A 461,373-nucleotide genomic window follows, 5' to 3' on the forward strand; every position below is an offset into this window, starting at 1 on the left:
TGGGCCTCCTGCAACATCTTATATGTTTTACCAACACCGGCTATCATTCCGATATATATTTTAAAAACGCCTCTTTGTGAGCGCTTAATAAGATTCAAGAAATGACGTACACTTTCTTCTTTATTTGCCATTATTCTTATACATTTATATTCTGTATTAAGTTTGTAAGCTCAAAATGATTTTAATATTTTATATTAATAATCAGTCCAATCTACAAACAATAGTCCTAAGTTTAAGCTGGAGATAGCAATATCCTACACTCTCTCCCATTACTGCAATTAATGTTTTTATAATCAATTCTGCTATTTATCCATAGTTGGATTAGCATTTTCCATTGCTACATTAAGTTTTAAGACATTAATTTTAGCAGGACCGAATATTCCTAATAATGGCTTTTCTATCATACTGTCAACGATAGCTTTAACATTTGCCTCTTTCATTCCTCTAGCTTTTGCAACTCGCTTTATCTGTACATACGCACATTCAGGAGTTATATCAGGATCAAGACCTGAAGCACTTGCTGTTACCATTTCAGCAGGAACATCTTCTCGTTTCAAATAGGGGTGATAAAACAGAAATGTATCAATACTTGCTTCCACCTCTGCAAGATATTCCTCATTGGTAACACCCTTGTTGCTGCCTGCGGAGCTTGTACCATCGTATCCGTCGCCCGCACATGAAGGTCTGCCCCAGAAAAATATATCTTTAGTAAAGACTTGCCCTACATTTGCTACTCCAACAACTTTACCATTGAGCTTTACCGTTTCTGCATTGCCACCTTCACCGGGTGCTGCGAACTGTGCGAAAATCCATAATACCAATATATAACATACCGAAAAAAATACACAGAATACCAATGTGATTCGAATTGATTTCATTAAATTTTTCATAACTGTTTCTTGATTTTATTAGAAGAATAATCCAACAAATAAGTCTATTAATTTAATACCAACAAATGGAGCTATAATACCACCTACACCGTAAATGAGCAGGTTACGACGAAGTAATGCGCTTGCACCTATAGGTTTGTATTCAACACCTTTAAGAGCCAAAGGTATCAAAATAGGTATTATGATAGCATTGAATATGATAGCGGAAAGAATTGCACTTTCAGGACTATGTAACCCCATAATATTTAGTGCTTCCAACTGTGGTACGGAAACCATAAATAATGCAGGTATTATAGCGAAGTACTTAGCAACATCGTTTGCAATAGAGAATGTAGTAAGTGTTCCACGAGTCATAAGCAGCTGTTTACCGATCTCAACAATTTCAATAAGTTTTGTCGGATCATTGTCCAGGTCAACCATATTGCCGGCTTCCTTTGCAGCCTGAGTACCACTGTTCATTGCCACACCAACATTAGCCTGTGCTAGAGCCGGTGCATCGTTTGTTCCGTCACCCATCATAGCAACCAGTTTACCTGCAGCCTGTTCCTTTCTGATATAATTCATCTTATCTTCCGGTTTGGCTTCCGCAATAAAATCATCGACACCAGCTTTTTCAGCAATATACTTTGCTGTAAGTGGATTATCACCTGTTACCATAACTGTTTTAACTCCCATCTTACGTAAGCGCTCAAAACGTTCCCTGATACCAGGTTTAATAATATCTTGCAACTCTATTACTCCAGCTATTTCCTTATTGATACATACAACCAACGGAGTACCGCCATTGCTGGTAATTCGCTTTATAATTTCCTCTGTTTCTTTAGGAAATTCATGTCCAGCTTCGTTCACAATATTTCGAATTGCATCAAATGCCCCTTTTCTGATCTGAGTACCATCCTTTAAGTTTATTCCTGAACATTTTGTCTCAGCCGTAAACTTGATCATATGAGCTCCTTCTGTGTTCAAATTACGCATACGTAACCCTTGTTCACGTCCTAACTCTATAATAGATTTTCCTTCCGGTGTATCATCAGAAGCAGAAGACAACATGCAAGCCTCTATAAAACTACGTTTGTCGAGACCTGTAACAGGATAAAAATCTGTAGCTTTACGGTTACCAATAGTTATGGTTCCAGTCTTGTCCAAAAGGAGTGTATCTACATCACCAGCCGTTTCAACAGCTTTACCTGATTTAGTGATTACATTTGCCCGTAATGCACGATCCATTCCGGCAATACCAATTGCAGAAAGTAAACCGCCAATTGTTGTAGGTATCAAACAAACGAAAAGTGAAAGGAATGCAGCAATAGTAATAACAGTGTTGGAATAGTCTGCCATAGGTTTAAGAGTGATGCAAACAACAAGAAATACCAAAGTAAAAACTGCTAAAAGAATAGTAAGAGCTATCTCATTCGGAGTTTTCTGACGACTTGCTCCTTCAACTAATGAAATCATTTTATCCAGGAAACTTTCGCCAGGTTGAGTTGTTACAACTACCTTAATATGGTCTGAAAGAACTTTAGTTCCACCTGTTACAGAACTCTTGTCTCCACCAGACTCACGAATTACAGGAGCTGATTCACCAGTGATGGCACTTTCATCTATTGAAGCAAGCCCCTCTATTATTTCACCATCAGCTGGAATAACATCACCTGCTTCACATACAAATATATCTCCTTTTTTAAGTTGCGAGCTATTTACAATTTTTATCTTGTCATTGACAATAAGTTTAGCAGGTGTTTCTTCTCGGGTTTTACGCAAGCTGTCAGCCTGAGCCTTACCGCGAGCTTCAGCTATAGCCTCAGCAAAGTTGGCGAACAATAATGTCAGAAAAAGTATTATAAATACCCATAGGTTATAGACAAATGAACCTTGTGATGTGCTGAATGCAGAATATACAGTTACGAACAACATAATCAATGTTGAAACTTCGACAGTGAACATGATAGGGTTCTTAATCATTATTTTCGGATTCAGTTTTACAAATGACTGTTTCAGACTTTCTATAACCTGATCCTTTTGAAACAGTGATGTATTTTGACTTTTTGAATTCATATCATAAAATTTTAGTATTTAGATTGATTAAAGAACAAACTCCTTTTTGTAATACACTTATACTGCCAGTCTACTACAATATTATTTTTTATTTACAATGAAAAATGTTCAGCAATTGTACTTAAAGCCTGTGCAGGGAAGAATGACAATGCTGCAACTATTAATATAACCGCAAATGTCATCACTCCAAAAGTTACTGTATCTGTTTTAAGAGTTCCGGCACTTTCCGGTATATACTTTTTTTGTGCCAACATACCTGCTATAGCTACCTGACCGATAATAGGTATAAACCGACTCAATATTAATACAATACCACACGACACATTCCAAAACCAAGTATTATCACCAAGTCCCTCAAAACCTGAACCATTATTTGCAGCACAAGAAGTAAACTCATATAACATTTCTCCAAGTCCGTGAAAACCAGGATTATTCAACCATCCTCCTTCTCTTTCCACAAATACAGGAGCATGAACATAAAGATATGCAGCAAGAGCAGTTCCTACAAGTATCACAAAAGGGTGAAGAAGTGCTACTATCGAAGCTATCTTCATTTCTTTTGCCTCGACTTTGTGACACATAAATTCCGGAGTACGTCCTACCATCAATCCACTTATGAATACTGCTATAATAATGAATGTAAAGTAGTTCATCCAACCTACTCCAACACCACCAAACCATGCATTAATCTGCATATTTAGCATTTCAATCATACCGGATAACGGCATTGTAGAATCATGCATACCATTTACAGAGCCATTAGATGTAACAGTTGTAACAACACTCCAAAGTCCTGTTGCACCGGCACCGAAACGAACCTCCTTACCTTCCATAGCTCCACCGTCCTGTGCTATGCCCATTGAATCAATTCTAGGGTTACCACTCATTTCCTGAGATACATTAACACATACACCTACAAGAAATGCAACAAACATTACGCCAAATATGCTATAACCTAACCTTTTACGGTTTACATAGAAACCAAAAGCAAAGACCATAGCCATTGGAATAATAAGAATGGAGCAACATTCTGTTATGTTAGACAAATAAGTAGGATTTTCAAGTGGATGTGAAGAGTTTACACCATAATAACCACCCCCATTAGTACCTAACTGCTTAATAGGAACAATTGCTGCAACAGGACCTTGTGATATACTTTGTACATTTCCTTCTAGTGTGTTTATCTCCATCTTTCCATCAAATCCCATTGGAATACCTTGTGAGATAAGTATAAAGCCAACCACAAGCGATAAAGGAAGAAGAATTCGGGTACAGCTCAATACGAGATACTTCCAAAAGTTTCCGATAGTTTGAGTTGTTTTTTCGCCAAGTGCTTTCATTACACCAGCCATTGCGGCCATACCTGTAGCTGCAGTTATAAACTGGAACAACATAATAACAAACAATTGTGTGAAATATGTAAGATTGGTTTCACCACTATAGTGTTGTTCATTACAGTTTACCATAAAAGAAATACAAGTATTGAATGCCTGATCTACTGTCTGACCGATGTTTCCATCAGGATTCAGAGGCAAATAACCTTGTACAACAAGAAGAATTATTCCCCATACAAACCAAAATGCATTTACAACAAGCAAAGCTCTCAAAAACTGTTTCCAGTTCATTTCTTCTTCCGGGTTAATTCCAGAAAGCCGGAAGATTAAACTTTCTATCGGCTTCATGAAGTCACTCCAAACCTTTTTACCTTTATAAACTTTTGCTATATATTTTCCTAATGGATAACTCAACACTACCATTAGAACTATTTGCGCTATGACACCTAATATTTCTGTATTCATACTTTAATACTTTTTAGCAGACAGTCTTAATACATTGTCAACTCATTTATTCAAAACTTTTCCGGTTTAACCAAAACATACAATAAATAGCCAAACATTATAAGGCTTACAATAAACAATACTGTATACATACTTTTCACCCTTTCATTTTAAATGTTTTCAAACCAATCAATACACTTCTCAAATAACACAAAGCAGCTCATACCCATCAGTACGCAGACTGCAAAACCAATTGTAAATAGTTCCATAATTTTTATATTTAAAATTCATTCTTATTTATACAACTGGTATGCCAAATTTAAGGTTACAGACATACAAGACTGAATTCCAGCCCAATATCAACTACTTTCATTTTATATATATAAATACGACCTTATCATTTTGAAAATGTTTACTTCTATTTTGATATACTTTTTATTTCTCATTACTAAATATGTATGTACTGTTTTATTGTTTTTCAAATAATTATTTCTCGGAATAATAAAATGGTTGGATCAAATAAAGATGGATATTAGCTTATAACTGAAAGAAATAATTCAAATACTTATAAAGACCGTAATGAAACAAGGTAATTAAGTGTTTTTCTTATAATATTTTAGGAATAAGAAGTAACTACTATATTCTTGAGGCTTATTTTCAAAATAACTGATTAGTCCAGAGTATTTTATTAAAATAATTCTAATGATAAATAATGATTTAATATAGATTCCTTACGCTATTAATAGCGTTTAATTTTTATGTGTAGGAGAATAACAAAAAATCCCGACTTCAAATTGAAATCGGGATTTTTAAGTGGTGCCACCAGGAATCGTAATATAACGATAAGTGGCTGAATATCTTTGATGTATATCTTAGCTAAAGACGTAATCTCCCGCTATTGTTCCACCAGAGGCTTGCTATATTTTGCTGTGTCTTGCGGAGTCGATTTCCTATTATACGGCAAAGGTAACGCTTTATTTTGAAATACAAGCAGATGCCTTGTGTTTTTGCTCCACCTCGGTGTGGAATTCCAACCGATTTATTTTTTATTCAAATTACCAAGCATATCAATAAGCAAAGATATACCATCTACCATAGTCATTGTTTCATGTTTGGCTATTTGTTTGTTGCATTCTTCAATTTGCCGTTGGCATTCCAAAGCTAAATTATATTCTCCCTGCGTGTATCCTCCTGTGATTCTAGCTTTGTACACAATATAACTGCATATTTGTGATAATTCCACAATCATAGATCGGAAACGGGCAACTTGAATTATGTTATATGCTAAAGAAGCACCTTCAACAATCATTTTTGCTTTCTCATCTTTTAGTGTAGCTACTTTTGCCGTAAGAAAGGCTAAATCAATTGCATTATTCATATCAATAGTATCACTTTATTTCTTGTTTAATTTTTTAACCTCTTTGTCGAAATCACTTTCAAGCATATCCATTTCTCGCTTGCGGTATATCTCAAATTCCTTTTCAGCTTTTTCTATGGCTTGTTTATGTGAAATATTACCTTTACCAATCAGGATTTTTCGTTTGTGAGCTATAATCTGATTGTCAAGAGCTTCTATCCAGTCTTTCATAGACATAGGATTCATCTCCAATGCCTGGAATTCTGCAAAATCGAGAAATCCTGAAACTAACAGATTCAGTCGTTGCAATTCTATTTCTGACAAATAGTTTTTCGCAATTTTTACATCATCTTTGGTTACGTAATTACCTTTGAAATTAGTCATTCCGACAAACGGTTTTTCATTGTCCACACGGTTGTATATTACCTCAGCAGCTGTATTCTCATGAACTGCATAATGCAGTTTGTTTTGCACGGTGGCGAAAAAAGTTTTAGTCATTTCACTACGAGGATCATAGTCCGTAGCTGTAGCATATATGTCCGTAACCTGCTGGTAAAAATTTCGTTCGCTACTACGAATATCTCTGATGCGCTGTAATAATTCTCGGAAATAGCGGTTTCCTCCCTGTTTCAGCCGTTCATCGTCCATCGCAAAACCTTTCTGAATATATTCATGTAAACGTTGTGTCGCCCAACGCCGGAAGCGTGTTGCTATTTGAGACTGGACACGATATCCCAAAGCTATGACCATATCGAGATTATAATGGTCTATATTACGCCTTACTTGACGATTGCCTTCCTGACGAACTAACAAGAATTTCTTGTTAGTTGCTTCTGCTATAAGTTCTCCATCCTTGTAGATATTGTCTATATGCTGACTAATATTCTGTTGTGATGTGTCATATATCTCTGCTAACTGACTCTGTGTCAACCATAAGTCTTCATCGGCAAAGCGTACCGATACACGAGTTATTTCGTTATCGTCCTGATATAGGATTATTTTATTTTCTTCGTTCATGTTTATTATCTAAATTATTGCCATTTGCTATTCCTCAAACTTACTTTCAATGCTGAACCTTTTGCCGTAAGGCGATATTATTGCAACCAACTTTGCTTGTCGTTAGGAAAAATAAACTCTATGTAGCTCACGTATTTGTTAGGAAAACCTTCCACTATTTTCTTGTTATCTGGATACCATATATTTCACCATTGTCTTTTATACCAATGTAAAGTACACCGCCTTGTGTGTTAGCAAAACCGCATATCCATTTTAGATATTCGTTGCGCCAAGATTCTTTGAACTCTATGTTTGGGGATTCAGTTTGCATATTATAGATTCATATTGTAAAAAAAGTTCCAAATAACAAGACTTATTATTAAGCATATAAAAAATATGATTATTCCTTTTACAATAGAAAGATTAAATCCGCATTCACGTTTAAATGTTTCTGAAATCTTTTCTTCATTATAAATCTGAATATCAGGTCTTCTTTTTAAAAAGTCCAATCTAATATACTGATACATATGGCAAATTGCATAAAAACATATGATAAAGAAATCTATTAAAAAATAGACAATACAAAATCTTATTAGAAATACCAATACCAAATTTAAAGTTGTAATAAGAGTTTCATTATTCCACTGTTTATAAGGGATAATATGGTATTGCGAAAAATCTACTTTTACGTTAAAACTTAATGTAAGAAGTATTAATATAATAACAAAGACAGATAGTAAGATTGCATAAGATGTTAATGCATTAAATTGATAAAAAAAATTCCATAAATGGAAATCTGTTACAGAGGCTTCTGTTTTATTGGAAGTCTCATCTTCTCGCTTTTTTATATTTAAAGACTCAATATGTTTGGATTTATCAAAGACGACAATTATTAAACTTAAAAATAGAGCAACCATGATGGATAGACAAGTCAAAATATGATCTGTTGCATCTGTCGTTAATCCTTGAGGAACAGAGATACAGAATAAAACGCTGATACATAATGCAATAATTTGCAAAAATGAAAAATATAATTTAGGCTTGCTCCCTTTTCCGTTAATATTTTTATATTGCCATTCATGTCCATCTTTAATGAGTTTAAATAAATAATATATAAGAATGTTACTATTCATTTGTGTTCAAAACCATATATTTCTAATTTTATTTTCTCTAAAAAGTTATCGCATAGTGATTTTAAATCATTTCTCTTAAAATCTCCATTTTCATCAGCAGAGATATACTCATCAATTGGTATGATAGGATGAATTTCATCTTCCTTATCTATTATAAAGGGTAATGATTTTTTTAAATCTTCATTTCTCATTACTCCTTTCTTTTTGCTAAAAGATGAAAGTGAATGTGTATTTCCCCCAATTCTTATACCAAAAAAATTTCCTATTTTATTTATTACAGTATCAGAATTGGACATATTCTCTCTACCTGTTTTGGGAATAATAGTTACTTTAATATCAAATTCTTCTGATTTTATCAAAGTTTCTTGTTCAGTCTGAATTTGTGTAACAAATTCTTGCTCATACGACAAACTACATAAATTTGCACCATCTATAAAATGCTCTTTTAACCATTTGGGATAGTATGTATTGACTCTGCATCCTTTTATAGTGTCAATTTTAAATAAATTCTCCATAAATGGTTTTATAGCTCTACGAATAGATGAATTTTCTTTAGATTGAACCATTAATATACCAATACTCGAATCCCAAGGAAAATATAAATAGAAGTAATATCTGTCTGTTATAATATCACTTTTATTAATTGTACGTCTTTTTGATAAATCTGATAACTTAGCAAGTTTACGAATAGAATTATAAGGACCGGCATCTATAAACCCTTCAATAACAAAAGATGAAGAATGAGATGTTAAGATTGTATTTATTTTCTCACCCTTCCCTTTGAATATTGTTAGTCCCATTTTTTTAGAATCAATACAAAAGACACTACTCCCTATTAATTCTAATAAGTTCCTATAAAAGAGATTAAATATCTTTGCTTTTGTTATAGATGAATCTGTAATTTTATTTTTCTTAATTATAACATTTTTGAGTGTCCCTGAACGTTTGGGAAGACATATCTGATATATATCGAGTTTATTAGCCATAATAAATATTATTTCCCTCCTTTTATTCTATTACAATTTTTACAAAGCATTTGGCAATTCTCAGCCACAGTAGTACCACCTTCTTTCCATGGCGTAATATGATCTGCTTCCATTTCCTCCAGTTCAAAGTGTTTGCCGCAATGTACACAAATACCTTTCTGGCGTTCGTAGGCTTCACGTTTCTGTTTTTTATCAAACGTACGGAAACTTAAATCACGTAAATCACCACTCAGGACATAACGGTAAATACCAGATTTTTTCATGATTTCATCATCTTCCATCAAATCATGAATTTGTTTTTCCAACGCAGCGGTATCATAGACACCGTCACCATATTTGTCGAACATTTCGCCCCAGTCCAAACCTTTCATTTCACGGCGGTACTTAACGAATGTAGAACGTATCCATGTGATGATTGATACGAAATAAGCCCAAAGTTTATTGGCATTTGGATCAAACTGGTGCAAAGCCATATACTTATCAACACTCTCTACACCGTCATGACGAGCTGCCCATTTTAAGATTGTAGATAAATATGCTTGTTCTATTGCATTACCATTCAGAAAATCTGCCCCCATTTTATATGCCGGGCAACCATTCTTTGAGAAGTGTCTGCGTGCGTCAGTTACAAAAGGTCCAGAATAAACTGCATTTAATAATTCTTGGTCAAGAAGTTTTTCTCCAGCAATGTTGATTACACGGAACCAATCCAGTTTTTCTTTATCTGTACCTTCACAAAAATAGACCGTTAACTCATAATTGAGGAATTTTTCTTTTTCCTCAGCTGTAAGTGTTGAAAAATAAAGTGTACCTCGATCATGGTCAACTATATTGAAGTCATGGGTATAGAATCCGCAGATTGAAAGAGTACGTTGCTGTCCGTCAATCATTTCAAAATTGCCATTATCATCCACACTCCAATACATGATATTGAGAGGAAACCCTTTAAGTATAGTGTCTATTACAGCCTGTTGTTGCTTTTCATCATAACGGAACTCACGCTGATAAGGTGGGCGTATATCCAACTTTCCATGGTAGCCTTTAACACCTGTATCTGGATCATTGACATAACCGTCAATAAGATCTGCAATTTTTATTGATTTCAATTCTATCTGCATATCTTACTCCTTTCCTTTTTTTGAAGTTTTGTTTGTGCTTTGTTTCTTGGTCAAGGATTTTTCCTCAGATTTTAATCGCCGTTCTACCTTTTTTACGTCCTCTCCCGGTGGCAACTGTTCCGGAACAATTCCACGTTGAAGCAGCATATTCCTTACAGCAGCATTGTTGTCTACATGCTCACGGGTTATTTGTTCTTGGCCATGCAAATCTTTCTGTTGTACATTCACAGAGGTCATTTCTGCAGCGAAATCTTTTGCTTTGATACTGATTGTTGGGAGAAAGTCTGCTAAAGGTCGATTGTCAGGAGCGCCTAACCTACGCTTTAATAATGCTGTGTCTAAATGAAATAATGCCTTGTCGCCTTTAGAACGGATAATGCCGAATCCTTTGTTATCCACGCCACGCTCATAAAGAATGCCAGACAGACGATTTTCCGTTTCAGCTAATTTGTTGCGTGCCACAACACGCTCATGTTCCAATATCCTCTTTTGTACCAATTCTGCTCGGCGTGTCTGTACAGCAAAGTAGTTTTGTGCAAATGCTACTTGTGCTTTGCGGGGGTCTCCATTTTGTGCTATAAGATAGCAGGCATAGCGCGTCAGCATGTAGTCATTTACCTCACGTACAGAGCCTGAACCAAGCGTAACCATTTTGCTGACGTCAGCAAAATGGTATGTTGTTTCTTGACCTGCATTTTCACATGCTGTCTTTGCTTTCTCTATGATATTCTCAAAGTTACGCCATTGAGCATAACCCAATAAGGTAGAGAGTTCTCTTGCACTCCAGCATTCCACCCCTTCGTATTCATTGGCGATGGATTCAAATTGCTGGAATAGTTCTATTATTTCTTCGGCTTTCATGGCTTTTATTTTTTTCTTCTTATTAAAATGCGAGCATATGGAACAACAACTTCATCACCATTCATCATATATAAATCTCCATCTACTGCTCCTCGTTTTTGAATTTCTTTACGATATTTTTTATGTTCAGGCTTATATGGTTGTACACCTATAGATAATCCTAAATTTGCAATACCTAAACCAATTATTTCAAACTGATCAGGATTATATTTATCCATAAATGTAATAGGTACTCCCATTATTCCTTCATAATCACATGGTATATCTTCAGTTTTATTGACATTTATAGCATCATAGTTTTCATATTTAGGATATAAATCTGGAGTATAATTTTTATATAGAATCAAATCTTCATGTCTTTCTTTATAATCTAAATTAGTAAACCATCTAACACCTTTCACCCTTATGAATTTTCTACCAGTAGCATCGATACCACAACCTGCAGCCTTAAGTTCATAATCTTCAGGTACCCAGAATTTTCTATCTCCACTATGAATGCTTGCTCCAAGCCACATTTTATTATCTCGTATAAGAGGAAATATTTCTTTATATGATAAAGCATTCTGATTCCCAATAATCAAGAATTCTTTATCATACTCCATCAGTTGAGCAACATATTCGCGGAATAGAGAAAATGGTGGATTTGTTACTATAATATCTGCTTCTTTAAGAAGCTCGATACATTCTTTACTTCGAAAGTCACCATCTCCTTTCAGTGGCATTACCCCTATTTCATTTGCATCCGGAGTATGATTTCCATTCTTATCTCCTTCATAAATTAGATATATAGCTTGCTCACTTTGATTTTGGCTGAATAAATCCACATTCTGGTTCTTATAGCATGTAGTAATTAGCTTTTTCAAACCAAGAAACTCAAAGTTATATGCGAAATAGGTAAAGAAGTTACTTATTCGCGGGTCGTCACAGTTGCATAATACTGTTTTACCACGAAAATGTTCGCGATAATGTTTCAGCTCATTATTGATATCGTCAAGTTGAGTATAAAATTCATCCTTTTTCGCTTCTTTAGCCTTATCTATATTTCTTTTTGCCATACTTTTACATGCTTTTATTTAATAATTCTCTGATATCCACATTTAGCAATCCTGCAATTTTAGACAAGGTTGCTAAATCTGGTTGAATCTTATTGGAGCACCATTTAGAAACGGTGGAACGATCTTTTCCAAGTTGTTCAGCTAACCACTTTCCCGTTTTGTTTTGTTCTACTAATACGACTTTTATTCTATTCAAATTTTCCATTATAGACCACATTGTTGGTATATAATACAAATATAGTGTTTATATATGAAACAACATATATAGCTGAAATATTTTTCCATACTTTACCATCTTATTTTACGTTGTTTTTTCTTTTTCTTCTTTCTCAAATAATCGTCCGGATAACCTTCAGGTTGTTCCGGTTGCGGGTTCGGTGTGAACAGACCTAAAGAACCGCTGTATAATTCATAGCCATGAGGTTCCTGTTGATATGCCGGTTCACTCTGAACAGCTACCTGTCTTTGGGTTTCCGAATATGACGGTGTCTTTAACGCGGCATCTATCTTGGAATAGCTGAACTGCCTGTCAATCTTGGAACCGCTGAAGGAATAGCCGTTCATGATGAACACGACACCCTGTACTTCATCGGATTTTCCCTTGTATTTGAACCGTACATCCACTCCCTTTTCGCTTAATCCGGCAATCAGCTCCTTCCAGTTTCCGGCCTTTCCGACCTCCGTTTTAAGCAGACTGTAAAGTGCATATTTTGTCTTGTCCGGTTCTCTTAAGCGTTCAGTCTTGACATGATCCTTGCCTTTGGCCATGTGCAGACCATATTTCAAAGTCAGTTCCTTGCAGATGCGTGCACTCCGTAACCGCTCGTTTTTGTCGGATATGGTCCTGCCATCATTGTCTATCCGGTTGTAGGCAATATGTATATGGGGATGCTCCTTGTCGAAATGTCTGGCTATAAAGAACTGTGTGTTCCTTATGCCCATCCGTCCCATGTATTCCAAAGCTATTTCTGCCATAATCCGGCTGGTCAGCCTGCTTTCATCCTCTTTGGAAAATCCCAGTGCAATGTGTCCGACCGGCCTGGATACTTTCGGATTCATGCCGGCCTGTGCTTCGAAAGCCTTTGTTATTGTGGCAACATCCTCAATAAACAAGCCGGCATGTGCGATAATCCTGGCATTCTTTTTACTGTCAATGATATAACCGGTAACCTCACGGAATCCGCTTCCCTTTACAATCTTCGCAATCATAGCAGGATATGGTTCAGCAGTTCTTCGATTCTTGCCACCTGTATACGGCATTCCAGCTTTTCCGTATCGAATCCTCCGGCATTTGCCTTATGAGCCAGCTGGTTCAGATTGTTCGCCATACCGCATAGTTTACGGATATAGTCGGAATGTTCCGCTGTAAGTCTTTGCCGGACATATCCCTTACGGAAACATTCCCTCAGGTATTCACTTGCCGATATGCCTGCGCTTCTTGCCCTGCTTTTCAGCGTGTAGTAATCCGGTGTCGCCAGTTTCACGGTAACACGGTATTTCAGTTTGTCAGTCGTACTCTTGGGAGGACGGCCACCCTTGTTGTTTCTTTCTGTATTCTGTTTCTTTTCCATCTGTTGACTATTGTATAAAATGAATGTACTGATTAGACCAGCGGGATGAACCTCTCACTGCGTCCAGTAGTGGGAGCAAGCGGTTTCGGTCTGCCCGAAACACAAACTTGCTCCACTAAAAATCTGAGTCCTGCTATTTTGAGCGTCTCTGAATATACTCCCTATAAATGGGGGAGAAATAATACCGTTGTCGGTATCATCTTATGGAGGGGACAGGCCTGTTTTTCCGTTTCTGTTCATCATTTGTTTTCTCATTTTGTTTGCCATGTTCCGATATATCTCGGAATGAATTGTCTGGCAAAAAAAGAATATAAGTTTCCAATAGTCAAACAGTTGGTCGGGATGTGGCAACAATGTGGCCTATTGCACTTTGCATATAGGGCAATCGGTGTGGAATGCAGTACTTTTCCTGTTTGATGAAACAATGAACTGGGGATTCAAACAGTTACTGATTTATTGACTTGAATATTTACTGACTTAATGTCGTATTGTCGTACTGTAGTAAATATTCATGTCTGTGAATTATTGAAGGAACACTTCTTTGCTTCCTTATCTAATCAATGGTTTGGAAAAGTGATGAAGTAAGGTTACATGGAAATAACCCATTCCTTATCCATTGCTATGGACATTTATTGAATCAGGTTCATAGATATTTTATTCTGTAAATCGTTATTGGATGGAGTCACTGAATATAGGGATATTTGCAGAAAATGATATGAATGTGGCCTCATAACTAAGATAATCAGCGCCACATACTGCCAGTTAGGCGGAAACCATTGCCTTTCAGAATATATGGCTTTTCTTTGTCGCAAACAACGAAAAAAGAATAAACATCAATCAACAAAAAAGGAAACGATATGGAATTTGTAGGAATAGAAAAACAACTGTTTGAGGAATTGGTGCGTAAGTTTGAATACTTTGAGCATCGGGTCATGGAAATTTGCAACCGGGAAAACGACAGGACGCTACACAAGTGGATGGACAATCAGGACGTATGCCGGTATCTGAACATCTCGCCCCGTACCCTGCAGACACTCCGTGATAACGGTACCTTGCCTTTTTCTCAAATCAATCACAAGATATTCTATAAGCCGGAAGATGTGCAGGGTATCGCCAAGAAAGTTGAGGACAGAAGAAAAGAGGCTCTTTACAGAGGACGTAACATATAACAGTTAAACAATAACCACTAAATCCATAATAACATGAGTGAACTGAGAACAGACAGCAGAGAATGGGTACACCGTATCATGGGAAGTCTTGACCGTATGCTGGTCGGGATTGAGAATCTGGCGGTCGGAAACCGTCCCGTACTGGGCGGTGAACGCTATCTGACCGACAAGGAAGTGTCGGCACAGTTGAAACTGAGCAGACGCACGCTTCAGGATTATCGTAATGAAGGGAGAATATCCTATTACCAGTTGGGAGGTAAGATACTTTACCGGGAGAGTGATATTGAGAAAATGCTTCAGGAGAATTATCGGGAAGCATATATGAGTAGTAAATAAAAGAAAGAAATAAAGGCTGTGTGACATTGGTTTATCCAAACCGGCACACAGCCTTTATGCTTGTATGATGAACAATTATACATCTTCCGGCATGGGGATGACAAGGATAGACTCACTGCACCGGATTCCGTAGAATACGTCACGAACCCGCCCCTGCTGAGGTATCAGAATACCCTTTTCTACCAGATCTTTTATATCGCGTGCTGCTGTATCTGGTGATACCTTTACACGTTTTGCCCAGTTCTTAGCCGTCAGTTTGCCGGGATAACCGTCCAAATATAAATTCAAGACTTCACGTTGTCGTTCGGACAGGACTGTTTCGGCATGTGTTTGCCAGAATATAGCCTTGTTAAGAACCTTCGACAATGTTTCGTCGGATTGCTCGACGGAACGGAGCAGGCAGTCAAGATACCAGATGATCCATTCAGTAATCTCGCAATCTCCCTTCTGTGTTTTCTCCAATATGTCGTAATACTGTTTTTTATCCTTGTTTATCTGATGTGAGATACTGAAAAAACGCATCTTTGAGTTTTCGGCCTGTGAAAGTGCCATATCAGCAATGGCTCGTCCGATTCGTCCGTTTCCGTCATCGAAAGGATGGATGCAGACAAACCACAAATGGGCTATCGCCGATTTTACATAGCCGTTATGTGAATCTGAATTGAACCAGTCCAAAAACCGATTCATTTCTTCGTCTATTCTTTCAGGAGCAGGCGCTACATAATGTATCTTTTCCCGACCGAACATTCCAGAAATAACTTTCATCTCTCCACTGCGGTATCGGGCTACATCTATTTTCGTTGGACCGCTCCATCCGGTAGGAAACAGGCAGTTGTGCCAGCCGAAGAGTCTTTTATGGGTAAGCGGACTGTTGAAATTGACGGTTGCGTCAAGTGCCATTTCCACTACTCTGTCTATATATCGTGAGGATTCGGTCGGATTCGGTAGTTGTACTCCGAGTTTGCGGGCTACAGATGAACGTACCTGCTCATTGTTCAATTCCACTCCTTCAATTTCTGATGATGCAATGATGTCATGAGAGATGGATTCAACTACGGCAGACATCTTGTCGTTAAAACCTATTACACTAAGGCGTCCCATCAGATAACCGACAGCTTTGTTTACCTTGTTCAGCTTCTCACCGACAAGTTCCTTGTTCCACGAAAAGGAAGGCCATTCTTTGTGTTCATGTATATACATAGGCATCACTGTTTTCTGCAAATATACGGTTTTGCGGATAATTAACCGCAAATTTTGCGGCTTATTATCCGCATGAAATAGTGAAATCAATATTTATCAGCATTTTAGATATGATTTATGATGACCATTCATCATGCAGATAATCATTGACTTTTCAGATTGGAACAGTCTGCTGATTATATACTCACGTAATTGTTGGGCCGGAGAAGTATTAATCTGAAAGGCAAGCGCAAATATCATTTCCAGGTTATAGACTACCTGATACCCCTCTTTTAACGGAATACGTTGTTCTGCGGTGAATGATTGCAATATCCCCAGCTTATATATTCTTCTTTTCGCTGCTCGTAAGGTCGGTGCAACTACATTGAACAAGCCGACAAGTTCGGCTTCGTCCATACGAATCTTATCAGGATGGACAGCAGGAATAACAATCCTGCCGTCCTCCATTATATGGATAATGTCTCTTTTCATAAGCTATAGGCAATTTGAAAGTATATCCCTTACATTATTCATATCTTTCAGAATGGAACTGTCGAGTACCCTTGCATAGTGTTGCGTCATCTTGATATTGGAGTGACCGAGCATTTTGGCTACATTCTCAATGCTTACCCCATTGGCCAAACAGACAGATGTGGCGTACGAGTGGCGGGCGGTGTGTGTAGTCAGGTTCTTCTTTATCAGACACAGGTCGGCAATCTCTTTCAGGTAACTGTTCATCTTCTGATTGCAGGGAACAGGCAGTAATACTCCTTTCTTTTTGCAGGCAGGATAATCTGCATATTTTCTCAGGATTTCCAAAGGAATATCCAGTAGCGGAATGTTACACATGTTCTTTGTTTTCTGACGTGGCTTCCTGATCCACAGGTTTCCGTTATTGTCTTTTACGATATGCTCAGGGGAAAGCTGTTGTACGTCAATGAAAGCCAGGCCGGTAAAGGCAGCAAAAATAAAAACATCACGGACTACGGTGATTCGCTCCAAAGGAAACTCCTTGTGGTAGATAGTCAGCAGTTCGTCCATGGTAAGAAACTCACGGATTACTTCTTTTTCGTGGAACTTGATACCGATAAACGGGTCTTTGGCTATCCATTCATTGGCCAGTGCCAGATTGGTAATTTTCTTCAGACATTTCATATAACGGATAACAGTATTCTGCTGACATTCCTTTTCAGTCTTCAAATAAAATTCAAAGGCACGTACCAACTCACCGTTGACTTCCACCAGCGGCAGATCATCCTTTCCGTATTTCTGTCTGATAAGTTCGGCAAGATAGCGCTTGCAGCTTTCATAACGGCGAACGGTAATCAGGGCGTAGTCTTTACCGACCAAGGCACGGCATTGATCATTGTGCTCCTGCATGGTACCGATGAGAGTGCGTACCGCTTCCGGTTCTTTGTCCTGTCCGAAAAATATTTCCTGCAACAGACGCGCTGTTATAGGCTGGTTCTGTTCTTCCAGCTCACAAAAAATCTGATGTAATTTAATTCTCGCATTTTCGATATAGGCATTCAGATCACATGATTTGCGGCTTTTGCCTCTGGCAGATTCCTTAGCCTGACTCCAGAGAGACGGGTCAATGCTTTTGCGGATGTTGTTTTCAACTCGCGTACCATCTACAGTGATACGCATACAAACGGATGCTTCTCCGTTTTTCAGCAGCTTGGTCTTCTTCAAGAAGAAAAGCACATTGAATGAACTTCTTTTCATTTTTCCTACAGTTTTTAGTTTAGACAAAAGTAGGAAACCGACCACGTTATCTTGATACGCAAAACATTGCAAATCAGCGAGAAAGGCTCTAATTCGGTGGAGATTTTTGCTCCACCTTTTATCTCCACCTTTTGCTCCACCTCAAACGGTAATATTTTGCCGTTTTTTGCGTACTTGGGGAAAACAAAAAATCCCGATTTCGCTTGGAAATCAGGATTTTACTGTCTTTTGCTTTTCTTCAAAGTGGTGCCACCAGGAATCGAACCGGGGACACAAGGATTTTCAGTCCTTTGCTCTACCAACTGAGCTATGGCACCATCATTTTTTGTTTTTGTAACCGTTATTGTTTCGATTACGGGTGCAAAGGTAATGACTTTTTTTTAACCTGCAAACTTTTCGGTCGTTTTTTTCAAAAAAAATATCACTATACGAAGATAGTGATATTCCTTAGTTGATATAATATTCTATTAAAACTTTGTTTAACAAGATATTATATCCTACATTTATTATATCAAAAAAATCATACAAAATAATCAAAATCCATTCATTGGAATAAGTACTGTTGGTATTAGAAGTATAAATCCTAAAATTATCAATCCAACAATAAACTTCCATACCCATTTGAACCAAATATCATATGGAATACGGCTTACTCCCAATACTGCAATAAGAACTCCGGATGTAGGTGTTATCATATTTGTGAAACCATCGCCGAACTGGAATGCCATGACTGTGGCTTGTTTTGAAAGACCTATCAAATCTGAAAAAGGAGCCATAATAGGCATTGTTAACGCGGCTTTTGCACTTCCTGAAGGTATTACCAAATTGATAAGATTTTGTATGAGATACATCATTCCGACTGTTGCTACTTTTCCCATTCCTTCCATTCCTTTGGCAAGATTGAATAATATTGTATCTATCACTTTTCCGTCCTGCAATATAACAATAATACCGCCGGCAAGTCCAACTACGAGTGCTGCACTCATTATATCTTTACAGCCATCAAGGAACAGCTTGACCAATTCATTCGGAGTTTTTCCATTTGCTACGCCTGCCAATATTCCCAAAGCAAAGAATAATGTAGCTATTTCCATTATATACCATCCGTAGCCCATAACTCCGGCAACAAGATAAAATATAGTAAAAAACAGAAGGTTCAATATATATAATTGTACTGTCTTCTTAAGTGCAAACACTGAAGTAACTGCAAAAGCCAATGATATTACAGGTATAAGCGGCAAACCTTCAACCACCTTGTTCCCGATTTTCAAATCAGTCATAGGATAATTTATACTGAACAATAACAATACAATCATCAGTAAAATAAAACTATACCATGCTGACCGTGGTGTTTTATATTCAAATTCTGTAGTTTGAGAAGCATGTAAATCCCGCCAATATTTATCAACTTCATAAACGGGAGATAATCGTGGATTCTTTTTAATTTTATGAGCATACCTAAGAATCCATGTAAATCCGAATACATTTATAATAAACCAGCAGAATATACGATATTCAATGCCTGAAAACAAAGGAATACCAGCCAAGCCTTGAGCAATACCTATTGTAAACGGATTTAATATAGCTCCAGCGAAACCTAGTCCGGCTGCAACAAAAACCATACATACACCTGTTATGGAGTCATATCCCATCGAAACAGCCAGAGGTACAAGTACCAGGCAAAAAGCAATAGTTTCTTCACTCATTCCGAAAACAGCTCCGAAAATACTGAACAGAAGCATGATTGCCGTCAACAGGAAATTTTCGACACCAATTTTACGTATCAAAGGATTGTTCTCCATTTTCCGCGCCTTTTGTAGAAATGCGGCTGTTCCCATATCAAAAGCCTTGCTGTCATTTACTATCCAAAAGGCTCCGCCTATTACCAATATAAATACTATAATATCTGCCTTATCTACAAAACCCTTATAAAAGGCTGAGAATATCTGCCAACTCTGCGGAGTGTTAGACACCGGTTCATAAACAAGAGTCTTTACACCTTGCTCTGTTATTTGCTCGACATACTGTCCTCCCGGTAAAATCCATGTCAATGCCGCACAAAACAATATTATATAAAAAACTATTACGTACGTATGGGGAATCTGTCTCTTTTTCATAAGTTTTCTTCTTCATTATTTTCCAAAACACCAATTTCAGGGATTATAGCACGAGCTTCTGCAGAACTTAAAGTGTCAACATCTTTCAGACGACGTTGAATAGCTCTGGTTCTGACACCTAAAACCTCATCTATCTGACCGCTGGCTGTCTGCAAGTTTTTTTGGGCTTTCTCAAGCATTCCTCCCATTTTCTCAAACTCTTTTTTCACGGCTCCAAGTATTGTCCATACTTCGCCGGAATGTTTCTGTATTGCCAATGTTCGGAATCCTATCTGCAAACTGTTCAAAATAGCGGCTAATGTTGTCGGTCCTGTCACTACAACTTTATAGTTTCGCTGTAAATCCTCAAGCAATGCTGAACGGCGCACGACTTCTGCATATATTCCTTCAAATGGCAAAAACATAATACCAAAATCTGTTGTAGCCGGAGGTGCGAGATATTTTGTAGAAATATCTTTTGCCATTTTACGGATAGTTGCTTCCAGCATTCTTCCAGCTGCATCTATAGCCTGTGGGTCTGCTTTGTCGTATGCATCTATAAGTTGTTCATATACATCTTTGGGGAATTTAGCATCAATAGGCAAATAGACAAAATCAGTATTGTCATCCTTTCCAGGCAATTTAACAGCAAACTCAACCAAAGCATCCGAACCTTTTTTGGTTTTCACGTTCGCTTCATATTGTTCAGGAGCCAGTATTTGCTCAAGCAACATACTAAGTTGTATTTCTCCGATATTACCTCGAGTTTTCACATTACTCAACACACGCTTCAATCCTCCAACATCTTGAGCAAGGCTTTGCATCTCACCTAACCCTTTCTGCACGTTTTCCAGTTGAGTATTTACCAGATTAAATGATTGAGTTATTCTATCGTTTAATGTTTTCTGAAGCTTTTCATCAACCGTAACTCTTATTTCGTCCAGTCTTTTTTCCGTATTTTGGATCAATTGCTGTTGCCTTTCATTTAATTCAGAAAACTTTTCACGCTGAAGTAAATTAAATGAGCTTATTCCTCTTTCAAATGCTTGACGGAATTCGCTCAAAGAATTTATCAGCTCCTCACGATTTTCCTTTGCAACGTAACGGCTCTCTTCCCTATTCAACTTAAAATCTTCTCTGAAGTTTTTCTCAAGTCTTTCGGATAAAGATTGGATATTATTCAATATATTCTCAAAATCCTTAGAGTTATCTTGCCCTTTTTTCAACATCAACATAAGTTGAAGAGCAATCACCAATACAATTCCACACAAAATAACTATTTCCATATCTACAACCTATATATTTTTACATTTCGTTTATACACAACAAATTACGTAATTTAGACTACTTTTTCCCTATCATTTCGCAAAGATAAAGTTTTTTATCAACCTCTACAATATTGTTAAAACATATTAATTACGCATTTTTTTCGCAATAAGATTTGTTTTTCTCGAATAAAGAACCTTATTTTGTAAACGTAGAAAGTCAAGAACAACTTCTCAAACAATTATGAAGAATGTTTATGACTAAAGAACAAAAAGTCGTTCACTATTTTTCAGCGAACAACTTACACAAGATTGATAGAAACTGTGTTTACAGTAATTAAAGAATATTGTTTTTCATTGGTTAAAGTTAAGGGTTAGTGTAGGATGCTATTGGATGTGAATCCGGTAGCATTCGTTTTTTTATTAATGTTTGTAATTTAAATTACATTTCGCAGTATATAAAATATGCAACAAATAAATTAACTCTTTTTCTTCCGAATGTAATCCATTTTTCTTCCTGAACTAATTTCAATTTGAGAAGTTTCACAATTTTCACACCTCTCTGAAAATCAAAGGAATCATGTGAACTATGAACATTTCTTAACGATAACACAAAATTTAAAGAAAACCTACTAATCAAAATCTTACAAACTACATATTAAATGCACAGTATTTTAGTCATATTGTTATAAAATGCTATCATTTTCTGAAAAGTATTTTTATTCTGTTAAAGTATTTGTATTTTTCATTTCAATAGTCTAATTATATAATGAAAACCTCCTATCTTTGCATATTGAAAAATTAGGTTATTTAAGAAGATGGAAACATTAAAGCACGAATGTGGTGTAGCCATGGTTCGATTGCTGAAACCGTTGGAGTATTATCATCAGAAGTATGGAACTTGGATGTATGGGTTGAACAAACTCTATCTCCTTATGGAAAAGCAGCACAACCGTGGACAGGAAGGAGCTGGACTTGCCAGTGTAAAATTAGAGTCTAAAGTCGGTGATGAGTATATGTTTCGTGAACGAGCTGTTGGAACAGGTGCGATAACAGAAATTTTCTCATCAGTCCATAATCATTATAAAGATTTTTCAAACGAAGAACTGAATGACCCTTATTTTGCCAAAAACAACTTACCCTTTGCCGGAGAACTTTATATGGGGCATCTCCGATACAGTACAACCGGAAAATCCGGTATTTCTTATATCCATCCATTCCTACGCCGCAACAATTGGCGTGCTAAAAACCTTGCCTTATGCGGGAATTTTAATTTGACTAATGTTGATGAAGTTTTTCAGGAAATAACCGCAATAGGACAACATCCTAGAAAATATGCAGATACATATATAATGCTTGAACAGCTTGGCCACAGACTTGACCGTGAAGTTGAGAAGCTATATGTTCAATGCGAATCTGAAGGATTAAAAGGCACAGATATTACTAAAGCTATCGAAGATAGAATCGACCTATCGAATGTTCTCAAGCGCTGTACGCATACATGGGACGGTGGTTTCGTAATCTGTGGTATTACAGGAAGTGGTGAAATGTTCAGCGTAAGAGACCCATGGGGTATAAGACCTGCCTTTTACTACATTGATGATGAAATAATTGTTCTTGCATCTGAAAGACCAGTCATACAAACTGTAATGAATGTGCATTCATGGGATGTAAAAGAACTGAACCGCGGAGAAGCTTTATTTGTAAATAAAAAAGGACAGTGGCATACTTCGCAAATTGTAGAGCCAAAGGATAACAAAGCTTGCTCGTTTGAAAGAATTTATTTCTCCAGAGGCAGTGATGTTGATATTTATCGTGAGAGAAAAACTCTCGGTGAAAATCTTGTTCCGGCTGTTCTCAAATCAATAGACAATGATTTGAATCATACTGTTTTTTCATTCATTCCAAACACTGCTGAAGTTGCATATTTTGGATTGAAAGAAGGTTTGGACTGCTATCTGAACAGTCTGAAAAAGGCATTGATTACAGACAGAAGCCACAAATTGTCGGAAGAAGAACTTGAGGATATTCTGGCAATGCGTGTGCGTACTGAAAAAGTTGCCATAAAAGATATTAAACTAAGAACATTCATTGCTGAGGGAAACAGCAGAAATGACTTGGCAGCGCACGTCTATGATATAACATATGGAAGCATAAATGCTTTCGAAGACAATCTGGTGGTAATCGACGACAGTATCGTCCGCGGAACTACTCTGAAACAAAGTATAATCAGCATTCTTGACAGATTACATCCTAAAAAGATTGTAATTGTTTCATCGTCACCACAGGTCCGTTATCCGGACTATTATGGTATTGATATGTCAAGCATGAGTGAATTTATTGCATTCAAAGCTGCGGTTGCTTTGCTAAAAGAAACAGGGAAAGAAGATATCCTTATAGAAGCTTATCAAAAAGCAAAGAAACTGCAGGCCGAAGGACGTGATTCTGAAGAAAACTGTGTAAAGGCTGTATATGCACCTTTTAGCGATGAAGAAATTTCTGCAAAAATTGTTGAACTGCTAACACCCGCAGAAACTAGAGCTAAAGTGGAAATAGTTTACCAGACTTTAGAAGGCTTGCACAGTTCATGTCCAAACCATCCAGGAGACTGGTATTTCTCAGGAGATTATCCAACTCCGGGTGGAGTAAAACTTGTCAATAAAGCATTCATTTCCTATATGGAAAAAGAATATTGGACAAAATAACTTATAAAGGAAACAAGGCTTTATAGGCAAAACTAAAGATTAATAATATTTTGACAAATTCATAAACAAGAGATAATATATGCAAACAGACAAAATCGCTACGTTAATCCTTGATGATGGAACTAAATTCCAAGGTTTTTCATTCGGTTATGAAAAGCCAGTTGCCGGAGAGGTTGTGTTTAATACAGCTATGACCGGTTACCCGGAAAGTTTAACTGATCCATCTTACGCAGGACAGCTAATGGTTCTAACCTATCCTTTGGTAGGTAACTATGGTGTACCTCCACGTACTTTCCGTCCGGATGGTATATCTACATTTATGGAAAGTGAAAAGATTCATGCTGATGCTATCATTATCAGTGACTACAGTCATGAATACAGCCATTGGAATGCTGAATGTAGTTTGGGTGATTGGTTGAAAGAAGAACATATTCCAGGCATCTATGGTATTGACACCAGAGCTCTGACAAAGAAACTGCGTGAGCACGGTGTTATGATGGGACGAATTGTCATAGGTGACGAAGGTAACGATTTGCAGATGCCGGATTATGGCCATGTAAATTATGTAGATATTGTTTCTTGTAAAGAAGTAATTACATATCAGCCTGAAAATGCAGAAGGAAAAACAACTAAGAAAGTTGTTTTGCTGGACTGTGGTGTAAAGCATAACATTATCCGCAGCTTGCTGAAAAGAAATCTGACTGTTGTCCGTGTTCCATGGAATTATGATTTCACGAATATGGAATACGATGGCTTGTTCATCAGCAATGGTCCTGGCGACCCTGACAACTGTGATGCGGCTGTACAGAACATTCGCAAAGCTTTAAATGGCGACAAGCCTATTTGTGGTATTTGTATGGGTAACCAGTTATTGGCAAAAGCTGGTGGTGCTTCTATCTATAAATTGAAATATGGACACAGAAGTCACAACCAGCCGGTACGTATGGTTGGTACAGAAAAGTGCTTCATCACTTCTCAGAACCACGGTTACGCAGTTGACAATGACACTTTAGGAGCAGACTGGGAGCCATTGTTCGTAAACATGAATGATGGAACTAACGAAGGTATTCGTCATAAGACAAAGCCATTCTTCTCATCTCAGTTCCACCCGGAAGCTTGCAGTGGTCCGACAGATACAGATTTCATCTTTGACAAATTCGCAGAAATGCTTTAATCCATTCTCTAAAAACAGACAGATATGACAATAAACAATGATATTAAGAAAGTCCTAATATTAGGTTCAGGTGCTTTGAAGATTGGAGAAGCCGGAGAGTTCGACTATTCTGGTTCTCAAGCTTTGAAAGCTATCAAGGAAGAAGGTATCGAAACAGTCCTTATCAATCCGAATATTGCTACGGTGCAAACGTCTGAAGGTGTTGCCGATACTGTATATTTCCTTCCGGTCACTCCGTTCTTTGTTGAGAAAGTTATTGAAAAGGAACGTCCGGACGGAATCCTGTTGGCATTTGGTGGACAGACTGCATTGAACTGTGGTGTTGCATTGTATCAGAGCGGTGTGTTGGAAAAATACCAGGTTAAAGTTCTTGGTACACCGGTACAAGCTATTATGGACACTGAAGACCGTGAGTTGTTCGTAAAGAAACTGGATGAAATCAATGTCAAAACTATCAAGAGTGAAGCTGTAGATAATATTGCAGATGCTCGCCGTGCTGCTGCAGAATTAGGTTATCCTGTAATTATCCGTGCAGCATATGCTTTGGGTGGTTTGGGTTCCGGTTTCTGCGACAACGAAGAAGAACTTAATGTTTTGGCAGAAAAAGCATTTTCTTTCTCTCCACAGGTATTGGTTGAAAAGAGTTTGAAAGGCTGGAAAGAAGTTGAATATGAAGTAGTGAGAGACCGTTTCGACAACTGTATTACTGTATGTAATATGGAAAACTTCGACCCACTTGGTATTCACACTGGCGAAAGTATCGTAATTGCTCCTTCACAGACACTTTCAAACACAGACTATCATAAATTGCGTGAACTTGCAATCCGCATTATCCGCCACATCGGTATTGTCGGTGAATGTAACGTGCAATATGCATACGACCCGGAAAGCGAAGACTACCGAGTAATTGAAGTTAACGCCCGCTTGAGCCGTTCATCTGCATTAGCTTCAAAAGCTACAGGTTATCCATTGGCTTTTGTTGCTGCTAAATTAGGTTTGGGTTATGGTTTGTTTGATTTGAACAATTCCGTAACAAAAACAACAAGTGCTTTCTTTGAACCGGCATTGGACTATGTTGTATGTAAAATTCCACGCTGGGACTTGGGTAAATTCCAAGGCGTAGCCCGCGAGTTGGGCTCAAGCATGAAGTCTGTTGGTGAAGTAATGGCAATCGGACGTACATTTGAAGAAGCTATTCAGAAAGGTTTGCGTATGATTGGACAGGGAATGCACGGATTCGTTGAAAATAAAGAATTGGTTATTCCTGATATTGACAAGGCATTGAATGAACCGACTGACAGACGTATTTTCGTTATCAGCAAAGCTTTCCGTGCTGGTTATACAATCGACCAGATTCATGACTTGACTAAGATTGACAAATGGTTCCTACAGAAACTATATAAAATTATATGTACAGCTAACGAATTGGAGGCTTGCAGCAAAATCAGTGAAATTCCTACAGAATTGATGCGTCGTGCTAAAGTTCAGGGATTCTCAGACTTCCAGATTGCCCGTGCAATTTACAAGGAAAACATGGAAGATACTGAAAAGGCACTGCTTCAGGTTCGTCAGGAACGTAAGTACAGAGGCATTTTGCCAGTTGTAAAACAGATTGATACTCTTGCTGCTGAATATCCTGCTCAAACAAACTATTTGTATCTGACATATAGCGGAACAGAAAATGATGTTACATATCTTGGCGACAAACGTTCAATTGTTGTTTTAGGTTCTGGTGCTTACCGTATTGGTAGCTCAGTAGAATTTGACTGGTGCGGTGTTCAGGCATTGAATACTATCCGTAAGGAAGGTTATCGCAGTGTAATGATCAACTACAACCCAGAAACAGTATCTACAGACTACGATATGTGCGACCGTCTGTATTTCGACGAATTGACATTCGAACGCGTAATGGATATTCTTGAACTTGAAAATCCTCACGGTGTTATTGTTTCTACAGGTGGTCAGATTCCTAACAACCTGGCTATGCGTCTTGACGAACAGCGTGTAAATATCCTTGGTACGTCTGCCAAGAGCATTGACAACGCTGAAGACCGCGAAAAATTCTCTGCAATGCTTGACCGTATCGGAGTTGACCAGCCTCGCTGGAAAGAGCTTTCATCAATGGACGACATCAAAGCTTTCGTTGATGAAGTTGGCTTCCCTGTTCTGGTTCGTCCAAGTTATGTGTTGAGTGGTGCTGCAATGAATGTTTGCTCAAATGATGAAGAGCTTGAAAGATTCCTTAAACTTGCAGCTAATGTTTCCAAGAAACACCCGGTTGTAGTAAGCCAGTTCATCGAACAGTGTAAAGAAATAGAATTGGATGCAGTTGCCGACAAGGGCGAAATCATCATGTACGCCATAAGTGAGCATATTGAATTTGCTGGTGTTCACTCAGGTGATGCTACAATTCAGTTCCCAGCACAGAAACTATACGTTGAAACAGTAAGACGAATCAAACGTATCAGTAAGCAAATTGCTAAAGAATTGAATATTTCAGGACCATTCAATATCCAGTATCTTGCAAAAGGAAATGAAATCAAGGTAATTGAATGTAACTTGCGTGCTTCACGTAGTTTCCCATTCGTAAGTAAGGTTTTGAAGATTAACTTTATCGAATTGGCAACACGCATCATGCTTGGATTGCCGGTTGAAAAACCTCATAAGAACGAATTCGATTTGGATTATGTAGGTATCAAGGCTTCACAGTTCTCATTCAACCGTTTGCAGAAAGCAGACCCAGTGTTGGGCGTGGATATGACATCTACCGGCGAAGTCGGCTGTATCGGTGATGACGTTTCTGAAGCAATCCTTAAGAGTATGCTTTCTGTTGGTTTGCGTATTCCTCAGAAAAATATCTTGCTTTCAACAGGTACAGCTAAACAGAAAGTTGATATGCTTGATGCAGCCAAGATGTTGGCAAGTAAAGGATACAATTTGTTTGCCACAGGAGGAACACACCGCTTCCTACAGGAAAACGGAGTTCCAAGCACATTGGTATATTGGCCAAGCGAAACAGGCATGCAACCTCAGGCTTTGGATATGCTCCATGAAAAGAAAATCGATATGGTTGTAAATATTCCACGCGATTTGTCTGTTGGAGAATTGGACAATGGTTACAGAATCCGCCGTGCTGCAACCGACTTGAATATTCCTCTGATAACAAATGCTCGCCTTGCAAGTGCATTCATAAAAGCATTCTGCACATTATCTGTTGATGATATACAGATTAAGAGCTGGCAAGAATATAAGTAATTGAAGTTTTGCTAATTGCAAGACTTAAAAACTATGATATCCTGTGTTTACCGAAAGCAATGTTTGTTTTCGGTAAAACACAGGATTTTTTATTTTATCAGCCATACACGCCAAAGCATTTTTTTGATTTATGTCAGAAAAAATCTTATTTTTGCATTAAGAAGAGAAAATAGAATAGTTAAGGTATGGATTTAAGTAAGCACATTGCACAAAGAATTTCCGAGCTTTCATCACCGTTAAGCGAGGAATCATTGCAGAAAGTTGCCTCCATTTTAGTTAAGACTGAATTGAAAAAGAATTCGATGTATTTAAAAGAAGGAGAAGTAAGTAAGCACATAGGGTACGTTCATAAAGGAATGTTGCGTTTATATTATTACAAAAACAAACGTGACCTGACAGAGCATTTCGCCTGCGAAGGAACAAACTTTTTCTGTATAGAAAGTTTTTTCAGACAGAAACCAACTCGACTTATGATTGAAGCACTGGAAAACAGTATTGTTTACGGTCTGCCATACGACGAGCTTATGGAACTGATAAAAGAGAATTATGAAATAGAGGTAATGTATCGTACAATGATTGAAAATTCACTGATTCTTTCACAGCAAAAAGCTGATATGCTAAGATTTGAATCAGCAAATGAAAGATACTGCCGCTTGCTTAAGGAGCATCCGGAAATTATCCAAAGAGCTCCGCTTTCACATATAGCATCATATCTTCTTATGACACCGGAAACATTAAGCCGTGTCAGAGCAAGCCTACTTTAAATTTTGACAAATATCAATAAACGTTGATACATTAGTAAAATTGATATACATCAAACGACATTTGAAATAAAAGAATTTACTTTGCAGTCGAAAACAGAACTATGAAAAAGTATTATTAAAAAGTTATATTGTTTGAGACAATATATTTTTATAGGTGTTGGTAAAAAGGTAAAATGATTTAGGTTGTTTTTTATGATAACAAAGGACAATGATTACAAACTTTGTCCTTTGTTATTTTTTTATGCCTAATCCTAAGTTTCGCAATCTAAACTTTAAGTGGAAAAGGAAACAAATTGACAAGATAAAAGAACTGTTCAAAATATATCCGGCCCCACACATCCGTCGGTCCGGATATATTTCGAAATTAATACGGCCCGGCGAAAGCGTGGGTTCGGATATATTTTATTTTGCTCTGCGAACGCCTTTTATTATATTTGTGCATTATAAATCAAAAACAATACCGTGATGAAAACAAAACAAGAATTATTGAATATCCTTTCACATTTTGAATTGACAGAAAAGGTTGTTGATGCAGAACCTTTTGGCAACGGACATATCAATGACACTCTGAAAGTCACAAACGAAAAAGGAGAAATCAAATATGTTTTGCAGCGTATCAATCATTTGATATTTACTAATGTTGAAATGCTTCAGAACAATGTGCAAACTGTTACTACACATATCAGAAAGAAATTAGAAGCTAAAGGCGTTGATGATATTAACCGTAAAGTCCTTACTTTCATACCTTCAAAAGATGGTAAATCTTATTATTTTGACGGCGACAGTTATTGGAGAGTTTGTCTTTTCATTCCAAGAAGTGTAAGCTACGAAGAAGTTACTCCGGAATTATCATACGAAGCAGGAAAAGCTTTCGGTGAATTCCAGGCAATGCTTGCAGACCTTCCGGAAGGAGCACTAGGCGAAACTATTCCAAACTTCCATAATATGGAGTTCCGTCTTCAGCAATTCCGTGAAGCAATAGCTGAAAATAAGGCTGGACGATTGGATGAAGTAAAGGAGCTTGTTGATGAAATTGAAAAGCGCGCCGAAGCAATGTGCATTCAGGAACGCCTTTATCGTGAAGGAAAACTTAAGAAACGTACTAATCACTGCGATACTAAAGTCAACAATATATTATTCGACGCAGACGAGAAAAAAGTATTGTGCGTAATCGACCTTGATACTGTTATGCCTGGTTTCGTTCTGTCTGACATCGGAGACTTTATAAGAACTGCAGGAAATACTGGTGCAGAAGATGACAAGAACCTTGATAATGTAGGATTGAATATGCCTATTTTTGAAGCATATACAAAAGGATATATGGAAACAGCGAAGGCATTCCTTACTCCTGAAGAAATCAAGTTATTGCCTTATGGCGGACGACTTCTGACTTATATGCAAACTGTTCGCTTCCTTACTGATTATATCAACGGCGATACTTATTATAAAATCCATTACCCGGAGCATAATCTGGTAAGAACACGCGCTCAGTTCAAACATTTACAGAGTTTGGAAGAAAATGCTGCGGCAATGGATGAATTCATGAAACAGTGGCTATAACTCCACAAGTTATAGCACTGGCAAAACTTTAGTTATTAACTATCTAAAATCATTACTAGTATGAAGCACGAACTTATAAAGCTTCCTTATGAAGCTAACGCTCTTGAGCCTGTCATTTCCCAAAAGACAATAGAGTTTCATCACGGGAAGCATCTCCAGGCTTATGTGAACAATCTGAATAATCTGATTGCTGGAACGAAATATGAAAATATGAGCCTTGAGGATATTGTAAAAGATTCGGAAGGCGGTATTTTCAACAATGCGGGACAAATTCTGAATCATAATATGTATTTCCAGCAATTCTCGCCGGACGCAAACGGCAGACCTGACGAAATCCTTTTGGAAGCCATTCAGGCAGAATGGCAAACATTTGAAAACTTCCAGAAAGAATTCAATGCTGCAGCTGCAAGTCTGTTTGGTTCCGGTTGGGTGTGGCTCGCTGCTGATAAAGACAAAAAACTTAGCATACAAAAAGAAAGCAATGCAGGAAATCCTTTGACTAAAGGATTACAGCCAATCCTCTGTTTCGATGTTTGGGAACATGCATATTATCTCGACTACCAGAACAGACGAGCTGACCATATTTCCGCTCTTTGGAATATTATTGACTGGAATGTAATAGAAGAAAGATACAGAAGCTAATAATCTACTTCAGTTTATTCAGGAAATCTTCCATATATGTTCGTCCAATCGGAACACAAACTCCTTTCCAAGAGAGTTGTATCTGGTTGGACGAATAACTTAATATAGCTTTCTTTGCCACTATATATGATTTATGAACCCGTATGAAAAGTCCTTTCGGAAGCATATTAAATATAGACTTCATACTGGTTCTCGACAAAACATAACTGCCACTGCTACGCCTGTAAATCTTAGTGTAGTTTTCCATTGCTTCAATATAAATAATATCATCAACCGGAATAACAACATTATTATACTCCTGCTTGACTACTATTGTTTCCTGAGGCTGGGTTTTCTGAACTTTGCTTTCCATCGCCTCTATCCTTCTCAAAGCCTTATCCACAGCCTTTTCAAAACGCTCATAAGCAAATGGCTTATGCAGAAAGTCAACAGCGTCAAGATTGAATCCTTCGAGAGCAAATGAAGCATGTGCTGTTGTGAATATAAACACACATTCTTTTGGAAGAATATTTGCAATTTCCAATCCGCTGATACTGTTCATCTGAATATCCAGAAAAACCAAATTGGGTTTCTGACGGATAATTTCCTCCAGACCAATGCGAGGCTCACAATACGTCTGCAGCTCCATTCCGCCTTTACGGTTGCAGAAACTGCGTATAATGGTGAGAGCTAAAGGCTCGTCATCAATAGCTATACAGGAAATATTTCTCATAATATTCTTCTATATTCTGTTTTTACATTATAATAGGTTTATAACCAATCTTGTCTCATACAATTCTCCATTATATCCGGCAGATAATTTAAACTTACCCGGATAAAGAAGTTCCAGGCGTTTACGGCAATTCTCAATTCCTACAGCAGATACAATATCATTTCTGTCACGCATAATCTTGTTTTTGGTTTCAAAATCCAAAACGCCATTACTAACTTTTATTCTTATGGTGATACAGCAATCCTCATCTGACGATGCTCCATATTTGAAAGCATTTTCCACAAATGTTATCAGAATCATCGGCGGAATCATCATTTTGTCGTTATCTATTTCAGAAACAAAGTCTATTATTGTATGATGATTAAGGCGAAGCTTCTGCAAATCCACATATTGCCTGATATAATTTATCTCACTGCCAATATCTATGTAATCCGAAGTTGCCTGAGAATACATATACTTTAGAATATTGGAGAATTTAATGAAAGCAGTTTCCGTATGTTCCGATTGTGATATTACCAAAGCATAAAGCGAATTCAGAGTATTAAAAAGGAAATGAGGATTAATCTGGGATTTATATAACGACAATTCCGCCTTGTCTTTCTCTGCTTCAATTTCGTGTTTGGAAATTATCTGCCTGAACAGTTCGAACAACAGTTCGATTGCCAAGGAAAAGCCTGTTACAACCCAAAAGAAAAACCAGACCGTTTGTGAACGCAAGTGCTGCCTGGTTGTTTGTGGTAAAGGCGAGCGTGATGAATTTTCGGTAAAAGGAACTAGACTGACAAGTTCCGTTGCGAGTAAAAGAACAATTATTATCGCACAAACCTGCCAATATTTCTTCTGCATAACCAAAGATGGAATCTTCACTTTTCTATATACAAAATACAATATATAAAGATATGCGATAAGTATGAGTAGGAATGTTGTCTGATAAACAATCCATTTGTCAACCGGCAAAATCATTATCAGCATTGGCAGGAACACCAAGCAAAATAACAAGTCAATATATAGAGTTATCTTATTCTGTTTCATATCACAAAAATACAGTAATACCAGCATTTTGACAAACTTATGTTATTCCGGATATCATCACTTTCACGTCGTTTGTCAACACTAATTTCATACTAAACATTTAGTCTGTATAGATTTGTAGAAAACACTCGATAAACATGAAATATCTAACTTTTTTATGCATTCTTTCTTTGGCTCTTGCCGGTTGTAAACAAAACAAGGGAAACACGCAAGATGCACAATACCAGACAATGACTGTTGAAGCAAGTGACCGTTTGCTGAACTCAGAATTTGCAGCAGCAATAAGTGGAAAACAGTATGTTGAAATACGTCCTCAGGTTAGCGGAACGATAACCAGGATTTGTATAAACGAAGGTGATTTAGTGAAAAAAGGACAACTTCTGTTTGTAATAGATCAGGTTCCGTATAAAGCAGCCCTTGAAACTGCCATTGCCAATGTGAAAATGGCTGAAGCCAAACTGGAAACAGCAAAGCTCACAGCAGACAGTAAAAAAGAACTTTTCAATGAAAATGTGGTTTCTGAATTTGACTTGAAAACAGCGCAAAACGCATATCTGGAAGCTAAAGCTTACTTGGCACAGACAAAAGCAGAAGAAGTAAATGCAAGAAACAATCTTTCTTATACCGAAGTTAAAAGTCCTGTTGACGGATTTGCCAGTATGATTCCTTATCGTGTAGGCGCACTTGTGAGCAGCAGTATTGCAGAACCGCTGGTTACAGTTTCAGACGACAGCAACGTGAATGTTTATTTTTCCATGGCAGAGAATCAGATTCTGGACATTTTGCAACAATATGGCTCTTTGCATAAAGCTATAGAAAATCTACCGGAAGTAAGTCTCAAGCTTAGCAACGGAAAAGAATATAATCAGAAAGGACGCATCGACGCTATCAGCGGAACAATAGATGAATCAACAGGAGCAGTAAGCTTGAGAGCCACTTTCCCTAATCCCGACGGCTTGCTAAGAAACGGTGGTAGCGGAACTGTGTTGCTTCCATATGAACGTAAAGGTTGTATTGTTATTCCTCAAACAGCAACATATGAAATACAAAACAAGACATTTGTATTCAAAGTTGTTGACGGTTATGCAAAATCAACTGACATTGAAGTATTCCACCTCAACAATGGCACAGAATATATCGTTGAATCCGGACTGCAGCCTGGAGAAGAAATCATTTCAGAAGGCGCAGGTCTGATAAGTGATGGAACAAAGGTTAAATAACAGAAAAAACATCTTATATGAAAATACAGACATTTATTGATCGTCCTATTTTTGCCGGAGTAATTTCTGTTACAATTATAATAATTGGTTTGATAGGGCTTTCACAGCTTCCTATCGAACAATTCCCAGAAATTGCTCCGCCTACAGTAAAAGTTTCAGCAACATACACAGGAGCAAATGCTGAAACAGTAATGAAGAGTGTCAATGTTCCTTTGGAAGAAGCTATAAACGGTGTTGAAAATATGTCGTATATGGTTTCAACTGCCGCCAACACAGGAACTGCTAGTATAACTGTTTATTTCAGACAGGGAACTGATGCCGATATGGCTTTGGTTAACGTGCAGAACAGAATTGCTACGGCACAAGGACTTCTTCCTGCCGAAGTAACAAAAACAGGTATTACCGTCAGAAAAAGACAGACAAGTAATATCAAATCACTTGCTCTTTATAGTCCGGACGGCTCGTTCGACGAAAGTTTCCTGAACAATTACCTTAAGATAAACATCGAACCTAGATTGTCCAGAATTCCAGGTGTCGGTGAAGTAAACGTAATGGGTTCCGACTATTCTCTCCGAATTTGGCTGAATCCGCTTAAAATGGCAAGATATGGTTTGGTGCCTAGTGACATAACACAAGTTCTGGACGAACAGAACGTGGAAGCTCCAACAGGAACATTCGGGGCTGACTCAGAAAATACATTCCAATATGTACTGAAATACCGCGGCCGCTATGAAGAAGAAAAGGACTACGAAAACCTTGTTGTCCGCTCATTGCCGAATGGCGAAATCCTAAGACTTAAAGATATTGCACGAATAGAGTTAGGCTCAATGAGCTACACATATATCGGCGAAGTAAACGGTCTTCCTGGCGCAAACTGTATGATAGCACAGACATCAGGCTCAAATGCCAATGAAATTATCAAGCAGATTGACAGCGAAGCAGAGAAAATCAGAGAAACTCTTCCAAAAGGAATGGAGTTGGTGGACTTGATGAGTTCGAAAGACTTCCTGGATGCTTCTATCAAGAGTGTGGTAAAGACTTTGATTGAGGCTATTATCCTCGTTGTTCTTGTTGTTTATGTTTTCTTGCAGAGTCTGCGCTCAAGTATTATACCGACTATTGCAATTATCGTAAGTCTTATCGGAACATTCGCCTTCCTTTATGCTGCCGGCTTCAGTCTGAATATGCTGACGCTCTTCGCTCTTGTTCTTGTAATCGGAACGGTGGTTGACGATGCCATCGTTGTGGTGGAAGCCGTTCAGGCTAAGTTCGACGAAGGATATGTTTCCTCTTATCATGCCACAATTGATGCTATGGACAATATTACCTCAGCATTGATTACAACTACATTCGTTTTCATGGCGGTGTTTATTCCGGTATGTTTCATTGGAGGAACAACAGGTACATTCTACACGCAATTCGGTCTGACAATGGCTATTGCCGTTGCCATATCGGCACTCAACGCTCTTACGTTCTCTCCTGCCCTATGTGCTTTGATTATGACTCCACACACAACCGGTGAGAATGGAGAAAAGATGAGTTTCTCTTCACGGTTCCACGTTGCATTTGACGCATCATTCCAGAGAATGGTGAATAAATACAAATTCGGCGTTTTCTTCTTCCTGAAAAGAAAATGGCTTGCCGGTGCATTGCTTGTTGTTGCATTCTCAGGTTTGTTTATTCTGATGAAAACTACTAAGACTGGTCTTGTTCCTCAGGAAGATATGGGAACTATATTCATGAACGTACAAACACCTCCGGGAAGTAACCTTAGCGAAACAAAGCGTGTAATGGATATGGTTGAAAAACGTATCAAAGACATAGAGGAAATAAAAATGTATTCCAAAGTAACCGGTAACAGTATTATTAACGGACAAGGTGCATCAAACGGACAGTTTATCATAAGACTGAAAGACTGGTCGGAACGTGAAGGAAAAGAACACGACATAAATGCCGTCATAAATAAAATCTACAGTCTGACCGACGATATCAAAGGCGCCACAATCCGAGCATTCGGCCAGCCGATGATTTCCGGTTATGGTGTAAGTAACGGTTTCGAATTATACGTTCAGGACCAGAAAGGCGGAAGCATAGAAGATTTGCTGAAATACACCAGAAATATGATTGACGCAATGAACAAACGTCCGGAAATATCCAAAGCTTATACATCATTCGACACTAAATACCCTCAATATATGGTGGAAGTAGATGCTGCTCTATGTAAAAGGAACAACGTCTCTCCATCGGATGTTTTATCAACTCTTTCCGGATATATTGGCGGAAACTATGCGTCCAACATGAACCGATTCTCAAAGCTGTATCGTGTGATGATTCAGGCTTCGCCGGAATTCCGCCTCGACAAGGAATCATTGAACAATATCTTTGTCAGAACATCAGACGGCGAAATGTCACCAATCGGACAATACCTGAAACTAACCAGAGTTTATGGTTCCGAAATCCTTACACGATTCAACCTGTTCTCCGCAATATCAGTCAACGGAGTGCCGGCAGATGGATACAGTTCCGGTCAGGCTATTCAGGCAATCCGTGAAGTTGCAAAACAAACCTTGCCGGCAGGCTATGGATATGAATTCGGCGGTATGTCGCGCGAGGAAGCATCAACAGGAAATATGGCAGCATTGGTGTTCTTCGTTTGTGTTGTTTTCATTTACCTTATCCTTTGTGCGCTCTACGAAAGTATGTTCATTCCAATGGCTGTGATTCTTTCCGTTCCTTTCGGATTGGCAGGAAGTTTCTTATTTGCCAAGGTATTCGGATTGGAAAACAACATTTACATGCAGACAGGTTTGATTATGCTGATAGGTTTGCTTTCAAAAACTGCAATTCTTCTGACCGAATATGCCTCTGAAAGAAGAAAGCACGGAATGAGTATTTCGCAAGCCGCCCTTTCTGCTGCTAAGGTTCGTCTTCGTCCGATTCTTATGACTTCATTGACTATGATTTTCGGCCTTCTGCCAATGATGTTTGCAACCGGTGTCGGCGCAAACGGTAACATATCGCTCGGTGTCGGAACTGTTGGAGGTATGCTTATCGGAACTATTGCCCTGCTGTTCATCGTTCCGGTTCTTTTCACCATTTTCCAATATTTGCAGGAAAAGCTGATGCCGGAAAGGAATACACAACAACCAATAAAAAAGTAATGAATATGAAAAACGTAATCAGTTCCATCATAATCCTTGCGTTTGCAATGTCTGCCGGAAGTTGCCATATTTACCAGTCATACAAACGTCCGGAAATGTCCGTGGATAACGGACTTTTCCGCCAGGGCGAGGCAAGCGCTGACACTGTTTCAATAGCTACAGTATCGTGGAAAGAGTTTTTCTCCGACGAAAAACTCAAAACTCTGATCGAAACCGGGCTTGAAAACAACACAGACCTGCAAATAGCTCATCTCAGAGTGAATGAGGCTGAAGCTGTGTTGATGGCAGCAAATCTGTCTTTTCTCCCGTCAGTTTTCTTCAATCCAGACGCGTCGATAACTCATTCGAAAGCTAGCGGGACAGAAAAATCATACACCTTGGCAGGTTCTGCCAGTTGGGAAATTGATTTGTTCGGAAAATTGAGAAATGCACGAAAAGGTTCCGAAGCCGCTCTTTATCAAAGCAAGGCATACAGTCAGGCTGTGCGCGCACAATTAATTGCTACAATTGCCAACAGCTATTACACACTTCTTATGCTTGACGAGCAATTAAGTATCAGCCAGCGTACTTCCGAAAACTGGGGCAGCTATTTGCACACATTGAATGCATTGAAGAAAAACGGAACTGTCAACCAGGCTGAGATTTCGCAAGCCGAAGCCAGCAAACTGCAAACCGATGCTTCAGTTCTGAGTATCCGACAGCAAATACAATCGGTAGAAAACAGTCTGTCCGTTTTATTGGGAAATTCTCCGGGAGAGATTGACCGCAATACTTTGTCGGAACAGAAATTCCCTGTAGAAATGTCAACAGGCGTTCCTTTGGACTTGCTCAGGAATCGTCCGGACATAATCGAGGCTGAATGGGCTTTGGCTCAAGCTTATTACACTACAAATGAAGCTAGAGCTGCTTTTTATCCGTCCATTACGCTAAGCGGTTCTGCCGGATGGACCGACGGAAGCGGGTTGGCAATAGCAAATCCAAGCGGATGGTTGTTCAGTGCTGTTGGCTCACTCCTTCAACCTTTATTTAACAAAGGCCAGAACATTGCCCAGCTGAAAATAAGCAAAGCTCAGCAGGAAGAAGCTCTGCTGGCATTCAAACAAAGTATCCTGAATGCCGGAGCTGAAGTAAACGATGCTCTTACGCAGTGGCAAACTGCACAGAAAAGGTTTGAACTTGACTGTCAGCAAATCAAATCATTGCAGACAGCCGAGAAAAGTACAAAACTGCTTATGGAGCACGGAACTACTAATTATCTGGAAGTCCTCATCGCACAGCAAAGTCTGTTACAGGCTGAACTGACAAGAGTCGAAGATAAGTTTAATGAAATCCAAGGAATTACCAATCTCTATCACGCTTTGGGAGGTGGGAATTCCTGAAAATATTTTTGAGATTGCAGCAGCGGCTGCTTGCTCAGATTTTCTCTCTCTCTAAATTAAATTCTGAAGCTGTCGGTCTCTCCATTCTAAGCTATTACCAACATAAGTGTTTATCATAATAACGTTTCATACCTGAGAACCGGCAGCTTCTTCTTTTTCTTTCCTGAATGTTCCCACCTGACGCAAAACTTTTCCAGCAATATATCAATTGCTGAAAATATTTTTCCAAACAAAAACATGCGGCTGGAAAAATATTTTCATAGGCATGAAAATAAATTTTCTCCCCGATGAAAAATTTTTTTCATCCGAATGAAAAAATATTTTCTTTCAAGTCCAAAATATTCCTTTTTCAGACTAAAAAATATTATTGCTTTTCAAATTAAAAGACTTAATTTTGAAGCTTACTACAACAATCCTACATATAAGGAAAAAACGTTGCATACACATTAATTCTACGGGATAAAAACATAAATCTTGAAAAATACTACAAACATAACTTTGAGAAATGGAACAACAGATTTATAATACATTAATAATTGCCATGCCAATATTGGCAGTGATAGTTTTCATTGCCTTGTTTTTCATCAAAGCAGGATATGGAATTTTCCAGAACAAAAGTTGGGGAATAAGCATAAACAACCGTTTGGGATGGATTATCATGGAATGTCCGGTGTTTGTTGTAATGCTTTATCTTTGGATTACAGGAAACGAACCATTCAACCCTATATTGCTGACTTTCTTTTTACTTTTTGAGCTCCACTATTTCCAGCGTACATTCATATTCCCATTCCTTATGAACGGGAAAAGCCGTATGCCGCTCAGCATAATAGGATGCGGAGTCCTGTTCAACGTAATCAACGGATATATGCAGGGAGAATGGTTGTTCCATCTCGCTCCCGAAGGATATTACACAGATGAATGGTTTGCTTCGCCGGCTTTCATTTGTGGAGTTATTGTTTTCTTTGCCGGTATGTCCATAAATCTACATTCGGACCATGTTATCAGACATTTGCGTCCTAAAGGCGACACCAAACATTATCTTCCGCAAAAAGGATTCTACAAATACGTGACATCGGCTAATTATTTCGGCGAACTGGTTGAATGGACAGGATTCGCCATCCTGACACAGTCAACTGCAGCATGGATTTTCGTCTTATGGACATTTGCAAATCTTGCTCCACGAGCTTATAAAATAAAAGAAAAATATATAAAGGAATTTGGAGCTGATGCTGTTGGAAAAAGAAAATGTCTTATTCCTTTTATATACTGAAAACAAATAAAATATTATACTCGATATGAAACAGTCTGTTCTTTTTACGCCGGCTAGCATCGGACCTGTCACACTGCGCAACAGGACAATCCGTTCTGCAGCCTTCGAAAGTATGTGTCCGGGAAATTCTCCTTCAGAGGAGTTATTGAACTATCACCATTCTGTTGCTGCCGGAGGAATAGGGATGACAACAGTAGCTTATGCTGCCGTTACCAGAAGCGGTCTTTCATTCGACAAGCAGCTTTGGATGAGAAAAGAAATTGTTCCAGGACTGAGAAAAGTTACAGATGCCATACATAAGGAAGGAGCTGCTGCCAGCATTCAGTTGGGGCACTGCGGGAACATGTCTCACAAAAGTATCTGTGGCGAAACGCCTGTTGGAGCTTGCACGGGATTCAACCTCTACTCTCCTACCTTCGTAAGAGGATTGAGAAGAGAAGAACTTCCGGAATTAGCCAAAGCATACGGCGACTCTGTCAGACTGGCTAGAGAATCCGGATTCGACGCTGTTGAAATCCATGCCGGACATGGTTATCTGATAAGCCAGTTCCTGTCACCATATACAAATCACAGAAAAGACGAATATGGCGGCAGCCTCAGCAACAGAATGAGATTCATGGACCAGGTAATGGACGAAGTGATGAAAGCTGCCGGCAACGACATGGCTGTTCTGGTGAAAATGAATATGCGTGACGGATTCAAAGGCGGAATGGAAATTGACGAAAGTATTGAAGTGGCAAAACGTCTGAAAGAAGACGGCGCGCAAGCTTTGGTGCTGAGTGGAGGATTTGTGAGCAAAGCACCGATGTATGTAATGCGCGGAGCTATGCCAATACGTACGCTCACTCATTATATGGATTGCTGGTGGCTCAAGTTGGGAGTTCGCCTTGCCGGAAGGATGATGATTCCTACTGTTCCGTTCAAAGAAGCATATTTCCTCGAAGATGCTCTGAAATTCAGAGAAGTTATCAAAGATATTCCACTTGTTTATGTTGGTGGTTTGGTGTCAAGAAGCAAAATTGACGAAGTTCTTGACAAAGGCTTTGAATTTGTGCAAATGGGACGTGCGGTGCTGAACGAACCGGGATTCGTGAACCGTATGATGAAGGAAGAGAATGCACGTTGCAACTGCAAACACAGCAACTATTGCATAGGCAGAATGTATTCCTTGAATATGGCTTGTCATCAGCATTTGAACGAGCCTTTACCTAAGTTTATTGAAAAGGAAATTGAGGAATTGGAGAAAAAATAATACAGGAAAGAAAATGAATAAAATTGCTGTCATAACCGGCGCTGACGGAGGAATGGGTTCTGAAATAACCCGTGAAGTCGCAGCTGCCGGATATAAAACCATAATGCTCTGCCAGACAAAGGGAAAAGGAGAAGAAAGGAAAAGACAAATAATAGAAAAAACTGGTAATAACGACATTGAAGTAAAGCAAATTGACCTTTCGTCGATGAGCAGTATCTCAAAACTATGTGACGAATTGCTCAAGGAATTGCCGTCAATTGATTTGCTTATGAACAATGCCGGAACAATGTGTACTCATTTCAAACAAACCGAAGAGGGATTTGAATATACTGTTGCGGTAAATTATCTTGCTCCGTTCCTTCTTTCAAACAAGCTTGTTCCTCTGATGCACAAAGGAAGTCGCATTGTGAATATGGTTTCATGTACTTACAAAATCGGAAAAGTAGGTGAAAAATTCTTTACTCACGGACGTGACAGCAAAAGTTTTTGGAGAATTCCTATTTACAGCAACACTAAATATGCCTTGTGGATGTTCACCTATGAGCTTTCGCAAAGACTGAAAGACAGAGGAATCTCAGTTAATGCTGCCGACCCGGGAATCGTTTCCACAAATATTATAAGAATGGATATGTGGTTTGATTTCCTGACAGACATTATTTATCGTCCGCTGATAAGAACTCCTCGCCAAGGAGCAGACACGGCAATTCATCTTTTGTTGGACAAATGTTACGAAGGTACAACAGGAGAAATGTTTGCTTCAAACAAACAGAAAACTTTGAAATCTTGTTTCAAGAACAGAGATATAAGTTCTAAATTATGGAGCAAAACAGAAGAAATGCTGAGTAAATTCCTAAAATAATTCTATTAAAGGACATTTATTATCATTGGCCATATAAGACAAAGCAAATCTCTAATATTCAAATTCTAAACCAACAAAATGCGTAGTCAAATGGTAATATTTAAGCATTTTCACAGTAACAATATTTCAAAAAAACTATTGTCAGCTATTGCATATTAAAAAATATTGCCTACCTTTGCACCCGCAATCGAGAGAGAGATTGCTAATAAATAAAAAACAATGCCTCTTTAGCTCAGTTGGCCAGAGCACGTGATTTGTAATCTCGGGGTCGTTGGTTCGAATCCGACAAGAGGCTCAAAAGGTTTTAAGTTTATTAGTTTATAAGTTAATTAGTTTTTTAGTTTAAAACTTAGAAACTCAAAAACTGAAAAACTCAAAAACTTAAATTAGGGCAGTTACCAGAGTGGCCAAATGGGGCTGACTGTAACTCAGCTGGCTTACGCCTTCGGTGGTTCGAATCCATCACTGCCCACAACATTTTTTTCATAACGTATTGATTTTGCCTCTTTAGCTCAGTTGGCCAGAGCACGTGATTTGTAATCTCGGGGTCGTTGGTTCGAATCCGACAAGAGGCTCAAAGGTTTTAAGTTTATTAGTTTATAAGTTAATTAGTTTTTTAGTTTAAAACTTAGAAACTCAAAAACTGAAAAACTCAAAAACTTAAATTAGGGCAGTTACCAGAGTGGCCAAATGGGGCTGACTGTAACTCAGCTGGCTTACGCCTTCGGTGGTTCGAATCCATCACTGCCCACACATTTTTCATAACGTATAAATATTGCCTCTTTAGCTCAGTTGGCCAGAGCACGTGATTTGTAATCTCGGGGTCGTTGGTTCGAATCCGACAAGAGGCTCAAAAGAGAATCTGCTGTGAAGCAGGTTCTCTTTTTGTTTATATAAATACCAAAATCCATCAACCGTTTTATCTATATTTCAATCATAATAATATTTCGTTACATCATTCAAAAATATTTCCAAACAATAAAGCAAGCGCATAATTATCCTTATCTTTACGGCAACAAAAAAGAAAAGCGAACAGAAGATGATAAACGAAAGTTTAATTGATGACTTCCGAATTAAATGGAATAGAATACAAACAGCTCTGAAAGAAATAAATGCAGACGGATGCTTATTGTCTGCCGGTGTCAATTTATTCTACGTAACCGGACAAATGTATAATGGTTACTTCTATCTTCCTGTAGAAGGAGAACCATGGTTATTTATTAAACGTCCGAATGACCTTAAAGGAAATAATTTAGTTTATATCCGCAAGCCAGAACAACTTCCGGAAATGTTTGAGAAATATGGAATAAAACTACCGGAAAAACTTCTTCTTGAAGCTGATGAACTGACTTACTCAGAATATACTAGGTTGCAAAATATCTTCAATCCTAGAGAAACAGGAAACGCAACAAGCCTGATGCGAAATATCCGAAGAGTTAAAACCCCATATGAAATTTCCCAAACAAGAATATCTGCCGCAAAACATGCTGCAACTTACAGAGAAATCCCTAACTGCTTCAAGCCTGGAATGACTGACCTGGAATTCCAGTTTGAGATAGAACATTGCATGAGAAAGAATGGTTCTATTGGATTATTCCGTGCTTTCGGTGCAAATATGGATATATTTATGGGAAGCCTTCTTGCCGGAGAAAACGCGGAAGCTCCTTCCCCATTCGACTTTGCTCTTGGTGGAGCCGGAGTTGACATTTCATGTCCATTGGGCGCAAACGGAACACTGCTTAAGGAAGGAACAGCCATAATGGTGGATATGGCAGGAAACTATACTGCATATATGACTGATATGACTCGAGTTTTTTCTGTTGGAAAACTTACTGAACTGGCATATAAAGCTCATCAGGTTGCATTGGAAATTCAGGAAGAAATAGCATCAGCAACTCGTCCGGGCGCCCTTTGTTCCGAATTATACAATATTGCGGCAAGAATAGTAGAGAAAGAGAAACTTGAAGCTTATTTCATGGGCACCAAACAGCAGGCTAAATTCGTAGGCCACGGAATAGGATTACAAATCAATGAGCTTCCTGTTCTTACACCTCGCTCAAAGGAAATCCTTGAAAAAAATATGATTTTCGCCTTGGAACCTAAGTTTGTTATTCCCGGAGTCGGTGCCGTAGGAATAGAAAACAGTTTTCTTGTTACAGCTAACGGCTCGGAAAAGCTGACTGTTTTCCCTGAAGAAATCCATATGTTATAAGACAAATAAGTATTCTAAACATTAAACAATAATATAACGATTAATTGGGTATGAAAAGAATTCTTCTTCTATTAGCATTATTGGCTATTGTGTCAATGCCATCAAATGCTATCAAGCCGGAAGATGTAAAGCCGGTAAAGAATGTAATAGTATTAATTCCGGATGGAACTTCTCTGTCATCTGTTTCTTTGGCGAGATGGATTCAGTGGTATGAAAATCCGGACAAGCCAAATCTGAATATCGACCCTTATATTTGCGGTACAGTAAGAACTCATTCATCCAATGCTCCTATTGGTGATTCTGCTCCTACAACATCTTGCTATATGAGCGGTTATCCAAGCAGAACCGGTTATGTTTCAACTTATCCGGTAGCAGACCCAGGAAATGATATTTATCCTATGGATTCAAGCAGAGCTTATCAGCCGTTGACTACTGTATTGGAAGCAGCAAAAATACTGAAAGGAAAATCAACAGGACTTGTGTTTACATGTGAGTTCCCGCATGCAACTCCTGCCGATTGCTCCGCTCACAGCTACAACCGCGGACGTTACGACTGGATTTCACGCCAAATGGCTCACAATGACTTAAACGTGGTTATCGGTGGAGGAACCAGTTTGTTGCCTGAAGAATGCGAATCTTATCTAAAATCAAACGGATATTCCGTATATAAAGATGATCTTAAAGGTATGCGTTCTGACAAAAACGACAAAATGTGGGCTTTGTTCTGTGAAAGAGAAATGAACTATGACATTGACCGTAATCCAGAAGAACAACCTTCAATTGAGGAAATGACAAAAACAGCTATTGAAAAGTTGTCAAAGAACGAGAACGGTTTCTTCCTGATGGTTGAAGGAAGTAAAGTTGACTGGGCTGCACATGCCAACGACCCGGTTGGTATTGTTTCTGACCTGTTAGCTTTCGACCGTGCTTGCGGAGTTGCTCTCGAATTTGCTCGCCAGAATAAAGAAACAGCTGTAGTAATTATGCCTGACCACGGAAACAGCGGTTTGAGCATCGGACGTAGTAGCTGTAAAGGATATGACAAACTAACAAAAGACCAGCTGTTCCACCAACTATCTTTATTCAAACTTACTGCTGATGGCTTGGCAAAGAAAGTAAACAGTGTGCCAAACTCAGAAGTTCAGGAAGTTTTCAGAGAATATGCAGGTTTTGAATTGACAGAACAGGAACTGAACGCATTGAACCATTGCAAAGACTATAAAAACAGTCCTATTCCAGAAAATGAAAGAGGCAATGAATCATTATCTTCTTTGTATAGCGATGCTTTGAATGGTTTTATGGCTAAATTAATCACAGAACGTTCATGCATCGGATTTACAACAGGCGGACACACTGGTGAAGAAGTTTTCCTGGCCGCTTATCATCCGGAGAATACTCTACCAATTGGTATGAACACAAATATCGAAATGAATGCTTATTTATGCGCATTATTCGGATTTGACAGAAACAAACTGGACGAACTTAGCAACAAGAATTTTGCTAAACATAGCGAAGTGTTCAAAGATTTCAAATATGAAATTGTTCCTGCTAAAGACGAAAAGTCTTTCCCTACTCTTGTTGTAAAGAACAAGAAAAAACAGCTTACTATTAACCCTTTCACTAACATTGTGAAAGTTGGCAAGAAAGGTAATGAAGAAATTCGTCTTAATTCTGTCATTGTTTATGTTGACAAGAACAACACATTCTATTTACCACAGGAACTTAGTTCTTATTTGAATAAATAATTGATTATTCATACATAATATATAAGGTTCATGGATTTTTAAATAAAAACTCCATGAACCTTTGGTTTATAATCTAACATAACAATTACTGCTATATGAATAAAATAGTCATAGCCATTGATTCTTTCAAAGGTTCATTGTCTTCAGCAGAACTTGGGAAAGCAGTGGAAAAAGGTATTCATAATATATATCCTGAATGTAACACTGTTGTTCTACCTGTTGCAGATGGCGGCGAAGGCACAGTTGAATCACTGATGACACACAACGACGGACATATTGTTGATGTGAAAGTTCACAATCCTTTGGGAGAAATAATCAATGCCCAATATGGAATAAGTAACGATACGGCATTCATGGAAATGGCTGCTGCGAGCGGTCTGTCTCTGATTCCATATAAACCGGGAAATGTTATGTTGACCAACACCTATGGAACAGGAGAAATGATTCTTGATGCCATAAAAAAAGGTTGTAAGAATTTCATTATAGGAATTGGAGGAAGTGCAACAAATGATGCAGGATTGGGAATGCTGCAAGCTCTAGGATTCAGTATCATTGATAAGAAAGGTAACAATATCAATATTTCCGGTAATAATCTAACTGCAGTACATCATATTGATTCTTCAAATATTGATGAAGCTATTAAAGAATGCTCATTCAATATTATTACTGACGTTAAGAATCCATTTTATGGAGAAAACGGAGCTGCATATATTTTCGCGCCGCAAAAAGGAGCAGATCCGGAAATGGTAAAACATTTGGATGACGGACTGCAAAACATAGCTTACATTATCAAGAAAGAAAAAGGAATAGACATACAGAAAGTTGAAGGAAGCGGTGCTGCCGGCGGTTTGGGAGGAATTTTCCATTCTTACCTTAATGCAACTCTTACATCCGGCATAGAATTCATTCTGCAATTCATGAATTTTGATTCCATTATCCAAAATGCAGATTTGATTATAACCGGAGAAGGAAAACTTGACAAACAAACAAAATCAGGAAAAGCCATCAGCGGAATAATAAACCATGCCAACAAATTCAATATTCCTGTTATAGCTTTATCCGGGAACACAGAAGAAGCAGATCAACAAATATTGGAACAAGGCCTGACTGCATATTGGAGTATACATAAATCACCCATAGAAATTGAAAAAGCTATGGATTGTGAATATACTGCTAAACATATACAAGATACAACAGAGCAAATTATGAGATTCCATAAAGCTTTTGTTAAACAAACAGAGTAAAAACATTTCTAAACTAATGAGGAACTAGATATAATTATTTGTTACAAAAAGCCTATAAAATGCGGGAAACACATTAAATATATATCCTATATAATATAAATAACAAAAAAACTCGCCATAAGGTTTTGGGAATAAAATATAATTTCTAACTTTATGGACACATAACAAATATCAATTTATAAAACCATGAAAAAAATAGTATTATTAGTGGCATTCTGCCTTGGAATTGGAAGTGCATTTGCACAAGATATTGAGAAGTTGAAAGCAGACGGTGACGCTGCATTGAATGCAAAAAACTACACAGAAGCTTTAGCCAAGTATGGGGAATACTTGAAACTAACCGAATACAAAGACACAGTCCGTATCTTTAATTGCGGTTTTTGCGCAAATCAAGCAAAGAATTATGCTGAAGCAGCAAAATATTTCGATATGGCTGTTAAATTCAATTACAATCTGGACGATTCATATACAGGAGAAGCAATGGCTTACCGCAATCTGAATAAGACAGAAGAATTTTTTGACACTGTTGAAGCCGGATTAAAAGCTTTGCCAGGAAATGCAAATCTTGAAAAAATGTTATATGCCTACGGTATAAAACAAGGACAGGCTGCACAGAAAAAAGGTGATATTGAAACTGCAACAAGAATGTATAAAGCAGTTCTGAACTCTTCAAACAAAAAACATCAGGAAGGAGCTTATCAAAGTTTAGGTGGTATGCTTTATAATGCTGGAGCAACAAAATTAAACGAAATCCATCCTCTTGCAACTTCAGATCCTGATAAATATAATACAGAAAAAGCAAAAGCTGATGCACAATTGAAAGAAGCTAAGGGATATTTGGATAAAGCATTGGAACTTAATCCAAACAATGCAAATGCTAAAAAATTAGTTGATGCTATTGCTGCAACTCTTAAATAAAACTGTTTTAATATAGGTTTGAACATACGTTTTATTACGTTCGACCTTAGACAAAAATAGGTCCGGTTCTACATATTCGTGGGTTCGGACCTATTTTTATATTTTGTTTCTTAAATCTCTTATTACAATTTTATCTTATTTTATCTATCCTAATCTATATATCCAAAAAGATAAAAAACAGCCCACCTTAATAACACTTAATTAGTATTCAATCTAAAATCCGAACAAAACACAACAAAATAAACGAATATTATTACAAAGTAAAACCAAGCAAGTTTTTAAATAACGATTAACAGAAAAAAAGTATTTTATATTCCAAAACGTAATATATTTGCGAAAAACTAAAAGCAAAAAGATAGCTTTATAGCCAAATACATTATAATATGACAAATAAAATAAGGTTTAGCAAAATGCATGGTGCAGGAAACGATTATATTTACGTTGACACCACCAAACAGACAATCAGCAACCCAACTGAATTGGCTATCAAATGGAGTAAATTCCATACAGGTATTGGATCTGACGGATTAGTCCTGATAGGTAAATCTAATATAGCAGATTTCAGTATGCGCATATTTAATTCGGACGGCTCAGAAGCAAAAATGTGTGGAAACGCATCCAGATGTATTGGTAAATTTGTTTATGAAAATGGATTGACAAATAAACAAAACATTTCTTTAGACACTAATTCAGGAATCAAATATCTGAAACTTATTATTGAAGATAAAGTTGTAAAAAAGGTTTCAGTTGATATGGGCAATCCTGAAATAAAATCAGACATACTGAAAATACGCTTAGACAATGGTATGGAATTTTCCGGTTCCAGTATTTCTATGGGTAATCCGCATTATGTAGTTTTTACTAATAATATTGAAGAAGTAAATTTGTCAGAAATCGGACCAATGATAGAAAACCATAAATTCTTCCCGGACAGAACGAATGTTGAATTTGCTCAAATAACAGGCAATAACACAATAAGAATGAGAGTTTGGGAAAGAGGTTCCGGAATTACATTTGCATGTGGCACCGGAGCATGCGCAACAGCTGTTGCAGCAATCAACAAAGGATTGGTATCAAAAGACAGTCCGGTTATAATAAACATGGATGGAGGAAGCCTTAGCATAGAATGGAAAAACAAAACAAATCAGGTTATAATGACAGGCGAAGCTACTCATGTATTTGATGGAGAAATAAATTTATAAAATTATTAATGGATTAAACAAAACAATAAATATTATGGCTTTAGCAAATGAACATTATTTGAAACTACAAAACAATTATCTGTTTTCGGATATTGCAAAGAAAGTTAACTCTTTCAAAATTACTCATCCTAAAAGCAAAATAATCAGAATGGGAATTGGTGACGTAACCCAACCTCTTGCTCCGGCAGTAATTGAAGCTATGCATAAAGCTGTAGACGAGATGAGTAAAAAAGACACATTCCACGGATATGGCCCAGAGCAAGGTTATTCATTCCTTTTTGACGCAATAATCAAAAATGATTATGAAAGCCGCGGAATATTTATCGAACCGGGAGAAGTTTTCATTAGCGACGGAGCAAAAAGTGATTGTGGTAATATTGGTGATATTTTCCGTCATGACAACAGCATTGGTGTAACAGACCCGGTGTATCCGGTTTATATTGACTCAAACGTGATGAGCGGACGTACAGGTGTTCTGACTGATGGAAAATGGAGTGATGTCGTTTATATTCCATGTACGGAAGAGAATAATTTCATTCCTAGCCTTCCATCCAGAAGAGTTGATATAATATATCTATGCTATCCGAACAACCCAACAGGGACAACTCTCACTAAAGAAGAATTGAAAAAATGGGTCAATTATGCTTTGGCAAATGATGCTATAATTATGTTCGACTCTGCTTATGAAGCATACATACAAGATCCTAGTATACCACACTCAATCTATGAAATAAAAGGAGCCAAAAAGGTTGCTATCGAGTTCAGAAGTTTTTCAAAGACAGCAGGTTTCACAGGAGTCAGATGCGGATATACTATTGTTCCTAAAGAACTAAGAGCTACAACTTTGAATGGGGAAATCGTCTCTCCAAACAAATTGTGGAACAGACGACAGTGCACAAAATTCAATGGAACAAGCTATATAACTCAACGTGGAGCCGAAGCAGTATATTCTCCTGAGGGAAAAGTCCAGGTAAAAAACACTATCAACTATTATATGACTAACGCAAAAATAATGCGTGAAGGACTGACAGAATGCGGACTGAAAGTTTATGGTGGAGAGAATGCGCCATATTTGTGGGTTAAAGCTCCGGACGGATTGACTTCATGGAAATTCTTCGAAAAACTACTTTATGAAGTACATATTGTAAGTACTCCGGGCGTAGGTTTCGGGCCATGTGGCGAAGGCTATCTAAGACTTACTGCATTTGGCGACAGAGACGAAACCATTGAAGCTATTGAAAGATTGAGAAAATGGTCTAGATAACTCTTTATAATAATTAAAGTATATTACATTCAAATACTACAATTTATTTGAATTGTTTTGTTTTTCCACGAAAGCAGTTCGCTGTGAAGCGAGCTGCTTTCTCTTTATATACAAACAAGCATAGCTGCAGACATGATATATAAATTAGTAAACGTGCTTTAAATAATCGATATTTTTATGTAATTTTGGCGAACAAAAGAAATATTAGAAACTACCAAAAATGATCGAACGCATTTATATTCTTGAAAATGTAGATCCTATTATTTTTTACGGGGTAAACAACAGCAACATGCAACTGATAAAAACCCTGTTTCCTAAGTTGCGTATTGTTGCAAGAGGGAATGTAATGAAAGTTATCGGTGAAGAAGAAGAATCAGAACTCTTCCTGAGAAAAATAAGAGAAATCGAGAAATTCTGCGAAGAGTATAATTCTCTTAGCGACGAAATAATAATCGATATAATAAAAGGTAAAGCCCCAACCGTTGTAAAGCACGAAAATCTTATCATACACGGAATGAACGGCAAACCTATCACTGCCCGTACAGAAAACCAACAAAAACTGGTCAATGCTTTTGAGAACAACGATTTGGTTTTCGCCACAGGTCCTGCAGGTTCCGGAAAGACATTCGTTGCCATTGCCTTGGCTGTCAAAGCTCTCAAAAACAAAGAAGTCCGTAAAATCATATTAAGCCGTCCGGCTGTTGAAGCCGGAGAAAAGCTGGGATTCCTTCCTGGTGAGATGAAAGACAAGCTGGATCCATATTTACAACCGCTCTACGATGCGCTGCAGGATATGATTCCGGTTGCAAAGCTCAAAGAATATATGGAAAATAATGTCATTCAAATTGCTCCATTGGCTTTTATGCGAGGCAGAACTCTGAATGACGCAGTTATTATCCTTGACGAAGCACAAAACACAACAACTCATCAGATAAAAATGTTCCTTACACGTCTAGGAACAAACGCTAAGATGATTATTACTGGTGACGTAACACAGATTGACCTTCCTCCAACCGCTACTTCTGGTCTGATTCAGGCAATGCAGATTCTGAAGAACGTAAACGGAATCGGAAAAGTCGAGTTCACCAAAAAAGATATTGTCCGTCATAAGTTAGTTCAGCGCATTGTTGAGGCTTATGACAAATTCGATAAAAACAAAAAGAAAGAAGCCGAAGAGGCGAAAAAGTCAAAAGAAAACAAAACAACAACAAATCCATAATAAATTAAAGTTATGAAAAAGGCTTTAGTAAAAACAGATTTTAATTTCCCGGGACAGAAAAGTGTATATCACGGAAAAGTTCGTGATGTATATAGTGTAAATGAAAACTTGCTGGTAATGGTTGCAACAGACAGAATCTCAGCATTCGACGTTGTATTGCCAGAAGGTATTCCTTATAAAGGTCAGATGTTGAACCAGATTGCAGCAAAATTCCTTGATGCTACAACTGACATTTGTCCAAACTGGAAACTTGCTTCTCCGGACCCAATGGTTACAGTTGGTGTGCGTTGCGAAGGTTTCCCTGTTGAAATGATTGTTCGTGGCTATTTGTGCGGAAGCGCTTGGCGTGCATACAAGAGCGGTGTTCGCGAAATTTGCGGCGTGAAACTTCCTGAAGGAATGCGCGAAAACGAACGTTTCCCTGAACCAATCATCACACCGACTACTAAGGCTGAAATTGGCGAACACGACCAGGATATCTCTAAGGAAGAAATATTGGCTAAAGGCCTTGCAACTCCTGAAGAATACGAATTGCTTGAGAAATATACTTTGGCATTGTTCAAACGTGGAACTGAAATAGCTGAAAAACGTGGTCTTATCCTTGTTGACACTAAATACGAATTCGGTAAGCACAACGGTCAGATTTATTTGATGGACGAAATCCACACTCCGGACTCTTCACGTTATTTCTATCTTGAAGGTTATCAGGAACGCTTCGAAAAAGGTGAAGCTCAGAAACAGCTTTCAAAAGAATTCGTTCGTGAATGGTTGATGGAAAACAACTTCCAGGGTAAAGCAGGTCAGGTTGTTCCTGAAATGACTCCGGAAATCGTTGAAAGCATCAGCAACCGTTACATCGAACTTTACGAGCACATCACTGGTGAAACTTTCGTTAAGGAAGAAACTGACAACATCCACGATCGTATCGAAAAGAACGTAACTGAATATTTACAGAACAAATAAATCAGACGAAGAATGACGAAGTACGGTTCAGAAAAAATACTTCCCTACAATCAAGAGGAGCATAAAGGTATTCAGGTCAGACGTATGTTTGATGCCATTGCCGGCAAATACGACTTGCTGAACCATACGCTCTCGTTCGGTTTTGATAAAGGATGGCGCAGGAAAGGAATAAATTTCCTGCGTCCTTTCTCCCCTAATAAAATTCTGGATATCGCAACCGGAACAGGCGACCTTGCGATATCCATGTATAAAACACTGAAGTCGGACACTATCATCGGAGCTGACATATCTGAAGGAATGATGCAGGTCGGAAGAGAAAAAGTGGCAAAAGCAGGATTCCAGGACCATATTTCATTTGAACAACAGGACTGCACAGCTCTCACCTACGAAGACAACAGTTTCGATGCCGTAACAGCAGCTTTCGGTGTCCGTAATTTTGAAAACATCAGGCAAGGACTTGCCGAAATGTATCGTGTTCTGAAACCTGGAGGACATATTATGATTCTCGAACTCTCAACACCTGAGAAGTTCCCGATGAAACAGCTCTATGGTTTGTACTCAAAACTCGTCATACCAAATATCGGACGATTGATTTCCAAAGAAAAAGCCGCCTACAGTTATCTTCCGGAATCCATCAAAGTCGTACCACAAGGCAAAGTAATGGAAGATTTGCTTACGGATGTAGGTTTTAAAGATGCCAAAGCCAAAACTTTGACATTTGGGATATGTTCATTATATACAGGAACAAAATAAATTGTAAAGCTTATGCAAAAATATGGTTTATTAGGATATCCACTGGGACATTCTTTTTCGAAAAATTATTTCAACCAGAAGTTTGAATCGGAAAAAATAGATGCCCAATATGTTAACTTTGAAATCTCCGACATTAAGTATATCAAAAATGTCTTGAAAGAAAATCCCAATCTTAACGGATTGAATGTAACTATTCCCTACAAGGAACAGGTTATCCCTTATCTGGATGATTTGGATGAAGACGCAAGACTGATTGGTGCAGTTAACGTAATAAAATTCACAAAAGGATTTTTGGGTAAAACAAAACTAATAGGATATAATTCAGATATTATTGGCTTCAAACGCTCTATTGAACCGTTGCTGGACTCTTCACACCGCAAGGCTCTGATTCTTGGCACCGGAGGAGCTTCAAAAGCGGTTATGCATGGTCTGAAGCAATTGGGCGTTGGAACTACTTTCGTTTCCAGAACTCCCAAAGAACATTGCATCACCTATCAGGATGTCACACCAGAGTTGCTTGAAAGCTACACTGTGATAGTCAACACCACTCCACTTGGTATGTTCCCAAATGTTGACGCCTGTCCTGACATTCCATATGATGCTCTCACCCCAAAGCATCTTCTTTATGATTTGCTATATAATCCGGACGAAACTCTCTTTATGAAAAAAGGAAAAGAACACGGAGCTGTAGTCAAAAACGGTTTGGAAATGCTGCTTCTTCAAGCATTTGCTGCTTGGGAAATCTGGCAGAAATAAAAGATATTACATCATAAGCCTGAAAATCACGCAATTGCATTTTCAGGCTTTTTTGTGTTTATGATGCAATTCAATATACAGACCTTCATTTGCTGAAAAACAAAACACTTCATAAATTTGCCTCATAAAAGTATTAATATATGAACAACGGCAAACCATATAAAGATTTTGGTGATTTTCTGAAAAGTATTTTCCCTTATAAGGTGCAGAAAATATCCATAAACGCAGGATTCACCTGCCCAAACCGCGACGGAAGCAAAGGCTGGGGCGGATGCACATACTGCAACAATCAGACATTCAGCCCGGAATATTGCAAAACAGACAAGTCGATAACACAGCAGCTCGAAGAAGGAGTTCATTTCTTTAAGAGGAAATATCCGGAAATGAAATATCTGGCATATTTCCAGGCATATACAAATACCTATGACAGTATAGACAAACTTATCGAAAAATATGAGGAAGCTATTTCTTTCAAGGATGTTTCCGGACTTATCATTGGAACCAGACCAGACTGTATGCCTGAACCTTTGCTGGATTATTTTGAGGATTTGTCAAAAAGAACTTTCGTAATGGTAGAATATGGCGTTGAAAGTACGAACGACAAAACATTAGTCCGCATAAACCGTGGGCATACTTTTGCTGAAGCAGAAGAAGCTATCAGAAAAACAGCAGGCAGAAATATTCATACCGGTGTACATTTGATACTTGGTTTGCCTGGAGAGTCAAAAGAAGATATTCTGCATCATGCAGATGTTATCTCGCAACTCCCGATTACGACTCTTAAGCTTCATCAGCTACAATTAATAAAAAACACACGAATGGCTAACGAGTTCTATAACGACAGCTCGGATTTCCATCTTTATACAGCTGACGAATATATTGACCTGGTCATTGACTTTATTGAAAGATTGAATCCGGAAATCGTAGTTGAAAGGTTTGTATCACAATCACCCAAACAATTGCTTATCGCGCCGGACTGGGGATTGAAAAACTATGAATTCACGGCTAAAGTGATGAAAAGAATTGCAGAAAGAGACACTTGGCAAGGAAAACTTTACCATAAATAAAAAACAAAAACGGGCTTGATTCTTAACAATAGAACAAGCCCGATGTAACAAAGAATAAAACAACCTTAAACATTATATCTCAAAATTAAACACCATATTCACTGAGACTTCACTATTATAACACTGACAGGATACATTTGGTTCATCATTTCCCGAAAAAAATATTCACTTTCTATGTTACAAAATTTCCTCACCTACGTTTTATTTAATAAAAGAAAATCAATCGGAATTTTAAATGGCAAATAACAATGACAAAAACGTGCTGGTTGATACATTCTCAAACTTAAGATATCGCTTCAAGCGCATCGCGCTTAAGATTCTTAACGGAGAAGAAGATGCTGAAGATGCCCTTCAGGATGCTTTCTGCAAACTCTGGACGCACTGCGACAAAATCAAGTCGGCAAGCGAAGCCGAGGCTCTAATAACAGTGGCTGTAAGAAACGCATCAATTGATTCCTGGCGAAAACAACAACACTATCAAAGTGTGGAGCTGAACCAAGAAATTAAATCTGAAACAACTGATTCAACATACAACAGCATTGAGACTAAAGAAAAATATCATCTGATTGAAATGATTATTGAGCAAAAGCTAACTCCTTTACAACAGGAAATCCTGAAACGCAGAGATTTTGAAGGAGAAGAATACGAGCAAATTGCCGAATCGCTGAATATGCAGCAATCGGCAGTTAGAGTTCAACTCAGCAGAGCCCGCAAAACAATCAGAGAAATTTATCAAAAAATGGAGAAGTAACATTATGGACAACAAAAACAAAATATCAGACAGAAGCCGGGAAGAATGGCTGAACCTCATCGAAAGATATTTTGAGGCTGAGACTTCCGAAGAAGAAGAGTTAGCTTTAAAGCTTTTCCTTGCCTCACCTGAATCTGCAGATGAATGTTTCAATGAAATAAAGGCGGTGCTAGGATATGTTTCGGTTGGAAAGAAACTAAACAAAGAGAAAAAAGCCAGGAAAATATATCTGACTCCTTCAGCTTACAAAATTGCTGCCGCAATAGTATTATGCTGCATTGTTTCTGTTTCGTTGCTGATTTCTAATTATAAAGCAAAAAACGAATGTTTGGTTTATATAAACGGTGAGATGTATACGGATTCAGAAATGGTATTTTCGGAAATACAAAATTCAATAGAACGCATAAAATCCGAAACAGAAGATTTAAGGATGGAAAATCAAATCAAAGATTTGATAGAGTCTGCAAATGATTACAACGAAAACGATGATAACGAACAATAAAAAACAGTATTTCAATGAAAAGTTTACATATAATATTCATAATTATGCTTATGTGTTGCAATGATATTATAGCACAAGAGCCGCTAAGCTCACTGTCACTTTTCGACGGACGTTATAACAACAGAAAAGGTGCAGTTGAAGTGCTTGTAAAAGGGAAAAAACTCAAGCCTTATAATCTGACTTTATTCAGAAGTCTGACGTTGAAGACTGACTCCACAGAAATACAGAAAATAAGCGAAATGGTCGAATCCGACGCCAAAAAGGCGACAGAAAAAGAAACTGGAAATATCGGAGGCAAACTTTACTACGGTTTCTTCTGTTTCGGAGGGAATAAAGAAACCAATCAATATCTATTTTTCCGCAACGCATATCTGAGAGATAAGGATGACCCGGAAATAATAGTAATATACATGGAAGGATATGCAAAACTGGATGAGATAAAAAGAATGTTCGAATAAAAGTTCACGACTTGACAAGAATTTTTCCTTGTCAACTTGTCTCTGAAGCCTTGTCAACTTTTAAGTTTGGCAAGTTGCCAAACTTAAATAAATAAGATTATAAACCAATTTAATTACAGTATATATATGAAAACTTTAATTGTATGCGCTCTATGCATGTTTTTACCAATGTGCATCAAAGCTCAAAGCTCAAAAAACGACACACTGATAATAAACAAACCTCAGAAAGTGACAATTGTTTCAGGTGAAAACACACATGAAATCAAGATTGAAGGCAGCGAGGAAAATCCGAACTTTTCTTTTTCCAAAAGAATAGATGTTGACGACGACACATATTCAGTAACACATGAAAAATCAGACGAATGGAATTTTGATATTCCTTTCAGCAAACAAAAAGCAAAGCGTTACAGTAGTAAGGAAAGTTTCTTCGGCGGCATTTATTGGGGATTTGTCAATTCTGTTGACGGACCTAAAAATATGAATATCAACATGAGCAGCTCCTACGAAATTGGCGGAAACATAATAAACTTCGGTGTCCGCCCATGGAAAGACGCTAACCGTTTCTCCTTCGGTTTCGGTTTGAGATGGAGAAATTACAGAATGAACGGTCACAATTGTTTCACCAAAGACGACAAGTATAACATCGTTATAGCTCCTTATCCTAAAGGCTCTGATATTGATTTCTCACGATTGAAGATATTCAGTCTTACTGTTCCGTTTATGTATTCACTGGATTTCGGCAAAGATTTCACATTTAGCTTAGGACCGGTTCTTTGCATCAACACATACGGAAGCATGAAAACTCATTATACAGATGCTGAAGGCAACAAAATAAAATTACTGGATAAAAAGATAAACCAGCAAAAAGTAAGTGTTGACCTGGAAGCCAATATTTCTTTCCATTCAATAGGTGTTTATGCGAGATATTCACCATGCAATGTTCTCAACACAGACTTCGGTCCGGAATTTCAGACATTCACCACAGGTATCTGCATATTTATGTAAAAAAAGAGGATTCCCACAAAATGGGAATCCTCCGTTATTAATAATAGTAGTGTAACTGTATGTTTTTATAAAAACATCTTTATGTGCAAAGATAGTTCTATATTTTAAATCGCACCACTATAAATTCCTTTTTCTTACGAAAGGCATTAGTTTCTGGACGAATTTCAGCTTACGGTGTACGAAAATCAATCTTTCGCCTGGTGAACCGTCAGCTGAGGGAAAGGGAAACCAATTCCTACATTGTTGAAAGTTGCATATACCTCTTTATTAATATCGAAATAAACACCCCAATAATCTTCTTTCTTCACCCAGACACGGACCACTATATTAACACTGCTGTCAGCCAATTCCTTCAATCCGATGAATGGAGCATCCGGTTCCATCAAAATACGCGATTCCTTGCTTATAATTTCCTGTAATACAGACTTAACCTGTTCGAAATCACTTCCATATTCTACACCAAAGACCCAATCAACACGACGAAACTCCTGACGGCTATAATTAACAACAGTGCCACTGCTCAAAGAACCGTTCGGAATATAGATTACTTTATTGTCAGGCGTAGCCATAACAGTATGGAAAATCTGTATTTCCTTTACAGTACCGCCAATTGTTCCTGTTTCAATATAATCCCCGACTTTATAAGGTTTTAATAACAAGATAATCAAACCACCGGCAAAGTTCGAAAGGTTTCCGCTCAATGCCATACCGATAGCAACACCGGCAGAAGCCAACAGAGCAGCAAATGAAGTTGTCTGAACACCCAATGCGCCAACAACAGATATTATCAACAAAATAATAAGAACAACATTAATCAAACTGCCGATAAATGTTTTCACTGAAGGGTCAATAGCACGTTTGTCAAGAATTTTCCTGATAACCATATTTATGGAACTAACCAGAACACGTCCCACAATGAACACCAAAGCAGCTTTCAACAATATCCAACCTAGCTGGACTCCATGCTCAAACAACGAATCAAGAATAGCCGGGATTCTCTCCTCCCATTTTAGTATACTCAATAACAACATATATAATAAAATTTAAAGTTTATACGTTTTAATATTTTCTATTTCAAACTATACGGCGCTTTATTTAGTTTTGTGCCGTTATTCATAAAAACATAAAAAATGAGGATATTGTTTACACTTTTCTGTTTTTTTTCAGGATTGATTCTTAAAGTAAATGCCCAAACATATCAGGAATGGGTCGAGAAGAGCTGCGATTATATAGAAAAAAACGATTTAGTTTCGGCTGAAGAAAGTCTGAAATCAGCAATGCGCCTCGAACCGGGAAACGCTGCCAATTTCGCCCTGCTCAGTAATCTTGGAACAATACAACGACGACAAGGGAAAAAGGATGAAGCTCTTATATCTTATACCGCCGCGTTGAGCAGACATCCAAGAAGTATAACTATTCTTGAAAATAGAGCTTCTCTTTATTCCGAAATGGGAGAAATAGAAAAATCGCTCAGTGATTATAACACTTTATTGAGCATTGACCCTGAACACCAGGAAGCTCTTTATTGCCGTGGTATGATTTATATTCAACTGAAGAACTATCTTTGGGCAGAACAGGATTTTGACAAAATACTTGAGGTTAATGAAAAATCCGTTCGAGGCAGACTCGGACACGCAATCCTGGAAAAACTAAGAGGCAATTATGATTATAGCGAGCGTATCTTCAATTATCTGATAAAAGAACTTCCCAGAGAATGGCTGCTTTACGAAGAAAGAGCAGATTTGTATTTCCTGATGGGTAAAAACGCCAGGGCTATGAGCGACATAAGCAAAGTATTTGCAGAATCAGAACCAACAGCAAGCCTTTATGTACTGAGAGGTAAAGTTAAAGTTGCCCAATATGAAAGAAAATCGGCAGCAGAAGATTTTCTGAAAGCAAAAGAAATGGGATATGACCCGGAAGTGATTGATGAACTGATGAAATTCACAGAATAAAAAAAGTGTGACAAAACTGAGATATAACCAATCTTGTTTTGTCACACTTTTTTTATTTCAAGGATTTATTCTTACTTGATATAAGTTTCCATGAACTTAGCATTAGGTGCAGGAATCAAAGAAACTGATTTTGTATCAGCAGGAATAAGAACTGTCTGTCCCTGGTGAACATTCACTTCATTACCCTTGTCGTCCTTGATAACAGCAGAACCGCCCATACAGATGTAAACAACAAATGAATCAAGCTCAGAGAAATCGCGAGTCATTGTAGCATCAATTTCAATCAAATTTGTTGTGAAATATTTGCAGTCAGCCAACTCAACTGTTGCATTTGTGTGAGCTTTATAGTGTGTGCGGTAATCAGGATACAAAGTATAATCGATAGCATCCTTAGCCAATTCTGTATGAAGTTCACGTCCATTACCGTTAGCATCCTTACGGTTGTAATCGTAGATACGATAAGTAATGTTACTAGTCTGCTGGATTTCCGCAATAAAACATCCGGCGCCAATAGCATGAACACGGCCTGCTGGCAAGAAGAATACATCACCTTCATTCACATCATAACGCTGAAGAACATCCATGATAGTATTGTCTTCCACACGTTTTACATATTCTTCAGCATCAATCTGCTTTGAGAAACCAGAATACAAAGATGCATTCTTAGCAGCCTTTACAACATACCACATTTCTGTTTTTCCAAATGAATTGTGGCGTGCTTTTGCCAATTCATCATTCGGATGAACCTGAATTGACAAATTGTCGCGTGCATCAATAAACTTAATCAAAAGAGGGAAAGTTGTGCCGAAACGCTCCATAACCTTTCCGCCCAGCAATTGTTTGCCATATGTTTTAATAAGCTCGTCCAATGATTTTCCAGCCAATTCACCTTCAGCAACAACAGAATAGTTACCTTCAACATGAGAAAGCTCCCAGCTTTCACCTATTCCGTCCTGTACAGGAGAGATACCCTTGAAAGGGCAAATATCAGAACCGCCCCAAATAATATTCTTCAGGATCGGTTGAAATGTAAATGGATACAACATAATTATTAAAGTGTTTTTTATTTTGTAGTTCGTTTAACTTTTACTTTTCTCAAAACCACCGCACTGCGTGCCGGTATATATATTTTCAGCCATTCTTTTCTTTCCTTCTTATACAAAGGATCAGGCATTGTAAAATGATGCACTGTATCATCAGCCAGACCAAATCCGCCAAATTCCACGGAGTCAGTGTTCAACACAACTTCATATTCTCCTTTAGGAACAAGGAAACCATAGTCGGTAAACGACTTGTTAGGACTGAAATTGAATACAAAGATAAGGTCCTTTCTCATATATGCCAAAATCTGGTCGCCATCATTATCCCAGATTTTCTGTATAGGAGTTTCCTGGAACTTCTTCACACTGCAGATAACCTCCAGCATATCCTTGTCAAATTTGCTGAGATACTGATATTTCAGATTCTCGTCATCCACAAGATTCCACTGGCGGCGAGCATATTTATAAGACCATCCGTTTCCTTCGCGCGGGAAATCAATCCATTCCGGATGACCAAACTCATTGCCCATAAAGTTCAGATAACCGCCGTTGATGGTAGAAGCCGTCACAAGGCGAATCATCTTGTGCAAAGCAATTCCACGGTCAACCATAAAGTTATGATCATCCTTCTGCATATGCCAGTACATATCAGCATCAATCAGACGGAATATGATAGTCTTGTCGCCCACCAAAGCCTGGTCGTGACTCTCAGCATAACTGATAGTCTTTTCGTCAGCACGGCGATTTGTTGTTTCCCACCATATTGACGACGGATGCCAATCCTCATCCTTCTTTTCCTTGATCATCTTAATCCAATAATCAGGAATATTCATAGCCATGCGATAATCGAAGCCATATCCGCCGTCCTCGATTTTCGCAGCAAGACCGGGCATACCACTCACCTCTTCAGCAATCGTAATGGCATTCTTGTTCACCTCATGTATAAGCTTGTTTGCAAGAGTAAGATAAACTATAGCATCGCCATCCTGATGGCCGTTAAAATAATCACCATAATTACAGAACGCCTCTCCCAGTCCGTGGCTGTAATAAAGCATAGAAGTCACACCATCAAAACGGAATCCGTCAAACTTATATTCATCCAGCCAGAATTTGCAGTTTGAAAGAAGGAAGTGCAACACCTCATTTTTTCCATAATCAAAGCAAAGAGAATCCCAAGCCGGATGCTCACGTCTGCTGTCACCATGGAAATACAAGTCGTATGAGCCGTCAAATCGTCCAAGTCCTTCAACCTCATTCTTTACGGCATGGCTGTGAACAATATCCATAATCACAGCAAGTCCCAATCTGTGAGCCTCATCGATAAGCGCTTTCAACTCATCCGGAGTACCGAAACGTGAAGAAGCAGCAAAGAAACTGCTTACGTGATAACCAAACGAACCATAATACGGATGCTCCTGAATTGCCATTATCTGAATAGCATTATATCCTTCCTTTACAATGCGAGGCAAAATATTCTCACGGAACTCATTATATGTACCGACCTTCTCCTCATTAGTAGCCATACCAATATGGCATTCGTAAATCAAAAGAGGAGACGTATTCGGTTTGAACTTCTTAATCTTGAATTTATACGGATTTTCAGGATCCCAAACCTGAGCACTGAATATTTTTGTTTCCGGATCTTGCACAACACGTCTGATCCATGCAGGAATACGCTCGCCTGAGCCACCTTCCCACTCTACCAATAGTTTAAATAAATCCTCATGATGCAACAAATCCTTATCCAATGAAATTTCCCAAATTCCATTGTGCAGACGCTTCATCTTATAGCGTTTATCTTTTGTCCAGTTATTAAACGTACCGATAAGATAAATTGCAGTAGCGTGAGGAGCCCATTCCCTGAAAATCCATCCTTTAGTGGTCTTATGCAACCCAAAATAAAGATATCCCGAAGCAAAGTCAGAAAGAGTCATCTTTCCTTTATTGGTCAGACTTCTTTCCCTATCAATAACATATTGATATCTTCCCTGGATAGCTTCTTCGTATGGTGCTAACCAAGGGTCATTTTTTATTAGATTCAAAGACTCCATTTTACTATATAAATTGGTTATTAGGCAAAGATAAAGGAAAAAAATGAGGTTTAAGATATTTATACGGAAAAACCTGTGAAAACAAGCCCTATATGCATCGTTTTTGGAACTACGGCTTAATTTTTGTCGATTTTTTATATTATATTTGCAAAAATCACCTTGAAACACAATTTTAACAAATGAGTAAAGGAACAAAAAATATAATATTTTATTTTGCTATGATTCTCATTTTCGGAGCTTTGATGTATTTCATAGTGAAAGAAGGTGAGAGTCATGAAGTGTCGAATCTTATAACAACCTCAAAAAACGCCCCAACAAATCTTAGTGAAGGCTTTGATGTCTTCCGATCATTGGTGTTTCATCATGTAAGGTCGCATATAGGAATACTGCTTCTACAGATTATAACAATCCTGCTGACTTGCCGACTGTTTGGTTGGATATTCATAAGAATAGGACAACCTACGGTGATTGGGGAAATTGTTGCCGGTATTGTTCTTGGTCCTTCAGTGTTGGGAAATTTGTTTCCGGAAGCTTCGGCTTTTATATTTCCTCCAGAATCATTGGCAAATATTTCCATCCTAAGCCAGTTCGGTCTTATACTGTTTATGTTTGCAATCGGTATGGAGTTGGATTTAGGTGAAGTGAAGAAAAAACTGAAAGAAACTATTCTGATAAGCCATACAAGTACTGTTGTTCCTTTTTTCTGCGGTATGCTTACTGCGTTCTTCACATATGATACTTATGCCGACAAAACAACTCCTTTCCTTTCGTTTGCATTGTTCATAAGTATTTCGATGAGTATCACCGCATTCCCGGTACTTGCCAGAATTATTCAGGAGAAAGGTCTTACAAAGTCTCATCTTGGAACAATTTCTCTTGCCAGCGCGGCAAATGGAGATATAACAGCGTGGTGTCTGCTTGCTGTAGTCATAGCAATTGCACAGGCCGGTACAATGCTTAGTGCTGTATACAATATTTTCTTCTCGATTCTGTATATAACTTTCATGTTCTTTGCTGTGCGTCCTTTCCTAAGGATGATTGGTAATATTTATCACAACAAGGAAGTTATAAACAAAAGTCTTGTAGGTTTCATGTTCCTTATTCTGATTACATCATCCTACCTGACCGAAATTCTTGGACTTCATGCTTTGTTTGGAGCATTCATAGCCGGAGTTGTTATGCCTAGCAATATAAAATTCCGTAAAATCATGACTGAGAAGGTCGAAGATGTTTCACTGTCGCTGTTCTTGCCGCTATTCTTCGTATCTACAGGTTTACGCACGGAAATAGGCCTGCTAAACACTCCGGAACTTTGGACAATGTGCGTTATAATAACTCTGGTTGCCATAGCCGGAAAATTCGGTGGGGCTATGATTTCGGCACGTTTCGTCGGCGAGTCATGGAAAGACAGTCTTTACATAGGTGCTTTGATGAATACTCGCGGACTTATGGAACTTGTTGTCCTGACAATCGGTTATGAGATGAAAATTCTTACTCCTCCGGTTTTCGTAATGTTGGTGCTTATGACTCTTGTCACTACTTTCATGACTACTCCTCTTATTTCATTTATTGATTTATTCTTCTCTTCCGAAAAGAAAAAGAAAGAGCCTGTTTTGGCTCAGCCATTGAGCGGAGTTTTCAAAGTGATGATTTCATTCGGACGTGCCAGCAACGGACAGGTCATGCTTGACGTGGCTCACCAGATGTTTGCGCAGAAGAAAAACAAACTTGAGATTACGGCTCTTCACCTGACTGTTGGTCCTGATGTAAATCCTCTACATACTGAAAATTTTGAGGAAGTCAGCTTCGGCCCTATTCTTTATGGGGCGCAAAAGCTTAATATTCCTATCGAAACCAGATATGAAATATCTACAAATGCCGGACAGGATATTTGCGACATCGTTAACAAAGAGGGATTTGACTTCCTTCTTGTTGGCGCAGGTATTTCAATGAGTGATATTCCAACTGATATGGATGCCAACAGACTGAAGAATTCTATTTATAACAGATTCATCAAACATCTGAAAGCTCCGGAATCATGGTTCCTTCCTGGTGAATTGCTGAAAGACAAGACTAAAATGTTCATACAACAGGCAAAATGTGCTGTCGGTGTGTTCATCAATCGTCAGTTTGTGAAAGCTACTGATACAATTATTATTATAAACTCCGAAAAAGATTTATTCTTGCTTAATTATGCGAATACGCTGCAAAGGGCTACAAATACCAACGTCACTGTATTGAACAGAGTGGAAGCTAACCATCCTGAATATCAGAATATAGTGAAAGAGCTTTATGCTTACAGCGAATTGCAGCAGCACGGAGTGATTTCGGACGAAAAAGACCTTACACAGGCTCTTCTGCGTGAGTTCAATTTCATGCTTATAAGCTATGAAACCTGGAATATTGTTTCTGAGGATTCGAAGAAAGCTTTGCAGAAGATGCCGTCAACTTTGATTTTGAGCAAATGAGGGAGAAGGGGACAAGTTTTTAAACCCACATATTTGCTTATCTCATATATCTTTCCGTAATTTGCGAATCAAACTCAAACTGCAATTAACTAATATGGAAACAAAACAGTTGCATGGGCTAACCCAACAACAAGTAGAAGAAAGCCGTCGTCTGCACGGAGAAAACGTACTAACTCCTCCGGAAAAGACATCTCTTTGGAAACAATTCCTTGAAAAATTCGAAGACCCGATTATCCAGATTCTTCTGGTTGCATGGGTTTTGTCAATGGTAATCGCCGGGGTTCACTGCTGGGGTCCGGAAGCAAAAGGTTTCTCAGCTTTCCTTGAACCGCTGGGAATTCTGTTTGCCATACTTCTTGCCAGCTGCGTAGGCTTTGCTTTTGAGGTAAAGGCAAACAAGGCATTTGAAGTTCTGAACACAGTGAACGATGACATTCTGGTAAAGGTTATCCGTGACGGAAACATCAGCCAGGTGCCACGAAAAGATGTAGTAGTCGGTGATATAGTGGTTCTGGAAACCGGCGAGGAAGTTCCTGCCGACGGTGTTCTGCTGGAAGCTATCTCTCTTCAGATAAACGAATCTACTCTTACCGGTGAGCCTATTATCAGCAAAACAACAAATGAAGCGGAATTCGACAGCGAGGCTACTTATCCTTCAAATGTGGTGATGCGTGGAACAACGGTTGTTGACGGCCACGGTATAATGAAGGTGGAAAAAGTTGGCGACGCCACAGGATACGGAAAGGTTTACGAAGGTTCGCAAATCGACAACAATATCGACACTCCGCTGCAAATTCAGCTCAAAGGTCTTGCCAATGTTATCAGCAAAGCCGGATATACAATCGCTACAGTTACATTCGTTGCCCTGGCAGGAAAGCTTTTCCTTTCGGGACAGGAATACACTGTTATGGAATATATCTCACATTTGCTGAACTATTTCATGGTTGCCGTGACTCTTATCGTTGTTTCGGTGCCTGAAGGTTTGCCGATGAGTGTGACATTGAGCCTTGCCCTTAGCATGAACCGAATGCTCAAGACAAACAACCTTGTCCGCAAGATGCATGCCTGCGAAACTATGGGTGCGACAACTGTTATCTGTACGGATAAGACAGGAACTCTGACTCAAAACCAGATGCAGGTTTTCGAAACCCGTTTCTATAATCTGGAAGGCCAGAAACTTGCCGGTGATGAATTGAGCAATCTGATTAAAGAAGGTATTTCGGTGAACTCAACTGCTCATCTTGATTTCACTGATCCTGCAAAGGTGAAGACTTTGGGAAATCCGACGGAAGCGGCATTGCTTTTGTGGCTTAATTCACAGAACGAGAATTATCTTGAAATAAGAGAATCTGCTCCGATTGTAAGCCAGCTTACATTCTCGACTGAGCGTAAATATATGGCTACAGTTGTAAAATCTCCGCTTTTGAGCAAGAAGGTTCTGTATGTTAAAGGTGCTCCGGAAATTGTTCTGGCAAACAGTAACCGTGTTGCAACAGGCGGCGGATACAAATCTGTTGAAGAATGCAAGGCTGACATTGAAAAGCAATTGCTGGATTATCAGAATCAGGCAAAACGTACACTTGGCTTTGCTTACCAGATTCTTGACGACAACGACAATGATTCGCCTTATGCTGATGGCAAATTGCACAATGTGGATCTTACTTATCTTGGTATCGTTGCTATCTCCGACCCTGTTCGTGCTGATGTTCCTGCCGCAGTGCAAAGCTGTATCAATGCCGGAATCAATGTCAAGATTGTAACCGGTGATACTCCGGGAACTGCAAAAGAAATCGGCCGCCAGATTGGAACATGGACAGATAAAGATACTGACCGCAATATAATAACCGGTCCGGCTTTCGAAGCATTGAGCGACGAAGAAGCTTTGGACAGAGTTCTTGACCTTAAGATTATGTGCCGCGCACGTCCGACAGACAAGCAGCGACTTGTTCAGCTTCTTCAACAGAAAGGTGCGGTTGTGGCTGTTACCGGCGACGGAACAAATGATGCTCCGGCATTGAAGGCTGCTCAGGTTGGTCTTTCTATGGGCGACGGAACTTCTGTGGCTAAAGAGGCAAGTGATATCACTATCATCGACAACTCATTCAGCAGTATAACACGTGCCGTTATGTGGGGACGCTCATTGTATCGCAATATTCAGAAGTTCCTTTTGTTCCAGCTTACTATCAACGTGGCTGCATGTCTGATTGTGCTGCTGGGCTCACTTATCGGAACCGAATCACCGCTTACCATCACACAGATGCTTTGGGTGAACCTTATCATGGATACATTTGCTGCCGGTGCATTAGCTTCATTGCCACCTAACGAAAGAGTGATGAAAGACAAGCCAAGAAAGAGCGGACCGGACGGCGATTTCATTATCTCACGCCCGATGACTTACCGCATTTTCGGTGTCGGTATTGCTTTCGTTGCCGTGTTGATGGGATTGCTGCTTCACTTCCATGCAAGTGAGGGATTGACACCTCGTGACCTTTCGAGGTTCTTCAGCTTCTTTGTTATGTTGCAATTCTGGAATATGTTCAACGCTAAAGCATTTATGGAAGGACGTTCTGCATTTGCTGACCTGAAGGGAAGCAAGAGTTTCTTATTTGTTGCTGCGCTTATCATCGTAGGTCAGATATTGATTGTTACATTCGGAGGTGAAATGTTCAATGTTGTTCCTCTTCCTTTGAAAGATTGGGCAATAATAATTGCTTCTTCATCCGTTGTGCTTTGGATTGGCGAAATTGCAAGACTTTTCCAGAAAGCGAAGTAATCGGTTGACAGAATCATATAGATTATATAGATTAAACTCATAATTATCCTCTTATCCTTTGGTTCATAGAAAGAATCAGGGATAAGAGGATTTCTTTTTTGGAATAAATTGTTTCCTTTGTAAAAAAACAAATATTATGAAACATCAGATAACACTCATCGGCAAAGATATTTCTTCCGTATATCACGGGATAAAGGAATTCGGACCCGACGTAATACATATTATATATACTGAAGAAACCGAAGATTTCGTGGAACAGATGCTTCCGATGCTTCCGAAAAGTATAAGCAGAACGATGCATATTGTAGATCCTTATGATGCTGCCGGAGTTATGGCTGTTTGCCGTGAAATACACCGGAATAATCAGGGCGAATTTGCCTATAATGTTTCAGAAGGCACAAAGGTTATGGCTTTTGCCGCCTATAAGGTTGCCGAAGAGATGAATGCCGACGTGTTTTATCTAACCCAGCAGGGAGAAATAATTCATCTGAAAGATTTCAGCAAATCACTGATACGTTCTTCCCTGACCAATGAAGAGATAATCCGCCTAAGCGGCAACAAAGTTATTGCCTATGACGACGCAAAAACTCTTCTGGAAGAAAACATAACGATGTCCAGACAAATAAAGCTGTTCATCGAAAAATACAAACAGGAACATTCAAGGTTGCAGAAATATTACAGCGTATATTGCAACCGTAAAATCGAACTTCTTCCGGCAAGTTATGAATTTTCCGACAAACTTTCGTTCAAACACAGCAATGGGAGATTGCAAATTATGCGAGGGAGGAAAACTCTCCTTAAGCTGAACGGGAAAGACGGATGTTTCCTTTATTTTGAAGGCAGATGGTGGGAAACTTTGGTTGCCGAGCAAACAAGTATTTGGAGCAGTAAACAGCCAAATCCTCCCCAGACATGGCAGAGTGTTGTTTTCCAGCTTACGGAAAATGGTGAGAAAGGTATAAAAAACGAGGTTGACGTTTTGCTGAACAGTAATCAGGAGCTTATTTTTATCGAATGTAAGTCGGGAAACGTAACACAAAACGATATTTACAAAATTGATGCCGTAAGGGAAACATACGGAGGTGATATTTCGCACGCCGTTCTGGCAAGTTATTATCCTCTGGACAATGATATTATCGAGAAATGTGAGGATTTGCAAATCAACATATTTGCTCCACGACGATTTGCAGACAGAATAGATTTTATATACACTTTGCCTCAGTGGCTGGATAAGATGAATGAGCAGTTGGTTCTGTAATTATATATACGGTAAGCTCTGAAGGGGCGGAACTGAGGGAAGTTATGCCCTTCCAGGGCGTATATATGTGAGGGAAATACCTGAAACGTAGGCGTTGCCCTACGCTGTAAAGTTTAAGGCTTTCAGCCAATATTCAGATAGAAATATTGTTTTCTCTGCTCCAAAGGATATCATATTTACATATACAATTTGTAAGCAAAATCCACTACATATACCCTATTCCACTATATAAAACAATAAAAATACTATTTAACACAATAATATTTGCTTACATAATGTTAGTTTATATCTTTGCGATATAATAATGACAACTAAATATTAATGCCTTATGGAAAATATCAAAAATACAAGAACAGAACATGATTTGCTGGGAACAAGAGAACTTCCGGCAGACGCACTATATGGAATACAGACACTGAGAGGTATTGAAAATTTCTCAATAAGTAAGTTCAAATTGCAGGATTATCCTCTTTTCATTCACGGACTGGCATATACAAAACTAGCTGCTGCAAAAGCTAACAACGCTTTAGGTTTGGTTAGCGACGAACAACTGAAAGCCATCGAAGCTGCATGTAAAGATATTCTCGACGGGAAATATCACGACCAGTTCCAGGTGGATATGATTCAGGGTGGAGCCGGAACAAGCACCAATATGAATGCCAACGAAGTAATTGCCAACATAGCATTATTGCATCTTGGAAAGAAAGCCGGAGAATATGAATTCTGCTCACCTCACGACACAATAAACCGCTCGCAGTCAACCAACGATGCTTATCCAACAGCTATCCACATGGGACTTTACGCAAGCCATCTTAAATTCTTACCGCATCTTGAAGCTCTGATTGAAGCTTTACAGAAAAAAGGTGATGAATTTGCTCACATTATAAAGATGGGACGCACTCAGCTGGAAGATGCAGTGCCGATGACACTCGGACAAACTTTCTACGGTTTTGCAAGTATCCTGAGAAATGAAATAAAACATCTTAACGAAGCTGCGGCAGATTTCCTTGTTGTGAACATGGGTTCAACAGCCATTGGTACAGGAATATGTTCCGAACCGGGTTATGCAGAAAAGACTATCGAAGCATTGAAGGAAATAACAGGTTGGGAAGTAAGTCTTGCCGATGATTGGGTTGGCGCGACTTCCGACACTTCATGTATGGTGGGTTATATGTCTGCACTGAAAAGAGTAGCTGTTAAAATCAATAAGATATGTAATGACTTGAGATTGCTTGCCAGCGGTCCGCGTTGCGGATTCGGAGAGATAAATCTTCCTGCACGCCAGCCGGGTTCATCAATCATGCCGGGAAAAGTTAATCCGGTAATTCCTGAAGTTATGAGCCAGATTGCTTTCAAAGTTATGGGAAATGAACTTTGTGTAACTATGGCAGGTGAAGCATCACAAATGGAGCTCAACGCAATGGAGCCGGTAATGGCACAATGCTGTTTTGAATCTATTGATTTGTTGATAAACGGTTTTGACACTTTGCGTACATTGTGTATCGACGGAATCACTGCAAATGAAGAGGCTTGCCGCAATGAAGTTAAGCGCAGTATAGGTGTTGTAACAGCTCTGAATCCGTATATTGGTTATGATCACTCAACTTATATTGCAAAGAAAGCAATGGAAACAGGACGAAGCGTTTACGACCTTGTTCTTGAAGAAGGAATTCTTACTCAGGAAGATTTGGATACAATCCTTGATCCGAAGAATATGATTAAGCCGGTGAAGCTGGATATAAAGGCTAGAAAATAAAAGGTAAGATTTGATAATAACAAAGAGGCACAAAGAACACAGAGATAATCGTTCATAGAATGCAAACTCTGCGCACTTTGTGCCTCATTTATTTATAAAGAAATATAACTTATATTACAACCATGCTGTCATAAAGAAGGAATCTTCTCCAGCCTGAAATGCCTGTCCACACATTCAGGAAGTTCATTAGGATAATGCGTAACATATATCAATGTCTTTCCCGGACGGGAGCAGAAACTTTCTATCACCGAAGCTGCCAGTTTCTTATTGCTTATGTCCAGACCATGAAGAGGTTCGTCCAATATGATAAGGTCCGGGTCTTTAACGAAGGCTCTGGCAAGAAGAGCCAAACGCTGCTCACCGGACGAAAGAGTCATAAACGAACGGTCTTTCAGATTATCAATACCAAAAATCTTCATCCACTTCAACGCGCCTTCCTCCTGCTCCGCATTGCATTTGCGGAAAAGACCGACTGAATCAAAATATCCCGAACCTACAATCTGAATCGCAGGCACATTCTCCATATAATAAAGATGCATTTCGGGAGAAACATATCCTATACGTTTCTTTATTTCCCAAATGCTTTCACCGCTTCCGCGTTTTCTGTCGAACAAATATAATGTATTGGCATACGACTGAGGATTGTCGGCATAAACAAGACTGAGAAGAGTTGACTTTCCTGCGCCATTAGGACCGGAAAGCGACCATTTCTCTCCGCACTTGACTTCCCAATCCAAATCTTTCAGAATTGTTCTGGAGCCATATTTTATGCACACTTTCTCCATTCGGAAGGCAACGTCATATGCTGAAGTTTCTTTTTCCTTGACTGCCGGCAAATCAATTGCTCCGGAAACTCTGTCCGGGAACAGTCCTTCCAAAAGCTCTTTATTCTCAAGGAACTCTTCCCGTTTCATCGGACTCAGACATTTACGGTTGAGAACGGGGAGAACATCAGTTATCATATCCGGCAAATCAGCTGGATTTGACAAGAGCAATATTACTTGCGTGCCGTGCAATTCAGTCATTTTCTCCAGCATATCCACAAGCAAATCTCTCGAAGGTGCGTCCAATCCAATAAATGGATTGTCCAGGATAAGTATTTCGGGACGGGAAAGAAGAGTTCGCACCACAAGGAATTTTCTCAGCTCGCCACTTGACAGGAATATCAGTTTCTTAGGCAACAAATCAGATATTCCGAACAGCGACAGCAATTCATTCAGGTTCTCCGTGTCCTTATATTCAGACAGAACTTCCGACACTGTCGGCATATCTTCTGTTTCCGTTGAATGCCATCTTTGCTGATAATAACTGTTACGGCAATCAGCCAAGGAATAGATATCCTTGAAAGCAATACTTTTCACTACTTCACTGACGGGTTTTCCAGACACAAAAATATGCTCCCCGGAACGGAAAGCATATTTTTTCTGAAGAACTCCGGCAAGCAATGTTTTTCCGGCTCCGTTCGGTCCGACAACAGCCCATTGCTCGCCCTCGCAAATTGTCCAGTCTATCGGCTCGGCAAACTGCAGTTCCGGCAATCGAAGGACAATATCCTTCAATCTGATTATTTCTTTTTTCATCAATAAACCTTTGTTCCGCTGTTTTTATGTATTTCAGAAGCCTGAGTAATTATGACTTCCTTTACTCCCGCATCAATAGCCTGATATGCATTCTCTAGTTTAGGAATCATACCGCCCTGGATAATTCCGGCTTCGACATATTCCTTGAAAGCTTCACGGTTAATTTCAGGAATAACGCTGTCGTCGTCGTTTTCATCACGCAAAACGCCTTTCTTTTCGAAACAGAACATCAATGTCACGTCGAAATATTTTGCAAGAGCTTTTGCTGCTTCTCCGGCAATAGTGTCGGCATTTGTGTTGAGCATATGTCCTTGCTTGTCGTGAGTAAGCGGAGCAAGCACCGGAACAATGCCTTGACGAATCAGGGCAGAAAGCAAATCTGCATTCACTTCTTTTACATCACCAACGAAACCATAGTCAACGTCTTTCACCGGACGTTTGTCCGAACGCATGATGTTCATATCAGCACCGGTCAGACCAAGAGCATTAATGCCTAGAGACTGCAAACCGGCAACAATATTCTTATTGACCAATCCGCCATAAACCATTGTTACGACGTTAAGCATATCTGCGTCGGTGATTCGTCTGCCATTCACCATCTTGCTTTCAATACCCAATTGCGCAGCTACTTTTGTAGCAGAGCGTCCGCCACCATGCACCAGCACTTTATATCCTTCGATGGAAGAAAAATCACGAAGCAACTGCTGTAATGTTTCCGGTTCTTCAACTATTTTTCCTCCAACTTTTATCAATGTCAATTTTTCCATATTCAAAAACTTCTCTGTTTTAAATCAATAATGCAACATATATCAGGTATATGACAAGATGCAAAAGTATATAAATAATTGAAGTTTCGCAAACAGGACAACACGCAGGATTACACGGCATCAAGGCTTTAATAACCTCCACCGCCCAATGCGTGGTAAAGGCTTATGACACTCTGAATCTCTTCATTGCGGTCTGCAACTAATGTCAGTCGTGAAGACAGTAACGATTGTCTGCAGGTGAGAACTTCAAGATAGTTCACTGTGCCATGCTTCATAAGGAGTTGGGTATCATTCAAAGCCGTAGTAAGATGTTCGACCTGTTCTTTGTCAAGTGTAATTTTGTTGCGTGCGTTCTGCCATTTATATAAGGCATTGTTCACCTCCTCGCCGGCATCAAGCAATGTCTGCTGAAACTGAAGAAGAGCTTCTTCCTGTTGCGCCTTGCTTATTTTCAGGTTTGCTATATTCTGCCCTTTATTGAATAAAGGTTGCACAAGCGAACCTACAGCCTGAAATAACCATACTCCAGGATTTGACACAGCTACGCCAACACTATTAGTCCAACCGGCAGAACCGGAAAGCGTTATACTTGGATAGAAATTTGAACGAGCCAGATTTGTTGAGTAGAAAGATTGTTTGAGCAAAGCCTCTGCCTGCAAGACATCAGGTCTGCGAGCCAGAAGTTCCAATGGAACACCAACTGATAATTGTTGTGGGAATGTCTGGTTTTCAAGTGTTCCCCGTTCCACATATCCGGGTTGCATAAATAACAGTGAGCAAAGAGAGTTTTCCATTTCTATTGTTTGCTGTTTCAATGCAATCAATGACACTTCGGCACTTATGCGGGAAGCCTCAGCCTGGCTAACTGCCGCCCTGTCTGCCGCACCGGATTTCATCAATGCTTTCAAAGCCCTGATATATTCGTTCCAGCTGTCAACGGTTTCTGTAGTTATAGCTACCTGCTCGTCCAGCATCAACAACGTGTAATAGCTCTCTGCAATGGTTGCTATAAGTTGAGTCTGAACAGCCAATTTATATGCTTCGCTTTCTTCAAGGGCTGCAAGTTCCCTGCGTTTGGCATTAGTAAGTTTACCAAAAAGGTCAATCTCCCAAGAAGCGGAAATTCCAAGATTATAAGTTTTGGATGTGTTTCCACCATCATAACTGCTTATTGCTCCTTCGGGCGCAAGCTGAACAGAAGGCAGATAAGCCAATTTGGCTGAAGTCAATGAGGCTCTCGCCTCATCGACTTTCAGTCTTGCTACATTCAAGTCGGTATTCATTTCAATACCACGCGCAATCAACTTCTGGAGAGATGTATCAGTAAACAACTCAAACCATTTCATATCCGACAATGAAGATAGCGTATCAGTTTCTTCGGTAATTTCTCCATATAAATTTTCTGTTTCTATTTCAGGTCTTTCGTATTTACTGTAAATACCACAACCGGCAAACAGAAATATCAGAGTCATTATACTTATATAATTATATAACCTAGTCATAACATATTAATTATTATACTGTTTTATCTATATCACGTTTAGGCATAACACGTTCTTCCAAATACTGGAATATCGTAAACAATACAGGTACGACAAAAAGCAAAGCCAATGTTCCAATAAACATTCCACCAACTGCACCAACACCAAGCGAACGGTTTCCATTGGCGCCGGCTCCGGTTGCTACAACCAACGGCAATAATCCTATAATCATAGTCAGAGCTGTCATCAAAATAGGACGTAAACGAACTCCGGCTGCGGAAATAGCTGCCTGTGCAATACTCATACCCTGCTTTCGGCGTGTAGCCGCATATTCAGTCAATAAAATTGCAGTCTTGGAAAGCAAACCAATCAACATAATCAGACCAGTTTGCATATATATATTATTTTCCAAACCAAAACATTTGGCAAACAGGAAACTGCCCAACAATCCGAACGGAACGGAAAGGATAACTGCCAGCGGGACAAACAAACTTTCGTAAAGTGCGCAAAGTATCAGATAAACAAAAGCTATACATATTATAAAGATTATAACAGTGTTGCTGGAGCTGTTACTTTCCTCTCTTGTTATTCCACTAAACTCATATCCATATCCGACTGGCAATGTTTGTGCGGCAACTTCCTCAATTGCTTTAATTGCTTCACCGGAACTATATCCGTCGGCAGGCATTCCGTTAATTGGAATAGATGTATACATATTGAATCGGGTTAGTGTTTCTGCGCCATATACTTTGGTGAGGGTTATAAATTGACCAATCGGAGCCATTTCACCGGAACTAGTGCGCACAAACATATTATTCAATGACTCTTTATCAATTCTGTAGTCTTTATTTGCCTGAACATAAACACGGTACAATTTAGTGAAACGATTCAGATTGGAAGCATAATTACCTCCGATGAAACCGGAAAGAACATCAAGGACATCTGAAGTTGAAATTCCGGCACGTTTACATTTGGCAGCATCAACTTCCACCTTATACTGCGGGAACTTAGTATCGAATGTTGTATATGCCATAGAAATTTCAGGACGTTTGTTCAATTCTGCGATGAAATTCTGAGTATATTTCTGCAAATCGGAAATATCACCGCCACTACGGTCCTGCACATACATTTCAAAGCCGCTACCCATGCCATAACCCATAATCGTAGGTTGAGCAAAAACGAATATATTCGCAGACTTGATATCTGATGTTTGCGCATATATCTGACTTATCACAGCATTGATTTTATCTTCTTCATTTTCTCTTTCATCCCAATGTTTCAGTTTGATAATCATCATACCTCCTGATGCAGCCTGACCGCCCATCATGCTATATCCACATACTTTGGAATAAAGATTTATCTGTGGAATCTTTTTTATCCTTTCATCTATATTCTCCATTGTACGTTTTGTCTGAGCCAAACTGCTTCCCGGAGGAGTTGTTACGTTGACAAATATTGTACCCATATCTTCATCAGGCACAAGTCCGGTCTTTGTGTTACGGACAAAAAACACAAGCAACACACAGACTAAAGCCAAGCCAGTCACAGCTATCCATTTCCTCTTAAGGAAAAAAGAAACTCCATTTTTATATTTTAGAACCAATCTGTTGAATGATGCTTCAAAAGCATAATGGAAGCGGCTGGAAAAACTTAATGCTTTTCCTGATGCATCATCTATATGAGGAGTCATAATCAAGGCACACAATGCCGGACTCAAGGTCAAGGCGTTTACAGCAGAAATACCGACAGCAACTGCCATCGTCAGACCGAACTGAGTATAAAAGACACCACTCGTTCCGCCCATAAATGATGTAGGAATAAATACAGCCATAAATACTAGAGAAGTGGTAATGATTGCCGCAGAAATACCATCCATCGCAGCAATTGTAGCTTTATATGGAGATTCATATCCTTCATCAAATTTCGCCTGAACCGCCTCAACCACAACGATGGCGTCATCGACCACTGTTCCGATAACCAGCACCAAGGCAAACAATGTCAGCAAATTCAAGCTAAATCCGGCAACATACAGAAAGGCGAAAGTTCCCACAAGTGAAACTATAATTGAAACAGATGGAATAATCGTTGAACGAATACTTTGCAAGAAGAAATAAACAACCAGAACGACCAGAATAATAGCTTCAACCAAAGTTTTAACAACCTCATTGACAGAAGCATCAAGGAAGTCTTTTGTACTCATCAAGTCTGTCAGTATCAATCCTTTTGGCAAGTCTTTGGAAACTTCTGCCATAAGTTTGTCTATTTCCTCGATAATTTCATTAGCATTTGAACCTGCTGTCTGTGAAATCATACAAGTAGCACCCGGATGACCAACTATTTCACTACTATAGGCATAACTCTGAGAGCCTAATTCCACTTCTGCAATATCTTTAAGTCTGAGAACTTCTCCAGAAGACATAGCCTTTATGACTATATTCCCAAACTCTTCAGAAGTTTCATATCTTCCTCTATATTTCAATGTATATTGGAATGTATTATCCGAATCTTCACCTAATGTACCAGTTGGAGCCTCAATATTCTGCTCACCCAATACAGAAACGACATCAGCAGGAACAAGTCCGTATTGCGCCATAAGTTTCGGATTAAGCCAGATTCTCATAGCATAATCACCACCCATAACCATCACATTTCCTACTCCGGAAATACGTGACAATCTAGGCTCGACATTAATCTTGAAATAGTTGTTTATAAAATTCTGGTCATAACTGTCATCCTCACTGTATAATGCAAGAATCTTAACCATACTGTTCTGGCGTTTCTCCACAGTCACACCAATCTTTGTAACTTCGGCAGGTAATAAACCTTCTGCTTCACTGATTTTGTTTTTTGTATTGATTGTCGCCATATCAGGATCTGTGCCCTGCTTAAAATAAACCATAATTGAAGCAGAACCAGTGTTTGTAGCAGTTGAAACCATATATGTCATATTTTCAACACCATTAATGGCTTCTTCCAGTGGCGCGATAACACTTTTCTGAACAGTTTCCGCATTTGCACCCGTATATGTTGCCGAAACGGAAATAGTTGGAGGTGCAATATCGGGATATTGTTCCATTGGCAAGTTGTAAAGTCCTATGAATCCAAGCATCAATATAATAATTGATATTACACAAGACAAAATAGGACGATCTATAAATGTTCTTAATTTCATAACAGAATCTCCTTATTCATTATTTATCATTCGGTGAAACAATTTGTGTATTTTCCTGAATTAATCCGGCTCCTTCAGCCACAATAACATCATTTACCGACAAACCATTTTCTACTATATATTCCCGTCCGTTATTCAAAGGAAAAACTGATATTTGAACTGATTCAGCTTTTCCTTCCTCATTCACTTTATATACATATATTTTATCCTGTATCTCAAATGTCGCATCCTGAGGTATGATTATAACATCATCTTTTACATAAGGATAAACCACTGTTCCCGTACTTCCGTTACGCAACATTTTTTCTTTATTCGGGAAAGTTGCTCTGAGAGTTATAGCTCCGGTTTCAGTGTTTGTTGTTCCGCTAATAGCAGTAACTTTTCCTTTATGCATATACATTTCTCCATCGCTTAGCAGCAACTCTACATCAGGCATTTTATCCAAGGCATTGTCTAATGTTCCATATTGGCGAATCAACGAAAGGACCTGATTTTCTGTCATTGAAAAATAAACATAAACTTCCTCATCATCAGACACTGTAAGCAAGGGTGTAGTAATAGAAGAATTGACCAAAGCACCAACACGATACGAAGACATTCCGGCAACACCGTCAACCGGACTCTTTATTACAGTATATGAAAGATTGTTTCTGGCATTTACCTCATCTGCCTTTGCAAGGGATAAAGCAGCTTCGGCTTCCATCAACGAATTCTGCGCAGTTTGTCTGTCAAAATCCGAAACAACTTTTTCTGCAAATAATTCTTCCTTGCTGTTTGCTGTAAGTCTTGCTGTCGCTACTTTTGCCTCTGCGCTTTTCACATTAGCCAAAGCTGTTTGCAATGCTGCCTCATACGGAACTTGGTCTATTACGAACAAAACCTGGCCTTTTGAAACTTTGGCACCTTCTTCAACACATATTTCTGTAATCAGTCCACTTACTTGCGGACGAATTTCAACACTTTGACGTCCATTTATAACTGCAGTATAATTACTGTATAAAGTGCGGCTTTCTTTTTCCACAGTCATTGTTTTATAATTACTAAAACTGTTTTGATTCTCTTGTTTCTTACAAGACAACAATGTTCCTATAAAACAAATGGACATAATAAAAAACAATTTCTTCATTTCTTCTCTATTTTTATAATACTTCTTATATTTTCCCCGCAAAAATATTACAGCATATAAGCATCATAATTGTTCCAATCCGAAAAGAAGTTTGCAAAAACCGATACTTAATCTTTTTTCTGTTTATAAATTCTAAAACATTGAAAATGTCTTTTTGCTATAGATTTATATCCATATTTTTATAGCAAAATGGTAGTTATATGAAAGATATTATATTAAATAATTGGATTAACCCTGAAGCTATATCCAACAGACAAGTATGCATAAAAGCTAATAACTCCAAAATGAGTATTATTGAACTTAATGGGGAAAATGTTTTCTACAAGAACAAGCCTAAAGGTTTTTATGCAATCTCATTACTTATTACCGAGGGAGAAATAAGTTTTGTAATTCAAAACGAAAAAACGACCATAATCGCTCCTGCTTATATTGAATTCGTTTTCATTACAGAAATAAACGAAATAACAACAACTGGTAATTTTAAAGGCACATTAATCTATATTGATGAGTTCTTCTTTAAAATGACAACTGAAAATATACGTTTTACTCTTTCAAAAGTTATATACTACTATTCTAAAAAACCGTTCGTATTGCTGAATCCTGAAGAAGAAAATCTCCTTGTAAAATATATTGACTTCCTATCTGAGTCTATCAATCAAAACAATAACATTTTTTCTCTGGATATTTCCAAAAACATCATTAAAGCTCTTTTGTATGAAGTTTGGAACATTATATTACAATCTTTCGGCAACAATATGAAAAAGAATAATGTCGGACATGCCGATGATGATATTATCGGAAGTTTTATTTATCTGGTAAATACTCATTGTCGGGAACAACATTTGGTGAAATGGTATGCTGAACAACTTATTATATCACCTGATGCTCTTTCCGCAAAACTTAGAAAGATTTATGGAAAAAGTGCAAGCCAGTTAATAAATGAAATACTTATTACAGATGCAAAAATATGTCTTTCTGACAAACAGAACTCTGTTCAAGATGTTGCAGAAATGCTTAATTTTTCCGACCAAGCTTCATTCTGCCGATTCTTTAAAAGATACACCGGATTATCTCCAAGGGAATTTAAGAAAAATGGTAATGTTTAAGAATAAAGAGGGGTGGAAAATATAAAGTCACTTGACCCACTATTATACTCTAAATTGACCCATCAAAAAAATATTAGAATTAAGTAGAGAAAAATGCATTTTAACCCGGGTCAGTTTCAATTATAATTCTTTATAGCAGATACTACTTCTTTTTAGCATTAATCTTTCTTACAGAATCTCCCGTTAGTTCAATTTTGTGTGCCGTATGTACAATTCTGTCCAGGATTGCATCAGCTAAAGTAGGATCTCCAATTGCATCATACCAGCTTTCAACTGGAAGTTGTGATGTTATTATGATTGATTTTATTCCGTGTCTGTCTTCTATTATTTCCATAAGTATTGACCTTTCCCTGGCATCCAGTCCTATAAGAAAGAGATCGTCTAAAATAAGCAGTGAACACTTTTCAATTTTTTTCATCTCAGATTCTATAGTTCCCTTGTTTTTGGCCATTTTAAGCTGTCCCATAAGCTTTGACGCATTGGAGTATAAAGTTCTGACTCCATTTTTGCATGCTTCATATCCTATTGCTGAAGCTATATAGCTTTTACCTGTTCCGGAGCTTCCTGTGATAAAAATATTCTGTCCGTCTCTTATAAAATCAAGAGAAGCAAGTCTCTCGAGCTGGTTCCGGTCAAGGTTCCGTTTTATTGTATAGTCTATTTTTTCCATATATGCCTTATATCTGAAGTTTGCAGATCTTATCAGTCGCTCAATGCTTACATTGCGTCTGTAATCATACTCGCTTTCAAGAAGCCATTTCAGGAACTCATCGTTTGTCATACCATCAGAGGATGTTGTCCTGCAGTCATTCCTGTATGTTTCAAGCATACCGTAAAAACGTAATTTGGAGAGTAACTCCATTATTCTGTCCATATTTTTTCCGACAGTTCTGTTTGTTTTATTATTACTTGTCATTTTTATCCATATTTTTAGAGTTAAAATAATCCTTACCTCTGAGATTTCTGTGTTTAGGGGTAAGTTCAGGAGCAAGCCCCTCCATTTGTATATGATACTTTTCATCTTCCCTGTTTACCAGAAGGCTTTCAAGTTCGTTGAACCCGAACATGCAGGATTCCATTGCTATCTGGCATGCAAGAACCACTCTGTCGTGTCCGAAACATTCCACAAGACATAATATACCATCAGCTGAACGTATAGCCTGAACAGGATATTTTTTGGCAACAGCCACCAACTTTATATACTCTTCCACTACCGGGTCTATTTCACGTGCCTTGCGGTATATATCATCCATTCTGATTCTGTATTCATGTAGTACTCCGGGAAGTTTATGGGAAGGTTTTTCTGAATAAGTGAAAGGTGTATCATCCCTGCGATGTGTCGTTATGTGTCTGAATTTATGATATATCTCCACTGTGTCCCCATCATACAGTAATTCTACAGCATCGCCTATATACTCTTTAGGAACACTGTAATAGTGATTGTTAAGCGATACATAACTGTTTTTCATGACAGTTGCCGTTTTCCGGTTTTTTGATATAAATCTTGTTGCCGGCAATATATGTAGCCTGTCTTTCTCGACCTCGAGGAAACGCTCCCTACGGCTGTAGCTGCGGTTGTACATCTTTCGGCTGTTCAATGCGTCAGTATGTTTCATTATTTCTATGTTCAAGGCTTCAATATCATTGAATTTCAATCCTGTCATCTTTGAATATACCTCCCTGTAAAGCAGTCTTACAGCATTTTCAACCAAAGCCTTGTCTTTGGGTTTGCGCACTCTTGCCGGAAAGACAACACAACCATAATGGTCTGCAAATGCCGCAAAGTCATCATTTATTACAGGCTCTATTCCACCGGGCCTTGTTACGGCAGATTTGAGGTTGTCGGGAACTATGGCATTTGGTACACCTCCAAAATAATGGAAAGCATTTTCACATGCCTGGATAAGATATTCTTTCTTTTGCGATGGTACAGCCTCGTAATAAGTAATCTGACTGCATGGAAGTATCGCAGCAAAGACTTCTACGGGAACCTTATCACCCGTATTCCTGTCTGAAATATAAAGTTTGTCACCGGCAAAATCCACATACATCTGATCACCAGCTATATGATCTATGCGTCCAACCGGTATTTTTACCTCCCTTTCACGTCTGAGATACAGGCAGAATGAACAATAACTGTAACCTTGGGGACGGTTTCTCAGATACTCCTCATACAAGGACCTTCTTGTTGTTCCACGGGATTTAAGTCGTTTAATGTACTCAGGTATATGTTCTTGAAGATACTTATACTCTGCAGATCCTGTTGATTCGTTGTCAGTCTCCGTACCGAAAAGTTCATGCAGATGATGCTCGTCCATTTTCAACAGGCGTTCCAGCTCTATACCCATATCCTCGTATATTCGGATATACCGTTTACTGTATTACGTGAAATCAGAAGAGAAGAACTGATACTACGGATACTCATTCCTGACTGGTAGCACCGCAGTATGTGCTTGATTCTTATTTTCATTCTTTAAAATTTTTATTCGGTTAATGATACCGGGTTAAAATGCTTTTTAAAGTACAAAAACAAGACTGAAATGTGGTAATTCTATAGGGTCAATTTTTATTATAATCTAAGTGGGTCAGTTTCGGTTATAAAGGTGGGTCAGGTGATTTTTATAATAGTGGGTCAAGTGACTTTATATTTTCCAACATCCTCTGCTGTTACATCCTCACGGATTGCAGATTGTTCCGCAAAGATGCCGAGCGCGGCAGCACGTATTTCATCCAGTCTGTTGTTTATGTCTCTTGCCGCAACACTTTTTCCACACGCCCGTCCGGATGACCACAATGACTGTGGCACACGAAACTTGACACTGAATGCTGTTTCAGAGTGCTTGCCGACAATAAGCCGTGCCATCACGGGACAGTTTCCCCTGGCATCCGCCTCGCTCTTTTTAAGGTAGAACGAAACCTTTACATCTGTCTGATTCATAATCTGTTCCATTGTTTGCAAAATTAACAGAGACAGAGTTAATCATCGGCATGTAAAATATCGTCAGACATCGACAAAGCTATCACCATTGACTTCCGGAACCTATATTTTTCATATCTCAAAAAAAATAAGTACCTTCGCTAAGCCAAAATGATGAAACTGCGTTCTTTACGGTCGGAGCAGAAAGGATTTTCAAATAACTCCATACAACTGGAATGGGCAACGGATAGGTAGCAATTTTTTCGCTTAACTATTCAAAAAACGGCTTCAAAGCACACATTTACAAATGCGGAATAATGCTGCGTATCTCCCTGAAAGCCCAATAGTTTACATTATTCTTCCTAAATCCATCCGAAATCGGGCGAGTTTTAGTATATTTGTGTATTCTTTAGAAAAACGTAAACGACCATGAAAAAAATACTTGTGACCTATGATATGTTCCGCGAAGGATTCACTGAATTGGAAAAGCTTTATGACGTGACCTTTCCTGATGGACGTGATTTCACTTATGAAGAAGTGTTTGAAATGATTCCGGAATATGATGTATTGTGTTCTATGTTCGACTTTCCGGTAAATAAGGAATTAGTGGACCATGCTCCAAATCTGAAACTTGTATCCAACTATGCTGTCGGGTATAACAATATAGATGTAGCTTATTGCCTGGAAAAAGGTATAACAGTAACCAACACTCCAGGTCCTGTTACTGCCCCGACTGCCAATATTGCTTTGGGATTAATGCTCGACACTGCGCGCCGCATAACAGAATGTGACCGTAAACTCCGCCGATTAGGAAAACAGATGAAAGTGGGTGTACTGGAGAATTTAGGTCTTCCTATTGATGGTAAGACATTGGGTATAATCGGAATGGGACGTATCGGACAGGCTTTGGCGAAACGTGCCGTTGCATGCAATATGAATATAATTTATCACAATCGTCATCGTTTATCTCCTGAAGAAGAAGCAGCGATTCCAGCTCGTTATGTTTCTAAAGAAGAACTGCTGGCACAATCTGATTTTGTTTCAATCAATGCGCCTTATACTCCTGAAACATATCACATCATCGGAGAAAAAGAATTGAAACAAATGAAATCTTCTGCTGTGCTGATTAATACGGCACGAGGTCCTCTTGTCGACGAGCATGCACTGGTTAAGGCTCTGCAGGACGGAACTATCCACGGCGCAGGATTGGATGTTTTTGAATTCGGAGACCATCCGCTACCTGAATTATTAGAACTTGAAAATGTTGTTCTTTGTCCGCATATCGGAACACAAACATACGAAACCCGAGTTATCATGGCTCAAACTGTTTGTGACAACGTGATTGGATTTCTGGAAGGTGACCGTCCTATTACGCGGGTGTTGCATCCGTAAAAACTCTTTCTACTAATAAATTACAATGGATACAAAATACAACTACATAATCCGTCCAATAAAAAAAGAGGAAATTTATTTGCTCAGGGATTTTCTATATGAAGCTATATTTATACCAGAAGGCATCAAACCTCCGGCAAAAGAAGTTGTAGATTTGCCCGAACTGAAAGTTTACATAGAAGGTTTTGGAGAAAATAAAGACGATTATTGCCTGATTGCAGAAACTAATGGCAATATAATCGGTGCTGTTTGGTGTAGGATTATGAACGATTATGGACATGTAGATAATAGTACACCATCTCTTTCCATTTCCTTATATAAGGAATATAGGAATAAAGGAATTGGGAACCAGCTAATGATTGAAATGATAATGTTACTTAGAAATAAAGGGTATAAACAAGTATCACTGTCTGTTCAAAAAGCCAATTATGCTGTTAAAATGTACCTGAAACTTGGTTTTAAAACTATAAAGGAAACAGAAGACGAATTTGTTATGGTGAAAAATATTATCTAAGACAAAAAGTTTATTACAAACAAAAAGGGTTAATTCCATTTGTTAGTAATAAGCTTTTTCTATAAATATCACATATTTTCCTGCATTATCGGTCCTATCAACTCCCACAACCCCATATAACGCAACATAAACTCAACTCCACCCAACACATGGCTCGGCATCGAAAGGTCAACCAGTGTTGATGACTGCCAAAGCTTATGTGCATTCACGGCATTGGAATATGGCACAAAATCGTCTTTCGGTGAATGATAAAGCATTATCAGAGTCTGTGGTTGAAATGAAGTATTCACCAATGAATTTTTCCGCAAGGCTTCTATAACTGCCAGAACATCTTTATTATTGTTATAATCAGGTGCAGCAAAAAAATCGGGATGCAGCACTTTGGTTATATCATTTCCCAAGGCATTGTGCCATTCTGAAAGTGGTCGTGTAGAAAACATTTCATTCAGTCCTTCATCAATAACCTCTGGAGCATACAGATTCTCATCGCTCACAGTCAATTGTTCTCCATAAACCATGCCACGTATCAGATAAGGAGCATACCCCGTATGCATATAAGACATAGAACCAATTGTTGGAGAAGTGAATACTTCCAAAGTATTTATAAGGTCATACACACCACCTCCGGCATATACACCACGAATAGATTCAGCTTGCCCACGTTCTTCCAGTTCCAACAAAGTCGCAATTGTAGCCTGTCCACCTTGGGAATAACCTAAGAGTTCAATATCATCATCATTTTCCGTAATGGATTTGTATTTCAAATATTCCCGTGCAGCCTCAATCATATCGGCACAAGCTGTTCCTGTCAGCTTATTATGCAAATATGGGTGCTGACGGTCGGGAGTCTGGCTGGAACCATAGCCCAAATAATCTGCCATTACTACGATATGTCCGCTCACAACAGGCAGCATCTCGTAATAGAAAAGCTGCTTCGACGGAGCATCTTCCATATCCAACGTGCCGTGCTGGATGCTCAGCAAATGCTCATATGAAATCGTTCCCTCAGGAATTGCAATCACTCCAGAAGCAGTAACTTGTTTTCCATCTACTCCAGTTGTATTATATTCGATAGCAGCCACATCAATACTGCATATCAAGGAACTAAGCAGTTCTTCAGGAATATTGATTCCTTGTGAAGATGCAAAATCTGCAACCTGAGATGCTATTTCTGTTTTATCAATATGTTTCTCAGCAATAATGCCACTGAGGAATTTATTAGATTCACCAGGTTCTTCAAAAGGGGCTTCATCTTTGTTACATGCTGCCATAAATAACAGCAGAAACAATACCAGAAGTTTGTTTGTGATTATATGATTATTCATTATCTAGTATTTTTATTGGTTAGTCTGATTTCTGTAAAATTAGTTATTTATAGATAAACAAAAAAAACTTTATTATTATCTTTAATGCATTGTTGTTCTTTTATCCAAATTGACAACAGACGTTATGTAATCGTTTGCGGCTGACTAATTTCTATATGAAGTAAAATTTAAATCATGAAAATAAATAAACTAAATAAACGACTCCGAGCATGGCAAATATCTGACATTCCATCTTTGGCTAAATATTTGAATAACAAAAAGATTTGGAACAACTGTCGGGACCGCCTTCCTTTTCCTTATACGGAAGAAGACGCACGTTCTTTTATCGAATATGCAATGAGCCAGCAAGAACAATGCGAATTCTGCATCGAAATAAATAACGAAGCTGTTGGCAATATCAGTTTTATGCGAGGGAATGATGTTGAACGTTTCAATGCAGAAACTGGTTATTGGCTTGCTGAACCATTCTGGAACCAAGGTATTGCAAGTGAAGCACTTCAAGAAGCGCTGCGGCGTTATTTTGCTACAACGAATGTCATCCGTATAGTCGCCAATGTTTTTGAGAACAATATAGCTTCAATGCGAGTGCTTGAAAAAGTTGGATTCCGAAAAGTCGGCATCCATCATAAAGCATGTTTCAAAAACAATTGTTTTTTGGATATTCATTGTTTTGAGTTGTTGAAAGAAGAATTTCAGAAAGATTATAACAAACTCTTCCTAAAATAAATCATATCCTTCAGCACCTTTCCATCCTCTATAATAGGATGGTCATAATTATCAGTGAAAAAGTTCGGGACAATATGGGAATAAACAAATCCGCATTTCTGATAAAATGAAATTGTCTGCCGGCTATCTCCTGTTCCTACAATCATTAAATCAAAACTATCCTTATAATAATGGCATAAGTATTCAATCATCATCCTTCCTAACCCTTGCCTCTGACATTCCGGAGCAACAGCCAGATTTTTAAGTTCGCATACGCCGTTTGTTTCATCGGTAACGACAGCAGAACAGACAGGTTCATTATCTGAATTATACATAACAAACATATCTCCCCTGTCCAGATATTTATCTATCATTGACTCCTGTTCATCAGCAAGAAACAAAAGCGGCATAAAACGTTTCTTATTATTTATAATTTTTTCAATTTGCATAAATCAACCCGTTTTACAACAAAATTAATAAATCTTATCATCATTATCCATCACCTGCTTCTCCTCTTATAATCCCGAGGAGAACATTTCGTTATTTTCTGAAAAGCAGTATTGAAACAGCTAATGGAATTAAAACCACAATCATAGCATATTTCAGTAATATTCATATCCGTGGTGAGAAGCAATCTTTGGGCATGAGTTGTTCTTTCGTCGATTAAATATTCATAAATGCTTCTCCCGAAAGTTTTCTTGAAAATAGAATTTGCATAGTCAGGATGCAAACCGACAGACTTGCTTATGTCCGACACTTTTATAGGATTCTGATAATTCTGAGCAATATAAACAGCGATTTTTTCAACTACACTTGTATCATTGTTCCTTATTCCAATAAAAGAATCCGCTTTATCAACATTCATAGCCATCCGGCTTAGTCTGGCTTGCATTTCAAGTTTGATAATATTATTCATAAAATCTGTTCCACATTCATCTATCCATTTTCTGATAATAAATTTGTCGTACATTGAATATGAATTATCATTCTCCATAAGAATATTTCCCTTGACTATCATTTCCACAAATTGAGCCGGCAATTTCCAGCTTAAAAACAAAGAAAAAGGAATTGTGCAGACATAATACTGACTGTTATTTTCAAACCCAACAATCTGATGCGGTATAAGTCCCCAGAAAACAATCAGCCTGTTTGAAGGAATCGTTATCTTCCTGTCATGAAAAAGATAAGTCAGATTTCCTTCAGGCAAGAAATTTATCTCTATTTCGTTATGCCTGTCACGATTATACATCAACCGAGGTTTCCACAATTCACAGGACAACCCATATTCGCTGAATACATTTTCCGCGGAGTTAATATTACTAAAAATCTCGGTTTTCATTATGTTTGAATATAAATATTGACAGAATTACTAAAATATAGAGTGTAAATTTGATGTATTAATTTTAATTATTCAAATTATGAAGAAACTAAATTTCAGTTTATTGCTTATTTTTCTTTCTCTGTTTATTTCAGATTATAATGTTTTCGCAGAGAAAACAAATACTAATGTCAAAACACTAAAACCGAGAATCGTTGTCCTGACAGACATTGCACCTGTTGATATCGAACCGGACGATATGGAATCAATGATAAGACTCTTGTCACATGCAGATTTGTATGAAATTGAAGCATTGATTACAACAAGCGGATGGAACAGCAGCGGAAAGAAATATCCGCACAGTTGGAACGATAGTTTGCAAAGCGTGATTAATGCCTACGAAAAAGATTTGCCAAATTTGATGAAGCGCTCGGCTCAGAATTCATTCATGCCATTGAAAAAAGAAGCCGGAAAACAATATATCGGATACTGGCCAAGTCCGGGATACTTGAGAAGCGTAACAATGATGGGCAGCCTGGATTTCGGTCATGAATCTCTCGGTGAGGACAACAACTCTGAAGGAAGTGATTTCATAATAAAACTTGTGGACCAGAAAGACAGCCGCCCGATATGGTTCACTCTATGGGGCGGAGGCAACACTCTCTCACAAGCTATATGGAAGGTTATGCAGGAAAGAAGCCCAAGCGAAGTGGAAAAGTTCCTAAGCAAAATATATATCTATGCCATAACAGACCAGGATGTTCCATGGGATAAAAGAGGAAAATATAAACTCAGCTCTCACTACTGGCTAAGAGAGAAATTTGGCGATAAAATTAAATTTATTTGGGACGAAAGCGCATGGCTTTCCCAAAACGGTATTGGTGCAAAAAACTGGAATGAATATGCAAAACATATTCAGAAACACGGAAACATGGGGAAAATATATCCCAAAAACAAATATGGTGTTGAAGGCGATACACCTTCGTTTCTGCATATTCTGCCAAACGGACTGAACGACCCTACAGAACTTGACCAAACCGGCTGGGGCGGATATTTTGTTTTTGGAAAATCCTTAGACAAAGAAACTTCATGTTTCACCAATTCTTCTCCGGAAATAAAAAAGATTTCACAGAAATATGAGAAATATTTCTATCAGGCAGCTTTCAACAATTTTGCTGCACGAATGGATTGGGCAAAGGATGGAAAAGGAAACAGAAACCCTGTTGTCATTGTTAACGGGAAGAAAGGACTTGGAATAATCAATGTCAAAGCAAAAGCAGGAAAAGAACTCAAACTGGATGCCAAAGGCACATTTGACCCCGATAATGACAAATTATCATATAAATGGTGGTGCCTGAAGGAAGCCGGAAATTATGAAGGAGATATAAAGATCAGCAACAACGACAAAATCAGCTCATCCGTTATCATTCCTTCTGAAGCAAAAGGGAAAACAATACATATCATCTGCGAAGTGACAGATAACGGTACGCATCAGCTGAAAGGATACAGAAGAGTTATCGTCCATGTCAGATAAATCATGATTTTATTCGCGTATTCCGCCGAATTTATGTAAGTTTGCAGATTGATTGTAAAAAGCAATAAAGTAACACAAAATAAAGAGTAAAATCATGTACAGAACAAGAACATGTGGAAACTTGCGTCTGGCTGACGAAGGACTGATAGTTACTTTGGCCGGATGGGTTCAGAAGACTCGTAAAATGGGTGGTATGACATTCGTGGACTTGCGCGACCGTTATGGAATCACTCAGTTGGTTTTCAACCATGAAGTTGATGCTGAGCTTTGCGAAAAGGCAAACAAACTTGGCCGTGAATATGTAATTCAGGTAACAGGAACAGTTCGCGAACGTTCAAGCAAGAATCCTAATATCCCGACAGGTGAAATCGAACTTGTTGTTTCAAAGCTGAATATATTGAATTCGGCTGTAACTCCTCCTTTCACTATCGAAGATGATACAGACGGTGGCGACGATTTGAGAATGAAATATCGTTATCTGGATTTGCGCCGTAACGCTGTTCGCAAAAACTTGGAATTGCGTCATAAAATGGCTTTCGAAGTGCGCAGCTATCTTGATAAGGAAGGTTTCCTTGAAGTTGAAACTCCAGTATTGATCAAATCAACTCCGGAAGGTGCACGCGACTTCGTTGTTCCTTCACGTATGAATCCGGGACAGTTCTATGCTTTGCCTCAGTCTCCTCAGACTTTCAAGCAGCTGTTGATGGTTTCAGGTTTCGACCGTTATTTCCAGATTGTAAAATGTTTCCGCGACGAGGACTTGCGTGCTGACCGTCAGCCTGAGTTTACTCAGATTGACTGCGAAATGAGCTTCGTTGAACAGGAAGATGTTATCCAGACATTCGAAGGAATGGCTAAGCACTTGTTCAAGACTATCCGCGGAATTGAGATAAAAGAACCATTCCAGCGTATCTCATGGCAAGACGCTATGAAATACTACGGAAGCGACAAACCGGATTTGCGTTTCGGCATGAAATTCGTGGAATTGATGGATATCATGAAAGGCCACGGTTTCTCAGTGTTCGACAACGCTGCTTATATCGGTGGTATTTGCGCTGAAGGTGCTGCAACTTACACTCGCAAGCAGTTGGATGCTTTGACAGACTTCGTTAAACGTCCGCAAATCGGTGCTAAAGGTATGGTTTATGCTCGTGTTGAAGCTGACGGAAATGTAAAATCTAGCGTTGACAAATTCTACTCTCAGGAAGTTCTTCAGCAGATGAAGGAAGCATTCGGTGCAAAACCGGGCGACTTGATTCTTATCCTTTCAGGAGATGATGCTATGAAGACTCGCAAGCAATTGTGTGAATTGCGTCTTGAAGTTGCTGAACAGCTTGGTTTGCGCGACAAGAATAAATTCGCTTGCCTTTGGGTTGTTGATTTCCCATTGTTCGAGTGGAGCGAAGAAGACCAGCGCTTCTATGCAATGCACCATCCGTTCACTTCTCCAAAACCGGAAGATGTTCCTTTGTTGGACACTGATCCGGGTGCTGTACGTGCTAATGCATACGATATGGTTATCAACGGTGTTGAAGTTGGTGGCGGTTCAATCCGTATCCACGACAGCCAGTTGCAGGACAAGATGTTCAAGCTGTTAGGCTTCACTGAAGAAAAGGCTCACGAACAGTTCGGCTTCCTGATGGATGCATTCAAATATGGTGCGCCTCCTCACGGTGGTTTGGCTTATGGTCTTGACCGCTGGGTTTCATTGTTCGCAGGTTTGGATTCAATCCGTGACTGTATCGCATTCCCTAAGAACAATTCAGGACGTGACGTAATGATTGATGCTCCTTCAGCAATTGACGATGTTCAGCTTGACGAACTTAATCTTAAGATTGACCTTAAGGAGAAATAAATTATAGATGGCGAGTTAACAAGATTACAAGTTGACGAGTCGAACAAAAGCCGATAGAAATCTGATAAAAATTTCTATCGGCTTTTTGTATAAAGTATATTCAATTTTATTATGCGATAAATATAGCAATAATGGTGTATATATAAACAAAAACGAGTTGACAACCTGATGCCTTGTCAACTCGTCTCTCTTTAACCTGATATATTATTTACCGCCTAAAAGCTTCTCCAATGTCTCATGCAAAACTTCCTCACGCAAGTCACGTCCGATAATCTTTCCATCCGGATCAAGGAGAACATTTGATGGAATGCCGCGAACTGCATATAAGCCCGGAACTTCAGAATCCCAATACTTAAGGTCTGAAACATGAGTCCAAGTCAGCTTATCATCAGCAATCGCCTTCAACCAGCGTTTCTTGTCCTTATCCAGTGAAATACCGATTATTGTAAAGTTCTTGTCCTTATACTTATTGTATGCTGCCACCACATTAGGATTTTCCTTGCGGCATGGAGGACACCATGAAGCCCAGAAATCAAGCAACACATATTTTCCTCTGAAATCAGACAACGACACTTTCACTCCTGCTGTATCAGGCAATGAAAACTCAGGAGCAATCTGGCCAATCTGAACTTTCTCCAACTTGGCAATAATACCATCCAAATCTGTCACATAAGGGCAAGACGACAAAGAAGCGTCAATCTTTGCTCTCGTAGCCTTCAAATCATCAAGAGGCAACTGATATGTGAAATAGCGATACAAATAAAACGCAGCAGCAGACGAAGTCGGATATTTTGTAATCAAGCTGTCAATATTGAATCCATCGGCAAACACCTTTTCCGCATTGCTTTGGAATATAGCATTTTCCTGAGAATTAAGCACCTCAGTAATCTTTCCTTCTTTATCCATTGTCACAGTCATTTCACTGTTCTCAACGAATAGCTGTGAAGGATAATCCATTTCCTCAGTCTGCAAACCATAAAGAAGCGGCTGAGCCACTTTTCCCTCAAAGCGGAAACTTCCGTCCTTTATTTCAGCCGAATCCTCAACAAAGAACATCTTGTTTCTGAATGATTTCAGATATATCTTTCCGGAAGACACACCATCCATCTTTCCTTCTATAACATAGCCTTCAGGCTTCTGCTGACAGCCGGCAAACAAAGCCGATGCCAGAATAAATAAACCTACTTTCTTTATCATTTCCTTTTGTTTTTATATCTTCCTTTTTTCTTTGTTTCGTTTCCGTATTCTATAGCTCTCACCGGACAATTATGAATACATGCAAGACATTGTGTGCAAGTGCCTTTCCAAACAGGTCTTTTGTCTTTGCCAATCTCTATAACCGACGAAGGGCAAACATCGGCACACAACCCGCAGCCAATGCAGTTTTCCGTTGCATAAAACTTTTTCCTGTCTGCCATAAATTTACAGAATAAAGGATAAACCATCTTCGTCTTCAATCCTGGCATAGAGCCTTTTGTATATAAATCACCCGAATTGCTTTCCTCGCCCTTTATCACCTTTACTATCTGTGCAATCCTGGCAGGAACTGCATCCAGCTTCTTTTCCTCCAAATCCTTGGAATCCACATCAAAGCCGGGCAGCAGAATATAATTGTTCGGCATCTGCACAGAGAAATATCCAGTAAGAGAAATTCCTTTCTTTGCCAGCGCCTTGCCGAAAACCTCGGCAGCCAGACCGCAATCATCACCGCACGAGCAAACTGCCCACACTGGCTGACCTGCATAACCCGCTGCTTCCCAGATTTTCAGAAATTCCATAATCGAAACAGCCGGTCCCCAGCTATGAACCGGAAACACAAATATAATCTTCTCCTCCGGCTTCAATTCCGGAAGAGAATTATGCGACACCGGCCTATAATCTTTCACCGGAAACACCTGTTCTCCGGTTTCCTCGCTCAAAAGGCGTGCCGCATAGGCTGAATTCCCGGTTGCAGAGAAATATAGAATCATAGCAACATTATTTTCCCATTTCCAAATTCTTCACCAGAAGTCCGCGAACCTCATCTTCCGACATATTTCTCCTTCCGGCATAGTCTTTCATCTGCTCTTCCGAAACTGTTCCAATCATAAAATAAGAACTTTCAGGATGAGCAATATACAAACCGCTCACAGCTGCAGTAGGCAACATCGCCCCGTTCTCAGTCAGAGAAATGCCGATACGAGAGAAATCAAGAAGCTCGTCAAGAACGAAATTCAGTTTCTGGTCCGGCAGCGAAGGATAGCCCACAGCCGGACGTATTCCCTTATATTTCACCTTGAACATTTCATCAACAGTCAAATCCTCGTCCGGAGCATAACCCCAGTACTGCTTGCGTACCTTCTCATGCAAATACTCAGCCGTTGCCTCAGCCAATCGGTCAGTAAGAGTTTGCAGAAGCACTGTATTATATGTGTCGCCCTCAGCCTCAAATTCCTCCTTCAGCTTGTCGGAACCAAAACCACCGGTCACGGCAAAAGCACCCACATAATCCGTCTTGCCCGCAGTTTCCGGCATCACATAATCCGCCAGAGATTTATATACGTCATCTTCCCTCTTCGCCTGCTGGCGCAATGTCGGGATACGAACCGATGAATTTATCACCAAATCATCACCTTCGCTATGTGCCGGGAAGAATCCGTAAAGCGCACGGCAATAATCAGCCTTCATAGCGGACAATCTGTTCAGCAATCGCAAAGCATCCTTGTGCAGCTGCATAGCTTCCGAAGCCTTCGCACGCTCTTCTTCAGGGAAAGAAGTCAGCCACATAGCACGGCACGAGTCGCAACCGTGGATATTGGCAATACCGGCAAACTTGCCTCCCAGTTTCCAGGCATGGAAAAAGAATGTCCAATTTATATATGGTATAACATCGTCAATCGAAACAGACATTGAATGTACTCCCTGCTGAGCCGGAACACACGGACTATAACCATCCCAGTCAAGCTCAACTTTCTTCGAGCGAGCCTCAGAAAGAGAAACAAGCTCAACAGACTTAGCCCCAACCGAAGCCCTCAACGCCTCATATTCACGCTTCAGTTCTTCGATATAAGCATCCCTTGTGTCCTTATTAAGCAGCTTAGCAGCAATAATCGGATTCTGCGACGCATCCAAAACATGGATAACAGGATAATCATAATGCGGAGCAATTTTCACCGCAGTATGCAATTTTGAGGTAGTTGCGCCGCCAACCATAATAGGAATATTCAGCCCTGCCTTCTGCATCTCCTTGGTCACATTCACCATCTCCTCAAGCGAAGGAGTAATCAGACCTGAAAGACACACCAAATCCGGCTTCTCCTCAATTGCCGTACGGACAATCTTCTCGGCAGGCACCATCACACCAAGGTCGATAACCTCATAATTGTTGCAAGCCAGAACTATTGAAACAATATTCTTTCCAATATCGTGAACATCGCCTTTCACTGTGGCAAACACCACCTTTCCTGCCTTAGTAGAACCTGCACTGCTATTCTCTGCCTCAATTGCCGGCTGGAGAATTGCCACAGCCTTCTTCATTGTGCGGGCAGTTTTCACCACCTGCGGCAGAAACATCTTTCCTGCGCCAAACAAGTCGCCCACCTTGTTCATTCCGCTCATCAGCGGACCTTCAATTATATTCACAGCCTTAGGATAAACACCCAAAGCCTCCTTCAAATCTTCCTCAAGATGCTCGCCCACTCCTTTAATCAAGGCATATTCCAGACGCTCCTGAAGCGAAGCCTCGCGCCAAACCTCATGCTTTTCCTCATGGCCGCCTTTGTCCACAGCCTGCATCTTCTGGGCATAGGCAATCAGGTCTTCCGCAGCATCCGCACGGCGAGCCAGGATAACATCCTCAAGCAAATCTCTCAGCTCCGGCTCAATGTCCTCATACAACACCGATGATGAAGGATTCACAATACCCATATCCATACCTTTGGCAATAGCATGATAAAGGAACACCGCATGCATAGCCTCACGCAGATAATTATTTCCGCGGAACGAGAATGAAAGGTTGCTCACACCACCGCTCACCTTCGCTCCCGGCAAATTATTCTTTATCCATTCAACGGCACGGATAAAATCAAGCCCATAATTGTTATGCTCCTCAATACCCGTCGCAATCGCAAGGATATTAGGGTCGAATATTATATCATTAGGATTGAATCCCACTTCATCGCAAAGCAGTCTGTATGCACGACCGCAAATCTCCACCTTTCTCTCAAACGTATCAGCCTGTCCTTTTTCGTCGAATGCCATCACCACAACCGCAGCCCCAAGCTGCTTGATGCGGCGCGCATGTTTCAGGAATTCCTCCTCACCGCCTTTCAGCGAAATAGAGTTCACAATACTCTTTCCCTGAACGCACATCAGTCCTTCCTCTATAACTTCCCATTTCGACGAGTCAATCATCACCGGCACACGGGCAATATCAGGCTCAGCAGCAATAAGATTCAGGAATGTTTTCATCTCCTTCACAGTTTCCAGCATTCCGTCGTCCATATTTATATCCAGAATCTGCGCCCCATCTTCCACCTGCTTGCGGGCAATGAGAAGAGCCTCTTCATAGTTTCCTTCCTTAATCAGACGGAGGAACTTTCTCGAACCGGCAACATTACATCTCTCGCCCACATTCACGAAGTTATTCTCCGGCTTCACCTCAAGCAGCTCCAGACCGGACAGCCACAGGCAATCCGCCTTCTTCACCGGCACATGAGGCTTAGCCCCTTTCACAAGTTTCGGGAACTGAGCAATATGAGCAGGAGTTGTCCCGCAGCATCCGCCCAGGATATTCACCAGACCTTCGTCGATGAAAGGCTTCACGTGCACCGCCATTTTCTCCGGAGTCTCGTCATAAGCGCCGAAGCTGTTAGGCAATCCCGCATTAGGATAAGCACTTATATAATAAGGAGCATTATTCGCCAGTTCAGCAAGATAAGGCTTCATATCAGCCGCGCCGAATGAGCAGTTCAGCCCCACACTCACAATATTGGTATGCTGCACCGAAGCCAGAAAAGCCATCAGCGTCTGTCCCGAGAAAGTGCGTCCGCCCTGCGCCGACAATGTCAGCGACAACATAATAGGCAAATCCTTGCCCATCTCCTTCAGCACCGTATCGGCAGCTTCAAGTCCGGCCTTCACATTGAGAGTATCGAAAGTAGTTTCAAACAGGATAATATCCACACCGCCCTCAACAAGTCCCTCAACCTGTTCCTTATAGGCAGCATACAAATCCCTGTATGTCACGGCGCGGAAAGCAGGGTCGTTCACATCCGGGCTCATCGAAGCCGTCTTGTTGGTCGGACCGATTGAGCCCGCCACAAAAACAGTACGTTCCGGAAACTCCTGCATAAAACCGTCGGCAACCTCGCGCGCCAGCTTTCCCGCAGCCACGTTAATCTCCTTCACATACGCCTGCATGCCATAGTCCTCCATCGACACGGCATTGGCATTGAAAGTGTTCGTAGCAAAAATATCAGCACCTGCATCCAGATACTGACGGTGAATGGATTTTATCACATCCGGACGAGTCAGGCAAAGCAAATCATTGTTGCCCTTCAGCTGTCCGGGGAAATCGGCAAAACGCTCGCCACGATAGTCCTCTTCCTTCAGCCCGAAAGTCTGGACCATCGTTCCCATACCTCCATCCAATATCAAAATACGCTCACCAAGGAGCGACAAAAATTTTTCCTTATTCATTCAAGCAGTTTTGTGAAGTTTGTTATCTTTTGAACGCACGGTCCATCTCACGTCTGTCGTCACGCTCACGAATTGAATCGCGCTTGTCATATTCCTTCTTACCTCTGGCAATCGCAATCACCACCTTTGCCAGACCTTTTTCATTGATGAACAGACGGGTAGGGACAACAGTGAATCCCGAAGTATGCACCGATGCCGCAATCTTCCTCAGCTCCTTCTTTGTCAGTAGCAGCTTGCGGTCGCGGCGTGCCGTATGATTGTTGTATGTTCCGTAGAAATACTCTGCGATATACATATTCTTAACCCAAAGCTCGCCTTTCTCCACGATGCAGAAAGTATCCACCAGACTAGCCTTGCCCAAGCGCAATGATTTTATCTCAGTTCCTGTCAGCACAATACCGGCAGTAAACGTGTCCAGCAATTCATAATCAAACGTGGCTCTCTTGTTCTTAATCACCACGTCTTTCTTTATTTTCTCTTTCATTTTCTCAGCCTTTTAAATTAATCAGACATGCAAACCCGGCATCATAACCTCAACCAGCAGTTCCACCAAAATCGGGAATCCGATAATAAAGATAGTCGAAACAACTGTCACCTTCAGCCTGTCCTTAGTTTCAACCTTCATAAAAGCAGGAAGTCCTTCCCACACTATACGAAGCGTATAAATCACAAATACATACAAAAAGAACAAGTCCGGGATAAGCATCCTTATAATAGTCAGAGCATACATATATGCCGATGCATACCCGATAAAATGCTGCCAGCGGCGAAGCCTGCGATGCATATCCACAAACTTCGAACAGAATTTCTTTATATAATACGAAGCCAGATAGAAGCCTCCTATATATGCCACCACTGTCCTGATTGAATTCTTCAAAGCCAACTCAAGCACAAATTCCTTGTGAGTGAAAACACTCAGAAACGAAGCCAAAGTCACAAGCCCAATCAACGGATAAAGATAATTGGCAAAAAAAGGATCATCCTTATAATCCACTCCTTTTTCTTCAGCCCTATCCTCCTTGTTCGCTATTATATTCCAGGCACGGTTAGGCTGAAAAGTTACGGCTAGCACCCAGCTAAATATTTTCTTGTACATAAAATGTATATTATATTGTTATTAAATGCTTTGTTAGTTGACGAGTTGACGAGTTAACAAGTTGACAAGTTGACGAGTTGACAAGGCTACAGAAAATAAGACTATTCTACTTGACTACTTGACTACTTAACTACTTAACTCCTTAACTACTTGACTCCTTACTCCTTAACTTCCTCCCCATTCTCCAACACCGAATAAACCTCCGACGCATTCCACACAAACCCCGGATAATTCGAATTGAACTGTTTCGGATAAACCACCTGAAACCTTATAGTATCGTCCGTTCTTTCAGGAGAAGTCTTTGCCCATTCCACAAAATCAGTCAGGTCGAATGCCTGAGGCAGCACCTTCTGCTCCGTAACCGAATCTTTCTCAGCAATCGAGCCAAACGAGCGCAGATAAAGACGATAAACCTTCCGGCTGCTGTCGGCAGTATATACAAGCCCTTCGGCAGGAAGGAAACTCATCCGGAACGAATCCACCTGAGTCTGATAATGACTGCCATACTCCATATACAGAAACAGATGATTGCTCACGAATCCACCCTTTGGAATATCGAAGTCCAGGAAATGCTCATCAGCCCTTATCATCGTGTCCGGCTCAGTCAGCATCAGCTGTTTCCATTTCGGTACCGGCTTATAAATCAGCCAGTCCGTATGCCAGATACCTTGCAGCGTGTCAGTCTGCGTGTCATAGTTTATCTGAAAATCCACCAGGCAGCAGTCTGCATCTTTCACTGCCAGAGTGTCCAGCTCCTGCGCTTCCAGCGTCATCCCGTTCCTCAGATGTATCTGCTTTCCGTCAGCCAGGCGCACCACTCCCGCCTGTGAGCCGAATTTCACTATTGTCCCGGATTCTCCCATGCACGAAAACATCGCCACGCATAATATCAAACAAATTATATGCTGGTTTATCCGACTGAAATATTTGTCCATAATTCTTTCATTTGTTTTATTTTCAAGGGCATATATCTGACCGCTTACAAACTAGACGTTTAAGCCAGGTATATTTTTATTCAAAGGAACAAAGGTAATAAAAATAATTAAGTATAAATAAGCTTGTAATATTCATTAAGAACTTTGTTTTTTATATTATCATTCAATGTTACTACCACTAATAATAAATTAATCAGGTAGTATTATAATCTTAAAACTAAGACTTAGTTTTTATAATCTAAAGCTCAGTTTTAAAAAACTAAAGCTTAATTTTTAGAAACTGAAGCTTAGTTTTCAAAACATAATAGACATTTATAAGTTTCAAATACTTGATACAGAAATATTGAAAGGCAAAATGGATAAAAATGAAGAACTACTATTATATTATGTATTTTGCGACTGTATAATATTTTTCTTACCTTTGTCTTCAATAATTCAAAACAGTTTGTCGGCTTGTCGCTCACTTTTCGGAGTGTGAGGAAAGTCTGGGCAACACAGAGCACCATACTTCTTAACGGGAAGCAGTCCGCGAGGGTTGAGTAATGTAACAGAGAATAACCGCCATGGCTGATGCTGTGGTAAGGGTGAAAAGGTGAGGTAAGAGCTCACCGGGTCTTTTGGCAACAAAGGATGCCGTACAACTTATGGGTTGAAAGGTCATGTATACCGGCGCATGTAGGGCTGCTCGTCCGATGCCGGGGGGTGGACCGATAAAGCTCATCGGCGACGGTGAGATCAGATAAATGGCAGGCACTTTTTCCGGTAATGCGGAAGAAGCACAGGACCCGGCTTACAGACAAACTGTTTTTTTAAAATAAAGACAAGGCAACAAGGTTTCAGATACAAGAAAAAACCTCGTAAACTCGTCAACTTGTTTTCTTGTCAATGTCAACTCCATAAAACGCGCGCTATGACTCCACAGGATAAAGAGAAATCATTAATGAAACGTATCAGTGACTTCCTTTCGTGGGCCATACACTTTGTCACTTATGATATATGGCGAATAACCGAAAATGAAGTTTCCGGGCTGAAAATCATTTATCTCAATATTATAAAAACGATAATTCTTGCAGTACGGGGATTTATCAATGATAATTTGCAGACGAAGGCTTCGGCTCTCACCTACAACACGCTGCTTGCCATTGTTCCGCTGCTTGCCGTATTGCTGGGTATTGCAAAGGGGTTCGGATTTCAGGGAACTGTGAGAGATGAGCTTCTGGATTATTTCCCAGGGCACGAGGTGGAACTGACCAAGGCTTTTGAGTTTGTTGACAGTTATCTGGTGCAGGCTCAGGGCGGAGTTATTATCGGGATTGGTCTTATTTTGCTGTTCTATACGGTTATCAGCCTTTTGTCGTCGATCGAAGATACTTTCAATGATATATGGCAAATACAGAAATCCAGACCTTGGTACAGGAAGATTTCCGATTATCTTGCTTTGTTTATTATTCTCCCTGTGCTGATGACGGCTTCGAGCGGTATATCTATTTTTCTGTCCACTTTGCAGAATTCGTTCCTGAGCCATTATCTTTTCCTCACTCCGGTGCTGGAACTTATCCTGAATATCCTGCCTTATGTGATTACTTCGCTTGCCTTTGCAGGACTTTATATTTCGCTGCCTAATACGAAGGTGAAATTTTCGAACGGGATAATTGCGGGAACTATTGCGGGATGTGCTTTTCAGTTTTTCCAGTTTCTTTATATCAGCGGACAGATTTGGGTGAGTAAATATAATGCCATTTACGGTAGTTTTGCTGCCTTGCCGCTTTTGTTGCTGTGGCTTCAGCTGTCGTGGCTGATTTGTCTGTTTGGCGCTCAGCTGTCGTATGCATCGCAGAACGTAAGAAAATTCAGCTTTGAGCGTGACAGCAAAAATATCAGCCGACGGTATAAGGATTTTCTTACGCTGCTGATTGCTACTCTTATCGTGAAGAGATTTGAAAAGGGGGAAAAACCTTATACGGCTGACGAGTTGTCGAATTCATACCAGATTCCGTTCCGACTGACAACGCAAATCCTGTATCTGCTGATGGAATTGGAAATAATAATTGAGGTGAATGTTGGCGAGGATGACCGCATTGCTTATTATCAGCCGGCAATAGATATCAACAAGATTTCGGTGGGTTATCTGTTTTCGAAAATCGACCGTGCCGGGTCGGAAAAGTTCAAGATTGATACTATTAATCTTTTCAACAGGGAATGGCACACTCTTCTGCAGACAAGAAAGGATATGCTGCAGGCAAGCGACAAAATTTTGCTTAAGGATTTATGATGAAAAAGGAAAAGCGTGATTTGACAGTTGGACCGGTTGGCAAAACTATATTGGGATTTGCTTTGCCGCTTCTGATAGGTAATCTCCTGCAACAGTTGTATAATCTTGCCGACAGCATTATTGTGGGGCGTTTCCTGGGGAAAGAGGCGCTGGCGGCGGTTTCGGCGTCTTTCTTCATATATTATTTTATTATTTCGTTTGTGATTGGCATCGGTAGCGGAACGTCTATCGTTGTGTCGCAGTATTTCGGCGCCAAAAAGCTTGAGAAGGTGCAGCAGGCGTTTTCGAGTTTCTTCATTTTCATGTTTATTGTCGGTATTTTGCTTTCTATCGGCGGTATTATTTTTGCTGAGCAGATTTTCCGAATCACACAGACTCCGGAGGAGGTTATTCCGGAAGCTGTGAAATATTTCCGTATTTATATTGGCGGGACGTTTTTGTTTATGACGTTCAACAGTGTGATTTCCATTCTGAGAGGACTGGGCGAATCTGTGCGTCCGATGCTGTTCATATTTATGTCGAGCGTGCTGAATATTGTGCTTGATTTGCTTTTCATTGTTGTTTTCGACTGGGGAATCGAAGGGGCGGCACGTGCTACGGTTGTGGCTCAGGGAATCGGGATGTTTGTTGCCTTGTGTTATGTAAATGAGAAACATCCTATTCTTTCCATCAAGCGGAAGGATTTGCTGTTCGACAAGGAAGTTTTCCTACAAAGCCTGAGAATCGGGTTGCCGACAAGCGTGCAGCAGTGCGCCATTGCGCTGGGGCTTATGACTTTGCTGGGAATTGTGAACCAATTCGGCACCAATACGCTGACGGCATACGGAGCGGCAGGAAAAATTGATACGCTTATCACCCAGGCGATACTTACTCTTTCCGGGGCGCTGTCGACTTTCTGCGGGCAGAATGTTGGAGCCGGGAAAATGGAGCGTGTTCACGAGGGTGTACGCTTTTCGATGATGATAAATATTGCTTTCGGGATTGTGATGTTTGCCGCGGTTTATTTTGCGGGCGACTATATGATGATGATTTTCACCAACGATAAGGATGTGGTTGAGATTGGACACAGTTATCTGACGATTACGGGATTTTTCTTTTGTATTCACGGAGCACTGAATGTGTTCAACGGGGCACTGCGTGGAGCGGGCGATACTTTCTTCACCATGATTGTGAGCCTTCTGTGTTTGTGGCTTGTGAGAATTCCTCTGGCTTACTGGTTCAGTGAGTTCCTTCAGCAAGATGGTATTTGGTGGGCGATAAACGGTAGTATCGGTATCGGCTTTGTTATTACTTTGGGATATTATCGTAGAGGGAAATGGAAGGAGAAAAGAGTTGTAGGGAAGTAAGGAGTTAAGGAGTTAAGGAGTTAAGGAGTTAAGGAGTTAAGGAGTTAAGGAGTTAAGGAGTTAAGGAGTTAAGGAGTTAAGGAGTTAAGGAGTCAAGGAGAATACTCTTGTTTTCTGTAGCCTTGTCAACTCGTCAACTTGTCCCCTTGTCAACTGTACAAACCTATATAAAAAAGAAAAGGTTGTCTCACGACAACCAATCTCCATTGTTAACCTTAAATCTAATACCATGAAAAACACATTGCAAATATAGAGAGTTTATGTTATACAACACAAACTTTTGCTTGGAAAATTCAATATTTTAAATCTGTTTAACAAAAACATGCTTTACAACATAGTTTTATAAACAGATTTTTGCTATAAAACATATTTTTCGTGGCTTAAATATTAGTTTCAACACTGAGTTCACAGAGAAATTGAGCCAATTAAATTGGCTCGTTTTCCTCATTTTATTCTTGCATCAGCTCCCCACATCAGTTTTTCTCGCAATGTTTTATAGAATGTATGATTATATCTTTTGAGAACCTTTGCCGTATAGTCCGCCTTGCAGATTGACAGTTTGATGTCGGCAGGGAAAATCTCAGAACGGCCGTCAAGCGAAACAAGGAATGTTTTATTACGGCTTTCGATATGCAAATCTATCTTGCAATTATCCGGAATGACCAGCGGACGCACATTAAGGGAATGTGGCGCAACCGGGCTCAGGACAAGACTGTTGTTCTGAGGCACGATAATCGGTCCGTTTACACTCATGGAGTATGCTGTGGAGCCGGTCGGTGTTGCTATTACAAGTCCGTCTGCCTGATATGATGTGAGATATTCATCGTCGAGCATTGTGTGGATTGTTATCATTGATGATGTGTCGCGCTTCAGCACTGCAACTTCGTTGAGGGCACAGTTGTAGCCTCTATATCTCCTTTCCTCAGTCTTGAGGCAGAGCAATGTTCTTTCTTCAATCCGATAGTAGTTCTTGAAGATTTCTTCGAGCGTTTCCTCTATCTCGTTGCTGCTGATATCGGCAAGGAAACCAAGGCGGCCGGTGTTTATTCCTAATATTGGAATATTCCTGCTGCCTATGACTGCTGCCGTGCGAAGGAATGTTCCGTCGCCACCGATGCTCAAAGCCAAATCTATATGGTCCACCGAATATGTTATTACGTCATTGATGTCCGGATGATAGTCGAATTCCTCACATATATATTTATAGAAAGCTGAATCAGGATATATTTCTGCTCCGAGAGACTTCAGTTTTTCGAACACGCGACGTATTACGCTTTGCTTTTCTTTTTGATATTTGCTTCCGAATATGCCTATTTTCATTTTTAGTTTTTGAGTTTTTAAGTTTATTAGTTTATTAGGGGACGAGTTGACAAGTTGACAAGGCTACAGAAAACAAGAGTATTCTCCTTAACTCCTTGCCTCCTCTACAAAAAACACCTCAACACCTCATCCACCCTTTGCTGAAGTGAATCATTCACCGCTCCTGCTTTCATTGAATAATAAATCACGGAATAATTGAAGCGCTCCAAACTGCGGATTACGGCTGTGGCATCTTCGAGATTTATTTTCAACAGCAGTTGCATACGGTCGGTCAATGGGATATAACGTGTCAGAAGGGCTTCAATCCGGGCATCGTTGGATTCGGCGATGCGGGAAATTTCGGAAAGAGCATAGTCTCTGTCATACATTTCAAGGATGATAAGACTTCCGGGCTTGTCCATGCAGGTCATATTCACCAAAGCATTGACAATATCCTTTCTGTCCAATATTCCGATAATATTCCCGTCGGAATCTTCTACTTTTACAAATTCCAAATCCTTGTCGGCAACAACGGACAATGCATTCAATATGGAATCATCTGCCCTAAGCGACGGAACGGAGTCGGAAAATGAATCAGTGGAATAGCCTTTTAAGGACGATATATCTTTTGTTATGAAATCTTTCACCAACATTTTTTCCTTTATTTTCTAAATCATATTAAATTTGCACGATAGTATATATCAGAAAGAGACCAGAGAACAAGGATGCAGACACAAGGTTATGAAATGACCTTGTCAACCCGTCAACTTGTTAACTCGTCTTCTATGAAAACATATACAAAAGTAGTCAAAGATAAAAGATAATAATAGAAGATGACAAATTTAAGTGTAAACATTAACAAAGTGGCAACTATCCGCAATGCCCGCGGAGGTAATATGCCTGACGTGTTAAAAGTAGCACATGATGCTGAAGTTTTCGGTGCACAAGGAATCACAGTTCACCCTCGTCCGGACGAAAGACATATCAGATACAGTGATGTGTATGGTCTGAAACCTATTGTCCGCACTGAGTTTAATATAGAAGGTTATCCTTGCGACAAGTTCATTGACCTTGTGATGAAAATCCGCCCGACACAGGTGACGCTGGTGCCGGATGCTCCGGATGCGATAACATCAAATGCTGGATGGGATGTAAAAGAGAATTTTGATTTCCTTTCAGACCTTGTGGAAAGATTCAGTAGCAATGGAATCAGAACTTCTATCTTTGTCGGTACTGATATAGAAAATATCGAATGGGCGGCAAAAACAAGAACCGACCGTGTTGAGTTATATACAGAGCCTTATGCTACTATGTATCCTAAAGACAGAGAGGCGGCTGTTGCTCCGTTTATCGAAGCGGCTAAGGCTGCTAAGAATCTTGGTCTTGGTGTGAATGCCGGTCACGATTTGAGTCTGGAGAATCTTGCCTTTTTCAGCCAGAATATTCCTTGGCTTGAGGAAGTGTCAATTGGTCATGCCTTGATTTGCGATGCTTTGTATCTTGGGCTGGAAGAGACTATCAAGCAGTATAAGAATTGCCTTGTGAAATAAGATACAAGATACAAGGGGACGAGGCCACAGATACAAGGATTATAAACCTCGTCAACTTGTCAACTCGTCAAATATAAAAAACAATAAATATACAGAAAAATGAATTTCCTACTATCAATTATGGCAGCCGCACAACAGAATGCAGCTGACCAAATGCCGGATTTGACATCTGCAGTTACAACAACTCCGTTGGCAACGGAAGCAGAACTTAACATCATCGACCTTGCGTTCAAAGGCGGATGGATTATGATTGTTCTTTTACTTCTGTCGCTGATGGCTATCTACATTTTCATTCAGCGCCTGATGGTTATCCGCCGTGCCGGACGTGAAGATGAGAATTTCATGAACAGAATCAAAGATTATATACATGACGGAAAAGTTGATTCGGCTCTTAATCTTTGCCGTACAACAAACACTCCGTCTGCAAGAATGATTGAGAAAGGTATTACTCGCCTGGGCAGACCGATGAACGATGTGTTGGTTGCCATCGAAAACGTGGGTAACCTTGAAATTGCGAAACTGGAAAAAGGTTTCCCATTGATTGCTACAACTGCTGCAGGTGCGCCTATGCTTGGTTTCCTTGGAACTGTTACAGGTATGGTGCGTGCGTTCTTCGACATGGCTAATGCTGGTACAAATGTTGACGTGTCATTGCTTTCAGGCGGTATCTATGAAGCGCTGGTTACTACTGTTGGTGGTCTGGTGGTTGGTATCATCGCATTGTTTGCTTACAACTATCTGGTATCACAGGTGGACAACGTGGTGAACAAGATGGAAGCTCGCACTATGGAGTTCATGGACTTGTTAAATGAACCTGCTAATTAATTCAAGGGGACAAGGATACAGATACAAGTGAACAAGGTTACAGAAACAAGTATATATTCCTTGTCAACTTATGACTTATCAACTGGTCACCTAAAAAACTAAAATTATGGCTTTAAAAAGAAGAACAAAAGTAAACGAATCGTTCAGCATGGCTTCCATGACTGACGTTATATTCCTGTTGCTTATCTTCTTTATGGTTACCTCAACAGTTGTTATCCCGAATGCTATCAAAGTGACTCTTCCTCAGGCAAAGCAGCAGACAGCAGCAAAGCCTCTGACAAGAGTAACTATCGATGCTTCGCTTAACTATTATGTTGCATTCGGTAAGCAAAAAGAGATACAGGTCACTTATGAGGAAATAACACCGTTCCTGCAGGACTGCTACAATAAGGAACCGGAAATGTTCGTTGCTTTATATGCAGACGAAACTGTTCCATATAAGGAAATCGTTAAGATTCTGAACATAGCAAACGAGAATAAATTCAAAATGGTGCTGGCAACAAGACCACAGAGGAATTAAGATAAACACAGTGTCCAATTATGAAATTAAATAAAGATGACATATATGGCTTGACTGGTTCGCTGATTTTTCATGCTATTATATTCCTTGTCCTTTGGATGACAGTGCTGAAAGCGGAAATTCCGGAAGATGATGGAGGTATTTTGGTGAACTTCGGAAACGTGGATGCTTCGGCAGGCACTTTCGAACCGAAATATACCGGTCAGGAATTGCCTCAGGAAACTACTACCACTCCTCCACCTGCTGCAAAGCCGGTTGAGGAAGTGAAGGAAGAACTTGTCACTCAAGACCTGGAAGAAAGCGTTTCTCTGAATGAGGAGAAAAAGAAGAAAGAAGAAAAGAAAAAGAAAGAAGAGGAAGAGAAACGCAGAATAGAAGAAGAAAAAGAACGCCAGCGCCAGATTGAAGCCGAGAAAAAGCGCAAAGCTGAAGAGCAGCGCAAGAAGGAACAGGCAATCAAAGACAAGATTGCAGGTGCTTTCGGTATCGGTTCGGCTGAAGGCAACAACCAGGGCGACGCTGGTGAAGGCAGCGGAAACCAGGGCAGTCCGTTCGGCAACAGCGACCATGGAGCAAATGAAGGTGTGGGCGGTTATGGCTCATTCAACCTTAACGGACGTTCCATCGGTGCCGGTGGTCTTCCTCGTCCGGCATATACTATTCAGGAAGAAGGACGCATCGTCATAGATATTACTGTCAACCCGAAAGGTGATGTCATCTCGGCAAGCATCGGACGTGGAACAAATATCGACAACGCATCCATGAGAAAAAGCGCGCTCGACGCCGCACGCCGTGCTAAGTTCAACAGCATCAGCGGTGCGAATAATCAGAGCGGAACTATTACTTACTTATACAAATTGAAATAACATGAAAAAAGCATTCGTATTCTTGGCAGAGGGTTTCGAGGAAACTGAAGCCTTGGGAACAGTGGATGTATTGCGCCGCGCAGGCATCGAAGCTACAACTGTATCCATTAACAATGAGAAATGTGTGAAAGGTGCGCATAATATTCCAGTTATGGCTGATATTTGCTTTAATGAAGCTAGCTTTGACGGAGCTGATGCTCTGATATTACCTGGAGGTATGCCGGGTTCTAAGAACCTTAACGAATGCGAACCTCTTAAAGAAGCATTGTTGCAGCAATTTCGAGAGAACCGCATTGTTGCGGCTATATGCGCTGCTCCGCTGGTTTTGGGTGGTCTTGGATTGCTTAAAGGAAAGAAGGCTACATGTTATCCTAGCTTTGAACCTACATTGATTGGTGCGGAGGTTACAGGCGAACCAGCTGTTACAGACGGAAATGTGATAACAGGAAAAGGTCCGGGCTTCGTATTCAACTTTGCTCTGGCTCTGGTAGCTGCAATCAAAGGCGAAGCTGTTGCAGAAGAAGTGGCAGCAGGATTGCTTATTTAAGAGATAAATTATCAGATAAACAATATTGAATAAAGAGAATTCAAGTTTCGCAAGTTACTCAACTTAAAAGTTAACAAGGCTTCAGATACAAGTTGACAAGGTCAGAACACCTGTAATTTCACGAATAAAAATTTGAATACCTTGTCAACTCGTCACCTGTAAGTTGAGCTTGCGAAACTTAAATTATTAACGGCAGACTAATAATCAGACAGAGATAAAACTTAAAAACATATAAACTTTAACACACACAGGCACAAAATATTAAAAAATCTAATCTAAATCACTATATTTGCCTAGGCAAAAAGAATAAACAAATAATCATTCTTAAAATAAATCTATTTCATGAATAAAAAAAGTTTATGGGCATTAGCTTTAGCTGCAACCATGAGCTTCTCTGCTCAGACGTTTTCAGCAAGTGCTAACGAAGCTTTTGACCCGGTTAATTATGTTAACCCATTAGTGGGTACAGAATCAACGTTCGAACTATCTACGGGAAACACTTATCCTGCAATTGCCCGTCCTTGGGGTATGAACTTCTGGTCACCTCAGACAGGAAAAATGGGCGACGGATGGATGTATCAGTACACAGCAACAAAAATCAACGGTTTCAAACAGACTCACCAGCCAAGCCCGTGGATTAATGACTACGGTCAGTTCTCAATTATGCCAATTGTTGGTAAACCTGAGTTTGACATGCAGAAGCGTGCAAGCTGGTTCTCACACAAAGGTGAAGAGGCTAAACCATACTACTATAAGGTTTATCTTGCAGAGCACGACATTGTTACAGAATTCACACCGACTGAACGTGCCGTAATGTTCCGCTTCACTTTCCCGGAAAACGACAATTCATATGTTGTTGTTGACCCGTTTGACAAAGGTTCATATGTAAAAATTGTTCCGGAAGAAAATAAAATCATCGGTTATACTACAAAGAACAGCGGTGGCGTTCCTGATAATTTCAAGAACTATTTCGTTATTAAATTTGACAAACCTTTCACTTATAAGGCAACTGTTGACAACGGAAAAGTTACTGAGAACAAGAATGAACAGGAAGCTAACCATGCCGGTGCTATCATTGGTTTCAAAACTAAGAAAGGCGAATTGGTTCATGCTAGAATCGCTTCTTCATTCATCAGCTATGAACAGGCAGAACTGAACCTTAAGGAACTTGGCAATGATAGTTTTGAAACTATCAAGCAGAAAGGTAAAGAGGCTTGGAACAAAGTATTAAGCAAAATAGAAGTTGATGGCGGAAATCTTGACCAGTATCGTACATTCTACTCTTGTATGTACCGCTCATTGCTTTTCCCACGCAAATTCTATGAAATTGATGCTAACGGAAATCCGGTTCACTACAGCCCGTACAACGGACAGGTTCTTCCTGGCTTTATGTACACTGATACTGGTTTCTGGGATACATTCCGTTGTTTGTTCCCATTCCTGAATATGATGTATCCTTCTGTCAACAAGGAAATCCAGGAAGGTCTTATCAACACATATAAAGAAAGCGGATTCTTCCCAGAATGGGCAAGTCCGGGCCACAGAGGTTGTATGATTGGTAACAACTCTGCTTCTGTTTTGGTTGATGCTTATATGAAAGGTGTAAAGGTTGACGACCTGAAAACTCTTTACGAAGGATTGATTCATGGTACAGAGAATGTTCATCCTAAAGTTTCTTCAACAGGCCGCCTTGGACACGAATATTACAACAAACTTGGCTATGTGCCTTATGATGTTAAAATCAACGAAAATGCGGCACGTACTTTGGAATATGCTTACGACGACTGGTGTATCTACAAGATTGCTAAAGAATTGAAACGTCCGAAAAAGGAAATCAATCTTTATGCAAAACGCGCGATGAACTATAAGAACCTGTTCGACAAGGAAACAAATCTTATGAGAGGCAAGAACGAGAACGGTGAATTTATGGCTCCATTCTCTCCTCTTAAATGGGGTGACGCTTTCACTGAAGGTAACAGCTGGCACTATTCTTGGTCAGTATTCCACGATCCTCAGGGATTGATTGATTTGATGGGCGGTAGAGAAAACTTCGTCACTATGCTTGACTCAGTATTTGCTGTTCCACCAATCTTCGATGAAAGCTACTATGGACAGGTGATCCACGAAATCCGTGAGATGACGGTTATGAACATGGGTAACTATGCACACGGTAACCAGCCAATCCAGCATATGATTTACATGTATAACTATGCAGGAGAACCTTGGAAAGCTCAGTACTGGTTGCGTCAGGTTATGAACCGTATGTACACTCCGGGTCCTGACGGATATTGCGGTGACGAGGACAATGGTCAGACATCTGCTTGGTATGTATTCTCAGCATTGGGATTCTATCCTGTTTGTCCTGGAACAACTCAGTATGTTCTTGGTGCTCCATTGTTCAAAAAAGCAACTATTCATTTCGAAAACGGAAAGAATCTTGTTATCAACGCTCCTGAAAACAGCGACGAAAACATCTATATCCAGTCTATGACATTCAATGGTCAGAACTATACTAAGAATTATCTTGACCACAATGAAATGATGAAGGGTGGAGTTATCAATATCAAAATGGGTAGCGAACCTAACAAACAGAGAGGAACTCAGGAATCTGATTACCCTTACTCATTCTCAAAAGACGAGAAAAAATAAAAAGTGAAGTTTTGATTATATAACTTCCAGTGAGTTATAGGAGTTACAGGTTGTTAAATGTCCGGATTTAGTCACAGTTTGGCATTTAACTCCTATGACTCCTATAATTCGTAAACTTGCAAAAGTTGACAAAAACGAAGAACACATAAATATAAATATCATGAATTTTGTACAGAAAATTATGATGTCAGGCGCAGCTGGTCTGGCATTTTTTGCATTTTCTTGTGCTCCTACAAACAAGGCAGAAGAGAAAAAGGTTATTGATTACGTTTCTTATGTTGACCCATACATTGGTACTGGCGATCATGGCCATGTATTCGTGGGTGCAAGCGTTCCTTTTGGTATGATTCAGGCTGGTCCGCAGAACATACATAAAGGTTGGGACTGGTGTTCCGGTTACCATTACACTGACAGTGTAATCATTGGTTTCAGCCACACACACTTGAGTGGAACTGGTTGTGCTGATTTGGGTGATATCCTGATGATGCCATATACAGGTGAAGTTCGTACTGCACGCGGTGAACAGGACAACATTGAAGGTGCTGCATCTTCATACTACAGCCACAAGAATGAATCTGTTTCCCCAGGATATTATTCATTGTTGATGGATAATGGTGTGAAAGTGGAACTTACTGCAACAGAACGTGCTGCTATCCACAGATATACTTATCCTCAAGGCGAAAAAAGACTTCTTATCAATTTGAAAGAAGGGAATGGCGACAAAGCTTACGAAACTTATCTGAAGAAAGTTGACGATAATACAGTTGAAGGTTATCGTTTCTCAAAAGGATGGAGTCCGCAGCATAAGGTTTATTTCGTTATGAAATCAGAACAGCCAATCGCTTCTGTTCAGGTTTTCAATGATGACACTGCTGCTGGCGAAAATGAATTGAAAGGCGAATCTGTAAAAGCAGTCATTACATTCAAGGAAGATGCTCCGGAAAAAGTACAGGTGAAACTTGCTATTTCTTCTGTTAGCTGCGAAAATGCTTTGGCAAACTTGAATGCTGAACTTGCAGACTGGGATTTCGAAAAAGTTCATCAGGCTGCTGTTGATAAATGGAATGACCGTCTTGCTGTTATTAATGTTGAATCAAATGACGAACGTGCAAAGAAGATTTTCTATACTTCAATGTATCACATGTTCATCGCTCCTACTCTTTATTGTGATGTCAACGGTGAATTCCGCGGTCATGACGATAAAGTTTACAGCAACAACAATTGGACAAATTATTCTACTTTCTCATTGTGGGATACTTACCGCACATTGAATCCTTTGTTTACTATCATCGAGCCTGAAATGGTGCCTGATATGGTAAATTCTTACTTGAGCATTTTCGACCAGCAGGGCAAATTGCCAATCTGGCCATTGGTTGGTGGCGAAACTGAATGTATGCCTGGATATAGTGCAATTCCTATTATTGCTGATGCTTATATGAAAGGCTTCACTGGTTTTGATGCAGAAAGAGCATACAAAGCTATGACTAGCTCTGCAACATATGAAAAGCAGAAAGGTGTTCCTTATGTATTGGAGAAAGGTTATATCCCTTGCGACAAGGTTCACGAAGCAACTTCTATTGCTATGGAATATGCAGTTGGTGACTGGGGAATTGCAAGAGTTGCCAAGAAAATGGGTAAAGAAGACGACTATAAGGAATATAGCAAACGTGGCCATTATTACGAACAGTATTTTGACAAAGACATTAACTTCATCCGTCCTAAAATGAATGACGGTTCATGGAGAACTCCTTATGACCCATTCCGTTCAATCCACGGAGTTGGTGATTTCTGCGAAGGAAACGGTTGGCATTATACATTCTTTGTTCCTCAGAATCCTGAAGGACTTATCGAGCTGATGGGTGGCGATGCTGCTTTCATTGCTAAAATGGACTCTTTGTTCGTTGCTGAAGGTGATATGGGTGAAGGTGCATCAAGCGATATCAGTGGTTTGATTGGTATGTACGCTCACGGAAACGAACCTAGCCACCATGTAGCTTATATGTATCCGTATGCCGGAGAACAGTGGAAAACAGCTGAGAAAGTTCGCTGGATTCAGTCTAATTTCTATACAGACAAACCGGAAGGTGTAATCGGCAACGAAGACTGCGGTCAGATGTCTGCTTGGCATGTTATGTCTGCTTTAGGTTTCTATCAGGTGAATCCTTCAAATGGAGTTTTGGTATTCGGTAGTCCTTCATTCGAAAAAGTAAGCATCAATTTGCCTGGTGGAAAGACTTTCGAAGTTGTGGCACAGAACAACAGCAACGAAAACATCTATATCCAGTCTGCTACATTGAACGGACAGCCTTATACAAAATCATATATCACATACGAAGATGTGATGAAAGGCGGTAATCTGACATTTGTAATGGGCAACACTCCAAACAAAGAATTTGGTGCTGCTCCGGAAGACCGTCCAAAGAGTGAATAATAACCGTATAAACTAATTATTATGCATAAAACAGTAAAATCGGCTTTGGCTCTGATGGCTTCTGCGTTCTTGCTTGCCTCTTGCTCTCAGACAAGTGTGAACAATGAGCAAAGCCTGTCGCCTGTCGAATATGTAAATCCATATATGGGAAATATCAGCCACTTGCTGGTTCCGACTTTCCCAACAGTTCATCTGCCTAACAGTATGCTGCGTGCATATCCTGAAAGAGCAGACTTCACAGCAGACCGCCTCGGTGGCCTGCCTGTGATTGTTACGAACCATCGTGAACGCTCGGCATTCAACATCTCACCTTTCCAGGGAGACGAAAAAGGATTGCAGCCTGTTGTTGCTCTGAGCTACGACAGAGAAAGCATCAAACCTTATCACTATCAGGTTTATCTTGACGAGTTGGAAGCTAACGTGGAATATGCACCGTCACATCAGAGTGCAATCTACAACCTTTCGTTCGACGAACAGAAGCCTACTTATCTTATATTCAACAGCCGTAAAGGTGAAATGAATGTAAACGGCAACACTGTGCAAGGTTTCCAATATATCGACAAGAATACTAAAATCTATTTCTTCGCTGAAGTAGATAAAACTCCGGAGAAATCAGGAATACTCAGTGCTTCGGCTGTTGACTATAACAGCCAGAAAGCTGAAGGCGAGAATGCAGCTGTTGTGATGTCGTTCGGCAATATGAACGGTAGTGTTCATGTAAGATATGGTATTTCTTTCATTGACACAGACCAGGCTAAAAAGAATCTTGAACGTGAAATCAAGACTTATGATGTAAATGCCGTTGCAGAAGCCGGAAAGGCTGTATGGAATGAAACTCTTGGTAAAATCAAGATTCAAGGTGGCAGCGAGGACGACAAAACTGTGTTCTATACTTCATTATACAGATGTTATGAACGTCCTATCTGTATGAGCGAGGATGGAAGATATTATAGTGCTTTCGACGGTAAAATCCACGAAGACGGCGGCCGTGCTTTCTATACTGACGACTGGATTTGGGATACATACCGTGCCACTCACCCACTTCGCGTTCTTATCGAAAACGAAGTTGAAGGAAACATTATCAACTCATATCTGCTGATGGCAGAGCAAATGGGTAACAACTGGATGCCTACATTCCCTGAAGTGACAGGCGACACAAGACGTATGAACTCCAACCACGGTGTAGCAACAGTAATCGATGCATACAAGAAGGGATTGCGTTCATTTGACTTGGAAAAAGCTTATGCTGCTTGTAAAGCTGCAATTGAGGAAAAGACTCTTATTCCTTGGTCTGCAAAACCTGCCGGATGGTTGGACAACTTCTATAAAGAACACGGATATATTCCGGCTCTTCGTCCGGGTGAAAAGGAAACAGTAGAGAATGTTTCTATGTGGGAAAAACGTCAGCCGATTGCTGTTACTTTGGGTACTTCATACGACCAGTGGTGTCTGTCTCAAATTGCCAAAGAATTGAACAAGGAAGACGAGGCTGCTCATTATCTGAAATGCTCATATAATTACAGAAACGTATTCAACCCTGAAACTGGATTCTTCCATCCGAAAGATAAAGACGGAAAATTCATCACTCCGCTTGATTACCGTTATGACGGAGGATTGGGAGCACGCGACTATTACGGTGAGAACAACGGATATATCTATCGTTGGGATGTTCAGCACAACATTGCTGACTTGATTCAGTTGGTTGGTGGAAACGACAAGTTCACTTCTGCATTGGACGAAATGTTCAACACTCCGCTTGGTATGTCGAAGTGGCAGTTCTATTCATTCTTGCCTGACCATACAGGAAATGTTGGTATGTTCTCAATGGCTAACGAGCCAAGTTTGCATATTCCATATCTTTACAATTATGCTGGCAAACCTTGGATGACACAGAAAAGAATCAGAACATTGCTTGATATGTGGTTCCGTAACGACTTGATGGGCGTTCCGGGTGATGAAGATGGCGGTGGTATGTCTGCTTTCGTTGCATTCAGCCAGATGGGATTCTATCCTGTAACTCCAGGTTCACCGACATACAATATCGGTAGTCCGGTATTTACTGACGTGAAGATGGATTTGGGCAATGGCAAAATCTTTGAGATTAAGGCTAACAATGCTTCCAAAGAAAACAAATATATCCAGTCTGCCCGCCTGAATGGAAAAGAATTGAACCAGCCTTGGTTCAACCACTCAGATATCGCCAATGGTGGTGTTTTGGAACTGGAAATGGGACCGAAGGCAAACAAGGCTTGGGGAACTGCAACTCCTCCACCTTCTGCCGGTGTTCTTAAGTAATATCAGATAAATCTAAAATATCAAACCCCGACAATTCTACATAATGAATTGCCGGGGTTTATTTTATCCAAATAATTATTACAATTATAGAACCTTATTCCTCCAGTTTCCTTTAAGCAAATATATAATACTGAACAGGAATAATCCCACATAATATATTGTCTCAGTAAGGAAACATAATGAAACCGGAAGTTTCATCCTGAATGCTGCAACGAAAATAAACAAGGTATAGAAAACCAATGTCACCACTTCAATAATAAATGCGACCTGAGTGTTTCCCGTTCCAATCAATCCATTGAATACGATATTAGCCATTGCAGCTATTGGCATAGCCAGCGCCACTATAAAGAAAGTGGAAACCGATGCTTCGATTAGCTCCATATCATTGGTGTATATGGACAGAACTGCCTTTGGGAACAAACACAAAACTCCAACGAAAACAACCGTGACACCGACAGACAAATATGTTATATGCTTGATTACCGGAAGAACATTGTCAGCACGGTTAGCACCCAGACAATTACTTACCAATGTATTGGTTGTCATTGCTAAAGCATTTATAGGAATAAGCATCATAACATAAAGACTTCTCACAATATTTGCCACCGCAAGCGACCTTTGTCCCAAATGTTCCACTGCAATAAACAGGATGAAATATGTTGACAATGATATGAAATATTGCAACATTGTGAAAATAGAAATATTGAGCACTCGTTTCAGCAAGTCTACATCAAAAGAGCGGAAACGCGTCAGACCATATTTTTCGGAATCAACTGTCAAGCGCGTGTAAATGAAATAGAACAATATAGATACAGCCTCAGCAATGACAGATGCGATTGCTGCTCCTTCCAGCCCTAATTTTGGGAATCCGAATTTTCCGAATATCAACAGATAATCCAGCACTATGTTTGTTATTGCCATGACAATTGCGTTCAGTGTCAGGACTTTGGTTCGTGTTATACCAACAAAGAATGCTCTGAACATCACTCCAAGGAAAACAAAGAAAAATCCAATTACACGCCAGTTCAAGAATCTTACTGTGGCATTCCATATATCATCAGAAGAAATCAACATTCGCATTATATCTCCCGCAAACAGCAAAGATAAACCAAACAGGAGAGCTGCCATAACAAGCAAAAAAGCACAGCCCTGATTCATGACAGGACCGACTTCTGCATAATTCTTCTCCCCGTTCCTTCGTGCTATAAGGATTTGCGAACCTGTGCTGAAACCAAAAGCTATGGTGAAAATACAAATATAATACAAGCCGCCCATGGCTGAGGCTCCAAGTTCAACCTCGCCCACTCTGCCCAGGAATGCAGTATCAGTAACATTGATAATATTCTGGGCAAGCAAGCCGAAAAAAATAGGATAACTGATATTCCAAATCTGTCTGTTTGTTATTACTCCACTATCTGAAACCATATAATCATTCTATTTAATTTGTCGATGCAATATAAGAGTGACGGAGTCCATATTTTATCCATAAAACATGAATATAAAACCTTATCTTTTCCACTTGAAAATATATACGGACGTACGTCAATTTGGGGCCGGACCTAAATCAAAATATATACGGACCGACGTGAACGTGGGTTCGGATGTATTTTTCGCAGAAAACATATACACCCAATTTTCATTAAATATATAAATATCGCTAATAACAGCAAAGAGCAGGATAGCTTGATACGGAAAACAAGTCTATCCTGCTCTTTGGGAAACTATCTGCAAAAAATAGTTTACTTAACTAATTTATTAGTAGCAGTATCAGGAAATACAACCGCAGGCTTGAATGTTTTGGCTTCTTCAAAATCCATCATTGCATATGACATGATAATTATGATATCGCCAGGCTGAGCTTTTCGGGCAGCCGCACCGTTCAGACAAATCACTCCTGAACCCGGTTCACCTTTGATAATATAAGTTTCAAAGCGTTCACCATTATTATTGTTTACAATTGAAACCTTTTCATTAGGAATAAGATTTGCCGCTTCCAATAAATCGGCATCAATAGTTATACTGCCGATATAATTCAGATTAGCTTCAGTAACCGTTACACGGTGAATTTTTGATTTAACTACTTCAATAAACATGCTATATTATTATTTTAATTCGCAGATTTTATATATAACCGCAATGTCCTTGTTCAGATTACAGACACAACAGCTATTGATGTGAAACCATCATCAATATTTAATATTATCAATCAGACGAACCTCTCCACAATACACTGTTATGCAGCCAACAGGATAGTCAGTATCTTTCCAGTCCTTTATTGACTCCAATGTATTTCCATCTACAATTTCGAAATACTCAACTTCCATATCCGGTTCTTGATTGATGGTGTTAACTACATAATCAATTACCTCCTGAACACCTTTTGCGGGTGCAAAGTTAGTACTTTCTTTTAATGTACGGGCAATAAGTGGAGCTTTTTGACGCAGTTCAGGTGTCAATCTTGTATTTCTGCTACTCATTGCCAATCCATCAGCCTCACGGAGGATAGGACAATCATTGATTTTAACAGACAATCCAAGTTGCTTAACCATCGCACGGATAACAGCAATCTGCTGGAAATCTTTTTCACCGAAATAAGCATTATCCGGCTCAACAATATAGAACAATTTGCTCACAACCTGAGCAACACCATTGAAGTGTCCAGGACGACGTGCTCCTTCCATCACCTGCATCACTTTGCCAAAATCAAACACGCGAGTGTCTGGTTCCGGATACATTTCCTCAACCGACGGAGCAAAAACATAATCACAACCGGCAGACTGAAGCAACTCGCAGTCTTTCTCCAATGTGCGAGGATAAGTTTCCAAATCCTTTTTGTCATTAAACTGTGTCGGATTGACAAAAACACTGACTACACATATATCATTCTCGTCAACACAACGTTTAACCAGACTAAGGTGTCCGGCATGCAAGGCACCCATTGTAGGGACAAAGCCTATTCTTCTGTTATTCAACCTTTCCTGAGCTAAATAACCCTTTAAATCTTGAATTTTACTTACTATTTTCATCTTATAGATGCGTTTTGACGGTACAAAGCAAATAAATAATTACGTTAAATGAAAGAAATTGCTTATCTTTGTAGCGTTTAAATTAAACTTAATAACAGAATGGATGCAAAAAAAGTATTATTTATAGCACAAGAAATAACACCTTACTTACCAGAATCAGAAATAGCAACAATTTGCCGCCAATTGCCACAAGGCATTCAGGAACGTGGTAGAGAAATCAGAACGTTCATGCCTAAATTCGGAAACATTAACGAACGCCGCAATCAGTTGCACGAAGTAATTCGTCTTTCCGGTATGAATTTGATTATTGATGATACTGATCATCCACTAATCATTAAGGTTGCGTCTATTCAAGCAGCTAGAATGCAGGTTTATTTTATCGACAACGACGACTTTTTCCAGAGAAAAAACACTATCTGTGATGATGAAGGAAATGAATATGATGATAATGACGAACGTTCTATTTTCTACATCCGCGGTGTGTTGGAAACAGTTAAGAAACTACGTTGGATTCCTGACGTTATTCATTGTCATGGTTGGATGTCTGCACTTACAGCTTTATATATTAAACGTATGTATGCAGATGATCCATGTTTGAACAATGCAAAAGTTGTTTATTCAATTTACAATGACGAATTTAAAACTCCATTCAATGAAAACTTCGCTAAGAAGCTGAAAATGGACGGAGCAAAAGATTCTGATGTCAAATTGCTAAAAACTGACACAAGTTTCTTAGCTTTGACAAAATTAGCTATCGACATGTCCGATGGTGTAATTCAGGGAAGCGAAACAATACATCCTGAACTAACAGAATATATCGCATCTAAAAAGAAGAAATTGTTCTTGCCATATCAGAAACCTGATGTTTATATTGATGAGTTCAATAAATTCTATGATGCAGTTTTGGAAACTAAATAACACATAAGAATCATGAAAGTCAAGCTTTTAACACTTGGGATTGCTTTGGGAGCTGCGCTCCTCGGCAGTTGTGATGATGGAATTAGTCTGGTAGGACCAAGTATTCAGCCCGACAGAGACAAGATAAATGTTTTTCAAGATACGATTGAAATACAAGCCTATACGGTTTTGATGGATTCTATTTATGCAAAAACATCAAGTGCATTGTTAGGAGAATTTTATGACCCGACATACGGAAATCTGAAATCCGACTACGTTTGCCAGTTCTATTGTCCTGAAGAATATCAGTTCCAGCACACACCTTTGGATGAAAAGATTGACTCAATGGCTTTCCAAATCACTTATTCATCATGGGTTGGTGACTCACTGGCTCCTATGCAGGCACAGATTTTTCAGGTTACAAAACCTCTGGAAAGAAATTATTATACTAATGTTGACCCGAAGGAGTTCTGTGATATGAAAACTTTGTTGGGAACAAAAACATATACTGCATATGATGTTTCCATTCCTGATTCTATCAGAAATATTACAGATCAATATGATGAGAACTATTATGTTCCTAAAGTAAGAATCAGAATGCCGAAAGAGTTAGGGCAGAAATTCTATGATGAATCTGTAAACAATCCGGCGACATTCAATTCTCAGGAAGCTTTCAACAATTTCTTCCCGGGATTATATGTCACAACTAACTACGGAACAGGAAACTTGCTCAACATCAACCGTTCATCATTGTTTATTTATTACAGATATAAGACAAAGAGCTCTGCAACAAACAATGATACTATCATTTCGACTTATGAGCGTTTCAACTCAACTACTGAAGTTATTCAGCTTAACAGTCTTAAGAATGGCAACTTGGAACAGCTTTTACAGCCAAATGATGAATACACTTATATGAAAACACCAGCCGGTGTTTGTACTAAGTTGGAAATTCCAGTATCAGAGCTGAAAGATAAACTTGAAGGACGTATTATTAACAACCTTCCATTCAAAATGACAGCTTTGGCACAGGAAGACTGGGAATATGCTTTGAGCGTTCCTAAAAGCTTGTTGTTATTGCCTGAAGATTCAGTAAAAACTTTCTTTGAATCAGGAAAGATCCAAGATAGCCAGACTTCTTATGTCGGAGATTATACTGCAGACGGAAGAACTTACGATTTCAAGAATATTTCCAGAGTGTTTGAAAAGCATTTGGAAAATAATCCGGATGAGCCGCTTCGACTGCTTGTTATTCCGGTTGAAAACGTAACTGAAACTTCTAACAGTTATTACGACAGTAATACATATACAACTGCCATAAACAACTATATGTCTCCTTCTGGTGTTAAACTTAAGAAAGACAAAGAATCAAGAACATTGATTCTGACAAGCAGTAAATACAATGAATAAATAATATAAAGGTCTGAATCACCCAAGGTTCAGACCTTTTCTTGTTAAAATAATATCCAAACTATTCCCATAAAGTAAATTTTCCTTATTTTTGCGTCATAAGAAAGAAGTGCTGTGAAGACTTTTAGAAAGAAATATATTGTTTATCTCTTCTCACTGCTGTTTACTTGGTATTATGGCAGTGTGATGCTCTTCACACATATACATATTAAAGATGGTGTTGCAATAAAACACTCTCACCCATTCAAGAATATTGAACATCACCATAAGACTCTTTCTGAAATAATCTTCCTCCAGACATTATCTACCATCAATGCTGAGGACAGTCAGAACGGAAGTCCGGATATTCAATGTTTCCTTAATCTACTTACTAGAATAGTTGAGAAAAACGATTCGCATCCTTATTTGTTTTTCTTGACTTCAAACAATCTTAGAGCACCTCCTTATACATTATAATATATACTTGTCTCCGGAGATTAAAATTTCCGCACATTTTCTTTATTCTATAATCAATATAATAGGATTATAGGAACTCTGTCGTATGTATAATAATATCGTTATTTCTGTGCTACAAATATGAGAAACAAACATATCTGTAGTATAGAAACTGAGTGCATATTTATTTTTCATACGAAGAATCAGTTGTGCAAAATCGTCCCGGTTGCATTTTCACAAACAACTTTATTATCTAATTAGAGGATAAATCCTCTTCAATATATATTATAATGAATAAGCTTATAAATTTAACTATATGCTTGTGCATGCTATTGTTGTGCACAAAAGCTTTTGCCAACGACGAGAATTATAACCTCAATCCATCTGATGCAAATATTGTAGGTCATATTATTGACAAGAAATCAGGTGAACATCTTTCCTTCATAAATATATATCTGGAAGGAACAACTATAGGAACAACTTCAGATGCTACAGGACACTATTTCCTAAAGAATCTTCCCGAAGGGAAATTTACAATTGTTGCAAAATCTCTTGGATATAAGACAGAGAAAAAAAGCATTAATCTGAAAAAAGGAAAAACAATTGAAATAAACTTCGAAATCGAGGAAGATGCTGTTTCACTTGACGGCGTTGTTGTTTCGGCAAACAGAAACGAAACTACAAGACGCATGGCGCCAACATTGGTGAATGTTTTGGATGCACGAGTATTCGAAACTTCAAATGCAACTTCTCTTGCCGAAGGTTTGAATTTCCAGCCTGGAGTTCGAGTTGAAAACAACTGCCAGAACTGCGGTTTCCAGCAAGTAAGAATAAACGGTCTTGATGGTCCGTACACTCAGATTCTTATGGACAGCCGTCCTATTTTCAGCGCTTTGACTGGTGTTTATGGTTTGGAACAAATTCCGGCAAATATGATTGAGCGTGTTGAAGTGATGCGAGGTGGCGGTTCTGCATTATTCGGTTCTTCTGCAATTGCCGGAACTATAAATATCATCACTAAAGAACCGATGAGAAATTCTGCTCAATTGTCACATTCTCTTACTTTGGTTGGAGGTTCAACACCAGACAATAATACTACAATTAACGCATCATTGGTTACTGACGACCATAAAGCAGGATTATATGTATTCGGACAGAACAGACAGCGCGGACATTATGACCACGATGGCGACGGTTTCTCTGAGCTGGGAAAAATCAACGCAAAAACAATCGGTTTCCGCTCTTATCTGAAGACTAGCAATTATTCAAAGCTGACTTTCGAATATCACGGTATCAACGAATTTCGCCGCGGCGGTAATATGTTTGACAATCCGCCTCACGAAGCTGATATTGCTGAACAAACTGAACATAACATCAATGGCGGCGGTTTAAAATATGATTTGTTCTCAAAAGACTACAAGCACAGAATGAATGTCTATACTTCAGCTCAACATACAAAGCGTGATAGTTATTACGGAACGAATCAGGATTTGAATGCTTATGGACAAACAACAGACATGACTTTGGTTTCGGGAGCACAATACAGCTATTCGGCAGACAAATGTTTATTTATGCCAGCAGAATTTACAGGTGGTCTGGAATATAGCTATGATGATTTGCAAGACAGAATGCCTGGTTATGACAGAGAAGTGAACCAGACAACCCACATCGCCAGTCTTTTCGCTCAGAACGAATGGAAAACCAAGAAATGGAGTTTCCTTATTGGTGGACGTTTGGACAAACATAATCTTATCAATCACGTTATATTCAGCCCGCGTGCCAATGTAAGATTCAATCCAAGCGAAAATATAAACTTCAGATTGGCTTATTCAAGCGGTTTCCGCGCTCCTCAAGCTTTTGACGAAGATTTGCATATCGAAGCTGTCGGAGGAAATGTTGCTTTGATTGAACTTGCCGACAATCTTAAAGAAGAGAAATCAAACAGCTTGAGTGCTTCTGTTGATTTCTATCACAGATTCGGTCCGGTTCAGGTGAACTTCCTTGTGGAAGGTTTCTATACAAACCTTAAAGATGTATTCACTCTTGAAAAGACTGGAACTGACGACAAAGGCAATATCATCATGGAAAGAAGAAACGGTTCCGGTGCAACAGTCGGCGGTGTAAACCTGGAAGGTAAAATGGCATATTCGTGGATGCAGATTCAAGCTGGCGCAACAATCCAGAGAAGCCGATACAAAGAACCTGAACAGTGGAGCGAAAATGTGGAAGCTCAGAAAAGAATGTTCAGAACTCCGGATGTTTACGGTTATTTGACTTCTACATTCACTCCGGTGAAAAGACTTTCTCTTGCTCTTACAGGAACATACACAGGAAGTATGCTTGTGCAGCACAATGCCGGATATATCGAAGTAGACCGCGACGATGAAACTCCGGATTTCCTTGACATGAGTGTAAAAGTTGCTTATGATATTCCTATTTATAAAACCGTCACTTTACAAGTTAATGCAGGTGTGAAGAATATATTCAATTCATATCAGAACGACTTTGATAAAGGAAAAGACCGTGACGCAGGATATATCTACGGTCCTGGATTGCCAAGAAGTTATTTCTTCGGTTGCAAAATCACCTATTAATTCAAATTGATTAGGGAAAAAACATTTAACTAAACAAAAACCTCCGGTAATAAATTGGAATGACCAATTATACCGGAGGTTTTCTATTACAAGTATAAGCCTAATTAAAATTTCAGCCTTTAAATTCCATTTTCTCTTTCATGTCTAATTCATTCTTCTCTTCATCATAGAACTTGTATTCGAGGAATGCCAGACTCTGATTTGGAATCACCTTCAAGCCGTAGCTGTATCTCATCTTCCACTGCCAACTTAAAGGGAAAAAACCTTTGTTCACATAAGCTGCAACATAAGGATGTACGTGTAAGGTAAATTTCTTCACATGATGTTTGTTGACCAAACAATCAATCTTTCCTTCCAAACTGTCGGTAAACAAAATAGAAGGTTTCACAGAACCTGTTCCAAAACAAGCAGGACAAGCTTCAGAGGTTTGAACATCCATTGCCGGACGAACTCTCTGGCGAGTTATCTGCATCAGGCAAAACTTACTCAAAGGAAGTATATTATGCTTTGCTCGGTCGCTAGCCATTGCCTTCTTCATATGCTCGTAAAGCAGCTGGCGATTTGTATTGCTCGACATATCAATAAAGTCGATAACAATGATACCTCCCATATCACGCAAACGTAACTGACGGGCAATTTCATCCGCAGCGGCAAGATTAACATCGATAGCTGTCTGTTCCTGATCCTCGCTGGTTTTCGAACGATTACCGCTATTGACATCTATCACATGCATTGCCTCCGTATGCTCAATAATCAAGTAAGCCCCACTTTTATAAGTAACCGTACGCCCAAAGAGGGATTTTATTTGTTTGGTAACTGCGAAATTATCAAAGATAGGCAGTTCACCGGTGTACAGATGTACAATCTCTTCCCGTCCGGGAGCAATCAGACTAACATAGTCCCGAACATTATTATAAACCTCTTTGTCGTTTACAAAAATATTCTGAAAGGAAGGGTTAAATATGTCGCGTAGCAAAGCGACTGTTCGTGCAGTCTCTTCATAAATAATGGCAGGCGACTTACTTTTTGTTACTTTTGCGCTATTCTCTTCCCAGCGTTTCACCAGAGTTTTCAACTCGTGGTCCAATTCCGCAACTCTCTTTCCTTCTGCCGAAGTACGGACAATCACACTGAAATTCTTCGGTTTGATACTTTGGATGAGCTGTCTCAAACGGGCACGTTCCTCATTGGATTTGATTTTTGTCGAAACTGATACTTTGTCGGAAAATGGTATCAAAACTATATATCTCCCGGCGAACGACAACTCCGAAGTCAATCTCGGTCCCTTTGTGGAAATCGGTTCTTTTGCTATCTGCACCAATATCTCCTGACCTATTTTGAGAACATCACTTATACTGCCTTCCTTTTCTATTTCCGGCAATATCTGAAGTTTTGAGAAAGCGGGAGCTTTCTTAGGGTCAGAAAGCAGCTGATTGAGATACTTTTGCTGGGTGTTGAAATGAGGACCTAAGTCCTGATAGTGAAGAAATGCATCCTTTTTATAACCTACATCAATGAAAGCAGCGTTTAATCCTGGCATAAGTTTCTTAACCTTGCCTAAATAAATATCGCCCACTGCAAAAGAGACATTGTGAGCTTCTTTTTGTAGCTCAACCAGTTTTTTGTCTTCCAATACAGCGATTGATACTTCTTGGGACTGTACATCAACTACTAATTCACTAACCACTATAAAAAGGTGTTTATTAAATTTTTGCAGACCTTTATAAATACGCAAAGAACAAACTTAAAAGGTCTCTTATAAGTTTGTTCTTTATAGAGCGTTTGTTTCGAAAAATAAACTTATTTCTTCTTATGTCTATTCTTCTTCAGTCTCTTTTTGCGCTTGTGAGTAGACATCTTATGTCTCTTTCTTTTCTTTCCGCTTGGCATCGCTTTAAAATTTTAAGATTAAACGTAATATTTATTATTTAAGAAATTCCGAAAACCCTAACTTTATTATCTTTAATTAAGTCAAAGCCTGCGTAATAAATCAACAATTATTTCACGTCGTTCAAGAAAGTCTTAGCCGGCTTGAATGAAGGAATATTGTGTTCCGGAATAATAATTGTTGTGTTCTTTGAAATGTTACGAGCAGTCTTCTGAGCTCTTTTCTTAACGATGAAGCTACCAAAACCTCTCAAATATACATTTTCATTTTTTGCCAAAGAACCTTTTACAATTTCCATAAAAGATTCAACGCTTGCTAGCACTGTTGACTTGTCGATTCCAGTGTTTTTTGAAATTTCGCTTACGATATCTGCTTTAGTCATATCTTTAAATAATTAATTGATTTGGACCTATTAATTTTTTGGAATGCAAATATATAGCTTTTTATCGAACAGGGCAACCGCACCAAAATTCCATTCAAAATATGTTTTGCAACAGGTTTGTTAAAATAGTTCTGAAAAAAATGTGTTATTTGGGAAATAAAGCGGATATTGCGGATAGCAAAACCTTAACTATGAAAAACAACCTTAGCGATTGGATTTTTTACGTGTCGATTTTACAACCAAAGGTAAACTTCCAATTTTAGGGTAGCCCCTTTTAGACGGGCGCCAGTCGGCACCCGTCTAAAAAAGAATCCACAAATTTAACGATTATTATTTGCATATTGTCATGGGAAGAAGGTTTTCGTAATCCGTTCTTCCCTTCTTTAATTCTCTTAGCAGCTTGCAGAAGTAATTCCTGAAGGAGACTCCTGCCTGTTTGCAGGTTTCTATAAAGGTATTATAGATTGCGGAGTTCTGTATTCCTTTCACGCTTCCGAAGAACAGGCTGTTCTTTCGTTGGACAGTGATTGGTCTTATCGCTCTTTCTGCTGTCATATTGTCTATGGAGTATTCTCCGTCATTTCTGTAGGAGAAGATCTGATTCCAGAAGTTCTTCAGATAGTTAAGGGCCTTGCTCATAAGTTCGCTTCGGCTCTCATCCGGATTTGCCAGCAAATCATAAAGCTCCGTCCTTAACTTCTCGATGATTTCCGTCGTTTCCTTACCGTTCCTTCTGCTGTAAATCTCGTCCGCAGTAAGTTTTTCCCGACGGTAAGTCTCTTCCATGCCGTATAGCTTTGCTATCAGCTCAAGGAAGATTCTTGCCTGCAGACTTCCCTGGTCGTAGGCGTACTTGAACTTGGCTCTTGCATGAGCCAGACAGCAGAGATGCTCTATATCCATAAGTTCATTGTCTAGATACATATATACGTTGTAACCGTCACTCTGCAGTGATTTGATTTTTGCATCACCAAGGAACTCCTTCAACACATTTCTGTTCCTGCCTCCATGTTTCTGTACACCTTCATCATCCGTTGTATCCTCGTAGAAGAAGATGACTATACGCGCTTTTCTGTTTACCAGACACCACATATAGGTCTTTCGTTTCTTATTGTATGCGTGATAGCGGAGCCATGTCTCGTCCACATTCACGTTGGCACCGTCCTGAAGGGCAATCTTCTTGAGGGCAGGTATCAGCTTATTGAGCTGCATGGCACCTTTGTCGGCCCAGTTCAGCAGGTTCTGCACAGAGGTGTTCCAGTCCATATCCGACAGACGGTTCTTCGCCTCCCTGTATGCCGGTGTTGACATCTGGAAGCGGTTAAACATCAGATACGAGAGCATGTTTGCCGTAATGCTTGTACCCGGTACTATCTCGTCATAAAGGCTTGCCCGGACGTCATCCTTCATAGGAAGGAACATGCTTTCAATCCTGCCGTCGGCATGCTTCACCTTAAGTACCTCAAAGTGATGTTCCTCAATATGGCTCACAATGCTTCTTATTTTACGGTAGCTTGACGATATTACAACAGAATCCTCAGGAAGCATTGTATAATCAGACCTGTGTATAATCGGTGTACCTACACAAGTCTTATTGTATGTCATTCCTTTCCTGTATGGTCTTTCCTTGGAAAGGGAAGCCTTCGGAGTATCCTGCGTGTCGCATGATGCGGAAGAGTCCGGCTGTGGGACCTCGCTTGGTGGAGCAGTAGGAGTACCGTCAAAATCATCCTTGTCATCATGCTTCCCTTTTACGACCCTTTTACGGTCAATACCTTTGAGACTTTTGGAAGAGGCATAGGTCTGGGTATTCATAATGGAAAGACGTTCTAAAAGGGCATTATACTTTTTCTCAAGTTTTTTATACTCCTTATCGCGGAGCTTGTATTCAAGGACAACCTTGTCAGCCTTGCTGTTTGCCTTAAGCAGGGCATTTGTAAGGGAGTCTATTTTCTTATTGGACTCCTTCAGGTCTTTTCCTATTTCATCAAGCCGTGCTATCATTTCGTCAAGCTGCTTGCTCTTGCTCTGATTCTCCTCAAACAGGAACAGGGCGAACCTCTTTATCTGCTCATTATCCATACCTTCAAGGGGTGTATGCTCCTTTTCGGGTCTGTTCATCATCTCTTCAAGATGCTTCTGTCTGAGTATGTGTTCTATAAGTTCCTCTGTTTCCATGTTCTCTAAATTTTATGTAAAGATACTCATTTTCAGTGAGATACGCAAATATTTAGAGAGCTTTTATTGCTGATATTCAGAGTTTTATCATTAAATTCTTATGCTCGTTATTACCGGAGTTTCAAGTATCGTGACCAGGTCTTTCCAGTCTATCTTATACACTGTCACGTCATCCTTGCGCTCTATCCTCATGAACCTGTAGCCCTTTATGAAGGACTTCTCATGAAGATAATAGGCATTGCGCTCATAGTGTATCATGCGAACCTTGCGCTGGTCTTTAGACATGAACATGTAAACATCACCATTCAATGGATCACGGTGGTATCGACCTCGGATTATCTCGCATATACGCTGAGCCTTGCATCTCATATCGTGAAGCTCAGGAAGGTAGTAGAAGTTGTGAAGACCGTTGATGCTCAGCATAAGCCCTCCAGTTTCTCTACCAGTGTTTTCAGCCCCTGATAGTCTAAGCCTTTCTTCTGTATGCACAAGCCCTCACGAGTTCTTATCGTCACCATAATGCTTCCTTTATGGGGAGTTGTACGTTTGAGCTTGTCTTTAGCAACCTCCTGCCGTTCTTCATTGCCTGTCCGAATCAGCTCTTCCGGAATTCCTTCAACTTCTACAGGTACAACCTTTTTCTGTGTCTTCTTGAACCAGTCATAGAATGCCGTGTATGGAATATTGTTACCAATGCAGAACGAGTTGATGGAAACTCCATTGGGCTCACCCTCGGTTTTGTAGAGGAACCACAGTCTTTCAAAATCTTTTTCGCTAAACATAATCTTTCAAGTTTTAAGTTTAGCACGAAGGTATGGGAAAGAAACATGCTAGTCAATACGCCAATTTTGGAAGCTTACCAACCAAAGTCTTTCGACTATGATTCGTAAGATCTTATGAGAGGTCTCTTATAAAAAGAGGCCTCTTTTTTATGATTCAGATCATCCGGTCAGAACTGCAATAACTTTTTTAAATAGTTAATATCCAAAGCTGCCTTGTAAAGTCTTTTTTTAAGGCTTAACTTATCCTTTTGTTCAGAGATGATATGTAAAGCCACTTTTCTAATCACTGACAGGTTTTGTGATGAATATCCTTTCCTCGCTCTGCAATCATCCTCTTTAAAAGTAACGTCCAAATGCCAATGCAGTTGGTTCTCAATACTCCAGTGTCCTCTTATTATTTTTTGAAAGTAAGACGCACTTAATCCTTGCTCGTCACTGATATAATATCTGGTTTCAAGAGCCGTTTTCCCGTTCATCTCCCTACTTGATTCCATTTTTACAATCGTCCCTAGTCCTTTCCAAGATTGAATGGTTTCCGGAAGCAGATATTCCATGGCTGGAAGAATGCTGCATTTCCTGACTTCTATCCTTCCATGGTCTTTTTCCACAGTCGTATCCGAATCAAGGCCGCCGTGTACTTTAAAAGCACATTCAATATCCTCATATAGAGACTTCTGATTACCTTTTACCGACAATAGATAATGCCCCTTCTTTTCAAGTATCAAGTCTACAACCTCACGTTGCGTTCCCATAGCGTCTATGGATATAACTGCATCCTCAATATCTATGGCTGACAACACTTCGGGAATGGCTGTTATCTCATTGGACTTGTCTTCCACTTTTTTCTGATATATACAGAATTCGTTCTCGCTTACCCAGGCATTCAAAATGTACAGACCTTTATTCCCGCGAGAGGTCGGCGATGTCCCACTTTGCTTCTTCCCGTCTATAACAATCTGTTTTTCTGATAAATCCGACAGGATTGACTTCCCATAACTACAAAGACAATGTTCTAATTCGGTTGGGTCTATGCGTTGAAACACACGCTCAAACGTATCTTTTGAAGGTACACCGTGAGGAAGTGAAAGCATATCCTTAAGTTTTTCTCCACGTTCCAAGGTAAACAGACGCATATCCTCATAATCTGTTCCGCCTGTCAGGTAAGTACACAAACCTATCATTAATATGTCTGACAACAAATGTAGACAACGACCTGTTACACGAGGATCGGTAACTTCTGAAAAATACTTGGATGGATTCATTTCACTGCAAATTTATCATTTCTATTTCTGTTTCGGTTTGCCGCTGCAAATCTAAGGTGAGGCACAGATAAACACTTCACTGATGATTACAAATTTTGATGCGGTTGCCCTGTTTATCGAAGAGTGAAAATATTGCTATGTATTTTTTTTCAATAAATTTGCCCGAATCTCACCCCAATATCACTCTATCCACAAAGCAATCAACACGTTATACATGAAACTATTTTGTAACATTTTATACTTAATAATGTTCCAAAGACTCAACTTTAAAGAAAACAGAGCCACAATACATGCCAATATTTAAGCCTCATAAGCTTCTACTAAACTGCATAAATACGGAAACAAGAAATCTCTGTTTCAAAAAACTTTTTGCATACTTCAAAACATAATAATATAATCTTAAAACTAAGCCTTAGTTTTTATAAATTAAGACTTAGTTTTTATAAACTAAAGCTTAATTCTTATAAACCAAGTCTGAGTTTTAAGAATATATCAGTATCTTTCAAAACAGACATTGGACAAAAGCAACTAATCACGGAATATATGAAATGATTCACACAAATGCTCAGCCAGTCAGATTTACAGAAAGAAAAGACAATGCGAACAAAACTCATTGCAAATTTTCCATAATATTTCTTTTTCAATAATTATTCATTACCTTTACACCAATAATCTTGAATTAAATACGGAATAAAAAGTTTTAATTATGTCTTTAAACAAAGTTTTATTAATTGGAAATGTAGGAAAAGACCCTGACGTACGTTATTTCGACAGCGGAACAGCAGTGGCTAATTTTCCTCTCGCCACCTCTGAAAGAGGCTATACCTTGGCTAATGGAACAGTTATACCGGAACGCACCGAATGGCACAACATCGTTGTGAGAAGAGACCTTGTACCTTTTGTTGAAAAATGGGTGAAAAAAGGTTCCGGACTCTACGTTGAAGGAAAAATCAGAAGCCGTAGCTATGATGATGCAAATGGAAACAAAAGATATGTAACGGAAATCCATGCAGACAGAATAGAATTCTACAGTACAGGAAGCCGCCCGGCAACCGACAACGGTAACCAGGCTCAAAGTCCGGAAACTCAATATTCCACAAATCCAACTACAATGCAGACTAATGTTGCTCCTAGCAACAACATGTCTAAAATGGATGACGCAGACGACCTTCCGTTCTGATTATAATATAACTAAAGTTTCGCCAAACTCAACTTTTAGTTAACAAGTTGACAAGGAAACGAGTTGACAAGAAACAGGTGTTTATCCTCGTCAACTTGTCTCTGAAGCCTTGTAAACTATTATATCGAGCCTGGCGAAACTTAAATTGTCTAACTTAAATTTATCATTTTGGACTCAGACTATTTTCAAAACATATTCAACCAAGTTTATATTGACCAAATAGGTATTGACTCGGTCATTGCTTTCGCGGTTGCGGCAGTTTTGCTGCTTTGCTCCGGATATATATCAGCTTCTGAAGTGGCTTTTTTCTCGCTTTCGCCTGCAGATTTGCAGAAGGTGAAAGAGAAAAAACAAAAACGTGCGGACAATCAGATAGAAGAACTTCTCAGCAAGCCAGACTATCTTCTTGGAACTATTCTCATAACGAACAATCTGGTTAACGTAGCGATAGTAACACTCTGTACTTATGGTATAAATTCATGGATAGATTTTTCAGCCGTTCCTATTTTCGGATTTATCCTCGAAACTGTTCTCCTCACTTTCCTTCTTCTTCTTTTCGGTGAAATTATGCCAAAGATTTATGCGCAGAAAAACGCTTTGCCTTTTGCAAGAAGGACTGCTGCTACAATGCTGTTTCTGGAAAAGATGATGCGCCCTTTCTCATCGGTGCTTGTCAGCTCTTCAACGGTTATCAACAAAAGAATCTCGAAGAAAAAGAACGATATTTCCGTAGACGAACTTTCAAAGGCATTGGAAATAACATCTCCGGAAATAAAGGAAGAAAAAAATATGCTCAATGAAATCATCAAGTTCTACAACAAGACAGCCGATGAAATCATGACACCACGACTGGACATGAAAGGTCTGGACATCAAAAGCAACTTCGGTGAAGTGCTTGAAATGATTGTCGAATCCGGATATTCCAGAATTCCCGTTTACGACAACACTGAGGACAAAATAAAAGGAATACTCTACATCAAGGATTTGCTTCCGCATATCGAAGAAGACAAATATTTCAGATGGCAGACACTGATACGTCCGGCTTATTTCGTTCCGGAAACAAAGAAAATCGACGATTTGCTTGAAGAATTCCGCACCAACAAAATTCACATGGCTATCGTTGTTGACGAATTTGGCGGAACATCCGGACTGGTAACAATGGAAGATATCCTGGAGGAAATCGTTGGCGACATCTCCGATGAGTATGACGAGGAAGAAAGATTCTTCACAAGGCTCAAAGACGGAAGTTTCATTTTCGAAGCCAAAATTCCGCTCAATGACTTTTTCCGTGTTACGGAACTCAAGGAAGATTCTTTCGGAGAACTTACGGAAGAGGTTGAAACTCTGGCTGGTTTGCTGCTCGAAATAAAAGGTGATTTCCCTAAGCGACAGGAAATAATCGAATTTGGCGGCTATCGTTTCCAGATACTCGAAGTGGATAACAGACGTATTATCAAAGTTAAGTTCTCTGTATTATAACAGAGTTGTCCTATAATATATGATACGATTCAGAAACATACTGCTTGTTGTGCCGTTGCTGCTCAGTGTTGCCTGCGAGGAATATACACCGAAACCACGTGGCTTTTTCCGTATTGAGCCACCGAAGGCAGAATACACAGAGTTTGGTCCGGAAAAATGGCCTTTCTCTTTTTATGTTTCCAACCAGGCAAATATAAATGTCAGCGACTCTTCGAAATTCATGCTTGAGGCAAACTATAAAGATTTGAATGCTGAATTGTATTGCAGTTACCTGAAGGTGGACAGAGGCAAAATAGAGCAGACTTTCAACGAGAGCCGCGAACTTGTTGCCCGCCAGGCAGAGCAAGCTTCCGCCATAAAGGAAATGGAGTTCGTAAACGAAGAGGAGAATGTTCGCGGATATATGTTTCTGATTGAAGGAAACACAGTTGCCCCAATTCAGTTTTCTCTCACTGATAATGAAAATAAGTTCTTCCGCGGAGCATTATATTTCAATTGCCCGATAAATGCCGACTCACTCAAGCCGGTGGTTGACTATCTGCAAAAGGATGTGGAAGTTATGATTGAATCTTTCAAGTGGAACAAATAAACTGAAATCTATGCCTTTATTATACAAACAGCAAAACGGCGCTTGTGTAGGAATCTGGGAAATGACCGAAACAGTTGATGAACTGAAGAATATGTTGGGAAGCAAAGCTCTCTCCTCGCCTTCCGTGTCAATGGAAATCCGCTCTGAAGCCAGACAGAAAGAAAGACTCACGGCATTGGTGCTGCTGAAAGAACTTTTAGGCCACGAAGCCATAATCGGCCACGAAGAAAGCGGCGCTCCGTTTCTTCCCGAAGAGAATATGAATATAAGCATATCTCACACCAAAGGATATGCGGCTATGATATTATATAATGAAAAGGAAATCGGTATCGATATAGAATATCGCTCGGATAGAGTGAAGAAAATAAAATCTCGTTTCGTGAACGAAGCAGAAGCACTTCATATCAGTCCGGAGAATGAAACCGAGCATCTTCTCATCCACTGGTGCGCAAAGGAAACTCTTTTCAAAATGATTGGCTGCAATGAAGTGGACTTTCTGAAACATCTTCATATTTCTCCATTCATATATAATAAGGAAGGAATAATAAATGTTTCAGAAAGCCGTACTGAAAATCAGAAGTCATATAAATTATATTTCCGTGTAGCGGATAATTTCGTCATCACTTACACTTCCTGTGAATGAAAGGAAGCACCAGGAAAAGAGGAACGCAGCAAATCATAACCCATACAAAGAAATGCTGATAACCTATCTGCTCCTGAATCCATCCCGAAACCATTCCCGGAAGCATCATTCCCAATGCCATAAATCCCGTGCATATCGCATAATGCGAAGTTTTGTATTCACCTTCCGAGAATAGCATCAGATACATTGTATAGCCGGTGAAACCAAAGCCATAGCCAAGTTGCTCCACCGCAACGCAAGTATTAATCACCAGAAAACTTTCCGGACGAGCATAAGCAAGATAAAGATAAACCAGATTCGGCAAAGAAATAGCAAGAGCCATTGGCCAAAGCCATCGTTTCAATCCGCCGGAAGAAATGGCTATTCCGCCCAGAATTCCTCCAACCAGCAGCGCTGCAACTCCAACTGTTCCATATACAAATCCCACTTGAGTAGTGCTCATTGCCAAACCTCCGGACTCAATGTCATCCAATAGGAAAGGAGAAGAAAGTTTCACCAACTGCGATTCGCCAAGCCTGTAAGTCAGCATAAACAGCAAAGCCGGAATAATGCCTTTTTTCTTGAAGAAACTTACAAAAGTCTGCCCGAATGATTGTCCTATATTACACAACGTAACATCAGTACGCTTGAAATCCGACACCGGTTTCGGCAATATATATCTGTGCCACAAAGCAAGGCCGATAAATGTTCCCGCCAGAATAAAGAACACCAGACTCCAGGCATACGAAATCTGCCCTGTAGTTTCCTCAAGCCATCCGGCGAGCATAACAAGCAGACCTTGTCCGGCAATCATTGCCACGCGATAGAATATATTTCGGATACCAATGAAAAACGCCTGTTGCTCCTCATCCAAACCCAGCATATAAAATCCGTCGGCAGCAATATCATGAGTTGCCGAGCTGAAAGCCATCAGCCAGAAGAAAGCAAGTGTTGCACGGAAGAAGAAATCGCAGGGCAAAAGGAATGCTATTCCTGCCATTCCGGCTCCGATAAGGAACTGCATTGTCCATATCCACCAGCGCTTAGTCTTCAGCAAGTCAATAAACGGACTCCAAACAGGCTTTATCACCCATGGAAAATAAAGCCAGCTTGTGTATAATGCTATTTCAGCATTCGAAACTTCCAGACGTTTATACATAATGACTGACAACGTCATCACCGCAACATAAGGCAAACCTTCGGCAAAATATAGTGTCGAAATCCAACTTAAGGCTTTCCCTTTTGATGGTTTGTTCATAATTTCATTCTTTATTAGTTATTATTTTTAGAAGTTGACGAGGCTTCAGAGACAAGTTGACAAGGCCTCAGAGACAAGGCCTCAGAGACAAGTTGACAAGGCTTCAGAGACAAGTCAACAAGTCCAAACTGATATTACTTGTAAAATACCTTGTTACCTCGTCAACTCGTCAACTTGTCCCCTTGTTAACTCGTCAACTAAAGCAACGACAATGTAAAATCATCCGCATCTTTCCAAGCCGGGAACTTTTCACGGAAACTCTCTATTTCCTTTGCCGACAGAACACAAGTTCTGGTTGTTTCCTCCCTCTTTCCCGCGTCAGCAATTTTCTTTCCTTTTGGAGAATAGACCACGGAATCACCTTTATAAGTAAATCCTTTCCCGTCAATTCCCACTCTGTTAACTCCGCAAACATAAGCCATATTCTCGATTGCACGCGCCTGCAGAAGAGGTTTCCACACTTTCCTTCTGGCTTCGGGCCAATTCGCCACATAAACAAGCAAGTCATATTCGTTGCCCACATTGCGGCTCCACACCGGGAAACGCAAATCATAGCAAACCTGGAGACAAATGTTCCAGCCTTTGTAATTTACAACCACTCGCTTCTCTCCCGGAGTATAAACATTGTTCTCACCTGCCATTCTGAACAAATGATGCTTGTCGTAGAAAGTAATTTCATCGCCATTTACAAAAAAAGCACGATTGAAATAGCGTCCGTTCTCTTCAGCAATGAAACTGCCGATGATTGCCATGTTATAGCTTGACGACCATTCCTTCAAGGTTGCCACAGTTTCGCCATCGCAAGAGTCGGCAAGTCGTGAAGGCTCCATCGAAAAGCCGGTTGTAAATGTTTCGGGAAGTACAACCAAATCTGTTTTTCCTTTTACCCGGCGTATAAGTTCTCCATAATATGACAGATTCTCTTTTCTGTCTTCCCATATTATATGGGCTTGTATCATTGATATGCGCAAATCTGCTTTCATAATAGAATCTTGAATCGGTAAGAAATATTTTCAGGAGTTAACACTGCAAAAGAATAATAAAAGCAAAACACAGAGACACAAAGCCACAGAGGTAATATTATGTATAAAAATCTCCGTGTCTTCGTGTCTCTGTGTTTAAATTAGTTTTATCAATCCACATAGAAATTCTCCGGATGGCAGGCAGTCACGCCCTTGAAGCAAGAACGGATATAAGCCATATCCTTCTCAATGTCTCCGGTCGGATAGAATATGCCTTTCGTGCCCACTTCTTTCTTTCCATAATCGAAATATGCAAGCAAAATAGGCACATTGGCTTTCAAAGCTATATAGTAAAAGCCTTTTTTCCATTCTTTTACTCTCTTGCGAGTTCCTTCGGGAGTAATTGCTATCTGAAATCTTTCGTTCTTGTTGAACATCTCAACAACCTGGTCAGTTATGGAAGTCCTTTTTCCTCTGTCCACCGGAACGCCGCCCATACTTTTGAATATCAAATTAAACGGGAAGAAAAACCAATCTTTCTTGATAAGAAATCCGGCAGTCAGTCCAAGAGATGTATAAAACATCTTTCCTACTATAAAATCCCAGTTGCTTGTATGAGGTGCCACACATACTACACATTTCTTCAGCTCAACGCCTTCGGTCGAAGCCAGTTTCCAGCCGAATAATTTCAAAATGGCTTTACATAAAGCTTTCTTCATTCAAAATCCCTTCTTTTATTTGTTCAAGTCAGCTATTTCAGTTGCGATTGCATCCACTTCAGTCTGCAAATCAACTCTCAGCTTACGATAATATTCCTTAACCAATGCCGGATTGTCTTTTCCGTCAGGACGATGAGCACGACGCACAAATTCATCCTGCATATCTAGAATACGTGCCATAACAGCTTCTGCCTTTTCCACTTCAACACCAGGGATAAACAGTTTGCAAACCAATGCTTCTGTAAACAGTTCGCCAGCTACATAGCTAATGTCTTTTTTTAATTCTCTTCTTTTAGCCATATTTTTTAGTTTTTGAGTTTTTGAGTTTGTCCTTAACTCCAGTTATTATATATGACAAACTTACGAAGCTTTCCGCACATTTCAAAGGTGTTTACAAATAATTTGTCTTATAGCTAATAAAAGGCTTATACCAAAACATTAATCTCACATTCGATTCTTCTGGCTCTGACCGGCTCCTGAACCTTTGTATTTGCTCTTGCTTGAGTTGAATTTATATCTTACGGTAACAGAAAATTCACGAGTATCATATGAATTTTCCTGGTAAAGATTATAATCTCCACTATAAAGATGCAAATACTCCTTGTTGGTATAGAATAAATCCGAGCCTTTTAACTCCAAACTTAGAGCATCTTTCAGGAAACTTTTTCTTAAGGAAATATTCACGCGACCTTTGGAATGTTCCATAAAAACATTCTGAAAAGCACCTTTACTCTGAAATTCAGCATCCAATCCAACCATGAAACCTTTCGGCAATTCTATCGTATTGTTGAAATTCGCTACAAATATCGGAGATTTCATATCAAAAGGCTCGCCAAACGACTCCACTGTAAGCCATTGCTTCTGAACTCCCGCACCAATCATCGGAGACCAGCAACCTATTCTAGGCGATGCCGAAAGAAATGCTGAGAATGAAGGAATCGATTTATCCCAGTTTATATGACTCAACATAGTTTGTGATCCGTCTTCCTCTATCAATTCTCCCCAATATAATATCCAGTTCTTGGTCTGAGCATATGAAAGACTAAGTTGCAGCCATTTCCATACGGCAGCCAGCGACAAGTCGTGTGTAATTGTAAGGCGCAATGTCGGAGATCCTTTCTGCAAAGTAAAACGGTCGGAATAAGAGACATTATTGCTCAGTTGTCTATATGAAGGTCTTTCGGTTTTAGCAGTATAACTTAACTGAGTCTGTATTTCCCATAATTTGGTTGAGAAAGAAATATTGGGGAATATATTGTCAAATGTACGGCTCTGGTCTTCCATATATTTGTCGTTTTCATAATAATCGAATTTATCATGTTCATATCTCAATCCGACAGACCAGTCACCCCATTGGAAACTCCGGTTATATTCCACAAATCCAGCAGCATTTATCTCTTTCAGTTTACTGTAAGACGTAGGCACATAATTTTCCTCATTCAGATAATCATCATTACGGTGCGTATAAGTCACCTCACTTCCAACGGAAAAAGTTCCTTTTCCCAAAGGCATTGAAACTATCAGTTTACCGGCCGCAAGACGATTCCTGACATCTCCTACAGAATGCACATCTCTGTTTTCATAATTTTCACTCAACTCTTTTACAACGGAATAATCCCTGTTTCCATTTTGGAAATAGTCAGCGTTGAAATCTACATTTACAATTCCAAATACTCCGTTGTAATAGGCATTTACTTCATGTCCCGGGTCATAATCAGAATTATTATCTGTCAGGGTGTTTATATTATCATACGGTTTATTGTCCGTAATCACACTTGTATAAGTTTCACTATGACCGACAGAAGAGAGATATTTATTTGGCTGATATTTCACGCCCAATGTATGTTTTTCGTTCAACTGGTAATTAAACCCTACGTTACCTCTCAGCATCTTAGATACATTATAACTCGAACTGCTCATATTGTGAATCCATTCCTGAGTTCCCTTTTTCCTGAGCACAAGATCATAATCTTGCGTATTTTTCATTTTGCTGAAATACAGCGAACCGAAAATATCCAAGTTATTATGACGATAATTAAAGTTAGCCTGTTCCACCCAATCAGTATTCTTCGACTGGTAATAGCTGGAACGCAAGTCAAAACCCAAACCGTCACCCTGGCGTTTTACGGTTTGAATACGAACAACAGCCTTTACCGTAGCATCATATCTTGAACCCGGATTACGGATTACCTCCACCTTCTTTATTTCATCAGAATTCAGTTGTTCCAGCTCCGTCAAGTCATTCAGCTTTCTGCCGTTAATATATATCAAAGGAGTTCCTTTCCCAAACACTTCATAACCGTCCTGTTTCTTAGTAATTCCCGGAATCTTAGCCAGAACATCATTGGCAGAACCAGCCTTACTAAGCACACTGTTTTCTATGCTTGTCACCATTGCATCTCCTTTCATTTGCGTAACCGGCAGATTAGCCTTCACCACCACTTCTCCAAGCTGAAGAGCATCTGATGATAATTTCACCACACCGAAATCAGGCGGAATTACAGACTTATATATAGTAGTATAACCAATTGAAGAAATACGAACTATCTGATTCTCCGATGTTGACTGCAAAACAAAACTTCCATCCTCTCCACTTATCGTTCCTTCAACAAACGCCGAATCTGGCAATGACAACAACACAACATTGGCATATGTCAAAGGTAGATTATTCTCATCAACCAATTTTCCTGTTATATTTTGTGATGAAGCTCCAACAGAAAGAATAGAGAAAACAAACACAAACAAAGCCTCTTTAACGCTATTCATGCTTTAATTTTTTTAATTATACCACAAAGTTATTTTTTTTCACAATTCTCTCAGCGACTCAGAGTATTTTTCTTAAAACATTAAAGAATGCTATTAACATTGCACATAGAAACAATATTCGTATATTTGAATAATTCAAGTTTAGAAAGTTGCTCAACTTAACAGTTGACAAGGCTTCAGAATACTTGCGAAACTTGAGTAAATTACATAACTCATCAACAAACCAAGTCTGATGTAATATGAAAAAGAAATATCCGGTAGGTATACAGAACTTTGAGAAAATACGTAGTGACAACTACTGTTATATAGATAAGACTGAACTTATTTACCAGATGGTAAAATCCGGTCAATACTATTTTCTGAGTCGCCCCAGAAGATTCGGAAAAAGCCTTCTTATATCTACATTGGAAGCATATTTTCAGGGCAAGAAGGACTTATTCAAAGGTCTCGCCATTGAAAATATGGAAAATGAATGGATTGAATATCCAATACTACATCTCGATCTAAACAACCAAAAATATGACGCACCAGAAAAACTGTATGAAATATTAAATGATGCTTTATGCAGATGGGAACATATCTATGGAAACAGTGAAAGCGAAACAAGCTTGTCTCTGCGTTTCCAGGGAGTTATACGCCGGGCAGAAGAAAAAACCGGCAAAAAGGTTGTAGTTCTTATTGATGAGTATGACAAACCAATGCTTCAGGCAATAGGAAATGAAGATTTGCTTGATGACTTCAGAAATACACTAAAAGCATTCTATGGCACACTAAAGAGCAGTGACCGCTACCTTAAGTTTGCTTTCTTAACAGGAGTTACCAAATTCAGCAAAGTCAGTGTATTCAGCGATTTGAATAATCTCATGGATATTTCAATTGACAACCGGTTTGCCAATATCTGTGGTATAACGGAAGAAGAACTCTACTGTAATTTCAAGGAAGATATTATCGAACTCGGACAAAACAACGGAATGACAGAAAAGGAAACAAAAGCCCATCTGAAAGAAATGTATGATGGATATCATTTCGTTGAAAACAGTGACGACATATACAATCCATTCAGTATTCTGAACACCTTTGCCAAAATGAAATTCGGCAGCTATTGGTTCGAAACCGGAACTCCGACTTTCCTGGTTGAGTTGCTGAAGTTAAGCCGCTACAGACTGAACCGACTGACAGAAGAAATGGCAAGTACAGATTCTCTAGAGGGAATTGACACAATGAAATCAAATCCCATCCCTATTTTATATCAAAGCGGCTATCTGACTATAAAGGGATATAACAAAGAATTCCAAGTTTATTTCCTTGGATTTCCAAATAAAGAAGTGGAAGAAGGTTTCACAAAATTCCTGCTGCCTTGTTATGCACATCTGGAAACAGGAAATCCTTCTTTCGAAATTATAAGTTTTATAAATGATGTAAGGTCCGGAAATGCAGAAGATTTCCTGAAACGACTTCAAAGTTTCTTTGCTGACAGTCCATATGAACTTGCCAGAGATTTGGAACTCCATTATCAGAATGTGCTTTTCATTATATTCAAATTATTAGGTTTCTACACCCAAGCTGAATATCATACTTCAAACGGACGTATTGATATGGTTGTAAAAACCGACAAATTCATTTATATAATGGAATTCAAACTCAACGGAACGGCAGATGAAGCTTTAAGACAAATAAACGAAAAGCAATATGCCTTGCCTTTTACACCCGACTCAAGAAAAATCTATAAAATAGGTGTGAACTTCAATAATAAAACAAGAGGCATTGAGCAATGGGTTATTGATGAATAATTAAACACATAAAAAAATGAACAATAGAATTAGGAAAACAATCAAGACATTAGTCATCACTCTTGTATCCATAATTTTATTGGTATTAGGACTAATTGCCTTCACTTTAAATTTCATTTTCACTCCGGAGAAAATAACTCCGACAGTGTTGCGTGTTGCCAACCAGACAATGAATGCCAAGCTGGATATGGAAAGCGTGGAACTGACTTTTTTCTCAACCTTCCCGCGCTTCGGACTCAAGCTGACAAACGGCTCGCTGGTTTCGAAAGCGCTCAACGACACATTATGGCAAAAAACAGACTCTTTGCTGGCTTTCAGGAAATGTGTGCTTGTCGTGAGTCCGCTGGATTATCTCAACAATAAGATTACAATAAACCGGCTCGTTGTGGACAGCGCTTCTGTATATGCTTTTACCAACAAGGAAGGATTGTCAAACTGGGATATTATGAAGTCGGACTCAACAGAAACCGACACCACTTCTGCTACAAAAATGCAGCAGGACATAGATATCAAACGCCTTGTTTTCCGCCGCACCAATCTTGTGTTCGACGACAGAGCAACCAGAGTTTACACTAGCCTGCAAGGTGCAAACCTTCAGCTTCAGGCTTCTCTGCAAAAGGAACAGTCTGTCCTCGACCTTAGCTTCAGCAATAAAAACATAATTTTCTGGCAAGACGGGAAATTGCTTGCACACAGAATTTCCACTTCTCTCGAAACCCGCCTTATGCTCGAAAGAAGCAAAAAACTTCTAACCCTGCATAATGCTGCACTTGTGGTTAACGGAACAGAAATGGATATCAACGGAACTCTCCGCGGCGACAGCATAAAGCGCGCACTGGATATTGACCTGAACTATGCCATGCACGCGCCATCTCTGGAAAAGGTTATAAATATGATTCCACGGAGCATATTGAAGAAAGGCGAAATGAAAGCATCCGGCGCTGTCAGCCTCAACGGTTCCATCAAAGGCTTATATGGCAAAAATTATATGCCGACTATTGTGATGAATATGAAAATCGACGAGGCTTCCGCTAAATACAAGGATTTGCCATACGGAATCGACAAAATCACAGCCGACTTCTCCGGGAAAATAGATATGATGAAGAAAGACACATCTTTTCTGCATCTGAAAATTTTCCATTTCAAAGGTGCTCATACCGAAATTCTTGCCGACGCAAAGGTTGACAATCTGTTTGGCGACCCGGACATTACGCTGAACACAACTTCCGAAATAGACCTCACCGCCCTCTCGCAGACTTTCCCTCTGCAGGAAGGAATCGTGTGCGAAGGAAAAGTAAATGCGAATATCCGCATGCGCTGCAAACTCTCCACTCTGAAAAAACAGGATTTGGGAAGAATAAAGATGAAAGGAAAAATCAACCTCGACAAACTTGCAATAACCGACACAATTCATAATTTCAAATTCACCGGCGACGCCAAATTCAATTTCAAAGGAAACGAATTGCTCGAAGCTGATGCTGAGATAAACCAGATAAACCTGGATTCTCCTTTCCTGAAATCTAATATCGAAAAGGCAACAGCCGAGGTAAAATCTACAAATCCGAAAGATACAACCAGAATCGTAGAACTCGATTGCAAGATTAACCTCAGCAAGCTGAAAGCCAATCAAAATGACTCTCTGCAACTATTCTGTCAGAAAACCTCTGCCGGAATCAAGCTCAGTCCGTCGGAAAAAGATTTTACGAAACCAAAAGTAAAACTCACATTCAATGCCGACTCATTTTTCTGCCGTTTCGAAGACATGAAATTCGGAATGGACAAAGCCGGATTTGCTGTTACTGCAGAAAAAGTAAACGATTCAATATGGGATCCGAAAGGTATAATAGGTTTCAGGAATCTTATTATGCGCACACCTGAAATAGCTCTGCCTGTCAGAATGCAAAAAACGGCACTTACTGTTGGCAACAGAAAAATAAGTCTTAAAAACGCCACTATGAAAATAGGACGTTCCGACATCACTGCCACCGGCTCCGTATATAATCTGTATGAATCGCTGAAAAAGAATAAGAAAATCAAAGCTGAGCTTGCAATCACATCAAACAACCTGAACTGCAATCAGCTGATAAGAGCCATGGCTTCACCCTCAGATTCAATAGAATCCGAGCAGGATACGACATCAACAGACTTAAGTCTTTTCGTTATTCCTGAAAACTTCGACTTCGAGCTCAGCACAAAGCTGAAACGAGTGCGCTACGGAAAAATGATTTTCGAGAATGTTTCCGGAGATGTAGATATCAAGAACCAGGCAATTCACCTGAAAAACCTGAGCATGACAAGTATTGGCGCCAAAATGAAGTCTATGCTTGTATATCAGGCACGAGAAAAAGAGAAAGGATATGTCGGCTTTGACTTCCAGCTGCGTAATGTAGATATTTCCCGACTGGTTGATTTCGTTCCGTCACTAGACTCAACTGTCCCAATGCTTCGTTCGTTCGAAGGCGTAGTCGATTTCAATGTCACTGCCGAAACAGCCTTGGATTCTTGTCTGAACATAAAGATTCCAACACTACGCTCGGCAATGTTCATCAGCGGCGACAGTCTTGTCCTTATGGATGGCGAAACTTTTGCTGAAATTTCAAAGATGCTAATGTTCAAGAACAAGAAAAGGAATGTGTTCGACCATATCGAAACTAACATAACAATTGAAGACGGAAATGTCACCATCTATCCTTTCCTTCTGGAAATCGACCGTTATCGCGCAGCCGTTGGCGGAACTCAAGGCCTGGATATGAACTTCGATTATCATATTTCTATCCTCAAATCTCCTGTTCCATTCAAAATGGGTATAAATATTACAGGAAATCTGGATGATATGAAAATCCGCCTCGGCAAAGCCAAATATAAAGATGCTGTCTCTCCGGTTGAAATCAGAAAAGTGGATAGCACAAGGATTAATATGGGCAGGAATATTATTGAGGAGTTTAGGAAGTTGGTTGAGAGAGCGCAATGAGAAAGAGAAGCTGAAAAGGCTATTTTTTCAGAATCAATTAAATACCTATATTCCACATAATTACATTTTCAATAGATTTTATCTATGTGAAAAACTTTTTTCATAATATATGGAAAAAAATTTTCATGCTGATGAAAAAAGATTTTCATATATTATGAAAAAAGAATTCCATATATTGTGAGAAAGTTTTTTCACAATATATGGAATATCTTTATCTTCATTATAAAAAACTTATCTGCCGCCGGCAGGCAAATTCTTCAACCAATAATCAGCCATAGACATACGAAGGTGAAGAGTAGTTCCCGGGCGTTCACTAATGCTATGTGAGCGGAGAGGATAGCTTAACTGAGAGAAAATCTTTCCGTATTCAACCAGTTTGTTCACCAGCATTTCGCAGTTCTGATAATGAACATTGTCATCGCCTGTTCCGTGGATAAGCAACAAATTACCTTTCAAACCCTCTGCATAAGTGATAGGCGAACCTTTGCGATAACCATCAGGATTGTCCTGAGGAGTGTTCATATATCTTTCCTGATAAATAGTGTCGTATGTGCGCTGATCGGCAACGAATGCGATGGCAATTCCGGTGTGGAACACTTCCGGGTAACGGAACATACAGTTCAAAGTCTGACTTCCGCCGCCGCTCCAACCAGTGATACCAATTCGTGATGCATCAATATAAGAATACTGACGGGCAAGGTCCTGAATGCCTCGAGCCTGGTCCTCGGATGCAAATGTTCCGACTTCGCCATATATACATTTGCGCCATTCACGACCGCGAGGAGCTGCAGCACCACGGTTTTCGATGCTGACAACAATATATCCCTGATTTGCCATATACTGATTCCACAAATCACCGCCGCTCCAAACGTCCTGAACTGTTGAACCTGCAGGCTCGCCATACACCTCAATGATTACCGGATATTTCTTCGACGGGTCGAAATTCTTAGGCTTAATCATATAGGCATCGAGCATCAAATCTCCACTCTTGACTTTCACAAATTCCTTAGGCTGAAGGGCAAGTGCCTTGTATTGTTCTTTGGCTTTTGCGTTGTCTTCAATCATTCTGACGGATTTGTGTTTAGGAAGTGAAACCATGTCGATTTCCGGAGGAGTCACTGCATTGCTGAAAGTGTGGACTGCCCATTTTCCTGTTGGAGACATATTGTATGAATGTTGTCCGGATTGCTGCATCGGGCTGAGACGGGTCACTTCGCCATTGCCGAAGAGTTTCGCGCTGTAAAGATAACGCTGAGTGAAATTGTCCGGAGAGGCAATAAAGTATGTGACACCCTTATCCAAATCTGTTCCTACATACTGGATATAATCAAAATCGCCCTGGGTAATCGGAACTATCTCTTTTCCGTCGCGGCTGACACGATACAGATGACGCCATCCGTCGCGCTCGCTTTCCCATGTGAAATATTTGTTGTCCTTAAGCCAAAGAATATTGTCGTTTGTATCCAGCCATGCTGCATCTTTGTCGGTGAAGATATTAACCGGTTTGGTTTCGCCAATTGCAACAGTCCATACTCGGTTTGTATTCTGCTGGCGGTTCATCTGCTGGATAAACAATTCGTTGCTTCCAGGGATGAAATCCATTCGAGGAATGTAGTTATTGCGAGCGTCACCCGGGATTTCCACCCACGAAGTTGCTCCTCCAGCTGCCGAAACATAACCGACTTTCACTGCTGAGTTGGTTGTTCCTGCTTTTGGGTAAGGGAAATGCATTATCGTAGGATAAATGGAATCCACATTGTTTATGATATCGAATACGCCGGTTCCTTTGGTGTCGCTCTGCCAATATGCGATGTATTTTCCGTCCGGGCTCCATCTGAAACCGTCGCGGCATGAGAATTCTTCTTCATATACCCAGTCGAATGTTCCGTTGACTATTCTGTCTGAACCGTCTTTTGTAAGCTGGGTTACTTTTCCGGATTCTACATCCTCAACATAAATATTGTTTTCCGAAACATAGGCAACTCTTGTTGCGTCCGGCGAGAATTTGGCAAACATCAGTGAAGATTCAGGACGGGCTGTTCCCAGCTGGCGGAGTTTTCCGCTTTCCAAATCCAGAACCCAATAATCTCCGCGTGTATCGTATCTCCATACGCGGCGGGTGTTGTTATATATAAGGACTTTCTTATTGTCGGCACTCCAAGAAATGCTTCTTATGGCAATAGGCTTTCCTGTTGTTTTATCAATAAACATAGATGAAGGTATGATAACCTCACGGCTGTTGTCTTTTGCCTTATAGGCTACAACATCAAAACCTCCGGTTTCCTGATTCTTTTCGAGGCGACTGTATCGCTCGCCATCCTTCAGCCAGCTCATTGCACCCATAGAACGGGTTTCAATCACTTTTCCGGCAACTATATCTTTCAATGCCGGTAATTCCTGAGCGTTTGCAAATCCAGTCAGGCACTGAGCCAAAGCTGCACAAACTAACACTTTCCGTAGATTCATGGTTTATAAATTAAGATTTAACATTATATTCACAGCAAAGAAACGAATTTCAATTAAGGTTTACAAGAAAATGTTATTTGAAGTTGATGTGTTAATATGGTTACAGGTATGAGGAAAGATTCAGCCAAAAGTATTTGAGTGGCGTTAATATAAAAGCATGCGTATGTCAAAATAAATATAATTAAACACAGAGCCACAAAGACACAGAGAAAATATATTATGTATAACATTATATAAACTCTGTAACTCCGTGACTCTGTGTTTAAATTAGTTTCGTCAACTGAATCAAATCACGCACCCAACACTTTGCGGAAACGGGCGATGAATTCTGCTGCTTCGTCCATTGTCAGACACAAAGGTGGCAACAAACGGATTGTGTGCATTCCGGCTACTCCGGTAAACACTTTTTCTTCGAACAGAAGTTTTGAACGGATTTCCTTGATTGACTCTTCAAACTCGATACCAATCATAAGACCACGGCCTCTCACTTCCTTGATTCCCGGAAGTTTGTGCAATTCGTCCATCAGATATTTTCCGACCTTTTCAGCATTTGCCACAAGGTTTTCTTCTTTCATTATATCAAGAACTGCAATTGCGGCAGCACAAGCAAGATGATTTCCGCCGAATGTAGTTCCCAACATTCCATATGAAGGTTTGAATATTGGGCTAATCAATACTGCGCCCATTGGGAATCCGTTTGCGATACCTTTTGCAACAGTAATGATATCCGGTCTGATTCCGGCATACTGATGAGCAAAGAATTTACCGCTTCTTCCGTATCCGGACTGGATTTCGTCAACGATAAGACAAGCGCCATATTGTGTTGTAAGTTCACGAAGCTGTTTCATGAAGTTGTCTGCCGGAAGCTGAATTCCACCAACACCCTGAATGCCTTCAATGATAACTGATGAAACATCGCCTTTCTTCAATTCTTCTTCAACTGCCTGAGCGTCGTTAAGTTCGAGATATGTAACAGCAAGGTCTTCATTGACAGGAGCGATAATCTTAGGATTGTCGGTTACTCGCACTGCTGCAGAAGTACGTCCGTGGAATGAGTGCTTGAAAGCCAGAACACGTTTCTTTCCGTTGTGGAAAGAAGCAAGTTTCAAGGCATTTTCATTAGCTTCTGCTCCTGAATTTATAAGGAACAAAGAATAATCGTCATAGCCGGAAGCTGCGCCAAGTTTGTCGGCTAGTTTCTGCTGAAGTGAGTTGATTACTGAGTTTGAATAGAAACCCAAATTATTCACCTGTTCTGTTATAGCCTTGACATAGACTGGGTGACTGTGACCAACAGATATAACAGCATGACCACCGTAAAGGTCCAAATATTCTGTGCCTTCGCTGTCCCAGACATGGCAGCCACGACCTTTAACGATTTCTATATTAAATAATGGATATACGTCAAATAGTTTCATTTCTCAAAGATGTTTTTTTAGTTAACAAGGCTTCAGAGACAAGTTGACAAGGTCTGAACAGCTGTAATTTCACGAGTTATTATCCAAAAATCTCGTCAACTTGTTCCCTTGTCAACTCGTTTCCTGCAAGTTGAGCTTGCGAAACTTGAATAAATAATCTTTTATCAGAACGCAGATGGCTTAAGATGCAAGCCTACTGTTTCTTCAAGGCCGAACAGAAGGTTCATATTGTGAACTGCCTGTCCGCTGGCGCCTTTAAGCAAGTTGTCAATCATAGATATGATCAGCAGCTTGTTGTCGATTTTCTGAAGGTGAAGCAAACATTTGTTTGTATTCACAACCTGTTTCAAATCCGGATTCTTGTCTGTAATGAAAGTGAATGAATGGTCTGCATAATATTCTTCATATATGCGTTTGATTTCATCAATCTCAATTTTACAGTCAATATATGTAGTTGCAAAAATTCCACGTGAGAAATTACCACGAACCGGGATGAAATTAATTCGGCTGCTGAAACTGTTCTGCAGCTGAGTCAGGCTCTGTGTAATCTCAGCCAAATGCTGGTGAGTGAACGGCTTGTATATTGATATATTGTCGTTTCTCCAGCTGAAGTGAGATGTTGCCGAAGGTTTCACTCCCGCACCAGTTGAACCAGTGATAGCATTCACATGAAGCTCTGAATTAAGCATCAGATGTTTTGCAAGAGGCAGAACTGCAAGCTGGATACATGTAGCAAAACAACCTGGATTTGCAATATGCTGAGCATTGCAGATGCGACGACGGTTCAATTCAGGAAGACCATACACGAAGTCGTGTTCCGGGCTCTCGATGCGATAGTCCATACTCAAGTCCACAATCTTTACAGATTCAGGAACTGTATGGCTTTCCATAAACTTGCGAGTATCACCATGGGCTGTACAGAAGAACAGACAGTCGATATCATTCAAAGGCAATTCGCTTGTGAAAACCAAATCTGTTTCGCCATACAATCCGCCGTGAACATCTGTTATCTTGTTTCCGGCATTACTTGTACTGTTAATGAAAACAATCTCAACATCCGGATGATTAATAAGCAGACGAATCAACTCACCGGCTGTATAGCCGGCACCACCAACAATACCTACTTTAATCATAATGTTTCCTCGTCTTTATGATTAGCATAATAAGCACGCAAAGGAGTTGAAAGAACTTTGATGAAACCTTTTGCGTCGTCGGCAGTCCAGCCTTTCTGAGTTTCGCCATATTCACCGAACTTGTTCTTAACCAAGTCGTCTTTTGAGTCAACACCAACTGTTGAGAATGAGTGAGGACGAAGTTCAAGGATAACTGTACCATTTACGTTACGCTGAGATTCTGTAAGCATTGCTTCGATATCACGCATAACAGGTTCGAGATACTGGCTTTCGTGAAGGAACATTCCGTACCAGTTTGCAACCTGGTCTTTCCAGTACTGCTGCCATTTACTCAATGTATATTTTTCAAGGAAGCGGTGAGCACCGATAATCAACATTGGAGCAGCAGCTTCAAAGCCTACACGACCTTTGATACCAATGATAGTATCGCCAACGTGCATATCACGGCCGATGCCATAAGCAGCACCAATTTCTTCTACTTTCCGGATTGCAGCAATCTTATCTTCGAATACTTCTCCGTTGACTGCATGCAATTCACCTTTTACGAATTCAAGCTTAAGCTGTTCGCTTCCTTCTTTCGTAATCTGTTTCAAATATGCTGATTCAGGCAAGCCCTGAGTTGAATCCAAGATTTCGCCACCGCAGATTGATGTTCCCCAGATACCAACATTATAAGAGTATTTCAATTTTGTGAAGTCTGCAGCGAATCCGTGTTCGTTCAAGTAATTGATTTCATATTCGCGAGAAAGATTCATATCACGTGTAAGAGTGATAATCTCAACACCTGGAGCCATAACAAGGAATGTCATGTCAAAACGAACCTGGTCGTTACCTGCACCTGTTGAACCATGAGCAATTGCATCAGCACCTATTTCATTTGCATAGCGAGCGATTGCCAATGCCTGGAATATACGTTCAGAACTTACAGAAATAGGATATGTTCCGTTACGAAGAACATTTCCGTAAACCATATATTTCAAGCTTTTTTCATAATATTCTTTTGTAACATCCAAAGTTACATATTTAACAGCGCCAAGCTTGTAAGCATTTTCTTCATTCTGCTTAAGTTGCTGTTCACTGAAACCTCCAGTGTTGGCACATGCGGCATAAACTTCATAACCTTTTTCTTTTGCCAAATACATAACTGTGAACGAAGTATCCAAACCTCCGCTAAATGCGACTACAACTTTTTTCTTTTTTTCTTCCATGGTTCTTATAGTTTCTTGTTTTTATTTATTCATATATTGTTCTTTTGCAGAGTTTGCCATTTCAACTCTGATTTGCTCTGTGCGACGACGAAGAGTTTCAAATAATTCCTCGTGCATCAGGCAACGTGGGTCTGCCGGGTCGAAAAGCATTGCTGTGCAAATGCAATAACGACGTCCGGTTCTTTCCAAAACGTCATGGTTGATACAACCCTGACAACCTTTCCAGAATGCCTCATCATCTGTAAGGTCACCGAAAGTCACAGGCATATAACCAAGTTCAGTATTCATTTTCATAACTGCACTACCTGAAGTAAGACTAAACAACTTAGCCTTAGGCCAACGAAGACGTGCCAACTGGAATGCTGCATGCTTGATACGCTTAGCCAATCCCAAATGACGGAACTTGTCTGGAACAATCAAACCACTTGTTGCAACATATTGCTTGTTGCCCCATGATTCGATATATGTAAAACCGGCAAATTCTTCACCTTTAAGAGCAATGATAACTTTTCCTTCCTTCATCTTTTGTGTGACATACTCATGGGTACGCTTTGCAATTCCTGTTCCACGAACCTTTGCAGCAGCTTCAATAGTTTCCAAAATAGTATCTACATACTTTTCATGGCTTTCATCTGCCACCATTACATCTATATCAACAGTTTGTTGTTCCATTTCTTTATAATATCTTTTTTACCTTTCTTTAAACAATCAAAATTAAGATTTATACCATACGGATAAATATCAATGAATAAATCTGGACAAAGCTTTTACCACACTGTCACGGCTGTAGCCTTCGCGGGGAATTATCAATATTGTGTCATCTCCGGCTATCGTTCCCAGAATTTCTTTAGGAGATTGAGAATCAATATCCGAAGCTATTCCCATCGCATATCCGGGTTTGGTCTTTATAACAGCCAAATGTCCTGAGAATTCAATTGAAGGCAAAGAATCACTATGAACAGCTTTCGGAGTATTATCAATAGTCGGGACTACAGCACGAGGTCTTTTATAGGCATAATTGCCATTTGTTCCATGAGCTTTCACAATTTTAAGCGAACGGATGTCACGTGAAAGGGTTGCCTGAGTAATATTAAAACCTTCTTTAGTCAACCTGTTCAACAGTTCTTCCTGATTGCTTATTTCTTCTTCATGAATTATTCGGCAAATTGCCTCATGTCTCTCCTGCTTTGTCTTCATAATGTATATTTATTCAAATCGACTGCAAATATAAAGCATAAATACGAATAAATATACAAATAAGTGAATTTTTTTTCGTGGACGGTTGTAAATATACTTAAATAATTAAATTCAAGAAATCGTTTAATATTAATTTTACTTTAAAAGTTTCAAGTTGAGGTGGTTTATAGGGATGTGATGTATGTAATTTAGATGGGAATAGTAGAATATTGGCTGAAGGCCTTTAATTTTACAGAGTAGGGCAACGCCCTACGTTTTTGACCACCATATACTTATACACCCTGGAAGGGCATAACTTCACTCAGTTCCGCCTTTTCATGGCTTATTATAGGGTATAACCATTGAAACACAGGGCGTTGCCCTGTGCTATATAATTTAAGGCCTTCAGCCAAAAAATGTTCGTTATTCTCTGATTCTTATTGATTAATTTCTAACTGCATGTTTTATATTTAACATTTTGTTTTGCAACACTATCAATAAAAAAATAAGCCCGAAAAAATCCGGACTTATTTTTACCAATTACATTAATATGTCAATTAATATTATTTCTCACCTTTTTCAATCTGCTCCTGAACAATAGCATCAACAACAGCAACAGTAGTAAGATTCAAGATATCACGTGTTGAGCTTTCAACATCTGTAAAGTGTATAGGCTTGTTCAATCCCATCTGAATAGGACCGATACTTTCGGCAACACCCATTTCCAACAAAAGTTTGTATGCGCTGTTTGCAGAGCTCAAATTCGGGAACACCAAAGTATTCACATCCTTTCCTGCCAGCTTGTTGAACGGATATGTTTTATCACGCAATTTCTTATCCAATGCAAAACCAACCTGCATTTCTCCGTCCACATCCATTTCCGGATATGTTTCATGCAAATATTTGATTGCATTATGGACAGTCAAAGGACTGCCTTCCTTGTCTGCGCCGAAATTAGAATATGACAACATTGCCATAACCGGTTCGTGAGCAAAGAATTTCACCGCATCATGTGTCAGACGTGCTATATCAATCAACACTTCTGTTGTTGGATGACGATTAATCAATGTATCTGCAAGGAAGAATGTTCCTTTCTTTCCTGTTATAATATGCATAGCTCCAAAGTGCTTGTATGTCGGACGTATTCCGATTACCTCTTCTGCTATACGGCTCACTTCAGAATAACGGCTATAAACACCAGTGATAAATGCATCAGCATCGCCTGTTTCAACCATCATCATACCGAAAGTGTTGCGGTCGAACATATTCTCATAAGCTTCAGAATATGTAACGCCCTGGCGTGCTTTCTTCTTGGCAAGCAATTCTGCATAACGCTGACGGCGTTCTGTTTCTCCGTCTGAACGCATATTGATGATTTCAATACCTTCAAGACTTAGATTTTCTTCAGCTGCAAGTTTCTGAAGATAATCCCAGTTTCCAAGAAGAATAGGATGACAAATACCTTCAGCCTTAGCCTCAACAGCAGCCTTAAGCATATTGATATGGTTAGCTTCGGCAAATACCACACGTTTAGGATTAGCCTTGGCCATTTCTGTGAACGAGCGCAAAAGCTTGTTGTCATATCCCATCATTTCACGCAAATGATTTGCGTATGCATCCCAATCTGTAATATCTTTTCTTGCCACTCCTGATTCCATAGCAGCTTTTGCTACCGCGCATGAAACTCTAGTCAGCAAACGTGGGTCAAGAGCTTTAGGCAAAATATAATCACGTCCGAATGTAGTTCTCTTCAATTTGTAAGCAGCATTGACTACATCTGGAACAGGTTCTTTTGCCAATTTGGCAATTGCATACACTGCTGCAAGTTTCATTTCCTCATTGATAGCTTTTGCATGTGTATCCAACGCTCCACGGAAAATATACGGGAATCCAAGTACATTGTTTATCTGATTAGGATAGTCAGAACGTCCTGTTGCGAAAATAATATCATCACGTGAAGCCATAGCGTCAGCATAAGATATTTCCGGATTTGGATTAGCCAAAGCGAAAACAATAGGGTTTTCATTCATACTTCTTACCATATCTTGTGTAAGAACATTGGCAACAGACAAACCTAGGAACACATCAGCACCAACAACTGCTTCCTGAAGAGTCTTAATATCGCGGTCTGTAGCAAACTCACGCTTAGCAGCGTTCAAGTCTGTTCGATGAGTAGAGATTACACCTTTACTATCGCACATTACAATATTTTCCTTGCGTGCGCCAAGCATCACATACAATTTAGTACATGATATAGAAGCTGCACCAGCACCGTTGACCACAATCTTGACATCTTCAATTTTCTTGCCTGCAATCTCAAGAGCATTTATCAAACCTGCACCTGAAATAATTGCAGTTCCATGCTGGTCGTCGTGCATTACAGGAATATCAAGTTCTTCCTTAAGTCTTGTTTCAATTTCAAAACATTCCGGAGCCTTGATATCCTCAAGGTTAATACCGCCAAATGTAGTAGCGATAGCCTTTACTGTTTCAATGAATTTCTGAGGATCTTTCTGATCAACTTCAATGTCAAACACGTCAATACCTGCAAAAATCTTGAAAAGCAAACCTTTTCCTTCCATAACTGGCTTTCCTGCCAAAGGACCTATATCACCCAACCCCAGAACTGCTGTTCCGTTTGAGATAACAGCCACAAGGTTTCCCTTAGCAGTATAATCGTATGCACTGTGAGAATCTTTTTCAATTTCCAGGCAAGGCTCAGCCACACCAGGAGAATAAGCCAATGATAAGTCTGCTTGTGTACTATAAGGCTTAGTTGGCACCACTTCGATTTTTCCAGGTTTTCCCTCAGAATGGTAGCGAAGTGCTTCTTCTTTTATTGATTTTGCCATTTCTTTATTATGTTTAGTTAATCATATTTCATTTCAACACTCCGCAAAAGTAACATTTTTAAAGTAAAAACGATATTTGAAAGGACATTTATTTAAGTTTTGCATGCTCAACTTTAAAGTTGATAAGGTTTCAGGAACAAGCATACAAGAGAAAAACTGCTATCGCTTATATATTCTAAATTATAAGAAAACCTTGGCTACTTATCATATAAATGACTAAAGGCTGTATCGGAAAATAAATCCGATACAGCCTTATATAAGTTATCTGTTGACAAGAAAACAAGTTGACAAGAATATGTATTCTATACTTGCAATCTTGCTTCCAGGTCGATTCGCAAATTAAACGATTCCTTGAGCCATCATTGCTCTAGCCACTTTCATGAAACCAGCAATATTGGCACCTTTAACATAATTAATATATTCGCCGTCTTTTCCATGAGCTACACACTGATCATGGATATCACTCATAATCTGATGCAACTTAGCGTCAACCTCAGCAGCTGTCCAAGAAATATGCATTGCGTTCTGAGTCATTTCCAAACCAGAAGTTGCTACACCACCAGCATTCACAGCTTTACCAGGAGCGAACAATACTTTGTTTTCCAAGAACAAATCTACAGCTTCTGCAGTACATCCCATATTTGATACTTCTGCTACGCAAAGAGTCTTGTTGTCGATAAGCTGACGAGCGTCGTTTGCATCAAGCTCATTCTGAGTTGCACAAGGAAGAGCAATATCAACTTTCTGTTCCCAAGGTTTCTTGCCTGGATAGAATGTTGCACTAGGATATTCGTCCGCATAAGGAGCAACAATATCATTACCGGAACTACGAAGTTCAAGCATATAATCTATCTTTTCTCCAGAAATACCATCAGGATCATATACATAACCATCAGGACCTGAAATAGTAACAACCTTAGCACCTAATTCTGTAGCCTTAAGAGCTGCACCCCAAGCCACATTACCGAAACCGGAAATAGCCACAGTCTTACCTTTAATATCAATTCCGTGAGTATCCAACATCTGGTGAACAAAATACAAAGCTCCAAAACCAGTTGCTTCTGGACGAAGGATTGAACCACCAAATTCCATGCCTTTACCTGTGAATGTACCTGTGTTTTCACGAGCCAGTTTCTTGTACATACCATACATATAACCAACTTCACGGCCACCAACGCCTATATCACCGGCAGGAACATCAGTGTCAGGACCTATATTACGCCATAATTCAAGGATAAAAGCCTGGCAGAAACGCATGATTTCAGCGTCGCTCTTTCCGCGTGGAGCAAAGTCAGAACCACCTTTTGCACCGCCCATAGGCAATGTTGTAAGTGCATTCTTGAATGTCTGCTCAAAGCCCAAGAACTTAAGGATAGATAAATTTACTGAAGGATGGAAACGGATACCGCCTTTATACGGGCCGATTGCATTATTGAACTGAACACGATAACCAAGGTTCACCTGGATTTCACCTTTATCGTCAACCCATGGAACACGGAATGTAAAAATTCTTTCCGGCTCAACGAGTCTTTCTATGATTTTTGCCTTTTCAAATTCAGGATGCTGATTATATACATCTTCAATTGAAATAAGCACTTCTTTTACTGCTTGCAAATACTCTTTTTCACCCGGATGCTTAGCTTCCAAAGCAGCCAATATAGCTTCAGTTTTCATACGCAATATATTTAAAGGATAACATTCTGTTTGCAAATATACAGGTTTACCCCAAACAAGCACTATATTTTGCTTACTTTTTGATAGTAAAATTATATGTTATTGAACATAGTTATTGATACAGTAAAATAGTATATTAAAATAACGTGAGTTCGACGAATTAAAAAAACGAGTTGACAAGAATTCTTAGATAATCATGTGCAAAGTAATAAGTATTAAACCTCGCCATCTAATCTATAAAACCTTGTCAACTCGTTTCTGAAGCCTCGTCAACTTCTAAATCCAGTTGTTATTTTTTCCAAATAACCTTATCAAATTCAGCCCAATGCTCGTCAGTCATATTGCCAGGCACAAACAGACAAACACCGGCAGCTCCGGCTTCCATTGAACCACGAACGGCTTCGCCTATCTCGCTTGGAATAAGTCCGTGTCCTTCCGGATCCTTAATATTTGCCTTGTTTTTCCAATCACGGCAAATAAACAAACCGCTGTAAACAGGCTTTTCACCATTTACAGATTCAACTTCTTCCTTTGTAACCTTTCCAACCCATGAAGCTGGTTCCAAATAGAAATCATTATAATTCATTGGGAAAAATGCATCGATATTCCATTTGTTCCATTCCTGACGCACAAGCTTCATAGCGTATGACTTTGGACCAGGGAAAACAGCAGCACTTACTTTCTTACCTTTTGCATGAACTGATTCCGCAATTTTATTGACCAGATTTGTTATAACATTATAACGGAAAGTTTTCCATTCCTCACATTTTGAAGGATCTTCAACAGATTTGATGTCGATACCTGTCTGTGCTTTGAAATCAGCAACGCATTTGTCGCAATAGCAATAATCGGCTGTCGGATATTCCTCGTTCATCACCAATCCATATTTTTCCCACAATCCGCGGGCAAGAATCACATCCACATAACGTATGTAGTCAAGATGGATATAATCAACTTCCGGAACTTCTGCAACTTTTGTGTATTCTCCAACCAGATAATTTATTACATCATCATTGTTCGGACACATACATTTATAATATGGAACATAAGCCTGCACATTATATGCTGATTCGCCTTTACGGTTGACTGCATACCAAGTTGAATCAGCGTCACCCTTCAACATTGTTGGAATCCATGCATGATATTCAAGTCCGCATTCATGTGCCAACTTAGCTGCGCGCTGCTGTTTTTCAAGATTGAAACCTACGTTATAGCAAATACCGTCCAAACCGTGAGATTTCCATTTTTCAAAATCTGCTTTGATGCTTGTTTCTGTTGCATCGGCACCTTCGCCCTGCCAACCATAAACTCTGATTTTTTCTGATTTCTGTTCTGTACATGCAGTGATTCCCAAAAGCACTGCAGCTAGTGCGATAAAGATTTTCTTCATATATAATTTATTATTTGTGTATGATTCATATTTCTTCAAACACAAAGACACAGAGAACACGGATATGATATTTATATTCTCAATAAATAAAACTCCGTATTCTCTGTGTCAGAATTTGAAACTATATCTCGATACAAGCCTTCTTCAAATCTTATGTTTTTCTCGGAAGGCAAATATAGCAATTATTATTTTACAAATCACATGTGCAAATAGTAGGTATCAGATTTCTGTCGCCATATGCATTATCTACACGAGCCACATTAATCCAGAACTTGCAATCATGCAACCAGTCAAGCGGGAACGCAGCCTTGCTTCTAGGATATGAATGTTTCCATTCGTCAGCCATCACTTCATATTCAGGATGAGGAGCATTCTTCAATACATTATCCTGAGCATCAGCCTTGCCTTCTTCCACTTCCTTGATTTCATTCCAAATACATTCCATCACCTCAACAAAGCGATCCAATTCAGCCTTGCTTTCACTCTCTGTAGGTTCAACCATCAAAGTTCCGTGAACAGGGAATGAAAGTGTCGGAGCATGATAACCGAAGTCCATCAATCGTTTTGCGATATCACCTTCATCAATACCGGAACGTTCCTTAACTGTGCGGCATTCAAGAATCAACTCATGACCAACTCTTCCTGTTGTTCCTGTATAGACAATACCATATGTATCCTTAAACTTAGCAGCAAGATAATTAGCATTCAAGATAGCAGTTTTGGTTGCCATCTCCAATCCTTCAGTTCCAAGCATGCGAATATAAGCATAAGTAATAGGAAGAATACCGGCACTGCCATAAGGAGCTGCAGATACAGTATTCTGATCACTACCCCAAAGAACAGGATGCTGAGGAAGGAACGGAACCAAGTGTTCAGCAACGCAAATCGGACCAACACCAGGACCACCACCACCGTGAGGCGAAGCGAATGTCTTGTGGAGATTCAAGTGGCAAACATCAGCTCCGATAGTTCCAGGATTTGTCAGACCAACCTGAGCATTCATATTAGCACCGTCCATATAAAGCTGTCCGCCGCAAGCATGAACAATATCGCACATTTCCTTGATATCAGCCTCAAAAATACCATGAGTTGAAGGATAAGTAATCATGCTGGCAGCCAGATTATCCTTGTTAGCTTCTGCTTTAGCTCTGAAATCTTCAAGGTCGATATTACCCTTGTCATCACATTTGACTGTAACAGTTGTAAAGCCACACTGAATAGCACTTGCCGGATTAGTTCCATGAGCTGAAGCCGGAAGAAGAACGATATTTCTGTGTCCCTGACCGATACTTTCCAAATAAGCACGAATAACTCTAAGTCCTGTATATTCACCAGCTGCACCGGAGTTAGGCTGCAAAGTACAACCTTTGAATCCTGTAATCTCGCAAAGATATGATGACAGATTTTCAATCAGTTCAGTATATCCTTCAACCTGATCTTCCGGAGCATAAGGATGAATGTTCTGGAATTGAGCCAGGCTTAAAGGAAGCATTGAAGAAGCAGGATTCAGCTTCATAGTGCAAGAGCCCAATGAAATCATAGAATGAGCAAGAGACACATCACGACGTCCAAGACGAGTGATATAACGCATCAACTCTGTTTCTGTATGATATTTCTTGAATGTATCCTGCTGTAAGAAAGATGAAGTACGACGGAATTTATCATCGAAATAAACAGCTTCAGGAACAGAATCCTTAAGCATATAATCTTTTCCAGCCGCACCTGAGAAAATATAAAGCAATATGCCAAGGTCTGTAGTCTGAGTTGTTTCGTCAAGGCTGACACCAACAAGTCCGCTGTCGAAATAACGAAGGTTAACCTTGCACTCCAATGCTATTTCACGTAAAGCGCTTATTGATACATTAGCAGGAAGTTCCAGTTTCAATGTATCAAAATAATCCTTATTCAATTGTTTATAGCCGAGTGATTCAAGTTCCTTAGCCAGGAATCCGGCATAAGAATGAATACGTCCAGCAATATTCTTCAAACCTTCAGCACCATGGTAAACAGCATAGAAACCTGCCATTGTAGCAAGCAAAGCCTGAGCTGTACAGATATTTGAAGTAGCTTTCTCACGTTTGATATGCTGCTCACGAGTCTGCAAAGCAAGTCTGTATGCCGGGTGTCCATAGGCATCTTTTGAAATACCGATAATTCGGCCCGGAATATTTCTCTTATATTCATCCTTTGTTGCAAAATAAGCAGCAGACGGTCCGCCGTAGAACATAGGAATACCGAAGCGCTGGCTTGTACCAAACACAACATCAGCACCCCATTCTCCCGGAGGTGTCAGCAACACAAGGCTCATCAAATCAGCTGCAACAGCAACCTTTGTTCCATTTTCCTGAGCCTTTGCAACAAAGTCACGATAATCTTCAATAGAACCATCAGCATTAGGATACTGCACAATAGCTCCGAAAATCTTATCATTCCACTGTAATTTTCTGTAATCACCAACCTGCAGTTTTATTCCCTGAGGAATAGCTCTGGTCTTGATAACAGCCAATGTTGATTCATAAACCTTATCATCAACAAACAACACGTCAGCACCAGCTTTCACCTGATTACGTGAACGTGCGCCGAAGAACATAGCAGCGGCTTCGGCAGCAGCAGTTGCCTCGTCAAGCAATGAGCAGTTTGACAAAGGAAGTCCTGTCAAGTCGCATATCATTGTCTGGAAGTTGAGCAAGGCTTCAAGTCGTCCTTGCGATACTTCAGCCTGATAAGGAGTGTATGATGTGTACCAAACCGGATTCTCAAAGACATTTCTCTGTATAGGAGCCGGGCATACAGTATCATACCATCCCATTCCTATATAGGAAGTAAAAATTTCATTTTTCGAAGCCAGTTCATTGATATGTTCTGCAAACTCTCTTTCCGTCATCGGCTCCGGCAAATTAAGCGGATGCTGCAAACGGATATTAGACGGAATTGTCTGGTCAATCAGCTCATCCAAAGAGTTCACACCAATGGTTTCCAACATAACCGGAACATCTTCGGGAGAAATCCCGATGTGGCGGTTAACAAATTTATTTGTGTCCATAGTCTTAATATTAAATATAAGGATTAAATTCTTTTTCATTCTTAACTGTGGTTGCCGGTCCGTGTCCCGGGAATACTTTAGTATCGTCGGGCAAAGTCATTATCCTTTTTCTCAACGACGAAACCAGAGTATTCTGATTTCCTCCCCACAAGTCTGTTCTGCCAATACTTCCGGCAAACAAAGAATCGCCAACAATCACAAAATTATCAGCTGCCGAATAGAAAGCGATGCCTCCGGGAGTATGTCCCGGCAAAGCGATAACTTCCAGTTCCGAATTCCCGAAAACAATCTTGTCTCCATCCTTAAGATATCCTTTCAGCGGAACGCCTTTCACTGCCACAGGAAGTCCGAATGCACGGCTCTGCTCCTCTGCCGAAGGCAATACAACCTCATCTGCCTCATTAGCTTCAGGACTAATTCCATATGTAGAATATATATATTCATTACCGAATATATGGTCCAGATGCAAATGAGTGCAAAGATTACGTTTCAAAACAAGATTATTCTGCTCTATAAAGCGGCTTACACGCTGTTTCTCGGCATCTCTCAGACAACCGCAGTCAATAATCACCGCTTCTTTGGTCTCGTCATACAATAAATATGTATTTTCCGAGAAATAATTCACTTCAAATCTTTCAATCTTAATCATAGCGGAACGTAAACAACTTTCTTGGTTTCAAAAAACTCTTCCTTGAAATAATCAGCAAGTTTTATAGTCATAGCCTGGTTTTTAAACGGAAGCACTTCATGCTCCAGCTCTCCACCTTTCAAGCAGATAAGTCCGTTCGGCAATGCATTTATCTGTTCCTTTCTGATATTTTTTCGTATAATCTTTACCAAGTCAGCCAAAGGCATTACTGCACGGCTCACAACAAAGTCGAACATTCCCTTTTCTTCCTCTCCTCTGCAATGACGGAAAGATATATTCTGCAAACCTATTGCATCAGCAACAGCCTGTCCTACTTTTATCTTCTTACCAATACTGTCCACCAAGTGGAATTTCACTTCCGGGAACAGAATAGCCAATGGGATGCCAGGAAAACCTCCACCGGTTCCCAAATCCATAACAGAAGAACCATCTTTAAAATGCAACATCTTAGCAATTCCCAAAGAATGAAGAACATGATGCATATACAGATTGTCTATATCCTTTCTTGAAATCACATTTATTTTAGAGTTCCAGTCAGCATACAACTCATACAATGCTGCAAATTGTTCTTTCTGCTTTTCCGTCAATTCCGGGAAATAAGAATTCAACAAAGCAAGTTGTTGTGCCACTATCGGATTTTCAATATTATTATTCTCGTTCATTTTCTATTATGTATATTAAATTGTCAACAAGATTTCAGGCAACCAAACCTTTATTTAATCATTCCAGCCACCGGACTACCTTCTTTCAGAAGCGGCATAATCTGTTCGAATGACAGATGCACTTCAGTCTGTCCCAATGCATAGGCAGCAATCTCATATTCATTGAAAGTATAAGTTATACCAGTTGCATCTATATAGAAGTTATTGTTAGGATAAATTTCATCCACGCTGAAATAACCTATATCTTCCAGTCCTTTTGGATCCTGCAAATTATTCTTTTTGGTAATCTCATCTATAAGCAGTTTAGCCAAAGAATCCTGATAGTCCTCAACAAACAAATCCTCTTCAGTAATCCGCTTGCCATCTTTTGTGTTCAATGTAAAGTTGGTGTAGCTATGAGAGCCATGAGCACCACCGGTATAATTTTCAAAACTCACAGTGAAAGAAAGCAAACCACCTTCGTTATACACTACTTCGTTCTGCGACATTTCATAATAAGAATACCAAGAACCTGGTGTTTCATTCTCTTCAATATCCTTTTTGAAATCCTCTTCCAGTTCCTTATATCCGGTAATATAATCTTCCACATACTTGTTCACAGCTTCCTGAGGTGTCAATTCGGCATAATCGTCACCAAAATATGCTACAACAAATTGTTTTTGCAGAACAGGAAGAACTGTCTTATCCGGACACTCAACCGGATAATTAAAATCAATCACCAGATTACAATTCGGATTGTCCGGATTGTCCAGCAAATGATAAATCTTCTCTACCTGTATAGAATCAATCTTCACCTCTTCTGTCTTTTTGACATCCGAAGTAAGGTTACAACCGGTCAGACACATAGCCAACACAGTCATTATCACCAAAGAAAAGCACAAATAACGTTTCATTTTGTAATGTTTCATTTCATTTATCACAAAGATAAAGAGAAAAATCAATAAGGCAAATTATAAAGGAGTAAGTTTGATTATGTCTGTTTGCAATTACTTATGAGCAACATATGATTGGTTTATCAAAAATATTAAAAAAAGCACAACATAATCATCAAATACAATTTTTTTCGTTTATTTGTTGAAAATTGCAGTCAGACTTAATCTTTTATTGATCAATTAATATGACAGAAATACTGTCACTTAACTTTTAAATTATTTTTTATGAAAAACCTAGTGTGCAGAAAAAAAGTTTTACTACTATGTGTATGTAGTATGTGTTTTTCTCCTAATGCGAGTTCTACTCTAAATGGAGAAAAAGTAGGAACAGAAAACACCCTTTCCGTAAATGAGACGAAAGGATATGTTTTACCATGGGAAAGAGAAATTCCGTTGAAAGAAGCAGCGAAATCTGTTTTTCTTGTCAGTACGCTGGATACATCCAATCCACTTCCCAACAGAAGATGTTATCCCAGAGACGGTAAAGCGATGACAATCAACAACCTCAAAATGAGAACAACTCTTTGGGGACCGACAAACCGTCTGACAATCAGTCTCACAAAAAATGACGTTTGGGACAGAAGGGTTAATCCAAGAGGATTCGAAACTCCGACACTTCAGGAAATTATTGACGGAGCAAACGATCCGAAAAACAAAGATTTCAAAGGTGTTTCCAAAGACTGTCAGAGACCATGGGGATATGGATATCTTCTAAAAGGTGGTGGGTTTTATGATCCTTACAGACAGCCGCATGAATACTCAATGCCTTGTCTAAAGCCTGTCGGTCAGATCATACTTGGTATCGATGACTTGGAAAATGCCCCACTTCCGGAAATCAAGCAATGCTGTGCTAATGGTCTGGTTGAAATGACTGTTAAGAAACAGAACACAGAAGCGAACATCCAATATGTTCTTGGTATGACAAGTAATATCTATGCTATAAAAGGTAAGGTTTCCGGAACAGACAAACCCATCTGGTTACGCCTTTACAGACATAGAGACATGGTACACATGGACTATATGAATGAAGAGGGAACTGAATATATCAAAGCCGGAACCGAAGCAGACAGCACATTCAACTATCCAATGGAACCTCCGACAAGTGGTACAGATGGAAAATATTTCTGGATAAAACAAAGAATGCCTGCAGAAAAAACATTCCCGGAAGGTTTCGAATATTATCTGGTTGGTGTAATGGTTTCTGCCCAAAATGAAGAAATCAAAACAGCAGACAAACAGAAAGGATTGGGAACTCCTCCACCGATAAAAAGAATAGCTAATGCCAGCGGTTCTGCTTCAACAGTGACTTTCAACACTAAGGATAATGAATTTGAGGCTTTGGTTACCATCGTAACAAGTAATGATGGAGACAACCTGCTGGAAAAAGCAAAAGCGAAACTTGCTATTGCTGAAAAAGAAGGATTCAATGGCGTACTTAACGAAAACATCAGATGGTGGAGCAACTTTTATGACAAACGTGAAAACGGAAGAGTTTTCTACGGATTGAATGGCACAGAATGTACCGAAGATATTATTGATATCTACAATACTTATTCCGACCATCATGGTGGAGGTACGCACACTGATATGACTAAATATGAGTGCAGCGCCGAATATGTTCACCCGGAAAGAGACGCTCAAGCTTGGAGCAGCTCTCCATGCTACAACGAAGTATTCACAACTATGCACTTCGTCAGAAACCGTGTAGACCATCAGCAAATGTGGAAACAGCTGGTTTGGCATTGGAAAGATGCAGCCAAAAGAAATGCAAAGGAAATGTATGGAATGCCTGGTATGGCTATATTCCACGGATACCAACCACCAATCAAGCCTGACAAAATTCTGCATACTACTTTGACTCTTGAATTCTGCCTTGAGACAATGGCGCAAATCATCAGACCTGTATGGGATGAATGGGACTACGGAGGCGATATAAATGTCTTGAAAAACGAATGTTATCCTCTGCTGAAAGAAATGGCAATATTCTATGCTGCATATGCAAAAAAAGGCAACGACGGATATTATCATATCATACCTTCAATGGACCCGGAAAAATGGGGATGGTATGGCGGACTTTCACGAAACAAAGACGTAATTAGCTCATTATGTATGTTCAAATGGGCACTCAACAGAGCTGCTGAAGCTTCAGAAATACTTTCTGTGGATGAAGATTTAAGAAAACAATGGAAAGAAGTTGCCGACAATCTGGTTCCATATCCTGTATGGCAAGGTGAAGACGGTCCTATGTTCTGCGCAATCGAAGGCATTGAGCCTCATCACATACCGGATGTAGACCATTTTGGTGAAGCTGCTCAATATCCTGTTCTGCTTTCTGATGATATTACACTTGATTCTCCGAAAGAACAGAAAGACATGATGCTCAGAACCATAAAAAAACTATCTAAAGCCGGAACAACCGGACAGGCTCTTACACTAATGGGAATTCCAGGAGGAAAAGCTTTCTGGAACGATTTCAATGCTGAAACTTTACTCAACAGCCGAAGTGGAAGAATACATCTTTTCCCTGCTGTTGAAGCATCAAAAGAAGTAGCATTCAAGAATTTCCAGGCAAAAGGTGCGTTCCTTGTTTCTGCTGCCAAAGATGCTGACAAGGTTTACTATGTAAAAATAGAATCTCGCAGTAACAGAGTTTGTAAAGTGATGAATCCTTGGAACGGAAAACAAGTTACTGTTGTTGATGCTGTAAGCAACAAACCTGTAAAGTTTGAGATTGACCGCAGCAATGGTGAATGTATTGTTTTTCCTACAGAAAAAGGCAAAGCTTATCTGATAAGTAATAAACTTTAAAACTTTAATTTTTACTAACATTCATATTAAATAGCCCGGAGCAAAATCTTCGGGCTATTTTTATATACTCAAAAGTATTTTTATTGGTCAAAAGTAATGATTCGTATAGTTGATATATTAAATAGCTATTGTTTTTGCATCATATCAAAAATAAGTGTTATTTTAGCAAAATAAACACAATAGTTAACAAGGTTACTACAGATACAAGTTGACAAGGCATCAATAATAATCAACTTGTAAACCCTTAACCTTGTTAACTTGTCAACAAAATATCAGCCCATGAAAAAGACAGTAATTTCAGCAATGCTCCTCTCTTTAATAACATTTGGAGCAAACGCTCAGAAAGAGAAACAGGCACACGGATATCCGATTAACCCAGTTCCATTCACTTCGGTTAAAGTTACGGATTCATTTTGGGGACAGCGTCTAAAAGCCAGCCGTGAAGTAACAATTCCTCTGGCATTCAGCAAATGCGAAGAAACCGGACGCTATAAAAACTTTGAAATGGCAGCACATCCGAGTGAAGACAACAAAGTGACAGGCTACTCTTTCGACGATACCGACGTATATAAAACAATCGAAGGAGCAAGCTATCTGCTGCAAACATATCCCGACAAGAAACTTAAAGAATATATAGACAGCGTGCTGGTAATCGTAGCTTCGGCTCAGGAAGCAGACGGTTATCTCTACACTGCACGTACCATGAATCCCAAACATCCTCACGAATGGGCAGGCACCAAAAGATGGGAAAAAGTGGAAGAACTCAGCCATGAATTCTACAATCTTGGGCACATGGTGGAAGGTGCCATCGCACATTATCAGGCGACGGGACAGCGCAATTTCCTGGATGTTGCAATAAGATATGCCGATTGCGTTTGCCGTGAAATTGGCGACAAACCGGGACAGCAAGTAAAAGTGCCCGGACATCAGATTGCGGAAATGGCTCTTGCCAAACTATATCTCGTTACCGGTGAACAGAAATATCTGGACCAGGCTAAATTTTTCCTGGATAAACGTGGCTACACATCACGAAAAGACGAATACAGCCAGGCACATAAACCGGTTGTCCAGCAGGATGAAGCTGTCGGTCATGCTGTCCGTGCCGCATATATGTATTCAGGAATGGCAGATGTTGCCGCTCTCACCGGCGACACAGCCTACATTCATGCCATCGACAGGATTTGGGATAATATCGTGAGCCGCAAACTATATATCACAGGCGGAATAGGTGCAACAAATCAAGGTGAAGCATTCGGCAAGAATTACGAATTGCCAAACATGTCGGCATATTGCGAAACTTGTGCCGCAATCGGTAATGTATATCTGAATCACCGCCTTTTCCTTTTGCATGGCGAATCAAAATACTATGATGTGCTTGAACGTACTCTCTACAACGGTCTTATATCAGGCGTATCACTGGATGGTGGCGGATTTTTCTATCCGAATCCTCTGGAATCAATGGGTCAGCACCAGCGTAAACCTTGGTTCGGCTGTGCATGCTGTCCTTCAAATATCTGCCGTTTCATTCCTTCTCTTCCCGGATATGTATATGCGGTTAAGGACAACAGTATTTATGTAAACCTTTTCATGTCAAACAATGCTACTCTCTGTGTAAACGGAAAGAAAGTAACACTGTCACAAAACACAACATATCCTTGGAATGGAGATATTAATATATGTATAGACAAAAACTCTGCCGGTACATTCGACCTTAAAATAAGAATCCCGGGATGGGTTCGCAACCAGCCTGTGCCAAGCGACCTTTATTCATATTCTGACGGCAAACGTCCTCAGTATTCTGTTATGCTCAACGGCGAACCGGTAAGTTCACAAACTGATAACGGATATTTCACCATAAGCCGTAAATGGAAAAAAGGAGACAAGGTTTCCGTTCATTTCGATATGGAAGTTCGCACTGTAAAGGCTAATAACAAAGTTGAAGCAGACCGTGGAAAGATTGCTGTTGAACGTGGTCCGGTTGTATATTGCGCAGAATGGCCGGACAATGATTTCGATGTTCTCAGTGTTCTGGCAAACAGAAAACCGGAATTCGAAACAGTAAGCAAACCGGATTTGCTGCATGGCATCACACAAATAAAAACTCCGGTTCAGACTCTGGAATATGGCGAAGATGGCAAACTAAAGGCTATCGACCAAACTCTCACTCTTATTCCTTATTATGCTTGGGCTCATCGCGGACAAGGAAATATGTGTGTATGGCTTCCTCAGGAAACCTATGCTACACGTCCGGCAACTATTCCGACTTTGGCTGCAAAAAGTAAAATAGAAGCATCAATAGACAGTAAGTCTCTGAAAGCAATTGCCGACGGTCTTACTCCGAAAGACGAAAACGACCGCACTATTCCTTATTTCCACTGGTGGCCGAAAGAAGGAACAACAGAATGGATAACTTATACTTTCCCTGAAGCTCAAACAATCAGCTCTTCTACTGTATATTGGTATGACGACAGTCCTTGGGGCGGTTGCCATATTCCTTCTTCATGGAGAATTCTTTATCTGGATAATTCCGGAGAATGGAAAGAGGTTGAAAATCCTGACAAATACAGCACTGAAAAGGGAAATCCTAATACTGTAAATTTCAATCCGGTGAAAACTTCGGCTCTGAAACTTGAAGTAAAACTGAAAGAGAAAGTTTCTGCCGGTGTATTCGAATGGAGTGTATCAAACTAATTTTCTAATAGAGAAGCTGTACCAAAATAAGTTTAAACACAGAGTCACAGAGATACAGAGTTTATATTTTATTTATACTCAATATATTTCCTCTGTGACTTTGTGCCTCTGTGTTTCATTCTTTTTGTTTTGACACAGCTACTTTTTCTTCTCACCTCACCTGAAACAAAGCAAAAACGAAGTTCTTTCCTCATTACTTTCCTGCAATGAAATAGAACCATTGTGCATACGCATAATCTGGCGGGAAATGCTCAGACCAATTCCAGTTCCGTCCTGCTTGGTTGTATAAAACGGAACAAAAATCTCATCATGCTTGTCTTTTCCTATTGGTTTGCCGTTGTTTGAAACCGTAACTACTGTTGAACCGGCAAAGTCTATTTCAGATTGAATAACAATTGAAGTTGCTCCAGCCTGCAAAGCATTACGCACAAGATTTATGAACACCTGTGATATTTGGTCTTCATCAGCATAAAGCAGAATATCGTCCGACATTTCCTTATAAGCGAAATCCGCATTTGACGACAAAAGCTGCTCATGCGAAAGTTTCCTTACTCTTTCAACCAAATCTCTCAGGAAAAAAGCCTTCTTCTGCGGAGCGGATATACGGGTGAGCGAACGATAAGTATCAACAAACTTTATCAGTCCTTTGGACGAATCAGAGATAGTGTCGAGTCCGAGCTTCAACTCTTTCCGGTTCACCGGAGCATCTGGCGATGTTTTCTCAAGCTCAACGGACAATGTGTGGCTAAGCGAAGATATAGGTGTGATGGTATTCATTATCTCGTGGGTAAGAACACGGATAAGCCTGTTCCAAGATAGTTCTTCGTTATGTGCCATTTCATTGGTTATATCATTAAGGGCAAAAATACTCACACTCTTTCCTTGTAACGAAGTTTCAGTGTTTGTTACGGAAAGAGTAGTCTTCCCTTTTTCATTATATATGGAAACGCGCATATCATTAAGCGCCGGACCTGACGAACGGAAACAATTCTCCAGCTCCGGACTGATATTTCCCAATTGCCTTGTCTGGCTGAATGTTGCCATGCCAAGCATCGCAAGCGCAGAAGCATTGCAATATATCACTCTGCCTTCGCGTTTCGCTTCACGGTCGACTACAACTATTCCTGTTGTCACCTGGTCGAGCATACGCGCATAATATTTCTCATGCTCGGCAATCTCCTCTTTTTCTTTTTCGAAAATGACGCGTATTCTGTTAAGAGTTTTATGCAGGCGGCGGTTGTGAAGATGGCTCTCGTCGAAACGAAAATTAAGTTCCTTGTCCTCCAGAGCATCAAGCATATATGTTATTTTCCCAAGTATCTTGTTATGATAATATACTCTGGAAAATACAACAGACAGGACAACTGCAGCCGCAACAATCAATATAACATATCCGGTAGAAATCATATATTGTATTTCTTAAGTTTGGTATAAAGCGTCGGGCGGCTTATGTTCAGAAGTTTAGCCACATGCGTAAGGTTTCCGTTGCAACGTTCCATTGCCTGGCGTATTGTTCTTTCCTCAACCATTTCAAGTGTTTCGTTTTCGGGATTTTGTAACGAAACGGCAGATTGTGATGAAATGCCAAGGTCTTTCGGCAACAGTTCAGAAGTTTCGGACATGATAACAGCTTTCTCAATCACATTCTGAAGTTCACGTATATTTCCGTTCCAATTGTGATGCAACAGCATCTGTTCGGCTTCAGGAGATATACTGTGCAAATTGCGGCGATATTTGTCGGCATAGCGTTTCATGAATATTCCGGCAAGAGGTATTATCTCGTCCGTCCGCTCACGAAGCGGAGGCATCGGAATATGTATCGTGTTGATACGATAGAAAAGATCTTCGCGGAACTCTCCATTACGCACCATTTCTTCCAGATTACGGTTAGTGGCACAAATCAGTCGAATGTCCACAGGCACCGAGCGCGAGCTGCCAACCTTGCTGACAGTCCTGTTCTGAAGCACACGCAACAGTTTTGCCTGCAACGACAGAGGAATATTTCCTATCTCATCCAGGAAAAGAGTGCTTCCGGCTGCCTGCTCTATTTTTCCCACGCGGTCCGCATGAGCATCGGTGAATGCACCTTTCACATGTCCGAAAAGCTCGCTTTCGAACAATGTTTCGGTGATAGCACCGGCATCAACGCAAACCATCGGTTTTGCCGCACGGTCCGAAAGGCGGTGAATTTCTGCGGCAAGTACATCCTTTCCGGTTCCGTTCTCGCCCGTAATCAATATACTGGCATCAGTAGGCGCTATTTTGCCAACAGTCCGGTGTATGGAAAGCATCTTTTCGCTATTTCCCCAGTGCATGGTTACAGCCTGAGTTGCCTCTCCATCCGCAACCTTTCCTTTTTTAGAAGTTGATTTATTACCACACGCTGATGCAAGGATTGATACGAGTTTTTCATTATCCCACGGTTTCACAACGAAATCGAAGGCTCCGCGCTTCATTCCCTCCACGGCAAGTGCTATATCGGCATAAGCCGTGAAAAGCACAACTTCCACAGCAGGATTCACTTTCTTTATCTCCGAAAGCCAAAACAGCCCTTCATTCCCCGTGTTGGTGTCAGTATCAAAATTCATATCCAGCAAAATAACATCGGGAGAAAATCCGCGCATCATCGCATGAATATCTTTTGGCGACGACAACAGCTCCACCTTGTCGAAATGCTTGGGCAGCAAAACCGACAGTGCCGAACGAATTCCTGTATTATCATCAACTACCAGTATCTTTCCTTTGTTCATCATTATATGTTTATCTTTTCCATTTCTATTTAACAGAATTCAGAACTATCTATCAAGGCTGAAAGCCTTCTCTAATCAGGCATTTGCCTGATTTGTATAGCCCAGGGTGTAAGCCCTGGGGAAAACGACCACCGTCCAATCAAAGCTCTTTTTCCCTGAATAATCCATTTAAGCTATTATCTGTCATTTATAATTCGTCGAACTCACATTATTTAAGTTTCGCAAGCACAACTTTTATATAAGGTGTTGACAAGAATTTATTTCAAAAATAAAGATTTTTAGATAACAATCATTACCCTCTACCAATTTAATCTTTTTATCCTTTTATCTAAATGTTTTTATCGAACCACCTAGGTGGGTTAATCAATTCACCTAGGTGAGCCAATCAATCCACCTAGGTGAGCTGATTGAATCACCTAGGTGAGCCGATATTTTGGATTAGATGGTTCTAACATGTCTTTAGCATATTTCTCATTTATTTATGTGATGATTACTCAAGTTTCGCAAGATAAACTTACAGATAACAAGTTGACAAGAAGACAAGTTAACAAGGTTTTTGGATAATAATTCATTAAATTACAGGTGTTCTGACCTTGTCGACTCGTATCTGAAGCCTTGTTAACTTTTAAGTTGAGCAACTTGCGAAACTTAAATGATGATTATAAGTATGTCTATATTTAAAATCACTCAGCAGACAAACTGTCAGAAGGCGCTTCCTTAGCCACAGTCGCATAAATAACATAAATAAGCAACGAAGTGACAGCTTGCATGGCAAGAAATATGAGGACAAACACCAACGGACTTAGCTGAACGCGGTTTACAAAGTTCTCCAACCAGTCGGAAGTAATCATCCACGAAATCGGGGCGGCTACTATGAAAGCGACACTGACAAAAACAAAATATGGTTTTATTCCCCAACCTATTATATCCGCGAATCCGGCTCCGAAAACTTTCCGCAAAGCTATCTCTTTCCTTTTATAATAAATGTCGAAAATCACCATTGCAAAAACACCAATCAACGACAGTGCGACTGCAAGCACAGAGAAACACAATATTGTTTTGCCGAAACGTATTTCCTTTTTATAAAGTGCATCGAGCAATTGGTCGTAGAACTTGACATCCACAGGATAAGCTGCATCCATTGTTGCTATTTCCTTGTGGATGTGCGACACCGCAGTCACCGCATCGAATCCTTTCTTCAAGCGGACATATACGAATGACATACGTCCGGATTCGACAGGACAGACGGAAAAGACGACAGGAACCTTATCTTCACGGACCGAAGTGAAAGCTATCTCCTCACAAACGCCCACCACATCTGTCTCACCACTGATAACTGTCCCGACTTCCACACCATAGTTATCACGAAGATAGGAATTGATTATGGCACCGTTGTCCGTATCACCGGTAAAGTCGCGACCGTCAATAATATCAATTCCCATCACTTTGAAGAAATTGGGCGAACAATTGATAAAGAAAGTCTTTGCTTCTTCCCCATGCCATTCCATAGCTCCGGTGGTGTATGAATCCTGCCCGCCGATATAACCACTGGCGAAAGCGACATCTTCAACTTCGGGATATTGGCGCAAAGCTTCACGAAGCCACGAGCCACGCTCCACAGCCATTTCCCTTGTGAGATTTATCACGGCAAGCTGGTCCTGGTCGAAGTTTGTGTTCGCGCGCATCATCAAATGATTTTGAAGGAATATAAAGACGATGAATATCATCAATGCCGATGATATGGTGTATTGCAGCGTGAGCAGCACGTTCTTGATTTTCTTGCCCGAAGGCGTCAATCCGTAATTTCCTTTAAGCAGCAAAGACATCGGGAAAGATGTGACAAAATAGCCCGGATATATTCCGGCAAGCATTCCCAGCAGGAAGGCGCCGCACACGCTTGCCGCGAACAGACCGCCGTATGCCGACATGGTGACCGGCTCCTGTATGATATCTGATTCGGCAAACCATGAGGAAACTGGAACACTAAGACCAACAGCTAACACGCTTGCAAAACCAACAAGGCAAGCAGTCTCAAGGGCTTGTTCGAGGCGCAGCGTCCATACTTCGGCACCAAGTATTTTTCGGGTGTTGATTCCACGAAGGCGCAATGGCATCAGGGAAATATAGAAATTGATGAAATTGAACAAGCCTATGAATACAATCAACACCGCAATTACAATCATCATATTGCTCTGCAGCCGGCTTCCCGTCTTGAACACATACGCATCCGCCTCGCCGTCCATGAAATATACGTCCTGCAACGGAACAAGAGCAACAGGATTAAGATACGTGTAGCGTGAGAAATCAAAATTACGATTAAACTCGTCCGCCACAAGCGATGCGTTATCGGGATTATCCAGCCTCAGGTAACATACGAAATTGGAGTTTCCGAAACCTTGCATCAACGATTGCGGAACTGGAACAAGAATGTCGTTGTTGAGCTGCGAGTTTCCGGGAAAATCCTTATATACAGCTCCGACATACACTTCAGTCATAGGCAGAAAATAGTCCGATTTGGATTTCAGACTGACAAGTTTGCCAATAGGAGACTCATTGCCAAACATCTTTTCAGCAAGGCTTTCCGGAATAGCGACATTATCAGGTTTGGCAAGCGCGTCACGACTTCCTTCCGTCACCTCAACACCAAATACATCAAAGAAACCGGGGTTTACGAGGTTAACCTCTTGCTTGAAACCTTCAAGCTCGCCTCCGGAGCCTGTCACCGTAAGATATGTTTCACCGACGAAAGGACAGGACAGCGTGCCAGCCTCAACATGGGATGACGAATTTATCACCGCATCGGCAAATCCCGGAGGAAGTACGGAGCGGAAATAAGGATTCTCAGGCATTTCAACCTTGAAAATACAGTCGGCTCCGGGATGGAACTTGTCGAAGTTCCGCTCATATTGCACATGTGCCATAATTATTATGAAGGCTGTGAATGCCATCACCAGCCCGAACATATTCAATGTGACAGGCACAGGATATTTGCGTAATAATGTTTTTATGTTGTTGAATGTTTCCATAATTTCTGGAATTAAAAGTTATACTATATTACATTCCGGAGCCAAAGATATACAAGTATTTTTATTATAATCTGTACATCTCATCACTCGCGTTACTTCCCTTATAACGTTTCGGAGAAGCATTGAAGCGATAAGTCAGAGAAAACGTAATAGTACGGCGGTACATATTGTTTTCTGTATAGATATTCAATCCGTTATATATACCAAGGTCATCATCATTAATGGTATTGAATATATCTATTCCCTCTAATCCGACTAATAGTTTATTGTCAAAGAAAGAAGTATTTACATATATATTGGTACGCCAAGAGAATTTCGTATTATATGTCAAATAATAACTGCTATTGCCTTTTGTTCTTCCACTTATATCGACACCAAAGTTCCAACCTTTTAAGCTGAACCCATTTCTCAGGTTGAAGTTGAAAGATGGCTTGTTGTACGTGATACCGGGATTTCCGTAAGTCACAAAATTCTTATCGACCGATATATCATAATTAGGACGCCATATTCCAAAAGCCGAATTGTAGTTCAATGCGACAGTAAGGAAATCTGCTTTATCTATATTTATCATTTTATACACAAAAAAGTTTTTCATATATAACTCTGGAAATTCGGCTATATAATCTGTAGTCCTTTTGTAAACACCCATAAGCGAGAACTGCTTCCATCCTAATGTATAAGTCAGGCTGTTAGTATAAGCCGGCTGCAAATACGGATTACCGGCACTATACTGATACGGACCCATATAAAGAACTGAACTTCTTAAACTTTGATATGCAGGACGAGAAACGGTATTTCTATATGCCAACTCCATACGCAAATCTTTGTTATGTTCATAACTCAATCGGAACGAAGGGAACAAACGTTGGTACCGACGACTTTGTTCCTCAACCAATTTGCCATTTTCTAAATACTCCATGTTTACATTTTCATAACGAAGACCCACTTCACCGGATAACTTGCCGAAAGAGCGGTTGTATGAGGCAAATCCCGAATAAAGATTCTGTTTCACAAGGTTGGAATTGGGCTGTATTCCCGGGATACCGTCATTTTCGGTTACAGAATAATTCTGTTCGTTTCTTGTGTATGAACCTTCCGCTCCATAAGTCAAGTTTCCTTCCCACAATGGAGTTTTTAACGTGAGCTTCGCAGCATAAAGGTCATAATTCTTTTCCTCCAAAGTTCGTACTTTCTCCGTTGTCTGGTCAATCAGCGTATTGTCCGAACCATCTTTGCTATTACCATCTGATGTCTTATAATCCATATCCAATTTCATATTCAGCCAGTCAGCCAGTTGACCGTTATAATATGCATTTACATAGTGGCTAAAACTGTTTTCTTTTCCAGATGATAAGGTATGAACCGGATCTTCTGCCTTTCCGTTTAAAGATGATTTTGTATCTATAGAATAATCATGTGAATTGCCATAAGAATTTGAATATTCATATTGCACCCCGAAAGAGTGATCCTCATCAACCGTATAATTGAATCCGCCCTTTGGTGTATAGAATTTAACCTTATCGCTGTCTGAACGCTTTGAAACAACAGAACGAGTTCCTTCTTCCGTAAAAAGTTCGGCTTGCCACATGCGATCCTTAGGGGAAGATATATTGGTATAAAACATTTCGGCGAAAATATCCAACTTGCCTGTCCGGTAATTAAAAGAAGCCCTGTCCATTGTGAACCATTCGGAGTTATAACGGTTGTAAGTCCATAAATCAGCACTGAAACCTTCACCGACAGGTCGGTAAGTTTCAATTTTTATAACAGAATTTACAGTAGCGTCGTATTCAGCTCCAGGATTGGTGATAACAGTAACTTTCTTTATCTCGTTAGACTGTATTCTTTGCAGTTCGCTGTTGTCGCGGACAAGCCTGTTGTTTATATAAAATATAGGAGAGCCTTTTCCCAATACGGTAAAGGAATTGTCGCTCTTTGATACGAACGGCATCTGTCCGACTATGTCCGACAATGTTCCTATATCCTTCAACGGAGTGTTCTGCACATCAGCCGTGATTCCTTCATTGCTCATACGGAACATCTTCGCATTCCCGGTCACGACAACTTCAGAAAGCATTTCTTTTGAAGGATTGAGTTTTATTACACCCATATCATTAGTCGTAATATCAGATATGTATGTTTCATAACCAATCAAAGATATACGGGCAAAAAGTTTTCCATCAGGAATTGCCACTGAAAATCTGCCTTCTTCATCAGACACTGTGCCTGTTATTATGGAAGAATCCCGGGCACTCATGACAGCCACATTTGCAAACGATAAGGCTTCTTGTGTGTTTGCATCAATTATTTTCCCTTTTATATTTTGGGAAAAAGTTGTGACACTTGTAAATAAGAGGAATATCAGTAAAACTATTTTGTAATATCGTACCATAATAAAATCTATACTTAATACTTGTTATATATTTATAAACTCATATTTTTTCTCACTCACTCTTCAACGACTCCACAGGATTAGCATTCATAATCTGCAGACTTGAAACGACAACTGTCGCAAGGATTATGATAGCCACGATAACATCGGCTGCAAGGAAATACAATACTGAAATACTTATCTTCTCGGAGAACTGTTCGAGCCATAATCCGGACACATAATAAGCCGAAAGGTTTCCTACAATGGCAGCAATCAATATCCATTTGGACATTTCACCTATGAAGATTGACAGAATCTCGGAAGAAGTGGCTCCGCTTATCTTTCTGATGGCTATTTCCTTGCTGCGACGCTGCGATTCGTCACGCACATAACCGACCAAACCAAAGAAGGCTATCAAAAGGGAGAATATGCAACCTGTAAAGATTGTGTCTTTCATCTTACGATTGTCGTCATACATGCTTTGCATAACTTGCTTATATGAATGTATCTCTATATCCTTTTCGGGGATTTCTTTCTGCACTTCCTTCTCTATGCGGCTGATAATTTCGGGATAAACTTTCTTTACCTTTATCAGTATGAAAGGCATATATGAATTTTCTGAGTCTCCAGTAAATCTGATACTTGGACGCTCGTCGTTTCGTGTAAGCAAACCAATGCGGTAGTCCTCATAAATACAAGTGATAGTGAGTATACCTTGCCCAAAAGCGGTTGAATCGGAATGTTCAGAGACATAAATGCTTTTACCTAAAGCTCCGTCCTTCCAATCAACAAACTCTTGCATCCTTTCCACAAACTTACGGCTTACGGCAACTTCCTGTTCTGTTTCCGGAACACGTCCTTCCAATATTGGTATATTGAAAAACTCGAAGAAACCTTTTGTTCCAAAATACTGGTCAGCAATGTTGAACAAGCTACGATCGTCACCAGGCAAAGAAATATTGTTTCCGGAACAGTAGTTAAAAGGCAAATCATAACATCTCTCAACACCAACAACATCTGGTATAGAATGAAGAGCAGCAATACTTCTTTCCACCTGTTGTTTTTCCACACCTCGGACATTGTAGTACAATACATTCTCATATTCATAACCTGTTTTGTCGTTAAGAGCCTTGTCATACTGCGCTATTATGACGAACATAAAACACACAAGGAATATGTTTATCACAAACTGAACCCACAACAATGCAAGTTTCCAATGCCTCTTGTTCTCACTATAACTGCGGAAAGCTACACTGACCGGAACTTTTGCATACAAATAGCCGGGAATAACAGTAGAAACAATAAGCAAAACTACTATTACCGCAACCAGAACATAAATGGTCTCAGGGATAAAGAGCGATGTAAGTTCTGCCCCAAGCAAATCCTTGATAACCGGCCTTGCAGCGAATATCAATGCTGAAGCCAAAATAAGAGATATAACCATCACTACAGATGTTTCCCTGAACAATATCATATATATATTCCAAGTTCCTGCGCCATAACACCTATAGACACCCATTTCCTTGGAACGCTTCACCATCTCAGATATGGTAATAAGTATATAATTCATCAGCGATATAAGCAGCAACACCAATGATACTATTGAAAGAATGATTATCAGGTTTTGCACCTGCGGCTCTGAGGTGTGAAGTTTGTTAAAGGGCGACAGGAAATACCATATCTTTTCCCCATTCTTTTCCATTTCTTTAAGGGGCTGGTTCTCCTCCTGCATCATACGGATAGCATCAGATAGAGAGGAAGGATCAACACCTTCCTCCAATTTCACATATCCACGATAACGGTCATTTCCCAACCAGTTCTCACGGCTCCATTTGCTAAATGAAGCCATAGACAAGAGGATATCATAATACAAACTACCGTTTTCGGGAAAATCCTCAAAAACTCCACCTACTGTCAATTTCATCCCGGAATTGTCTTCATTGTATATAACCTGTCCGACAGCCTTCTCAACACCACCAAGCTTTTCAGCAAAAGAACGGCTAACCATCAACATCATTGGTTGAGACAAAACCTTTACAGCATCGCCTGCCAATATCTCACGGTTGAACACATGGAAGAAAGAAGTATCGGCAACAACCAGAACCCCGGAAACAGGATTCTTGTCCGCAGTATAGAATTTGTCACTTGCAAACATGAATGTGGTGCGGGTTGCATATTCCACACCCGGAACGTATTGCTTGAATCCGGGAGCAATCGCTCCGCTAACTTGATTGTAATCACGTTCTTCTCCCTGACTGGAATATCCCGTCTTTATCAGATAAATCCGTTCTATATCCTTATAGAAGTTATCGTATGTGGACTCGAAGCAAACTTTGGCAATAAGAATGCATCCTATTGCAAGGCCTACTCCAAGTGAGAATATTTTCAGTATCCAATTTTTCTTGTTCATGGTTGTTTGATTTTTAGAGTTCGTTTCTGACGTCACCGACTATGCGTCCGTCGAACAGGTTTATTGTGCGCTGCGCCATTGAAGCGTCTTTCTGTGAGTGAGTCACCATTACGATTGTTGTTCCTTCCTGGTTCAGCTCAGTGAGCAAATCCATAACTTCCTTTCCGTTCTTGGAATCAAGGTTTCCGGTAGGCTCATCGGCAAGAACCAGCTTTGGATTGGAAACTACGGCACGGGCAATCGCAACTCTCTGCTGCTGACCTCCGGAAAGCTGCTGCGGGAAATGCTGCGCACGGTGGCTTATGTTCATACGCTTTAGCATTGCTGTGACGCGTTGTTTTCTTTCAGAAGCACTGATGTTGAGATATTTCAACGGAAGCTCCACGTTTTCGAACACATTCAACTCGTCAATCAGGTTGAAGCTCTGGAAAACGAAGCCAAGATTTCCTTTTCTGAACTTGGTGCGTTCGCGTTCCTTAAGATTAGCCACTTCCTGTCCCAACAGCTGATAGCTGCCTTCTGAAGGATTGTCCAAAAGACCAAGAATATTGAGCAATGTTGACTTGCCACAGCCTGACGGTCCCATTATTGCTACAAACTCACCTTCTTTTATTTCGAATGATACGTTATTCAATGCTGTTGTTTCGATTTCTTCTGTACGGAAGATTTTGCTTAGGTTGTTTACTTTAATCATATTTTTGAGTTTTTAAGTTTTTGAGTTTTTAAGTTTATTAGTTGACAAGATGACAAGTTGACGAGGCTACAGGAAATAAGTTATTCCTACTTAACTTCTTGACTACTTGACTTCTTGACTCCTATTTCAATTTTCAATTTCTCTCACCTTATCACCAAACATTCATTATCCCCGAAATTATCATATCCCGAAGTAATAACCTGTTCTCCAGGTTGCAGTCCGTCGAGCACTTCATAATATTGAGGATTCTGCCGTCCTATTTTTATTTCTCTTTTATAAGCCTTGCTGCCATCGGCTGTGAGAACATAGATCCACCTTCCTCCGGTTTTCTGATAGAATGTGCCGCGGGGAACGAGAACAGCTTCTTTGGATTGTCCGAGTTGCAGATTAAGATAATAAGTCTGTCCTGTACGGATATTCTCCGGCTGTCCGCCAATGAACTTGAAATCCGCCTTGAACTTTCCGTCTCTCACTTCCGGATAAACTTTACGAATAACTGCACGATATGATTCATCCTGACGTTCGAAATCGGCTTCCAGTCCGGGTGAAACTCTGTCGATATAATGTTCGTCAATCTGTGCTTCAATTTTATAACTGTCCAGATTGTTTATCTGTGCTATTTTTCCTCCGGAAGAAACAGACTCGCCAAGTACAACATCCAGCAAACCAATCTCTCCGTCTATAGGAGCCGATATGATAAGATTGTCTTTCCTCTTGCGAATCATCTGCATATTCAGGCGCATATTGTCCAGACTCTCCTGCATCTGCTTGACCTGCACGCTACGGTAAAGGCTGTCCTGAACGGAGCGCTCACGAATCAGTTCCAGACGACCTTCAGCCAATTGATAATCTTCCTCAGCCTTCAGGAAATCTTCTTTTGCTATCAGATTTTCCTCGTAAAGAGCTTTCTGGGAAAGATACAATCTGCGTGAACGCTTGACTTCCATTTCAAACTGCAGCATATCCTGATTTACGCTAAGACGTTGCTGCTCCATGGAAATCATTGTATTTCGTAGCAAATTCTCTTTCTCCGCCAAATCTGCTTCGGAGTTAAGAATCTGCATATCGAGATTCTCGTTTGCCAGACGGAGAATCTTGTCTCCTGTCTTTACCTTTGCTCCTTCTTCCATATATATTTCCTTTACCACACCGGTTTCAAGCGAACTAATTTGTACGGTTGTCATTGGTTGCACTTGTCCGTTCACCCTTATATAGTCGTTGAAATCACCGGAAACGACTTCTGATATTGAAAGTGCTTCATTGTCGATTCTCAGTGTTGAAACATTATCACGGAGAATCAAATATAATACAAAGGCAACGACCAGCAAGGCGCTCCAATATGGTATTGCTTTCTTGCTTAAGAGTAATGCCATTCCTTTTTTGGGTTCTATTTTTTTATCCATACGTTTTGAGTTTTTGAGTTTTTGAGTTTTTAAGTTTTTGAGTTGACGAGGTAACAAGTTGACGAGTTGACAAGGCAACAGGAAATAAGAAATTCCTACTTGACTTCTTAACTACTTGACTCCTTGACTTCTTAACTACTTGACTACTTGACTCCTTGACTCCTTATTTTTTCAATTTCCCATTTCCTGCTCCAAATAACCAATCCCCTTATAATAATTAACCACACTGTTCTTAAGGAACAACTTCAGGCGGGCATCAAGTTTCTCAGCACATGAATTCAGATATGAATTTGAGATTGTCTGATATTCCACCGGAGATATAAGCCCTTGTTTCATTTTCTTTTCATGAAGAAGAAATGTTTCCTTTTGGGCATCAGATTTTTTCTCGGCATGAACTAATGCTTTTATAGCGCCTCTTTTATCCTGCAATGCTCGCGATACTTCCGATTCAACATCCTGTAACGTCTGACGATACTGAGCCTCGGCGCGGCGATAGTCATTTCTTTTCTTGGAAAGATTAGAAAAACGCGACAGGCGGTCGTATATCGGAATAGACAAATTCAATTGAATATATTGTCCGGAGTTGTTTTTCCATTGCGACCAGAAAGATGGTGTCTGTGAATCAATCCTTCCCGGATAACTGTAGAAACTTGTGGACCAGCCGCCGCTAAGTGACAAAGATGGAAGGAACTGCCATTTTGCAGTATGCAAGGCATATTTTGCCTTTTTCAAACTTCCTTCAGCTATTAGAACTGAAGGTTGAGTTGCAAGGGCATAGTTTATGATTTCATCTTCGGATTCATTATCGAATAATATAGAATAATTGTCATTCTCCAGCATCGACATGTCCGGGCGTAACTCCTTTTCTATTGGCCATAGCATTATGGACTTAAGAGTAAGAAGAGCGTCATCGCGACTGTTCACGGAGTTTACAAGCAAGTATTCCTTGTCGGCAAGGTCAGCTTCTGTCTGCGCAACATCGGGATAACTTTTCTGTCCGAGTTCATACTGCTTATTTATAAGATTAAGATTGGTTTTGGCAATCTCAACCTGTTCAGTAAGAACTTCTGTCATTTCGGAATGGAAAAGGACATTGCAATATGCTTCCATCACGGCAAGGCACAATTCGTTGCGAAGTTTATCTTCCTCGGAAATTCCCATCTTTACTGCAGTCTGCGAAATCTTTATATTGTCTATGGCTGAGAATCCGTCGAATAATGTCAGACTGGCATTGATTGAATATCCGTTATTGAAAGAAGTTGAATTGATATAAGTATTCGTTTCCGGGTCAACAGCACGTCCGAAATTAGTGTAGGCATAAGTTCCTGCTGAAACGGATGGAGTGAATGCTTTCAGTATAGCATCACGGCGTTCGATGCGTTTATCTGAATTATCAAGTTTCTGTATTTCGTTTTTGGTGGAATATTTTACGGCATATTCCATACAGTCATGCAATGTCATTACAGCAATCGTATCGTTGCTGCTGCCATTGCTGACAGCAAAAATATTCGGTGTCGAACACAGAACAGTTAATAATATAGGTATAAATCTTATTTTCATTTTCTGTTATGTTTACACCTATATTATAGCCATTACCGTGCCACAACACCGATAACATTATATCTCAAGCACTTACAAAATCTGAGATATTTTAAACTGTAAAGTTTCTTTACAGTTAGTGTAAAATGATTTTACAATTGATGTGTAAAATCAGAATGAAAGTTGTAATCCTGCCTGAATTCCATGTGAAGCATATCCACATAAATAGTTGACTTGATATGAAGCACCAACTGATAGTAATTTTGTAAGCTGATAATTATATCCTACTTTTCCTATCAATCCCCAGTCAACCTCATTTGAACTGTCAAAACTGTGAATTATATATCCGTTATCAGGATTGTTGTCTTGATCTTCCCTAATCTGCCATTCGCTATATTCGGAGGCAAGACCAAACGCTGCCTGAGCATATAACGTATGTTTGCCTGATTGGATAATATCATAACCCAAACCAAGACCAACCATTGTGTTTGTCATTTTATTATATGTATAACCTTCAAAGCTCTGCTCACTATTAATTGTGTATAAACCATTCTCAGTTCCCGAAACTTTAGAGGTGAAAACAGTTCCCAATGTATAAAGCCTATTATTCACATAATACTTGAAATCAGCATTAACATTAAAGCCGTTCATTCCATTCACTTCACCTTTCTCTTTTTCTGCCATCTCAAAACCACCGGCAAAATCAAGTTTCACTTTTCCTTTTTGTGCATTCACACTTACTGCCGAACCTAATAGTAATGCAAGCAGTAACAAATTCTTCTTTCTCATAAATACAGTGTAGATATAAATTGGGACAAAAGTATATAATGCGGGGATGAGAAAATTAAGGTTGGAATAATTTTATGGATTATTATTGGGGATTTAATGGGAGAGTTAAAAAGCATAAAGAGACACGGAGAGCTTATACAAACAAAAAAAGCGTGTAACTTTTCAGCTACACGCTTTTCCTTTATTATACTTATGTTATTTATAAGAATTATTTAACTTCCTCAAATATAAAGTATATTGATAATCAGTTAGTTACTGTTATCAAGATACAAATGATATGCAAATGTAAGTATAAAACCATATAGAAAAAGTACAAATGGACATTACTTTGTATGATAACATCCTTTTCTACAGATTAAGGGTTAACACAATGTTATACTACTGATATTCAGCATATTGAAGCTGTTCTTCCTTGCATTCAACAAAGAGTGTTAAATTATATTAAATCCTACAGGGCAATTAGAATCTGTTTAAATTTATTTATAATTAGTTGTAAATCAGTAGGTTAATTGGAATTTTTTTCGTAACTTTATGATTATCAAGACATTAAAGTTATGCATAAGTACCCAACCAACCTGACTGATAAACAGTGGCAAGTTATAAAAAATATGTTAGACCCCAAAGAAAGATTCAGAAAATATTCACTGCGCTCTGTTTTTGACGGCATCCTGTACATCGTGAAGACCGGCGTGCAGTGGAGAATGCTCCCATCGGATTTCGCTCCGTGGCAGACAGTGTATTACTATTTCAGCAAGTGGAAGAACGAGGGCCTGCTTGAAGAGATCTTCGACACCCTCCGCGGCATTGTCCGCCGTCTTTCGGGCAGGGCGGAGAGTCCCAGCCTTGGGATCATCGACTCAAGGAGTGTCAGGACCTCCCATCATATTGATGGTCAAAGGGGAATAGACGGAAACAAAAAGATAAAGGGCAGGAAGGAGCACATAGTGGTTGACACACTGGGGCTGCCCATGTCAGTGAGAGTCCATCCGGCAAATGTCCATGACAGCGTAGGGGCGGAAGAGGTGTTCGAATCCATGAGATACAAATTCCCGGGGCTGAAACGGATTCTGGCGGACGGAGGTTACAGGGGCGAGACTGTCAGGAACACGGTCAAGAGACTGCTGCATTGCGACCTGGATGTCGTACTCAGGTCCGACAAACGGACGGACAGATTTGTCCCCATGCCAAAAAGATGGATTGTCGAGCGCACTTTCTCATGGCTCGAGAACTTCAGGAGACTGACCATTGACTATGAATACAGGGCCGATACGCACGAAGCCATGATGCATATCGCTGCCATAAAATTATTTTTGAATAAAATTTAAACAGTTTCTATGATTCGTGCAAAGATAATATTTTGCAGTCAAAGGAAGAAAGACTTCTTGAACCACTTCTATGGTTCTATACTTCTGTTTCTGACGTAAGCTGACCCGTACGGTTTTCGGGTTTTAGACGGACATATATACAGTTTACTTTAGGTTAGCATATATATAAGAGCTAACCAAGGTAAACTAAAGTGTTTTTGTCCTGTAGATACTGCACTTTGTGGACTCTTTTCTCCTTTGACTGCAAAAACCTCTTATAGCCTTATCTCCACCTATAACGTCACTTCACACTGCTGTACCATGCAGTCTGCCATGTACCACCCCATCGGGCTTTGATAAGAATTGTGTTGCAAAGGTACCTGTCATGGCGTTCATCCTGCAAGGTCGGTGCCTGTGGTTTGTCCGTGAAATCTCCACGCTCTGATTGTGGCAGAGGTAGTATTTGACGGCAAAACCTTGCATTGATGAGCCATAACACCTTTTGGGGCAACATAATTCTTTAATCAATCCCGATGGTAGTTGGTTCTACATAAGGGAAGAAAATAAAAATTTTATCTTATGGCTAACATTTGCGACACTCAGTACAAGGTGACAGGCTCACGCAAAGCCGTGGCAGACCTTTGGAACACACTCCAAGAGTTGGAGGTGAACAGTAATAATGTGTATCTGTATCTCTTGGCAGAACACTATGGCATTGACTACGAGAAGAAAGGCATCTCGGTGAGAGGACACATCTATTGGGCAGAGTATGAGGAGAACGTGGAAGACGATTATGCCCTCTTGTCCTTTGACACCGAAAGTGCTTGGTCTTCATGCGACTTGTTCTTTGAGGAGGTGAACAAGGCACTTGGCGATGAACTTTCAATCAGTTGGCGAGAGGTTGAGCCAGGTTGCGACATCTTCTATACGCACGATGAGAACGACTTCTTCCCCGAAGAGTGCTACGTCACTGCATACGGAGAACTCTTTGAGGATTGTGAGGGTGCTTACTCCACCTTTGGTGATGCTATCAAGTTGTGGTGTGAGAAGACTGGTGTCTCACAGGACGGAAGAAGCGAACAGAAGATGATTGACTTCATCAATGAATACGAGTATGAGGCAGAGGACACGAATTTCTGCATCAATCCAATCACATTCGGCTAACAAGGAGGAACGGATATGGCAACGATAGACATGGAGCAGTTGGACGGCGTTGTAGGGTGTTTCTGCACCTTGCTTTATCCCCGAAGAGGTCAGACAGAGGGAACGATTGTCGAGGACTTGGGTTGTGAGGTCATTGTCCAGCTCATCAACGGCAAGGAAGTGACGGAGTACAAGGATGATGTTGTCATCTGTGAATAATCAGGAGAGAGTCTGTTGGCTATGTGGCTTGCAGACTCTTTCTTCCTTTGACTGCAAAAACTCTTTTAGGACAATCCTCCAATGAGGTTATGGCTGTTGTAACTGAAATACCTTGGGAGCAAGTTGTGCGGTTTGCTCACTTGCTCCAGTCCTGTTATAGAAGCGATGCTTCGACACCTGTATAGCGATACGTCGCCAAAGTCCCTTCGCCGTTTTAAGCGTCTCTGTACCTTGTTATAGGAATGGTCATTTCGCCTTTTGGTTTTACTCGTCTGTCTTTTGCGACTCTTCCTTGTCGGACACAGAACTTGGTCTTAGCATGATGACAGTGCTATCGCCAATCCTCTGATGTCTGTCCTCTTTTGGCTTGATGCCTCTATTGCTAAGCTGACCCTTAGGCTTGTCGTTCATCGTGCATCAGTGTTCATGCTCCTCACTCTTCTGATGATACAGCTGTAAGGTCGGATTTCCCGCTTCGTTTCTCCAGGCATACAGCCATAGCAGTGCCCCTGTCTGTTGCATACGGATTGCCTCCTTGCTTACAACCTTTGTTCCATTGTTTGGCCCCGTCTTTTTCTGAATTGAGCTATTTGAAAGCCACTTATTTTTACCATGCAAAGGTAGCGTGATGCTGCGAAGGACTTCCTCCTTCTTGTGTGGCCGCTATCGCTGTGACCAATAAAATAGTGCGTAATCTTCCTTTTTCTCCCTTACCGCCAACGACAAAAAGAGTATTGCGAACGATTTTCATGGTGCTTCCCACATGGTGCCACATCCCTGCTTTTGAATGCATGTAAAAATTAAGTTTCACTTTTAAATTCAATTCAAAATGAAAAAGATCGAGAACAACTTCACAGTTTCAGGTTTCGTAGGTAAGGATGCAGAAATCCGTCAGTTCGCAAACGCCAGCGTAGCACGCTTCTCATTGGCAGTAGGCCGTCAGGAGAAGAACGGCGAGGAAACCAACCGCGTATCGGCTTTCATGAATATGGAGGCATGGCGCAAGAACGAGCACACCGAATCATTCGACAAGCTCACCAAGGGCACGTTGCTCACCGTCGAGGGTTTCTTCAAGCCAGAGGAGTGGACAGACAAGGATGGCGTGAAGCACTCCAGAATCATCATGGTTGCAACCAAGTTCTACGAGTGTCCCGACAAGGAGGAGACTCCTGCGGAAGAGCCGGCCAAGCCAGCAACCAAGAAAGGCAAGAAATAGCCTTTCCTCTCCATAACAAGGCGACCTTCGGGTCGCTTTTGTTTTGCTCAGGGACATCAATCTGCTGTTATAGCGTGTGATAATCTTCTCTAATAACAACCATGTGCATTTATTAACCATAACGGCAACGCCGTCTTCCTTTATTCTAACCACTTCGTCCCTCACCATTTGCGAAACGTCACCAAGATGGTTGGCATACAGATATTCCCGGCTGATGGCGACAAAGTCGCTATTAGCCAAGAAAGACAGTATGCCAAGGTCTGAACGCGAGAGGACTGCCATCTATGCCACAAGATGCCGAAGCCGAGGCTTCTGATAATTGTGTCCTTTACTGGCTATCCACTCGCCTTGATATTCAGACCGTCAATCTTGCGACAGCTTCACTACCCACCCACACCTGCTTTACTATTCTTCTTCTCTTTGACTGCAAAATATTTTCTGTTATAAGCGGTGGTTTCGTCCAAGTGCGTTGTATCGCTTCGCCCCACACCTTCAGAACGGCATTACTGTACGGACACCGCACGAATCCCATGTGACAGGCAGCCAACAATGTCACTATCAGAAACTGACACTTCTGATAACTGCCTTTATTGCTGTCTGGCTGTCCCATTATCGGGCTTCGGCAATGTCCGTGTAATGCCATTCTGCCCACCCATACCACCTTTACCACTAATCAACTGTTTTACAATTTCTCTTCTGCTATACAAGAGGCAGTTCTTGTCCACTCAGGCATATTGAATGTGGCAGACATGTCTGCTACGTCCAATCTGCCTCAGTGTCCTGCGGCAAGGACAAGGCACATTTGTCATGCTGACAGGAGTGCCCGATTTGTCCGTTGCGCAACTGTCTCTTCTTGCCTGATATACGTTACTATCTACTTCTAAATTATACTGCTTTGCCCCACGCCTTTGCGAAGCGTTACATGGTCTGTCGTCATACAGACATCCTTGGCTGATGGCAACACGTTGCTATTAGCCAAAGCTGACAGTATGCCGAAGTACCGACGCGAGAGAATTGTCTGTCCGTGCTACAAGCTATCAAGGCTGAAGCTTTGATGACTTGCATCCCGGTCAGCCAACACACTCGCTTTATGTCGGTACAGCAGACCTGCAAACACTTCACTGCCCACCCTTACTGTTTCAATCTTTCTTCTTACCTCTTTATATATAACACATCATTCCTCTTGCAGCCAATATCAATAATCTTCTTCCAATCAGCGCAGTGGTAGGCATATTTCCTGCAAAGTTAGCCGCGTCTGAGACAATCGTCAAATTCTGCTTGAGGTCTTGTGACTGTGAACAATCTTCCTTTTCCTCGGAAAAGAGTATTCTTCACACATAATTTGTCTTTATGTCTTTTCTTGCGGCTTGTGGGAGCAGAAAATATCCCTCCACAGGCTGAAAGGTCTCGAAAGGAGGGAAGAGAAAGAAACGGTTAAGCGAACGCAGAGGGAATTTATTCACTATGCTGAGCGTAAGTTTCTTCAACGTAGTTAAACAAGTCCAGCGACATGGGCGACAAACTTATTTGTATCACTAAAAATAGAAAGGCAATGAAGATTATCATCCTGCATGATGCTGACGCACGCATCGAGTATCTTGACGTAGCCGACCACCTTCTCGGCTCAGACATCGAGGAGTTCCTCACCAGACAGGGCTTCTCAGTGAACAACATCACATGGCTTGTCACATCGGCAGACCATATCCCAGTGGTTTACCACAAGTATGACATCGACTGCAAGACCGGCGAGGCAACCCACACCAAACGAGAGGCAGAACTGCAAGACCTCACTATCCACGGACAACTCCAGGCATTGCAGCACCGGGAGCAGGACGAGCTGAAAGCGGCTCTTCGCAAGTACGGCACGGAGGTGGACGGAGGCTTTGAGGTGCATTTCGAGGGAGAGCAGCCCATCGTGGCAGGTTATCTCTTTGACGAGCCTCGTGACATCGTCATAGACGCAGCACGTTTGGATGCCGACGGAAACTTGTCGCTTCTTGGAGAGGACAAGGAAGTGAGGGATGGACAATACGACATAGAGCCAAGCGACATATTTGGCGGTCAGTTGGACTATGTCACGTCGAGTATAGGTGCATGGATGAAGTAGGAGCATGTATGACCCAGTGCATCGTATATGACGAGACGACCAAGGAGAGCGAGACCTTTTGCTCATTGACCGCAGCCAAGAAGTGGATGCGAGAGCGCATCAAACAGAAGCATGAGGTAAGCGGACAGAAGTACAGAGTCTATTCCGACGGAGAGTTTGTTAATTGCGGCTCTATCAGTCTCACAGGCAGCAACAAGTCTTTTGTCGCCAATACAAGGCAGACGAAGAAAGGATATTAATAACAAGGTAACGGCAAGCCTAACCAACTTGCCACACATATATTGATATGGAAAAGCAAATATTGAGTTTTAATGACTTGCCATCAGCATTGTCATTAGTAATAAACAAGCTGGAGATTTTAGAAGAAAAGTTTTCCACACTAATGACTCAAATTCAGCCCGATAAGGGATTGGAATGGCTTAGTGTTTCCGAATTGAGTGAGTATCTCCCTACCCATCCAGTTGAACACACAATCTATTGTTGGACAAGCAATAAACAAATACCATTCCATAAGAAGGGGAAACGTATCATGTTCCTCAAATCTGAAATTGATGAGTGGATGCAAGATAACAAGAGTAGGTCACGAGCAGAAATTATGAATGAAGCAATAGCTTATGTTCAATCAACAAGAAAAGTCATTTAAATAACAAGGTAACGGCAAGTCTAACCAACTTGCCACTATAACATTTTCACATTATGATTTACACTCACACTATCGGACGCATCGGAGCAAAGGATTGCCGCGTCATCACAGGTACACACGGAACATTCATGGCTGTTGACATCGCAGTGGACGACTACAGTAAGGGCAAGCAAATCACCACTTGGGTAAGGGTGAAGAGCAGCAAGGAGAACCATATCCGTTTGGCTGAATACCTCACCAAGGGTCGTATGGTGCTTGTGGAAGGCACACTGACTTCTTCCATTTGGACAGACCGCAACGGAGAGAACCACATACAGCATAGCATCATAGCTGACTCCATCGCCTTTGTCAATGCAGGGAAGAAGGATGCAACCGACACACCTGCAACAAAGGCACGCAAGGCAGCCAAGGCAGAGGGCGAGGCTCCCGTACCGCCAGCCGATGCACCGCAGGACAAGAGCGAAGACCTTCCCTTCTGAGGGTAGTATCAACTGAGAGTAGTACGTACTAATCGTAGTAAATCCGCTTTTACTATGGTTAGTATGTACTATCAGTAGTAGAATAGTAAAGTAGTATTCACTAATAGTAGTATCATGTTATGACACAGATAATTGCAGTATTAAATCACAAGGGTGGTGTAGGGAAAAGTACGACCGCAGTAAGCCTTGCGGCAGCTCTGCAACTGAGTAAGAAGAACGTCTTGGCTATTGACATGGATGGACAAGCCAACCTCACGGAAGCCTTGGGATTGTCCATCGAGGAAGAACAGACAGTCTATGGCGCAATGTGTGGACAGTACACCTTGCCGTTGGTCAAGTTGCACAACGGCATCACCGTCTCACCCTCATGCCTTGACCTGTCTGCGGCTGAGTTAGAGCTTATCAGCGAGCCGGGACGGGAGCTTATCTTGAAGGGACTTATCACCAAAGCCATCGCCAAAGAGCATTTCGACTACATCATCATCGACTGTCCACCGTCATTGGGCTTGCTGACCTTGAATGCCCTCACCGCAGCCGACTACATCATCATCCCTGTTCAAGCGCAATACCTTGCCATGAGAGGTATGGCAAAGTTGATGGACATCATCCGCATCGTTCAGGAGCGGCTCAACTCCAACCTTAAAGTGGGCGGCATCGTCATCACCCAGTTCGATCGCCGCAAGACGTTGAACCGAAGCGTGAGGGAAATCGTCAATGACAGTTTTCACGAGAAGGTTTTCAAGACCGTCATCCGTGATAATGTGGCTTTGGCAGAAGCACCCATCAACGGCAAGACTATCTTTGAGTATAATCCCAAATCCAATGGTGCCAGTGATTATATGTCTTTGGCAAAAGAAGTGTTAAACTTAAAATAGCATAGCCATGAGCAAGAGCAGTATGTTGAAAGAGGGAATGAAAGGCGGTCTCAACGGACTCCTTTCTTCCACAAAGAAGCCGAGTAAGGAGCAGATAGTCACAGAAACTACACCAGCACCACCTGTGTCTGTTTCTGAGACTACCGAAGTGCCGGTGCATTGCAATTTCCTTATCAACAAGAGCATCCACACGAGGATGAAGTACCTCGCCATCAAGAAAGGGATGTCCTTGCGTGATATTGTCAATGAGGCAATGACAGAATACCTAAAGCGGCATGACACATGAGTGCCGCGCGGTATCATCGCCGAACAGACGATGATACCGCTATCTCTTCTATAAACAGACTTTACTATCCGTAGTATGGTAGTAAAAACTATTCGACTATTATACTATTCGTAGTCGATACTACTTTTAGAAAATACTATCCAACTCATTTTTAGGGCAATAGTTTTCTCTGCTTGTAGGACTGTCTCCATGCTGATAAAAGGCAATGTCGTTCCCTATTACAAGATTTTCTCTTTTTCCCTCATATCAACTATCGTCCTTCCCCATATACAGCTTCGCCCCACGCCATCCCGCCCGTTTCCTCTTTTACATAACAGATTTCTTTTCGCCTGCCTTGCCGCTGCGGATATTGTTTTGCAAAGGTAATGCTGGCGATTGTTCAAACACCAAATCGTCCATTGCATTTGACCGAAAAATCTTCCTCTGCGTGCAGAGCGTATTTTTCGCTCCCGATTTGGCTTTTTGATCGCCATCACTCTTGGAAAGCAAAAAATATCCCTTGGGCAGGCAGGAAAAGCCTCCGAAATAAGGGAAGAAAAAACATAAGAGCAATGGCACACAAGAATGACTATCAAATCCAAAAGCAGTTAGACAAGCCTCAGACTTGGTTCTGCAAATACTATCCCGCACGCATCCGCAATGTGGGTGAGAAGGAGATTGCCGACAGACAATTAGTGTTTGACTTCAAGGACGGAAGAGCCTACGAGGAAGTGGCGCAGCGCACCGCAGAGAATATGCTGACACTCTACGGCAAGGGTTGCGTGAACATCGTCTTCGCCCCCGTTCCAGCATCCACAAGCGAGAGCAACGAACTCCGCTACAAGGCTTTCTGCCACAGGGTGTGTGAATTGACAGGAGCGGAAAACGGCTACGAGCACGTGAGGGTATGCGGAGAGCGTAAGACCATCCACGATAACCGCAAGAACGAGGATGAAGTCCGCAAGGCGAATGTCGTTGAGTTTGATGAGCCGTTCTTCGACAACAAAATGGTGTTGGTCTTTGACGATGTGATAACCAAGGGTCTCAGCTATGCCAAGTATGCCAACCAACTCGAAAGGCTCGGGGCATGTGTTATTGGCGGTATGTTCCTCGCACGCACACATTATAAAGTAAGGTAAAGTATGACAAAGTACGACAAGGCAGTGTCCGTATGCTTCAGCGGACACCGCAGCGTACCTTTCGCCAAGCGGAGGGAGTTGAAGCAATGTCTCAAATCGGAGATAGCCAAGGCGTATGCCGACGGCTACCGGTATTTCTATTGTGGCATGGCAATGGGATTTGACCTGCTGGCGGCAGAAGCCGCCCTTTCGTTGCAATGCGAGTTGAAGGACTTGCAGGTGATAGCCGTTGTGCCGTTCCGTGGTCAGTCTGACCGGTGGAGCAAGGAAGAGCAAGCCAAGTATGATGCCATCCTGCGCATCGTGGATGACGTGGTCGTATTGAGCGAGCAATACTACAATGGCTGCCTTCTGAGGCGCAACGACTATATGGTCAACCGCAGTTCACGTCTCATAGCCTACTTCGATGGCAATCCCAAGGGCGGCACGTTCTACACCGTCAGAGAAGCCAAGAGGCAGGGATTGGACATAGTGAATCTTCATAATAGTGTATAACCCATAAAACAGAAAATGCTTATGGACGATATTGTTGCAATCATCGTTTGCTACTTCGTGTTCGGAGCTTTGGGCAATGTGCTCAGAGCTTTGTTCGGCGGAGAGAGACGAAACGACTTCCGCCGTGACCGCTAAGCGTCTTTAAACCAAGATACGCTGACAGCCATACGTCTGCACCTTACCCCAAAAAGATGCAGCGGATAATTGTGTCCGTAGGCAAGGATATTCAGATTCCTCACCTTAACATTTTGATAAAAATAAAGATACTGCTGCCTATATTTCAAGACAGCAGTATAAACCTTACTCTGCAGGTGCCCATTTGCAACGCACAGGAGAGACGATTGCACCCTCTGCTTTCAGCTGCTTCATGGCTGCATCTACCTCTTTGCGGTCGAGACCGCTGAGTTCTGCGATTTTACCTGCGTTGAGAGGCTGACCAGCCTCTTTCATTGTTGCCAATACTTTTTCTTTTGCGTCCATTGTTTTGATGATTTGATGTTTTGTTTATAATCTTGTTATTAACTCTTGTATTTTGTCTTCCCTTATAATCTTCGGTTGTGCCTTACCTGCCAGAACGAGAATTTTCTTCCCGTTTCTGTAGATGTGCAGCTGTCTGCTTCGTACCACTGCTGTCAAGGTCTCATCATCCTGCATGGCTTGCCATATAGGATAATACACACCTTCTGGTTCAAACAACTTCTTCTGAAGGTGTGAGCACATGTTGGTTGTATCTATTGTCATATCGTTACGTCATATCATTAACATGATTCTGCCAGCTTCTTTTGTGAACATTTCAGGGAAACGGCAGATTGTTGCATACACCTGCTTGCTTGTCACAGGCTGACCGTCCTTTCTCAGGTGCAGCCTATGACGATTGATGGCATCGGCAATCTGGTCGGTTGTCATGCCGCCATTTCGCTTTACCATCACATATACTATGGCTTCTTCTATCTTCATCCTTTATTCATCTGTTTTTCAATCCATGCCATCAATACGGCAACAGCATATTCCTGTTCTTCCTTGGTCAGTGCCCTGCCTGCTGAGATGTGATGCCACTTGAAGAAGCATCCCCGGCAACAACAGCCAGTGGCATGTTGAGCCAGGAAAACAGGATGCCCACGCATGGGAGTCTGCTTGCCGTCGTTCGGTATGACAGCCGGAGCAAGTCTTTTTGCCACAAAGTCCTCTGCGTGTTTTCGTATCGTCGGCAATCCCTTTTCCATTACATACTCCCTGTCTTGCTTGGACAGATGGAACCGGCTGCGAAAATCAGACTTTGCCAATCTCTCAAAGAGATTCGTCAGGTCATACTCTTTCTTATCACCAGGAACGCTTTCTTGCGGCTCTTCCTCTTGGAACAACGATGGATATATGTATTTCTGTGACATCATTATCTGTTGCTTCTGATTTCTAATGTTATATCCATATATGACCGCTTGCCGTCTATATAGTCTGCATAGAGTATTTCTTCGCTTCTGCCTTTCAGAATATGGCACTTACCGCACAGCTCACAGTTGTGCAGACATCTCCATTCATTCAGAACGTAATCCAAACGTTCCTCTCGTGTAGATGATTCAATAGAGGGTGTGCTCATAATCAGTGTCTCCCACAGCGTGGTCAATCAGTGCCTGAAACTCTTCTTCCGTATAGTCTTCTTCCCAACCATACGTTACGTCCTTTATGCCCAAAGTAAACCCTAATGCCTCAGAATAGGATATGCCAATTTCAGCTGCAAGGTCTCTTGCCGCTTGAAAAATCTGCTCTTCTTTGCTTAAGGGCAGTTGTTTCGCTTTCTTATGTTTTTTCTTTGGTTTCCCCATTTGAGTATATTCGTTTAATAATCAGCGTTGATGGGCATCTTGAAATTCCTGTATTTCTTTCGGAGTTCCTCATTTTGCGCCTTCATTTCCTCATACATATCATTCAGTGCGTCAGGAAATCCCCATCCACAAGGGCTTGCCCAACGAAGGCATTGCTTGATTCGGGAATCATACTTGTCCCAAAGGTCATAAAGCACGATGTGGCGCAATGTCTTGTCGAAATTACTCTCAACAGAATCATAGAATTGCTCCCACATGTCTCCATAGTCATAAGTGAACTGACAGGCATTCTCCATATAGAACACCATCAATTCTGCGACTGAATCTTCCGAAGGCTTCAGTTTCTTGAAGTCGGACAATGCCTTGCGGCACACTGAGAAGCGTGTCTTTGGCTCTCTGTTTCTGCTCGGATAGAACTCTTCCCGTATGATGTGCTTATACTCTTCCAGCTTCTGGCCCTCATTCGGCTCTGCATAGAAGTCAAGATATTCCTTTGCCTCTTTCCGTGCAGAATAAAGTTCCAATACCATTTTTATTATTTCACTCTTGTCCATGGACATGAGGACAGACTTTAATTTAGATTTTGACATTTCTGCTCTTTTATCTTAAAAACGGGTCAATCGTTGCCAGCAACTCTGATTTCTGCATCACACCGCTCGTCCTCCACAACACTTCGCCGCGTCTGAACAGCATCAATGTGGGCACAGACTGTATGCCATACTGACTTGCAGTCACCCCATACTTGTCCACATCTACCTTGATGATGCGGATTCTGTCACCCAACACTTCCTTCACCTGCTCAAGGATGGGGTGCATCATCTTGCATGGCTGGCACCAGGTGGCGAAGAAATCGACCAAGACAAGTTGGTCACTTGATATAACGTCTTTGAATGTTTCCATTACGATTTTCTGTAAAATTATGCTATTTTCTTTCCTGTTATCTTACAATACTGCCCTGCAAATGTTAAAATCGAGAAGAATTCAATGAAAAACCTTCGTTATTTCAAAGAATATTCGTACCTTTGCAGCGCTCATCTATAGATAGAAGGAGTTTCGAGACCCGGTTGCCTTTGATGCAATTCGGGTCTTGCGTTTTATAGTGGTGTCTGCAATCTCTTTTTCATCTTCTTTTCCAAAGCCTTTAGTCCATACTCTTTGTTAAGATGGTATGCTGTCAACAGATAGAATCCGTTGCTACGTTGTTGTTCCAAGACAATAACATACTTTTCCACTTTATCATAGATGTATGTTTTCTTGACCTTACGCTTTTTGCCGTCCCTCTCTTCTATGGTAAATACATCCAGATTGTCTGGTGTCAATTCTCTCACATGGTGATTTATCCAATGAAGCCTTTGTGAACGAGCCATCTCGAATACTCGCTTTGGATAAGTCGTACCGTCTTCGTTCTCAACCATGATTTCTTCACAGGTAAGATGCTTGAACAATCTTGCCATGTCAATCTCGCCATCTGTCTTTATAGGATAGATGCGCCACCCTCTGAATGAGAATTGACAGTTATCTTCTATATCACGCTTGAATATTGCATGAAGATCATGCTCTCTTTCTCGTTCACTGAGATATGCCAGTTCCAGCAGCTCAGGGTATTTCTTGATAATATTCAAACTGCTCATTGGCTATTTCAGTGCGATAAAAAACAAATTAAACTTCTTTCTAAATTTGGGAGTTGTGGTGTTGAGACTGATATTACTGTGTTTTTTTATCTTTTCAATCAGCTTCATTTTGGCTCTCACCCTTCCTTCAACTTCTCCCTTTTCATATCTAAGGTTGTAGTTGATGGCTCCCATTAGAACATCTGCCAATTGGATGAAGACACTTTCGTGTGAACGTATAAACTGAAACCTGCCAATGGAAGAGTTGTATTCCATTATTTTTCTGAGCCTCTCCAGCTTATCGCTACTGCATGTGTCCTTGATATCCATATATATGTTATATGTATAATCCATGTCCATCTTGTGATGCAGCAATTGGTAGTACATGCGAAAGTAGAAATCATTAAACGTATAGTCTTCTCGTTTCTCGTCAATCTGACTCTTGTCAACAACCACAGCCCTAAATTCCATGTCATTCATAAAGAACCAGTCTATAAGCTCTGCATAGACTTTATACGTGGCCTCGTGGACATTTGTCCATTTCAGCTCATCACTATAGCCGTGCTTCTTCTTAATATCTTTTATGGCATCTTTTGCCATGCGGATTTGTGTGTATGCTATACTTGTACATCCCAAAAGCATGTAGGGATGACCGTCATGCACCATGTGGGTGCTTTCATCACAGTAGATGTTGAATGTCTTATTCATTGTATCTGTTTTTTGTTTATTCTTTATTCCTTTTCTTCAGCGGTCCACTATGAGGTCCACGGTTCAGCGTCACACCATGCTTGTTGAGTATGCGGAACACGGAACTTCGGCTTGTGAAGCCGCTGATGGCAAAGATGTCATCTATGCTGTGCCCCTCGTTGTACATGTTCACGATATTCTTCTCACGCTCCAGTTTCGACAGTGCCCTTTCCGACTTCTTGGGCGGCCGGATATTCTGTTGCAGATGGATGATGTGTGCCGATGCCTTGCGCAGCACGGCACACTCCTCAGAGAGTGACCCGAACATACGGATGACCTGTGAGGGCTTGGTGTCGGGGAAAAGTTCGTCAAACGTATCGATGCGGTCTTGGATGGAGATGATGCGAACCACCTTCACACGGCAGTATTCTATGAATGTAGCCAGTTCACGGGTGCCACGCAGTGCGTTACTGAACCTCGACACCACCAGCTCGTCGCCGCGCTCCAGACTCGATATGAGCTGCTTCCACATCGGGCGCAGCCTCTCGTGTTCGGACAGTTCCTCTATCACCTGAACACAGCCGTATTGCTGCATCCAAGCCTTGTCTTCTGCATACTCTTCGCCATTGGTGGCGATAAAGATGTAACCTACTTTTGCCATACTGTTGTACGCTATTAAATGAAATCAAGTGCAAAGGTACACTATTTTTCCGAGAAACAATCATACTTGAACGAAAAATCATACTTAAACACGATAATTTGCCATTTTCTTTTCACTTGATTTCATTGAAAATCATACTCGCAAGTATGATACACAAATAAGATTAAACTTACTGTCATTCTTGCAAATATATCGCTGAAACGCATTAACTTTGCACCGTCAATTTCAAAATCAGACTCAAAATAATGACAACAATGAAATATGAAACCCAACTTTTCGGAGGACAAACCAACCTCCATTGCATGAAGCAAATATTGCATAATGCAAAATCAAACTCGCATGGCTGTATCAGACTTGCCATTTGTATTGCCACTGCGTTTGCCGTAGTCATGCTGACAGCATGTTCAGACGGAAACGGCACGAAGTCGTTCCATTCGAGCGATGAAGCCATCAGAGAGTATCATGGCTTTCTGACCACTCTTCGACAGAACGGCAAGGTCTCAATTCAGACATTAGTTAAGATTGTCAACGAATGGCGCGTGTTGGAAAATATAAAGTCACTTGACCCACTATTATAAAAATCACCTGACCCACCTTTATAACCGAAACTGACCCACTTAGATTATAATAAAAATTGACCCTATAGAATTACCACATTTCAGTCTTGTTTTTGTACTTTAAAAAGCATTTTAACCCGGTATCATTAACCGAATAAAAATTTTAAAGAATGAAAATAAGAATCAAGCACATACTGCGGTGCTACCAGTCAGGAATGAGTATCCGTAGTATCAGTTCTTCTCTTCTGATTTCACGTAATACAGTAAACGGTATATCCGAATATACGAGGATATGGGTATAGAGCTGGAACGCCTGTTGAAAATGGACGAGCATCATCTGCATGAACTTTTCGGTACGGAGACTGACAACGAATCAACAGGATCTGCAGAGTATAAGTATCTTCAAGAACATATACCTGAGTACATTAAACGACTTAAATCCCGTGGAACAACAAGAAGGTCCTTGTATGAGGAGTATCTGAGAAACCGTCCCCAAGGTTACAGTTATTGTTCATTCTGCCTGTATCTCAGACGTGAAAGGGAGGTAAAAATACCGGTTGGACGCATAGATCATATAGCTGGTGATCAGATGTATGTGGATTTTGCCGGTGACAAACTTTATATTTCAGACAGGAATACGGGTGATAAGGTTCCCGTAGAAGTCTTTGCTGCGATACTTCCATGCAGTCAGATTACTTATTACGAGGCTGTACCATCGCAAAAGAAAGAATATCTTATCCAGGCATGTGAAAATGCTTTCCATTATTTTGGAGGTGTACCAAATGCCATAGTTCCCGACAACCTCAAATCTGCCGTAACAAGGCCCGGTGGAATAGAGCCTGTAATAAATGATGACTTTGCGGCATTTGCAGACCATTATGGTTGTGTTGTCTTTCCGGCAAGAGTGCGCAAACCCAAAGACAAGGCTTTGGTTGAAAATGCTGTAAGACTGCTTTACAGGGAGGTATATTCAAAGATGACAGGATTGAAATTCAATGATATTGAAGCCTTGAACATAGAAATAATGAAACATACTGACGCATTGAACAGCCGAAAGATGTACAACCGCAGCTACAGCCGTAGGGAGCGTTTCCTCGAGGTCGAGAAAGACAGGCTACATATATTGCCGGCAACAAGATTTATATCAAAAAACCGGAAAACGGCAACTGTCATGAAAAACAGTTATGTATCGCTTAACAATCACTATTACAGTGTTCCTAAAGAGTATATAGGCGATGCTGTAGAATTACTGTATGATGGGGACACAGTGAAGATATATCATAAATTCAGACACATAACGACACATCGCAGGGATGATACACCTTTCACTTATTCAGAAAAACCTTCCCATAAACTTCCCGGAGTACTACATGAATACAGAATCAGAATGGATGATATATACCGCAAGGCACGTGAAATAGACCCGGTAGTGGAAGAGTATATAAAGTTGGTGGCTGTTGCCAAAAAATATCCTGTTCAGGCTATACGTTCAGCTGATGGTATATTATGTCTTGTGGAATGTTTCGGACACGACAGAGTGGTTCTTGCATGCCAGATAGCAATGGAATCCTGCATGTTCGGGTTCAACGAACTTGAAAGCCTTCTGGTAAACAGGGAAGATGAAAAGTATCATATACAAATGGAGGGGCTTGCTCCTGAACTTACCCCTAAACACAGAAATCTCAGAGGTAAGGATTATTTTAACTCTAAAAATATGGATAAAAATGACAAGTAATAATAAAACAAACAGAACTGTCGGAAAAAATATGGACAGAATAATGGAGTTACTCTCCAAATTACGTTTTTACGGTATGCTTGAAACATACAGGAATGACTGCAGGACAACATCCTCTGATGGTATGACAAACGATGAGTTCCTGAAATGGCTTCTTGAAAGCGAGTATGATTACAGACGCAATGTAAGCATTGAGCGACTGATAAGATCTGCAAACTTCAGATATAAGGCATATATGGAAAAAATAGACTATACAATAAAACGGAACCTTGACCGGAACCAGCTCGAGAGACTTGCTTCTCTTGATTTTATAAGAGACGGACAGAATATTTTTATCACAGGAAGCTCCGGAACAGGTAAAAGCTATATAGCTTCAGCAATAGGATATGAAGCATGCAAAAATGGAGTCAGAACTTTATACTCCAATGCGTCAAAGCTTATGGGACAGCTTAAAATGGCCAAAAACAAGGGAACTATAGAATCTGAGATGAAAAAAATTGAAAAGTGTTCACTGCTTATTTTAGACGATCTCTTTCTTATAGGACTGGATGCCAGGGAAAGGTCAATACTTATGGAAATAATAGAAGACAGACACGGAATAAAATCAATCATAATAACATCACAACTTCCAGTTGAAAGCTGGTATGATGCAATTGGAGATCCTACTTTAGCTGATGCAATCCTGGACAGAATTGTACATACGGCACACAAAATTGAACTAACGGGAGATTCTGTAAGAAAGATTAATGCTAAAAAGAAGTAGTATCTGCTATAAAGAATTATAATTGAAACTGACCCGGGTTAAAATGCATTTTTCTCTACTTAATTCTAATATTTTTTTGATGGGTCAATTTAGAGTATAATAGTGGGTCAAGTGACTTTATATTTTCCACCATGCTCTACGGCAATATCAAGGCATTGGAGCACAATTCCCAAATGGGCATCAATGAACTGGACATGAACATCCCTTCACCCTACGACACCGACCGTCAGGAGATAGAGGCATTGATGCTCCGCTTCCTTCCCTCCTACTTCGAGGACCTTCAACAAGGAGCATACTCTCTGCCCGAACATACGGAGCAGTCGTTGAGAAACATCTTCTCGTTGGGAGCGAGCAAGCATTATTTCTACGAGACCATGCCGAGCATGGCTAATCCCTTGGGCATCGGCAACCGCTGTATGCCTTTGGCGACTAAGGTGCAGAACCTGCTCATTGCCGACTTTCTCAACTATCTTGCCATGCGACATCAGGTATATCTCTCCACGATGGACGAGGTGTTAAAAAAAAACTCCAAGAGCAAGCCCTGACGCATGACGGCATCATCGACCCTCTTGCCGACTTGGACGTGGATATCCAGAGCTTCGACATTCCGAGGATAGTGAGCGTCTATCCCGACCGGGCTGGCGTGAGATGGTGGACAAAGGCATGGTTCAATGGTAAGGAAGAGGGGGAACCCTCCGTGGAGATTGAGGAACGTATGGCCGTGCAGTTCATCCACTGCCAAGTGGACAAGGACGCATGGTTGGAGGAACACTATCCTAAGCAGATGGAGATATATCACAATGCCATCGAGCAGACAAAGGAACAGATATTACAGCAGTATAATATATAAACAAGGTATATGGCAGTTAAGAACAGTCAGCGATTCGCAGAGATAGAGCGTCTGATGGGCGACTACTTCGGGTGTCACCTTGCCCCCGTGATGGGCAGGGTGCAACGGGACTTGTCCAACAGACAGGCAGACGAGATGCGAGCCTACTCCAACAGTACGGCTGGCATCCTACGCTCATTGGCCACTGCCAATATGCCTGGTGATGACCCATACGCCACGCTGAAGATTACAGGCAAGTGGAACAGCAAGACCACCGAAGACTATCTGGCGATGTGCAAGGAGGCTATTGTCGGCAACAAGGATATGCAGCGTGACCTTGCCGTGATGGCTGAGGAATGGCGCAAGGCGGTGGTGACGGAGATAGGACGAGAGCGGTACGATGCACTCTCTAAACAACTCGGTTGTGATTTGGCATACGCCTATATCGATTACCGCATGGAGCAGCTGATGATAGAAAAAATGGTGAAAGACCGTATGCCAACATCTTCTGCCGACTATATCATCCGCAAGGCGGCACAAAGCAGTCTGTTCGGTCTGCCCTACGAACTGAACAAGTCACCCCTTGCCGCAGAGATAGAAGCCAAAGGAGAGGCAGCCTATAAGCCCTCTCGAACAGAGAAGGCAGCGGGATGGGCAGCCGGAGCGGGTGCCGATGTCGTGGCCATGGGAGGGATTGGCTCATGGGCAACCTTCGCCAAGTTTGTCGGTATCGATATGGTGATGAATGTCGGCATGGAGCACCTAAGCAAGAAAGGTAGCAGCCAAGAGGTCTGTGTCGAGGAGTGTATCAGCAAGGGAGTTTTCGGTACGGGCACCAACGTCTTCGCCTCATTCCGCAAACAGGCAAAAGTCATCAAGAACCACGAGAACAGCTATATCAAGGCTACCAACAGCCATTTCAAGAACAAGATTCCCACGAGCAATATCACTTTTATGGATTGGACGAAACAAACCGAGCAGACCTCTTTTCCTTGGAACAAAGGTACGTTCCTTGACCCTCAGAGAAACGAAGCAACCAAACGTACAGGCAAGTACAAGGATGTGCCCTTGATAGTTGCGCCTGGACAGGAAGACGAGTATCTGGAGGTTAAGGCGAGACTGGATGCAGAGGCTGAGAAGGAGAAGAAGGCAGAACCGAAAGAAACTCCTGATTCATCGACTGAAGAGGCAACACCATCTGTAGTCCAGCAGGAGGAAACAGCCTTACAAACAAACGAAAATGGATGGGACGGGCTGTTGCAGAGTTTTGGACTGAACGGCTTTTCAGACATCGGCAAGAACCTTGGTTATGTGTTGGCGATGCTGCCCGATGTACTGGTGGGACTGTTCACTGGCAAGACAAAATCGCTGAATATGGACAATAGCCTCCTTCCTTTGGCCTCTATCGTGGCTGGAATGTTCGTGAAGAATCCTATACTGAAGATGCTGTTGATGGGTATGGGAGGTGCCAATCTGCTCAACAAAGCGGGACATGAGGTGCTGGGCAGGAAACAGCAGGAAGGCATTGCACCTACAGTTAGTCCTGCTGCATCTCGCATTCAGTACCGCCAATATCCTGATGAACCACTCAATCCTCGTATCAGCAACCCGATGCTGCAAGGGCGGTGTCTCGTTGCCAACATTGACCATGTGCCTTGTACCATTCAACTGCCTGACAGTGTGATTGGGGCGCATCAGTCGGGGGCATTGCCGCTGAATACATTGGCTAACGCCATACTTGCCAAGAACGACCAGATGCGACAGATGGCAGCAATGCAGTACGAAGAGCAGGCACGGGAGAGCGTGGTGCGACCGAGGGGAATACAGTGAAGCCCGACAACAAAATTGTCGGGAACGGTGGCTTGGTAAGCCAATTATAGAATGTGATTGAGATAAACAAAAAGATAAAAGCATGAAAGAGAAATCAGAATTTGAGAAGCGGACGGCGGAGAAGCAGGTGTCGCTGCTCACTGAGGCACTGACGAGTGCGGTGGATGCCAAGGGACATTGGTTGAATGCAAGCGGCAAACTCTATCCGAAGCTCTATCCCAAGGGCTTTTCGGTCAGTCCGTTCAATGCCCTTGTCCTTGCCCTTGACTCCGATGCCAAGGGTTGCAAGAGCAATCTGTTTACGCAGTTCTCCGAAGCGAAGGCACGGGGTGAGAGCGTGAGGGAGCATGAGAAAGGTGTGCCGTTCCTGTATTACAATTGGAATAAGTACGTCAACCGCAACAATCCCGACGATGTCATCACCAAGGAGGCATACGCAGAACTGTCGGAACAGGACAAACAGCAGTACAAGGGAGTGAAAAACCGTGAGATCCGTGTGCTGTTCAATATCGACCAGACGCTACTGCCTATGGCTAACGAAACAGCCTACACTACGGCATTGAAGAAGGATGGCACGGTGGAGGATAGAGGTTATGGCGACAAGGAGGACAAGCAGCTGCATGGGTGCGTCAACGGATTCCTTCAGAAGATGAAGGACAACCTCGTGAATGTACGTCAGGACGGCACGGGTGTGGCGCACTACGACACCGAGAAGGATGTCATCTACCTGCCACGGCAGCGTGACTTCGAGCACTACAATGACTATGTACAGGAGATGATGCGTCAGTTGGTGTCTGCCACCGGTCATCAGCAGCGGTTGGCACGTGAGGGCATGGTCATGAAGAACGGCAAAGCCCCGTCGGAGGATGCCGTGAAGAAGGAACGACTCATCACTGAGATAGCTTCGGGCGTGAAGATGCTCGAACTGGGACTGCCTGCCCGTCTGTCAAAGGACAGCCTTAGCATGGTGGACTATTGGACGAGGGAACTGAAGGAAGACCCTTGTCTGATTGATGCCATCGAGAGTGAGGTGAACGGTGCGCTGAAGGTGTTGAAGAAAGCCGAACTGGGTGAAAAGGTGGAGTATGCCACCGACCAGCATCAGCGAGAGACGGCGCAGATACAGGTGCAGTTGCCCAACCACTACTTCGTAGCAGACGAAATCAAGCAGCATCCCAACGAGGAGCAGCGTACTGTGGTCATCGTGCGTGATGATGCCAGCAAGACCGCCGATGTGGTGCTGCCACAGGGTGCATCGTTGGAGGTGAACAACGAGATCAAGGGCATGAACAAGCAACGCTTCACCAATGCCTTGCAGAAAGAGGGTTATGACAACGTGCGTTTCTACAATCCCGACGGAGCCTTGGGCTTCCGTCCCGACGACAGTTATTTCGCCGACAAGAAAATCACGGTATCAAGACTGCGCAACTGGTCTATCGAAGACCTATCCTCGTTGGATGCTTCTGAGGCCGTAACCCACAGCCGTGACATCGGTTTCGACAATGTGCAGTTGGTAAAGGATGACAAGGAGCGGTGGGCATTGTACATCAAGCCCGAAGGTAAGGAGGGCTTTGCCGTCTATCCCGACAAAGGAGACCTCAATCATTTCTTCACCACCTTGAAGCAGTCGATGGACAACATCGAGCGTGTGCGTGAGGAACTGGCACAGAAGTATTATGCTATGGCAGAGGCGAAACCCGACCTGAAGGTGGACATCTTCGGAGGTAATGAGCAGGAGGTTGATTTGAACCGCATCCAGCGTGTGGCAGTATTCCGTGCCAAATCGGGCGAATGCCTGTGTGCAGCCACTATTGACGGCAAGAAGTTGCAGCCGAGAAGTGTCAGTCCGTCACAATGGCAACGATTGTGGGTGGCTCCTGACAGGGATTCCTACAAGCAGAACCTTGCCGCCTCGCTGTTTGCTGATGTATTGCAGAAAGACAACAATGTCGAGCAAAGTACACAAGAGAAGCAGGAAGAAGCGACGGAGGTGAAGCAAGCGGAGACGGCAATTGTCGATAAGCATGATGAACAGAAGGAAGTGGTACTTAAGGAAGATAAAAGCTCTGAACAAAGGGAAGAGAAGAAACAAGAGGAAAAGAAAGAAGAAAAGAAGGATGAAAAGGCTGTCAAGGCTGCTGTCTCTCCCCTTGTCCAACAATATCTTGACTTGAAGAAGAAGCATCCTGATGCCATTCTTTTGTTTCGCTGCGGAGACTTCTATGAGACCTACAAGGATGATGCGGTGAAGGCATCCAAAATATTGGGTATTACGCTGACAAAGAGCAATGGGCGCAAGGATGATGAAGGCAAGCCGTTGGCAATGGCAGGATTCCCATATCATGCCCTCGACACCTATCTGCCGAAGCTCATTCGTGCTGGTGAACGGGTGGCCATCTGTGACCAGTTGGAAATGCCGAAGCAGACAACATCATCGAAGCGTGGAATTACGGAGATGGTGTCACCTGGAAAAGAGACAGGAAAGCAGATGGCACAGGAAAGTCAAGAAACAGAACAACACACCAGTCTAAGGAGATAGGCTTATGGGAAAGAACGCAGCGTATGCCGCACAATATGCGGAGGAAGCCAAAGAACAGATGCGGATGTATGGGATTCCTGCCTCCGTCATCTTGGCGCAAGCCATACTGGAGAGCAGCAACGGACAGAGCCAACTGTCGCGCGAATGCAACAACCACTTTGGCATCAAGGCTACGGCATCGTGGTTGAAGAATGGCGGAGAGTATGGAGTCTATACGGATGATAGGCCCAACGAGAAATTCTGTAAGTACAAAAGCGTGGGTGACAGTTATGAGCATCACTCGCAGTTCCTGAAGCAGAACAAGCGTTATGCGCAGTGCTTCACGCTGTCGCCTGACGACTACAAGGGATGGACGAAGGGCATTGAGCGTGCCGGCTATGCCACGGGCGGCGGTTATGCTGCAAGTCTGCAGCGCATCATTGAAGCCAACGGACTGGACAAGTATGACAGTGAGGTGATGGCTGAGATGCGGGCAGAAGGTCGGTCGTTCGGGGTGGAGAATAATCCTCGTAGAGAAATGCCTGCTGCCCATGTACCGCAGTCTGCCGGGTATTCCTTTCCTGTGGAGCGAGAGGAGTTTCTCTTCATCACCTCGCCTTTCGGCAATCGCCAGGATCCGATGGATGCCACCAAGCAGCAGATGCACAAGGGCATTGACATCAAGACGAACCATGAGGCGGTGTTGGCCACGGAGAACGGCGGCAAGGTGGTGGCGGTGAACCATAATGCGAACACGGCAGGAGGGAAATCCGTCACCGTGGAATACAGCCGTGAGGATGGCAGCAAGGTGCAATGCTCCTACCTGCATCTGTCTGACATAGCAGTAAAGGTAGGTGACGTGGTTAATGCCAGTCAGAAGTTGGGGGTGTCGGGAAATACCGGCACCAGAACCACTGGCGAGCATCTGCATTTCGGAGTGAAGAGTGTATCGGCTGACGGCTCAAAAAGGGATATGGATCCAGCCGCTTATCTGGCAGAAATCGGACAGAAAGGCAACATCAAGCTACAGGCCCTGCATAACGGCAATGACCTGTTGGCAAAATACAAGAGCAATGCGCCACAGGAGCAGAAGGTTTCGTCGGAGGACTGGATGAAGAAAATCCTTTCCTCGGAGGACAGCGGCGTGGGCATTTCGGGAACGAATGACCCTATACTCGACATGGCGATGACCACCTTCATGTCGCTGATGATGTTGGCAGCGCAGATTGACAGCAATGATGAGGAACGACAAAAAGGACTTATCTCTGCCATGGCAGCCAACCGGCTCGTAGATTTGACCTCGCTTGTTCCAGGCATGAGGCAATGCACCATTACTGTGGGTGAGAACGGCAAGACTGTGCTTCATGCAGAGAGCGGTACGGTGAAGATTGACCGTGAACTGACCTCCTCGGAGATGAACCGCCTGTCGCTCATTTTGGGCAATGCCAATCTGTCGGAAGAAAGCAAACGGACGAAGATTGCGGGAATGGTGACAGGCATCGTGGCGACACAGCAGGCTTCGCAGAACTTCGAGCAAGGGATGGAGGCTGAGAGTCAACAACAAAATCTGCAAAGGAAATGAAAAGGATAGCAAGTCATCTGTGTACATTGCTGGTGGGTATGGTAGCTGTGGCAGGACACTTCATGCTTACCCAATGGCTTTTCGGTCAGACCGTGGCCATCATCTATCTCGGCTTCCAACTTATCATAGCAGCGTGGATAGTCTATGAACTGATACGTGCGCTAGTATATGATGATTGAAAAGAGATTATTGTCATTGCTAAGACATTTCACTTGGACGATGGATATGTATAATTCAAATAGTATCGAGCAATGATCAAATGTAATGTAACAGTGTGCGGAACGGTCAGCAAGGCTGCGACCTGCCGCACGAACAAGGAGGGCAAGGCATTCGTGAGCTTTGCCATGAACGTAGTCATTCCAGCGAAGAGCGGGATTAACAAGACCATCGAGGTGTCGGTCATCAAAGATGGGACACTGACGGAGGTGGGCAGCTGCAACATCGGCGAACGCATTGAGGTAGCCGGTGTATTGGTACCAAGAAAATGGGGCGATGTCCTTTATTTCAACCTGTCGGCAAGCAGCATCAGCCACCAGCCTGACGAGGCAGAGGACTGCATCAAGGGCGTGATGGAGTTCCGCGGCAAGGTGGGCAAGAGCATTGAGGACAAGACGGACAAGAATGGTGTGCCGTACTGCCAGTTCTCCGCTTTCAGCGCAGAGAAAGTACAGGACGGATTTGAATACATCTGGGTAAGTTTCTTCCTATTCGATGGCAAATGCGAGGCATGGCTGCAACCAGGCGTGAAAGCGAACATCAAAGGGGCATTGTCTGTCAGTGTCTTCAATGACAAACTGGACTTCTCCTGCCGAGTGTCTGAAATGAGCGAATATGTTCCGCAGCCCTATAATGGTTAATTGACTATGGGAAAGCCTTATGCTAAGGAAGGTCCGAGTGCCGAAGACAAGGCACTCGACCTGTTTGCCGATATGATGATTGAGCGTATTCAGTCGCTGTCGGGCAAAGACGGATGGAAAAAGCCCTGGTTTACTGAAGGTGCGTTGCAATGGCCGAAAAACCTGAACGGACGAGAATATAATGGCATGAACGCTATGATGTTGCTCCTGCATTGCGAGAAGGAGGGTTACAAGATTCCTCGCTTCTGTACCTTCGACCGCATACAGCAGTTTAACAAAACTGGCAAGAAAGACGAGGAACAGAAGCCCCGTGTGTCAGTACTGAAAGGTGAGCATTCTTTCCCCGTGATGCTCACCACGTTTACGGTGGTCAATAAGGAAACAAAGGAACACATCAAGTGGGAGGACTACAAACTGCTCTCTCAGGAAGAGCGCGAAAAGTACAATGTATATCCAAAGCTTCAGACTTACCATGTCTTCAATGTGGCGCAGACCAACCTGAAGGAGGTCAGACCAGAGTTTTGGGAGAAACTGGAACAGGAATACTCGATGCCCAAGGTAGAGAAGGACGAGCAGTTTGCCTTTGAACCCGTGGATAGGATGATAGCGGACAACCGTTGGATATGTCCCATCAAACCGATGTTCGGTGATTCCGCCTATTTCTCCATCAGCAAGAATGAGATTGTGATGCCTGAGAAAAGGCAGTTCAAGGATGGGGAGTCTTTCTACTCGAACCTTTTCCACGAGATGGGACACTCCACGGGTGCGGAGGGACAGTTAGACCGCATCAAGCCCGCTACCTTCGGCTCGGCAGAGTATGCACGCGAGGAACTGGTGGCAGAACTGACGGCTGCGCTGACCGCTCAGCGGTATGGCATGACAAAGCATCTGAAAGGAGATTCGGCTGCCTATTTGAAGTCTTGGCTGGATTCGCTGAAGGAGTCGCCGCAGTTCATCAAGACCACGCTACTCGATGTGAAAAAAGCTACCTCAATGCTCACGCAGCATATCGACAAGATTGCTATGGAGATAGACCAGGAGAAAAAGGCTGAGCAGGAAAACGGGCAAGGGAAAAGTTATCTATCCATAGATGACGGCGACCATGCAGTCTTGGCATATAATGGTTCTGCTGTATATATCCAGCATCATGAGAAGGAGGACTCTGTAAAGATTGCTGTGCCGACGAGTAACGGTCTGGAAGTGAAACTCTCTGTTCCTTACGACCACGGCAAAGACCTTGACACCAATTATCAGGAGGCTTTTGCCCAGTACAAAAGCCTGACAGAGCCTTCACAATCGAAAGAAAACGTCTATTATGCCTCCATCGCCTATCTCCAATCAACGGATGACACATCGGAACTGGATAAGCTAAAGGAGAAAGGTGACTATCAAGGACTGCTGACGCTTGCCAAGGAATACTATGACGGGAACGGCATGGACGAGGAGCAGACCTACAGGAAGCCGTGCCAGAACAGAGGCGATGACCTGCTAATAGAGGACAAGGACTTTGCAGTGGTCTATAACGGGAGTGTCGGCGGTACGTATGAGGTGTTCCTGAAGCATACGGAGCAAGAAGTGCGTGACCATATCACTCGCTATGGCATAGGACGTGCCAGTGAGGACGTGAAGGCTGTGGCGAGGGAGATGACCGCCGAAGAGTTTTCGGAATTGGCGCAGCGAAAAATGCCGATATTCCAAATGCCGAATGGTGGTTTGCTGAACCTGCAATATAACAAGGATAAGGATAGCCTGGATGTGGGGACTGTGACCAATGCAGGACTCTCTGTGAAGCATACCTTCCCTTTCAGCCACAACCATTCTATGGACGCAAACATCAGCTCTGCGTATGAGCAACTGCTTGACATGGAGGAGTACCAGAAGGAAGAGGTACAAGAGGAGCACGTTGCCAAGTCCGCTTTCCGAAGATGAGAGTAGTATCGTAGTATATACTAATCGTAGGCTTTACTACTCATAGTAGGTACTAACAATAGTCAGCCGCAAGGAGTAATGTCCCTGCGGCTGATTTAATTTGGGGTCATTCCATATTATGAAGGAATGCTTGTAAATCCTCGTCTGGAATGCTCTTCAGTTTCACCGGCTTGAAGCCGTCCAACTGCTCCACTTGAAATATCTCGTCCACTCCATATTTGGAGCCATCCACCTTTACGCTCTCCATTTCATTGACGGAGGTATAGCCATACTCCGTTTCATGCAGACCGCATACGATGGTGAACAACGTGGTGTCGTTACCTTCCGGCTGTCCTTCAAGTACGAACCAACGGACGTGTCCGATGAAGAATATTGCCACACAAACGGCATCCTTGCCTTTGCCGTCCTGTGAATACAGAGGATAGGATTTCAGTATCTCCTCCAATACGGGTGTAATCAATCTGCTTGCCATAGTCAATCGTTGTTAAGTGTTCTGTAATACATTCTGTTCTCTACAAGGTGTTCGATGGCCTCTGCTGCCAATCGGCACACCCACTCGTCACGCTGGTCATAACGACCTTTTTGATAGTCGTTGGCAAGGCGTTCCAAGAAGGCAAACACCACCTTGCCCTTTTCGTTGATAAGATAGCGATGGTCATCTGCAAGGGCATTGCCTACCTTGGCGGCTGACCCCATCTGACCGTTTACGAACCGTGAGAAGCACTCGACAAATGCCTGCTCGTTTTCTGATAATCTGTGTAATTCCATACGCAAAGAAATTATTTGTTCAACTTGTTTTTCTTCCCTCCTTTTGAAGCCTTTCGGCTCCTCTTGTCGGGAACTGATTTTTCGTGCATCAAAAGACTGCGGAATGAGGGCGATAAGGCAAGAAAACAGACGGAGGAGTTAATGAAATACCCAAATCTTTGATTTGCGGAAAGCTGTCGTTCAGTCCTCTGCCTGTTAGCATGGCGGTACTTGACCATTCGCCCGGGCAGTAACTTTGCAAAGAAAAATGGGCATCGGCAAGTGGAATAGACACTACAAAACAGGAAAATCATTGATTTTTAGTGCATTTTTCTTTATTTCTTTCTTTGATTTAGGATAAAATATATAACTTTGCCTCCGAAAAAGTGTCACAAGTGACAGTTTTTCGTAAAATATGATAGTAAACAGATATAGATACATAGAACAGTTGAGCCGTTCAAAGAACAACGGGCTCATAAAGATAATCACAGGATTGCGACGTTCAGGCAAGTCGTTCCTTCTGAAGAAACTCTTTCATCAGCATCTATTGGATGAGGGCGTGAGAGAAGACCATATTCTCGTCATCGACATGGAGAGTAGGAAGAACAGAGAGTTCAAGAACCCGGACTACCTGTTGGACTGGGTGGAAAAGATGATGATTGACTATGAGACTTATTATATCATCATCGACGAGGTGCAGGAGGTGGAAGACTTTGTAGAGGTGCTCTCTTCCTTGTCAGTTACCGAAGGGGCGGATGTGTATGTCACAGGCTCCAACTCGCGTTTCCTGTCCTCTGACCTGGTGACGGAATTCCGAGGCAGAGGTGACGAGATACATGTGTGGCCACTATCCTTCAAGGAGTTCATGACGGTGTATGATGGTTCGAAAGAAGACGGTTGGGCTGAATACAGACTGTACGGAGGTTTGCCGCAACTACTTACACAGGTTGGGGATGAGAAGAAGGCTGATTTCCTGCGTCGCCTTTATCGCACGGTATATCTACGTGACATCTACGAGCGGAACAACATAGAACTGAGACCTGAATTTGAAGAATTGTCGAAGACCGTAGCATCCAGTATAGGAGCACCTGTCAATGCACTGAATATAGCCAATACGTTCAAGTCCGTAAGCAATGTGCAGAGCATAACCGACAAGACAGTGTCGGCTTATCTGGAATATATGCAGGATGCTTTCCTTATCGAAAAATCCGAAAGGTTCGACATCAAAGGACGGAAATACATAGGTTCGTTGTCCAAGTATTATTATCAGGACGTAGGTCTGAGGAATGCTATTCTGTCGTTCCGTCAGAGCGAGCCGACACATATCATGGAGAACGTCATCTACAATGAGATGCGTATGCGAGGATGGCTCGTGGATGTGGGTAACGTCTATCATCGAGTGAGGAATACGGAAGGAAAGCAGCAGAGGGTGACATTGTAAGTGGATTTTGTCTGCAACAAAGGGAGCGAGCGGATCTACATCCAGTCGGCGTGGCGTATGCCCGATGCAGAAAAGATGGAACAGGAGAAACGGTCGTTGCGTCTTGTAGATGACTCTTTCCGCAAACTGCTGATCGTGGGAGAACATACCAAGCAGTGGAGCGACGAAAACGGCATACAGATAATGAGTATATATGACTTCCTGCTTGACTGGTCAAGTACTGAGAAACACGGATAAAAAAAAGATATGCGCATAGAATATGCGTTAATACATATATGATTAAGGGAGGGCCTATCCATCACGGACAAGCCCTCCCTTTCTAAAATTTATCAATGAAAAAAAAGTTTTAGTGCTCTTGTTCGGAGCTGTATGTCTGGCTATAGATACAGCAGGATTCTGGTATGGCGGTTCGCCTCATTGGGCGAGTAATCGTCAATGCCGCCATCGAAAATCTGAGAGATGGTGCCATTTTCCATACCACGTTTCATCAGTTCCTCTGCAATGAATCTGGCACGGGAACGGCTGAGGTTATCATTGATGGCTTCACTGCCTGTGGCACTGTCGGCAGCGCCGATGACCTTAACTTTCAAGCCATATTTCTTGGCGATGCGTGCTACTTCGTCGAGATTGACGAGCTGTGACCTGTTGAGCAACCTGTCAGTGCCAAGTTCAAAGAAGAAATAGATGGGCGCACCTATGCAAGCCTTTCCTGAGTGGATGAGCGATAGGTAATCGTCTTCCGGCTCACCTTCAGCATTGCCATATTCTTCTGTACAAGAGGCGGACTCCATGACCTTTGTCTTTTGACCATTACCATACTTGTCTCTCATTCTTGCACGCAGCGAGTTGAGACCGCTGTAGTCGTTTCGAGGATAGCCATTTGTGACGGAAGAAGCGGCATCGTCAGAAAAGAGGTGGCCGTACTTGTCCAGAAGTCCCTCGATGGCAAGAATCTTGCGCAGCTGCTCCAGAGTCTGACAATCTCGATCGTGCTGGGCGTGATAGCGGCTGTTGCTGTCAGAAAGGGATGAGGCGTATGCCGAAAGCCATTCGTTCTGTGCGATGTACGGGCGAGCGTCTATCACTCGCTTCCAGCCAGTCTTGCCGATGCGGACAGAGAGGCCGAGGGATGCGGACAGCAGATGGTCGCCAAGGCGGTGTGCCTTGCCATAGCCGTCAAAATCCTGCATGGTGGTCATGTTGCCTATCTCTGCCGTAACAGCAATGCGTGGGGAGAGATGATACTGCCCCTGTATGCCGTAGGAAATGGCAAAGGGCTTGTGGGCATTCACCTTGTTGTGCAGCATACCCACGCCCACGTATGGAATGACACTCCATCTGGCAAGAGTGTGTACATCGTCCTTGTAGAGGTTGCCGAGGACATTCCACATGAAATCAGCACGCAGGTACTGGTAGTCCTGCGAGGAGTTGTTGCAGTCGTTGAACTGCATACCGCCATAGTTCAGACGACCGCCGACGGAAGGTGTGAACCATTTGCCGATCGACACGGAGAATGCCGGTTTCATGCGACCGAATAGGTCGTTGCATCCGAGCGGTTTGCCGAGGAAGACCGTAGTTCCTCCTGCCGCTTGGACAAACCAGTTGTCCGTCCATGGCGAAGCTACCAATGCCCCTTTCATGTAGGAAGGTTTAAGCGGACGAAGCATACCGTCTGCCGAAAGTCTGCATACAACGGTGGTGGTGTCCGCCGTGCGGTGATAGTCTTTGGCTTGCGCACCCAATGAAAGGGCGAAGCCAAGGGTGGAAAATATAAAGTCACTTGACCCACTATTATACTCTAAATTGACCCATCAAAAAAATATTAGAATTAAGTAGAGAAAAATGCATTTTAACCCGGGTCAGTTTCAATTATAATTCTTTATAGCAGATACTACTTCTTTTTAGCATTAATCTTTCTTACAGAATCTCCCGTTAGTTCAATTTTGTGTGCCGTATGTACAATTCTGTCCAGGATTGCATCAGCTAAAGTAGGATCTCCAATTGCATCATACCAGCTTTCAACTGGAAGTTGTGATGTTATTATGATTGATTTTATTCCGTGTCTGTCTTCTATTATTTCCATAAGTATTGACCTTTCCCTGGCATCCAGTCCTATAAGAAAGAGATCGTCTAAAATAAGCAGTGAACACTTTTCAATTTTTTTCATCTCAGATTCTATAGTTCCCTTGTTTTTGGCCATTTTAAGCTGTCCCATAAGCTTTGACGCATTGGAGTATAAAGTTCTGACTCCATTTTTGCATGCTTCATATCCTATTGCTGAAGCTATATAGCTTTTACCTGTTCCGGAGCTTCCTGTGATAAAAATATTCTGTCCGTCTCTTATAAAATCAAGAGAAGCAAGTCTCTCGAGCTGGTTCCGGTCAAGGTTCCGTTTTATTGTATAGTCTATTTTTTCCATATATGCCTTATATCTGAAGTTTGCAGATCTTATCAGTCGCTCAATGCTTACATTGCGTCTGTAATCATACTCGCTTTCAAGAAGCCATTTCAGGAACTCATCGTTTGTCATACCATCAGAGGATGTTGTCCTGCAGTCATTCCTGTATGTTTCAAGCATACCGTAAAAACGTAATTTGGAGAGTAACTCCATTATTCTGTCCATATTTTTTCCGACAGTTCTGTTTGTTTTATTATTACTTGTCATTTTTATCCATATTTTTAGAGTTAAAATAATCCTTACCTCTGAGATTTCTGTGTTTAGGGGTAAGTTCAGGAGCAAGCCCCTCCATTTGTATATGATACTTTTCATCTTCCCTGTTTACCAGAAGGCTTTCAAGTTCGTTGAACCCGAACATGCAGGATTCCATTGCTATCTGGCATGCAAGAACCACTCTGTCGTGTCCGAAACATTCCACAAGACATAATATACCATCAGCTGAACGTATAGCCTGAACAGGATATTTTTTGGCAACAGCCACCAACTTTATATACTCTTCCACTACCGGGTCTATTTCACGTGCCTTGCGGTATATATCATCCATTCTGATTCTGTATTCATGTAGTACTCCGGGAAGTTTATGGGAAGGTTTTTCTGAATAAGTGAAAGGTGTATCATCCCTGCGATGTGTCGTTATGTGTCTGAATTTATGATATATCTTCACTGTGTCCCCATCATACAGTAATTCTACAGCATCGCCTATATACTCTTTAGGAACACTGTAATAGTGATTGTTAAGCGATACATAACTGTTTTTCATGACAGTTGCCGTTTTCCGGTTTTTTGATATAAATCTTGTTGCCGGCAATATATGTAGCCTGTCTTTCTCGACCTCGAGGAAACGCTCCCTACGGCTGTAGCTGCGGTTGTACATCTTTCGGCTGTTCAATGCGTCAGTATGTTTCATTATTTCTATGTTCAAGGCTTCAATATCATTGAATTTCAATCCTGTCATCTTTGAATATACCTCCCTGTAAAGCAGTCTTACAGCATTTTCAACCAAAGCCTTGTCTTTGGGTTTGCGCACTCTTGCCGGAAAGACAACACAACCATAATGGTCTGCAAATGCCGCAAAGTCATCATTTATTACAGGCTCTATTCCACCGGGCCTTGTTACGGCAGATTTGAGGTTGTCGGGAACTATGGCATTTGGTACACCTCCAAAATAATGGAAAGCATTTTCACATGCCTGGATAAGATATTCTTTCTTTTGCGATGGTACAGCCTCGTAATAAGTAATCTGACTGCATGGAAGTATCGCAGCAAAGACTTCTACGGGAACCTTATCACCCGTATTCCTGTCTGAAATATAAAGTTTGTCACCGGCAAAATCCACATACATCTGATCACCAGCTATATGATCTATGCGTCCAACCGGTATTTTTACCTCCCTTTCACGTCTGAGATACAGGCAGAATGAACAATAACTGTAACCTTGGGGACGGTTTCTCAGATACTCCTCATACAAGGACCTTCTTGTTGTTCCACGGGATTTAAGTCGTTTAATGTACTCAGGTATATGTTCTTGAAGATACTTATACTCTGCAGATCCTGTTGATTCGTTGTCAGTCTCCGTACCGAAAAGTTCATGCAGATGATGCTCGTCCATTTTCAACAGGCGTTCCAGCTCTATACCCATATCCTCGTATATTCGGATATACCGTTTACTGTATTACGTGAAATCAGAAGAGAAGAACTGATACTACGGATACTCATTCCTGACTGGTAGCACCGCAGTATGTGCTTGATTCTTATTTTCATTCTTTAAAATTTTTATTCGGTTAATGATACCGGGTTAAAATGCTTTTTAAAGTACAAAAACAAGACTGAAATGTGGTAATTCTATAGGGTCAATTTTTATTATAATCTAAGTGGGTCAGTTTCGGTTATAAAGGTGGGTCAGGTGATTTTTATAATAGTGGGTCAAGTGACTTTATATTTTCCACCCTCACCGCTGTTGGCATCATCGCCGTCAGTGCCTGTCGAGCTCCTCACGCCCTTCATGTTTTCCTGCCAACGGCTCTTGGCATCGCTGATGATGCTGCCTTTATGTACTACACGGTCGTTGGTGGCTGCCAAGAGGGCGGTAGTCTGGCTTTGGGTGTTGAGCTGCACAAGGTATTTCAGTAGTGTCTCGTTCTGTGTCGTCAGGTCGGCATAGATGCTAAGATACTGCCGCTTTCTCTGTGCATTGGGCATATAGGCATCCTTGGTGGCTTTCACGGCACACTGGTACATATTGTACAGTTCCTCCCACCGACGCTTGTCGTTGATGGTGCCTCCTGTAGGGATGATATGGTCTATGTTCGCCTTCATCTTGTCCAACTGACCGTTGATCTTGCTGCTTTCGGCAAGCCAGGCGAGGTCTATCTGTCGGTCGGCTACGTTCAAGGCTTCCACCTCAGCACGCTTGGTGAGGGCAGAGTCTATCTTCTCCGCATCATCTACTTGGTTGTAGAGGTTGATGCCGGCAAGAGTGCGGAAACCTAACTTGTTCTTCTCTGCCGCTGTCTTCTTATAGTTGTTATGTAACAGCCAATAATAGAACTCAGGGGTGAGAGAACCGCCACCTGTCTCCATCACCGTTATCTGGTTCTGCTTGGAGGAGTCGTGGTTGTAGGTCACGCTCTGGGCTGTGGCTTTGATGGTGGTTGCTACCGCCATGATGAGTATCATTGTCTTCTTCATGTCCGTTCTTCTTTTGTTTACAATCCGTCAATAGTCAAGTTTTCCTGCCACTTTCCATCGGCTGAAGGCATCTTCCAGTATCTCTTCCTTCGTCCTCGTCCGATACACCTTCTCCTTCCAATAGCCCATGCGCAGCTGCACATACCGCCATGTCTGGAAGTAGGCTTGGTTCAGATGTTTTTCTATCAGGTCCAACGAATTGTTGATATTGTCCAACACCATCAGCAGGTCGGAAGTTGAACAGGCTGCCGCTCCTGTGGCATACAACACGAGGTCGTTGACGCTATGGTAGAGTTGGCTTCCTTCGTTGTATATGTTGTCGATGGCTTTCTTGTTGATGCTGATGAGCATCGTGTCAGCCAGTTCGATGTGTTTCCGCTTGATGACCTTATCATTGAAGTCCTCCAACAGGTTCTTGTAGTCACTGATGCGGTCGCTCACCGTCTGGTAGGTGCTCTTCACGTTCAGCACCGTGCGCAACGACTGGTACATCACATCGATGATGTCGAAGGCCCGGGTGTATTTGTCCAAATCCACATTCAGTTCCTTGTATTTGCCCACCTCTTCACTGCTGTATTCATGCAGCAGTTGATTGCTGTACTCCAAAGTGCTGCGTGCCAGCAAGAGGCTGCGCTGCTTCTTGTGGTCGTTGATGTATGCTTCCACCGATACCGCATCGAATCCCCATTGCGCCAAGGCTGTATTGGGGAAGAGGGTAATCAGCAGGAGAGCTATGATGATGGTATGTCTCATTCTCCGTTCCTCCCTCAGTTTTCGTTCTCGTTATCTTCACCATTCCCTCTGTTAGGGTCTGCATTCTCTCTCCATCGCTCGTAGCACTCTTCAATGAGTGTCCTTCTGCGACCTTGGTCTGCGTCGATTGAAGGAAGAATGTCCTTCAGCACGTCAATGATGCTGCGCTTGTAGTGCATCATTTTTTCTAATGATACCAAGTCGGCGTAAATCTTGGTGATACGGCTATCTACTTCACGGGCTATCTCCAGACGGTCGCTCGACCAGAGCAGGTGTATTACATCGTCATTGTCGGCGGTCTGGGTTGCCTCGCTCTTGGCATATTCTGTGGTGATGCTGCACGACGGGAACTCCTGGGCTATCTCCGAGATACGGCTGTTCACCTGCCTCGTCTTCTCCTCGTCAGAGGCATTCGGGTCAAGGGTCAGCACATCCACCACCTGTGTGTCGGTGTATTCCGAGGTCAGCTCCCACGATATTTGCAGTATCGCACGGTGTATCTTGATGCCAAGGAAGTACTTGGGCTTCCTTGCAATGGACAGTGTCGCCTTGAAGGTGATAATGCCGTTGATGTTGGGCATGGTGGCAGTTCGGACGTAGGTGTAGCCGTTCCACGAACCGGCACCTTGCCACGTGAGATTGTAGGCTGACTTCACATCCTGCATGATGGCAGGGATGCGGTAGTAGTCATCGGTGGAGGTGGCATTGTCGTTAGCCGCCTCGCTCTTGGCATTCTGTATGTCTGCCAACTGCTGCTGCCATGTCGCCAATTCCTTCTTCAGGTTGTCTATCTTCGTCTTGTTGACATTATGTTGCTGCCGCAAGGCAGGGGCTTCCTCCACAGAGGCATTGGCTATCTGCGTGAGCAGGTTCCTGTTCTCTGTCTCCAACTGGCTTATCTGCGCCTCCAACAGGGCTATCTTGCTATTCGCCTCACGTTCCTTCTCGTCCAGTTCCGATAGGTCGAGATTATTTTCTGATACGCTTGTCCTCATGGCGCATTCCTTGCTGTGGGCATTGAGCGAACCGCCGCACTCACGGCACTTGTACTGCGTGCTGCCCTGTCCGAGGGTGACACCGTCCGAACAGGTGACGCTGATGGTCACGCTCTCCACGCCCTTCAGTTTGGCGGCATCGGTGGCTTGATAGTAACGGCGTGCGTCACTGCCGATGTAATAGACATAGCCCTCCTCGTTGTCGTTATACTCCGAGAGACGTGCCTGCAACTGACGCTTGAAGGTATTCAAGTCCATGCTGTAGGAGTCGAAGACATCCTCATACACCTCTTCCACGTTGTTCCAGCTCTTGGTAACGTGTATCTCGTAGGCGTAGGCCTTCTTGGTCTGCTTGCCGCCACGGCTGATGATGTACGACGACATCCAATAGTTCATCGTATAGGTGAAGCCGTCGCTCTGGGCGTTGAGCTGCTGCACACGGCTGCGGCTCCATCCGGCATGGTTCTCCGAGTTGGCCAGTATCTGCTCTCGCTGCGTGCTGTTAGGGTAGAAGTTGGGGTCGGAGGTGTTGATACGATACCAATGGTCACCGTTCAGAATACTGTTGTCATCGGTCGGCGGATAGTAGTCACAGAGGCTTACGCTGCCTTGGTCTCGTCGGGCAATGTACCAACGCTGTGTATAGTAGTTGCCCTGCGTCTCGCTCAGATAGTCTGTCATCCACGAGGTGATGTTGTAGTTGGAGAGGTCGAAGAGGGCTGCCACGTTGTCCTCGCCACCCACCAGACTAAGGAGTGTGCTGCCGATGCCGTTCTCTGCCTGTTCATAGAGGTCATGGTAGTTGTCATAGATGTCGATGATTTTACTCACCTTGCCATTGAAAAGGTCGTTGAAGGCACTCTGCTGCAAGAGTGCGCCTGATGCCCCGTTGATACCTGCCGTCGCCAACGATGCTCCCATATTGTAAAGCGTCTCGATGTCGGCGGTGAGGTTCTCCACGGTGAAGTTGCCGGGCACACTGGCGATGTCATCCAACAGCTGCTGCCAATCTACATTGCCTATCTCCGAGAGTTTGAGGATGGCGGCTATCTCTTGGTTGATTTCCAAGAACTGAATGTCGGCAAAGGTCAAGCTACTGTTGGTCACGACACTCTCAAACTGCATACACAGCGACTTTGTGTCGGCGCATATCTTCATCAGGTAACTGCCCCAGTAGAGGGCGGTCTGCGGACTTTTCAGCATCATTCCTGCCACCGTCCATATCTTGGGCATAATCTTGTTCGCCACCATATTGTGGATGCGGCGGTAATAGTAGTTCTCCGTGCTACTGCTCCAAATGCCGAGGTCGGTGAATGCCTTGCGCTCCAAGAACTTGGCAGCGAAGATGCCGGCAGTGGCAACCTCTGCGGCATTGTAGTGCTTCAAGATTTCGCCCACCTGCTCGTTATAATAGCTCTCTGCCATAGCTCCAGCACCGAATGCGGCAGCCATGGCGGCAACGATCTGCTTGTCGTAGTTCACGCTGTAATACTGCGCATGAACCCTTCCCACGACAAGTGTAAGACACATATATATTATAATAAGGTATAAACGTCTCATTGCTTCACTACTTTACGTTTTTACTACTTTCAGTTTCTACTATTCCACTACTTTACTACTTGTAGTATTTACTATTGGTAGTATTCACTACTAATCGTATTTACTACTAATCGTAAATACTACCCAGCCACCGTTCCCGAAAGTTTTGCTTTCGGGCATCTGGGCTTTACGTCTATTCCGGGATTTCCGTTTCCATCAATCAGCCCCCGTGCTCGCCGTGTCAGCGGCGAGTGGCTCCATCGTCCGTCAAATTGAGCACATGCCCCGCCTCATTGACCTTCTGCGCAAATGCCAACGACTTCCCGATGCCACTGGCATCCCAATCTCTGCAATACCGCTCGATAGCCTCCTGATGTCTGCACTTCAGTTCATGCTTATAGAGTTTCAATGCCTCCTTCTCAGCTCGCTCGGTGGTGTAGGTCATATAGCACTCGTGCGGCTCCTCCACACCATACACTCCGCTCGTCGATCCACGTCGGATAAACACCTCACGGAAGAAACTTCTTCCCTCCTTGTTATCCAAGCGGTTGACAGTGAATATCTTCTTGCAATCCACATCCGTCAATCCTAATATCGCCTTGATCTCGTCGAATCGCTCACGAAATTTGCTTTGGTCGAGCAGCATCACCACGTCGGAGTTGTTGATGATGGCTTCCTTCACGATGGGACTGCCGATGATGTCCTGTATCTCCTGTGTCACTACGCCCACGCTCGCCCAGAACTTTCGGGCTGTCTTGTATAGGTACTTGATGTACTCGGCCATCAGCGGCGAGGCGATGGCTTTCCATGCCTCCTCGATGACAAGGCACTTGCGGTTCTTCTTCAGGCGCATCTTCTGCAGGAACACGTCCATGATGATGAGCGTCACGATGGGGAAGAGCTGCTTGTTCTCCTTGATGGCATCCACCTCGAAGACGATGAAGGTCTCGTCGAACAAGGTGCTATCCACGTTCTCGTTGAGAATCTTGTCGTACTTGCCGCCACGGTAGAAGTTTTGGAGCATATAGGCGAAGTTGTCGCAGTCGATGGTGGTGATGTTGTTCTCGATGCAGATCTGGTCGAGACGCTCACAGGCGAACTCATAGAATGAGTCGAAGGAGAGGGTCTTCACGCTCAATGCCATGCGCCGTTCCTCCAGTCCCTTGATGAGTTTCTCCACCTTGTCGTGTATCTGCGTCAGCTCCGTGCCGCGCCGCTTCTCCATGGTGGAGAGGTTTTTTCTCAGTGTCTCCTTCTGTGAGGAAGGATAGGGCTGCACACCGTTGAAATAGAAATCGTAATACTCCGTCACCAACTGCTCCACGACACGGAACTCCAGTTCGGGTATCTGCGTCTCCGAGCCTTTCCATATCAGCAGTATCAGGTTCTTCAGGAAGTCTATCTTCTCAATGTTCAGCTCCCGCTTGCTGATGTTGAAGGGGTTCATGGTGATGGGCTTGTCCTCCGTATAGGCGATGTACTTGCCGCCCACATACTCGCAGAGTCCCTCATACGAGTTACCCGTATCGACCATGACGATGTCGGTGTTCTGCTCCCACAACTGACGCACCACGCTGTTCATGTGGAAGCCTTTTTATATCTCCTAACACGCTGAGCTACAGCACTCTCTTGAAAACAACAAATTCAAAACGGTACAAATTTTGAACAGGCGAAAATCTATAGTTCAAAGCACTCGGCAAAGAGAAAAAACTATGACAGGGGTAAAAAGTGGTTTTAAGATTATTTATGAAAATATTTTGGGTAATTTTGGCTGATTGCTATCCAAAGAGCGCATTTTTGATAATAAGTCCCACCTCCATCAGCCATAAAGAGTGTGACAATCGAAAAAGAAAAAGAGGGATGAGAGAGCCTTCTTGGTGGCTTCAACATTGGGCGAAAATGGATGTCTTGTACCTCAGTTGTATCTCAGTCGGCATATATTGCTGATAGACAATGCAGGTTAATAATTCGGCGGCAATAGAATAGCGTTTGAAAGACGTATTCATTGTTTAGTAGTTTTCCTGATAAAATGTTAAATTTAGGGTAGTTAGATTAGTTTTTCTTCCAATTGTTTGGTTTTTTGGAATTGAATGCCTACCTTTGCATTGACAAATCCCGCTCGCTTCCCATAAGAACAGCGTACCCAGCGGGACATTTTTTAAATTGTAGGTATATGAAAGTTATAAAGAACAAGACAATAGATTTTGCAACCGCAGTTCAGGCTCCCGTCATTAACGGAAATAGAGCTGCACGGACAGGTTATGTCCGTTTGGTTCGCCTTATCACTGACGAGCCTGTTCCTCAACAAACTTCATATACGGGAAAAATTGAGTTGAGGTAGGAATGGCTGTATATACAAAAGAATACGAATCCCAGCCAGAGGCTATTCTTACAAACGTCATTATCTGTCCAGCCGTAGATTTGTCGGCAAACGTGGCTGTTCCTGTTCATTGCCAAGTTGAAAATGTATTGTGGGACACAGGAGCGACCAATACATTGATTTCACAGGAAGTTGTAAATGCTTTAGGGTTACAACCGAAGAACAAGGCTCTTATTTCGAGTGCAGGAGGTGATGTCGAATCCTGGACTTACCTTGTTCATGTTATCCTTCCAACAGGAACAGCAGAGTTGAATGTTCAGGCTCTGCTTAACGACAATTCAGACTATGATGTGGTGATTGGCATGGATATTATAAATTCATGCGACTTCTGCTATACAAACAAAGACGGCAAAAGTACATTCTCCTTATGTCATCCAGCAAAGGAGAAAATCATTCTGAAATAAACCAGCCATAGGCTTTCTTTCAAGAAAGACATGTGCGACAACAATAATGACAGATGTGACATTCGCATCTGTCTTTTGCTTTTTACGCCAATAAGAGGCCATTTCCTTACACAAAATATACGAGATTTGAGCAAGAATTTAGTTAATTATGGTTAAATTTAAGGTTTATACATACTTTTCCATAACAAAATGAGGTTGTATTGAGATTTTCTTTGTACTTTTGCAGCGGACTATTATCGCCATGTTTATAGCCATTGAGGTTAGACGTGTTCTTTCGTGATGGCATACAAGGCAGCCTACGCCGTGCTGAGTATGGCGGAGTCATAATGACAAAGCGGTACAAAGCGGGCATTGGGTGGGAAAGATAGTCCAGACATAATGAAGGCGTTTACTAACGCTCTGTTTAAGACAGTCTGTAATCTAGCAAATTAACAGTTATCATAGTCTTGAGCAAAGCCAACGGTAGATGTCCCGGGTGTGATAATATCGCTCCTGCGGAGACCTGTAAGCACGGATTGTACCTTTTCGGGCACAACAATTGTTTATTATGGTCTCCTAATGGAAATGATTATTCATATCGGCGTGGGCTCTGACGTTGTCTGTTCAACTATGATAGGCAATTGCTAGAGCCTCAGACTGTGGAATAGACAACAGACGTTTCCACGCTCTTTTTATGTCTATATTGCTATTAACGAGCAACGACATATAAGCCGATATGAACGCATTGCTTAATGCGCATACCAAACGAGGTTGCGATTCACCTCCTCACATTGGATTTGCCTCCAATGTCTCCCCCGAAGCCCAAAGCTCACAAACAGGGGTGTCCTCGGAATATGTCCAGCAGGAAGGTTACAACTGGTTTGTTCTTCGTGCTACTTATAACAGGGTAAATGCAGCCGTAGAGAAAGCAAAGAAGAATGATATTAAGACATACGTGCCGATGCACTATGTACTAAAAGTGATTGCTGGGAAGAAGAAGCGAATACAACAGCCTCTTCTTCCCAACTTTCTTTTTATATACGCCACAAGGGAACAATCAGACAGTTTTGTGAAAAAGACAGTTGATGCCCCAATCTCTTTTATAAAATATTATTTGGATAAGACGCTTCCTCCAGAGGCAAACGGTAAAAATCCTCCGCTTATTATACCATACAATGCAATGATAAATTTTATCAAAGCAACAAGTACTGATAGTGAGCATGTACGCATTGTTACAGCGGAACAGTGTCACTATAAAAGTGGAGATAAAGTACGAGTAATAGCTGGTGACTTCAAGGGAGTGGTTGGAAAAGTTGCCAGAATAGCAGGACAACAAAGAATTGTTGTTGAGATCTCGGGATTGTGCCTTGTCGCTACTGCGTATATTCCTACTGATTTTATTGAGATTGTCAAATAATGCCGAAAGGCATATTGTTTAATTTAAATTTTTTATTTTATGAAGAAAAATGGTAAGAATGAAGAACTTCAGTCTCGTCGTGAGTTCTTTAAGAGAGCCGCTAAAGGTGCTCTGCCTATTTTGGCTGGTGCAGCTCTCCTGTCAAGTCCTATCTTGTCAGAAACTGCAAATGCAATGTCATGCGCAGGATGTAACAACCGTTGTATGAACAGTTGCTTCAACACCTTAAAAAGTTATATTTATAATAGTGTTGCGGAATTAAGGCTCTATACATAAGTGTTTAGATCAATATTAATAAATTCTACGATTTTTGTTAAAACGATTAATCTAATTTAGTTTGACGGGCTGCAAAGATAGATAAAAATTGTAAATTGTAATAATAAATATAAACTTACGAAAAAAAATAACTGTATGTAAATTGTATGTGTGTGATAATAAGGTGTTTTACAGTGCTTAAATATTGTTACAAAATAACTGTCATTCCTCTAGTATTAGCTTGATTTGGAGTTGTTATTACGTTTTTTGTGTTTGTGTTTAAACAAAAAAAGGAATCGTTGCCGACTCCTTTCTTATCGTTTGGTTGTGGAGCTGGAGAGATTCGAACTCTCGTCCAAACGAGGAATTAATTTGCTTTCTACATGTTTATCTTCGCCTTCATTGTCGGGAACAAGCAAGACCGAAGCCACCCACTTGAACCTTATCCTCTAAAACTTCATCCTTCGCCCGAGGAATGCGTCAGACTATCTCCGATATATCTGCACCACCGTATCGGATAGCTTCGAAGCCACAGCATCCGGGTGATGTCCCGTTCCCGCAACTTTTGCAGGAATTAAGCTCTAATCTACTATTCTTCGATTAAGCAGCGAGAGCATAATTGTTTTCGCCAGTTAATTGTTCGCCGTCTCAGATTATAGTGCTAGCCGACCAGGCACTACATGCTTACAAACCACTTCTACCCGCTGTCAAAACCGGTCAGCCCCATGATTTGTTTTCTCTATTCGAGAATGCAAATATACGTTTTTTTTATCACAATGCAATAGTTATTCTTTTTTTGAACTGATTTAACCGTGTTTTCGATTCTTATATATAACAATGTAGGAAGTAAAAATAGTTACATATATAATATATTATTCTTAAAACTAAGCTTTAGTTTTTATAAACTCAGATTAAGATTATAAAAACTGAGACTGAGTTTTTATAATCTAAGGCTTAGTTTTTAGAAGGATTGCCTAATTATTTATAATAAAATATTGTTTTATTGAAAACTCCTGAAAGTTTAGTCCGTTAAACATTAGTAGATATTCCTTTTTGTGTGGCTTGACTAAATTCCATATATTTGCCGATAATTGCATTTATGCAACGGGATTTTGAAACTTAAATAAAGTAATAAGGAGGAATAAAATATGTTTTCAGGAATTGTAGAAGAACCTGCTAAGGTTGTATCAGTTGAGCACGACAAAGGAAATATTCATCTGACAATGGAATGTTCTTTTGTGAACGAATTGAAGATTGACCAGAGTGTGGCTCATAATGGCGTTTGTCTGACAGTTGTTAGCAAAACAGACAAAACATATACTGTAACTGCTATCAAGGAAACTTTGGAACGCTCAAATCTTGGTATGCTTAAGGAAGGAAGCCTTGTGAACCTTGAAAGAAGTATGTTGATGAACGGCCGTTTGGACGGACATATCGTTCAGGGACACGTTGACCAGACTGCAGTTTGTACAAATGTTGAGGAGGCTGACGGAAGCTGGTATTATACTTTCGAGTACGAACTTAACAAAGATTTGGCACGCCAGGGTTATATGACAGTTGAGAAAGGTTCGGTTTGTGTGAACGGTGTCAGCCTGACAGTTTGTAATTCTACACTGAATTCTTTCCAGGTGGCAATCATACCTTACACTCACGATCATACAAATTTCTGCCAGATTGAAAAAGGAACTGTTGTGAACCTAGAGTTTGATATCGTAGGTAAATATATAAGCAAGATGATGTTGTTTCAATAAATGTTCAACTTCAAAACTTATAGGAAATGGATTTTCATGAACTAGTAGCACTTCGCCAAAGCGACAGAGCCTATGATGCCAACAGACCGGTTGAAAAGGAGAAGATTGACCGTATATTATATTCGGCGCGCCTTGCTCCGTCGGCTTGCAATTCGCAGCCTTGGCATTTCATTGTAGTTAATGAGCCGGAACTGAAAAACCGTCTTGCCGATGCTGTAGCAAGCAAAGTTTTGGGTATAAATCATTTCACCAAACAGGCTCCGGTGCATATTGTGATAGTTGAGGAAAAGCCAAATTTATCTGCCGGTTTCGGAGCATGGGTGAAGGATAAGAATTTTGCTCATATCGATGTCGGTATAGTTGCTTCTCATATTGTTCTTGCCGCCGAGTCGGAAGGACTTGGAAGCTGCATCCTTGGTTGGTTCAACGAGGATAAAGTCCGTTCGCTGTTGAATATCCCGGCAAACAAGCGTGTGCTTCTGGATATTGTTATAGGATATAGTACGGCTCCAAAACGGGATAAGAAACGTAAGAATATTTCGGAAATTGTTTCATGGAATAAATATTGAGTGGTGATTGAGTTGACCGGGCGATTTGCGTCACTTGTTCTATTGTCAACTATAATATTCATTTTTCTGCCATAATTTATCCCATAAACTTCGCAAAACAGGTTTATTCTGTCAAAATGTCTGTAAAACTGACATGGAAATATCAGAATAAACCTGTTTTTATTTTTGGCACGCAGTTTGTTTGATATAAAGCGAAGCCTCCGAAAAAGAGGCGGAGAAATTAAAATTGAATAATAACAAAAAAAGATATAAATATTATGGGAAAGATTATTGGAATTGACTTAGGAACAACCAACTCTTGTGTATCTGTATTGGAAGGTAACGAACCGGTTGTAATTGCTAACAGCGAAGGTAAAAGAACAACTCCTTCAATCGTAGCATTCGTTGATGGTGGTGAACGTAAAGTAGGTGATCCTGCAAAACGTCAGGCAATCACAAACCCACAGAAGACAATTTTCTCTATCAAACGTTTCATGGGTGAAACATTTGATCAAGTTCAGAAAGAAATCTCACGTGTTCCATATAAAGTGGTTCGTGGTGATAACAATACTCCTCGTGTAGATATCGACGGTCGTCTTTATACTCCACAGGAAATCTCAGCAATGATTCTTCAGAAAATGAAGAAAACAGCTGAAGACTATTTGGGTCAGGAAGTAACAGAAGCTGTTATCACAGTGCCTGCATACTTCAGCGACGCACAGCGTCAGGCAACTAAGGAAGCTGGTGAAATTGCAGGTCTTACAGTTCGCCGTATCGTAAACGAACCGACTGCTGCTTCTTTGGCTTACGGCTTGGACAAAGCTAACAAGGATATGAAGATTGCAGTATTCGACCTTGGTGGTGGTACATTCGATATCTCAATCCTTGAGTTGGGTGACGGTGTATTTGAAGTTAAATCAACAAACGGTGATACACACCTTGGTGGTGATGACTTCGACCACGTAATCATCGACTGGTTGGCAGACGAGTTCCAGAAAGAAGAAGGTGTTGACTTGCGTCAGGATCCTATGGCTTTGCAGCGTTTGAAAGAAGCTGCTGAAAAGGCTAAGATTGAATTGTCAAGCACAACTTCAACAGAAATCAACTTGCCGTATATCATGCCAGTTAACGGTGTTCCAAAACACTTGGTTAAGACTTTGACTCGTTCTAAGTTCGAACAGTTGGCTGACAGCTTGATTCAGGCATGTATCGCTCCTTGCCGTCAGGCTTTGCAGGATGCAGGTTTGAGCACTTCTGATATCGATGAAGTAATCTTGGTTGGTGGTTCAACACGTATCCCGGCAGTTCAGGCTATCGTTGAGAAATTCTTCGGTAAAGCTCCTTCAAAAGGTGTTAACCCGGACGAAGTTGTTGCCGTAGGTGCTGCAATCCAGGGTGGTGTATTGACAGGTGAAGTTAAAGACGTGTTGTTGCTTGATGTAACTCCGCTTTCATTGGGTATCGAAACAATGGGTGGTGTGATGACTAAGTTGATTGAAGCTAACACAACAATCCCAACTAAGAAGTCTGAAACATTTACAACAGCTGTTGATAACCAGCCATCAGTTGAAATCCACGTATTGCAGGGTGAACGTTCATTGGCTCGCGACAACAAGTCAATCGGTCGTTTCCACTTGGATGGTATTCCAGCAGCACAGCGCGGTGTTCCTCAGATTGAAGTAACATTCGATATCGACGCAAACGGTATCTTGAACGTATCTGCTAAGGATAAAGGAACTGGTAAAGTTCAGAGTATCCGTATCGAAGCTTCAAGTGGTTTGAGCGACGACGAAGTTAAACGTATGAAGGAAGAAGCTGCTGCAAATGCTGAAGCTGATAAGAAAGAAAAAGAACGTATCGACAAGTTGAATCAGGCAGACAGCATGATCTTCCAGACTGAAAAACAGTTGAAAGAACTTGGCGATAAGATCCCAGCTGACAAGAAAGCTCCAATCGAAGCTGCTCTTGGTAAGTTGAAAGAAGCTCACAAAGCTCAGGATATTGCCGGAATCGATGCTGCAATGGGCGAATTGAACTCAGTATTCCAGGCTGCAAGCCAGGAAATGTATAACGCTCAGAACGCTCAGGGCGGTGCACAGGCTGGTCCTAACTTCGGTGGTCAGGCTAATGGCAATGCTGGTAACAATAACAATGGTAAGGATAATGTTACTGATGTTGATTTTGAGGAAGTGAAATAAGCACATAGAGAAATAAGAATACAATATCAAATGGAAAGCGTGTAGCTCAATGAGTTACACGCTTTTCTTGTTTTTGGCCGTACACAATAATATTGCTATCTTTGCGTTATTATTATAAACATCTGTACCTTATTTGTACCTGTAAGAAAAAGTAGATATGATGAGAAGAATAGATATTAAGAACTACAAAATGAATGAATTATGGCAGTAGCAAAGTATAAGATAGTACGGAAATGTCCTGTGTGCGGAGAAGAGTTCTTCGCAAGGACTTTGGAGTCCTGGTATTGTTCACCCAAATGCTCCAAGGTGGCGTGGAAGCGTAAGCATGATGAAGAAAAACGCCAACTTGAACTGGACAAGATTGTAAGCAATATGCCCAAGTCTAAAGAGTATATCAGCATAACGGAAGCGTATGCTATGTTTGGTGCAAGCCGCTCAACCATTTATAGGCTCATCTACATGAAAAAGATTTCCTTCATTGAGCCAGAGAAAGGAATACGACTTGTATGCAAAGGAGAACTAATGAATCTGTTTCCGTTAAGACAGTCTCCGCTTGACACCAAGCCAAGGAAACCAGTTACCATGTACCGCATGGAACCAGAGGATTGCTATACAATAGGTGAGATTTCCAAGAAATTTCATCTGGATGACAGCACCGTGTATGCTCATATACGAAAATACTCAATACCGACCCGGCAAATCGGTAATTATGTGTATGCTCACAAGGAATCAATAGACAAACTTTATAAAGATATAAAACCATTATGAAAAGATTAGATTATACTAAAGTCTCCGTCAAATTAAAGAAAAGTGAGTGGAGAGATGAGTGGTTCATCTATCTTGAAGCTTATCCTGTTTATGAGACGGGAAATGACAAACCCAAACGAGTGCGTGAATATCTCAGGAGGTCTATTACTACCCCTATATGGGATAAACGACGAAGCGAGCGAGCCGTTGCTGGTAGAATAAAGTACAAGCCCAAGCGAGATGACAATGGCGTTATTCAGTGTAAATCCAAGCAAGATATGGAAACTTGCCTTTATGCGGATGGCGTTCGAGTCCTGCGTCAAAAAGAGTACGACAACATGGCTCTCTTTACTGACCAGCAAATGGAAATGGCAGAACAAAGCGAACGCTCAAAATGCAATGTTCTGGAGTATATTGAGAAGTTAATCAAAGAAAGAGAGGAAACTGCGTCAGAATCGATAGTTGTCAACTGGCGCAGATTGCACACACTGTTGTCAATGTTTGCCAAGTGTGACTACATACAGTTCTCGCAGATTGACATGAAGTATATTGAGGCATTCCGTTCCTTCTTGATAAAGGCACCGCAGGGTGGTTCTAAGAAAGGAACTATTTCAAGGAATACGGCATCGACGTACTTCTCTATCTTCAAGGCGGCACTCAAACAAGCTTTCGTGGATGGCTATCTGAATTGTGATATTGCTGCCAAGGCTAAAAATATCATGTTTCAGAGTGCTCGAAGAGAGTATCTGTCACTGGAAGAACTTAATATATTGGCAAAGACTCCGTGTGATGATATACTAAAACGGGCAGCCTTGTTCTCTGCACTGACAGGAATGCGACATAGCGATATTCAAAAGCTTAAATGGTCAGAGGTTGAAGAATACAATGGTGGGTACCGTCTCAATTTCACTCAGCAGAAGACTAAGGGCGTTGAATACATGCCTATATCGCCACAGGCATACAAGCTTTGCGGTGAGCGCAAGAAAGACGGAGAACTGTTGGTGTTTGCCGGACTGCCTGACCCTTCATGGATATCTAGGCCTTTGGAACGGTGGGTAAAAGCATCAGGGATTACCAAGCACATCACCTTTCATTGCTTCCGCCACACCTATGCAACGTTACAATTGGCTAACGGTACAGACATATATACCGTAAGCAAAATGTTAGGGCATACCAATGTAAAAACCACGCAAATCTACGCAAAAGTAATTGACAAGAAGAAAGATGAAGCTACAGAAGCTTTTAAGTTGGACATAGATGAATAGTGATTATCATTTGTAAGCACTTAGTATAGAAGACCACTTGTATCAATAAGTCCTTTATTGTACAGGTGGTTTTTAGTGCCTTTCATTTTCAACATTCTATGTAATGATGCTATTGTTTTGGCACTTTAACCTTTCGTGGAAACCAAACATTTATAACAATAAACAGATAAAAATGAAAAAAGACAGCCTTTTTTGGCTTCTCTCTTTTTGAAGAGAGCAAGCGTGTCCACAAACATGTGGAGTGTACAGAAGACTTCTACAGAGAACTGTATGAGTTGTTTGAGATCGCAAGAAGTTGGTATCTTCAAGCTGAAAAGAATCATATGAAGACAGAGTACTTCATAGAACTATTTGAGCGCAGTCACCAATATATTGACTGTGATTGTGCACGTTGTAAGAACTCGCGACAGATGGCAATTGGCATTATTGGTACTTTGTTTAGAGACTCTAAGTGTGTGTCAATAATCAAGAAAAAAGAAGATTATTCCAAGCAGGAACTTATTGAGTTGTTTCTTCAACATGTGGGTACTGGTCTGCCAATCCTTACCCGAAAGAAATCGTCCATCCTCACTTTGGGATGCCAATTGTCAGACAGACAGATGGATTTGTTGGTAGAACTTGTCCAAAGTCACGACATATTTGATTTTGCCGACAACAGTGATGTGCGTAGCGAGTTGTGTCGCCTATTCAAGTGCGACTTGGACGCATCTATCCGTGTAAAGAATGTACGTAATGTAGCCGTACTGTTTGACGCTATGGCTCAATACCATTTGATAAACAATAATTGGCAATATGTCATGGGAGAAGGTCGCTTCTTAACCAGTATCAAAAAGGATGGAACAGAGAAATTCATAACTTCAAGTTGTCTTTCCTCTTCTCTTTCAAGGATAAGAAGAAACGTTTCCATGACAGCAAGTCAATATGCCATCTGCAAATCCATCGAACAGATATTAAGAGAGGAATAAATCACAATAATTCTGCTAAATGAAAGTAAAAACGTGATAGTTTGGTTGATACTGCCTTACTATCACGTTACTTTTTCTATTTAGTGACAGTCTCCCCATAACTTTGCATCAAAAATCATAAAAAATAATTAGCATGGAAGAAAATAGTATAAGATTTGAAGATATTCCCAACGCTATAACGGGGGTACTGAAAAAGCTGTCATCATTAGAAGACAAGATTGATGGTATATATGAACTTGTTCAATCAGAAAAAGAAGAAACATGGTTTACGGTTGCTGAATTATGTGCTTATCTCCCAACACATCCGGTAGAGCATACCATATATTGCTGGACAAGCAATCGGGAAATACCGTTTCACAAGAGAGGCAAACGCATCATGTTCCTCAAATCTGAGATAGATGAATGGCTTCAAGGAACCAAGGGCAAATCGAAGAACGAGATTCAAAGAGAAGCAGAGGAATATGTACTATCTACACAAAGAAAGAATAGACGGCTAATATAACCGTGCTACTGTCTGTAAACAATTTAATTAAGGTACGTGACACATGAATGAAAGACATTTTAGACTCTATGAGCGAATTGTCGCAATAGAAGACAGTTTGGAGGCTTTGGGACCTATTGACAAACTAATAGAGCGAATCGAGGAATTGGAGAAGATGGTCAAGCAGACCAAAACCGTCTTGGGGTTTGACGAAGCATGTAAGTATATTGGTGTTTCTGAAAGCCTGCTATACAAACTTACAGCCGCAAAAGAAGTTCCACACTATAAGCCAAGGGGAAAAATGCTGTATTTTAATAGAGAAGAAATCGACAAGTGGCTGCTCCAAAACAAACAAGAGGTCATTGGAATGGTAACGAAAATAGAAATTGATAATCCGAAAGAATGAAAATGGAAGAAAATAACAAACATGTACAGCCTAACTCAAAAGAGGAAGGAGTACAGCGTCTCAATCGCATATTGAGCGAATCGTTGATAAAGGCAACAGATACTTATAAAACACCTCCTCAGATTATATGGGTTGATAATTCCAGCATAGCCACATTGGGCAACTTCAGTGCTTCTACTGGTAAGGCAAAGGCGAAAAAGACCTTCAACGTGTCTGCCTTGGTAGCCGCTTCCCTCGCCAACGGCAAGGTACTGAACTATCGCGCCAGTCTGCCAGAGGGGAAACGCAAGATACTGTATGTAGATACGGAGCAGAGCCGCTATCACTGCCATAATGTGCTGGAGCGCATCCTGAAGCTCGCTGGTCTACCTACAAGCATCGACAACGAGAACCTTGACTTTATCTGTCTGAGAGAGTACACGCCCTCCGTCAGGATAGAGGTCATAGACTATGCGCTTGCCCAAGACCAAAGCTATGGACTGGTCATCATCGACGGAATCAGAGACCTGCTTCTCGACATCAACAATGCGGGAGAATCGGTCGAGGTCATCAACAAGATGATGGAATGGTCATCAAAGTATGACCTGCACATCCATTGCGTATTGCATCAGAACAAGGGCGACAATAACGTGCGCGGGCATATCGGTACGGAGATGAACAACAAGGCAGAGACGGTGCTTGTCATCACCAAGAGCACCACCAATCCCGACATCAGCGAGGTGAAGGCGATGCACATCCGTGAGAAGGAGTTCAAGCCGTTTGCCTTTACAGTCAATGAGGAAGGGTTGCCAGAGATTGTCGAGCACACGCCGGAGAAGGAAGAAGGTGACAAGCAACCGTCAAGGTTTACTTACCAAGACTTGACATCCGAACAGCATAACGAGGCGCTGACGGCTGCATTCAAGGAGAAACCTATCAAAGGATTCGATCGCATGGTGGAGGAATTAACGCAAGCCTATGCAGACATTGGCTTTAAGCGTGGCAGAAGCGTCATCATCAAAATGCTGAAATACCTGATTAACGAGCAAAAGCTCATAGTGAAGCGGGATAATCATTACTATTTCGGATATACACCTGCCGAGATTGACCTGTTCCATGAAGAGGAATAAAAACAGTTCAGAAACCAGTTTAGTTTACGTCCGTACCTATATATAAGAAATAAGGCCAAAGTAAACCGAAATCGGAGGCTGAATTGGGAAGCGGAAAAGTAGTTTAGCAAATGGTTTAGTTTACGGGTGTGCCTATATAGGAGAAAGGGTAAAGTAAACTGTTTCCATGGACAAAGTAAAACCGAACAAATGAAAGTACAATGAATATTGAACAATCGAAGAAACTGAGCATTATAGACTTCTTAGACAAGGAGAATGTAACGCTGAAAAAGAAGAAGGGCAATGCCTACTGGTATCTGTCACCCTTCAGGGACGAGAAGACCGCATCGTTCAAGGTCAGCAAGAAGGAGAACCTGTGGTACGACTACGCCATTAAGGAGGGCGGTGACCTTGTGGAGCTGGTAAAGCGTATGTATAACAAACAATCCGTTTCCGATGCCCTTGCCTACCTTGCGTCCAAGAGTATTGCCACTGTGGATAAGGCAATCGAGACCGCTATCGCAGCCAAGGAATACACGACAACCAAGATGAACGATGTGAAGCTGCTCCCACTGAGCAACCATTCTCTGCTGTCCTATTTCAGTAGCCGACGGATAGACATCACCATTGGCAGGATGTATTGCAGGGAGATACACTACAAGGTTGAGCAAAAACATTACTATGGCATTGCCTTTGGCAATCTGAGTGAAGGACATGAGGTGCGCAATCCCTATTTCAAGGGCTGCATCGGGCATAAGGACATCACCCTGCTTGCCCATACGTTCAACGAGTGGCAAAACGGTTGTCTGGTCTTTGAGGGCTTCATGGACTTCCTTGCTTATATGACCCTCGTTAAACAGCAAGACCGATGGTTTGTCGTTGAAAGCCCTTGCGACTATATGATACTGAACTCAGTCGCCAACCTCAAACAGGCATTGCATTACCTTGACCGTTACACCCACATCCATTGCTTCCTCGACAACGACCAGGCAGGACGCAAGACGGTTGAGAGCATCAGCAATGTATTCGAGTACAGGGTGACGGACGAGTCCTTCAGATATGCCGACTACAAGGATGTCAACGACTATCTGATGAGGAAGAAACGAACGGCATCTGAATGACATTATAAAGACGAAAACACCATCATTTGATGCAAAAATGGCTCAAATGCATTGAAATTACATATCAAATCTGCACTTTTTCGCCCAAACATGCTTGATTCTCAATTATTATCCTTATTTTTGCATCGTTTTAATACATTATTAAAATGTAGCAGAATGGAATTGAAAAAAGAAATAAGGATATTGGGCAGACGCTTTGAGGTGGAACCTCGTGCCAAGGAAAGCCTGAAAGGCATCACGGTTGGCGAGAAACTCTCATACCGTTTCTATGATGGCACATACCAAGGCACGCCCCTGCTGTTCGTTGAGCCCAAGAAGGGCAATCCCTCTCCACGGACTTGCGCCATCACGGGCAAGCGGTTGACCGAAGCCCTGGGACTGCCTGCGGTGTTTATCCTTGCGCCCGGACCCACCTACGAGCGACACAGACTGGCAGACAAAGGAGTCTTCTTTGTCATGTCCGAGGAATATGCCCATCTGCCAGGCATCATAGCATTGGAGAAGACAAGCAACAGGAAGATTGCCGAAGTATTGACCCCTGTGGCGCAATACATACTACTCTATCACCTACAGGTGGGCAGTATTGAAGGAATGTCGCCAAGGGATATTGCACCGTTGCTTCCATATTCTTACGAAAGCGTCACGTTGGGTGTCACCTGTCTTGAAGATGTAGGACTGTGTCAAAAGATTCAGAACGGACAGCGCAGCAAGGTGGTACACTTCGAGTTGAAGGGCAAGGAACTGTGGGACAAGGCTCAGAACGTCTTGCTGTCACCTGTGGAGAACCGCATCTTTTGCGATGACATACGCTTGGATGCGGAATACCCCGTATGCGGCATCAATGCCCTGGCACATTATTCCATGCTTAATCGTGACCGGGAAGAGATGATAATGATGACAAGCAAGGAATATCGTGCCGTCAAGTCGGCTGATGTCATGGAGAATCCCAACATCTATGACGGCAACTATATCATAGAGGTATGGAAATACCCTGTTGTCAGCAAAATGGGCGACAAAAGCCAGTGGGTTGATCGCCTTTCCCTTGTCCTTTCGTTGAGAGATGATGATGATCCGAGAGTAGAAAAAGAAGTAGAACGAATAATCAGTGAACAGAAATGGAAGGATTAGTCAAGTTCCGTGAAGCATTTGCGGAATACTCAGAAAACTATGTGGTGATAGGCGGAGCAGCCTGTGACATCACCATGACCAATACCGTGGTGCGTCCACGCGCCACACACGACATCGACATGATAGTCATCGTAGAGAACATGACCGAGGCTTTCGCCAATCGCTTCTGGCAGTTTGTGCGGGAGGCTGGCTATCGACCTGAAAAGAGGAAACAGGAGGCTGGTGAGCCACCAAGGTATGAAATGTATCGTTTCCTTGATGGTAAAGACGGCTATCCCGAGATGATAGAACTGCTGTCACGCCACCCCGACGTGCTTGGAGAGCCAAAGGGATTTGTCATAGAACCTATCCCGACCGATGAAGATGTGTCGAGTCTTAGTGCCATCATCATGGACGATGATTACTATCACTTTACTATCGCACACAGCCAACTGACTGATGGCATACGCCATGCCAATTCCGCTGCCTTGATAGCACTGAAGGCAAGAGCCTACCTAAATCTCATGGCAGACAAGCGGGACGGCAAGCATGTGAACACCAAAGACATCAAGAAGCACCGTTCGGACATCCTGAAAAATGTGGTCATAATGACTGAGGACAACATTGAGGCTCCTGCTTCAATAGTGGCATGTATAAGGGAGTTTGTCGCCTCCATCAGAGCCGACTGGTCAACTCTCGCAGAACCATTGTCAAAGTCACTCGGTCAAGACGAGGCATTTGTGACCGGACTGTTAGATCAACTGGATGAATTGTTTATAGAAGCATGACCAATATGAAGATACAATACGCATCCGACCTGCATCTGGAGTTTGCCGACAATTGGCGGTATCTGAAAGCCCACCCCTTGGAGGTGACGGGCGACATACTGCTGCTTGCCGGCGACATCGGCTATCTCGGCGATGACAACTACTCCAAGCATCCCTTTTGGGACTGGGCATCGGAGAACTACAAGGAGGTGCATTGCTGCATGGGCAACCATGAGTTCTACAAATATTATGATGTGGCGACACTGCCCGACGGCTATCTCTTGGAGGTACGTCCCAATGTATTCAGCCACTACAACGGTATTGCGAGGATTGGCGACACCGACATCATCCTCTCCACCCTTTGGTCGAGGATTCCTTTGGAGGACGCTTACTTCACCGAGCAAGTGATAAGCGACTTCCGCCGTATATTATATAAAGGTGAGCTGATGACCCATGCCCAATTCAATGCTGAGCATGAACGTTGCCTCACCTTTATCAAGGATGCAGTGGCATATTCGCAAGCAGCCCATAAGATTGTTGTCACCCATCATGTACCATCGTTCCGTATGCTCCACCCAAAGTTTCAAGGCAGCAAGGCAAACGTGGCGTTCACCGTAGAGTTGGAGGACTATATCACCGATAGCGGCATAGACTATTGGATATACGGACATTCGCACACCAACATCGATGCCAGGATAGGCAACACCCAATGCTTGTCCAACCAGTTGGGCTATGTTTTCTCTAACGAACATCAGGACTTCTCCCATGGCAAGTACCTGACCATATAGCCATCCACATTTTTTTCATCCACCCTCTTTACAAGCTCTTCCCTATCGGAAGGGCTTTTTTTGTGCCTTTCGAGTTTGATTTTTGAGTATGATTGCGAGTGTAATCAAAATTAGAGTTAAGATTTGGCTCCGCGGAAAGTCATTTCGGTTTAAGATTGAAGAAAAGGTAGTTCCTTTGCATCGGCAATAAGCCAAACCATAGTAAAATCAAACTTGAAAATATGAAGTCATTTGTAATATTCGCCATTGTCGTGACCATAATCTATGTCATCTACTATACGGTCATCATCGTGCAGGATCTGTACGGAAAGCCCAAGGACGAGAAGTCACAGGGCGAGTCGTTTGATGTCAGTGACATGACCGACGAGGAAGAGTCGATAGCGGTCAGCGAGAGCGACGGTGGTTTCAGCGTAGGCGACAACCAATATGAGACAGCCTACGAGGAGAAGCAGCTTGCAGAGCCTACAGAGGAGGCAGCCGCCACTGCGGAAGAGAGCAAGCCTCATGTGCTTGAAAAGATACAAAGCGCAATCGAGAAGAAGATGGAGGAAGTGAATACCACCTATTCCGACCCCATGTATTCGGAAGAATTGAACAACACCATCATCGCCCGCGGTCTTCGTCACAATGGACGTGACATGGTCAAGGTGGAATCACTCAATAATGAGATATGATGTCAAAAACAAGAAGTGCATTTCTATCATTATATGCCGCTTTAACCCCAGCTCTGGCCAGTGCTAAGTGTGGCAACGTGGACTACAGCTGGGGAGCGGACGCACTTGCGAGTGCCCATGACTATGCCGTGACGATGATGCTCTATATCGTTTATCTGTGCTATGCAGTGGCGGGCATCGTGGTCATAGTCAGCGCCTTGCAGATATATATAAAGATGAATACGGGCGAAGAAGGAGTGAAGAAGAACATCATGATGCTGGTGGGAGCCTGCCTGTTCCTCATAGGAGCGACCATCGTCTTCCCCGCTTTCTTCGGTTATCAGATTTGAGATACAGGTGATACGAGATAAGATAACTCAAAGTGTAACAAATTAAAAGGTAAAAAGAATGTTTGAAAGGATTAACAAGAAGGTGAAGGGATTCTTCTCTTCACAGCGCATGAAAACGCTCGCCCTGATGTTGCTTGTCGGCACCACCGCAGCAATGGCACAGAACGCAGCCGGCGACTACTCGGCAGGAACGACCGCGCTTACCACAGTGACGGAGGAGATTGCCAAGTATGTACCTATCGTGGTGAAGCTCTGCTATGCCATTGCAGGTGTCGTTGCAATTGTCGGAGCCATAAGCGTTTACATCGCCATGAACAACGAGGAACAGGACGTGAAAAAGAAGATCATGATGGTCGTCGGCGCATGTATTTTCCTCATTGCAGCAGCCCAGGCACTGCCTCTGTTCTTCGGCATTGGAGGTTAAACGCAGCGTGAGATTGTGAGTATGTAGAACGTTAAAACACTGACAGTTATGGCAGATACAAAGCAAGAGCGTTTTCCGGATTATCCCATTTTCAAGGGACTGCAACGTCCATTGGAGTTCTTCGGGTTGCAGGGACGCTACATCTACTGGGCGGCAGCCACCGCAGGAGGAGCCGTTGCGGGTTTCATCCTCGGCTACTGCATCTTCGGTTTCGTGGCAGGACTCGTGCTGCTAGTCCTCGCCGTAGCTGTCGGTGGCGTTCTCATCGTCATGAAGCAGCGCAAGGGCTTGCACAGCAAGAAGAGTGACAACGGCATATTCATCTATGCCTATTCAAAGAAAGTGTAAAACAAAAAAGAGAATCCATTATGTCCAAGTGGAAAGCTATCAATGATTGTAAGTGAATGGAGGTGGGGGCATCACGCATGAGGGTGCGCCCGCCTTTTTGCGATTAAAAAAGAAAAAGAACAATGACCCTATACATCATACTCATATTCTCAGCCATCTGCGTGGGCATGGCCATCAGTGTCAAGGCATTCGGCACGGGAGGGAAGCGCAAGCGCATCTTCCAGGACATCTACTTCTCCATCGAGGAAGTGGATGGCATCGGCGTGCTCTATACCAAGACGGGCGAATACTCCGCTGTTCTGAAGATGGAGAACCCTGTGCAGAAGTATTCCGCCAACATCGAGGCCTACTATGAGTTCACCCACCTCTTCGCCGCCCTTGCCCAGACCTTGGGCGAAGGCTATGCGCTGCACAAGCAGGACGTGTTTGTGAGGAAGGCATTCAAGGAAGAGAACGGTGGAAATCATGAGTTCCTGAGCGAGAGTTACTTCCGCTATTTCAACGGCAGACCCTTTACCGACAGCGTCTGCTACCTCACCATCACACAGGAGAACAAGAAGAGCCGTCTGATGTCGTTCGACAACAAGAAATGGCGTGACTTCTTGGTGAAGATACGCAAGGTGCACGACCAGCTGAGGGATGCCGGCGTGAAGTCCCGATTCCTCGGCAAAACGGAAGCCTGCGAGTATGTGGACCGTTTCTTCTCCATGAACTTCCGTGACAAGGTGGTGTCGATGACCAACTTCAAGGTCGATGACGAGACCATCGGCATGGGGGACCGTAGCTGCAAGGTGTATAGCCTTGTGGATGTGGATTATGCCAACTTGCCGTCGGTCATCCGTCCCTACGCAAATATCGAGGTGAACAACACCAGTATGCCCGTTGATCTCGTGAGCATCGTCGATAGCGTGCCCGGAGCCGACTGCGTGGTGTTCAACCAGATGGTGTTCGTGCCCAACCAGAAGCGTGAGCTTGCCCTACTCGACAAGAAGAAAAACCGCCATGCCTCCATGCCCAACCCCAGCAACCTGATGGCTGTAGAGGACATCAAGCGTGTGCAGGAGGTGATAGCCCGTGAGAGCAAGCAGCTCGTCTATACCCACTACAACCTCGTGGTGGCAGTGAGCGGCGACACCGACATACAGAAATGCACCAACCATCTCGAAAACTCCTTCTCGCGCATGGGCATCCACATCAGCAAGCGGGCCTACAACCAGTTGGAGCTGTTCGTCAACTCTTTCCCCGGCAACTGCTATGGCATGAATGCCGACTACGACCGATTCCTCACCCTCGGCGATGCCGCCACCTGTCTGATGTACAAGGAGCGCATCGTGCATAATGAGGACACCCCGCTGAAGATATACTATACCGACCGCCAAGGTGTGCCCGTAGCCATCGACATCACAGGAAAGGAGGGAAAGGAGAAGCTGACCGACAACTCGAACTTTTTTTGTTTGGGTCCTTCGGGCAGCGGCAAGTCGTTCCACATGCATGCCATATGGACTAAAACGCATCGAAAAGAACTCCAAACAAAACTTAGAGAAACGTCATAAATAGCTCATTTTCAATACATATTCATTAACATAACGCTCCAACCGCCTATTGCGAGTTTCATCCGTTTATAGTAATTTTGTACCACGGTTGTACCATGGGCAGAGGGACACACGGTTCTTAATGAGGGTTCTTATTTCCTCTTATTTCCCCTTGTTTCCTCTTAAAAGTTTCCGTCAAGGACCATCCCCCATGAGTCACTGCAAAATTCAAAAATAACGGTAAAAATGAATACTACAACTCGCATTCCAATCGTGCTGATGTCCGTAGAGGAAACAGCGCAGGCAGTAAGCATCAGCGTCAAGACAGTACGCAGTCTTATTCGTCAAGGCAGGCTAAGAGCCGTAAATTTCGGTACACGCATGACCAGGATCTATTTGCAAGACCTTCTTGAAATAGCCAAGGGACAAGGTTATCAGGTGGTTCTCCCTTCTTCCCTATCGTTAGAAGGAGCAACGTCCAAGAAAGCACAGAGGCTAAAAGATGCCGAGACTGGCTCAGTCAACAAGTTGGCAAAGTGTCGCAAGACTCCCAGGGCTGGTGAAAGAGCACCTGATGGAGTAACCCACGACACCCATTACACAATGGCAGAGGTGTTGAGCACCTTTAATATCAAGTATGGAAGATTCTATGAAGTCCGCAATCGTTACCAACTCCAGTCAGTTCACGCATGGGGAACGACCTGCTTCAAGAAAGAAGACGTGGAAAGGGTTATCGGGCTTTATAATGAAGAACAGGGTAAGAACATTTCCGATGACTGGTACACCTGCTTCGACATCATGAAACTCTACGGATTAGGCAAGACACAGGTACGCAGATTTGCGGAGACCCATGGAGTGAGAATCCGAAAGTTCAAAGGCGGAAGAGCCAACTACTATCTGAAAGCAGACTGGGAGGCTGCACGCAAGAAGGCAGAGAAAAGCAGTACTACGACCAAGGCAAAACGGAAGTGAGACACAAGTCAAGAGATGGTTCAAACAAACTCATATACGACCCATGCCGTTGCAATTGCTATGCAGCACCCATCCATGTCGGTCGAAACAAACCCACAACGCAGAGTAACGGATATAAGACAAAAAACGCATCCAATACCTGCTTTTAGTCTGATTTTGAGCGTAAAATCATACTCAAAAGCAAATTCAGGTTAAATTCTGGCTGTATTTGAAGCCATCTTTGCTTTTCTCTTTTCACGGCAATCTAACTTTGCATCGGATTTGAGAGTTAAAGCGTTGCGACCATGGCTATTCGCATCCACAGATACACATCGGTAAGAATAATAAAAGAATAACAATATGACGAACATTTGTACAAAGGTCACCGTGCGGAAACGACCTATCAAGAACGGACAGACTTCCCTCTATCTGGATTTCTATCCTCCAATCCGCAACCCGAAGACAGGCAAGCTCTCACGCAGGGAGTACCTTGGTCTTTACATCTACACCAACCCTGTTGAACGCTTTCAGCAGGAGTACAACAAAAGTATGATTCAGAAAGCGGAAATCATCAAGTGCCGCAGGACTGAGTCCATCATCAATGAGGAGTATGGCTTCCTCGACCGCAACAAGGGCAAGGAGAGCTTCTTGGAATATTTCAAGAACCTCATGATTGAGCGTGGCAGCAGCCAGAACTGGGCAACCGCCTACATGCACTTCCACAATTACACGCATGGCGAGTGCCGCTTCTGCGACCTTACCGTTCCGTACTGCCAGGGATTCCTCGACTACCTGTTGTCGGATGCCTGTATGCACAACGGCAAGCGCATGATGGGAACAACAGCCAACAACAACCTTACCAAGTTGAAGTGCATCCTTGCCATCGCATACGAGGACGGACTGCTCAAAGAGAATATCGCCAAGAAACTTGTGCGTGCCAAGGCTCATGGCAACAAGCGGCAGTTCCTCACCAAGGAAGAGTTGTTGCAGTTGTCTCAGACTCCTTGCAAGAGTGATGTCCTTCGCCGTGCAGGTCTCTTCTCCTGCCTTACAGGTCTTCGCCTTTCTGACTGCATCAGACTCCAGTGGGAGAATATCGTCAAGTTGGCTGATGGCGGCTGGGGAATGGACATTATCACAAAGAAGACTTCCACCGCTGCAATCCTGCCTATCAGCGAAGAGGCTTTGCAGCTCTGTGGCGAGCGAAGCACTGGACAGGTGTTCAAGAATCTCACGAACAGTACAGTGGCATTGTATCTCAAACCGTGGATAAAGGCTTCCGGCATCGAGAAACACATCACCTTCCACTGCTTCCGTCATACCTTTGCCACCTTGCAGTTGGCAGAGGGAACGGACATCTACACCGTGAGCAAGCTGCTTACCCATAGCAATCTTGCCACTACTCAGGTGTATGCCGATGTGGTGGACGAACTCAAACGTGATGCGGCAGAACGTATCTCGCTCAAAATACCAACAAAGGAAGAGAGTGACCAGACATAAGTGAAAAACATAATCAGGATAACAAATGGAAGAAAACAAATCATTATCGTTCGACCAACTGCCCAGTGCAGTTGGCGAACTTCTGACAAAGGTCAATACGATGATGACTCGTCTTGATGACATTGGTCAGAGAATAGGCAATGCTCCGAGCGAGAATGACCATGTTCTTATGGACATCAGAGAGGCAAGTGCCTTCGTCCGAAAGAAAGTCTCATCGCTTTATGCTTACACATCTGAAAGGCGCATTCCTTTCTACAAGAGAGGGAACACGCTCTACTTCTTCAAAGACCAGCTGATAAAATGGATTGAGGCAGGTGGCTCATGGGACAAGCCTTACGAATCGACCCAGGAGGAACAGGCAGACTTCGAGGCTCATCTGGCAATGTTGCAGAAAAGCAAGAAGAACAAGCCTGCCTCCATGAAGAGGGTCAAGGGCGAGAAAAATCCTGATGGGGAAGAATGGCATGACGGATAAGAGAATCATGTAATCTACTTTTTACGAAAGGGGAAAGAGAAACTATTCATTCTTTCTTTGCTGAGTAATCCGTTTCACTAATAATCAGTTTTTCAAGATGAGTAACCAAAGCATAAAATACGGAATCCTGCTGACCAAGGAACAGCTCGATTTCTTGAAGGATGACAGGCAGGGCTTCCACCGCATGACCGCCTTCGGCACTTTTGTATCAATGGCATCCACCAAGCCAAGTGTTTATCTGAAGACAGGCTTCTCCGCTTCTCTCTCCATCGGGCAGTTTGCCATCTCTACCGTTGAGCTGTCTGCCCTTTGGAAGTGTGACCGCAAGACAGCGGCAAAGGTGGTGGAACTGTTCAATCAGGTGGGCATCCTCTCAACCGAGAGGAACAACCGCACCTCCATACATACGATACTATGCATCGCCTTCTGGTACGTTGACGGCATCAAGGAAGCCATCAAGAACCCCTTCTACAACCGTCAATCCGTGACTTCCGCCACCCAAGAGGAATCGGTGTCCAATGTCCCATCCGATACCGCTTGCTCTTCGGAAGGCAATCTTTCCAATGGCATAGGTCAGCAGAAAGACAGCAGCGTCAATCCTGCCACTACTGACATTCTGCAGCCCCATGTTCCTGCCTCTTATAATACCTCTTCCCCTTTCGTTAATTCTCATGTTATCGGGGATGGACTTTCAGATCCTTCTCCGATACCACAAGACTTCAAACAAAGGGAAAAGGAAGGTGATGACCATTTTGAGTATGAGGTTGGACAGCCGTCAGAAGATGACTGCAATCAAGGAGAAGGGGCATCACCCATTGAGTTGCTGCCGTCTCCTGTCTATGATGACGAGGGCAACCTCTTGCAGCCACCGCCCCATGAAGGACGATGCGAGGATCACACGGAGAGACATGGCGCGCATATCACCCCAAGTCACTCATGATGTCATCTCTACTTTTCCCTTATTTCGACTATTGACGTTCCCGACAGGCAAGCTATCCAGAAGCCGCTACCTCTATTAGCCGTAGTTTTTTTTCGGAGGTCTAAACAAGAAGTACCAGTGTCAGACGGTTTCGCTTCGCCCACCGCTTCCTACTGGCATTCTTGAATGTTCGCAGGCTCACATTGGCTGTCCTGTTATATCAAGTATAAACTTTATAAACCCCATCTACAATGACAAAAGACAAGAATAACAACACGGAGAAAACCTCAAGGAAGAGACCTCCGAAGACCAGACACATTGACGTTCGTTTCACAGAAGAACACTACGACTTGGTAGTACATAATGCCCGACTGTCAGGCAGGAGCAAGAGCACATATCTTCATGACTTAGGCATCGGACACAAGCCATCCCTACCCATGACCGCAGAGCAGGAGGAAGCCTTGAAGGGCTTAATCGGGGCAAGGTCTGAACTGGTTTATGTGCGCAATGCGCTTCATGCCCTGCCACAGACCGAGAGACTAAAACTCTTCAAGAGAGCCGACTTCATGGAACGTTGGCTTCAAGGCATCAACACCCTGATAGAGGAATTGAGCCGCATTAGAGACAAATTCTTGGATATGTTATGATAGCAAAAGCGTCAGCAATTCAGCATGGTCAGGCAATGACCAATTACGCAACCAAAAACAATCGCGCGGACATCGTCAAGACCAACCATCTCAGCGAGGGTCTGCCGCCGATGGGCATGTGGGACGAGATGGTGCTGCATCAGTCCATGTTCAAGCAGAGGTATGCCAAGAAGCCCATCGAACTGACGTCCATCCGCTTTGAGCTTTCCCCATCTGAGGAGGAGGCACGTAACTGGACTATGGAGGACTGGAGAAGATTCCTTGACGAGTTCATTCGTGAGATGGATGGTATCTCCAAGGTGAACCACATCGGCAAGAAGAAAGGCAAGGCTGCAACTTCGGTCAAGCCGACCAACATAGCCAACTCCCAATATTTTGCCGCCCTTCACCGTGACTCCAAGAGTGGCATTCCCCACCTGCATCTGGTGGTGAACCGCATCGACATGGACGGTAATCTCAATGATGTGAAGTTCATCGGTGAGCGTGCCGTGATGGCTGCGAAAGCCATCAATCAGCGTCATGGTTGGAAGGATGCCATGGATATTCGTCAGGAACGCATTGCAGAGGTGACCAAAGCCTGTATGGATGTGCTGCGTTCAATGCCGTTCTTTGATTGGGATGAATATGCCGACCGATTGAGGGCAAAGGGATATGACATCGAGCTTATCCGTGACAAGAATGGTCAAGGCAGGGTGCATGGCTACCGCTTCAAGTTCGGAAAAACTACCATCAAGGCTTCCGAACTGGGTGTAGGAAGGAATCTCACCGCATCGAAAATCGGGAATACCTTCCGCAAGCTGCACCCTCAGCCAACACCTGTTGCAGTTGGTCAAAGACCTTCTCCTTCTGTTTCAAACGCTACCACATTGGACAGCAGAAATACGGCATCGCAAGGTGGTCTGTCTCGTACAAGCAATGTTGCCAAACCTGACCTTCCTGCCGGATTGAGAAAGATTATTGAAGTCGATGGTGAGCGTTTCAGCATAGTCATGCCGAGAACTGCTTACGACACGATGAACAGTTGTATCGAAGTTCCCGAGAATGGATCCGCAAGCCACACTGACATTCTGAATGTAGCCATGCTGCTCTTCATGAACTACCTTGATGCTGCCACATCGATGTCTGAGTCATGTGGTGGCGGTGGCAGTCCTGGCAGTGGCTGGGGACGTGATAAGGACGATGATGACCGTGAATGGGCAAGACGTTGCGCAATGCAAGCAAACACACTCTGCAAGCCGATAAAGAGAGGCATGAAACGATAACTTTTCAAACAAGAACGGTATGGGAAGAAACAAGAAAGATGCCACACAGGATGTGCTTAACCTGTACAATCAGATGCAGGAGGACGAGAACATCGAGAGTGGCAAGGAAGAAATCAAAGTGACCCTGAAAGAGATTGAATCAGCCAAGAAAGCACTCTATGAGGCAAAGGAGGAACTGGGCAATGCCTATCGGAGGTTGGAATCAACGAAAGTGGCACTTATGGCTGCCCACAGGAGCACGGACAACATCGTGGATAGTATATGCCATGCCATAGTCAAGGCAGAGCAGAGCAACCTCAAAGTCGGCATCAACGATGAAGGAGTTGCCCAGTTGGATAAGCGGAACAACACCGCCATTTCTGCTTTCAAGCAAGCCCTTGACGAGCATGAGAAGCGGATAAACGACCTGTTCACTCACCAGCAGAAAGAGCTTAAACGAATCCGCAATATCGAGGAGGGTGCATACTTCAACGGTAGCACCTATGCCTGGATGTTCGGCTTGGCTTTCCTAAGTTGGTCTATCATCTTTGTTGAAATCACCATTTGGATATGCATCACACTTTTTTAGAAAACTCAAAACATCAGAATCATGACAGACAACGAATACAGCAAGGCAAGAAAAGCCGCTGTTGATGCCCTTATCTACTGGGCAAAGACAGGCATGAGAGAGTTCACCATGCGTGACGCAGTAAACGACTATCTGGAGGCGAGCGGTGCTAACCGCCCCTCCATCGGTGGCGAATAGACCATCCTTGCACACAGAAAAAATGCAGCCAACCGACTGGCGATTGACTGCATATACAATTCATTTTGCAATAAGATTACTTACTTTCCCTCTTTTCCATCGGTTTTATTAGATGAGTTTGTTTTTGTAGTTGCTGTTTTTGATGAGGTTGCTCGTGGAAGAAGAGTTGGATTAGAGCCTATTGACCAACGATTATTCTTCGGTTGCGACGGAGGAACATTTGTGTTTGTGCGACTGGTTTCTTTTCGCTTTTGTTCCGCTTTTCTTTTTTCCTCTGCTCTTCTCCTCGCATTTTCCCGTTCTAAAGCAATGCGATTACGTTCATTAATCTCATGAAGACGTTGATTGTTTATCCTTTGTTGCTCTTGTTGGAATCGTCTCTCATTTTCTTTTCTAATTTGTTCATTACGTTCTTCTTCAAGATATCCTAAATTCCGCAGCATTTTAGTTTAACTTATTTTATAAGTACCTGAGCAACAAAAAGTTGCTCAGGATTTTGCCATGTCAGATTTTTCACCTATCTTAGTGTTGCAAATCAAAATATGTATCAAACCCGACAGACATGGCAAAGGTAGCAATAAAATCTGAGAAACTCTCTCCTTTTGGAGGAATTTTTTCAATAATGGAGCAATTTGACTCCAATCTCTCATCTGTAATCGACTCAACCCTCGGTATGAGATGTAGGCTGTATGGTTATCAATACAGCGAAATCATCCGTTCGCTTATGAGCGTTTATTTCTGTGGCGGCTCATGCATAGAGGATGTCACCACTCATCTGATGTACCACCTCTCGCTTCATCCGACATTTCGCACATGCAGTGCCGACACGATTCTCAGAGCCATAAAGGAACTGACCCAGGATAACATTTCCTACACATCCGACACTGGCAAGACCTACGACTTCAACACGGCAGACATGCTGAATACACTGCTCCTCAATTGCCTATTGTCCACAGGGCAGCTGAAAGAGGGCGAGGGGTATGACGTTGACTTCGACCACCAGTTCATAGAGGCTGAGAAGTTTGATGCGAAACCCACATACAAGAAGTTTCTCGGGTACCGTCCAGGTGTGGCTGTCATTGGCGACATGATTGTCGGCATAGAGAACAGCGACGGCAACACTAACGTTCGTTTCCACCAGAAGGACACGTTGAGGAGATTCTTTGAGAGGATTGAACAGAAAGGATTGACAGTCAATCGTTTCAGGGCAGATTGCGGATCCTGCTCAGAGGAAATTGTGGAAGAGGTCGGAAAGCATTGCATGACTTTCTATATCCGCGCCAACCGCTGCGGTTCGCTCTACGATGACATCTTTGCACTCAGAGGGTGGAAGAGAGAGGAACTGGGCGGCATTGAGTTTGAACTGAACTCCATTCTTGTTGAGAAATGGAAAGGGAGGGCATACCGTCTTGTAATCCAAAGGCAGAAGCGAATTGACGGTGAGATTGACCTGTGGGAAGGCGAATACACCTACCGCTGCATCCTTACAAATGACTACGAGTCTTCCGAGAAAGAGATTGTCAAATTCTATAACCTCCGTGGAGGGAAGGAACGCATCTTCGATGAAATGAATAACGGATTCGGCTGGAACAGGCTTCCAAAATCCTTCATGGGAGAAAACACGGTGTTTCTTCTGCTTACGGCACTCATACGCAACTTCTATAAATTCATCATGGCGAGGCTTGACGTGAAGAGGTTCGGACTCAAAGCAACAAGCCGCATCAAGGCGTTTGTCTTCAAGTTCATCTCTGTGCCAGCCAAATGGGGCAGGACATCAAGGCAGTATGTGCTGAATATCTATTCATGCAACAACGCTTATGCTGATGTGTTCCAGAATGACTTTGGATAACACCGACAACTTATGGTCGTGACTTTGCGTATTGCCTCAAGTCGCATGGTGGGGTAAGGGGCGTTTATATGTCTTTATGGTGACATTCGATGCACTGTGCCCCCTTTTTACTAACGATGCAGATTATTTTCGCTTCTGTATCATATAGGCGCGTAGTTGCGGATTTGAGGTAGAGTTAAAACTAAACCCATAAGTTTACTCTTTGTTGCGACAGCTTTAAGCGTTGCGGGTAATATTTATGCGGAAGTAACGCCAAATCGTCCAAATGTAGATTTGGTACAACAAGAAGGAAAAGTATCAGGTAATGTAGTTGACAAATTAGGTCCTGTAATTGGAGCTTCTGTAGTTGTGAAAGGAACGACCAATGGAAACATTACAGATTTTGATGGTAATTTCACATTGGAAGGAGTAAAGAAAGGAGATATCATCCAGATATCTTATATTGGTTACTCAACTCAGGAAATTGAATATACCGGTCAAGCTTCAATTAATGTAACTATGGTGGAAGATGCTGAACAGCTTGATGAAGTTGTTGTAACAGCATTGGGTATGAAACGTACTGAAAAAGCACTAGGTTATGCCGTAACAGAGCTGAAAGGCGAAGACTTAAAGACAAATGCAATCAACCCTATTTCATCACTTCAGGGAAAAGTGGCAGGTGTTGAAATTGCAGGTTCTGACGGTGGTATGTTCGGTGCTACAAAAATCCAGATTCGTGGTGCTTCTACGCTTGCAGGAAACAATCAGCCAATTTATGTTGTCGATGGTGTAATTCTGTCAAACGATTTATCAGGTGATAAATCATCTGACTATGACAGTAACCCTCAGGACTATGGTAACATGCTAAAGAACTTGAACCCTGATGATTTCGAAACTGTATCAGTTCTGAAAGGTGCTGCAGCAACTGCATTGTATGGTTCAAGAGGTTTGAACGGTGCCGTTGTTATCACAACTAAGAGCGGTAAGAATGCAACTGGTTTCGGTGTGTCTGTGTCACAGACATTCGGAATTGACCATGCACATGGCGGTATGCAGAGACAGATGGTTTATGGTCCGGGTAACTATTCAGGTAACGTGTTCTATGGCGAAACCAGAGCTGACGGAAAATATAATATCTGGGATAATACAGGTCAGTTCTTCCTTAACACAAATGGTGTTCCAACATTGATCGGACAAACATCACGTTTGTGGGGTCCGAAATATGACGGCCGTGATATAGAGAACTACGACGGAACTATCACTTCATATTCTCCTGTAGAAAGTAATATGAGTGATGCTTATCAGTTGGGCTTAAACTCAAATACAAACGTTTCTGTAAGAGGTGGTAGCGAAAAGACTACATTCTATTCTTCTATCTCATACAAAAAGGCTCGTGGTATTGTTGAGCACAATGATTTCGAACGTTATTCTTTCCTTTTGAAAGGTTCACACAAAATCAGTGACCGTGTTGACATCAATGCTTCTGTAAACTTCGCAAACTCAACTCCGAAAAATGCTTTGCGTAATATCGGTGAAAGCTTTGCTACAGGAACATATACAACAATGTATGACACAAAATATTTCCGTAACAAATATCTTGGCGACCATAATAATGGTATCGCAAGCTCTGACTTCGGAGATAAATACGGTCCTGTTCCGGGTAAAGAATTGTGGTTCCAGATTGACAACAATGACTATACACGCAAGGAAACTGTATTCAGACCAACTGTCGAAATCAACGTAAAAATGACAGATTGGGTTTCTTTCCGTGCTGAAGGAAATATGAACTATTATTTCACATCATGGGAAGACAAACAGCTTGGTGAAGGCTATGCAAACGAAGGTGGTTTCTACGAAATGGGTAAAAAAGAAACCAAACAGACTACTTTTGCAGGTACATTCACATTCAACAAAGATTTTAATGATTTCCATATCGGAGGTTTTGCCCGTGGTGAATACTATACAACAGGAAGTATGAACCAGCTTTCAAAAACAGATGGAGGTTTGGTTGTTCCTGGACAATATTTCATCGAAAACTCTAAGAATATATACAAAACTGAGGCTAAAATCCTTGACACAAAACGTATGCTTTCTGCTGTTGCTGCAGTTAACTTGTCATGGAAAAATCAGTTGTTCTTGGATATTACAGGACGTAACGATTGGTCGTCTGGTTTGATTTATACAGATGGTTCTGGTAACTATTCATACTTCTACCCGTCAATTGGTGGTTCTATCCTGTTCAACGAAATTTTCCGTGATGATATGCCAAGCTGGATCAATCTTGCCAAATTGCGTGCTTCTTGGGCTCAAGTAGGTAATGATGCTTCGGCATATTCAATCTACTCATATTATCAGTTGAAATCATTGCTTCAGCCAAGCGGAAACAATATCTTCACAAACGGATGGGAAGATGACGCTATGAAGAAAATTTTCAGTCCTGATCTTAAACCGGAACGTAAGAATTCATGGGAAATCGGTTTGGACTTGAGAACTTTCAACAGCAGATTGTGCTTGGATGCTACATATTATAAGGAAAATACGACTGACCAGATTATGACAATCGACGTTCCTTATGAATCTGGTATGAGCAAGCAGTTGATTAATGCTGGTAATATCCAGAACTCAGGTGTTGAAATTGCTTTGAATACAGTTCCTTTCCAAAACAAAGACTGGGAATGGACATTGGATTTCACATTCACAAAGAATACAAATAAAATCGTTGAATTGCATCCTAACGTAGCGAACTATATTCCATTGCAGGGAGATGTTGCTTATGGTAACTACCGTATTGGTTCCGTAGCTATGGTTGGTGGTTCATATGGTTTGTTGATGTCTGACGCAATGCCTAAGAAGAATGAAAAAGGCGAAACTGTATTGACATGGCGTGATGATTTCCGTGCAGCTTATGCTCAGAGAAGTGGAACTGCAGAAGTGGTTGGCAGCATGGTGCCAGACTTCATGGCTTCAGTTTCAACAGGAATCACTTGGAAAGATTTGTCATTAAGAGTAGCATTGGATGCCCGCGTCGGTGGTAAGATTGCTTCTTATTCAAACAGATACGGACAGGCATACGGATATACTGAAGCATCATTGGATTATCGTGATGCTGAACACGGCGGTATAACTTGGACTTCGCAGTATGCTGACTCAAAAGGACAGACTTTCAGCGATGGTGTTATTCCTGAAGGTGTATTCGAAGAAGGAACAAAAGTTACATGTGTTGACGGTAAGGTTCGTGATTTGAGTGGTATGAGCTTTGCTGATGCTGTTAAGGCTGGATATGTTGAACCTGTTCATGCTTCAACATACCACTATTGGTCTAACTCTTGGGGAACAGGTACTGTAAACGACTATTGGGTGAACGACTTGAGTTATATAGCTTTGCGTGAAATTACTTTAGCATACCGCTTGCCTAAGAATCTTGTTTCAAAGATTGGAGCAAAAGGTATAACAGTATCTTTCACCGGAAGAAACTTAGGTTATCTGTATAATTCACTGCCTAATAATCTTAATCCGGAAGGTATCCGCGGTAACAATGCCGCAGAATTCCGTGAGAGAGCAAACTCTCCTATCACATCAAGCTATATGCTTACATTGAATTTGGATTTCTAAACAAACAACACGTAAAGAGTTAATTATGAATTATAAATCATATATTACAGCAGCCATGTTGGGTGCAGCCTTGATAGCTGCTCCTGGTTGCCAGGACGAATTTGCCAAGACAAATACGAATCCGTCTGCAGTTACAAAAGCAGATGTCAGATATTTGTTTACAAAAGCTTTGGCCGAATTTGAACCATCAAAATACCAGCAGTGGTTCTACAACAATATGGCTTATATGATGCCATGGTCTCAGGCTGTGCTAAGTAGCGAAACAGGAAACTTGTCGAGCTTAAATCTTATGAATGAATTTGAAGGAAGCGAAAGACAAGTTATTAATGTAAAACTATATACAGAAGAAATTCTGTATGTTCTATCACAGATGAGTGAAGAAGAAGCTGCAACTTATGAAAATATACGAGTTATGTGTAATCCTCTTTTGGTTTACCTTGGTATTTTCGGTTCTGACATGTATGGTTCATTAGCTTACAGTGAAGCAGCTAAAGGATTACATGAAATGCTTCTTACTCCAAAATATGAGACACAGGAAGAATTGTTCAATATCTGGCTTGAACAGTTGGATGAAACAATTACCGTTCTTGGTTCAAATTTGCCAAACCAGGTTAAACTTGAAGCTCAGGATTTTGTTTATCAGGGCGATGTTTCAAAATGGATGAAATTTGCCAATTCTCTTAAGCTGAAAATTGCAGTTCGTCTGCTTCACGTAAACAAGGCAAAGGCTTTGAGCATTGCAGAAGAGGTAATGAAGAGCCCGGCAGGTGTTATCGACAATCTTGCTGAAGATTTCTTCTATTGCAAAGGAGCTCAGGAATATCACTGGGGTGATGATGTATTTGACGGACAGGGACGCGGTATCGGTTCAGACGTATTGATTAACTTCCTTGTTAACCACGAAGACCCGCGTGTAAGATTCGTTTTCCAGAAAAACGATTTCAACAGCAGAGTAGTTCAGGCATTTATCGACAACAAAGTTGAACTTCCTAAGTACATCAAAGAAGTAGCTGTTATCGAAAACGGTAAGTTCGTTAAATGGGCTGGAAAAGGTGAACCATGGGTACGCTACTTTGGTGCTCCTGTTAGTACAGAAGCTGTAAATACTGAAGAAGGACAGAAACAGTATTTCAACTACAACAATTTCAAAATCGGTGCTAAGCAGTATTACCCGCTTGCTCGTATGAACCGTGAAATGTTGCAGGGTCAGAAAGATTACACTTTCCCAGATGCACCAAATGTTCCTGCTTCACAGGATATTCAGGACAATGCATGGTATGGTTTACATTTCTCTGCTGCCGAAGTGAATCTGTATTTGGCTGAGTTGAAGCTTTTAGGTGCTAATATTCCGGGAACAGCTGAAGAATATCTGAAAAAAGGTATTACATTCTCTATCCAGGAATACGACGAATTGGCTCGTTTGAATAAAATTCCTTACTACGACAAGCCTTATGTTGAAGACCTGAAGAATCCTGAATTGACAGAAGCAACTCTTCAGTTGAAAGATGGAGAAATTGACAAAGTGTTGAGCAATGCTGACTATCAGTTGAGCGGAAGTTTGAAAGAACAGCTTGAAAAGGTTTATATCCAGCAATATATCCACTTCTTGCTTTTCCCTCAGGAACAATTTGTTCAGGTTCGTCGTTCTGGAGTTCCTATGCGTAACAGTAAACTCCTTCCTTGGGTTAACTTTACAAACAATGATGCTAACTTCAACATTCCTCGTCGCTGGACTATCAACACTCCGCTAGAAAGTGACCAGATGTATCAGATCAAAGTTGACGCATTCAAGGCTCAGGGTTATACAACAGGAACACAAGATCCTACTACACTTAATAAAGAACGTGTATGGTATGATCATGGCGCTCCTAACTTTGGTGAAGGACCAAACTTCTAAATAACATATAACATTAATTATAATATCCGGGATTTTTTACTGCAATCCCGGATATTTTTTTCTTATCATCATATAAAAACATTTACAAATCCCTACTATATTAGCAAAAACTTGCACTTCCATTTTTTTTATGTAAATTTCGGCTTTATAACGAAAATAAAACAGCTGACATGAAAAGTTCAAATATACATCCTGCCATATATTTTATTGTAGCAGCTTTTTTGATTGCTTATTTCTTCCCTCGCGAAGGAAAATTCCGTTATCAATTCAACAAAGGTAAACCTTGGAGATATGGATTGCTGACTGCTCCAAGCGATTTTCCTGTATATAAAACTGATTCTGAACTGAAAGAGGAAAGAGATAGTATAATGAAACATTTCTACCCTTACTACAAAATAGTTTCAGAAACTCAAAAACAACAAATAGATAATTTAAGAGAAACATATAACAAAGTTCTGCAGCGTAAAATTGCTCCTGCATACATGCAATATATCGAGACGCAGCTAAATACATTATATCGTAGAGGTATAATATCATTTGAGGAACTCGAAAAGCTTGAAACCGATGGTCACAAACAAATCAACCTGTTGGACAACAACATAGCAACGGTAACTTTCACTAGCGATTTGTTTACAATCAAGACGGCTTATGAATATATAATAAACAATTGTCCGGCACGATTAAACAAGCAAATACTACAATCATGCGACATTAATAATTTCCTTCAGGAAAACGTTATTTATGACAAAACTACTTCTGAAAAAGTAAAAGAAGACTTAATCAGTAGTATTCCACTCTCAACAGGAATGGTGCAAGCGGGTGAAAGAATTGTGGACAGAGGAGAAATTGTGGATCATCATACATTCAATGTTCTGCGTTCACTGAAGATTATACATGAAAACAAGTCCGGGGGAACACAAAGGCAAAGTGTTATTATAATCGGCCAGTTTATCCTTGTTTTCGGACTTATGGGATGTTTCTGGCTGTATTTATGGTCTTTCCGTACACATATACTTAGAGACAAGAAAAATGTACTGTTTCTGTTGTGCTGTATATTTACCAGTGCAATTATGACAGAACTTTGTACGACCTACAGTTTGTTCAACATCTACATTATTCCTTATGCAATTGTTCCTATCGTAGTACGCACGTTCTTTGATTCCAGAACGGCATTGTTTACTCACATAGTAACAGTTTTGCTATGCTCATTAATGGCTCCATTTCCACATGAGTTCCTGGTATTACAGATGATTGCCGGAATGGTTGTTACATATAGTTTGCGTGAGTTGTCACAGCGTTCACAACTTATCCGAAGCGCTTTCTTCATTTATCTGGCATACACTCTGACATATATTGGAATGGTTTTATATCAGGAAGGAGATTTAAAGAAAATATACTGGATGATGATATTATTCTTCGGAATAAATTTCATTCTTCTTATGTTTGCATACGTACTTGTATATATGCTTGAAAAGATGTTTGGATATGTTTCAAGTATTACTCTGGTGGAATTGGCAAATATCAATACCGCTGTTCTAAAGAAACTTAGTGAGACTTGCCCTGGAACATTCCAGCACTCTCTTCAGGTTTCAATACTGGCTTCGGAAGCTGCGACACGAATCGGAGCTGATGCTCAGCTTGTACGTACAGGGGCGATGTATCATGATATAGGAAAGATGAGTAATCCTGCATTTTTCACCGAAAACCAGAATAATTTCAATCCTCATACACAATTGGCATTCGATGAAAGCGCACAGATTATAATAAGCCATGTAAATGAAGGTGTGAAAATCGCAGAAAAAGCATCTCTGCCTAAAGCTGTTATTGATTTCATACGAACTCATCACGGTAAAGGCAAAGCTAAATATTTCTACAATTCTTTCAGAAATAAATATCCTGACAGAGAAATAAATGAAGAACTTTTCACTTATCCTGGTCCAAATCCGTTCTCAAAAGAAACTGCAATACTTATGATGGCGGACTCTGTAGAAGCAACTTCAAGAAGTCTGAAAGAATATTCTGAAGAGAACATCAGAGAAATGGTCGACAAGATAATCGACAGCCAAATCGCTGACGGTTTGCTGAAAAATGCTCCTTTGACGTTCAGAGATGTTGAAACAATTAAGGACGTATTCACCAACAAACTGAAGATTATGTATCACACCAGAATAAGTTATCCGGACCTGAAGAAATAGTTTGTAAACAAAAAACATGAATAATATCTATGAAGAGAGGCTAGGCACTGACAAAATGCTGCCTCTGATTTTCAGAATGGCGATGCCGGCAATTGCCGCACAATTCGTCAATCTTTTATATAGCATTATAGACCGAATTTATATCGGTCATATTCCGGATATAGGAACAAATGCTTTGGCTGGTATAGGTGTTACCAGCTCAGTTATAATACTTATATCATCATTTTCTGCAATTGTTGGAGCCGGAGGTTCACCTCTGGCTGCTATTGCATTAGGTCAGGGAGACAGAAAAAGGGCAGGAAAGATTCTTGGCAACGGGTTTATCCTACTGATACTTTTTACCATAGTCACATCTCTCATCACTTATATATTTATGAGGCCGATTCTTTTATTCACCGGAGCATCGGCAAATACCATTGATTATGCTGTTGACTATCTTTCTATATATCTGTTGGGAACATTATTTGTTGAAATTAGTACTGGATTAAACGCATTCATAAACACTCAAGGAAGACCATCCATAGCTATGATGTCTGTTCTGATTGGAGCTTTTTTGAACATAATTCTAGATCCACTGTTTATTTTTGTTTTTAACCTGGGAGTAAAAGGAGCTGCTTTGGCAACAATAATTTCACAAGCTTTCAGCGCTATATGGATATTGTCATTCCTTACTTCAAACAAAGCGTCGTTGAAATTAGAAAAGAAATATATCAAGCTAAATAAAAAGATTATTATGTCCATTCTTGCTCTTGGTATTTCTCCTTTCATTATGGCAAGCACCGAAAGTCTGGTAGGTTTTGTATTGAACAGTAGTCTTAAAGAGTTTGGAGACATATATATCAGTTCACTTACAGTAATGCAAAGTGCTATGTTATTTGTAAGTGTTCCTTTGGCAGGATTTTCACAAGGTTTTATTCCTGTAGCAAGTTATAATTATGGACATGGGAATTATGACAGAGTTAAGGAATGCTTCAGAATTGTCGTAACTTTTATGTTCTCATTCAACTTTATACTGATAATACTAATGATATTGTTCCCTCATATTGTAGCATCAGCATTCACTAAAGATATTTTACTGATTGAAACTGTAGAAAAATCAATGCCTATATTCCTTTCTGGAATGACTATATTCGGTTTACAAAGAGCCTGCCAGAATATGTTTGTAGCACTAGGACAAGCCAAAGTCTCTGTTTTCATTGCTTTACTTCGCAAAGTAATACTTCTTATTCCTCTAGCTTTGATTCTGCCGAAATTTATGGGAGTAAACGGTATATTTGCTGCCGAAGGATTTTCTGATGCAACAGCAGCTATTATATGTACTGCAATCTTCGCACATCAATTCCCTAAAATACTAAAAAGAGTTGCCTGATAAATCAGACAACTCTTTTTCATATACATATATAATGAATATTACTTCAATCCTAATTTAGCTTTAATAGCAGCAGGGATTGCATCTTTGTGAACTACAATTGTCATAGTCTTATATTTCACAAATGTTTCAGAAGCATACCATGTTCCTTTGTACTTATTATCAGTTCCCCAAGAATTCTTAACCATATAGAATTTCTTTCCTGTCTGGTCTTTTGCTATACCATAAATAAGCATACCATGGTCGTCTGTAGTTTCATAGTTGTCATATGCTTCCTGACGCATTTCCTGAGTTACTTCGATTTCTTTACAAGGTTTTTCAATCATTTTCTGGATTTCCTTGTTTTTCTCAGATGCACTCAAGCCTAACCAACGATCCTGGTCTGAACCACTTCTTTCCATAGATTCAATATCCGGCATTACAGCAACGCCATTACGGTTAAAGCCTTTTTCACTTACGTCAGATGCCCAAGCTACGGTGTAACCATTGTTGATAGAATTATCAAATACCTGCATCAATTCATCAATAGGAAGATTGTATGAATTTGTCCAACGCCAGTTATCCTGAACTTCAATTGGGAATGCTGTATAGAATGGATGATGTGTATAAGATGTCAAAGAGACATAATTGTCTGCATCAATACCCAATTCATTAGCAAAGCTTTTTGGAGTATATTCTTTTCCTTTGTAAGTAAATTTCTCAGGAGTTTCACCAAGATAAGCATCGATTATACCATCAAAGCCTTTTTTCCACGCTGTTGAAAGCTTACGGTTAGGATTGCTTACAATAGCTTTCAGATAACCTGTAGCTGCAGCTTCCATTTCACCATGAGTATGCATCTTTTCTCCATAGTTTAGTCCTGTCATAACTTCTTCAGGAACTACACCATAATCACGAATAGCTCCAAGAACGTCATCGAAAGAACCACCTTGAGCAAAATTCAGACAGCCATGCAAACGAACATATTTCTCTGCTTTTTCCTTATAGTTTTGGCTTACAATGAACATTTCAGACAAATCATATTCACCTTTGCCCATACGAAGCAATTCTGATTCAATAAAACCAAGACCAGAGAAACACCAGCAAGTTCCTGTTCTGTTCTGATTCTTAACCGGAGTAATCTTTAACTCTTTCACTGGAGTGAAAACATACTCGTCCGCATTTTGTGCCTTAACACCTGAAAAAGCACAAGCCAGCAATAATGATGCTGCAACAACTGTTTTCTTCATACTAAAAGATATATTTGTTAACTATTAATTATTTCAGATAGCAAATATAAAGAAAAAGTAATTACTTTTGCTAAAAACTTATACTTTGTATAATTATTTCACTCAATTAATTTATGAAAATAACACTGATTGGTACCGGAAACATTGGTAGTTCCATTGTTCGCGGTTTGGCACAAGGCTCAATGCTTAGTGCAGCAGACATTACATGTACAGATCTTTTACCCGAAAACCTTGAAAGAATCAAAAAGGTTAATCCTGATTTTCAAACCACACAGGATAACAGGGAAGCTGTTAAAGAAGCAGACTATATTATTATTGCAGTAAAACCATGGAGAGTTGAATGTACACTGGCTGAAATTTGTCCGATTATTGATTTCAGTAAGCAGGCAATAATTTCTATTGCAGCAGGCGTTTCATTCGAACAATTACTTTCTTTTATTCCTAAAAACACAAAGAAAGTACATCCAACCCTATTCCGTGTAATACCAAATACTGCTATAAGCGTTATGAGCAGTATGACTTTTGTTGCTGCACATAATGCATCCCAAGAACAAACAGAAACAGTAATGAAAATGTTTGATGAATTGGGTAACGCTATGCTTATTGAAGAAAGGCTGATGAGCGCTGGGACAGCTCTTGCTTCATCCGGTATTGCTTTTGCATTACGTTATATTCGTGCAGCTATTGAAGGAGGAGTAGAACTTGGATTCTATCCGCAAGAAGCACAGGAAATAGTTACACATACAGTAAAAGGTGCTGTTGATTTGTTAATAGCAAATAAGACTAATCCTGAGGCTGAAATTGATAAGGTTACAACTCCTGGAGGTATCACAATCAAAGGTCTTAATGAAATGGAATTATCTGGCTTTACGTCTTCTGTAATTCGAGGATTAAAGGCCAGCAAATAATCATAATAATATTTCTAAGGAAACACTGCAGTGTTCCAAACCAAACATTGCAGTGTTTCTAAAATTTCTTCGCAGTGTTTTTACAATAACTACACTAAGTTTATAAACGAAAAAGAGACCCGATTCCTTGCGGAATCGAGTCTCTTCGCTTTCTAAAACGGCGGCTACCTACTCTCCCACTTTTACGCAGTACCATCGGCGTGATTGGGCTTAACTTCTCTGTTCGGAATGGGAAGAGGTGGAACCCCAATGCTATAACCACCTTAATATCTTTTTAAGGTCTTTAGTTTTTAAGTTTTTGAGTTTTTAAGTTTCTTACTCTTTAACTTAAAAGTTACATGTCTGTGACAATAAAGAGAGTTCTTTTAGTAGAACTAACACTGAACTTCCAGTGCCTTAAAATCTATCAATCCTTCCAATAAGGAAAAGTCTCGGGCAATTAGTACTACTCGGCTTTGACATCACTGTCTTTACACCTGTAGCCTATCAACGTCGTAGTCTACAACGACCCTCAGGGATATCTTATCTTGAGGCTGGCTTCGTACTTAGATGCTTTCAGCACTTATCCAATCCGAACTTAGATACCCGGCGGTGCACCTGGCGGTACAACCGGTAAACCAGCGGTTCGTCCAACACGGTCCTCTCGTACTAGTGTCAGAGCCCCTCAAATATCCTACGCCCACGATAGATAGAGACCGAACTGTCTCACGACGTTCTGAACCCAGCTCGCGTGCCACTTTAATGGGCGAACAGCCCAACCCTTGGGACCTTCTCCAGCCCCAGGATGTGACGAGCCGACATCGAGGTGCCAAACCATTCCGTCGATATGAGCTCTTGGGAATGATCAGCCTGTTATCCCCGGAGTACCTTTTATCCTTTGAGCGATGGCCCTTCCATACGGAACCACCGGATCACTATGCTCTAGTTTCCTACCTGATCGACTTGTATGTCTCCCAGTCAAGCACCCTTATGCCATTACACTCTGCGACCGGTTACCAATCGGTCTGAGGGTACCTTTAGAAGCCTCCGTTACGCTTTTGGAGGCGACCACCCCAGTCAAACTACCCACCATACAGTGTCCCCGCTTCTGCGGGTTAGAATTCAAACAATCAAAGGGTCGTATTTCAACGACGGCTCCACAAATACTGGCGTACCTGCTTCTTAGCCTCCGACCTATCCTACACATCAAGTGCCCAAATTCAATGTAAAGCTATAGTAAAGGTTCACGGGGTCTTTTCGTCCCATCGCGGGTAATCGGCATCTTCACCGATACTACAATTTCACCGAGCTCACGGTTGAGACAGTGCCCAGATCGTTACACCATTCGTGCAGGTCGGAACTTACCCGACAAGGAATTTCGCTACCTTAGGACCGTTATAGTTACGGCCGCCGTTTACTGGGGCTTCAATTCAATGCTTCTCTTGCGATGACATCTCCTCTTAACCTTCCAGCACCGGGCAGGTGTCAGGCTGTATACTTCATGTTAACTATTTCGCACAGCCATGTGTTTTTGTTAAACAGTCGCCTGGGCCTATTCTCTGCGGCCTGCCGAAGCAGGCGTCCTTTATCCCGAAGTTACAGGACCATTTTGCCTAGTTCCTTAACCGTGACTCACTCGAGCGCCTCAGTATTTTCAACCCAACTACGTGTGTCCGTTTGTGGTACGGGTACTTCATGAATATGTTTAGCGGATTTTCTAGGGAGCATGGTTACATCCATTTTGCCTTGTACAAGTACGCGGCATACTGTCAGGTTCGACTCTCTCTGCGGATTTGCCTACAGAAATCTTAATCTACACCCTTCAACCGGCTATTCCGTCAGCCGGCAGGACTGTCACTTCTCCGTCTCCACGTCACTCCATAAAGTAGTAACGGAATATTAACCGTTTCTTCCATCGGCTTCGCCGTTCGGCTTATCCTTAGGTCCCGACTTACCCTGATCCGATTAACGTTGATCAGGAAACCTTAGTCTTTCGGCGAGGAGGTTTCTCACCTCCTTTATCGTTACTTATACCTACATTTGCTTTTCCGGAAGCTCCAACAAAGGTCATCCTCTATCTTCAGCGCCGCCGGAATGCTCCCCTACCATCTCTTACGAGATCCACTGCTTCGGTAAATAGTTTTATGCCCGATTATTATCCACGCCAAACTCCTCGACTAGTGAGCTGTTACGCACTCTTTAAATGAATGGCTGCTTCCAAGCCAACATCCTAGCTGTCTCTGCAATCTGACTTCGTTAGTTCAACTTAACTATTATTTGGGGACCTTAGCAGGTGGTCTGGATTCTTCTCCTCTCGGACATGGACCTTAGCACCCATGCCCTCACTCCATGGCAATATATAACACGCATTCGGAGTTTATCTGGACTTGATAGGCGGTGAAGCCCTCGCATCCAATCAGTCGCTCTACCTCATGTTATACTAACCACAGGCTGCACCTAAATGCATTTCGGGGAGTACGAGCTATCTCCAAGTTTGATTAGCCTTTCACCCCTACCCTCAGCTCATTGGAACACTTTTCAACGTATACCCATTCGGACCTCCAGTTGGTGTTACCCAACCTTCATCCTGGCCAAGGGTAGATCACTTGGTTTCGCGTCTACTCCCAGTGACTATAACGCCCTATTAAGACTCGCTTTCGCTTCGGCTCCGTAACTTAATTACTTAACCTTGCCACTGAAAGTAACTCGTAGGTTCATTATGCAAAAGGCACGCCGTCACAGCACGAAGCTGCTCCGACCGCTTGTAGGCAGACGGGTTCAGGGTCTATTTCACTCCTCTGTTCGAGGTTCTTTTCACCTTTCCTTCACAGTACTGGTTCGCTATCGGTCTCTCGGGAGTATTTAGCCTTACGGGATGGGCCCCGCTGATTCACACAGGATTTCTCGTGTCCCGCGCTACTCAGGATTCCACTAGGCTTCGTTATCGATTCGTATACCGGGCTGTCACCGTCTTTGGCCGTTCTTTCCAAAACGTTCTACTTCGATAATTTCTTGCCACAGCGTGGTCCTACTACCCCGATATTGCCTAGACAACATCGGTTTGGGCTGTTCCGCGTTCGCTCGCCACTACTTGCGGAATCACTTTTGTTTTCTCTTCCTACGGGTACTTAGATGTTTCAGTTCCCCGCGTTCGCTTCTCTAACGAGATGGCAGGTCTTCAACCTGCCGGGTTGCCCCATTCGGAGATCCCGGGATCAGGGATTATTTGCATCTCCCCCGGGCTTTTCGCAGCTTATCACGTCCTTCTTCGCCTCCGAGAGCCAAGGCATCCACCGTCTGCCCTTGCTTACTTTTCCTTATCTGGTACATCAACGTACCGGATTGATATATCTTAAGCTTGCTCTACTTTTTAAAAACTTTCTCTTTATCGTCCAACATGTCAAAGATCTTATACCTTTTTCAAGGCTATGTGGAGAATAACGGATTCGAACCGTTGACCCTCTGCGTGCAAGGCAGATGCTCTAGCCAGCTGAGCTAATCCCCCGTTTTTTCATTTGCGGCTGCAAAGGTATGAAACTTTTTTCTTTTCCGCAAATAAAAAGGAAAGAAATTTTTCATCGTTTCTTTCCGGAGTAGTCCCAGGCAGAGTTGAACTGCCGACCTCTACATTATCAGTGTAGCGCTCTAACCAACTGAGCTATAGGACTGTCAACTTTGCCGGTTTCCCAGCTTCATCTTTCTCTTTTTCTATCTTTTTTTCATATATCCAACCGTAGTACAAGTGGAGATTCAATACCACTTGATAATCTTCACGGAAACTCTCGCTCCAGAAAGGAGGTGTTCCAGCCGCACCTTCCGGTACGGCTACCTTGTTACGACTTAGCCCCAGTCACCAGTTTTACCCTAGGCCGTTCCTTGCGGTTACAGACTTCAGGTACTCCCGGCTCCCATGGCTTGACGGGCGGTGTGTACAAGGCCCGGGAACGTATTCACCGCGCCATGGCTGATGCGCGATTACTAGCGAATCCAGCTTCACGGAGTCGAGTTGCAGACTCCGATCCGAACTGAGACGTGGTTTCGAGATTAGCTCCCTGTCGCCAGGTCGCAACTCTTTGTCCACGCCATTGTAACACGTGTGTCGCCCCGGATGTAAGGGCCGTGCTGATTTGACGTCATCCCCGCCTTCCTCACAGCTTACGCTGGCAGTCCCGCTAGAGTCCTCAACTTTACTTGTTAGTAACTAACGGCAAGGGTTGCGCTCGTTATGGCACTTAAGCCGACACCTCACGGCACGAGCTGACGACAACCATGCAGCACCTCGCAAGCGGTCATTGCTGAAAGAAGTGTTTCCACTCCGGTCCCCCTGCGTTCAAACCCGGGTAAGGTTCCTCGCGTATCATCGAATTAAACCACATGTTCCTCCGCTTGTGCGGGCCCCCGTCAATTCCTTTGAGTTTCACCGTTGCCGGCGTACTCCCCAGGTGGATTACTTAACGCTTTCGCTGTAGAGCTTACATTATATCGCAAACTCCTAGTAATCATCGTTTACTGCGTGGACTACCAGGGTATCTAATCCTGTTCGATACCCACGCTTTCGTGCTTCAGTGTCAGTTATGGTTTAGTAAGCTGCCTTCGCAATCGGAGTTCTGCGTAATATCTATGCATTTCACCGCTACACTACGCATTCCGCCTACCTCAAACACACTCAAGTCTCCCAGTATCAATGGCAATTTTATGGTTAAGCCACAAACTTTCACCGCTGACTTAAAAGACCACCTACGCACCCTTTAAACCCAATAAATCCGGATAACGCTCGCATCCTCCGTATTACCGCGGCTGCTGGCACGGAGTTAGCCGATGCTTATTCATGGGGTACATACAAGATCCCACACGTGGAATTTTTTATTCCCCTATAAAAGAAGTTTACAATCCATAGAACCTTCATCCTTCACGCGACTTGGCTGGTTCAGACTTCCGCCCATTGACCAATATTCCTCACTGCTGCCTCCCGTAGGAGTCTGGTCCGTGTCTCAGTACCAGTGTGGGGGACCTTCCTCTCAGAACCCCTATCCATCGTCGGTTTGGTGGGCCGTTACCCCGCCAACTGCCTAATGGAACGCATGCCTATCTATCAGCGATGAATCTTTAACAAATATTCCCATGCGGGACCCCTGTTTTATGCGGTATTAATTCATCTTTCGATGAGCTATCCCCCTCTGATAGGTAAGTTGCATACGCGTTACTCACCCGTGCGCCGGTCGCCGGCAATAGTTGGCAAGCCAACTATCCCGCTGCCCCTCGACTTGCATGTGTTAAGCCTGTCGCTAGCGTTCATCCTGAGCCAGGATCAAACTCTTCGTTGTTATAAATTGTTTATGTCTTATGCTCAAGATTCCGTTACTTCACGATTTATCAAGTATTGACGGTATTTATTCTCAAAATACTTGTACTACTTGTTGATATATGTAATATTTTCAAAGAACTTAGTCGCTATCGTTATTTTTGATTGCGGTTGCAAAGGTAAGAACTTTTATTTTAATCTTCCAAATTTTTTTCGGAAGTTTTTTTTGTTTTTTTCTTCAGCTTTCGGAATTTCGCTTGGATTTACCAACCTCACCTATCTCTGACAGAATTACTTTCCTTTACCTCTTCATCATGTTGACTACCGCATCTCTCTCGATTGCGGGTGCAAAAGTAGAACGGATTTTTGAATCTGCAAAATATTTTGGGAAGAATTTTTAAATTATTTTTAAGTTTGGCTGAGTATCAGTGGAATAGAAAGGGAAGTTTTTTTAGAAGACAAGTTGACGAGAAAACAAGATTACAAGATGATGGAGAAAAACATTACAAAATCATTTATGAACTTCTTCATAATAAATTCTACGATTCATAATTATAATAACCCCTATTCATCATATTAAATTTATTAACTCACCTAGGTGGGTTAATCGGCTCACCTAGGTGGATTGATTGGCTCACCTAGGTGAATCGATATTTTTATTACAATAAATTCAATATATGATTTAGTAGAACTATAATTATTAATTAGATAATTCAGGGATTACAAATAATTAGATAGTTTCAACTCACAATAAATGTTACCCGTTATATTTATTATTAAATCTATTTATGATAACATATCAGAAGTATGTGATTAATTGCAAAAAGATATTTCCAAAAGCCTATAAGAAGTATTTTACCAGTATTTTTTTGTAATTTTGCGCCCACTAAACAAAATTCTATGATAAATTGGTTTGAAGAAACATTCCTACAACCAACGATGGTGCAAGCTGTAACTATGATTTCAATAGTTTCTGCTGTAGGGCTATATTTGGGAAGAATTAAATTCTTCGGTGTTTCATTAGGTATTACGTTTGTATTTTTTGCCGGAATCCTAGCCGGTCATCTTGGAGTTGTCGTTAATAAGGACATGCTTTTGTTCGCACAAAGTTTTGGACTTATCATTTTCGTTTACACACTCGGTTTGCAGGTTGGTCCCAGCTTTTTCTCATCATTAAAAGAGGGCGGTGTTATATTAAACTCATTATCCATGGCTGTTGTTTTCATCGGCTTGGTAATGGCGTTAGTACTACATTATATAACAGATATTAGTCTTTCAGACATGATGGGGCTTCTTTCGGGAGCCGTAACAAACACTCCGGCACTTGGTGCAGCCCAACAAGCTCTTTTGCAGATTGACCCAACTAACACCAAAGGCGTTACCGACATGGCTCTTGCCTGTGCCGTAACATATCCGCTTGGAGTTGTAGGTGTAATCCTTGCTATAATACTTCTTAAAGCTCTTTTTGCAAAAAGAACTCAGGAAACGTCAAAAGCCATAAAAGATACACAAACTTATGTTGCTGAATTTTCAGTTTGTAATCCAGCCATATACGACAAGCAAATCAAGGATGTGATGAAACTTACGGATCGTCACTTCGTTATTTCAAGAGTGTGGAGAAAAGGGAAAGTAAGCATACCAACTTCTGACACGACTTTGGAACAGAACGACCATTTGCTGATTATTTCTGTAAAATCTGACGTTGAAAACATAAAAGTTTTATTTGGAGAACAGGAAAATGTTGACTGGAATAAGGAAGATATTGACTGGAATGCTATTGACAGCCAGCTTATTTCACGTAGAATCCTTGTATCAAGAAATAGAATCAATGGAGTAAAGTTAGGTTCGCTCAGACTTAGGAATCTGTATGGTATAAATATCACCCGAGTTAACAGAGCCGGAATTGACTTGTTTGCATCACCCGACCTTCGCCTTCAGATTGGAGATAAACTTACTATAGTTGGTGAAGCAAATGCTGTTAACAATGTTGGTAAAATATTGGGAGACGAAGTAAAACGACTTAAAAATCCAAATCTTCTTGCAGTGTTCGTAGGTCTTGCATTAGGAGTAATACTAGGTTCTATTCCTATTGCTATACCAGGTATGACAACTCCTGTAAAACTTGGTATTGCTGGTGGACCAATAATTGTCGGTATTCTGATGGGTGCATTTGGTCCTCGTTTCCATCTGACAACATACGCAACACAAAGTGCAAACTTGATGATGCGCCAGTTCGGTATCGTGATTTATCTTGCAGGACTGGGTATTGACGCAGGTGCACATTTCTTTGAGACTGTTTTCAGGGCTGAAGGTCTGTTATGGATAGGAATAGGTTTCCTTCTGACTATTATCCCAGTAATAATTGTTGGTATTATAGCTTCACAATTCCTCAAAGTGGATTATGCCCAGAATGTCGGTATGTTATGTGGAAGTATGGCAAATCCGATGGCATTGAACTATGCCAATACAACAGTTGAAGGAGATGAACCATCAGTTGCTTATGCAACAGTTTATCCCCTATCAATGTTTGTCCGAGTCATATTGGCACAAATAGTTCTCCTACTGTTAAGTTAGGAGAACACTCTATTACAACGTATAAATACTTTTTCGCCATTGAATAATGTTGTGGCGAAAATATATATATCACCGCCGTCCTTGATTTTACATTTCTTTCGCAGTTCATCAACCGAAAGAGGGAAATTACGGACGGCGATGTTTGCTTTAGGAACAGACTTCCCTATTGTTTTACACAACTTACTGCTGAATGGCAGAACTTCCTCAACTTTGAATATTCGCCCAGGGAAATCACTAACCATATCTAAGGATGTGTATAAATGACTATTTGAATGAAGTTTATCCAATCCATAATGAAAAGCAACAGACTTAAATGCTCCAGCCTTCATTATAGAAGAATTTGGTTCATACAGATATCCCAAAACATTATCTGAATATTTAACGTCTGAAATAGCTTCACTTTCCATCGTGAATGAAAACAAATCTTCCTTGCCTGAAGAATTATAATTTACACAAACCACAGGAACACTACTCCTATTTACCGTTTCTCTTTCCAAAACAAACAAAAGCTCCTTGCATTCATTCTTTACTGAAATAACATGTATCTCAGAAACTGACGGCAACAAGTCCATTGTCTGACGTATATCAGCCATTGGAGAAATTTTAGCTATAACACGAGGAGATTTCTTATACAAATAAGGTAAAAGAACTGTCAAATCAGGTTCGCAATCATTAAGAGCATATACTCGTTTGTTTCCGTCGCCTCTACGTGCCGGGTCAATATAGAACACATCTACTTCAGGCAAATCAGCGACAGACTGAGCTGAGTCTTCATTTATTACAGTTATATTCTCAGCACTAAGAAATATAAAATTATCACGCGCCGCATCACAATATTCGGCATAGCGCTCCATATAAATTACAGACTTCACTTTTCGTGAAAAGAAAAATGAATCAATTCCCAAACCTCCGGTGAGGTCACATAATATATCATCAGCTCCAACCAGGCGTTGTTTGTACATTGCAGTTACTTCTGAAGAACATTGCTCTGCCGTAATTTTAGCAGGAAAGATCAAATTATCGTTAGCGAACCACGAAGGCAACTTATCCTTTATCTGCCGGCGAGACAAAATCTGCTCAACCAGAAAAGGTATATTCAAATCCGGGAAACGCGAAGCCGAAAGCAAAAGTTTATTCACATCATCAGATGCATGTTCGCGCAAAAATTCTTTTTGTTCCAATGTCAGTTTCATTATGCAAAGATATGATTTTGGAAAATAGAATAAGAATTATAAGACTTATCTTAAAATAAAATTGTATATTTGCTTAATATAAAACGAATTTAAAACATATAAAATATGGCACTTAACATTGGAGATAAAGCTCCTGAAATATTGGGAACTGACGAAAACGGTAAAGAAATCAAACTTAGTGATTTCAAAGGAAAGAAACTTGCTCTTTATTTCTATCCGAAAGACAATACATCCGGTTGTACAGCTGAAGCATGCAGCTTGCGTGACGGCTATGAAGAATTGCAGAAAGCCGGTTATGAAATTGTCGGCGTCAGCAAAGACAGTGCAAAGTCACACCAGAATTTCATTGCCAAGCAGAATCTTCCTTTCCGTCTGATTGCTGATACAGAAACAACACTTCAGCAGCAGTTTGGCGTATGGGCTGAAAAAAAGATGTGCGGCAGAACTTATATGGGAACTTTACGCACCACTTTCATCATTGATGAAAACGGAGTTATTGAAAAGATATTCGGTCCAAAAGAAGTGAAAACTAAGGACCACGCAAACCAAATCTTAGGAAAATAATATTCAGAAAACTAAACCAAACGAAAAAATGGCAAAAGAAGAAAATATCTTTGAAAACAACGCGCCGGAAAATGGAGGAAAGCCTGCTATCAATGCAGACAAACTGAAAGCCCTGCGTGCAGCTATGGAAAAGATAGAGAAAAACTATGGTAAAGGCTCTATCATGAAACTCGGAGATGAACATATCGAAAATATAGAAGTCATCCCTAGTGGTTCAATTGCTTTGAATGCTGCACTCGGAGTTGGAGGTTATCCAAAAGGACGAATCATTGAGATTTACGGTCCGGAATCTTCAGGTAAGACAACATTGGCAATCCACGCTATTGCAGAAGCTCAAAAGGCTGGCGGTATCGCAGCATTCATTGACGCAGAACATGCTTTCGACCGTTTCTACGCAGAAAAACTTGGTGTTGATGTTGACAATCTTTGGATTTCACAGCCGGATAGCGGTGAGCAGGCTTTGGAAATTGCAGAACAGCTTATTCGTTCATCAGCTGTTGACATCGTAGTTGTTGACTCTGTTGCAGCTCTTACTCCAAAAGCTGAATTGGAAGGAGACATGGGCGACAGCAAAATGGGCTTGCAAGCTCGATTGATGTCACAAGCATTGCGTAAGCTTACTGCTGCAATCAACAAAACAAATACAACTTGTATTTTCATCAACCAGTTGCGTGATAAAATCGGTGTAATGTTCGGTAATCCAGAAACAACTACCGGTGGTAATGCATTGAAATTCTACGCTTCAGTTCGTCTTGATATCCGCAGAATCGGACAGTTGAAAGACGGTGAAGAAGTGAAAGGTAACCAGGTGAGAGTAAAAGTTGTGAAAAACAAGGTGGCACCACCTTTCCGCAAAGCAGAATTCGATATTATGTTCGGCGAAGGTATTTCTAAATCCGGTGAAATTATCGACCTTGGAACAGAACTTAATATCATAAAGAAAAGCGGTTCATGGTACAGCTACAATGACACAAAACTGGGACAAGGACGCGACGCGGCAAAACAGTGTGTGGCTGACAATCCGGAATTGGCAGAAGAATTGTCAAATCTGATATTCGAAGCATTGCACGATAAATAACTTTCAGGAGACAAGTTGACAAGTGAACAAGTTGACTAGCTTTTCAATAGAAAAGGCTGTTACTTTTTCTTGTCAACTTGTTTCTTGTTATTTCTATCAAATAAACAAAAATACTTCATTCAAAATGACAGATAAGCAGCAATATCGTTTGTTATGCCAAACAGAAGAATCAATTCCTATTTATTCCAGGGATTGGTGGCTTGATATTGTTTGCGGAACAAATAATTGGAACGTATTGCTTGCCACAAAAAAGAATGGAGAAATAATTTCAGCATTCCCTTATTTTGAACCATGCCGAGGAGTTATCACAATGCCTTTCTACACTCAAACCATGGGTCCGTGGTTTTCTCCGGCAAATAGTAAAGAAACTTATAGGAAGAAAGTAACTCAAAGGCAAGACATACTGAAGCTGTTTATTTCCGAACTTAACAAAACAGATTTTTTCCATCAGAATTTCAATTATGAAATAACAGACTGGCTACCTTTCTATTGGGATGGTTACAAACAAACTACACGTTATACATATATCCTCAATAATATAAAGGAACATGAATCTGTATGGCTTCAGATGAGTTCCAATATCAGAAGAAATATCACAAAGGCACAGGATAAAAATAAAATAACAGTAAAGAAAAATATTCCTATTGAAGATTTCCTAAAGGTTCAAAGCCTGACATTTAAAAGACAAAATCTTAATAGTCCTAAAGGAGAAAATGTGCTCATAAAGCTGATAAAGGAAAGCAGAAAAAGAAAACAAGGAGATATTTGGGGCGGCTATGACGAACAAGGGAATTTGCATGCTGCAGCATTCATTGTTTGGCAACAAAGTTCAGCCTATTACATTGCCGGCGGCGGAAATCCCAAACTAAGAGATTCCGGAGCGCATGCGCTTGTTCTTTGGACAGCGATAAAAGAATTATCAGCTATAACCGACAGATTCGACTTCGAAGGCTCTATGATTCCGGGAGTTGAAAGATTTTTTAGGGAATTTGGGGCAAAACAATATCCTTTCTTCACAATAAACAAAGGGAATTTAAGTTTATTAAATAGGATTAAGATAAAACTATCCTATTTGATAAAGAATTTTAGCAAAGCAAATGCAAGGAACAATTGAATATATCATAAAGTTTCTGATTGGGACAGAACAAACCGGCAGTTTATATGGAAAAATTGGATATACATCAGACAGAAATCTGTTTGAGAAATATTCTGTAGTGATTATTCCTTCCGGATTTTTCGACTCCGGTATTTATGGAACTGCATCATCTATCCCATCATTTCCTCTTGAATATGTTGATGGAGTGCCACTACTTTTCGGCTCAAACCGAAAAGAATGGTATGACGGCACATTATTAATATATGCAGATATCATAGCAAGTTCCTACTTTCTGATGACAAGATATGAGGAAATTGTAAAAAGAAACATAAGAGATATTCACGGACGATTTCCGGGAAAAGAATCTACTCCTTATAAAGGCAATTTCCTAAACAGACCGATAATCGAGGAATATGGTTCGTTGCTCAGAAACTGGCTTAGAGAAGTTTATAGCGACAAGGAAATAAAAGAACCCGAAAAAGGATTTCAAAAAATATGGCTTACCCACGATGTTGACGCTCCATTCTTTTGCAAATCGATACGCAATCTTCTAAGAGAAACGATTAAGGGCTGCGGACTGAAGAATGCTTGGCGAATGTATCGGGATAAATACGAAAATGACCCTTATTTCACATTCCCATGGTTCACCGAACAAGAAAAAGAACTAAAAAAGAAAAAAGGAGAACTATGCCAAACTATCTACTTCATAAAAGGTGGAGGAAACAGCAAAGTAGACAAACCTTTTTATTACAAAAACTCAAAATCTATCAGCAAAGTTTGTGAAATATGCGGAGCCGACAATAATATATTAGGTCTTCATACCAGCTATTCTTCAAGTATTAATCCAGCAAACATAACAAAGGAGAAATATAATCTTGAAAAGATATGCGGCAAAGAAATAACATTCAACAGGCATCATTTCCTTTGCTGTCGTGAACCTGAAGATTTGGATGAACTGGAAAAAGCGGGAATAACAGATGATTTCACTATGGGATATGCAGACGTGAACGGATTCCGACTAGGAACATGCCGCCCCGTAAGATGGATAAATCCTCTTACCAAAAGGCTTTCGGACCTTGTGCTGCATCCGCTGACTTGCATGGACGTTACCTTTAGCGAAAAAAGCTATATGGCAATGAGTGAAACTGAAGCAATAGAATATTGCATTAATATTGTCAAATCAATATACGAACACAATGGCGAAGTTGTTTTGCTTTGGCACAATGAGAATATCAGTGATTTTATGACAAAAGGGAATTTCAATCATCGCCATGTTTATAAAACAATATTAGAAACTCTGAGTAACTTATGAAAATATTGATATTATGTGATATGTTTCCACCGGCTTTTGCTCCGAGAATGGGATATTTATGCAAATACCTTAAAAGAGCAGGATGGAGACCTTATGTCGTTACAGAACAGATAAACGAAAATATGTTTGCCTTTCTTGCTGACGGAATATCTGTTTCATATGTTAATTACTACCACTTCAAGAATCCGGTTTTGAACAAACTGGAATGGATAATTACATTCTTTCTTGATTTCTTTTTCCATTTTAAAGACAGAAGAATGTATAATGCAGCCAAAAGATATGTTGAAAAGGAAAATATAGAAGCTGTTCTGTGCAGCACTTACCGAACTTTTCCACTTCCTGCCGCACTCAGGATTGCAAAGGAATATAATCTTCCTTTAATTGCAGACCTGAGAGATATTGTTGAACAATACGCATCAGATGAATATATATCAAAAAAGTTTCATACTTTCCCGGCTCTCGACAGATTGATTGTGAAATGTTTCAAGAATCATTTGCTGAAAAATCGCAACAAAGTTATAGAATCGGCAGACTGCGTTACTACTGTTTCAACCTGGCATGTGGAAACTCTTAGCAAATACAATAAGAATACTCGTCTGATATATAACGGATATGACCCGGAACTTTTCTATCCGTCACACCCGACAACAAAGAAGTTTATTCTATCATATACAGGAAGAATTCTCAGTTTGGGAATCAGAGACCCGCGGCCATTATTTGAAGCGATTGAAAGATTACACAATAATAATCTGATATCACCGGAAACGCTTCGTATGGCTTGGTATGTTGATTCAAATTCTGAGGCAATATTGAGAGAAGAATCTGCAAAATACAATGTATGCCAATATATGGACTATCATCCATATATTCCTGCAAACGAAATACCACAGCTTCTGCACAATAGCAGTATTCTTCTGCAAATAGCTAATAAATGTGACGATAATGGTCCGAAAGGAATTATGTCCACCAAACTATTCGAAGCCATGGCAACAGAAAAACCTCTGCTTTGTGTGCGCAGTGACGAAAGCTGCTTGGAAGAAACTATCCGGAAAACAAAAACCGGAGCAAGCGCAAGAAATGCAGATGAAGCTTATGACTTTATCCTGGAGAAGTATGAACAATGGAAAAAACAAGGATACACTTCCGTATCGCCGGATAAAGAAGCGGTTGAGAGATTCTCTCGCAAAAAACAAGCTGACGAATTTATGTCTATCTTTACCGAACTAATTCAAAAGAAAAGGAATGGATAAATATCTGAACATTATATCTCTGAATATTCCATGGCCTGCCAACTATGGCGGAGTGCTCGACATATATTATAAAATGAAAGCTTTGCACGAATGTGGTGTAAAAATCATTTTGCATTGTTTCGAATATGAAAGACCAAGAACTTCGGAACTGGAAAAGATATGCCACGAAGTGCATTATTATAAAAGAAGAACCGGACTTCTGCCCAATCTCACATATCTGCCATACAACGTATATGGAAGAAAAGACAAGAATCTGATAAAGAATCTGCTGAAAAACGATTATCCTATTCTTTTCGAAGGACTTCACTCCTGTTATTATCTCAGCGACAAACGTCTGAGAAACAGATTTAAGATTTTCCGTGAATGCAATATCGAGCATGACTATTACAATGCTTTGTCGTATTCTACCGACAATATTATAAAGAAAAGTTTCTTCAAACTCGAAGGTCTAAGATTCCGTCTATTCCAGAAAAATGTGAAATGGGCAGACTTGCTCATATCTGTTTCCACTACAGATGCAGATTATCTTAGAAAAGTATTTCCGGAGAAAAAGGTTGAATTTATCCCATGCTTTCATGCGAACGAGAAAATAACAACTTTGACAGGGAAATCAAATTATATACTTTATCACGGTAAATTGTCCGTTCCGGAAAATGAAAAGGCAGTTCTTTTCCTCATCAAAAATGTGTTCTGCAAACTGAAACACAAATGTATAGTAGCAGGAATGGACCCGTCTGATGATATATATAAAGCAGCATCTTCTTATAATAATATAGAAATTATCCCCAATCCGGAACAAAACAAAATGGAAGAGCTTATCAGTCAGGCTCAGATTCATACGTTGGTAACTTTCCAGGACACAGGACTGAAACTTAAACTGCTTAACAGTCTGTTTGGCGGACGTCATACTTTAGTAAACTCACTTATGCTTGCCGGAAGCGGGCTTGACAGTCTTTGCCGCATTGCAAACACACCGGAGGAAATGATAAGCGAATGTAATCGTCTGATGGAAATTCCTGTGGATGAAAAGATTATTGCACAACGTGAAAAACTTCTTTTCCCTGCTTTCTCAAACAAAGAGCAGGCAAAGAAACTGATAAAAATGATTTATGGAGAATAAAAACATATACGATTCTGCATGCCAACTGGCTGATAAACTGACAAAGATTGATTTCGGGAAATTGCCTATAAGCGATTATAACAAGGCTTATATCAATCGTCTGAAACCGGCTTTTCATTACTATATGAGTATTTACGCCAGATGTATTGCCCTAGGACTTGAATCGTTTAAAGGTAATATAAACGAAACTACTCTTGTGGATTTCGGTGGCGGAAGCGGATTTCTCAGCATTTTTGCCAGTTATCTTGGATTCAGAAATATAATATATGTTGATATAAATCCTAAATCTGTACAAACTGTATCTGTCCTTAAAGAGGAGACCGGTTACGGACCAAACACCGTAATTGAAGGTTCGTCTGCCGCCTTAGCCAAATGGTGCGCAGAAAACAACGTTTCTCCACATTTGCTGATTGCCACTGATTTAATCGAGCATGTGTATGATTTAAATCCTATGTTCGACGAATTATCTGCCATAAACAATCAAATGGCAATGATATTCACAACAGCCTCAACGCCTTTCAACCCAATTGTGAAAAGAAGATTGCACAAAGCAATGGTGGCTTGTGAAAAAGGAAATATGGAAAATCCCAATTACTATACTTTGAGATTTGATTTCATAAAAAAGGAATTACCGAATGCCTCGGATGATGAAGTCGCAAAATTGGCAGAACTGACCAGAGGAATGATTTTCCAGGATATAAGGAAAGCTATCGAATCAAACAATTTCCCTCAAACGGCAGACCGTTATAACACTTGCGACCCAAGAAACGGAAACTGGATGGAAAGAATTCTTCCTATTTCTTCCTATGAAGAATTAGGCAAAAAACACGGATATACAATAAACGTGGAAAAAGGATTTTACAATGTAAGGCGCAATAAACCTTTAGCCGCAACATTATGCAAAGCCATAAATTGTTTTATCCGGAAAAGCGGAAAAGCAGGATTTTCACTTGCTCCTTTCATCATTCTGCAATTCAGCTTCAAGAGATAAAAGTCCATTCATAACATATTCCCGCTTCATATCTCCGGGTTTCAGAATGCAATCATTCCACTGCAGAAGGTCAATATCCAGTGATATTTTCCCGATTATTTTGCTTTCTGCAGTGCGTCCGCTTTCCCTTTCCAAAGACTTGAAGAAAGAAACAAGCTCGTCTTTCAAGTAATCAGTATCAGCTATGGCTACGCAATTCAGAAACAAATCCTCACAATGCCAATTACATGGCTTGGTATAGACAGCCTTCGAAAATACTATATCAGGCAACAGTTTCCTCAACTCATCACAAGCCCAGTCAATATTCTTCTTTGGTGATAAATTGGAACCTAACGATAATATTATTCTGTTTCTTCCTTTATTCATATTGTTAAAATCCTCTCTCCTATACAAAATCAAAACAAGTTTTTATTTTGCTCTTCCGAGCCGCGTCTTATCATATGTAAAGATAAGCAAACTTGCCCGATAAAGAATTGATTTAGGAAGAATATATGATCATATTAATCAATAAAGGGTGTGGCATAATTTATCCATGAATAATGCAGATTACATTATTTTCTAAATAACGTGAGTTCGACGAATTAAAAATGCTAACAGATTTGGAGAATGAATTATTCCGAGAAAAAGGACATAAAATTAAGGCTGAAAGCCTTTTTATAGCCCAGGGCGTGAGCCCTGGGTCACAGACACATAATAAAACAAAGCTCTGAAGGAGCGACACAATGTTCTGTTATGGTTTCATCGTTAATAGAGAGTCGCTCTTTCAGAGCTTAGAACGGATGGTGGTTGCATTTACCCAGGGCTCACGCCCTGGGCTATACAAATCAGTCAAATGCCTGATTTGACAAGGCTTTCAGCCTTGATTGATAGATCAGAATTCGTCGAACTCACGTTAGATATTGACTGAAAGCCTAATAATCCCAAACAACTACAATTAAGTTTAAAACTAAAGCTCAGTTTTTATAAATCATGTCTTAGTTTTTACAAACTGAAACTAAGATTGAAAAAACTAAGCTTTAGTTTTAAGAATATATACTTATCTCCGTGGAAAAACAATTATTATCTGTAACTGGCAATGCCTGAAATACCTGAATGTAGGTATTGTTCAAGACATATATTACTCGTAAATTTGTGCGTGTTTTTTACCGAAAATAAAAATGAGATTATCAGAACTTCGCACAGGCGAAAAAGGAATTATTGTTAAGGTAATGGGACGCGGAGCTTTCCGCAAACGCATTATCGAGATGGGATTTATAAGAGGTAAAGAAGTTGAAGTAATAAAGAATGCACCACTAAAAGATCCTATTCACTACAGAGTAATGGGCTACGACGTTTCGCTTCGCCGCAACGATGCCCAACTAATTGAAGTTGTAAGCGCAGCCGAATTTGCAAAAGAAGAAAAAACAAGACTTGGCGAAAGGTCTATCGACAGCTATATCACACCTTCCGATGAAGAACTGCACAAAATGGCTCTCCACAAAGGTAAGATTATTAATGTTGCCCTTGTTGGAAATCCTAATTGCGGAAAGACATCTTTGTTCAATTTCGCTTCGGGCGCACATGAGCATGTCGGTAACTACAGCGGTGTGACTGTTGATGCAAAAGAAGGCACATTCCACCACAAGGATTATACTTTCAAAATAGTGGATTTGCCGGGAACATATTCCCTATCCGCTTATTCCCCGGAAGAACTTTACGTAAGGAAACATTTGAATGATGAGCAGCCGGATGTTGTAATCAATGTCGTTGATACTTCGAATCTGGAAAGAAATCTATATCTTACCTGCCAGCTTATCGACATGGACGTCAGAATGGTGATTGCCCTCAACATGTATGACGAACTGGAAAAACAGGGAAATAAGTTCGACCATGAATCTCTGTCAAAGATGCTCGGTATTCCAATGATACCAACCATCAGTAAAACAGGCTTCGGTATAGAAGATTTGTTCGACAGAGTTATAAAAGTATATGAAGAGGAAGACCCTATTCTCCGCCATATCCATATCAATTACGGAGAAATTCTGGAAAAAGGCATCAACAATGTTTACAGAACTCTCAAGAACGAGCCCAATATCCCAACCAGCTACTCACGCCGTTATCTGGCTATAAAGCTGATGGAGCGCGACAAGGAAATTGAGAAATTTGTCGAGACATTAAGTAATCCTAAGGAAATCCTGCAGGAAAGAGACAGAAATATCAACCACATTGAGGAATTGCTGAAAGAAGATACAGAAACATCCTTCACAAACGCCAGATACGGATTTATCTCCGGAGCTTTGCGCGAGACATTTGAACAGGCAAAAATGAAGGAGGTGACAAGCACACAGATAATCGACACGTTTGTCACACATAAAGTGCTTGGTTTCCCGATATTTATTCTTTTCATGTGGTTCATGTTTGAAGCGACATTCCGTATCGGTGAATATCCGATGGGATGGATTGAATCTCTTGTCGGAATGATAAGTGAGTTTATGAGAAACAATATGTCCGAAGGTCCGCTCAAGGACTTGATAGTTGACGGTATCATAGGAGGTGTCGGCGGTGTCATCGTATTCCTTCCAAACATCATCATATTGTATGCTTTCATATCTTTCATGGAAGACTCCGGATATATGGCACGAGCTGCCTTTATAATGGACCGCATAATGCACAAGATGGGGCTTCACGGGAAATCATTCATTCCTCTGGTTATGGGATTTGGATGTAACGTTCCGGCAATCATGGCATCACGAACCATCGAAAGCCGTAACAGCCGTATGATTACGATGCTTATAAATCCGCTGATGAGCTGTAGCGCACGTCTGCCGGTTTATATTTTGCTGACAGGTGCATTTTTCCCTAAAAATGCAGGAAGTATATTATTAGTATTATATGTATCCGGCATTTTGCTTGCCGTTCTGATGGCACGTCTGTTCAGAAGATATTTGTTTAATGAAGAAGATGTTCCTTTCGTAATGGAACTTCCGCCTTACAGACTCCCGACAGGAAAGTCTATACTTCTGCATATGTGGGAAAAGGCAAAGCAATATCTTCATAAGATGGGAGGAGTTATCCTTGTTGCTTCAATCATTATATGGTTCTTGAGCTATTTCCCTCAGCATTCAGCAGACGAAGCTGCTATTGGATCTCAAATTGCCCAAATAGAACAAACATCAAATGGCAATTTAACAGCAGAACAGGAAACTTCACTGGCAACTTTGGAAAAACAGAAAACAACTGTTCACCAGCAGAATTCATATATCGGACGTATCGGACAAGCCATACAACCGGTTCTTGCTCCTCTTGGTTTTGACTGGAAAATGAGTGTAAGTCTTATGACTGGTATGGCTGCCAAAGAAGTTGTTGTCAGCACATTGAGCGTATTATATACTGGAGAAGCAGACGATGAAAACACTCAAGCACTCGACCAGCAGATGAAGCAGGACAAATATCCGGACGGAACGCCGGTGTTTACACCTCTGGTTGCATTGAGCTTCATGTTGTTTGTCCTGATATATTTCCCATGTATCGCAACAGTTTCGGCAATAGTCAACGAATCCGGTTCATGGAAATGGGGATTGTTCGTAATTGGATATACATGTGTTTTGGCATGGATAACATCATTTGTGGTGTTCCAGATTGGAAGTCTTATTATATAATTCAATTTTAGCAAGCTGAACTTTCAGTTAACAAGGTAACAAGAAAACGAGTTGACAAGAACTTCTCTTGTCAACCCGTATCTTGTAAACTGTCAAACCTATTTGAATATGTGGCAATATATAGCAATAATTATCATCGGCATAGTAACAATCATGTATGTTGGTTTCAAACTATATAAAACTATAACTGCGCCAAAAGACAGCAATTTATGTGGCAGTTGCGATGGCTGCTCCGGATGTAAGATTAAAGATTTGAAGCAAAAGAAACAATAAAGTCAATTGTATAAACCAATAATTATATAATACAAGCCTGAAAAATCTATTTTATTCTATTTTTGTAACCAAAACTTCTTAAACTATAAATTTATGATTGGGAAAATCGCATTTTTCATTTCTCTATGTGTGTGCTTATCTGCCAATATGTATGCAGACAATAAAAAATCAGTGGGAAAACCTAACCGTTCAGCTAATTTCGATGCCTTGCCTGGCTTCAAGAATCCGCCTAAAGGATATGGAGAAGTGCCCTTCTACTGGTGGATGGGAGATACACTTACCAAAGAACATCTTACCGGCCATTTGGAAATACTTAAGGACAAATGTATTAGCAGTTTGCAGGTGAACTATGCTCACAGCGACAAAGGAGGGAAATTATGGGGACTTACATATAAATCCAAACCGGAAATATTCACCGAAGAATGGTGGGATTTGTTTGGCTGGTTTATGAAAGAAGCCAATAAAAGAGGAATGACAGTGAGTCTTAGCGACTATACACTCGGTGTTGGTCAGGAACAATATGTTGACGAAGCACTAAAGGCTCATCCGGAAATTCAAGGACATGAATTGAAATTCCGCAAAAGAAAAACTGATAAAGAAATTACATGGGAATTGCCGAAAGATGTACTGGCAGTTCAAGCATACCAATTCAGTAAAGACAGTACGCTGCTGCCTTCAAGTGTCATCGACTTGAAGCAATATTACAATGGCGGTATTCTGAAATGGTCGCCTTCAGAAGGAGAATGGATGGTGACTGTCGTATATTCAGAAGAGAAAGTTCCGTCATACAACCCAATGCATCCATTATCAGGAAAAGTTTACAATGAATTCTTTTTCCAGCAATTTGAAGACAGATTCCCGGAAGAATCAAAGGATGGATTGAATTTCTTTTTCTCGGACGAACTCAATTTCCTTCTTAGCAATTATATCTGGGATGAATATTTCCGTGACGAATTCAAGAAACGCAAAGGATACGACATTGTGCCTCATCTTGTAGCTTTATTTCAAGAAGTTGGAGACAAAACTTCCAAATACAGACTAGACTACAACGATGTAATGGTTTCATTGTGCGAAGAGAACTTTTTCGAACCAGTTTATCGCTGGCACGAAGACAGAGGTTTGATTTACGGATGCGACCACGGAGGCCGTGGTTTGGACGTGGCAGAATTTGGAGATTATTTCCGTACACAAAGATGGAATCAGGGTCCGGGCTGCGACCAGCCTAATCTTCAGAAAAACATCATAAAGAACAAAGTAGCCTCATCTATTGCACATATGTATGAACGGCCAAGAGTTTGGCTCGAAGGCTTTCACAGCAGTGGATGGGACACATCGTCAGGCGCGCTGGCTGATGCAATATTTGCCAACTACGTACAAGGACAGAATTTGCTCAGCTTGCACGGATTATATTATTCCACACCCGGCGGATGGTGGGAATGGGCACCGCCTTGCAACCATTTCCGTATGCCATACTGGAAAGAAATGGACAAATTGTTGAAATGCACAGAACGTCTGAGTTATATTCTCTCACAAGGATATCATTGTGCCGACGTAGCTATTCTTTATCCTGTAGAACCTGTTATTGCCGGAAACGGCAAAACAGCTGTTAATTGCGCATTCAAACTTGGAGAAGACTTATACAATCAAGGCATAGACTTTGACTTCATGGATTATGAATCACTGAAACGTGCAACTGTTGAAAACGGAAAACTGTGTGTTTCAGGCGAAAGTTTCAAAATCCTGGTTATTCCAAATATGGAAACAATACGCTCTACATCTATACGCAAAGCAGTAGAATTCCAGAAAGCCGGAGGTATCGTTATATGTGCAGACCAATTGCCAAAAGCTACCGAAGAAGGAATATTGGACAATGAATTGAATTCGATGGTAAATGAATTGTCTGTGACAAGCATGTCTTCCATCGTAAGCTATATAGATAATGTAACGAAAAGAGACTTTGAAATAACCGAAGGAGAGATAAACCAGCCGAATATAATGCACAGAAAAATCGGTAAAAGAAATCTATATGCAGTTTACAATGTAGATAAGAATTCGAAATGTTATTTCAGAGCTCATGGATCTGCCGAACTGTGGGATCCGTGGACAGGAAATGTAACTCCAATACCAGTTTGCTCAACTGACGAAGATGGTTCATATCTGTATCTTCCTCTGTCGAAAACTGAAATCCAACTGATAGTATTCGACCCGGAGAAAAAAGCTACGATAAGCGGCGAAAAAGATTTTCCGGTAATGAAGAAAAAAGAAATAACCGGAGAATGGTTCACTGAAATCATACCTATACTGAATAATCAGTGGGGAGATTATCACTGGCCAGCAAGCAACGAGCTTTTAGGTGCAGAAATCAGAAGTCTGGAATATACAACTCATGTGGACAGTAATTGGAAAAATACAACAATATCTTCTACAGAATGGAAGAAGCAAAGCGTTTCATTCGGTGACAAAATGCTGATACTGGAAGCCGTTGACCATCAAATAGAAGAATCTGTTTTACTCAGTGACAATTCTACTTTACCTTGGAAACCATATTCGTACTCATGGCGCTGGGGCGTAGAAAATGATTACGGACATCAGGGATATCATGGGTTAAAAACAGAAATGTATGATGATTTCATCAGACTTGGTAATCTAAAAGATGAATTTACTCAGCTAAAAAGAACAGAAAATCCTAATGGGACAAATTACTATTTACAAACATATGTAATTTCTCCGGAAGAAGGATTATATGAGATATTGCATGGGGAAAAAGTTCCTGAAAAAGTATGGATAAACAACAAGCCTATAAATTCAAACGGAAAAGTTCGATTGCAAAAAGGTCAGAACAAAGTTACTCTATACTATAAAGGTGCTGGAACTACATATTTTGTATTCCGTAACGAAGCATACAAAGGCAAGTTTGTAAACGAAATTCTGAAAGAAAAACCTCTCAGTATGAAATGGAACGGTGATTTGTCAATACTTCCCTACTCTATTTCAGGAAAAGAAGAGAAACAGTATTTCCGTTTCGTATCAGCTCCAGGACTTAAATCTTTAAACTTGTCTGCTTTCGCTTCAAATATGTCAGTATGGATTAATGGCAAAAAAGCTGATATAAAAGAAGTTTCAAAAAGAGAAGACGGACTGGCATCTTATGTAATAAACACCGTAAAAGATGAGATGCGACCAGCGTTAGTTACTATAGAACTTGAAAGCCTACATCACGGAGGTGCCGTTTTCCCATATCCTATAAAACAAACATGCGATAAAGGCTTATCAACCCTTGGAGACTGGAGCAGACAGCCCGGACTTGAAAGTTTCTCTGGCGGCATAAAATACAGTAAAGAAGTTGTTCTTAACGAAGAAGAATGTAAGAAAATCAACAGTCTGGACCTTGGTGATGTTATCTCAACAGCAGAAGTGTATATCAACGGTAAATATACCGGTACAAGATTGACTGCACCATGGGCTTTCGATGTAAAAGATTTTATCAAACCTGGCAAGAATTATATTGAAGTTATTGTATATAATACTATTGCTACTCACTATGCTTCTATTCCTTCAAGGTATAAAGGTGATGGTAAATCCGGGGTTGTGGGAGTTCCGGGGTGGATGGTGGAGTAAAAAACCTCTCATTTTCACTATAAAATAATTTTTAGATACAGAGTTCTGAACACCATTATTCAGAATTCTGTATCTATTTTATTTCATTTATAGGCATTTTTATCACTTTCACATTGAAAAATCTAATAAACAAGCTATTAAGTTTTTTCTCACCTCTTTATATTCAAACTCAAGCAGCATTTCCAACATTTGTATCATCAATGGTATTAGTAAACTTTGAAAAATCCAAAGTAGTTTATAATAAAAGTTGTAATTTTGCGTATTTAATATATATTCAAACACTATTTATTTATGATACAAGCCTTGTAATCAAAAATAAAATTTTCAATACAACATATTAATAAATTTTTCATTCTAAAAAAGTCTAATTATGCAAGATTTTATAAATAAACAATTCTTCTATTTATATACTTTCATGTTAACATTTGCAATGCTACTCTATGGATTAATAGGTTTTCAATCTATTGATGAAATTTGTGGCTTTGTTATATTATTAATGTTTTTATATCAAACCTTCTCTTCTAAAGATTGGAATATAAGTAAAGGATTTATAATTACGCTATTAATATTTATTTTTTACTTGTTCTATTCAATTTATATAGGTAGTAATTCAAAAAAAGCAATATTAGTCGATTTCATTATTCAATTAAAACCATATATTGCGTTTTTCTGTACATACCAACTAATGCCTATTTTTTCTGAAAGTCAAAAAAAAATATTAAATCAATATAGTCTATTATGTTGGTTTTTATTTCTTCCTATAGGCATTATAGGACTAATTAACTTTGATATTTTCAAACCCATTATGGGACATGCATCAAATTATGCAGCAGCAATTACAGCACTCTCCTTAACATACTTATTTACAGGCAAATTCACCAAAAAAGAAAAATTCATATTTATTTGTATGCTAGCAATAGGACTAACATCTGGTCGTTCTAAATTCTATGGATTCTTTATTTTTACTCTATTTGTAACTTTTTTCTCTGACAATATACAAAATCTAAAATTTAATTTAAAAAATACGATCATAATGCTTGCTATGCTTTTTGCTATTTTATTTGTTGCAAAAGAAAAAATAGATTTTTACTTTGTTCAAGGTTTTTCTTCTGAAACCTCTGAAAACGACTATGTCGCAAGATTTGCTCTTTATGCTACTTCTTTATTAATATTTACTGATTATTTCCCTTTTGGATCTGGTTTTGCAAGTTTTGCAACACATGCTTCAGGTGCATATTATTCTCCAATATATAAAGAATATGGTATTAATGGTATATGGGGATTGAGCAAAGATTATCCTTTTTTTGTATCAGATACTTATTATCCATCATTAGCTCAGTTCGGAGTTATTGGATTATGCCTATTTGTTATCTTTTGGTTATACTTATGCAAAAAAGCATACTCTAATTTTAGGGTATCAAAAAATACAATTTACCCAGCTATTATTATTATTATATCTGGATATTTTGCTATTGAAAATATTGCTGATGCAACATTCACAAGCCACAGAGGTATATTCTTTATGATGTTACTAGGTTTAGTTTTTTCAAATATGAAATATAATACCTCAAAAAAAAATTGAGGTATTATATTTTTTAATCAGAATTTATATTTAAGTTTTATGATTTCTTTAACAAAAACAAAATTATAAATTAAATACCTCCTCCATAAACGTTTTGGATCACTTAAAAGTCTTCCAAACCATTCTAATCCTAATGAAATCATCCAGCGTGGTGGTCTTTTTTTAGTTTCAGCAAAAAAATCGAAAACAGCACCTATACCACATATAACTTTAGCATTGATATTATTCTTATTTTGTAATATCCACATTTCTTGCTTTGGAGCAGTCATACCCACAAACACTACATCAGGGTCAAAGTTATTAATAGACTTACACATTTGATCATTATCCTCTTTTGAAAATACTTCTTTAAATGGTGGACTATATGTTTCAATAGATATATTAGGATAATTCAAGTTTATTTTTTCTCTAATTAATGATAAAGTATTCTCTGAAGATCCTAAATAAAAACATTTTCCTGAGTTTTTATTTAAAATATCAAGTAATAATTTATGTAAATCTGCTCCTGCAATTTTTTTTATTTTTCTATTTGTCAAAAATTTAGAAGCCCATACAATACTTACACCATCCGGCAAAAGATAATCACTTGTTTGTAAAGCTTCTTTAAACACCATATTATTATTTGTCATTACCCAAGAATAGGCATTAATTGTGTTTACTATTGTTTTATTCTTAGGTATATCAGTCAGACAAAAATCATCAGATACACGAAAATCACCTAATTCAACCATATTTTTACTAATTAATTACAGACTCATATATTTCTTTCAATAATTTCATTTTTGATTCCCATGAAAAGTCTTTAACTTTATATTGGCAGTTATTTGATAATACTTTAAGCATTGATCTATCATTAAATAATTTATCAATATAATAAGAAAAATCATCTATTGATTTTTTTATATTTGATAGTTCTATTTTATGCCCGACTGTATCATCAACAACTACACTAAAACCACACGCATTAAAACACAAGACAGGTAGATGATTCTCTATTGCTTCTAATACAACTGTTGAAGTATCTTCCACCACACTAGTAAACAAAAATAAATGAAACTTTTGCATTAACAAATGAACATTCTCATTAGGTAATGCTCCATGCCATATACAATTATCTATAATACCTAATTCAGCAGCTAATCTTTTATAGGATGAAGGATCATCTCCTCCAACAATATGTAATCGTATCTTTTTTTTATTCTTACAATTAGCTATTACTTTTAAAGCTAAGCATAATTGTTTTCTAAAATAAAAATGTCCCACCCATAAAATATCAAAATATTCACTTTCAATATCTCTTAAATTATTTTCTGGGCTTTTCAAAAAACTATTACATCCAGTTTCATTAATTAAAATTGGATATTTATTGTATATATCAATTATTCTTCTTCTAGTCTCAGGTACAGCTGCAATTAATATGTCAGCTCTTTTTATCGCAGAAGAAACCCTATGACTATATTTCATTTGTAGAACATTTATTGTATTCTTTAAATATACAAAAAATGAATACTTAAATCCTGCTCCTTTTAAATAGGATGTTGGAAAATTATTCATTCCCCCTATTGGTCCCCAAATAAATGGTATATCTTTGATTTTCCAGAGAAATCCAGGTTCCCTAAAACCTATCATGTTTAACTGATGAATAATATCAATTTTATTAGTAGAAACTATTTCCAACGCCTTTTTATAAGCTAACTTTTGCCATTTATAATAATAATAATAAAAACGCCAATCTCCTTGATTCCAGCATATTCTTCTTATTTTATCATTAACAGGTATATAAAAGAATTTAATATTATCTTTTTGAGAAAGGGACTCTAATTTAAACTCAATATTATCCTTCCATTCTCCTTCTGTAATAACATAAACTTTACAGAATGTTGCTATATTTACAATCCAATTCCACCCCATTCCTGGTTCAGATCCCCAATTCGGATTACAAGCATATGCATTAACTAAAACTGAAATCATTTAACGCCCCCTTTCTACAATAAAGATTTGTAAATATTATCTAGTTCTCTATTGATTGCATTTAAGCTAAACATTGTTTTTGCCAATTTATTTGACTCATATGAAATACTTTCACGTAAAGAAGGATTAGAGATTAATAAATCCAAACACTCTGACAGTTTTTTAATATCACCAACAGGATATACCAAAGCATTTTTTTCGTTAATCACTATATCAGGCAAGCCTCCGACTGGTGTACAAATTACAGGTAATCTATATGCCCAAGCATCTAAAACAGACATAGGAAAACCTTCTGAATAGCTTGATAAACAAAATATGGATGCTTCTGAAAATAAAATTTCTTTTTTCTTTCCACTAACCCATCCGACAAATTCAACTTTAGAGCTTATGTTTAAATCTTTTGCTATTCTTTTTGCTTTATCTAATTCTCCATTTCCTGCAAAAACCAACTTCCATGAATTATGTTTTGATGATATTAAAGAAAATGACTTTAATAAATCAGCATATCCCTTTCTATCAATCATTGTTCCTGCAAACAAAATATAATCTTTCTTTTTTGTTTCTATATTATTGTTTATTTCCTCTACTACAGGATTATATAATACTTTAATATTGTCTTTTAAACCTAAAGATTTAAAAACCCATAATTTCCATTGTTCTGATAACACCAATACTAAATCACTACCTGAAAAAATTCTCCTATAAAGATTCTTACATTTTTTATCAAATAAGACATCAGGCGTTGAACTATGAAAATGCATTATTATTCTTTTATGAAAAAATTTAGCTATATAATAAAAAACAGATTTCCTAATTAATGAACTATATGTTGCCACATGAATATGTACTATTTCACAAAATGGAACATACAACAAGAACTGAAACAATGCTCTAAAAAAGTATAATATTTTTATTATTGCCCCCCTATCAATATGTGTTTCAATCCATTTAATATTGTACTTTGACCATAATTCACATCTTTTATGAGCAGAAACAACTGCACTTATTCCACCTCTAGTTTTTTCAGAGGTTGCAACTACCAATATTCTATGACTATTCATATCATTTTCTTAATTTTATTAGCAATTCCTTCGTATAACGTAAAGATTCTGAATACAGTATCTTCTCATGTTGTAAAATTTCTTCTATATTAAAACGATATTTTAAAACCTTAGAAGGAACACCACCCACTATAGAGTAAGGTTGCACATCTCTAACAACAACACTTCCTGCAGCAACAACAGAACCTCGTCCGATTCTAACACCTTTCAATATTGTAACATTCGTTCCAATCCATACATCATCCTCTATAATAACATCAATATCATCACCAGGTTGTTTTTCTTTTATATCATAAATAAACATTCCAACATCAAAAATTCTATGATCCCCCCCGACTATTGTTACATGAGGACCAAACAAAACCTTATTTCCAATATAAATTTTACTTTCTGTTGCAACTAAACATGCATTAGGACCAATGTATACATCATTACCTATTGATATATTACTATATGTTATATCAGAAGTTATGGCAGAAAAACGAACATTCTTACCACAACTCAACATTATTTTTTTAAAAAAGAATGATAAGAATCTATTAATCACTCCTCTAAAAATATATCTAAATAATAATAATAATTTAGCAATAGTCTTCATATAAGATATTATATAATTTGATATTCTTTCAACATACATTTATTTATTTTTAAATGACATCAGAAATCTCAATATATACAACGATTTAATTCCAAAAAGATTATATAAAAAAGGAATAATAAATTCTCTAATATTTTTTTGCAAATACAAATATGTCAGATTATTGCTTTTTATATGAGTAAAAATAACTTTTCTTTCATTAAAAAGATTACTCTCTGCTACTCTTAAAAGAAGAGAAACCATCAACTGAGTAATATTTTCTTTAACAACACTTTTCACTTCATTGTTATAATTTTCTTTGAGGTATGTTTTTTTCAAGTTTGATGATATTTTTATAATATCTTCAACTTTTTTCATATTAAATGTATGTAATATTGAAGTTGACCTTTTTCTATATGCATATATAATATCAGGAACATACATTGCACGAGAAGACTTCAGTGCCAACTTTATTGAAAACTCAATATCTTCAAAATACATTCCTTCAACAAAGCGAACATTTGAATCAAGTAAAAATCTACGCTTTATCAAAGATAAACAAGAAAAAAACTCTCTATTATATATTTTCGAAACTAGTTCAGCACCATCAACAACCTTATTACTATACTTTAATCTCTTATCAATAAAAGCAGAAACCTCCATATCTTTTCCTAATTCGTCAACACTACGATAATCAAATCGCAATATTTCCAAATCATATTTATATGCTTTATCTATTATTGACTTTATAGTACTAGGATAAATATAATCATCTGAATCTAAGAAAAACACATAATCACCTTTAGCTTCAGATATTGCCCGATTTCTCGTTGCAGATAAGCCCTTGTTTTCTTGTGAAAACAATTTTATATTATTATATTGTTCAGATAATTTTCTAGCAAGTTCCAAACTTCTATCTGTAGAACCATCGTTTATAATAATTACTTCAAAATCTTCTTCTAGAATATTTTGTTTATATAAACTTAAAACACACTCTTCTAAATAGAGTTCAACATTAAAAACTGGTATAATAACAGATAACTTCATACAAAATAACTATTTTCCCAATAAATGTATTATTTTCTTACCCAATATATACATTAATGGGCTATTACATTTAATAGCAAATTTAAGAACTTTTGCTTGAATACAATAAGGTGTAAAATCTGAAATACTATTTAAATCAGCAAAAGTCTTTTTCACTTCCTCTAATTTATTTTCTGAAGCATATGCTTTATTTAAACATCTAGAAAAACTCCAATATTTCATTAATGACAATATTTCAACAGCTTTGTCATGTTCCATATTAATTTCTTTCAATAAAGAACTTATAACTGATATTCTTTTTAGTGCTATTTCATAGTAGTTAGCAGGAGTTTTTGCACTTAAACTATTACCCATTTCATCAACCATATATATATATGGTTGATAAGGCAAAGTCAAAGCAGATTTTGCATGCAATAAACAATTATAGCAAAACAAAGAATCTTCATGCAACGAAATATCTTCATCAAACAAAATATTATTTTCTGTTAATATTTTACGGCTTACACTCATTGAGCACATATAGCCTAATAATCCTATTTTGAATAAATGATATACAAGGTCTGAGATAGAAGATGTATTTGTGCTAATCTGTTTAGGTTTAAAACCTTCAATATATTTGTTTTCCCTTAATGAAAATACTTTTAATCCCCAAAATACCATATCGTAAGTATTAACATAAGGTAATATATGTTCTAAAAAACCATGTTCAACAATATCATCAGAATCTATAAATATTATATTTTTTCCTAAAGCTTGCTTTAATCCTAAATTTCTTGCAGATGATACCCCTTTATTCTTTTGATGAAAAACTCGTATTCTATTATCAATAAACGAATATTTATCACATATTTCACCTGATTTATCAGGTGAACCATCATCTATCAGTAATAGTTCAAAATCTTTATGTGTCTGTTTTAAGATAGAATCTATAGTTTTTTCCAAAACTTCCTCAACTTTATAAACAGGTACAATTATAGAAAAATCGGGATTTTGCTTATTCATAAATAATCTATAACTAAACTATTTTACAAATATATATTTTATATCTCTGAGTATATTTTTAGCAACTTCAAAACTATCAATAAAACAATTAAATGGATAATTTATTTCCAAATAAAACTTTCTACGTTCATCAAAACTCATTTTTTTTCTATATACATTTTTAATTGCAAATTTAATCTTGCTATCAAATGATTTTTCCAACAAATCAATAACTTCAGGTTTACTTCGTGTTAAACATAATTTTTTAACACGAAATTCTTCTTCTGCTGCTTTTTTTATCAAATAAGGATCTAAAATTTTTTTTGATAAAGAATATATATTATCTTGATTGTACAAATAATACTGTTTATTTGATATATACATACATTTTGCTTTTGAAAAAGCCAAAAATGAAAATATATGATCCTCACACCAAGAAATATCTTCCAGAAATTTAATATTAGAAACTATATCATAACGAAAAAATGTATTCCATAAAAAACCATAATAAGAATTTAGTTCATTTTTATAATACATATCTTCTGTATCATATAATAAATATGATGATATATCTCCTATATTTATTTTTGATTTACCTTTTTTTATAGTATATCCAAACTTATAAATATCAATTTGTGGATTATCAGACAAAATAGATATAAAATCTTCAAAAATGTTATCTAACAAACTATCGTCTGAATCAACAAAATAGATCCAATCCCCACTAGCTTTAGAAAGACCAAAGTTTCTTGTAGCAGAAACCCCTTTATTTTCCTGACTATAATAGAAAAACCTTTCATCTTTTAGAGCAAATTCTTTACATATGATATTTGAATTGTCGGTTGAACCATCATTAACAAGAATGATTTCTAGGTTAGCATAAGATTGCCCTAATATACTATTTAAACAATTCTCTAAATATTTTTCAGAATTATATACAGGTATAACTATTGATATTTTAGGACATAGCATAATTTCTAAGAAAAAGATGTTTTTAAAAAATTATATGATTTCTCTCTATATAACTTCAAATTATTATTTACAAATACCCAATCTATAGGAGCATTTATATCTATATTACCAATCTCATCTTCTTGTATTAAACGTTCTTTAAGATCAAATAATTCTAATAATGAGATAAAACGTGTCATACCTCTTTTTTTATTACCAATGACCCAAAATGGTTTATTAAATATAATTGAAAACACACAAGCATGAAAAGAATCAGTTATAACCATTTTAGAAATATCAAAAGACATCAACCAATTCTCAATAGGAGGTTGAATTCGTTTTTCTAAAGTTAAACTAATATTATCTACATCTGAATTTGAAGTAAAAAACTCCATTCCCAATTTTGATGAAACCATATTTACAAATTCCATCTTTGCATCTTCAGAGTCCAATATATACACAAAAATCTTTTCGCTATGTATTTTTAATTCTTCATTAAATATCAAATTCTTATAATCTTCCTTAGATAATAGTAATGTAGGATCTAAAACCAACTCCGCATGTTTATTAAATTTTTTATCACACAATAACACAGCAGAGCTTTCTCTAACAGAAACTTTATCAAACTTCGAAATTAGCTTCTTACATATTTCCGTTTCTTTCAAAGAATACTCCCACTCTTCTGTTCCAAAAGATGCTGCATAAGCTATTTTTCTTATTTTATCTTTTTTAATAAATGACAAAAAAGCATATGATATATCCCCATATGAAGCCTTAAAATATTGAGGCCTCCAAACTTGATCACTACCAACTATAAAACAATCAAAGTTGTCTATAATTTTATCATTAAAAGAAGATATATATTGAACTTTCAAATTATGATCTATAAACCTTTGTGTATATTGAGATATAAGTTTATATTGTTTTTCATTTTCTTGCTCAACAAATAAAGAAACTCTTTTATCTCTAAATATATAATATTTAATAATACGTTTCAAATAAGCGAAAGGACGTTTCCAATATGGTAAAGAAAAGTCTTTCTTTTTATCAAGTAAAACAGGCTCTACACCAAATCTAGATAAAACTGTTTGTAATGCAAATGCTTGTAAAATTCCGCCATAATTTGTATGAAGCGATAATGTCAATACTGCAACTTTCATTTCATCTAAAATTTACTATTAATTTAATTTTTCTCTTAATTCTATCAATAATTGAGCCTTTAAGCGTTTTCTCAATTAAAGATTCAATACTTATATTTTCTCTTCTAAATTTAGAGAAAAAATATTTTCTTTTATATCTAGGGATAATAATACTTGATTTAAATCCAGAATTATATATCTTTACTTTAGATAAAGGTACAAACTCTTCTATATAATTTTCCAGTTTTATTAAATCATAAATTTTGGGAGTGTGTATTATAACCAAACTTGTACCTAAATCATCATCACATTTAGAACAAATTTCATCAACACCCCAAAAATCAGCCATAGTTATATCACTTAAAGATTTCTCAACCTTAAAATTACAATTATAACATGATGGACGCAAATAAATATCATTTAAAAAACCTCTCATATATAAATTATCATATGCTTTTTGAATATAGTTGGATCCATCATCATAAATGACTGAAAAAGTATAATTCTTCCAACCACTATTCTTATCCCTAAACTTAACAGATATAGGTTTCCTTCCTTTAGATATTTCTTTTAAATACTCACTCCAAACTTTTGGAGATGGAACACCATGACATAAACAATCAACCGTAATAAGTTTATCATATTTTTTTTTCAAGAAACAAACAAGACCTTGTATTTGGCAAGAAGTACCTGTATATAAAACATATTTTCCTTTATCTAAAAAATCTTTGACTTCTATAAATGTATTATTTTGTCGGCTTTGTAAATATTTACTACCAGACATATCTTTTATATGCTTTATATCAGATATATGTATATGCTTTACACTCCAATCAGAATCAAATACAGCGCCAAAAACAACACCTCCTCTTTTTATGATATTCTCTGCTAACATAAAAAAAAATCCACCAGAAGTGCTATTATATCGTATTTCCTTATTATCATTCCTATAAGCAAAAGTACAAAGAGGTTCATGGAATATAGTTTTTTTTAACATGGGACAAACCTTCTCACATAAATGACAATTTACACATAAAGATTTATCAACTTTAGGATATAAAAAACCTTCATTATCCTCCTTCATTATTATACACTGTTTAGGACAAACTTGAACACAAGCTGAACAGCCACAACAGTTTTCTTTATTTATTATTTCAATCATAAAATCTTTGATTTTAGATATAGGAATTTCTCTAAAACGAAAGAACGTTCTTTTCTATCTAATCCTACAAAATAAACAGTAAATGATACTGAAAATAAAGATATAACTAAAACTATTAAAAATCTAATTATTCCATAATTAATTTTGTAATGCAAATAAAAAGGTAAAATACAAGAAAATATTGCTACAATTAAGATTTTAAAAACCACATCAACAAAATAATAACTAATTGAAAGATTTAACTTTTTTCTAGCAAAAAAAAGTCGTATTAATACAGCAAAACATGCTATAATAAAATGAACAATAAAAACAATTTGGGGAAGATTTATAAACAACAATACAAAATAAGAAACTGGAACAATCAATAAAAGTACACCACCAACAACTAATTGATATAATTTTATGTCCCCTGTAGCCATAATAGAAACCATTAATGGATTTGCTAACGAATCAATAACAGATATTGCCAAAATTAATCGTGTAAAAGGAACTGCATACTCAGGGACATTACCAAGCCATACATTTAATATAAAAGGAGTTTCTAACAACAAAGGTAAAATTATTATCCATAACAAATAAAATGAGAATCTTGAACTTCTATATATTAAATTATGCATGCTAGCTATCTCTCCGGAGGCATAAGTCTTTGTAATTTGAGGGTTTAATGCTGTTTGAAAATTATAACAAAAGCCAACTACGGCAGATTGAACTTGAACAGCAATGCCTCGTGCAGCATTCAAGACAGGTCCATAAAAAACATTTAACAACAAATTTATACCTTGGCCAAAAGCTACAGCTGAAATATTACCTATTAAATTCCAGACTGCAAAACCTATCATCTTTTTAAAAATACCTGGTATATAAATTAATTTATACGAAACTTCACTAAAAGATTTAAGACAATATACTTGATAAACTAAACTTATAAAACATTGAATAGCCAGCATCATTAAAGCATAAACTTTTAATTTATCGAAATTTATCGATAGTAAAACATAAACAACTAACAATTTTAATGACACTTCTACAATAGAAATATAAGCAAAAGCATGCATTTTTTCCTTTGCTATAATTATTGCATTAAAAGGAACGGTTAACATTAAAATAACAGTTGAAATAACTGAGCAATGATATACAAAATAAGAAGCATCAACTCTATCATATGGAATATTCATATATTCTTTTAAAAAATATATGCCTATTGTTTCTGCAACTAAAAAGAACAAAACTGCAATCAACAGATGTATAAAACAACTTGTACTAAAAACATCTCTAACACCAGATGTATTTAACTTTCCTAATTCAAATGATAAAAAACGTTGTGTTGCACTAGACATTGCATTATTAAGAAAACTAAATAATAAAACAAATCCAGCAACCACATTATAAATTCCAAAATCTTCAATTCCTAAGACCTGTAAAACTACTCTTGATGTATATAAACTTATACACATCAAGACTATCATTCGTAAATATAATAACAATGAGTTTTTTACTATTAATTTGCTATTTATAACATTCATAATTAGTCTATATTTACGAAACCATATATAAAAGATATCATAATGACTTATTTGTCATTATGATATCAAAGTCAATTATTTAATTATTATCTACTTTTTTATACTCTTCTATCAATTCTCTAAATCTTTCTTTAAGAAACAAATACATAACAGGAACTGTCAATGTAAAAACAAGCATAAAAATAGCCGCATACAATTTTCTTGGACCAATAGGTAAATATTTTGCATAAGCAGGTTCTGTCAAAAAACCTCGATCTCTTCCACTACCTAATGACAAAGCCAATTCCTCTCTTTTTTGCAATAGAACTAAGTAAACACCTTGCAAAATTTCCTGTTGACGTTTTAAATCCAAAAACTCACGTTCATAAGTAGGAACATTTGTCATCTTCTGCATAATTTCATTTTCCTGTTTTTTCAAATCTGATTTAACTAGATCAATTCCTTTTTTAGAATTTTGAACAGCAACAAGCACACTTTCTCTTAATTTTTCCAATTGAATATCTGCAATTTCTGTCAATGGGTTATCCGCATTAGAAGTCTTTTTCATCTTCTCACGAGCTAACAATGCCTCATTATAATTTGTTGCAGGACTTCCTTTTTCACCATCTCCAGAAGTCAATGCCGCTGGAATTAGCTTATATTTATTTTCTGGATTTGTAATATATTCCTCCAACAAATTTACAATATGACTTTGAGCCTCTAATTCTATTATTTTCTCTCTATAAATCTTTATTGCTTCAGTGTACATCTTGATATCATACTCAACATCAGTCATTTTATTCTTCAACTTATAAATTTCTATTTCTCTCTCTTTTTCTTCTAATTGAGACATAACTTCATTTATACGTGAATTCAAAAAATCAATACTTATATTTCCTTCTTCTGATTTTACACGGTTTGTTTCCTTATTATAGACTTCAACTATAGTGTTCAACAAAAGAACTCCTCGGATTTTATTATGATCTTGATATATTAATTCCAATGTATTCGCATTCTTAGAATATTCATCAACTGATATTAAATCTTTAAAATCTTCAGCTACCCAAGCTGCTGGAGCTACCGTAACATTCAAGCTACACTCTTTCAAATTATCTGTATTTGACAATAATCGAATCTTTCCTTCTTTCAACTTAAAAGATGCAGGTAATGTATTAAAGGTAAACTTCTCTCCAGTATCCTCCATTTTAACATTCACCTTCCCATCTTTTTCAACATCCAAAGAGAATGAAACGAATCTATCTAAAGACAAACGCATTGAAGAATCAGGAACTACCAATACCGGAGTATTATTATTATACAGTTTCTCATATGAAAAGGGCTTCTCATAAGTAACATCCAAACCTAACTCCAATACAACTTGCTTTAATAACTTATTTGATTTTAATACAGCCGTTTCATCATCCAAATTTAATGTTCCACCAGATTTACCCCCAAGTCCAAAAGAACGCATCAATCCTGCAGCTTCACCTAATCCCATACCACCACCAGACGACAAATCTTTATCATCCTGTATTTTTACCATTGACATAATTTCATATGTCTTTGGGTAAAGCAAAAGATATAAAACTGCAGGTATAAAAGAAATCACACCAGCCAATAAAAATAACTTCCAGTGTTTTACATACCCTATTATTATCCTTTTAAGGCTTATAACCTCATCATCATTATGCAAATCTTTCATATTTTTCCTTTAGTTATTTTTTATACTAATCACCATAGCTACAATTACTGATACCGAACTAATCAACGATGTTATCAAAGACATCGTAAACTGACGATCTGAACTTGTTCTAGATCTTAATTTTGTTTTAATAGGTTCTGCATATACTACATCATTCTGCTTTAAATAAAAACATGGCGAAGCAAAAATATTCGGATCAGTAATATCCAAACGATAGATATCTTTCTTTCCGTCATTTTCTCTTATGACCAAAATATTTTTTCGATTTGCAGTTAAAGGTAAATCACCAGCCATACCTATAACATCCAAAATAGTTACTCTATCATTTTTTATAGAATATGACCCCGGCCTATTGAATTCCCCCATCATAGTAACCTTGAAATTAAGTAATTCAACCTTTACCAATGGTTTATCTTTTACATATTTAGAAATTCTATTTTGCAAATCTGCAGCGAGTTCTTGACGAGTTAATCCTGCAACATGGATCTTACCTAATACGGGAAACTCTATATCACCATTTTTATCAACCAAATATGTATACATGGACTGAGAAGCAATAATAGCCTGCTCTCCCTCCGCTGCTGAATAAGAGTAAACTGGAGGATTAAATGGGGCAACAGATGCCGGATCCCAATTACTTACAGTTATAGAAAGTAAATCATCATAAGTAAGCTTTGTTGAATATGTTTGACTCATTGCTTCCAACTGTTCAGGGCTTAAAGAGTCAACACCTTGAAAATAAATCACATCTCTAGGTTGTGCACAAGCTGTTAGCAATACACAAAAAACTGCAAATAATAATTCCTTAAATTTCATTACTTTGTTTATTGATTTTGAACTGCAAAGATAACATTTTCGTATCATTTGCCATAAATTAAAAATCTCAAAAATCTCTCTACACTTAGTATAACGATGAAAATAATCTAAAATTGCTGCATACACATCATATTTTTCTACAATATTTTTTATTAACAATTCAGAGTTGTAACCCATTAGACTATAGCTTTAAAATATTTCAATAAATAACTACTTCAACCAAGATATACTAAATGTCATTTTTCCGACAAAAAAGGTTTCATAAGTTAACAAAACAAGCATTTTTGCTAACAAGCAATTTACTAAAATTGGAGCAAAAAAATTGAAAACTCAGTTTCAAAAACATCGTTTTGAAAAATGATTGCAATGATTTTGGTAAAAGATTGCAATCGTTTGCCTGAGTCATTGCAATCATTTAGCAGACTCTTCACAATCATTTGTTGAAATCATCGCAATTATTTTTTTAACAAATACTTTTCAGTGAATAAATCTATTTCAAAACCATTAAAAAAGCAGCAATTTATAGTAATATTCACTCTGGAAGAGTAAAAAACATGAACAATTTCAAATTGCCATTTAGCAAGAATTAGTTATTTAAGGAAAACAAAATGATTGAAGGGAAGAAAATTAATACTATAAAAATTTTCAGGTGTAAGAAAAAGCTACATTTTTGCATCAATATGTATTTTCTTAACTCTATGAGACTGACATCATTATAAATATTCTAACAATTGCTCCGAAATATCGTAATCTCAACATAGTTTATTTGACAATATGTCAAAAGTAACAAAATGACAATTGGGCAATATCTTTCATAGAATAAGTTGATAAGATTTATTTTTTAGTTAAAGAATCAAGGTATAACACTTTCTTTATTTTAGCCTTAAAAATAAGTTATTAAATTTACAGTGCTAAAACAATATAAAATCCTTTATTACTAAACATTATATTATTAATTAATCATGAAGCATCTATTCTTCATCCTATTCCTTGGCCTAATCGCTTGCAGCGAAGGCAAGTATAACAATGTTCCAGAAAAGTATCATAATTTGCTAGACAAAGCATTGGTTACAGCCGGCAACAATGCTATTGAACTTCAAACAGCATTAGAAAAAGCTCCTGCCGAGCAAAAAGAAGGTATGGCTTTCCTTATTTCTTATATGCCAGAAAGAGATTTAAAGGAACTGAAAGCTGATTTTCTTCTTGAAAATTCTGCTTACGCCTATAAAGCAAGAGATCAGTTTTCATGGGCAAAACAAATTCCTGATTCTATTTTCTTCAACGAAGTTCTGCCTTATGTCAGTTTAAACGAAAAGAGAGAAAACTGGAGAAAGGAGTTTTTTGACAGATTCAGCAAATATGTGGTAAATTGTTCAGACATCTTCGAGGCTATTGATTCTATCAATCAAAATGTAAGAGACGAGGTTATGGTTGATTATAGTACTAAAAGAAAAAAACCGGATCAGGCTCCTTTCGAATCAATGGAACAACATTTGGCCTCTTGTACCGGATTGTCTATTATTCTGACAGATGCTTTTCGTGCAGTAGGTATTCCTTCACGTGTGGCTGGAACTCCAAACTGGCATGATGAACGCGGTAACCACAACTGGACAGAAGTTTGGGCTAATGGCAAATGGTATTTCACAGAATATTATTTCCCAGGTCAGCTAGATAACGCCTGGTTTTTTGCCGATGCCGGTAAAGCTATTAAAAATGACAGAGAAAAAGCTATTTACGCATCATCTTTCAGACCAACAGGTATTTCTTTCCCTTTGGTTTGGGATGAAAATATCAAATATGTGGCTGCAGAAAATGTTACAGACAGATATACTGAATTATATAGAAAACATCTTGCAAGTATATCTACTGATGGCAACCATGTTAGTTTGCGAGTTATGGCCTTCAAAAATAAAAATCAAGATAAAGAATCAGATGACAAAGTAGCTGTTAATCTTGATATTTTTGAAGATAGCAAGCAAATGGGTGGTGGAAGGACATCCGGACCGACTCAGGACATGAACGATGTCTTGACTTTTGCATTGGAGAAAAACAAGACATATACAATTAAATATGCCGATTCAAAAGGAAAACTCCAAGAGGTGAAAGTAAAACTGGATGACAAGTCTTCTGAAGTGAAGATTTATATGGAGTAACTACTAGTTTTGCAAAAATTATATTTTCCGTACTTTTGTAAAAACATTTTTGGATATGCTTAACATAGGAAACTACAACAATCTCAAAGTCGTTAAAATTCTAGATTTTGGCGCTTACCTTGATGGGGGTAACGGAAAGGAAATATTATTGCCTACACGATATGTTCCTGAAGGATTAAAACCTGGTGACGAACTGGAGGTATTTATCTATCATGATAATGAAGGACGTCTCATTGCTACAACACTCCATCCCAAAGCTGTTGTTGGAGAGTTTCAGTTTATGGAAGTAAAGTCTGTCAACAAAACAGGTGCATTCCTGGATTGGGGGCTGATGAAAGATTTGCTGGTTCCTTTCAAAGAACAGAAAATGCCGATGAAGGAAGGCAAATGGTATTTGGTGTACGTAAGGCTGGACCATGTTACAGGAAGAATTATGGCTTCTGCACGCATTGAAAAATTCCTCAACAACACGCCTCCTAATTATGAACATAATCAGGAAGTTGATCTGATTGTTGCTGACGACACAGAAATTGGATATAAAGTTATTGTCAACAATTCTCATTGGGGAATGGTATATCACAGCGAAGTATTCCATCGCCTTGAAAAAGGTGACCATATAAAAGGTTATGTGAAAGAGGTTCGTGATGATGACAAGATTGATGTAAGCCTGACGCCTCTTGGATACCAGAAAGTTGAAGGTATTGCAAAAGTAATACTGGATGCACTTCAGGTAAAAAACGGATATTTGCCTGTTCACGACAAGAGTGATCCGGAATTGATATACTCACTGTTCAGGTGCAGTAAGAAAGCTTTCAAACAAGCTATTGGTTCTCTATATAAACAACATATTATTGCAATAGAGAAAGATGGTATAAGAATTATAGAGAATAACTGATATTAAAAAGCAGACAGGGCATCAGAGACAAGTTGACGAGGTAAGATTGGCATCGGCATTGCCTGCGCTATGCAATCTTAAAAACTTAACCCCATTCAACTCATATCTGTTGCCCTGTTTACTGAACTTATAAACTCAAAAACTTACAAACTCAGCAACTCAAAATTATGAATTAGACTTCTGTATCAATTCCTTGATATGATCTTCATTGCCTAACGAACAAATCATAAGAACATCTTCCGTATCAGCTATCATAAAACCGGAAAGTCCGTCGATAATTACCTTTTTATTTGGATTTGTCTCTTTCACCAGGTTGCTTCCGGAGTGATAAAGATTAGGAGAGGTTCCGGAAACAGCATTGTTATCTTCATCTTTTTCCAACAGGGAATATAAAGCACCCCAAGATCCAACATCACTCCAACCAAGGTCTGCAACACAACGTACATATACTTGTGAAGATTTTTCCATTATTCCATAATCTATAGATATAGAAGGAGAATTCACAAATGCAGAATTAACCTTTTCCTGCTCTTCCGAAGTTCCATAACTTGAGGAAATAGAATCAAACAAAGATGATATTTCCGGCAAGTACATCTCAAACGACTGTATTATGGAACGGACTGACCATATAAACATTCCGGAATTCCAATAATAACTGCCGTCAGCAAGATACTGGGTTGCAACATTAATATTAGGTTTTTCCTTAAATCTCAACACTCTGGTAATACTACTGCCAGATTCACGGCTTGTCTGTATATAGCCATAACCAGTTGCAGGATATGTTGGGGTAATACCTATTGTTAATAAAGAATGATTCTTACCTGCAAAATCTATACCTTCTTTCATTATTTCAGCAAAACGCACAGTGTTTGATATATAATGATCAGAAGGGGTTACAATAGCAACAGCATCAGGGTCAATATGACGAAGTTTGTACATGGCATAAGCTATACAAGGCGCAGTGTTCCTACGGCATGGTTCCGTCAAAACTTGCTCAGGAGTCAAGTCCGGCAATTGCTCAAGAACAAGACTTTTATAGATTTCTCCTGTAAGAACAAAGAAATTTTCTTTTGGAATAAATTCAGAGAAACGGTCATAAGTCAACTGTATAAAAGTACGGCCGACTCCCATCGCATCAACGAACTGTTTAGGTTTTTCTTCTCTGCTCAAAGGCCAGAAACGCGAGCCTATTCCTCCCGCCATTATAATACAATATGCTGCCATATATAATTTCTTTTATTTAAGTTTAGCAAGTTCTCAACTTAAAAGCTAACAAGGCTTCAGAAACTAGTTAACAAGGTCCAAACACCTATAACTTTACAATTTATTATCTAACATCTTGTCAACTTGTATTCATGTCAACTTATTATCTAAAAATTGACATGAATATTCCTTGTCAAATCCTCAATATACCATTTATATATTTTACCGACACCATCTTCAACCTCAATAGTATGGTGCCATCCAAGGTTGTGAAGTTTCGATACATCCGTAAGTTTTCGCATAGTTCCATCCGGTTTTGTATCGTCAAATACTATGGAACCATTGAAACCGACTGTATGCTGTATCAAATGAGCCAAATCAAAGATACTGATTTCTTTTCCTGTGCCAATATTAATATGACAATTTCTTATCGCCTTGTCTTCTTTTGAATATGTATCCTTGAAATTTATATTCTCCATAACAAACACAGTAGCATCTGCCATTTCTTCGCTCCATAAAAACTCACGAAGAGGTTTCCCTGTTCCCCATAATTCAACACGGTCTGAATAAATACCGAATTTATTCAATACGGAGATTATTTTTGCCTCATCAGCCGAACCATCAACTCCTTCAACCGGACGCTTATTCAAATCCAAACGTACAGACTGCCAATCCTGCTGGTTCAGGCATTTCGCCAGATGAATTTTTCTTACCATTGCCGGAAGGACGTGACTATTCTCCAAATGAAAATTATCATTTGGACCATAGAGATTTGTAGGCATAACTGCAATATAATTGGTACCATACTGTAGATTAAAGCTTTCACACATTTTCAATCCTGCAATTTTTGCTATAGCATATGGTTCATTGGTATATTCCAATGCAGATGTCAACAATGCATCTTCCTTCATTGGTTGTTCGGCATCTCTAGGATAAATACATGTACTACCTAGAAAAACCAATTTCTTTACATTATGACGGAAACTTTCACCAATAACATTTTGCTGTATCTGTAAATTCTGATAGATAAAATCTGCACGATATAAATTGTTTGCCATAATTCCACCGACATGAGCAGCAGCAAGGATTACATATTCAGGTTTTTCTTCATCAAAAAAACTTCTGACAGCAAAAGGATCCAACAAATCCATTTCTTTATGAGAACGGCCCACAAGATTGGTATAACCTTTTTGTTTAAGATTATTCCAAATTGCAGAACCAACCAGACCACGATGACCGGCTACATATATTTTTGAGTTCTTATCCATATTTATATACCCATATTTAAGTTTCGCATGTTGCTCAACTTAAAAGTTAACAAGGCTTCAAGGATAAGTTGGCAAGGTAAAAGCACTTGTCAACTTGTCTTCTTGTCAACTTGTTATCTGAAAGTTAAGCTTGCTAAGCTTAAGTTCCTATATTAATCCAGCTGTGATTTCAGATATAATTTTTTCACAAATTTCATATCATGTGAAACCATTATCTTAACTAACTCTTCGAAAGAAGTCTTTCGCGGATTCCATCCTAAAAGAGTTTTAGCTTTAGTCGGGTCGCCCAATAATTGTTCAACTTCAGCCGGGCGGAAATATTTCGGATCAACCTCAACCAGTACTTTTCCAGAAGATTTGTCTATACCTTTTTCTTCTACACCTTCTCCTACCCAAGTCAGTTCTATTCCGACTTCCTTAAATGCTAAAGTACAGAATTCACGAACTGTATGATATTCTCCGGTAGCTATAACAAAATCCTCAGGAGTTGGATGCTGAAGCATAAGCCACATACATTCAACATAATCTTTCGCATATCCCCAGTCACGCAAAGCATTTAGATTTCCCAAATACAGCTTATCCTGATGTCCCTGTGCTATACGTGCAGCAGCTAGAGTGATTTTTCTAGTTACGAAAGTTTCACCTCTTCGTTCAGATTCATGATTAAACAATATACCATTTACTGCAAACATACCATAACTTTCGCGATAATTCTTAGTTATCCAAAATCCGTACTGTTTGGCAACTCCATATGGAGAACGAGGATAGAATGGTGTAGTTTCTTTCTGAGGAACTTCCTGAACTAAACCGAAAAGTTCAGATGTGGAAGCCTGATATATTTTTGTTTTATTCTCATAACCAAGAAGACGCACAGCTTCAAGCAATCTTAATGTGCCTATTGCATCTGCTTCTGCTGTATATTCCGGCACATCAAAAGATACCTTCACATGACTTTGTGCAGCTAAATTATATATTTCATCAGGTTTTACCTGTCGTATTATTCGAACTAAGGAACTGGAATCGGTCATATCCCCCCAATGGAGATTAACAAGTCGCTTGTTCTTCATATCACGAACCCATTCATCCAAATATAAATGTTCAATACGACCAGTATTGAATGATGAAGAACGGCGCATTATTCCATGGACTTCGTATCCTTTTTCGATTAGAAACTCAGCAAGAAAAGAACCATCCTGCCCTGTAATTCCTGTAATTAAAGCCACTTTTGACATAACAAAAATATTTTTAGTATGTAAACACTCCATTACAAACATTGGCAAGTCCACCAATGAAAACTGGAAGTAAAAAATAATTATGCACTAACCCTACAAAGATAAGCCTTATATTCAATTTGGCAAACCTGGGACATCTATGGAACAGAATAGTATATAAACAAAAAATCCTGACAGCTAAGCTATCAGGATTTTGAGGTTCCTGGCGGATTCGAACCGCCGTACATGGTTTTGCAGACCACTGACTAAGCCACTCATCCAAGGAACCATTAATTTAAGAACTCGTTGTTTCTGTTTTGCGAGTGCAAAGTAAGACATAATTTTTTAATCATGCAAATATTTCTTCGTTTTTTTGCAAAAAAAATTTTCACGAACTACTTTTTCTTTGACAAAACAAACACAACAATTGATTATAAAACAATATAATGTTGAGAAAATATATACGAATAAATGATTTTTATGTAAGTTTGCACACGATTTCTAAACGGAGATAAACAAAAGATATGCAAAAAAATCTAGTCATAGTGGAGTCACCCGCTAAAGCTAAGACAATTGAAAAGTTCTTGGGTAAAGACTACAAAGTAATGTCAAGCTACGGGCATATCCGCGATTTGAAAGAAAAAGAATTTAGTATTGACATCGAACATAACTATGCTCCGAAATATGTTATACCAGCAGACAAAAAAAAGCTGGTTGCAGAACTGAAAGCCGAAGCTAAAAATGCAGAGATGGTTTGGCTTGCATCCGATGAGGACCGCGAGGGAGAAGCTATATCTTGGCATTTGTATGAAGTTTTGGACTTACAGCCTGAAAACACTCAGCGTATTGTGTTCCATGAAATTACCAAAACAGCCATTCTACATGCTATTGAAACACCACGCTCCATCAACATGGATTTAGTCAATGCACAGCAGGCTCGAAGAGTATTGGACCGAATCGTAGGATTCCAGCTTTCACCAGTTTTATGGAAGAAAGTTAAACCAGCACTATCTGCAGGACGCGTCCAGTCTGTTGCTGTTAGGCTAATTGTAGAACGCGAAAGAGAAATAAACGAATTTGTAGCTGAAGCTGCATACCGTGTTATTGCTCAATTTGTATTGCCCGACGGAACAACAATCCTAAAAGCAGAGCTTAACAAGCGTTTCAAAACAAAAGAAGAAGTTGTTTCTTTCCTTAAAGCTTGCAAGAATGCAACTTTCACAATTAACGATATAACTAAAAAACCGGTAAAAAAATCCCCTGCTCCACCTTTTACAACATCAACATTGCAACAGGAAGCAGCTCGTAAGTTGGGATATTCTGTTTCTCAGACAATGATGATTGCCCAGCGTTTGTATGAATCCGGTTTGATTACATATATGCGTACTGACTCAGTTAACCTGAGTGACCTGGCTCTTGGTACATCAAAGGAATGTATATTGGATACTTATGGAGAAAAATATTATAAATTCCGCCAGTATCATACTAAAAGCAAAGGTGCCCAGGAAGCTCACGAAGCTATCAGACCTACATATATAAGTAATAGTGAAATAAATGGTACGGCTCAAGAGAAAAAGCTTTACGATTTGATACGTAAGCGTACTATTGCCTGCCAGATGGCTGATGCGGAACTGGAACGTACAACTATCTCAATTGAAATCGGTGGTCAGACAGAAAAATTCATTGCTACCGGAGAAGTTGTCGTTTTCGATGGTTTCCTTCAGGTTTATCGTGAAAGTTCGGATGATGAGACAGAAAAAGAACAGGAAAACGGACTGTTGCCTCAGGTTTCACTTAATGAATCTTTGTCATTAAAACAAATAACGGCAACAGAGCGTTTCACGCAACGTCCTCCACGATATACGGAAGCAAGTCTTGTTCGTAGAATGGAAGAACTTGGAATTGGTCGTCCGTCAACATACGCACCGACTATCCAGACTATCCAGAACAGAGAATATGTTGTAAAGAGTGATTGTGAAGGTTCTGAAAGGAATTTTACAGTTATAACTCTTTCGAAAAACGATATCAAAGAAACTACAAAGACTGAAACAGTTGGAGCTGACAAAAATAAATTGCAGCCTACAGATATAGGTATTGTCGTTAATGACTTCCTTATGGAATATTTTCCGGATGTTATGGACTATAACTTCACAGCCAATGTTGAAAAGGAATTTGATGCCGTTGCTGAAGGTGAAATGGTTTGGACTGATGCCATTGACCATTTCTACAAGATGTTCCATCCTATTGTAGAAAAGGCTATAGCTATTCGCACTGAACATAAAGTAGGCGAACGTTGTCTTGGTAACGACCCGAAAAGCGGACGTCCAGTTTTCGTTAAAATCGGAAGATACGGTCCTGTTGTTCAGATCGGACAGTCAAATCCGGATGATAAAAACGCAGAAAAGCCTCAGTTTGCAACTCTGCGCAAAGGTCAGTCTATCGAGACAATAACTCTTGAGGAAGCATTGAAGTTATTTGATTTGCCAAGAACTTTGGGTGAATTTGAGGATAAAGTAGTTGTTGCAGCAATCGGCCGTTTCGGTCCGTTTATCCGTCATGACGGAAAGTTTGTTTCTATTCCAAAAACATTGGATCCGCTGACTATCACTTTAGAAGAAGCAATAGAACTTATCGAACAGAAACGCCAGAGCGACGAACAGCGTTTCCTGAAAAAATTTGAAGAAGAACCTGAATTGGAAATTCTGAAAGGAAGATTCGGCCCTTATATTGCTTACAAAGGTGCAAACTATAAGATTCCTAAAACGGTAGAAAATCCTGCAGAATTATCATTGGATGAATGCAAGAAAATTATCGAGGAATCTGCAGCTAAACCTGCAGCTAAGAAAAGAGTGACAAGAAAGAAAGCTTGATACAGTAGTTAACAAAAAACAAGTTGACAAGAATATCAGTATGATAATTTGCTGATAAATCTTGTCAACTTGTTTTTTTAATGTAATATCGATTTTATCTCCAAACTATTATAACAAACCTGAGAATATATATCTTCCAATATTTCTGAAGTCAGTTTATCAAAATCTTCTTTTCGTGGTGTTATAAACAAACCTCCAATGTCTGCGGCACCTGGACTTGTCAATATTTTCCCATCATCTTCCAGGAAATACTGACGCGGACGATGCAGCTTGCGAGGTATCACCAATATTCTCCATACTTCTCCTTTGAAATAAGAGAATACATTCATCTTCGGCTCAGTTTCTCCTTCCTCACAAGGTAATACATTATATAATGTATGAAACAAAGACAAGGCTGATTCTATATCTTTTGCTTCTATAGCAAAACCACTTCTAGAGTCAGAAAGATAATGATACAACACTGCTTTATCATTCTTGCATATAACAGGCAATGAACTATTATCCAAACTTTTGTTCACTTCAATATCTAATGGCATTTGTCCAAATGTTACAGCCTGAAAATGCAAATGGTCCGGAGCAGAAGCTCCACAACGAGGTCCATTGTAGAACAATGTATAATCTGACAACAAAGCAGAAAGCTCCATCATTTCCGTGAAGTGATCATATATGCTTTGTGCTTCATGTATCCGCGAAGGAATGGTGAAATGTTCCGTAAATATCGGGAATGGATTACAAAGCAACCAATATTTATCATGTATATCCATCCTTCCCTGCTCTGTTGGCGAATTTTTAGAACATAGAAAACATGGACGCTCGCTGATAGACTTGGAATCTATTTTTGCAGCTGAAGAAACAATACGGGCGGGATTAAACTGTACCTTAATCTGTTCGCCGCAAACATTAAGATTACGGACCATAACACCGGATAATGCTTTGAAATTATCCGATGCCAAAGGCCAGTTTCTTTTCTGTTCTTCTATAAAACTATGTGCTTCCTTGCTATAGTCTGACTTTTCCATGTCTGTTATTTGTTTTGAAACAAACGTGCTCTAAGCTCGATTGTTCTCAGTTTGTCTTTATAGAAATTATATCTGTTCATTTTCTCTACACTCAACGAAGCGTCGGAATTATCTTCCCATCTGCGGCAGAGATAAATAACATCATAAATTCGGCCAATTCTGTATTCACGGCTAATACGCAAACCAAGTGCATAATCTTCTCCGTAACTTGTGTTCGGAAGATTAATAGTTCTGAGCAAAGGAGTATAGAATGCTCGCGGTGCACCAAGACCGTTAATTCTCAAAGCATTGTTGCGTCCGTTTTCCAAAGTCCATTCCTTATGGTCGATTACTCCGGGAGGTATTTCCTCCATTGCAAAGTTCGTCATTCTGTATGTTCCGACAACCATCGCACATTGTTGCTCATAGAAAGTATCAACCACTTTCTGCAAAGTATTCTCAGAGCTATAAACATCGTCACTATCCAACTGGACAGCAAACTTTCCGCATGAAGGATGATGAACACCTGTGTTCCAACAACCACCAATTCCCAAATCCTTGCGTTCCGGAATTATATGTACCAGTCGGCTGTCCGAAGCAAACTCACCTATGGCTTCAGTTGTTCCGTCGGTAGAATGATTATCTATAACTATAAGATTAAAATTGAAATTCGTTTTCTGTGCCAATACAGACTTTATGGCATCACGTATTGTACGCACTCTGTTACGTACAGGAATGATAACACTCGCCTCAACAGCAAACGAAGCAGAATCCTTGCTCCAGTCTATTTCCTTGAAAACAGGTGAAAGATATGCTCCGATTACTTTGAGATGCTCAGTGCATGCTTTTTCCATTTCAATCTGAACTTGTCTGTTACGAGGATTTACATAGTCGAAAATTTTCTCTCCCGAAGCACGAGTATCAATTTCCTTGACAGAATACAGATATTCATCAATATGAACTATCGGAGCTATTCGCGACAAAGCCAGACGCAAGGCATATAGTCCGGCAAACTCATACTCAGTATTTAGCGAAAGCAAGGCTTCACGCCAAGCAGACACACGAACTAAAAGAACCGGACCGAAAGCAAAGTCATCACGCAAACTGCCTTCCTGATATTCTATCAGCGGATGTGGCTGTAATGCATCTTCACTCTCTTCATAATAATCTGCATATACCATTGAAGCACGGCTATCGTCTGCTATTTGAAGGAAACGTTCTTCGGCAAACAATCCCATGTTTATCAATGACTCTGAAAGATATAACATGGCATATTCTGCTTCGCATTTTTCCGCCAGTTCAACTACTGTAACAGAAGATAGTATATTTCCGTTTGCCTTAAAATCTTTTCCGGCAATGAATTTCTGTATTCTTTTCATAAAATATCAATTATTTCTATTTCGCAGGTTACTCAACTTAAAAGTTGACAAGGTCAAACACCCTTTAATTATATTAATAACTCTTGTCAACTCGTTTTCTTGTCAACTCGTTTTCTTGTCAACTCGTATCTATAATTACTTAAACAAGTCGCAGTTCATGAAGACAAGCATCCACCTCAGTTCCGCTTCCAAGATGTTTTCCCAAATCATCAGAAAGTTTTATGCATTCGCGCCACTCCTGATTCTTGTTCATCTTACATTGAGTAAGTTTCATGACTATATTAGAAGGTTTATATCCTGTATCGTTGGTAAGATTTGTACCGATACCAAATGCACAGCGTATCTTTCCGCTGCAATAATTATATATTCTCAGAGCTTTCTCAAAGTCCAAAGCATTGCTGAAAATAATAGTCTTGGTAGTGGCGTCTATTCCCAATTCCTGATAACGGGCAATAAGGCGGTCGATAAATTCAAATTCGTCGCCAGAATCACAACGCACACCATCAAACAGTTTTGCTTGCTTACGGCTAAAATTCGACAGAAAAGAATCTGAAGTATAAGTATCTGAAAGCGCAGTACCAAGGTCTCCGTCATAAACATTGACCCAGTTCTCAAGAGCCATATAATTGGCATGCTTATATCCGAACTGTGCACCATGAAACATAAACCATTCGTGTGGATGAGTTCCCATCATCAGCATATTATATTTCATAGCCAGATGACAGTTTGATGTTCCGGTGCAGTAAAGAGAATTCTTCTTCAGATAATCTATAACCAACTCCTGAACTTCGTATGAGAATCTGCGTCGTGTTCCAAATTCGGAAAATGGCATCTTGTTTTGATTTGACAATTCTACCTTTTCCTTCAATCTGGACAGCACATATTCCCTGTCCACCTTATGTCCTGAATACTTATTCTTAATCTCAGATACAATTGCAAGCAGCGGAACTTCATATAAAGTGACTTTATAAAGAAAATCTGTCACTTCCATATGCAAATGCTTTTTATCATCAAGATAGACATTTATCTTTTCCGGCTCGAAACGGAAAGACGACAACCATTCCCAATAAGCCAAAGGGATGAAACGGCAATGAGCATACATATAATCTTTTTCCTCCTCAGTTAGCCTTACTGCGGCCAATGATTTGATTGCAGATTTAAGTTCAGAAAGAAATTCTTCACTGTATTCCGTTTCGTCGCGGTCGGTAAACGCAAATGTTCCCATTGCATAAGGGAACAATTTTATATAAGCATAAGATGTGGTAAACTTATACAAATCAGTATCTAATATTGAATATAAAGTCATATAGTTTTATACGAAATTTTGTTTTATGATTTTTGAAAAAGAGATAGCTATATAAAAGTATCCCGATTAACATTAAATCCTAAAGATACAAAATTTAGACAAACCACCCACACAATTGCATACAAAAAACAGGGCAACCGCACCAAAATTCCATTCAAAATATGTTTTGCAACAGGTTTGTTAAAATAGTTCTGAAAAAAATGTGTTATTTGGGAAATAAAGCGGATATTGCGGATAGCAAAACCTTAACTATGAAAAACAACCTTAGCGATTGGATTTTTTACGTGTCGATTTTACAACCAAAGTCTTTCGACTATGATTCGTAAGATCTTATGAGAGGTCTCTTATAAAAAGAGGCCTCTTTTTTATGATTCAGATCATCCGGTCAGAACTGCAATAACTTTTTTAAATAGTTAATATCCAAAGCTGCCTTGTAAAGTCTTTTTTTAAGGCTTAACTTATCCTTTTGTTCAGAGATGATATGTAAAGCCACTTTTCTAATCACTGACAGGTTTTGTGATGAATATCCTTTCCTCGCTCTGCAATCATCCTCTTTAAAAGTAACGTCCAAATGCCAATGCAGTTGGTTCTCAATACTCCAGTGTCCTCTTATTATTTTTTGAAAGTAAGACGCACTTAATCCTTGCTCGTCACTGATATAATATCTGGTTTCAAGAGCCGTTTTCCCGTTCATCTCCCTACTTGATTCCATTTTTACAATCGTCCCTAGTCCTTTCCAAGATTGAATGGTTTCCGGAAGCAGATATTCCATGGCTGGAAGAATGCTGCATTTCCTGACTTCTATCCTTCCATGGTCTTTTTCCACAGTCGTATCCGAATCAAGGCCGCCGTGTACTTTAAAAGCACATTCAATATCCTCATATAGAGACTTCTGATTACCTTTTACCGACAATAGATAATGCCCCTTCTTTTCAAGTATCAAGTCTACAACCTCACGTTGCGTTCCCATAGCGTCTATGGATATAACTGCATCCTCAATATCTATGGCTGACAACACTTCGGGAATGGCTGTTATCTCATTGGACTTGTCTTCCACTTTTTTCTGATATATACAGAATTCGTTCTCGCTTACCCAGGCATTCAAAATGTACAGACCTTTATTCCCGCGAGAGGTCGGCGATGTCCCACTTTGCTTCTTCCCGTCTATAACAATCTGTTTTTCTGATAAATCCGACAGGATTGACTTCCCATAACTACAAAGACAATGTTCTAATTCGGTTGGGTCTATGCGTTGAAACACACGCTCAAACGTATCTTTTGAAGGTACACCGTGAGGAAGTGAAAGCATATCCTTAAGTTTTTCTCCACGTTCCAAGGTAAACAGACGCATATCCTCATAATCTGTTCCGCCTGTCAGGTAAGTACACAAACCTATCATTAATATGTCTGACAACAAATGTAGACAACGACCTGTTACACGAGGATCGGTAACTTCTGAAAAATACTTGGATGGATTCATTTCACTGCAAATTTATCATTTCTATTTCTGTTTCGGTTTGCCGCTGCAAATCTAAGGTGAGGCACAGATAAACACTTCACTGATGATTACAAATTTTGATGCGGTTGCCCTGTACAAAAAAACGCAGGAGCAGAGAATGAACTCTGTCCTGCGTTTATAATAATATCATTTAAGTTTCGTTAGACTCTTATTTATCGAAATAAGGCAATGAATACGGATTACGATACTGATACCAGTACAAGCGATGAGCAGCAGCTTCCTTGTCATCGCCAAACGACAATGTTGCAGGATCCCATTTAACCGGACGACCTAATTCGCGTGCGATATTGTTCAAGCAGCATAGAGTGTTTGTGCTGCAACCAACTTCAACCGGAGCGATAGGATTCTTGCGTGAACGTACGCAGTCGATGAAGTTCTGCATATGAGGAGCACTTGTTTCATATTCGCCAGCCATGCCACCTTTGCTCTTCTTGTTTTTCTTCTCCGCTTCCATTTTCTTCTTCATTTCTTCCCAGTATTTCTTCATCTGCTCTGGAGTCAACGGACGTTTACCTGCCAATTCAGCCGGAACTTTTGAAGGATCAGAACATGCCAAATAACCACGGGCAACTTCAATCCAGCCTTCATCACCAATGAACTTGATTCCCTGAGCAGAATCATTGTCATCCAAATAAGGCTGTTCTGTCATCACAATTCCGTTTGCATATCTCATTGCTGCATATTTGGCGCCATTGTATCCTTTAGGAATAAACTCAACAGGACCTGAACCATCCATACCGATTGCAGCTTGGGCAATATCAAACATATGCGCACCCCAGTCTGCTGTGTAACCATTACCTGTTTCGCTATACCAACGCCAAGCACCCCACAGTTTTTCATTTTCTTCAGGATCCAAAGAAATAGGAGGACACAAGTCTGGATGATAATGAATCTTCGGATCGTTCAACGGACCCATCCACTGATTGAAGTTCAAATTTGCAGGAACTGGCATTTCCGGCAAATCAAGAGGTTTAGGTGGTTCTCCAACGCGAGCATAAATCTTTTCGATATGACCGATAGCTCCTGATTGAACCAATTCGATAGCTTTCTGGAATTCCTTGCTTGAACGCTGCTGGCTTCCTACCTGCAATACTCTGCGGTTATCGCGTACAGCACGCACCATAGCAAGACCTTCAGCTATTGTGAATGCCAATGGTTTCTGGCAATATACATCTTTTCCTGACTGACATGCATGTATTGTATTCAATGCGTGCCAATGGTCTGGTGTAGCAACTTCAACTGCGTCAATATCTTTTCTGTTCAACAAATCTTCATAAAATTCATACTTATCACAACGCTGGTTCATTCCTTTGGCAGCCTGCCATTCTGCTACACGACGACGGAAACGTTCAGTTTTCATTGTATCAACATCGCAACATGCTGCGACCTGAACTCCTGGACAAGCAGCAAAGCCTTTAAAATCTGATAATGCCTGCTGTCCTAAACCGATAAATCCAAGAACAACTCTGTCACTCGGTGCAATTCTAACACCATCAATTTTCCAACTTGGCAAAATTGTCAAACTAGCTAAACCTAAAGCAGACAAACCCAAAAACTCCCTACGGTTCATTCCGTTTTTCTTTTCCTTATTATTCATGGTTATTTTATTATTGTTTTATAAGGTTGTTAACAATTTCTCAAATTTATTAAATGATTTCGAATATCTGACAATTAATCTAGCAAATAATGAGCCAAGATAAAAAACTTGATAAAAATCAAGTAAAACACATTTTATTATGTAAGTTTGCCCATAAGTGATTAAGTTAGAGTGAAGTTACATAATAGGTAAACTTTAAGGACTTCAGAATATTTATATCGTATCCATAACCTTGTTTACTTGTAAACTGAACTTAAAAACTTATAAACTCAGAAACTTATCTATCATTACAGTTGTTATTCAACAAAATAGGATATAGCATGAAGAATAAAATTTTAATATTGTGCAACATTGCTTTATTGGCTCTAAACAGTTGCATCAAAGATGAGCCTCTTTGTCCGGAAGCAGAAATAACAAGTTTCTCCATTCCTGAAAAGATTGCATTCAGTACTCCGGTAATAAACCAAGGAACAAATACTATTGAAGTATTTGTGAATGAAGACACAGACCTCACTAACATCACTCCGACATTGGAGGTAAACGACAAATCAACTCTTTCACCGGCATCAGGAACTGCACAAGATTTTACTGATCCTGTAATATACACTGTTACTGCTGAGGACGGAATCCATACTCGTGAATATACAGTAAATATAATACCAATGACGGATGACGTGTTTACTCCTTTGATGAAAAAATTCAATTTCAACAACTGGCAGACAAATTCGACTCTGAACTACGAATATCCAATACAGCTATTGGACAATGGAACTACTTTCAATATTTTCTCGTCAAGTAATCAGGGCGTTTCTTTGTACCAGCAGTTCAGCGACCCGTCATTATATCCTACGCATTCCATTGAGCTGAACGGTGGCAAGGCAGCAGAAATCATAACAAAAGAAGGTCCGGGAAGTATTCTTGGTCTCCAATATATTCCGGTAATAGCCGGTTCTTTATTTACCGGCACAATGAACCTTCTGAATGCTTTGGCAAATCCGCTGACAGCTACGGAAATGGGACAGCCTTTCAACCAAAAGCCTGTGACACTGAAAGGATATTATAACTATAAATCCGGAAGTGGAAGCTATATAGAACGAGATGGTAAAGTAAACCCTTCAAGAAAAGACTCATGTGCTATTTATGCTGTATTTTATAAGATTGATGATAATCTTAAAACTCTTGACGGCACGAATATTATGACACATAAAAACATAATATCAATGGCAATGTTGCCGGACCGTTCTTCAACCCCAGGAGAGGAAATGATTCCGTTTGAAATTCCTTTCGTGAAGAAAAACGATATTGAAGTTGATTTCAGCAAATATTCCTACAAACTTGCATTGGTATTTTCTTCAAGTTTTTATGGCGACAGATATGAAGGAACGCCGGGAAGCAAACTTATTGTTGATGATGTTGAGATTGTAACAGAGTAAAAATACAGGAGGTAAAAAGATGAATAAATATATAAAGATATTGGCAATAGCAGGTATTTCCTTTTTATCGGCTTCTTTTGCCAAGGCACAGGAGTTTTCAAGTAATTGGGAATGTAAGGTTTTTGCAGGATATAATATTGGAGGAACATCTCCACTTCCTTTACCTGCGGAAATAAGAAAAATAAACTATTGGAAACCTGGATTCGGAGGAACTCTTGCTTTTCAGGCAACTCGCTGGCTGTCTCCTAAATGGGGAATTAGCAGTGGATTAGCTATCGACCTTAAAGGTATGAAAATCGGAGCTGAAGTGAAATATCTCCAAACGAATCTCGTTGTGGGCGAAGGCGACAACACCGGTACTTTCTCAGGCACTTTCTCCGGAAAAAACACAACGGACATGAGAAATGATTACCTTGTGATTCCTGTTCTGGCAGCTTATCGTCCAAACGAAATTTGGAGAGTGCGTTTTGGCGGATATGTTGCTGTGCAGAATAACGCCAAATTTGAAGGAACTGCTTCCGACGGTTACATAAGGAACGGCGGACCGACCGGAGAACGTATAAATGTTGAATCTGCTACTTACGATTTCGCAGACAAAGTAAAGCGATTTGATTGCGGACTTATGGCTTCGGCTGATTGGTTTTTCACAGAAAAAATGGCTGTTACGGGACAATTATCGTGGGGATTGATTCCTATTTTCCCTTCGGATTTTGACGGGCTGAGCTATAATATGTACAATATTTATTTGTCTCTTGGAATAGCTTATAAATTGTAGTTAACAAGGTGTCAGATACAAGTTGGCGAGAAGACAAGTTGACAAGAATTTCGGATAATAATTCATGAAATTATAAGTGTTCTGACCTTGTCAACTTGTATCTGAAGCCTTGTTAACTTTTAAGTTGAGCAACTTGCGAAACTTAAATTATTTACTTTTCAATTCTTATACGGGCATCGACAGCAAACAAACCTCTTTCTGTTGCAAGAAGCGGATTGATGTCCATTTCCTTTATTTCCGTAGCAAAACGAAGCAATGTTGACAAGCGGACAATAATATCTGCATATTGCTGCTCATCGATTCCTTTCTGACCACGTGTACCTTTAATAATTGGATAACCGCGAAGAGAGTGAATCATTGAATATGTTTCTTCGTATGACAGAGGAGCAAGACCAGAAGTCACATCCTTAAGCACTTCCACGAATATTCCGCCAAGACCACATACGACAACATGACCGAAACGATTCTCATATTTAGCGCCAAGGAAAAGTTCCTGACCTTTTAACATCGGCTGAACAAGAATGCCTGTCACGCCCGGAAGTTTCATCATTCTGTCATATTCAAGAGCAAGATGTTCTTCTGAAGGTATATTCAATGCAACTCCGCCAATGTCGCTCTTGTGGACAGGACCAACAACTTTAGCAACAACTGGGAAACCAACTGATTTTGCAAAATTGATAATCTCTTCTTTATTATCTGAAGAGAATTCCTCAACCAAAGGAATATTTGCAGCCTTAAGAAGCTCGCGAGTATCCAAAGGATTCAAATATCCGCTCTCAGGCAAACGGTCAATGATTCGACGAACTTCAGGAACGTCAACTCCATAAAGCTGAATATCTGTACTTGCAGGTTTAGGAGTATTGATTACTCGTGCCAATGCCGTACCAAGTGTAACTTCGTCAGAGAAATTCACATGCCCTTTCTTCACAAAACTCTGAACTTCCGGACCAGCTGTAACAATTGACGGAAGCACAGGGAAAATAGGCTTCTTGCATTCTTCCATTTTCTTGTGAAGAACTTCATATGCGTCATAAAGCTTAACCAAACCCGGGCTACCGAAGATAACCATCATAAGGTCGATATTGTCGAATCTGTTTTCGCAATAGTCAATTGCTGTGGCAAGATGCTCCGGAGTACCTGTACCAATGATATCGATAGGATTTCCAACTGCTGCACCAGGATAAAGTTTAGTTTTCAGTTCTTCAGCAATAGGTCCGTTCAAATCCGGCACATTCAGTCTTCCTTTTGACAAAGCATCGGCAAGCATAACAGCCGGACCGCCGGCGTGAGTTACAATCGCACAGTTCTTGCCTTTCACTTCCTTAAGTGTGAATATACTTGCAACAGTGGTAAGTTCCTCACGACTGAAACATCTTACGATTCCGGCTTTACGGAACAAAGCCTCAACCGCAGAATCAGCATTTGCGATAGCGCCAGTGTGTGATGAAGCGGCACGCTTTCCGGAATCTGTACTTCCGGCTTTGATAGCAGCAATCTTACAACCTTTGCGGATAAGAGAAGAAGCATGGAACAAAAGTTTGTCCGGATTCTTGATTTGTTCCAGATAAAGCATCTTTATCTTTGAATCCATTACCGGGTCAAAGTTCTTATCCATATATTCCAATATATCCTCAACTCCATTCTGAGTGCAATTACCTACAGACCATACTGATGAGAAACGCAATCCTTTTGTAAGAGCTGATTCGATAATAAACAATGCAGTTCCGCCGGAGCTGGAAATGAAATCAACTCCTTCCGGATGAAATTCAGGTATAGGCAAAGTGAAGACACCGTGAAAGTTCATGTTCATCAGACCGATACAGTTCGGACCAATCAGAGAAGCTCCTGCTTCATTGATAATCTGAAGCATTCTGGCTTCAAGAGCTGCGCCTTCTTTTGTTTCTTCACCAAAACCGGCAGAAACAACAATGAAAGCTTTCACTCCTTTTTCCTTTGCCAAAACCTCTACGGCATCAGGACAAGCCGGTCCGGGAATAGACAGAATTGCCATCTCCGTTTCCGGAATATCTTTAACTGAAGGATATGATTTCAGACCTTGAACGTCTGTTTCCTTCTTGTTTACCACATAAAGTTCACCTTTATATTTTCCGTCCAATAAATTACGAACCAAGCGACCGCCCGGTTTGTGAACATTGTTGGAGCCACCGACAACAACAATACTTTGAGGATTGACTAACTCACGGTTTATCATAACATTTTGTTTTGATTTAACGACTATAACCTTAGCAAATATATGTAATTAGATTGACAAATGCTCAATTCGGGCATCATATTTAACATTTAGTAAAAAATCCACATAAAACATATATTACTAGGTATTATATATTATAATTTATGTTTCGTTAGCTCAGCTTTCAGATAACGAGTTGAAAAGAAAACAAGTTGACAAGAGTAATTATATATAAAATAAGAAGTAAAAGGAGTTTGACCTTGTAAACTTGTCTCCGAAGCCTTGTTAACTTTTTAGTTGAGCAACTTGCTAAACTTTAATTTTGCAATATACAAAAAAACTCCGCTATATTGTCCGACAAACAATATAACGGAGTTTTATTATAAAGATAAATTTATATATCAATCAAACATTTCGTCAATACCACCAACTGTAGTTTCACGCTCATCATTTACAACTTCTTTTTCCGAGCTGCAAGGATTAGCATATTGTTCAGGGATTTCCCAAACATCGTCTTCGCTATATCCTAAAGATTTATCCTTATATACTTTCTGCATATAAAGGGCATATATAGGAAGAGCAGATGCAGCTCCTTGTCCCCATTCCATTCTGTCGAAATGAATTGAACGTTCTTCTCCACCAACCCAGCAACCAGACACAAGAGTTGGAGTGAATCCCATAAACCAAGCATCAGAGTTGTTCTGTGTTGTTCCTGTCTTACCTCCCATTTCGGCTTTTATACCGTAACGTCCTCTGACACGTCCACCGGTTCCGCCATCAATAACGCTCTTAAGCATATGCAACATTTTATAAGAAGCGTCTTCCGGCAACACTTCATTCATCTTAGGAGTGAAGTTTGCAATAGTATTTCCATACGAGTCTTCGATACGTGTAACATAAAGCGGAGCAACTCGTATTCCTTTATTTGAGAATGTGGTATAAGCACTGACCATTTCCCCTACCGACACGTCCGGAGTTCCAAGACAAACTGAAACAACCGGGTCAATCTCTCCTTTCAATCCGAATGAATGAAGCAGGCGAACAAATGTATAAGGAGAAAGTTTGCCCATCAGATATGCAGTTACCCAGTTGTCAGAATTCTGCAATCCCCACTGGATTGTAACCATCTCGCCGATACGTTTTTTGTTGGAGTTTCGAGGAATCCAAAGCTTTCCGTTTTCGTCAGTCAGCTGCTGCTGCACATGAAGCATCTCATCGCAAGGACTGATACCTTCAATCATAGCCAACGAATAAAGATAAGGTTTGATTGTTGAACCAATCTGACGGCGGCCACCATTTACCACATCATACTGAAAACTATTGTAATCAATTCCTCCTACGTAAGCCTTGACATGTCCGGTTCGCGGGTCCATTGACATAAAGGCACTACGCAAAAACGACTTGTGATAGCGGATTGAATCCCATGGCGACATAATTGTGTCAATCGGTCCGTCCCAGCTGAACACTCTCATATCAACAGGTTCGTTGAAGACTTTTCTCATTTCACTCTCACTCATTCCAGCTTTCTTCATCGCACGGTAGCGGTCTGTCTGATGCATTGCACGCATAATGATTGTATCCGCCTGTCCCTTGGTAATATCCTTAGAGAAAGGAGCATTGCTCTTACCTTTCTTTTCCTTGAAGAAAACAGGCTGAAGAGTTTTGCCTACGTGTTCACGAACTGATTCTTCAGCATATTGCTGCATTCTGGAATCAATTGTTGTATAAATCTTAAGACCGTCTGTGTAGATATTATAGTTTTCGCCGTTGGCTTTCTTGTTTTTGTTACACCAGCCATACATCGGGTCGTTCTCCCATGCTGTTGAGTCTTCCTTGAATTTCTGCTCCTGCCATGAAGCGTAATTCTTTCTGTTCGGTTTCTTTGCTGTCAATGTCAATCGCAGATATTCACGGAAATATGGAGCCAATCCGTCTTTATGGTCAAGTCTTGTAAAATGAAGAACCAAAGGAAGTTTCTTCAACGAGTCGCATTCTGCCGCTGAAATATATCCTGCTTTAGCCATCAAATCCAAAACTGTGTTTCGGCGTCCGCGAGTTCTTTCGTTACGTCTAACCGGATTGAAATATGAAGGATTCTTACACATTCCTATCAAAGTTGCAGCTTCTTCTATTTTCAGAGTTTTAGGAGTCTTTCCAAAATATACTCTTGCTGCAGACTGAATACCTACGGCATTATAAAGGAAGTCGAACTTGTTCAGATACATATTGATAATCTCTTCCTTTGTGTAATAACGCTCCAACTGAACAGCAATAACCCATTCGATAGGTTTCTGGAACAGACGCTCCATCATATTGTCGGCACTTGGCGAGAAGAGCTGTTTTGCCAACTGCTGTGTAATGGTACTTCCGCCACCACCACTCTTCTGCATAAGTATTCCGCGCTTAACCACTGCACGTAAAAGTCCTTGCATATCTATACCGCTATGAGATGCGAAACGGACATCTTCTGTTGCAATAAGTGCATTAACAAGATATGGTGACAAATCTTTATAGTTAACATATATACGGTTATCCTGACTATGGGCGTAACTACCCAAAGTTTTTCCATCCGAAGATATTATCTGAGAAGCATATTTATCAATTGGATTTTCCAATTGCTCCACCGGTGGCATATAACCGATAGAACCGTTTGCTATGGATGAGAACAGGAAAAATACAACAGCCACTCCAATGAAGAATAAGGCCCAACAAGTAATTATTATACCTTTAGTAATCTTTGATGCCATAATTTTTTATTCACTACGTACTAGTTGGCAAAGGTACTGAATTAGTTGGAATTTATGACATATATATATCAACTTTTATAGTTAACAAGGCTTCAGAGACAAGTTGACAAGTAGATAAGCTGATTGAAAGTTAACTTAACGAAGATTGAATATTTAATACTTCAGTTTTTAATGCTAATGATACCAACTGTTTCATATATTGTGAAAAACTTTTTCCATATATTATGAAAATATTTTTTCATATATTGTGAAACTTTTGTTTCATATATTATGAAAAAAGTTTTCCAAGCTCTGAAAATTTCGTGGAAATACAATTATTTAATTTACAACAAATTAATACAAACAATTAAATTCTATAAATCCACAAAATGTAGAACTAGGGAAAGTTGAGTTAAATAATTAATATAAGGCGTTTTTATGTTGAAAAACTAACTTTTTCACAGTCCGTTTAATAAAGGAATATTATAACTTTGCATAAAGTGAAGTTGTTATTCATACTATAATATTGGGGATAGATTTTCCATGAAATAATATGATAACAGAATAACTTAAACAAACACGAAAAAAATTATAATCTGAGTATCATGGAAAACGACAGTAAACAATTTAACCCATCTCCTTTTTTAGGAGTATTCTTATTCGCCGGAATTATTATTGGACTTGCTATCCGCAACAATTTTGATATAAAATCTTTAGCTATAACATATGGATTGCTGGGCGGAGCTATTATGGGTGTTTTATTTGAGGGTTACAGATTTTACAAATTTTGGTGCGCCAAAAACAAAAACAAATAAAAAACAGTTTCTTAAATAAAGCTTGTATCAGGCTTTTTGCAGGAAACATAATATTTGCAGATATAAAAATAACGTATTTATGAGCGGTATTCCAAATCTAAAAGAGTTGGTTCTGAGAGACACGCCTTTTGCCAATCTTATGAACAAGCGTATCTACAACGTACTATTGATTGCGACAAAATACGATGTTTTCATGCTTGAAGACGACGGGCGAGTTGATGAACAGATATTCAATGAATATACATCATTAAGTTTGCGCTATCCTCCACGATTCACACAGGTGACTACAGAAGAAGAAGCTTTGGCTGAGCTTAAGGACAGGAACTTCGAACTTATAATATGTATGCCGAATATGGACCACAGGGACATATTTTCAGCTGCAAAAGAAATAAAAGTTCACTACCCAAACATACCGATAGTAGTTCTTACTCCTTTTTCCAAAGAAGTTTCAAAGAGGGTTGCCAATGAGGATCTGAGTGCCATTGACTATGTGTTCAGTTGGCTTGGAAACACAGACTTGCTACTTGCCATAATCAAACTTATCGAGGACAAGATGAATGCTCCGGAAGACGTGGCAAGCGTAGGAGTTCAAATTATACTTCTTGTTGAAGACTCTATAAGATTTTATTCATCCGCTTTGCCGCACCTCTACAAGTTTGTCCTTGAGCAAAGCCAGGAATTCTCGAAAGAGGCACTCAACGACCACCAGCGCACATTAAGAATGCGCGGAAGACCAAAAATTAAACTTGCCAGAAACTATGAGGAAGCAATAAGAATATTTGAACAATACAAGAACAATATATTAGGAATAATTTCAGATATGAGTTTTATGCGCGAAGGAGCAAAAGATCCTTTTGCCGGATATAAATTCGGACAATACGTGCGTAAAACCGGATTGATTATTCCTTTCATACTCGAATCTTCCGAAGCCAGCAACGAGGTTTATGCCAAAGAGCTAAGCGCATCTTTTATCGACAAAAACTCAAAAAGCTATCCGCAAGATTTGCGAAAGAAAATAATGCAGCGCTTTGGGTTTGGTGATTTCGTAATTCTCAATCCCCACACAAAAGAAGAAATCATGAGGATAAAAGACCTGAAAGACCTTCAGGTAAAAATTTTCCAAATACCGGACGATTCACTGGTATATCACTTAAGCCGAAATCATTTCTCACGTTTCTTCTATTCAAGAGCGATGTTTCCGCCTGCAGAAGTGTTGAAACATGTTGATGTTTCTGATTATAAAAACATGGACGAGGCGAGAAGATTAATTTTCGACCTTATTGTGCAATACAGAAGGATGAAGAATGCCGGAGTTGTTGCCATATACCAGAAGGAAAGATTTGACGAATACAGCAACTTCGCACGTATTGGTGACGGTTCTCTTGGAGGAAAAGGGCGTGGTCTGGCATTTATCGGAGCGATGATAAAACGATATCCAAAGTTGGATCATGAGAATTTCCAGGTTAATATTCCAAAGACTGTTGTTATCTGTACGGATATATTCGATGAATTTATGGAAACAAACGAATTATATCCGATAGCATTAAGCGATGTTGACGATGCAACAATTCTGAAATATTTCCTTCATGCTAGCTTACCTAAAAGGCTTATTGAGGATTTGATGGCATTCTTTGATGTTGTGAAAAGTCCGATAGCGGTCAGGTCATCCAGCTTGCTTGAGGATTCGCATTATCAGCCATTCGCCGGAATATATTCTACATATATGGTTCCTAAGATTGAGGACAAATATGAGATGCTCCGAACTGTCAGCAATGCCATAAAGGCTGTCTATGCTTCTGTTTTCTATCGTGACAGTAAAGCATACATGACGGCAACCTCAAATATCATTGACCAGGAAAAGATGGCCGTTGTATTGCAGGAAGTAATAGGAACACGATATAACAATCATTTCTATCCTACCATTTCCGGTGTTGCACGCTCTCTGAATTTCTATCCTATAGGCAACGAAAAAGCAGAGGACGGAATTGCAAATATCGCTTTAGGTTTGGGTAAATACATCGTTGACGGAGGTGTGACATTAAGATTCTCACCAAGACATCCGCACAATATTCTTCAGATGAGCACTATGGATTTTGCATTGAGAGAAACTCAGACAAGATTCTATGCTCTGGACTTGGATAATATGGCTGAAGACTTTGACACTGACGATGCATTTAACCTCGTAAAATTAAACCTAAAGAACGCAGAGGCTGACGGTTCGCTAAGATATATAGTTTCCACATATGACCCGTATGACCAGATAATCCGCGACGGTTTCTATCCTGGCGGAAGAAAAATCATATCATTCGTCAATATCCTGCAGCACGATGTCTTTCCTTTGGCTCAGACATTAGATCAGATATTGCATATCGGACAAGATGAAATGGGTCGTCCTATAGAAATTGAGTTTGCAGTAAACATGGATATAAATGACCCTAAAAAGGCAACATTCTATCTTCTGCAAATAAGACCTATTGTGGACAATAAAGAAGTTATGGAAGAAGATCTTTCATTGGTAAAGAATGAAGATACGATTCTTTCATCAACTAGCGTATTGGGTCATGGCATCGTAAATGATGTAAAAGATATTATATATGTAAAGAGCGAAGCATTCAATTCTGCCAACAATCAACTCATAGCTTATGAGATTGAGAAACTGAACAGAGCATTTACCGAACGTTCGGAAAGTTATATCCTTGTTGGTCCGGGCAGATGGGGAAGCAGCGATCATTGGCTTGGTATTCCCGTAAAATGGCCCCATATCAGTAATGCGCGGGTAATAGTTGAATGTGGCTTGGAAAACTACAGAATCGATCCTAGCCAGGGAACTCATTTCTTCCAGAATCTGACATCTTTCGGCGTAGGTTATTTTACAATAAATCCATTCAAAGGCGACGGATGGTTCGATGAAGAATATCTCAACAATATTCCGGCAGTCGAGGAAACTCAATATCTGCGCCACGTAAGACTAGAAAAGCCTATGATTATAAAAATGGATGGTAAAAGAAGCTTGGGCGTCGTAATGAAACCTGATCAGAATAACTGAAAAGACGGATTATTTTCATATCAGGAATAATATTTAGGTCCGGACCCGAATAGTTTTGGAGTCTGGACCTAAATATTATATTAAAGGATATACTTTCCTCTCTATTTTATTCAAAATACACAAACCTGTTTATCAGATAATTAATAAAATCAAGAAAAATTTTATCAAAAAAAAGTCTCAGAAATATTTGCAGATTAAAAAAAAGTCTATACCTTTGCACCCGTAATCGAAACAACAACGGTTACAACGCAAAAACAAAATGGTGCCATAGCTCAGTTGGTAGAGCAAAGGACTGAAAATCCTTGTGTCCCCGGTTCGATTCCTGGTGGCACCACTTTCAAAAGCGCGGGATGTAGCACAGTTGGCTAGCGCGCCACGTTCGGGACGTGGAGGTCGGAAGTTCGAGTCTTCTCATCCCGACACAATAAGAGTTAAATACTTACTCAAATAAGTATTTAACTCTTATTTTTTTATACCAAATCCAAGAACATCCACAATCTTATAATAGGTTTTCTGAAACAATTAATATTCCTACTTTATTTTGCCTTTAAACCAGGCATACATTTACAAGAAAGGCTGCTATATTTCTCTTGAATATAGCAGCCTTTCGCTAATAATATATGTAATCTCTATTATCTGCGTTTGTTGCGTTCACGCTCTTCCTGCTGACGTCTCAAAGTTTCCTGCTGGATTTTCTGAGCTTCTTCCAAACGCTTCAAGAATCCTGATTTCTTAACAGGACGACGTTTGTTTGCTTCAAGTTTAGCCAACAGTTTTTCTTCATCAACAGTGTAGCGGAAGAATAATGTCTGCGCAATAGTAACCAAAGTAGAAATGAAATAATAATATGTCAAACCAGATGCATAGCTATTGAAAATAAACAAGAACATCAACGGCATCATATACATTACCGCTTTCATTCCCGGCATCTGCTGCTGACCAGTATTGGTCATTTCCATATTATATTTTGTATAAACAATATTAGTTACAGTCATCAACAAACAGAACAAACTGATGTGATTGCCAAAGAATGTAGAAATCAAAGGAATTTGAGCATCCCAGCTGACAATAGCATCATATGTTGACAAGTCGTTTGCCCAAAGGAAGCTTTCATGTCTCAATTCAATAGCTGAAGGGAAAAACATGAAAAGTGCAATCAAAATAGGCATCTGCAACAACATTGGAATACATCCGCTCATAGGACTTGCACCAGCACTGCTGTAAAGTTCCATAATCGCACGCTGCTTATCCATTGCCTGATCAGGATTAGGATACTTAGCATTGATTTCCTCAACCTGAGGACGAAGAACTTTCATCTTAGCAGATGACATATATGATTTATATGTCAATGGCAACAATATAACCTTAACGATAATAGTCAACAAGAAAATTATCAATCCATAACTTGAGATAAAGCTTCCCAAGAAGTTAAACAGAGGAATTATGAAATACTGGTTAACCCAACGGAAAATACCCCAACCAAGAGGAACAAGCTTTTCCAAATGAGGTTTTTCATCGCCAGACAAGTTATCATTGTAATCTTTCAACAAAGCAAACTTGTTAGGAACAAAGAAAAACTGGAAATCCGTAGATTCAGCACCTTTCAGATCAAAAGGAACAACAGCCTTTGATGAGAAATGCTTCATATATTCTCCTTCCTTATACATATGAGAATCTAAAGATACATTCTCCATACCCTGTTTTGACAACAGCACTGTTGAGAAAAACATATCTTTATATCCAATCCATTGCAACTTTTCTTCTGGTTTCTTGCTATCGTTGCTTGTTTCACTTAAGTAATCAGGATCATCACTTACAGGCTTAAAGTGCAAACCAACATAACGGTCTTCAAACTTTCTTCCCTTTTCCTGCTGACGGATATCCTGCTCCCACATCAAAGACAAAGCATTTGTTGATGGAGACAGTTTTCCATTCAAGCCATTTCCTTTGATTGAAAAATCCAAAACATAGTCATTTTCTCTCAAAGAATAAACAAAGTCCAGAGAACTTCCGTTACCTGCATCAAGACGCATAGTCACAGAGTTAGCATCACCTTTCACCGGTGTAAAGTAAAAGTCGCCAGTGTTAATAAGACGATTTGACGCAGTAGCAAAAGAAAAGTCCATCTTAGCCTCTTCTCCATCGAACAATACCAAAGGCTGACCATCATATCTGTCATATTCTTTCAATCTGGCTGAAGCAACAGTACCACCTTTTGTTGACAACTTGATTTCGACCAAATCATTTTCAAGAGTAACAAATTCTTCCGTGCCAGTCAATGATTTTGCAAAATCACCAAAATCATTCTGTAAACGGGTCATTCGAACTGAGTCAGGCAAAGAAGCCAATTCATCAGCAGGCGAAGCTTCAACCTTATCCTTAAGCTCCTGCTCTATTTTCTGCTGCACCAAAGCAATTGAATCCTGATAGCGACGCTGAGCTTCCAATTGTTCGGCAGTTGGTCGGTTAAACCAACTGTAGCCGAACAACACAACTCCTATCAGAACAAATCCAATAATTGTATTTTTATCCATCTATTCTTTTGTCTTAGTTTTTCTTATTATCAATTGCAGCTTTCACAAAGCTCAAGAACAATGGATTCGGATTCAACACTGTACTATTATATTCAGGGTGATACTGAACGCCAACAAACCATTTCAAAGCAGGGATTTCCACAACTTCAACCAAGTTTGTTTCAGGGTTCTCACCTGTACACATCATACCTGCAGCTTCAAACTGTGAGCGATATTCGCTGTTGAATTCGAAGCGGTGACGATGACGTTCCTGAATATGTTCTTTTCCATAAGCTTCTGCAGCTTTAGAACCTTTACGCAACACACAGTCATAAGCGCCCAAACGCATAGAACCACCCATATTGGTGATATTCTTCTGCTCTTCCATAAGGTCAATAACTTTGTGAGTTGTGTTTGGTTCCATTTCTGTAGAGTTTGCATCTTTGAAACCTAACACATTGCGGGCAAATTCAATAACCATACACTGCATACCCAAACAAATACCCAAGCAAGGAATATCATTTTCACGAGCATACTTTAATGCAGCAAATTTACCCTCGATACCACGCTGACCAAATCCTGGAGCAATCAGGATTCCATCCATATCTTTAAGCTGCTCAGCTGCATTTTCATCATTCAGCTTTTCAGAATGGAACAAATGCAAATCCAACTTATGATGGTTGTAAATTGCAGCCTGAAGCAAAGACTCATCAATTGATTTATATGCATCCTGAAGTTCAACATACTTACCAACAAGTCCAATCTTCACAGACTCTGTAGCAGATGATTTAAGTGCCAAGAATTCTTTCCAAGGTTTAAGTTCCGGTGTAGGACCTACTTCCAAACCTGTTTTTCTCAAGACAATCTCATCCATCTTCTGTCTCTGCAACACAAGAGGAACTTCATAAATTGTAGGAACGTCGATAGACTGGATAACAGCATCTTCTTCAACATTACAGAACAATGCTACCTTACGAAGCAAATTGTTATTCAGTTCATGCTCTGTACGCAAAACCAAGATATCAGGCTGAATACCTAATTCCTGTAACTGCTTTACTGAATGCTGAGTCGGTTTTGTCTTGTATTCTTTAGCAGCAGCAATATAAGGAACATAAGTCAAATGTACACAAATACAATTCTTACCTAATTCCCATTTCAGCTGACGCATACTTTCAATAAACGGAAGAGACTCTATATCACCAACTGTTCCTCCAATTTCAGTAATAACGAAATCAAACTTATACTTTGAACCAAGCAATTTTACATTTCTCTTGATTTCATCTGTGATGTGAGGCACAACCTGAACAGTTTTGCCCAAATAGTCACCCTTGCGCTCTTTATTAATTACGCTCTGATAAATACGACCAGTCGTAATGTTGTTTGCGCGTGTTGTAGGCACATTCAAAAAACGTTCATAATGACCTAAGTCCAAGTCTGCTTCATGTCCGTCAACAGTAACATAGCATTCTCCGTGTTCATACGGATTCAATGTACCCGGGTCAATATTAATGTATGGGTCAAACTTCTGGATTGTTACTTTATAACCCCTTGCCTGAAGCAATTTACCCAATGAGGCTGAAATAATTCCTTTACCTAATGAAGAAACTACGCCTCCCGTAACAAAAATGTACTTTGTATCTGCCACGATAGTAATATTTTAGTTTTCCAAAAAATCGGATTTATGCATTTTAAAGCGCAAATTTAGTGAATTTTCCGCACAGACAAAAAAGGTTTTTACTTTAAAAACAAATTTAAACAGACTCAAAATTTAAAGCTCAACAATTGGATTGTTATATAATTAATGTATTATACTAATAATTGATTAAATCTAAGATTTAACACTCTACAGTTTTAACTGATTATCAGATAATATGAACAAATTGAAAATATATTTTGTTTATGTTTAAAACTGAGCATATAGAATTATATATAGTTTTTTTAGTAATTTTGCATTGTGTTAGATTTGGTCACACGAAATGATGTTAAGATGAAAAAGTTATTTTCAGTTATTCTTCTTTTAAGCTTAAGTTTGTGTAATATACACATCTTTGCACAAGACACTACAGTCTTTAGCACTTCATCTTTTTCTATACAAATTAATGATGAAGAAGAACAGCAAGACACTACTATTTCCAACGGCTCTGTTGATTTGGAAAACATTCCTGACTTGCGTACTAAATTCAATTCTCTAAACAGCCAGTATTCCGTTCCACAAGCTCTAGGGAAAAAACTTGAGGAAATAAAGAATGCAGACAAGCTAGAAATGTCTGAAGAGGCTCTGTATTGGATAAACAAAATGTACGACAGAAGTAATGAATTCGATTCATTTACTACGTTTGCCGATACAATAATTATAAATCCTCTATTCATGCCGATTACATTTGAGGGAAATTTCCTGCCTAAGGATCTTTCATTCTTCAGTATGGATTCTGTAATTCCAAAATATAATGTAAAACCTCTATATCAACCAGAAACTATATTCGCTGATTATACAAGAATAAGAAACAATCAGATTGCTACACATGAATATGTTGAACAGAATCATCCAGAATACTTCAGATATTCTTATAATATATTACCCAAAGATGCTGTCAAAACTAATGTCATAAAAAAACATATTTCAGGAGAAAATCTTATTGTAGTTAACAACGACGCTGACTTCAGCGATGTAACTGCTCCAACAAAATTTATTCCTGAAAGACGTTATTGGACATCTAGCTTCCAAAGTGATATCCAGTTTGCACAGAACTATATTTCTCCAAACTGGCATAAAGGTGGTACCAGCAACTTCAACTTGAACAACCGTGAATATTTTATTTACAACTATAATAAAGATAAAGTCCAGTTTACGAACGAACTTGAAATAAAAAACACAATTACAACAGCTCCGAACGACACACTTAGAAGCTACAAAGTGAGTGACGATGTTTTCCGTCTTCACAGCAACTTAGGTTTCAGAGCATTCAGTAAATGGTTTTATACTATCGATATGGAATTCAAGACTCAGTTGTTTAGCAGTTTCGGAGAAAATACTGAAACAAAACTAGCTGGTTTACTTTCTCCTTATAGTATAAACGTCGGTCTCGGTATGAAATATGATTTGGCAAAAACATTCCCAAATCCTAAGAAGAAGTTGACTATGTCTATAAACATAGCTCCTATTTCATATACATTCCGACAGACCATTGACAAAGATATTGATTTGAGCCGTCATTTCACTGCAGATAAAGTTACAGGAGAATATCCAACTAAGTTAAGCCAGGTCGGTTCCACAATCAATGCAACAATGACATTCCAGATTTCCAGAAATGTCAACTGGTATTCCCGTTTCTATTACAACACGAACTACCAGAGAATTGAAGGTGAATTCGAAAACCGTCTGTCAATGGCTATCAGCAGATTCTTCTCAACCATCATCACACTTAACCTAAGATATGATGATGGTGTTGCCAAGAATCCTGAATTCGACCGATATTTACAGATTAACGAACAGTTAAGTTTTGGTTTCAGTTATAAGTGGTAAGAACCTTTACTTCACTTCTACCATTGCCGGAGCGGATTACTTGTATTTGTACAGGAATCCGCTCTGTCATTTCACGGACATGTGATATCACACCAATCTTTCTTCCCTGAGTACGCAAATTCTCCAACGCATCCATTGCAACCGACAATGTTTCGGCATCAAGCGAACCGAATCCTTCATCGATAAACAAACTCTCAACTTTCATTCTGTTGGACGACAAAGAAGACAATCCCAAAGCCAATGCCAATGAAACAAGGAAAGACTCTCCACCGGACAAAGAATGCACGGAGCGAATCTCATCAAACATTTCCTTGTCGATAACCTGAAGTGCCAGTGTGTCCGGTATTCTCTCCAACCGGTATCTTCGCGAAAGACTCCTCAACTGCACGTTGGCATAATTAAGCAAAATATCCAAAGTATAACTTTGGGCGATACGCCGGAATTTGGCACCATCAGCCGAACCTGCCAAATCATTCAGTTTAGCCCATCGGTCATAATCCAACTGGGCTTTATCTATATCATTCTTCATACCGGCAATACGTAACAGATTTTCCTGATTCTTTCTCAATCGGAATTCTTTTTCGCCTTTCAACTGTCTCAACGCGGCAAGTTCTTCAGCAAACGGAACAGAATCGGAATTAACAGCAAATTCTTCATTCCATTTCTCCAAAGCTTTTTTGTTTTCCTCTATTTTCCTTTCAGCTTCAATTATCAGCACACCAAGCTGCTTGAGAACACCTTCTGCGCTGCTGGTCTGTTTCTGCAAATTTGTATTCTCCTCTTTCAATGCCGTTATGAAATTCCGGCGTTCTTTTATTCTGTCGTTATATTCTTTTTCAACATTATCTGCCGGTTTTCCGCCCAAAATGCTATTTCGTTCGTTCTTCCGGTTTTCATATTCCAAAGATTTCTCCTTTGAATATGCAGCTGCAGATTTCTCCTGTTCACGCAATTCAGGAAGCAGACCAGCCTCGATAGCTTTTATTTCAGCCTTTAGTTTGTCAAGCGCCTGCTCAGTTTTAGTTATCTCATCAGTTTTGTTTTTCCAATCATTCACGAATGATTCCAATGTTTTCTGAAATCCGGAAGCGTTGCGCAACCACGACTCCCGCCATTCCTTATGACCGAACAAAACATCGGCTTTAAGTAACTGCTCTTCCTGTTTTGCCTTTTCTTCGGATATACGCAAATTCAATGAAACAAGACTTTCTTCTAGAGATTTTATCTCCTGAGTATTTACATTTATCTTATTATCATACTCAAGTATGTTTTTCTGCAAATCGGCAAATTTCTTCCTCAAATCTGCTGCATTTTTCTCAACACTTCGATATTCGCTCTTGCGCTTTTCCAAAGCAGAAATTGATTCGGTAATTTCGGCAATTGCAGATGCCAGTTCAAGCATTTTCACTGCCTGTGCAGGCAAAGCGTACGGATGCTCCAGACTTCCGCACACCGGACAAGGTTTTCCCTCCGTCAAATTCTCCCGTAATTTCTTTATATCACCCGTAGTTGCAAAAGAAGCCTGTTCAACAAGCAATTTCTCTCGGACAGCCATCTTTTCCTTGATTTCACGGTCTAATTCGTCCGGATTATTTTTTTGCAAAATATCTTCAAGTTCTGATATACGCTTTTCAACAGCCACACAACTTTGCTGCTCTTTCTCCTTCTTTTCAAAATTTGCAACAACAAGTTTGCGCGCCTCAATTTCCGCCTTTTGTTTCTGATTTATTTCAGCGGACAATCTAGCACAAGTGTCGGACAAAGCTTTTGCAGATTCCAAATGCACAATCAACAAAGGATATTGCTCGGCAATACTTTGCTTAGATTTATATTTTTCTTTCCATTCATATAATTCACCCAGCAGGCGAGATTTCTCAGTTTCCGTTTTCTTCTGCAGCAAAAGATGAGCTTCTCCTTTTTTCAGTTTCTCCGAACAATCACCTAATCTTTTATCAGCCTCTTTTTTAGCCTCTGCAACTGATTTGAGCTGAGCGTCGAGTTCACGGGCTTTTAAAATCTGAGGGCGAACTGTTTCAAAATCCTTTTCCAGATTCTCCACTTCTACAGAAGCAGACTTCACATTTGTGTCTAAGGCAATAAGCTTTTCCCTGGACAAACGCAATTGCTCTTCCGTCTTGAATTTCGAATCTATCAATTCTTTATGCTGAACATTCAGCCTCGCTTCCTCTTCTTTTAGAGAATTCAAATCCTTTTCAGCCTTTTCCATTTCGGAAATACGTCCGGCACATTTCTGAAGCTCAGCATTTATTTCATTTATCTGCTCATCTTCCAATATTTCTATACCTTGAATCTGGGTCTGAACCTTTGCCAGTCTTTCTTCCGCCCGCACATATCCGGCGTAAATAGTCTTTGATATACGGGAATATATTTCTGTTCCGGTCAGTTTCTCAAGTAATTCAGCCTTGCTGCTCTGCTCAGCTTTAAGGAATGTTGCAAAATCATTCTGGGCTAGAAGAACGGAGCGAGTAAACTGTTCAAACGTAAGTCCGGAGAGTTCCACCACGCGCTTCAGCAATTCAGTGAATGTTCCTTTCTCTTCTTCATTGCGCGTACAATTATATAATGTATAAGAAGCTTTCTGCAACAGTCCGTCCACTTTTCCTCGTGCACGACTAATAGACCAACGTGCTCTGTATCTCTCACCATTCAAGGCAATAAATTCAACTTCTGCAAAACCGGAAGCCGTTCCACGACGCAAAATAAGTCGCGGGTCGTTCTGCGAAACAGTTTTGTCTGACACATCTCTGAGCGAAACACCTCTTTCCTTAGCTTTCTCAACTCGCGGAGTGTTGGCATATAAAGCAAGACAAACAGCATCCAGCAATGTCGATTTTCCCGAACCTGTCGGTCCTGATATTGAATATAATCCTGCCGAGCGAAGTGGCTCTTCTGTAAAATCCAAACAAAACTCCCCTTCAAGCGAAGCTAGATTCTTTCCTCTAATTATTTCTATTTTCATATCTCCACTTCTTTCATTACATCGTTGAACAATGCTGTCAATTCTTCAGACAATTCATTACCGTATTTGGAATAATAAGTACGGCGAAGCAAATCCAAAGGATTCATCTTCTGCAAATCGGCAAAAGTCTGAGGATTATCTTCTCCCTCTTTTTTATCAACATCGGGATATGTTACGGAAACTGTTGCCAGACGCACAGCCTTGTGCGATAATATTTCCTCAACTCTATAACGGAACGATGGGTCGGGCTCAGTGAACAGAACACGAACCTCAAGAAAAGGATATTCGGAACTATTATCACCCTCGGCAATCTCAGGCAATAATGACAATTTCTCTATCACATCCTTAGCCGGCATATGAACAGAAGGAACACGAAGGAGAGAAACTTTCCGAGGTATTTCCAATGATTCCACCGCAACACATTTTCCTCCATCCAAAGTTACAGACATCACCCTGTGATGATAATTCTGTTCGGCAAACGACATTGGCAAAGGACTTCCTGCATAACGCACGCTATCTTTCCCTCCCACTTTCTGAGATTTATGAATATGGCCTAAAGCCGTATATGCCACCGCATCCGTGAAGACTGTCGAAGAAACTGCATCTAATCCTCCAACCATTGTCCGCTCGCTCAAATCGTCGACAGACAATTCCGAGCCGGAAACATACAAATGCCCCATTGCAACCAATGCCTCATCTTCAGCCTTGAGCTCCAAAGCATATTCTATCAAATGCCTGTACATACGGCCTATTCCGGCAGCATAAGCATCTCCTTCAACAACTTCTCCCTCATCAGCACGAGGATAATCACCCTGACGGAGATATGGAACAGTAAGACACAAGGCTTCTCTCTTCCCTTCCTTATTATATAATGGTTGGATAAGCGATTCAAAATCTATTTCTCCTTCCTCATTGCGAGGGACAATTCCAGTCACAGAAATATTCATTTCCTCAAGAAGAGGAACAGGCGCCTCCAAGCGAGCCGAGGAATCATGATTACCGGCAATTATCACAATCTGCAAACCATCTACACGACGATGAGCCTCACTCAGAAAATTATAAAAACGGCGTTGTGATGCAGCCGAAGGATTTGCCACATCAAATATATCACCGGCAATAAGCAGAACATCGGCTTTCTCATTATCAAGCACGTCGAGCAGCCATTCCAGGAAAGCTTCATGCTCAGCCTCACGGTCATAACCGAAGAATTGTTGCCCCAAATGCCAGTCAGAAGTATGAATTAGTTTTATCATGTCTTGTTGTCTTTACTTACAAAAATAATCATTATAAAAGCAATTAAGAAAAAACATGAAGTATTATAAACTTAAAGCGATAAGATATTTTCTTGAAACTAAGACTTAGTTTTTATAATCTTAGATTTAGTTTTTATAAACTAAGATTTAATTTTTAAAAACTAAGGTTTAGATTTGAGAAGATATAGGGAAGTTATAGTTTGTATAGCTGTAATCTTTAAAGAAAAAATGTTCAAAGAGATGTTGAGAATTGGGGAATTATGCGCTGTTATCGGATTTACCAAAGATATGATTGAAAGCCTCTTGACAAAAAAAGAAGCCTACAATATAGTAGAAAAATTGATTCCGAAGAACACAGACGTAAGTTTGATATCAAAAATGATGTTTTCAGAATTAAGAAAAATCCGGTCAATGATAACAAATTAGTACAGACAATAAACGGGCAGTCAATAGGCGAATGGTTCAAGGAACAATGGGAAAAGTTAAGACTATGTTTGCGACAGCTAGAGGAGAAACCAAGAAAAAGTAGAGGATTCAGAATATAAGTGAAAAAGTACAGACCTTATTTATTATAGTCTATACTTTTTATAATTTTGCGAAGAGAATCAGTATTAATTTGGCTGAGACCGTAGGTATCGCAATCAATTTGAGGTTGATTAGGAAGACTAATAAGAATTTCCCTTCTGCCTAAACGATTGATACCATGAATTAAATAACTGATTATAACCTAATAAATAAATGCAATGAAATTATTAAGTATTTTAGTTCTGTTTTTTTGTTTGAATTCAACTATTAATGCACAAAAGCAAAAAGACATGGTAACAATAACAGGAAAAGTTTCTGACTATAACGGAAATCCTATTGGTAATTGTTCTGTTATGTTCCAAAATTCAAATTTTGATGTTCTCTTTGAAACGAAAACTGACGAGAAAGGCAAATATCAAATAAATATACAAAAAGGCAAATATAGTAACATAGGTGCTATAGATATGGATACTTATCCTCATACAATGAAAGCGGGAACAAATAGTGAAGATCTGAGATTGGAGTTTTGGGGCTGGAATTTTATTGCAGACAGAGATACAACCTTAAATATACAATATAACCGAATGGAAGCATACGGAGTGCACGCTTTTCAAATCCCCGGAGGTGTACCAACCTACCAGATTTATGTCCGTCCTATGAGCTTAACAAGATTTCTTACAAATAAAGGCATACAAGACGCTCAACATAAAGAGGATTTGTCAAATATTTCTCAAAAGTCATCTACTGATGCTGCCAAATGTGATAACCTAGCTCCAACAATTGATAAGGTAGGCATAAAAGTATGGATTGATGGAGAAGACGTGGATGTTTTGATGAAGCAGCAAATAAAAGAATATTATGAAGAAACTGAATACGGAATAGCTTACTATATAACAGTAAGTGAGCCTAAAAAAACGACAACACTGCCATATAAAATATTTAAGATAGAATTAACAGACCTGGAAAATGGAGATAGAGGAGAGGCAATATATTATCTTGAGAATACAAGTTATATAGAACATAAAATACAAGATTAAACGGCTACGTAAATAGAACTGTGTCAATTCTTTAATTGTTATCTGATTAAGTTCAGCATTTTATAGTAGATATTTGATTATCAGATATTTACAAAAAAATAATGTTTCCGAAAGTTGCTGGAACTATGATCTGACAGACAGCATGGTCTTCGGTACTTCTGCCCTTATACAATATGAATTTGAAATTTATCAATAAGTTTCAGACAATCACGAACATCTTTTGGCTGAAAGCCTTTAATTATATATGGAAAATATAAAGTCACTTGACCCACTATTATAAAAATCACCTGACCCACCTTTATAACCGAAACTGACCCACTTAGATTATAATAAAAATTGACCCTATAGAATTACCACATTTCAGTCTTGTTTTTGTACTTTAAAAAGCATTTTAACCCGGTATCATTAACCGAATAAAAATTTTAAAGAATGAAAATAAGAATCAAGCACATACTGCGGTGCTACCAGTCAGGAATGAGTATCCGTAGTATCAGTTCTTCTCTTCTGATTTCACGTAATACAGTAAACGGTATATCCGAATATACGAGGATATGGGTATAGAGCTGGAACGCCTGTTGAAAATGGACGAGCATCATCTGCATGAACTTTTCGGTACGGAGACTGACAACGAATCAACAGGATCTGCAGAGTATAAGTATCTTCAAGAACATATACCTGAGTACATTAAACGACTTAAATCCCGTGGAACAACAAGAAGGTCCTTGTATGAGGAGTATCTGAGAAACCGTCCCCAAGGTTACAGTTATTGTTCATTCTGCCTGTATCTCAGACGTGAAAGGGAGGTAAAAATACCGGTTGGACGCATAGATCATATAGCTGGTGATCAGATGTATGTGGATTTTGCCGGTGACAAACTTTATATTTCAGACAGGAATACGGGTGATAAGGTTCCCGTAGAAGTCTTTGCTGCGATACTTCCATGCAGTCAGATTACTTATTACGAGGCTGTACCATCGCAAAAGAAAGAATATCTTATCCAGGCATGTGAAAATGCTTTCCATTATTTTGGAGGTGTACCAAATGCCATAGTTCCCGACAACCTCAAATCTGCCGTAACAAGGCCCGGTGGAATAGAGCCTGTAATAAATGATGACTTTGCGGCATTTGCAGACCATTATGGTTGTGTTGTCTTTCCGGCAAGAGTGCGCAAACCCAAAGACAAGGCTTTGGTTGAAAATGCTGTAAGACTGCTTTACAGGGAGGTATATTCAAAGATGACAGGATTGAAATTCAATGATATTGAAGCCTTGAACATAGAAATAATGAAACATACTGACGCATTGAACAGCCGAAAGATGTACAACCGCAGCTACAGCCGTAGGGAGCGTTTCCTCGAGGTCGAGAAAGACAGGCTACATATATTGCCGGCAACAAGATTTATATCAAAAAACCGGAAAACGGCAACTGTCATGAAAAACAGTTATGTATCGCTTAACAATCACTATTACAGTGTTCCTAAAGAGTATATAGGCGATGCTGTAGAATTACTGTATGATGGGGACACAGTGGAGATATATCATAAATTCAGACACATAACGACACATCGCAGGGATGATACACCTTTCACTTATTCAGAAAAACCTTCCCATAAACTTCCCGGAGTACTACATGAATACAGAATCAGAATGGATGATATATACCGCAAGGCACGTGAAATAGACCCGGTAGTGGAAGAGTATATAAAGTTGGTGGCTGTTGCCAAAAAATATCCTGTTCAGGCTATACGTTCAGCTGATGGTATATTATGTCTTGTGGAATGTTTCGGACACGACAGAGTGGTTCTTGCATGCCAGATAGCAATGGAATCCTGCATGTTCGGGTTCAACGAACTTGAAAGCCTTCTGGTAAACAGGGAAGATGAAAAGTATCATATACAAATGGAGGGGCTTGCTCCTGAACTTACCCCTAAACACAGAAATCTCAGAGGTAAGGATTATTTTAACTCTAAAAATATGGATAAAAATGACAAGTAATAATAAAACAAACAGAACTGTCGGAAAAAATATGGACAGAATAATGGAGTTACTCTCCAAATTACGTTTTTACGGTATGCTTGAAACATACAGGAATGACTGCAGGACAACATCCTCTGATGGTATGACAAACGATGAGTTCCTGAAATGGCTTCTTGAAAGCGAGTATGATTACAGACGCAATGTAAGCATTGAGCGACTGATAAGATCTGCAAACTTCAGATATAAGGCATATATGGAAAAAATAGACTATACAATAAAACGGAACCTTGACCGGAACCAGCTCGAGAGACTTGCTTCTCTTGATTTTATAAGAGACGGACAGAATATTTTTATCACAGGAAGCTCCGGAACAGGTAAAAGCTATATAGCTTCAGCAATAGGATATGAAGCATGCAAAAATGGAGTCAGAACTTTATACTCCAATGCGTCAAAGCTTATGGGACAGCTTAAAATGGCCAAAAACAAGGGAACTATAGAATCTGAGATGAAAAAAATTGAAAAGTGTTCACTGCTTATTTTAGACGATCTCTTTCTTATAGGACTGGATGCCAGGGAAAGGTCAATACTTATGGAAATAATAGAAGACAGACACGGAATAAAATCAATCATAATAACATCACAACTTCCAGTTGAAAGCTGGTATGATGCAATTGGAGATCCTACTTTAGCTGATGCAATCCTGGACAGAATTGTACATACGGCACACAAAATTGAACTAACGGGAGATTCTGTAAGAAAGATTAATGCTAAAAAGAAGTAGTATCTGCTATAAAGAATTATAATTGAAACTGACCCGGGTTAAAATGCATTTTTCTCTACTTAATTCTAATATTTTTTTGATGGGTCAATTTAGAGTATAATAGTGGGTCAAGTGACTTTATATTTTCCAGAAAACAATAAAAATTACCACTAAAATCCAAAAGTAATGAGAAAAGTAATCATCATGTTTGCCCTCGCTATGGGCATCATAACTGCCAACGCGCAGGAGAATGTAACCGTTGAAACGACCAACGGAAGTGAACAACCGACCTTGACGAAGGAGGTCTATCCGCAGAAGGAGGCGGACGGCGACCTATATCACGGGCTGTCACGCAAGCTGACCTTCGACCGCATGATACCGCCGCACGGTCTGGAAGTGACCTACGACAAGACCGTCCACGTCATTTTTCCGGCGGAGGTGCGCTATGTCGATTTAGGCTCGCCCGACCTGATTGCCGGGAAAGCCGACGGAGCGGAGAACATCATCCGTGTGAAGGCTACCGTAAGGAATTTTCCCAACGAAACGAATATGTCCGTCATCACGGAGGACGGCAGTTTCTACACCTTCAACGTGAAGTACGCCGCCGAACCGCTGTTGCTCAACGTGGAGATGTGCGACTTCATCCATGACGGCAGCACGGTGAACCGCCCGAACAACGCGCAGGAAATCTATCTGAAAGAGCTGGGCAGCGAAAGCCCGATGCTGGTGCGCCTTATCATGAAGTCCATCCACAAACAGAACAAGCGCGAGGTGAAGCATATCGGCTGCAAGCGTTTCGGCATCCAATACCTGTTGAAAGGCATCTACACGCACAACGGCTTGCTTTATTTCCACACGGAGATAAAGAACCAGAGCAACGTGCCTTTCGATGTGGACTACATCACTTGGAAAATCGTGGACAAGAAGGTTGCGAAGCGTACTGCCGTGCAGGAGCAGATTATTCTGCCGCTCCGCGCGCAGAACTACGCCACCCTCGTGCCGGGCAAAAAGAGCGAGCGCACGGTCTTCACGATGGCGAAGTTCACCATCCCCGATGACAAGTGCCTCGTGGTGGAATTGAACGAGAAGAACGGCGGCCGTCACCAGTCCTTCGTGATTGAGAACGAGGATTTGGTACGCGCGGGTACCATCAACGAACTTCAAGTACGCTGACCATGAGAAAGTACATCGCAATAATCATCGCGTCGCTTGCCCTTTTTACAGGGCAGGCGCACGCCCAGCGGTGTCTGCCGAAGATGCAGGGCATCGAGGTGAGGGCGGACATGGCGGACGGCTTCAATCTCGGCGGCAAGGACGGCGGGTACAGCTTCGGGGCGGCTCTCTCCACCTACACGAAGAAGGGGAACAAGTGGGTGTTCGGTGGCGAATACCTGTTGAAGAACAATCCCTACAAGGACACCAAGATACCCGTGGCGCAGTTCACGGCGGAGGGCGGCTATTACTTCAAGATACTGTCGGACGCCCGAAAGATTGTTTTCGTCTATGCCGGGGCTTCGGCTCTCGCCGGATATGAGGCGGTAAATTGGGGGAAGAAGGTGCTGCATGACGGCTCCACGCTGCACGACCGGGACGCCTTCATCTACGGCGGTGCGCTGACGCTCGATGTGGAGTGTTACGTGGCAGACCGTATCGCCCTGCTTGCCAACCTGCGGGAGCGTTGCCTTTGGGGTGGCGACACACGGAAGTTCCACACGCAGTTCGGGGTCGGTATCAAGTTCATCATCAACTGACACGGGCATGGAAAGGACGGAAATAGATGCTGTCAGAAGGATGCCGCTTGCGGATTTTCTCGCACGGCTGGGGCATGAGCCTGTCAGAAGGAGCGGTAACGAGCTGTGGTATCTTGCCCCGTACAGGGGCGAGCGCACATCCTCTTTCCGTGTGAACGTGGCGAAACAGCTCTGGTACGACTTCGGTTTGGGCAAGGGCGGCGACATCTTCACGCTTGCCGGGGAGTTTCTGCAAAGCGATGACTTCATGAAGCAAGCGAAGTTCATAGCGGAAGCCGCCAATATGACGGTTGCCGGATGGGAAAAGCCCGTCTATCTCTCGAAGCCGACCGAATCCGTTTTTGAGGATGTGGAGGTCGCTCCGCTGCTCCGCTCACTGCTGACGGAGTATTTAGAGGAACGGGGCATCCCTTACGCCATCGCATCCCGTCACTGCTGCCGCTTGAACTACGGTGTGCGTGGGAAACGGTATTTTGCCGTTGGCTTTCCGAACATGGCAGGTGGCTATGAAGCCAGAAGCCGATATTTCAAGGGTTGCATACCTCCGAAGTCTGTATCACTGGTAAAGGCGAATGACATCCCGGCTGACGAGTGCCTCGTGTTCGAGGGCTTCATGGACTTTCTCTCTGCCGTGACGCTTGGTGTAACCGGTAACGCTGACTGTCTTGTGCTGAACTCAGTCGCCAACGTGGAGAAGGCGGCGGGATTGCTGGACGGATACGGGCGCATCGGCTGCTTCCTCGACCGTGACGAAGCCGGACGGCGGACGCTTGCCGCACTTACCATGCGATACGGGGAACGTGTCACCGACCGTTCCTCCCTCTATGACGGTTGCAAGGACTTGAACGAGTACCTGCAACTGACAACGAAAAAACAGAAAAACAACCATCTAAAAATCGAAGAACAATGAACATACTGAACAACAGAAACAAGAGAACATCAATATTCAAGGCAGTGGCGTTATGCCTGATAGCCGCCATGTCATTCACCCTCGTGTCATGTGACGATGACATGGACATCCAGCAGTCCTATCCCTTCACGGTGGAGGTCATGCCCGTGCCGAACAAGGTAGTAAAGGGGCAGACAGTGGAAATCCGCTGTGAACTGAAAAAGGAGGGCGACTTTTCGGGTACGCTCTATACCATCCGCTATTTCCAGTTCGAGGGGGAAGGCTCGCTCAAAATGGATAACGGCATCACCTTCCTGCCTAACGACCGCTACCTGCTGGAGAACGAAAAATTCCGCCTGTACTACACGGCGGCGGGTGATGAGGCGCATAATTTCATCGTGGTGGTGGAGGATAACTTTAGCAACTCCTACGAACTGGAATTTGACTTCAACAACAGGAATGTAAAGGACGACGATCTTACCATCGTTCCCATCGGCAACTTCAGCCCCTTGTTGAAATGATGCGTGTATTCATGACAATGCTCTGTTCACTTCTGACGGTCTGTTCTGTGTCCGCGCAGATCAGCCGCCAAGAGGGAACGGACGGGCAGGCGGCAATCTACCGACTGCCGCTTATGGAACGTGCTTTTTTATGCTGCCGCTACTTTGAAGGCTGGCACTCAGAAAAACACTACCCATACGTCGGTTGGGGTCACAAACTTTTGCCAAACGAGAAGTATTCGGCACGAACCATGACAAAACGGGATGCGGATGAACTTTTGCGGAAAGACCTGCGCAAATTTGTCGCCATGTTCCGTAAATTCGGGGTTGATTCGATTTTGCTTGGCACGTTAGCTTACAATGTGGGACCGGCGAAGCTGTTAGGCAGCAAAACAATCCCCAAAAGCACCTTAATCAAGAAGCTGGAAGCTGGTGACAGGAACATCTACCGTGAGTATATAGCCTTCTGCAACTACAAAGGAAAACGCCACGCCATGCTGCTCAAACGGAGAAAGGCGGAGTTTGCGCTGTTGTATATCCCATAAAAGGACTGACAAAACTGGCAAAAGACGTGCCATATTTAACTTGGCACGTCTTTTGCTCTATCACTTGATAGATTATCGTAGGATTTTCTCGTTAATTGACATCGTTGAGCCATTTTTGCCTATCGGTTTCCAAATAACACTTCAAGTTGTAAGTGTTGTGAGAGCAATACAAAACATAGTTATTAACCATAAAAAGTATAGCGAAATTATGAAGAAAGTATTTAGGAAAATTCAGAAAGGAACAACAAAAATGATTGAACGTATCAAATCGTTGGGGGAAATGGAGACGAAGCAGAAATGTGTAGTTCAACGGTTCGAGATTATCATTCCCCTCCACCAAAAAATAACGACCCAATATATAGCCTCCGCAAGTTTTACTTGCGGATTTTTTAGTTATCGCAGATTGGACAAAGGTTTCTTTGCTACTTTCTTTGTCCGCCATCATGCTCACTGAAAGAAAGTAGGGCGGCTCTCGCCGCCCCGCCACTCAAAAGCGTGTGTAAAGTCCCGTCACCATCGTGAACATTTCCTCCAGCATATCAAAATAGATACCCTCGTGTACGGCAATGTCCTTTGTCTTGCACTCAAAGGTCTTTTTGCTGAACGTCCTGCGGTAGAAGCGCATATTGTAGAGGTCTGCCCCTTCGTCATAGATGATGTCAAGGCGGTTGGCACTTGTTTTGTTCCTTGCAAGGCTCATCCGTAAGCCGTTGCCCATATCTATGAAATCACGGCTACCTGTCATGGCGGTGAAGCGTTTTCCGCCTATCTGCTGTAATATCGTCTTGGCTATCATATCTTTTGTTTTTAGGGTTTTAAGTATTGGCGGTGCGGACACCGCCATCCCGTTCAAAATTCTCGCATTTCGGAAATGGGGGTCTGCCGTTGTAGCCACTCTTTCACACATTCCATATTGTACTCGCTCGTGATGACTGCCGTATGGCTGTCGGTGGCGGTGAAACGTGTGCTTTCGTAATCATCTATCCACCCCTTGAGGGTGTCCGTTCCCCACGCTCCGGTATCGTCAAAGATACCGTCCAATGCCGTGATAGGTTCGCTGAACTTGACTATCAGCGTTTGATAGGTCGTGTTCATAGTCTGTCCTCCTTTCCCTTCTTTGCGTTCAGCCACTTGTCCCGTGCGGCTCGGCACTCGTCCAACGTGGGTTTGACACAAGAGAACAATTCTCTGTCTATGGGGTGGCGGTAGTCGTACTGCACAAGTGTCCGCCTGCGTCTTCCGATACCCGATTGGAAACGCTCGTATTTCTCCGTACCTGCTTCCGCGCAGGTGCTTACTCCGTTGATGGTCATTCGTGTTGTCATAATGTTGCTTTTTAGATGGTTAAAAATGTACTGACAGAACTCTGTTCTTCATCACCATTTCGGGGTTGCTTGTGTAGCGTTGGTGCAGGTAGAAATGGTGTGAGCCGAAGCCGTAAAGGAAAAACTTGTCAAGTTCGTGCTTCTCGGCAAACTCCTTTACGCTCTTTCTCAATTCCCCCTCACTCGTTGTGAGAGTGAGGAGGTTCACAAATTCAAGGAACATCGTGGGGATTGCATCATCCCACACACAAATCATACTTTCAATTCTTACTTCCATATCAATGTTGTTTTAGGGGTTATGCTATGCCGCTTTCATCCGCTCACGGATAAGGTTGGCGTTCTTGTTCACAAGGTCTATGATGCGCTCGTGATATTCGGTGTCCTGGTTGTGCTTGCCGTGGCACTGCACCACTTCGAGGGTTCGCAAGTCCACCTCTACGGTTTCAATAATCTCATCGCCAATCCTTGCCGATAGTATGAGGGTGTCGGCTTTCTTGTAGTATCCACTGCCAAACACGCAGATGCCCTGCGTCTTGCCCTCGTTGTAATACTCGTCTATGCTTTCAAGCACCTTGACGATTATTTCCTCGTCCGTGATTACCAAGCCGAAGAATTTGGATTTGTTGGCGATGAAATCCTCCGCATCTTTCTTTCGTTGGAGTTGTCGCTGTTGCTCACGCTCACGCCTTTCAATCTCCCAACGGCGTTGCTCTGCGGCTCTTTCCTTCTCGTGTATGGCTTCAATTTTTCGGGTTGCGTTGTCGTGTGCCGCCATGAAATCTTCGGGACAGATGTTCTTCGGGTTACGGAGGTCTTGACCGAGTTTTTTGAGCATACGCAGATAGTCGCACCACATTGAGAGGTTGTCTATCTGATACTTGTGACGCTTGGCAATCAGATATGATGCCCAACATTCATCGGCAGTACGGGTATTGAAAAGAAAGTGTTTCATGACCTCAATCTCACCGCCTTTCATAAGGGTTTCAATTCTTGGGTCTGAAAGCAAGGCTTTGAAAAGACGCACGGGGGAGATGCCGTGGAAATCGCCCTTGAAGCCGTTACGTCTGAGTTGGGGCAATATCCTCATCTTTGGATATGCACAGCTTCTTGCCACCACATCATCGTATAGGCTGTTGTGCGGTCTTACCTCCATATCGCTGCCTAATGCCCACACATCGCAATAGCAGAAAAGGAAGCCACGGAGCAACGCCATGTCCGTAACCTTGCCGTCGGGTGAAATCCAACGCTGCACGACCTCGTGGCAGTAGAAACGCATCGGTTCGCCTTTCCTGCTCTCGCATCTGACCTGCGCCACGCGGATTACCTGATACCCTTTGCAGGTGGTTATCACGCTGAAATTCTGCGTTTCCTTGTAGATGCGTCTGCGTGTGTCCTGCACTTTGAGTTCGGCATGGCATTTGGGGCAGGTGCAGCCTTCAAGGGTGTCGCATAGTCCGCTGTCGCTGTGCCACTCGTGACCGCAGTCGGAACAGGTGATGTTCCCTTTCTTGGTGCGGTAGCCGATATGCTCAACGCAGTGGCGGTATGCCCAATCTATTTGTGTCGCTGATATGGGGCGAAGGTTGGCGGAAAGTCTTGCCACCTCTTTCTGTATCTTGGTCTTCGGTTTCATAAGCCTAAATCAAATAATGAGGGTTGGGGTTGGTTTTCTTTTCTCGCTGACGGTCTGTGGCGGTTCTGCAACTTGCGGAGTTCCTCCTCTTGGTATTTGCGGACAGCGTTCTGACGTGCCTCCGCCTTTTCCTCTGCCGTGAGTTTCACAACGTGGTTCACAACCACTTGGCAGTCCATCGGTTTGCCCACCTCTATCTCGTTTTCCTCATAGTAGTGGATGGCTTGCCCGAATATCTCTCCGTCCGTGAAACCGTTGCAACCGCTTTTCTGCACATAGTTCAGAATGTGGGTCACGCACTCGTCCATGTTCTTGGCAGGGTTGCGGTACTTCTTTGCAAATAGCGCATCTTCCTCCGCACGCTGTTCCAAGTACATATATATCGTTCTCTTGAAATGGTCTGTTCCTTTCATATCGCTGTCATTTTTAGATTATCTGTTTCAGTATCTCTCTCCAATAGGTCGGCTCTACCTCGCTGAGAAGGAAGTCCATGAAATCCCTCCGTGCGTCCTTGTTCAGTTCGTGGTACAATCTTCGGAAAGTTTCAAAATTGCCGTTGATGTACGTTTCCACCATATACACGAAGATGTTGTCCACCTCGTAATATCTGCACTGCTGCGCTGCCGTCTTGCTGTTTCTTTTTGCCATGTCGGTAAGGGTTAAAGGGTGAATAACCAAAGGATGAAGCCAAAGAAGGCAATGGTGGAAAGGATAGCCACGATTACACCTATCGCCACTCGGAACACTCCGTTTACAATCTCTCTGATGATGCCCCAAAGGATGCCGAACACCCCGAAGGCGGTGCGCATCATCAAGCCGCATATCGCCAACCCGATGTGTTGCGCCATTTGTCTGAAATTTGCCGTTGCCGTCATATCTTCGCTGTTTTTGATTTTTTTGTTTTTAATGCGGATTCAAGAGCTGAGGGAGTTGAGTTTCAAACTATCTTATCTGCCTCTCGTTTATCCGACATTTTTTTTATGCGTCTTTCTGTCGCATCGGTCGTTTTCGTTTCGGGTGCTTGAAAAGGTAGGGATTAGGGAATGCAAGGTTTTTCGGTCAAAATACTACCCGCAGGGCTGGAGATTTTTACCGAAAACAGGAGGCTTGACCTTGCTTTCCCGTCCAATCCCGGAATTACCTTTGCGCCCAGAACGAAAATGACTGACTGATGCGGCTTACTGAAAGGCGCAAAATGGAGGTAAACGAAAACAGAGGCAGATTGTGTAGAAAAAAACTTCAGGGGAAAATCCGTAAAAAAAAGAATCACCAAAAGGAAAAAGACATCACCGGAAGCGTGAAAAGGGCAAACCACAACAAAGGAAGTATGATTGTTTCCGATCCGACGGAACTTGTTCAGCCGGGTGGCAACAATCATTCTTCCCGGTTTGTCCGGCTGTGTGTGGGCGCCTGTTTCATTCATGGGGCAGGCTGACACACTCTGCATTCACTTTCCGCTTCCGGCAAAAGAGACAGCGAAAAAAGAAAAATCATTTGAAAACCCGTAAAAGCACCTCTTGGCATAGGCGCAAAAGAAAGGGGCATTGCTTCATCTGTCTAAACATCGTTTAGGCGTGAGGCAATGCCCTTTTCTCCAGCTATGCGGTAGTCGGCACACGTTTGTTCCAAACTCGTTTTGGGCAATGGTGTGCCGACGGACAATACCGCTTTTACGGAAAATTCTTATGAATGAGGGGATAAAAAACGGGAGTTTATATCAAAATCTCGAATTAAATAGCTACTTTTGCATACGAAGAGTTCTTTGAAGGTTACGCAACGCGCAGAAGGATAATGCAGTAGATAACTAACTAAATCGTAACCTATTACTATCAAGAGCAATTAACCTACGCTCATTTCCAATAAATTACACTCTTTTCGTAACTTCACTTAGCAAATATACGCTATACATTTTTATAAAAGAAAAAAACAATAAAAAAAGTTCAAAAAAAGGATTGGTATATTCCGTTGTTATAAAAAACTGAAAATATCATAGTTAACATATTATACCAAGGTCTTTTGCAACTCTGCACGCTTCAATAGAGTTTTTTACTTTTAGTTTGCCTAAGATTTCTTGTCGGTGTCTGCTCACGGTGTTTATGCTTATAGATAAATATTCAGCAATATTTTTGCTCATCAAACCTTTATCTATAAGTTTCAATATTTGTATTTCCCTTTCAGATAAAATTTTCGGGCATTTTCTTTTCCCCATTTCTGTTATATCTCCCGTTGCTGAATTAACCAAAATACTATTATATGGAATGTCTGATATTAGAGGATAATATAAACACAGAGCTAGCCATAAACTGTTGTCAACCGGAGATGAAACATAAAATATCCTATGTACAACAGGTATGAAGTTCCCGTTTTTATCTCTCATCCTTAATTTATTTATAAGATAATAATCGGAACGCTTTCTTTTAGGAAGGTGTCTTATGAAATGGAAGAATCTTAACTCTTGCAGATATTTATTGTATAAATCTTCAGGGAAAATAAGATCTAGTATTTCTTTTTCCCAAATAGAATCGATTCTGTTTCCTTCACCGGGAATACTCTTTAATCCTAATGTGCTTGAAAAATTACCGTGATATATATAGCTTTTGTTTGATTGCATGTCGCTCAATACGGAAATGGAATTTTCTATTTCCGAATAACCTTTTGCTATTGTTTTATATTTATCCAGTTCTTTGTTATATATAACTTTCTCAAAAGAAGAAAAACTTTGTTGAGATAGCTCATCATTCAATTTGTCCGCTATATCCATGCAAAATGGTTATTTATAATTATTGTGCTTATTGTTTTAACAATCTACATTTGCAAAAGTAATGAAAAACGTAATCAAGAATGGAAACTGAAAAAGAAAAGTGTCATAGAGGTTTACTTTATGATGCCAATAATGATAAAGAGCTATTGGCTGAACGACAAGTTTGTAAGGATATTTGTTATGAATATAATCAGCTCCGTCCGTCAGAACTGGAAAAAAGAGAAGAAATAATAAAACATTTGTTTGGAAAAACAGGGGATAAGTTTTTGATTGAACAGCCTTTTTATTGTGATTATGGATATAATATAGAAATTGGTGAAAATTTCTATGCCAATGTCAATTGTGTGATACTTGACGGTGCAAAAGTCCGTTTTGGTGATAATGTTTTTGTTGCGCCAAATTGTGGATTCTACACCGCAGGACATCCTTTTGATGTTAAGCAGAGAAATGACGGGTTGGAATATGCCTATCCGATTACTATAGGAAATAATGTATGGATTGGAGCTCAAGTATGTGTATTGCCCGGAGTTACAATAGGCGATAATTGTGTTATTGGGGCCGGAAGTGTTGTTACTAAAGATATTCCAGCAAATTCGCTGGCTGTTGGAAATCCTTGTAAGGTTATAAGGAAAATATAGAAAAGATATCAATCGTTGCACAGGCAGGATTCAGGACATATAATAAATAACGTAGCCCGCATGTTTTTTGAATATTGATTCATGCTGGATTATTGTTCATTTCAATGTGTTTTTTTCTTCCTGTTATTTAATTTAAAATATTGATTCACCTAGGTGGTTCAATCAGCTCACCTAGGTGGATTGATTAACTCACCTAGGTGAATCAATTGGCTCACCTAGGTGAATCGGTTTTGAGATGCCTATCATGTGATATTTTTAATAAGAAAAAGAGATATTTTTATAGTTATAATCTCAGGGTTTATTGGAATATATGATATTCTCGGGTTATAAACTTCCTGATGTTATATATTATATAATGTAACTTCCGGTAATTTCGGTTTGAAAACTAAAATAATGTTTAATATAAAACTGTTGTGGAAATGACAAAAAAATTATTTGTGGGCTTGATGCTCTTGTTTGTATCTCAGTTATCTTTTTCTCAAACATTAGAGAAAATGCAGTGGTTCAATGAACCTGAAAAATGGGAAATTAAAGATAAAACTCTGTCAATGTTTGTAACTCCGCAAAGTGACTATTGGCGTATTTCTCATTATGGTTTCACTGTTGATGACGCACCTTTCTATTATGCAAATTATGGAGGCGAGTTTGAAGCTAAAGTGAAAATCACTGGAAAATACAAATCCCGTTTTGATCAGGCAGGACTGATGATTCGTATTGACCATGAGAATTATATCAAGGCAGGAATTGAATTTGTTGATGGTAAATATAATTTGAGTACTGTTGTTACTCATAAAACATCTGATTGGAGCGTGATTACTCTCGACGAATCAATTCCTTATATATGGATAAAAGCAGTAAGACGTTTGGATGCAATCGAGATTTTCTATTCGTTTGATGATAAGGAATATGTTATGATGCGTAATGCCTGGATGAAAGATAATACTCCTGTTCAGATAGGTGTTATGGCTGCTTGTCCGGACGGCGACGGATTTGAGGTAACTTTCGAGCATTTTAAAGTTAAGCATCTTCCGGATATGAGGAGATTGGAATGGCTTAAGAATAACGCAGAGTAATATTTTGTTTTTATATCATTATTATAACCGGTTGAGGCATATATGTTCTTGGCCGGTTTTTTGTTTTTATGCATGTTTGGATTTTCTTCCGTATGTAACGGGATTTTCTTTCGGAAGAAAAACAAATTACTTCCGAATGCAAATGGATTTCCTTCCGTAAGTAATTGCGGATTTCTTCCGAAGGAAAAACGTGTTTTTCTCTATAAGGAAATGTTTTAGATTGAAGTTATGTATTTATTAATTGTATGTTTGTGTTTTTAAAATATAGAATATACAGTGGTATTTCTTATATTTTATTTCAAAAACACGAAAAAAACTTACGGATTTGTTTTGATGTTTTAAAAAAGGCTGTATCTTTGCAGTGGTTTAAAAAATGGAAATATGAAACAGACACGATTGCATAATCTATTGAATACATTGGGTATTATTCTACTCTGGCAACAGGATAGGAAGTGAGTTTGTGCATATAAGTGTTTGGATAAAGTTATAATAAAGCCTTTCTCGCTTCCTGCGGTGAAAGGCTTTTTATTTTGTAATAAAGAGATAAAAAACATATACTACTATGTCAGACAGATTATTTATTTTCGATACAACTCTTAGAGATGGTGAACAAGTTCCGGGTTGTCAGTTGAACACTGTTGAGAAAATACAGGTTGCGCGAGCATTGGAAGCTCTTGGTGTGGATGTTATTGAAGCTGGATTTCCGGTATCAAGTCCTGGAGACTTTAAAAGTGTGGTTGAGATTTCGAAGGCTGTAACTTGGCCTACGATTTGTGCTTTGACTCGTGCTGTTGAAAAAGATATCGATGCTGCTGCAGAGGCTTTGAAATATGCAAAGCGTGGCAGAATCCATACTGGAATAGGTACTTCTGATCCTCATATTCGTTATAAATTCAATTCTACACGCGAAGAAATTATCGAGCGTGCTGTTGCGGCTACAAAATATGCCAAGAAATATGTTGAGGATGTTGAATTCTATTGCGAGGATGCCGGACGAACTGAAAATGAATATTTGGCACGTGTGGTTGAGGCGGTAATCAAAGCCGGAGCAACAGTTGTGAACATCCCTGATACAACAGGGTATTGTCTTCCTGATGAATATGGAGCAAAGATTAAGTATTTGATGGAACATGTTGACGGTATTCATAATGCAATCCTGTCAACTCATTGCCACAACGACTTGGGTATGGCAACTGCCAACACAGTTCAGGGTGTTCTGAATGGCGCACGTCAGGTGGAAGTGACTATCAATGGTATCGGCGAACGTGCCGGAAATACTTCTCTTGAAGAGGTTGCTATGATTTTCAAGAGCCACAAGGAAAGAAATATCATTACGAATATAAATACTACTAAGATTTACAGCACAAGCCGGATGGTGTCAAGCCTGATGAATATGCCGGTGCAGCCTAACAAGGCTATTGTGGGACGTAATGCTTTTGCTCATTCTTCAGGAATTCATCAGGACGGTGTGCTGAAGAATGTTCAGACTTATGAGATTATCGACCCGAAAGAAGTTGGTATCGATGATAATGCAATTGTTCTTACTGCACGTAGCGGACGTGCGGCATTGAAACATCGCATGCATGTTTTGGGATTGGAAGTTGACCAGGAACGTCTTGACAAGATTTATGAAGACTTCCTTAAACTTGCCGACAAGAAAAAGGAAATCAATGATGATGATATCCTTGTTCTGGCAGGTGCTGACCGCTCACAGAATCATCATATCAAACTTGAATATTTGCAGGTTACAAGTGGTGTAGGTGTACGTTCTGTAGCAAGCGTAGGTTTGAATATTGCAGGTGAGAAGTTTGAAGCTGCTGCAACGGGTAATGGTCCGGTTGATGCTGCAATCAAGGCTCTTAAGCAAATCATTCACCGTCAGATGGTGCTTAAGGAATTCACAATCCAGGCAATCAGCAAAGGTAGCGATGATGTGGGCAAGGTTCATATGCAGGTTGAATATGACAATCATATTTATTATGGTTTCGGTGCAAACACAGATATTATAGCTGCTTCTGTTGAGGCTTATATTGACGCAATCAATAAATTTGTGAAATAAGAATATAAGGTTTCAGAGGCAAGGTTTAAGTAGGAAATGTTTATTTCCTGTTATATATTGCTAACTTGTTTCCTTGTCAATCTTTCATATCATGCAAAACTTAAAAATGTAAAGTAAAATGTCAAATACATTATTCGATAAGATTTGGGACGCCCACATTGTTCAGAAGGTGGAGGAAGGTCCTACTCAATTATATATAGACCGTTTGTATTGCCACGAAGTGACCAGTCCGCAAGCTTTTGCCGGACTGCGTGAACGTGGTTTGAAGTGTTTCCGCCCGGAAAAGATTTATTGTATGCCGGACCACAACACTCCGACTCACGACCAGGACAAGCCGATTGAAGATCCGGTTTCACGCACTCAGGTTGATACTTTGGCTAAAAACGCTGCTGATTTCGGCTTGACTCATTTTGGTATGATGGACAAGCGCAATGGTATTATCCATGTGGTTGGTCCGGAACGTGGTCTTACTTTGCCGGGAATGACAATCGTGTGCGGCGACTCTCACACTTCAACTCACGGAGCCATGGGTGCTGTTGCTTTCGGTATCGGAACAAGTGAAGTTGAGATGGTTATGGCTTCGCAGTGTATCTTGCAGTCAAGACCGAAAACAATGAGAATCACAGTTGACGGAAAACTGGGCAAAGGTGTGACAGCTAAAGATGTAGCTCTGTATATAATGTCGAAAATTACAACCAGCGGCGCAACCGGATATTTCATTGAATATGCCGGCGAAGCTATCCGCAACCTAACAATGGAAGGACGATTGACATTGTGTAACCTTTCAATTGAAATGGGTGCTCGCGGAGGTATGGTTGCTCCTGATGAAACTACATTCGAATATATCAAAGGTAGAGAATATGCTCCTAAAGGTGAAGAATGGGACAAGGCTCTTGCTTATTGGAAAACATTGAAGAGTGACGATGATGCAGTGTTCGACCACGAAGTTCGTTTCGATGCTGCAGATATTCAGCCGATGATTACATACGGAACAAATCCGGGTATGGGAATGGCAGTTTCGGATACAATTCCTACAACAGAAGGAATGAACGAGGTAGAAAAAAGTTCGTTCGACAAATCTCTTCAGTATATGGGATTCAGCGCAGGCGAGAAGCTTTTGGGCAAGCCTGTTGATTATGTTTTCCTTGGTGCTTGTACAAACGGACGTATCGAGGACTTCAGAGCTTTTGCTTCGATAGTGAAAGGACGCCGCAAAGCTGACAACATAATTGCATGGTTGGTTCCGGGTTCATGGATGGTTGATGCACAGATTCGTGAAGAAGGCTTGGATAAAGTTCTTGAAGAAGCTGGTTTCGAAATCCGTCAGCCGGGATGTTCTGCTTGTCTGGCTATGAATGACGATAAGATTCCTGCAGGAAAATATTCAGTGTCAACAAGTAATCGTAACTTTGAAGGCCGTCAGGGTCCGGGCGCACGCACATTGTTGGCAAGTCCGCTTACGGCAGCTGCTGCAGCTGTGACTGGTGTTATTACAGATCCGAGAGAATTCTTGTAAACTAGTCAACATATTCTCTTAAAGTTTAGTTTGTGAAACTAGAGTAAATAATTTAAAGACAAAATGAAACAAAAATTCGATATATTGACAAGCACATGTGTTCCTCTTCCTTTGGAAAATGTGGACACAGACCAAATAATACCGGCACGTTTCCTGAAGGCTACAGACAAGGAAGGTTTTGGTGATAACCTTTTCCGTGACTGGCGCTACAATGCAGACGGCAGCCTTAATGAATCATTCGTCCTGAACAATCCGAAATATAGCGGACAGATTCTTGTTGCCGGAAAGAATTTCGGTTGTGGCTCGAGCCGTGAACATGCTGCATGGGCAATTGCTGGTTATGGTTTCCGTGTAGTTGTGTCAAGCTTTTTCGCCGACATTCACAAAAACAATGAATTGAATAACTTTGTGCTGCCTGTTGTGGTTAGCGAATCTTTCCTTCAGGAATTGTTCGATACAATTGCTGCTAATCCTAAAACAGAAGTCGTGGTTAATCTTCCTGAGCAGACAATAACAAATACAGCTACAGGAAAGAGTGAGAAATTCGAAATCAATGCTTATAAGAAGCATTGTCTGATGAACGGTTTGGATGACATAGATTTTCTTGTTTCAAATAAGGACAAGATAGAAGAATACGAAAAAAGGCAATCATAAAAATATATTGCTTATGATAGAGATAATGGATACGACACTTCGCGATGGCGAGCAGACTTCGGGTGTATCATTTGCGGCACACGAAAAGCTTGGTATTGCCCAGGTGTTGTTGAGCGAGATGAATGTTGACAGGCTTGAGATAGCTTCGGCACGTGTTTCGGATGGTGAGTTTGAGGCTGTCCGGAAAATTGCTCATTGGGCAGAGCGTGCCGGTTTCCTGGACAGGCTTGAAGTGTTGGGTTTCGTTGATGGCGGTGTTTCCGTAGAATGGATTGAGTCTGCCGGTTGCAAGGTGATGAATCTTTTGTGTAAAGGTTCATATAAGCATGTGACTGAGCAGTTGCGTAAAACACCAGCTGAGCATATTGCCGACATTGAAAGAAACATTTCTGATGCCGTTTCACGCAATATGAAGGTGAATCTCTATCTCGAGGATTGGTCGAACGGAATTCAGGCATCACCTGAGTATGTATTTAACTTTATGGACTCACTCAAGGATATGCCCGTGGAGAGATTTATGCTTCCGGACACTTTGGGTATTCTGAATCCTGAAGATACTTATAATTACTGTAAGATGATGGTTGATAAATATCCGGATATTCATTTCGATTTCCATGCACATAACGATTATGACCTTGCTGTGGCTAATGTCTATTCAGCTGTTAAGGCAGGAGTGAAAGGTATACATACAACCGTTAACGGATTGGGCGAAAGAGCAGGTAATGCTCCATTAGGAAGTGTTCTTGCAGTGATAAAGGATCAGCTCAAAGGAGAAACATCGTTGCGCGAAGAAAAAATAACACGTGTCAGTCATATCGTAGAAACATATTCAGGAATACATATTCCGGGAAACAAACCAATTGTTGGAGAATATGTTTTCACTCAATGTGCCGGAGTTCATGCTGATGGCGACAGCAAGAACAATCTTTATTGCAATGCCCTTTTGCCGGAACGCTTCGGCAGAATTCGTGAGTATGCTTTGGGTAAGACTTCCGGTAAAGCTAATATCCGTAAGAATCTCGAATCTCTTGGTATCGACCTCGACGAGGCTTCAATGCGTAAAGTGACAGAGCGTATCATTGAGTTGGGAGATAAGAAGGAAGTCGTTACTCAGGAGGATTTGCCATATATCATTGCCGATGTTCTGCATCACGACAATATGCAGGAATCTTCGAAAATAAAGATTCTGAATTATTCGCTTTCTCTTACTCAGGGATTAAAACCTGTGGCAACGGTGAAACTGGAGTTCTATGGTGAATCTTATCAGGAATCTGCAACCGGCGACGGACAGTATGATGCTTTCGTACGTGCATTGAGAAAAATATATTCTGACCTTGGTCGTCCGTTCCCAATGCTTACGAACTATTCTGTGTCAATTCCTCCCGGCGGACGTACAGATGCTTTCGTCCAGACAGTAATATCGTGGAACTATGCCGGAGTTGACTTCAAGACCAGAGGTTTGGATGCCGACCAGACTGAAGCGGCAATTAAGGCAACGGTGAAGATGTTGAATAAGATTGAGCAGTGAGGAGAAGGAGCTGAGGAGCTAAGAGGTTAAAAGTTAAGTAGATGTTACTTGCTTTCTGTAGCCTTGTTTCCTTGTCAACTTGTTCCTTCTTTATCTTACTTGCGAATCATAAATCATATTTATATGAAGATATACATATTATTATTCATAATATCTCTTGCTCTTATATGCTTGGTTGCAAGGTTTGGTCCTTGGATGGAGCTAAGAGATGGAAATCTTCTTATACATGTAGTTGCCGCAGCTTTAATCGCGGGAATAATATATGCGATATTTAAAATTGTAAAACATTTGGATTAGGCAAGCTTGTAATCTGATAAGTAATATCTGATTCCTTTTGCCCCGTCAACTAATGAACTTAGAAACTAATAAACTTAAAAACTAAAAATATACCATGCGATTTAAAATAGCAGTCCTGGCCGGTGACGGAATCGGTCCGGAAATATCAGTTCAAGGCGTCGATGTGATGACTGCCGTATGTGAAAAATTCGGACATGAAGTAAAATATGATTATGCTCTTTGCGGAGCAGCAGCAATCGATGCGGTAGGAAATCCTTTCCCCGATGAAACTTATGAAATCTGTAAAAATGCAGATGCTGTTTTGTTCTCTTCAGTTGGTGACCCGAAATATGACAATGATCCGACAGCGAAGGTTCGTCCGGAACAGGGATTGCTTGCTATGCGCAAGAAATTAGGCTTGTTTGCCAATATCCGTCCGGTACAGACATTCAAATGTCTTCTTCACAAATCTCCGTTGCGTGCTGAGTTGGTTGAAGGCGCAGATTTCCTTTGTATCCGCGAACTTACCGGAGGAATGTATTTCGGAGAAAAATATCAGGACAACGATAAAGCATATGATACAAACTATTATACTCGTCCTGAAATCGAGAGAATTCTTCGTGTAGGTTTTGAATATGCGATGAAGCGCCGCAAACATCTTACAGTTGTTGACAAGGCAAATGTTCTTGCTTCATCTCGCCTTTGGAGACAGATTGCTCAGGAAATGGCTCCTCAATATCCGGAAGTACAGACAGATTATATGTTTGTTGATAATGCTGCAATGAGAATGATTCAGGAACCGACATTCTTTGATGTTATGGTAACTGAAAATACATTTGGTGATATATTGACAGACGAAGGTTCTTGTATCAGCGGTTCTATGGGCTTGCTTCCTTCTGCTTCAACAGGCGAAAGTACTCCGGTGTTTGAACCTATTCACGGTTCATGGCCACAGGCTAAAGGTTTGAATATTGCAAATCCATTGGCTCAGATTCTTTCTGTAGCTATGTTGTTCGAATATTTCGACTGCAAGGAAGAAGGTGCTTTGATTCGCCGTGCCGTAGATGCTTCTCTTGATGCTTGTGTCCGCACTCCTGAAATCCAGGTTGAAGGTGGAGAAAAATATGGAACCAAGGAAGTTGGTGCTTGGATTGTGAATTATATCCGTAATTCGGAAAAATAACGAACCTGTAATTTACAGAATATAGAAAGCCCTGGAAGGACAAAACTCTTATCGTTATGTCCTTTCAGGGCTATTTTCAAAATTTATCACTACATTTGCCTGCTGAACAAAAAACTAACCGGCTAACGGAAATGAACAGATTACTGTCTTTACTCAAACAATTCTTCGGATATACATCTTTTCGCCCTTTGCAGGCAGACATAATAAAACATATTTTAGAGAAAAAAGACGCGCTGGTGCTGATGCCGACCGGCGGTGGAAAGTCTATTTGCTTCCAGCTTCCGGCAATATATCTTCCGGGTGTGACTATTGTTGTGTCTCCTCTTATAGCATTGATGAAAGATCAGGTGGAAGGTTTGGTAAATAACGGTATTCCGGCAGCTTCGCTCAATAGTATGATGCCAGAGGCAGAACAGCAGCGTGTGAAGCAATTGGCACGCCAAGGCAGACTGAAGCTTCTTTATATCTCGCCTGAGAGAGTGAAAGCTGAGGCAGATTGGTTCCTTCCGAGCCTGAATGTTTCGCTTATCGCCATTGATGAGGCGCATTGTGTTTCGCATTGGGGACACGATTTCCGTCCGGAATATACTCAGCTTGCCATATTGAAAGAGCGTTTCCCGAATGTTCCGGTTGTTGCTCTGACTGCAACAGCAGATAAGGTGACACGCACAGATATAATAAAGCAGCTGAATCTACATGAGCCGGGAATTTTCATTTCCTCATTCGACCGTCCTAATCTTTCTCTTACCGTTGAAAAAGGATTGAACAAGAAAGAGAAAATCCAGGCAATAGTCCGTTTTATCCGCCGTCACCCGAAGCAAAGCGGAATTGTATATTGCCAGAAACGCAGTGACACGGAGATGCTTTCAGATGAGCTTTCGATGTATAATATTGATGCAATTCCTTATCATGCCGGACTTCCTCATGATGTGCGAGAGCAGGCACAGAATGATTTTATTTCTGACAGGGTGAATGTTATCTGCGCGACTGTGGCTTTTGGTATGGGAATAGACAAGAGTAATGTCCGCTGGGTGATACATTATAACATGCCCGGAAGCATCGAGAATTATTATCAGGAAATTGGCCGTGCCGGTCGTGACGGAGCTCCGGCAGATACTTTGCTGTTCTATTCCGTCGGTGATTTGATTCTGCTACGCCAGTTCGTTGAGGAAAGCGGACAAAAAGAAATAAATTCCGATAAGTTGGAATGGATGCGCCGCTATTGTGAAGCAGATGTTTGCCGCCGCCGTGTGTTGTTGAGTTATTTCGGTGAGGAATCTAAGGAAGATTGCGGAAATTGTGATGTATGTAAGAATCCTCCGGTCCGTTTCGATGGCAGTATTCTTGTGCAGAAAGCTTTGAGCGGAATGATTCGTACCGGCGAGCAGGTTGGTATGAATATGCTTATAGATATTCTTAGAGGCTCGTCCCGCGCCGAGATTATATCCAAAGGCTATAATATGTTGAAAACATACGGTGCCGGACGAGATTTGCCTTTCAAGGTGTGGAAAGAATATATCTATCAGATGATACAGCTGGGTTATATCGAGATTAATCCTATGTCCAATTATACGCTGAAATCTACAGAAAGTGGCAGAAACGTGCTTTTCGGCAAAGAAACAGCTCAGTTGGCACGTTATCGTGAACGTGTAGTTGAGTCAAGTCAGTCATCTTCGGGATATAAAGCTACGCCAATTCGTCCAAAACAATCTGTTCCAGTCGATGAGTCACTATTGGATGCACTTATGCAACTGCGTAAGCAATTGGCAGAACGAGAGCATAAGCTGGCATACCATATTTTCTCGGACGATTCTTTGTATGAAATGGTTGCCCATAAACCTGTGACTCTTGCCGAGTTTGGAATGATTCGCGGTGTAGGCGATATAAAGTTGGAGCGTTACGGACGTATTTTTGTTTCTCTTATTCGCTTCGTATTGAAGATGCCGAAATTGCCTCAGTAGAAAGAACAACTTCACCGAAAGGAATCATTGCGTTGAAAAGGCAGATTTTACTGTAAGAATGTATTGAGGAGAATTCTATTTCATTTTCTTTAATAATTCCGCTTTCCAGCAAATAAGAGCGCATAGTTCCTTTCAATAAAGGAGTAGTTGGAGTTTCCCATTTTCCGTAATAATTCAACAAGGCAATGTTGGCAATGGAAGTATCCGTAATAAGACCGTTCCTTATAATTAATACATCATCACATTCACCGCGCAAGTCATAAAGTCTGTTCAGATTATTTCTGTCTTCATACTTGTAGCCGTAGTCAATGCTATTGCATTCAACAGCTTGCAGATATTCAACCTTTCTGATTTGGTATGGAAAATATTCCACTTTCTCAATGTTCTTGCCATAAAGAATCCTGCATCTTGTGCGATCTATATATTTCTCCGGAAATTCAATTATAGAAGATAAATCCGGAACAGTGCATTCCGGATAAAAACATTTCATAGTACCGTGCATTCTCTTTTCATGGAATTTGAGATTTTTTACGGCACCATTCTCTATTCTTATAGTTTCAATAAATCGGCACATATATTTTCTGTATCATTTCATTGTATTCACTTTTTAATTCGCTTCGTGATGTAATTCCACCACCGCTTTTGAAAAAGAATTTGTCTCCGTCTTTCTCTATGAAACGAATCATAACGGAGCTGTCGAGATTCTCTCCATCGAAATATCCCATAATCCCTGTATAAAAACCTCTGTTGTATGTTTCAGCTTCAGAAATTATCTCTTGTGTTTTCTTTTTAGGCGCACCGGAAATTGATCCAGCGGGAAGTAGAGAAAACAGGATTGAACCAATATTGTTCTGCCAATTATCCTGCAATTTACCCCGCACTTCAGAACTTACCTGAAGAAGAACACCTTTATTTGTCTGTATTCTGTCAATATATCTGTATTTTGGAACAGAAACATCAGAAGCGATTATGCTTAAATCATTTCTGATTAAATCAACTATAGTGGCATGCTCGGCAGCTTCCTTCGGGTCGTTCATTATTATGGATTCTGCATTGTGGAGAGAAGCATCAATAGTTCCTTTCATCGGATAAGAATATACATATCCGTCTTTTATCTTGATAAATATTTCAGGAGAGAAAACAATGAACTTGTCTCTAAGCATAAGCTTGTATAAAGCTTTCGCTCTGAAGAACAACTCCTCTAATTGTAAGTTTATATTGATAGGTGTGGAGCAGGTAAGATTCACAAGGTAAGAATTACCTTTATTGATATTATCTTTAACGATGTTGAAAGATTTCTCATAATCCTTAATGCTCTGAGGAAAAATCTCAATTTGAGGATTATTTGAAGACGTATATTTTGTTTTGAAGTTGGAGAATCCGTTGAAGTCATATAATATAGAAGAATTATCTATAGAACTAGCTTCTTCAATAATTATGTTTTCTTGCAGATAGTCGATGATAAAAATAAAAGGATGTTTTCTCACCCCAAAACTGTTCATTAAAGAAATTGCTTTTTCTTTATTGATAAAGCGCATTTTTTAGTAGGTCTTTGAAATTATATTATTTAAGTTTCGCAAATTGCTCAACTTAATAGTTAACAAGGCTTCAGATACAAGTTGACAAGGTCAAAACAACTGAAACTTTACATTTATCATCTAAAAACCTTGTTGACTTGTTTTCTTGTCAACTTGTTACCTGCAAGTTGACAAGAAACTTGAATTATATTATTTTTTATCAAGTAAAAACTCGTTGATTTGTTTGATAAACTCATCTTTAGGAAGGGCTCCTTGCGAAACCATAGGCTTTCCTTCTTTAGGAACAAATAAAATGGTCGGGATACTTCTTACACCGAAAACAGCAGCAAGTTCCTGTTCGTTATCAACATTTATTTTATATATAACGATATCGTCCTTATATTGTGCAGCCAATTCTTTAAGAATGGGAGCCACAGCCTTGCAAGGTCCACACCAGTCTGCATAGAAATCAATAATGCAAGGTTTATCTCCTTCGTAAACCCACTGGTTTGGACTCTTTTCATAATTGAAAACCTTGTTAAGAAAGTCGGCTTTGTTTAAAACTATGACTTCACCTGCCTTTTCGCTGTTTACTGTTGTATTTTCCTTTCCTGAGTCATCTGTTTTAGCAGACATGCTACAGCTTAAAGTCAAAAAAGAAATAGCAAATAGTAATAGGTTTCTAACTTTTCTCATTGTCTGAATAATTAATTGATTGTCTTTTGTTTTTTAGTTATTCAAATATACTAATATTTTTCTGATTAGAAAAAAATTGCCCTTAAATGAAAATTTTTTCTTCAAAACTATTGCATATTCAAAAATAATACCTACCTTTGCACCGCAATCGAGAGAGAACGATTGGTTAACAAGGTAAGAAATTTTGGAGAGATGGCAGAGTGGTCGATTGCGGCGGTCTTGAAAACCGTTGAACTGCGAGGTTCCGGGGGTTCGAATCCCTCTCTCTCCGCTGAAACCTAAGACATTAGGTAGTCAAATTAAGACAAGTCCCGTAAAATCAACGTTTTACGGGACTTTTTCTATTTATCCGGTGGACAACCGAAAGACATTCAAATGCCCACTTCTGACAAAGTTCCGTTACAATGGAAAATATAAAGTCACTTGACCCACTATTATACTCTAAATTGACCCATCAAAAAAATATTAGAATTAAGTAGAGAAAAATGCATTTTAACCCGGGTCAGTTTCAATTATAATTCTTTATAGCAGATACTACTTCTTTTTAGCATTAATCTTTCTTACAGAATCTCCCGTTAGTTCAATTTTGTGTGCCGTATGTACAATTCTGTCCAGGATTGCATCAGCTAAAGTAGGATCTCCAATTGCATCATACCAGCTTTCAACTGGAAGTTGTGATGTTATTATGATTGATTTTATTCCGTGTCTGTCTTCTATTATTTCCATAAGTATTGACCTTTCCCTGGCATCCAGTCCTATAAGAAAGAGATCGTCTAAAATAAGCAGTGAACACTTTTCAATTTTTTTCATCTCAGATTCTATAGTTCCCTTGTTTTTGGCCATTTTAAGCTGTCCCATAAGCTTTGACGCATTGGAGTATAAAGTTCTGACTCCATTTTTGCATGCTTCATATCCTATTGCTGAAGCTATATAGCTTTTACCTGTTCCGGAGCTTCCTGTGATAAAAATATTCTGTCCGTCTCTTATAAAATCAAGAGAAGCAAGTCTCTCGAGCTGGTTCCGGTCAAGGTTCCGTTTTATTGTATAGTCTATTTTTTCCATATATGCCTTATATCTGAAGTTTGCAGATCTTATCAGTCGCTCAATGCTTACATTGCGTATGTAATCATACTCGCTTTCAAGAAGCCATTTCAGGAACTCATCGTTTGTCATACCATCAGAGGATGTTGTCCTGCAGTCATTCCTGTATGTTTCAAGCATACCGTAAAAACGTAATTTGGAGAGTAACTCCATTATTCTGTCCATATTTTTTCCGACAGTTCTGTTTGTTTTATTATTACTTGTCATTTTTATCCATATTTTTAGAGTTAAAATAATCCTTACCTCTGAGATTTCTGTGTTTAGGGGTAAGTTCAGGAGCAAGCCCCTCCATTTGTATATGATACTTTTCATCTTCCCTGTTTACCAGAAGGCTTTCAAGTTCGTTGAACCCGAACATGCAGGATTCCATTGCTATCTGGCATGCAAGAACCACTCTGTCGTGTCCGAAACATTCCACAAGACATAATATACCATCAGCTGAACGTATAGCCTGAACAGGATATTTTTTGGCAACAGCCACCAACTTTATATACTCTTCCACTACCGGGTCTATTTCACGTGCCTTGCGGTATATATCATCCATTCTGATTCTGTATTCATGTAGTACTCCGGGAAGTTTATGGGAAGGTTTTTCTGAATAAGTGAAAGGTGTATCATCCCTGCGATGTGTCGTTATGTGTCTGAATTTATGATATATCTTCACTGTGTCCCCATCATACAGTAATTCTACAGCATCGCCTATATACTCTTTAGGAACACTGTAATAGTGATTGTTAAGCGATACATAACTGTTTTTCATGACAGTTGCCGTTTTCCGGTTTTTTGATATAAATCTTGTTGCCGGCAATATATGTAGCCTGTCTTTCTCGACCTCGAGGAAACGCTCCCTACGGCTGTAGCTGCGGTTGTACATCTTTCGGCTGTTCAATGCGTCAGTATGTTTCATTATTTCTATGTTCAAGGCTTCAATATCATTGAATTTCAATCCTGTCATCTTTGAATATACCTCCCTGTAAAGCAGTCTTACAGCATTTTCAACCAAAGCCTTGTCTTTGGGTTTGCGCACTCTTGCCGGAAAGACAACACAACCATAATGGTCTGCAAATGCCGCAAAGTCATCATTTATTACAGGCTCTATTCCACCGGGCCTTGTTACGGCAGATTTGAGGTTGTCGGGAACTATGGCATTTGGTACACCTCCAAAATAATGGAAAGCATTTTCACATGCCTGGATAAGATATTCTTTCTTTTGCGATGGTACAGCCTCGTAATAAGTAATCTGACTGCATGGAAGTATCGCAGCAAAGACTTCTACGGGAACCTTATCACCCGTATTCCTGTCTGAAATATAAAGTTTGTCACCGGCAAAATCCACATACATCTGATCACCAGCTATATGATCTATGCGTCCAACCGGTATTTTTACCTCCCTTTCACGTCTGAGATACAGGCAGAATGAACAATAACTGTAACCTTGGGGACGGTTTCTCAGATACTCCTCATACAAGGACCTTCTTGTTGTTCCACGGGATTTAAGTCGTTTAATGTACTCAGGTATATGTTCTTGAAGATACTTATACTCTGCAGATCCTGTTGATTCGTTGTCAGTCTCCGTACCGAAAAGTTCATGCAGATGATGCTCGTCCATTTTCAACAGGCGTTCCAGCTCTATACCCATATCCTCGTATATTCGGATATACCGTTTACTGTATTACGTGAAATCAGAAGAGAAGAACTGATACTACGGATACTCATTCCTGACTGGTAGCACCGCAGTATGTGCTTGATTCTTATTTTCATTCTTTAAAATTTTTATTCGGTTAATGATACCGGGTTAAAATGCTTTTTAAAGTACAAAAACAAGACTGAAATGTGGTAATTCTATAGGGTCAATTTTTATTATAATCTAAGTGGGTCAGTTTCGGTTATAAAGGTGGGTCAGGTGATTTTTATAATAGTGGGTCAAGTGACTTTATATTTTCCAGTCATGGCGTGGAGCGACGATGCGGAGGAACTGAAGCATATCAAGAACGACGTGGGCAGCCAGTTGGCAAGCATGGAATGCGTGCCGCGCCACAACACCATCGACTGCCCGACACTCTACTGGGCGGCGATACCCGGCAATGCGGCGGACTTCCCGGCGGAAGAGAGTTTCCACACCTTCATCGAACAGGCGGTGTGCCTGTTCACAGAGGAAACCAACTACCGCAGCTCGCTCTCGCCCTTCGGCATCAAGATGGTGGACAGGCTCACGGGAAAACCGCTGCACCTTGACATCTCCGACCTGCCCATGAAGCGAGGTATCACGACCAACCGCAACAAGTTCGTGCTGGGTCCTTCGGGCAGCGGCAAGTCTTTCTTCATGAACCACCTCGTGCGCCAATATTATGAGCAAGGCGCACATGTGGTATTGGTGGACACGGGAAACTCCTATCAGGGCTTGTGCGGCATGATCCGACGCAAGACAGGCGGAGCGGACGGTGTGTATTTCACCTACACGGAAGATAAGCCCATCAGCTTCAACCCGTTCTACACCGACGATTACATCTTCGACGTGGAGAAGAAGGACAGCATCAAGACCCTGTTGCTGACGCTCTGGAAGTCGGAGGACGACAAGGTGACAAAGACGGAGAGCGGCGAGCTGGGCAGTGCCGTGAGTGCCTATATTGAGCGCATCCAATCCGACCGTAGCATCGTGCCGTCGTTCAACACCTTCTACGAGTATATGCGTGACGACTACCGCAAGGAACTGGCACAGCGTGACATCAAGGTGGAGAAGTCCGACTTCAACATCGACAACATGCTCACCACCATGCGGCAGTATTACCGGGGCGGGCGTTACGATTTCCTGCTCAACTCCACGGAGAACATCGACCTGCTCGGCAAGCGGTTCATCGTCTTCGAGATAGATTCGATTAAAGAAAACCGCGAACTGTTCCCCGTCGTGACCATCATCATCATGGAAGCCTTCATCAACAAGATGCGGCGGCTGAAAGGCGTGCGGAAACAGCTTATCGTGGAAGAGGCTTGGAAGGCCCTCTCATCGGCGAACATGGCTGAATATCTGCGCTATATGTATAAGACGGTCAGAAAATATTACGGCGAGGCAATCGTGGTGACGCAGGAGGTGGACGACATTATCAGTTCTCCGGTGGTCAAAGAGAGCATTATCAACAACTCGGATTGTAAAATCCTGCTTGACCAAAGGAAATATATGAACAAGTTCGACCAGATACAGGCGTTGCTCGGACTGACGGAAAAGGAGAAGTCGCAGATACTCTCCATCAACATGGCGAACAACCCTTCACGGCTCTACAAGGAGGTGTGGATAGGCTTGGGCGGCACGCAGTCGGCGGTCTATGCCACGGAGGTCAGCGCGGAAGAGTATCTGGCGTACACCACCGAGGAAACGGAAAAAGTGGAGGTTTACCGTCTGGCGGAGAAGCTGGGCGACGACATCGAAGCCGCCATCCGGCAGCTTGCCGAAAGGCGGAGAAACAAGGAATAACTAAAAAACAGAATGTATCAACCAAAAAAGAAAAACGCGTATGAATTTACCAAAAGTGAAAATGCTGCAAGTCAGCAAGTGCCTTATCGGATTGGCGGTCATGATGCTGCAATCCTGCGACGTGGCCGACAACCGCCGCGACATGCTGTGCGGGAACTGGGAGAGCGTGGAGGGAAAACCTGACGTGCTTATCTACAAGGAGGGCGAAGCCTACAAAGTGACGGTGTTCCGTCGTAGCGGTCTGCGCCGCAAGCTCAAGCCGGAAACCTATCTCTTGCAGGAGGAGAACGGCAACCTGTTCATGAACACCGGCTTCCGCATCGACGTGTCCTACAACGAGGCCACGGATGTGCTGACTTTCTCGCCAAACGGGGACTATGTGCGGGTGAAGCCGCAGCCGGGACATCCGACCGAAGAATAACAACCACTAAAATCCAAAGTAACATGAGAACAAGAATAACAATGATTATCTGCCTGTGCCTGCTTTTCGCGGGCAGGGCAAGCGCACAGTGGGTCGTAAGCGATCCGGGCAATCTAGCGCAGGGCATCATCAATGCCTCCAAAAACATCATCCATACCTCCAAGACCGCCACGAACATGGTGAGCAACTTTCAGGAGACGGTGAAAATCTATCAGCAGGGCAAGAAGTATTACGATGCCCTCAAATCGGTGAACAATCTGGTCAAGGACGCCCGCAAGGTGCAGCAGACCATCCTGATGGTGGGCGACATCACAGACATCTATGTGAACAGTTTCCAACGGATGCTCCGTGACGGGAATTTCAGATCCGAAGAGCTTTCCGCAATCGCTTTCGGCTACACGAAACTGCTGGAGGAAAGCAACGAAGTGTTGACGGAACTCAGGAACGTGGTGAACATCACCACGCTCTCCATGACCGACAAGGAGCGCATGGACGTGGTGGAACGCTGCCACTCGAAGATGAAGCGTTACCGCAACCTCGTGAGCTACTACACGAACAAGAACATCTCCGTGAGTTACCTGCGTGCGAAAAAGAAGAACGACCTCGACCGCATCATGGGGCTGTACGGGAACATGAACGAAAGATACTGGTAGCCTATGAAGTTCGACAACCTTCATCAGATTTTACGTTCACTTTATGAGCAGATGATGCCGCTGTGTGGGGACATGGCTGGTGTGGCGAAAGGCATCGCCGGGCTGGGTGCGCTGTTCTACGTCGCCTACCGGGTATGGCAGTCGCTGGCGAGAGCTGAACCGATAGACGTATTCCCGATGCTCCGTCCTTTTGCCATCGGTCTGTGCATCATGTTCTTCCCGACTGTGGTGCTGGGCACGATAAACAGCATCCTCTCACCCGTCGTACAGGGCACGGCAAAGATGCTGGAGGCGGAAACGCTGGACATGAACCGATTGGAAAATATAAAGTCACTTGACCCACTATTATAAAAATCACCTGACCCACCTTTATAACCGAAACTGACCCACTTAGATTATAATAAAAATTGACCCTATAGAATTACCACATTTCAGTCTTGTTTTTGTACTTTAAAAAGCATTTTAACCCGGTATCATTAACCGAATAAAAATTTTAAAGAATGAAAATAAGAATCAAGCACATACTGCGGTGCTACCAGTCAGGAATGAGTATCCGTAGTATCAGTTCTTCTCTTCTGATTTCACGTAATACAGTAAACGGTATATCCGAATATACGAGGATATGGGTATAGAGCTGGAACGCCTGTTGAAAATGGACGAGCATCATCTGCATGAACTTTTCGGTACGGAGACTGACAACGAATCAACAGGATCTGCAGAGTATAAGTATCTTCAAGAACATATACCTGAGTACATTAAACGACTTAAATCCCGTGGAACAACAAGAAGGTCCTTGTATGAGGAGTATCTGAGAAACCGTCCCCAAGGTTACAGTTATTGTTCATTCTGCCTGTATCTCAGACGTGAAAGGGAGGTAAAAATACCGGTTGGACGCATAGATCATATAGCTGGTGATCAGATGTATGTGGATTTTGCCGGTGACAAACTTTATATTTCAGACAGGAATACGGGTGATAAGGTTCCCGTAGAAGTCTTTGCTGCGATACTTCCATGCAGTCAGATTACTTATTACGAGGCTGTACCATCGCAAAAGAAAGAATATCTTATCCAGGCATGTGAAAATGCTTTCCATTATTTTGGAGGTGTACCAAATGCCATAGTTCCCGACAACCTCAAATCTGCCGTAACAAGGCCCGGTGGAATAGAGCCTGTAATAAATGATGACTTTGCGGCATTTGCAGACCATTATGGTTGTGTTGTCTTTCCGGCAAGAGTGCGCAAACCCAAAGACAAGGCTTTGGTTGAAAATGCTGTAAGACTGCTTTACAGGGAGGTATATTCAAAGATGACAGGATTGAAATTCAATGATATTGAAGCCTTGAACATAGAAATAATGAAACATACTGACGCATTGAACAGCCGAAAGATGTACAACCGCAGCTACAGCCGTAGGGAGCGTTTCCTCGAGGTCGAGAAAGACAGGCTACATATATTGCCGGCAACAAGATTTATATCAAAAAACCGGAAAACGGCAACTGTCATGAAAAACAGTTATGTATCGCTTAACAATCACTATTACAGTGTTCCTAAAGAGTATATAGGCGATGCTGTAGAATTACTGTATGATGGGGACACAGTGAAGATATATCATAAATTCAGACACATAACGACACATCGCAGGGATGATACACCTTTCACTTATTCAGAAAAACCTTCCCATAAACTTCCCGGAGTACTACATGAATACAGAATCAGAATGGATGATATATACCGCAAGGCACGTGAAATAGACCCGGTAGTGGAAGAGTATATAAAGTTGGTGGCTGTTGCCAAAAAATATCCTGTTCAGGCTATACGTTCAGCTGATGGTATATTATGTCTTGTGGAACGTTTCGGACACGACAGAGTGGTTCTTGCATGCCAGATAGCAATGGAATCCTGCATGTTCGGGTTCAACGAACTTGAAAGCCTTCTGGTAAACAGGGAAGATGAAAAGTATCATATACAAATGGAGGGGCTTGCTCCTGAACTTACCCCTAAACACAGAAATCTCAGAGGTAAGGATTATTTTAACTCTAAAAATATGGATAAAAATGACAAGTAATAATAAAACAAACAGAACTGTCGGAAAAAATATGGACAGAATAATGGAGTTACTCTCCAAATTACGTTTTTACGGTATGCTTGAAACATACAGGAATGACTGCAGGACAACATCCTCTGATGGTATGACAAACGATGAGTTCCTGAAATGGCTTCTTGAAAGCGAGTATGATTACAGACGCAATGTAAGCATTGAGCGACTGATAAGATCTGCAAACTTCAGATATAAGGCATATATGGAAAAAATAGACTATACAATAAAACGGAACCTTGACCGGAACCAGCTCGAGAGACTTGCTTCTCTTGATTTTATAAGAGACGGACAGAATATTTTTATCACAGGAAGCTCCGGAACAGGTAAAAGCTATATAGCTTCAGCAATAGGATATGAAGCATGCAAAAATGGAGTCAGAACTTTATACTCCAATGCGTCAAAGCTTATGGGACAGCTTAAAATGGCCAAAAACAAGGGAACTATAGAATCTGAGATGAAAAAAATTGAAAAGTGTTCACTGCTTATTTTAGACGATCTCTTTCTTATAGGACTGGATGCCAGGGAAAGGTCAATACTTATGGAAATAATAGAAGACAGACACGGAATAAAATCAATCATAATAACATCACAACTTCCAGTTGAAAGCTGGTATGATGCAATTGGAGATCCTACTTTAGCTGATGCAATCCTGGACAGAATTGTACATACGGCACACAAAATTGAACTAACGGGAGATTCTGTAAGAAAGATTAATGCTAAAAAGAAGTAGTATCTGCTATAAAGAATTATAATTGAAACTGACCCGGGTTAAAATGCATTTTTCTCTACTTAATTCTAATATTTTTTTGATGGGTCAATTTAGAGTATAATAGTGGGTCAAGTGACTTTATATTTTCCACCATGACGTTGAAGTGTGCCCGTACCGAGGTCAGTCCGTAGGAATGGGCTTCGTTCAGGTATTGGTCTATCCACTCGCGGTTGATGCTGTTGCTCCTTGAATAGCGAGATAGCGACTGCATGTTACGGGCGGACTTCTCGAACTTCTGCAAGGTTTCCTCACTGTTGTCTATCAGCACATACTGGTTGTAGATATGGTTGCAGGAGAGCAGAAGCCCCACCGGGGAGGCGAATGACAGTCGGCAGTCACTCCGGTCGGTGGAGAGCTTCTCGTAACGGGTGTCGGTAGCCACCTTGCCCGGCAGGTCTTCCGCGTCGGAGAGGGTGTGCAGACACAGGCGGTTGTCGCCGATGCGCATCTCCCTTGCCGAAAGCTCGATGTCCTGCAAGGTGGTGTCACCTTCCGGCATGAGCGAGAAGTAGCGTTCAATAAGTCCCGTCTTTCCCTCAGTACCCACAATCTCATCGGTGGAGAGGCGGCGCAGCCTGACAAGCCCGCTGTCGTTCATGATGCGCTCGAACTGTTCGCAGGCTTCCAAGAACTTGGTCGTGGTTTCCCTGTCCAGCTCCTTCGGGATGATATGTCCCCGGCACAGCGTGCTGAAATTGCTCTGCATCCGGTTACGCTCCTTTGTTGTCTTGGTCAGGTAGAGGTAGCAGGTGTGTTTCAGGTACGGACGCTCGTTGAAGTGACGCTCGAAAGAGCGGCTTAAAAAGCTCATGTCGTCCTTCTGAAGCTCCGGTTTGTAGCGTTCCTTGATGAACCAGTCCTGTTTGTGGACGACGGAGTAGTCCGGCAGCACCTTGATAGCCTTGCACCAGCAACTGTGTATCGCCTCGTACTCCGCACCCGTCACGGTGTAAAGTTCCGGTAGTTCCACCTCGAAAGCCACCGTGATGTCGGCGTCCTTTGAGATGATGCAGCCATGCTCCACCGCTAAAAGTGGGAACCTGTTTTCCAGTGTTGTCATTTTCGATGTATTCCTCATTGTCTTTCTTCCTTTCGTTGTCGTTTGAACAGACGGGTTATCCGCCGCCGGTTGATAAGGTATCGGGGATGGCTCCGTGCCGCTCCTAATTTCATCAGCCCGTGTTCACCGTACCGGGCGTTCAGCGCGAAGGTCTGCCATACAAGGAGGGAGGACGATGCCGCGCCGAAGCCGATACATATCCACTGGTCGATACCGACCATGTAGAGGATGACGAACAGGACGAAGAGAGCCAGCAGACCTCCGCAGAAGATGAAGAGGTACTGTGCCTTCAAGCCCTTGAACTCTACCGGACGGCCGATACCCTTGTTGATTGGGTATTCAGCCATACATTATTTATTAAAGGAAGAATGAGCGCAGGATGGTGGCGGCAACAATCAGGAAGATGCACGCGCCGAACCACGAGGCGGCTGTCTTGCTGGTGTCGGGGTCGCCCGATGAAAACTTGCCGTACACTTTTACGCCCCCGATAAGCCCGACGACTGCACCGATGGCGTATATCAGTTTAGTTCCGGGGTCGAAATAAGAACTCACCATAGAGGTGGCTTCGTTGATGCCCGCGATGCCGTTTCCCTGCGCGAAAGCGGAGGCGGTTGCGGCGATGACAAGTGCCGCGGAGAGGATTGCTTTTCTGTTTTTCAAGATGTTCTTGTTCATAAACTGTTCTTGTTTTTTGCCGTCAAAAGGGTGGATGGTCCTTTGTCGGGCGGTTGATACTTTGTTTCTTTACTTTGGTTTTAGTGGATGCCCGTTTGTTTCCACGGACGTGGGCGTGTCCGTTGCGGATGGGGATGCGCCTTGCGTTTCCTCGCCGCGTGGGTTGATGTCATTCTTTCATGTTCATTTCTTTTATTGTTGTCATACATAGTTGCGAATGTCGAACTCCTCGATGTTGTCCGGCACGACGAACTCCTTTTCAGATTTCTTCAGCCGAATCTCGATAAGCCCCTTGATGCGGATGCCTATCTCCGAAGAGCCTTCCATCATTTTCTCGTACAACTCCGTGCCCTCCATGTCGGTGAACACCTTAGCCGCCTTTTCACGTTCCGCCTGTGTCGCGTCCGGGTTTTTGGCGGTCTTGCAGGCGTCGTCAATCTCGTCAAAGCTGCTGCCCGAAGCCCGTGGCGTGTCCGAGGCGTCCTCTTCCGGTTCGTCGTCCCCGTATCCCAGTTCCTCCGGCGGTATGCTCGTGAAGGTCTCATCGAGTTTTTCCTCCGGGACTTGTGCCGGGCGGGATGCGTTTCCCGTTTTTCCGTCGTCAAAAGTAGCCTCTTCCTCCGACAGCTCAATGCCTTTTTCAATAGTGGCGGCTTCTTGCGTCGGTATGGCAGCGGTTGTCCGGGTGGATGCCATCCTGAAACGGCTCTTGCCGATGATGTCCGCCTTTTCCGCAGGGACTTCCTCGTGTGCCGCTATGCGTTTAGCCTCATTCCCGTCCAGTGACCGCCATAATCCGACAATGCCCTTGAAGAAGCGGACAATCCGCGTGTCCATGATGCGCTCGTAAAGGAGCAGGAACAGGAACCAGAGGTTGCAGCCGACCGATACCGCCAGCAGAATGTCTGTCATGCTGATTGTGTAATTCATATCCTTCCGTTTTTGGTTAGAATACTGAATTGTAATTTCGGGCATAAAGGCTCTTTATCGCATCTTCGCACTGGTTGAAGTGGTGCGTCAGCACATGGTCGATGTAAGCGGACAGCGTAAGCCGGTCATGCCCGATTACACGGGTGATACGCATGATACGCTCGTAGTACTCCGGGCGCACATACGCCATCTTCCCCTCACGTGCCTTTACTTCCGGGTCGCGGATGAACAGGCGTTCATAGTCCTTCTCACTGCATTTGCCGCTTACCGGGACAGGCGACAGTATTTCCACACTCGCCTGCACTTGGGTAAACATACCTCCGCAGTCTTGCTGTGGTCTTTTTTCATTCGGTGTCATTTCTTTTTCCATTTTCAAATCAGATCTTCACGTTGTTTCTTGTACAGTTCGTTGATTCTCTCCTTGTGCTGTTCCAGATGCTGGCGCAGCACGGTATCCACATATCCGCCTACTGAGATTTCCCCTCCGGCGATGTCGTTCACGATTCTGAGGATCTTGCCGTGGACGTCACGGCTGATATAGACACATTGGCGGGTCTTTATCTCGTTGCGGCGCAGGAATAGCTCGTTGTAGTCCTCGTCCTGCCTTTTCCGGCGTCCACTTTCCCTCTGCGCTTTTTCCCGTGTTACGGGTTGCACAGGAGATGGTTCCGGTGCGGCGGTGTCCTCTTCGGTCGGTGCAGCTGCGGGTACTTCCTGTGCGGGGCGCAGTGTCCCGTCCTGTGTGCGCCGCCCGATGGAGGCTAACAGCAGTTCCTCGTCGATGCCTTCCGTGTTCACTTTCCTGCTGCCCATGCTCACTGCGGTCTGATGATGTCGCTTATCTCTTCGGAAAACTCCCGGATGCCACTCCCTTTCAGCAGTGCCGTGTCCATCGGGAAGATGGTGGAGCGGAAAACGCTCTTGCGCTCTTCCGAAAGGTCACGGCGGAACTTCTTGCTGTCGGGCAAGCGGGTGGAAAGTACCGGAAAGCCCATTTCGGCTATCACTTCCTCGTAGATGCCGTACAAGTCGTTCCTCTCCCTGCCGTCCACCATCGTCCAGAACAGATGCAGCCCCTTTGTTTTCGCCTGTCCGGTAGTCATCAGCCTGTCGCGGAACATCGTGACGAATTTCAGGGTACTCTCCACGACAAAGCGGTCGGCACTCAGCGGAGTGAAAATGTAGTCCATCTGCGAGAGCGTCTTTATCACGCCGTTGCTTCGGAGTGTGCCGGGCATGTCGAAGAACACCACGTCGGGTTTCACGTCCTCAGTGGCAATCATCCTCTCGGCATCGTCGAGGGCGTTCACCGCATTGCTTTTGACGATGGTGTAGGCGTTCTTTTTGATCCGGCGGAAATGGTCGCAAGCGAGAGCCTTGAAGTAGGTGCTGCTGTCGATAAGCCCCATTTCGTGTTCGCGCAGCCCGTGGATGCTGTGCTGCGGGTCGTCGCAGTCCACGACGGCGACATTGTAGCCTTTCACGTTGTGCAGGTAGCTGGCGGCAAGTGCCGTGACAGTGGATTTGCCGATGCCACCTTTCTGTGTTGCGAATGCAACGAAGATTTCCTTACTCATAGTTCCATTTATTTTAATTGTTGATGATTTGTTTTTCTGTTTCCATACGGATTTGGCTGTCGCACCATCCGCTTCCGTGACTACACACGCAGGCGGGTCGTCGCGTATCCGGTTCTGTGGTGAAGCGGTGCGTCGGACAAATGGTGATTGACGACATTGCGTCATGAAGTCATTGAATCCATACGTCACCGAATTGTCGGAGAACCGGGTTTCCGACGGTTCGGGTATCCGTTTCGGCAAGTATCCGAAGAAGCGGATTTCCGGGTATTTGAATGTTCCGTTTATCATATCTTCAAATCGTTCGTTTCTTGAATCATGCTGCAAATAAACAAGTATATTTTGGAACCTGTATCACTTCTCCGGCAAGTGGCGGCACGTTGCGCCGGTTGGCAGTCATTGACCGGGTCAAGCATCTGTCCGATACCGCTTTAAGGGCGTAACTTTGCACCCGGACAGCAGGGTTCGCCGATGACGCGCGGCCCGGAGTCCTGAAAGGTATTTTCCCAATCCGTCCCCTGACGGATTTTTATGTTCACCTGAACATAGCAAGATGTCTTTTCAGCCGCTCAAAATATTTTGAGCAGCCACGAAAAGCACTTACCCTTGCAGGGGGCGGGCTTTCCCTCCGAAGTCGGGAAGCCTTTCAGAACTGCGGTGCTGTAATCCGAAGCGGCGGCTTATGCCGTCAATCCGCTAAATCCAAAGTAATATGAAAGAGAAAAGGAAAAGCAAATCAGGGAGAAATCCCAAACTTGATCCGGCGGTGTACCGGTACACCGTCCGTTTCAACGAGGAGGAACACAACCGTTTCCTCGCCATGTTCGGAAAATCGGGTGTCTATGCACGGTCTGTTTTCCTCAAAGCGCACTTCTTCGGGCAACCGTTCAAGGTGCTGAAGGTGGACAAGACGTTGGTGGACTATTACACCAAACTGTCGGATTTTCATGCACAATTCCGTGCCGTGGGTACGAATTACAACCAAGTCGTGAAGGAACTGAGGCTGCATTTTTCAGAGAAAAAGGCGATGGCGTTGCTCTACAAATTAGAGCAACACACCGTCGAACTCGTGAAACTGAGCCGCCGGATTGTGGAACTTTCAAGGGAAATGGAGGCAAAATGGTCGCAAAAATCAGTGTAGGAAGTTCGTTGTACGGCGCGATTGCCTACAACGGGGAGAAGATTAACGAGGCGCAGGGGCGGCTTCTCACCACCAACCGCATCTACAATGACGGTTCGGGAACGGTGGACATAGGCAAGGCGATGGAGGGTTTTCTCACCTTCCTGCCACCGCAGATGAAGATCGAGAAGCCGGTGGTGCATATCTCTCTCAACCCGCACCCGGAGGATGTGCTGACCGATATTGAGTTGCAGAATATCGCCCGCGAGTATCTGGAAAAACTCGGTTTCGGAAACCAGCCTTATCTTGTATTCAAGCACGAGGACATCGACCGCCACCACCTGCACATCGTGACGGTCAACGTGGACGAGAACGGGAAAAGGCTCAACCGGGATTTTCTCTACCGCCGCAGCGACCGTATCCGCAGGGAACTGGAACAGAAGTACGGATTGCATCCGGCAGAACGTAAAAATCAGAGATTGGATAATCCGTTGCGCAAGGTGGCCGCATCGGCAGGTGATGTGAAGAAGCAGGTAGGCAACACCGTGAAGGCTCTGAATGGGCAGTACCGTTTCCAGACGATGGGCGAATACCGTGCGCTCCTTTCCTTATATAATATGACGGTGGAGGAAGCGAGGGGCAACGTGCGCGGACGGGAGTATCACGGGCTGGTCTATTCCGTCACGGACGACAAGGGTAACAAGGTGGGCAACCCGTTCAAATCCTCGCTTTTCGGGAAGTCCGCAGGCTATGAAGCCGTACAGAAGAAGTTTGTCCGTTCCAAATCGGAAATCAAGGATAGGAAACTGGCAGACATGACGAAACGCACCGTCCTTTCCGTGCTGCAAGGCACTTATGACAAGGACAAATTTGTATCCCAACTCAAAGAGAAGGGCATCGACACCGTACTGCGCTACACAGAGGAAGGGCGCATCTATGGGGCTACCTTCATCGACCACCGCACGGGATGCGTGCTGAACGGTTCGCGCATGGGTAAGGAGCTTTCGGCGAATGCCTTGCAGGAACACTTCACCCTGCCATACGCCGGACAACCGCCGATACCGCTATCCATCCCTGTGGATGCTGCGGACAAGGCACACGGGCAGACCGCCTACGACAGTGAAGATATATCGGGCGGTATGGGCTTGCTCACTCCCGAAGGTCCGGCGGTAGATGCCGAGGAAGAGGCTTTCATCCGGGCGATGAAGCGCAAAAAGAAGAAAAAACGCAAGGGCTTGGGTATGTAATCAGAGTATCAACAATTAAAAAATCAATGTATGTCACAACAAGAAGACGATTTGAGGGCATTGGCGAAAATCATGGATTTTCTGCGTGCCGTGAGTATCATTTTAGTGGTCATGAACGTGTACTGGTTCTGCTACGAAGCCATCCGGCTGTGGGGCGTGAACATCGGCGTGGTGGACAAAATCCTTCTGAACTTCGACCGCACGGCGGGGCTGTTCCATTCCATTCTCTACACGAAGCTGTTTTCCGTCCTTTTGCTTGCCTTGTCCTGTCTGGGTACGAAGGGTGTCAAGGGTGAGAAAATCACTTGGGGGAGAATCTGGACAGCATTTGCCGTCGGGTTCGTGCTGTTTTTCCTGAACTGGTGGTTGCTGCCCCTGCCGCTGCCGCTTGAAGCGGTGACGGGACTGTATGTCCTTACCATTGGAACGGGCTATGTCTGCCTGTTGATGGGTGGTCTGTGGATGAGCCGCCTGTTGAAACACAATTTGATGGAGGATGTTTTCAACAACGAGAACGAGAGTTTCATGCAGGAAACGAGGCTTATCGAAAGCGAGTATTCGGTCAATCTGCCGACACGTTTCTATTACAGGAAACGCTGGAACAACGGTTGGATCAATGTAGTTAATCCCTTCCGTGCGTCCATCGTGTTGGGTACGCCGGGCAGCGGCAAGTCCTATGCCGTGGTAAACAATTTTATCAAGCAACAGATTGAAAAGGGCTTTAGTCAATACATCTACGATTTCAAGTATCCCGACCTATCTACTATTGCCTACAACCATTTGCTGAACCACCCGGACGGCTACAAGGTAAAGCCGAAGTTCTATGTGATCAACTTCGACGACCCGCGACGCTCTCATCGGTGCAATCCCATTCACCCGGATTTTATGGAAGATATTACGGATGCCTATGAGAGTGCCTACACAATAATGCTCAACCTCAATAAAACGTGGGTGCAAAAGCAGGGCGACTTCTTCGTGGAGTCACCTATCATTCTGTTTGCCAGTATTATCTGGTATCTCAAAATCTATCAGAACGGGAAGTTTTGCACGTTTCCCCATGCTATCGAGTTTCTGAACCGCCGTTACGAGGATATATTTCCGATACTGACCTCTTATCCGGAGCTGGAGAACTACCTTTCGCCGTTCATGGATGCGTGGCTTGGAGGGGCTGCGGAGCAGCTCATGGGTCAGATAGCGTCGGCAAAAATCCCGCTTTCGAGGATGATTTCACCGCAGCTCTACTGGGTGATGTCAGACAGCGAGTTTACGCTGGACATCAACAATCCCGAAGAGCCGAAAATCCTCTGCGTGGGTAACAATCCCGACCGTCAGAATATCTACGGTGCGGCACTCGGTCTGTATAATTCCCGTATCGTGAAGCTCATCAACAAGAAGGGGATGCTGAAGTCATCGGTCATCATCGACGAGTTGCCCACAATATACTTCAAAGGGTTGGACAATCTTATAGCTACCGCCCGAAGCAACAAGGTTGCCGTGTGTCTGGGCTTTCAGGATTTCAGCCAGTTAGTGCGTGACTACGGGGACAAAGAGGCGAAAGTGGTGATGAACACTGTCGGCAATATTTTCTCCGGTCAGGTGGTGGGGGAAACAGCCAAGACGCTCTCCGAGCGGTTCGGTAAGGTGTTGCAGAAACGGCAGTCCATCTCCATCAACCGGCAGGATGTTTCCACCTCCATCAACACGCAGATGGACGCGCTCATTCCACCGAGTAAGATTTCCGGGCTTACGCAGGGAATGTTTGTCGGTTCTGTATCCGACAACTTCAACGAGCGTATCGAGCAGAAGATTTTTCATTGCGAGATTGTGGTGGATGCCGAAAAGGTGAAACGGGAAGAAAGTGCCTACAAGAAAATTCCCGTCATTACAAACTTCACGGACGAGGACGGCAACGACCGCATGAAGGAAACGGTGCAGGCGAACTACCGGCGCATCAAGGAAGAGGTGAAGCAGATTGTGCAGGAGGAACTGGAGCGTATCAAAAACGATCCGGTGCTGTGTAAACTGCTACCAGATAATGAGACTGTCTAACAAGTCCCCAAAATTGAAAATTATCCCTATCGAAGTTTGAAGTGACCCCCAAAAGTTGGATACAATTTTTTTGGGGGGCACTTCAGTTCTGACGGGTAAAATCGTAAAATTCGGACTTGTTAGACAAATACTTACGCGGTTTCAACCTCAGGTACTGAATCTATCGAATTGACAAATTTAACCAATTGCGGATCTGAATCTTTTTGTATGAGGTTTCGGAGACTCTTTTTCAATTCATAAGCATCATCCCCTGCTGTATTTATTAAATCCATATAAAAATCTTTGTTTTGCAGAATCAATGAACGGCATGCCCCATCGGAAATTACAGGTTTCACTATTTTATCAATAACGTCTCCAGCTTGACTTTTCAAATTACCATGCGATCTAAGCCATGTTTCGAAAAATTGAAACTTTATTGCATTGATAGTCTTTTTACCGATGCAGAAATCATTTCTTATATCGGTAACTGTCGATTTAATTTTTCGTTTATCCAATCTTTCAACTATATTCTTGAAACAATTAGGGAAAGGATTCAAACTTTGAGTTCCAGAAGCAATATCCATCAGAATCTTTTTGCCAAATTCAGTCAAGTTATCTGGCAAGGATTTGATTTTAGCCAGTAAATGTTTTATTGCGACAAACCAATAATATGATGTATGTGCTGTTCTTTGGGCGTATAATGTATCAACACTTATTTCAGACAACGCTTCGAACGCTATTTTATTGATATGATCGGTCAGGACATTGCTTATTTTAGTGGTCAAATCGTAAAAAGATGCGTCAGGAATTACATCTTTAATATTGTTCTTAGTGATATACTTATCCAAATCGGTATTCCACTCTGCTAAATGCTCGATAAATACCTCATCCGTTACACCTATTCTGTTCTTAATATCTTCAAATTGGGGCAATATGTCTGAGAGCAATAATTTATAGCCAAGTTTATGATTTACCATGTATTGTAGTGTTTCATTTAATAGCGGTATATTCCATCCCACACTATTTACTAATAAGTCTCCATGATCCACATAATAGTCCATGAGTTCTGCAACATATTTTATATCTCCACCCTCTATTAAGGAAACGGAATGACCATGTGCCAATTGCATGGCGACTAAATCGTAATATCCAGACTCTTTAATGTTTCGGCCATCAGTTTCTAATTCAGAATGCAACTGATTTATGTAGGTTGAATCTAACGTTACAGGTAAAGGTCTTTCTTCGTCAGATGCCAATAAACGATAGGTTGTAAATATAGCCCCTATATTATCTTTATTTACATTCTGTTCATCAATGCAATTCGTGATCGCTTGCAAAAGCGTTGGAAACGTATAGGTAGAATTATCTTTTAACGTTTTTACAATATCTGCATGGTCGAAATTATCGGGTAGTAAGTTTGCCAAATAATTATCGAGCGCCTCCGAATTTGTTGCTACTTGATAATATTTATATGCTTTAGTTGTCGCGTTATCCCGATAGGCAGCATCTGTTGCATTTGCAGCTTGAATATAATCGATAAATGTATTTGGCTTGACTGTTTTTGCTTCAATCAATGACGTAAAATCGCACGCCAACTTATTTTGCGCAATAAACCTGTCTATTGCATCTAACGTTTTGAAATAGTCGCCGCCATTGAAGTCATTGAACCGAACTATCTTCTTATATAATTGAGCAATCACATGGTTTTGGCTTTCCGTGTCTAAATGCAACAGCAGTTCTTGGTATTCGACAGGGAACACCTGCTTCTCTATGGATTCTTTTAATTTCAATTGTGCTATTCTTTGCCATACACGCAGAATAACATCGCTCTTTCGAGTTAATTTATGCAAACAATGTATAATCTTATCGATAAGCGCATTGTCCATACATTGTATAACTTCTTCTAATACAGTGTCAAATTGTTTATTAGTCTCTGCATATTGATTTATGTCGTGGTCTTCTTCTCCGTTGATGCAGCCTTCAATATATTTTTTCAATGGAATTTGTCGAGCATCTTCAACATCGACACCATATACCAAAGCTGCAATTTCGCGTTGTGTTTGCAGATCATTGTTAATTATTGTTTGAATGCCATTCAGATAGTCGCCGGACAATATTTGTTCTACTGGATTTGCCAGAATATCCGTCTTCTTCAAACAGAACAATGCTATGTTTATCATCAAAATTTCGTTACACCACTCTTGTTTAAGAGCGACCATCTCATTGATATATGATATAATTTCCCTAACATTGGCATTAGGATTTACCAATCTGAATATCCGATTTATAGTTTCTTTCGCTTCATTTTCTGTTTCTCCAAATGCTTCAACAAACAGTTTGTTGAATATACTTCGATAGTCGGTAATAACAGGAGGAGCAACACGATAAACAATAGGGAAAGTTTTATTGATAAAATACTTGGTCAGTTGTTTCGTTTGTTCGTCGGTCTCATCTCCGAATGCACAAGCTAAATGTGTTTCATCGAAAGGAATAACAGCCCAAACATTTTCAAAACCGCTATCGGCGAAGAACGTATGGATAGAAGACCATAATTCTTTTACTTTTTCAGCGGGGAGACGATCCATGTTGTCAAAAACAAGGACTAATTTACGTTGTCCTTTTTCCTTGATAAAATCAGAAATGTCTTGCATCCATGTTTTGAACTCGTAAACCGTTGGTTCGTCTTCGCTCAAAGTCTCATAGCAAACGTCCTTTTCGACTTTATCTTGATAAATAGCTAACATATAACTCCATCCATATTTATGATCTTTGCTATATGCCCATTTCCAAACGCACAATGCAATAAGAACTGGCAGTGCAGCTATGATAATAGACAATAAAGAAAACCACCATGTTGTGGGTGTAGGTTTTACTGCATACGCAATAAATGTAAATATCGGAGTTAAAACTGCAACCAAAAATGCCGCAACCATACCATTACTGATAAGGGGATATTTTTCGGTTACGGTCTCCGTTTTACGGGCTAATAAATATTTCAGCTTTTCAGACCATGATACGGTTTTCGTACCTCCACCTTTGACTTTTATTGTTGCATTTCCAGATAGGATACCATCATCAATAAGTTTGCTTGTAAGCAATTCCAATATAGAGCGGCGTTGCAAGTCCTCTTGATGTCCCCATGCGTCATACTCAAAAAAGTAATAGTCGTCTGATAATTCACGTTCCAACATTTTAACCACGTTGGATTTTCCAGATCCCCAAATACCTTCGATGCCGATAATTCGAGGTAAAGTACATTCCTCATCCAATGAATCATTCTGACAAAAATGGCGAGCAATAGTTTTTGCCAACCTTTCTTGCGAACCTCCATCGAATTTGTCAATACCACACGGTTTATTTTGGATAAACCGCGGATATTGCTGTTTGGATTGTAGTTTTGTTTCCATATACGTAATTTATTGATTATACGAACTCCAAATAATTCTCCCGATTTACCACATGAAACTCGGCATAGGGATAGGCTTCTTGGAAGGCTTTCGGTGCGGCCGGCATTTTATTTCCCCACTTGAACTCCAAGGCGGTAAGACTGTCGGCACTCTCCTCAATCAGGTCGATTTCCTGTTTGTCGTAGGTGCGCCAGAAATAGAACTCCCTGTGCAGTCCCTCATTGAAGTTCGCTTTGCGCCGCTCTCCGATGATGTAGTTCTCCCACAGCGCACCGACATCCTGCCGAATGGCCAGCGGTGAGAAAGCCCCGATAATGGCATTGCGAATGCCGTTGTCGTAGAAGTACCACTTGCCAGCTTTTGTAACCTCCTTGCGTAGGTTACGCGAATAAGCCCCCAGACGATAGATAACGAAGACCTTTTCCAATAGGTCGAGGTATTTTTCAACGGTCGTCTTGCTCATGCCGAGTTGTTTACCTAACTCTTCGTAAGAAACTTCGCTGCCCAACTGAAAAGCTATCAATCGCAGTAGATCGCGCATCTTGCTCGAATTTTTTAAGCCGTCAATTGCTAAGATATCTTTAAGCAGGTATGCACCGACAATATCACGTAGGTAGTCTGTTTTACGTTCATAGTTCTCCATCATTACTACTTCGGGATAGGAACCGTAAATCAAGCGCGCTTCGAGGTTCTGGCGGGTTTCAAGTGCCGTTTCCGTCTGTGCGATTTCCCGTTGCGAGAATGGTGTAAGGAGAAATTGCGTACTGCGGCCGACCAACGGTTCACCAGTCTTATTCAGCAAATCGAATGACGAAGAACCACTTGCCAAGACACTTATTCCCGGTATTTCATCAACTATCAACTTCAGAATACTACCGATTTGTGGTATGTTCTGTGCCTCATCAATAGCCAGCAAATCAATACCATCCAATAAATGCCGATAATTGGCTATTGAGCGATTCTCCAATAGTGCTAATGTGTCGTAGTCTTCGCCGTTGAGCATCATCGTCCTACCTGAATAGTTGTCCACAATTTTACGCATCATTACCGTTTTACCAACACGGCGAGCACCAAAAATCAGTACTGCTTTATTGGGCGCGATTCGTGCTGTAATCTTCTCTTGAAGTATTCTATTTACTGTTTCCATACCTTATAAAATATAATGCAAAGATAATCATATTTTTTTAATTGGCGAATTTTACAAAAAAAACGGGCTATTAAATGGCGATTTTTACAACCACAATCTTATGGAAGTTGTTTCATTGTTTTTAGTAATGATATATGTTCATACTATGATGACTCAATAATTTACCAGACATACGTTTCTGAAATTTGTCCTTATAGGAATGAAAAACTCACATATATTGTGCTAATTAATATATAATTAAATGAAAATAAAAAGACAGGATACGAGTATTCCTGTCTTCTCATATGTAATGGATATTTTTTTATTTTCTCATCCGCTCCAACTCCTCATCACGCAACATTCTCTCGTTCAGTTTTTCCTGCATCCTGTCAATGAAATAGGTGCGGCTTTCGTTCTTCCGGCGTTTGATATCAGTGTAGAAGCGGTAGCAGTCTTTAGAATCAACCCCGAATATCTTATAGAGAAGTGGGGCGAGCTGTTTGAGCGGCATATTGCCGTTGTTGATGCAGCCCATCACGTCTATGCCGTAGATAAGTTCCACGAGGTCGATGGCATTGCCCGTCCATTGAAGAAGGCTGGCGGTGGTTTCTGTTGCGTTGTTGGCGGATATTAGTGGTGGCACTTGGGGCGTGGCAAGGAATTTCTGCATCTTTCTTACGAAAGACAGAGCCTTGCTGACGTAGGCGGCAATCTCTCTTTTTTCTTCTGACAGATTACGTACGGGATGGTGCTGCAACTCGATTTCGATGTAGGCAAGCGCGATGACGGTAAGGTTCATGTCCATGCCGCCGTTGCACAGTTCGATCACTTGGGTGGCGAAAGCCGTGTATGCCGTTTCCATATTGCAGTCGCCGGCTTCGTTTATCAGGCGGAAAAAGTCGGTTTCCGCCAGCAAGAAATAATTCATGGTTCTGTCAATTTTGAAAATTACACTTTGTTTTCTGCGTGCGCACATGAATATAATTGGCAAAAAACGCGGCAGAAAATAAAAAATCCAACACTCAATTTTACAAAGTGCTGGATTTCAGAGGTATAAAATTCAGTATTTTTTCACAAGGACAAATTATCCCCGACTTAAATTGTTTGTAATCGGAACATTTATTCTATTCCTGAAAATAGAAATGTATGCTTGCCGCACATTTTGGCTATCTTGCTTTTTTATCAAGGATATAGATAATGCGACATACACCGTTGGGATAGCTTTTCAAAGAGGAAAGCGTCCAGTGTTGCTCTGGCAGAGCCGACTTAAAAAAATGTCGTCCGCTTCCGGATATGAAAGGAACGGTGTATAGTATGATTTCATCCACAGCGTGCATCCGCAGCAGTCCGTTTATATAGTCTGCCGTGTCCGGTGTGGCTTCCGCGAGGTAACGGATGTTTGTGCAGTCTTTTCTCCATTCGTGCAGCATTGAAATGGAATAGTCCGGTGTCACACGGTAAAAGGCTTTCTTCCTGATTTCATCAAGACCGCAACGGTCAAGGCACAAATCCTGATGTGCTTTATCATATAACTCTGAAGAAAGACATCCGTCCATCGTCAGTACGGCGAGAATCTGAACTTTACCCATAATCGTTTCCTTTCGTTAGGCAAGGGTAAAAAAGTAGCGTGCAATTCACACTACCTTCAAGCGATGGCTCTGGTAAAGCCTTTACGGAGAGTACGTGAATGCACGCTATGCGTAAGCATAGCATAAGCATCACGCAATCGTCTCCGTAGTTCCAATTTACCAGATTTTCGCTTGAAACGCCTTGCGGTCTTATCCTATATGTTGGCGGCGAAAAGCTCCTGCCAATCGCCGTTTTTCTCAAATGTTATGCAAAGATAGCCAAATTCAGTGAATTACGGGCTATGATTGCTTGAATTTATATTTAAGTCCATACTCTTCAAGTTTGCTGTATAGTGTTGTCCTGCCTATGCCGAGCAGTTCTGCGGCGACACTCCGGTTGCCGTTTGCCTGTTTCAACGCACGCAATATCCGCTCCTTATCCTCCGCGTCATTGCGCAAGGCGAAGCTGACAGTAGAGGTCGGTTTCGTCACGGCAAGTTCCAGATGCTCTTTCATGACAACACCTTCCTGCGCCTGCAATACAGCACCCATAACTTTCTGCCGAAGTTCCCGCACGTTGCCCGGCCATGCGTGTGTCAGCAACGCTTTACGTGCTTCGGAACTGAACCCGCTCACGCTACACTCCAGCTCTCTGTTTGCCATATCACGGAAGAACTCTGCCAGCGGCATAATGTCTTCTTGACAGTCACGCAACGGAGGAACGGTTATCCCGAAGTCGTGCAGGCGGTACAGAAGATCCTGCCGAAAACGCTTTTCATTCACCGATACCTCCAAATCTTCATTGGTAGCAGCGATGATGCGGACATTGAAATTCCGGTCTGCCTTGTCTCCGACCGGGCGATACCGCCTCTCCTGTATGGCACGGAGCAACATCTGTTGGGTTTCCAACGCGAGGTTTCCTACCTCGTCCAGAAACAACGTGCCGCCTTCCGCCTCATGGAAATATCCTTTCTTGGCATTGTCCGCACCTGTAAATGCACCTTTGACGTGTCCGAAGAAAGCCGACGGTGCAAGCTCTTTGGAGAGTGAACCGCAGTCCACCGCCACAAATGGCTTGCCTGCACGTTTGCTCTTGTCATGCAACAGGTGGGCAATATGCTCCTTGCCCGTGCCGTTCTCACCAAATATCATCACGCTCATATCGGTGGCGGCTACCAGCCTTATGCGGTGCATGATTTTCTGAAAGGCGGAACCTTCACGGGCGAATATAGGCATACGGCGTTGTCCTGCCTGACGTTCTTTCAGTATGGAACGGATCAGGGGGACAAGTTTATCCTCCACAAGCTGTTTGGGAATATAGTCTATCGAGCCGAGTTTCATGCTTTCCACGGCGGTATTAACTTCGGCGTAGTCGGTCATAATGATGAAGGGCTGCATCTTTCCCTCCTTTCGCATCCAGCACAAAAGGTCTATGCCACTGCCGTCAGGCAGACGCAGGTCGGCAACCACGATATCATTATCTGTTGCCTGTTGCAGATGTTTCTTCGCGGTTGAGAGGTGGTAAGCCTTCATATTGCGGTAGCCCTCCCGTGACAGCATATTGCAGACATATTCGCAATACACGATGTTGTCTTCCACCACAATTATTTTTGTCTTATTCATCTTCGTATTTTCTCCTTTCCTCTTCTGCCAACCGTATTATTTCCACTCCCTTATCCAGCACGGCAGTCACGGCATGGCTTAACGCTTCACCATCCGGGAGAGCATCGCCACGAAGCAATCCGTAAAGTACATTCAGCGGTTGGTCGGCACGGAGCACCTCCCACGAACTGCGCAGGTGGTGGATCAGGGAATCCAGCTTTTGCAGGTCTTTTTCTTTTGCTGCATCCCGTACCGCCTGCATTTCCTTTTCTGTTTCAGTTATCAACTTTTCCAGCATGACGGCTTCATTGCCATAGGACAATAAGGCGGAAAAGTCCGGTTTCCCGTCCGGTGTCGCTTTTATGGCACACCTGTCGGAAACCTCCATCAGTTCCGATATGGAGAACGGTTTGAACAGGCATCCGGCAAAGCCTTTTGCCAATAGTTCCCCTTTGTTACAACTGCCCGAAGCGGTTGCCACAACCACCGGGATTGTTGGTGAATTGCCCACGTTGGACGAACGCAACAGTTCCAGCAATTCGAAACCGTTTATATCGGGCATATTCAAGTCTGTCAGCAACAGGCTGTATTCTTTCTGGCGTATCATTTCCATCAGTGCCGCAGCATCGGTGCAAGTGTCGCAGTGTATTCCTTCTTGGGAATACATCTCTTTCAGCATCAGAAGTAATACCTCATCATTGTCAATGGCGACAACATCATGGAATTTATTGTTATGATAAACAGGTGTATTGCTTGTATATCCAAGCTGTTCTTCAGCTTCCTGCATAGAAATTTCAACTGTGAAACGACTGCCTTTCCCTTTCTTGCTGTCTAAACGGATTGTTCCGCCAAGCATCGACACAATATTACGCATTATGGCAAGCCCAAGCCCGAAACCCTCCTTTGCGGCGGCATTTGATAGACGTTCAAACGCACCGAACGCTTGTTTCTGTTCCTCTTCTGTCATGCCTGTACCTGTATCTTCAACGACCAGTGTCAGAACTCCATTATCATATTCAGTAATCAAAGAAACACCGCCTTCTTCTGTGAACTTGACAGCGTTTGACAGCAGGTTATTCCCGATTTGTATTATTCGCTCTTTGTCGGTCAATACAATGGCATCGTGTCCAGTCTTCACGGACAAGGACAGCCCTTTGTTCACGGCAACAGGCATGAACTCCGTTTCAAGTGTGTGCGTGATTGCTGAAATCCGGCAGGGTGACAGACGGGGCTGTTCCTTGCCGTTGTCCAGGCGGAAGAAGTCAAGCAAAGTGTTAAGCATATCCCGCATACGGTCGGAGGATTGCAGTATGTTTTGGATATACTGCCCGGACTTATCCTCACACTGTTCTTTCCGTATCAGTCCGGCATAGCCTGTTATTGCTGTCAGCGGTGTGCGCAGTTCATGGGTGATAGTATGTACCGCCTTCTTCCTTGACGTTATCAGTGCCTCGTTCCGTTGTACGGATTGTTCCAGTTGCCTTATCAAATCAGTTGTCTTGTGCTTGTATTGTTTAATGCTTTTTGCATCACGATGTATGATGATGTAGGAAATTAACAACAATAGAAGAACGAATCCCATTAAACCGCCTACTTGCATAAATGACTTTTCACGCATGGCAACTATTTCGTTTTCCCGGCTTTGCAGTTCGGTTTGTACCTTTTCTTCTATTTGGCAAATCAATTCTTGCAGTTGTCTGTTAAGTTCTGCATTACGAGCTGCAAGGCTGTCGGCTTGTTCCGACAATTGGCGATCCTGCACTTTCTGTTCGCTGATTACGTTTCTATTGACCGAATGAAGGATAGTGGTTGATACTGCTGGAGTTACTTCCTTTTTTTTGCCGAATATGCCTAAGAAACCTTTTCGTTTTGGCTTTTTGGACTGTTCCTGCACACTTTTCTGTACAATAACCGGAATTTGATTGGCTATCTTCTTGTTAATAGATTGTTGTTCATCCATTAACCGGACTATCTGGAACATCTGTCGTTCCTTATCCTCTAAAAGACTGCGCACACTATCGATGCGCTCTGCTGGATAGGTGGCCTTGAAACGGCAGAGCATACTGTCCATTGCCATACGCCGTGCATGGTAATGCTCGATATCTTTATCGTTCCATTCCAGTATTGTTTCACCCAATAGAGAAAATTTTATCATTTGAATATTGATATTGTTTATTTCTTTTCGGAGCTCGTCTATTTTTTTATTGCCAAGTTCTAATGCTTCTATCTCCTGCCATTCATAGAGGCTATTATATGCCATACATCCGATAAGAATGGAGATAAGTATATATCCCAACCGTATTGCCTTATAGAAATTTCCTGACCGCTCCATTATTTTAATGACATTGATTTTTGGAACATGAATAAAAGTTTATCTTTTTCGTTCATGCGGATATTATCAGAATAACCGTCTTTTGTTATTTGATACCCACATGGCTTAACCATAAAAATGCCTAAGCCCTTAGTGTACGAACTTACTTCTGAGGCATAGTCTTTACTTGTATTTAATGGAACTTTCCCTTTAATATGACACCACTCATTATTACAACTGATGTCTTCAATCTCAGACATCAGTTTTTGCAAATCTGTAATAGCTTTGGAACTCGCTACTTGGGGTATCTGCAACTCAAAACAGAGCATCGGTTCGAGAATGTCCACACCTGACTGTTGCAAAGCCAGCCTGAAGACATAAGGGGTCAGCTGTCTGAAATCAGCAGGTGTACTTACCGGGCTATAATACTCGGCTTGAGTAAAAGTTACTTTCAGATCTGTCACTTCCCATCCATGTAAACCAGATTGGCAAGACATACGAATCCCTTCAAAAACGGCATTTTGAAAAGAATGGTTCAGATAACCATAGGAGATGTCACTTTCGATTTGCAACCCTGCCCCTAACGGTAAGGGTTCAAGAGTCAGCCCTATTGTGGCCCAGTAAGGGTTGGGTGGTACTTCGATCTGAATAATCTTATTGACCTTTTTTATAGGTCGTTCTTTGTAGATAGTCTTGATCTCATCAAAATGGACCTTTACGGAAAATCGTTCTTCCAGCAATGTCTGTATGATTTCCTTTTGGGTCAAACCATATAACGAGATTTCCAATTCATCACTATATGAGTTTATGGAAAAGGACAAAGACGGGTCTTCAATCCACAATGTATTCAGAGCGGATATCACCTTGCTTCTCTCTTCGGGCTTATTTGGCCGGACGGAGGATTTGAGAGCGGGATGCTGATGAGATAATCCTTGAATCAAACAAGGTTTAGCACCTAAATAATCTCCGATTCGAAAATCTTCTATATCTTCTACAATCGCGATATCATTGGCACCCACTTCATCAACATTTATCTCTCTGCCCTGATAAATAGTCTTTAGATTTTTAATCTTGATGAATTTTTCCGAATCGTTGATTCTTACAACGTCTCGAAGTCTCAGACTTCCGTCAATTATTTTAAGAAAACTTCTTTTATGCCCTTTGGGGTCATGCTCTATCTTATAGAGATAAGCTGAAAGTCTGTTTGAGACTGATGCCGGAGGAAGTATAAAAGAAGAAATGGCGTCCAACAACTCATTGATACCGATATTGAACATTGCTGATCCATGTAGCACCGGATAGACTTTGGCTTTTGCCACAAGAGCGATTATCGTATTCCAATAATCAGCCGGTGAAATTTCGCTATCCGCCAAATATCGTTCTAATATATCGTCGTCATGGTTGCATACAAATTCTTTGTATTCTTCCTTTATATATGTTTGGGAGCAAACCGGATAAACCGATCCATCGACAACAGTTTGCATAAACAGGACATCTTGCGACAGATTTGTTTTTATATCCATATACAAACGCTCCAAATTCACACCGGCACGGTCAATCTTATTGATAAATATAATTGTCGGGATTTGCAGCTTTTGTAAAGTACTGAACAGCAACTTTGTCTGCGCTTGTATGCCTTCCTTTGCGGATAAGATGAGGACTGCTCCATCAAGCATTTTGAATGTCCGCTCCACTTCCGCAATAAAATCCATGTGTCCCGGAGTGTCAATGATATTGCATTTCACTCCATTCCAGATAATAGATGTCGTAGAAGCCCGGACAGTAATTCCTCTACGTTTCTCTATATCCATAGAGTCCGTTATGGTGTCACCATTATCCACACGGCCGCACTTTTCCGTTGCTCCACTGGCAAACAGCAGATTCTCGGTTACGGAAGTTTTTCCTGCATCAATGTGAGCAAGAATTCCTAAATTTATAATATTCATTTGGATTAAGCAATAATATACTACAGTAGATGCATTGTCGAAACGCACCTTTTAATACCTCCTCGTAGCATATGAGAACTACAGGATTACTAACTCGTATTAATATGTATATTATTACTGCCGCATAACGATTACAAAATTACACAAAAAAATATATCTAACAAAAGTGGGAGGATTTTTTAACTTTTTACCATAGACATTTTATTAGGGAAGCGTAGGTTCAACTGGCAAGTACAAATAAGTAGAAATGTTTGAACAACACCGTTTTAGGAAGTTGAAAAATCAAGTTTCTCTCTCGGTATAGCGTTTATTTTGGCCAATATCTTCTTTAGTTTAGCATTTGTGTATTTCCCATTCGTGTTCTATTTAGCTCCTTATTATGAGTATGTAGCAAGTTACTTATCAAATTCAGCCTCTTTGAGGGTCAAATATGGTTTTGCAAATGGTGACTGACAAGACATAAACAAGGTCAGCAGGAATTTTTTACATAAATGGACATGAATGTATATAACCTAAAATAAGAATAAATTTTAATAAGGGCTGCCCAAAAAGAAAAAAATGCAGTTGCCATCCTATAGATACTTGCAGAAAGGATAAAATTTACTTTTAGACCTTTTGGGATAGCCCTTATTAATACTTCAGATAAAATTCCTTAGGTTATATTTTCAATCCTTTGGACCGGGTTTCCTCCTTGGCATACAGTCCCGGACGCCCGATTATGACATGGTTGGCAACGATACTATCCGCCGGACTGCGTATCTGCGGCGGTGCATTTTCGGGATATTGCGCCTGCCTGTTCCTCACATCTTCCGCTTCCGGCTTGAGCTGTTGCCCTTCATTCTCCTTTTCTGCGACTTCGGGCGTGGGTGGCGCAAGCTCCAGCTGAATTTTTCGGTCAAGGGCGGCAAGTTCGGACTTCAACTGCTTCAGCTCGTCCTCCTTCTTCCACACCTTACCCGCTATCTCCTGTAACTGCGGTATCTCCATCTCCAGCACCTCGTTCTTCGCCTTGTACTGGTCGATGATGGAGGGTATCCTCTCCATCGCGTTGAGGAAGTTGCGGGCGGCGGCCAACGGGTCAGCCATCGCCAGATGCCCGTTGTTGTAGGTGTACTTGTAGTTCCCCTCGACCACGAAGCGGTTGTCGGTGAACTCCAATCCCTCTTTGAGTATCCTTTCGCTCACCACCTTTATCGGAAAACCGTAAAGTTCACCGACCTGCGTGTACAACCCTCCGGTCGTGGCATTCTTGGCTATCTCCTGCAAACGCTTTCCGATGACCTTCTCATCGGCGGAATCCACTCCGTCCACCTTTATTATATTAAGGCGGTTGCCCTCCTTGTCGGTCTGCACCACCGACAGGAAGCGGTTCCAGTCCTCCGTCATGGCATCTATGAAAGCCGTGTTGTTGCGCAACTCGCCGGTCTTTGACTCCAGCTTGAACTCCGAATCACGCTTGCCCTTGTTGAACGACTTGCGTTCCCCTTCGAGCGATGCGATCCGCTTTTCCAGTTTCGCCTTGTCCAACAGGTCGGTATTGCCGGAGAGCAACGCCATGTATTCCGAGAAATTCATGCCCGATTTTTCGTCCATTGCCCCCTCGTCGATGGTACGCGCACCCATCGCACCGCTTTTGAGCTGGCTTATGAAAGTCTGCTTGCAGTGCAGGAGGTTGAACTTGTAGCTGTCCAGTGACTTCTCCACCGCGTAGATGATTACATCCACGTTGTTCCCGGCGAAATGTTTGGCAATCTCATTACCTGCCCTAACTCCGCGTCCGTCACGCTGTTGCAAGTCGGACGGTCGCCACGGCGTATCGAGATGATGGATAGCCACACACCGTTTCTGGGCGTTCACACCCGTTCCGAGCATAGAGGTAGAGCCGAACAGCACACGCACCGTCCCGGCGTTCATGGCGTCTATCACCGCCTTCCGCGCCTTGTCGGTCTTGCACTCCTGAATGAAGCGCACCTCGCTTGGCGGTATACCGTAGTCCTCCGTCAGTTTGCGCTTGATTTCCGAATAGACGTTCCACCCGTCGCCCGGCTGGTATGTCCCCAAATCAGAGAAAACGAACTGCGTGCCTTTCTGGGCGTCGTATTTTTGATAATACTCCGCGATCATCTTGGCACAGTGACTCGCTTTGTTGTCGGGATGATCTTCGTAATTCGGGTCTATCATGCGCATGTCGAGTGCCATTTTCCGGGCATAGTCCGTGGCGATGAGCATCTTCGCCTTTTCTTCCGTTTCCGAAAGCGGCAGCCTGCCCAACAAGGTGGCATCGCCCGTCTTGGCGAACTGCATCAGTTTCTGTATGAAGTCCTCCTGTTCCGGCGTGGGCGGTATATGGTGCAGTATCTCGTTCTTGGCAGGACGGTCAACGCCCACATCCTCCGCCGTGCGGTAGTCCGTGATTTCATTATAGAAGGCGGCAAGCTCCGGCACTTTGATGAAGTAGCGGAAACGCTCCTTCTGGACCACATTGTTCGTCACGTTAAATTCAAAATCCGTCGTCTTCTTGGCAAATATCGCCGCCCAAGCGTCGAAACACCTTATGTCCTGCCGTTCCAGCTCCTTCGGGCGCAGGTACTTGAACAGCAGGTACAATTCAGTCAGTGAGTTGCTGATAGTCGTGCCGGAGAGGAAGGTCGCACCCAAGTCTTTTCCTGTGCGCTCCTGTATGGTGCGTATGGCAAAGAGCATGTTAAGTGCCTTCTGGCTTCCCTCGCTGTTTCCCAATCCCGCCACACGGTCGTGGCGCGTGTTGAAAGTCAGATTCTTGAACTGGTGGCTCTCATCTATGAAGATGTGGTCGATGCCCATCTGCTTGAAATCCACCACGTCGTCCGTGCGTGACTTTATGGCGTGTTCCACCTTCTCCAGCTTCGCTTCAAGGTTGTGCTTGCGCTTCTCCAATCCTTTCAGCATCGCCCGCGACACGTTCTTTCCCTGCTGCCGTAGCACTTCGAGGTTTTCCTCCACCGTGTCAAGCTCTGCTTGCAGGATGCGCTGCTGCAATTCCGGCGACTGCGGTATCTTGCCGAACTGGTCGTGCGACATGATGACGCAATCGTAGTCGTTGTTCTTTATATTATTGAAGAAGCGCACACGGTTGGCGGTCGAAAAGTCCTTCTCCGAAGCGTACAGAATACGTGCGTTGGGATATGCCGCCTGATAGGTGGCTGCAATCTCCGCAACGTTGGCTTTCAGCCCGATAATCATCGGCTTGTGTGCCAAATTCAGACGCTTCATCTCATGCGCGGCGATGCACATTATCAGCGTCTTACCGGTTCCCACCTCGTGGTCGCAAATTCCGCCGCCGTTCTGTTTCAACATCCAGACGCAATCCATCTGTGAGGGATAGACGCTCTTGATACCCCGGCTTGCCAGCCCTTTCAGGTTGAGGTCGGGAAAGGTCTGATGGGAGCTGGAAAATATAAAGTCACTTGACCCACTATTATAAAAATCACCTGACCCACCTTTATAACCGAAACTGACCCACTTAGATTATAATAAAAATTGACCCTATAGAATTACCACATTTCAGTCTTGTTTTTGTACTTTAAAAAGCATTTTAACCCGGTATCATTAACCGAATAAAAATTTTAAAGAATGAAAATAAGAATCAAGCACATACTGCGGTGCTACCAGTCAGGAATGAGTATCCGTAGTATCAGTTCTTCTCTTCTGATTTCACGTAATACAGTAAACGGTATATCCGAATATACGAGGATATGGGTATAGAGCTGGAACGCCTGTTGAAAATGGACGAGCATCATCTGCATGAACTTTTCGGTACGGAGACTGACAACGAATCAACAGGATCTGCAGAGTATAAGTATCTTCAAGAACATATACCTGAGTACATTAAACGACTTAAATCCCGTGGAACAACAAGAAGGTCCTTGTATGAGGAGTATCTGAGAAACCGTCCCCAAGGTTACAGTTATTGTTCATTCTGCCTGTATCTCAGACGTGAAAGGGAGGTAAAAATACCGGTTGGACGCATAGATCATATAGCTGGTGATCAGATGTATGTGGATTTTGCCGGTGACAAACTTTATATTTCAGACAGGAATACGGGTGATAAGGTTCCCGTAGAAGTCTTTGCTGCGATACTTCCATGCAGTCAGATTACTTATTACGAGGCTGTACCATCGCAAAAGAAAGAATATCTTATCCAGGCATGTGAAAATGCTTTCCATTATTTTGGAGGTGTACCAAATGCCATAGTTCCCGACAACCTCAAATCTGCCGTAACAAGGCCCGGTGGAATAGAGCCTGTAATAAATGATGACTTTGCGGCATTTGCAGACCATTATGGTTGTGTTGTCTTTCCGGCAAGAGTGCGCAAACCCAAAGACAAGGCTTTGGTTGAAAATGCTGTAAGACTGCTTTACAGGGAGGTATATTCAAAGATGACAGGATTGAAATTCAATGATATTGAAGCCTTGAACATAGAAATAATGAAACATACTGACGCATTGAACAGCCGAAAGATGTACAACCGCAGCTACAGCCGTAGGGAGCGTTTCCTCGAGGTCGAGAAAGACAGGCTACATATATTGCCGGCAACAAGATTTATATCAAAAAACCGGAAAACGGCAACTGTCATGAAAAACAGTTATGTATCGCTTAACAATCACTATTACAGTGTTCCTAAAGAGTATATAGGCGATGCTGTAGAATTACTGTATGATGGGGACACAGTGGAGATATATCATAAATTCAGACACATAACGACACATCGCAGGGATGATACACCTTTCACTTATTCAGAAAAACCTTCCCATAAACTTCCCGGAGTACTACATGAATACAGAATCAGAATGGATGATATATACCGCAAGGCACGTGAAATAGACCCGGTAGTGGAAGAGTATATAAAGTTGGTGGCTGTTGCCAAAAAATATCCTGTTCAGGCTATACGTTCAGCTGATGGTATATTATGTCTTGTGGAATGTTTCGGACACGACAGAGTGGTTCTTGCATGCCAGATAGCAATGGAATCCTGCATGTTCGGGTTCAACGAACTTGAAAGCCTTCTGGTAAACAGGGAAGATGAAAAGTATCATATACAAATGGAGGGGCTTGCTCCTGAACTTACCCCTAAACACAGAAATCTCAGAGGTAAGGATTATTTTAACTCTAAAAATATGGATAAAAATGACAAGTAATAATAAAACAAACAGAACTGTCGGAAAAAATATGGACAGAATAATGGAGTTACTCTCCAAATTACGTTTTTACGGTATGCTTGAAACATACAGGAATGACTGCAGGACAACATCCTCTGATGGTATGACAAACGATGAGTTCCTGAAATGGCTTCTTGAAAGCGAGTATGATTACAGACGCAATGTAAGCATTGAGCGACTGATAAGATCTGCAAACTTCAGATATAAGGCATATATGGAAAAAATAGACTATACAATAAAACGGAACCTTGACCGGAACCAGCTCGAGAGACTTGCTTCTCTTGATTTTATAAGAGACGGACAGAATATTTTTATCACAGGAAGCTCCGGAACAGGTAAAAGCTATATAGCTTCAGCAATAGGATATGAAGCATGCAAAAATGGAGTCAGAACTTTATACTCCAATGCGTCAAAGCTTATGGGACAGCTTAAAATGGCCAAAAACAAGGGAACTATAGAATCTGAGATGAAAAAAATTGAAAAGTGTTCACTGCTTATTTTAGACGATCTCTTTCTTATAGGACTGGATGCCAGGGAAAGGTCAATACTTATGGAAATAATAGAAGACAGACACGGAATAAAATCAATCATAATAACATCACAACTTCCAGTTGAAAGCTGGTATGATGCAATTGGAGATCCTACTTTAGCTGATGCAATCCTGGACAGAATTGTACATACGGCACACAAAATTGAACTAACGGGAGATTCTGTAAGAAAGATTAATGCTAAAAAGAAGTAGTATCTGCTATAAAGAATTATAATTGAAACTGACCCGGGTTAAAATGCATTTTTCTCTACTTAATTCTAATATTTTTTTGATGGGTCAATTTAGAGTATAATAGTGGGTCAAGTGACTTTATATTTTCCAGTTCTATTACAAGCCAGAGGAGGTGAAGCGGCTGATACCGCTTGTCGGCACGCTCTATCCGCACGGCAGATGATTTGATTTATTCACCCACTGAATCCGAAGTTATGATGAACGAGAACAACGATGTTTTTACGATGGAAGACGAGCCGATAGCCTCTGTGGTGCAGGATATGCGCAAAGGCTCGAAATGGCTGTCCGCATTTCTGGAAAGCTACCGTCCTCCGCTGGACGGGGAACGTTACCTGACGGACGGCGAGGTGTCGGAACTGCTCCGTGTGAGCCGGCGCACCTTGCAGGAATACCGCAACAACCGCGTGTTGCCCTTCATACTTTTGGGAGGGAAGGTGCTTTACCCGGAAACGGGGCTGCGCGGGGTACTGGAAGCGAACTACCGCAAGCCGCTGGAGTGAGGCGGTTTCATGAAAAAGTAAACGGGTGACACCTTTTGTGGTGCTACCCGTTTACTTGTCTTATGGGGTATGTGCAATCAGCAATACCCGGCTTTTCCGTTCTGTATGAACATCACGTATGTCTGCCGTTTCTCTTGTGAGAGTGCCTTTCCCACCAGCCATGTGCGGAACAGGTGGGTGTTGTAGGTATTCACCCTGAAAGCGACCGGGATGATGATTTCAAGGGCGTACACGTCCGCGTGCAGCCCGTTTTCAAGCTGCATGTAGCGGCACACCTCGTAGTCGTTCAGCACGTCCGACTTGCGGACGGCTCTGATGGCGGCGTTCACTGCCGGGACGGTCGTATGGAACAATCCGGCTATTTCGGTGGCGGTCATCCACACGTCGTTACCGGTTACGCTGACTGCCTTGTCCTCGATGATGATTGTGTCACGTTTCATGGCTTTTCTTTTTAGATGGTGCAACCTGCAAATTCCTCGACGCCGTTCAATCTTGCGGCAAGGTTCTCCATGTCCTGATTGAGCTTCTCTTTGGTTATCTTTGCGTAAATCTGCGTCGTCTTTATGCTCTTGTGTCCGAGCATGGAGCTGACCGTTTCGATGGGAACACCGTTGGAGAGGAATATCGTCGTGGCTGCCGTGTGGCGGCTCTGATGCCACGTGATATGCTTGGTGATGCCGCAACGCTTGGCGACGGCACGGATACCGGCAAGGCACGTGTTATAATGCGGAACGGGAAATATCCTGCCGTCCCCGCACAGTCCCCGGTATTTGCCGATTATGCGGTTGGCGATGTCGAGCAGGCGGATGTTGGACACCACGCCCGTTTTCTGGCGGTTGATGTTTATCCACTCGTGTTCGTCGAAGTAGGTGCGGATATTCTCTTCCGTAAGGTTGCGCATATCCGCGAACGACAGCCCCGTGAAGGCGCAGAACAGGTAGAGGTCGCGGTACAATTCCTGTTTGGCGTTTTTCAGTTTCCCCTCCATCAGCAGGCGGATCTCATCTTTGGTCAGGAAACTGCGTGTTGTTTCCTCCTTCTTGATTTCATACTCGCGGAACGGGTCGCGCGTCAGCCACTCGTTGTTGATGGCGATGAATACCATCGTCCGTAACGGGCAGACGTACAGCCACACGGTATTGGTGCAGCAGTGCTTGTCCGTGCGCAGGAACATCTCGAAGTCGGAGATGAAAGCCGGGGTAAGCTCTTTTAGGGCGATGTCCTTCACATGGTAGCGGATGTCGAGGAACTCTTGCATGTGCTTGTAAACGGTGCGGTACTTCAGCAGCGTGCCTTTGGCTTTCATGCCTGCCTCCACCTGCTTCTCGTAGTCCTCGTTGTGCTGGCGGAACACCTGCATCAGCGTGTGGTAGCGGTGTTCCAGTCCGAGAAAGGCGTTCTTCACCTTCTCCGCCGTGACGAAGTTGTCACGCTCCATGATTTCCTGATAATGCCTGTTGATGCGTACCCGCATCTTGTCAAGCATACGGTTCGTTTCGAGTGCCGCCGTGCTTCTGCCCGTGACACGTCCACCTTTGGTGTCCCACAGTTTCGGATCGACAGTCAGTTTGCAGCTGAACTGTGTCTGGCTGCCGTCCACCGTGATGCGTCCCATGACGGGAACTGTCCCGTCCTTTTTCACTACCTGACGCTTGAGGTAGTAGATTACTGAAAATGTACTCTTCATTGTCCTTAATTTTTGGGTTTCAAAATTAGTTGGTGAAGAGTCCGGTGTTGGTACGCAAAACGGGGAGGAACGGCGCAATCTTTTTCCGTAACCTGATTTTTCGCATGAGTTATGGATAACTCACTATTCCTTAGAGCCTTGTTTCGCTATTCGTACCCGTTTGTCGCATTTTCGGGCATGGTTACGAACAAGTAACGTAGCGGCGTCAGGATTTGGCTTCGGCAGGGATTGTAATGGCTTCACGGATTATCGCCACTTCAACCAAAACCCTTGTAACTCAATTCTATCACTATATCTTTCCGCATTTCACTTTTTTGTAGTAACTTTGCAGTGTAAACATTAAATCATCAACAAATCTTTACCATGAAACGTAGAATTTTAACATGCGCGTTAGCATTTACAGGCTTAACAGCTTTTGCTCAGCAAAATGAATGGTTGGATCCTAATGTCAACCAAATCAATCGTGCTCCTATGCATACCAGTTACTTTGCTTATGAAGGGTATGAAGAAGCATTGAAAGGAGATAAAGTAAACTCTGAAAATTATCTCACTTTGAACGGAAACTGGAAATTCAACTGGGTTGAACATGCAGACCAGAGACCTACAGACTTTTTCAAAACCGACTTCAACGACAAAGGTTGGGGCGATATGAAAGTTCCAGGTATCTGGGAACTTAACGGATATGGCGATCCTATTTATGTAAACGTAGGTTACGCTTGGAGAAGCCAATTCAAGAACAATCCTCCACAAGTACCGACAGTGAACAACCATGTTGGTTCTTACAGACGTGAGATTACTATTCCAGCAGACTGGAAAGGGAAAGAAATTATTGCTCATTTCGGTTCTGTTACTTCCAATATGTATTTATGGGTGAACGGTAAATTTGTTGGATATAGCGAAGACAGCAAACTTGAAGCTGAGTTCAATCTGACTAAATATCTTAAACCTGGCAAAAACCTGATTGCTTTCCAAGTGTTCCGCTGGTGTGATGGAACATATCTGGAAGACCAGGATTTCCTTCGACTTTCCGGTGTAGGTAGAGATTGTTATTTATATACAAGAAATACGACACACATTCAAGATATCAGAGTTACTCCAGACTTGGATGCGCAATATAAAGACGGTACACTTGCTATTGACCTTCAGATGAAAGGTTCTGGAACTGTAAACCTAAAGCTTCTTGACAAATCAGGAAAAGAAGTTGCTACAACTGAAGTTAAAGGTTCTGGAAAACAAAAAGCTACTATAAGTGTAAGTAATCCTCAAAAGTGGAGTGCAGAATCTCCATATTTATATAAATTGGTTGCAACACTTACAAATGGTGACAAGACTTTGGAATCTATCCCGGTCAATGTTGGTTTCCGAAAGATAGAACTTAAGAACGGACAGATTCTTGTTAATGGCCAAGCTGTATTGTTCAAAGGAGCCAACAGACATGAAATGGACCCTGACAAAGGATACGTCATTTCCAAGGAACGTATGATTCAAGATATCAAACGAATGAAAGAGTTTAATATCAATGCTGTACGTACTTGTCACTATCCAGACAATAACCTTTGGTATGACCTTTGCGACAAATATGGTATTTATGTTGTTGCTGAAGCTAATATCGAATCTCACGGTATGGGATATGACGAAGAGACTTTGGCTAAAAATCCGGCATATGCAAAAGCTCACATGGAAAGAAACCAGCGTAATGTTCAGAGAGGTTTCAACCATCCATCAATTATTTTCTGGTCTTTGGGTAATGAAGCCGGATTCGGTCCAAACTTTGAAGAATGCTACAAATGGATTAAGAATGAAGATAAATCACGTGCTGTTCAATATGAGCAGGCTCGTATGAACGAATTCACGGATATCTTCTGTCCTATGTATTATGACTACAAACGTAGTGAAGAATATTGCCAGACACACAAGGACAAGCCTCTTATCCAATGTGAATACGCTCACGCAATGGGTAACTCACAAGGTGGATTCAAAGAATATTGGGATTTAATCCGCAAGTATCCTAATTATCAAGGAGGTTTTATTTGGGATTTCGTTGATCAGTCATTGAGATGGAAAGATAAGAATGGTGTCGAAATATATGCATATGGTGGAGATTTCAACCGTTATGATGCATCTGACAACAACTTCATGGACAATGGTCTGATTAATCCGGACAGAAATCCGAATCCACACATGTATGAAGTGGGACACTATTATCAGTCTATTTGGGTTAAACCTGTTGACTTGCAAAAAGGTGTAATCAGCATATATAACGAAAACTTCTTTACTGATTTGAGCAATTACTATGCTGAATGGAGTTTGCTTGCTAACGGTGAAGAAGTACAGAAAGGCATCATTAATGATTTGAATGTTAAACCACAACAAACTGTTGAGCAGAAACTTGGTTATTCTCTTGACGAAAATTGCGAATGCGCTTGCAAGTGCAAGAATGCTGAAATATTGTTGAATGTTTCATTCAAACTTAAGAAAGCTGCCAACCTTTTACCAGCAGGTTATACAGTTGCTAAAAATCAATTGGCAGTTCGCCCATACAAGGCTCCGGAATTGAAATTGGCTAATGAAGGAACAACAAACTATCAGAATCCAGCTCCGACAATCAAAGACAATGACCATTTCTATCTAATAGTTGAAGGAGAGAATTTTGAAATTGATTTTGACAGAAAGAATGGATTCATGAGTTTATATAATGTAAACGGTCAGTCAATAATGGAAGATGAAACTCATCTTACTCCTAACTTCTGGAGAGCTCCGACAGACAATGACATGGGTGCAGGTTTGCAAAAGAAATACATTGTATGGAAGAATCCAGAAATGAAGCTTAATGATTTGAAGGCTACAACTGAAAACGGTATGGTTAAAGTTAATGCTACTTATGACATGCCATCTGTTTCAGGTAAATTGGAATTGACATACATTATAAATAATGAAGGTGCTGTTCAGGTAACACAAGCTCTCAAAGCTGACAAGTCTGCAAATGTTTCAGATATGTTCAGATTTGGTATGCAAATGAAACTGAATAAATCATTGGCTCATATCCAGTATTACGGACGTGGTCCTATTGAAAACTATTCAGACAGAAACAATGCAACTGATTTAGGCAAATACAAACAAACCGTTGACGAGCAGTTCTATTCTTACATTCGTCCACAGGAAAATGGAAGTAAGACAGACATCCGTTGGTGGAACCAGACTAATGCCGGAGGAAACGGTATTCAGCTTGTAGCAGATGCTCCGTTCACAGCTTCAGCATTGCAGTATTCTATTGAATCATTGGATGAAGGTTTGGAAAAAGACCAAAGACATTCACCTCAGGTTCCAAAAGTAAATTATATCAATTTGACAATTGACAAAGTTCAGATGGGACTGGGATGTGTTAACAGTTGGGGACAGTTACCTTTACCAGAATACAGAATTCCATATGGTGATTATACATTTAGTTTCATAATAAAACCTATTCAGAACAAACTGTAATTAGTTAAAAAAGTTAAATTATAACTACTTTTAGAAAATCGGGGATAAAATCTTTTTTCCTTTATTTGGAAATTAGTATTTTTATTCCCGATTTTTGCTAACATGAAATACCATAAAAATTACATTTGTGCATGACTACAAATAACAACTTTGAAAACATAAAGAAAAAAAACAACTTTTTTTCTTCTAAAAAATTCATACTCGGCATAGGTATTGTGCTTGGTGCTGGTGTAATGATAGGAGCATATAAGACATCTGTATATTTCTCAAGTGATGAATCTTGTATGATGTGCCACGTACACCCGCATGTATATGACAGCTGGAAATTATCAAAGCATGTCAATAATGGTAGTGGAGTATTGACGCATTGCGTTGACTGCCATCTTCCGCCTCAGAGCCAGACTTGGAATCATTATTCTGCGAAATTAAAACTTGGTCTTACTGATGCTTGGTCTTATCTGACAAAGGACAGTGCAGACTTTAACTGGGAACAAAAATCTGAGCTGGAACATGCCATAAAATATATTCCTAACGAATCTTGTAAAGAATGTCATCAGAATCTGTTCCCAGAAGGAATAACAAATGATGGAATCACAGCCCATCTATATTATGATGAGAATGAAAAGAAATTAGATTTGCAATGTATAAGCTGTCACCTTGACGCCGGACATTACAATCCTAATTATAATCATTCAAAAATGAGTGGTATTCCGGGATTGGAAGCTGCTGCTGCAGTTGACACAAGTAAATTCTTCAAAGAAGCAACAACTGTAACTTCATTCGAAGACTATACAGAACAAATTCCAGGAACAGCGGTTTCTTTCAATATGAAAGCTATTCCTGGCGGAACATTTAAAATGGGTAGCCCTGAAAGTGAAGATTTCCATAAGGATGATGAAAGCCCTGTTCGTACAGTTACTGTTGACCAGTTCTTCATGGCAGAGCTGGAAGTTACTTGGGATCAGTATTGGGCATTCTATGGAAATACAATGAGTGAAGGTAGAACTCCGCCTGAAACTGTTTATGCAAACAACAGTGATCCTAATGTTGATGCTATTTCAGGACCTACTCCTCCATTCGGATTCCCGGATCAAGGTTGGGGCGGCGGAAACAGACCAGCTATTACTATGACTCATTATGCTGCAGAAACATTCTGTCAATGGTTGTCTAAAAAGACTGGTAAGAAATATAGACTCCCAACAGAAGCTGAATGGGAATATGCAGCCAGAGGCGGCAGCGAAACTCCATACTTCTTCAGTGGTGATCCTTCTGATTTCTCAGACCAAGGTTTCTGGAGAAAATTCTTTGCAGCTAAAACTGACAGCATAAGTTCATATGTAATTTATGCTAAAAACAGCCAGAATAAGACACAGGATCCGGAAACTGTAAAAGCAAATCCATTCGGTCTGAAAAATATGCTGGGTAACGTATTGGAATATTGCGCTGATAAATACGACCCTGAAGCATATAAGAAGAGTGGCGACAATGTGACAAATCCATTGGTAACAGAAGGTACAGAATGGGTAGTCAGAGGAGGTAACTATACATCTGATGCAGCAGATGTAAGATGTGCATCTCGAGGATGTACTCAGCATGATTTGTGGCTTAAGACAGATCCTCAGCAGCCAAAAAGTATTTGGTGGTATTCAGACATCAAAGGAATTGGCTTCCGAGTAGTTTGTGAATACAATAACAAATAAACAATACAGAAAGCTTTAATATTTATATCATGAAAAAAGAAAACGGAATTAGTAGAAGATCATTTCTGAAAAGTTCAGTAATGGCAGGAGCTCTTGGAGCTATGGGTACAGGTACAGCAAGTGTATTAACATCTTGCGGTGGCGGATCTGCAGAAGGTAGTAGTGCTAACAAACCTTTGAAAGAACCAGGTAGTTATTATGCTCCAGAATTGCCTGATTTGGCAAGCGACGGACAGGAACTTAAGGCTGGTGTAATCGGTTGTGGTGGCCGTGGTTCAGGTGCTGCTTTCAACTTCCTTAATGCTGCAAATGGTGTAACAATTACAGCGCTTGCTGACACATTCCAGGAAAGAGTTGATGCTTTGGCTGACAAATTGAAGAAAGAAAAAAATATAGATATTCCTGCTGACAAACGTTTTGTTGGTTTGGAAGCTTACAAACAGTTAATTGACAGTGGTGTTGATGTTGTTATCATTGCAACTCCTCCTGTTTTCCGTCCTATACATTTCCAGTATGCAACTGAAAAAGGTAAACATTCATTCTTGGAAAAACCTATCTGTGTAGACCCAGCAGGTTATCGTACAATCATGGCTACAGCTAAACAGGCAGAAGCTAAAGGTTTGTCTGTTGTTACTGGTACTCAGCGTCACCACCAGCGTAGCTACATCGAATCATACAAGAAAATTATGGAAGGTATGATCGGTGAAATCACTGGCGGTATCGTTTATTGGAACCAGAGTATGTTGTGGTATCGCGAACGTCAGCAGGGCTGGAGCGACTGCGAATGGATGATTAAAGACTGGGTTAACTGGAAATGGTTGTCTGGTGACCATATCGTAGAACAGCACGTTCACAATATCGACGTATTTACATGGTTTAGTGGTTTGAAACCTGTGAAAGCTGTTGGTTTCGGTTCTCGTCAGCGTCGTCTTACTGGAGACCAGTATGATAACTTCAGCGTAGACTTCACTATGGAAAATGGTATTCATTTGCATAGTATGTGCCGTCAGATTGATGGTTGCGCAAACAACGTAAGCGAATTTATCCAGGGTACTAAAGGTTCATGGAACAGTGCTACAATGGAAATCAAAGATTTGGCTGGTAATGTTGTTTGGAAATATGATCATGATGCTGAGAAAGCTAAATACAAACAAGTTGACCCATATACATTGGAACATGTAAACTGGATTAACTGCATCCGTAGCAAGAAACCTATCCAGCAGGCAACTGAAACAGCTGTAGCAAATATGGCTGCTATCATGGGACGTGAATCTGCTTACACTGGTAGCGAAACAACTTGGGATGCAATGACAGCTTCTCCACTTGATTATACTCCAAAAGATTTGAATTTGGGTAAAATGGATATGAGCTCATTCACTGTTCCTGTTCCAGGTAAACCTATCGATAAAAAATAAGTAAATCTTATAACATAATAAAGAGTTTTTATCCCCATACATATATTTTGAGGATAAAAACTCTTTAAATTTAATAACTCTATCACTATGGAACTCAATAGAAGAAATTTCCTAAAAACAGCTATTTCAGGTGCTGCTCTAGCTACTGGCGGTTCTGTTTTTGCATCATGCAATAACAAACAAGCAGCGCAAAATAATAATACTCAAACAAAATTTGAAGGAATACCATATTCTTCTTCGGCTGCATTGAATCTATCATTGCAAGAAGGAGTTGCTCCGGGTGAAAGCTTGAATGAAAAGCTTGACTTCATGGAAAAGCTGGGAATTGTAGGTATAGAACCTGGTGGAGGAAATCTCGCTCAGCGTGTTGATGAATTCAAAAAAGCATTGAATGGAAGAAATATTAAACTGAGTGCTATCTGCGCTGGATTCAAAGGATTTATTATTTCAACAGATCCAAAAATCAGAAAACAGTGCATGGATACAATGAAAGAAATCATTGCTGCTGCTGGTGAGCTGGGTTCTGTGGGAGTAATTATCGTTCCTGCATTCAATGGACAGAAACCTGTAATGCCACACGATCAGTCTACACGAGACTTCTTGTGCGAACAATTCAATGAAATGGGTAATTACGCAGCAGAACATGGTACATCTGTAATATTTGAACCACTTAACAGAAAAGAATGTTTCTATCTTCGTCAAGTAGCAGATGCAGCTTCATTGTGTAGAGATATCAACAATCCTGGTGTTAGATGTATGGGTGACTTCTGGCACATGACTTGGGAAGAAACATCAGATATGGGTGCATTCATCTCTGCAGGTAAATATTTGCAGCATGTGCATGTTGCCAGCAGAAAGAGAAGAAGTATGCCTGGTGAAGATGGCGACGCTGATAACTACATTGACGGTTTCAAAGGTTTAAAAGCTATCGGATATAATAAATATGTAAGCTTTGAATGTGGCTGTCAGGGTTCAGATCGTGCTGCAGCAATTACAACTGCAGTTGATTTGTTACGCAAACAATGGGAAGAAGCATAATATACAATATATGGCACTAATATACCCAAATATACAAATGAGTGAGGTGGTTGAAGAACACCCCTCACTTATTCCAGTATTAAACAGACTGGGAATTCGTCTTGGATTAGGCGATAAATCAGTCTATGAAATTTGTAATGATTATAATATTGATACGGATTTCTTTCTTGCCGTAATCAACACTTTCCTAAATGAAGAGTATTTCCCGGAAAGCAAACTCAGAAGTTTTCATACATCTCAGATTATTGACTATCTGAACAAGACAAATCATTATTACATAAAATACCAAATTCCAAATATTGAACGTCATTTGGATTCTTTTATCCATATGAGTAAACCAGATAATCCAACAATATCTATTATCGGACGTTTCTTTTCTTCATTCAAAGAAGAACTTATTGCCAGAATACAGGATGATGAAGAAAGATGGTTTCCATATTGCATTGAATTATCAGGCAAAATCAGACAAAGCGGACATATTGATTCTGAAAAAGGATTTTATCTTCAGTCTGAAGAAGCTAATGACGATTCAATTGAAGCTTTGCTTGCTGATTTAAAAAGCATTATGATAAAGCATATATCAGGAGATTATGATGAGAACTTATGTTATGCTGTAATATTTGCAATCAACAGTCTGGAAAAAGACATAAAACAGCACAATAGAATCAGATATCGTATTCTTTCTCCAATGGTATCTGCAATGGAGAATTTATGTAAATAATTTGTTTTATATGACTAAAAACAAACAAATAGCAATCATCATACCTGATTGTTTCCAAAGAATAGGACTACAGAGTATATTAAACGATTTTTTTCCTCTCTTTTTTATTGAGCAATTCGAATCTTTTCATAAATTCTCCAAGACCACAGACTCTTTTGATTTTTATTTCACCAACAGCGAAATATTTTCATCAAACATTGACTATTTTCTGTTGAAAAGGAATAAAACATTTGTTATCTGTTCCAATAATGAACATACATCAAATTGTAATATTATACCTACAAATTCCAATATAGAATCTATTATTGATATTTTACAGCCAATATTAACATCAAGTTTTAATAATAACTCAGATTCTGAAAATAGTAAATTCCTATCAAATAGAGAAACAGATGTTTTACAGCAAATAGTAAAAGGATATACAAATAAAGAAATTGCAGATAACTTAAATATAAGTCTGAATACGGTTCTTTCTCACCGAAAAAACATAACCAGTAAATTAGGAATAAAAACCGTATCCGGACTTACATTCTATTCTATAATAAACGGGATTGTATCAAGTGATGATATAGAATTATAAAACAAAAAAGAGAATACTGCAGGAAAAATATTACTCTTTAATAAATATATCATGCATTATTTTTTCTGATACACCTAAATTTGATTCAACGAATTTTAAAGAAGCTTTACCTGAAGACAACAAAAATTCTTCATCTGATATAAATCTATTCATTAACTTTTCGAATTCTGAAGATTCAGATATAGAGAAACCGCCTCCAACAGCTATCAAATCTTTAGCTTCCTTGAACTTACCATACTTTTTCCCAAATACAACAGGAATTCCATATACAGCAGCTTCCAGCGTATTATGAATACCGGCACCAAAACCTCCGCCAATGTATGCGATTTCTCCATATCGGTATATTGATGACAGTAAACCGAAACAATCAATTATCACACAATCATATTCCGACAAGTTTTTACCTTTCGCTTCCGACAAGCGGATATAAGGTCTTTTCAGAAGAGATTCTATCATTTCAAGATGGGAAGCATGTATCTCATGAGGTGCAATAATCAGTTTGATATCAGGACAGTCATTAAAATATGGAATAAATATATTTTCATCTTGTGGCCATGAACTGCCTGCTATCAATGTTTTTATTTTATTGCCCTTGTTATCGTAAACAAAACTGTCAATCTCCGGGATATTTTTGGCAGATTGGCATATATCCCAAACCCTGTCATATCTTGTATCTCCAGTTACTGTCACATTTGTTACAGATACACTTTCCAACAATTTTACAGATTCTTTATCCTGAACATATAAATGATTGAAACAGCGTAAAACATTTCTGTAAAACATTCCATACCATTTAAAGAAAATCTGCTCAGGACGGAATATGGCAGAAATAATATATGTCGGAATATTTCTTTGTTTTAATGTATTCAAATAATTTGCCCAAAATTCATATTTGATGAATATAGCCATTGACGGTTGTGCTAAATCCATAAATTTCCTGACATTATTCGGAGTGTCAAAAGGCAAATAACAAATTACATCAGCCAAGTTATAGTTCTTTCTTACTTCATATCCGGAAGGAGAAAAAAATGTAAGCAATATTTTATACTCCGGCTTTTGTGCCTTTATCTTCTCGATTATCGGACGTCCTTGTTCAAATTCTCCTAAAGAAGCAGCATGAAACCATATATATTTTTCTCCGGGATTAATCTTCCTACTTAATATATCAAAGGTCTGAGATTGACCTTCACACATCAAAGCAGCTTTCTTATTAAACAAGGATGCAAAACGTACTAACAAAGAATAAACATATATAAAGAAAGAATACATACAACTTGTATTATTTGTTTCTAAAAAAAGAGAGACAAGAGACGATAAGGCAAACAAAAAACCTCAACGTCTCCATGTCTCTACGTTTATTTTATTTATAATTGCCAACTCATGTACATACCAATTGCACACTTGTCAACATATATATAATTATCCAAGTACCTGGATAGCTCTCTGGATTCTCTTGATTGACTCTTCCTTACCAAGAGCTTCTGTGATATCAAAGATATGAGGACCTTTACCTTCACCAACCAAAGCCAGACGAGTAGCATTCATGATGTTTCCAAGATGATAGCCTTTGCTTTCAATCCATGCTTTCACTTCATTCTCTGTGCTTTCAATATCAAATGGTTCGTGAGCACGCAAAACTTCTATCAACTCTGTCAATTGAGCAGCACTGTCTTCTTTCCAACGTTTTTTGCGTGTCTTCTCATCATATTCTGTAGGAGCAACAAAGAAGAATGCACATACATCCCAAAGGTCTTTGATGAAGCTTACTCTGTCTTTCATCATACCAACAACTTTAACAACATATGCTTTGTCTGCTTCTATTCCATGCTCTTTCAGAATTGGCATGAACAAATCTGCGATTTCTTCATTGCTCTTCTTCTGAATATACTGGTGGTTGAACCATTTACCCTTTTCATAGTCAAACTTAGCGCCGCTCTTGCTGCAATGTGTAAGATTGAAAGATTTGATAAGCTCATCCATACTCATTACTTCCTGGTCATTTCCAGGATTCCAGCCAAGCAATGCAAGGAAGTTTACAACTGCCTCAGGTAAATAACCGCTCTCACGGTATCCTGATGAAACATCGCCAGTCTTAGGGTCATGCCATTCCAATGGGAACACAGGGAATCCCAAACGGTCACCATCACGTTTACTTAACTTACCATTTCCTTCCGGTTTAAGCAGCAAAGACAAATGTGCAAATTTCGGCATTGTTTCAGCCCATCCGAAATAACGGTAAAGCAAAACATGAAGAGGAGCACTTGGCAACCATTCTTCACCACGGATAACATGTGTCACTTCCATCAAATGGTCGTCAACAATGTTTGCCAAATGATATGTAGGTAGCTGGTCTGCTGATTTATAAAGAACCTTGTCATCCAATATTGATGAGTTGATAACAACCTCACCACGTATCATGTCATTAACAACAACATTTTCATTCGGTTCAATCTTTACACGAACAACATACTGATGACCAGACTCAATCAAAGCTTTAGTTTCTGACTCAGATAAAGTCAATGAGTTACGCATCTGCAAACGTGTAGATGCATCATATTGGAAATTTGCTATTTCTTTTCTTTTCTCTTCCAACTCTGCTGGTGTATCAAATGCAATATAAGCATGACCATCAGCCAAAAGCTGGTCAACATATTTCTTGTAAATCTCACGGCGTTCACTCTGACGATAAGGACCGTAATTTCCTCCGAAACCTACACCTTCGTCAAATTTAATACCCAACCAAGTCAACGCTTCAATGATATAATCTTCTGCACCAGGAACAAATCGCTGAGAGTCTGTATCTTCAATACGAAGAATCAAATCACCGCCATTTTGTTTGGCAAATAAATAATTGTATAAGGCTGTACGAACACCTCCGATATGCAAAGCACCTGTAGGGCTCGGAGCAAAACGAACTCTAACCTTTCTTTCTGTCATAATTATTATTATTTATTATTTTTTTAACGCGACAAAATTACTTCTTTTTTCCTTATCAACTGTGATAAATCCTTTCTTTTTGAAACTCAACATGAAATTTATACAAATGTTTTATTATAAACAGTGTTTAATACATCTGTTTTCTTTGTTAAAAAAACAAAGTAATATAATTAACTATCCATTTTTTTAATAATATTGCAACTTTCACTTATAAATCCTAAACTAATTAGGATGGTTTTTAAATTAATCAACTAAAAATTATCAATTATGAGGAAACTTTTTTCATTTTTCCTATTGCTATTATGCAGTTCGCCAACATGGGCTAAACAATTAACACAAGAACAGGCTTTAGATGTTGCTCAAAACTTTTTCGATAAAGAAGGAGGGCTGAAATCAAGTACTGACATTAAATTAGTAGCTGTTTCTAGCGAACTGACGGAGAACAATTCTCTTCGTAGTTCAGATGAAGCCTTTTACGTTTTCAACAACAATAACAACTCTTTCGTAATAGTTTCAGCTGACGACAGAATGAAGCCAATTCTTGGTTATTCACTCAATTCTCCTTTTCATACAGAAAATATTCCTTCAAATATCCAAAATTTTCTTTCTGCTTATTATCTGTATTACAATAATCTTGATAACTCAACAAATATTTTAAGTTCAACAAAATCTTCATCTTCTAGTTCATTTGCAACTGAAGTATCACCTTTGTTGGGCGAGATAAACTGGGACCAGTCAAGTCCATACAACAATATGTGTCCGGTAATAGACGGAAAAACTTCCGTAACAGGATGTGTAGCAACAGCTATGGCAATGATTTTAAAATACCATGAATACCCAACAAAAGGTACTGGCTCTCATTCATACACAACAGAATCAGGAACAAAATACAGTTTAGATTTCCAATCAATAACTTTCGACTGGAAGAATATGCTTCCACAATACAGTAAAGTAGAATACAACGAAACTCAAGCAAAAGCTGTAGCGGAACTTATGTATGCTTGCGGTGTTGGCGTAGAGATGGATTATTCGCCTTTGGAGTCAGGAGCTTATTCAAGTAATGTTCCAAAAGCTTTGATTAATTTTTTCGGCTACAACAAAAACCTTGGATATGTTTCAAGAAATTACTTCAATACATCTGAATGGATGGAAATGTTGAAAACAGAACTTAACAGTAAAAGACCTGTTTTTTACAGCGGTTCATCTTCAGAAGTAGGCCATGCTTTTGTTATTGATGGATATGACAAAGATGACATGGTACATGTAAACTGGGGATGGGATGGTTATAATAATGGATATTTTGATATATCTTCATTAGATCCTACATCAACAGGTATAGGTGGTGGTAGCGGAAACGGAGGAGGTTTCACTAACTATCAAAGTATGGTTATCGGTATTCAGCCGGAAACTGTAAGTGATTTCTATTTCTCTTTCTTCGCTCTTGAGGAAATGGAAATAGATAAGAAGTCTGTTGCAAAAAATGAATCATTCAATATCACTCTTAGCAATCTCTTCAACCTTACTTCTGTTTTCAACAAAGGTTTCATTTCTGTTATCTTGGAAAATCAAGCAAGAGAAAAACATGTACTATATGAAGAATCTATTGATGAAGCAATAGAAACCAACTATGGCTTTAGCAAAATAGATTTCACTGACATTAAAATACCTTCTGAAGCAGAAGATGGTAACTATAAACTATATATAGCGACAAAAGATGTCCGAGAAAAAGACTACAGCAAGGTAAGAGGAAATGTCGGTAGCGTCATTGAATATAATGTTTCAGTAAAAAATGATGTTTGTACGCTAACTCCATTCTCAGGTAATCTTGACTTAAAAAATATACATGGAGAATTAGAAGCAACAACAAGCCTTTACTCTGGCATGACCGGTAAATTCAAATTGAGTCTTTCCAACAGCGACAATGATTCTGAATATTACGGTATGGGAGGAATATTATTGCTTAGCAACGATGCAACACCTCAACTATTATCTGTACTTACACAGACTCAATTCTTGATTCCTGCTAACACAGAAAATCAGGAAATAAATCTTAACGCAAAAATGGAAATGGATTTCCGTAAATCCGACAGTAAGGTAGATATTCCTACTGGAAACTATTATATTGCTCCATTTGTTTCATACAGAAATACACTTTGCCTGATTGGCGAACTTATCCCTGTAGTTATAAAAGAAGGTAAAATTTGTGACAATATAAAACTCTCTAATTTATCTCTCGAAAAGTCAATTGTAGGAGTAAATGAAGATTTGACAATTAATGCTGACATAACTCTTGATGGAGAAGGAAACATTTTCAACGAAAATATTTATGCAGCAGTTTTCTCAGAATCTGAAAGTTCTTCACAAAACATACATCAAACTGAAGTATTTATTGAAAAAGAGAATCAGCCATATAAATTCACTATGACTTTAAATCCTATGGTTGAAACTGGAAAATATTTTGTTGCTCTCTTCAGAATAATTGATAATAAATACACCCAGATTTCTAACGGACTTCCATTCACTGTTTCAGAAAATCCTACAGGCTTGGAAACTATCGCAACCAATACAGACGGAATCAAGATAGTCAGTGTTAACAGTAATTCTGTAAATATAATTCTTCCGGAACAGACTGAATCAATTGATATATACAATATATCAGGAAACAGAATTTACAATAAAAATCTGACTTCAGAGAATATGTCTGCCAACCAGACTTTGGAAACCGGTTATATAAATGACGGTATTTATATCATTAGTGTCAGAACAAAAGATGGAAAAACAGTGACTACTAAATTTATCAAGAGATAACATCTTGGTAACCCCATAAAAAAGAAACGAGTTGACAAGGAAATTGAATAAATATCAAGCCTTGTCAACTCGTCTATTTTTTAACTTTTCATTCTGTTTTAACTTTCCAACGAATTCCAGCCCTGTGCTCTCAACTCAACTTCTCCACCGTCACGTCCAACCAGATAATTACCAAGTTCAGGTTTTGTAACATGGCCGATAACTTTCACACCATTCATTTCTGATACCTTCTCATGGTCTGTCAATGGAACAGTAAACAGCAGTTCATAATCTTCACCACCATTAAGCGCGGCAGTAACGAGATTCATATTAAACTGCTCTGCCATCACTGCTGTCTGATAATCTATTGGAATTCTGTCTTCATAAATTCTGCATCCAACATTGCTTTCCTTAGATATGTGAAGAAGTTCCGAAGAAAGACCGTCCGACACGTCCATCATCGCGGTTGGCTGAACTCCAGCATTACGCAACATCTCTATTATATCCTTGCGAGCTTCAGGTTTCAACTGGCGTTCCAACAAATATTCTTTTCCTGAAAAATCAGGAGTGAAATCTTTTTCTCCGTTGAAAACTTTCTTTTCGCGTTCAAGTAATTGTAATCCCATATATGCTGCACCAAAATCACCAGACACACATATCAAATCCGTATCGCGTGCTCCATTACGGTAAACCACTTTACCCTTTTCACCTTCACCAATACAAGTAATACTGATGCTCAGTCCTGTCAACGACGCAGAAGTGTCACCGCCAACAAGATCCACACCATAAACATCACATGCAAGGCGGATTCCGCTGTAAAGTTCTTCCATATCCTCAATAGAGAATCTCTTGGAAATACCTATTGAAACTGTTATCTGTTTTGGCTGTCCGTTCATCGCATATATGTCTGAGAAATTCACTACAGCCGATTTATATCCAAGATGTTTCAAAGGAACATACATCAAATCGAAATGCACGCCTTCAAGCAGCAAGTCCGTAGTAACCAAAACTTGCTTGTCCTTATAGTCCAGAACAGCCGCATCATCGCCAACGCCTTTAAGCGTACTACTGTTCTTCAACTCAATATTTTCTGTCAAATGGCGAATCAAACCAAACTCGCCCAATGTTGCTATTTCTGTTCTTTTAGCCATATATTGTATGTTATTCAAAACGTTTTCTTAGTTGAGAAGTTGACAATGTTTCAGCAAACAAGAATATTATTCTTAACTACTTTATTTAAAATAATCTTGTCAAAATCCTCTGCTTCTCCACCGCAAAAATCAATCTTTATCGGAAGATAATAAAAAAGGCCTTTATACTCGTCCGATAAATAAGAGTTGGCAAGCAGACGCACTGCATCTTTCTCAGTAGTCACCACAATTTTCCTGTTATCCTTTCCTGCCTTCAAACGATTCTCAACGCTACGAATATCAGCTTCCGAAAAGTCATGATGATCCGGAAAAGAGAACACTTCTATATTTGAGGAAAATTCTTCCACCTTATTCTTCAAAGGAAAGGGATTAGCTATACCCGTCAAAAGAAGAACTTCCGGATTTCCGCATATAAAATTCACAGATGTGTCACAACTCTCTCCAAAAACCGGAAGTAATTCGCCATAATTTATATAAGTAAAAAACACACGCTGCTTTTTCGATGGAGATATTTGCCTTAGTATATTTTCGCGTTCCTCATCACTTATATCCGCCTTGCATTTCGTAACGATTATAATGTCTGCCCTCGAAGCTCCGCTTTTCCATTCCCGAAGTCGTCCGGCAGGCAACACATAGTCCGATGTGTATAATCTATTGCAATCAGTAAGTAACAAAGACAATGTTGGCTTTACGTATCTGTGCTGAAAAGCGTCGTCCAGAATTATAACTTCCGGTTTTTCCTCATCCGACAGTTGCATCAGTCTGGATATTCCATTCCGCCTGACCGCATCCACGGCAACTTTGATATCAGGGAATTTCCTCTTTATCTGATACGGCTCGTCACCCAATTCTCTTGCCATTGTCCTTTCGTCGGCAAGTACAAAGCCTTTGCTCTTTCGCTTATATCCTCTGCTCAGCACTGCCACTCGGTAATGTGCAGACAACAGCCGTGCCAAATATTCCGTATGCGGTGTTTTGCCTGTTCCTCCAACGCTCAGATTACCGACACATATCACCGGCACATCGAATTTCTCAGACGGCAATATACCACAGTCAAACATCTTGTTTCTTACAAATGTCACTGTTCCATATAAAACTGATATCGGAAATAACAATGCTGACAATAATCTCATCGGATACGCTCTTTTCTTTGCAAAGGTACAAATCTATTGGAGAATATCAAGGAGTAAGAAACAAGTTGACAAGGCTGCAGGAAACAAGTTTTTTTATCCTCAACTCCTTACTTTTCCCAAAATCTCCTCAACCACCTTCGGATAATACTCATACTCCAAAGCATGTACTCTCGCAGCCAAATCTTCAGGTGTGTCATTAGGAAGCACCGGACATGAAGCCTGAAAAATAATAGCGCCCTCGTCGTAGTGCTCATTTATATAATGTATAGTAATGCCCGATTCCTTTTCGCCAGATTTCACCACCGCCTCATGCACATGCATTCCATACATTCCTTTTCCTCCGAACTTCGGTAGCAACGAAGGATGTATATTGACAATACGACCGGAAAATGCTTTCTGAAGCGGCTCCGACACAAAACACATAAAACCTGCAAGCACAATGAAATCCACTTCATATTCTGCCAATATATCTACAATTGGTGTTCCTTCGGCAAATTCATCACGTGTAAATACAAGCGAAGGCACACCTAAGGCATTCACGCGTGCATGCACACCGGCTTTCTGATTGTTTGACAAAACAAGAACGACTTTTATCCTTTCGTCGTTGGCAAAATATCGTATGATGTTTTCTGCATTAGTTCCAGCACCAGAAGCAAAAATGGCTATTTTTTTCATACCTTCATAGATTTAATAACATTCTTATTTTTGATAATAAACATTATTGACGAATATAAAAATAATAACCCGTATATCAAACAAGGATATAATAAATTTAATTTCCCCTCAAAAAATAAATACAAGCCATAGTCCAAGATCCAAACAGAATCTCACATCAATAAAATATAAAAAAGAAATGAAAAACATATTGTTTTAAATAAATTTACTATCTTAACAGCATTAATTACGACAAAATAATCACAACACGATTCAATTTACTTACAACTTAAATATTATTATTATTATGAAACAATTGTACTTGAACCTCACCATCTGGGCTATCTCTTCGTGCACAATAGCACTGTCAGCCCAAACACCTGCTGACAACAACCACACGTTGCACATGTCAATGTACGGCAAAAATCAGTTTGAAAAACCGCTCAAAGCAATGATTAAGCCGCAGATGCCTGTTGTGCGCAACTCTGAAGCTCAGATGCATCTGCCTGCAGTAAGTGATGCCTCTTTGCGTGCCACTGCTGAAGCCATGAAACTGGATAGCATAATCAGTTATGACAACAACGATGCGTTAGTTTATAAAACAACTTATAGCTATAACGAAATAGGAAAAGTGTCGGAACAACTGACATATAGCCGGAGTTCTTCCGACTGGGAATTGAGCAGACGCAATGTTTTAGAATATGATGCAAAAGGAAACAACACAACGGAGTCTGAATTTTATCATGACGGTTCTGAATGGATTTTGAACTATAAAAGGATTTCTGAATACAACAACAATAATAATAAACTGAAAGAGTATAACATCTATTATATGGATGATGAAATCACCAATCAGTATTATTATGAATATAATACGTTCGGAAGCATTACCAAAATTGAGCAAAGCCGGTTGAGGAATGATGTCCTGACTGTTACCGACAAATCAAAGTATGAATATGATTCGGAAAACAGGCAAACTCATTCCGAAACTCAGACTCTCAACGAGAACGGAAAGTGGTATTACACAGATTTCAAAAATTATAAATACAATTCGCAAGGCTGGCAATTATTATATGAAACTTTTGCATGGAATGCCAGCCAAGAAAAGCTTTTTCTGATTGAGGGACAATACAACGAATATAACGACAAGGGAAAGATCGTTTATAATGAGATAAAATATTGGAATGGCAGCGAGTATGAAAGGAATATGAACAAACAGGCTTATGATGAAAACGGCAAAATAACTCGGTATGAGAGTTTGCAGGATAATCAAAGTGTGTACCGCCATACTATAGAGACGTTTGCATATACGGCAGACGATTTGTCGTCAACATCATATAAGAAGGATACTCTTATCTGGAAGGATGATGAAAGTAAAGATATTTCTTATACAAGCTCTGATTACAAATACAATGAGATAGGACAGGCTGTTTCATCAGAAACATTTAATGTTGATCCTGAAACGAATGGACGTGTAGCAAAAGTAGCTTCTTCGGAAACAGCTTACGACTCGAAGTATCGAACCGTTTCTTTAATACAAAATTATTATGACAACGGAATTCTTTCATCAGGATACAAATCCCAATATGATTATATTGACGATAACGACAATTATATTTACAGCTATTATTACCTGGATGATGAAGGCAAGGATTGGATATTGTCTTACAAAACAAAACATGAGTATGAGGATATGGAAAACGGAGGCTATTACTACCTGGATTCAAGCTGGAATGATGAAACCAAGGAATGGGAAGCTTCAAGCGGATATAAAACCATATATGAAGGAGACAACGACAATTACACCCAAATGGAATACAGCTGGAGCAAAGACGCCGGAGGCTGGGTTCAGACTTACGGATACAGATATGCGTATGAGAGAGATGGAGAAAATCTTACACAAATAGACGCATATTATGATACCGACAATAATCAATGGTATGTAAACTACTCATACAAAAAAGAAGTTACAGAAGACAATCCTAAAGTTTGCAAGATTTATTTTCTTTCGGAAAATGATATTGAAAACTGGGAGTTCATGGGCAGCGAGCATTATTATTATTCAGAATCAACTGTTGCCAATGAAGCTATCCAAACTGTTGACGCCCGCATCTACACTCGTCTGGGAACTATCCATATTGATATGGAAGGCGTAGCCGATTTGTGGATTTATACGGCAAATGGGGCTTGCTGCTATCACTCAAAAGAAAGCGGTTCAACAGATGTTTCGAATCTGCAAGGAGGAATCTATTTCGTTGTTCTTCAAAGTGAATTTGGAGTTAAGAAAGCGAAAGTTTTAGTCAAATAAAGAGTTATTAATGTTGGCTAGAAGTTAGTGACAAGTTGACAAGGTGTTTTAATTTTAGAATTTTAAATTAAACCCTTGTCAACTTGTTTTTTGTAATCCATAACCTAAAGCTTGAACTATTTTTATCAAAACAATTTGTCGCAAGAAATAAAAAGCTATACTTTTGAGGAAAATTCTTAAATCAATTCATTATGATTACAGTTATTCAAAAAAGCACTGCAGCATCATTATTAGCACTGTCTGCTGCATCTTTCTCTCTTTTCTCGTGCTCAACAGTTGAGCAAAACACTCTTACTCAAGAAGAAATTGCTGACGGATGGCAACTGCTGTTCGATGGTAAGACTCTGAACGGATGGAGAGATTATAACGGCACAACACTAACAGAGCCTTGGCACGTAGTTGACGGCTGCATACAGGCTAAAGGAGACGGAAGCGATGCAAGTGGATATATTGTTACTGATAAAGAATATGACAACTTTGAATTGTCATGGGACTGGAAACTTAGCAAAGGTGGTAACAGCGGTATGCTATATCACGTTGTGGAACGTCCGCAATATAAAGTTCCTTACGTAACCGGTCCGGAATATCAGCTTATTGACGAGCCTAACTTTGCCGAACCGTTGGAAGAGTGGCAAAAACTTGGTGTTGACTATGCAATGTATTTGCCGGACAAATCAAAGATGAAAGTTAATCCTCAAGGCGAGTGGAACAACTCAAAAATCGTATTTGATAACGGACACGTTGAGCACTGGCTGAATGGTGAGAAAATCCTGGAATTTGAAGCATGGAGTGATGATTGGCATCAAAGAAAGAACAGCGGAAAATGGGCAAACGCTCCTGAATACGGTCTTGCTAAGAAAGGTGTAATCTGCCTTCAGGACCATGGTTATCCTGCCTCTTTCAGAAATATAAAGATAAAAGAACTTCCTAAAAAGGCAGGAAAAGAAATCAATCTGTTCAATGGTAAAGACCTTACAGGATGGGAAGCTTATGGAACAGAAAAATGGTATGTTGACAAAGACAACAACCTTGTTTGCGAAAGTGGTCCGGACAAGAAATACGGATATCTGGCAACTCGCGATTATTATGACGACTTTGACTTGACAGTAGAATTCAAGCAGGAAGCAGACGGTAACTCAGGTGTGTTTATCCGCTCATTCGTTGAAGAAGACGTAAAAGTTAACGGATGGCAGGTTGAAGTTGCTCCGAAGAATCATGACACTGGCGGAATCTATGAATCTTACGGACGCGGCTGGCTTGTTCAGATTCCTGACGAAAAAGAAAATATACTGAAAGAGGGACAGTGGAACACTATGCGCATCAAAGTCCAGGGCGATAATGTTCAGACTTGGCTCAATGGCGAAGAAATGGTAAACATCAACGATGAAAAAATAGGTAAAGGCAAAGGAAGAATTGCCTTGCAGATTCACGATGGTGGCGGCATTAAAGTTCTATGGAGAAATCTTAAGGTTAAAACACTTTAAGTTCTGAAAAAAGCTGCCGATGTTTTTGAAAAATGATATGACCCCCAAAAGTTGGACGGTTTAACATTATATTAGGAGGCGGACTTCGATTGGAATAGGGCTCGGTATTGTACCGGGCTCTTTCCATTCAGCCTCAGTTTGATCCTGTCATTGTTGTAGTAGCGTATATACTTAACCAGTTCCTTTGAGAACTGTTCAACGCTGTCCCACTCCTGCAAATATAGCAATTCATTCTTCAAAAGTCCGAAGAAGTTCTCCATCATGGCATTGTCCAGGCAGTTGCCCTTACGTGACATGCTTTGCACGATATTCCTGTCTTTCAATGCCTTCTGGTATCTCTGATGCTGATAGTGCCATCCTTGATCAGAGTGTAGTATGAGTCCTTCCGGTATATCAGTTTTCTTGAACGCTTTATCCAGCATCTTCATTGCCATTTCCAGGTCCGGACGATATGATATTGTGTAAGATATTATCTCCCCATTGAACATATCCAGGACAGGAGAAAGATATATCTTCCTGTCCTTTATCTTGACTTCAGTCACGTCAGTTGCCCATTTCTGGTTAGGTGCAGTTGCCGTGAAGTCTCTGTCAATGACATTGGGCGCAACCGTTCCGATCTCACCTTTATATGACTTGTACTTTGCCGTCTTTCGCTTGCCATATAGGTCCATCTCTACCATAAGTTTCTGTACGGTCTTGTGGTTAAGGTGCATACCGTCATTACGCAGCTGGGCAGTTATTCTTCGATAGCCATAACGTCCTCTGTGACGATCATATATCTTTCGGATTGCATTTCTTGCATCATTGTAGCCGTCAGGTTCTAACATCCTTTTCGTATGGTAGTAGAATGTGGATCTGGCCATCCCTGTCTTCTCCAGAAGAATCTCGAGATCATGCTCCTGCCTTAGTTCTTGGATGGCTTCCGCCCAATCTCTTTGAGACGGGCGTCTCTTGCTTCTACTAAGGCTTTCACTTTTTTTAGCAGAGCATTCTCAGCCCTCAGGCACTCATTCTCGTATCTGAGACGTTCCAACTCTGTCATTTCTTCCGGTTTCTTTTTCCTTGATCTTCCCATGGCATTCTTTGGTAGGCGGCCTCTTGGCCTGGTGATAGCTAAAGCATCATAACCTTGAGTCCTGGCGACTTTTAGCCATACCTTGATTTGACTGGCACTTGCATTATACTTCAACGAAGCATCCAGCAAAGTTATATTATTTTCTTCAACATCACGAACGACTTCAAGCTTGAAGGCATAATCCGCCCTTACATTTTGCTTTTTCAACAATCCCGTTGGACCTTCTGAACGGTATCGTGTCCATAAATATCCAAGAAGCTCCCCGCTAATCCCAAAGCGGCGCTTAATATAATTTCGGCTAAAGCCATTCTCTAGCATATGCATATATTTTAGCCGTTCTGCATAGCCATGTTTCCTGTACTTTTTAGACATAACAAAACCCCGAAAGTTTTTTGTCTAACTTTCGGGGTGCATGTCAAAACGTCGGCAACTTTCTGAAAAAACATCGGCAGCTTTTTTATTACACAAAATATATACGGAAGCAATCTAAAATATATACGGAAGAAAATCTTATTACTTACGGAAGAAATTTTCATTATATACGGAAGAAAATTCCCACACATTCGGACATATATTTCATTAATCTGAAACCTATAAAAAACAAGAACATATAAACTAAAAAACACAAAAACTCACCAACTTAAAAATATTCCTTACCTTTGCCTTAAATAACTCACAAACTCAGAATAGAAATATGATTAAAATATTCGCAAACGACCAGGTTAAAAGTCTGGACATGTACACAATAGAAAACAAACCTATTGCGTCATCGGATTTGGTTGAAGAAGCAGCAATGGCATTTGTAAAGGAATTTTGCCTTCATTATTCTAAAATATCCAGAATAATAGTATTTGCCGGACAAGGCAAGAATGGAGCTGATGCTCTTGCCATTGCACGTATGCTAAATGATGAATCATATAAGGTTATAACATATCTGATTAATCCGACTAATTATCTGTGTCCGGAATGCGAAGAAAACAGAAGACGACTACTGAATCTTGAGCAGGCTGAATTCTTTGAAATACAAAAGGAATTTGTTCTGCCTACACTCACTGAGAGAGATGTCGTAATAGACGGTTTGTTCGGTACGGGATTGAACAAGCCATTAGAAGGCGGTTTTGCAGGACTTGTGAATTTCATTAACAATTCACCTGCAAAAGTGGTGTCTATCGACATTCCATCAGGACTTTTTGGCGAGGATAACAGAGGAAACAACATGAATGCCATAATCAAGGCAGACATGACGCTGACTTTCAATTATCCTAAACTATCTTTCTTGTTCCCTGAAAATGCTTGCTATGTTGGAGAATGGCAAATTATCAATGTTGATATTCTGCCGGAAATCATTGAAATGACTCCGACACGCTACAAGATGATTACCGAAGAAGATATGCAGCAGGTATATCATCCTCGCCCAAGATTTTCGCACAAAGGCACATATGGACATGCTCTGCTGATTGCCGGAAGCCGCGGAAAAATGGGTGCTGCAATGCTAAGTGCAAAAGCTTGTTTGAGAAGTGGTGTTGGACTTATAACTGCACATGTGCCAAAATGTGGAGAACAACTGATGCAAACATATATTCCGGAAGCTATGGTTGAAACAGACAAGCACAATGACCTGTTCACCGAAATACAGAATGTATCTGCTTTTTCAGCAATCGGAATTGGTCCTGGCATCGGTCAGGAAGTTGAATCGGCTGTTGCCCTCGACGAATTGTTCGACAAGGTTGACTCGCCAATGGTAATTGATGCTGACGCTCTGAATATCATTTCAAGCAACGAAAGCCTGCTTGGCAAAATTCCTGCAAACAGTATTCTTACTCCTCACCCGAAAGAGTTTGACAGACTTGCCGGACCGTCAAATTCTGCATACGAAAGAATGTTGAAAGCTTCTGAATTTGCAAAACGCTATAATTTAGGTATTGTATTGAAAGATGCATACACAGCAGTATGCACTCCGGAAGGTAATGTATATTTCAACTCATGCGGAAATCCGGGAATGGCTACAGCCGGAAGTGGAGATGTACTGACTGGTATAATTCTTGGATTCCTAGCACAGGGAATGGAGCCGAAAACTGCAGCTGTTTCAGGTGTGTTTATTCATGCTACTGCCGGTGATTTTGCTGCCGCAACTAAGAGTGAAGAAAGCATGATTGCAAGTGACATCACTGAAGCACTTGGAAAGGCTTTCAAATCGTTGAAACAAATTTGAATATAAGAAACGAGGTTTCAGATACAAGTTGACAAGTTTTTAATTTAAAAGCATCTTCTACCCTGCCTTGTCAACTTGTATCTGTAACCTTGTCAACTCAAATCATTCCCAAATCCTCAAACATAGGCTTATATATTGCTGCTTTCTCTTCCAAAGGTTTTGGATATGCTCTTGAAGAAGAAGGCATTCTGTAAAGCCGCATGTCACGCTCCATAAAACGAAATTCAGAATACGAACCAACTTCAGGCTCACGAACCGGTGGAAGAACAGACAAAAGAGTTTCCATTGCCTTTTCCCCTGTGACAACTATTGCACGGCATTCCGGAATGGATTCAAGGACTTGCTTAATATCTATCGGCTTAACTATTTTAAGGAATTTATCTGAAGCGTTTCCTTGCAGACGGACAATCTCAACGCCGGTGTCACCTATCGATATACCTTTTTCCATACAAAACGCCTTGGCTTTTTCTTCACTATATGCCTTTGGTGAATCCAGGAAATAATCTTTGTCCGAATAGAATATCAATCCTAATATTCTCCACATATCATTAAGTATATTCGGATAATAGAAATTCATTGACCAACGCTGGCGAGGTGGAGGAAAACTTCCCAGCATAAGAAGATGACTGTTTTTGGGAAGAAAGAAACCTAAAGGATGAACTTCTACATTCTGAGGCAAACACATATTCAGAAGTGGATATGGTTTTCCAAACGAATCATATTCGCTGCGCGATTCTGTCACGAAACCCATTTTCTTATAAAAAGCCAGTGCGGATTCGTTCTGTTCGTTTACCGTCACATAGCGAAGTCCGAACTTACTTATTGCCCATTCGATAAGTTTCCTGCCATAGCCTTTACCTATTATTTCAGGTGCAAGAAAAAGCATCTCAATATTTTCCTCATTGAAAGCTATAAATCCGTAAAGAGTTCCGCCATCATCAACAAGACCATAAGAGTTCATTTCCTTAAGATATTGGAAAACTATAGGTCGGTAAAACTCTATGTCTTCCTTTTTAAGAAAATCATGAGTTGCCTCGACCGAACGCTTCCAAACGTCGATTATCTGTAAATGATATTTTGATGTAAGCTTTTTTATTTTCATTTCTTCAAATTTGGTAGGAAATATGCAATCAATCCCAATAAAGGAGTGAAAGCTACTACATTATATACATATTCTATACCGTATGTATCTGCATAATTTCCGAGAACGGCAGATGCAATTCCCGCTACTCCGAATGCAAAGCCGAAAAATATACCGGAAATCATTCCTATTTTATACGGAAGAAGCTCCTGAGCATATACCAATATGGCAGGAAATGCAGATGAGAGTATGAATCCGATAATAAAGCTCAACACAACTGTTGCAGCAAGTCCGACATGTGGCATCAGCAAAGTGAACGGAGCAGAACCTAAAATAGAACCCCAGATTACATATTTACGTCCTATCTTGTCACCAATTGGACCTCCAAGTAATGTTCCCACAGCAGTTGCAAACAGGAATATAAACAGATAGTATTGAGAATCCTGTACAGAGACTCCGAATTTATGTATCAGATAAAATGTATAATAGCTGCGCAACGATTCCATATACACATACTTTGAGAAAATCAAAACAATTATTATACCGATAACAAAAACTGTTTTCCTAACGGATAATGGCATTGAAGCACCAGTATCGACTTTTTGTTTACGGCGCTGGTTCCATTCATTTATACGTGAAGCGTACCATCTGCATATAGGAATCATAAACAATATACCAGCTAAAGCTAAAATAGAAGAGAAAGAAGCATTATGCCTGCCATAAGGTGAAATGATCAAGGCTGTAATAAGAGGACCGAACGAGCCGCCCAAATTTCCTCCAACCTGGAAAAGAGACTGAGCTAGTCCACGTTTACCACCAGAAGCTAAAGCCGTCAGTCTTGATGCTTCCGGATGGAAAATTGAAGAACCAATACCAATCATTCCCACAGAAACTAGAATCATCCAGAACAAATCAGAATACGACAAAAGCAACAAACCTATAAAAATGAATCCCATTCCAACGGGTAAAGACCACGGTTTCTGATGGCGATCCATAACAATGCCGACAACGGGCTGAAACACTGATGCAGATATCTGATACACCATTGTTATCAAACCAATTTGAGCATAAGTCAACATCAACTCATCTTTAAGCAAAGGATAAACTGCCGTGATTATTGACTGCAATGTATCATTAATGCAATGAACAATACTCAAGAAAAACAATATCCCGAAAGCGGTATTTTCCGCATTTGCCTTGTTTGATTCAGCTACCATAAATATTATTACGAAAAATTATTTAGACTCATCTCACCACAAAAATAAAAAAGCAATCCCGGAAAACCAGGATTGCTTTTTTATCTCATTTCTAATTCCGATAGAATTATTTCTTACGGTTACCGTAACGGCTCATGAACTTATCAACACGTCCAGCTGTATCCACCAATTTAGATTTACCAGTGTAGAACGGGTGAGAAGTGTTAGAGATTTCCACTTTTACCAATGGATATTCAACACCGTCAACTACGATAGTTTCTTTTGCGTTGATTGTTGAACGAGTGATAAAGATGTCTTCGTTAGACATGTCCTTAAATACTACAGGACGATAATTTTCAGGATGAATACCTTTTTTCATTTCGCTTATTTTATTTTTAATTATACTCTAATGTTTTTGGTAACCGGTATATTCGGCTTGCAAAGGTATAGATAACTTACGAATAATCAAAGTTTCCTATATATTTTTTCACCACAAATAAAATTTGAATTATTTTAGTATGTTTGATAGCATATTTTTATGCAGAAAATTATATCTTTGTCTCAGATTTTTAATCATTAACGTAATAACATAATTATAGCTATGGTAAATTACAAAGATTTAGGCTTGGTAAACACAAGAGAAATGTTTGCTAAAGCAATCAAAGGCGGTTATGCTATCCCTGCATTCAACTTCAACAACATGGAACAGATGCAGGCAATCATCAAAGCTGCAGTTGAAACAAAATCACCTGTTATCTTGCAGGTATCAAAAGGTGCTCGTCAGTATGCAAACGCTACATTGTTGCGTTACATGGCTCAGGGTGCTGTAGAATATGCTAAAGAATTGGGTTGCGAAAATCCTCAGATCGTTCTTCACTTGGATCACGGTGATACATTCGAAACTTGCAAGAGCTGTATCGACTCAGGCTTCTCTTCTGTAATGATCGACGGTTCACACCTTCCATACGAAGAAAACGTTGCTTTGACTAAGAAAGTTGTTGATTATGCTCACCAGTTCGATGTAACTGTAGAAGGTGAACTTGGTGTATTGGCAGGTGTAGAAGACGAAGTATCTTCTGACCACCACACATATACAAACCCTGAAGAAGTTATCGACTTCGCTACTCGTACAGGTTGCGATTCATTGGCTATCTCAATCGGTACTTCTCACGGTGCTTACAAATTTACTCCAGAACAGTGCCACATTGACCCAGAAACTGGTCGTATGGTTCCTCCTCCATTGGCATTTGATGTATTGGATGCTGTTATGGAAAAACTTCCTGGTTTCCCAATCGTATTGCACGGTTCATCTTCAGTTCCACAGGATGAAGTTGATACTATCAACAAATATGGTGGTGCTTTGAAAGCTGCTATCGGTATTCCTGAAGAACAGTTGCGTAAAGCTGCTAAGTCTGCAGTTTGCAAAATCAACATCGACTCAGACTCTCGTTTGGCTATGACAGCTGCAGTTCGTAAAGTATTCGCTGAAAAACCAGCTGAATTCGACCCACGTAAATACTTGGGCCCAGCTCGCGACAACATGGAAAAACTTTACAAACATAAAATTATCAATGTATTGGGTTCAAACGACAAATTGTAATCCTTTACTGATATAAAATAATACAAGGGCATATCAATTATATTGGTATGCCCTTTCTTTTTTTATTTATATATTTGTATAACAACAAAAAACATGCACAGAACCACAACTTATGTGCACATTCCTTTACTTTTTACTTTGAGATTTGGAATGTTTGATTACTTTTGCAATCCGAGATAAAATGGAAACTTCGTTTCTGTTTGTATTTTCCTTAGTACAAATCTAATATTCTATAAAAATGAGTTTAAAAATTATCGTATTAGCGAAACAAGTTCCGGATACAAGAAATGTTGGAAAAGACGCTATGACTGCAGAAGGAACAGTTAACCGTTCTGCTTTACCTGCAATCTTCAACCCGGAAGATTTGAACGCTTTGGAACAGGCTTTACGCCTAAAAGACTCACACCCAGGCTCAACAGTAACATTGCTAACCATGGGTCCTGGACGTGCTGCAGAAATTATCCGCGAAGGCTTATATCGTGGTGCTGATAACGGATATTTGTTAACAGACAGAGCTTTTGCAGGTGCTGACACATTAGCTACATCTTATGCATTGGCAACAGCAATCAAGAAAATCGGTGAATATGATGTTATCATAGGTGGTCGTCAAGCTATCGATGGTGATACTGCACAGGTTGGACCTCAAGTTGCTGAAAAACTTGGATTGGCACAGATTACTTATGCAGAAGAAATCCTTAATGTTGACGAAACTGCAAAGCGAATAACAGTTAAACGCCACATCGACGGAGGTGTAGAAACAGTTGAAGGGCCACTGCCTCTAGTTATTACAGTAAATGGTTCGGCTGCACCTTGCCGCCCAAGAAATGCCAAGCTTGTGATGAAATATAAGTATGCTCTGGGTAATCAGGAAAAAACTCCTGCTTGCGGAAACTCAGAGACACAAGCACTGCCATACGCAGAATTGTATGAGAAACGTCCATATCTGAATATTCAGGAATGGAGTGTTTCAGATGTAAATGGAGATTTGAAACAATGCGGTTTGTCTGGTTCTCCAACAAAAGTAAAAGCTATTCAAAACATAGTTTTCCAGGCAAAAGAAAGCAAAACTCTTACAGCTTCTGATGAAGATATAGAAAATCTTATTGTAGAACTGTTGGGCAATCATACAATTGGCTAAATAAAGAAGATTTATTATGAATAATGTATATGTATATTGTGAACTTGAAGGTACAACAGTTGCCGATGTAAGTTTGGAACTGCTAACCAAAGGACGCAAATTGGCTAATCAACTGAATTGCCAATTGGAAGCTTTATTGATTGGCAGCGGATTAGATGGTGTGGAAAAACAGGTTTTGCCATATGGTGTTGACAAAGTACATATCTTTGACGCTCCTGAATTATTCCCTTATACCTCTCTGCCTCATGCTTCAATTCTAATTAACCTATTCAAAGAAGAAAAGCCTCAGATCTGCCTAATGGGTGCTACAGTTATTGGCCGCGACCTTGGTCCACGTGTTTCTTCTGCCCTGACTAGCGGATTGACAGCAGACTGTACATCTCTTGAAATTGGTCCTCATGAAGATAAAAGAGCCGGAAAGACTTATGAAAATCTGCTTTATCAGATTCGTCCTGCTTTCGGCGGTAATATCGTAGCAACTATCATCAACCCTGAACATCGCCCACAGATGGCTACAGTTCGCGAAGGTGTAATGAAGAAAGAAATCTTGGACGAAAACTATAAGGGAGAAGTTATCAAACATGAGGTTTCAAAATATGTAAACGACACTGACTTCGTAGTAAAAGTTATCGAACGTCATGTTGAAAAAGCAAAACATAATCTGAAAGGCTCACCTATTGTAATTGCCGGTGGTTATGGTATGGGTTCAAAGGAAAACTTTGACATGCTTTATGAACTAGCAAAAGAACTTCATGGTGAGGTTGGTGCCAGCCGTGCCGCTGTTGATGCTGGATTTTGCGAACACGACCGCCAGATTGGTCAGACTGGTGTAACTGTTCGTCCTAAATTATATATCGCTTGTGGTATTTCCGGACAGATTCAACATATCGCCGGAATGCAGGATGCCGGAATAATCATCTCTATCAATAACGACGAGAATGCTCCTATCAACGCTATTGCTGATTATGTTATTAATGGCAATGTTGAGGAAGTAGTTCCGAAGTTGATTAAGTATTATAAGAAAAATAGTAAATAAGTTTAGGAAGTTATAATGAGTTATAGAATATAAAAGGAGTAGAAATGCATAAATCCTTTATAACTTCCAATAACTCCATAAAATAATAAAAACTATATGGCAAATTACTATACCTCCATCCCTGAACTCAAGTATCACTTGAACAATCCTATGATGGAAAGAATCTGCGAACTGAAAGAACGCGGATATAAAGATAAAGAAGAATATGACTATGCTCCGCAGGATTATGCTGATGCATTGGATTCATATGACAAAGTACTGGAAATAACTGGTGAAATCACAGGTGAAATCATCGCACCAAATGCTGAAGGTGTTGACGAAGAAGGACCACATTGCGCAAACGGTCGTGTGGAGTATGCTTCTGGCACAAAACAGAATTTGGATGCTATGGTTAAGGCTGGATTGAACGGAATGACAATGCCTCGCCGTTTCGGAGGCTTAAACTTCCCTATCACTCCTTACACAATGTGTGCTGAAATTGTTGCTGCAGCTGACGCCGGATTCGGAAATATCTGGTCATTGCAGGACTGCATCGAAACATTGTATGAATTCGGTAACGAAGATCAGCACAGCCGTTTCATTCCTAGAATTTGTGCAGGCGAAACAATGTCAATGGACTTGACTGAGCCTGATGCTGGTTCTGACTTGCAGAGCGTAATGTTGAAAGCAACATTCGACGAAAAAGAAAACTGTTGGAGACTTAACGGTGTGAAGCGTTTTATCACAAATGGTGACGCAGATTTGCACCTTGTTTTGGCTCGTTCAGAAGAAGGAACAAGAGACGGACGTGGTTTGTCAATGTTCATCTATGACAAACGTGACGGTGGTGTAGATGTTCGCCGTATCGAAAACAAACTTGGTATCCACGGTTCACCAACATGCGAACTTGTATATAAAAATGCAAAAGCTGAATTATGTGGCGACAGAAAGCTTGGTTTGATTAAATACGTGATGGCATTGATGAATGGCGCACGCCTTGGTATTGCAGCTCAGTCTGTAGGTTTGAGCCAGGCTGCATACAATGAAGCTTTGGCTTATGCTAAAGACCGTAAGCAGTTCGGCAAGGCAATCATCGAATTCCCTGCTGTATATGATATGCTTGCAACTATCAAAGCCAAACTTGATGCAGGTCGTGCATTGCTTTATCAAACATCTCGTTATGTTGATATATACAAAGCTTTGGATGATATTGCTCGCGAACGCAAACTTACTCCTGAAGAAAAACAGGAACAGAAACGCTACGCAAAACTTGCAGACAGCTTCACTCCTCTTGCAAAAGGTATGAACTCTGAATATGCAAACCAGAATGCTTATGATTGTATACAGGTTCACGGTGGTTCTGGATTTATGATGGAATATGCTTGTCAGCGTATATACAGAGATGCTCGCATCACAAGTATTTACGAAGGAACAACACAGTTGCAAACTGTAGCAGCTATACGCTATGTTACTAACGGAGCTTATGCAGCAACAATGCATGAATATGAAATGATTCCTTGCGCTCCTGAATTCGAAGGATTGATGAACCGAGTGAAAGATATGGCTCGTAAATTCGAAGCTTGCACAAATGCAGTCAAAGAAGCGCAGAACCAGGAATTACTTGATTTCGTTGCACGTAGACTTATGGAAATGGCTGCTGTAACTTTGATGAGCCATTTGCTTATACAGGATGCAACCAAAGCTCCTGAAATGTTTACAGAATCAGCGAACGTATATATTAATTATGCAGAATCAGAAATTGAAAAACATTTCAATTTTATCCGTAAATTTGAGGCTGAAGAATTATCAAACTATAGAAAGTCATAATTAAAAATTTAAGGTTATGCAGTTAAGTAAGAATTTATCAGAAGCATTCAACGCACAAGTGAATGCTGAAATGTGGTCATCAAATTTGTACCTGTCAATGGCTGTTTATTTCAAGAAACAAGGGTTGAACGGTTTTGCACACTGGATGCAGAAACAGGCAGATGAAGAGTTGGAACATGCACATGACATGATAGATTTCTGCCTTGACAGAGGTGGCTATATCGAAATTCAGCAGGTTAATGTTGTTCCTTCAGGTTGGGGTAGCGCATTAGAAGTTTTCGAACATGTGTACAAACACGAAACTTATGTTTCTGAATTGATAGACAAAATGGTTGACATAGCAGAATCTGATAAAGACCATGCAGCTAAAGATTTCCTTTACAAATATGTAAGAGAACAGGTTGAAGAAGAATCTACTGCTAAATCAATAGTTGATCAGCTTAAGAATTATGGTGAATGTCATTTAGGCATTATGGATCATAAACTAGGCAAAAGATAAGGAATAATATTTCTTATAATATAAAAGTTCCCGGATATATGGATATAAATTATATTTCATATATTCGGGAACTTTTATATTATATAATTAATTATTTTGTATGACTAGAATTGGCTTACTATCAGACACGCATGCATATTGGGATGAAAAATACCATAAATATTTTATGGAATGTGATGAAATATGGCATGCTGGAGATATCGGCTCTGAAACTCTAATAAAAAAACTTGCAGAAATAAAACCAGTAAGAGCTGTATACGGAAATATTGATGGACAAAACATAAGAATGGATTTTCCTAAAGTTGCAGTATTCACTATAGAAAAAGTAAAGGTTCTCATGACTCATATAGGTGGCTATCCAGGAAAATATAATCCGGAAATAAAGCCTATTATTAATTCAGAAAAGCCTAATCTATTTATATCTGGACATTCACACATTCTAAAGGTTATGTTTGACAAAAAGCTGAATTGTCTGCATATAAATCCTGGAGCTGCAGGAAAAACAGGTTTTCATAAAGTTCGTACATTGGTTAGATTTTCAATAGAACAAGACAAAATAAAAGATTTGGAAGTTATAGAACTCGAATAATAAGTAAGATTCTACTAATCTGCATTACGATATTGTTCTGCAAGCATTATGGTATTTGACAAATAAGAATATTCCTCATTGAAATATTCACTAAAAATACCATTTTCAATATCAGATTTTATCTGTCCAAAAGTCCATAACTTTCCGTTACTAATGTTCAAATCTGCCAGTTGAGAATTAGTAACATTAACCATATACAAAGAAACCTGATGTTTTACCTTCTCAGTTTCATGTATATAACGAACCAACAGATGGGGAACAATGGAATATTTATCCATTAAATTTGCAGCAAGACTGTAAAGAGAATCCTCTATTGTTTGTCTGAATTTAATATGACAATATAATGGAGTGTCCCATTTCCCTGGGGAAACATAAGCTCGGAAATCCCGTCTTGTCAAGAACAATTTGCCATCACAGACAATCATTACACGCAAAACCGGATGATAATACTTTTTAGGAACAGATTTACTTACAGAACTAGCTATTCTTCCTATAACACGACCTTCGTCGCTAAGCACAGGTAACCAAGTTTCATTCTCCAACTGATATAAAAGAAGAAATAATCGTAACTGTTCAAATAAAATTATACAAATACCAATTATAACAGGAAGTGACCTCAACAAAAAACGTTCAAATGTTATTGACTGCATACTGTCGGGCAACAAACCATAAACCAGAACAGAAAACAAATGAATCATATAAATACGTTTCACTATTGGGGCAATAAAATAGAACTCGTTAAGCAAATTTCGCATCCTATTCTTCTCAAATTTGTTTGCTTCCGATTCACGTATCAAACGAAACATTCTCTGTTTGAAAATTCCTGCAACAGCAAGAACTCCAACCAACAACAACTCAATAACTAAAGAGGAATAAACATATAAAATTGGATATATACGCAAACACATGAAAAGGGAATAGAGAATAAATGTTGCAATCGTCGGCACAAGCATATACATATATTTCCTGTCCTTGCGTAAAAGGTAATAAGCAAAAAAACTTATAACACAAAACGCTACAGCAACAACAAAGGACAATCTGTAATCAAAATAATTGTCCAGAAACATAAACAGTATTATAGACAAAAGTCCTATAGACTGATTCTCTATTCCCTTTTTTAGCCATTTCATGTTTTTCATCTCCTATTTCATCAACTAGCGTCTTTTAGGAGAAAACATTTTTAACAGGCAAAAAGTTCAGAAATCAAACATGTTTCTCTGCATGATATGAGGAACGAACCAAAGGGGCACTTTCCACACATTTGAAGCCTTTTTCCAAGCCTATTGTTTTATACTTTTCAAACTGCTGAGGATGAATATATTCCACAACCGGTATATTTTTGCGTGATGGTTGAAGATATTGTCCGATAGTCAATACTGAAACTCCACATTTCAACACATCGTCCATCAATTCCAGAACTTCTTCTTCTGTTTCTCCCAAGCCCACCATTATTCCGGTTTTGGCAGTGATTCCTCGTGAAGCAATACGTTCAAGGACTGAAAGGCTAACCTCATATTTCGCTGCACTGCGAACTGTAGGACTGATACGGCTCACTGTTTCCATATTGTGAGAGATTATTTCCGGTTGAGCGTCAATAACCATATCAACCAAATCCAATCGTCCCTGGAAATCCGGAATAAGAACTTCCAATGTTGTAGCCGGATTGACTTCCTTGATTTTACGGATTGTTGCCGCCCAATGAGAAGCCCCAAGGTCTGGCAAATCATCTCTGTCAACCGAAGTTACAACCGCATGTTTCAGATTCATCAGACGCACGCTTTCTGCCACATTCTCCGGCTCTTTTGGATTTAGCGGGAGTGGTTTTCCAGTAAGAGTATTACAGAAACGGCATGAACGAGTGCAAATCTCACCGCCAATCATAAATGTAGCTGTTCCTCTGCTCCAACATTCACCCATATTCGGGCATTTGCCACTTGTGCAAATAGTATGCAGACAATGAGATTCGACGATTCTCTTTGTCTGCGTAAACTGTTCGTTGCCACGAAGCCGGATTTTCAACCAATCCGGCTTCTTTACATGTTCTGCCATTATAAATTATCGAATAAATAATTAGACATTTTTGTGTACAGATGGAATCTAGTGTTTCCACCAGATATGCCATGATTTCTGTCTCTATAGACATGCATATCGAACTGCTTGTTTGCCTGAACTAGAGCTTCGGCATAATCCATTGTCTGTTTGAAATGCACATTGTCGTCAGCTGTACCATGGATAAGCAACAGTTTTCCCTGAAGTTCTTTGACACGCTTCAATGGAGAAGTCAAGTCATAACCACGTTGATTTTCCTGTGGTGTACGCATGAAGCGCTCAGTATATACAGTGTCATAATATCTCCAGTCTGTTGGAGGTGCAACTGCAATTCCGACCTTAAATGTACCTTTTCCCACTGTCAAAGCCATCAATGTGTTGTAACCACCAAAGCTCCATCCCCAGATAGCCATTCTGTCGCCGTCCACATAAGGCAACTCTGCCAATGCATGAGCAGCTTCAACCTGGTCTTTTGATTCCAAATCACCCATGTTCATATAAGTGCATTTTCTGAAGGCTTCACCTCTGGCACCTGTACCACGGCCGTCAACACAGACAACTAAGATATCTTTTGTTGAAAGATAACGTTCCCAGTCGAATGAGTAAGAATCCAGAACCTGCTGTGAATTTGGTCCGCTATATTGGAACATCAGAACAGGATAGCGTTTGTTTTCATCAAAATTCAATGGTTTCACCATCCAGGCATTCAGTTCAACACCCGAAGCTGTATTCACAGTAAAGAACTCTTTCTTTGCAAAGTTATATTTTGCCAGACGTTCATTCAATGCCGCATTGTCCTGCAATGTTCTCAAAACCTTCTTTGTCTTGGTTTCGTTTACAGTGATTTTCATCGGAGTGTTCGCATTTGAGTAACGGTTCACATAATATGCGAAGTTTGCACTGAACTGAGCATTATTTGTTCCTTTCTCAGTTGACAATTTTGTTTTCACTCCTTTTGCGTCAATTTTATAAACGGCACGCTGCATTGGGCTTTCTTCGGCAGATTCATAATATACTGTTTTTGTAGCCTCGTCGATTCCCAACAGCTGAGTGACGTCCCAATTTCCTTTTGTTACCTGACGCTGCATTACACCGGTTGGAGAATACATATAAATATGTGAATATCCGTCCTGCTCGCTAACATAAAGGAAACCATTGTTCAAGAACTGAATTGACTTCAACCATTCTGAATCTACATAACATTTGTTTTCCTCACGAAGAATCAATCTTGAAACGCCGCTCTTCGGATTCACATAATACATATTGAACAGATTCTGCTGACGATTCAAAGTCATAACAGCCAATTGGTCAGAATTCTTAGTAAATGTTATGCGTGGGATATATCCGTCTTCGTCAAGTGGAACATCCAGATGTTTTGTGTCACGAGTCTGGACGCAATATGAATGCAATGTCACTGTTGAGTTCTTCTCTCCAGCTTTAGGATATTTGAAATTATAATAAGAAGGATATGTTCCTTCACCATACATCTGCATTGAATATTCCTTCACGTCAGATTCATCTGAACGTACGAATGCAAGATATTCACTGTCCGGCGACCATGCCATAAGATTTGTTACGGCAAATTCTTCTTCATATACCCAATCAGTTATACCATTCAGAATTTTATTCAATTCACCATCTTTGGTTACCTGCACCTCTGTATCGAAATCGAATTTGCGAATCCAGATATTGTTATCGCGAACAAAAGCACACATTCTTCCATCCGGAGAATATGTAGGAATCATCAGTTTGCTTTTTGATTCAGAAATCGGTTTTACATAATTACGGCGAACATCATAGTCATACACTACAGATTTGAACGAACGTCTGTAGATTGGTTCTGTTTCACACCACACCATAATGTGATGTCCGGTGCTGCTTATTTCATAACCGTCAAACTTGTCAAACGTACATTCGCGTGCTGTATTGACATTGAACAGTGTATCAACTGCATTACCTGAGCGATAAGAGTATTTTATAATCATACTTCGCTCATTGTTCATTGCTGTATAATATTCACCATCGGGAAGCGAACGCATTTCCCCTACTGATGTAACCTGACGGAATTTTCCACCGGTTATATCTTTCAATTCCACCGGTTTTCCTCCATTCTGCGCACATAATGCATTTGCACAGAAAACAAACAATACTGATACTAATTTTAATCGTTTCATTGATATATTTGATTTTGAAACAAAGGTAGTGTTTTTAAAAGGGATACTATAATTTTTAATTATGTTTTTGAATTTCTCGACTCATATCACTCTTAACTCAATCAAAGCATTTATAAACTATGTAAAAAACATCCGAAACAACAAATAAAACCCTTCGAAGCTATTTTTCACAGGACTATATATATTTCTCCGTCGGTCCGTATATATTTCTTCGTGGGTCCGTATATATTTCGACGCAGGTCTATATGTATTTAACTCTAGTTTCGCTGATTCAAACTTATATGAGTTAAAGAAGTTATATAAAGTCATGGCTCTGCAGCGAAACTTAAGTTTTTAAAATTTGAAGTTAACAAAGTAAAGATGTGTAACATTTGTTCACACAAAAGTCCTTTTTCATTATCTTCTCTATTTATTTCAAAGCAAAAACAGTTCAAATGTATATTAAACACACAATTATACAAACAAATCAGAAAAGCAATACTTTAAATAAGGTATTTTTTATGTTTGAAAATATAAAATTGTTACCTAAAAGTTTCATTATTTATTTCTTGTATCGTAAAAAATAATATGTACATTTGCCGTGCTATTTTGCAATGTCGAGTTTACAAATATGAACAGAAATATAAATCATGCCGGAGTTGTTGTGCGTATTGAAAACGATATTATATATGTAAAAATACTGCAGCAGTCGGCTTGCTCTGGATGTCATGCAAAATCTGTATGCAACGCATCCGAAAGCAAAGAAAAAATAATTGAAGTGGAAGACCACACAGGCGAATACCACATAGGAGAACAGGTTTCCATATGCGGCGAAACCTCGCTTGGCCTTCAAGCTGTTTTTCTAGCTTTTGTTATACCTCTATTCATTCTTCTTGCATCAATAGCCATAGGAACATGGTTGGGATATAGCGAAACAACAACCGGTCTGGCAGGATTGGCTATGCTTATACCTTATTATTTCATATTATATAAGCTTAGAGACAGACTGAAAAAACAATTCGTTTTCAAACTTGGGAAATTTTAATGATAAAAAAACATGATTATAATTGCTATTATTTCATTAGGAATTATTGGTGCTGCGGGTGCGTTGCTGCTTTATGTAGTTTCGAAGAAATTCGAAGTTTATGAAGACCCTCGCATTGCGCAAGTACAAGAAGTTCTGCCCGGTGCAAACTGCGGAGGATGCGGTTATCCGGGATGTTCTGGTTTTGCAGGAGCTTGTGTAAAGGCTGACTCACTTGACGGTCTGTTATGTCCTGTAGGAGGTGCTCCTGTAATGTCAAAAGTAGCGGCTATTTTGGGTAAAGAGGCAAAGGCTGCCGAACCAATGGTTGCAGTTGTTCGCTGCAACGGTACTTGCCAGGCTCGCCCAAAGACCAACACTTATGACGGAACAAAGAGTTGTGCAATCGCAACATCACTTTATGGCGGAGAAACCGGATGTAGTTTCGGTTGTCTTGGCTATGGCGATTGTGTGAAAGCATGTAATTTTGATGCAATACACATCAATCCAGAAACAGGAATCGCAACAGTTGATGAAGAAAAATGTACATCTTGTGGAGCTTGTGTCAAAGCTTGTCCTAAAAACATCATCGAATTGCGTAAGAAAGGTCCGAAATCACGCCGTATTTTTGTCAGCTGCGTGAACAAGGATAAAGGAGCTGTTGCACGCAAAGCCTGCAGCAATGCTTGTATCGGCTGCGGAAAATGTGCAAAAGAATGTCCGTTTGAAGCAATCACTGTTGAAAACAATGTTGCTTACATCGATTTCAACAAGTGCCGTATGTGTCGTAAATGTGTTGCCGTGTGTCCTACAGGAGCAATCCATGAATTGAATTTCCCTCCACGCAAAGAGCCGGCACCTGAAGCAGCTAAAGAAGCTGTAGCAGCAAAACCACAAGCAGCTACAACTGCAGAAAATAAAGAAGAAAGTAAAAATCAACAATAAAATCATAATAGTATGCTAAAGACATTTCGAATCGGAGGTATTCACCCACCCGAAAATAAATTGTCTGCCGGTAAAAAAATTACCGCACTGGCTGCACCCAAACAAGTTATTATCCCTTTGAGTCAACATATCGGTGCCCCTGCGCAGGCTGTGGTTAAGAAAGGTGATGTTGTAAAAGTTGGAACTCTTCTGGCTAAAGCCGGAGGTTTTGTTTCTGCAAACATTCACTCATCAGTTTCCGGTAAAGTAAACAAAATAGATAATGCAATCGATGCCAGCGGATACAAACGTCCGGCTATTTTCATTGACGTTGAAGGTGATGAATGGGAAGAAAGCATCGACAGAAGCGAGACTATAATCAAGGAATGTAATCTTTCTTCAAAAGAAATTATTGATAAAATCTCGGAAGCAGGTGTCGTTGGTATGGGAGGTGCAACTTTCCCTACTCACGTAAAACTTTTGCCTCCTCCGGGAAGCAAGGCTGAAGTTGTTATTGTAAACGCTGTTGAGTGCGAACCATATCTGACTTCTGACCACTCGTTAATGCTTGATAAAGGCGAAGAAATTCTTATCGGTCTGACTATACTGATGAAAGCTGTAAATGTAAGCAAAGCTGTTATCGGTATTGAAAACAATAAACCGGATGCTATTTCGCACCTCACAAAACTTGCATCACAATATAAAGGTATAGAAATTATGCCTTTGAAAGTTCAATATCCTCAAGGTGGAGAAAAGCAGTTGATTGATGCAGTAATCGGCAAGCAGGTAAAGAGTGGAGCTCTTCCTATTTCAACCGGAGCTATTGTCCAGAACGTAGGAACTGTGTATGCTGTTTACGAAGCTGTTCAGAAAAACAAACCTTTGTTTGAACGAATCGTAACCGTAACAGGTAAGGCTTTGAAATCTCCATCAAATTTCCGTGTAAGAATGGGTACACCTATCAGCGTTCTGATTGAAGCTGCAGGCGGTGTTCCAGAGAATACCGGTAAAATAATAGGTGGTGGTCCGATGATGGGTAAAGCTTTGATTAGTGCAGAAGTTCCTGTATGCAAAGGAAGTTCCGGAATATTATTGCTTACTAAAGAAGAATCTGTTCGCAAACCTATGCACGACTGTATCAGATGTGCAAAATGTGTAAATGCATGTCCAATGGGACTTAATCCTGCATTCCTGATGAAAGCAACTGTTTTCAAGAATTGGGAAATGGCAGAAAGCGAACATATACAAGATTGTATCGAATGTGGTTCATGTAGCTTCACTTGTCCTGCCAATCGTCCTCTGTTGGATAACATCCGCGTAGGTAAAGGTAAAGTGATGGGCATAATAAGAGCTAGAAAATCGTAACTTTAAGGGAACAAGTTGACAAGGCTTCAGTTAACAAGTTGACAAGGCTTCAGGCACAAGTTGACAAGGAATTAAATTATAACAAACCTCGTCAACTTGTCAACTCGTCAACTTCTTACAACAGAAATTAAAAGAATATGGAAAATAGTTTATACATATCGCCGTCGCCTCATATTCACGGAGGAGACAGTATTGAGAAAAACATGTATGGCGTACTGATTGCCCTTATTCCGGCATTCCTTGTTTCGCTATACTTCTTCGGACTGGGTGCACTTATCGTTACGATAACATCTGTAGTTGCGTGTGTCCTTTTTGAGTATCTAATTCAGAAATTCCTTATGAAAAAGGAACCGACAGTATTTGACGGTTCTGCAATACTGACAGGTGTTCTTCTGGCATTCAACTTGCCTTCAAATCTTCCTATTTGGATTATTATAATTGGTGCTTTGGCAGCAATCGGTATCGGCAAGATGTCATTTGGAGGATTAGGAAACAACGTATTCAACCCTGCATTGGTTGGCCGTGTATTTCTTCTTATTTCTTTCCCGGCACAGATGACCACATGGCCTACAATTGATGCCCTGTCTGCTTTTCCTATGACATACACAGATGCTGAAACCGGTGCCACAATTCTTTCTATAATGAAAGAAGGAGGTTTGGAAAATTTACCAAACTATGGTTCTTTATTCCTTGGAACACGAGGTGGTAGTTTAGGTGAAATCAGTGCTTTGGCATTGCTTCTTGGTTTCATCTATATGTTATGGAAAAAAATCATTACTTGGCATATTCCGGTGGCAGTTATCGGAACAGTATTTGTGTTCACTGGCATAATGCACCTTGTTAATCCGGCAGAATATGCATCTCCTTTGATTCATGTTCTTTCAGGAGGTTTGATGCTTGGAGCAATTTTCATGGCAACAGACTATGTAACATCTCCTATGACTAAAAAAGGAATGCTTATTTATGGTGTAGGAATTGGTCTTCTGACAGCTATTATCCGTCTGTTCGGTGCGTATCCGGAAGGTATGTCATTCGCAATTCTTATTATGAATGCATTGACTCCACTAATTAACACCTATGTTAAACCTAATCACTTTGGAGGTAAATAACATGGAAAAACTGAAATCAACATTACCAAATATGCTCTTGTCATTGACAGGAATTTGTGTTGTAGCTGGAGCTATCCTTGCTGGAGTGAACCAAATGACAACAGAACCAATTGCAGCATCAAAAGCTGCAAGTTTGGAAGCTGCAATCAAAGCCGTCACTCCTGAATTCGACAACAAACCGGCAGAAGAATCATACATGGCAGCAACTTATGATGGTGATTCACTACGTATATATCCGGCAAAAAAAGGAGACGAACTAGTTGGTGTCGCTGTTGAAAGTAGCACCAAAAAAGGTTTCGGCGGAGAAATAAAAGTTGTTGTAGGATTTGATCCTGATGGAAAACTTATTAATTACTCTGTGCAGAAACACTCTGAAACACCGGGATTAGGTTCTAAAATGCAAGAATGGTTCCGTACCGATAAAAATAAACAGTCTGTTATTGGTAGAACTCTGACAGAAGATGGTCTGAAAGTATCAAAAGACGGAGGAGATGTTGATGCAATAACTGCAGCAACAATTTCAAGTAGAGCATTTCTGGATGCCATCAACAGAGCATACAGCGCATACAAAAGCGTAGATGAAGCAAGCGGAGCAACAGAATGATATGAAAGGAGGATTTTATAATGAACAACTGGATTAAAATATTAATAAACGGTATTATTAAAGAAAACCCGACTTTCGTACTATTGTTGGGTATGTGTCCGACATTGGGAACCACATCTTCAGCCATTAACGGTATGAGTATGGGATTGGCAACAACATTTGTGCTAATCTGTTCAAATATGGTTATATCTGCATTGAAGAAAGTTATTCCTGATATGGTTCGTATTCCTGGATACATTGTTGTTATTGCAACATTCGTAACTGTAGTTCAAATGTGTATGGAAGCATATGTTCCTGCACTATATGCTAGCTTGGGATTATTCATTCCATTGATTGTTGTAAACTGTATCGTGTTGGGACGTGCTGAAGCTTTTGCTGCAAAGAATGGAGTTATTCCTTCTTTCTTTGATGGAGTCGGTATCGGCCTTGGTTTTACAATCGGACTAACTTGCCTTGGTGCTGTCAGAGAATTGTTTGGAACAGGAAAACTATTCGGTATGACATTGATGCCTGAAGAATTCGGTTCTTTGGTATTCGTTCTTGCTCCTGGTGGTTTCATCGCTCTTGGCTATCTTATTGCAATAGTAAATAAATTAAAAAAAGCATAAAGGAGGATAGAATATGGAATATATATTGATTTTTATCACGGCGGTTTTCGTAAATAATGTCGTTCTTTCACAATTCCTTGGAATCTGTCCTTTCTTGGGTGTTTCCAAAAAAGTAGAAACTGCAGTCGGAATGGGTGCAGCCGTTACATTTGTTCTTACACTGGCAACTATTGTAACTTTCCTTGTTCAGAAATATGTGCTTGATGTATTTGGACTTGGTTTTATGCAAACAATCAGTTTCATTCTGATTATTGCAGCATTGGTTCAGATGGTTGAAATCATATTGAAGAAAGTTTCGCCTGCTTTATATCAGGCACTGGGAGTTTTCTTGCCATTGATTACTACAAACTGCTGTGTACTTGGTGTTGCTATTCTTGTTATACAAAAAGAATATAATTTATTGGAATCTGTAATATATGCAATATCAACAGCTATTGGATTTGCGCTAGCTTTGGTTATCTTTGCAGGTATCAGAGAACAGTTAGCTATGACAAATGTGCCTAATGGATTAAAAGGAACTCCTATTGCCTTAATTACTGCCGGCTTGCTGGCTATGGCTTTTATGGGATTTTCTGGAATCGGAGCATAATAGTTGACCGTAATATTCGATAATCAACTAATAAAAACACGGGAAGGTGTATCAGAATTTAATATTCTGATGCACCGTCTCTGCATAAAAAAATCAGTATTATGAAAGAGAAAATCTTAGTAGCAGGTGGAACCGGTTATATTGGTTCACACACAACTGTAGAATTGCAGAATGCAGGTTATGAAGTAGTAATAATCGATGACCTTTCAAACTCAAACATTGAAGTGCTCGACGGTATAGAACGTATCACAGGCATTCGCCCAGCGTTTGTAAAACTGGACTTGAAAGACAAGGAAGCTACACGAGCAGCACTTAAAGAACATGATGGAATAAAAGGTGTAATTCTATTTGCAGCAAGCAAAGCTGTAGGAGAATCAGTTCAGCAACCTCTGAAATACTACAGAAACAATATCACAACTCTTATCAATATCCTGGAACTTATGCCTGAATTTGACATGAAAGGTATTGTTTTCTCTTCTTCATGTACTGTTTATGGTCAGCCAGATCCGGAATTCCTGCCTGTAACAGAGAACGCCCCAATTAAACCGGCAATGTCTCCATACGGAAATACAAAGCAAATTAACGAAGAAATCATTCAGGATACAATTCATGCAGGTGCTCCTTTCAAGAGTATCATCCTTCGTTATTTCAACCCTATCGGAGCTCATCCAAGCGCAGAAATCGGAGAATTGCCAAACGGCGTTCCACAGAACCTTATTCCATATCTTACACAAACAGCTATGGGAATCCGTAAGGAACTGAGTGTTTTCGGTGACGATTATGACACACCTGACGGTTCTTGTATCCGCGATTATATCAATGTTGTGGATTTGGCCAAAGCACACGTTATAGCAATGGACCGTATGCTGCAGAATAAATCTGAAGAAAAAGTTGAAATCTTCAATCTTGGTACTGGCAACGGAGTTTCAGTGCTTGAACTTATCAACACATTCGAGAAGAAAACCGGAGTGAAAGTTCCTCACAAAATCGTAGGCCGTCGTGAAGGCGATATCGAAAAAGTTTGGGCAAATCCTGAAAGAGCAAATAAAGTTCTTGGCTGGAAAGCTGAAGAATCATTGGAAGACACATTGCAGTCTGCATGGGATTGGCAAGTAAAACTTCGTGAAAGAGGTATTCAATAATTGGGACGCGTTAACGAGGAAACAAGTTAACAAGAGAATATAAAGAAAGACGAGTTGGAAAGTTCATATAAATTCTTTCCAACTCGTCTTTTTATTTAGTCTTAACTCTTATCTCCTTATCAGTCCAATTTATGGATAACCAGACCTGAACGTAGTTTCGGTTCAAACCAGGTAGTTTTAGGAGGCATGATATTTCCGGTATCAGCAATATCCATAAGCTGCTTCATTGTCACCGGATAAAGAGCCAAAGCCACCTTCATTTCTCCGCTGTCAACACGGCGTTTCAATTCGCCCAAACCACGGATTCCGCCAACGAAATCAATTCTCTTATCTGAACGCAAATCCTTTATACCCAAAATCTCTTCAAGAATAAGATTTGAGGAAATCGTCACATCCAAAACTCCAATCGGGTCATTATCGTCATAAGTTCCTTCTTTTGCTGTCAATGAATACCATTTGCCAGACAAATACAGAGAGAAATTATGCAAACCAGAAGGTTTATAAATCTCCTCACCCATTTCCTTTAAATCAAAGTTTGCAGATAGTTTTTCAAGGAAAGCCTCGTCTGTCAATCCATTCAAATCTTTGACAACTCTGTTATAATCGATAATTGTAAGCTGCTCAGCCGGGAAACAAACTGCCATGAAATAGTTATATTCCTCATCGCCTCTATGGTTAGGATTCTGCTTAGCTTTTTCAGCACCGACCAATGCCGCAGCAGCCGAACGATGATGACCATCGGCAATATACAATGCCGGCATCTTTGCAAACTCAGCAGTAATCATGCTTATATCTTCATCTTCATCAATAACCCAGAATGTATGACCGAAACCATCCAACGGAGCCACAAAGTCATACTCAGGTTTGCGAGAAGTATATTTTGAGACAATTTTATCCAAAGCATCATTCTCAGGATAAGCAAAGAATACAGGTTCAATATTAGCATTGTTCACACGGACATGCTTCATACGGTCTTCTTCCTTATCACGTCGCGTTAGCTCATGCTTCTTGATAAGGCCATTCATATAATCCGGAACATAAGCACCGACAACTAGGCCATACTGAGTCTTGCCGTTCATTGTCTGGGCATATACATAATAACATTCCTTCTCATCCTGAACAAGCCAGCCTTTTTCCTGGAACATTTTAAAGTTCTCGGCAGCCTTATCATAAACCTTAGGGTCATGTTCATCTGTTCCAACCGGAAAATCTATTTCAGGCTTGATAATATGATATAATGATTTCTCGTTTCCTTCAGCTTCCTTTCGTGCTTCTTCTGAATTAAGAACATCATAAGGACGGGAAACAACTTGTTCGACCAAGTCTTTTGGAGGACGGATGCCTCTAAATGGTTTTATTGTAGCCATAATTATTAGTATTTAAGTTTTTGAGTTTTTAAGTTTATTAGTTTATAAGGAGGCAAGGATACGAGTTAACGAGTTGACTTCTTAACTCCTCAACTCCTTGTCTCCTCTCCCCTCACTTATTAACCCTAAACTTCTCAACCCCATTCTTAAGGAAATCCTCAATCTGGTGAGCAGCAGCAATTCCGGCATTGATATTAGCCTCAGCAGTCTGAGCACCCATCTTCTTTGGAGTAGAGAAATAACGTCCGCTCAGTTTTTCTGCATATTCAGCATGAGAAGCAGGCATTATATCTGTAACATATTTCAAATCTGTTCTTTCTTCCAATAACTTAAGCAAACCAGCTTCGTCAATAACCTCCTTACGTGCAGTATTGACCAGCAAACCATTCTTAGGCATGCGTGAAACCAAATCATAGCCAATAGAATTCTTTGTTTCAGCAGTTGCAGGAATATGAACAGATACGACCTGGCAAGTAGAATAAAGTTCCTCTACTGAATCCACAGGTTTTACACCATCCTGAGATATAACTTCCTCTGGACAATATGCATCATAAGCATAAACATCCATACCCAAGCCTTTAGCAATTCTAGCCAAGTTACGGCCCACATTACCATAAGCATGAATACCAAGTTTCTTATCCTTCAATTCCCATCCGGAAGTTCCGTTATAGAAATTACGGATAGCCATAATCATCATACCAACAGCAAGCTCGGCAACAGCATTTGAGTTCTGTCCAGGAGTGTTCATCACACAAACACCATGAGCAGTTGCAGATTCCAAATCCACATTGTCATATCCTGCACCGGCACGCACCACAATCTTCAACTGTTTTGCAGCGTCAAGAACTTCAGCATCCACCTTATCACTTCTGATGATAATAGCATCAACATCCTTCACAGCATCCAGCAACTGTGATTTTTCAGTATATTTTTCCAGTAACAACAATTCGTCACCAGCCTTTTCCACTACTTCGCGGATACCTTTCACTGCTATCGTAGCAAAAGGTTTTTCTGTTGCAACTAATACTCGTGCCATAATCAATGCTGTTTTTCAAATTCCTTCATTGCTTCAATCAAAACCTCAACACTGCTCTTAGGCATAGCGTTATACAAAGATGCACGGAAACCACCCACAGAACGGTGTCCCTTGATACCTACAATACCTTTTGTAGCAGCAAATGCGTTGAAATCAGCTTCCAGTTCCTTATATTCGTCGTTCATAACGAAACATACGTTCATTATTGAACGGTCTTCAGTTTCCACTGTTCCACGGAACAACTTGTTTCTGTCGATTTCATCATAAAGGATAGCAGCATTTTCCATATCTTTCTTTTCCATAGCTGCAATACCACCTTGTTCCTTATACCATTTCAAAGTCTGCAATGCAGAATAGATAGGCAACACAGGAGGAGTGTTGAACATTGATTCCTTGTCGATATGAGTCTTATAGCTAAGCATTGTTGGGATAGGACGGTCCACATGTCCCAAAGCATCAACTCTGACAATTGCCAAAGTCACACCGGCTGGAGCCAAATTCTTCTGAGCACCGGCATAGATGATATCATATTTTGAAACATCAACCGGACGAGAGAAAATATCAGATGACATATCAGCAACAAGGCGCTGTTTCACATCCGGATCTTTTCTCATTTCAGTTCCGTAAATAGTATTGTTTGTTGTAATATGGAAGTAATCAGTATCGTCAGATATTGTATAATTCTTCGGGATATATGTATAATTTTTATCTTTAGAAGAAGCAACCACCTCAACCTCACCAAACAACTTAGCTTCCTTGATTGCTTTTGAAGACCATGTACCAGTATCAAGATATGATGCCTTCTTGTTAAGCAAATTATAAGGAACCATACAGAATTGCATACTTGCGCCACCACCAAGGAACACAACTTCATATCCGGCAGGAATATCAAGCAATTCCTTAATCAATGCACGAGCCTCATCAACAACAGCCACAAACTCCTTACTGCGGTGTGAAATCTCAAGTAATGACAAACCCATTCCCGCAAAATTCTCTACTGCAGCAGCAGTATTCTTAATTGTGTAGTCACTCAAAATAGAAGGACCTGCATAAAAATTGTGCTTCTTCATAGCGATTGATATTTAAATGTTAATAATATGTTTTGAGTTTATAAGTTTTTGAGTTTTTGAGTTGACAAGTTGACGAGTTAACAAGGCTTCAGAAAATAAGTATTAACTCCTTGACTCCTTGACTCCTCAACTCCTCACCTCTTTTTCTCCCCCCAAAGCCGCACCATGTTTTCCGTGAGTTTCTTCTCAGCCGGGTTATCCTGTCCGTGCCAGAAACGATGTTCTTTAATTTCCGACGGAAGATAATCCTGAACCACGAAATGATTCTCATAATCATGGGCATATTTATAATCTTTGCCATAATCCAACTCTGCCATAAGTTGAGTCGGAGCATTTCTCAGATGCAAAGGAACCGGAATATTTCCGGTACGATTAACAAAGTCCAAAGCCTCATTGATTGCCTTATATGCCGAATTGCTCTTAGGGCTGCAAGCCAGATAAACTGTTGTTTCAGCAAGAGGAATGCGACCTTCCGGCCATCCAATCTTGTGAATCGTATCAAAACAAGCATTGGCAAGAAGCAACGCATTCGGATTGGCAAGACCGATATCCTCAGCTGCCGAAATGCAAAGTCTGCGGGCAATAAACTTTGGATCTTCACCGCCGGCAACCATCCTTGCCAGCCAGTATATCGCCGCATCCGGATCACTTCCACGGATAGACTTTATAAAAGCCGAAATAATATCATAATGCATCTCTCCGCCCTTGTCGTAAGCAGCCGGATTCTCCTGCAACCTCTCCACCACTTTTTTATCAGTTATGGTTATCTCCTTTCCCTCTTCAGCGGAAATCACCAGTTCCAGAATATTCAGCAACTTGCGGGCATCACCACCCGAATATCTCAGCAAAGCATCCGTTTCCTGCAAATCAATATGCTTTTCTTTAAGAACAATATCCTCTGTTATTGCCCTGTTGAGCAGGGACAGCAAGTCCTGCTTCTCCAACGATTTCAAAACATAAACCTGACAGCGCGACAGCAATGGCCTTATTACCTCAAACGAAGGATTCTCCGTTGTTGCGCCAACCAGAGTAACAACTCCCGTTTCAACAGCATTCAGCAGCGAATCCTGCTGCGACTTGCTGAAGCGGTGTATTTCGTCAATAAACAAAATAGGAGAAACACTGTTGAAAAAACTGTTTCCTTTCGCCTTCTCAATAACATCCCTCACATCCTTCACTCCGGAGTTAATCGCACTCAAAATGTAAAACGGAGCATCAAGTTTCCGGGCTATTATCTGAGCCAAAGTTGTCTTTCCTACTCCCGGAGGTCCCCATAATATAAACGAAGGAACTCTTCCGGAATCAATCATTCTCCTAAGGACAGCACCCTGTCCCACCAAATGCTTCTGTCCGATGTACTCATCCAAAGTCCTCGGACGTAATCGTTCTGCCAAAGGTTGATTCATCATGTAGCAAATGTCGGATATTAAAATCACTTTTCAAAATAGAAATATGAAAATATTTCACCTAAAAAGTATGTTTAAAAACAATTTTATTGGACAAAATGTAAGAGCAAGCCACCATCAAACACTTAGCACAAGCAAAAACTATATCATTTTGTCAACACATTATAATCTAATAGTATTATAAATATAATGAAACATGTATATATTGGCACCTGTACTACTAAAAAAAAAGATGCTCCCTTCATTAAGAAGAGAGCATCATAAAATAATTAATAATATGTCAAATATTATCTTGAACCACCAGCCCACCAAACGTTTTCAGTATATACATACATACCATCACCACAAGCTTCCTTGATATTCATATTTGATAATACATCTGAAGCACCATATGTAAAGCGTAATGGGAATTTAGATTTGTTCTGAGGATTCTTCAACTCAACAAAAACTTCATTCATTCCTTTCAAACGACGGTAATCTGAATAAGCTTCAACAGACTCACCATTAGCTCCGAAGAATGACAAATATTTCTGAACCATAGTTTCTTTTAATGGATTTGCATCAAACAATGGTTTCACACTCTTGTCGAAATATTCTTCAGCAACAGAAGCACTCAAATCTATATCAGCTTTTATTCCCAAATAATCATTCAATGCAGAATTTACTGTATTCTCATGATTAGCAAAAGCTGCTACAACAGCATCCTTCAATACTTCAGAAGCTTTTTCTTTCTGTCCTAAACGGCAAAGAGCTTCAGCTTTAATAAATAGTAATTCATGATAACTAATCAAATGAGTCGGAGCTGTAATTGCAAAAGAAGCCAAAGAACAGTCATATGTCATAGTTTTCTGTTCCGGTGCTCCATTTGGTGCTGCATACAATTTTGAGCCATCAATAACGACTTCAGTAGGATCACCATACACCGTATTCCAATTTGTACCAAAAGATTGATTCAAACGAGGGTCATTACGTTCAGACAACTTTTCAGCCAAACTTTTACTTGCTCCCAAGCCATGACGACTATACATAAAGTCAAAGAATGGATTAAACTGACTTCCTCCATCATAAACAGCGAATTTACATTCTTCAGCAGCCGAAGCAAATGAATTGTCAACATATGAAAGCACATCGTTCAAAGCCTTTGCCTTATTTTCTGTTTTAGCCAATAAGCGCATTGTATAACGAGCCTTCAAAGCATAAGCAGTTTTTTTCCACAAAGAAGAATTGCCACCATATATAACATCCTGAGAACCCATAGGACCAGATGTTGCCTCGTCATCACCATCAAACAAAACTATTGCCTCATCAATATTCTTCATTATGTCAGCATAAATAGTTTCCTGCTTGTCAATTTCCGGCTGCATATACATAGGTGTTCCCAATTCTGTATAAACACAAGCTTGAGTATATGGTACATCACCAAACAAATCTGTCAAAATTGCAGCATTATAAGCATAAAGTAATTTAGCAACACCAAGAGTCACATTATTTCCTGCCTCAACACCACCTTCAGAACATTTAGCAATAACATCTTTTGCTGTACGGATATTAGAGTAAACAGCCCCCCACATATTATCATAAGTTGCAGGAACATTTGGTTCACCACTACGAATTTCCGCATTGTAAGTCTGATTTTCAACACCTGTCTCCAATTCCATATAAATTGAAGAATATACATTGAAATCTCCACCAACAGCATTAACAGCAGTACCCACCATCAAATCTGTCATCATAAATTTTGAAGTGACAGTTTCCGGGTTATTCTTGTTGTGATTAATATCATCCATCACATCTTCAGTACAAGAGACCAAAGGGAGTGCTGCCAACGCAATGGTCAGCACTTTTTTAGATATATTATTGAATTTCATTTCTACTATTAATTTTTAGAATTTAACATTTACACCAAAACCATAGCTTGAAGTCTGAGGCATTGAATAACGTTCAAATGCACCACCCATATTGTTGTTACCCTGAGATGATTCCGGGTCTAAGTTTGGCAATTCCGACCACAACAAAATATTACGGGCAAATACATTTACATCAACCTTCAACCAATCTTTTTCCAACACAGGATAACTCAATGATATCTCACGCAATTTCAAGAATGAATTGTCATAAATTGAAGATTCATCAATATTGTTGATTGACTGATAATAGTTCTGCCATGCATCAGCACCTTTGATTTCAATATCATTCTTTGAACCGTCAGCCTTGACACCATCAACAATGAAAGATTCAGTATCACGTCCTTCTGTTGCTTTACTCATACCAAAGAAATTTAACAGACCATTTGTACCACTATACATCTGGCCTCCACATTTCCAATCAAATACAGCTGCAAGACTGAATTTCCAAACTCTCAAATCAGTATTGAAGCCTAAAATAAAGTCAGGAGATACACGACCGATAACCTTTGCTTCACCAGCCTGAGGTACACCGTTTTCATCAACAATCAAGTTTCCTGCATCATCTCTTAAATAACCGACACCATAGATAACAGGGAATTTGTCACCAATACCAGCGCGTACCTGCGGAGTGACGAAACCACCCAACATAATACTTTCTACACCAGGAGCCAATTCGTCAACATAATTATCCATCTTAGTCCAGTTCAAACCGATATTCCAGTCAACCAACTTAGTTCTGATTGGATTAACATTGATTGTCAACTCATGAGTATTAGTATGGATACGACCGCCATTAGTCAACAACTCCTGTGCACCTGTAGAACCAGCCAATGGTACATTGAAAATCTGATCTGTTACATTCTGACGTGAGAATGTATAGTTTACAGAGACCAAATTATTAAAGAAACTCAAATCAGCACCAAGTTCATAAGACTTAGTATTCTGAGGTTTCAAATTCGGGTCATATATTACAGGATATGGTGCAAATGCTCCCAGACCTTGAAGAGGATAAGAGATTGGATTTAGCATATAAAAACCACCACCATAAGAAGGTGTATAATAATAGTTATTATAATATTCACCAGCTTGTCCAACTTCGGCATAAGAAGCACGAATCTTAGCATAATTTACAATATCATTCTTCAGCGGCTCAAGCTCTGTCAAAATAAAACCTGCAGAAACTGAAGGATAGAAGAATGAACGGTTGTTACGTGGCATACTTGAAACATAGTCATTACGTCCTGTAACATTCAAATAAAGCATATTCTTATAAGAAGCAGAAACACTACCGAAGAAACCTACAGTACGTTTGCTTCTCTGCATATCATAAGCCTGAACTATTGTTGCATTTTCAATATGATTCCAGCCCGGGAAATTGAAACCTGCACCATATTCCTTATATTGCTTAGACTGATTATGAACAACCTCATTACCTAATAACGCATTAAATGTCCAGTCTTCGTTTATTGTCCAGTCATAATTAACTGTCAACAATGAGTTGAATGAAACATTACTCCATCCGTAGTTAGTAATTTCGCCATTCATATTTGAGCCTTTGTTTCCATAACCCCAAATATCCTGATAATGTGTCGTATAAGAATCCACACCAATCTGATATTTCACATTCATAGTGTGATTTTCTGTATTGAATTTTGTTTTATAGTTAACAAAGCTGTTACCAAAGAAACGGTTTGTCTTTTCAACGAACTCATTATTCTTGACAAACCAAGGAGCAACAGCAAATGATGGATTACGGAATGAATTCATTTCATAAATACTTCCTGCAGTATGATAAGGAATACCGTTCAAATCATAACTGCTTGGAGCAGGATAAACAGTTGCCAGCAATGCATCATTAGCAGCTGGCATCTTATTGATTTTAGAATTGATGAAGCTAGCAGTAGCACCTGTAGTCCAGTTATCGTGCAACTTAACTTCAGCAGTAAACTTTCCTGTATAACGATCCATTCCTGTTTCAGGAATAATACCATCCTGAGTAGTATTACCCAAAGAGAAAGAATAAGAAGCTTTATCAAATGCCTGAGCAACATTGATTGAGTTATTCCATGTAACACCAGTCTGGAAGAAACCACCAATATTGTCATAAGCCTGAGGTGTAGCCCAAGGATCCAAACCTGCAGCAGCTAGCTGTGGCACATAATACTGTCCCTGATGCAAATTTGCACCATTGTTTGTATATTCATTAGCAACATTACCACCATAAGTAGGATCGTTTGCCAAGTCTGAAATAGCAGGACCCCAAGAAGATGAATTATATGGGTCAAATACTCCACCTGTACCCTGTGCAAATTTTGTCTGCACTTCTGGAGTGCGTCCCAAAACATCAAATGAAACATTTGTATTAAATGAAATCTGAGGCTTACCCTTAGCCAAACCTTTTCCGCTCTTTGTTGTGATTACAATAACACCGTTTGAGGCGCGTATACCATACAATGCAGCAGCAGCCTGACCTTTCAATACGTTGATACTTGCAATATCATTAGGATCAATATCCACTGCACGGTTGGCAACGTCTGTACCTGTTACTGAATTACCAGTACTGATATCAGCAGCAGAAGCAACAGGCATACCATCAATTACATACAAAGGAGAGTTATCTCCAGTAAATGAACGTGCACCACGTATTGTAATCTGAGAAGAAGCACCAGGCATACCTGATGAAGGTTTGATTTCAACACCTGAAACTTTACCCTGCAAAGCACCCGCCAAATTTGAATTAGCACCTTTTGTCAATTCATCAGCTTTCAAATCCTGAACAGCATAACCCAAGGCTTTCTTTTCTCTTGAAATACCCATCGCTGTTACAACGATTTCGTCAAGGTTCTGTGTATCATTTTTCAATACAACACTAATATTTGGAGCAACCTTTACTGTCTGTTTTTCCATACCGATGTATGAAATCTCCAATTCTTTACCATCTGCCGGAACTTCCAATGTAAAGTTACCATCAAAGTCAGTAACAATACCAATTGTTGTACCTTTCACAATTACAGAAGCACCAATAACAGGCAAGCCTGTTTCATCAACAACATTACCTTTAACCTGAGTGTTCTGTGCAAAAGCTGTCCCCACACCCATAGACAAGCACAAAGCAGCTAAAGTCAACTTTTTCATCCTAAAAAAACACTTATTTATTAAACATATATATTACAAACCACTATATCTCTTTTGAGATTCTTATTATAATAATTATACATTATTACTGCATAACATTATAAAATATACGCCCAAAACATGTTTATAATTCATGCTTTAAAACACATTTTTTCAAAAACGGGTGCAAAACTATATAAAATATCGACACAAAACAACAATATACAAGTTACAAATCATTAGCCAATACCGTAATATCGCGATATATCATAATGCATAATTATACACCATACTTGCATTTTAAAGAGAATAATTACCACATTTTTAAATTTTGTCAACGCAGAAAGCAAATGCAGCATCATACATTTAAATAATTCATAACAAAACGACACATAAAAAACAGAAACTACAAATTATAAAAAAAACACAAAAAAAGCGCAGAAATACAATATCACTTCTGTATTTCTGCGCTTAGAGAACAATTTAAAACTATTAGAAACCGTATTTTTAAATTTTTAGAATAATATTATTCCTAACAACTACAATTTCTATATAAATATATAAAAAGAGAATCATCAAGGTTCATCTTCCGTAAATCCTGTACGGCGGAAACCTGCCACTTTATAAGTGGTATCACCTTTTACATTAATAAAACAAACGATACTATCGGCAGCCATTCCTCTTGGTGTTGTAGCTTTTCCTTCCAGTATTTTCCCTTCTGTAATGGATAAAGTAACTGCATCTTCAGACAAACCAGTACCTTCCAATGTGACATCTCCAGATGTTTCAAAAGTACGAGCATCATAATTAGTCTGAACTTTTATAGGAGTATTCAATATATTAGCTTGCCCAGTTGAATTATCAGCGAACCACATTTCAGTACTAATATTAGCTGCTGTATTATATGTGCTGACTATAACCTTACTTCCTAACGCATCTTCCCATTCTCCTGCAGCATTCTGAGCTTCCCAGGTAACTACCCATTCTCCTGCCATCTTTTCAACAGATGTGCCACCTGGCTCTGTTTCAGTTTCACAACTAGTAAAGAACAATGCTGAAACAGCAAACATTAATAAAAAATATTTTTTCATAATCTATAAATACTATTTTATTTGTTCATAACAACATGGAACAACATACCTCCTGTATAAGTCGCATCCCATACAACTTGATTAGCTTCAGGATTAAAAGAAGCATTATTCAATGCAGTAACCGAATCTCCCCAACCTGCCACAAAATTTGAAATCATTGAAATCGAATTATCTGCATTCAAAGAACAATATCCAGCAGCAGCATAAGCAGAACCATAACCTGCTCCCTGATCATACCAACCTCCCATGAAATCTGAAACTTGATAAACGCCAGGTGCCAATTCTGTTAATTTTACAGTAAAACTATTAGAGAAATTAGCTATTCCATTATAATCCCTTGTACTCTGCGACGGATCAATTTTATAAGTTCCGTCCATACTAGTAGTTATATTTGGGTCATACACAACAACAGTTCTTTTAATAGAACTATCAAAACCATCCACATTAGTAGCTGAATAAGATACGGTATATACACCTATTTTATTTGTATCAACATTACTATTTACAACCACATCCCCAGTTACATCTGTATCTCCTTCCATAGCTATTACTCCAGGATCATCAAAAACACCTCCAACAGGAACTGTCATAATTTCCTCTCCATTCATTTCAAAAGTAATATAATAAGTTATTTTTGAAGGATCTTGAGAATCTTCACTACAGTTCCAAAATAATAATGGACTGCAAAGGACCAATAAACTCAATAATATTTTTTTCATAATTTGATATATCTCATTGTTAAACATTATTTTTTATCCCACCAAACTTTTTCATTCAATTCCACCTGTTCCGGTGTATTGTCATTCAAATTAACAGCTCTTTGAGGATAATAAAGTCTCTTAATCAAACCATAGCCTAATTGATTAACTAATGGACTAATCAGCTCTCCAGCTGTCAATTTTGTAGGATTATTATACAATTCATTGGTTGGAACAGAAGAAAGTTTAGGATATCCTAAACGACGTATCTCAGCCCAACTTTCTACATTATTCACACAACATAAAGCTGCCCATTTCTGTTTTCCTATCAAAGAAAGTTTTTCTTCAACTGATTTAGCTGAAGACCATGCACAAGGCTTTCCATCTGCATACAAAACAGATCCATCTGTTGCAATTCCTCGTAATTCAAAGTTTGCATCTATGGCATGCTCATATGCAGCTTTAGCTTTTGCATCATCATTAAAGAAACGTAAATAAGCCTCTGCCAAGAAAAACTGCAATTCAGATTGAGTATATAAATAAACTGGTACAGTAGCATTATAAACCGGAAGGCTAAAATCAGCTTTCTTTTTATTATCAT

The 461,373-nt window shown here is 40.5% G+C and carries 380 protein-coding genes, 12 tRNA genes, 3 rRNA genes, 2 other RNA genes and 14 pseudogenes (2 of these 411 running past the window's edge); 210 read left to right on the plus strand and 201 right to left on the minus strand.

The annotated features are described in order from the left end of the window. From ACYIAR_RS04700 to ACYIAR_RS04775, 16 genes and pseudogenes are all read right to left on the minus strand, one after another. Positions 1 to 131, minus strand: the 5' end (the start) of a protein-coding gene (locus tag ACYIAR_RS04700; RefSeq protein WP_480332414.1) for a sensor protein KdpD. The gene continues 997 nt to the left of window position 1, outside the view; only the first 131 of its 1,128 coding nucleotides appear in the window; the start codon lies at positions 129 to 131; the stop codon falls past the left edge of the window. Positions 132 to 302: 171 nt separating this feature from the next. Beyond that, complete coding sequence (locus ACYIAR_RS04705) at positions 303 to 890, minus strand: K(+)-transporting ATPase subunit C (protein ID WP_480332416.1); 588 nt, start codon at positions 888 to 890, stop codon at positions 303 to 305. A gap of 18 nt (positions 891 to 908) precedes the next feature. Further along, a complete protein-coding gene (kdpB, locus tag ACYIAR_RS04710) occupies positions 909 to 2,945 on the minus strand; it encodes a potassium-transporting ATPase subunit KdpB (protein ID WP_480332418.1) in 2,037 nt (678 codons plus the stop codon). 92 nt (positions 2,946 to 3,037) lie between these two features. Then, a complete protein-coding gene (gene kdpA / locus ACYIAR_RS04715; protein ID WP_480332420.1) occupies positions 3,038 to 4,744 on the minus strand; it encodes a potassium-transporting ATPase subunit KdpA in 1,707 nt (568 codons plus the stop codon). 50 nt (positions 4,745 to 4,794) lie between these two features. Beyond that, positions 4,795 to 4,875 (minus strand): K(+)-transporting ATPase subunit F, encoded by an 81-nt coding sequence (gene kdpF, locus ACYIAR_RS04720; protein ID WP_480333558.1) that lies wholly within the window; start codon positions 4,873 to 4,875, stop codon positions 4,795 to 4,797. An 887-nt stretch (positions 4,876 to 5,762) separates the two neighbouring features. Next, on the minus strand, positions 5,763 to 6,101 hold the full coding sequence (locus ACYIAR_RS04725; RefSeq protein WP_480332422.1) for a hypothetical protein: 339 nt from the start codon (positions 6,099 to 6,101) through the stop codon (positions 5,763 to 5,765). Positions 6,102 to 6,116: 15 nt separating this feature from the next. Then, positions 6,117 to 7,097, minus strand: a complete 981-nt coding sequence (locus tag ACYIAR_RS04730; protein WP_480332424.1) for a virulence RhuM family protein — start codon at positions 7,095 to 7,097, stop codon at positions 6,117 to 6,119. 134 nt (positions 7,098 to 7,231) lie between these two features. Further along, positions 7,232 to 7,407, minus strand: a pseudogene (locus ACYIAR_RS04735) (AlbA family DNA-binding domain-containing protein); the annotation flags it as partial. A gap of 1 nt (position 7,408) precedes the next feature. Continuing rightward, a complete protein-coding gene (locus ACYIAR_RS04740; protein ID WP_346702550.1) occupies positions 7,409 to 8,209 on the minus strand; it encodes a hypothetical protein in 801 nt (266 codons plus the stop codon). Further along, complete coding sequence (locus ACYIAR_RS04745) at positions 8,206 to 9,195, minus strand: hypothetical protein (RefSeq protein WP_346702548.1); 990 nt, start codon at positions 9,193 to 9,195, stop codon at positions 8,206 to 8,208. The genes ACYIAR_RS04740 and ACYIAR_RS04745 overlap by 4 nt, the downstream gene beginning before the upstream one ends. An 8-nt stretch (positions 9,196 to 9,203) precedes the next feature. After that, positions 9,204 to 10,313, minus strand: a complete 1,110-nt coding sequence (locus ACYIAR_RS04750; protein WP_480332426.1) for an HNH endonuclease family protein — start codon at positions 10,311 to 10,313, stop codon at positions 9,204 to 9,206. Between the two features lie 3 nt (positions 10,314 to 10,316). Further along, a complete protein-coding gene (gene dinD, locus ACYIAR_RS04755; protein WP_480332428.1) occupies positions 10,317 to 11,174 on the minus strand; it encodes a DNA damage-inducible protein D in 858 nt (285 codons plus the stop codon). Between the two features lie 5 nt (positions 11,175 to 11,179). After that, complete coding sequence (locus ACYIAR_RS04760; RefSeq protein ID WP_480332430.1) at positions 11,180 to 12,229, minus strand: adenine-specific methyltransferase EcoRI family protein; 1,050 nt, start codon at positions 12,227 to 12,229, stop codon at positions 11,180 to 11,182. 4 nt (positions 12,230 to 12,233) lie between these two features. Further along, positions 12,234 to 12,434, minus strand: coding sequence for a helix-turn-helix transcriptional regulator (locus ACYIAR_RS04765; protein WP_075317913.1), 201 nt, complete (start codon positions 12,432 to 12,434; stop codon positions 12,234 to 12,236). An 83-nt stretch (positions 12,435 to 12,517) separates the two neighbouring features. Next, positions 12,518 to 13,438, minus strand: coding sequence for a relaxase/mobilization nuclease domain-containing protein (locus ACYIAR_RS04770; RefSeq protein ID WP_480333560.1), 921 nt, complete (start codon positions 13,436 to 13,438; stop codon positions 12,518 to 12,520). Further along, positions 13,435 to 13,800, minus strand: a complete 366-nt coding sequence (locus ACYIAR_RS04775; protein WP_480332433.1) for a MobC family plasmid mobilization relaxosome protein — start codon at positions 13,798 to 13,800, stop codon at positions 13,435 to 13,437. The genes ACYIAR_RS04770 and ACYIAR_RS04775 overlap by 4 nt, the downstream gene beginning before the upstream one ends. Positions 13,801 to 14,657: 857 nt before the next feature. Between ACYIAR_RS04775 and ACYIAR_RS04780 the strand changes: the two genes are divergently transcribed. Both ACYIAR_RS04780 and ACYIAR_RS04785 read left to right on the plus strand, forming a co-directional pair. Beyond that, entirely contained in the window at positions 14,658 to 14,969 is a 312-nt protein-coding gene (locus ACYIAR_RS04780) for a helix-turn-helix domain-containing protein (RefSeq protein ID WP_480332435.1), read from the plus strand. Between the two features lie 33 nt (positions 14,970 to 15,002). Next, a complete protein-coding gene (locus ACYIAR_RS04785) occupies positions 15,003 to 15,305 on the plus strand; it encodes a helix-turn-helix domain-containing protein (RefSeq protein ID WP_008141865.1) in 303 nt (100 codons plus the stop codon). 75 nt (positions 15,306 to 15,380) lie between these two features. Here ACYIAR_RS04785 and ACYIAR_RS04790 read toward each other — a convergent pair whose 3' ends face one another. The 6 genes from ACYIAR_RS04790 to ACYIAR_RS04815 form a co-directional block, all read right to left on the minus strand. After that, positions 15,381 to 16,505: a Fic family protein gene (locus ACYIAR_RS04790; RefSeq protein WP_336310187.1), complete on the minus strand. Its 1,125-nt coding sequence runs from the start codon at positions 16,503 to 16,505 to the stop codon at positions 15,381 to 15,383. A 96-nt stretch (positions 16,506 to 16,601) separates the two neighbouring features. Then, the gene (locus ACYIAR_RS04795) at positions 16,602 to 16,976 is read right to left on the minus strand and encodes a hypothetical protein (protein ID WP_480332438.1); all 375 of its coding nucleotides are present in this window, start codon (positions 16,974 to 16,976) and stop codon (positions 16,602 to 16,604) included. Between the two features lie 3 nt (positions 16,977 to 16,979). Then, positions 16,980 to 18,212 carry a site-specific integrase gene (locus tag ACYIAR_RS04800; RefSeq protein WP_258322439.1) on the minus strand — a complete coding sequence of 411 codons (1,233 nt, stop codon included), beginning with the start codon at positions 18,210 to 18,212 and terminating at the stop codon, positions 16,980 to 16,982. 244 nt (positions 18,213 to 18,456) lie between these two features. Beyond that, a tRNA-Phe gene (locus tag ACYIAR_RS04805) sits at positions 18,457 to 18,529 on the minus strand. Between the two features lie 216 nt (positions 18,530 to 18,745). Beyond that, positions 18,746 to 20,329 carry a YfcC family protein gene (locus ACYIAR_RS04810; protein ID WP_480332440.1) on the minus strand — a complete coding sequence of 528 codons (1,584 nt, stop codon included), beginning with the start codon at positions 20,327 to 20,329 and terminating at the stop codon, positions 18,746 to 18,748. After that, positions 20,326 to 21,594 carry a DNA recombination protein RmuC gene (locus tag ACYIAR_RS04815; protein WP_480332442.1) on the minus strand — a complete coding sequence of 423 codons (1,269 nt, stop codon included), beginning with the start codon at positions 21,592 to 21,594 and terminating at the stop codon, positions 20,326 to 20,328. The genes ACYIAR_RS04810 and ACYIAR_RS04815 overlap by 4 nt, the downstream gene beginning before the upstream one ends. Positions 21,595 to 22,391: 797 nt before the next feature. Here ACYIAR_RS04815 and ACYIAR_RS04820 point away from each other — a divergent pair. From ACYIAR_RS04820 to ACYIAR_RS04845, 6 genes are all read left to right on the plus strand, one after another. Then, the gene (locus tag ACYIAR_RS04820; protein ID WP_480332444.1) at positions 22,392 to 24,278 is read left to right on the plus strand and encodes an amidophosphoribosyltransferase; all 1,887 of its coding nucleotides are present in this window, start codon (positions 22,392 to 22,394) and stop codon (positions 24,276 to 24,278) included. A 79-nt stretch (positions 24,279 to 24,357) separates the two neighbouring features. Continuing rightward, the gene (carA, locus tag ACYIAR_RS04825; RefSeq protein ID WP_480332446.1) at positions 24,358 to 25,452 is read left to right on the plus strand and encodes a glutamine-hydrolyzing carbamoyl-phosphate synthase small subunit; all 1,095 of its coding nucleotides are present in this window, start codon (positions 24,358 to 24,360) and stop codon (positions 25,450 to 25,452) included. A 30-nt stretch (positions 25,453 to 25,482) separates the two neighbouring features. After that, positions 25,483 to 28,707: a carbamoyl-phosphate synthase (glutamine-hydrolyzing) large subunit gene (gene carB / locus ACYIAR_RS04830; RefSeq protein WP_480333562.1), complete on the plus strand. Its 3,225-nt coding sequence runs from the start codon at positions 25,483 to 25,485 to the stop codon at positions 28,705 to 28,707. Positions 28,708 to 28,892: 185 nt separating this feature from the next. Further along, on the plus strand, positions 28,893 to 29,471 hold the full coding sequence (locus tag ACYIAR_RS04835; RefSeq protein WP_480332448.1) for a Crp/Fnr family transcriptional regulator: 579 nt from the start codon (positions 28,893 to 28,895) through the stop codon (positions 29,469 to 29,471). 462 nt (positions 29,472 to 29,933) lie between these two features. Further along, positions 29,934 to 31,031: a phosphotransferase enzyme family protein gene (locus tag ACYIAR_RS04840; RefSeq protein WP_480332450.1), complete on the plus strand. Its 1,098-nt coding sequence runs from the start codon at positions 29,934 to 29,936 to the stop codon at positions 31,029 to 31,031. A gap of 60 nt (positions 31,032 to 31,091) precedes the next feature. Further along, positions 31,092 to 31,673, plus strand: coding sequence for a superoxide dismutase (locus tag ACYIAR_RS04845; RefSeq protein ID WP_480332452.1), 582 nt, complete (start codon positions 31,092 to 31,094; stop codon positions 31,671 to 31,673). A gap of 4 nt (positions 31,674 to 31,677) precedes the next feature. On the opposite strand, the gene ACYIAR_RS04850 is transcribed toward ACYIAR_RS04845, so the two are convergent. Together ACYIAR_RS04850 and ACYIAR_RS04855 are read right to left on the minus strand one after the other, a co-directional pair. Further along, complete coding sequence (locus ACYIAR_RS04850) at positions 31,678 to 32,385, minus strand: LytR/AlgR family response regulator transcription factor (RefSeq protein WP_480332454.1); 708 nt, start codon at positions 32,383 to 32,385, stop codon at positions 31,678 to 31,680. A gap of 27 nt (positions 32,386 to 32,412) precedes the next feature. Next, on the minus strand, positions 32,413 to 33,417 hold the full coding sequence (locus ACYIAR_RS04855; protein ID WP_480332456.1) for a sensor histidine kinase: 1,005 nt from the start codon (positions 33,415 to 33,417) through the stop codon (positions 32,413 to 32,415). 137 nt (positions 33,418 to 33,554) lie between these two features. On the opposite strand from ACYIAR_RS04855, the gene ACYIAR_RS04860 reads away from it, so the two are divergent. The 26 genes from ACYIAR_RS04860 (at position 33,555) to ACYIAR_RS04985 (ending at position 58,617) form a co-directional block, all read left to right on the plus strand. After that, positions 33,555 to 34,637 carry an efflux RND transporter periplasmic adaptor subunit gene (locus ACYIAR_RS04860; protein WP_480332458.1) on the plus strand — a complete coding sequence of 361 codons (1,083 nt, stop codon included), beginning with the start codon at positions 33,555 to 33,557 and terminating at the stop codon, positions 34,635 to 34,637. Between the two features lie 17 nt (positions 34,638 to 34,654). Then, on the plus strand, positions 34,655 to 37,798 hold the full coding sequence (locus ACYIAR_RS04865) for an efflux RND transporter permease subunit (protein ID WP_480332460.1): 3,144 nt from the start codon (positions 34,655 to 34,657) through the stop codon (positions 37,796 to 37,798). A 5-nt stretch (positions 37,799 to 37,803) separates the two neighbouring features. Further along, on the plus strand, positions 37,804 to 39,177 hold the full coding sequence (locus tag ACYIAR_RS04870) for an efflux transporter outer membrane subunit (protein WP_480332462.1): 1,374 nt from the start codon (positions 37,804 to 37,806) through the stop codon (positions 39,175 to 39,177). 505 nt (positions 39,178 to 39,682) lie between these two features. Next, positions 39,683 to 40,447: a DUF1295 domain-containing protein gene (locus tag ACYIAR_RS04875; RefSeq protein ID WP_480332464.1), complete on the plus strand. Its 765-nt coding sequence runs from the start codon at positions 39,683 to 39,685 to the stop codon at positions 40,445 to 40,447. Between the two features lie 25 nt (positions 40,448 to 40,472). After that, entirely contained in the window at positions 40,473 to 41,699 is a 1,227-nt protein-coding gene (locus ACYIAR_RS04880; RefSeq protein ID WP_480332466.1) for an NADH:flavin oxidoreductase, read from the plus strand. 13 nt (positions 41,700 to 41,712) lie between these two features. Next, a complete protein-coding gene (locus tag ACYIAR_RS04885; RefSeq protein WP_480332468.1) occupies positions 41,713 to 42,558 on the plus strand; it encodes an SDR family oxidoreductase in 846 nt (281 codons plus the stop codon). A 221-nt stretch (positions 42,559 to 42,779) separates the two neighbouring features. Continuing rightward, positions 42,780 to 42,853, plus strand: a tRNA-Thr gene (locus ACYIAR_RS04890). Between the two features lie 94 nt (positions 42,854 to 42,947). After that, a tRNA-Tyr gene (locus ACYIAR_RS04895) sits at positions 42,948 to 43,030 on the plus strand. Between the two features lie 29 nt (positions 43,031 to 43,059). Beyond that, a tRNA-Thr gene (locus ACYIAR_RS04900) sits at positions 43,060 to 43,133 on the plus strand. Positions 43,134 to 43,226: 93 nt separating this feature from the next. Then, positions 43,227 to 43,309 (plus strand) — tRNA-Tyr (locus ACYIAR_RS04905). Positions 43,310 to 43,335: 26 nt separating this feature from the next. Then, positions 43,336 to 43,409, plus strand: a tRNA-Thr gene (locus tag ACYIAR_RS04910). A gap of 188 nt (positions 43,410 to 43,597) precedes the next feature. Further along, entirely contained in the window at positions 43,598 to 44,770 is a 1,173-nt protein-coding gene (locus ACYIAR_RS04915; RefSeq protein WP_480332470.1) for a M24 family metallopeptidase, read from the plus strand. Between the two features lie 50 nt (positions 44,771 to 44,820). Further along, on the plus strand, positions 44,821 to 46,515 hold the full coding sequence (locus ACYIAR_RS04920; protein WP_480332472.1) for an alkaline phosphatase: 1,695 nt from the start codon (positions 44,821 to 44,823) through the stop codon (positions 46,513 to 46,515). Positions 46,516 to 46,610: 95 nt separating this feature from the next. Further along, entirely contained in the window at positions 46,611 to 47,759 is a 1,149-nt protein-coding gene (locus ACYIAR_RS04925; RefSeq protein ID WP_480332474.1) for a glycerate kinase family protein, read from the plus strand. Positions 47,760 to 47,945: 186 nt separating this feature from the next. Next, positions 47,946 to 48,677: a tetratricopeptide repeat protein gene (locus tag ACYIAR_RS04930; RefSeq protein ID WP_480332476.1), complete on the plus strand. Its 732-nt coding sequence runs from the start codon at positions 47,946 to 47,948 to the stop codon at positions 48,675 to 48,677. Between the two features lie 383 nt (positions 48,678 to 49,060). Continuing rightward, positions 49,061 to 49,879, plus strand: coding sequence for a diaminopimelate epimerase (gene dapF, locus ACYIAR_RS04935; RefSeq protein ID WP_480332478.1), 819 nt, complete (start codon positions 49,061 to 49,063; stop codon positions 49,877 to 49,879). 34 nt (positions 49,880 to 49,913) lie between these two features. Beyond that, positions 49,914 to 51,143, plus strand: coding sequence for an LL-diaminopimelate aminotransferase (locus ACYIAR_RS04940; RefSeq protein WP_480332480.1), 1,230 nt, complete (start codon positions 49,914 to 49,916; stop codon positions 51,141 to 51,143). 220 nt (positions 51,144 to 51,363) lie between these two features. Continuing rightward, on the plus strand, positions 51,364 to 52,362 hold the full coding sequence (locus ACYIAR_RS04945; protein ID WP_480332482.1) for a PhoH family protein: 999 nt from the start codon (positions 51,364 to 51,366) through the stop codon (positions 52,360 to 52,362). 12 nt (positions 52,363 to 52,374) lie between these two features. Beyond that, positions 52,375 to 53,325 (plus strand): phosphoribosylaminoimidazolesuccinocarboxamide synthase, encoded by a 951-nt coding sequence (locus ACYIAR_RS04950; RefSeq protein ID WP_480332484.1) that lies wholly within the window; start codon positions 52,375 to 52,377, stop codon positions 53,323 to 53,325. 12 nt (positions 53,326 to 53,337) lie between these two features. Beyond that, positions 53,338 to 54,078 (plus strand): bifunctional demethylmenaquinone methyltransferase/2-methoxy-6-polyprenyl-1,4-benzoquinol methylase UbiE, encoded by a 741-nt coding sequence (gene ubiE / locus ACYIAR_RS04955; protein ID WP_480332486.1) that lies wholly within the window; start codon positions 53,338 to 53,340, stop codon positions 54,076 to 54,078. Positions 54,079 to 54,090: 12 nt separating this feature from the next. Beyond that, positions 54,091 to 54,834, plus strand: a complete 744-nt coding sequence (locus tag ACYIAR_RS04960; RefSeq protein ID WP_480332488.1) for a shikimate dehydrogenase family protein — start codon at positions 54,091 to 54,093, stop codon at positions 54,832 to 54,834. Between the two features lie 140 nt (positions 54,835 to 54,974). After that, positions 54,975 to 55,901 (plus strand): tRNA modification radical SAM protein MnmL/YtqA, encoded by a 927-nt coding sequence (mnmL, locus tag ACYIAR_RS04965; protein WP_480332490.1) that lies wholly within the window; start codon positions 54,975 to 54,977, stop codon positions 55,899 to 55,901. 235 nt (positions 55,902 to 56,136) lie between these two features. Further along, on the plus strand, positions 56,137 to 56,652 hold the full coding sequence (locus ACYIAR_RS04970) for an RNA polymerase sigma factor (protein ID WP_480332492.1): 516 nt from the start codon (positions 56,137 to 56,139) through the stop codon (positions 56,650 to 56,652). Between the two features lie 4 nt (positions 56,653 to 56,656). Then, the gene (locus ACYIAR_RS04975; protein WP_480332494.1) at positions 56,657 to 57,154 is read left to right on the plus strand and encodes a hypothetical protein; all 498 of its coding nucleotides are present in this window, start codon (positions 56,657 to 56,659) and stop codon (positions 57,152 to 57,154) included. 14 nt (positions 57,155 to 57,168) lie between these two features. After that, complete coding sequence (locus ACYIAR_RS04980) at positions 57,169 to 57,612, plus strand: DUF6108 family protein (protein ID WP_480332496.1); 444 nt, start codon at positions 57,169 to 57,171, stop codon at positions 57,610 to 57,612. A gap of 126 nt (positions 57,613 to 57,738) precedes the next feature. Further along, entirely contained in the window at positions 57,739 to 58,617 is an 879-nt protein-coding gene (locus tag ACYIAR_RS04985) for a hypothetical protein (RefSeq protein ID WP_480332497.1), read from the plus strand. A 185-nt stretch (positions 58,618 to 58,802) separates the two neighbouring features. Here ACYIAR_RS04985 and ACYIAR_RS04990 read toward each other — a convergent pair whose 3' ends face one another. Then, on the minus strand, positions 58,803 to 59,648 hold the full coding sequence (locus ACYIAR_RS04990; protein ID WP_480332499.1) for a mechanosensitive ion channel family protein: 846 nt from the start codon (positions 59,646 to 59,648) through the stop codon (positions 58,803 to 58,805). A 99-nt stretch (positions 59,649 to 59,747) separates the two neighbouring features. Between ACYIAR_RS04990 and ACYIAR_RS04995 the strand changes: the two genes are divergently transcribed. Continuing rightward, entirely contained in the window at positions 59,748 to 60,572 is an 825-nt protein-coding gene (locus ACYIAR_RS04995) for a tetratricopeptide repeat protein (protein WP_480332501.1), read from the plus strand. A gap of 71 nt (positions 60,573 to 60,643) precedes the next feature. Here ACYIAR_RS04995 and ACYIAR_RS05000 read toward each other — a convergent pair whose 3' ends face one another. Continuing rightward, positions 60,644 to 61,618, minus strand: a complete 975-nt coding sequence (locus ACYIAR_RS05000; RefSeq protein ID WP_480332503.1) for a type I phosphomannose isomerase catalytic subunit — start codon at positions 61,616 to 61,618, stop codon at positions 60,644 to 60,646. A 17-nt stretch (positions 61,619 to 61,635) separates the two neighbouring features. Then, complete coding sequence (locus tag ACYIAR_RS05005; RefSeq protein WP_480332505.1) at positions 61,636 to 63,663, minus strand: alpha amylase C-terminal domain-containing protein; 2,028 nt, start codon at positions 63,661 to 63,663, stop codon at positions 61,636 to 61,638. 179 nt (positions 63,664 to 63,842) lie between these two features. Between ACYIAR_RS05005 and ACYIAR_RS05010 the strand changes: the two genes are divergently transcribed. From ACYIAR_RS05010 to ACYIAR_RS05025, 4 genes are all read left to right on the plus strand, one after another. After that, the gene (locus ACYIAR_RS05010) at positions 63,843 to 66,131 is read left to right on the plus strand and encodes a cation:proton antiporter (protein ID WP_480332507.1); all 2,289 of its coding nucleotides are present in this window, start codon (positions 63,843 to 63,845) and stop codon (positions 66,129 to 66,131) included. A gap of 94 nt (positions 66,132 to 66,225) precedes the next feature. Continuing rightward, positions 66,226 to 68,904, plus strand: coding sequence for a calcium-translocating P-type ATPase, PMCA-type (locus ACYIAR_RS05015; protein WP_480332509.1), 2,679 nt, complete (start codon positions 66,226 to 66,228; stop codon positions 68,902 to 68,904). 136 nt (positions 68,905 to 69,040) lie between these two features. Next, positions 69,041 to 70,162 carry a Card1-like endonuclease domain-containing protein gene (locus ACYIAR_RS05020; protein ID WP_480332511.1) on the plus strand — a complete coding sequence of 374 codons (1,122 nt, stop codon included), beginning with the start codon at positions 69,041 to 69,043 and terminating at the stop codon, positions 70,160 to 70,162. A gap of 328 nt (positions 70,163 to 70,490) precedes the next feature. Further along, positions 70,491 to 71,918, plus strand: coding sequence for an aspartate ammonia-lyase (locus ACYIAR_RS05025; protein ID WP_480332513.1), 1,428 nt, complete (start codon positions 70,491 to 70,493; stop codon positions 71,916 to 71,918). Positions 71,919 to 72,046: 128 nt separating this feature from the next. On the opposite strand, the gene ACYIAR_RS05030 is transcribed toward ACYIAR_RS05025, so the two are convergent. From ACYIAR_RS05030 to ACYIAR_RS05050, 5 genes are all read right to left on the minus strand, one after another. Beyond that, the gene (locus ACYIAR_RS05030; RefSeq protein ID WP_480332515.1) at positions 72,047 to 73,498 is read right to left on the minus strand and encodes an ATP-binding cassette domain-containing protein; all 1,452 of its coding nucleotides are present in this window, start codon (positions 73,496 to 73,498) and stop codon (positions 72,047 to 72,049) included. Beyond that, on the minus strand, positions 73,498 to 74,265 hold the full coding sequence (argB, locus tag ACYIAR_RS05035) for an acetylglutamate kinase (RefSeq protein WP_480332517.1): 768 nt from the start codon (positions 74,263 to 74,265) through the stop codon (positions 73,498 to 73,500). The genes ACYIAR_RS05030 and argB overlap by 1 nt, the downstream gene beginning before the upstream one ends. A gap of 128 nt (positions 74,266 to 74,393) precedes the next feature. Next, positions 74,394 to 75,767 (minus strand): TolC family protein, encoded by a 1,374-nt coding sequence (locus tag ACYIAR_RS05040; RefSeq protein WP_480332519.1) that lies wholly within the window; start codon positions 75,765 to 75,767, stop codon positions 74,394 to 74,396. A gap of 13 nt (positions 75,768 to 75,780) precedes the next feature. Further along, positions 75,781 to 78,918: an efflux RND transporter permease subunit gene (locus tag ACYIAR_RS05045; RefSeq protein WP_480332521.1), complete on the minus strand. Its 3,138-nt coding sequence runs from the start codon at positions 78,916 to 78,918 to the stop codon at positions 75,781 to 75,783. Between the two features lie 19 nt (positions 78,919 to 78,937). Continuing rightward, entirely contained in the window at positions 78,938 to 80,044 is a 1,107-nt protein-coding gene (locus tag ACYIAR_RS05050; protein WP_480332523.1) for an efflux RND transporter periplasmic adaptor subunit, read from the minus strand. A gap of 200 nt (positions 80,045 to 80,244) precedes the next feature. On the opposite strand from ACYIAR_RS05050, the gene ACYIAR_RS05055 reads away from it, so the two are divergent. Beyond that, entirely contained in the window at positions 80,245 to 81,150 is a 906-nt protein-coding gene (locus ACYIAR_RS05055; RefSeq protein WP_480332525.1) for a helix-turn-helix domain-containing protein, read from the plus strand. 142 nt (positions 81,151 to 81,292) lie between these two features. On the opposite strand, the gene istB (ACYIAR_RS05060) is transcribed toward ACYIAR_RS05055, so the two are convergent. The 4 genes and pseudogenes from istB (ACYIAR_RS05060) to ACYIAR_RS05075 form a co-directional block, all read right to left on the minus strand. Continuing rightward, positions 81,293 to 82,066, minus strand: coding sequence for an IS21-like element helper ATPase IstB (gene istB / locus ACYIAR_RS05060; RefSeq protein WP_480331376.1), 774 nt, complete (start codon positions 82,064 to 82,066; stop codon positions 81,293 to 81,295). Continuing rightward, entirely contained in the window at positions 82,056 to 83,498 is a 1,443-nt protein-coding gene (istA, locus tag ACYIAR_RS05065) for an IS21 family transposase (protein WP_480332527.1), read from the minus strand. Before istA (ACYIAR_RS05065) ends, istB (ACYIAR_RS05060) begins: the two co-directional genes overlap by 11 nt. Next, positions 83,489 to 83,620, minus strand: coding sequence for a hypothetical protein (locus ACYIAR_RS05070; RefSeq protein WP_480331704.1), 132 nt, complete (start codon positions 83,618 to 83,620; stop codon positions 83,489 to 83,491). The genes istA (ACYIAR_RS05065) and ACYIAR_RS05070 overlap by 10 nt, the downstream gene beginning before the upstream one ends. Positions 83,621 to 83,803: 183 nt before the next feature. After that, positions 83,804 to 84,088, minus strand: a pseudogene (locus ACYIAR_RS05075) (Arm DNA-binding domain-containing protein); the annotation flags it as partial. 408 nt (positions 84,089 to 84,496) lie between these two features. Here ACYIAR_RS05075 and ACYIAR_RS05080 point away from each other — a divergent pair. Next, positions 84,497 to 85,459, plus strand: a complete 963-nt coding sequence (locus ACYIAR_RS05080) for a 2-hydroxyacid dehydrogenase family protein (protein ID WP_480332529.1) — start codon at positions 84,497 to 84,499, stop codon at positions 85,457 to 85,459. A 25-nt stretch (positions 85,460 to 85,484) separates the two neighbouring features. After that, positions 85,485 to 85,973: an N-acetyltransferase family protein gene (locus ACYIAR_RS05085; protein ID WP_480332530.1), complete on the plus strand. Its 489-nt coding sequence runs from the start codon at positions 85,485 to 85,487 to the stop codon at positions 85,971 to 85,973. Between the two features lie 68 nt (positions 85,974 to 86,041). Here ACYIAR_RS05085 and ACYIAR_RS05090 read toward each other — a convergent pair whose 3' ends face one another. Further along, positions 86,042 to 87,298 carry a lipase family protein gene (locus ACYIAR_RS05090; RefSeq protein ID WP_480332532.1) on the minus strand — a complete coding sequence of 419 codons (1,257 nt, stop codon included), beginning with the start codon at positions 87,296 to 87,298 and terminating at the stop codon, positions 86,042 to 86,044. 174 nt (positions 87,299 to 87,472) lie between these two features. On the opposite strand from ACYIAR_RS05090, the gene ACYIAR_RS05095 reads away from it, so the two are divergent. Then, positions 87,473 to 88,024, plus strand: coding sequence for a GNAT family N-acetyltransferase (locus tag ACYIAR_RS05095; protein WP_480332534.1), 552 nt, complete (start codon positions 87,473 to 87,475; stop codon positions 88,022 to 88,024). Here ACYIAR_RS05095 and ACYIAR_RS05100 read toward each other — a convergent pair. Continuing rightward, positions 88,000 to 88,452 (minus strand): GNAT family N-acetyltransferase, encoded by a 453-nt coding sequence (locus tag ACYIAR_RS05100; protein WP_480332536.1) that lies wholly within the window; start codon positions 88,450 to 88,452, stop codon positions 88,000 to 88,002. The genes ACYIAR_RS05095 and ACYIAR_RS05100 overlap by 25 nt on opposite strands. 50 nt (positions 88,453 to 88,502) lie before the next feature. Further along, a complete protein-coding gene (locus tag ACYIAR_RS05105; protein ID WP_480332538.1) occupies positions 88,503 to 89,342 on the minus strand; it encodes a helix-turn-helix domain-containing protein in 840 nt (279 codons plus the stop codon). 79 nt (positions 89,343 to 89,421) lie between these two features. Between ACYIAR_RS05105 and ACYIAR_RS05110 the strand changes: the two genes are divergently transcribed. Both ACYIAR_RS05110 and aspS read left to right on the plus strand, forming a co-directional pair. Next, positions 89,422 to 90,855 (plus strand): DUF1593 domain-containing protein, encoded by a 1,434-nt coding sequence (locus ACYIAR_RS05110; RefSeq protein ID WP_480332540.1) that lies wholly within the window; start codon positions 89,422 to 89,424, stop codon positions 90,853 to 90,855. Between the two features lie 94 nt (positions 90,856 to 90,949). Next, on the plus strand, positions 90,950 to 92,710 hold the full coding sequence (gene aspS / locus ACYIAR_RS05115; protein WP_480332542.1) for an aspartate--tRNA ligase: 1,761 nt from the start codon (positions 90,950 to 90,952) through the stop codon (positions 92,708 to 92,710). A 204-nt stretch (positions 92,711 to 92,914) separates the two neighbouring features. On the opposite strand, the gene ACYIAR_RS05120 is transcribed toward aspS, so the two are convergent. The 6 genes from ACYIAR_RS05120 to ACYIAR_RS05145 all read right to left on the minus strand — a co-directional run bounded on the left by ACYIAR_RS05120 (position 92,915) and on the right by ACYIAR_RS05145 (position 100,420). Beyond that, positions 92,915 to 93,907: a redoxin domain-containing protein gene (locus tag ACYIAR_RS05120; protein ID WP_480332544.1), complete on the minus strand. Its 993-nt coding sequence runs from the start codon at positions 93,905 to 93,907 to the stop codon at positions 92,915 to 92,917. After that, positions 93,904 to 94,680: an EFR1 family ferrodoxin gene (locus tag ACYIAR_RS05125; RefSeq protein ID WP_480332546.1), complete on the minus strand. Its 777-nt coding sequence runs from the start codon at positions 94,678 to 94,680 to the stop codon at positions 93,904 to 93,906. The genes ACYIAR_RS05120 and ACYIAR_RS05125 overlap by 4 nt, the downstream gene beginning before the upstream one ends. Positions 94,681 to 94,687: 7 nt before the next feature. After that, complete coding sequence (gene metH / locus ACYIAR_RS05130; RefSeq protein WP_480332548.1) at positions 94,688 to 98,389, minus strand: methionine synthase; 3,702 nt, start codon at positions 98,387 to 98,389, stop codon at positions 94,688 to 94,690. A gap of 22 nt (positions 98,390 to 98,411) precedes the next feature. After that, positions 98,412 to 98,873, minus strand: a complete 462-nt coding sequence (smpB, locus tag ACYIAR_RS05135) for an SsrA-binding protein SmpB (RefSeq protein ID WP_480332550.1) — start codon at positions 98,871 to 98,873, stop codon at positions 98,412 to 98,414. Positions 98,874 to 98,894: 21 nt separating this feature from the next. Beyond that, positions 98,895 to 99,485 carry a Yip1 family protein gene (locus ACYIAR_RS05140; protein WP_480332552.1) on the minus strand — a complete coding sequence of 197 codons (591 nt, stop codon included), beginning with the start codon at positions 99,483 to 99,485 and terminating at the stop codon, positions 98,895 to 98,897. A 158-nt stretch (positions 99,486 to 99,643) separates the two neighbouring features. Continuing rightward, entirely contained in the window at positions 99,644 to 100,420 is a 777-nt protein-coding gene (locus tag ACYIAR_RS05145) for a BFO_2992 family lipoprotein (RefSeq protein ID WP_480332554.1), read from the minus strand. Between the two features lie 440 nt (positions 100,421 to 100,860). Between ACYIAR_RS05145 and rnpB the strand changes: the two genes are divergently transcribed. From rnpB to ACYIAR_RS05160, 3 genes are all read left to right on the plus strand, one after another. After that, an RNA gene (gene rnpB / locus ACYIAR_RS05150) (RNase P RNA component class A) lies at positions 100,861 to 101,229 on the plus strand. A gap of 101 nt (positions 101,230 to 101,330) precedes the next feature. Beyond that, complete coding sequence (locus ACYIAR_RS05155; protein WP_480332556.1) at positions 101,331 to 102,692, plus strand: YihY/virulence factor BrkB family protein; 1,362 nt, start codon at positions 101,331 to 101,333, stop codon at positions 102,690 to 102,692. After that, positions 102,689 to 104,038: an MATE family efflux transporter gene (locus tag ACYIAR_RS05160; protein WP_480332558.1), complete on the plus strand. Its 1,350-nt coding sequence runs from the start codon at positions 102,689 to 102,691 to the stop codon at positions 104,036 to 104,038. Before ACYIAR_RS05155 ends, ACYIAR_RS05160 begins: the two co-directional genes overlap by 4 nt. Positions 104,039 to 104,482: 444 nt before the next feature. Here ACYIAR_RS05160 and ACYIAR_RS05165 read toward each other — a convergent pair whose 3' ends face one another. Both ACYIAR_RS05165 and ACYIAR_RS05170 read right to left on the minus strand, forming a co-directional pair. Then, on the minus strand, positions 104,483 to 105,358 hold the full coding sequence (locus ACYIAR_RS05165) for an NAD kinase (protein ID WP_480332560.1): 876 nt from the start codon (positions 105,356 to 105,358) through the stop codon (positions 104,483 to 104,485). Positions 105,359 to 105,462: 104 nt separating this feature from the next. Beyond that, positions 105,463 to 105,990 (minus strand): CBS domain-containing protein, encoded by a 528-nt coding sequence (locus tag ACYIAR_RS05170; RefSeq protein WP_480332562.1) that lies wholly within the window; start codon positions 105,988 to 105,990, stop codon positions 105,463 to 105,465. 180 nt (positions 105,991 to 106,170) lie between these two features. Between ACYIAR_RS05170 and ACYIAR_RS05175 the strand changes: the two genes are divergently transcribed. The 8 genes from ACYIAR_RS05175 (at position 106,171) to ACYIAR_RS05210 (ending at position 117,020) form a co-directional block, all read left to right on the plus strand. Beyond that, on the plus strand, positions 106,171 to 106,887 hold the full coding sequence (locus ACYIAR_RS05175; protein ID WP_480332564.1) for a pyridoxine 5'-phosphate synthase: 717 nt from the start codon (positions 106,171 to 106,173) through the stop codon (positions 106,885 to 106,887). A 99-nt stretch (positions 106,888 to 106,986) separates the two neighbouring features. Beyond that, the gene (locus ACYIAR_RS05180) at positions 106,987 to 107,712 is read left to right on the plus strand and encodes a MotA/TolQ/ExbB proton channel family protein (protein ID WP_480332566.1); all 726 of its coding nucleotides are present in this window, start codon (positions 106,987 to 106,989) and stop codon (positions 107,710 to 107,712) included. 106 nt (positions 107,713 to 107,818) lie between these two features. Then, positions 107,819 to 108,232 (plus strand): ExbD/TolR family protein, encoded by a 414-nt coding sequence (locus tag ACYIAR_RS05185; protein WP_480332568.1) that lies wholly within the window; start codon positions 107,819 to 107,821, stop codon positions 108,230 to 108,232. 20 nt (positions 108,233 to 108,252) lie between these two features. Then, positions 108,253 to 109,098: an energy transducer TonB family protein gene (locus tag ACYIAR_RS05190; RefSeq protein ID WP_480332570.1), complete on the plus strand. Its 846-nt coding sequence runs from the start codon at positions 108,253 to 108,255 to the stop codon at positions 109,096 to 109,098. Between the two features lies 1 nt (position 109,099). Continuing rightward, on the plus strand, positions 109,100 to 109,645 hold the full coding sequence (locus ACYIAR_RS05195; RefSeq protein WP_480332572.1) for a DJ-1 family glyoxalase III: 546 nt from the start codon (positions 109,100 to 109,102) through the stop codon (positions 109,643 to 109,645). A 342-nt stretch (positions 109,646 to 109,987) separates the two neighbouring features. Continuing rightward, the gene (locus tag ACYIAR_RS05200) at positions 109,988 to 112,294 is read left to right on the plus strand and encodes a GH92 family glycosyl hydrolase (RefSeq protein ID WP_480332574.1); all 2,307 of its coding nucleotides are present in this window, start codon (positions 109,988 to 109,990) and stop codon (positions 112,292 to 112,294) included. 160 nt (positions 112,295 to 112,454) lie between these two features. Further along, positions 112,455 to 114,725 carry a GH92 family glycosyl hydrolase gene (locus ACYIAR_RS05205; protein WP_480332576.1) on the plus strand — a complete coding sequence of 757 codons (2,271 nt, stop codon included), beginning with the start codon at positions 112,455 to 112,457 and terminating at the stop codon, positions 114,723 to 114,725. Positions 114,726 to 114,746: 21 nt separating this feature from the next. Further along, positions 114,747 to 117,020 (plus strand): GH92 family glycosyl hydrolase, encoded by a 2,274-nt coding sequence (locus ACYIAR_RS05210; RefSeq protein ID WP_480332578.1) that lies wholly within the window; start codon positions 114,747 to 114,749, stop codon positions 117,018 to 117,020. Between the two features lie 84 nt (positions 117,021 to 117,104). On the opposite strand, the gene ACYIAR_RS05215 is transcribed toward ACYIAR_RS05210, so the two are convergent. The 3 genes from ACYIAR_RS05215 to panC all read right to left on the minus strand — a co-directional run bounded on the left by ACYIAR_RS05215 (position 117,105) and on the right by panC (position 120,046). Continuing rightward, entirely contained in the window at positions 117,105 to 118,445 is a 1,341-nt protein-coding gene (locus ACYIAR_RS05215; protein WP_480332580.1) for an MATE family efflux transporter, read from the minus strand. A gap of 314 nt (positions 118,446 to 118,759) precedes the next feature. Further along, positions 118,760 to 119,113, minus strand: a complete 354-nt coding sequence (gene panD, locus ACYIAR_RS05220) for an aspartate 1-decarboxylase (protein WP_480332582.1) — start codon at positions 119,111 to 119,113, stop codon at positions 118,760 to 118,762. Between the two features lie 93 nt (positions 119,114 to 119,206). After that, positions 119,207 to 120,046, minus strand: a complete 840-nt coding sequence (gene panC / locus ACYIAR_RS05225; protein WP_480332583.1) for a pantoate--beta-alanine ligase — start codon at positions 120,044 to 120,046, stop codon at positions 119,207 to 119,209. A 99-nt stretch (positions 120,047 to 120,145) separates the two neighbouring features. Here panC and ACYIAR_RS05230 point away from each other — a divergent pair, with 99 nt between their 5' ends. The 4 genes from ACYIAR_RS05230 to ACYIAR_RS05245 all read left to right on the plus strand — a co-directional run bounded on the left by ACYIAR_RS05230 (position 120,146) and on the right by ACYIAR_RS05245 (position 125,382). Then, complete coding sequence (locus ACYIAR_RS05230) at positions 120,146 to 120,964, plus strand: glycogen/starch synthase (RefSeq protein WP_480332585.1); 819 nt, start codon at positions 120,146 to 120,148, stop codon at positions 120,962 to 120,964. A 12-nt stretch (positions 120,965 to 120,976) separates the two neighbouring features. Continuing rightward, entirely contained in the window at positions 120,977 to 122,353 is a 1,377-nt protein-coding gene (locus tag ACYIAR_RS05235) for a DUF4270 domain-containing protein (protein WP_480332587.1), read from the plus strand. Positions 122,354 to 122,467: 114 nt separating this feature from the next. Beyond that, entirely contained in the window at positions 122,468 to 122,809 is a 342-nt protein-coding gene (locus ACYIAR_RS05240) for a hypothetical protein (protein ID WP_480332589.1), read from the plus strand. A gap of 269 nt (positions 122,810 to 123,078) precedes the next feature. Then, positions 123,079 to 125,382 (plus strand): TonB-dependent receptor, encoded by a 2,304-nt coding sequence (locus tag ACYIAR_RS05245; protein WP_480332591.1) that lies wholly within the window; start codon positions 123,079 to 123,081, stop codon positions 125,380 to 125,382. A 112-nt stretch (positions 125,383 to 125,494) separates the two neighbouring features. Here the strand turns inward: ACYIAR_RS05245 and ACYIAR_RS05250 are convergent, their stop codons facing one another. The 6 genes from ACYIAR_RS05250 to ACYIAR_RS05275 all read right to left on the minus strand — a co-directional run bounded on the left by ACYIAR_RS05250 (position 125,495) and on the right by ACYIAR_RS05275 (position 131,874). Next, entirely contained in the window at positions 125,495 to 127,069 is a 1,575-nt protein-coding gene (locus ACYIAR_RS05250) for an Rne/Rng family ribonuclease (protein ID WP_480332593.1), read from the minus strand. Positions 127,070 to 127,379: 310 nt separating this feature from the next. After that, positions 127,380 to 127,652, minus strand: coding sequence for an HU family DNA-binding protein (locus ACYIAR_RS05255; RefSeq protein ID WP_480332595.1), 273 nt, complete (start codon positions 127,650 to 127,652; stop codon positions 127,380 to 127,382). A 330-nt stretch (positions 127,653 to 127,982) separates the two neighbouring features. Then, a complete protein-coding gene (tnpC, locus tag ACYIAR_RS05260) occupies positions 127,983 to 129,830 on the minus strand; it encodes an IS66 family transposase (protein WP_008767178.1) in 1,848 nt (615 codons plus the stop codon). Positions 129,831 to 129,920: 90 nt separating this feature from the next. Then, positions 129,921 to 130,253 (minus strand): IS66 family insertion sequence element accessory protein TnpB, encoded by a 333-nt coding sequence (gene tnpB / locus ACYIAR_RS05265; protein ID WP_008767179.1) that lies wholly within the window; start codon positions 130,251 to 130,253, stop codon positions 129,921 to 129,923. Then, the gene (locus ACYIAR_RS05270) at positions 130,247 to 130,612 is read right to left on the minus strand and encodes a hypothetical protein (RefSeq protein WP_007901163.1); all 366 of its coding nucleotides are present in this window, start codon (positions 130,610 to 130,612) and stop codon (positions 130,247 to 130,249) included. Before ACYIAR_RS05270 ends, tnpB begins: the two co-directional genes overlap by 7 nt. Before the next feature lie 167 nt (positions 130,613 to 130,779). After that, positions 130,780 to 131,874, minus strand: a complete 1,095-nt coding sequence (locus ACYIAR_RS05275; RefSeq protein WP_480329149.1) for an ISAs1 family transposase — start codon at positions 131,872 to 131,874, stop codon at positions 130,780 to 130,782. Between the two features lie 706 nt (positions 131,875 to 132,580). On the opposite strand from ACYIAR_RS05275, the gene ACYIAR_RS05280 reads away from it, so the two are divergent. The 4 genes from ACYIAR_RS05280 to ACYIAR_RS05295 all read left to right on the plus strand — a co-directional run bounded on the left by ACYIAR_RS05280 (position 132,581) and on the right by ACYIAR_RS05295 (position 135,765). Next, positions 132,581 to 133,054, plus strand: a complete 474-nt coding sequence (locus ACYIAR_RS05280; protein WP_480332597.1) for a single-stranded DNA-binding protein — start codon at positions 132,581 to 132,583, stop codon at positions 133,052 to 133,054. A 168-nt stretch (positions 133,055 to 133,222) separates the two neighbouring features. Continuing rightward, the gene (gene gldE, locus ACYIAR_RS05285; RefSeq protein ID WP_480332599.1) at positions 133,223 to 134,533 is read left to right on the plus strand and encodes a gliding motility-associated protein GldE; all 1,311 of its coding nucleotides are present in this window, start codon (positions 133,223 to 133,225) and stop codon (positions 134,531 to 134,533) included. A 19-nt stretch (positions 134,534 to 134,552) separates the two neighbouring features. After that, complete coding sequence (gldD, locus tag ACYIAR_RS05290) at positions 134,553 to 135,122, plus strand: gliding motility lipoprotein GldD (protein WP_480332601.1); 570 nt, start codon at positions 134,553 to 134,555, stop codon at positions 135,120 to 135,122. 10 nt (positions 135,123 to 135,132) lie between these two features. Continuing rightward, positions 135,133 to 135,765, plus strand: coding sequence for a 4'-phosphopantetheinyl transferase family protein (locus ACYIAR_RS05295; RefSeq protein ID WP_480332603.1), 633 nt, complete (start codon positions 135,133 to 135,135; stop codon positions 135,763 to 135,765). On the opposite strand, the gene ACYIAR_RS05300 is transcribed toward ACYIAR_RS05295, so the two are convergent. The 5 genes from ACYIAR_RS05300 to ACYIAR_RS05320 form a co-directional block, all read right to left on the minus strand. Then, positions 135,743 to 137,002, minus strand: a complete 1,260-nt coding sequence (locus ACYIAR_RS05300) for an MFS transporter (RefSeq protein ID WP_480332605.1) — start codon at positions 137,000 to 137,002, stop codon at positions 135,743 to 135,745. The two genes, ACYIAR_RS05295 and ACYIAR_RS05300, sit on opposite strands and share 23 nt — an antisense overlap. A 197-nt stretch (positions 137,003 to 137,199) precedes the next feature. Next, entirely contained in the window at positions 137,200 to 137,985 is a 786-nt protein-coding gene (locus ACYIAR_RS05305; RefSeq protein ID WP_480332607.1) for an amidohydrolase, read from the minus strand. Between the two features lie 149 nt (positions 137,986 to 138,134). Beyond that, positions 138,135 to 138,683, minus strand: a complete 549-nt coding sequence (locus ACYIAR_RS05310) for a 1-acyl-sn-glycerol-3-phosphate acyltransferase (RefSeq protein WP_480332609.1) — start codon at positions 138,681 to 138,683, stop codon at positions 138,135 to 138,137. Between the two features lie 15 nt (positions 138,684 to 138,698). Further along, positions 138,699 to 138,983, minus strand: coding sequence for a hypothetical protein (locus ACYIAR_RS05315; RefSeq protein ID WP_480332611.1), 285 nt, complete (start codon positions 138,981 to 138,983; stop codon positions 138,699 to 138,701). A gap of 144 nt (positions 138,984 to 139,127) precedes the next feature. Continuing rightward, the gene (locus ACYIAR_RS05320; protein ID WP_480332613.1) at positions 139,128 to 141,449 is read right to left on the minus strand and encodes an outer membrane beta-barrel protein; all 2,322 of its coding nucleotides are present in this window, start codon (positions 141,447 to 141,449) and stop codon (positions 139,128 to 139,130) included. A gap of 239 nt (positions 141,450 to 141,688) precedes the next feature. Here ACYIAR_RS05320 and ACYIAR_RS05325 point away from each other — a divergent pair, with 239 nt between their 5' ends. Continuing rightward, complete coding sequence (locus tag ACYIAR_RS05325; protein WP_480332615.1) at positions 141,689 to 143,239, plus strand: ATP-binding protein; 1,551 nt, start codon at positions 141,689 to 141,691, stop codon at positions 143,237 to 143,239. A 16-nt stretch (positions 143,240 to 143,255) separates the two neighbouring features. Then, on the plus strand, positions 143,256 to 146,210 hold the full coding sequence (locus ACYIAR_RS05330; protein WP_480332617.1) for an AsmA family protein: 2,955 nt from the start codon (positions 143,256 to 143,258) through the stop codon (positions 146,208 to 146,210). A gap of 231 nt (positions 146,211 to 146,441) precedes the next feature. Here ACYIAR_RS05330 and ACYIAR_RS05335 read toward each other — a convergent pair whose 3' ends face one another. The 13 genes from ACYIAR_RS05335 to ACYIAR_RS05395 all read right to left on the minus strand — a co-directional run bounded on the left by ACYIAR_RS05335 (position 146,442) and on the right by ACYIAR_RS05395 (position 164,789). Then, complete coding sequence (locus ACYIAR_RS05335; RefSeq protein WP_480332619.1) at positions 146,442 to 148,676, minus strand: S9 family peptidase; 2,235 nt, start codon at positions 148,674 to 148,676, stop codon at positions 146,442 to 146,444. Between the two features lie 290 nt (positions 148,677 to 148,966). Next, the gene (locus tag ACYIAR_RS05340; protein ID WP_480332621.1) at positions 148,967 to 150,094 is read right to left on the minus strand and encodes an aspartate aminotransferase family protein; all 1,128 of its coding nucleotides are present in this window, start codon (positions 150,092 to 150,094) and stop codon (positions 148,967 to 148,969) included. Positions 150,095 to 150,258: 164 nt separating this feature from the next. Further along, entirely contained in the window at positions 150,259 to 151,227 is a 969-nt protein-coding gene (gene argC / locus ACYIAR_RS05345) for an N-acetyl-gamma-glutamyl-phosphate reductase (RefSeq protein WP_480332623.1), read from the minus strand. Next, positions 151,224 to 152,435, minus strand: a complete 1,212-nt coding sequence (locus ACYIAR_RS05350; RefSeq protein WP_480332625.1) for an argininosuccinate synthase — start codon at positions 152,433 to 152,435, stop codon at positions 151,224 to 151,226. Before ACYIAR_RS05350 ends, argC begins: the two co-directional genes overlap by 4 nt. Before the next feature lie 21 nt (positions 152,436 to 152,456). Next, entirely contained in the window at positions 152,457 to 153,107 is a 651-nt protein-coding gene (locus ACYIAR_RS05355) for a GNAT family N-acetyltransferase (RefSeq protein WP_480332626.1), read from the minus strand. Positions 153,108 to 153,176: 69 nt separating this feature from the next. Continuing rightward, positions 153,177 to 153,632, minus strand: coding sequence for an arginine repressor (argR, locus tag ACYIAR_RS05360; RefSeq protein ID WP_480332628.1), 456 nt, complete (start codon positions 153,630 to 153,632; stop codon positions 153,177 to 153,179). Positions 153,633 to 154,174: 542 nt separating this feature from the next. Then, positions 154,175 to 156,463, minus strand: coding sequence for an NADP-dependent malic enzyme (locus ACYIAR_RS05365; protein ID WP_480332630.1), 2,289 nt, complete (start codon positions 156,461 to 156,463; stop codon positions 154,175 to 154,177). Between the two features lie 339 nt (positions 156,464 to 156,802). Further along, on the minus strand, positions 156,803 to 158,137 hold the full coding sequence (gdhA, locus tag ACYIAR_RS05370; RefSeq protein WP_480332632.1) for an NADP-specific glutamate dehydrogenase: 1,335 nt from the start codon (positions 158,135 to 158,137) through the stop codon (positions 156,803 to 156,805). Positions 158,138 to 158,426: 289 nt separating this feature from the next. Next, entirely contained in the window at positions 158,427 to 159,527 is a 1,101-nt protein-coding gene (locus ACYIAR_RS05375) for a glycoside hydrolase family protein (protein WP_480332634.1), read from the minus strand. 190 nt (positions 159,528 to 159,717) lie between these two features. Next, complete coding sequence (gcvP, locus tag ACYIAR_RS05380; protein WP_480332636.1) at positions 159,718 to 162,570, minus strand: aminomethyl-transferring glycine dehydrogenase; 2,853 nt, start codon at positions 162,568 to 162,570, stop codon at positions 159,718 to 159,720. 10 nt (positions 162,571 to 162,580) lie between these two features. Then, entirely contained in the window at positions 162,581 to 163,219 is a 639-nt protein-coding gene (locus tag ACYIAR_RS05385; RefSeq protein ID WP_480332638.1) for an MBL fold metallo-hydrolase, read from the minus strand. Next, a complete protein-coding gene (gene rsmG, locus ACYIAR_RS05390; RefSeq protein WP_480332640.1) occupies positions 163,216 to 163,881 on the minus strand; it encodes a 16S rRNA (guanine(527)-N(7))-methyltransferase RsmG in 666 nt (221 codons plus the stop codon). The genes ACYIAR_RS05385 and rsmG overlap by 4 nt, the downstream gene beginning before the upstream one ends. A gap of 50 nt (positions 163,882 to 163,931) precedes the next feature. Further along, entirely contained in the window at positions 163,932 to 164,789 is an 858-nt protein-coding gene (locus tag ACYIAR_RS05395) for a DUF3298 and DUF4163 domain-containing protein (RefSeq protein ID WP_480332642.1), read from the minus strand. Positions 164,790 to 165,038: 249 nt separating this feature from the next. On the opposite strand from ACYIAR_RS05395, the gene ACYIAR_RS05400 reads away from it, so the two are divergent. Both ACYIAR_RS05400 and ACYIAR_RS05405 read left to right on the plus strand, forming a co-directional pair. Further along, positions 165,039 to 167,621 carry a glycosyl hydrolase family 95 catalytic domain-containing protein gene (locus tag ACYIAR_RS05400; protein ID WP_480332644.1) on the plus strand — a complete coding sequence of 861 codons (2,583 nt, stop codon included), beginning with the start codon at positions 165,039 to 165,041 and terminating at the stop codon, positions 167,619 to 167,621. A gap of 279 nt (positions 167,622 to 167,900) precedes the next feature. Next, positions 167,901 to 170,312 (plus strand): glycoside hydrolase family 127 protein, encoded by a 2,412-nt coding sequence (locus tag ACYIAR_RS05405; RefSeq protein ID WP_480332646.1) that lies wholly within the window; start codon positions 167,901 to 167,903, stop codon positions 170,310 to 170,312. 156 nt (positions 170,313 to 170,468) lie between these two features. On the opposite strand, the gene ACYIAR_RS05410 is transcribed toward ACYIAR_RS05405, so the two are convergent. From ACYIAR_RS05410 to ACYIAR_RS05450, 9 genes are all read right to left on the minus strand, one after another. Further along, positions 170,469 to 171,719, minus strand: a complete 1,251-nt coding sequence (locus ACYIAR_RS05410) for a sensor histidine kinase (protein WP_480332648.1) — start codon at positions 171,717 to 171,719, stop codon at positions 170,469 to 170,471. Then, entirely contained in the window at positions 171,716 to 173,065 is a 1,350-nt protein-coding gene (locus tag ACYIAR_RS05415; protein ID WP_480332650.1) for a sigma-54-dependent transcriptional regulator, read from the minus strand. The genes ACYIAR_RS05410 and ACYIAR_RS05415 overlap by 4 nt, the downstream gene beginning before the upstream one ends. Positions 173,066 to 173,745: 680 nt before the next feature. Further along, the gene (locus ACYIAR_RS05420; RefSeq protein ID WP_480332652.1) at positions 173,746 to 176,088 is read right to left on the minus strand and encodes an ABC transporter permease; all 2,343 of its coding nucleotides are present in this window, start codon (positions 176,086 to 176,088) and stop codon (positions 173,746 to 173,748) included. 64 nt (positions 176,089 to 176,152) lie between these two features. Further along, positions 176,153 to 178,480 (minus strand): TonB-dependent receptor domain-containing protein, encoded by a 2,328-nt coding sequence (locus tag ACYIAR_RS05425; protein ID WP_480332654.1) that lies wholly within the window; start codon positions 178,478 to 178,480, stop codon positions 176,153 to 176,155. A 52-nt stretch (positions 178,481 to 178,532) separates the two neighbouring features. Beyond that, entirely contained in the window at positions 178,533 to 180,869 is a 2,337-nt protein-coding gene (locus ACYIAR_RS05430) for an FtsX-like permease family protein (RefSeq protein WP_480332656.1), read from the minus strand. A gap of 13 nt (positions 180,870 to 180,882) precedes the next feature. Beyond that, positions 180,883 to 181,563, minus strand: coding sequence for an ABC transporter ATP-binding protein (locus ACYIAR_RS05435; RefSeq protein WP_480332658.1), 681 nt, complete (start codon positions 181,561 to 181,563; stop codon positions 180,883 to 180,885). A gap of 143 nt (positions 181,564 to 181,706) precedes the next feature. Next, positions 181,707 to 182,966 (minus strand): efflux RND transporter periplasmic adaptor subunit, encoded by a 1,260-nt coding sequence (locus tag ACYIAR_RS05440; protein ID WP_480332660.1) that lies wholly within the window; start codon positions 182,964 to 182,966, stop codon positions 181,707 to 181,709. 171 nt (positions 182,967 to 183,137) lie between these two features. After that, positions 183,138 to 184,526 (minus strand): TolC family protein, encoded by a 1,389-nt coding sequence (locus ACYIAR_RS05445; RefSeq protein WP_480332662.1) that lies wholly within the window; start codon positions 184,524 to 184,526, stop codon positions 183,138 to 183,140. 150 nt (positions 184,527 to 184,676) lie between these two features. After that, complete coding sequence (locus ACYIAR_RS05450) at positions 184,677 to 185,294, minus strand: outer membrane beta-barrel protein (protein ID WP_480332664.1); 618 nt, start codon at positions 185,292 to 185,294, stop codon at positions 184,677 to 184,679. A 554-nt stretch (positions 185,295 to 185,848) separates the two neighbouring features. Between ACYIAR_RS05450 and ACYIAR_RS05455 the strand changes: the two genes are divergently transcribed. Then, positions 185,849 to 186,619, plus strand: a complete 771-nt coding sequence (locus tag ACYIAR_RS05455) for an IS5 family transposase (RefSeq protein WP_270592782.1) — start codon at positions 185,849 to 185,851, stop codon at positions 186,617 to 186,619. A gap of 280 nt (positions 186,620 to 186,899) precedes the next feature. Here ACYIAR_RS05455 and ACYIAR_RS05460 read toward each other — a convergent pair whose 3' ends face one another. Then, positions 186,900 to 187,112, minus strand: a complete 213-nt coding sequence (locus tag ACYIAR_RS05460; RefSeq protein ID WP_007837487.1) for a hypothetical protein — start codon at positions 187,110 to 187,112, stop codon at positions 186,900 to 186,902. 65 nt (positions 187,113 to 187,177) lie between these two features. Here ACYIAR_RS05460 and ACYIAR_RS05465 point away from each other — a divergent pair, with 65 nt between their 5' ends. Together ACYIAR_RS05465 and ACYIAR_RS05470 are read left to right on the plus strand one after the other, a co-directional pair. Further along, entirely contained in the window at positions 187,178 to 187,762 is a 585-nt protein-coding gene (locus ACYIAR_RS05465; RefSeq protein WP_005816332.1) for a hypothetical protein, read from the plus strand. 15 nt (positions 187,763 to 187,777) lie between these two features. Continuing rightward, positions 187,778 to 187,960 carry a hypothetical protein gene (locus tag ACYIAR_RS05470; protein ID WP_004319908.1) on the plus strand — a complete coding sequence of 61 codons (183 nt, stop codon included), beginning with the start codon at positions 187,778 to 187,780 and terminating at the stop codon, positions 187,958 to 187,960. Between the two features lie 264 nt (positions 187,961 to 188,224). Here ACYIAR_RS05470 and ACYIAR_RS05475 read toward each other — a convergent pair whose 3' ends face one another. Then, positions 188,225 to 188,371, minus strand: coding sequence for a hypothetical protein (locus ACYIAR_RS05475; protein WP_007837486.1), 147 nt, complete (start codon positions 188,369 to 188,371; stop codon positions 188,225 to 188,227). Between the two features lie 418 nt (positions 188,372 to 188,789). On the opposite strand from ACYIAR_RS05475, the gene ACYIAR_RS05480 reads away from it, so the two are divergent. Then, a complete protein-coding gene (locus ACYIAR_RS05480) occupies positions 188,790 to 189,176 on the plus strand; it encodes a single-stranded DNA-binding protein (protein ID WP_004319910.1) in 387 nt (128 codons plus the stop codon). 355 nt (positions 189,177 to 189,531) lie between these two features. Here the strand turns inward: ACYIAR_RS05480 and ACYIAR_RS05485 are convergent, their stop codons facing one another. Continuing rightward, the gene (locus ACYIAR_RS05485; protein WP_227224266.1) at positions 189,532 to 189,819 is read right to left on the minus strand and encodes a hypothetical protein; all 288 of its coding nucleotides are present in this window, start codon (positions 189,817 to 189,819) and stop codon (positions 189,532 to 189,534) included. A 909-nt stretch (positions 189,820 to 190,728) separates the two neighbouring features. On the opposite strand from ACYIAR_RS05485, the gene ACYIAR_RS05490 reads away from it, so the two are divergent. From ACYIAR_RS05490 to ACYIAR_RS05515, 6 genes are all read left to right on the plus strand, one after another. Then, complete coding sequence (locus ACYIAR_RS05490) at positions 190,729 to 191,283, plus strand: hypothetical protein (RefSeq protein ID WP_005816324.1); 555 nt, start codon at positions 190,729 to 190,731, stop codon at positions 191,281 to 191,283. Next, positions 191,271 to 191,522 (plus strand): hypothetical protein, encoded by a 252-nt coding sequence (locus ACYIAR_RS05495; protein WP_007837480.1) that lies wholly within the window; start codon positions 191,271 to 191,273, stop codon positions 191,520 to 191,522. The genes ACYIAR_RS05490 and ACYIAR_RS05495 overlap by 13 nt, the downstream gene beginning before the upstream one ends. Before the next feature lie 47 nt (positions 191,523 to 191,569). Continuing rightward, entirely contained in the window at positions 191,570 to 191,926 is a 357-nt protein-coding gene (locus ACYIAR_RS05500; protein WP_007837478.1) for a helix-turn-helix domain-containing protein, read from the plus strand. Between the two features lie 53 nt (positions 191,927 to 191,979). After that, entirely contained in the window at positions 191,980 to 192,405 is a 426-nt protein-coding gene (locus tag ACYIAR_RS05505) for a single-stranded DNA-binding protein (RefSeq protein ID WP_005816321.1), read from the plus strand. Positions 192,406 to 192,524: 119 nt separating this feature from the next. After that, positions 192,525 to 193,280 carry a ParA family protein gene (locus tag ACYIAR_RS05510; protein ID WP_005816319.1) on the plus strand — a complete coding sequence of 252 codons (756 nt, stop codon included), beginning with the start codon at positions 192,525 to 192,527 and terminating at the stop codon, positions 193,278 to 193,280. 7 nt (positions 193,281 to 193,287) lie between these two features. Further along, positions 193,288 to 193,566 (plus strand): plasmid partition protein ParG, encoded by a 279-nt coding sequence (locus ACYIAR_RS05515; protein WP_005816317.1) that lies wholly within the window; start codon positions 193,288 to 193,290, stop codon positions 193,564 to 193,566. A 306-nt stretch (positions 193,567 to 193,872) separates the two neighbouring features. On the opposite strand, the gene ACYIAR_RS05520 is transcribed toward ACYIAR_RS05515, so the two are convergent. Continuing rightward, a complete protein-coding gene (locus tag ACYIAR_RS05520; RefSeq protein WP_225494525.1) occupies positions 193,873 to 194,124 on the minus strand; it encodes a hypothetical protein in 252 nt (83 codons plus the stop codon). On the opposite strand from ACYIAR_RS05520, the gene ACYIAR_RS05525 reads away from it, so the two are divergent. Beyond that, positions 194,118 to 194,684 (plus strand): hypothetical protein, encoded by a 567-nt coding sequence (locus ACYIAR_RS05525; RefSeq protein ID WP_005816315.1) that lies wholly within the window; start codon positions 194,118 to 194,120, stop codon positions 194,682 to 194,684. The genes ACYIAR_RS05520 and ACYIAR_RS05525 overlap by 7 nt on opposite strands. Before the next feature lie 3 nt (positions 194,685 to 194,687). Beyond that, entirely contained in the window at positions 194,688 to 195,179 is a 492-nt protein-coding gene (locus ACYIAR_RS05530; RefSeq protein ID WP_005816313.1) for an SLOG family protein, read from the plus strand. 300 nt (positions 195,180 to 195,479) lie between these two features. On the opposite strand, the gene ACYIAR_RS05535 is transcribed toward ACYIAR_RS05530, so the two are convergent. The 11 genes from ACYIAR_RS05535 to ACYIAR_RS05585 all read right to left on the minus strand — a co-directional run bounded on the left by ACYIAR_RS05535 (position 195,480) and on the right by ACYIAR_RS05585 (position 199,957). Continuing rightward, positions 195,480 to 195,659 (minus strand): transcriptional regulator, encoded by a 180-nt coding sequence (locus tag ACYIAR_RS05535; RefSeq protein ID WP_005816310.1) that lies wholly within the window; start codon positions 195,657 to 195,659, stop codon positions 195,480 to 195,482. Between the two features lie 24 nt (positions 195,660 to 195,683). Next, a complete protein-coding gene (locus ACYIAR_RS05540; RefSeq protein WP_005816304.1) occupies positions 195,684 to 195,920 on the minus strand; it encodes a hypothetical protein in 237 nt (78 codons plus the stop codon). Positions 195,921 to 195,929: 9 nt separating this feature from the next. Next, entirely contained in the window at positions 195,930 to 196,136 is a 207-nt protein-coding gene (locus ACYIAR_RS05545) for a hypothetical protein (protein ID WP_005816302.1), read from the minus strand. After that, complete coding sequence (locus tag ACYIAR_RS05550; RefSeq protein ID WP_005816300.1) at positions 196,133 to 196,570, minus strand: DUF4186 domain-containing protein; 438 nt, start codon at positions 196,568 to 196,570, stop codon at positions 196,133 to 196,135. Before ACYIAR_RS05550 ends, ACYIAR_RS05545 begins: the two co-directional genes overlap by 4 nt. Further along, positions 196,570 to 196,773, minus strand: a complete 204-nt coding sequence (locus ACYIAR_RS05555) for a hypothetical protein (RefSeq protein WP_008144459.1) — start codon at positions 196,771 to 196,773, stop codon at positions 196,570 to 196,572. Before ACYIAR_RS05555 ends, ACYIAR_RS05550 begins: the two co-directional genes overlap by 1 nt. Beyond that, positions 196,754 to 196,999, minus strand: coding sequence for a hypothetical protein (locus ACYIAR_RS05560; protein WP_005816298.1), 246 nt, complete (start codon positions 196,997 to 196,999; stop codon positions 196,754 to 196,756). Before ACYIAR_RS05560 ends, ACYIAR_RS05555 begins: the two co-directional genes overlap by 20 nt. A gap of 14 nt (positions 197,000 to 197,013) precedes the next feature. Then, the gene (locus ACYIAR_RS05565) at positions 197,014 to 197,589 is read right to left on the minus strand and encodes a DUF6155 family protein (protein WP_007837469.1); all 576 of its coding nucleotides are present in this window, start codon (positions 197,587 to 197,589) and stop codon (positions 197,014 to 197,016) included. Positions 197,590 to 197,599: 10 nt separating this feature from the next. Then, entirely contained in the window at positions 197,600 to 197,899 is a 300-nt protein-coding gene (gene trxA / locus ACYIAR_RS05570; RefSeq protein WP_005816294.1) for a thioredoxin, read from the minus strand. A 194-nt stretch (positions 197,900 to 198,093) separates the two neighbouring features. Continuing rightward, positions 198,094 to 198,630, minus strand: coding sequence for a hypothetical protein (locus tag ACYIAR_RS05575; RefSeq protein WP_005816292.1), 537 nt, complete (start codon positions 198,628 to 198,630; stop codon positions 198,094 to 198,096). Between the two features lie 3 nt (positions 198,631 to 198,633). Continuing rightward, positions 198,634 to 199,317: a DUF3800 domain-containing protein gene (locus tag ACYIAR_RS05580; protein WP_005816290.1), complete on the minus strand. Its 684-nt coding sequence runs from the start codon at positions 199,315 to 199,317 to the stop codon at positions 198,634 to 198,636. 16 nt (positions 199,318 to 199,333) lie between these two features. Next, a complete protein-coding gene (locus ACYIAR_RS05585; RefSeq protein ID WP_005816288.1) occupies positions 199,334 to 199,957 on the minus strand; it encodes a recombinase family protein in 624 nt (207 codons plus the stop codon). A 254-nt stretch (positions 199,958 to 200,211) separates the two neighbouring features. Between ACYIAR_RS05585 and ACYIAR_RS05590 the strand changes: the two genes are divergently transcribed. The 11 genes and pseudogenes from ACYIAR_RS05590 (at position 200,212) to ACYIAR_RS05640 (ending at position 212,557) form a co-directional block, all read left to right on the plus strand. Continuing rightward, the gene (locus ACYIAR_RS05590) at positions 200,212 to 200,535 is read left to right on the plus strand and encodes a hypothetical protein (protein WP_480332668.1); all 324 of its coding nucleotides are present in this window, start codon (positions 200,212 to 200,214) and stop codon (positions 200,533 to 200,535) included. Between the two features lie 149 nt (positions 200,536 to 200,684). After that, positions 200,685 to 200,816 carry a hypothetical protein gene (locus tag ACYIAR_RS05595; protein ID WP_480331704.1) on the plus strand — a complete coding sequence of 44 codons (132 nt, stop codon included), beginning with the start codon at positions 200,685 to 200,687 and terminating at the stop codon, positions 200,814 to 200,816. Then, positions 200,807 to 202,249, plus strand: a complete 1,443-nt coding sequence (gene istA, locus ACYIAR_RS05600) for an IS21 family transposase (RefSeq protein WP_480331766.1) — start codon at positions 200,807 to 200,809, stop codon at positions 202,247 to 202,249. Before ACYIAR_RS05595 ends, istA (ACYIAR_RS05600) begins: the two co-directional genes overlap by 10 nt. Beyond that, the gene (gene istB, locus ACYIAR_RS05605) at positions 202,239 to 203,012 is read left to right on the plus strand and encodes an IS21-like element helper ATPase IstB (RefSeq protein ID WP_480331376.1); all 774 of its coding nucleotides are present in this window, start codon (positions 202,239 to 202,241) and stop codon (positions 203,010 to 203,012) included. Before istA (ACYIAR_RS05600) ends, istB (ACYIAR_RS05605) begins: the two co-directional genes overlap by 11 nt. Positions 203,013 to 203,134: 122 nt before the next feature. Beyond that, positions 203,135 to 203,557, plus strand: a pseudogene (locus ACYIAR_RS05610) (M23 family peptidase); the annotation flags it as partial. 32 nt (positions 203,558 to 203,589) lie between these two features. Next, positions 203,590 to 203,862, plus strand: a complete 273-nt coding sequence (locus ACYIAR_RS05615) for a hypothetical protein (RefSeq protein ID WP_007897422.1) — start codon at positions 203,590 to 203,592, stop codon at positions 203,860 to 203,862. Between the two features lie 9 nt (positions 203,863 to 203,871). Continuing rightward, positions 203,872 to 205,671, plus strand: coding sequence for a hypothetical protein (locus ACYIAR_RS05620; protein ID WP_480332670.1), 1,800 nt, complete (start codon positions 203,872 to 203,874; stop codon positions 205,669 to 205,671). Positions 205,672 to 205,753: 82 nt separating this feature from the next. Next, entirely contained in the window at positions 205,754 to 208,210 is a 2,457-nt protein-coding gene (locus tag ACYIAR_RS05625) for a MutS N-terminal domain-containing protein (protein ID WP_005816257.1), read from the plus strand. A 4-nt stretch (positions 208,211 to 208,214) separates the two neighbouring features. Further along, the gene (locus ACYIAR_RS05630) at positions 208,215 to 209,771 is read left to right on the plus strand and encodes a glucosaminidase domain-containing protein (protein ID WP_005816260.1); all 1,557 of its coding nucleotides are present in this window, start codon (positions 208,215 to 208,217) and stop codon (positions 209,769 to 209,771) included. 251 nt (positions 209,772 to 210,022) lie between these two features. Then, on the plus strand, positions 210,023 to 210,628 hold the full coding sequence (locus ACYIAR_RS05635; protein ID WP_005816265.1) for a hypothetical protein: 606 nt from the start codon (positions 210,023 to 210,025) through the stop codon (positions 210,626 to 210,628). A gap of 6 nt (positions 210,629 to 210,634) precedes the next feature. Beyond that, a complete protein-coding gene (locus ACYIAR_RS05640; RefSeq protein WP_005816267.1) occupies positions 210,635 to 212,557 on the plus strand; it encodes a zincin-like metallopeptidase domain-containing protein in 1,923 nt (640 codons plus the stop codon). Positions 212,558 to 212,663: 106 nt separating this feature from the next. Here ACYIAR_RS05640 and ACYIAR_RS05645 read toward each other — a convergent pair whose 3' ends face one another. Then, entirely contained in the window at positions 212,664 to 213,029 is a 366-nt protein-coding gene (locus tag ACYIAR_RS05645) for a DUF2958 domain-containing protein (protein ID WP_005816269.1), read from the minus strand. A gap of 2 nt (positions 213,030 to 213,031) precedes the next feature. Continuing rightward, positions 213,032 to 213,325, minus strand: a complete 294-nt coding sequence (locus tag ACYIAR_RS05650; protein ID WP_005816271.1) for a hypothetical protein — start codon at positions 213,323 to 213,325, stop codon at positions 213,032 to 213,034. Between the two features lie 394 nt (positions 213,326 to 213,719). On the opposite strand from ACYIAR_RS05650, the pseudogene ACYIAR_RS05655 reads away from it, so the two are divergent. Beyond that, a pseudogene (locus ACYIAR_RS05655) lies at positions 213,720 to 214,982 on the plus strand (ATP-binding protein). A 140-nt stretch (positions 214,983 to 215,122) separates the two neighbouring features. Here the strand turns inward: ACYIAR_RS05655 and ACYIAR_RS05660 are convergent. From ACYIAR_RS05660 to ACYIAR_RS05695, 8 genes and pseudogenes are all read right to left on the minus strand, one after another. Beyond that, positions 215,123 to 216,385 (minus strand): OmpA family protein, encoded by a 1,263-nt coding sequence (locus ACYIAR_RS05660; RefSeq protein WP_480332672.1) that lies wholly within the window; start codon positions 216,383 to 216,385, stop codon positions 215,123 to 215,125. Between the two features lie 251 nt (positions 216,386 to 216,636). Next, a complete protein-coding gene (gene istB / locus ACYIAR_RS05665) occupies positions 216,637 to 217,410 on the minus strand; it encodes an IS21-like element helper ATPase IstB (protein WP_480331376.1) in 774 nt (257 codons plus the stop codon). Further along, complete coding sequence (gene istA, locus ACYIAR_RS05670) at positions 217,400 to 218,842, minus strand: IS21 family transposase (RefSeq protein WP_480331766.1); 1,443 nt, start codon at positions 218,840 to 218,842, stop codon at positions 217,400 to 217,402. The genes istB (ACYIAR_RS05665) and istA (ACYIAR_RS05670) overlap by 11 nt, the downstream gene beginning before the upstream one ends. Further along, a complete protein-coding gene (locus ACYIAR_RS05675; protein WP_480331704.1) occupies positions 218,833 to 218,964 on the minus strand; it encodes a hypothetical protein in 132 nt (43 codons plus the stop codon). Before ACYIAR_RS05675 ends, istA (ACYIAR_RS05670) begins: the two co-directional genes overlap by 10 nt. A 162-nt stretch (positions 218,965 to 219,126) precedes the next feature. Further along, positions 219,127 to 219,891 carry a DUF5045 domain-containing protein gene (locus ACYIAR_RS05680; RefSeq protein WP_480332674.1) on the minus strand — a complete coding sequence of 255 codons (765 nt, stop codon included), beginning with the start codon at positions 219,889 to 219,891 and terminating at the stop codon, positions 219,127 to 219,129. Positions 219,892 to 219,918: 27 nt separating this feature from the next. Next, the gene (locus tag ACYIAR_RS05685) at positions 219,919 to 220,644 is read right to left on the minus strand and encodes a hypothetical protein (protein WP_005816118.1); all 726 of its coding nucleotides are present in this window, start codon (positions 220,642 to 220,644) and stop codon (positions 219,919 to 219,921) included. 14 nt (positions 220,645 to 220,658) lie between these two features. Next, on the minus strand, positions 220,659 to 223,199 hold the full coding sequence (locus tag ACYIAR_RS05690) for a hypothetical protein (protein ID WP_005816117.1): 2,541 nt from the start codon (positions 223,197 to 223,199) through the stop codon (positions 220,659 to 220,661). Between the two features lie 220 nt (positions 223,200 to 223,419). Then, positions 223,420 to 224,772: pseudogene (locus tag ACYIAR_RS05695) on the minus strand (TraG family conjugative transposon ATPase); the annotation flags it as partial. 579 nt (positions 224,773 to 225,351) lie between these two features. On the opposite strand from ACYIAR_RS05695, the gene ACYIAR_RS05700 reads away from it, so the two are divergent. From ACYIAR_RS05700 to ACYIAR_RS05715, 4 genes are all read left to right on the plus strand, one after another. Then, on the plus strand, positions 225,352 to 225,519 hold the full coding sequence (locus tag ACYIAR_RS05700; RefSeq protein ID WP_153877556.1) for a hypothetical protein: 168 nt from the start codon (positions 225,352 to 225,354) through the stop codon (positions 225,517 to 225,519). 2 nt (positions 225,520 to 225,521) lie between these two features. Beyond that, entirely contained in the window at positions 225,522 to 225,962 is a 441-nt protein-coding gene (locus ACYIAR_RS05705) for a retropepsin-like aspartic protease (protein WP_048316574.1), read from the plus strand. A gap of 715 nt (positions 225,963 to 226,677) precedes the next feature. Then, positions 226,678 to 227,358, plus strand: coding sequence for a UpxY family transcription antiterminator (locus ACYIAR_RS05710; protein ID WP_049129570.1), 681 nt, complete (start codon positions 226,678 to 226,680; stop codon positions 227,356 to 227,358). 39 nt (positions 227,359 to 227,397) lie between these two features. Beyond that, positions 227,398 to 227,634: a hypothetical protein gene (locus ACYIAR_RS05715; protein WP_480332676.1), complete on the plus strand. Its 237-nt coding sequence runs from the start codon at positions 227,398 to 227,400 to the stop codon at positions 227,632 to 227,634. Positions 227,635 to 227,938: 304 nt separating this feature from the next. On the opposite strand, the gene ssrA is transcribed toward ACYIAR_RS05715, so the two are convergent. Then, positions 227,939 to 228,338, minus strand: a transfer-messenger RNA (tmRNA) gene (gene ssrA, locus ACYIAR_RS05720). A 423-nt stretch (positions 228,339 to 228,761) separates the two neighbouring features. On the opposite strand from ssrA, the gene ACYIAR_RS05725 reads away from it, so the two are divergent. The 26 genes and pseudogenes from ACYIAR_RS05725 (at position 228,762) to ACYIAR_RS05850 (ending at position 250,651) form a co-directional block, all read left to right on the plus strand. After that, a complete protein-coding gene (locus tag ACYIAR_RS05725) occupies positions 228,762 to 229,364 on the plus strand; it encodes a riboflavin synthase (protein WP_480332678.1) in 603 nt (200 codons plus the stop codon). 26 nt (positions 229,365 to 229,390) lie between these two features. Next, positions 229,391 to 229,933: a nitroreductase family protein gene (locus ACYIAR_RS05730; protein WP_480332680.1), complete on the plus strand. Its 543-nt coding sequence runs from the start codon at positions 229,391 to 229,393 to the stop codon at positions 229,931 to 229,933. A 257-nt stretch (positions 229,934 to 230,190) separates the two neighbouring features. Next, positions 230,191 to 232,110: a molecular chaperone DnaK gene (dnaK, locus tag ACYIAR_RS05735; RefSeq protein WP_480332682.1), complete on the plus strand. Its 1,920-nt coding sequence runs from the start codon at positions 230,191 to 230,193 to the stop codon at positions 232,108 to 232,110. A gap of 201 nt (positions 232,111 to 232,311) precedes the next feature. Beyond that, positions 232,312 to 232,878, plus strand: a complete 567-nt coding sequence (locus ACYIAR_RS05740) for a hypothetical protein (RefSeq protein WP_005812876.1) — start codon at positions 232,312 to 232,314, stop codon at positions 232,876 to 232,878. Beyond that, the gene (locus ACYIAR_RS05745; protein ID WP_005812874.1) at positions 232,875 to 234,122 is read left to right on the plus strand and encodes a site-specific integrase; all 1,248 of its coding nucleotides are present in this window, start codon (positions 232,875 to 232,877) and stop codon (positions 234,120 to 234,122) included. Before ACYIAR_RS05740 ends, ACYIAR_RS05745 begins: the two co-directional genes overlap by 4 nt. A gap of 323 nt (positions 234,123 to 234,445) precedes the next feature. Beyond that, positions 234,446 to 235,087 carry a hypothetical protein gene (locus ACYIAR_RS05750; protein ID WP_005812872.1) on the plus strand — a complete coding sequence of 214 codons (642 nt, stop codon included), beginning with the start codon at positions 234,446 to 234,448 and terminating at the stop codon, positions 235,085 to 235,087. A gap of 133 nt (positions 235,088 to 235,220) precedes the next feature. Continuing rightward, entirely contained in the window at positions 235,221 to 235,589 is a 369-nt protein-coding gene (locus ACYIAR_RS05755) for a helix-turn-helix domain-containing protein (RefSeq protein WP_004320284.1), read from the plus strand. A 43-nt stretch (positions 235,590 to 235,632) separates the two neighbouring features. After that, the gene (locus tag ACYIAR_RS05760) at positions 235,633 to 235,974 is read left to right on the plus strand and encodes a helix-turn-helix transcriptional regulator (RefSeq protein WP_005812869.1); all 342 of its coding nucleotides are present in this window, start codon (positions 235,633 to 235,635) and stop codon (positions 235,972 to 235,974) included. Positions 235,975 to 235,976: 2 nt separating this feature from the next. After that, complete coding sequence (locus ACYIAR_RS05765) at positions 235,977 to 237,083, plus strand: AAA family ATPase (protein WP_005812867.1); 1,107 nt, start codon at positions 235,977 to 235,979, stop codon at positions 237,081 to 237,083. A 200-nt stretch (positions 237,084 to 237,283) separates the two neighbouring features. Continuing rightward, positions 237,284 to 238,183, plus strand: a complete 900-nt coding sequence (locus ACYIAR_RS05770; protein WP_005812865.1) for a toprim domain-containing protein — start codon at positions 237,284 to 237,286, stop codon at positions 238,181 to 238,183. A gap of 156 nt (positions 238,184 to 238,339) precedes the next feature. Next, entirely contained in the window at positions 238,340 to 239,311 is a 972-nt protein-coding gene (locus tag ACYIAR_RS05775; RefSeq protein ID WP_005812863.1) for a hypothetical protein, read from the plus strand. Further along, positions 239,299 to 240,078 carry a hypothetical protein gene (locus ACYIAR_RS05780; protein WP_005812861.1) on the plus strand — a complete coding sequence of 260 codons (780 nt, stop codon included), beginning with the start codon at positions 239,299 to 239,301 and terminating at the stop codon, positions 240,076 to 240,078. Before ACYIAR_RS05775 ends, ACYIAR_RS05780 begins: the two co-directional genes overlap by 13 nt. Continuing rightward, the gene (locus ACYIAR_RS05785) at positions 240,075 to 240,845 is read left to right on the plus strand and encodes a metallophosphoesterase (protein WP_007837351.1); all 771 of its coding nucleotides are present in this window, start codon (positions 240,075 to 240,077) and stop codon (positions 240,843 to 240,845) included. Before ACYIAR_RS05780 ends, ACYIAR_RS05785 begins: the two co-directional genes overlap by 4 nt. A 221-nt stretch (positions 240,846 to 241,066) precedes the next feature. Next, complete coding sequence (locus ACYIAR_RS05790) at positions 241,067 to 241,519, plus strand: hypothetical protein (protein ID WP_005812857.1); 453 nt, start codon at positions 241,067 to 241,069, stop codon at positions 241,517 to 241,519. Next, a complete protein-coding gene (locus ACYIAR_RS05795) occupies positions 241,516 to 241,848 on the plus strand; it encodes a DUF4134 domain-containing protein (RefSeq protein ID WP_005812854.1) in 333 nt (110 codons plus the stop codon). The genes ACYIAR_RS05790 and ACYIAR_RS05795 overlap by 4 nt, the downstream gene beginning before the upstream one ends. A 58-nt stretch (positions 241,849 to 241,906) precedes the next feature. Next, on the plus strand, positions 241,907 to 242,272 hold the full coding sequence (locus tag ACYIAR_RS05800; RefSeq protein WP_007837354.1) for a DUF4134 domain-containing protein: 366 nt from the start codon (positions 241,907 to 241,909) through the stop codon (positions 242,270 to 242,272). Between the two features lie 48 nt (positions 242,273 to 242,320). After that, the gene (locus tag ACYIAR_RS05805; RefSeq protein WP_005816074.1) at positions 242,321 to 242,620 is read left to right on the plus strand and encodes a DUF4133 domain-containing protein; all 300 of its coding nucleotides are present in this window, start codon (positions 242,321 to 242,323) and stop codon (positions 242,618 to 242,620) included. A gap of 122 nt (positions 242,621 to 242,742) precedes the next feature. Beyond that, positions 242,743 to 244,167: pseudogene (locus tag ACYIAR_RS05810) on the plus strand (TraG/VirB4 family ATPase); the annotation flags it as partial. Between the two features lie 231 nt (positions 244,168 to 244,398). Next, the gene (locus ACYIAR_RS05815; RefSeq protein WP_048317560.1) at positions 244,399 to 245,124 is read left to right on the plus strand and encodes a helix-turn-helix domain-containing protein; all 726 of its coding nucleotides are present in this window, start codon (positions 244,399 to 244,401) and stop codon (positions 245,122 to 245,124) included. Between the two features lie 339 nt (positions 245,125 to 245,463). Then, positions 245,464 to 246,603 (plus strand): site-specific integrase, encoded by a 1,140-nt coding sequence (locus ACYIAR_RS05820; RefSeq protein WP_048317558.1) that lies wholly within the window; start codon positions 245,464 to 245,466, stop codon positions 246,601 to 246,603. A 25-nt stretch (positions 246,604 to 246,628) separates the two neighbouring features. Continuing rightward, complete coding sequence (locus ACYIAR_RS05825; RefSeq protein ID WP_048317556.1) at positions 246,629 to 247,078, plus strand: helix-turn-helix domain-containing protein; 450 nt, start codon at positions 246,629 to 246,631, stop codon at positions 247,076 to 247,078. Positions 247,079 to 247,175: 97 nt separating this feature from the next. Continuing rightward, positions 247,176 to 248,018, plus strand: a complete 843-nt coding sequence (locus ACYIAR_RS05830; protein ID WP_048317554.1) for a hypothetical protein — start codon at positions 247,176 to 247,178, stop codon at positions 248,016 to 248,018. Between the two features lie 230 nt (positions 248,019 to 248,248). Continuing rightward, a complete protein-coding gene (locus tag ACYIAR_RS05835; RefSeq protein ID WP_048317552.1) occupies positions 248,249 to 248,644 on the plus strand; it encodes a plasmid mobilization protein in 396 nt (131 codons plus the stop codon). 239 nt (positions 248,645 to 248,883) lie between these two features. After that, on the plus strand, positions 248,884 to 249,906 hold the full coding sequence (locus tag ACYIAR_RS05840) for a relaxase/mobilization nuclease domain-containing protein (protein WP_480331621.1): 1,023 nt from the start codon (positions 248,884 to 248,886) through the stop codon (positions 249,904 to 249,906). A gap of 19 nt (positions 249,907 to 249,925) precedes the next feature. Then, a complete protein-coding gene (locus ACYIAR_RS05845) occupies positions 249,926 to 250,474 on the plus strand; it encodes a hypothetical protein (RefSeq protein ID WP_048317548.1) in 549 nt (182 codons plus the stop codon). Between the two features lie 21 nt (positions 250,475 to 250,495). Further along, positions 250,496 to 250,651 carry a hypothetical protein gene (locus ACYIAR_RS05850; protein WP_153093198.1) on the plus strand — a complete coding sequence of 52 codons (156 nt, stop codon included), beginning with the start codon at positions 250,496 to 250,498 and terminating at the stop codon, positions 250,649 to 250,651. An 80-nt stretch (positions 250,652 to 250,731) separates the two neighbouring features. Here the strand turns inward: ACYIAR_RS05850 and ACYIAR_RS05855 are convergent, their stop codons facing one another. Further along, entirely contained in the window at positions 250,732 to 251,094 is a 363-nt protein-coding gene (locus tag ACYIAR_RS05855) for a hypothetical protein (RefSeq protein ID WP_053078087.1), read from the minus strand. 119 nt (positions 251,095 to 251,213) lie between these two features. Between ACYIAR_RS05855 and ACYIAR_RS05860 the strand changes: the two genes are divergently transcribed. The 5 genes from ACYIAR_RS05860 (at position 251,214) to ACYIAR_RS05880 (ending at position 261,552) form a co-directional block, all read left to right on the plus strand. Next, positions 251,214 to 252,500 (plus strand): IS1380 family transposase, encoded by a 1,287-nt coding sequence (locus tag ACYIAR_RS05860; RefSeq protein WP_048318236.1) that lies wholly within the window; start codon positions 251,214 to 251,216, stop codon positions 252,498 to 252,500. Between the two features lie 234 nt (positions 252,501 to 252,734). Then, positions 252,735 to 256,091, plus strand: coding sequence for a SusC/RagA family TonB-linked outer membrane protein (locus ACYIAR_RS05865; protein WP_480333564.1), 3,357 nt, complete (start codon positions 252,735 to 252,737; stop codon positions 256,089 to 256,091). A 25-nt stretch (positions 256,092 to 256,116) separates the two neighbouring features. Further along, on the plus strand, positions 256,117 to 257,988 hold the full coding sequence (locus tag ACYIAR_RS05870) for a SusD/RagB family nutrient-binding outer membrane lipoprotein (RefSeq protein ID WP_480332684.1): 1,872 nt from the start codon (positions 256,117 to 256,119) through the stop codon (positions 257,986 to 257,988). Positions 257,989 to 258,158: 170 nt separating this feature from the next. Next, complete coding sequence (locus ACYIAR_RS05875) at positions 258,159 to 260,183, plus strand: HD family phosphohydrolase (RefSeq protein ID WP_480332686.1); 2,025 nt, start codon at positions 258,159 to 258,161, stop codon at positions 260,181 to 260,183. 16 nt (positions 260,184 to 260,199) lie between these two features. Further along, the gene (locus ACYIAR_RS05880) at positions 260,200 to 261,552 is read left to right on the plus strand and encodes an MATE family efflux transporter (RefSeq protein WP_480332688.1); all 1,353 of its coding nucleotides are present in this window, start codon (positions 260,200 to 260,202) and stop codon (positions 261,550 to 261,552) included. 41 nt (positions 261,553 to 261,593) lie between these two features. Here the strand turns inward: ACYIAR_RS05880 and ACYIAR_RS05885 are convergent, their stop codons facing one another. Continuing rightward, positions 261,594 to 262,781, minus strand: a complete 1,188-nt coding sequence (locus tag ACYIAR_RS05885) for a C1 family peptidase (RefSeq protein ID WP_480332692.1) — start codon at positions 262,779 to 262,781, stop codon at positions 261,594 to 261,596. 113 nt (positions 262,782 to 262,894) lie between these two features. Between ACYIAR_RS05885 and ACYIAR_RS05890 the strand changes: the two genes are divergently transcribed. Beyond that, the gene (locus ACYIAR_RS05890; protein WP_480332695.1) at positions 262,895 to 263,689 is read left to right on the plus strand and encodes a pyrroline-5-carboxylate reductase family protein; all 795 of its coding nucleotides are present in this window, start codon (positions 262,895 to 262,897) and stop codon (positions 263,687 to 263,689) included. A 155-nt stretch (positions 263,690 to 263,844) separates the two neighbouring features. Here the strand turns inward: ACYIAR_RS05890 and rrf are convergent. From rrf to ACYIAR_RS05915, 5 genes are all read right to left on the minus strand, one after another. Continuing rightward, a 5S ribosomal RNA gene (gene rrf / locus ACYIAR_RS05895) occupies positions 263,845 to 263,955 on the minus strand. 154 nt (positions 263,956 to 264,109) lie between these two features. Beyond that, positions 264,110 to 266,985: ribosomal RNA gene (locus ACYIAR_RS05900) — 23S ribosomal RNA — on the minus strand. Between the two features lie 114 nt (positions 266,986 to 267,099). After that, a tRNA-Ala gene (locus ACYIAR_RS05905) sits at positions 267,100 to 267,173 on the minus strand. 89 nt (positions 267,174 to 267,262) lie between these two features. Then, a tRNA-Ile gene (locus tag ACYIAR_RS05910) sits at positions 267,263 to 267,336 on the minus strand. Positions 267,337 to 267,459: 123 nt separating this feature from the next. Beyond that, positions 267,460 to 268,992, minus strand: a 16S ribosomal RNA gene (locus ACYIAR_RS05915). Together the 16S, 23S and 5S rRNA genes with 2 tRNA genes alongside form the textbook arrangement of a ribosomal RNA operon. Before the next feature lie 881 nt (positions 268,993 to 269,873). On the opposite strand from ACYIAR_RS05915, the gene ACYIAR_RS05920 reads away from it, so the two are divergent. Next, positions 269,874 to 271,544, plus strand: a complete 1,671-nt coding sequence (locus ACYIAR_RS05920; RefSeq protein ID WP_480333566.1) for a putative transporter — start codon at positions 269,874 to 269,876, stop codon at positions 271,542 to 271,544. Here ACYIAR_RS05920 and ACYIAR_RS05925 read toward each other — a convergent pair. Next, positions 271,541 to 272,737: a THUMP-like domain-containing protein gene (locus tag ACYIAR_RS05925; RefSeq protein ID WP_480332697.1), complete on the minus strand. Its 1,197-nt coding sequence runs from the start codon at positions 272,735 to 272,737 to the stop codon at positions 271,541 to 271,543. The two genes, ACYIAR_RS05920 and ACYIAR_RS05925, sit on opposite strands and share 4 nt — an antisense overlap. Positions 272,738 to 272,842: 105 nt before the next feature. Here ACYIAR_RS05925 and bcp point away from each other — a divergent pair, with 105 nt between their 5' ends. The 7 genes from bcp (at position 272,843) to ACYIAR_RS05960 (ending at position 280,148) form a co-directional block, all read left to right on the plus strand. Further along, entirely contained in the window at positions 272,843 to 273,301 is a 459-nt protein-coding gene (bcp, locus tag ACYIAR_RS05930) for a thioredoxin-dependent thiol peroxidase (RefSeq protein ID WP_480332699.1), read from the plus strand. A gap of 28 nt (positions 273,302 to 273,329) precedes the next feature. Further along, a complete protein-coding gene (gene recA / locus ACYIAR_RS05935; protein WP_480332701.1) occupies positions 273,330 to 274,379 on the plus strand; it encodes a recombinase RecA in 1,050 nt (349 codons plus the stop codon). 124 nt (positions 274,380 to 274,503) lie between these two features. Then, the gene (locus ACYIAR_RS05940) at positions 274,504 to 275,493 is read left to right on the plus strand and encodes a GNAT family N-acetyltransferase (protein ID WP_480332703.1); all 990 of its coding nucleotides are present in this window, start codon (positions 274,504 to 274,506) and stop codon (positions 275,491 to 275,493) included. Then, positions 275,477 to 276,787, plus strand: a complete 1,311-nt coding sequence (gene vimE, locus ACYIAR_RS05945; protein ID WP_480332705.1) for a UDP-2,3-diacetamido-2,3-dideoxy-alpha-D-glucuronate deacetylase VimE — start codon at positions 275,477 to 275,479, stop codon at positions 276,785 to 276,787. The genes ACYIAR_RS05940 and vimE overlap by 17 nt, the downstream gene beginning before the upstream one ends. Further along, the gene (locus ACYIAR_RS05950; protein ID WP_480332707.1) at positions 276,784 to 278,037 is read left to right on the plus strand and encodes a glycosyltransferase; all 1,254 of its coding nucleotides are present in this window, start codon (positions 276,784 to 276,786) and stop codon (positions 278,035 to 278,037) included. The genes vimE and ACYIAR_RS05950 overlap by 4 nt, the downstream gene beginning before the upstream one ends. After that, the gene (locus tag ACYIAR_RS05955) at positions 278,030 to 279,157 is read left to right on the plus strand and encodes a glycosyltransferase family 1 protein (RefSeq protein WP_480332709.1); all 1,128 of its coding nucleotides are present in this window, start codon (positions 278,030 to 278,032) and stop codon (positions 279,155 to 279,157) included. The genes ACYIAR_RS05950 and ACYIAR_RS05955 overlap by 8 nt, the downstream gene beginning before the upstream one ends. Then, positions 279,147 to 280,148 carry a 50S ribosomal protein L11 methyltransferase gene (locus ACYIAR_RS05960; RefSeq protein WP_480332711.1) on the plus strand — a complete coding sequence of 334 codons (1,002 nt, stop codon included), beginning with the start codon at positions 279,147 to 279,149 and terminating at the stop codon, positions 280,146 to 280,148. Before ACYIAR_RS05955 ends, ACYIAR_RS05960 begins: the two co-directional genes overlap by 11 nt. Here the strand turns inward: ACYIAR_RS05960 and ACYIAR_RS05965 are convergent. Further along, positions 280,104 to 280,514, minus strand: coding sequence for a 2-amino-4-hydroxy-6-hydroxymethyldihydropteridine diphosphokinase (locus ACYIAR_RS05965; protein ID WP_480332713.1), 411 nt, complete (start codon positions 280,512 to 280,514; stop codon positions 280,104 to 280,106). The two genes, ACYIAR_RS05960 and ACYIAR_RS05965, sit on opposite strands and share 45 nt — an antisense overlap. A gap of 791 nt (positions 280,515 to 281,305) precedes the next feature. Between ACYIAR_RS05965 and feoB the strand changes: the two genes are divergently transcribed. The 4 genes from feoB (at position 281,306) to ACYIAR_RS05985 (ending at position 289,259) form a co-directional block, all read left to right on the plus strand. Next, on the plus strand, positions 281,306 to 283,786 hold the full coding sequence (gene feoB, locus ACYIAR_RS05970; protein WP_480332715.1) for a ferrous iron transport protein B: 2,481 nt from the start codon (positions 281,306 to 281,308) through the stop codon (positions 283,784 to 283,786). Between the two features lie 108 nt (positions 283,787 to 283,894). Continuing rightward, positions 283,895 to 284,059, plus strand: coding sequence for a FeoB-associated Cys-rich membrane protein (locus ACYIAR_RS05975; protein ID WP_480332717.1), 165 nt, complete (start codon positions 283,895 to 283,897; stop codon positions 284,057 to 284,059). A gap of 93 nt (positions 284,060 to 284,152) precedes the next feature. After that, a complete protein-coding gene (locus ACYIAR_RS05980) occupies positions 284,153 to 287,677 on the plus strand; it encodes a glycosyl hydrolase (protein WP_480332719.1) in 3,525 nt (1,174 codons plus the stop codon). A gap of 370 nt (positions 287,678 to 288,047) precedes the next feature. Further along, a complete protein-coding gene (locus ACYIAR_RS05985; RefSeq protein WP_480332721.1) occupies positions 288,048 to 289,259 on the plus strand; it encodes an O-antigen ligase family protein in 1,212 nt (403 codons plus the stop codon). Between the two features lie 17 nt (positions 289,260 to 289,276). On the opposite strand, the gene ACYIAR_RS05990 is transcribed toward ACYIAR_RS05985, so the two are convergent. The 12 genes from ACYIAR_RS05990 to ACYIAR_RS06045 form a co-directional block, all read right to left on the minus strand. Next, positions 289,277 to 289,990, minus strand: a complete 714-nt coding sequence (locus ACYIAR_RS05990) for a WecB/TagA/CpsF family glycosyltransferase (protein WP_480332723.1) — start codon at positions 289,988 to 289,990, stop codon at positions 289,277 to 289,279. Between the two features lie 7 nt (positions 289,991 to 289,997). Next, positions 289,998 to 291,230 carry a glycosyltransferase gene (locus ACYIAR_RS05995; protein WP_480332725.1) on the minus strand — a complete coding sequence of 411 codons (1,233 nt, stop codon included), beginning with the start codon at positions 291,228 to 291,230 and terminating at the stop codon, positions 289,998 to 290,000. Between the two features lie 14 nt (positions 291,231 to 291,244). Next, the gene (locus tag ACYIAR_RS06000; protein WP_480332727.1) at positions 291,245 to 292,291 is read right to left on the minus strand and encodes a glycosyltransferase family 4 protein; all 1,047 of its coding nucleotides are present in this window, start codon (positions 292,289 to 292,291) and stop codon (positions 291,245 to 291,247) included. A gap of 1 nt (position 292,292) precedes the next feature. Further along, positions 292,293 to 292,889, minus strand: coding sequence for an acyltransferase (locus tag ACYIAR_RS06005; protein ID WP_480332729.1), 597 nt, complete (start codon positions 292,887 to 292,889; stop codon positions 292,293 to 292,295). Positions 292,890 to 292,928: 39 nt separating this feature from the next. Further along, complete coding sequence (locus ACYIAR_RS06010; RefSeq protein ID WP_480332731.1) at positions 292,929 to 293,915, minus strand: glycosyltransferase; 987 nt, start codon at positions 293,913 to 293,915, stop codon at positions 292,929 to 292,931. Between the two features lie 9 nt (positions 293,916 to 293,924). Beyond that, the gene (locus tag ACYIAR_RS06015) at positions 293,925 to 294,917 is read right to left on the minus strand and encodes a glycosyltransferase family 2 protein (RefSeq protein WP_480332733.1); all 993 of its coding nucleotides are present in this window, start codon (positions 294,915 to 294,917) and stop codon (positions 293,925 to 293,927) included. An 18-nt stretch (positions 294,918 to 294,935) separates the two neighbouring features. Beyond that, positions 294,936 to 295,868, minus strand: a complete 933-nt coding sequence (locus ACYIAR_RS06020; protein ID WP_480332735.1) for a glycosyltransferase family 2 protein — start codon at positions 295,866 to 295,868, stop codon at positions 294,936 to 294,938. A gap of 5 nt (positions 295,869 to 295,873) precedes the next feature. Next, entirely contained in the window at positions 295,874 to 297,007 is a 1,134-nt protein-coding gene (locus ACYIAR_RS06025) for a polysaccharide pyruvyl transferase family protein (protein WP_480332737.1), read from the minus strand. Position 297,008: 1 nt separating this feature from the next. After that, on the minus strand, positions 297,009 to 298,148 hold the full coding sequence (locus ACYIAR_RS06030) for a Coenzyme F420 hydrogenase/dehydrogenase, beta subunit C-terminal domain (protein WP_480332739.1): 1,140 nt from the start codon (positions 298,146 to 298,148) through the stop codon (positions 297,009 to 297,011). Next, positions 298,145 to 299,671 (minus strand): MATE family efflux transporter, encoded by a 1,527-nt coding sequence (locus ACYIAR_RS06035; protein WP_480332741.1) that lies wholly within the window; start codon positions 299,669 to 299,671, stop codon positions 298,145 to 298,147. Before ACYIAR_RS06035 ends, ACYIAR_RS06030 begins: the two co-directional genes overlap by 4 nt. 79 nt (positions 299,672 to 299,750) lie before the next feature. Beyond that, complete coding sequence (locus ACYIAR_RS06040; RefSeq protein WP_480332743.1) at positions 299,751 to 301,352, minus strand: GumC family protein; 1,602 nt, start codon at positions 301,350 to 301,352, stop codon at positions 299,751 to 299,753. A 9-nt stretch (positions 301,353 to 301,361) separates the two neighbouring features. Continuing rightward, a complete protein-coding gene (locus tag ACYIAR_RS06045; RefSeq protein ID WP_480333568.1) occupies positions 301,362 to 302,168 on the minus strand; it encodes a polysaccharide biosynthesis/export family protein in 807 nt (268 codons plus the stop codon). A gap of 962 nt (positions 302,169 to 303,130) precedes the next feature. Between ACYIAR_RS06045 and ACYIAR_RS06050 the strand changes: the two genes are divergently transcribed. Further along, on the plus strand, positions 303,131 to 304,321 hold the full coding sequence (locus tag ACYIAR_RS06050) for a transglutaminase-like domain-containing protein (RefSeq protein WP_480332745.1): 1,191 nt from the start codon (positions 303,131 to 303,133) through the stop codon (positions 304,319 to 304,321). Positions 304,322 to 304,376: 55 nt separating this feature from the next. Beyond that, the gene (locus ACYIAR_RS06055; RefSeq protein WP_480332747.1) at positions 304,377 to 305,216 is read left to right on the plus strand and encodes a CvfB family protein; all 840 of its coding nucleotides are present in this window, start codon (positions 304,377 to 304,379) and stop codon (positions 305,214 to 305,216) included. Positions 305,217 to 305,381: 165 nt separating this feature from the next. On the opposite strand, the gene ACYIAR_RS06060 is transcribed toward ACYIAR_RS06055, so the two are convergent. The 4 genes from ACYIAR_RS06060 to ACYIAR_RS06075 form a co-directional block, all read right to left on the minus strand. Then, a complete protein-coding gene (locus ACYIAR_RS06060) occupies positions 305,382 to 306,440 on the minus strand; it encodes a mannose-1-phosphate guanylyltransferase (RefSeq protein ID WP_480332749.1) in 1,059 nt (352 codons plus the stop codon). A 146-nt stretch (positions 306,441 to 306,586) separates the two neighbouring features. Beyond that, the gene (locus ACYIAR_RS06065) at positions 306,587 to 307,687 is read right to left on the minus strand and encodes a GDP-L-fucose synthase family protein (protein WP_480332751.1); all 1,101 of its coding nucleotides are present in this window, start codon (positions 307,685 to 307,687) and stop codon (positions 306,587 to 306,589) included. A gap of 152 nt (positions 307,688 to 307,839) precedes the next feature. Further along, positions 307,840 to 308,919, minus strand: a complete 1,080-nt coding sequence (gene gmd, locus ACYIAR_RS06070) for a GDP-mannose 4,6-dehydratase (protein ID WP_480332753.1) — start codon at positions 308,917 to 308,919, stop codon at positions 307,840 to 307,842. 196 nt (positions 308,920 to 309,115) lie between these two features. Beyond that, positions 309,116 to 309,187: transfer RNA gene (locus ACYIAR_RS06075), tRNA-Cys, on the minus strand. 235 nt (positions 309,188 to 309,422) lie between these two features. Between ACYIAR_RS06075 and topA the strand changes: the two genes are divergently transcribed. Continuing rightward, positions 309,423 to 311,768 carry a type I DNA topoisomerase gene (gene topA / locus ACYIAR_RS06080; RefSeq protein WP_480332755.1) on the plus strand — a complete coding sequence of 782 codons (2,346 nt, stop codon included), beginning with the start codon at positions 309,423 to 309,425 and terminating at the stop codon, positions 311,766 to 311,768. Between the two features lie 77 nt (positions 311,769 to 311,845). Here the strand turns inward: topA and ACYIAR_RS06085 are convergent, their stop codons facing one another. The 5 genes from ACYIAR_RS06085 to ACYIAR_RS06105 form a co-directional block, all read right to left on the minus strand. Further along, a complete protein-coding gene (locus ACYIAR_RS06085) occupies positions 311,846 to 312,787 on the minus strand; it encodes a DUF4922 domain-containing protein (protein ID WP_480332757.1) in 942 nt (313 codons plus the stop codon). A 5-nt stretch (positions 312,788 to 312,792) separates the two neighbouring features. Further along, the gene (locus ACYIAR_RS06090; RefSeq protein WP_480332759.1) at positions 312,793 to 314,145 is read right to left on the minus strand and encodes a glycosyltransferase family 2 protein; all 1,353 of its coding nucleotides are present in this window, start codon (positions 314,143 to 314,145) and stop codon (positions 312,793 to 312,795) included. Positions 314,146 to 314,284: 139 nt separating this feature from the next. Next, on the minus strand, positions 314,285 to 315,451 hold the full coding sequence (gene pncB / locus ACYIAR_RS06095; RefSeq protein WP_480332761.1) for a nicotinate phosphoribosyltransferase: 1,167 nt from the start codon (positions 315,449 to 315,451) through the stop codon (positions 314,285 to 314,287). Between the two features lie 385 nt (positions 315,452 to 315,836). Then, entirely contained in the window at positions 315,837 to 316,931 is a 1,095-nt protein-coding gene (locus ACYIAR_RS06100; protein ID WP_480329149.1) for an ISAs1 family transposase, read from the minus strand. A 187-nt stretch (positions 316,932 to 317,118) separates the two neighbouring features. Beyond that, on the minus strand, positions 317,119 to 318,567 hold the full coding sequence (locus ACYIAR_RS06105) for a Gfo/Idh/MocA family oxidoreductase (RefSeq protein WP_480332763.1): 1,449 nt from the start codon (positions 318,565 to 318,567) through the stop codon (positions 317,119 to 317,121). A 320-nt stretch (positions 318,568 to 318,887) separates the two neighbouring features. On the opposite strand from ACYIAR_RS06105, the gene ACYIAR_RS06110 reads away from it, so the two are divergent. Both ACYIAR_RS06110 and ACYIAR_RS06115 read left to right on the plus strand, forming a co-directional pair. Continuing rightward, positions 318,888 to 320,000, plus strand: coding sequence for a PCMD domain-containing protein (locus ACYIAR_RS06110; protein ID WP_480332765.1), 1,113 nt, complete (start codon positions 318,888 to 318,890; stop codon positions 319,998 to 320,000). Between the two features lie 19 nt (positions 320,001 to 320,019). Next, positions 320,020 to 320,775 (plus strand): porin family protein, encoded by a 756-nt coding sequence (locus ACYIAR_RS06115; protein ID WP_480332767.1) that lies wholly within the window; start codon positions 320,020 to 320,022, stop codon positions 320,773 to 320,775. A gap of 151 nt (positions 320,776 to 320,926) precedes the next feature. On the opposite strand, the gene ACYIAR_RS06120 is transcribed toward ACYIAR_RS06115, so the two are convergent. Next, positions 320,927 to 322,987, minus strand: a complete 2,061-nt coding sequence (locus ACYIAR_RS06120; protein ID WP_480332769.1) for an acetate--CoA ligase family protein — start codon at positions 322,985 to 322,987, stop codon at positions 320,927 to 320,929. Between the two features lie 380 nt (positions 322,988 to 323,367). Continuing rightward, on the minus strand, positions 323,368 to 325,713 hold the full coding sequence (locus ACYIAR_RS06125) for a transglycosylase domain-containing protein (RefSeq protein WP_480332771.1): 2,346 nt from the start codon (positions 325,711 to 325,713) through the stop codon (positions 323,368 to 323,370). Positions 325,714 to 326,297: 584 nt separating this feature from the next. On the opposite strand from ACYIAR_RS06125, the gene ACYIAR_RS06130 reads away from it, so the two are divergent. The 4 genes from ACYIAR_RS06130 (at position 326,298) to ACYIAR_RS06145 (ending at position 329,973) form a co-directional block, all read left to right on the plus strand. After that, a complete protein-coding gene (locus ACYIAR_RS06130) occupies positions 326,298 to 326,507 on the plus strand; it encodes a hypothetical protein (RefSeq protein WP_480332773.1) in 210 nt (69 codons plus the stop codon). A 79-nt stretch (positions 326,508 to 326,586) separates the two neighbouring features. Continuing rightward, positions 326,587 to 329,553 (plus strand): PEP/pyruvate-binding domain-containing protein, encoded by a 2,967-nt coding sequence (locus tag ACYIAR_RS06135; protein ID WP_480332775.1) that lies wholly within the window; start codon positions 326,587 to 326,589, stop codon positions 329,551 to 329,553. A 261-nt stretch (positions 329,554 to 329,814) separates the two neighbouring features. Beyond that, positions 329,815 to 329,887, plus strand: a tRNA-Phe gene (locus tag ACYIAR_RS06140). Positions 329,888 to 329,899: 12 nt separating this feature from the next. Then, positions 329,900 to 329,973: transfer RNA gene (locus ACYIAR_RS06145), tRNA-Pro, on the plus strand. A gap of 212 nt (positions 329,974 to 330,185) precedes the next feature. On the opposite strand, the gene yidC is transcribed toward ACYIAR_RS06145, so the two are convergent. Together yidC and ACYIAR_RS06155 are read right to left on the minus strand one after the other, a co-directional pair. Further along, complete coding sequence (gene yidC, locus ACYIAR_RS06150) at positions 330,186 to 332,087, minus strand: membrane protein insertase YidC (protein WP_480332777.1); 1,902 nt, start codon at positions 332,085 to 332,087, stop codon at positions 330,186 to 330,188. A 13-nt stretch (positions 332,088 to 332,100) separates the two neighbouring features. Next, positions 332,101 to 333,711: a CTP synthase gene (locus tag ACYIAR_RS06155; RefSeq protein ID WP_480332779.1), complete on the minus strand. Its 1,611-nt coding sequence runs from the start codon at positions 333,709 to 333,711 to the stop codon at positions 332,101 to 332,103. 342 nt (positions 333,712 to 334,053) lie between these two features. Here ACYIAR_RS06155 and ACYIAR_RS06160 point away from each other — a divergent pair, with 342 nt between their 5' ends. Further along, a complete protein-coding gene (locus tag ACYIAR_RS06160) occupies positions 334,054 to 335,589 on the plus strand; it encodes a DUF3078 domain-containing protein (protein WP_480332781.1) in 1,536 nt (511 codons plus the stop codon). On the opposite strand, the gene ACYIAR_RS06165 is transcribed toward ACYIAR_RS06160, so the two are convergent. Both ACYIAR_RS06165 and ACYIAR_RS06170 read right to left on the minus strand, forming a co-directional pair. Then, positions 335,573 to 338,569, minus strand: a complete 2,997-nt coding sequence (locus ACYIAR_RS06165) for an AAA family ATPase (protein WP_480332783.1) — start codon at positions 338,567 to 338,569, stop codon at positions 335,573 to 335,575. The two genes, ACYIAR_RS06160 and ACYIAR_RS06165, sit on opposite strands and share 17 nt — an antisense overlap. Next, positions 338,566 to 339,822 carry an exonuclease SbcCD subunit D gene (locus ACYIAR_RS06170; protein ID WP_480332785.1) on the minus strand — a complete coding sequence of 419 codons (1,257 nt, stop codon included), beginning with the start codon at positions 339,820 to 339,822 and terminating at the stop codon, positions 338,566 to 338,568. The genes ACYIAR_RS06165 and ACYIAR_RS06170 overlap by 4 nt, the downstream gene beginning before the upstream one ends. 228 nt (positions 339,823 to 340,050) lie before the next feature. On the opposite strand from ACYIAR_RS06170, the pseudogene ACYIAR_RS06175 reads away from it, so the two are divergent. The 11 genes and pseudogenes from ACYIAR_RS06175 to ACYIAR_RS06225 all read left to right on the plus strand — a co-directional run. Continuing rightward, a pseudogene (locus ACYIAR_RS06175) lies at positions 340,051 to 340,367 on the plus strand (mobilization protein); the annotation flags it as partial. Positions 340,368 to 340,565: 198 nt separating this feature from the next. Next, positions 340,566 to 341,384, plus strand: coding sequence for a carboxypeptidase-like regulatory domain-containing protein (locus tag ACYIAR_RS06180; RefSeq protein WP_480332787.1), 819 nt, complete (start codon positions 340,566 to 340,568; stop codon positions 341,382 to 341,384). A gap of 429 nt (positions 341,385 to 341,813) precedes the next feature. After that, positions 341,814 to 341,945 carry a hypothetical protein gene (locus ACYIAR_RS06185; protein WP_480331704.1) on the plus strand — a complete coding sequence of 44 codons (132 nt, stop codon included), beginning with the start codon at positions 341,814 to 341,816 and terminating at the stop codon, positions 341,943 to 341,945. Further along, positions 341,936 to 343,378 (plus strand): IS21 family transposase, encoded by a 1,443-nt coding sequence (gene istA, locus ACYIAR_RS06190; RefSeq protein WP_480332527.1) that lies wholly within the window; start codon positions 341,936 to 341,938, stop codon positions 343,376 to 343,378. Before ACYIAR_RS06185 ends, istA (ACYIAR_RS06190) begins: the two co-directional genes overlap by 10 nt. Beyond that, a complete protein-coding gene (istB, locus tag ACYIAR_RS06195; protein ID WP_480331376.1) occupies positions 343,368 to 344,141 on the plus strand; it encodes an IS21-like element helper ATPase IstB in 774 nt (257 codons plus the stop codon). Before istA (ACYIAR_RS06190) ends, istB (ACYIAR_RS06195) begins: the two co-directional genes overlap by 11 nt. Before the next feature lie 165 nt (positions 344,142 to 344,306). Further along, the gene (traN, locus tag ACYIAR_RS06200) at positions 344,307 to 345,293 is read left to right on the plus strand and encodes a conjugative transposon protein TraN (protein ID WP_004291522.1); all 987 of its coding nucleotides are present in this window, start codon (positions 344,307 to 344,309) and stop codon (positions 345,291 to 345,293) included. A gap of 2 nt (positions 345,294 to 345,295) precedes the next feature. Then, the gene (locus tag ACYIAR_RS06205) at positions 345,296 to 345,871 is read left to right on the plus strand and encodes a conjugal transfer protein TraO (protein ID WP_004291523.1); all 576 of its coding nucleotides are present in this window, start codon (positions 345,296 to 345,298) and stop codon (positions 345,869 to 345,871) included. 7 nt (positions 345,872 to 345,878) lie between these two features. Next, entirely contained in the window at positions 345,879 to 346,781 is a 903-nt protein-coding gene (locus ACYIAR_RS06210) for a toprim domain-containing protein (RefSeq protein ID WP_480332789.1), read from the plus strand. After that, a complete protein-coding gene (locus tag ACYIAR_RS06215) occupies positions 346,778 to 347,281 on the plus strand; it encodes a DUF3872 domain-containing protein (RefSeq protein WP_004291525.1) in 504 nt (167 codons plus the stop codon). The genes ACYIAR_RS06210 and ACYIAR_RS06215 overlap by 4 nt, the downstream gene beginning before the upstream one ends. After that, positions 347,278 to 347,805 carry a glycoside hydrolase family protein gene (locus ACYIAR_RS06220; RefSeq protein ID WP_004291526.1) on the plus strand — a complete coding sequence of 176 codons (528 nt, stop codon included), beginning with the start codon at positions 347,278 to 347,280 and terminating at the stop codon, positions 347,803 to 347,805. Before ACYIAR_RS06215 ends, ACYIAR_RS06220 begins: the two co-directional genes overlap by 4 nt. Before the next feature lie 64 nt (positions 347,806 to 347,869). Next, entirely contained in the window at positions 347,870 to 348,259 is a 390-nt protein-coding gene (locus ACYIAR_RS06225) for a hypothetical protein (protein ID WP_004291527.1), read from the plus strand. A 33-nt stretch (positions 348,260 to 348,292) separates the two neighbouring features. Here ACYIAR_RS06225 and ACYIAR_RS06230 read toward each other — a convergent pair whose 3' ends face one another. The 10 genes from ACYIAR_RS06230 to ACYIAR_RS06275 form a co-directional block, all read right to left on the minus strand. Continuing rightward, entirely contained in the window at positions 348,293 to 348,601 is a 309-nt protein-coding gene (locus ACYIAR_RS06230; protein ID WP_004304290.1) for a hypothetical protein, read from the minus strand. 53 nt (positions 348,602 to 348,654) lie between these two features. Continuing rightward, positions 348,655 to 348,900, minus strand: coding sequence for a DUF6956 domain-containing protein (locus ACYIAR_RS06235; RefSeq protein WP_004291529.1), 246 nt, complete (start codon positions 348,898 to 348,900; stop codon positions 348,655 to 348,657). Continuing rightward, entirely contained in the window at positions 348,897 to 349,130 is a 234-nt protein-coding gene (locus ACYIAR_RS06240) for a DUF3873 domain-containing protein (protein WP_004304291.1), read from the minus strand. Before ACYIAR_RS06240 ends, ACYIAR_RS06235 begins: the two co-directional genes overlap by 4 nt. A 19-nt stretch (positions 349,131 to 349,149) precedes the next feature. After that, entirely contained in the window at positions 349,150 to 349,407 is a 258-nt protein-coding gene (locus ACYIAR_RS06245) for a hypothetical protein (RefSeq protein ID WP_004291531.1), read from the minus strand. 24 nt (positions 349,408 to 349,431) lie between these two features. Beyond that, positions 349,432 to 350,763, minus strand: a complete 1,332-nt coding sequence (locus ACYIAR_RS06250) for a PcfJ domain-containing protein (RefSeq protein ID WP_004291532.1) — start codon at positions 350,761 to 350,763, stop codon at positions 349,432 to 349,434. Beyond that, positions 350,760 to 351,176: a PcfK-like family protein gene (locus ACYIAR_RS06255; protein ID WP_004291533.1), complete on the minus strand. Its 417-nt coding sequence runs from the start codon at positions 351,174 to 351,176 to the stop codon at positions 350,760 to 350,762. The genes ACYIAR_RS06250 and ACYIAR_RS06255 overlap by 4 nt, the downstream gene beginning before the upstream one ends. A 13-nt stretch (positions 351,177 to 351,189) precedes the next feature. Next, positions 351,190 to 351,411 (minus strand): hypothetical protein, encoded by a 222-nt coding sequence (locus tag ACYIAR_RS06260; protein ID WP_004291534.1) that lies wholly within the window; start codon positions 351,409 to 351,411, stop codon positions 351,190 to 351,192. Between the two features lie 11 nt (positions 351,412 to 351,422). Beyond that, a complete protein-coding gene (locus ACYIAR_RS06265; protein ID WP_004291535.1) occupies positions 351,423 to 351,638 on the minus strand; it encodes a hypothetical protein in 216 nt (71 codons plus the stop codon). A gap of 161 nt (positions 351,639 to 351,799) precedes the next feature. Further along, complete coding sequence (locus tag ACYIAR_RS06270) at positions 351,800 to 352,186, minus strand: hypothetical protein (RefSeq protein ID WP_009126113.1); 387 nt, start codon at positions 352,184 to 352,186, stop codon at positions 351,800 to 351,802. A 570-nt stretch (positions 352,187 to 352,756) separates the two neighbouring features. Beyond that, positions 352,757 to 353,524: a response regulator transcription factor gene (locus ACYIAR_RS06275; RefSeq protein WP_480332791.1), complete on the minus strand. Its 768-nt coding sequence runs from the start codon at positions 353,522 to 353,524 to the stop codon at positions 352,757 to 352,759. An 80-nt stretch (positions 353,525 to 353,604) separates the two neighbouring features. Here ACYIAR_RS06275 and ACYIAR_RS06280 point away from each other — a divergent pair, with 80 nt between their 5' ends. The 9 genes from ACYIAR_RS06280 to recQ all read left to right on the plus strand — a co-directional run bounded on the left by ACYIAR_RS06280 (position 353,605) and on the right by recQ (position 364,412). Beyond that, positions 353,605 to 354,162 carry a sugar O-acetyltransferase gene (locus ACYIAR_RS06280; protein WP_480332793.1) on the plus strand — a complete coding sequence of 186 codons (558 nt, stop codon included), beginning with the start codon at positions 353,605 to 353,607 and terminating at the stop codon, positions 354,160 to 354,162. Between the two features lie 419 nt (positions 354,163 to 354,581). Further along, the gene (locus ACYIAR_RS06285) at positions 354,582 to 355,235 is read left to right on the plus strand and encodes a DUF1349 domain-containing protein (protein WP_480332795.1); all 654 of its coding nucleotides are present in this window, start codon (positions 354,582 to 354,584) and stop codon (positions 355,233 to 355,235) included. A gap of 562 nt (positions 355,236 to 355,797) precedes the next feature. Further along, a complete protein-coding gene (locus ACYIAR_RS06290) occupies positions 355,798 to 357,294 on the plus strand; it encodes a 2-isopropylmalate synthase (RefSeq protein WP_480332797.1) in 1,497 nt (498 codons plus the stop codon). Between the two features lie 118 nt (positions 357,295 to 357,412). Beyond that, entirely contained in the window at positions 357,413 to 358,810 is a 1,398-nt protein-coding gene (leuC, locus tag ACYIAR_RS06295; protein ID WP_480332799.1) for a 3-isopropylmalate dehydratase large subunit, read from the plus strand. 63 nt (positions 358,811 to 358,873) lie between these two features. Continuing rightward, positions 358,874 to 359,464, plus strand: a complete 591-nt coding sequence (gene leuD / locus ACYIAR_RS06300) for a 3-isopropylmalate dehydratase small subunit (RefSeq protein WP_480332801.1) — start codon at positions 358,874 to 358,876, stop codon at positions 359,462 to 359,464. Positions 359,465 to 359,477: 13 nt separating this feature from the next. Beyond that, complete coding sequence (locus ACYIAR_RS06305) at positions 359,478 to 360,992, plus strand: alpha-isopropylmalate synthase regulatory domain-containing protein (protein ID WP_480332803.1); 1,515 nt, start codon at positions 359,478 to 359,480, stop codon at positions 360,990 to 360,992. A 123-nt stretch (positions 360,993 to 361,115) separates the two neighbouring features. Then, the gene (locus ACYIAR_RS06310; RefSeq protein WP_480332805.1) at positions 361,116 to 361,289 is read left to right on the plus strand and encodes a hypothetical protein; all 174 of its coding nucleotides are present in this window, start codon (positions 361,116 to 361,118) and stop codon (positions 361,287 to 361,289) included. Positions 361,290 to 361,383: 94 nt separating this feature from the next. Then, complete coding sequence (gene leuB / locus ACYIAR_RS06315; RefSeq protein WP_480332806.1) at positions 361,384 to 362,451, plus strand: 3-isopropylmalate dehydrogenase; 1,068 nt, start codon at positions 361,384 to 361,386, stop codon at positions 362,449 to 362,451. A gap of 131 nt (positions 362,452 to 362,582) precedes the next feature. Continuing rightward, positions 362,583 to 364,412: a DNA helicase RecQ gene (gene recQ / locus ACYIAR_RS06320; protein ID WP_480332808.1), complete on the plus strand. Its 1,830-nt coding sequence runs from the start codon at positions 362,583 to 362,585 to the stop codon at positions 364,410 to 364,412. On the opposite strand, the gene ACYIAR_RS06325 is transcribed toward recQ, so the two are convergent. From ACYIAR_RS06325 to trxA (ACYIAR_RS06335), 3 genes are all read right to left on the minus strand, one after another. Beyond that, entirely contained in the window at positions 364,372 to 364,986 is a 615-nt protein-coding gene (locus ACYIAR_RS06325) for an aminotransferase class IV family protein (RefSeq protein ID WP_480332810.1), read from the minus strand. The genes recQ and ACYIAR_RS06325 overlap by 41 nt on opposite strands. Then, positions 364,970 to 365,950, minus strand: a complete 981-nt coding sequence (locus ACYIAR_RS06330; RefSeq protein ID WP_480332812.1) for an aminodeoxychorismate synthase component I — start codon at positions 365,948 to 365,950, stop codon at positions 364,970 to 364,972. The genes ACYIAR_RS06325 and ACYIAR_RS06330 overlap by 17 nt, the downstream gene beginning before the upstream one ends. 189 nt (positions 365,951 to 366,139) lie before the next feature. Beyond that, the gene (trxA, locus tag ACYIAR_RS06335) at positions 366,140 to 366,565 is read right to left on the minus strand and encodes a thioredoxin (RefSeq protein ID WP_480332814.1); all 426 of its coding nucleotides are present in this window, start codon (positions 366,563 to 366,565) and stop codon (positions 366,140 to 366,142) included. 246 nt (positions 366,566 to 366,811) lie between these two features. Here trxA (ACYIAR_RS06335) and ACYIAR_RS06340 point away from each other — a divergent pair. Next, positions 366,812 to 366,896 (plus strand) — tRNA-Ser (locus ACYIAR_RS06340). A gap of 263 nt (positions 366,897 to 367,159) precedes the next feature. Here ACYIAR_RS06340 and istB (ACYIAR_RS06345) read toward each other — a convergent pair. From istB (ACYIAR_RS06345) to ACYIAR_RS06355, 3 genes are read right to left on the minus strand one after another with little or no spacing between them, the layout of a single operon-like run. After that, positions 367,160 to 367,933, minus strand: a complete 774-nt coding sequence (gene istB, locus ACYIAR_RS06345; RefSeq protein ID WP_480332816.1) for an IS21-like element helper ATPase IstB — start codon at positions 367,931 to 367,933, stop codon at positions 367,160 to 367,162. Continuing rightward, positions 367,923 to 369,365: an IS21 family transposase gene (gene istA / locus ACYIAR_RS06350; RefSeq protein WP_480331766.1), complete on the minus strand. Its 1,443-nt coding sequence runs from the start codon at positions 369,363 to 369,365 to the stop codon at positions 367,923 to 367,925. Before istA (ACYIAR_RS06350) ends, istB (ACYIAR_RS06345) begins: the two co-directional genes overlap by 11 nt. Continuing rightward, positions 369,356 to 369,487: a hypothetical protein gene (locus ACYIAR_RS06355; protein ID WP_480331704.1), complete on the minus strand. Its 132-nt coding sequence runs from the start codon at positions 369,485 to 369,487 to the stop codon at positions 369,356 to 369,358. Before ACYIAR_RS06355 ends, istA (ACYIAR_RS06350) begins: the two co-directional genes overlap by 10 nt. 166 nt (positions 369,488 to 369,653) lie before the next feature. On the opposite strand from ACYIAR_RS06355, the pseudogene ACYIAR_RS06360 reads away from it, so the two are divergent. The 7 genes and pseudogenes from ACYIAR_RS06360 to istB (ACYIAR_RS06390) form a co-directional block, all read left to right on the plus strand. Continuing rightward, positions 369,654 to 371,195: pseudogene (locus ACYIAR_RS06360) on the plus strand (TraG family conjugative transposon ATPase); the annotation flags it as partial. 40 nt (positions 371,196 to 371,235) lie between these two features. Beyond that, on the plus strand, positions 371,236 to 371,616 hold the full coding sequence (locus tag ACYIAR_RS06365; RefSeq protein ID WP_004291516.1) for a DUF3876 domain-containing protein: 381 nt from the start codon (positions 371,236 to 371,238) through the stop codon (positions 371,614 to 371,616). A 23-nt stretch (positions 371,617 to 371,639) separates the two neighbouring features. Beyond that, positions 371,640 to 372,269: a DUF4141 domain-containing protein gene (locus tag ACYIAR_RS06370; RefSeq protein WP_480332818.1), complete on the plus strand. Its 630-nt coding sequence runs from the start codon at positions 371,640 to 371,642 to the stop codon at positions 372,267 to 372,269. A gap of 3 nt (positions 372,270 to 372,272) precedes the next feature. Beyond that, positions 372,273 to 372,599 (plus strand): annotated as a pseudogene (locus tag ACYIAR_RS06375) (TraJ family protein); the annotation flags it as partial. 170 nt (positions 372,600 to 372,769) lie between these two features. After that, the gene (locus tag ACYIAR_RS06380) at positions 372,770 to 372,901 is read left to right on the plus strand and encodes a hypothetical protein (protein ID WP_480331704.1); all 132 of its coding nucleotides are present in this window, start codon (positions 372,770 to 372,772) and stop codon (positions 372,899 to 372,901) included. Beyond that, on the plus strand, positions 372,892 to 374,334 hold the full coding sequence (gene istA / locus ACYIAR_RS06385; protein ID WP_480332820.1) for an IS21 family transposase: 1,443 nt from the start codon (positions 372,892 to 372,894) through the stop codon (positions 374,332 to 374,334). The genes ACYIAR_RS06380 and istA (ACYIAR_RS06385) overlap by 10 nt, the downstream gene beginning before the upstream one ends. Continuing rightward, complete coding sequence (istB, locus tag ACYIAR_RS06390; RefSeq protein WP_480331376.1) at positions 374,324 to 375,097, plus strand: IS21-like element helper ATPase IstB; 774 nt, start codon at positions 374,324 to 374,326, stop codon at positions 375,095 to 375,097. Before istA (ACYIAR_RS06385) ends, istB (ACYIAR_RS06390) begins: the two co-directional genes overlap by 11 nt. A gap of 130 nt (positions 375,098 to 375,227) precedes the next feature. Here the strand turns inward: istB (ACYIAR_RS06390) and ACYIAR_RS06395 are convergent. From ACYIAR_RS06395 to ACYIAR_RS06425, 7 genes and pseudogenes are all read right to left on the minus strand, one after another. Continuing rightward, positions 375,228 to 376,214 (minus strand): annotated as a pseudogene (locus ACYIAR_RS06395) (TraG family conjugative transposon ATPase); the annotation flags it as partial. Further along, the gene (locus ACYIAR_RS06400) at positions 376,211 to 376,543 is read right to left on the minus strand and encodes a DUF4133 domain-containing protein (RefSeq protein ID WP_004291514.1); all 333 of its coding nucleotides are present in this window, start codon (positions 376,541 to 376,543) and stop codon (positions 376,211 to 376,213) included. The gene ACYIAR_RS06400 and the pseudogene ACYIAR_RS06395, both read right to left, overlap by 4 nt. Before the next feature lie 10 nt (positions 376,544 to 376,553). Next, on the minus strand, positions 376,554 to 376,871 hold the full coding sequence (locus ACYIAR_RS06405) for a DUF4134 domain-containing protein (RefSeq protein ID WP_002560983.1): 318 nt from the start codon (positions 376,869 to 376,871) through the stop codon (positions 376,554 to 376,556). Between the two features lie 201 nt (positions 376,872 to 377,072). Then, positions 377,073 to 377,801: a hypothetical protein gene (locus ACYIAR_RS06410; protein WP_004304280.1), complete on the minus strand. Its 729-nt coding sequence runs from the start codon at positions 377,799 to 377,801 to the stop codon at positions 377,073 to 377,075. A gap of 16 nt (positions 377,802 to 377,817) precedes the next feature. After that, on the minus strand, positions 377,818 to 378,171 hold the full coding sequence (locus tag ACYIAR_RS06415; protein ID WP_480332822.1) for a DUF3408 domain-containing protein: 354 nt from the start codon (positions 378,169 to 378,171) through the stop codon (positions 377,818 to 377,820). A 2-nt stretch (positions 378,172 to 378,173) separates the two neighbouring features. Next, positions 378,174 to 378,614, minus strand: a complete 441-nt coding sequence (locus ACYIAR_RS06420; RefSeq protein WP_004291503.1) for a DUF3408 domain-containing protein — start codon at positions 378,612 to 378,614, stop codon at positions 378,174 to 378,176. A gap of 2 nt (positions 378,615 to 378,616) precedes the next feature. After that, positions 378,617 to 379,666 carry a ParA family protein gene (locus tag ACYIAR_RS06425; protein ID WP_004291492.1) on the minus strand — a complete coding sequence of 350 codons (1,050 nt, stop codon included), beginning with the start codon at positions 379,664 to 379,666 and terminating at the stop codon, positions 378,617 to 378,619. Between the two features lie 421 nt (positions 379,667 to 380,087). Between ACYIAR_RS06425 and mobA the strand changes: the two genes are divergently transcribed. The 3 genes from mobA to mobC are packed head-to-tail and all read left to right on the plus strand — an operon-like array spanning position 380,088 to position 383,791. After that, positions 380,088 to 380,516: a conjugal transfer protein MobA gene (gene mobA, locus ACYIAR_RS06430; RefSeq protein ID WP_004291488.1), complete on the plus strand. Its 429-nt coding sequence runs from the start codon at positions 380,088 to 380,090 to the stop codon at positions 380,514 to 380,516. Further along, complete coding sequence (gene mobB / locus ACYIAR_RS06435; RefSeq protein ID WP_004291483.1) at positions 380,495 to 381,742, plus strand: conjugal transfer protein MobB; 1,248 nt, start codon at positions 380,495 to 380,497, stop codon at positions 381,740 to 381,742. The genes mobA and mobB overlap by 22 nt, the downstream gene beginning before the upstream one ends. A gap of 30 nt (positions 381,743 to 381,772) precedes the next feature. Further along, entirely contained in the window at positions 381,773 to 383,791 is a 2,019-nt protein-coding gene (gene mobC, locus ACYIAR_RS06440) for a conjugal transfer protein MobC (RefSeq protein WP_004291482.1), read from the plus strand. Between the two features lie 131 nt (positions 383,792 to 383,922). Here mobC and ACYIAR_RS06445 read toward each other — a convergent pair whose 3' ends face one another. The 8 genes and pseudogenes from ACYIAR_RS06445 to ACYIAR_RS06480 form a co-directional block, all read right to left on the minus strand. Continuing rightward, positions 383,923 to 387,177: a P-loop NTPase fold protein gene (locus tag ACYIAR_RS06445; protein WP_004291481.1), complete on the minus strand. Its 3,255-nt coding sequence runs from the start codon at positions 387,175 to 387,177 to the stop codon at positions 383,923 to 383,925. Positions 387,178 to 387,193: 16 nt separating this feature from the next. Next, positions 387,194 to 388,324, minus strand: coding sequence for an ATP-binding protein (locus tag ACYIAR_RS06450; RefSeq protein WP_004291480.1), 1,131 nt, complete (start codon positions 388,322 to 388,324; stop codon positions 387,194 to 387,196). A gap of 301 nt (positions 388,325 to 388,625) precedes the next feature. After that, complete coding sequence (locus ACYIAR_RS06455; RefSeq protein ID WP_004304269.1) at positions 388,626 to 389,231, minus strand: RteC domain-containing protein; 606 nt, start codon at positions 389,229 to 389,231, stop codon at positions 388,626 to 388,628. 238 nt (positions 389,232 to 389,469) lie between these two features. Then, positions 389,470 to 389,892 (minus strand): dihydrofolate reductase family protein, encoded by a 423-nt coding sequence (locus tag ACYIAR_RS06460; protein WP_004291474.1) that lies wholly within the window; start codon positions 389,890 to 389,892, stop codon positions 389,470 to 389,472. A gap of 279 nt (positions 389,893 to 390,171) precedes the next feature. After that, on the minus strand, positions 390,172 to 391,494 hold the full coding sequence (locus ACYIAR_RS06465; protein WP_004291471.1) for a sigma-54-dependent transcriptional regulator: 1,323 nt from the start codon (positions 391,492 to 391,494) through the stop codon (positions 390,172 to 390,174). Further along, positions 391,487 to 393,805, minus strand: coding sequence for a hybrid sensor histidine kinase/response regulator (locus tag ACYIAR_RS06470; protein WP_004291467.1), 2,319 nt, complete (start codon positions 393,803 to 393,805; stop codon positions 391,487 to 391,489). The genes ACYIAR_RS06465 and ACYIAR_RS06470 overlap by 8 nt, the downstream gene beginning before the upstream one ends. Next, positions 393,805 to 395,730, minus strand: a complete 1,926-nt coding sequence (tet(Q), locus tag ACYIAR_RS06475; RefSeq protein ID WP_004291466.1) for a tetracycline resistance ribosomal protection protein Tet(Q) — start codon at positions 395,728 to 395,730, stop codon at positions 393,805 to 393,807. The genes ACYIAR_RS06470 and tet(Q) overlap by 1 nt, the downstream gene beginning before the upstream one ends. A 657-nt stretch (positions 395,731 to 396,387) precedes the next feature. Beyond that, positions 396,388 to 399,159 (minus strand): annotated as a pseudogene (locus ACYIAR_RS06480) (helicase-related protein); the annotation flags it as partial. Between the two features lie 183 nt (positions 399,160 to 399,342). Between ACYIAR_RS06480 and ACYIAR_RS06485 the strand changes: the two are divergent. The 5 genes and pseudogenes from ACYIAR_RS06485 (at position 399,343) to ACYIAR_RS06505 (ending at position 402,209) form a co-directional block, all read left to right on the plus strand. Beyond that, positions 399,343 to 399,474, plus strand: coding sequence for a hypothetical protein (locus tag ACYIAR_RS06485; RefSeq protein ID WP_480331704.1), 132 nt, complete (start codon positions 399,343 to 399,345; stop codon positions 399,472 to 399,474). Further along, the gene (gene istA / locus ACYIAR_RS06490; protein ID WP_480332527.1) at positions 399,465 to 400,907 is read left to right on the plus strand and encodes an IS21 family transposase; all 1,443 of its coding nucleotides are present in this window, start codon (positions 399,465 to 399,467) and stop codon (positions 400,905 to 400,907) included. The genes ACYIAR_RS06485 and istA (ACYIAR_RS06490) overlap by 10 nt, the downstream gene beginning before the upstream one ends. After that, positions 400,897 to 401,670 (plus strand): IS21-like element helper ATPase IstB, encoded by a 774-nt coding sequence (gene istB / locus ACYIAR_RS06495; protein ID WP_480331376.1) that lies wholly within the window; start codon positions 400,897 to 400,899, stop codon positions 401,668 to 401,670. Before istA (ACYIAR_RS06490) ends, istB (ACYIAR_RS06495) begins: the two co-directional genes overlap by 11 nt. Before the next feature lie 127 nt (positions 401,671 to 401,797). After that, positions 401,798 to 401,872 (plus strand): annotated as a pseudogene (locus tag ACYIAR_RS06500) (helix-turn-helix domain-containing protein); the annotation flags it as partial. A gap of 31 nt (positions 401,873 to 401,903) precedes the next feature. Next, the gene (locus ACYIAR_RS06505) at positions 401,904 to 402,209 is read left to right on the plus strand and encodes a helix-turn-helix domain-containing protein (protein ID WP_004291424.1); all 306 of its coding nucleotides are present in this window, start codon (positions 401,904 to 401,906) and stop codon (positions 402,207 to 402,209) included. A 77-nt stretch (positions 402,210 to 402,286) separates the two neighbouring features. Here the strand turns inward: ACYIAR_RS06505 and ACYIAR_RS06510 are convergent, their stop codons facing one another. Together ACYIAR_RS06510 and ACYIAR_RS06515 are read right to left on the minus strand one after the other, a co-directional pair. Next, entirely contained in the window at positions 402,287 to 402,649 is a 363-nt protein-coding gene (locus tag ACYIAR_RS06510; protein WP_004291423.1) for a hypothetical protein, read from the minus strand. Positions 402,650 to 402,660: 11 nt separating this feature from the next. Next, positions 402,661 to 403,896 carry a site-specific integrase gene (locus ACYIAR_RS06515; protein ID WP_004291422.1) on the minus strand — a complete coding sequence of 412 codons (1,236 nt, stop codon included), beginning with the start codon at positions 403,894 to 403,896 and terminating at the stop codon, positions 402,661 to 402,663. 363 nt (positions 403,897 to 404,259) lie between these two features. On the opposite strand from ACYIAR_RS06515, the gene lacZ reads away from it, so the two are divergent. The 6 genes from lacZ to ACYIAR_RS06545 all read left to right on the plus strand — a co-directional run bounded on the left by lacZ (position 404,260) and on the right by ACYIAR_RS06545 (position 412,830). Beyond that, positions 404,260 to 407,376 carry a beta-galactosidase, LacZ type gene (lacZ, locus tag ACYIAR_RS06520; protein ID WP_480332826.1) on the plus strand — a complete coding sequence of 1,039 codons (3,117 nt, stop codon included), beginning with the start codon at positions 404,260 to 404,262 and terminating at the stop codon, positions 407,374 to 407,376. A gap of 131 nt (positions 407,377 to 407,507) precedes the next feature. Next, positions 407,508 to 409,076 (plus strand): SUMF1/EgtB/PvdO family nonheme iron enzyme, encoded by a 1,569-nt coding sequence (locus tag ACYIAR_RS06525; RefSeq protein ID WP_480332828.1) that lies wholly within the window; start codon positions 407,508 to 407,510, stop codon positions 409,074 to 409,076. 29 nt (positions 409,077 to 409,105) lie between these two features. Next, complete coding sequence (locus tag ACYIAR_RS06530) at positions 409,106 to 410,491, plus strand: Gfo/Idh/MocA family oxidoreductase (protein ID WP_480332830.1); 1,386 nt, start codon at positions 409,106 to 409,108, stop codon at positions 410,489 to 410,491. Positions 410,492 to 410,578: 87 nt separating this feature from the next. After that, positions 410,579 to 411,529, plus strand: a complete 951-nt coding sequence (locus ACYIAR_RS06535; protein ID WP_480332831.1) for a sugar phosphate isomerase/epimerase family protein — start codon at positions 410,579 to 410,581, stop codon at positions 411,527 to 411,529. Between the two features lie 10 nt (positions 411,530 to 411,539). Next, the gene (locus tag ACYIAR_RS06540) at positions 411,540 to 412,250 is read left to right on the plus strand and encodes a helix-turn-helix transcriptional regulator (RefSeq protein ID WP_480332833.1); all 711 of its coding nucleotides are present in this window, start codon (positions 411,540 to 411,542) and stop codon (positions 412,248 to 412,250) included. Between the two features lie 10 nt (positions 412,251 to 412,260). Next, on the plus strand, positions 412,261 to 412,830 hold the full coding sequence (locus ACYIAR_RS06545) for a response regulator transcription factor (protein ID WP_480332835.1): 570 nt from the start codon (positions 412,261 to 412,263) through the stop codon (positions 412,828 to 412,830). Between the two features lie 30 nt (positions 412,831 to 412,860). Here ACYIAR_RS06545 and ACYIAR_RS06550 read toward each other — a convergent pair whose 3' ends face one another. Both ACYIAR_RS06550 and gltX read right to left on the minus strand, forming a co-directional pair. Beyond that, positions 412,861 to 414,099, minus strand: a complete 1,239-nt coding sequence (locus ACYIAR_RS06550) for a 3-deoxy-D-manno-octulosonic acid transferase (protein ID WP_480332837.1) — start codon at positions 414,097 to 414,099, stop codon at positions 412,861 to 412,863. A gap of 150 nt (positions 414,100 to 414,249) precedes the next feature. After that, entirely contained in the window at positions 414,250 to 415,767 is a 1,518-nt protein-coding gene (gltX, locus tag ACYIAR_RS06555; RefSeq protein WP_480332839.1) for a glutamate--tRNA ligase, read from the minus strand. A 267-nt stretch (positions 415,768 to 416,034) separates the two neighbouring features. Here gltX and ACYIAR_RS06560 point away from each other — a divergent pair, with 267 nt between their 5' ends. Then, positions 416,035 to 418,575 (plus strand): thiol protease/hemagglutinin PrtT, encoded by a 2,541-nt coding sequence (locus tag ACYIAR_RS06560; RefSeq protein ID WP_480332841.1) that lies wholly within the window; start codon positions 416,035 to 416,037, stop codon positions 418,573 to 418,575. Between the two features lie 98 nt (positions 418,576 to 418,673). Here the strand turns inward: ACYIAR_RS06560 and thiL are convergent, their stop codons facing one another. From thiL to purN, 3 genes are all read right to left on the minus strand, one after another. Beyond that, positions 418,674 to 419,705 (minus strand): thiamine-phosphate kinase, encoded by a 1,032-nt coding sequence (gene thiL, locus ACYIAR_RS06565; protein WP_480332842.1) that lies wholly within the window; start codon positions 419,703 to 419,705, stop codon positions 418,674 to 418,676. A gap of 50 nt (positions 419,706 to 419,755) precedes the next feature. Continuing rightward, positions 419,756 to 420,838, minus strand: coding sequence for a tetraacyldisaccharide 4'-kinase (gene lpxK, locus ACYIAR_RS06570; RefSeq protein WP_480332844.1), 1,083 nt, complete (start codon positions 420,836 to 420,838; stop codon positions 419,756 to 419,758). Positions 420,839 to 420,937: 99 nt separating this feature from the next. Then, positions 420,938 to 421,513, minus strand: coding sequence for a phosphoribosylglycinamide formyltransferase (gene purN, locus ACYIAR_RS06575; RefSeq protein WP_480332846.1), 576 nt, complete (start codon positions 421,511 to 421,513; stop codon positions 420,938 to 420,940). A 286-nt stretch (positions 421,514 to 421,799) separates the two neighbouring features. Here purN and ACYIAR_RS06580 point away from each other — a divergent pair, with 286 nt between their 5' ends. Together ACYIAR_RS06580 and ACYIAR_RS06585 are read left to right on the plus strand one after the other, a co-directional pair. After that, positions 421,800 to 423,800: a T9SS type A sorting domain-containing protein gene (locus ACYIAR_RS06580; RefSeq protein WP_480332848.1), complete on the plus strand. Its 2,001-nt coding sequence runs from the start codon at positions 421,800 to 421,802 to the stop codon at positions 423,798 to 423,800. 191 nt (positions 423,801 to 423,991) lie between these two features. Further along, complete coding sequence (locus ACYIAR_RS06585; protein WP_480332850.1) at positions 423,992 to 425,284, plus strand: 3-keto-disaccharide hydrolase; 1,293 nt, start codon at positions 423,992 to 423,994, stop codon at positions 425,282 to 425,284. A 71-nt stretch (positions 425,285 to 425,355) separates the two neighbouring features. Here the strand turns inward: ACYIAR_RS06585 and ACYIAR_RS06590 are convergent. Continuing rightward, positions 425,356 to 426,204: pseudogene (locus ACYIAR_RS06590) on the minus strand (IS3 family transposase); the annotation flags it as partial. Beyond that, on the minus strand, positions 426,189 to 426,731 hold the full coding sequence (locus tag ACYIAR_RS06595; protein WP_480330947.1) for a helix-turn-helix domain-containing protein: 543 nt from the start codon (positions 426,729 to 426,731) through the stop codon (positions 426,189 to 426,191). The gene ACYIAR_RS06595 and the pseudogene ACYIAR_RS06590, both read right to left, overlap by 16 nt. A 322-nt stretch (positions 426,732 to 427,053) precedes the next feature. Here ACYIAR_RS06595 and ACYIAR_RS06600 point away from each other — a divergent pair, with 322 nt between their 5' ends. Next, complete coding sequence (locus ACYIAR_RS06600) at positions 427,054 to 428,571, plus strand: NAD(P)H-hydrate dehydratase (RefSeq protein ID WP_480332852.1); 1,518 nt, start codon at positions 427,054 to 427,056, stop codon at positions 428,569 to 428,571. 97 nt (positions 428,572 to 428,668) lie between these two features. Here ACYIAR_RS06600 and ACYIAR_RS06605 read toward each other — a convergent pair whose 3' ends face one another. The 4 genes and pseudogenes from ACYIAR_RS06605 to ACYIAR_RS06620 form a co-directional block, all read right to left on the minus strand. Beyond that, complete coding sequence (locus tag ACYIAR_RS06605) at positions 428,669 to 429,256, minus strand: uracil-DNA glycosylase family protein (RefSeq protein WP_480333570.1); 588 nt, start codon at positions 429,254 to 429,256, stop codon at positions 428,669 to 428,671. Positions 429,257 to 429,310: 54 nt separating this feature from the next. Further along, positions 429,311 to 429,673, minus strand: a pseudogene (locus tag ACYIAR_RS06610) (GNAT family N-acetyltransferase); the annotation flags it as partial. Continuing rightward, entirely contained in the window at positions 429,670 to 430,869 is a 1,200-nt protein-coding gene (locus tag ACYIAR_RS06615) for an MFS transporter (RefSeq protein WP_480332854.1), read from the minus strand. The gene ACYIAR_RS06615 and the pseudogene ACYIAR_RS06610, both read right to left, overlap by 4 nt. Before the next feature lie 106 nt (positions 430,870 to 430,975). Beyond that, positions 430,976 to 431,227: a type B 50S ribosomal protein L31 gene (locus ACYIAR_RS06620; RefSeq protein WP_480332856.1), complete on the minus strand. Its 252-nt coding sequence runs from the start codon at positions 431,225 to 431,227 to the stop codon at positions 430,976 to 430,978. Positions 431,228 to 431,449: 222 nt separating this feature from the next. Between ACYIAR_RS06620 and ACYIAR_RS06625 the strand changes: the two genes are divergently transcribed. The 6 genes from ACYIAR_RS06625 (at position 431,450) to ACYIAR_RS06650 (ending at position 437,516) form a co-directional block, all read left to right on the plus strand. Further along, positions 431,450 to 432,448, plus strand: a complete 999-nt coding sequence (locus ACYIAR_RS06625) for a class II fructose-bisphosphate aldolase (protein WP_480332858.1) — start codon at positions 431,450 to 431,452, stop codon at positions 432,446 to 432,448. A 238-nt stretch (positions 432,449 to 432,686) separates the two neighbouring features. Further along, positions 432,687 to 433,586, plus strand: a complete 900-nt coding sequence (locus ACYIAR_RS06630) for an electron transfer flavoprotein subunit beta/FixA family protein (RefSeq protein ID WP_480332860.1) — start codon at positions 432,687 to 432,689, stop codon at positions 433,584 to 433,586. Between the two features lie 16 nt (positions 433,587 to 433,602). Continuing rightward, positions 433,603 to 434,622 (plus strand): electron transfer flavoprotein subunit alpha/FixB family protein, encoded by a 1,020-nt coding sequence (locus ACYIAR_RS06635; protein ID WP_480332862.1) that lies wholly within the window; start codon positions 433,603 to 433,605, stop codon positions 434,620 to 434,622. 96 nt (positions 434,623 to 434,718) lie between these two features. After that, positions 434,719 to 436,428, plus strand: coding sequence for an acyl-CoA dehydrogenase family protein (locus tag ACYIAR_RS06640; protein WP_480332864.1), 1,710 nt, complete (start codon positions 434,719 to 434,721; stop codon positions 436,426 to 436,428). Positions 436,429 to 436,444: 16 nt separating this feature from the next. Next, complete coding sequence (locus ACYIAR_RS06645; RefSeq protein ID WP_480332866.1) at positions 436,445 to 436,927, plus strand: ferritin; 483 nt, start codon at positions 436,445 to 436,447, stop codon at positions 436,925 to 436,927. Between the two features lie 100 nt (positions 436,928 to 437,027). Further along, entirely contained in the window at positions 437,028 to 437,516 is a 489-nt protein-coding gene (locus tag ACYIAR_RS06650; protein WP_480332868.1) for a metallophosphoesterase family protein, read from the plus strand. A 14-nt stretch (positions 437,517 to 437,530) separates the two neighbouring features. Here the strand turns inward: ACYIAR_RS06650 and ACYIAR_RS06655 are convergent, their stop codons facing one another. From ACYIAR_RS06655 to ACYIAR_RS06665, 3 genes are all read right to left on the minus strand, one after another. Then, complete coding sequence (locus tag ACYIAR_RS06655) at positions 437,531 to 438,646, minus strand: hypothetical protein (protein WP_480332870.1); 1,116 nt, start codon at positions 438,644 to 438,646, stop codon at positions 437,531 to 437,533. A 73-nt stretch (positions 438,647 to 438,719) separates the two neighbouring features. Then, entirely contained in the window at positions 438,720 to 439,565 is an 846-nt protein-coding gene (gene lipA, locus ACYIAR_RS06660) for a lipoyl synthase (RefSeq protein ID WP_480332872.1), read from the minus strand. Continuing rightward, the gene (locus tag ACYIAR_RS06665) at positions 439,565 to 441,739 is read right to left on the minus strand and encodes a S9 family peptidase (RefSeq protein ID WP_480332874.1); all 2,175 of its coding nucleotides are present in this window, start codon (positions 441,737 to 441,739) and stop codon (positions 439,565 to 439,567) included. Before ACYIAR_RS06665 ends, lipA begins: the two co-directional genes overlap by 1 nt. Before the next feature lie 610 nt (positions 441,740 to 442,349). Here ACYIAR_RS06665 and ACYIAR_RS06670 point away from each other — a divergent pair. The 8 genes from ACYIAR_RS06670 to galE all read left to right on the plus strand — a co-directional run bounded on the left by ACYIAR_RS06670 (position 442,350) and on the right by galE (position 449,083). After that, a complete protein-coding gene (locus tag ACYIAR_RS06670) occupies positions 442,350 to 442,763 on the plus strand; it encodes a SoxR reducing system RseC family protein (protein ID WP_480332876.1) in 414 nt (137 codons plus the stop codon). 12 nt (positions 442,764 to 442,775) lie between these two features. After that, positions 442,776 to 443,687, plus strand: a complete 912-nt coding sequence (locus ACYIAR_RS06675) for a Fe-S cluster domain-containing protein (RefSeq protein WP_480332878.1) — start codon at positions 442,776 to 442,778, stop codon at positions 443,685 to 443,687. A 12-nt stretch (positions 443,688 to 443,699) separates the two neighbouring features. Beyond that, positions 443,700 to 445,031 (plus strand): electron transport complex subunit RsxC, encoded by a 1,332-nt coding sequence (gene rsxC, locus ACYIAR_RS06680; protein WP_480332879.1) that lies wholly within the window; start codon positions 443,700 to 443,702, stop codon positions 445,029 to 445,031. 137 nt (positions 445,032 to 445,168) lie between these two features. Then, positions 445,169 to 446,140 (plus strand): RnfABCDGE type electron transport complex subunit D, encoded by a 972-nt coding sequence (locus ACYIAR_RS06685; protein ID WP_480332881.1) that lies wholly within the window; start codon positions 445,169 to 445,171, stop codon positions 446,138 to 446,140. A 1-nt stretch (position 446,141) separates the two neighbouring features. Continuing rightward, on the plus strand, positions 446,142 to 446,744 hold the full coding sequence (locus tag ACYIAR_RS06690) for an RnfABCDGE type electron transport complex subunit G (protein WP_480332883.1): 603 nt from the start codon (positions 446,142 to 446,144) through the stop codon (positions 446,742 to 446,744). 20 nt (positions 446,745 to 446,764) lie between these two features. Further along, positions 446,765 to 447,352, plus strand: coding sequence for an RnfABCDGE type electron transport complex subunit E (locus tag ACYIAR_RS06695; RefSeq protein WP_480332885.1), 588 nt, complete (start codon positions 446,765 to 446,767; stop codon positions 447,350 to 447,352). A gap of 13 nt (positions 447,353 to 447,365) precedes the next feature. Then, positions 447,366 to 447,941, plus strand: coding sequence for an electron transport complex subunit RsxA (gene rsxA, locus ACYIAR_RS06700; protein ID WP_480332887.1), 576 nt, complete (start codon positions 447,366 to 447,368; stop codon positions 447,939 to 447,941). Between the two features lie 101 nt (positions 447,942 to 448,042). After that, on the plus strand, positions 448,043 to 449,083 hold the full coding sequence (gene galE, locus ACYIAR_RS06705; RefSeq protein WP_480332889.1) for a UDP-glucose 4-epimerase GalE: 1,041 nt from the start codon (positions 448,043 to 448,045) through the stop codon (positions 449,081 to 449,083). Between the two features lie 119 nt (positions 449,084 to 449,202). Here the strand turns inward: galE and ACYIAR_RS06710 are convergent, their stop codons facing one another. The 9 genes from ACYIAR_RS06710 to ACYIAR_RS06750 form a co-directional block, all read right to left on the minus strand. Beyond that, positions 449,203 to 450,450, minus strand: a complete 1,248-nt coding sequence (locus ACYIAR_RS06710; RefSeq protein ID WP_480332891.1) for a DUF1015 domain-containing protein — start codon at positions 450,448 to 450,450, stop codon at positions 449,203 to 449,205. A gap of 112 nt (positions 450,451 to 450,562) precedes the next feature. Then, positions 450,563 to 451,486, minus strand: a complete 924-nt coding sequence (locus ACYIAR_RS06715) for an NAD(P)-dependent oxidoreductase (protein WP_480332893.1) — start codon at positions 451,484 to 451,486, stop codon at positions 450,563 to 450,565. Positions 451,487 to 451,488: 2 nt separating this feature from the next. Then, positions 451,489 to 452,556 carry a 3-phosphoserine/phosphohydroxythreonine transaminase gene (gene serC, locus ACYIAR_RS06720; protein WP_480332895.1) on the minus strand — a complete coding sequence of 356 codons (1,068 nt, stop codon included), beginning with the start codon at positions 452,554 to 452,556 and terminating at the stop codon, positions 451,489 to 451,491. A 134-nt stretch (positions 452,557 to 452,690) separates the two neighbouring features. Next, positions 452,691 to 453,965: a replication-associated recombination protein A gene (locus tag ACYIAR_RS06725; protein ID WP_480332897.1), complete on the minus strand. Its 1,275-nt coding sequence runs from the start codon at positions 453,963 to 453,965 to the stop codon at positions 452,691 to 452,693. A 284-nt stretch (positions 453,966 to 454,249) separates the two neighbouring features. After that, the gene (locus tag ACYIAR_RS06730; protein WP_480332899.1) at positions 454,250 to 455,830 is read right to left on the minus strand and encodes a SusD/RagB family nutrient-binding outer membrane lipoprotein; all 1,581 of its coding nucleotides are present in this window, start codon (positions 455,828 to 455,830) and stop codon (positions 454,250 to 454,252) included. Positions 455,831 to 455,845: 15 nt separating this feature from the next. Continuing rightward, positions 455,846 to 459,004 (minus strand): SusC/RagA family TonB-linked outer membrane protein, encoded by a 3,159-nt coding sequence (locus tag ACYIAR_RS06735; protein ID WP_480332901.1) that lies wholly within the window; start codon positions 459,002 to 459,004, stop codon positions 455,846 to 455,848. Between the two features lie 554 nt (positions 459,005 to 459,558). Continuing rightward, positions 459,559 to 460,074, minus strand: coding sequence for a lipid-binding protein (locus ACYIAR_RS06740; protein ID WP_480332903.1), 516 nt, complete (start codon positions 460,072 to 460,074; stop codon positions 459,559 to 459,561). Positions 460,075 to 460,091: 17 nt separating this feature from the next. Beyond that, positions 460,092 to 460,682 (minus strand): BT_2262 family domain-containing protein, encoded by a 591-nt coding sequence (locus ACYIAR_RS06745; protein WP_480332905.1) that lies wholly within the window; start codon positions 460,680 to 460,682, stop codon positions 460,092 to 460,094. 137 nt (positions 460,683 to 460,819) lie between these two features. Continuing rightward, on the minus strand, positions 460,820 to 461,373 hold the 3' portion of the coding sequence (locus tag ACYIAR_RS06750) for a SusD/RagB family nutrient-binding outer membrane lipoprotein (RefSeq protein ID WP_480332907.1). It continues 916 nt past the right edge of the window; the window shows 554 of its 1,470 coding nt (coding positions 917–1,470); its start codon lies off the right edge, out of view; the stop codon is at positions 460,820 to 460,822.

It is taken from the genome of Parabacteroides sp. KHUB-01, assembly GCF_056640935.1.

What these genes read in the sequence shown, in the direction of transcription:
- ACYIAR_RS05215 (WP_480332580.1), bottom strand. Translation starts at nt 118,445, where the DNA reads ATGGTTTCAGATAGTGGAGTAATAACAAACAGACAGATTTGGAATATC.
- ACYIAR_RS05310 (WP_480332609.1), bottom strand. Translation starts at nt 138,683, where the DNA reads ATGAAGAAAGCTTTATGTAAAGCCATTTTGAAATTATTCGGCTGGAAA.
- ACYIAR_RS05855 (WP_053078087.1), bottom strand. Translation starts at nt 251,094, where the DNA reads ATGCTGCGGAATTTAGGATATCTTGAAGAAGAACGTAATGAACAAATT.
- ACYIAR_RS05515 (WP_005816317.1), top strand. Translation starts at nt 193,288, where the DNA reads ATGAGCAAGAGCAGTATGTTGAAAGAGGGAATGAAAGGCGGTCTCAAC.
- ACYIAR_RS06050 (WP_480332745.1), top strand. Translation starts at nt 303,131, where the DNA reads ATGAAGCATCTATTCTTCATCCTATTCCTTGGCCTAATCGCTTGCAGC.
- ACYIAR_RS04980 (WP_480332496.1), top strand. Translation starts at nt 57,169, where the DNA reads ATGAAAAGTTTACATATAATATTCATAATTATGCTTATGTGTTGCAAT.
- ACYIAR_RS06640 (WP_480332864.1), top strand. Translation starts at nt 434,719, where the DNA reads ATGGCAAATTACTATACCTCCATCCCTGAACTCAAGTATCACTTGAAC.
- traN (WP_004291522.1), top strand. Translation starts at nt 344,307, where the DNA reads ATGAGAAAAGTAATCATCATGTTTGCCCTCGCTATGGGCATCATAACT.
- ACYIAR_RS05165 (WP_480332560.1), bottom strand. Translation starts at nt 105,358, where the DNA reads ATGAAAATAGGCATATTCGGAAGCAAATATCAAAAAGAAAAGCAAAGC.
- panD (WP_480332582.1), bottom strand. Translation starts at nt 119,113, where the DNA reads ATGTTTATTGAAGTAGTTAAATCAAAAATTCACCGTGTAACGGTTACT.
- ACYIAR_RS06055 (WP_480332747.1), top strand. Translation starts at nt 304,377, where the DNA reads ATGCTTAACATAGGAAACTACAACAATCTCAAAGTCGTTAAAATTCTA.
- ACYIAR_RS04765 (WP_075317913.1), bottom strand. Translation starts at nt 12,434, where the DNA reads ATGGAAAATTTGAATAGAATAAAAGTCGTATTAGTAGAACAAAACAAA.
- ACYIAR_RS05095 (WP_480332534.1), top strand. Translation starts at nt 87,473, where the DNA reads ATGAAAATAAATAAACTAAATAAACGACTCCGAGCATGGCAAATATCT.
- ACYIAR_RS05845 (WP_048317548.1), top strand. Translation starts at nt 249,926, where the DNA reads ATGGGAAGAAACAAGAAAGATGCCACACAGGATGTGCTTAACCTGTAC.
- lacZ (WP_480332826.1), top strand. Translation starts at nt 404,260, where the DNA reads ATGAAACGTAGAATTTTAACATGCGCGTTAGCATTTACAGGCTTAACA.
- ACYIAR_RS05145 (WP_480332554.1), bottom strand. Translation starts at nt 100,420, where the DNA reads ATGGACAAATATTTCAGTCGGATAAACCAGCATATAATTTGTTTGATA.
- panC (WP_480332583.1), bottom strand. Translation starts at nt 120,046, where the DNA reads ATGAAAATAGTAAGTAAAATTCAAGATTTAAAGGGTTATTTAGCTCAG.
- ACYIAR_RS05645 (WP_005816269.1), bottom strand. Translation starts at nt 213,029, where the DNA reads ATGGCAAGCAGATTGATTACACCCGTATTGGAGGAGATACTGAAATCC.
- ACYIAR_RS05940 (WP_480332703.1), top strand. Translation starts at nt 274,504, where the DNA reads ATGACAGATAAGCAGCAATATCGTTTGTTATGCCAAACAGAAGAATCA.
- ACYIAR_RS05275 (WP_480329149.1), bottom strand. Translation starts at nt 131,874, where the DNA reads ATGAATCCATCCAAGTATTTTTCAGAAGTTACCGATCCTCGTGTAACA.
- ACYIAR_RS05550 (WP_005816300.1), bottom strand. Translation starts at nt 196,570, where the DNA reads ATGATGTCACAGAAATACATATATCCATCGTTGTTCCAAGAGGAAGAG.
- ACYIAR_RS04730 (WP_480332424.1), bottom strand. Translation starts at nt 7,097, where the DNA reads ATGAACGAAGAAAATAAAATAATCCTATATCAGGACGATAACGAAATA.
- ACYIAR_RS05975 (WP_480332717.1), top strand. Translation starts at nt 283,895, where the DNA reads ATGTGGCAATATATAGCAATAATTATCATCGGCATAGTAACAATCATG.
- ACYIAR_RS05700 (WP_153877556.1), top strand. Translation starts at nt 225,352, where the DNA reads ATGAAAGTTATAAAGAACAAGACAATAGATTTTGCAACCGCAGTTCAG.
- istB (WP_480331376.1), top strand. Translation starts at nt 374,324, where the DNA reads ATGACAAGTAATAATAAAACAAACAGAACTGTCGGAAAAAATATGGAC.
- ACYIAR_RS05780 (WP_005812861.1), top strand. Translation starts at nt 239,299, where the DNA reads ATGGAAGGATTAGTCAAGTTCCGTGAAGCATTTGCGGAATACTCAGAA.
- ACYIAR_RS04780 (WP_480332435.1), top strand. Translation starts at nt 14,658, where the DNA reads ATGGAATTTGTAGGAATAGAAAAACAACTGTTTGAGGAATTGGTGCGT.
- ACYIAR_RS04790 (WP_336310187.1), bottom strand. Translation starts at nt 16,505, where the DNA reads ATGTATATACATGAACACAAAGAATGGCCTTCCTTTTCGTGGAACAAG.
- ACYIAR_RS05650 (WP_005816271.1), bottom strand. Translation starts at nt 213,325, where the DNA reads ATGGAATTACACAGATTATCAGAAAACGAGCAGGCATTTGTCGAGTGC.
- ACYIAR_RS05445 (WP_480332662.1), bottom strand. Translation starts at nt 184,526, where the DNA reads ATGAAAATAAGATTTATACCTATATTATTAACTGTTCTGTGTTCGACA.
- ACYIAR_RS06365 (WP_004291516.1), top strand. Translation starts at nt 371,236, where the DNA reads ATGAATTTACCAAAAGTGAAAATGCTGCAAGTCAGCAAGTGCCTTATC.
- argC (WP_480332623.1), bottom strand. Translation starts at nt 151,227, where the DNA reads ATGATTAAAGTAGGTATTGTTGGTGGTGCCGGCTATACAGCCGGTGAG.
- ACYIAR_RS06580 (WP_480332848.1), top strand. Translation starts at nt 421,800, where the DNA reads ATGAAACAATTGTACTTGAACCTCACCATCTGGGCTATCTCTTCGTGC.
- ACYIAR_RS05790 (WP_005812857.1), top strand. Translation starts at nt 241,067, where the DNA reads ATGAAGTCATTTGTAATATTCGCCATTGTCGTGACCATAATCTATGTC.
- ACYIAR_RS04835 (WP_480332448.1), top strand. Translation starts at nt 28,893, where the DNA reads ATGGATTTAAGTAAGCACATTGCACAAAGAATTTCCGAGCTTTCATCA.
- istA (WP_480331766.1), top strand. Translation starts at nt 200,807, where the DNA reads ATGGGTATAGAGCTGGAACGCCTGTTGAAAATGGACGAGCATCATCTG.
- dapF (WP_480332478.1), top strand. Translation starts at nt 49,061, where the DNA reads ATGACAAATAAAATAAGGTTTAGCAAAATGCATGGTGCAGGAAACGAT.
- istA (WP_480331766.1), bottom strand. Translation starts at nt 218,842, where the DNA reads ATGGGTATAGAGCTGGAACGCCTGTTGAAAATGGACGAGCATCATCTG.
- istA (WP_480332527.1), top strand. Translation starts at nt 341,936, where the DNA reads ATGGGTATAGAGCTGGAACGCCTGTTGAAAATGGACGAGCATCATCTG.
- ACYIAR_RS06665 (WP_480332874.1), bottom strand. Translation starts at nt 441,739, where the DNA reads ATGAAACGATTAAAATTAGTATCAGTATTGTTTGTTTTCTGTGCAAAT.
- ACYIAR_RS05620 (WP_480332670.1), top strand. Translation starts at nt 203,872, where the DNA reads ATGGCAGTTAAGAACAGTCAGCGATTCGCAGAGATAGAGCGTCTGATG.
- ACYIAR_RS05055 (WP_480332525.1), top strand. Translation starts at nt 80,245, where the DNA reads ATGAAAGATATTATATTAAATAATTGGATTAACCCTGAAGCTATATCC.
- ACYIAR_RS05595 (WP_480331704.1), top strand. Translation starts at nt 200,685, where the DNA reads ATGAAAATAAGAATCAAGCACATACTGCGGTGCTACCAGTCAGGAATG.
- ACYIAR_RS05770 (WP_005812865.1), top strand. Translation starts at nt 237,284, where the DNA reads ATGAATATTGAACAATCGAAGAAACTGAGCATTATAGACTTCTTAGAC.
- ACYIAR_RS06635 (WP_480332862.1), top strand. Translation starts at nt 433,603, where the DNA reads ATGAATAATGTATATGTATATTGTGAACTTGAAGGTACAACAGTTGCC.
- ACYIAR_RS06710 (WP_480332891.1), bottom strand. Translation starts at nt 450,450, where the DNA reads ATGGCTACAATAAAACCATTTAGAGGCATCCGTCCTCCAAAAGACTTG.
- ACYIAR_RS06060 (WP_480332749.1), bottom strand. Translation starts at nt 306,440, where the DNA reads ATGGCAGCATATTGTATTATAATGGCGGGAGGAATAGGCTCGCGTTTC.
- ACYIAR_RS05010 (WP_480332507.1), top strand. Translation starts at nt 63,843, where the DNA reads ATGAGTAAAGGAACAAAAAATATAATATTTTATTTTGCTATGATTCTC.
- ACYIAR_RS05050 (WP_480332523.1), bottom strand. Translation starts at nt 80,044, where the DNA reads ATGAAGAAATTGTTTTTTATTATGTCCATTTGTTTTATAGGAACATTG.
- metH (WP_480332548.1), bottom strand. Translation starts at nt 98,389, where the DNA reads ATGAATAAGGAAAAATTTTTGTCGCTCCTTGGTGAGCGTATTTTGATA.
- ACYIAR_RS05485 (WP_227224266.1), bottom strand. Translation starts at nt 189,819, where the DNA reads ATGGCATTACACGGACATTGCCGAAGCCCGATAATGGGACAGCCAGAC.
- ACYIAR_RS05705 (WP_048316574.1), top strand. Translation starts at nt 225,522, where the DNA reads ATGGCTGTATATACAAAAGAATACGAATCCCAGCCAGAGGCTATTCTT.
- ACYIAR_RS04975 (WP_480332494.1), top strand. Translation starts at nt 56,657, where the DNA reads ATGGACAACAAAAACAAAATATCAGACAGAAGCCGGGAAGAATGGCTG.
- ACYIAR_RS05190 (WP_480332570.1), top strand. Translation starts at nt 108,253, where the DNA reads ATGAAATTAAATAAAGATGACATATATGGCTTGACTGGTTCGCTGATT.
- istB (WP_480331376.1), top strand. Translation starts at nt 400,897, where the DNA reads ATGACAAGTAATAATAAAACAAACAGAACTGTCGGAAAAAATATGGAC.
- ACYIAR_RS05070 (WP_480331704.1), bottom strand. Translation starts at nt 83,620, where the DNA reads ATGAAAATAAGAATCAAGCACATACTGCGGTGCTACCAGTCAGGAATG.
- dinD (WP_480332428.1), bottom strand. Translation starts at nt 11,174, where the DNA reads ATGAAAGCCGAAGAAATAATAGAACTATTCCAGCAATTTGAATCCATC.
- ACYIAR_RS06510 (WP_004291423.1), bottom strand. Translation starts at nt 402,649, where the DNA reads ATGAAACGTGACACAATCATCATCGAGGACAAGGCAGTCAGCGTAACC.
- ACYIAR_RS04705 (WP_480332416.1), bottom strand. Translation starts at nt 890, where the DNA reads ATGAAAAATTTAATGAAATCAATTCGAATCACATTGGTATTCTGTGTA.
- ACYIAR_RS05495 (WP_007837480.1), top strand. Translation starts at nt 191,271, where the DNA reads ATGGATGAAGTAGGAGCATGTATGACCCAGTGCATCGTATATGACGAG.
- ACYIAR_RS06310 (WP_480332805.1), top strand. Translation starts at nt 361,116, where the DNA reads ATGAAGATATACATATTATTATTCATAATATCTCTTGCTCTTATATGC.
- ACYIAR_RS05995 (WP_480332725.1), bottom strand. Translation starts at nt 291,230, where the DNA reads ATGATTTCAGTTTTAGTTAATGCATATGCTTGTAATCCGAATTGGGGA.
- ACYIAR_RS06180 (WP_480332787.1), top strand. Translation starts at nt 340,566, where the DNA reads ATGAAATTATTAAGTATTTTAGTTCTGTTTTTTTGTTTGAATTCAACT.
- ACYIAR_RS06505 (WP_004291424.1), top strand. Translation starts at nt 401,904, where the DNA reads ATGATGAACGAGAACAACGATGTTTTTACGATGGAAGACGAGCCGATA.
- kdpB (WP_480332418.1), bottom strand. Translation starts at nt 2,945, where the DNA reads ATGAATTCAAAAAGTCAAAATACATCACTGTTTCAAAAGGATCAGGTT.
- ACYIAR_RS05775 (WP_005812863.1), top strand. Translation starts at nt 238,340, where the DNA reads ATGGAATTGAAAAAAGAAATAAGGATATTGGGCAGACGCTTTGAGGTG.
- ACYIAR_RS05530 (WP_005816313.1), top strand. Translation starts at nt 194,688, where the DNA reads ATGACAAAGTACGACAAGGCAGTGTCCGTATGCTTCAGCGGACACCGC.
- ACYIAR_RS05875 (WP_480332686.1), top strand. Translation starts at nt 258,159, where the DNA reads ATGAAAAGTTCAAATATACATCCTGCCATATATTTTATTGTAGCAGCT.
- ACYIAR_RS04865 (WP_480332460.1), top strand. Translation starts at nt 34,655, where the DNA reads ATGAAAATACAGACATTTATTGATCGTCCTATTTTTGCCGGAGTAATT.
- ACYIAR_RS06550 (WP_480332837.1), bottom strand. Translation starts at nt 414,099, where the DNA reads ATGTATTCTTTCTTTATATATGTTTATTCTTTGTTAGTACGTTTTGCA.
- ACYIAR_RS06695 (WP_480332885.1), top strand. Translation starts at nt 446,765, where the DNA reads ATGAACAACTGGATTAAAATATTAATAAACGGTATTATTAAAGAAAAC.
- ACYIAR_RS06065 (WP_480332751.1), bottom strand. Translation starts at nt 307,687, where the DNA reads ATGGATAAGAACTCAAAAATATATGTAGCCGGTCATCGTGGTCTGGTT.
- ACYIAR_RS05230 (WP_480332585.1), top strand. Translation starts at nt 120,146, where the DNA reads ATGGATGCAAAAAAAGTATTATTTATAGCACAAGAAATAACACCTTAC.
- ACYIAR_RS05630 (WP_005816260.1), top strand. Translation starts at nt 208,215, where the DNA reads ATGGGAAAGAACGCAGCGTATGCCGCACAATATGCGGAGGAAGCCAAA.
- ACYIAR_RS06690 (WP_480332883.1), top strand. Translation starts at nt 446,142, where the DNA reads ATGGAAAAACTGAAATCAACATTACCAAATATGCTCTTGTCATTGACA.
- yidC (WP_480332777.1), bottom strand. Translation starts at nt 332,087, where the DNA reads ATGGATAAAAATACAATTATTGGATTTGTTCTGATAGGAGTTGTGTTG.
- ACYIAR_RS05965 (WP_480332713.1), bottom strand. Translation starts at nt 280,514, where the DNA reads ATGAATAAAGGAAGAAACAGAATAATATTATCGTTAGGTTCCAATTTA.
- ACYIAR_RS05860 (WP_048318236.1), top strand. Translation starts at nt 251,214, where the DNA reads ATGGCAAAGGTAGCAATAAAATCTGAGAAACTCTCTCCTTTTGGAGGA.
- ACYIAR_RS05510 (WP_005816319.1), top strand. Translation starts at nt 192,525, where the DNA reads ATGACACAGATAATTGCAGTATTAAATCACAAGGGTGGTGTAGGGAAA.
- ACYIAR_RS06250 (WP_004291532.1), bottom strand. Translation starts at nt 350,763, where the DNA reads ATGAAACCGAAGACCAAGATACAGAAAGAGGTGGCAAGACTTTCCGCC.
- ACYIAR_RS06220 (WP_004291526.1), top strand. Translation starts at nt 347,278, where the DNA reads ATGATGCGTGTATTCATGACAATGCTCTGTTCACTTCTGACGGTCTGT.
- ACYIAR_RS04920 (WP_480332472.1), top strand. Translation starts at nt 44,821, where the DNA reads ATGAAAAGAATTCTTCTTCTATTAGCATTATTGGCTATTGTGTCAATG.
- ACYIAR_RS05020 (WP_480332511.1), top strand. Translation starts at nt 69,041, where the DNA reads ATGAAACATCAGATAACACTCATCGGCAAAGATATTTCTTCCGTATAT.
- ACYIAR_RS05270 (WP_007901163.1), bottom strand. Translation starts at nt 130,612, where the DNA reads ATGTTTAGCGAAAAAGATTTTGAAAGACTGTGGTTCCTCTACAAAACC.
- ACYIAR_RS06380 (WP_480331704.1), top strand. Translation starts at nt 372,770, where the DNA reads ATGAAAATAAGAATCAAGCACATACTGCGGTGCTACCAGTCAGGAATG.
- gldD (WP_480332601.1), top strand. Translation starts at nt 134,553, where the DNA reads ATGATACGATTCAGAAACATACTGCTTGTTGTGCCGTTGCTGCTCAGT.
- ACYIAR_RS05535 (WP_005816310.1), bottom strand. Translation starts at nt 195,659, where the DNA reads ATGGACGCAAAAGAAAAAGTATTGGCAACAATGAAAGAGGCTGGTCAG.
- mnmL (WP_480332490.1), top strand. Translation starts at nt 54,975, where the DNA reads ATGAACAACGGCAAACCATATAAAGATTTTGGTGATTTTCTGAAAAGT.
- feoB (WP_480332715.1), top strand. Translation starts at nt 281,306, where the DNA reads ATGAGATTATCAGAACTTCGCACAGGCGAAAAAGGAATTATTGTTAAG.
- ACYIAR_RS06025 (WP_480332737.1), bottom strand. Translation starts at nt 297,007, where the DNA reads ATGAAAGTTGCAGTATTGACATTATCGCTTCATACAAATTATGGCGGA.
- galE (WP_480332889.1), top strand. Translation starts at nt 448,043, where the DNA reads ATGAAAGAGAAAATCTTAGTAGCAGGTGGAACCGGTTATATTGGTTCA.
- ACYIAR_RS05105 (WP_480332538.1), bottom strand. Translation starts at nt 89,342, where the DNA reads ATGAAAACCGAGATTTTTAGTAATATTAACTCCGCGGAAAATGTATTC.
- ACYIAR_RS05760 (WP_005812869.1), top strand. Translation starts at nt 235,633, where the DNA reads ATGAATGAAAGACATTTTAGACTCTATGAGCGAATTGTCGCAATAGAA.
- istA (WP_480331766.1), bottom strand. Translation starts at nt 369,365, where the DNA reads ATGGGTATAGAGCTGGAACGCCTGTTGAAAATGGACGAGCATCATCTG.
- ACYIAR_RS05440 (WP_480332660.1), bottom strand. Translation starts at nt 182,966, where the DNA reads ATGGATAAAAAAATAGAACCCAAAAAAGGAATGGCATTACTCTTAAGC.
- ACYIAR_RS06540 (WP_480332833.1), top strand. Translation starts at nt 411,540, where the DNA reads ATGGCACTAATATACCCAAATATACAAATGAGTGAGGTGGTTGAAGAA.
- ACYIAR_RS06370 (WP_480332818.1), top strand. Translation starts at nt 371,640, where the DNA reads ATGAGAACAAGAATAACAATGATTATCTGCCTGTGCCTGCTTTTCGCG.
- ACYIAR_RS06100 (WP_480329149.1), bottom strand. Translation starts at nt 316,931, where the DNA reads ATGAATCCATCCAAGTATTTTTCAGAAGTTACCGATCCTCGTGTAACA.
- ACYIAR_RS05245 (WP_480332591.1), top strand. Translation starts at nt 123,079, where the DNA reads ATGAATAAGCTTATAAATTTAACTATATGCTTGTGCATGCTATTGTTG.
- ACYIAR_RS05415 (WP_480332650.1), bottom strand. Translation starts at nt 173,065, where the DNA reads ATGATGAACAAAGGAAAGATACTGGTAGTTGATGATAATACAGGAATT.
- ACYIAR_RS06015 (WP_480332733.1), bottom strand. Translation starts at nt 294,917, where the DNA reads ATGAATAAGCAAAATCCCGATTTTTCTATAATTGTACCTGTTTATAAA.
- ACYIAR_RS06530 (WP_480332830.1), top strand. Translation starts at nt 409,106, where the DNA reads ATGAAAAAAGAAAACGGAATTAGTAGAAGATCATTTCTGAAAAGTTCA.
- gcvP (WP_480332636.1), bottom strand. Translation starts at nt 162,570, where the DNA reads ATGGACACAAATAAATTTGTTAACCGCCACATCGGGATTTCTCCCGAA.
- ACYIAR_RS05100 (WP_480332536.1), bottom strand. Translation starts at nt 88,452, where the DNA reads ATGCAAATTGAAAAAATTATAAATAATAAGAAACGTTTTATGCCGCTT.
- thiL (WP_480332842.1), bottom strand. Translation starts at nt 419,705, where the DNA reads ATGGCTAAAAGAACAGAAATAGCAACATTGGGCGAGTTTGGTTTGATT.
- gltX (WP_480332839.1), bottom strand. Translation starts at nt 415,767, where the DNA reads ATGACAGAAAGAAAGGTTAGAGTTCGTTTTGCTCCGAGCCCTACAGGT.
- ACYIAR_RS06715 (WP_480332893.1), bottom strand. Translation starts at nt 451,486, where the DNA reads ATGGCACGAGTATTAGTTGCAACAGAAAAACCTTTTGCTACGATAGCA.
- ACYIAR_RS06400 (WP_004291514.1), bottom strand. Translation starts at nt 376,543, where the DNA reads ATGGCTGAATACCCAATCAACAAGGGTATCGGCCGTCCGGTAGAGTTC.
- bcp (WP_480332699.1), top strand. Translation starts at nt 272,843, where the DNA reads ATGGCACTTAACATTGGAGATAAAGCTCCTGAAATATTGGGAACTGAC.
- ACYIAR_RS05990 (WP_480332723.1), bottom strand. Translation starts at nt 289,990, where the DNA reads ATGGTTGAATTAGGTGATTTTCGTGTATCTGATGATTTTTGTCTGACT.
- ACYIAR_RS04970 (WP_480332492.1), top strand. Translation starts at nt 56,137, where the DNA reads ATGGCAAATAACAATGACAAAAACGTGCTGGTTGATACATTCTCAAAC.
- ACYIAR_RS05490 (WP_005816324.1), top strand. Translation starts at nt 190,729, where the DNA reads ATGAAGATTATCATCCTGCATGATGCTGACGCACGCATCGAGTATCTT.
- trxA (WP_480332814.1), bottom strand. Translation starts at nt 366,565, where the DNA reads ATGTCTGCTAAAACAGATGACTCAGGAAAGGAAAATACAACAGTAAAC.
- ACYIAR_RS06240 (WP_004304291.1), bottom strand. Translation starts at nt 349,130, where the DNA reads ATGACAACACGAATGACCATCAACGGAGTAAGCACCTGCGCGGAAGCA.
- ACYIAR_RS05815 (WP_048317560.1), top strand. Translation starts at nt 244,399, where the DNA reads ATGAATACTACAACTCGCATTCCAATCGTGCTGATGTCCGTAGAGGAA.
- ubiE (WP_480332486.1), top strand. Translation starts at nt 53,338, where the DNA reads ATGACGAAGTACGGTTCAGAAAAAATACTTCCCTACAATCAAGAGGAG.
- ACYIAR_RS06260 (WP_004291534.1), bottom strand. Translation starts at nt 351,411, where the DNA reads ATGGCAAAAAGAAACAGCAAGACGGCAGCGCAGCAGTGCAGATATTAC.
- ACYIAR_RS05015 (WP_480332509.1), top strand. Translation starts at nt 66,226, where the DNA reads ATGGAAACAAAACAGTTGCATGGGCTAACCCAACAACAAGTAGAAGAA.
- ACYIAR_RS04745 (WP_346702548.1), bottom strand. Translation starts at nt 9,195, where the DNA reads ATGGCTAATAAACTCGATATATATCAGATATGTCTTCCCAAACGTTCA.
- ACYIAR_RS05755 (WP_004320284.1), top strand. Translation starts at nt 235,221, where the DNA reads ATGGAAGAAAATAGTATAAGATTTGAAGATATTCCCAACGCTATAACG.
- ACYIAR_RS06105 (WP_480332763.1), bottom strand. Translation starts at nt 318,567, where the DNA reads ATGAATAATAAGGAAAAGAAAAACGGAATGAACCGTAGGGAGTTTTTG.
- ACYIAR_RS06230 (WP_004304290.1), bottom strand. Translation starts at nt 348,601, where the DNA reads ATGATAGCCAAGACGATATTACAGCAGATAGGCGGAAAACGCTTCACC.
- ACYIAR_RS05090 (WP_480332532.1), bottom strand. Translation starts at nt 87,298, where the DNA reads ATGAATAATCATATAATCACAAACAAACTTCTGGTATTGTTTCTGCTG.
- ACYIAR_RS06485 (WP_480331704.1), top strand. Translation starts at nt 399,343, where the DNA reads ATGAAAATAAGAATCAAGCACATACTGCGGTGCTACCAGTCAGGAATG.
- ACYIAR_RS06265 (WP_004291535.1), bottom strand. Translation starts at nt 351,638, where the DNA reads ATGACGGCAACGGCAAATTTCAGACAAATGGCGCAACACATCGGGTTG.
- ACYIAR_RS05210 (WP_480332578.1), top strand. Translation starts at nt 114,747, where the DNA reads ATGCATAAAACAGTAAAATCGGCTTTGGCTCTGATGGCTTCTGCGTTC.
- ACYIAR_RS05045 (WP_480332521.1), bottom strand. Translation starts at nt 78,918, where the DNA reads ATGAAATTAAGAACATTTATAGATCGTCCTATTTTGTCTTGTGTAATA.
- lipA (WP_480332872.1), bottom strand. Translation starts at nt 439,565, where the DNA reads ATGGCAGAACATGTAAAGAAGCCGGATTGGTTGAAAATCCGGCTTCGT.
- ACYIAR_RS04960 (WP_480332488.1), top strand. Translation starts at nt 54,091, where the DNA reads ATGCAAAAATATGGTTTATTAGGATATCCACTGGGACATTCTTTTTCG.
- ACYIAR_RS05120 (WP_480332544.1), bottom strand. Translation starts at nt 93,907, where the DNA reads ATGATAAAGAAAGTAGGTTTATTTATTCTGGCATCGGCTTTGTTTGCC.
- ACYIAR_RS05730 (WP_480332680.1), top strand. Translation starts at nt 229,391, where the DNA reads ATGGATTTTCATGAACTAGTAGCACTTCGCCAAAGCGACAGAGCCTAT.
- ACYIAR_RS06515 (WP_004291422.1), bottom strand. Translation starts at nt 403,896, where the DNA reads ATGAAGAGTACATTTTCAGTAATCTACTACCTCAAGCGTCAGGTAGTG.
- ACYIAR_RS05625 (WP_005816257.1), top strand. Translation starts at nt 205,754, where the DNA reads ATGAAAGAGAAATCAGAATTTGAGAAGCGGACGGCGGAGAAGCAGGTG.
- ACYIAR_RS05680 (WP_480332674.1), bottom strand. Translation starts at nt 219,891, where the DNA reads ATGAAGAAGACAATGATACTCATCATGGCGGTAGCAACCACCATCAAA.
- ACYIAR_RS04950 (WP_480332484.1), top strand. Translation starts at nt 52,375, where the DNA reads ATGAAAAAGGCTTTAGTAAAAACAGATTTTAATTTCCCGGGACAGAAA.
- ACYIAR_RS06730 (WP_480332899.1), bottom strand. Translation starts at nt 455,830, where the DNA reads ATGAAATTCAATAATATATCTAAAAAAGTGCTGACCATTGCGTTGGCA.
- ACYIAR_RS04915 (WP_480332470.1), top strand. Translation starts at nt 43,598, where the DNA reads ATGATAAACGAAAGTTTAATTGATGACTTCCGAATTAAATGGAATAGA.
- istB (WP_480331376.1), bottom strand. Translation starts at nt 217,410, where the DNA reads ATGACAAGTAATAATAAAACAAACAGAACTGTCGGAAAAAATATGGAC.
- ACYIAR_RS05375 (WP_480332634.1), bottom strand. Translation starts at nt 159,527, where the DNA reads ATGAAGAAAATCTTTATCGCACTAGCTGCAGTGCTTTTGGGAATCACT.
- ACYIAR_RS05125 (WP_480332546.1), bottom strand. Translation starts at nt 94,680, where the DNA reads ATGATTCTATATTTCTCTGCAACCGGGAATTCAGCCTATGCGGCACGC.
- ACYIAR_RS05820 (WP_048317558.1), top strand. Translation starts at nt 245,464, where the DNA reads ATGACGAACATTTGTACAAAGGTCACCGTGCGGAAACGACCTATCAAG.
- ACYIAR_RS06535 (WP_480332831.1), top strand. Translation starts at nt 410,579, where the DNA reads ATGGAACTCAATAGAAGAAATTTCCTAAAAACAGCTATTTCAGGTGCT.
- ACYIAR_RS05710 (WP_049129570.1), top strand. Translation starts at nt 226,678, where the DNA reads ATGAACGCATTGCTTAATGCGCATACCAAACGAGGTTGCGATTCACCT.
- ACYIAR_RS05980 (WP_480332719.1), top strand. Translation starts at nt 284,153, where the DNA reads ATGATTGGGAAAATCGCATTTTTCATTTCTCTATGTGTGTGCTTATCT.
- ACYIAR_RS06130 (WP_480332773.1), top strand. Translation starts at nt 326,298, where the DNA reads ATGGAAAACGACAGTAAACAATTTAACCCATCTCCTTTTTTAGGAGTA.
- ACYIAR_RS05765 (WP_005812867.1), top strand. Translation starts at nt 235,977, where the DNA reads ATGGAAGAAAATAACAAACATGTACAGCCTAACTCAAAAGAGGAAGGA.
- ACYIAR_RS05660 (WP_480332672.1), bottom strand. Translation starts at nt 216,385, where the DNA reads ATGAAAGGGGCATTGGTAGCTTCGCCATGGACGGACAACTGGTTTGTC.
- ACYIAR_RS06655 (WP_480332870.1), bottom strand. Translation starts at nt 438,646, where the DNA reads ATGAAATGGCTAAAAAAGGGAATAGAGAATCAGTCTATAGGACTTTTG.
- ACYIAR_RS04875 (WP_480332464.1), top strand. Translation starts at nt 39,683, where the DNA reads ATGGAACAACAGATTTATAATACATTAATAATTGCCATGCCAATATTG.
- ACYIAR_RS05030 (WP_480332515.1), bottom strand. Translation starts at nt 73,498, where the DNA reads ATGAAAAAAGAAATAATCAGATTGAAGGATATTGTCCTTCGATTGCCG.
- ACYIAR_RS05315 (WP_480332611.1), bottom strand. Translation starts at nt 138,983, where the DNA reads ATGGCTAAAAGAAGAGAATTAAAAAAAGACATTAGCTATGTAGCTGGC.
- ACYIAR_RS05335 (WP_480332619.1), bottom strand. Translation starts at nt 148,676, where the DNA reads ATGAATCTACGGAAAGTGTTAGTTTGTGCAGCTTTGGCTCAGTGCCTG.
- ACYIAR_RS04800 (WP_258322439.1), bottom strand. Translation starts at nt 18,212, where the DNA reads ATGAAAAGAAGTTCATTCAATGTGCTTTTCTTCTTGAAGAAGACCAAG.
- ACYIAR_RS04770 (WP_480333560.1), bottom strand. Translation starts at nt 13,438, where the DNA reads ATGATTGCGAAGATTGTAAAGGGAAGCGGATTCCGTGAGGTTACCGGT.
- ACYIAR_RS06405 (WP_002560983.1), bottom strand. Translation starts at nt 376,871, where the DNA reads ATGAACAAGAACATCTTGAAAAACAGAAAAGCAATCCTCTCCGCGGCA.
- ACYIAR_RS05745 (WP_005812874.1), top strand. Translation starts at nt 232,875, where the DNA reads ATGAAAAGATTAGATTATACTAAAGTCTCCGTCAAATTAAAGAAAAGT.
- ACYIAR_RS05565 (WP_007837469.1), bottom strand. Translation starts at nt 197,589, where the DNA reads ATGTCAAAATCTAAATTAAAGTCTGTCCTCATGTCCATGGACAAGAGT.
- ACYIAR_RS05005 (WP_480332505.1), bottom strand. Translation starts at nt 63,663, where the DNA reads ATGGAGTCTTTGAATCTAATAAAAAATGACCCTTGGTTAGCACCATAC.
- ACYIAR_RS05025 (WP_480332513.1), top strand. Translation starts at nt 70,491, where the DNA reads ATGGAAAATATCAAAAATACAAGAACAGAACATGATTTGCTGGGAACA.
- ACYIAR_RS06005 (WP_480332729.1), bottom strand. Translation starts at nt 292,889, where the DNA reads ATGAAGACTATTGCTAAATTATTATTATTATTTAGATATATTTTTAGA.
- ACYIAR_RS06600 (WP_480332852.1), top strand. Translation starts at nt 427,054, where the DNA reads ATGATTAAAATATTCGCAAACGACCAGGTTAAAAGTCTGGACATGTAC.
- ACYIAR_RS04820 (WP_480332444.1), top strand. Translation starts at nt 22,392, where the DNA reads ATGGAAACATTAAAGCACGAATGTGGTGTAGCCATGGTTCGATTGCTG.
- ACYIAR_RS06620 (WP_480332856.1), bottom strand. Translation starts at nt 431,227, where the DNA reads ATGAAAAAAGGTATTCATCCTGAAAATTATCGTCCTGTAGTATTTAAG.
- ACYIAR_RS06275 (WP_480332791.1), bottom strand. Translation starts at nt 353,524, where the DNA reads ATGGATATAGCGGACAAATTGAATGATGAGCTATCTCAACAAAGTTTT.
- ACYIAR_RS04725 (WP_480332422.1), bottom strand. Translation starts at nt 6,101, where the DNA reads ATGAATAATGCAATTGATTTAGCCTTTCTTACGGCAAAAGTAGCTACA.
- smpB (WP_480332550.1), bottom strand. Translation starts at nt 98,873, where the DNA reads ATGAAAGAGAAAATAAAGAAAGACGTGGTGATTAAGAACAAGAGAGCC.
- ACYIAR_RS05305 (WP_480332607.1), bottom strand. Translation starts at nt 137,985, where the DNA reads ATGAAAGCAGATTTGCGCATATCAATGATACAAGCCCATATAATATGG.
- ACYIAR_RS06185 (WP_480331704.1), top strand. Translation starts at nt 341,814, where the DNA reads ATGAAAATAAGAATCAAGCACATACTGCGGTGCTACCAGTCAGGAATG.
- rsxA (WP_480332887.1), top strand. Translation starts at nt 447,366, where the DNA reads ATGGAATATATATTGATTTTTATCACGGCGGTTTTCGTAAATAATGTC.
- ACYIAR_RS06045 (WP_480333568.1), bottom strand. Translation starts at nt 302,168, where the DNA reads ATGAAATTTAAGGAATTATTATTTGCAGTTTTTTGTGTATTGCTAACA.
- gmd (WP_480332753.1), bottom strand. Translation starts at nt 308,919, where the DNA reads ATGTCAAAAGTGGCTTTAATTACAGGAATTACAGGGCAGGATGGTTCT.
- ACYIAR_RS06595 (WP_480330947.1), bottom strand. Translation starts at nt 426,731, where the DNA reads ATGTCTAAAAAGTACAGGAAACATGGCTATGCAGAACGGCTAAAATAT.
- istA (WP_480332527.1), bottom strand. Translation starts at nt 83,498, where the DNA reads ATGGGTATAGAGCTGGAACGCCTGTTGAAAATGGACGAGCATCATCTG.
- ACYIAR_RS05675 (WP_480331704.1), bottom strand. Translation starts at nt 218,964, where the DNA reads ATGAAAATAAGAATCAAGCACATACTGCGGTGCTACCAGTCAGGAATG.
- ACYIAR_RS04860 (WP_480332458.1), top strand. Translation starts at nt 33,555, where the DNA reads ATGAAATATCTAACTTTTTTATGCATTCTTTCTTTGGCTCTTGCCGGT.
- istA (WP_480332527.1), top strand. Translation starts at nt 399,465, where the DNA reads ATGGGTATAGAGCTGGAACGCCTGTTGAAAATGGACGAGCATCATCTG.
- ACYIAR_RS05455 (WP_270592782.1), top strand. Translation starts at nt 185,849, where the DNA reads ATGCATAAGTACCCAACCAACCTGACTGATAAACAGTGGCAAGTTATA.
- ACYIAR_RS04925 (WP_480332474.1), top strand. Translation starts at nt 46,611, where the DNA reads ATGAATAAAATAGTCATAGCCATTGATTCTTTCAAAGGTTCATTGTCT.
- ACYIAR_RS05395 (WP_480332642.1), bottom strand. Translation starts at nt 164,789, where the DNA reads ATGAAACATTACAAAATGAAACGTTATTTGTGCTTTTCTTTGGTGATA.
- leuD (WP_480332801.1), top strand. Translation starts at nt 358,874, where the DNA reads ATGAAACAAAAATTCGATATATTGACAAGCACATGTGTTCCTCTTCCT.
- ACYIAR_RS06170 (WP_480332785.1), bottom strand. Translation starts at nt 339,822, where the DNA reads ATGATAAAACTAATTCATACTTCTGACTGGCATTTGGGGCAACAATTC.
- ACYIAR_RS05580 (WP_005816290.1), bottom strand. Translation starts at nt 199,317, where the DNA reads ATGAATAAGACATTCAACATCTACTGTGATGAAAGCACCCACATGGTG.
- ACYIAR_RS06410 (WP_004304280.1), bottom strand. Translation starts at nt 377,801, where the DNA reads ATGAATTACACAATCAGCATGACAGACATTCTGCTGGCGGTATCGGTC.
- kdpA (WP_480332420.1), bottom strand. Translation starts at nt 4,744, where the DNA reads ATGAATACAGAAATATTAGGTGTCATAGCGCAAATAGTTCTAATGGTA.
- ACYIAR_RS06740 (WP_480332903.1), bottom strand. Translation starts at nt 460,074, where the DNA reads ATGAAAAAATATTTTTTATTAATGTTTGCTGTTTCAGCATTGTTCTTT.
- ACYIAR_RS05545 (WP_005816302.1), bottom strand. Translation starts at nt 196,136, where the DNA reads ATGAAGATAGAAGAAGCCATAGTATATGTGATGGTAAAGCGAAATGGC.
- ACYIAR_RS06420 (WP_004291503.1), bottom strand. Translation starts at nt 378,614, where the DNA reads ATGGGCAGCAGGAAAGTGAACACGGAAGGCATCGACGAGGAACTGCTG.
- ACYIAR_RS05715 (WP_480332676.1), top strand. Translation starts at nt 227,398, where the DNA reads ATGAAGAAAAATGGTAAGAATGAAGAACTTCAGTCTCGTCGTGAGTTC.
- ACYIAR_RS04855 (WP_480332456.1), bottom strand. Translation starts at nt 33,417, where the DNA reads ATGAAACAGAATAAGATAACTCTATATATTGACTTGTTATTTTGCTTG.
- ACYIAR_RS04750 (WP_480332426.1), bottom strand. Translation starts at nt 10,313, where the DNA reads ATGCAGATAGAATTGAAATCAATAAAAATTGCAGATCTTATTGACGGT.
- ACYIAR_RS06205 (WP_004291523.1), top strand. Translation starts at nt 345,296, where the DNA reads ATGAGAAAGTACATCGCAATAATCATCGCGTCGCTTGCCCTTTTTACA.
- ACYIAR_RS05350 (WP_480332625.1), bottom strand. Translation starts at nt 152,435, where the DNA reads ATGGAAGAAAAAAAGAAAAAAGTTGTAGTCGCATTTAGCGGAGGTTTG.
- ACYIAR_RS05235 (WP_480332587.1), top strand. Translation starts at nt 120,977, where the DNA reads ATGAAAGTCAAGCTTTTAACACTTGGGATTGCTTTGGGAGCTGCGCTC.
- ACYIAR_RS04740 (WP_346702550.1), bottom strand. Translation starts at nt 8,209, where the DNA reads ATGAATAGTAACATTCTTATATATTATTTATTTAAACTCATTAAAGAT.
- ACYIAR_RS05355 (WP_480332626.1), bottom strand. Translation starts at nt 153,107, where the DNA reads ATGGAACAACAAACTGTTGATATAGATGTAATGGTGGCAGATGAAAGC.
- pncB (WP_480332761.1), bottom strand. Translation starts at nt 315,451, where the DNA reads ATGACTTTATATTCAATATTAGATACTGATTTGTATAAGTTTACCACA.
- ACYIAR_RS05400 (WP_480332644.1), top strand. Translation starts at nt 165,039, where the DNA reads ATGAAAAACCTAGTGTGCAGAAAAAAAGTTTTACTACTATGTGTATGT.
- ACYIAR_RS05405 (WP_480332646.1), top strand. Translation starts at nt 167,901, where the DNA reads ATGAAAAAGACAGTAATTTCAGCAATGCTCCTCTCTTTAATAACATTT.
- ACYIAR_RS06685 (WP_480332881.1), top strand. Translation starts at nt 445,169, where the DNA reads ATGGAAAATAGTTTATACATATCGCCGTCGCCTCATATTCACGGAGGA.
- ACYIAR_RS05425 (WP_480332654.1), bottom strand. Translation starts at nt 178,480, where the DNA reads ATGGTACGATATTACAAAATAGTTTTACTGATATTCCTCTTATTTACA.
- ACYIAR_RS05880 (WP_480332688.1), top strand. Translation starts at nt 260,200, where the DNA reads ATGAATAATATCTATGAAGAGAGGCTAGGCACTGACAAAATGCTGCCT.
- ACYIAR_RS05505 (WP_005816321.1), top strand. Translation starts at nt 191,980, where the DNA reads ATGATTTACACTCACACTATCGGACGCATCGGAGCAAAGGATTGCCGC.
- istB (WP_480331376.1), top strand. Translation starts at nt 343,368, where the DNA reads ATGACAAGTAATAATAAAACAAACAGAACTGTCGGAAAAAATATGGAC.
- ACYIAR_RS05470 (WP_004319908.1), top strand. Translation starts at nt 187,778, where the DNA reads ATGGCAACGATAGACATGGAGCAGTTGGACGGCGTTGTAGGGTGTTTC.
- ACYIAR_RS06245 (WP_004291531.1), bottom strand. Translation starts at nt 349,407, where the DNA reads ATGGAAGTAAGAATTGAAAGTATGATTTGTGTGTGGGATGATGCAATC.
- ACYIAR_RS06125 (WP_480332771.1), bottom strand. Translation starts at nt 325,713, where the DNA reads ATGGCATCAAAGATTACTAAAGGTATAATAATTACTTGTTGGGCCTTA.
- istB (WP_480331376.1), bottom strand. Translation starts at nt 82,066, where the DNA reads ATGACAAGTAATAATAAAACAAACAGAACTGTCGGAAAAAATATGGAC.
- ACYIAR_RS05800 (WP_007837354.1), top strand. Translation starts at nt 241,907, where the DNA reads ATGTTTGAAAGGATTAACAAGAAGGTGAAGGGATTCTTCTCTTCACAG.
- ACYIAR_RS04850 (WP_480332454.1), bottom strand. Translation starts at nt 32,385, where the DNA reads ATGAGAAATATTTCCTGTATAGCTATTGATGACGAGCCTTTAGCTCTC.
- ACYIAR_RS05840 (WP_480331621.1), top strand. Translation starts at nt 248,884, where the DNA reads ATGGAGGACTGGAGAAGATTCCTTGACGAGTTCATTCGTGAGATGGAT.
- ACYIAR_RS06470 (WP_004291467.1), bottom strand. Translation starts at nt 393,805, where the DNA reads ATGGAGCGGTCAGGAAATTTCTATAAGGCAATACGGTTGGGATATATA.
- ACYIAR_RS05180 (WP_480332566.1), top strand. Translation starts at nt 106,987, where the DNA reads ATGAATTTCCTACTATCAATTATGGCAGCCGCACAACAGAATGCAGCT.
- ACYIAR_RS05140 (WP_480332552.1), bottom strand. Translation starts at nt 99,485, where the DNA reads ATGTACAAGAAAATATTTAGCTGGGTGCTAGCCGTAACTTTTCAGCCT.
- ACYIAR_RS06290 (WP_480332797.1), top strand. Translation starts at nt 355,798, where the DNA reads ATGTCAGACAGATTATTTATTTTCGATACAACTCTTAGAGATGGTGAA.
- ACYIAR_RS05160 (WP_480332558.1), top strand. Translation starts at nt 102,689, where the DNA reads ATGATGAAAAAGGAAAAGCGTGATTTGACAGTTGGACCGGTTGGCAAA.
- topA (WP_480332755.1), top strand. Translation starts at nt 309,423, where the DNA reads ATGCAAAAAAATCTAGTCATAGTGGAGTCACCCGCTAAAGCTAAGACA.
- ACYIAR_RS06215 (WP_004291525.1), top strand. Translation starts at nt 346,778, where the DNA reads ATGAACATACTGAACAACAGAAACAAGAGAACATCAATATTCAAGGCA.
- ACYIAR_RS05175 (WP_480332564.1), top strand. Translation starts at nt 106,171, where the DNA reads ATGACAAATTTAAGTGTAAACATTAACAAAGTGGCAACTATCCGCAAT.
- serC (WP_480332895.1), bottom strand. Translation starts at nt 452,556, where the DNA reads ATGAAGAAGCACAATTTTTATGCAGGTCCTTCTATTTTGAGTGACTAC.
- ACYIAR_RS05195 (WP_480332572.1), top strand. Translation starts at nt 109,100, where the DNA reads ATGAAAAAAGCATTCGTATTCTTGGCAGAGGGTTTCGAGGAAACTGAA.
- ACYIAR_RS06615 (WP_480332854.1), bottom strand. Translation starts at nt 430,869, where the DNA reads ATGGTAGCTGAATCAAACAAGGCAAATGCGGAAAATACCGCTTTCGGG.
- ACYIAR_RS06085 (WP_480332757.1), bottom strand. Translation starts at nt 312,787, where the DNA reads ATGGAAAAGTCAGACTATAGCAAGGAAGCACATAGTTTTATAGAAGAA.
- ACYIAR_RS06135 (WP_480332775.1), top strand. Translation starts at nt 326,587, where the DNA reads ATGAGCGGTATTCCAAATCTAAAAGAGTTGGTTCTGAGAGACACGCCT.
- ACYIAR_RS05590 (WP_480332668.1), top strand. Translation starts at nt 200,212, where the DNA reads ATGAAATATGAAACCCAACTTTTCGGAGGACAAACCAACCTCCATTGC.
- ACYIAR_RS05525 (WP_005816315.1), top strand. Translation starts at nt 194,118, where the DNA reads ATGGCACACAAGAATGACTATCAAATCCAAAAGCAGTTAGACAAGCCT.
- ACYIAR_RS05420 (WP_480332652.1), bottom strand. Translation starts at nt 176,088, where the DNA reads ATGGAAACATTCAACAACATAAAAACATTATTACGCAAATATCCTGTG.
- ACYIAR_RS05560 (WP_005816298.1), bottom strand. Translation starts at nt 196,999, where the DNA reads ATGGGGAAACCAAAGAAAAAACATAAGAAAGCGAAACAACTGCCCTTA.
- ACYIAR_RS05255 (WP_480332595.1), bottom strand. Translation starts at nt 127,652, where the DNA reads ATGACTAAAGCAGATATCGTAAGCGAAATTTCAAAAAACACTGGAATC.
- ACYIAR_RS05385 (WP_480332638.1), bottom strand. Translation starts at nt 163,219, where the DNA reads ATGATTAAGATTGAAAGATTTGAAGTGAATTATTTCTCGGAAAATACA.
- ACYIAR_RS05925 (WP_480332697.1), bottom strand. Translation starts at nt 272,737, where the DNA reads ATGAAACTGACATTGGAACAAAAAGAATTTTTGCGCGAACATGCATCT.
- ACYIAR_RS04810 (WP_480332440.1), bottom strand. Translation starts at nt 20,329, where the DNA reads ATGAAAAAGAGACAGATTCCCCATACGTACGTAATAGTTTTTTATATA.
- ACYIAR_RS05805 (WP_005816074.1), top strand. Translation starts at nt 242,321, where the DNA reads ATGGCAGATACAAAGCAAGAGCGTTTTCCGGATTATCCCATTTTCAAG.
- ACYIAR_RS06625 (WP_480332858.1), top strand. Translation starts at nt 431,450, where the DNA reads ATGGTAAATTACAAAGATTTAGGCTTGGTAAACACAAGAGAAATGTTT.
- mobC (WP_004291482.1), top strand. Translation starts at nt 381,773, where the DNA reads ATGTCACAACAAGAAGACGATTTGAGGGCATTGGCGAAAATCATGGAT.
- ACYIAR_RS04985 (WP_480332497.1), top strand. Translation starts at nt 57,739, where the DNA reads ATGAAAACTTTAATTGTATGCGCTCTATGCATGTTTTTACCAATGTGC.
- ACYIAR_RS06585 (WP_480332850.1), top strand. Translation starts at nt 423,992, where the DNA reads ATGATTACAGTTATTCAAAAAAGCACTGCAGCATCATTATTAGCACTG.
- argR (WP_480332628.1), bottom strand. Translation starts at nt 153,632, where the DNA reads ATGAAGACAAAGCAGGAGAGACATGAGGCAATTTGCCGAATAATTCAT.
- ACYIAR_RS05280 (WP_480332597.1), top strand. Translation starts at nt 132,581, where the DNA reads ATGTCTTTAAACAAAGTTTTATTAATTGGAAATGTAGGAAAAGACCCT.
- ACYIAR_RS05325 (WP_480332615.1), top strand. Translation starts at nt 141,689, where the DNA reads ATGAAAAAGAAATATCCGGTAGGTATACAGAACTTTGAGAAAATACGT.
- ACYIAR_RS06735 (WP_480332901.1), bottom strand. Translation starts at nt 459,004, where the DNA reads ATGAAAAAGTTGACTTTAGCTGCTTTGTGCTTGTCTATGGGTGTGGGG.
- mobB (WP_004291483.1), top strand. Translation starts at nt 380,495, where the DNA reads ATGGTCGCAAAAATCAGTGTAGGAAGTTCGTTGTACGGCGCGATTGCC.
- recA (WP_480332701.1), top strand. Translation starts at nt 273,330, where the DNA reads ATGGCAAAAGAAGAAAATATCTTTGAAAACAACGCGCCGGAAAATGGA.
- ACYIAR_RS06645 (WP_480332866.1), top strand. Translation starts at nt 436,445, where the DNA reads ATGCAGTTAAGTAAGAATTTATCAGAAGCATTCAACGCACAAGTGAAT.
- ACYIAR_RS04760 (WP_480332430.1), bottom strand. Translation starts at nt 12,229, where the DNA reads ATGGCAAAAAGAAATATAGATAAGGCTAAAGAAGCGAAAAAGGATGAA.
- ACYIAR_RS05480 (WP_004319910.1), top strand. Translation starts at nt 188,790, where the DNA reads ATGAAAAAGATCGAGAACAACTTCACAGTTTCAGGTTTCGTAGGTAAG.
- ACYIAR_RS05435 (WP_480332658.1), bottom strand. Translation starts at nt 181,563, where the DNA reads ATGATTAAAGTAAACAACCTAAGCAAAATCTTCCGTACAGAAGAAATC.
- tnpB (WP_008767179.1), bottom strand. Translation starts at nt 130,253, where the DNA reads ATGCTGAGCATCAACGGTCTTCACAACTTCTACTACCTTCCTGAGCTT.
- ACYIAR_RS05955 (WP_480332709.1), top strand. Translation starts at nt 278,030, where the DNA reads ATGGATAAATATCTGAACATTATATCTCTGAATATTCCATGGCCTGCC.
- ACYIAR_RS05830 (WP_048317554.1), top strand. Translation starts at nt 247,176, where the DNA reads ATGAGTAACCAAAGCATAAAATACGGAATCCTGCTGACCAAGGAACAG.
- ACYIAR_RS06445 (WP_004291481.1), bottom strand. Translation starts at nt 387,177, where the DNA reads ATGGAAACAAAACTACAATCCAAACAGCAATATCCGCGGTTTATCCAA.
- ACYIAR_RS05885 (WP_480332692.1), bottom strand. Translation starts at nt 262,781, where the DNA reads ATGAAGAAAACAGTTGTTGCAGCATCATTATTGCTGGCTTGTGCTTTT.
- ACYIAR_RS05085 (WP_480332530.1), top strand. Translation starts at nt 85,485, where the DNA reads ATGGATACAAAATACAACTACATAATCCGTCCAATAAAAAAAGAGGAA.
- ACYIAR_RS05500 (WP_007837478.1), top strand. Translation starts at nt 191,570, where the DNA reads ATGGAAAAGCAAATATTGAGTTTTAATGACTTGCCATCAGCATTGTCA.
- ACYIAR_RS05155 (WP_480332556.1), top strand. Translation starts at nt 101,331, where the DNA reads ATGACTCCACAGGATAAAGAGAAATCATTAATGAAACGTATCAGTGAC.
- ACYIAR_RS06120 (WP_480332769.1), bottom strand. Translation starts at nt 322,987, where the DNA reads ATGATAAACCGTGAGTTAGTCAATCCTCAAAGTATTGTTGTTGTCGGT.
- kdpF (WP_480333558.1), bottom strand. Translation starts at nt 4,875, where the DNA reads ATGTATACAGTATTGTTTATTGTAAGCCTTATAATGTTTGGCTATTTA.
- ACYIAR_RS05555 (WP_008144459.1), bottom strand. Translation starts at nt 196,773, where the DNA reads ATGAGCACACCCTCTATTGAATCATCTACACGAGAGGAACGTTTGGAT.
- istB (WP_480331376.1), top strand. Translation starts at nt 202,239, where the DNA reads ATGACAAGTAATAATAAAACAAACAGAACTGTCGGAAAAAATATGGAC.
- aspS (WP_480332542.1), top strand. Translation starts at nt 90,950, where the DNA reads ATGTACAGAACAAGAACATGTGGAAACTTGCGTCTGGCTGACGAAGGA.
- ACYIAR_RS06110 (WP_480332765.1), top strand. Translation starts at nt 318,888, where the DNA reads ATGAAGAATAAAATTTTAATATTGTGCAACATTGCTTTATTGGCTCTA.
- ACYIAR_RS05205 (WP_480332576.1), top strand. Translation starts at nt 112,455, where the DNA reads ATGAATTTTGTACAGAAAATTATGATGTCAGGCGCAGCTGGTCTGGCA.
- ACYIAR_RS05000 (WP_480332503.1), bottom strand. Translation starts at nt 61,618, where the DNA reads ATGTTGTATCCATTTACATTTCAACCGATCCTGAAGAATATTATTTGG.
- ACYIAR_RS06675 (WP_480332878.1), top strand. Translation starts at nt 442,776, where the DNA reads ATGATTATAATTGCTATTATTTCATTAGGAATTATTGGTGCTGCGGGT.
- ACYIAR_RS04930 (WP_480332476.1), top strand. Translation starts at nt 47,946, where the DNA reads ATGAAAAAAATAGTATTATTAGTGGCATTCTGCCTTGGAATTGGAAGT.
- ACYIAR_RS05825 (WP_048317556.1), top strand. Translation starts at nt 246,629, where the DNA reads ATGGAAGAAAACAAATCATTATCGTTCGACCAACTGCCCAGTGCAGTT.
- ACYIAR_RS05785 (WP_007837351.1), top strand. Translation starts at nt 240,075, where the DNA reads ATGACCAATATGAAGATACAATACGCATCCGACCTGCATCTGGAGTTT.
- ACYIAR_RS06725 (WP_480332897.1), bottom strand. Translation starts at nt 453,965, where the DNA reads ATGATGAATCAACCTTTGGCAGAACGATTACGTCCGAGGACTTTGGAT.
- ACYIAR_RS05850 (WP_153093198.1), top strand. Translation starts at nt 250,496, where the DNA reads ATGACAGACAACGAATACAGCAAGGCAAGAAAAGCCGCTGTTGATGCC.
- ACYIAR_RS05300 (WP_480332605.1), bottom strand. Translation starts at nt 137,002, where the DNA reads ATGAACAAACCATCAAAAGGGAAAGCCTTAAGTTGGATTTCGACACTA.
- gdhA (WP_480332632.1), bottom strand. Translation starts at nt 158,137, where the DNA reads ATGAAAACTGAAGCTATATTGGCTGCTTTGGAAGCTAAGCATCCGGGT.
- istA (WP_480332820.1), top strand. Translation starts at nt 372,892, where the DNA reads ATGGGTATAGAGCTGGAACGCCTGTTGAAAATGGACGAGCATCATCTG.
- ACYIAR_RS06525 (WP_480332828.1), top strand. Translation starts at nt 407,508, where the DNA reads ATGACTACAAATAACAACTTTGAAAACATAAAGAAAAAAAACAACTTT.
- ACYIAR_RS05465 (WP_005816332.1), top strand. Translation starts at nt 187,178, where the DNA reads ATGGCTAACATTTGCGACACTCAGTACAAGGTGACAGGCTCACGCAAA.
- ACYIAR_RS05170 (WP_480332562.1), bottom strand. Translation starts at nt 105,990, where the DNA reads ATGTTGGTGAAAGATTTCATAACAAAAGATATATCGTCCTTAAAAGGC.
- leuB (WP_480332806.1), top strand. Translation starts at nt 361,384, where the DNA reads ATGCGATTTAAAATAGCAGTCCTGGCCGGTGACGGAATCGGTCCGGAA.
- ACYIAR_RS04885 (WP_480332468.1), top strand. Translation starts at nt 41,713, where the DNA reads ATGAATAAAATTGCTGTCATAACCGGCGCTGACGGAGGAATGGGTTCT.
- leuC (WP_480332799.1), top strand. Translation starts at nt 357,413, where the DNA reads ATGTCAAATACATTATTCGATAAGATTTGGGACGCCCACATTGTTCAG.
- ACYIAR_RS05690 (WP_005816117.1), bottom strand. Translation starts at nt 223,199, where the DNA reads ATGAGACGTTTATACCTTATTATAATATATATGTGTCTTACACTTGTC.
- istB (WP_480332816.1), bottom strand. Translation starts at nt 367,933, where the DNA reads ATGACAAGTAATAATAAAACAAACAGAACTGTCGGAAAAAATATGGAC.
- ACYIAR_RS06165 (WP_480332783.1), bottom strand. Translation starts at nt 338,569, where the DNA reads ATGAAAATAGAAATAATTAGAGGAAAGAATCTAGCTTCGCTTGAAGGG.
- ACYIAR_RS06160 (WP_480332781.1), top strand. Translation starts at nt 334,054, where the DNA reads ATGAAAAAGTTATTTTCAGTTATTCTTCTTTTAAGCTTAAGTTTGTGT.
- ACYIAR_RS05985 (WP_480332721.1), top strand. Translation starts at nt 288,048, where the DNA reads ATGCAAGATTTTATAAATAAACAATTCTTCTATTTATATACTTTCATG.
- dnaK (WP_480332682.1), top strand. Translation starts at nt 230,191, where the DNA reads ATGGGAAAGATTATTGGAATTGACTTAGGAACAACCAACTCTTGTGTA.
- ACYIAR_RS05750 (WP_005812872.1), top strand. Translation starts at nt 234,446, where the DNA reads ATGAAGACAGAGTACTTCATAGAACTATTTGAGCGCAGTCACCAATAT.
- ACYIAR_RS06030 (WP_480332739.1), bottom strand. Translation starts at nt 298,148, where the DNA reads ATGATTGAAATAATAAATAAAGAAAACTGTTGTGGCTGTTCAGCTTGT.
- ACYIAR_RS05960 (WP_480332711.1), top strand. Translation starts at nt 279,147, where the DNA reads ATGGAGAATAAAAACATATACGATTCTGCATGCCAACTGGCTGATAAA.
- ACYIAR_RS05185 (WP_480332568.1), top strand. Translation starts at nt 107,819, where the DNA reads ATGGCTTTAAAAAGAAGAACAAAAGTAAACGAATCGTTCAGCATGGCT.
- ACYIAR_RS05950 (WP_480332707.1), top strand. Translation starts at nt 276,784, where the DNA reads ATGAAAATATTGATATTATGTGATATGTTTCCACCGGCTTTTGCTCCG.
- ACYIAR_RS05585 (WP_005816288.1), bottom strand. Translation starts at nt 199,957, where the DNA reads ATGGCAAAAGTAGGTTACATCTTTATCGCCACCAATGGCGAAGAGTAT.
- ACYIAR_RS06465 (WP_004291471.1), bottom strand. Translation starts at nt 391,494, where the DNA reads ATGAATAAGACAAAAATAATTGTGGTGGAAGACAACATCGTGTATTGC.
- ACYIAR_RS04990 (WP_480332499.1), bottom strand. Translation starts at nt 59,648, where the DNA reads ATGTTGTTATTGAGTATACTAAAATGGGAGGAGAGAATCCCGGCTATT.
- ACYIAR_RS05890 (WP_480332695.1), top strand. Translation starts at nt 262,895, where the DNA reads ATGAAAATAACACTGATTGGTACCGGAAACATTGGTAGTTCCATTGTT.
- ACYIAR_RS06330 (WP_480332812.1), bottom strand. Translation starts at nt 365,950, where the DNA reads ATGCGCTTTATCAATAAAGAAAAAGCAATTTCTTTAATGAACAGTTTT.
- ACYIAR_RS05575 (WP_005816292.1), bottom strand. Translation starts at nt 198,630, where the DNA reads ATGAGCAGTTTGAATATTATCAAGAAATACCCTGAGCTGCTGGAACTG.
- ACYIAR_RS06355 (WP_480331704.1), bottom strand. Translation starts at nt 369,487, where the DNA reads ATGAAAATAAGAATCAAGCACATACTGCGGTGCTACCAGTCAGGAATG.
- ACYIAR_RS06425 (WP_004291492.1), bottom strand. Translation starts at nt 379,666, where the DNA reads ATGATAAACGGAACATTCAAATACCCGGAAATCCGCTTCTTCGGATAC.
- ACYIAR_RS05410 (WP_480332648.1), bottom strand. Translation starts at nt 171,719, where the DNA reads ATGATTTCTACCGGATATGTTATATTGATTGTTGCGGCTGCAGTTGTC.
- ACYIAR_RS05835 (WP_048317552.1), top strand. Translation starts at nt 248,249, where the DNA reads ATGACAAAAGACAAGAATAACAACACGGAGAAAACCTCAAGGAAGAGA.
- ACYIAR_RS05540 (WP_005816304.1), bottom strand. Translation starts at nt 195,920, where the DNA reads ATGACAATAGATACAACCAACATGTGCTCACACCTTCAGAAGAAGTTG.
- ACYIAR_RS06040 (WP_480332743.1), bottom strand. Translation starts at nt 301,352, where the DNA reads ATGAAAGATTTGCATAATGATGATGAGGTTATAAGCCTTAAAAGGATA.
- ACYIAR_RS06745 (WP_480332905.1), bottom strand. Translation starts at nt 460,682, where the DNA reads ATGAATGGAGAGGAAATTATGACAGTTCCTGTTGGAGGTGTTTTTGAT.
- mobA (WP_004291488.1), top strand. Translation starts at nt 380,088, where the DNA reads ATGAAAGAGAAAAGGAAAAGCAAATCAGGGAGAAATCCCAAACTTGAT.
- ACYIAR_RS06560 (WP_480332841.1), top strand. Translation starts at nt 416,035, where the DNA reads ATGAGGAAACTTTTTTCATTTTTCCTATTGCTATTATGCAGTTCGCCA.
- ACYIAR_RS06270 (WP_009126113.1), bottom strand. Translation starts at nt 352,186, where the DNA reads ATGAATGAAACAGGCGCCCACACACAGCCGGACAAACCGGGAAGAATG.
- argB (WP_480332517.1), bottom strand. Translation starts at nt 74,265, where the DNA reads ATGGAAAAATTGACATTGATAAAAGTTGGAGGAAAAATAGTTGAAGAA.
- ACYIAR_RS06035 (WP_480332741.1), bottom strand. Translation starts at nt 299,671, where the DNA reads ATGAATGTTATAAATAGCAAATTAATAGTAAAAAACTCATTGTTATTA.
- ACYIAR_RS05870 (WP_480332684.1), top strand. Translation starts at nt 256,117, where the DNA reads ATGAATTATAAATCATATATTACAGCAGCCATGTTGGGTGCAGCCTTG.
- lpxK (WP_480332844.1), bottom strand. Translation starts at nt 420,838, where the DNA reads ATGAGATTATTGTCAGCATTGTTATTTCCGATATCAGTTTTATATGGA.
- ACYIAR_RS04995 (WP_480332501.1), top strand. Translation starts at nt 59,748, where the DNA reads ATGAGGATATTGTTTACACTTTTCTGTTTTTTTTCAGGATTGATTCTT.
- tnpC (WP_008767178.1), bottom strand. Translation starts at nt 129,830, where the DNA reads ATGGAAACAGAGGAACTTATAGAACACATACTCAGACAGAAGCATCTT.
- ACYIAR_RS04775 (WP_480332433.1), bottom strand. Translation starts at nt 13,800, where the DNA reads ATGGAAAAGAAACAGAATACAGAAAGAAACAACAAGGGTGGCCGTCCT.
- ACYIAR_RS05460 (WP_007837487.1), bottom strand. Translation starts at nt 187,112, where the DNA reads ATGTTGCCCCAAAAGGTGTTATGGCTCATCAATGCAAGGTTTTGCCGT.
- ACYIAR_RS05685 (WP_005816118.1), bottom strand. Translation starts at nt 220,644, where the DNA reads ATGAGACATACCATCATCATAGCTCTCCTGCTGATTACCCTCTTCCCC.
- ACYIAR_RS05475 (WP_007837486.1), bottom strand. Translation starts at nt 188,371, where the DNA reads ATGAACGACAAGCCTAAGGGTCAGCTTAGCAATAGAGGCATCAAGCCA.
- ACYIAR_RS05040 (WP_480332519.1), bottom strand. Translation starts at nt 75,767, where the DNA reads ATGACTAGGTTATATAATTATATAAGTATAATGACTCTGATATTTCTG.
- ACYIAR_RS06325 (WP_480332810.1), bottom strand. Translation starts at nt 364,986, where the DNA reads ATGTGCCGATTTATTGAAACTATAAGAATAGAGAATGGTGCCGTAAAA.
- rsxC (WP_480332879.1), top strand. Translation starts at nt 443,700, where the DNA reads ATGCTAAAGACATTTCGAATCGGAGGTATTCACCCACCCGAAAATAAA.
- ACYIAR_RS05725 (WP_480332678.1), top strand. Translation starts at nt 228,762, where the DNA reads ATGTTTTCAGGAATTGTAGAAGAACCTGCTAAGGTTGTATCAGTTGAG.
- ACYIAR_RS05795 (WP_005812854.1), top strand. Translation starts at nt 241,516, where the DNA reads ATGATGTCAAAAACAAGAAGTGCATTTCTATCATTATATGCCGCTTTA.
- ACYIAR_RS06000 (WP_480332727.1), bottom strand. Translation starts at nt 292,291, where the DNA reads ATGAATAGTCATAGAATATTGGTAGTTGCAACCTCTGAAAAAACTAGA.
- ACYIAR_RS06460 (WP_004291474.1), bottom strand. Translation starts at nt 389,892, where the DNA reads ATGGGTAAAGTTCAGATTCTCGCCGTACTGACGATGGACGGATGTCTT.
- carA (WP_480332446.1), top strand. Translation starts at nt 24,358, where the DNA reads ATGCAAACAGACAAAATCGCTACGTTAATCCTTGATGATGGAACTAAA.
- purN (WP_480332846.1), bottom strand. Translation starts at nt 421,513, where the DNA reads ATGAAAAAAATAGCCATTTTTGCTTCTGGTGCTGGAACTAATGCAGAA.
- ACYIAR_RS06280 (WP_480332793.1), top strand. Translation starts at nt 353,605, where the DNA reads ATGGAAACTGAAAAAGAAAAGTGTCATAGAGGTTTACTTTATGATGCC.
- ACYIAR_RS05430 (WP_480332656.1), bottom strand. Translation starts at nt 180,869, where the DNA reads ATGAACAAGAAAAATTGGATACTGAAAATATTCTCACTTGGAGTAGGC.
- ACYIAR_RS06415 (WP_480332822.1), bottom strand. Translation starts at nt 378,171, where the DNA reads ATGGAAAAAGAAATGACACCGAATGAAAAAAGACCACAGCAAGACTGC.
- ACYIAR_RS05110 (WP_480332540.1), top strand. Translation starts at nt 89,422, where the DNA reads ATGAAGAAACTAAATTTCAGTTTATTGCTTATTTTTCTTTCTCTGTTT.
- ACYIAR_RS04945 (WP_480332482.1), top strand. Translation starts at nt 51,364, where the DNA reads ATGATCGAACGCATTTATATTCTTGAAAATGTAGATCCTATTATTTTT.
- ACYIAR_RS06455 (WP_004304269.1), bottom strand. Translation starts at nt 389,231, where the DNA reads ATGAATTATTTCTTGCTGGCGGAAACCGACTTTTTCCGCCTGATAAAC.
- ACYIAR_RS05295 (WP_480332603.1), top strand. Translation starts at nt 135,133, where the DNA reads ATGCCTTTATTATACAAACAGCAAAACGGCGCTTGTGTAGGAATCTGG.
- ACYIAR_RS06305 (WP_480332803.1), top strand. Translation starts at nt 359,478, where the DNA reads ATGATAGAGATAATGGATACGACACTTCGCGATGGCGAGCAGACTTCG.
- recQ (WP_480332808.1), top strand. Translation starts at nt 362,583, where the DNA reads ATGAACAGATTACTGTCTTTACTCAAACAATTCTTCGGATATACATCT.
- ACYIAR_RS04880 (WP_480332466.1), top strand. Translation starts at nt 40,473, where the DNA reads ATGAAACAGTCTGTTCTTTTTACGCCGGCTAGCATCGGACCTGTCACA.
- ACYIAR_RS04795 (WP_480332438.1), bottom strand. Translation starts at nt 16,976, where the DNA reads ATGAAAAGAGACATTATCCATATAATGGAGGACGGCAGGATTGTTATT.
- rsmG (WP_480332640.1), bottom strand. Translation starts at nt 163,881, where the DNA reads ATGAACGAGAATAATAATATTGAAAATCCGATAGTGGCACAACAACTT.
- ACYIAR_RS05450 (WP_480332664.1), bottom strand. Translation starts at nt 185,294, where the DNA reads ATGAGAAAGAAGAATTTGTTACTGCTTGCATTACTATTAGGTTCGGCA.
- ACYIAR_RS04845 (WP_480332452.1), top strand. Translation starts at nt 31,092, where the DNA reads ATGAAGCACGAACTTATAAAGCTTCCTTATGAAGCTAACGCTCTTGAG.
- ACYIAR_RS06235 (WP_004291529.1), bottom strand. Translation starts at nt 348,900, where the DNA reads ATGAACACGACCTATCAAACGCTGATAGTCAAGTTCAGCGAACCTATC.
- ACYIAR_RS06115 (WP_480332767.1), top strand. Translation starts at nt 320,020, where the DNA reads ATGAATAAATATATAAAGATATTGGCAATAGCAGGTATTTCCTTTTTA.
- ACYIAR_RS06010 (WP_480332731.1), bottom strand. Translation starts at nt 293,915, where the DNA reads ATGAAGTTATCTGTTATTATACCAGTTTTTAATGTTGAACTCTATTTA.
- ACYIAR_RS05080 (WP_480332529.1), top strand. Translation starts at nt 84,497, where the DNA reads ATGAAAAAAATACTTGTGACCTATGATATGTTCCGCGAAGGATTCACT.
- ACYIAR_RS05320 (WP_480332613.1), bottom strand. Translation starts at nt 141,449, where the DNA reads ATGAATAGCGTTAAAGAGGCTTTGTTTGTGTTTGTTTTCTCTATTCTT.
- ACYIAR_RS06450 (WP_004291480.1), bottom strand. Translation starts at nt 388,324, where the DNA reads ATGGAAACAGTAAATAGAATACTTCAAGAGAAGATTACAGCACGAATC.
- ACYIAR_RS05200 (WP_480332574.1), top strand. Translation starts at nt 109,988, where the DNA reads ATGAATAAAAAAAGTTTATGGGCATTAGCTTTAGCTGCAACCATGAGC.
- ACYIAR_RS06020 (WP_480332735.1), bottom strand. Translation starts at nt 295,868, where the DNA reads ATGCTATGTCCTAAAATATCAATAGTTATACCTGTATATAATTCTGAA.
- ACYIAR_RS06670 (WP_480332876.1), top strand. Translation starts at nt 442,350, where the DNA reads ATGAACAGAAATATAAATCATGCCGGAGTTGTTGTGCGTATTGAAAAC.
- ACYIAR_RS06630 (WP_480332860.1), top strand. Translation starts at nt 432,687, where the DNA reads ATGAGTTTAAAAATTATCGTATTAGCGAAACAAGTTCCGGATACAAGA.
- ACYIAR_RS06650 (WP_480332868.1), top strand. Translation starts at nt 437,028, where the DNA reads ATGACTAGAATTGGCTTACTATCAGACACGCATGCATATTGGGATGAA.
- ACYIAR_RS05640 (WP_005816267.1), top strand. Translation starts at nt 210,635, where the DNA reads ATGGGAAAGCCTTATGCTAAGGAAGGTCCGAGTGCCGAAGACAAGGCA.
- ACYIAR_RS04785 (WP_008141865.1), top strand. Translation starts at nt 15,003, where the DNA reads ATGAGTGAACTGAGAACAGACAGCAGAGAATGGGTACACCGTATCATG.
- ACYIAR_RS05330 (WP_480332617.1), top strand. Translation starts at nt 143,256, where the DNA reads ATGAACAATAGAATTAGGAAAACAATCAAGACATTAGTCATCACTCTT.
- ACYIAR_RS04815 (WP_480332442.1), bottom strand. Translation starts at nt 21,594, where the DNA reads ATGGAAATAGTTATTTTGTGTGGAATTGTATTGGTGATTGCTCTTCAA.
- ACYIAR_RS05635 (WP_005816265.1), top strand. Translation starts at nt 210,023, where the DNA reads ATGATCAAATGTAATGTAACAGTGTGCGGAACGGTCAGCAAGGCTGCG.
- ACYIAR_RS06090 (WP_480332759.1), bottom strand. Translation starts at nt 314,145, where the DNA reads ATGAAAAGAATACAGAAATTCATTGCCGGAAAAGATTTTAAGGCAAAC.
- ACYIAR_RS04870 (WP_480332462.1), top strand. Translation starts at nt 37,804, where the DNA reads ATGAAAAACGTAATCAGTTCCATCATAATCCTTGCGTTTGCAATGTCT.
- vimE (WP_480332705.1), top strand. Translation starts at nt 275,477, where the DNA reads ATGCAAGGAACAATTGAATATATCATAAAGTTTCTGATTGGGACAGAA.
- ACYIAR_RS05365 (WP_480332630.1), bottom strand. Translation starts at nt 156,463, where the DNA reads ATGGCAAAATCAATAAAAGAAGAAGCACTTCGCTACCATTCTGAGGGA.
- ACYIAR_RS06255 (WP_004291533.1), bottom strand. Translation starts at nt 351,176, where the DNA reads ATGAAAGGAACAGACCATTTCAAGAGAACGATATATATGTACTTGGAA.
- ACYIAR_RS06605 (WP_480333570.1), bottom strand. Translation starts at nt 429,256, where the DNA reads ATGTGTTTGCCTCAGAATGTAGAAGTTCATCCTTTAGGTTTCTTTCTT.
- ACYIAR_RS04940 (WP_480332480.1), top strand. Translation starts at nt 49,914, where the DNA reads ATGGCTTTAGCAAATGAACATTATTTGAAACTACAAAACAATTATCTG.
- ACYIAR_RS06210 (WP_480332789.1), top strand. Translation starts at nt 345,879, where the DNA reads ATGGAAAGGACGGAAATAGATGCTGTCAGAAGGATGCCGCTTGCGGAT.
- trxA (WP_005816294.1), bottom strand. Translation starts at nt 197,899, where the DNA reads ATGGAAACATTCAAAGACGTTATATCAAGTGACCAACTTGTCTTGGTC.
- ACYIAR_RS05740 (WP_005812876.1), top strand. Translation starts at nt 232,312, where the DNA reads ATGGCAGTAGCAAAGTATAAGATAGTACGGAAATGTCCTGTGTGCGGA.
- ACYIAR_RS06545 (WP_480332835.1), top strand. Translation starts at nt 412,261, where the DNA reads ATGACTAAAAACAAACAAATAGCAATCATCATACCTGATTGTTTCCAA.
- ACYIAR_RS06285 (WP_480332795.1), top strand. Translation starts at nt 354,582, where the DNA reads ATGACAAAAAAATTATTTGTGGGCTTGATGCTCTTGTTTGTATCTCAG.
- ACYIAR_RS05340 (WP_480332621.1), bottom strand. Translation starts at nt 150,094, where the DNA reads ATGAAACTATTTGACGTATATCCATTATTTAATATAGAAATCGTTAAA.